The 461,373-nt window shown below is 54.3% G+C and carries 421 protein-coding genes, 14 tRNA genes, 3 rRNA genes, 1 other RNA gene, 1 pseudogene and 1 other annotated feature (2 of these 441 running past the window's edge); of the genes and pseudogenes, 271 read left to right on the top strand and 169 right to left on the bottom strand.

The genetic code is table 11. The features are described 5' to 3' along the window. Positions 1-644, top strand: partial view of a tRNA cyclic N6-threonylcarbamoyladenosine(37) synthase TcdA gene (gene tcdA, locus AC6I8R_RS16425; RefSeq protein ID WP_021184558.1) — the 3' portion only. Its footprint begins 160 nt before the window's first position; only the last 644 of its 804 coding nucleotides appear in the window; its start codon lies off the left edge, out of view; its stop codon occupies positions 642-644. On the opposite strand, the gene csdE is transcribed toward tcdA, so the two are convergent. Together csdE and csdA are read right to left on the bottom strand one after the other, a co-directional pair. Continuing rightward, positions 641-1,087 carry a cysteine desulfurase sulfur acceptor subunit CsdE gene (gene csdE / locus AC6I8R_RS16420; RefSeq protein ID WP_415173277.1) on the bottom strand — a complete coding sequence of 149 codons (447 nt, stop codon included), beginning with the start codon at positions 1,085-1,087 and terminating at the stop codon, positions 641-643. The two genes, tcdA and csdE, sit on opposite strands and share 4 nt — an antisense overlap. Before the next feature lie 4 nt (positions 1,088-1,091). Then, positions 1,092-2,297: a cysteine desulfurase CsdA gene (gene csdA, locus AC6I8R_RS16415; protein ID WP_497832590.1), complete on the bottom strand. Its 1,206-nt coding sequence runs from the start codon at positions 2,295-2,297 to the stop codon at positions 1,092-1,094. 212 nt (positions 2,298-2,509) lie between these two features. On the opposite strand from csdA, the gene AC6I8R_RS16410 reads away from it, so the two are divergent. The 4 genes from AC6I8R_RS16410 to rlmM all read left to right on the top strand — a co-directional run bounded on the left by AC6I8R_RS16410 (position 2,510) and on the right by rlmM (position 5,526). Next, the gene (locus AC6I8R_RS16410; protein WP_013510266.1) at positions 2,510-2,734 is read left to right on the top strand and encodes a YgdI/YgdR family lipoprotein; all 225 of its coding nucleotides are present in this window, start codon (positions 2,510-2,512) and stop codon (positions 2,732-2,734) included. A 335-nt stretch (positions 2,735-3,069) separates the two neighbouring features. Then, a complete protein-coding gene (locus AC6I8R_RS16405) occupies positions 3,070-3,987 on the top strand; it encodes a transcriptional regulator GcvA (protein WP_013510265.1) in 918 nt (305 codons plus the stop codon). 50 nt (positions 3,988-4,037) lie between these two features. After that, positions 4,038-4,433: a DUF423 domain-containing protein gene (locus AC6I8R_RS16400; protein WP_021184555.1), complete on the top strand. Its 396-nt coding sequence runs from the start codon at positions 4,038-4,040 to the stop codon at positions 4,431-4,433. Further along, positions 4,426-5,526: a 23S rRNA (cytidine(2498)-2'-O)-methyltransferase RlmM gene (gene rlmM / locus AC6I8R_RS16395; protein ID WP_021184554.1), complete on the top strand. Its 1,101-nt coding sequence runs from the start codon at positions 4,426-4,428 to the stop codon at positions 5,524-5,526. Before AC6I8R_RS16400 ends, rlmM begins: the two co-directional genes overlap by 8 nt. 75 nt (positions 5,527-5,601) lie before the next feature. Here the strand turns inward: rlmM and xni are convergent, their stop codons facing one another. The 3 genes from xni to queF form a co-directional block, all read right to left on the bottom strand. After that, the gene (xni, locus tag AC6I8R_RS16390) at positions 5,602-6,378 is read right to left on the bottom strand and encodes a flap endonuclease Xni (RefSeq protein WP_415174793.1); all 777 of its coding nucleotides are present in this window, start codon (positions 6,376-6,378) and stop codon (positions 5,602-5,604) included. A gap of 35 nt (positions 6,379-6,413) precedes the next feature. Then, complete coding sequence (gene ppnN, locus AC6I8R_RS16385; protein WP_497832589.1) at positions 6,414-7,778, bottom strand: nucleotide 5'-monophosphate nucleosidase PpnN; 1,365 nt, start codon at positions 7,776-7,778, stop codon at positions 6,414-6,416. Between the two features lie 186 nt (positions 7,779-7,964). Continuing rightward, a complete protein-coding gene (gene queF / locus AC6I8R_RS16380) occupies positions 7,965-8,810 on the bottom strand; it encodes an NADPH-dependent 7-cyano-7-deazaguanine reductase QueF (RefSeq protein ID WP_021184551.1) in 846 nt (281 codons plus the stop codon). A 62-nt stretch (positions 8,811-8,872) separates the two neighbouring features. Here queF and syd point away from each other — a divergent pair, with 62 nt between their 5' ends. From syd to AC6I8R_RS16360, 4 genes are all read left to right on the top strand, one after another. Next, a complete protein-coding gene (gene syd / locus AC6I8R_RS16375; protein ID WP_036626560.1) occupies positions 8,873-9,421 on the top strand; it encodes a SecY-interacting protein in 549 nt (182 codons plus the stop codon). A gap of 589 nt (positions 9,422-10,010) precedes the next feature. Then, positions 10,011-10,340: a YqcC family protein gene (locus AC6I8R_RS16370; protein ID WP_415174792.1), complete on the top strand. Its 330-nt coding sequence runs from the start codon at positions 10,011-10,013 to the stop codon at positions 10,338-10,340. After that, positions 10,340-11,119 carry a tRNA pseudouridine(65) synthase TruC gene (gene truC, locus AC6I8R_RS16365; protein WP_021184549.1) on the top strand — a complete coding sequence of 260 codons (780 nt, stop codon included), beginning with the start codon at positions 10,340-10,342 and terminating at the stop codon, positions 11,117-11,119. Before AC6I8R_RS16370 ends, truC begins: the two co-directional genes overlap by 1 nt. Before the next feature lie 11 nt (positions 11,120-11,130). Continuing rightward, on the top strand, positions 11,131-11,577 hold the full coding sequence (locus AC6I8R_RS16360) for a flavodoxin (protein WP_208723723.1): 447 nt from the start codon (positions 11,131-11,133) through the stop codon (positions 11,575-11,577). A 78-nt stretch (positions 11,578-11,655) separates the two neighbouring features. Here the strand turns inward: AC6I8R_RS16360 and garD are convergent, their stop codons facing one another. Beyond that, positions 11,656-13,215 carry a galactarate dehydratase gene (gene garD / locus AC6I8R_RS16355; protein ID WP_497832588.1) on the bottom strand — a complete coding sequence of 520 codons (1,560 nt, stop codon included), beginning with the start codon at positions 13,213-13,215 and terminating at the stop codon, positions 11,656-11,658. Positions 13,216-13,725: 510 nt separating this feature from the next. Here garD and AC6I8R_RS16350 point away from each other — a divergent pair. From AC6I8R_RS16350 to AC6I8R_RS16325, 6 genes are all read left to right on the top strand, one after another. Further along, a complete protein-coding gene (locus tag AC6I8R_RS16350; protein WP_415173452.1) occupies positions 13,726-15,072 on the top strand; it encodes an MFS transporter in 1,347 nt (448 codons plus the stop codon). 9 nt (positions 15,073-15,081) lie between these two features. Beyond that, entirely contained in the window at positions 15,082-16,428 is a 1,347-nt protein-coding gene (locus AC6I8R_RS16345; protein ID WP_497832587.1) for an enolase C-terminal domain-like protein, read from the top strand. 10 nt (positions 16,429-16,438) lie between these two features. After that, on the top strand, positions 16,439-17,770 hold the full coding sequence (gene gudD / locus AC6I8R_RS16340; RefSeq protein WP_415173453.1) for a glucarate dehydratase: 1,332 nt from the start codon (positions 16,439-16,441) through the stop codon (positions 17,768-17,770). A 26-nt stretch (positions 17,771-17,796) separates the two neighbouring features. Continuing rightward, positions 17,797-18,567, top strand: coding sequence for a 2-dehydro-3-deoxyglucarate aldolase (garL, locus tag AC6I8R_RS16335; protein ID WP_021184542.1), 771 nt, complete (start codon positions 17,797-17,799; stop codon positions 18,565-18,567). 19 nt (positions 18,568-18,586) lie between these two features. Beyond that, positions 18,587-19,471: a 2-hydroxy-3-oxopropionate reductase gene (gene garR, locus AC6I8R_RS16330; RefSeq protein WP_021184541.1), complete on the top strand. Its 885-nt coding sequence runs from the start codon at positions 18,587-18,589 to the stop codon at positions 19,469-19,471. A gap of 85 nt (positions 19,472-19,556) precedes the next feature. Then, on the top strand, positions 19,557-20,696 hold the full coding sequence (locus AC6I8R_RS16325; protein WP_497832586.1) for a glycerate kinase: 1,140 nt from the start codon (positions 19,557-19,559) through the stop codon (positions 20,694-20,696). A gap of 62 nt (positions 20,697-20,758) precedes the next feature. Here the strand turns inward: AC6I8R_RS16325 and barA are convergent, their stop codons facing one another. Next, positions 20,759-23,485 (bottom strand): two-component sensor histidine kinase BarA, encoded by a 2,727-nt coding sequence (gene barA / locus AC6I8R_RS16320; protein ID WP_021184539.1) that lies wholly within the window; start codon positions 23,483-23,485, stop codon positions 20,759-20,761. 80 nt (positions 23,486-23,565) lie between these two features. Between barA and rlmD the strand changes: the two genes are divergently transcribed. The 6 genes from rlmD (at position 23,566) to queE (ending at position 32,219) form a co-directional block, all read left to right on the top strand. Beyond that, entirely contained in the window at positions 23,566-24,882 is a 1,317-nt protein-coding gene (rlmD, locus tag AC6I8R_RS16315) for a 23S rRNA (uracil(1939)-C(5))-methyltransferase RlmD (RefSeq protein WP_497832585.1), read from the top strand. A 32-nt stretch (positions 24,883-24,914) separates the two neighbouring features. Beyond that, positions 24,915-27,146 carry a GTP diphosphokinase gene (gene relA / locus AC6I8R_RS16310; RefSeq protein WP_021184537.1) on the top strand — a complete coding sequence of 744 codons (2,232 nt, stop codon included), beginning with the start codon at positions 24,915-24,917 and terminating at the stop codon, positions 27,144-27,146. 196 nt (positions 27,147-27,342) lie between these two features. Then, positions 27,343-28,134 carry a nucleoside triphosphate pyrophosphohydrolase gene (gene mazG / locus AC6I8R_RS16305; RefSeq protein WP_497832584.1) on the top strand — a complete coding sequence of 264 codons (792 nt, stop codon included), beginning with the start codon at positions 27,343-27,345 and terminating at the stop codon, positions 28,132-28,134. A gap of 254 nt (positions 28,135-28,388) precedes the next feature. Further along, on the top strand, positions 28,389-30,026 hold the full coding sequence (pyrG, locus tag AC6I8R_RS16300) for a glutamine hydrolyzing CTP synthase (protein WP_036626558.1): 1,638 nt from the start codon (positions 28,389-28,391) through the stop codon (positions 30,024-30,026). A 75-nt stretch (positions 30,027-30,101) separates the two neighbouring features. Continuing rightward, entirely contained in the window at positions 30,102-31,400 is a 1,299-nt protein-coding gene (gene eno / locus AC6I8R_RS16295; protein ID WP_013510243.1) for a phosphopyruvate hydratase, read from the top strand. 147 nt (positions 31,401-31,547) lie between these two features. Then, positions 31,548-32,219: a 7-carboxy-7-deazaguanine synthase QueE gene (queE, locus tag AC6I8R_RS16290; RefSeq protein ID WP_021184534.1), complete on the top strand. Its 672-nt coding sequence runs from the start codon at positions 31,548-31,550 to the stop codon at positions 32,217-32,219. Between the two features lie 85 nt (positions 32,220-32,304). On the opposite strand, the gene queD is transcribed toward queE, so the two are convergent. Further along, positions 32,305-32,667 carry a 6-carboxytetrahydropterin synthase QueD gene (gene queD / locus AC6I8R_RS16285; RefSeq protein WP_190274667.1) on the bottom strand — a complete coding sequence of 121 codons (363 nt, stop codon included), beginning with the start codon at positions 32,665-32,667 and terminating at the stop codon, positions 32,305-32,307. A gap of 292 nt (positions 32,668-32,959) precedes the next feature. Between queD and cysJ the strand changes: the two genes are divergently transcribed. Genes cysJ through AC6I8R_RS16270 form a run of 3 tightly spaced genes read left to right on the top strand, consistent with a single transcriptional unit; the run spans position 32,960 to position 37,220 of the window. Further along, positions 32,960-34,765 carry an NADPH-dependent assimilatory sulfite reductase flavoprotein subunit gene (gene cysJ, locus AC6I8R_RS16280; protein WP_497832583.1) on the top strand — a complete coding sequence of 602 codons (1,806 nt, stop codon included), beginning with the start codon at positions 32,960-32,962 and terminating at the stop codon, positions 34,763-34,765. Continuing rightward, positions 34,765-36,489, top strand: coding sequence for an assimilatory sulfite reductase (NADPH) hemoprotein subunit (gene cysI, locus AC6I8R_RS16275; protein ID WP_021184531.1), 1,725 nt, complete (start codon positions 34,765-34,767; stop codon positions 36,487-36,489). The genes cysJ and cysI overlap by 1 nt, the downstream gene beginning before the upstream one ends. Continuing rightward, positions 36,486-37,220 (top strand): phosphoadenylyl-sulfate reductase, encoded by a 735-nt coding sequence (locus AC6I8R_RS16270; RefSeq protein WP_021184530.1) that lies wholly within the window; start codon positions 36,486-36,488, stop codon positions 37,218-37,220. Before cysI ends, AC6I8R_RS16270 begins: the two co-directional genes overlap by 4 nt. A gap of 78 nt (positions 37,221-37,298) precedes the next feature. Here the strand turns inward: AC6I8R_RS16270 and AC6I8R_RS16265 are convergent, their stop codons facing one another. After that, a complete protein-coding gene (locus AC6I8R_RS16265) occupies positions 37,299-37,583 on the bottom strand; it encodes a YciI family protein (RefSeq protein WP_021184529.1) in 285 nt (94 codons plus the stop codon). Between the two features lie 9 nt (positions 37,584-37,592). Continuing rightward, positions 37,593-38,612 carry an aminopeptidase gene (locus AC6I8R_RS16260; protein WP_021184528.1) on the bottom strand — a complete coding sequence of 340 codons (1,020 nt, stop codon included), beginning with the start codon at positions 38,610-38,612 and terminating at the stop codon, positions 37,593-37,595. Between the two features lie 246 nt (positions 38,613-38,858). Here AC6I8R_RS16260 and cysG point away from each other — a divergent pair, with 246 nt between their 5' ends. The 13 genes from cysG (at position 38,859) to rpoS (ending at position 49,995) form a co-directional block, all read left to right on the top strand. Continuing rightward, positions 38,859-40,274 carry a siroheme synthase CysG gene (gene cysG / locus AC6I8R_RS16255; protein WP_497832582.1) on the top strand — a complete coding sequence of 472 codons (1,416 nt, stop codon included), beginning with the start codon at positions 38,859-38,861 and terminating at the stop codon, positions 40,272-40,274. Positions 40,275-40,283: 9 nt separating this feature from the next. Continuing rightward, positions 40,284-41,192: a sulfate adenylyltransferase subunit CysD gene (gene cysD, locus AC6I8R_RS16250; protein WP_021184526.1), complete on the top strand. Its 909-nt coding sequence runs from the start codon at positions 40,284-40,286 to the stop codon at positions 41,190-41,192. Positions 41,193-41,202: 10 nt separating this feature from the next. Further along, positions 41,203-42,630 (top strand): sulfate adenylyltransferase subunit CysN, encoded by a 1,428-nt coding sequence (cysN, locus tag AC6I8R_RS16245; protein WP_021184525.1) that lies wholly within the window; start codon positions 41,203-41,205, stop codon positions 42,628-42,630. Next, on the top strand, positions 42,630-43,235 hold the full coding sequence (gene cysC, locus AC6I8R_RS16240; RefSeq protein ID WP_021184524.1) for an adenylyl-sulfate kinase: 606 nt from the start codon (positions 42,630-42,632) through the stop codon (positions 43,233-43,235). The genes cysN and cysC overlap by 1 nt, the downstream gene beginning before the upstream one ends. A gap of 54 nt (positions 43,236-43,289) precedes the next feature. After that, the gene (locus tag AC6I8R_RS16235; RefSeq protein ID WP_021184523.1) at positions 43,290-43,610 is read left to right on the top strand and encodes a DUF3561 family protein; all 321 of its coding nucleotides are present in this window, start codon (positions 43,290-43,292) and stop codon (positions 43,608-43,610) included. 171 nt (positions 43,611-43,781) lie between these two features. Continuing rightward, entirely contained in the window at positions 43,782-44,099 is a 318-nt protein-coding gene (ftsB, locus tag AC6I8R_RS16230) for a cell division protein FtsB (RefSeq protein WP_036626556.1), read from the top strand. A gap of 3 nt (positions 44,100-44,102) precedes the next feature. Beyond that, a complete protein-coding gene (ispD, locus tag AC6I8R_RS16225; RefSeq protein ID WP_021184520.1) occupies positions 44,103-44,819 on the top strand; it encodes a 2-C-methyl-D-erythritol 4-phosphate cytidylyltransferase in 717 nt (238 codons plus the stop codon). Beyond that, entirely contained in the window at positions 44,819-45,301 is a 483-nt protein-coding gene (gene ispF, locus AC6I8R_RS16220; RefSeq protein ID WP_302474912.1) for a 2-C-methyl-D-erythritol 2,4-cyclodiphosphate synthase, read from the top strand. Before ispD ends, ispF begins: the two co-directional genes overlap by 1 nt. Next, a complete protein-coding gene (gene truD / locus AC6I8R_RS16215; protein ID WP_021184518.1) occupies positions 45,298-46,341 on the top strand; it encodes a tRNA pseudouridine(13) synthase TruD in 1,044 nt (347 codons plus the stop codon). The genes ispF and truD overlap by 4 nt, the downstream gene beginning before the upstream one ends. Continuing rightward, a complete protein-coding gene (gene surE, locus AC6I8R_RS16210; RefSeq protein ID WP_497832581.1) occupies positions 46,322-47,083 on the top strand; it encodes a 5'/3'-nucleotidase SurE in 762 nt (253 codons plus the stop codon). Before truD ends, surE begins: the two co-directional genes overlap by 20 nt. Continuing rightward, complete coding sequence (locus AC6I8R_RS16205) at positions 47,077-47,703, top strand: protein-L-isoaspartate(D-aspartate) O-methyltransferase (protein WP_021184516.1); 627 nt, start codon at positions 47,077-47,079, stop codon at positions 47,701-47,703. Before surE ends, AC6I8R_RS16205 begins: the two co-directional genes overlap by 7 nt. Positions 47,704-47,863: 160 nt before the next feature. Then, the gene (nlpD, locus tag AC6I8R_RS16200) at positions 47,864-48,952 is read left to right on the top strand and encodes a murein hydrolase activator NlpD (protein WP_415175589.1); all 1,089 of its coding nucleotides are present in this window, start codon (positions 47,864-47,866) and stop codon (positions 48,950-48,952) included. A gap of 50 nt (positions 48,953-49,002) precedes the next feature. Beyond that, positions 49,003-49,995, top strand: a complete 993-nt coding sequence (rpoS, locus tag AC6I8R_RS16195; RefSeq protein ID WP_013510222.1) for an RNA polymerase sigma factor RpoS — start codon at positions 49,003-49,005, stop codon at positions 49,993-49,995. Positions 49,996-50,205: 210 nt separating this feature from the next. Here rpoS and mutS read toward each other — a convergent pair whose 3' ends face one another. Further along, positions 50,206-52,749 (bottom strand): DNA mismatch repair protein MutS, encoded by a 2,544-nt coding sequence (mutS, locus tag AC6I8R_RS16190; RefSeq protein ID WP_497832768.1) that lies wholly within the window; start codon positions 52,747-52,749, stop codon positions 50,206-50,208. Between the two features lie 363 nt (positions 52,750-53,112). Here mutS and mltB point away from each other — a divergent pair, with 363 nt between their 5' ends. After that, positions 53,113-54,195 (top strand): lytic murein transglycosylase B, encoded by a 1,083-nt coding sequence (gene mltB / locus AC6I8R_RS16185; protein WP_021184513.1) that lies wholly within the window; start codon positions 53,113-53,115, stop codon positions 54,193-54,195. Between the two features lie 86 nt (positions 54,196-54,281). Then, positions 54,282-54,620, top strand: coding sequence for a zinc ribbon domain-containing protein YjdM (locus tag AC6I8R_RS16180; protein ID WP_415175587.1), 339 nt, complete (start codon positions 54,282-54,284; stop codon positions 54,618-54,620). 34 nt (positions 54,621-54,654) lie between these two features. On the opposite strand, the gene AC6I8R_RS16175 is transcribed toward AC6I8R_RS16180, so the two are convergent. Further along, entirely contained in the window at positions 54,655-55,542 is an 888-nt protein-coding gene (locus tag AC6I8R_RS16175; RefSeq protein WP_021184511.1) for a dihydrodipicolinate synthase family protein, read from the bottom strand. 167 nt (positions 55,543-55,709) lie between these two features. Here AC6I8R_RS16175 and tam point away from each other — a divergent pair, with 167 nt between their 5' ends. The 15 genes from tam to luxS all read left to right on the top strand — a co-directional run bounded on the left by tam (position 55,710) and on the right by luxS (position 66,444). After that, positions 55,710-56,486 (top strand): trans-aconitate 2-methyltransferase, encoded by a 777-nt coding sequence (gene tam, locus AC6I8R_RS16170; RefSeq protein ID WP_415175586.1) that lies wholly within the window; start codon positions 55,710-55,712, stop codon positions 56,484-56,486. 100 nt (positions 56,487-56,586) lie between these two features. After that, a complete protein-coding gene (gene pncC, locus AC6I8R_RS16165; RefSeq protein ID WP_208723742.1) occupies positions 56,587-57,081 on the top strand; it encodes a nicotinamide-nucleotide amidase in 495 nt (164 codons plus the stop codon). Positions 57,082-57,177: 96 nt separating this feature from the next. Continuing rightward, complete coding sequence (gene recA / locus AC6I8R_RS16160) at positions 57,178-58,248, top strand: recombinase RecA (protein ID WP_021184507.1); 1,071 nt, start codon at positions 57,178-57,180, stop codon at positions 58,246-58,248. A 106-nt stretch (positions 58,249-58,354) separates the two neighbouring features. Further along, entirely contained in the window at positions 58,355-58,864 is a 510-nt protein-coding gene (locus tag AC6I8R_RS16155) for a regulatory protein RecX (RefSeq protein WP_415175585.1), read from the top strand. A 136-nt stretch (positions 58,865-59,000) separates the two neighbouring features. Beyond that, on the top strand, positions 59,001-61,628 hold the full coding sequence (gene alaS, locus AC6I8R_RS16150; RefSeq protein ID WP_497832580.1) for an alanine--tRNA ligase: 2,628 nt from the start codon (positions 59,001-59,003) through the stop codon (positions 61,626-61,628). A gap of 249 nt (positions 61,629-61,877) precedes the next feature. Then, positions 61,878-62,063: a carbon storage regulator CsrA gene (gene csrA, locus AC6I8R_RS16145; protein ID WP_013510212.1), complete on the top strand. Its 186-nt coding sequence runs from the start codon at positions 61,878-61,880 to the stop codon at positions 62,061-62,063. Positions 62,064-62,347: 284 nt separating this feature from the next. Further along, positions 62,348-62,440: transfer RNA gene (locus AC6I8R_RS16140), tRNA-Ser, on the top strand. A gap of 9 nt (positions 62,441-62,449) precedes the next feature. After that, positions 62,450-62,526: transfer RNA gene (locus AC6I8R_RS16135), tRNA-Arg, on the top strand. An 87-nt stretch (positions 62,527-62,613) separates the two neighbouring features. After that, a tRNA-Arg gene (locus AC6I8R_RS16130) sits at positions 62,614-62,690 on the top strand. Positions 62,691-62,748: 58 nt separating this feature from the next. Continuing rightward, positions 62,749-62,825: transfer RNA gene (locus AC6I8R_RS16125), tRNA-Arg, on the top strand. Between the two features lie 53 nt (positions 62,826-62,878). Continuing rightward, positions 62,879-62,955: transfer RNA gene (locus AC6I8R_RS16120), tRNA-Arg, on the top strand. A 195-nt stretch (positions 62,956-63,150) separates the two neighbouring features. Continuing rightward, positions 63,151-63,717 carry a fructose-1-phosphate/6-phosphogluconate phosphatase gene (gene yqaB / locus AC6I8R_RS16115; protein WP_208723744.1) on the top strand — a complete coding sequence of 189 codons (567 nt, stop codon included), beginning with the start codon at positions 63,151-63,153 and terminating at the stop codon, positions 63,715-63,717. Then, the gene (locus tag AC6I8R_RS16110; protein WP_497832579.1) at positions 63,714-64,142 is read left to right on the top strand and encodes a YqaA family protein; all 429 of its coding nucleotides are present in this window, start codon (positions 63,714-63,716) and stop codon (positions 64,140-64,142) included. The genes yqaB and AC6I8R_RS16110 overlap by 4 nt, the downstream gene beginning before the upstream one ends. 31 nt (positions 64,143-64,173) lie before the next feature. Next, positions 64,174-65,778: a glutamate--cysteine ligase gene (gene gshA, locus AC6I8R_RS16105; RefSeq protein ID WP_415175011.1), complete on the top strand. Its 1,605-nt coding sequence runs from the start codon at positions 64,174-64,176 to the stop codon at positions 65,776-65,778. A gap of 150 nt (positions 65,779-65,928) precedes the next feature. Then, positions 65,929-66,444, top strand: coding sequence for an S-ribosylhomocysteine lyase (luxS, locus tag AC6I8R_RS16100; RefSeq protein WP_036626543.1), 516 nt, complete (start codon positions 65,929-65,931; stop codon positions 66,442-66,444). A 51-nt stretch (positions 66,445-66,495) separates the two neighbouring features. Here the strand turns inward: luxS and AC6I8R_RS16095 are convergent, their stop codons facing one another. Together AC6I8R_RS16095 and AC6I8R_RS16090 are read right to left on the bottom strand one after the other, a co-directional pair. Further along, entirely contained in the window at positions 66,496-67,782 is a 1,287-nt protein-coding gene (locus AC6I8R_RS16095; RefSeq protein WP_021184499.1) for an HlyC/CorC family transporter, read from the bottom strand. A 13-nt stretch (positions 67,783-67,795) separates the two neighbouring features. After that, positions 67,796-68,596 carry a cytochrome C assembly family protein gene (locus AC6I8R_RS16090; RefSeq protein ID WP_013510206.1) on the bottom strand — a complete coding sequence of 267 codons (801 nt, stop codon included), beginning with the start codon at positions 68,594-68,596 and terminating at the stop codon, positions 67,796-67,798. Positions 68,597-68,762: 166 nt separating this feature from the next. Here AC6I8R_RS16090 and ffh point away from each other — a divergent pair, with 166 nt between their 5' ends. The 5 genes from ffh to rplS all read left to right on the top strand — a co-directional run bounded on the left by ffh (position 68,763) and on the right by rplS (position 72,272). Next, on the top strand, positions 68,763-70,124 hold the full coding sequence (gene ffh, locus AC6I8R_RS16085; RefSeq protein ID WP_036626542.1) for a signal recognition particle protein: 1,362 nt from the start codon (positions 68,763-68,765) through the stop codon (positions 70,122-70,124). Positions 70,125-70,266: 142 nt separating this feature from the next. Continuing rightward, positions 70,267-70,515: a 30S ribosomal protein S16 gene (gene rpsP, locus AC6I8R_RS16080; protein ID WP_013510204.1), complete on the top strand. Its 249-nt coding sequence runs from the start codon at positions 70,267-70,269 to the stop codon at positions 70,513-70,515. An 18-nt stretch (positions 70,516-70,533) separates the two neighbouring features. Beyond that, the gene (rimM, locus tag AC6I8R_RS16075) at positions 70,534-71,082 is read left to right on the top strand and encodes a ribosome maturation factor RimM (RefSeq protein ID WP_021184498.1); all 549 of its coding nucleotides are present in this window, start codon (positions 70,534-70,536) and stop codon (positions 71,080-71,082) included. 35 nt (positions 71,083-71,117) lie between these two features. Continuing rightward, positions 71,118-71,882 carry a tRNA (guanosine(37)-N1)-methyltransferase TrmD gene (gene trmD, locus AC6I8R_RS16070; protein ID WP_021184497.1) on the top strand — a complete coding sequence of 255 codons (765 nt, stop codon included), beginning with the start codon at positions 71,118-71,120 and terminating at the stop codon, positions 71,880-71,882. 42 nt (positions 71,883-71,924) lie between these two features. Next, positions 71,925-72,272, top strand: a complete 348-nt coding sequence (gene rplS / locus AC6I8R_RS16065) for a 50S ribosomal protein L19 (RefSeq protein WP_013510201.1) — start codon at positions 71,925-71,927, stop codon at positions 72,270-72,272. A 67-nt stretch (positions 72,273-72,339) separates the two neighbouring features. Here the strand turns inward: rplS and AC6I8R_RS16060 are convergent, their stop codons facing one another. Next, a complete protein-coding gene (locus AC6I8R_RS16060) occupies positions 72,340-72,861 on the bottom strand; it encodes a GNAT family N-acetyltransferase (protein ID WP_021184458.1) in 522 nt (173 codons plus the stop codon). Positions 72,862-73,161: 300 nt separating this feature from the next. Between AC6I8R_RS16060 and AC6I8R_RS16055 the strand changes: the two genes are divergently transcribed. Both AC6I8R_RS16055 and tyrA read left to right on the top strand, forming a co-directional pair. Continuing rightward, complete coding sequence (locus AC6I8R_RS16055) at positions 73,162-74,241, top strand: 3-deoxy-7-phosphoheptulonate synthase (protein WP_415175009.1); 1,080 nt, start codon at positions 73,162-73,164, stop codon at positions 74,239-74,241. 6 nt (positions 74,242-74,247) lie between these two features. Further along, positions 74,248-75,369 (top strand): bifunctional chorismate mutase/prephenate dehydrogenase, encoded by a 1,122-nt coding sequence (gene tyrA / locus AC6I8R_RS16050; RefSeq protein WP_021184456.1) that lies wholly within the window; start codon positions 74,248-74,250, stop codon positions 75,367-75,369. Positions 75,370-75,402: 33 nt separating this feature from the next. Here the strand turns inward: tyrA and pheA are convergent, their stop codons facing one another. From pheA to bamD, 4 genes are all read right to left on the bottom strand, one after another. Then, on the bottom strand, positions 75,403-76,566 hold the full coding sequence (gene pheA, locus AC6I8R_RS16045; protein WP_021184455.1) for a bifunctional chorismate mutase/prephenate dehydratase: 1,164 nt from the start codon (positions 76,564-76,566) through the stop codon (positions 75,403-75,405). Between the two features lie 22 nt (positions 76,567-76,588). Next, positions 76,589-76,713 (bottom strand) — a sequence feature (Phe leader region). After that, the gene (pheL, locus tag AC6I8R_RS16040; protein ID WP_100703679.1) at positions 76,665-76,712 is read right to left on the bottom strand and encodes a pheA operon leader peptide PheL; all 48 of its coding nucleotides are present in this window, start codon (positions 76,710-76,712) and stop codon (positions 76,665-76,667) included. Its footprint overlaps the feature before it by 48 nt. Before the next feature lie 99 nt (positions 76,714-76,812). Continuing rightward, positions 76,813-77,139: a ribosome-associated translation inhibitor RaiA gene (gene raiA / locus AC6I8R_RS16035; protein WP_021184454.1), complete on the bottom strand. Its 327-nt coding sequence runs from the start codon at positions 77,137-77,139 to the stop codon at positions 76,813-76,815. Positions 77,140-77,407: 268 nt separating this feature from the next. After that, positions 77,408-78,139, bottom strand: a complete 732-nt coding sequence (gene bamD / locus AC6I8R_RS16030) for an outer membrane protein assembly factor BamD (RefSeq protein WP_021184453.1) — start codon at positions 78,137-78,139, stop codon at positions 77,408-77,410. A gap of 130 nt (positions 78,140-78,269) precedes the next feature. On the opposite strand from bamD, the gene rluD reads away from it, so the two are divergent. The 9 genes from rluD to AC6I8R_RS15985 all read left to right on the top strand — a co-directional run bounded on the left by rluD (position 78,270) and on the right by AC6I8R_RS15985 (position 89,951). Beyond that, a complete protein-coding gene (gene rluD / locus AC6I8R_RS16025; RefSeq protein ID WP_021184452.1) occupies positions 78,270-79,250 on the top strand; it encodes a 23S rRNA pseudouridine(1911/1915/1917) synthase RluD in 981 nt (326 codons plus the stop codon). Beyond that, the gene (gene yfiH, locus AC6I8R_RS16020; protein WP_415175008.1) at positions 79,247-79,975 is read left to right on the top strand and encodes a purine nucleoside phosphorylase YfiH; all 729 of its coding nucleotides are present in this window, start codon (positions 79,247-79,249) and stop codon (positions 79,973-79,975) included. Before rluD ends, yfiH begins: the two co-directional genes overlap by 4 nt. A 125-nt stretch (positions 79,976-80,100) precedes the next feature. Beyond that, a complete protein-coding gene (gene clpB / locus AC6I8R_RS16015; protein ID WP_021184450.1) occupies positions 80,101-82,674 on the top strand; it encodes an ATP-dependent chaperone ClpB in 2,574 nt (857 codons plus the stop codon). 445 nt (positions 82,675-83,119) lie between these two features. After that, positions 83,120-84,661 (top strand): 16S ribosomal RNA (locus AC6I8R_RS16010). A gap of 74 nt (positions 84,662-84,735) precedes the next feature. Further along, positions 84,736-84,812, top strand: a tRNA-Ile gene (locus tag AC6I8R_RS16005). Between the two features lie 146 nt (positions 84,813-84,958). Continuing rightward, positions 84,959-85,034, top strand: a tRNA-Ala gene (locus AC6I8R_RS16000). Between the two features lie 194 nt (positions 85,035-85,228). After that, positions 85,229-88,131 (top strand): 23S ribosomal RNA (locus tag AC6I8R_RS15995). A gap of 105 nt (positions 88,132-88,236) precedes the next feature. Further along, positions 88,237-88,352 (top strand): 5S ribosomal RNA (gene rrf / locus AC6I8R_RS15990). The 16S, 23S and 5S rRNA genes sit together here with 2 tRNA genes alongside, the layout of an rRNA operon. A gap of 294 nt (positions 88,353-88,646) precedes the next feature. Next, complete coding sequence (locus tag AC6I8R_RS15985) at positions 88,647-89,951, top strand: MFS family transporter (RefSeq protein WP_021184449.1); 1,305 nt, start codon at positions 88,647-88,649, stop codon at positions 89,949-89,951. A 43-nt stretch (positions 89,952-89,994) separates the two neighbouring features. On the opposite strand, the gene pssA is transcribed toward AC6I8R_RS15985, so the two are convergent. The 5 genes from pssA to trxC all read right to left on the bottom strand — a co-directional run bounded on the left by pssA (position 89,995) and on the right by trxC (position 96,224). After that, positions 89,995-91,350 (bottom strand): CDP-diacylglycerol--serine O-phosphatidyltransferase, encoded by a 1,356-nt coding sequence (pssA, locus tag AC6I8R_RS15980; RefSeq protein WP_021184448.1) that lies wholly within the window; start codon positions 91,348-91,350, stop codon positions 89,995-89,997. 117 nt (positions 91,351-91,467) lie between these two features. After that, positions 91,468-94,125, bottom strand: a complete 2,658-nt coding sequence (locus AC6I8R_RS15975) for a bifunctional acetate--CoA ligase family protein/GNAT family N-acetyltransferase (RefSeq protein ID WP_497832767.1) — start codon at positions 94,123-94,125, stop codon at positions 91,468-91,470. Positions 94,126-94,168: 43 nt separating this feature from the next. Beyond that, the gene (locus AC6I8R_RS15970) at positions 94,169-94,939 is read right to left on the bottom strand and encodes a YaeF family permuted papain-like enzyme (protein WP_415175344.1); all 771 of its coding nucleotides are present in this window, start codon (positions 94,937-94,939) and stop codon (positions 94,169-94,171) included. An 81-nt stretch (positions 94,940-95,020) separates the two neighbouring features. After that, positions 95,021-95,716: a tRNA-uridine aminocarboxypropyltransferase gene (locus AC6I8R_RS15965; protein ID WP_208723753.1), complete on the bottom strand. Its 696-nt coding sequence runs from the start codon at positions 95,714-95,716 to the stop codon at positions 95,021-95,023. An 88-nt stretch (positions 95,717-95,804) separates the two neighbouring features. Beyond that, on the bottom strand, positions 95,805-96,224 hold the full coding sequence (gene trxC / locus AC6I8R_RS15960) for a thioredoxin TrxC (RefSeq protein WP_036626502.1): 420 nt from the start codon (positions 96,222-96,224) through the stop codon (positions 95,805-95,807). A 155-nt stretch (positions 96,225-96,379) separates the two neighbouring features. Between trxC and AC6I8R_RS15955 the strand changes: the two genes are divergently transcribed. After that, complete coding sequence (locus AC6I8R_RS15955; protein ID WP_021184443.1) at positions 96,380-97,459, top strand: tRNA/rRNA methyltransferase; 1,080 nt, start codon at positions 96,380-96,382, stop codon at positions 97,457-97,459. Between the two features lie 33 nt (positions 97,460-97,492). Here AC6I8R_RS15955 and emrB read toward each other — a convergent pair whose 3' ends face one another. The 13 genes from emrB to AC6I8R_RS15890 form a co-directional block, all read right to left on the bottom strand. Next, complete coding sequence (gene emrB / locus AC6I8R_RS15950) at positions 97,493-99,028, bottom strand: multidrug efflux MFS transporter permease subunit EmrB (protein WP_021184442.1); 1,536 nt, start codon at positions 99,026-99,028, stop codon at positions 97,493-97,495. A gap of 17 nt (positions 99,029-99,045) precedes the next feature. Continuing rightward, positions 99,046-100,218, bottom strand: a complete 1,173-nt coding sequence (gene emrA / locus AC6I8R_RS15945) for a multidrug efflux MFS transporter periplasmic adaptor subunit EmrA (RefSeq protein ID WP_021184441.1) — start codon at positions 100,216-100,218, stop codon at positions 99,046-99,048. Between the two features lie 151 nt (positions 100,219-100,369). Further along, positions 100,370-100,900 (bottom strand): transcriptional repressor MprA, encoded by a 531-nt coding sequence (mprA, locus tag AC6I8R_RS15940; protein WP_013510181.1) that lies wholly within the window; start codon positions 100,898-100,900, stop codon positions 100,370-100,372. A 328-nt stretch (positions 100,901-101,228) separates the two neighbouring features. After that, positions 101,229-102,407, bottom strand: a complete 1,179-nt coding sequence (locus AC6I8R_RS15935; protein ID WP_021184440.1) for an MFS transporter — start codon at positions 102,405-102,407, stop codon at positions 101,229-101,231. 238 nt (positions 102,408-102,645) lie between these two features. Then, a complete protein-coding gene (gene proX, locus AC6I8R_RS15930; protein ID WP_021184439.1) occupies positions 102,646-103,641 on the bottom strand; it encodes a glycine betaine/L-proline ABC transporter substrate-binding protein ProX in 996 nt (331 codons plus the stop codon). Between the two features lie 63 nt (positions 103,642-103,704). Then, entirely contained in the window at positions 103,705-104,820 is a 1,116-nt protein-coding gene (proW, locus tag AC6I8R_RS15925; protein WP_497832578.1) for a glycine betaine/L-proline ABC transporter permease ProW, read from the bottom strand. A 2-nt stretch (positions 104,821-104,822) separates the two neighbouring features. Continuing rightward, positions 104,823-106,010 (bottom strand): glycine betaine/L-proline ABC transporter ATP-binding protein ProV, encoded by a 1,188-nt coding sequence (gene proV, locus AC6I8R_RS15920; RefSeq protein ID WP_021184437.1) that lies wholly within the window; start codon positions 106,008-106,010, stop codon positions 104,823-104,825. A 393-nt stretch (positions 106,011-106,403) separates the two neighbouring features. After that, a complete protein-coding gene (gene nrdF / locus AC6I8R_RS15915; RefSeq protein WP_497832577.1) occupies positions 106,404-107,363 on the bottom strand; it encodes a class 1b ribonucleoside-diphosphate reductase subunit beta in 960 nt (319 codons plus the stop codon). Between the two features lie 8 nt (positions 107,364-107,371). Then, positions 107,372-109,510 carry a class 1b ribonucleoside-diphosphate reductase subunit alpha gene (gene nrdE, locus AC6I8R_RS15910; protein WP_497832576.1) on the bottom strand — a complete coding sequence of 713 codons (2,139 nt, stop codon included), beginning with the start codon at positions 109,508-109,510 and terminating at the stop codon, positions 107,372-107,374. Continuing rightward, entirely contained in the window at positions 109,459-109,893 is a 435-nt protein-coding gene (gene nrdI, locus AC6I8R_RS15905; RefSeq protein ID WP_013510174.1) for a class Ib ribonucleoside-diphosphate reductase assembly flavoprotein NrdI, read from the bottom strand. Before nrdI ends, nrdE begins: the two co-directional genes overlap by 52 nt. 4 nt (positions 109,894-109,897) lie before the next feature. Continuing rightward, on the bottom strand, positions 109,898-110,140 hold the full coding sequence (locus AC6I8R_RS15900; protein WP_021184432.1) for a redoxin NrdH: 243 nt from the start codon (positions 110,138-110,140) through the stop codon (positions 109,898-109,900). 308 nt (positions 110,141-110,448) lie between these two features. Beyond that, positions 110,449-111,432 (bottom strand): IS110 family RNA-guided transposase, encoded by a 984-nt coding sequence (locus AC6I8R_RS15895; RefSeq protein ID WP_497831835.1) that lies wholly within the window; start codon positions 111,430-111,432, stop codon positions 110,449-110,451. A 262-nt stretch (positions 111,433-111,694) separates the two neighbouring features. Next, a complete protein-coding gene (locus AC6I8R_RS15890; protein WP_021184431.1) occupies positions 111,695-112,009 on the bottom strand; it encodes a DUF883 family protein in 315 nt (104 codons plus the stop codon). 149 nt (positions 112,010-112,158) lie between these two features. Between AC6I8R_RS15890 and AC6I8R_RS15885 the strand changes: the two genes are divergently transcribed. The 5 genes from AC6I8R_RS15885 to AC6I8R_RS15865 all read left to right on the top strand — a co-directional run bounded on the left by AC6I8R_RS15885 (position 112,159) and on the right by AC6I8R_RS15865 (position 116,032). Further along, a complete protein-coding gene (locus AC6I8R_RS15885) occupies positions 112,159-112,512 on the top strand; it encodes a DUF2002 family protein (protein WP_021184430.1) in 354 nt (117 codons plus the stop codon). Positions 112,513-112,703: 191 nt separating this feature from the next. Next, positions 112,704-113,042: a DUF2002 family protein gene (locus AC6I8R_RS15880; RefSeq protein ID WP_021184429.1), complete on the top strand. Its 339-nt coding sequence runs from the start codon at positions 112,704-112,706 to the stop codon at positions 113,040-113,042. 133 nt (positions 113,043-113,175) lie between these two features. After that, the gene (mmuP, locus tag AC6I8R_RS15875; protein WP_021184428.1) at positions 113,176-114,591 is read left to right on the top strand and encodes an S-methylmethionine permease; all 1,416 of its coding nucleotides are present in this window, start codon (positions 113,176-113,178) and stop codon (positions 114,589-114,591) included. Continuing rightward, the gene (gene mmuM / locus AC6I8R_RS15870; RefSeq protein ID WP_021184427.1) at positions 114,581-115,516 is read left to right on the top strand and encodes a homocysteine S-methyltransferase; all 936 of its coding nucleotides are present in this window, start codon (positions 114,581-114,583) and stop codon (positions 115,514-115,516) included. Before mmuP ends, mmuM begins: the two co-directional genes overlap by 11 nt. A gap of 96 nt (positions 115,517-115,612) precedes the next feature. Next, the gene (locus tag AC6I8R_RS15865; RefSeq protein ID WP_021184426.1) at positions 115,613-116,032 is read left to right on the top strand and encodes a peptidase associated/transthyretin-like domain-containing protein; all 420 of its coding nucleotides are present in this window, start codon (positions 115,613-115,615) and stop codon (positions 116,030-116,032) included. A gap of 39 nt (positions 116,033-116,071) precedes the next feature. Here the strand turns inward: AC6I8R_RS15865 and speG are convergent, their stop codons facing one another. After that, a complete protein-coding gene (gene speG / locus AC6I8R_RS15860; protein ID WP_021184425.1) occupies positions 116,072-116,617 on the bottom strand; it encodes a spermidine N1-acetyltransferase in 546 nt (181 codons plus the stop codon). 266 nt (positions 116,618-116,883) lie between these two features. On the opposite strand from speG, the gene AC6I8R_RS15855 reads away from it, so the two are divergent. The 3 genes from AC6I8R_RS15855 to AC6I8R_RS15845 are packed head-to-tail and all read left to right on the top strand — an operon-like array spanning position 116,884 to position 119,447. Further along, complete coding sequence (locus tag AC6I8R_RS15855) at positions 116,884-117,795, top strand: ABC transporter substrate-binding protein (RefSeq protein ID WP_235056588.1); 912 nt, start codon at positions 116,884-116,886, stop codon at positions 117,793-117,795. A 21-nt stretch (positions 117,796-117,816) separates the two neighbouring features. After that, complete coding sequence (locus AC6I8R_RS15850; protein ID WP_208723759.1) at positions 117,817-118,662, top strand: ABC transporter permease; 846 nt, start codon at positions 117,817-117,819, stop codon at positions 118,660-118,662. Continuing rightward, a complete protein-coding gene (locus AC6I8R_RS15845; protein WP_021184422.1) occupies positions 118,662-119,447 on the top strand; it encodes an ABC transporter ATP-binding protein in 786 nt (261 codons plus the stop codon). Before AC6I8R_RS15850 ends, AC6I8R_RS15845 begins: the two co-directional genes overlap by 1 nt. Before the next feature lie 57 nt (positions 119,448-119,504). Here AC6I8R_RS15845 and AC6I8R_RS15840 read toward each other — a convergent pair whose 3' ends face one another. From AC6I8R_RS15840 to AC6I8R_RS15820, 5 genes are read right to left on the bottom strand one after another with little or no spacing between them, the layout of a single operon-like run. Continuing rightward, complete coding sequence (locus AC6I8R_RS15840; RefSeq protein WP_497832575.1) at positions 119,505-120,182, bottom strand: ABC transporter ATP-binding protein; 678 nt, start codon at positions 120,180-120,182, stop codon at positions 119,505-119,507. Then, complete coding sequence (locus AC6I8R_RS15835) at positions 120,175-121,008, bottom strand: ABC transporter ATP-binding protein (RefSeq protein WP_497832574.1); 834 nt, start codon at positions 121,006-121,008, stop codon at positions 120,175-120,177. The genes AC6I8R_RS15840 and AC6I8R_RS15835 overlap by 8 nt, the downstream gene beginning before the upstream one ends. After that, positions 120,998-121,855 carry an ABC transporter permease gene (locus AC6I8R_RS15830; protein ID WP_208723760.1) on the bottom strand — a complete coding sequence of 286 codons (858 nt, stop codon included), beginning with the start codon at positions 121,853-121,855 and terminating at the stop codon, positions 120,998-121,000. The genes AC6I8R_RS15835 and AC6I8R_RS15830 overlap by 11 nt, the downstream gene beginning before the upstream one ends. Then, positions 121,852-122,904 carry an ABC transporter permease gene (locus AC6I8R_RS15825; RefSeq protein WP_021184418.1) on the bottom strand — a complete coding sequence of 351 codons (1,053 nt, stop codon included), beginning with the start codon at positions 122,902-122,904 and terminating at the stop codon, positions 121,852-121,854. Before AC6I8R_RS15825 ends, AC6I8R_RS15830 begins: the two co-directional genes overlap by 4 nt. After that, the gene (locus AC6I8R_RS15820; RefSeq protein WP_021184417.1) at positions 122,904-124,472 is read right to left on the bottom strand and encodes an ABC transporter substrate-binding protein; all 1,569 of its coding nucleotides are present in this window, start codon (positions 124,470-124,472) and stop codon (positions 122,904-122,906) included. The genes AC6I8R_RS15825 and AC6I8R_RS15820 overlap by 1 nt, the downstream gene beginning before the upstream one ends. A 714-nt stretch (positions 124,473-125,186) precedes the next feature. Here AC6I8R_RS15820 and mgtA point away from each other — a divergent pair. Continuing rightward, complete coding sequence (gene mgtA / locus AC6I8R_RS15815) at positions 125,187-127,910, top strand: magnesium-translocating P-type ATPase (protein ID WP_497832573.1); 2,724 nt, start codon at positions 125,187-125,189, stop codon at positions 127,908-127,910. Between the two features lie 75 nt (positions 127,911-127,985). Here the strand turns inward: mgtA and AC6I8R_RS15810 are convergent, their stop codons facing one another. After that, a complete protein-coding gene (locus AC6I8R_RS15810; RefSeq protein WP_497832572.1) occupies positions 127,986-128,318 on the bottom strand; it encodes a hypothetical protein in 333 nt (110 codons plus the stop codon). Between AC6I8R_RS15810 and AC6I8R_RS15805 the strand changes: the two genes are divergently transcribed. Continuing rightward, positions 128,317-128,574 carry a YdgH/BhsA/McbA family protein gene (locus AC6I8R_RS15805; RefSeq protein ID WP_021184414.1) on the top strand — a complete coding sequence of 86 codons (258 nt, stop codon included), beginning with the start codon at positions 128,317-128,319 and terminating at the stop codon, positions 128,572-128,574. The genes AC6I8R_RS15810 and AC6I8R_RS15805 overlap by 2 nt on opposite strands. 55 nt (positions 128,575-128,629) lie before the next feature. Continuing rightward, on the top strand, positions 128,630-129,148 hold the full coding sequence (locus AC6I8R_RS15800) for a TetR/AcrR family transcriptional regulator (RefSeq protein ID WP_235056586.1): 519 nt from the start codon (positions 128,630-128,632) through the stop codon (positions 129,146-129,148). Positions 129,149-129,157: 9 nt separating this feature from the next. Here AC6I8R_RS15800 and AC6I8R_RS15795 read toward each other — a convergent pair whose 3' ends face one another. From AC6I8R_RS15795 to AC6I8R_RS15710, 18 genes and pseudogenes are all read right to left on the bottom strand, one after another. Continuing rightward, complete coding sequence (locus AC6I8R_RS15795; RefSeq protein WP_036626493.1) at positions 129,158-129,814, bottom strand: epoxyqueuosine reductase QueH; 657 nt, start codon at positions 129,812-129,814, stop codon at positions 129,158-129,160. A 116-nt stretch (positions 129,815-129,930) separates the two neighbouring features. Then, positions 129,931-130,287 (bottom strand): KPN_00521 family repetitive protein, encoded by a 357-nt coding sequence (locus AC6I8R_RS15790; protein ID WP_021184411.1) that lies wholly within the window; start codon positions 130,285-130,287, stop codon positions 129,931-129,933. A gap of 93 nt (positions 130,288-130,380) precedes the next feature. Then, positions 130,381-131,385, bottom strand: a complete 1,005-nt coding sequence (locus AC6I8R_RS15785; protein WP_497832571.1) for a lysylphosphatidylglycerol synthase transmembrane domain-containing protein — start codon at positions 131,383-131,385, stop codon at positions 130,381-130,383. After that, the gene (locus AC6I8R_RS15780; RefSeq protein WP_036626490.1) at positions 131,382-131,771 is read right to left on the bottom strand and encodes a GtrA family protein; all 390 of its coding nucleotides are present in this window, start codon (positions 131,769-131,771) and stop codon (positions 131,382-131,384) included. Before AC6I8R_RS15780 ends, AC6I8R_RS15785 begins: the two co-directional genes overlap by 4 nt. Then, positions 131,768-133,078 carry an NAD(P)/FAD-dependent oxidoreductase gene (locus tag AC6I8R_RS15775; protein ID WP_497832570.1) on the bottom strand — a complete coding sequence of 437 codons (1,311 nt, stop codon included), beginning with the start codon at positions 133,076-133,078 and terminating at the stop codon, positions 131,768-131,770. Before AC6I8R_RS15775 ends, AC6I8R_RS15780 begins: the two co-directional genes overlap by 4 nt. 1 nt (position 133,079) lies before the next feature. Continuing rightward, positions 133,080-134,018 (bottom strand): NAD-dependent epimerase/dehydratase family protein, encoded by a 939-nt coding sequence (locus AC6I8R_RS15770; RefSeq protein ID WP_021184407.1) that lies wholly within the window; start codon positions 134,016-134,018, stop codon positions 133,080-133,082. A gap of 3 nt (positions 134,019-134,021) precedes the next feature. Beyond that, positions 134,022-136,400 carry a hypothetical protein gene (locus tag AC6I8R_RS15765; RefSeq protein WP_497832569.1) on the bottom strand — a complete coding sequence of 793 codons (2,379 nt, stop codon included), beginning with the start codon at positions 136,398-136,400 and terminating at the stop codon, positions 134,022-134,024. Next, on the bottom strand, positions 136,400-137,152 hold the full coding sequence (locus tag AC6I8R_RS15760) for an SDR family NAD(P)-dependent oxidoreductase (RefSeq protein WP_021184405.1): 753 nt from the start codon (positions 137,150-137,152) through the stop codon (positions 136,400-136,402). Before AC6I8R_RS15760 ends, AC6I8R_RS15765 begins: the two co-directional genes overlap by 1 nt. Continuing rightward, positions 137,153-138,445, bottom strand: coding sequence for an FAD-binding oxidoreductase (locus AC6I8R_RS15755; RefSeq protein ID WP_497832568.1), 1,293 nt, complete (start codon positions 138,443-138,445; stop codon positions 137,153-137,155). Then, positions 138,439-139,872, bottom strand: coding sequence for a UbiA family prenyltransferase (locus AC6I8R_RS15750; protein WP_497832567.1), 1,434 nt, complete (start codon positions 139,870-139,872; stop codon positions 138,439-138,441). Before AC6I8R_RS15750 ends, AC6I8R_RS15755 begins: the two co-directional genes overlap by 7 nt. Before the next feature lie 442 nt (positions 139,873-140,314). Next, positions 140,315-140,524, bottom strand: a pseudogene (locus AC6I8R_RS15745) (YegP family protein); the annotation flags it as partial. 685 nt (positions 140,525-141,209) lie between these two features. After that, on the bottom strand, positions 141,210-141,905 hold the full coding sequence (locus AC6I8R_RS15740; protein ID WP_497832566.1) for a hypothetical protein: 696 nt from the start codon (positions 141,903-141,905) through the stop codon (positions 141,210-141,212). Positions 141,906-142,024: 119 nt separating this feature from the next. Next, positions 142,025-144,340 carry a primase-helicase zinc-binding domain-containing protein gene (locus AC6I8R_RS15735; RefSeq protein ID WP_497832565.1) on the bottom strand — a complete coding sequence of 772 codons (2,316 nt, stop codon included), beginning with the start codon at positions 144,338-144,340 and terminating at the stop codon, positions 142,025-142,027. Positions 144,341-144,354: 14 nt separating this feature from the next. After that, positions 144,355-144,696: a DUF5375 family protein gene (locus AC6I8R_RS15730; RefSeq protein ID WP_497832564.1), complete on the bottom strand. Its 342-nt coding sequence runs from the start codon at positions 144,694-144,696 to the stop codon at positions 144,355-144,357. Then, positions 144,683-144,949, bottom strand: a complete 267-nt coding sequence (locus AC6I8R_RS15725; protein WP_497832563.1) for a hypothetical protein — start codon at positions 144,947-144,949, stop codon at positions 144,683-144,685. The genes AC6I8R_RS15730 and AC6I8R_RS15725 overlap by 14 nt, the downstream gene beginning before the upstream one ends. Beyond that, on the bottom strand, positions 144,946-145,470 hold the full coding sequence (locus AC6I8R_RS15720) for a host cell division inhibitor Icd-like protein (protein WP_193525375.1): 525 nt from the start codon (positions 145,468-145,470) through the stop codon (positions 144,946-144,948). Before AC6I8R_RS15720 ends, AC6I8R_RS15725 begins: the two co-directional genes overlap by 4 nt. Before the next feature lie 13 nt (positions 145,471-145,483). Beyond that, on the bottom strand, positions 145,484-145,732 hold the full coding sequence (locus AC6I8R_RS15715) for a hypothetical protein (RefSeq protein WP_497832562.1): 249 nt from the start codon (positions 145,730-145,732) through the stop codon (positions 145,484-145,486). Further along, positions 145,729-145,986 (bottom strand): helix-turn-helix transcriptional regulator, encoded by a 258-nt coding sequence (locus AC6I8R_RS15710; protein ID WP_085286551.1) that lies wholly within the window; start codon positions 145,984-145,986, stop codon positions 145,729-145,731. The genes AC6I8R_RS15715 and AC6I8R_RS15710 overlap by 4 nt, the downstream gene beginning before the upstream one ends. A gap of 510 nt (positions 145,987-146,496) precedes the next feature. Between AC6I8R_RS15710 and sid the strand changes: the two genes are divergently transcribed. The 4 genes from sid (at position 146,497) to AC6I8R_RS15690 (ending at position 150,566) form a co-directional block, all read left to right on the top strand. After that, positions 146,497-147,213: a capsid size-determining scaffold Sid gene (sid, locus tag AC6I8R_RS15705; RefSeq protein WP_497832561.1), complete on the top strand. Its 717-nt coding sequence runs from the start codon at positions 146,497-146,499 to the stop codon at positions 147,211-147,213. Then, positions 147,210-147,461 carry an ogr/Delta-like zinc finger family protein gene (locus AC6I8R_RS15700; protein WP_497832560.1) on the top strand — a complete coding sequence of 84 codons (252 nt, stop codon included), beginning with the start codon at positions 147,210-147,212 and terminating at the stop codon, positions 147,459-147,461. Before sid ends, AC6I8R_RS15700 begins: the two co-directional genes overlap by 4 nt. Before the next feature lie 366 nt (positions 147,462-147,827). Continuing rightward, positions 147,828-148,898 (top strand): hypothetical protein, encoded by a 1,071-nt coding sequence (locus AC6I8R_RS15695; protein WP_497832559.1) that lies wholly within the window; start codon positions 147,828-147,830, stop codon positions 148,896-148,898. 12 nt (positions 148,899-148,910) lie between these two features. After that, on the top strand, positions 148,911-150,566 hold the full coding sequence (locus AC6I8R_RS15690; protein WP_497832558.1) for an ATP-dependent nuclease: 1,656 nt from the start codon (positions 148,911-148,913) through the stop codon (positions 150,564-150,566). 26 nt (positions 150,567-150,592) lie between these two features. On the opposite strand, the gene AC6I8R_RS15685 is transcribed toward AC6I8R_RS15690, so the two are convergent. The 3 genes from AC6I8R_RS15685 to smpB form a co-directional block, all read right to left on the bottom strand. Continuing rightward, on the bottom strand, positions 150,593-151,786 hold the full coding sequence (locus AC6I8R_RS15685; RefSeq protein WP_497832557.1) for an integrase domain-containing protein: 1,194 nt from the start codon (positions 151,784-151,786) through the stop codon (positions 150,593-150,595). Between the two features lie 192 nt (positions 151,787-151,978). After that, positions 151,979-152,368: a transfer-messenger RNA gene (ssrA, locus tag AC6I8R_RS15680) on the bottom strand. Between the two features lie 43 nt (positions 152,369-152,411). After that, positions 152,412-152,894 carry an SsrA-binding protein SmpB gene (smpB, locus tag AC6I8R_RS15675; RefSeq protein WP_021184401.1) on the bottom strand — a complete coding sequence of 161 codons (483 nt, stop codon included), beginning with the start codon at positions 152,892-152,894 and terminating at the stop codon, positions 152,412-152,414. Between the two features lie 159 nt (positions 152,895-153,053). Here smpB and AC6I8R_RS15670 point away from each other — a divergent pair, with 159 nt between their 5' ends. Both AC6I8R_RS15670 and AC6I8R_RS15665 read left to right on the top strand, forming a co-directional pair. Next, positions 153,054-153,488: a type II toxin-antitoxin system RatA family toxin gene (locus AC6I8R_RS15670; RefSeq protein WP_013510141.1), complete on the top strand. Its 435-nt coding sequence runs from the start codon at positions 153,054-153,056 to the stop codon at positions 153,486-153,488. Beyond that, positions 153,481-153,771 carry an RnfH family protein gene (locus AC6I8R_RS15665; RefSeq protein WP_021184400.1) on the top strand — a complete coding sequence of 97 codons (291 nt, stop codon included), beginning with the start codon at positions 153,481-153,483 and terminating at the stop codon, positions 153,769-153,771. The genes AC6I8R_RS15670 and AC6I8R_RS15665 overlap by 8 nt, the downstream gene beginning before the upstream one ends. Positions 153,772-153,823: 52 nt before the next feature. On the opposite strand, the gene bamE is transcribed toward AC6I8R_RS15665, so the two are convergent. The 3 genes from bamE to nadK form a co-directional block, all read right to left on the bottom strand. After that, positions 153,824-154,171, bottom strand: coding sequence for an outer membrane protein assembly factor BamE (gene bamE, locus AC6I8R_RS15660; protein ID WP_021184399.1), 348 nt, complete (start codon positions 154,169-154,171; stop codon positions 153,824-153,826). Positions 154,172-154,360: 189 nt separating this feature from the next. Continuing rightward, on the bottom strand, positions 154,361-156,022 hold the full coding sequence (gene recN, locus AC6I8R_RS15655; protein WP_208723783.1) for a DNA repair protein RecN: 1,662 nt from the start codon (positions 156,020-156,022) through the stop codon (positions 154,361-154,363). Positions 156,023-156,107: 85 nt separating this feature from the next. Then, positions 156,108-156,986 carry an NAD(+) kinase gene (gene nadK, locus AC6I8R_RS15650; RefSeq protein WP_021184397.1) on the bottom strand — a complete coding sequence of 293 codons (879 nt, stop codon included), beginning with the start codon at positions 156,984-156,986 and terminating at the stop codon, positions 156,108-156,110. A 122-nt stretch (positions 156,987-157,108) separates the two neighbouring features. Between nadK and grpE the strand changes: the two genes are divergently transcribed. Continuing rightward, the gene (gene grpE / locus AC6I8R_RS15645) at positions 157,109-157,687 is read left to right on the top strand and encodes a nucleotide exchange factor GrpE (protein WP_036626478.1); all 579 of its coding nucleotides are present in this window, start codon (positions 157,109-157,111) and stop codon (positions 157,685-157,687) included. 45 nt (positions 157,688-157,732) lie between these two features. Here grpE and ung read toward each other — a convergent pair whose 3' ends face one another. Beyond that, on the bottom strand, positions 157,733-158,410 hold the full coding sequence (ung, locus tag AC6I8R_RS15640) for a uracil-DNA glycosylase (RefSeq protein WP_021184395.1): 678 nt from the start codon (positions 158,408-158,410) through the stop codon (positions 157,733-157,735). A gap of 267 nt (positions 158,411-158,677) precedes the next feature. Between ung and grcA the strand changes: the two genes are divergently transcribed. Next, a complete protein-coding gene (grcA, locus tag AC6I8R_RS15635) occupies positions 158,678-159,061 on the top strand; it encodes an autonomous glycyl radical cofactor GrcA (protein ID WP_208723786.1) in 384 nt (127 codons plus the stop codon). A 207-nt stretch (positions 159,062-159,268) separates the two neighbouring features. Here grcA and srmB read toward each other — a convergent pair whose 3' ends face one another. Continuing rightward, positions 159,269-160,597: an ATP-dependent RNA helicase SrmB gene (gene srmB, locus AC6I8R_RS15630; protein WP_021184393.1), complete on the bottom strand. Its 1,329-nt coding sequence runs from the start codon at positions 160,595-160,597 to the stop codon at positions 159,269-159,271. A gap of 156 nt (positions 160,598-160,753) precedes the next feature. On the opposite strand from srmB, the gene trmN reads away from it, so the two are divergent. Then, positions 160,754-161,503, top strand: coding sequence for a tRNA(1)(Val) (adenine(37)-N(6))-methyltransferase TrmN (gene trmN / locus AC6I8R_RS15625; RefSeq protein ID WP_021184392.1), 750 nt, complete (start codon positions 160,754-160,756; stop codon positions 161,501-161,503). Here trmN and nadB read toward each other — a convergent pair. Beyond that, a complete protein-coding gene (gene nadB / locus AC6I8R_RS15620) occupies positions 161,488-163,107 on the bottom strand; it encodes an L-aspartate oxidase (RefSeq protein WP_497832556.1) in 1,620 nt (539 codons plus the stop codon). The genes trmN and nadB overlap by 16 nt on opposite strands. 444 nt (positions 163,108-163,551) lie before the next feature. Here nadB and rpoE point away from each other — a divergent pair, with 444 nt between their 5' ends. The 11 genes from rpoE (at position 163,552) to acpS (ending at position 172,873) form a co-directional block, all read left to right on the top strand. Continuing rightward, a complete protein-coding gene (gene rpoE / locus AC6I8R_RS15615; protein WP_010617748.1) occupies positions 163,552-164,130 on the top strand; it encodes an RNA polymerase sigma factor RpoE in 579 nt (192 codons plus the stop codon). 27 nt (positions 164,131-164,157) lie between these two features. Further along, positions 164,158-164,814 (top strand): anti-sigma-E factor RseA, encoded by a 657-nt coding sequence (rseA, locus tag AC6I8R_RS15610; protein ID WP_021184389.1) that lies wholly within the window; start codon positions 164,158-164,160, stop codon positions 164,812-164,814. Next, a complete protein-coding gene (gene rseB, locus AC6I8R_RS15605; RefSeq protein WP_021184388.1) occupies positions 164,814-165,770 on the top strand; it encodes a sigma-E factor regulatory protein RseB in 957 nt (318 codons plus the stop codon). The genes rseA and rseB overlap by 1 nt, the downstream gene beginning before the upstream one ends. Further along, positions 165,767-166,231: a SoxR-reducing system protein RseC gene (rseC, locus tag AC6I8R_RS15600; RefSeq protein ID WP_021184387.1), complete on the top strand. Its 465-nt coding sequence runs from the start codon at positions 165,767-165,769 to the stop codon at positions 166,229-166,231. Before rseB ends, rseC begins: the two co-directional genes overlap by 4 nt. Positions 166,232-166,448: 217 nt before the next feature. Continuing rightward, positions 166,449-168,248: a translation elongation factor 4 gene (gene lepA, locus AC6I8R_RS15595; RefSeq protein WP_021184386.1), complete on the top strand. Its 1,800-nt coding sequence runs from the start codon at positions 166,449-166,451 to the stop codon at positions 168,246-168,248. 9 nt (positions 168,249-168,257) lie between these two features. Next, on the top strand, positions 168,258-169,229 hold the full coding sequence (gene lepB, locus AC6I8R_RS15590) for a signal peptidase I (RefSeq protein WP_021184385.1): 972 nt from the start codon (positions 168,258-168,260) through the stop codon (positions 169,227-169,229). Positions 169,230-169,338: 109 nt separating this feature from the next. Then, positions 169,339-170,019 (top strand): ribonuclease III, encoded by a 681-nt coding sequence (gene rnc / locus AC6I8R_RS15585; protein ID WP_021184384.1) that lies wholly within the window; start codon positions 169,339-169,341, stop codon positions 170,017-170,019. 45 nt (positions 170,020-170,064) lie between these two features. Then, entirely contained in the window at positions 170,065-170,970 is a 906-nt protein-coding gene (gene era, locus AC6I8R_RS15580; protein WP_021184383.1) for a GTPase Era, read from the top strand. Between the two features lie 3 nt (positions 170,971-170,973). Beyond that, positions 170,974-171,702 (top strand): DNA repair protein RecO, encoded by a 729-nt coding sequence (recO, locus tag AC6I8R_RS15575; protein ID WP_497832555.1) that lies wholly within the window; start codon positions 170,974-170,976, stop codon positions 171,700-171,702. Between the two features lie 59 nt (positions 171,703-171,761). Beyond that, positions 171,762-172,493 (top strand): pyridoxine 5'-phosphate synthase, encoded by a 732-nt coding sequence (gene pdxJ / locus AC6I8R_RS15570; protein WP_021184381.1) that lies wholly within the window; start codon positions 171,762-171,764, stop codon positions 172,491-172,493. After that, positions 172,493-172,873: a holo-ACP synthase gene (gene acpS / locus AC6I8R_RS15565; RefSeq protein ID WP_021184380.1), complete on the top strand. Its 381-nt coding sequence runs from the start codon at positions 172,493-172,495 to the stop codon at positions 172,871-172,873. Before pdxJ ends, acpS begins: the two co-directional genes overlap by 1 nt. On the opposite strand, the gene AC6I8R_RS15560 is transcribed toward acpS, so the two are convergent. Continuing rightward, complete coding sequence (locus AC6I8R_RS15560) at positions 172,870-173,118, bottom strand: YfhL family 4Fe-4S dicluster ferredoxin (protein ID WP_497832554.1); 249 nt, start codon at positions 173,116-173,118, stop codon at positions 172,870-172,872. The genes acpS and AC6I8R_RS15560 overlap by 4 nt on opposite strands. Before the next feature lie 274 nt (positions 173,119-173,392). Here AC6I8R_RS15560 and AC6I8R_RS15555 point away from each other — a divergent pair, with 274 nt between their 5' ends. Next, complete coding sequence (locus tag AC6I8R_RS15555) at positions 173,393-174,253, top strand: glycosyltransferase family A protein (RefSeq protein ID WP_497832553.1); 861 nt, start codon at positions 173,393-173,395, stop codon at positions 174,251-174,253. A gap of 106 nt (positions 174,254-174,359) precedes the next feature. On the opposite strand, the gene AC6I8R_RS15550 is transcribed toward AC6I8R_RS15555, so the two are convergent. Further along, positions 174,360-175,199: a MurR/RpiR family transcriptional regulator gene (locus tag AC6I8R_RS15550; protein WP_021184377.1), complete on the bottom strand. Its 840-nt coding sequence runs from the start codon at positions 175,197-175,199 to the stop codon at positions 174,360-174,362. A gap of 201 nt (positions 175,200-175,400) precedes the next feature. On the opposite strand from AC6I8R_RS15550, the gene yfhb reads away from it, so the two are divergent. Together yfhb and tadA are read left to right on the top strand one after the other, a co-directional pair. Further along, positions 175,401-176,039, top strand: a complete 639-nt coding sequence (yfhb, locus tag AC6I8R_RS15545; protein ID WP_021184376.1) for a phosphatidylglycerophosphatase C — start codon at positions 175,401-175,403, stop codon at positions 176,037-176,039. A gap of 52 nt (positions 176,040-176,091) precedes the next feature. After that, on the top strand, positions 176,092-176,589 hold the full coding sequence (tadA, locus tag AC6I8R_RS15540; protein WP_021184375.1) for a tRNA adenosine(34) deaminase TadA: 498 nt from the start codon (positions 176,092-176,094) through the stop codon (positions 176,587-176,589). Here the strand turns inward: tadA and mltF are convergent. Next, a complete protein-coding gene (gene mltF, locus AC6I8R_RS15535; protein ID WP_021184374.1) occupies positions 176,586-178,046 on the bottom strand; it encodes a membrane-bound lytic murein transglycosylase MltF in 1,461 nt (486 codons plus the stop codon). The genes tadA and mltF overlap by 4 nt on opposite strands. Before the next feature lie 269 nt (positions 178,047-178,315). On the opposite strand from mltF, the gene purL reads away from it, so the two are divergent. Further along, complete coding sequence (purL, locus tag AC6I8R_RS15530; RefSeq protein WP_497832552.1) at positions 178,316-182,206, top strand: phosphoribosylformylglycinamidine synthase; 3,891 nt, start codon at positions 178,316-178,318, stop codon at positions 182,204-182,206. 226 nt (positions 182,207-182,432) lie between these two features. Here purL and AC6I8R_RS15525 read toward each other — a convergent pair whose 3' ends face one another. Beyond that, positions 182,433-182,651, bottom strand: coding sequence for a hypothetical protein (locus AC6I8R_RS15525; protein ID WP_152521885.1), 219 nt, complete (start codon positions 182,649-182,651; stop codon positions 182,433-182,435). Between the two features lie 133 nt (positions 182,652-182,784). Here AC6I8R_RS15525 and AC6I8R_RS15520 point away from each other — a divergent pair, with 133 nt between their 5' ends. The 4 genes from AC6I8R_RS15520 (at position 182,785) to glnB (ending at position 186,632) form a co-directional block, all read left to right on the top strand. After that, positions 182,785-184,212: a sensor histidine kinase gene (locus AC6I8R_RS15520; RefSeq protein ID WP_021184372.1), complete on the top strand. Its 1,428-nt coding sequence runs from the start codon at positions 182,785-182,787 to the stop codon at positions 184,210-184,212. Between the two features lie 3 nt (positions 184,213-184,215). Then, a complete protein-coding gene (gene qseG / locus AC6I8R_RS15515; RefSeq protein WP_415175668.1) occupies positions 184,216-184,884 on the top strand; it encodes a two-component system QseEF-associated lipoprotein QseG in 669 nt (222 codons plus the stop codon). Further along, on the top strand, positions 184,884-186,215 hold the full coding sequence (gene glrR, locus AC6I8R_RS15510; RefSeq protein ID WP_021184370.1) for a two-component system response regulator GlrR: 1,332 nt from the start codon (positions 184,884-184,886) through the stop codon (positions 186,213-186,215). The genes qseG and glrR overlap by 1 nt, the downstream gene beginning before the upstream one ends. Before the next feature lie 78 nt (positions 186,216-186,293). Continuing rightward, a complete protein-coding gene (glnB, locus tag AC6I8R_RS15505; protein WP_007886217.1) occupies positions 186,294-186,632 on the top strand; it encodes a nitrogen regulatory protein P-II in 339 nt (112 codons plus the stop codon). A 61-nt stretch (positions 186,633-186,693) separates the two neighbouring features. Here glnB and hmpA read toward each other — a convergent pair whose 3' ends face one another. Next, the gene (hmpA, locus tag AC6I8R_RS15500; protein ID WP_497832551.1) at positions 186,694-187,878 is read right to left on the bottom strand and encodes an NO-inducible flavohemoprotein; all 1,185 of its coding nucleotides are present in this window, start codon (positions 187,876-187,878) and stop codon (positions 186,694-186,696) included. A gap of 338 nt (positions 187,879-188,216) precedes the next feature. Between hmpA and glyA the strand changes: the two genes are divergently transcribed. Further along, positions 188,217-189,470 carry a serine hydroxymethyltransferase gene (gene glyA, locus AC6I8R_RS15495; RefSeq protein WP_013510106.1) on the top strand — a complete coding sequence of 418 codons (1,254 nt, stop codon included), beginning with the start codon at positions 188,217-188,219 and terminating at the stop codon, positions 189,468-189,470. Between the two features lie 612 nt (positions 189,471-190,082). Here glyA and AC6I8R_RS15490 read toward each other — a convergent pair. The 5 genes from AC6I8R_RS15490 to AC6I8R_RS15470 all read right to left on the bottom strand — a co-directional run bounded on the left by AC6I8R_RS15490 (position 190,083) and on the right by AC6I8R_RS15470 (position 195,582). After that, positions 190,083-191,099, bottom strand: a complete 1,017-nt coding sequence (locus AC6I8R_RS15490) for an ABC transporter ATP-binding protein (RefSeq protein WP_497832550.1) — start codon at positions 191,097-191,099, stop codon at positions 190,083-190,085. Then, the gene (locus tag AC6I8R_RS15485) at positions 191,092-192,096 is read right to left on the bottom strand and encodes an ABC transporter ATP-binding protein (protein ID WP_415175665.1); all 1,005 of its coding nucleotides are present in this window, start codon (positions 192,094-192,096) and stop codon (positions 191,092-191,094) included. The genes AC6I8R_RS15490 and AC6I8R_RS15485 overlap by 8 nt, the downstream gene beginning before the upstream one ends. Positions 192,097-192,112: 16 nt before the next feature. Next, the gene (locus tag AC6I8R_RS15480) at positions 192,113-192,964 is read right to left on the bottom strand and encodes an ABC transporter permease (protein ID WP_021184366.1); all 852 of its coding nucleotides are present in this window, start codon (positions 192,962-192,964) and stop codon (positions 192,113-192,115) included. Next, positions 192,961-193,899 carry an ABC transporter permease gene (locus AC6I8R_RS15475; RefSeq protein ID WP_021184365.1) on the bottom strand — a complete coding sequence of 313 codons (939 nt, stop codon included), beginning with the start codon at positions 193,897-193,899 and terminating at the stop codon, positions 192,961-192,963. Before AC6I8R_RS15475 ends, AC6I8R_RS15480 begins: the two co-directional genes overlap by 4 nt. Before the next feature lie 90 nt (positions 193,900-193,989). Beyond that, positions 193,990-195,582 (bottom strand): ABC transporter substrate-binding protein, encoded by a 1,593-nt coding sequence (locus AC6I8R_RS15470; RefSeq protein ID WP_208723804.1) that lies wholly within the window; start codon positions 195,580-195,582, stop codon positions 193,990-193,992. 297 nt (positions 195,583-195,879) lie between these two features. On the opposite strand from AC6I8R_RS15470, the gene AC6I8R_RS15465 reads away from it, so the two are divergent. The 5 genes from AC6I8R_RS15465 (at position 195,880) to AC6I8R_RS15445 (ending at position 200,670) form a co-directional block, all read left to right on the top strand. Next, complete coding sequence (locus tag AC6I8R_RS15465; protein ID WP_021184363.1) at positions 195,880-196,875, top strand: GntR family transcriptional regulator; 996 nt, start codon at positions 195,880-195,882, stop codon at positions 196,873-196,875. After that, complete coding sequence (locus tag AC6I8R_RS15460; RefSeq protein WP_021184362.1) at positions 196,862-197,557, top strand: creatininase family protein; 696 nt, start codon at positions 196,862-196,864, stop codon at positions 197,555-197,557. The genes AC6I8R_RS15465 and AC6I8R_RS15460 overlap by 14 nt, the downstream gene beginning before the upstream one ends. 31 nt (positions 197,558-197,588) lie before the next feature. Next, a complete protein-coding gene (locus tag AC6I8R_RS15455; protein WP_497832549.1) occupies positions 197,589-198,668 on the top strand; it encodes a ketopantoate reductase family protein in 1,080 nt (359 codons plus the stop codon). Next, on the top strand, positions 198,668-199,432 hold the full coding sequence (locus AC6I8R_RS15450; protein ID WP_497832548.1) for an SDR family NAD(P)-dependent oxidoreductase: 765 nt from the start codon (positions 198,668-198,670) through the stop codon (positions 199,430-199,432). Before AC6I8R_RS15455 ends, AC6I8R_RS15450 begins: the two co-directional genes overlap by 1 nt. 101 nt (positions 199,433-199,533) lie before the next feature. Next, entirely contained in the window at positions 199,534-200,670 is a 1,137-nt protein-coding gene (locus tag AC6I8R_RS15445) for a 3-phenylpropionate MFS transporter (protein WP_021184359.1), read from the top strand. On the opposite strand, the gene csiE is transcribed toward AC6I8R_RS15445, so the two are convergent. Further along, on the bottom strand, positions 200,667-201,935 hold the full coding sequence (gene csiE, locus AC6I8R_RS15440) for a stationary phase inducible protein CsiE (RefSeq protein WP_497832547.1): 1,269 nt from the start codon (positions 201,933-201,935) through the stop codon (positions 200,667-200,669). The genes AC6I8R_RS15445 and csiE overlap by 4 nt on opposite strands. 157 nt (positions 201,936-202,092) lie before the next feature. On the opposite strand from csiE, the gene AC6I8R_RS15435 reads away from it, so the two are divergent. Both AC6I8R_RS15435 and AC6I8R_RS15430 read left to right on the top strand, forming a co-directional pair. After that, positions 202,093-202,719 carry a DUF1007 family protein gene (locus tag AC6I8R_RS15435; RefSeq protein ID WP_415175662.1) on the top strand — a complete coding sequence of 209 codons (627 nt, stop codon included), beginning with the start codon at positions 202,093-202,095 and terminating at the stop codon, positions 202,717-202,719. Next, a complete protein-coding gene (locus tag AC6I8R_RS15430; protein ID WP_415175661.1) occupies positions 202,710-203,690 on the top strand; it encodes a nickel/cobalt transporter in 981 nt (326 codons plus the stop codon). The genes AC6I8R_RS15435 and AC6I8R_RS15430 overlap by 10 nt, the downstream gene beginning before the upstream one ends. A gap of 53 nt (positions 203,691-203,743) precedes the next feature. On the opposite strand, the gene suhB is transcribed toward AC6I8R_RS15430, so the two are convergent. Beyond that, positions 203,744-204,547, bottom strand: coding sequence for an inositol-1-monophosphatase (gene suhB / locus AC6I8R_RS15425; RefSeq protein ID WP_021184355.1), 804 nt, complete (start codon positions 204,545-204,547; stop codon positions 203,744-203,746). A 118-nt stretch (positions 204,548-204,665) separates the two neighbouring features. On the opposite strand from suhB, the gene trmJ reads away from it, so the two are divergent. The 5 genes from trmJ (at position 204,666) to sseB (ending at position 209,531) form a co-directional block, all read left to right on the top strand. Beyond that, positions 204,666-205,409, top strand: a complete 744-nt coding sequence (gene trmJ, locus AC6I8R_RS15420) for a tRNA (cytosine(32)/uridine(32)-2'-O)-methyltransferase TrmJ (RefSeq protein ID WP_497832546.1) — start codon at positions 204,666-204,668, stop codon at positions 205,407-205,409. Between the two features lie 133 nt (positions 205,410-205,542). Then, complete coding sequence (gene iscR, locus AC6I8R_RS15415; RefSeq protein ID WP_021184354.1) at positions 205,543-206,040, top strand: Fe-S cluster assembly transcriptional regulator IscR; 498 nt, start codon at positions 205,543-205,545, stop codon at positions 206,038-206,040. 89 nt (positions 206,041-206,129) lie between these two features. Further along, the gene (locus AC6I8R_RS15410) at positions 206,130-207,302 is read left to right on the top strand and encodes an IscS subfamily cysteine desulfurase (protein WP_415175659.1); all 1,173 of its coding nucleotides are present in this window, start codon (positions 206,130-206,132) and stop codon (positions 207,300-207,302) included. Positions 207,303-207,370: 68 nt separating this feature from the next. Then, positions 207,371-208,657 carry an aminopeptidase PepB gene (pepB, locus tag AC6I8R_RS15405; RefSeq protein ID WP_415175658.1) on the top strand — a complete coding sequence of 429 codons (1,287 nt, stop codon included), beginning with the start codon at positions 207,371-207,373 and terminating at the stop codon, positions 208,655-208,657. Positions 208,658-208,763: 106 nt separating this feature from the next. Further along, a complete protein-coding gene (gene sseB, locus AC6I8R_RS15400) occupies positions 208,764-209,531 on the top strand; it encodes an enhanced serine sensitivity protein SseB (protein WP_415175657.1) in 768 nt (255 codons plus the stop codon). A gap of 90 nt (positions 209,532-209,621) precedes the next feature. Here sseB and sseA read toward each other — a convergent pair whose 3' ends face one another. Next, positions 209,622-210,464: a 3-mercaptopyruvate sulfurtransferase gene (gene sseA, locus AC6I8R_RS15395; protein ID WP_021184350.1), complete on the bottom strand. Its 843-nt coding sequence runs from the start codon at positions 210,462-210,464 to the stop codon at positions 209,622-209,624. Positions 210,465-210,722: 258 nt separating this feature from the next. On the opposite strand from sseA, the gene ndk reads away from it, so the two are divergent. From ndk to AC6I8R_RS15340, 11 genes are all read left to right on the top strand, one after another. Next, positions 210,723-211,154 (top strand): nucleoside-diphosphate kinase, encoded by a 432-nt coding sequence (ndk, locus tag AC6I8R_RS15390; protein ID WP_007884899.1) that lies wholly within the window; start codon positions 210,723-210,725, stop codon positions 211,152-211,154. Positions 211,155-211,323: 169 nt separating this feature from the next. Further along, on the top strand, positions 211,324-212,493 hold the full coding sequence (gene rlmN / locus AC6I8R_RS15385; protein ID WP_013510084.1) for a dual-specificity RNA methyltransferase RlmN: 1,170 nt from the start codon (positions 211,324-211,326) through the stop codon (positions 212,491-212,493). A 78-nt stretch (positions 212,494-212,571) separates the two neighbouring features. Next, a complete protein-coding gene (gene pilW, locus AC6I8R_RS15380) occupies positions 212,572-213,306 on the top strand; it encodes a type IV pilus biogenesis/stability protein PilW (protein ID WP_415174558.1) in 735 nt (244 codons plus the stop codon). After that, on the top strand, positions 213,296-214,321 hold the full coding sequence (gene rodZ, locus AC6I8R_RS15375) for a cytoskeleton protein RodZ (RefSeq protein WP_415174557.1): 1,026 nt from the start codon (positions 213,296-213,298) through the stop codon (positions 214,319-214,321). The genes pilW and rodZ overlap by 11 nt, the downstream gene beginning before the upstream one ends. Before the next feature lie 38 nt (positions 214,322-214,359). After that, positions 214,360-215,481, top strand: a complete 1,122-nt coding sequence (ispG, locus tag AC6I8R_RS15370; RefSeq protein ID WP_013510081.1) for a flavodoxin-dependent (E)-4-hydroxy-3-methylbut-2-enyl-diphosphate synthase — start codon at positions 214,360-214,362, stop codon at positions 215,479-215,481. A 103-nt stretch (positions 215,482-215,584) separates the two neighbouring features. Beyond that, positions 215,585-216,859: a histidine--tRNA ligase gene (gene hisS, locus AC6I8R_RS15365; RefSeq protein WP_497832545.1), complete on the top strand. Its 1,275-nt coding sequence runs from the start codon at positions 215,585-215,587 to the stop codon at positions 216,857-216,859. A 38-nt stretch (positions 216,860-216,897) separates the two neighbouring features. Beyond that, on the top strand, positions 216,898-217,515 hold the full coding sequence (locus tag AC6I8R_RS15360) for a YfgM family protein (RefSeq protein WP_021184346.1): 618 nt from the start codon (positions 216,898-216,900) through the stop codon (positions 217,513-217,515). Between the two features lie 19 nt (positions 217,516-217,534). Beyond that, on the top strand, positions 217,535-218,716 hold the full coding sequence (bamB, locus tag AC6I8R_RS15355) for an outer membrane protein assembly factor BamB (RefSeq protein ID WP_208723819.1): 1,182 nt from the start codon (positions 217,535-217,537) through the stop codon (positions 218,714-218,716). 156 nt (positions 218,717-218,872) lie between these two features. Continuing rightward, the gene (gene der / locus AC6I8R_RS15350; protein WP_021184344.1) at positions 218,873-220,363 is read left to right on the top strand and encodes a ribosome biogenesis GTPase Der; all 1,491 of its coding nucleotides are present in this window, start codon (positions 218,873-218,875) and stop codon (positions 220,361-220,363) included. Between the two features lie 50 nt (positions 220,364-220,413). Continuing rightward, positions 220,414-220,641, top strand: coding sequence for a zinc ribbon domain-containing protein (locus tag AC6I8R_RS15345; protein ID WP_021184343.1), 228 nt, complete (start codon positions 220,414-220,416; stop codon positions 220,639-220,641). A 382-nt stretch (positions 220,642-221,023) separates the two neighbouring features. Continuing rightward, the gene (locus AC6I8R_RS15340) at positions 221,024-223,453 is read left to right on the top strand and encodes a glucose/quinate/shikimate family membrane-bound PQQ-dependent dehydrogenase (protein WP_021184342.1); all 2,430 of its coding nucleotides are present in this window, start codon (positions 221,024-221,026) and stop codon (positions 223,451-223,453) included. Positions 223,454-223,523: 70 nt separating this feature from the next. On the opposite strand, the gene AC6I8R_RS15335 is transcribed toward AC6I8R_RS15340, so the two are convergent. The 3 genes from AC6I8R_RS15335 to xseA all read right to left on the bottom strand — a co-directional run bounded on the left by AC6I8R_RS15335 (position 223,524) and on the right by xseA (position 226,310). Beyond that, positions 223,524-223,880, bottom strand: a complete 357-nt coding sequence (locus AC6I8R_RS15335) for a protealysin inhibitor emfourin (RefSeq protein ID WP_497829381.1) — start codon at positions 223,878-223,880, stop codon at positions 223,524-223,526. Continuing rightward, on the bottom strand, positions 223,856-224,869 hold the full coding sequence (locus AC6I8R_RS15330; RefSeq protein WP_021184340.1) for a M4 family metallopeptidase: 1,014 nt from the start codon (positions 224,867-224,869) through the stop codon (positions 223,856-223,858). Before AC6I8R_RS15330 ends, AC6I8R_RS15335 begins: the two co-directional genes overlap by 25 nt. An 82-nt stretch (positions 224,870-224,951) precedes the next feature. Beyond that, positions 224,952-226,310 (bottom strand): exodeoxyribonuclease VII large subunit, encoded by a 1,359-nt coding sequence (gene xseA, locus AC6I8R_RS15325; protein ID WP_497832544.1) that lies wholly within the window; start codon positions 226,308-226,310, stop codon positions 224,952-224,954. 170 nt (positions 226,311-226,480) lie between these two features. Here xseA and guaB point away from each other — a divergent pair, with 170 nt between their 5' ends. Beyond that, entirely contained in the window at positions 226,481-227,947 is a 1,467-nt protein-coding gene (gene guaB, locus AC6I8R_RS15320; protein ID WP_013510071.1) for an IMP dehydrogenase, read from the top strand. Between the two features lie 72 nt (positions 227,948-228,019). Then, positions 228,020-229,600, top strand: a complete 1,581-nt coding sequence (gene guaA, locus AC6I8R_RS15315) for a glutamine-hydrolyzing GMP synthase (protein ID WP_021184338.1) — start codon at positions 228,020-228,022, stop codon at positions 229,598-229,600. A 59-nt stretch (positions 229,601-229,659) separates the two neighbouring features. Here the strand turns inward: guaA and AC6I8R_RS15310 are convergent, their stop codons facing one another. Further along, on the bottom strand, positions 229,660-230,553 hold the full coding sequence (locus AC6I8R_RS15310; RefSeq protein WP_415175169.1) for an oxidoreductase: 894 nt from the start codon (positions 230,551-230,553) through the stop codon (positions 229,660-229,662). A 228-nt stretch (positions 230,554-230,781) separates the two neighbouring features. Between AC6I8R_RS15310 and AC6I8R_RS15305 the strand changes: the two genes are divergently transcribed. Beyond that, positions 230,782-231,564, top strand: a complete 783-nt coding sequence (locus AC6I8R_RS15305) for a DUF3750 domain-containing protein (RefSeq protein ID WP_497832543.1) — start codon at positions 230,782-230,784, stop codon at positions 231,562-231,564. Between the two features lie 16 nt (positions 231,565-231,580). Here AC6I8R_RS15305 and AC6I8R_RS15300 read toward each other — a convergent pair whose 3' ends face one another. The 6 genes from AC6I8R_RS15300 to ppk1 all read right to left on the bottom strand — a co-directional run bounded on the left by AC6I8R_RS15300 (position 231,581) and on the right by ppk1 (position 237,969). Continuing rightward, entirely contained in the window at positions 231,581-231,760 is a 180-nt protein-coding gene (locus AC6I8R_RS15300; protein ID WP_021184335.1) for a GDFGVC terminal motif YodC-like protein, read from the bottom strand. A 76-nt stretch (positions 231,761-231,836) separates the two neighbouring features. Then, positions 231,837-233,270 (bottom strand): magnesium transporter, encoded by a 1,434-nt coding sequence (mgtE, locus tag AC6I8R_RS15295; protein WP_021184334.1) that lies wholly within the window; start codon positions 233,268-233,270, stop codon positions 231,837-231,839. Between the two features lie 119 nt (positions 233,271-233,389). Beyond that, on the bottom strand, positions 233,390-233,575 hold the full coding sequence (locus AC6I8R_RS15290) for a YfgG family protein (RefSeq protein ID WP_036626450.1): 186 nt from the start codon (positions 233,573-233,575) through the stop codon (positions 233,390-233,392). A gap of 192 nt (positions 233,576-233,767) precedes the next feature. After that, positions 233,768-234,367 (bottom strand): tellurite resistance methyltransferase TehB, encoded by a 600-nt coding sequence (gene tehB, locus AC6I8R_RS15285; protein ID WP_021184331.1) that lies wholly within the window; start codon positions 234,365-234,367, stop codon positions 233,768-233,770. A 12-nt stretch (positions 234,368-234,379) separates the two neighbouring features. After that, positions 234,380-235,903 carry an exopolyphosphatase gene (ppx, locus tag AC6I8R_RS15280; RefSeq protein ID WP_021184330.1) on the bottom strand — a complete coding sequence of 508 codons (1,524 nt, stop codon included), beginning with the start codon at positions 235,901-235,903 and terminating at the stop codon, positions 234,380-234,382. 5 nt (positions 235,904-235,908) lie between these two features. Continuing rightward, positions 235,909-237,969 (bottom strand): polyphosphate kinase 1, encoded by a 2,061-nt coding sequence (gene ppk1 / locus AC6I8R_RS15275; protein ID WP_021184329.1) that lies wholly within the window; start codon positions 237,967-237,969, stop codon positions 235,909-235,911. 182 nt (positions 237,970-238,151) lie between these two features. On the opposite strand from ppk1, the gene AC6I8R_RS15270 reads away from it, so the two are divergent. Genes AC6I8R_RS15270 through pstB form a run of 3 tightly spaced genes read left to right on the top strand, consistent with a single transcriptional unit; the run spans position 238,152 to position 242,608 of the window. After that, positions 238,152-240,233 (top strand): ABC transporter permease subunit, encoded by a 2,082-nt coding sequence (locus AC6I8R_RS15270; RefSeq protein WP_415175167.1) that lies wholly within the window; start codon positions 238,152-238,154, stop codon positions 240,231-240,233. Further along, positions 240,230-241,828 carry a phosphate ABC transporter permease PstA gene (gene pstA / locus AC6I8R_RS15265; protein ID WP_415175166.1) on the top strand — a complete coding sequence of 533 codons (1,599 nt, stop codon included), beginning with the start codon at positions 240,230-240,232 and terminating at the stop codon, positions 241,826-241,828. Before AC6I8R_RS15270 ends, pstA begins: the two co-directional genes overlap by 4 nt. 12 nt (positions 241,829-241,840) lie before the next feature. After that, a complete protein-coding gene (gene pstB, locus AC6I8R_RS15260) occupies positions 241,841-242,608 on the top strand; it encodes a phosphate ABC transporter ATP-binding protein PstB (RefSeq protein WP_208723832.1) in 768 nt (255 codons plus the stop codon). 101 nt (positions 242,609-242,709) lie between these two features. On the opposite strand, the gene purN is transcribed toward pstB, so the two are convergent. Together purN and purM are read right to left on the bottom strand one after the other, a co-directional pair. Then, positions 242,710-243,348 (bottom strand): phosphoribosylglycinamide formyltransferase, encoded by a 639-nt coding sequence (gene purN, locus AC6I8R_RS15255; protein ID WP_497832542.1) that lies wholly within the window; start codon positions 243,346-243,348, stop codon positions 242,710-242,712. Further along, positions 243,345-244,385, bottom strand: a complete 1,041-nt coding sequence (purM, locus tag AC6I8R_RS15250) for a phosphoribosylformylglycinamidine cyclo-ligase (RefSeq protein ID WP_013510051.1) — start codon at positions 244,383-244,385, stop codon at positions 243,345-243,347. Before purM ends, purN begins: the two co-directional genes overlap by 4 nt. A gap of 240 nt (positions 244,386-244,625) precedes the next feature. Here purM and upp point away from each other — a divergent pair, with 240 nt between their 5' ends. The 3 genes from upp to hda all read left to right on the top strand — a co-directional run bounded on the left by upp (position 244,626) and on the right by hda (position 247,402). Then, positions 244,626-245,252, top strand: a complete 627-nt coding sequence (gene upp / locus AC6I8R_RS15245) for a uracil phosphoribosyltransferase (RefSeq protein WP_021184323.1) — start codon at positions 244,626-244,628, stop codon at positions 245,250-245,252. Between the two features lie 71 nt (positions 245,253-245,323). Then, positions 245,324-246,607, top strand: a complete 1,284-nt coding sequence (gene uraA / locus AC6I8R_RS15240) for a uracil permease (RefSeq protein ID WP_208723836.1) — start codon at positions 245,324-245,326, stop codon at positions 246,605-246,607. An 87-nt stretch (positions 246,608-246,694) separates the two neighbouring features. Continuing rightward, positions 246,695-247,402: a DnaA inactivator Hda gene (gene hda / locus AC6I8R_RS15235; protein WP_021184321.1), complete on the top strand. Its 708-nt coding sequence runs from the start codon at positions 246,695-246,697 to the stop codon at positions 247,400-247,402. On the opposite strand, the gene arsC is transcribed toward hda, so the two are convergent. After that, positions 247,399-247,746, bottom strand: coding sequence for an arsenate reductase (glutaredoxin) (gene arsC / locus AC6I8R_RS15230; protein WP_415175165.1), 348 nt, complete (start codon positions 247,744-247,746; stop codon positions 247,399-247,401). The two genes, hda and arsC, sit on opposite strands and share 4 nt — an antisense overlap. Positions 247,747-247,748: 2 nt before the next feature. Continuing rightward, entirely contained in the window at positions 247,749-249,215 is a 1,467-nt protein-coding gene (gene bepA / locus AC6I8R_RS15225; RefSeq protein ID WP_021184319.1) for a beta-barrel assembly-enhancing protease, read from the bottom strand. Positions 249,216-249,921: 706 nt separating this feature from the next. On the opposite strand from bepA, the gene AC6I8R_RS15220 reads away from it, so the two are divergent. The 10 genes from AC6I8R_RS15220 to AC6I8R_RS15175 all read left to right on the top strand — a co-directional run bounded on the left by AC6I8R_RS15220 (position 249,922) and on the right by AC6I8R_RS15175 (position 259,751). After that, on the top strand, positions 249,922-250,527 hold the full coding sequence (locus AC6I8R_RS15220; protein WP_036626447.1) for a DsrE family protein: 606 nt from the start codon (positions 249,922-249,924) through the stop codon (positions 250,525-250,527). A gap of 34 nt (positions 250,528-250,561) precedes the next feature. Next, positions 250,562-251,170 carry a DsrE family protein gene (locus AC6I8R_RS15215; protein WP_021184315.1) on the top strand — a complete coding sequence of 203 codons (609 nt, stop codon included), beginning with the start codon at positions 250,562-250,564 and terminating at the stop codon, positions 251,168-251,170. A gap of 126 nt (positions 251,171-251,296) precedes the next feature. Beyond that, positions 251,297-252,307 (top strand): LacI family DNA-binding transcriptional regulator, encoded by a 1,011-nt coding sequence (locus AC6I8R_RS15210; protein WP_021184314.1) that lies wholly within the window; start codon positions 251,297-251,299, stop codon positions 252,305-252,307. After that, a complete protein-coding gene (locus tag AC6I8R_RS15205; RefSeq protein WP_021184313.1) occupies positions 252,304-253,326 on the top strand; it encodes an ABC transporter substrate-binding protein in 1,023 nt (340 codons plus the stop codon). The genes AC6I8R_RS15210 and AC6I8R_RS15205 overlap by 4 nt, the downstream gene beginning before the upstream one ends. After that, entirely contained in the window at positions 253,326-254,192 is an 867-nt protein-coding gene (locus AC6I8R_RS15200; RefSeq protein WP_415174789.1) for an ABC transporter permease, read from the top strand. Before AC6I8R_RS15205 ends, AC6I8R_RS15200 begins: the two co-directional genes overlap by 1 nt. After that, the gene (locus AC6I8R_RS15195) at positions 254,189-255,001 is read left to right on the top strand and encodes an ABC transporter permease (RefSeq protein WP_021184311.1); all 813 of its coding nucleotides are present in this window, start codon (positions 254,189-254,191) and stop codon (positions 254,999-255,001) included. The genes AC6I8R_RS15200 and AC6I8R_RS15195 overlap by 4 nt, the downstream gene beginning before the upstream one ends. Continuing rightward, a complete protein-coding gene (locus AC6I8R_RS15190; RefSeq protein WP_497832541.1) occupies positions 254,998-255,987 on the top strand; it encodes an ABC transporter ATP-binding protein in 990 nt (329 codons plus the stop codon). Before AC6I8R_RS15195 ends, AC6I8R_RS15190 begins: the two co-directional genes overlap by 4 nt. Positions 255,988-256,009: 22 nt before the next feature. Continuing rightward, on the top strand, positions 256,010-256,828 hold the full coding sequence (locus tag AC6I8R_RS15185; protein ID WP_497832766.1) for a phosphodiesterase: 819 nt from the start codon (positions 256,010-256,012) through the stop codon (positions 256,826-256,828). Between the two features lie 168 nt (positions 256,829-256,996). Beyond that, complete coding sequence (locus AC6I8R_RS15180; RefSeq protein WP_415174786.1) at positions 256,997-258,589, top strand: sensor domain-containing diguanylate cyclase; 1,593 nt, start codon at positions 256,997-256,999, stop codon at positions 258,587-258,589. 103 nt (positions 258,590-258,692) lie between these two features. Beyond that, a complete protein-coding gene (locus AC6I8R_RS15175) occupies positions 258,693-259,751 on the top strand; it encodes an AI-2E family transporter (RefSeq protein ID WP_021184307.1) in 1,059 nt (352 codons plus the stop codon). 34 nt (positions 259,752-259,785) lie between these two features. Here the strand turns inward: AC6I8R_RS15175 and bcp are convergent, their stop codons facing one another. Together bcp and AC6I8R_RS15165 are read right to left on the bottom strand one after the other, a co-directional pair. After that, the gene (bcp, locus tag AC6I8R_RS15170; RefSeq protein ID WP_021184306.1) at positions 259,786-260,253 is read right to left on the bottom strand and encodes a thioredoxin-dependent thiol peroxidase; all 468 of its coding nucleotides are present in this window, start codon (positions 260,251-260,253) and stop codon (positions 259,786-259,788) included. Between the two features lie 145 nt (positions 260,254-260,398). Beyond that, the gene (locus AC6I8R_RS15165; protein ID WP_021184305.1) at positions 260,399-260,953 is read right to left on the bottom strand and encodes a glycine cleavage system transcriptional repressor; all 555 of its coding nucleotides are present in this window, start codon (positions 260,951-260,953) and stop codon (positions 260,399-260,401) included. A gap of 143 nt (positions 260,954-261,096) precedes the next feature. Here AC6I8R_RS15165 and dapA point away from each other — a divergent pair, with 143 nt between their 5' ends. The 6 genes from dapA to ypfH all read left to right on the top strand — a co-directional run bounded on the left by dapA (position 261,097) and on the right by ypfH (position 267,661). Next, complete coding sequence (gene dapA / locus AC6I8R_RS15160; RefSeq protein ID WP_013510033.1) at positions 261,097-261,975, top strand: 4-hydroxy-tetrahydrodipicolinate synthase; 879 nt, start codon at positions 261,097-261,099, stop codon at positions 261,973-261,975. 13 nt (positions 261,976-261,988) lie between these two features. Then, positions 261,989-263,020: an outer membrane protein assembly factor BamC gene (gene bamC, locus AC6I8R_RS15155; RefSeq protein ID WP_021184304.1), complete on the top strand. Its 1,032-nt coding sequence runs from the start codon at positions 261,989-261,991 to the stop codon at positions 263,018-263,020. Positions 263,021-263,163: 143 nt separating this feature from the next. Continuing rightward, the gene (gene purC, locus AC6I8R_RS15150; RefSeq protein ID WP_013510031.1) at positions 263,164-263,877 is read left to right on the top strand and encodes a phosphoribosylaminoimidazolesuccinocarboxamide synthase; all 714 of its coding nucleotides are present in this window, start codon (positions 263,164-263,166) and stop codon (positions 263,875-263,877) included. Between the two features lie 187 nt (positions 263,878-264,064). Beyond that, positions 264,065-264,931, top strand: a complete 867-nt coding sequence (gene ypfJ / locus AC6I8R_RS15145) for a KPN_02809 family neutral zinc metallopeptidase (RefSeq protein ID WP_415174758.1) — start codon at positions 264,065-264,067, stop codon at positions 264,929-264,931. Beyond that, positions 264,928-266,889 carry a tRNA(Met) cytidine acetyltransferase TmcA gene (locus tag AC6I8R_RS15140; protein ID WP_497832540.1) on the top strand — a complete coding sequence of 654 codons (1,962 nt, stop codon included), beginning with the start codon at positions 264,928-264,930 and terminating at the stop codon, positions 266,887-266,889. Before ypfJ ends, AC6I8R_RS15140 begins: the two co-directional genes overlap by 4 nt. A 73-nt stretch (positions 266,890-266,962) precedes the next feature. Beyond that, positions 266,963-267,661, top strand: a complete 699-nt coding sequence (gene ypfH, locus AC6I8R_RS15135; RefSeq protein ID WP_497832539.1) for an esterase — start codon at positions 266,963-266,965, stop codon at positions 267,659-267,661. 110 nt (positions 267,662-267,771) lie between these two features. Here ypfH and AC6I8R_RS15130 read toward each other — a convergent pair whose 3' ends face one another. Genes AC6I8R_RS15130 through AC6I8R_RS15120 form a run of 3 tightly spaced genes read right to left on the bottom strand, consistent with a single transcriptional unit; the run spans position 267,772 to position 269,471 of the window. Further along, positions 267,772-267,960 carry a YpfN family protein gene (locus AC6I8R_RS15130; protein WP_208723844.1) on the bottom strand — a complete coding sequence of 63 codons (189 nt, stop codon included), beginning with the start codon at positions 267,958-267,960 and terminating at the stop codon, positions 267,772-267,774. Positions 267,961-267,982: 22 nt separating this feature from the next. Next, positions 267,983-269,110, bottom strand: coding sequence for a succinyl-diaminopimelate desuccinylase (gene dapE / locus AC6I8R_RS15125; protein ID WP_497832538.1), 1,128 nt, complete (start codon positions 269,108-269,110; stop codon positions 267,983-267,985). Position 269,111: 1 nt separating this feature from the next. Further along, complete coding sequence (locus tag AC6I8R_RS15120) at positions 269,112-269,471, bottom strand: ArsC family reductase (RefSeq protein WP_021184298.1); 360 nt, start codon at positions 269,469-269,471, stop codon at positions 269,112-269,114. A 225-nt stretch (positions 269,472-269,696) separates the two neighbouring features. On the opposite strand from AC6I8R_RS15120, the gene katG reads away from it, so the two are divergent. Then, entirely contained in the window at positions 269,697-271,862 is a 2,166-nt protein-coding gene (katG, locus tag AC6I8R_RS15115; RefSeq protein ID WP_021184297.1) for a catalase/peroxidase HPI, read from the top strand. Between the two features lie 403 nt (positions 271,863-272,265). Beyond that, complete coding sequence (ypfM, locus tag AC6I8R_RS15110) at positions 272,266-272,325, top strand: protein YpfM (RefSeq protein WP_139810981.1); 60 nt, start codon at positions 272,266-272,268, stop codon at positions 272,323-272,325. 207 nt (positions 272,326-272,532) lie between these two features. On the opposite strand, the gene acrD is transcribed toward ypfM, so the two are convergent. From acrD to narQ, 3 genes are all read right to left on the bottom strand, one after another. After that, entirely contained in the window at positions 272,533-275,649 is a 3,117-nt protein-coding gene (acrD, locus tag AC6I8R_RS15105) for a multidrug efflux RND transporter permease AcrD (RefSeq protein WP_415174760.1), read from the bottom strand. Positions 275,650-275,845: 196 nt separating this feature from the next. Next, positions 275,846-276,478 (bottom strand): two-component system response regulator NarL, encoded by a 633-nt coding sequence (gene narL / locus AC6I8R_RS15100; protein WP_208723847.1) that lies wholly within the window; start codon positions 276,476-276,478, stop codon positions 275,846-275,848. Between the two features lie 31 nt (positions 276,479-276,509). Next, positions 276,510-278,198, bottom strand: coding sequence for a nitrate/nitrite two-component system sensor histidine kinase NarQ (gene narQ, locus AC6I8R_RS15095; RefSeq protein ID WP_497832537.1), 1,689 nt, complete (start codon positions 278,196-278,198; stop codon positions 276,510-276,512). Positions 278,199-278,441: 243 nt separating this feature from the next. On the opposite strand from narQ, the gene AC6I8R_RS15090 reads away from it, so the two are divergent. From AC6I8R_RS15090 to nudK, 8 genes are all read left to right on the top strand, one after another. Further along, the gene (locus AC6I8R_RS15090) at positions 278,442-278,714 is read left to right on the top strand and encodes a YdgH/BhsA/McbA-like domain containing protein (RefSeq protein ID WP_021184293.1); all 273 of its coding nucleotides are present in this window, start codon (positions 278,442-278,444) and stop codon (positions 278,712-278,714) included. A gap of 274 nt (positions 278,715-278,988) precedes the next feature. Then, the gene (gene ansP, locus AC6I8R_RS15085) at positions 278,989-280,491 is read left to right on the top strand and encodes an L-asparagine permease (RefSeq protein WP_021184291.1); all 1,503 of its coding nucleotides are present in this window, start codon (positions 278,989-278,991) and stop codon (positions 280,489-280,491) included. A 216-nt stretch (positions 280,492-280,707) separates the two neighbouring features. Continuing rightward, the gene (napF, locus tag AC6I8R_RS15080; protein WP_497832536.1) at positions 280,708-281,181 is read left to right on the top strand and encodes a ferredoxin-type protein NapF; all 474 of its coding nucleotides are present in this window, start codon (positions 280,708-280,710) and stop codon (positions 281,179-281,181) included. Further along, positions 281,168-281,452: a chaperone NapD gene (locus AC6I8R_RS15075; RefSeq protein ID WP_021184288.1), complete on the top strand. Its 285-nt coding sequence runs from the start codon at positions 281,168-281,170 to the stop codon at positions 281,450-281,452. The genes napF and AC6I8R_RS15075 overlap by 14 nt, the downstream gene beginning before the upstream one ends. Next, a complete protein-coding gene (gene napA, locus AC6I8R_RS15070; protein WP_415174763.1) occupies positions 281,443-283,929 on the top strand; it encodes a nitrate reductase catalytic subunit NapA in 2,487 nt (828 codons plus the stop codon). Before AC6I8R_RS15075 ends, napA begins: the two co-directional genes overlap by 10 nt. Before the next feature lie 11 nt (positions 283,930-283,940). After that, positions 283,941-284,372 (top strand): nitrate reductase cytochrome c-type subunit, encoded by a 432-nt coding sequence (gene napB / locus AC6I8R_RS15065; RefSeq protein ID WP_415174764.1) that lies wholly within the window; start codon positions 283,941-283,943, stop codon positions 284,370-284,372. Further along, positions 284,369-284,953, top strand: a complete 585-nt coding sequence (gene napC / locus AC6I8R_RS15060; RefSeq protein ID WP_208723851.1) for a cytochrome c-type protein NapC — start codon at positions 284,369-284,371, stop codon at positions 284,951-284,953. The genes napB and napC overlap by 4 nt, the downstream gene beginning before the upstream one ends. Positions 284,954-285,109: 156 nt before the next feature. Continuing rightward, the gene (gene nudK, locus AC6I8R_RS15055; RefSeq protein WP_497832535.1) at positions 285,110-285,688 is read left to right on the top strand and encodes a GDP-mannose pyrophosphatase NudK; all 579 of its coding nucleotides are present in this window, start codon (positions 285,110-285,112) and stop codon (positions 285,686-285,688) included. A gap of 66 nt (positions 285,689-285,754) precedes the next feature. Here nudK and AC6I8R_RS15050 read toward each other — a convergent pair whose 3' ends face one another. Then, a complete protein-coding gene (locus tag AC6I8R_RS15050; RefSeq protein WP_497832534.1) occupies positions 285,755-290,611 on the bottom strand; it encodes a hypothetical protein in 4,857 nt (1,618 codons plus the stop codon). Continuing rightward, positions 290,551-291,003, bottom strand: coding sequence for a hypothetical protein (locus AC6I8R_RS15045; RefSeq protein WP_415174767.1), 453 nt, complete (start codon positions 291,001-291,003; stop codon positions 290,551-290,553). Before AC6I8R_RS15045 ends, AC6I8R_RS15050 begins: the two co-directional genes overlap by 61 nt. Before the next feature lie 45 nt (positions 291,004-291,048). Between AC6I8R_RS15045 and AC6I8R_RS15040 the strand changes: the two genes are divergently transcribed. After that, complete coding sequence (locus tag AC6I8R_RS15040) at positions 291,049-292,122, top strand: DUF1176 domain-containing protein (RefSeq protein WP_208723854.1); 1,074 nt, start codon at positions 291,049-291,051, stop codon at positions 292,120-292,122. Here the strand turns inward: AC6I8R_RS15040 and ampH are convergent. The 3 genes from ampH to tal all read right to left on the bottom strand — a co-directional run bounded on the left by ampH (position 292,119) and on the right by tal (position 296,444). Continuing rightward, the gene (gene ampH / locus AC6I8R_RS15035) at positions 292,119-293,288 is read right to left on the bottom strand and encodes a D-alanyl-D-alanine-carboxypeptidase/endopeptidase AmpH (RefSeq protein WP_208723855.1); all 1,170 of its coding nucleotides are present in this window, start codon (positions 293,286-293,288) and stop codon (positions 292,119-292,121) included. The two genes, AC6I8R_RS15040 and ampH, sit on opposite strands and share 4 nt — an antisense overlap. Positions 293,289-293,424: 136 nt before the next feature. Further along, positions 293,425-295,425: a transketolase gene (gene tkt, locus AC6I8R_RS15030; protein WP_415174768.1), complete on the bottom strand. Its 2,001-nt coding sequence runs from the start codon at positions 295,423-295,425 to the stop codon at positions 293,425-293,427. Positions 295,426-295,493: 68 nt separating this feature from the next. After that, a complete protein-coding gene (gene tal, locus AC6I8R_RS15025) occupies positions 295,494-296,444 on the bottom strand; it encodes a transaldolase (protein WP_415174769.1) in 951 nt (316 codons plus the stop codon). A 363-nt stretch (positions 296,445-296,807) separates the two neighbouring features. Here tal and maeB point away from each other — a divergent pair, with 363 nt between their 5' ends. After that, a complete protein-coding gene (maeB, locus tag AC6I8R_RS15020; RefSeq protein ID WP_021184278.1) occupies positions 296,808-299,087 on the top strand; it encodes an NADP-dependent oxaloacetate-decarboxylating malate dehydrogenase in 2,280 nt (759 codons plus the stop codon). Positions 299,088-299,144: 57 nt separating this feature from the next. Here maeB and hemF read toward each other — a convergent pair whose 3' ends face one another. Together hemF and amiA are read right to left on the bottom strand one after the other, a co-directional pair. Next, positions 299,145-300,068, bottom strand: coding sequence for an oxygen-dependent coproporphyrinogen oxidase (gene hemF / locus AC6I8R_RS15015; RefSeq protein WP_415174771.1), 924 nt, complete (start codon positions 300,066-300,068; stop codon positions 299,145-299,147). A gap of 35 nt (positions 300,069-300,103) precedes the next feature. Beyond that, positions 300,104-300,964 (bottom strand): N-acetylmuramoyl-L-alanine amidase AmiA, encoded by an 861-nt coding sequence (amiA, locus tag AC6I8R_RS15010; protein WP_497832533.1) that lies wholly within the window; start codon positions 300,962-300,964, stop codon positions 300,104-300,106. A gap of 210 nt (positions 300,965-301,174) precedes the next feature. Between amiA and AC6I8R_RS15005 the strand changes: the two genes are divergently transcribed. The 11 genes from AC6I8R_RS15005 (at position 301,175) to AC6I8R_RS14955 (ending at position 310,916) form a co-directional block, all read left to right on the top strand. Continuing rightward, the gene (locus AC6I8R_RS15005) at positions 301,175-301,600 is read left to right on the top strand and encodes a GNAT family acetyltransferase (protein ID WP_021184275.1); all 426 of its coding nucleotides are present in this window, start codon (positions 301,175-301,177) and stop codon (positions 301,598-301,600) included. Further along, positions 301,601-302,062 carry a DUF2919 domain-containing protein gene (locus AC6I8R_RS15000; RefSeq protein ID WP_021184274.1) on the top strand — a complete coding sequence of 154 codons (462 nt, stop codon included), beginning with the start codon at positions 301,601-301,603 and terminating at the stop codon, positions 302,060-302,062. 63 nt (positions 302,063-302,125) lie between these two features. Continuing rightward, positions 302,126-302,740 (top strand): RpoE-regulated lipoprotein, encoded by a 615-nt coding sequence (locus tag AC6I8R_RS14995; RefSeq protein ID WP_497832532.1) that lies wholly within the window; start codon positions 302,126-302,128, stop codon positions 302,738-302,740. 100 nt (positions 302,741-302,840) lie between these two features. Next, a complete protein-coding gene (locus AC6I8R_RS14990; protein ID WP_497832531.1) occupies positions 302,841-303,737 on the top strand; it encodes a Dyp-type peroxidase in 897 nt (298 codons plus the stop codon). 193 nt (positions 303,738-303,930) lie between these two features. Continuing rightward, complete coding sequence (locus AC6I8R_RS14985; protein ID WP_036626405.1) at positions 303,931-304,947, top strand: sulfate ABC transporter substrate-binding protein; 1,017 nt, start codon at positions 303,931-303,933, stop codon at positions 304,945-304,947. After that, positions 304,947-305,780 carry a sulfate/thiosulfate ABC transporter permease CysT gene (gene cysT / locus AC6I8R_RS14980; RefSeq protein WP_021184270.1) on the top strand — a complete coding sequence of 278 codons (834 nt, stop codon included), beginning with the start codon at positions 304,947-304,949 and terminating at the stop codon, positions 305,778-305,780. The genes AC6I8R_RS14985 and cysT overlap by 1 nt, the downstream gene beginning before the upstream one ends. Further along, on the top strand, positions 305,780-306,652 hold the full coding sequence (gene cysW / locus AC6I8R_RS14975) for a sulfate/thiosulfate ABC transporter permease CysW (RefSeq protein ID WP_021184269.1): 873 nt from the start codon (positions 305,780-305,782) through the stop codon (positions 306,650-306,652). The genes cysT and cysW overlap by 1 nt, the downstream gene beginning before the upstream one ends. Next, on the top strand, positions 306,642-307,730 hold the full coding sequence (cysA, locus tag AC6I8R_RS14970) for a sulfate/thiosulfate ABC transporter ATP-binding protein CysA (RefSeq protein ID WP_208723862.1): 1,089 nt from the start codon (positions 306,642-306,644) through the stop codon (positions 307,728-307,730). The genes cysW and cysA overlap by 11 nt, the downstream gene beginning before the upstream one ends. A gap of 75 nt (positions 307,731-307,805) precedes the next feature. Further along, positions 307,806-308,687, top strand: a complete 882-nt coding sequence (gene cysM / locus AC6I8R_RS14965) for a cysteine synthase CysM (RefSeq protein WP_497832530.1) — start codon at positions 307,806-307,808, stop codon at positions 308,685-308,687. A 178-nt stretch (positions 308,688-308,865) separates the two neighbouring features. After that, positions 308,866-309,546, top strand: coding sequence for a response regulator transcription factor (locus AC6I8R_RS14960; RefSeq protein ID WP_021184266.1), 681 nt, complete (start codon positions 308,866-308,868; stop codon positions 309,544-309,546). Continuing rightward, on the top strand, positions 309,543-310,916 hold the full coding sequence (locus AC6I8R_RS14955) for an ATP-binding protein (protein ID WP_021184265.1): 1,374 nt from the start codon (positions 309,543-309,545) through the stop codon (positions 310,914-310,916). The genes AC6I8R_RS14960 and AC6I8R_RS14955 overlap by 4 nt, the downstream gene beginning before the upstream one ends. Positions 310,917-310,975: 59 nt before the next feature. On the opposite strand, the gene crr is transcribed toward AC6I8R_RS14955, so the two are convergent. The 5 genes from crr to cysZ all read right to left on the bottom strand — a co-directional run bounded on the left by crr (position 310,976) and on the right by cysZ (position 315,925). Then, positions 310,976-311,479 (bottom strand): PTS glucose transporter subunit IIA, encoded by a 504-nt coding sequence (crr, locus tag AC6I8R_RS14950; RefSeq protein WP_013509993.1) that lies wholly within the window; start codon positions 311,477-311,479, stop codon positions 310,976-310,978. 42 nt (positions 311,480-311,521) lie between these two features. Further along, positions 311,522-313,249, bottom strand: a complete 1,728-nt coding sequence (gene ptsI, locus AC6I8R_RS14945) for a phosphoenolpyruvate-protein phosphotransferase PtsI (protein WP_021184264.1) — start codon at positions 313,247-313,249, stop codon at positions 311,522-311,524. Positions 313,250-313,406: 157 nt separating this feature from the next. Next, positions 313,407-313,664 (bottom strand): phosphocarrier protein Hpr, encoded by a 258-nt coding sequence (gene ptsH, locus AC6I8R_RS14940; RefSeq protein WP_007889063.1) that lies wholly within the window; start codon positions 313,662-313,664, stop codon positions 313,407-313,409. Positions 313,665-314,054: 390 nt separating this feature from the next. Continuing rightward, entirely contained in the window at positions 314,055-315,026 is a 972-nt protein-coding gene (cysK, locus tag AC6I8R_RS14935) for a cysteine synthase A (protein WP_021184263.1), read from the bottom strand. A gap of 140 nt (positions 315,027-315,166) precedes the next feature. Further along, the gene (cysZ, locus tag AC6I8R_RS14930; RefSeq protein WP_497832529.1) at positions 315,167-315,925 is read right to left on the bottom strand and encodes a sulfate transporter CysZ; all 759 of its coding nucleotides are present in this window, start codon (positions 315,923-315,925) and stop codon (positions 315,167-315,169) included. A gap of 217 nt (positions 315,926-316,142) precedes the next feature. Between cysZ and zipA the strand changes: the two genes are divergently transcribed. The 3 genes from zipA to AC6I8R_RS14915 all read left to right on the top strand — a co-directional run bounded on the left by zipA (position 316,143) and on the right by AC6I8R_RS14915 (position 319,420). After that, entirely contained in the window at positions 316,143-317,111 is a 969-nt protein-coding gene (zipA, locus tag AC6I8R_RS14925; RefSeq protein WP_208723865.1) for a cell division protein ZipA, read from the top strand. Between the two features lie 73 nt (positions 317,112-317,184). Beyond that, entirely contained in the window at positions 317,185-319,203 is a 2,019-nt protein-coding gene (gene ligA, locus AC6I8R_RS14920; protein ID WP_497832528.1) for an NAD-dependent DNA ligase LigA, read from the top strand. 1 nt (position 319,204) lies between these two features. After that, entirely contained in the window at positions 319,205-319,420 is a 216-nt protein-coding gene (locus AC6I8R_RS14915; protein ID WP_021184259.1) for a DUF3820 family protein, read from the top strand. A gap of 66 nt (positions 319,421-319,486) precedes the next feature. Here the strand turns inward: AC6I8R_RS14915 and AC6I8R_RS14910 are convergent, their stop codons facing one another. Beyond that, positions 319,487-320,491, bottom strand: coding sequence for a bile acid:sodium symporter family protein (locus tag AC6I8R_RS14910; protein ID WP_021184258.1), 1,005 nt, complete (start codon positions 320,489-320,491; stop codon positions 319,487-319,489). Between the two features lie 99 nt (positions 320,492-320,590). On the opposite strand from AC6I8R_RS14910, the gene AC6I8R_RS14905 reads away from it, so the two are divergent. Further along, entirely contained in the window at positions 320,591-321,511 is a 921-nt protein-coding gene (locus AC6I8R_RS14905; protein ID WP_497832527.1) for a LysR family transcriptional regulator, read from the top strand. Here AC6I8R_RS14905 and AC6I8R_RS14900 read toward each other — a convergent pair. From AC6I8R_RS14900 to AC6I8R_RS14880, 5 genes are all read right to left on the bottom strand, one after another. Beyond that, complete coding sequence (locus AC6I8R_RS14900; RefSeq protein ID WP_208723868.1) at positions 321,508-321,855, bottom strand: FlxA-like family protein; 348 nt, start codon at positions 321,853-321,855, stop codon at positions 321,508-321,510. The genes AC6I8R_RS14905 and AC6I8R_RS14900 overlap by 4 nt on opposite strands. A 139-nt stretch (positions 321,856-321,994) precedes the next feature. Further along, positions 321,995-322,070 (bottom strand) — tRNA-Lys (locus tag AC6I8R_RS14895). Positions 322,071-322,074: 4 nt separating this feature from the next. Then, positions 322,075-322,150, bottom strand: a tRNA-Val gene (locus AC6I8R_RS14890). Positions 322,151-322,191: 41 nt separating this feature from the next. Continuing rightward, positions 322,192-322,267, bottom strand: a tRNA-Val gene (locus AC6I8R_RS14885). Positions 322,268-322,305: 38 nt separating this feature from the next. Further along, a tRNA-Val gene (locus AC6I8R_RS14880) sits at positions 322,306-322,381 on the bottom strand. 273 nt (positions 322,382-322,654) lie between these two features. On the opposite strand from AC6I8R_RS14880, the gene gltX reads away from it, so the two are divergent. Further along, positions 322,655-324,076 carry a glutamate--tRNA ligase gene (gltX, locus tag AC6I8R_RS14875; RefSeq protein WP_208723869.1) on the top strand — a complete coding sequence of 474 codons (1,422 nt, stop codon included), beginning with the start codon at positions 322,655-322,657 and terminating at the stop codon, positions 324,074-324,076. Between the two features lie 44 nt (positions 324,077-324,120). On the opposite strand, the gene AC6I8R_RS14870 is transcribed toward gltX, so the two are convergent. Then, positions 324,121-324,474 (bottom strand): YfeC-like transcriptional regulator, encoded by a 354-nt coding sequence (locus AC6I8R_RS14870; protein ID WP_021186326.1) that lies wholly within the window; start codon positions 324,472-324,474, stop codon positions 324,121-324,123. 111 nt (positions 324,475-324,585) lie between these two features. Further along, positions 324,586-325,374 carry a formate/nitrite transporter family protein gene (locus AC6I8R_RS14865; protein WP_021186327.1) on the bottom strand — a complete coding sequence of 263 codons (789 nt, stop codon included), beginning with the start codon at positions 325,372-325,374 and terminating at the stop codon, positions 324,586-324,588. Positions 325,375-325,699: 325 nt separating this feature from the next. Here AC6I8R_RS14865 and AC6I8R_RS14860 point away from each other — a divergent pair. Then, positions 325,700-325,775, top strand: a tRNA-Ala gene (locus AC6I8R_RS14860). 45 nt (positions 325,776-325,820) lie between these two features. Then, a tRNA-Ala gene (locus AC6I8R_RS14855) sits at positions 325,821-325,896 on the top strand. Between the two features lie 135 nt (positions 325,897-326,031). Here the strand turns inward: AC6I8R_RS14855 and AC6I8R_RS14850 are convergent. The 5 genes from AC6I8R_RS14850 to AC6I8R_RS14830 all read right to left on the bottom strand — a co-directional run bounded on the left by AC6I8R_RS14850 (position 326,032) and on the right by AC6I8R_RS14830 (position 331,679). Continuing rightward, on the bottom strand, positions 326,032-327,648 hold the full coding sequence (locus tag AC6I8R_RS14850) for a rhodanese homology domain-containing protein (RefSeq protein WP_497832526.1): 1,617 nt from the start codon (positions 327,646-327,648) through the stop codon (positions 326,032-326,034). Continuing rightward, positions 327,641-328,231 carry a cysteine dioxygenase family protein gene (locus AC6I8R_RS14845; RefSeq protein ID WP_415174933.1) on the bottom strand — a complete coding sequence of 197 codons (591 nt, stop codon included), beginning with the start codon at positions 328,229-328,231 and terminating at the stop codon, positions 327,641-327,643. The genes AC6I8R_RS14850 and AC6I8R_RS14845 overlap by 8 nt, the downstream gene beginning before the upstream one ends. Next, complete coding sequence (locus AC6I8R_RS14840) at positions 328,228-329,208, bottom strand: ABC transporter substrate-binding protein (RefSeq protein WP_415174934.1); 981 nt, start codon at positions 329,206-329,208, stop codon at positions 328,228-328,230. The genes AC6I8R_RS14845 and AC6I8R_RS14840 overlap by 4 nt, the downstream gene beginning before the upstream one ends. Beyond that, entirely contained in the window at positions 329,208-330,296 is a 1,089-nt protein-coding gene (locus AC6I8R_RS14835) for an LLM class flavin-dependent oxidoreductase (protein ID WP_497832525.1), read from the bottom strand. Before AC6I8R_RS14835 ends, AC6I8R_RS14840 begins: the two co-directional genes overlap by 1 nt. Before the next feature lie 192 nt (positions 330,297-330,488). Continuing rightward, positions 330,489-331,679, bottom strand: coding sequence for a NupC/NupG family nucleoside CNT transporter (locus AC6I8R_RS14830; protein ID WP_021186330.1), 1,191 nt, complete (start codon positions 331,677-331,679; stop codon positions 330,489-330,491). 333 nt (positions 331,680-332,012) lie between these two features. On the opposite strand from AC6I8R_RS14830, the gene AC6I8R_RS14825 reads away from it, so the two are divergent. Beyond that, positions 332,013-333,293 carry an Nramp family divalent metal transporter gene (locus tag AC6I8R_RS14825; protein WP_497832765.1) on the top strand — a complete coding sequence of 427 codons (1,281 nt, stop codon included), beginning with the start codon at positions 332,013-332,015 and terminating at the stop codon, positions 333,291-333,293. Positions 333,294-333,362: 69 nt separating this feature from the next. Here the strand turns inward: AC6I8R_RS14825 and AC6I8R_RS14820 are convergent, their stop codons facing one another. Continuing rightward, positions 333,363-333,716 carry a DUF2502 domain-containing protein gene (locus tag AC6I8R_RS14820; RefSeq protein WP_021186332.1) on the bottom strand — a complete coding sequence of 118 codons (354 nt, stop codon included), beginning with the start codon at positions 333,714-333,716 and terminating at the stop codon, positions 333,363-333,365. 159 nt (positions 333,717-333,875) lie between these two features. Continuing rightward, on the bottom strand, positions 333,876-334,865 hold the full coding sequence (gene mgrA, locus AC6I8R_RS14815) for an L-glyceraldehyde 3-phosphate reductase (protein ID WP_021186333.1): 990 nt from the start codon (positions 334,863-334,865) through the stop codon (positions 333,876-333,878). A gap of 215 nt (positions 334,866-335,080) precedes the next feature. Between mgrA and AC6I8R_RS14810 the strand changes: the two genes are divergently transcribed. Both AC6I8R_RS14810 and glk read left to right on the top strand, forming a co-directional pair. Further along, positions 335,081-336,727: a thiamine pyrophosphate-binding protein gene (locus AC6I8R_RS14810; protein WP_497832524.1), complete on the top strand. Its 1,647-nt coding sequence runs from the start codon at positions 335,081-335,083 to the stop codon at positions 336,725-336,727. A 161-nt stretch (positions 336,728-336,888) separates the two neighbouring features. Beyond that, a complete protein-coding gene (glk, locus tag AC6I8R_RS14805) occupies positions 336,889-337,854 on the top strand; it encodes a glucokinase (RefSeq protein WP_497832523.1) in 966 nt (321 codons plus the stop codon). Positions 337,855-337,890: 36 nt separating this feature from the next. On the opposite strand, the gene AC6I8R_RS14800 is transcribed toward glk, so the two are convergent. After that, complete coding sequence (locus tag AC6I8R_RS14800) at positions 337,891-338,619, bottom strand: LytR/AlgR family response regulator transcription factor (protein WP_021186336.1); 729 nt, start codon at positions 338,617-338,619, stop codon at positions 337,891-337,893. Further along, a complete protein-coding gene (locus AC6I8R_RS14795; protein ID WP_021186337.1) occupies positions 338,616-340,307 on the bottom strand; it encodes a sensor histidine kinase in 1,692 nt (563 codons plus the stop codon). Before AC6I8R_RS14795 ends, AC6I8R_RS14800 begins: the two co-directional genes overlap by 4 nt. Before the next feature lie 252 nt (positions 340,308-340,559). Between AC6I8R_RS14795 and AC6I8R_RS14790 the strand changes: the two genes are divergently transcribed. Continuing rightward, complete coding sequence (locus tag AC6I8R_RS14790) at positions 340,560-341,084, top strand: GNAT family N-acetyltransferase (protein ID WP_021186338.1); 525 nt, start codon at positions 340,560-340,562, stop codon at positions 341,082-341,084. Between the two features lie 118 nt (positions 341,085-341,202). After that, positions 341,203-342,435 (top strand): alanine transaminase, encoded by a 1,233-nt coding sequence (alaC, locus tag AC6I8R_RS14785; RefSeq protein WP_021186339.1) that lies wholly within the window; start codon positions 341,203-341,205, stop codon positions 342,433-342,435. 46 nt (positions 342,436-342,481) lie between these two features. Here the strand turns inward: alaC and ypdK are convergent, their stop codons facing one another. The 3 genes from ypdK to AC6I8R_RS14770 all read right to left on the bottom strand — a co-directional run bounded on the left by ypdK (position 342,482) and on the right by AC6I8R_RS14770 (position 345,390). Next, the gene (gene ypdK / locus AC6I8R_RS14780) at positions 342,482-342,553 is read right to left on the bottom strand and encodes a membrane protein YpdK (protein ID WP_150105822.1); all 72 of its coding nucleotides are present in this window, start codon (positions 342,551-342,553) and stop codon (positions 342,482-342,484) included. Between the two features lie 201 nt (positions 342,554-342,754). Beyond that, entirely contained in the window at positions 342,755-343,783 is a 1,029-nt protein-coding gene (locus tag AC6I8R_RS14775) for an HlyD family secretion protein (RefSeq protein WP_021186340.1), read from the bottom strand. Between the two features lie 5 nt (positions 343,784-343,788). Beyond that, positions 343,789-345,390, bottom strand: a complete 1,602-nt coding sequence (locus AC6I8R_RS14770) for an MFS transporter (RefSeq protein ID WP_415174937.1) — start codon at positions 345,388-345,390, stop codon at positions 343,789-343,791. 147 nt (positions 345,391-345,537) lie between these two features. Here AC6I8R_RS14770 and AC6I8R_RS14765 point away from each other — a divergent pair, with 147 nt between their 5' ends. The 4 genes from AC6I8R_RS14765 to AC6I8R_RS14750 all read left to right on the top strand — a co-directional run bounded on the left by AC6I8R_RS14765 (position 345,538) and on the right by AC6I8R_RS14750 (position 348,132). After that, positions 345,538-346,323 (top strand): IclR family transcriptional regulator, encoded by a 786-nt coding sequence (locus AC6I8R_RS14765; RefSeq protein WP_021186342.1) that lies wholly within the window; start codon positions 345,538-345,540, stop codon positions 346,321-346,323. Between the two features lie 6 nt (positions 346,324-346,329). After that, the gene (locus AC6I8R_RS14760; RefSeq protein ID WP_021186343.1) at positions 346,330-346,782 is read left to right on the top strand and encodes a universal stress protein; all 453 of its coding nucleotides are present in this window, start codon (positions 346,330-346,332) and stop codon (positions 346,780-346,782) included. A gap of 10 nt (positions 346,783-346,792) precedes the next feature. After that, a complete protein-coding gene (locus AC6I8R_RS14755; RefSeq protein WP_415174928.1) occupies positions 346,793-347,596 on the top strand; it encodes a hypothetical protein in 804 nt (267 codons plus the stop codon). A 254-nt stretch (positions 347,597-347,850) separates the two neighbouring features. Next, positions 347,851-348,132: a putative periplasmic lipoprotein gene (locus AC6I8R_RS14750; protein WP_021186345.1), complete on the top strand. Its 282-nt coding sequence runs from the start codon at positions 347,851-347,853 to the stop codon at positions 348,130-348,132. Positions 348,133-348,201: 69 nt separating this feature from the next. Here AC6I8R_RS14750 and AC6I8R_RS14745 read toward each other — a convergent pair whose 3' ends face one another. Next, a complete protein-coding gene (locus AC6I8R_RS14745; RefSeq protein ID WP_200864702.1) occupies positions 348,202-348,363 on the bottom strand; it encodes a hypothetical protein in 162 nt (53 codons plus the stop codon). Between the two features lie 304 nt (positions 348,364-348,667). Between AC6I8R_RS14745 and AC6I8R_RS14740 the strand changes: the two genes are divergently transcribed. Next, positions 348,668-349,546, top strand: a complete 879-nt coding sequence (locus AC6I8R_RS14740; protein ID WP_415174929.1) for an SMP-30/gluconolactonase/LRE family protein — start codon at positions 348,668-348,670, stop codon at positions 349,544-349,546. Positions 349,547-349,585: 39 nt separating this feature from the next. Here AC6I8R_RS14740 and AC6I8R_RS14735 read toward each other — a convergent pair whose 3' ends face one another. Continuing rightward, positions 349,586-350,803: an L-lactate MFS transporter gene (locus tag AC6I8R_RS14735; RefSeq protein WP_415174930.1), complete on the bottom strand. Its 1,218-nt coding sequence runs from the start codon at positions 350,801-350,803 to the stop codon at positions 349,586-349,588. Between the two features lie 279 nt (positions 350,804-351,082). On the opposite strand from AC6I8R_RS14735, the gene AC6I8R_RS14730 reads away from it, so the two are divergent. Next, a complete protein-coding gene (locus AC6I8R_RS14730; RefSeq protein ID WP_013509957.1) occupies positions 351,083-351,322 on the top strand; it encodes a hypothetical protein in 240 nt (79 codons plus the stop codon). 38 nt (positions 351,323-351,360) lie between these two features. Here AC6I8R_RS14730 and AC6I8R_RS14725 read toward each other — a convergent pair whose 3' ends face one another. Then, the gene (locus AC6I8R_RS14725; RefSeq protein WP_208723885.1) at positions 351,361-352,260 is read right to left on the bottom strand and encodes a DMT family transporter; all 900 of its coding nucleotides are present in this window, start codon (positions 352,258-352,260) and stop codon (positions 351,361-351,363) included. Between the two features lie 179 nt (positions 352,261-352,439). On the opposite strand from AC6I8R_RS14725, the gene AC6I8R_RS14720 reads away from it, so the two are divergent. Then, positions 352,440-353,309, top strand: coding sequence for a helix-turn-helix domain-containing protein (locus AC6I8R_RS14720; protein ID WP_021186350.1), 870 nt, complete (start codon positions 352,440-352,442; stop codon positions 353,307-353,309). Positions 353,310-353,449: 140 nt separating this feature from the next. Here the strand turns inward: AC6I8R_RS14720 and AC6I8R_RS14715 are convergent. Continuing rightward, a tRNA-Arg gene (locus AC6I8R_RS14715) sits at positions 353,450-353,524 on the bottom strand. A gap of 74 nt (positions 353,525-353,598) precedes the next feature. Beyond that, the gene (locus AC6I8R_RS14710) at positions 353,599-354,516 is read right to left on the bottom strand and encodes a formate/nitrite transporter family protein (protein ID WP_021185137.1); all 918 of its coding nucleotides are present in this window, start codon (positions 354,514-354,516) and stop codon (positions 353,599-353,601) included. Between the two features lie 244 nt (positions 354,517-354,760). Between AC6I8R_RS14710 and ccmA the strand changes: the two genes are divergently transcribed. From ccmA to mlaA, 10 genes are read left to right on the top strand one after another with little or no spacing between them, the layout of a single operon-like run. Further along, positions 354,761-355,375, top strand: coding sequence for a cytochrome c biogenesis heme-transporting ATPase CcmA (ccmA, locus tag AC6I8R_RS14705; protein ID WP_497832522.1), 615 nt, complete (start codon positions 354,761-354,763; stop codon positions 355,373-355,375). After that, on the top strand, positions 355,375-356,034 hold the full coding sequence (gene ccmB / locus AC6I8R_RS14700; protein ID WP_036626878.1) for a heme exporter protein CcmB: 660 nt from the start codon (positions 355,375-355,377) through the stop codon (positions 356,032-356,034). Before ccmA ends, ccmB begins: the two co-directional genes overlap by 1 nt. 55 nt (positions 356,035-356,089) lie before the next feature. Beyond that, positions 356,090-356,830: a heme ABC transporter permease gene (locus tag AC6I8R_RS14695; RefSeq protein WP_036626875.1), complete on the top strand. Its 741-nt coding sequence runs from the start codon at positions 356,090-356,092 to the stop codon at positions 356,828-356,830. Continuing rightward, complete coding sequence (ccmD, locus tag AC6I8R_RS14690; RefSeq protein WP_021185134.1) at positions 356,827-357,060, top strand: heme exporter protein CcmD; 234 nt, start codon at positions 356,827-356,829, stop codon at positions 357,058-357,060. Before AC6I8R_RS14695 ends, ccmD begins: the two co-directional genes overlap by 4 nt. After that, the gene (gene ccmE, locus AC6I8R_RS14685) at positions 357,057-357,542 is read left to right on the top strand and encodes a cytochrome c maturation protein CcmE (RefSeq protein WP_021185133.1); all 486 of its coding nucleotides are present in this window, start codon (positions 357,057-357,059) and stop codon (positions 357,540-357,542) included. The genes ccmD and ccmE overlap by 4 nt, the downstream gene beginning before the upstream one ends. After that, positions 357,539-359,497, top strand: a complete 1,959-nt coding sequence (locus AC6I8R_RS14680; RefSeq protein ID WP_021185132.1) for a heme lyase CcmF/NrfE family subunit — start codon at positions 357,539-357,541, stop codon at positions 359,495-359,497. Before ccmE ends, AC6I8R_RS14680 begins: the two co-directional genes overlap by 4 nt. Then, on the top strand, positions 359,494-360,051 hold the full coding sequence (locus AC6I8R_RS14675; protein ID WP_013509947.1) for a DsbE family thiol:disulfide interchange protein: 558 nt from the start codon (positions 359,494-359,496) through the stop codon (positions 360,049-360,051). The genes AC6I8R_RS14680 and AC6I8R_RS14675 overlap by 4 nt, the downstream gene beginning before the upstream one ends. Continuing rightward, positions 360,048-360,503: a cytochrome c-type biogenesis protein gene (locus AC6I8R_RS14670; protein ID WP_036626831.1), complete on the top strand. Its 456-nt coding sequence runs from the start codon at positions 360,048-360,050 to the stop codon at positions 360,501-360,503. Before AC6I8R_RS14675 ends, AC6I8R_RS14670 begins: the two co-directional genes overlap by 4 nt. Beyond that, positions 360,503-361,714 carry a c-type cytochrome biogenesis protein CcmI gene (gene ccmI, locus AC6I8R_RS14665; protein ID WP_021185131.1) on the top strand — a complete coding sequence of 404 codons (1,212 nt, stop codon included), beginning with the start codon at positions 360,503-360,505 and terminating at the stop codon, positions 361,712-361,714. The genes AC6I8R_RS14670 and ccmI overlap by 1 nt, the downstream gene beginning before the upstream one ends. A gap of 38 nt (positions 361,715-361,752) precedes the next feature. Further along, complete coding sequence (gene mlaA, locus AC6I8R_RS14660) at positions 361,753-362,520, top strand: phospholipid-binding lipoprotein MlaA (RefSeq protein ID WP_021185130.1); 768 nt, start codon at positions 361,753-361,755, stop codon at positions 362,518-362,520. 100 nt (positions 362,521-362,620) lie between these two features. Here the strand turns inward: mlaA and fadL are convergent, their stop codons facing one another. Further along, a complete protein-coding gene (gene fadL, locus AC6I8R_RS14655; protein WP_415174128.1) occupies positions 362,621-363,901 on the bottom strand; it encodes a long-chain fatty acid transporter FadL in 1,281 nt (426 codons plus the stop codon). 356 nt (positions 363,902-364,257) lie between these two features. On the opposite strand from fadL, the gene AC6I8R_RS14650 reads away from it, so the two are divergent. From AC6I8R_RS14650 to sixA, 4 genes are all read left to right on the top strand, one after another. Beyond that, positions 364,258-364,554: a YfcZ/YiiS family protein gene (locus tag AC6I8R_RS14650; protein ID WP_208723890.1), complete on the top strand. Its 297-nt coding sequence runs from the start codon at positions 364,258-364,260 to the stop codon at positions 364,552-364,554. 169 nt (positions 364,555-364,723) lie between these two features. Further along, complete coding sequence (gene fadI, locus AC6I8R_RS14645; protein WP_021185127.1) at positions 364,724-366,034, top strand: acetyl-CoA C-acyltransferase FadI; 1,311 nt, start codon at positions 364,724-364,726, stop codon at positions 366,032-366,034. Next, positions 366,034-368,163, top strand: a complete 2,130-nt coding sequence (gene fadJ / locus AC6I8R_RS14640) for a fatty acid oxidation complex subunit alpha FadJ (RefSeq protein ID WP_497832521.1) — start codon at positions 366,034-366,036, stop codon at positions 368,161-368,163. The genes fadI and fadJ overlap by 1 nt, the downstream gene beginning before the upstream one ends. Before the next feature lie 195 nt (positions 368,164-368,358). Further along, on the top strand, positions 368,359-368,841 hold the full coding sequence (sixA, locus tag AC6I8R_RS14635) for a phosphohistidine phosphatase SixA (RefSeq protein WP_036626869.1): 483 nt from the start codon (positions 368,359-368,361) through the stop codon (positions 368,839-368,841). Positions 368,842-368,874: 33 nt separating this feature from the next. On the opposite strand, the gene smrB is transcribed toward sixA, so the two are convergent. Continuing rightward, the gene (smrB, locus tag AC6I8R_RS14630; RefSeq protein ID WP_021185125.1) at positions 368,875-369,423 is read right to left on the bottom strand and encodes an endonuclease SmrB; all 549 of its coding nucleotides are present in this window, start codon (positions 369,421-369,423) and stop codon (positions 368,875-368,877) included. Between the two features lie 159 nt (positions 369,424-369,582). On the opposite strand from smrB, the gene prmB reads away from it, so the two are divergent. The 6 genes from prmB (at position 369,583) to AC6I8R_RS14600 (ending at position 374,191) form a co-directional block, all read left to right on the top strand. Continuing rightward, a complete protein-coding gene (gene prmB / locus AC6I8R_RS14625; protein ID WP_208723893.1) occupies positions 369,583-370,515 on the top strand; it encodes a 50S ribosomal protein L3 N(5)-glutamine methyltransferase in 933 nt (310 codons plus the stop codon). 27 nt (positions 370,516-370,542) lie between these two features. After that, positions 370,543-371,628, top strand: coding sequence for a chorismate synthase (gene aroC / locus AC6I8R_RS14620; RefSeq protein WP_021185123.1), 1,086 nt, complete (start codon positions 370,543-370,545; stop codon positions 371,626-371,628). A gap of 4 nt (positions 371,629-371,632) precedes the next feature. Next, on the top strand, positions 371,633-372,457 hold the full coding sequence (gene mepA / locus AC6I8R_RS14615; protein ID WP_497832520.1) for a penicillin-insensitive murein endopeptidase: 825 nt from the start codon (positions 371,633-371,635) through the stop codon (positions 372,455-372,457). Between the two features lie 18 nt (positions 372,458-372,475). Then, positions 372,476-373,273 carry a sulfite exporter TauE/SafE family protein gene (locus AC6I8R_RS14610; protein WP_021185121.1) on the top strand — a complete coding sequence of 266 codons (798 nt, stop codon included), beginning with the start codon at positions 372,476-372,478 and terminating at the stop codon, positions 373,271-373,273. A gap of 67 nt (positions 373,274-373,340) precedes the next feature. Beyond that, complete coding sequence (locus AC6I8R_RS14605; RefSeq protein WP_497832519.1) at positions 373,341-373,886, top strand: elongation factor P hydroxylase; 546 nt, start codon at positions 373,341-373,343, stop codon at positions 373,884-373,886. 23 nt (positions 373,887-373,909) lie between these two features. Beyond that, positions 373,910-374,191 (top strand): YfcL family protein, encoded by a 282-nt coding sequence (locus AC6I8R_RS14600; RefSeq protein ID WP_415174132.1) that lies wholly within the window; start codon positions 373,910-373,912, stop codon positions 374,189-374,191. A gap of 33 nt (positions 374,192-374,224) precedes the next feature. Here AC6I8R_RS14600 and mnmC read toward each other — a convergent pair whose 3' ends face one another. Then, a complete protein-coding gene (mnmC, locus tag AC6I8R_RS14595; RefSeq protein WP_497832518.1) occupies positions 374,225-376,240 on the bottom strand; it encodes a bifunctional tRNA (5-methylaminomethyl-2-thiouridine)(34)-methyltransferase MnmC2/FAD-dependent 5-carboxymethylaminomethyl-2-thiouridine(34) oxidoreductase MnmC1 in 2,016 nt (671 codons plus the stop codon). Positions 376,241-376,396: 156 nt separating this feature from the next. Here mnmC and fabB point away from each other — a divergent pair, with 156 nt between their 5' ends. Beyond that, positions 376,397-377,617, top strand: coding sequence for a beta-ketoacyl-ACP synthase I (gene fabB / locus AC6I8R_RS14590; protein ID WP_021185117.1), 1,221 nt, complete (start codon positions 376,397-376,399; stop codon positions 377,615-377,617). A 210-nt stretch (positions 377,618-377,827) separates the two neighbouring features. Further along, a complete protein-coding gene (locus tag AC6I8R_RS14585; RefSeq protein ID WP_415174134.1) occupies positions 377,828-379,009 on the top strand; it encodes an MFS transporter in 1,182 nt (393 codons plus the stop codon). Here the strand turns inward: AC6I8R_RS14585 and pdxR (AC6I8R_RS14580) are convergent. Continuing rightward, positions 378,972-380,411, bottom strand: a complete 1,440-nt coding sequence (gene pdxR / locus AC6I8R_RS14580) for a MocR-like pyridoxine biosynthesis transcription factor PdxR (protein WP_497832517.1) — start codon at positions 380,409-380,411, stop codon at positions 378,972-378,974. The genes AC6I8R_RS14585 and pdxR (AC6I8R_RS14580) overlap by 38 nt on opposite strands. 86 nt (positions 380,412-380,497) lie before the next feature. On the opposite strand from pdxR (AC6I8R_RS14580), the gene AC6I8R_RS14575 reads away from it, so the two are divergent. Beyond that, complete coding sequence (locus AC6I8R_RS14575; RefSeq protein ID WP_036626826.1) at positions 380,498-380,941, top strand: rhodanese-like domain-containing protein; 444 nt, start codon at positions 380,498-380,500, stop codon at positions 380,939-380,941. Position 380,942: 1 nt separating this feature from the next. Here AC6I8R_RS14575 and flk read toward each other — a convergent pair whose 3' ends face one another. The 4 genes from flk to AC6I8R_RS14555 all read right to left on the bottom strand — a co-directional run bounded on the left by flk (position 380,943) and on the right by AC6I8R_RS14555 (position 385,014). Continuing rightward, positions 380,943-381,968, bottom strand: coding sequence for a flagella biosynthesis regulator Flk (gene flk, locus AC6I8R_RS14570; RefSeq protein ID WP_497832516.1), 1,026 nt, complete (start codon positions 381,966-381,968; stop codon positions 380,943-380,945). Positions 381,969-382,074: 106 nt separating this feature from the next. Further along, positions 382,075-383,583 carry a tripartite tricarboxylate transporter permease gene (locus AC6I8R_RS14565; protein ID WP_208725563.1) on the bottom strand — a complete coding sequence of 503 codons (1,509 nt, stop codon included), beginning with the start codon at positions 383,581-383,583 and terminating at the stop codon, positions 382,075-382,077. A gap of 12 nt (positions 383,584-383,595) precedes the next feature. Further along, positions 383,596-384,027 (bottom strand): tripartite tricarboxylate transporter TctB family protein, encoded by a 432-nt coding sequence (locus tag AC6I8R_RS14560; RefSeq protein ID WP_497832515.1) that lies wholly within the window; start codon positions 384,025-384,027, stop codon positions 383,596-383,598. Positions 384,028-384,036: 9 nt separating this feature from the next. After that, positions 384,037-385,014: a Bug family tripartite tricarboxylate transporter substrate binding protein gene (locus tag AC6I8R_RS14555; protein ID WP_415174138.1), complete on the bottom strand. Its 978-nt coding sequence runs from the start codon at positions 385,012-385,014 to the stop codon at positions 384,037-384,039. A 120-nt stretch (positions 385,015-385,134) separates the two neighbouring features. On the opposite strand from AC6I8R_RS14555, the gene tctD reads away from it, so the two are divergent. Both tctD and AC6I8R_RS14545 read left to right on the top strand, forming a co-directional pair. Continuing rightward, the gene (gene tctD / locus AC6I8R_RS14550) at positions 385,135-385,806 is read left to right on the top strand and encodes a transcriptional regulator TctD (protein WP_021185110.1); all 672 of its coding nucleotides are present in this window, start codon (positions 385,135-385,137) and stop codon (positions 385,804-385,806) included. Beyond that, complete coding sequence (locus AC6I8R_RS14545) at positions 385,797-387,176, top strand: sensor histidine kinase (protein WP_497832514.1); 1,380 nt, start codon at positions 385,797-385,799, stop codon at positions 387,174-387,176. The genes tctD and AC6I8R_RS14545 overlap by 10 nt, the downstream gene beginning before the upstream one ends. On the opposite strand, the gene AC6I8R_RS14540 is transcribed toward AC6I8R_RS14545, so the two are convergent. Next, the gene (locus AC6I8R_RS14540; protein WP_021185108.1) at positions 387,163-388,068 is read right to left on the bottom strand and encodes a DMT family transporter; all 906 of its coding nucleotides are present in this window, start codon (positions 388,066-388,068) and stop codon (positions 387,163-387,165) included. The two genes, AC6I8R_RS14545 and AC6I8R_RS14540, sit on opposite strands and share 14 nt — an antisense overlap. A gap of 95 nt (positions 388,069-388,163) precedes the next feature. On the opposite strand from AC6I8R_RS14540, the gene AC6I8R_RS14535 reads away from it, so the two are divergent. From AC6I8R_RS14535 to purF, 10 genes are all read left to right on the top strand, one after another. Continuing rightward, complete coding sequence (locus AC6I8R_RS14535; protein WP_497832513.1) at positions 388,164-388,943, top strand: AraC family transcriptional regulator; 780 nt, start codon at positions 388,164-388,166, stop codon at positions 388,941-388,943. A gap of 52 nt (positions 388,944-388,995) precedes the next feature. Beyond that, complete coding sequence (pdxB, locus tag AC6I8R_RS14530) at positions 388,996-390,129, top strand: 4-phosphoerythronate dehydrogenase PdxB (protein WP_415174141.1); 1,134 nt, start codon at positions 388,996-388,998, stop codon at positions 390,127-390,129. A gap of 86 nt (positions 390,130-390,215) precedes the next feature. Then, the gene (locus AC6I8R_RS14525; protein WP_021185105.1) at positions 390,216-391,226 is read left to right on the top strand and encodes an aspartate-semialdehyde dehydrogenase; all 1,011 of its coding nucleotides are present in this window, start codon (positions 390,216-390,218) and stop codon (positions 391,224-391,226) included. Further along, positions 391,226-392,032: a tRNA pseudouridine(38-40) synthase TruA gene (truA, locus tag AC6I8R_RS14520; RefSeq protein WP_021185104.1), complete on the top strand. Its 807-nt coding sequence runs from the start codon at positions 391,226-391,228 to the stop codon at positions 392,030-392,032. Before AC6I8R_RS14525 ends, truA begins: the two co-directional genes overlap by 1 nt. Before the next feature lie 33 nt (positions 392,033-392,065). Then, positions 392,066-392,728 carry a DedA family protein gene (locus AC6I8R_RS14515; protein ID WP_021185103.1) on the top strand — a complete coding sequence of 221 codons (663 nt, stop codon included), beginning with the start codon at positions 392,066-392,068 and terminating at the stop codon, positions 392,726-392,728. A 132-nt stretch (positions 392,729-392,860) separates the two neighbouring features. Beyond that, positions 392,861-393,769 (top strand): acetyl-CoA carboxylase, carboxyltransferase subunit beta, encoded by a 909-nt coding sequence (gene accD, locus AC6I8R_RS14510; RefSeq protein ID WP_013509914.1) that lies wholly within the window; start codon positions 392,861-392,863, stop codon positions 393,767-393,769. 69 nt (positions 393,770-393,838) lie between these two features. Then, positions 393,839-395,107: a bifunctional tetrahydrofolate synthase/dihydrofolate synthase gene (folC, locus tag AC6I8R_RS14505; protein WP_415174142.1), complete on the top strand. Its 1,269-nt coding sequence runs from the start codon at positions 393,839-393,841 to the stop codon at positions 395,105-395,107. After that, positions 395,097-395,813, top strand: a complete 717-nt coding sequence (gene dedD, locus AC6I8R_RS14500; protein ID WP_497832512.1) for a cell division protein DedD — start codon at positions 395,097-395,099, stop codon at positions 395,811-395,813. The genes folC and dedD overlap by 11 nt, the downstream gene beginning before the upstream one ends. Before the next feature lie 252 nt (positions 395,814-396,065). Next, a complete protein-coding gene (gene cvpA / locus AC6I8R_RS14495; protein WP_013509911.1) occupies positions 396,066-396,551 on the top strand; it encodes a colicin V production protein in 486 nt (161 codons plus the stop codon). Positions 396,552-396,587: 36 nt separating this feature from the next. After that, the gene (gene purF / locus AC6I8R_RS14490) at positions 396,588-398,105 is read left to right on the top strand and encodes an amidophosphoribosyltransferase (RefSeq protein ID WP_021185100.1); all 1,518 of its coding nucleotides are present in this window, start codon (positions 396,588-396,590) and stop codon (positions 398,103-398,105) included. A 372-nt stretch (positions 398,106-398,477) separates the two neighbouring features. Here the strand turns inward: purF and AC6I8R_RS14485 are convergent, their stop codons facing one another. Next, entirely contained in the window at positions 398,478-398,663 is a 186-nt protein-coding gene (locus AC6I8R_RS14485; protein WP_497832511.1) for a hypothetical protein, read from the bottom strand. A 124-nt stretch (positions 398,664-398,787) separates the two neighbouring features. On the opposite strand from AC6I8R_RS14485, the gene AC6I8R_RS14480 reads away from it, so the two are divergent. The 8 genes from AC6I8R_RS14480 (at position 398,788) to hisP (ending at position 411,214) form a co-directional block, all read left to right on the top strand. After that, on the top strand, positions 398,788-401,202 hold the full coding sequence (locus AC6I8R_RS14480; protein ID WP_497832510.1) for an inverse autotransporter beta domain-containing protein: 2,415 nt from the start codon (positions 398,788-398,790) through the stop codon (positions 401,200-401,202). 646 nt (positions 401,203-401,848) lie between these two features. Then, a complete protein-coding gene (locus AC6I8R_RS14475; protein WP_497832509.1) occupies positions 401,849-404,113 on the top strand; it encodes an inverse autotransporter beta domain-containing protein in 2,265 nt (754 codons plus the stop codon). A gap of 707 nt (positions 404,114-404,820) precedes the next feature. Beyond that, positions 404,821-407,208 carry an inverse autotransporter beta domain-containing protein gene (locus AC6I8R_RS14470; protein ID WP_497832508.1) on the top strand — a complete coding sequence of 796 codons (2,388 nt, stop codon included), beginning with the start codon at positions 404,821-404,823 and terminating at the stop codon, positions 407,206-407,208. A gap of 121 nt (positions 407,209-407,329) precedes the next feature. Beyond that, entirely contained in the window at positions 407,330-407,899 is a 570-nt protein-coding gene (locus AC6I8R_RS14465) for a UbiX family flavin prenyltransferase (RefSeq protein WP_021185096.1), read from the top strand. A gap of 275 nt (positions 407,900-408,174) precedes the next feature. Continuing rightward, complete coding sequence (gene argT, locus AC6I8R_RS14460) at positions 408,175-408,957, top strand: lysine/arginine/ornithine ABC transporter substrate-binding protein ArgT (protein ID WP_208723908.1); 783 nt, start codon at positions 408,175-408,177, stop codon at positions 408,955-408,957. Positions 408,958-409,033: 76 nt separating this feature from the next. Continuing rightward, entirely contained in the window at positions 409,034-409,720 is a 687-nt protein-coding gene (locus tag AC6I8R_RS14455; RefSeq protein ID WP_021185094.1) for a histidine ABC transporter permease HisQ, read from the top strand. Continuing rightward, positions 409,717-410,433: an ABC transporter permease gene (locus AC6I8R_RS14450; RefSeq protein ID WP_021185093.1), complete on the top strand. Its 717-nt coding sequence runs from the start codon at positions 409,717-409,719 to the stop codon at positions 410,431-410,433. The genes AC6I8R_RS14455 and AC6I8R_RS14450 overlap by 4 nt, the downstream gene beginning before the upstream one ends. Positions 410,434-410,440: 7 nt before the next feature. Then, on the top strand, positions 410,441-411,214 hold the full coding sequence (hisP, locus tag AC6I8R_RS14445; RefSeq protein ID WP_021185092.1) for a histidine ABC transporter ATP-binding protein HisP: 774 nt from the start codon (positions 410,441-410,443) through the stop codon (positions 411,212-411,214). Positions 411,215-411,311: 97 nt separating this feature from the next. Here the strand turns inward: hisP and AC6I8R_RS14440 are convergent, their stop codons facing one another. Then, a complete protein-coding gene (locus tag AC6I8R_RS14440; protein WP_208723909.1) occupies positions 411,312-412,205 on the bottom strand; it encodes a TIGR01777 family oxidoreductase in 894 nt (297 codons plus the stop codon). Between the two features lie 203 nt (positions 412,206-412,408). Here AC6I8R_RS14440 and yfcF point away from each other — a divergent pair, with 203 nt between their 5' ends. Further along, positions 412,409-413,050, top strand: a complete 642-nt coding sequence (gene yfcF / locus AC6I8R_RS14435; RefSeq protein WP_415174148.1) for a glutathione transferase — start codon at positions 412,409-412,411, stop codon at positions 413,048-413,050. A gap of 111 nt (positions 413,051-413,161) precedes the next feature. Continuing rightward, the gene (yfcD, locus tag AC6I8R_RS14430; RefSeq protein WP_021185089.1) at positions 413,162-413,680 is read left to right on the top strand and encodes an NUDIX hydrolase YfcD; all 519 of its coding nucleotides are present in this window, start codon (positions 413,162-413,164) and stop codon (positions 413,678-413,680) included. 29 nt (positions 413,681-413,709) lie between these two features. On the opposite strand, the gene AC6I8R_RS14425 is transcribed toward yfcD, so the two are convergent. From AC6I8R_RS14425 to AC6I8R_RS14410, 4 genes are all read right to left on the bottom strand, one after another. Then, on the bottom strand, positions 413,710-414,537 hold the full coding sequence (locus tag AC6I8R_RS14425; RefSeq protein WP_021185088.1) for an ABC transporter permease: 828 nt from the start codon (positions 414,535-414,537) through the stop codon (positions 413,710-413,712). 12 nt (positions 414,538-414,549) lie between these two features. Beyond that, a complete protein-coding gene (locus AC6I8R_RS14420; RefSeq protein WP_497832507.1) occupies positions 414,550-415,818 on the bottom strand; it encodes an ABC transporter permease in 1,269 nt (422 codons plus the stop codon). A 121-nt stretch (positions 415,819-415,939) separates the two neighbouring features. Then, positions 415,940-416,965 carry an ABC transporter substrate-binding protein gene (locus tag AC6I8R_RS14415; protein ID WP_021185086.1) on the bottom strand — a complete coding sequence of 342 codons (1,026 nt, stop codon included), beginning with the start codon at positions 416,963-416,965 and terminating at the stop codon, positions 415,940-415,942. Positions 416,966-417,081: 116 nt separating this feature from the next. Continuing rightward, positions 417,082-418,341, bottom strand: coding sequence for a 4-aminobutyrate--2-oxoglutarate transaminase (locus AC6I8R_RS14410; RefSeq protein ID WP_208723911.1), 1,260 nt, complete (start codon positions 418,339-418,341; stop codon positions 417,082-417,084). 122 nt (positions 418,342-418,463) lie between these two features. Between AC6I8R_RS14410 and pdxR (AC6I8R_RS14405) the strand changes: the two genes are divergently transcribed. Further along, positions 418,464-419,960: a MocR-like pyridoxine biosynthesis transcription factor PdxR gene (gene pdxR / locus AC6I8R_RS14405; RefSeq protein WP_497832506.1), complete on the top strand. Its 1,497-nt coding sequence runs from the start codon at positions 418,464-418,466 to the stop codon at positions 419,958-419,960. 277 nt (positions 419,961-420,237) lie between these two features. After that, positions 420,238-421,323, top strand: coding sequence for an ABC transporter ATP-binding protein (locus AC6I8R_RS14400; RefSeq protein WP_013509895.1), 1,086 nt, complete (start codon positions 420,238-420,240; stop codon positions 421,321-421,323). A 104-nt stretch (positions 421,324-421,427) separates the two neighbouring features. On the opposite strand, the gene pta is transcribed toward AC6I8R_RS14400, so the two are convergent. Next, a complete protein-coding gene (gene pta / locus AC6I8R_RS14395) occupies positions 421,428-423,572 on the bottom strand; it encodes a phosphate acetyltransferase (protein ID WP_208723913.1) in 2,145 nt (714 codons plus the stop codon). A gap of 69 nt (positions 423,573-423,641) precedes the next feature. Beyond that, on the bottom strand, positions 423,642-424,844 hold the full coding sequence (gene ackA / locus AC6I8R_RS14390; RefSeq protein WP_208723914.1) for an acetate kinase: 1,203 nt from the start codon (positions 424,842-424,844) through the stop codon (positions 423,642-423,644). 338 nt (positions 424,845-425,182) lie between these two features. Here ackA and yfbV point away from each other — a divergent pair, with 338 nt between their 5' ends. The 3 genes from yfbV to AC6I8R_RS14375 all read left to right on the top strand — a co-directional run bounded on the left by yfbV (position 425,183) and on the right by AC6I8R_RS14375 (position 426,956). Then, positions 425,183-425,635, top strand: a complete 453-nt coding sequence (gene yfbV, locus AC6I8R_RS14385; protein ID WP_036626815.1) for a terminus macrodomain insulation protein YfbV — start codon at positions 425,183-425,185, stop codon at positions 425,633-425,635. A gap of 152 nt (positions 425,636-425,787) precedes the next feature. Further along, positions 425,788-426,282: a YfbU family protein gene (locus tag AC6I8R_RS14380; RefSeq protein WP_021185078.1), complete on the top strand. Its 495-nt coding sequence runs from the start codon at positions 425,788-425,790 to the stop codon at positions 426,280-426,282. 14 nt (positions 426,283-426,296) lie between these two features. Then, positions 426,297-426,956, top strand: coding sequence for a sugar phosphatase (locus AC6I8R_RS14375; RefSeq protein WP_497832505.1), 660 nt, complete (start codon positions 426,297-426,299; stop codon positions 426,954-426,956). A 39-nt stretch (positions 426,957-426,995) separates the two neighbouring features. Here the strand turns inward: AC6I8R_RS14375 and yfbR are convergent, their stop codons facing one another. Together yfbR and AC6I8R_RS14365 are read right to left on the bottom strand one after the other, a co-directional pair. Continuing rightward, a complete protein-coding gene (gene yfbR / locus AC6I8R_RS14370; RefSeq protein ID WP_021185076.1) occupies positions 426,996-427,595 on the bottom strand; it encodes a 5'-deoxynucleotidase in 600 nt (199 codons plus the stop codon). Between the two features lie 69 nt (positions 427,596-427,664). Continuing rightward, positions 427,665-428,882 carry a pyridoxal phosphate-dependent aminotransferase gene (locus AC6I8R_RS14365; RefSeq protein WP_013509888.1) on the bottom strand — a complete coding sequence of 406 codons (1,218 nt, stop codon included), beginning with the start codon at positions 428,880-428,882 and terminating at the stop codon, positions 427,665-427,667. Between the two features lie 966 nt (positions 428,883-429,848). Between AC6I8R_RS14365 and lrhA the strand changes: the two genes are divergently transcribed. Continuing rightward, positions 429,849-430,772 (top strand): transcriptional regulator LrhA, encoded by a 924-nt coding sequence (gene lrhA, locus AC6I8R_RS14360; protein WP_007889314.1) that lies wholly within the window; start codon positions 429,849-429,851, stop codon positions 430,770-430,772. Between the two features lie 48 nt (positions 430,773-430,820). Here lrhA and AC6I8R_RS14355 read toward each other — a convergent pair whose 3' ends face one another. Beyond that, on the bottom strand, positions 430,821-430,994 hold the full coding sequence (locus AC6I8R_RS14355; protein WP_415174153.1) for a hypothetical protein: 174 nt from the start codon (positions 430,992-430,994) through the stop codon (positions 430,821-430,823). Positions 430,995-431,432: 438 nt separating this feature from the next. Between AC6I8R_RS14355 and AC6I8R_RS14350 the strand changes: the two genes are divergently transcribed. The 16 genes from AC6I8R_RS14350 to AC6I8R_RS14275 all read left to right on the top strand — a co-directional run bounded on the left by AC6I8R_RS14350 (position 431,433) and on the right by AC6I8R_RS14275 (position 449,690). Beyond that, positions 431,433-431,876, top strand: coding sequence for an NADH-quinone oxidoreductase subunit A (locus tag AC6I8R_RS14350; protein WP_497832504.1), 444 nt, complete (start codon positions 431,433-431,435; stop codon positions 431,874-431,876). A gap of 15 nt (positions 431,877-431,891) precedes the next feature. Further along, positions 431,892-432,569, top strand: a complete 678-nt coding sequence (locus AC6I8R_RS14345; RefSeq protein ID WP_013509885.1) for a NuoB/complex I 20 kDa subunit family protein — start codon at positions 431,892-431,894, stop codon at positions 432,567-432,569. Between the two features lie 116 nt (positions 432,570-432,685). Continuing rightward, the gene (gene nuoC / locus AC6I8R_RS14340; RefSeq protein ID WP_021185074.1) at positions 432,686-434,485 is read left to right on the top strand and encodes an NADH-quinone oxidoreductase subunit C/D; all 1,800 of its coding nucleotides are present in this window, start codon (positions 432,686-432,688) and stop codon (positions 434,483-434,485) included. A 2-nt stretch (positions 434,486-434,487) separates the two neighbouring features. Beyond that, a complete protein-coding gene (nuoE, locus tag AC6I8R_RS14335; RefSeq protein ID WP_013509883.1) occupies positions 434,488-435,003 on the top strand; it encodes an NADH-quinone oxidoreductase subunit NuoE in 516 nt (171 codons plus the stop codon). Between the two features lie 2 nt (positions 435,004-435,005). Continuing rightward, a complete protein-coding gene (nuoF, locus tag AC6I8R_RS14330) occupies positions 435,006-436,346 on the top strand; it encodes an NADH-quinone oxidoreductase subunit NuoF (protein ID WP_152521892.1) in 1,341 nt (446 codons plus the stop codon). Positions 436,347-436,452: 106 nt separating this feature from the next. After that, positions 436,453-439,176 (top strand): NADH-quinone oxidoreductase subunit NuoG, encoded by a 2,724-nt coding sequence (gene nuoG / locus AC6I8R_RS14325; protein ID WP_497832503.1) that lies wholly within the window; start codon positions 436,453-436,455, stop codon positions 439,174-439,176. After that, positions 439,173-440,147, top strand: coding sequence for an NADH-quinone oxidoreductase subunit NuoH (gene nuoH, locus AC6I8R_RS14320; RefSeq protein WP_021185071.1), 975 nt, complete (start codon positions 439,173-439,175; stop codon positions 440,145-440,147). The genes nuoG and nuoH overlap by 4 nt, the downstream gene beginning before the upstream one ends. Positions 440,148-440,158: 11 nt before the next feature. Further along, positions 440,159-440,701 (top strand): NADH-quinone oxidoreductase subunit NuoI, encoded by a 543-nt coding sequence (nuoI, locus tag AC6I8R_RS14315; protein WP_013509879.1) that lies wholly within the window; start codon positions 440,159-440,161, stop codon positions 440,699-440,701. A gap of 10 nt (positions 440,702-440,711) precedes the next feature. Continuing rightward, complete coding sequence (nuoJ, locus tag AC6I8R_RS14310; RefSeq protein WP_013509878.1) at positions 440,712-441,263, top strand: NADH-quinone oxidoreductase subunit J; 552 nt, start codon at positions 440,712-440,714, stop codon at positions 441,261-441,263. After that, on the top strand, positions 441,260-441,562 hold the full coding sequence (gene nuoK, locus AC6I8R_RS14305) for an NADH-quinone oxidoreductase subunit NuoK (protein ID WP_013509877.1): 303 nt from the start codon (positions 441,260-441,262) through the stop codon (positions 441,560-441,562). Before nuoJ ends, nuoK begins: the two co-directional genes overlap by 4 nt. Continuing rightward, entirely contained in the window at positions 441,559-443,394 is a 1,836-nt protein-coding gene (gene nuoL, locus AC6I8R_RS14300; protein ID WP_021185069.1) for an NADH-quinone oxidoreductase subunit L, read from the top strand. Before nuoK ends, nuoL begins: the two co-directional genes overlap by 4 nt. Positions 443,395-443,607: 213 nt before the next feature. Then, positions 443,608-445,128: an NADH-quinone oxidoreductase subunit M gene (nuoM, locus tag AC6I8R_RS14295; protein WP_208723919.1), complete on the top strand. Its 1,521-nt coding sequence runs from the start codon at positions 443,608-443,610 to the stop codon at positions 445,126-445,128. 6 nt (positions 445,129-445,134) lie between these two features. Next, on the top strand, positions 445,135-446,592 hold the full coding sequence (nuoN, locus tag AC6I8R_RS14290) for an NADH-quinone oxidoreductase subunit NuoN (RefSeq protein ID WP_021185067.1): 1,458 nt from the start codon (positions 445,135-445,137) through the stop codon (positions 446,590-446,592). A gap of 122 nt (positions 446,593-446,714) precedes the next feature. Beyond that, positions 446,715-448,061, top strand: coding sequence for an HdeD family acid-resistance protein (locus AC6I8R_RS14285; RefSeq protein ID WP_415174155.1), 1,347 nt, complete (start codon positions 446,715-446,717; stop codon positions 448,059-448,061). Further along, positions 448,058-449,170 (top strand): MFS transporter, encoded by a 1,113-nt coding sequence (locus AC6I8R_RS14280; protein WP_497832502.1) that lies wholly within the window; start codon positions 448,058-448,060, stop codon positions 449,168-449,170. Before AC6I8R_RS14285 ends, AC6I8R_RS14280 begins: the two co-directional genes overlap by 4 nt. A gap of 61 nt (positions 449,171-449,231) precedes the next feature. Beyond that, positions 449,232-449,690, top strand: coding sequence for a GNAT family N-acetyltransferase (locus tag AC6I8R_RS14275; protein WP_497832501.1), 459 nt, complete (start codon positions 449,232-449,234; stop codon positions 449,688-449,690). Positions 449,691-449,740: 50 nt separating this feature from the next. Here the strand turns inward: AC6I8R_RS14275 and AC6I8R_RS14270 are convergent, their stop codons facing one another. Then, positions 449,741-451,399: a glucan biosynthesis protein D gene (locus AC6I8R_RS14270; protein WP_208723922.1), complete on the bottom strand. Its 1,659-nt coding sequence runs from the start codon at positions 451,397-451,399 to the stop codon at positions 449,741-449,743. 285 nt (positions 451,400-451,684) lie between these two features. Here AC6I8R_RS14270 and elaB point away from each other — a divergent pair, with 285 nt between their 5' ends. After that, complete coding sequence (gene elaB / locus AC6I8R_RS14265) at positions 451,685-451,993, top strand: stress response protein ElaB (RefSeq protein WP_013509869.1); 309 nt, start codon at positions 451,685-451,687, stop codon at positions 451,991-451,993. A gap of 125 nt (positions 451,994-452,118) precedes the next feature. Next, positions 452,119-453,315, top strand: a complete 1,197-nt coding sequence (locus tag AC6I8R_RS14260; RefSeq protein WP_497832500.1) for a nicotinamide mononucleotide deamidase-related protein YfaY — start codon at positions 452,119-452,121, stop codon at positions 453,313-453,315. A gap of 83 nt (positions 453,316-453,398) precedes the next feature. Here AC6I8R_RS14260 and yfaE read toward each other — a convergent pair whose 3' ends face one another. The 5 genes from yfaE to lsrR form a co-directional block, all read right to left on the bottom strand. Continuing rightward, positions 453,399-453,659 carry a class I ribonucleotide reductase maintenance protein YfaE gene (gene yfaE, locus AC6I8R_RS14255; protein WP_021185061.1) on the bottom strand — a complete coding sequence of 87 codons (261 nt, stop codon included), beginning with the start codon at positions 453,657-453,659 and terminating at the stop codon, positions 453,399-453,401. Positions 453,660-453,661: 2 nt separating this feature from the next. After that, entirely contained in the window at positions 453,662-454,792 is a 1,131-nt protein-coding gene (nrdB, locus tag AC6I8R_RS14250; RefSeq protein ID WP_021185060.1) for a class Ia ribonucleoside-diphosphate reductase subunit beta, read from the bottom strand. Between the two features lie 42 nt (positions 454,793-454,834). Next, complete coding sequence (gene nrdA / locus AC6I8R_RS14245; protein ID WP_021185059.1) at positions 454,835-457,120, bottom strand: class 1a ribonucleoside-diphosphate reductase subunit alpha; 2,286 nt, start codon at positions 457,118-457,120, stop codon at positions 454,835-454,837. Positions 457,121-457,600: 480 nt separating this feature from the next. Next, a complete protein-coding gene (lsrK, locus tag AC6I8R_RS14240; RefSeq protein ID WP_021185058.1) occupies positions 457,601-459,178 on the bottom strand; it encodes an autoinducer-2 kinase in 1,578 nt (525 codons plus the stop codon). Positions 459,179-459,225: 47 nt separating this feature from the next. Beyond that, positions 459,226-460,197 carry a transcriptional regulator LsrR gene (gene lsrR / locus AC6I8R_RS14235; RefSeq protein WP_497832499.1) on the bottom strand — a complete coding sequence of 324 codons (972 nt, stop codon included), beginning with the start codon at positions 460,195-460,197 and terminating at the stop codon, positions 459,226-459,228. A gap of 217 nt (positions 460,198-460,414) precedes the next feature. On the opposite strand from lsrR, the gene lsrA reads away from it, so the two are divergent. Then, on the top strand, positions 460,415-461,373 hold the 5' portion of the coding sequence (lsrA, locus tag AC6I8R_RS14230) for an autoinducer 2 ABC transporter ATP-binding protein LsrA (RefSeq protein ID WP_415174161.1). 559 nt of this gene lie beyond the right edge of the window; 959 of the gene's 1,518 nt are visible here — the first part of the coding sequence; the start codon lies at positions 460,415-460,417; the stop codon falls past the right edge of the window.

Here is a 461,373-nt window from a genome sequence, read left to right as displayed (position 1 = left end):
GTAAAATCACCCTGATTGATATGGACGATGTCTGTATCACCAATACTAACCGGCAGATTCATGCGTTGCAGGGCAAAGTGGGCCAGGCAAAAACTGAGGTGATGGCGGAGCGTATCCGCGCGATTAACCCGGAATGCGAGGTCATCTGTATCGATGATTTCATCACACCGGAAAACACCGCAGAACTGCTGCCGGTCGGCTTCGATTATGTGATCGATGCGATCGATAGCGTACGGCCAAAAGCGGCGCTGATTGCCTGGTGTCGGCGCAACAAGATTCCGTTGATCACCACCGGTGGTGCCGGTGGACAGATTGATCCGACGCAGATCCAGGTAAGCGATCTGGCGAAGACCATTCAGGATCCGCTGGCGGCGAAACTCCGTGAGCGTTTGAAAAACGATTTTGGTGTGAAGAAGAACAGCAAAGGTAAGCTGGGCATCGATTGCGTGTTTTCGACGGAGGCACTGGTCTATCCGCAACCAGACGGCAGCGTCTGCGCATCCCGCAGCACCGCAGAAGGTCCGAAGCGGATGGATTGCGCCGCCGGATTTGGCGCAGCGACGATGGTGACCGCGACCTTTGGTTTTATCGCGGTTTCACACGCGTTGAAGAAATTCCTCGCGCGAGCAGCGCGGCAACATTAAATATGCTGGCGTGCGGCACGTTGCACTGCGTCGGCCAGCGCCTGCAATCCGCTGCTGCGAGAGGCGCTGAGCTGAGCGCGCAGGCCGAGCGTATCAAACAGCGCCAGTGGGTCCTGTTGCAGCAGGGCGGCTGGCGTTTTCCCTTCCACCGCGGTGAGTAGCACCGCCAGCAAGCCACGCACGATGCGACCTTCACTGTCGCCATAGAAATGCAAGGTGCCATTGCTTTGTAGTTGGCTACTCAGCCAGACGCGATTCTCACAGCCAGTCAGTTCGATTTCAGCGGATTTTAAATCCTCCGGTAAAGCAGGCAACTGACGACTCAGCTGAATCAACTGACGATAGCGGTCTTCCCACTGATGAAAATGGCTGAATTTCTCCGTCAGGCTGGCCTCGGTAATCAGATCACCAAACGGGTGCGGGGCGAGAAGGGCTGTGCTCATTGTATTATTCACTCAGTAAATCTATGGCGCTATGCATGGCGCGCACCAGCGCGTCCACGTCCTGCAAATTATTATAGGGGGCGAACGAGACACGCAGCGTGCCGCTGACACCCAGTGCCGCCATCAGGGGCTGGGCGCAATGTTGACCGGCGCGCAACGCGATGCCATGTTCTGCCAGCAGCGTGACGATATCGCTATGATGGATACCCGCGATATCGAACGCCAGCAGGCTGCTGCTGTCGCAGCGGAAACTGCGGAAACCGGGCAGGGCGCTCAGCTGTTCTTCGGCGAGGCTTGCCAGTTGCTGGCTCCACATCTCCATCTTTTCCGCGTTGTGCTGGCTGAGCCACCGCAGCGCAGCGCTTAAGCCAATCACCCCTGCCACATTCGGTGTACCCGCCTCAAAACGCCACGGCACCGGTTGTGGGGTGAAACCGCTGAAATCCACCTGCGTCAACATTTTGCCGCCACCTTGCCAGGGGGACATGGCGTCGAGTAATTCCGCCTTGCCATACAGCACGCCAATACCCATCGGCCCGTACAACTTATGGCCGGAGAACGCATAAAAATCGATATCTTCAGCCTGCACATCCGGCGCGCAATGCACCACACCTTGCGCACCATCGACCATCACTTTGGCACCCACGGCATGTGCCAGCTGAATCGCATGCGCCAGGTCCGGGCAACCACCGGTGACATTCGACATCTGACCGATAGCCAGCAGACGGGTACGTGAGTTCAGTAAGTGAGGCAACTGCTGAATATCGGGCAGGCGATCGGCCCCCAGCGGCCATTTCACCACTTTTGCGCCTTTTGCTTGCGCCACCATCAACCAGGGCACCAGATTGGCGTGGTGCTCCGCCTCGCTCACCACAATTTCATCGCCAGGTTGCAGACGCGGAGCCAGCCAGCTGTTTGCCACCAGGTTGATGGCTTCAGTGGTCCCACGCGTCCAGATAATTTGTCGGTCATCGGCAGCATTCAGCCAGCGTGCGACCAGGCCGCGTGCCTGTTCATATTGTTCTGTCAAGGCACGCGCGGCGGCAAACTGGCTGCGATGCACTGTCCCGGCGCTCAGGGAATAGAATTGTTGCGTGGCCTCAATCACCGCCAGCGGTTTCAGGGCGGTGGCGGCGCTGTCGAGATAGACACCAGCATCAGCCAGCGCGGGGAATTGCTGGCGAAAAGCGGTGGGCGTAAAAATGGTCATATCCGGCCTGTTGTGATGAGTTTTTAGGACCAGACTGAAAGTCGGTCTGTAACCTGGCAAAGCTGGGAAAGCGCGTTATGCTAGTTATTGCAAGGTTTAAACCAAAACCCGCATTAGAAATCGACCTTTACCAGTCGATTTCACTTTTTCAGCTGCCTCTGGTCAGCGTCTCGCGGGTGGTTTGATGCAATCAATCTGCAAGGAGATAGAAAATGAAAAAACTCGCCGCAGTGCTGGCCGTGTGTACCATGGCCTTTACCCTGGCTGCCTGTTCCAGCAACTACGTGATGCATACCAATGATGGCCGCACCATTGTTGCTTCTGGCAAACCTAAAGTAGACGATGATACCGGTATGATCAGCTATAAAGATGCCAATGGCAACCAGCAGCAGATTAACCGCTCAGATGTCAAAGAGATGGTTGAGATGGGGCAGTAATCGACAGATAAAAAAAAGCACCGCAATTTGCGGTGCTATGTAAATCACTTTGGACAGACAGGGTAAATCTACAGGAATTAAAAGCTTGATCTGCAATCGTCAGATCAAAATGCAAACACAACATCACGACCACAAGCCAAAAGCTCTCCAAAAGTCTGCGAACTAACGCACATTTTCAGAAATCTTTTCGTTCCGGCTTAGGAAGTGCGGCAACTATAGGTATTTGCTGGAGCTTCCTCAACGGACAATTTATAATGTCTCGGATTAAAAAAACTAATACCGTATGACTTGTTATAAGTTGCAGTATTACTCTGTTGATCCGGATACGGAAAACCATGTCAAAACGCCTTCCCCCGCTGAATGCTTTACGCGTCTTTGATGCTGCGGCACGCCATTTAAGCTTTACCAAAGCTGCTGAGGAGCTGTTTGTTACCCAGGCAGCTGTCAGCCATCAGATTAAATCTCTGGAAGATTTTCTCGGTCTTAAGCTATTTCGCCGGAGGAATCGTTCGCTTTTGCTGACGGAAGAAGGGCAAAGCTACTATCTGGATATCAAGGAAATTTTCTCCGCGCTGAACGATGCGACGCGTAAACTACAGGCACGCAGCGCCAAAGGGGCGCTGACGGTTAGCCTGCTGCCGAGCTTTGCCATTCAGTGGCTGGTGCCACGTCTTTCCAGCTTTAATACAGCTTATCCGGGTATTGATGTTCGCATCCAGGCCGTTGACCGCGATGAAGAGAAACTGGCGGATGATGTGGATGTGGCGATTTTCTATGGTCGTGGCAACTGGCCGGGGTTACGCGTGGAGAAACTCTACGCGGAATATCTGTTGCCGGTTTGTTCACCGTTATTGCTGACCGGGGACCATCCTCTGAAGTCACCGGCTGATCTGGCGCACTTCACACTGCTGCACGATGCCTCACGCCGTGACTGGCAATCCTATATCCGCCAGCTAGGCTTGCAGCACATTAACGTGCAGCAGGGACCGATTTTCAGTCACAGCGCGATGGTGTTGCAGGCGGCGATTCACGGTCAGGGCGTGGCGCTGGCGAATAATGTGATGGCGCAGAGCGAAATTGAAGCGGGTCGTCTGGTCTGTCCTTTTAATGACGTATTGGTCAGTAAAAATGCTTTTTATCTGGTTTGTCATGACAGTCAGGCAGAACTGGGTAAAATAGCCGCCTTTCGACAGTGGATCCTGGCCAAAGCCGCAACCGAACAAGAGAAATTTCGTTTTCGTTACGATCACTAACGCGTTGATTGTTGCACAGTGACGTGCGTATTCACTCTGAGGATTGTTTGATGTCCAGTCGTGCGATGTTTATTTTTGCAGCCATTAGCGGTTTCACGCTGGTGGCTTTTGGTGCTTTTGGTGCCCATGTGTTGAGTAAATCCCTTGGCCCAGCTGAGATGGCGTGGATTCATACCGGCCTTGAGTATCAGGCCTATCATACGCTGGCGATTATCGGTCTTGCATCGGCGATGTTGCGCCGTGCCAATATCTGGTTTTACTGGAGCAGCGCGGCGTTAGCCTTGGGCACCGTGTTGTTCAGCGGCAGCCTCTATTGCCTGGCGCTGTCGCATCTGAAGTTTTGGGTATTTGTAACGCCAGTCGGTGGCTTTGGCTTCCTGATTGGCTGGTTTTTGATGTTGATTGGCGCACTGCGTCTGAAACGAAAGGCAGAACGCCATGAATAAAGTTTTACTCTATTGCCGTCCCGGCTTTGAGAAAGAGTGTGCGGCAGAGATCAGTGCGAAAGCGGCTGAGCGTGAGATCTATGGTTTCCCGCGCGTAAAAGATGATGCCGGTTATGTGTTATTTGAGTGCTACCAACAGGAAGATGCAGAAAAACTGATCAGCCAGTTGCCGTTTGCTGAACTGATTTTTGCCCGCCAGATGGTGGTGGTGGGTGAGTTGCTGCGTGATTTGCCGCCAGAAGATCGTATTTCACCGATTGTCGGTATGCTGACGGGCGTGGTGGAGAAGGGCGGTGAATTGCGTGTTGAAGTGCCGGACACGAATGAAGCCAAAGAGCTGACCAAATTCTGCCGCAAATTTACCGTACCGCTGCGTGCCAGCCTGCGTGAAAATAAAATTCTGCTCAACTACGAAAGCCCGAAGCGTCCAGTGGTGCATGTGTTCTTTATTGCGCCCGGCACCTGTTATGTCGGCTACTCATTGCCGCAGAATAACTCGCCGTTCTATATGGGCATTCCGCGTCTGAAGTTCCCGGCCGATGCGCCGAGCCGTTCCACTTTAAAACTGGAAGAGGCGTTTCACGTCTTTATCCCGGCTGACGAATGGGATGAACGTTTGGGCAGTGGGATGTGGGCGGTTGACCTGGGCGCATGCCCCGGCGGCTGGACTTATCAGTTGGTGAAACGCAGCATGATGGTGTATGCGGTTGATAATGGCCCAATGGCTCCGAGCCTGATGGATACCGGGCAGGTTACGCATTGCCGTGAAGATGGTTTCCGTTTCCGCCCACCGCGTAACAACATCAGTTGGCTGGTGTGCGACATGGTGGAGAAGCCGGTGCGCGTTGCCAGCCTGATGAGCGAATGGCTGGTCAATGGCTGGTGCCGCGAGGCGATCTTTAACCTCAAGCTGCCGATGAAAAAGCGCTACGAAGAGGTGACGCAAAATCTGGCAATGATCGATGCCACCCTGAAAGAGCATGGTATTAATGCGCAGATTCAGGCGCGTCAGCTCTATCATGATCGCGAAGAAGTGACGGTGCATGTGCGCCGTATCTGGGCCGCCGTCGGTGGTCGCCGCGACGAACGCTAAGTTTGCGATGCACGTAGCGGCGCGATTTATCGCGCTGGTGTTGAAAGGCGCGCGATAAATCGCGCCGCTACAAATTTATGTCGATGAGCCACCTGATTGGTGGTTGTATCGCAGCGTATTCAGATTGCCCTGCAATACCAGGTCCCGCTTCAATGTTGAGACCTGGCGGCAAATCTCTGCCATATCACGCTGTGCCTGCAATTTCCCCTGCCACTTTGTTGGCACTTGATCCCACTGCTGGTAAATCGCTTCCAGCGAACCAAATTGCGCAATCAGTTCCCGCGCACTTTTCGGGCCGATGCCCGCCACTCCGGGAATCTTGCTGCTGCTGATGCCACACAATCCCCAGTAATCCGCCAATTGACCGGGTGTGACGCCGAACTCTTGTTCGATAAAGGGGACGTCCAGCCAGCGTTTCTGGAAGTAATCGCGAATGCGGATATTCGGGGCCAGCAGTTGGCAATAACCTTTGTCTGTCGAAACGATGGTTGCCTGATGTCCGGCATCAGCCATTTTGACCGCCAGCGTGGCGGCCAGATCATCGGCTTCGTCCAAATCGGCGATCCAGCAACTGACCCCTGCCGCCTGAAACGCTTGTTGGATGGCAGGCATTTCCGACTGCAAATCATCCGGCATCGGTGGACGGCCCGCCTTGTAATCCGGCAATAACGAATGACGCCAGCCAGGCTGGCGTGTGGCACTATCAAACACCGCGACCACATGTGTCGGGCGGGTATGACCCAACAACTGATGTAGTGCTGCCACGCAGGCATCGCGGCATGGTGAGCCCTGAACGGCATGTAAACGACGGATCAGGTTCAGGGCATCAACAATAAGAAGATGGAAAGACATGATGATAGCGGCAGCCCGCAGGCTGCCTTCCTGAGTTATTTGATGATTTCGTAGCAGGGGATATACGCGGTGCCCGGCAGTTTCATGCGGTGTTGGGCGACGAAGCCCTGTAGCAGTTCATCCATGCGGTGCATGATGTCCTGATCGCCATGAAGTTTGTACGGACCTTTTTCGCGGATCTCGCGAATACCCACTTCTTTCACGTTACCGGCGACAATGCCAGAGAAGGCTCGACGCAGGTCTGCCGCCAGTTTTTCTGCGGGTTGATTGGTATACAGGTTCAGGTTAGCCATATTTTCGTGGGTAGGCAGGAACGGCAGTTGCAGGTCCGGCACGATACGAATTGACCAGTTGAAGCTGTAAGCATCACCGGTTTCACGACGATACTCTTTCACCTGCGGCATTGCGTGCTTCATCAGGCGGGCCACTTCGGCAGCATCATCAATAATGATTTTGTAATGTTTGCGCGCACTTTCGCCCAGCGTGTTGACAATAAAATCATCCAGAACACGGAAGTAATCAGCGCTCTCCTGCGGGCCGGTCAGAATCAACGGCAGTACCTGATCGCTATTCTGCGGGTTCATCAAAATGCCAAGCAGATACAGCAACTCTTCCGCGGTGCCAACGCCACCAGGGAAGATCACGATGCCGTGGGCAATACGCACGAAGGCTTCGAGACGTTTTTCGATATCCGGCATGATAATCAATTCATTGACCAGCGGGTTCGGTGGTTCAGCGGCAATGATTGAAGGCTCAGTCAGGCCAATAAAACGACTGTCGCGATAGCGTTGCTGTGCATGACCCACTGCGGCACCTTTCATCGGCGCTTCCATCACCCCCGGACCACAGCCGGTACAGATATTGAGTTCGCGCAGGCCAAGTTGTGTGCCGACGTTACGACAATACTGATATTCCACAGCGTTAATCGAGTGACCACCCCAGCACACCACGGTATTGGGATACTCACCGACGTGCAGCGCACGGGCGTTGCGCAGGATAGAAAAGACCAGGTTGGTGATATGTGCCGAGTCTTCAGCATCCAGATTCTGAAAGCGTTCGGCAGCGGAAAGCTGGCCATTCACAAACAGAATGTCGCGCAGTACGGCAAACAGGTTCGCCTGTAATGAGCGGATAATCCGGCCATCGACAAAGGCTTCTTCCGGTGGGTTGATCAGTTCAAGTTTAACGCCACGCTCACGGCGTAATACGTTGATATCAAAGCTTTCAAAGCGGGAAAGCAGTTCATGACTACTGTCGGTCTGACTACCAGAATTGAGCACCGCGAGTGAACAGTTGCGAAACAGTTGGTACAGGTCGCTGCTGGCGGTGCGTTTCAGCATATCGACTTCCAACTGGGAGAGCAGATCCATCGAGCCAAGAGGGCTAATATGAGTAATCAAGAGAACTCCTTTACACGCAAGCGCGTGACTGATGACGCTGTGCTTAACTTCCTGAGCACAGTGACGAATATCCCTGGTCGCGCACGGTTAGCCGCCCGCGCCTTGGACAGAGTAGCCTTGTCTGCGGTCAATGCTCAAGTGGAACCGCGCATCCGTGCCGCGGCCTGCGAGGTATCTCGCAATCTGTTACTGGCGAACCAGGCGGGAAAATCCCGGTGAGAAGGGCACATTGCTACGCCACGGGTTGATATCCAGCCCACCACGGCGGGTGTAACGGGCATAGACCGTCAGCGCTTCCGGTTGGCAAAAGCGTTGAATGTCGTTGAAAATGCGCTCAACGCACTGTTCATGAAACTCATTGTGCTGACGGAAAGACACCAGATAACGCAGCAGCGCTTCACGATCGATACGTGGGCCTTTATAGCGAATCATCACCGAACCCCAGTCAGGCTGGTGGGTGATGAGACAGTTAGATTTCAGAACATGGCTGACCAGCGTTTCTTCAATAATGTCGTGGCCAGCGGCCTGCGCCAGGTGATCGGCATTAAACGCATAGTCGTGAATCTCAATGTCCTGTTCATCGATCAGTTCACCGGTAAAATGACCGATCGGTTGGCCTTCGATTTCACCGAGGCGGAACAGCGCCACGCTAACTTCACCTTCAGCACAGGCGCTGAGATCACGCTCCAGCGTTTGGCGAACTTCCCCCCAGTCGGCGAAAATCGTCTGATTAAAACTGTTAAGATAGAGCTTGAAACTCTTGGACTCGATAAGATTGCGGCTCGCAGCGTTGAGTACCACTTCGCCTACCGCCACCTGTGGTACGCCTTTGCTGTTAAGCCAGGAGAGTTCGTACAGCGTCCAGATATCTGCGCCGTGAAAAGGCAGGTTGTCGGGAAACAGCCCCAGCGGTTCGCGATTGAGACTGCGTGGCACAGCCTGTAACAGCGAACGGTCGTAATGATCGACATACGCCGTGGGTTTACCCAAGGTCAGGCCGCTTAATACCTGATCCTGTTGTTCAGTAGACATAACGGTTACCACTAAAATCCATCAAAGTGGCTAAGTGTAACCTATCAGAAGCGAGAAGATGAATGATGCAGCAAACCGTGGATGCTCTGCGCGATTTTACCGCCCGATATTGTGACGAATGGCAGCAGCGCACCGGGCATTTACCTGCAAGCAGTGAACTGTTTGGCGTACCTTCCCCTTGTATACAGAGCACGGTGAATGATCGTGTGTTGTGGCAGCCACAGCCTTTTACCTTGCCTGCCACGCTGGCTGCGGTTGAGCGCGCACTGGAGATTGAGCTTCGGCCCGAAATCACCGCGTTTTACACCACGCAGTTTGCCGGTGATATGACCGCCCGTTTTCAGCAGCAGGATATGACCTTGCTACAGGTATGGAGTGAGGACGACTTCACGCGGCTACAGGAGAATTTGATTGGTCATCTGGTCATGAAGCGTCGCCTGAAGCAAAGCCCCACTTTATTTATCGCCACCACTGATTCCGAACAGGATGTCATCTCCCTGTGCAATCTTACCGGTGAAGTTATTCTTGAGCATCCTGGTAGCAAAAAGCGCGAAGTATTATCCCCAGAAATTAAGATGTTTCTTAATAACTTACAACCAGTTAGCGAGTAAATTGCAGACATTAGCCTGTATTGGTGTAAGAGATCTCTCACATAGCGTGTGAGAGATCGGCAAATTGTACTGAAGAATTCAGGAAGCCAGGCTTGTAAAAATATTGTGAATCATGAGTTTATGGCAGCAGTCCGAAAATAATTCGATAACTGACTGATGTAACGGCTTTTAGTACCTTGTTTACGCGATAGTTTCTGCCAGAATAGTCACCACTGGCAGGAAGCCACGGATTAAGCGATGTTCAGGAGAATGTCAGCCAGGGGGCTGGAGCGTAACGGAGTTTACGGCACACGGAAGGCTTCATGATGAAGCAGGACACTCAGGAGTGAGTCAGGGACACCTCCAGGACGGAGAATGAGAGCCACGCGGGATGTGGCGGGCCAGGATGCTAAGGACCAATGTCAGGATGACAAGCGAAGGACAGCACAGGAAAAGTTGTCACGGATGAGCAGGGAGCACAGCGGTGGCGGGATTGCTGCAAACGAACCGGGAGCACTGTAATTACAGTGCTCCCCTTTTTTTATGCGTTTTTTGAGCATCGCCCGACAAGTGATATGCTTGCCGCCCGATTTTTCTCTGGAGGTGGCGCATGTCGTCGCAACAACTTATTTTGCAGCGGCTACAGCAGGTCGAAGCGGTGATGCGCGAGCACGACCACTGGCAGACGCAATCCCCCGATGCGGCAGCGTTTGCCAGTACCCAACCCTTTTGCCTTGATACGCTGGCACCTCTTGAGTGGTTACAGTGGGTGTTGATCCCGCGTATGCAGGCGCTGATTGACGCCGGTGCACCCTTGCCGCAAAACTTCGCCGTAGCGCATTATTATGAAATGGCGCTTCCTCCCGGCACGCCGGGCCATCCTATGCTGTTGCTGACCTTACGCCAGCTTGATGCCTTATTTTCGGAACCCGCAGCCTGATGTTGGAAATTATTTATCAGGACGAGTGGCTGGTCGCGGTCAATAAACCTGCGGGTTGGCTGGTGCACCGGAGCTGGCTCGACCGCAAAGAAAAAGTAGTGGTGATGCAGACGGTGCGCGATCAGATCGGTCAGCACGTCTTTACCGCACACCGGCTCGATCGCCCCACTTCCGGCGTATTGCTGATGGGACTGTCGAGCGAGGTTGGCCGGCTGCTGGCTCAACAATTTGAGCAACATCAAATCCGCAAAACCTACCATGCCGTGCTGCGTGGCTGGCTGACGGAAAGCGGCACGCTGGATTATCCGTTGGTCGAGGAACTCGACAAAATCGCCGATAAATTCGCCACCGAACCGCGTGGCCCGCAACCGGCCGTCACCGACTTTCAGATGCTGGCCCACACCGAGATGCCTGTGGCGATTGGCCGCTATGCCAGCGCGCGTTACAGTCTGGTGGAGATGCAACCGCGCACCGGGCGTAAGCATCAGCTGCGACGCCATATGGCGCATCTGCGCCATCCCATTATTGGTGATACCACGCACGGCGATCTGCGCCAGAACCGTGGTGCGGCAGCAAATTTTGGTCTTGATCGCCTGATGTTGCATGCCAGTGCGCTGAGTCTGAATCATCCGGTGACAGGGGAGCCATTGGTGATTCGTGCCGGGTTGGATGCCGTCTGGCAGCAGATGCTGCATCAGTTTGGCTGGCAGGATCAGATCCCTGATGTTCCCAGGGTTGAGTTTGCCGATGAGGCAGTCCAGGATAAGCCAACAGAATAAGGAGCGGCTTGATGGCAAAGATTGGCATTTTTGTAGGTACGGTTTACGGCAATGCGTTGTTGGTTGCGGAAGAGGCGGAGCCGGTGTTGCAGGCGCAGGGTCATGAAGTGAAAGTCTTTGAAGACCCATCGCTGGCGCAGTGGCAGGATTATCAGCAGGATGTGGTGTTGATTATCACCTCCACCACCGGACAAGGCGATTTTCCCGATAGTATCGCCGGGCTGTACCATGCGGTGAAAGATCAACTGGGCTATCAACCTGACTTGCGTTACGGCGTGATTGCGCTGGGCGACAGCAGCTACGATAACTTTTGCGGCGCGGGTAAAACCTTTGATGCGCTGTTGCAGGAGCAGAGCGCCAAACGTGTCGGTGACCTGTTAACGGTAGATGCGACAGAAGATCCGGAGCCGGAATCCGTGACGACACCCTGGGTGGAAAACTGGGGTAAATTGTTGTAATTCCGTAGCGGCGCGATTTATCGCCAAAAATCCGCGCGATAAATCGCGCCGCTACGTGTTAATGCGTACCAGATTTTATCAGGTCACGGGTGCCGGATTGAACACCGCCAACTGATTGCGAATGCCCCAGCGATCTGACCATGTCTGCTTACGTGCGCTGGCAATATCCAGAATCAGTTCAAACAACCGCCAACCCACCTGCTCGATACTCTCCTCGCCGGTGGCGATGGTGCCCGCATTGATGTCCATCAGATCATGCCAGCGTTCAGCCAGTGCGCTGCGCGTAGCCATCTTGATCACCGGAATTGCCGCCAGACCATACGGCGTACCGCGACCGGTGGTAAATACCTGCAACGTAATGCCGGATGCCATCTGCTGTGTACCGCAGACAAAATCGCTGGCGGGGGTCGCCGCATAGATCAAACCGCGCCTGGTGGGTCGCTGTCCTGGAGACAGCACTTCAACGATCGGGCTGCGGCCTGATTTGGCAATCGATCCCAGCGCTTTTTCTACCACATTTGCCAGGCCGCCTTTTTTGTTGCCGGGCGAGGGGTTGGCGCTCCGGTCGGTTTGACCGAGGCTGAGGTAGTCGTCATACCATGCCATCTCTTCCAGCAGACGTTTGCCGGTCGCCTCATCGACCACACGCGGCGTCAGCAGATGGATTGCATCGCGCACTTCAGTCACTTCAGAAAACATCACTGTCGCGCCGCAACGTACCAGCAAATCAGAAGCAAAACCCACCGCCGGGTTGGCGGTGACACCGGAAAACGCATCGCTGCCGCCACATTGCATGCCGATGACCAACTCAGAAGCCGGGCAGGTTTCGCGCTGGCGTTGATTCAGTCGCTTCAGGTGACGCTCAGCGACCTGCAAAATCTCATCCACCATCGCGCCGAAGCCGACCAGACGCTCATCCTGCAAACGCACAATGTCGTTATCGTCCAGCGAAATGGCCTGTACATCGGGCGTGCCGGTGAGCAGGCGTTCCGGCTGTAATTTCTCGCAACCGAGGCTAACCACCATCACTTCGCCGCCAAAATTGGGGTTCAGCGCCAGGTTATGAATGGTGCGAATCGGTACCACTGCCGCCGGCGCGTTGATCGCCACACCACAACCATACAGGTGATTCAGCGCCACTACGCCATCAACATTGGGATAACGCGGCAACAGATCCCGCTCGATAATTTTCACCACGTAATCCACCACGCCCGCGACACAATGCACGCTGGTGGTGATGCCGAGAAGATTACGGGTTCCCACGCTGCCATCGGCATTGCGGTAGCCTTCGAAGGTATAACCCTCAAGTGGCGGTAAATCCGGTGGGACATTATTCGCCAGCGGCAGGCTGGCGAGAGGGGGCGCTTCGGGCAGCGCCACCAGCGACTCTTCAATCCAGCTGCCCTGGGCAATCGGACGCAGCGCATAGCCGATCACTTCGCCGTAGCGCACAATCGCGCCCTGCTCAGGAATATCAGCCAGCGCGACTTTGTGGCCCTGCGGCACATGCTCAGTCAGTTGCAGCCCATCGTCAAAGCGGGTGCCCGCAGGCAGCCCCTGGTTATTCACCACGATGGCGACGTTATCGCTATCGTGCACTTTAATATAAAGCGGTTTCTCGCTTAGAGGTCGGTTCATTGCTCACCTTCCATTCTGCCGCGCTGTACATGGCAACGCGGTGTCATTGATTGCTTCCGTCACGCCATCTTTTTTTGCCAGCCTTAGTATATGCAGGGGTATTACCCAATACATTGTGCAACTGACTGGCTTTTAGCGGTTTTATTGCGTCAGTTTGAGACGTTTCACCAAACACAAGTGAAGGGACTCACAAAGCGTCATAAGACTGTACGTTAATTAACCATTGTTGGGTTGATTTTGATGGTTCCGTGAGCCATGCCGCAGCGTTATGTGCAAACGCCATAAAATATGTATCCAGGTGATGAAATCATCGGGCTTTCTTCCAGTGTTTCGCTCTCCGCCTGTTCCTATACTGGCTCTCGTTATCCAACGTTAGGTTATTCGTCACGACGCATCATCGTATTGCCAATATAAAAATCGCCGTGTTTAACCGAACATCATTCTGATACCCAACGCGATGTGTATGCAGTCAGAGTGAATGTAGCTACCGCTATATTTCAGGAGTGCATCATGAATAGTTTTAGCCAGACAGCGGAAGCGGTGCAAAAGCGCACCAACGCCCGTTACTGGATTGTGGTGATGTTGTTTATCGTCACCTCTTTCAACTACGGGGACCGTGCAACGATTTCGATTGCCGGTTCTGCTATGTCCAAGGATATCGGCCTTGACTCGGTCGGTTTAGGATATATTTTCTCAGCATTCTCATGGGCTTATGTTATCGGCCAAATACCCGGCGGTTGGCTGCTCGACCGCTTCGGCTCCAAGCGCGTTTACTTCTGGAGCATCTTCACCTGGTCGCTGTTTACCTTCCTGCAAGGATTCGTCGACCTGTTCAGCGGCTTCGGCATTGTGGCTTCGTTGTTTATGTTGCGCTTCCTTGTGGGGCTGGCTGAAGCACCGTCGTTCCCTGGTAACAGCCGTATCGTTGCTGCCTGGTTCCCTGCGCAAGAGCGCGGCACTGCCGTGGCTATCTTTAACTCCGCCCAATACTTCGCCACGGTAATTTTCGCGCCGATTATGGGCTGGCTGACCTCGGAAGTGGGCTGGGCGCATGTGTTCTGGTTTATGGGGGGACTGGGCATCATCATCAGCTTTATCTGGCTGAAAGTGATTCATGATCCTAACGATCATCCTGGCGTCAACAAGGCTGAGCTGGAGTATATGGAGCAGGGCGGTGCGCTGATCAATATGGACAGCAAGAAGTCCGAGCACAAAGTTAGCTGGGGAGAGAAGTTCTATCAAATCAAACAGCTGCTCTCCTCTCGCATGATGTTGGGTATCTATCTCGGCCAGTACTGTATCAACGCCTTGACCTACTTCTTTATCACCTGGTTCCCGGTATATCTGGTGCAGGCGCGTGGTATGTCGATTCTGAAAGCCGGGTTTATCGCCTCCGTTCCAGCGGTATGCGGCTTCCTTGGTGGCGTATTGGGCGGGGTGATCTCCGATTACCTGATGCGTAAAACCGGTTCTTTGAACATTGCGCGTAAAACCCCGATTGTGGTCGGCATGCTGATGTCCATCAGTATGGTGATGTGTAACTACACCCAAACTGAGTGGGTGGTGGTGTTCTTTATGGCACTGGCGTTCTTTGGTAAAGGCATCGGGGCGCTGGGCTGGGCAGTGATGGCGGATACCGCGCCGAAAGAGATCAGCGGCCTGAGCGGCGGTCTGTTCAACATGTTCGGTAACTTCTCCGGCATTGTCACCCCGATCGCCATTGGCTACATCATTGCCACCAGCGGTTCTTTTGAAGGTGCACTGATTTATGTCGGTATCCACGCCTTCGTCGCAGCGTTCAGCTTCCTGGTGATTGCCGGGGACATCAAACGTGTCGAATTGAAACATCGGGCATAAGGACAGAGCATGAATACGCAAAGTACCCCGGTTATCACCGATATGCAGGTGATTCCGGTTGCCGGTTACGACAGCATGCTGCTCAACATCGGCGGCGCACACAGCGCTTGTTTTACCCGCAACATTGTGGTGCTGACCGATAGCGCCGGGCATACCGGTGTCGGTGAGGCGCCGGGTGGCGAAACCATTTATCAGACGTTGGTGGATGCGATTCCGCAGGTGAAAGGCCAGCAGGTGGCGCGTATGAATCGCCTGGTGCAGCAGGTGCACAAAGGCAACCAGTCGGCGGATTTCGATACCTTCGGCAAAGGTGCGTGGACGTTTGAACTGCGCGTCAACGCGGTGGCTGCGCTGGAAGCCGCGCTGCTGGATTTGCTTGGTCAGTGCCTGGGGGTTCCGGTGGCGGAGCTGCTTGGCCCGGGTCAACAGCGTGATGAAGTCGTGGTCCTCGGTTATCTGTTCTACATCGGCGATCGACGTAAAACCGATCTGCCGTATCTGAGCGGCGAAGCTGCCAGCCATGACTGGTATCACCTGCGCCATCAGGAAGCATTAACGCCGGACGCGGTAGTGCGTCTGGCGCAGGCCGCGCAGGACAAATACGGTTTCAAAGATTTCAAACTGAAAGGCGGCGTGCTGCCGGGTGAGCAGGAAATTGCTTCTGCGGTGGCGTTGAAAAAACGTTTCCCGGATGCGCGTATCACCGTCGATCCCAACGGGGCCTGGTTGCTTGATGAGGCCATCAGCCTGTGTAAAGGCATGGGGGATGTCCTGACCTATGCGGAAGACCCTTGTGGGGCTGAGCAAGGCTACTCTGGTCGCGAGGTGATGGCGGAGTTCCGTCGCGCCACCGGCCTGCCGGTGGCCACCAACATGATCGCCACCAACTGGCGTGAAATGAACCATGCGGTGATGTTGAATGCTGTCGATATCCCGTTGGCTGACCCGCATTTCTGGACGCTGAGTGGCGCGGTGCGCGTGGCGCAGTTGTGTGACGATTGGGGCCTGACCTGGGGTTGCCACTCCAACAACCATTTCGACATTTCGCTGGCGATGTTCACCCATGTTGGCGCGGCCGTACCCGGTAAACCCACCGCCATTGATACCCACTGGATCTGGCAGGAAGGCGACCAGCGTCTGACCAAAGAGCCGCTGCAAATCCGCAACGGCAAAATCGCCGTACCGGACAAACCCGGCCTCGGCATCGAACTGGACTGGGATCGTCTGCAACAAGCCAATGCGCTGTACAAATCTCTGCCGGCAGGCGCGCGCAACGACGCCACGGCGATGCAATATCTGGTTCCCGGTTGGTCGTTCGACCGTAAGCGTCCGGCCTTCGGTCGCAGCAAAGTTTAAGGAGCAGAAAATGAGTCAGACACCGAAAATTACATCCATGCAGGTCATCCCGGTGGCCGGTTATGACAGCATGTTGCTCAACCTGAGCGGCGCACATGCCCCTTTCTTCACCCGTAACATCGTCATCATTAAAGACAATGCGGGCCATACCGGAGTTGGGGAGATTCCGGGCGGCGAGAAGATTCGTCAGACGTTGGAAGATGCGGCAGCGCTGGTAGTACATAAAACCGTTGGCGAGTACAAAAACATTCTTAACCTGGTGCGCAGTACCTTTGCCGACCGTGATGCTGGCGGGCGTGGCACCCAGACGTTTGACCTGCGCACCACCATCCATGTGGTGACCGGGATTGAAGCGGCACTGCTCGATCTGCTCGGCCAGCATCTGGGCGTCAATGTGGCGTCGTTGCTGGGTGATGGTCAGCAACGCGACCGGGTAGAAATGCTGGGTTATCTGTTCTACGTCGGCGATCGCAAGAAAACCTCGCTTTCGTACCAGAGCCAGGAAAATGACAAATGCGACTGGTATCGCCTGCGCCATGAAGAAGCGCTGACGCCGGATACCGTGGTGCGTCTCGCGGAAGCGGCGTATGAAAAATACGGCTTCAATGATTTCAAACTGAAAGGGGGTGTGCTGCGTGGTGGTGAAGAGGCCGAGGCGGTCACCGCACTGGCGAAGCGTTTCCCACAGGCGCGCGTCACCCTCGATCCGAACGGTGCCTGGTCGCTGAATGAAGCGATCCTGCTGGGGAAACAGCTGAAGGGCGTGTTGGCCTATGCTGAAGACCCGTGTGGGGCTGAACAGGGCTATTCCGGACGCGAGGTGATGGCGGAATTCCGTCGTGCCACCGGGCTGCCTACCGCCACCAATATGATCGCCACCGACTGGCGTCAGATGGGCCACACCCTGTCACTGCAATCCGTCGATATCCCGCTGGCCGATCCTCACTTCTGGACCATGCAAGGCTCGGTGCGCGTGGCGCAAATGTGCCACGACTTTGGCCTGACCTGGGGCTCGCACTCCAACAACCATTTCGATGTGTCGCTGGCGATGTTTACGCATGTCGCGGCGGCGGCGCCGGGCGCGATTACCGCCATCGATACCCATTGGATTTGGCAGGAAGGTAACCAACGCCTGACCAAAGAACCGTTCCAGATCAAAGGCGGCATGGTTCAGGTGCCGCAGAAACCAGGTCTGGGTGTTGAGCTGGATATGGATCAGGTGATGCAGGCCAATGCGCTGTATCAGAAACACGGGCTGGGCGCGCGCGATGACGCTCAGGCGATGCAATTCCTTGTGCCCAACTGGACTTTTGATAACAAACGTCCGTGCCTGGTGCGCTAATTTTTTCCGTTACAGGAGTCAAGATAATGAGCAATACAGCCTGGCCGAATGCGTTTCGTCGCCGTTTGCTGGCAGGAGAAACCCTGATTGGTAGCTGGTGTGCGCTGGCCAACCCGATCACCACCGAAGTCCTGGGGCTGGCGGGTTTTGACTGGCTGGTGCTGGATGGCGAACACGCGCCGAATGACATCACCACCTTTATTCCGCAACTGATGGCGCTGAAAGGCAGCCACAGCGCACCGGTGGTACGTCCACCCTGCAACGAACCGATCATCATCAAGCGTCTGTTGGATATCGGTTTCTATAACTTCCTGATTCCGTTTGTTGAGACGGCGGAAGAGGCGACGCGCGCCGTGGCTTCCACTCGCTATCCGGGTGCCGGTATTCGCGGCGTGTCGGTATCGCACCGTAGCAACATGTACGGCACGCTGCCGGATTACAACGCCACCATCAACGACAACATCACGGTGCTGGTGCAGATCGAATCCCAACTGGCGGTGGACAACATTGACGCCATTGCTGCGGTGGAAGGTGTGGATGGCATTTTCGTGGGACCGGGCGATCTCTCTGCTGCGCTGGGTTATCTCGGCCAGCCTGCTCATCCGGAAGTACTGAAAGTCATTAAATACATTTTTGAACGCGCCAAAGCGGCGGGTAAGCCGAGCGGCATTCTGGCTCCGGTAGAAGCCGACGCCCGTCGTTATCTGGAATGGGGAGCCAGTTTTGTTGCCGTTGGCAGCGATCTGGGTGTTTTCCGCAACGCCACACAGGCGCTGTGCGACAAATTTAAGAAGTAACTGACCAAGGGGCAACGTAATGAAAATTGGATTTATCGGCCTGGGCATCATGGGCAAACCGATGAGTAAAAACCTGCTGAAAGCGGGCTATTCGCTGGTGGTACGTGACAACAACGCAGCAAGTGAAGCCGAGCTGGTTGAGCTGGGGGCTACAGTCGCGAAAAGCGCGAAAGAGGTGGCGCAGCTGGTAGATGTGGTGATCACCATGGTGCCAAACTCACCGCAGGTGAAAGAAGTGTGCCTGGGCGAGAACGGCATCATTGATGGTGCGAAACCCGGCCTGATCGTGATTGATATGAGCTCCATTGCGCCACTGGCCAGCCGTGAAGTCCACGACGCACTGGCAGTGAAAGGCATCAAGATGCTGGATGCGCCGGTCAGCGGCGGTGAGCCGAAAGCAATTGAAGGCACGCTGTCGGTGATGGTTGGCGGCGATAAAGCGGTGTTTGATCAGTGCTACGACATCATGAAAGCGATGGCGGGTTCGGTGGTCCACACCGGTGATATCGGTGCGGGCAACGTTACCAAGCTGGCTAACCAGGTGATTGTGGCGCTGAATATTGCCGCAATGTCTGAAGCGCTGTCGCTGGCGACCAAAGCGGGTGTAAACCCGGAACTGGTCTATCAGGCGATTCGTGGTGGTCTGGCAGGCAGCACGGTGCTGGATGCCAAAGCGCCGATGGTGCTGGACCGCAACTTCAAGCCGGGCTTCCGCATCGATCTGCACATCAAGGATCTGGCTAATGCGCTGGACACCTCGCATGGCGTGGGTGCGCAATTGCCGCTGACCGCTGCGGTGATGGAGATGATGCAGGCGCTGAAGGCCGACGGTCTGGGTACCGCCGACCACAGTGCGCTGGCCTGCTATTATGAAAAATTAGCGAAAGTTGAGATTACCCGGTAGCTCGCGCGTCCGGTATCGCTGATACCGGACAGCCAGGTTGCCTTAGCAGGACGGATTTCCGTCATCAACCGCGCTCGGATTGCCTATGAAAATCGTTATCGCACCGGATTCGTATAAAGAGAGTTTATCCGCCCTGGAAGTGGCTTCAGCGATAGAAGCGGGATTCCGCGACATCTTCCCTGAAGCTGACTACGTAAAAATACCGGTCGCCGACGGTGGTGAAGGCACGGTAGAAGCGATGGTGGCGGCAACGCAGGGAAGCATTGTCAGGCTGACGGTCACCGGACCGCTGGGTGAGCCTGTTGATGCGTTTTACGGTTTGTCGGGTGACGCCCGCACCGCGTTTATCGAAATGGCGGCGGCCAGCGGTCTGGAGCTGGTGCCAACCTCACGTCGTGACCCACTGATTACCACCTCCTTTGGTACTGGCGAACTGATCAAGAACGCGCTGGATCGTGGGGTGGGACATATCATCATTGGTATTGGCGGTAGCGCCACCAACGATGGCGGCTCGGGCATGATGCAGGCGCTTGGCGCGCGTTTGCTGGATCAGCAGGGCAACGAGATTGCCTACGGCGGCGGGGCCTTGCCACAGTTAACCCGCATTGAAATCGCTGACCTCGATGCGCGCATTCGGCAGTGTCGTTTCGAAGTCGCATGTGATGTGACCAATCCGCTCACCGGAGAACAAGGGGCTTCGGCGGTGTTTGGGCCGCAGAAGGGGGCGACACCCGAGCTGGTACAGCAATTGGATCGGGCGTTGGCGCATTACGCCGATATTATTCATCGCGACCTGGATATTGATGTGCTGCATATTGCGGGTGGCGGTGCGGCAGGCGGCATGGGTGCGGCGCTGCATGCGTTTTGCCAGGCTGACCTGCGTCGCGGTATCGAGATTGTTACCGAAGCGCTGGGCCTTGCCGAGCAGGTGCATGATGCCGATCTGGTGATTACCGGTGAAGGTCGCATCGACAGCCAGACCATCAACGGCAAAGTGCCGATTGGTGTGGCGCAGGTGGCAAAACGATTTAATAAGCCGGTCATCGGCATTGCGGGCAGTTTGACGGCCGATGTGGGCGTAGTACATGAACATGGGTTGGATGCCGTATTCAGCGTGTTGTTTGGTATCTGCTCGCTGGAAGAAGCGCTGGCGAATGCCGCGCAGAATGTGCGTCTGACGGCTCGTAACGTGGCGGCAACGATTAAGGTTGGCAACAGCCTGTAGCGGCGCGATTTATCGCGCCGGTTTTTCCCGTATCGCGCATGAAATTGCGTGATACGGGGGAATTATACCTGCAACAACGTACGCGCTTCGCGTGCCACGTTTTCCATCTCGTCGCTCAACTCCAGCAATTCCGGCTCGAGCGCAGCAATATCACTTTCCTGATGCAGACTTTTTTCCAGTTGCCGACACAGTTCCTTTAAACGCGGTACGCCACTGTAGCTGGCGCTGCCATGTAGCTTGTGAATGATTTCGCGCAGCCCAGTCACATCGTTGTTTTCCATACACTCTTCCACGCGCTGCGCCACTTCTGGCAGGAAATCCAGCAGCATCTGCAACAGATCGCGTGCGAGATCCTCCTTATGTGCTGCCTGGCGTAATGCCAACGCCCAATCCAGTGAAGGGGCCACCGCCGGGGCGGGTGAGCTGAGAGCGACGTTACGCGGCGCATAACGTTGCAACAGTTGGCTGAGTTTATCCTCATCAATCGGCTTCGCCAGATAATCGTTCATTCCGGCATTGATCAACTGCTCGCGTTCGCCATCCAGCGCATGGGCAGTGACCGCCACAATCGGCGTTGCTGCATGCAACGGCAGGCTGCGGATAATCTCACTGGCGCGGATACCGTCAATCTCCGGCATTTGAATGTCCATCAGAATCACATCCAGCGGGCGCAGACGTGCCTGGCGAATCGCCTGTTCGGCGTTGTCGCACAGAATGATGTGCTCGACCTGTTCCTCCAGCAGGGCACCGATCAACTTCAGGTTGGCCGGATTGTCATCTACCGCCATCACCGTCAACGGTTGGCGTGCCCCACGCGGCAGGGCTTCGCGTTGTCGGCTGTGGAAGTCGAGCAGCATCGGTAACAGGCGTGTCAGCGATACCGGTTTGGTCAGGCAACCGGCAATGCCGCGGGCACGCAGTTCATCGGCATGCAACATCATTTCACTGGGGAGCGCCAGCAACACCGAATCGGCGCGGTTTAAGAGATGCGTGATCAGGTCATCCGGTAAGGCCGATGTGGTTTTGCCGTCAACCGGAAGCCCCATCAACAAGAGCGGGAAGTGGGCATCGCCCAATTCTTCCAGCGTGGCGGCATGATGTACCTGCAACGGGGTGCCGCTCAGCATCTCCAGTACCGCTTTTGCCACCGCCGGATGTGGCTCGATGTAGGCCAACAGGGAGGGACGCAAATCCTCCAGCGCACGCGGATGCGGGGGCGCATTCGGATTGAGATCCAGTTGGATATGTACCCAAAAGGTCGAGCCCTCGCCCTGGCGGCTGTGGAAAGCGATTTCGCCACCCATTTCATGTACCAACTTCTGGGTGATCACCAGACCCAGTCCGGTGCCGCCGTGACGGCGCGAGATGCTGGCATCCGCCTGACGGAATGCCTGGAATAGCTGCGTTTGTTGTTGATCGGAAATACCAATGCCGGTGTCATGCACCTGAATTTCCAGCGCGACACGCGTGGTGTTGGTATTGCGCAGTTCAACGCGCAGATCGATATGTCCTTGTTCGGTGAACTTGATGGCGTTGCCGATCAGGTTAATCAGAATCTGTTGCAGGCGCAGGGGATCGCCAATGACATTGTCCGGCACCTGTTGTTCCAGGCAAACGGTGATTTCCAGCCCTTTCTCGTGGGCAGAAGGCGCCAGCAACACCAGGGTTTCATCCAGCGTGGCGCGCAGGGGGAAGGGGATCGACTCCAGCACCAGTTTGCCCGCTTCCAGCTTGGAGAAATCAAGAACGTCATTGATGATGCTCAACAGGTTGGCGGCGGAGCGCTCAATGGTGCTCATATAATCGCGCTGGTTGGTGCTAAGGCCGGTTTTCAGCATCTGGCGGGTGAAGCCAATCACCCCGTTCAACGGCGTGCGGAGTTCATGCGACATATTAGCCAGGAATTCGGATTTGATGCGCGCCGCTTCCTGGGCGCGTTTTTTCGCCAGATCCAGCTCGACGTTTTGGATCTCCAACTGCTCCAGCGTCTCTCGCAGGTCGTACGTTGCCTGGTCAATATTCTGCTGCATCTCTTCGTGGTAGGCGGTCAGCGACATCGCCATCGCGTTGATACCGTTCTTCAGAATGCTCAGCTCGCCCAGCATGTAGCCTTCGACACGGCTGTCGAGCTGTCCCCGGCGAATGCGGTCCACGGTGGTGACCATATTACGAATCGGACCAGTGACGTCGCGCATCAGGCGGTAGGCGAACAGCATGGCGATACACAGGCAAAACAGCAGCAGTAGGGTGGCGACAAACACCTCTTTGTACTGCTCAAGACGTACCGATTGCAGATCCAGCTCGATCGCCACATAACCCAGCGGATTGCCGGTGGGCTTTGCATCTTCGCGCGGCAGTTCATCGACGGAATAGCGCTCCGACACGATCGGCGTGCGGAGCACCATCAGGTTGCCACGACGTTCAACCGAGACGCCATCTTCCAGCGTGGAGATATCCTCTTTCTGCACCAGACTGAGGTTCTGATTGTTATTTGAGGTGACGTAGATGTGATTGTTGTTGTCGAAAACGGTAATCGCACGGACAATATCGGAATGTCGGCGATGCAGCAGGCTGACCAGTTCGCGTATCGCATCGCGGTTGTGCCATGTCATGCCATATTCGGCGGAAACCGCCAGCGGCTCGATAATGTTCGCACCCGCATCCTGGACCTGATGCTGCAATTCGTTATAGCGGTGAACCACGAAAAAAGTACTGAGCAACAGGCCAATCATCAGCGTTGGCGCCAGTATCAGGATCATCATTCGCGCCCGCAGGCTGTATTTGGTCATAATTAAGGCCTGGCGACTCCTGGCAAGTTTATCCCTGTGCAAACTGCACAACCCAATCAGAATAGAGAATTTACAACACTATGGCGCAATTTTACTCCGCAAAACAGCGGGTGACGACCAGGCAACGTATTACCGTCACTATCGAAGACCTTGATCCCTTTGGACAAGGTGTTGCGCGCCATAATGGCAAAGCGATGTTTGTCAGCGGTGCGCTACCCGGCGAGCAGGCTGAAGTGACGCTGTTGGAGGATAAACGCCAGTACGCGCGCGCAAAAGCTACGCGTATCACCAATCCCAGTGCAGAGCGAGTGGCACCGCGCTGCCCGCACTTTGGCGTGTGTGGCGGTTGTCAGCAACAGCATGTCTCGGTGGCGTTGCAGGAACAAAGCAAAGCCAGGGCGCTGGCAAGGATGCTGAGTCGTGACGCCCCTTTGCCGGTGCGCGTCGATGAAATCATCAGCGGCCACGCCTGGGGTTATCGTCGTCGCGCGCGCTTGGGGTTGCAGTGGCACCCAAAACAGCAGCGTTTGCAGATGGGGTTTCGCCAGGCGGCCAGTAATGATTTGGTGGAGTTGACGCAATGCCCCATTCTGGCGCCCGAACTTGAAGCGTTATTACGGCCTCTGCACCACTGCCTCAGTGGCTTAAATGCGGTGAAACGTCTGGGCCATGTTGAACTGGTGCTGGCGGATAATGGCCCGCTGATGGTGCTGCGCCATCTTGATGCATTGTCCTCAGACGATCGTGCAAAACTGGAACGCTTTTCGCATGAACATGATGTGATGCTGTATCTCGCTGATGGTAGCGATGATCTGACAGCCCTGAAGCCTGATACGCCGTTTTATCGCTCATTCAACCTGCAACTGACCTTCAGCCCACAGGATTTCATTCAGGTGAATGATGGGGTGAATCAGCAAATGGTAGCGAAAGCCATCGACTGGCTCGACCTGAAGCCACAGGACCGGGTGCTGGATCTGTTTTGCGGCATGGGCAACTTCACATTGCCTATAGGAAAGTTCGTAGAAAATGCCGTTGGTGTGGAGGGCGTTGCAGCATTAGTACGGCAGGCAGCGTATAATGCAGACCTGAATAATCTGAAAAATGTCCGTTTTTTCCAGCATAACCTGGAGGAAGACGTTGCGCGCCAGGCATGGGCTGCGCAGGGATTTAATAAGGTGTTACTGGACCCGGCGCGTGCCGGGGCGGCGGGTGTGATGTCGCACATTGTTAAACTTGCGCCGGAACGCGTGGTCTATGTTTCTTGTAACCCGACAACACTTGCCCGCGACAGTCAGACATTACTGTCAGCGGGTTACCATTTGGAAAGGGTCGCGATGCTGGATATGTTCCCTCATACCAGCCATCTCGAATCCATGGTGCTGTTCAGCAAAACATAAGCGACACCTAAGTCGCTGTGGCAGGAGAGGATATGGTTGCGGTTAGAAGTGCGCATTTAAATACGGCGGGGGAGTTTGCCCTCGACCAGTGGATTGCCAGTTTGGGTATTGCTAACCCGCAATCCTGTCAGCGTCTGGCTGACACCTGGCGCTACTGTGAAGCCGAAACGCACGACCATCCTGATCAAGCTCTGCTGTTGTGGCGCGGTATCGAGATGGTGGAAATTCTCTCGATGCTGAGTATGGATATTGACAGCCTGCGTGCCGCGCTGATTTTCCCGCTGGCGAATGCCGACGTGGTCAGCGAAGAAGAGCTGGAGCAAACCGTCGGCAAAGGCATTGTTTCGCTGGTGCATGGCGTACGCGATATGGATGCGATCCGTCAGCTGAAAGCGATCCATAACGACTCGATGGCCTCTGAACAGGTCGATAACGTGCGCCGTATGCTGCTGGCGATGGTGGAAGATTTCCGCTGCGTCGTCATCAAGCTGGCGGAACGTATCGCTCACCTGCGTGAAATGAAAGACGCGCCGGAAGATGAGCGCGTCCTCGCCGCGAAAGAAAGCACCAATATCTATGCGCCGCTGGCTAACCGCCTCGGTATCGGCCAGCTCAAATGGGAGCTGGAAGATTACTGCTTCCGCTATCTCCATCCCGATGAATACAAACGTATTGCTAAGCTGCTGCATGAGCGGCGTATCGATCGTGAACAGTACATCGAAAACTTTGTCGATAACCTGCGTAAAGAGATGCAGAAAGAGGGCGTGCGTGCTGAGGTGTATGGCCGTCCGAAACACATCTATAGCATCTGGCGCAAGATGCAGAAAAAATCGCTGGCGTTTGATGAGTTGTTCGACGTGCGCGCGGTGCGTATCGTCGCGGAACGTTTGCAGGACTGCTACGGTGCGCTGGGTACGGTGCATACCCTGTATCGTCACCTGCCCAGCGAGTTTGACGACTACGTCGCCAACCCGAAGCCTAATGGTTATCAGTCCATCCACACCGTGGTGCTGGGGCCGCAGGGCAAAACGGTAGAAATCCAGATTCGTACCCGTCAGATGCATGAAGATGCCGAGCTGGGTGTAGCGGCGCACTGGAAATACAAAGAAGGGCCGACCAGCAGCAATACACGCGGTGCGGCAGGCCATGAAGAACGTATCGCCTGGCTGCGTAAGTTAATCACCTGGCAAGAAGAGATGGCGGACTCTGGCGAGATGCTGGAAGAAGTGCGCAGTCAGGTGTTTGACGATCGCGTTTATGTCTTTACCCCGAAAGGGGATGTGGTGGACTTGCCTGCCGGTTCAACCCCGCTCGATTTCGCCTACCACATCCACAGCGATATCGGCCACCGCTGCATCGGCGCGAAAATTGGTGGGCGCATCGTGCCGTTCACCTATCAGTTGCAGATGGGCGACCAGGTTGAGGTGATCACCCAGAAGCAGCCCAACCCGAGTCGCGACTGGCTTAACCCGAACCTCGGCTATATCACGACCAGCCGTGGTCGTTCGAAGATTCACAACTGGTTCCGTAAGCAGGATCGCGACAAGAATATTATTGCTGGTCGCCAGATTCTGGATACGGAGTTGACGCAGCTGGATATCAGCCTGCGTGAGGCGGAGAAACTGCTGCTGCCGCGCTATAACGTCACCTCGTTGGATGAGTTGCTGGCGGCGATTGGCGGTGGCGATATTCGCCTTAATCAGATGGTTAACTTCCTGCAAGGCAAGCTGAATAAGCCGAGCGCGGAAGAGGAAGATCGTGAAGCACTGCGCCAACTGACGCAGAAATCGTATACGCCTTCAGCGCGTAAAGAGAGTGGCCGCGTGGTGGTGGAAGGGGTCGGCAACCTGCTGCACCACATCGCTCGTTGCTGTCAGCCCATTCCGGGCGACGATATCGTCGGTTTTATTACCCAGGGACGTGGCATCTCGATCCACCGTGCTGATTGTGACCAGTTGGCTGAGCTGATCTCCCATGCGCCGGAGCGCATTGTCGATGCGGTGTGGGGCGAAAGTTATTCCAGTGGTTATTCGCTGGTGGTGCGCGTCACAGCGAACGACCGTAGCGGTCTGCTGCGTGATATCACCACGATTCTGGCGAATGAGAAGGTGAACGTGCTGGGCGTCTCCAGCCGCAGCGATACCCGCAAGCAACTGGCAACCATTGATATGGATATCGAGATCTATAACCAGCAGGTGCTGGGCCGCGTACTGGCTCGACTGAACCAGGTGCCGGATATTATCGACGCACGGCGGTTACACTAATTTTTCCCCTCACCTTAGCCCTCACCCTAACCCTCTCCCGCAAGCGGGAGAGGGAACTGATCGAGCCGCACATCGCCCTCTCCCTCTCCCTTATGGGAGAGGGAACCGATCAGCCGCACATCTCCCTCTCCCTTATGGGAGAGGGCCGGGGTGAGGGTAACCGACCGCACCCAACTTATTCTTAAAGGATCCGCCCATGAATGCCCTCCAACGCCTGCTCACCATCATGCAAACCCTGCGCGATCCGCAGCAAGGCTGCCCGTGGGATCGTCAGCAAACGTTCGCCTCAATCGCGCCTTATACGCTGGAAGAAACCTACGAAGTACTCGATGCCATCCAGCGTGAAGATTTTGATGATCTACGTGGAGAATTAGGCGACCTGCTGTTTCAGGTGGTGTTTTACGCGCAAATGGCCAACGAGCAGCAGCGCTTTGATTTTGACGATATCTGCAACGCTATCAGCGATAAACTCGAACGCCGTCATCCGCACATCTTTGGCGATGTCAAAGCGGAGGACGCGCAGGAGGTGCTGAAAAACTGGGAAGCCATCAAACATAGCGAGCGTGCGGAAAAAGCGCAGCATTCGGCGCTGGATGATATCCCTAAAGCGCTGCCCGCGTTGATGCGTGCGCACAAAATCCAGAAACGTTGCAGCAACGTCGGTTTCGACTGGAATAGCCTGGGGCCGGTGCTGGATAAAGTGCATGAAGAGATTGACGAAGTGATGCACGAAGCGCAGCAGGCGGTGGTCGACAGTGACAAACTTGAGGAAGAAATCGGCGATTTATTATTCGCTACGGTAAATCTTTCTCGCCATCTTGGCAGCAAAGCGGAAGTGGCGCTACAGAAGGCCAACGACAAATTTGAACGCCGTTTTCGCCAGGTGGAAGCGTTGATTGGCGCGCAGGGGATGGCGATGAGTGACGCCACGCTGGAGCAGATGGAAGAAGCCTGGCAACAGGTGAAAGTCAGCGAGAACAAGGAGTAACGTGATCCGCTGCGATTTGTTGATTATTCCAGCGTTGCGCATAAAATCGCCGCTTGAGCTTACTCGATTCAGCCATGCGGTGACTTTGTGACGTGCGTCAACATTTCAACCCTGGCTATCCGCTATGTTACCCGCTGCACTGCGTAGGAGGAGAGGGTGGTGATTGATCAATTGTGGCAGGTGACGACTTCAGGTATACTGTTTTCCCGTCCTGGTTATTCCACCGTCTTTAAACCTAAACTCTCAGGTTCAGCATGACAACGAACTATATTTTTGTGACCGGCGGGGTCGTTTCCTCTCTGGGGAAAGGCATTGCCGCAGCCTCCCTCGCAGCCATCCTTGAAGCGCGTGGTCTGAATGTGACCATCATGAAACTCGATCCGTACATCAACGTCGATCCGGGTACCATGAGCCCAACTCAGCACGGTGAAGTTTTTGTCACCGATGACGGGGCCGAAACCGATCTGGATTTGGGTCACTATGAGCGCTTCATTCGTACCAAAATGACGCGTCGCAACAACTTTACTACCGGTCGTATCTACTCAGAAGTGCTGCGCAAAGAGCGTCGTGGCGACTATCTGGGCGCGACCATTCAGGTTATCCCACACATCACCAACGCCATCAAAGAACGCATCATTGAAGGTGGCGAAGGTCACGACGTCGTTCTGGTGGAAATCGGCGGCACCGTGGGGGATATCGAGTCACTGCCGTTCCTCGAAGCGATTCGCCAGATGGCGGTCGATGTGGGCCGTGAACACACCATGTATATGCACCTGACGCTGGTGCCGTACATGGCTGCCGCAGGCGAAGTGAAAACCAAGCCAACGCAGCACTCGGTAAAAGAACTGCTCTCCATCGGGATTCAGCCGGATGTGTTGATCTGCCGTTCTGACCGCGCCGTACCGGCTAACGAACGCGCCAAAATCGCGCTGTTCTGTAACGTTCCGGAAAAAGCGGTTATTTCACTGAAAGATGTCGACTCCATCTACAAGATCCCGGGTTTGTTGAAATCACAGGGTCTGGATGACTACATCTGCAAACGCTTCAACCTGAATGCCCCGGAAGCCAACCTGGCCGAGTGGGAGCAGGTGATTTACGAAGAAGCCAATCCGGGCGGCGAAGTGACCATCGGTATGGTCGGCAAATATGTCGAACTGCCGGATGCCTACAAATCCGTGATTGAAGCGCTGAAACATGGCGGCCTGAAAAATCGCGTCACCGTTAACATCAAGCTGATCGATTCGCAGGATGTTGAAACGCGTGGTGTCGAATTACTGAAAGATCTGGATGCTATCCTGATTCCGGGTGGCTTTGGCTACCGTGGGGTGGAAGGCAAACTGATGACCGCGCAATACGCGCGTGAAAACAACGTGCCTTACCTCGGTATCTGCCTGGGAATGCAGGTTGCACTGATGGAATTTGCCCGCAATGTGGCGGGTATGGCTGGCGCCAACTCAACTGAATTTGTGCCAGACTGTAAGTACCCGGTGGTTGCGCTGATCACCGAATGGCGTGACGAAGAAGGCAACGTCGAAGTGCGTAGCGAGCAGAGCGATCTGGGCGGCACCATGCGTCTGGGTAGCCAGCAGTGCCAGCTTACGCCGGAAAGCAAAGTACGCCAGCTGTACGGCTCAGACGTGATCACTGAACGTCACCGCCACCGTTATGAAGTAAACAATATGCTGTTGAAGCAGATTGAAGCGGCGGGTCTGCGCATTGCGGGCCGTTCCGGTGACGATCAACTGGTCGAAATCATTGAGATTCCAAACCACCCGTGGTTTGTGGCCTGTCAGTTCCACCCGGAATTCACGTCGACCCCGCGCGATGGTCATCCACTGTTTGCTGGCTTTGTTAAAGCGGCGCAGGAATACCAGAAGCGGTTAGCGAAGTAAGTTTCACGAGCAGCGCGCGAAGTCTTCGCGCGTTGTTTGTCTTAGGATTGACTAACTTGTACTGAGGAAAATCGAATGTCCAAAATCGTAAAAGTCATCGGTCGCGAAATTATCGACTCCCGTGGCAACCCGACTGTAGAAGCAGAAGTGCATCTGGAAGGTGGTTTCGTTGGTCTGGCTGCTGCCCCGTCAGGTGCATCAACCGGTTCTCGCGAAGCGCTGGAGCTGCGTGACGGTGACAAATCTCGTTTCCTGGGCAAAGGCGTGACCAAAGCGGTTGCGGCGGTTAACGGTCCGATCGCTGACGCGGTAAAAGGCAAAGATGCCAAAGACCAGGCGAACATCGATAAGATCATGATCGAGCTGGACGGTACTGAGAACAAATCCAACTTCGGTGCAAACGCCATTCTGGCCGTTTCTCTGGCTGCGGCAAAAGCGGCTGCGGCTTCTAAAGGTCAGCCGCTGTATGAGCACATCGCTGAACTGAACGGCACCCCGGGCAAATACTCTATGCCGCTGCCAATGATGAACATCATCAACGGTGGTGAGCACGCTGACAACAACGTCGACATCCAGGAATTCATGATTCAGCCGGTTGGCGCGAAGACTGTAAAAGAAGCCATCCGTATGGGTTCTGAAGTTTTCCATCACCTGGCGAAAGTGCTGAAAAGCAAAGGCATGAACACCGCAGTGGGTGACGAAGGTGGCTACGCGCCGAACCTGGGTTCTAACGCCGAAGCCCTGGCTGTTATCGCGGAAGCGGTAAAAGCAGCAGGCTACGAGCTGGGCAAAGACATCACCCTGGCGATGGACTGCGCGGCATCTGAATTCTACAAAGACGGCAAATACGTGCTGGCCGGTGAAGGCGGTAAAGCATTCACCTCTGAAGAGTTCACTCACTTCCTGGAAGATCTGACCAAACAGTACCCGATCGTCTCTATCGAAGACGGTCTGGACGAGTCTGACTGGGCGGGCTTCGCTTACCAGACCAAAGTACTGGGCGACAAAATCCAGCTGGTTGGTGACGACCTGTTCGTAACCAACACCAAGATCCTGAAAGAAGGTATCGAGAAAGGCATCGCTAACTCCATCCTGATCAAATTCAACCAGATCGGTTCTCTGACCGAAACTCTGGCTGCTATCAAGATGGCAAAAGACGCAGGCTACACCGCGGTGATCTCTCACCGTTCAGGTGAAACCGAAGATGCAACCATCGCTGACCTGGCGGTAGGTACTGCGGCTGGCCAGATCAAAACCGGTTCAATGAGCCGTTCTGACCGCGTTGCTAAATACAACCAGCTGATTCGTATCGAAGAAGCGCTGGGTGCTAAAGCACCTTTCAACGGTCTGAAAGAAGTTAAAGGCCAGGCGTAATCGCCTGCTGATGCTGCCGTAAGGCAGTGTCGCCTGTTGCTAAGCCCCGCTCTGGCGGGGCTTTTGCATTTTTGACGTAAAGCCGCTGTTGTTACCGGTGACAGATCTGCCATAATCTGCGCCTTGAATGAGTGAAGTGAGTAAAAAATGTACTACCCGATTAACGAAATGTTCCAGACACTACAGGGCGAAGGTTTTTACACGGGCGTTCCGGCGCTGTTCATCCGTTTGCAGGGATGTCCGGTCGGCTGTAGCTGGTGTGATACCAAACATACCTGGGATAAGCTGGCAGATCGGGAGACCTCGCTTGGTGACATTCTGGTCAAAACAGTGGAAAGCGACGCCTGGGGCAACGCTGACCCGGCGATGCTGCTGGAGACGATTCAGCGCCAGGGTTGGACGGCACGCCACATTGTGATCACCGGTGGTGAACCGGCCATCTACGATTTACGCCCACTGACCAGCGCACTGGAAGCAGCGGGCTTTGCCTGCCAGATTGAAACCAGTGGTACCCATGAAATTCGTTGTTCCGACGCCACCTGGGTGACGGTTTCACCTAAGGTGAATATGCGCGGTGGCTATGATGTGCTGCCGCAGGCGTTGCAGCGGGCTGATGAAATTAAACATCCGGTGGCGCGCGTGCGGGATATTGAAGCGCTGGATGCGCTGCTGGCGGGATTGCATGACGAGAAACCGCGTATTATCGCGTTACAGCCGATCAGCCGGGGTGATGCGGCGACCAAACTGTGCATTGAAACCTGCATCGCCCGTAACTGGCGTTTGTCGATGCAGACCCACAAATATCTCAATATCGCCTGATGACACCCGTAGCGGCGCGATTTATCGCGCATCTTTGGGCCACAGCGCCAATGCAAAAGCGCGATAAATCGCGCCACTACGATTTTTAGCCGCGATAGACACAACCTGCGGTGCAGGTTTCTTTGATCATCACAGCGCTCAATTCTGGCAGAATCGGCTTCATCTCATCCCAAATCCATTTTGCCAGCACTTCACTGGTGGGATTCTCCAGACCGGGAATGTCATTCAGATAGTGATGATCGAGGCGATCATAGAGCGGTGCAAAGGCCGCTTTCAATTCTGCAAAATCCATAACCCAACCGGTATAAGCATCCACTTCCCCGGTAATTTCCAGCCGCACCAGAAAGGAGTGGCCGTGCAAACGACCGCATTTATGCCCCTCAGGTACATGAGGTAAGCGGTGCGCCGCTTCAAACTGGAACTCTTTAAACAACGTGGTAGACATAATGGCCTCAACATAAAATCCGCTGAAGTCTACCTGAAATACAGATTTTTAGCACCCGTTACCGCTGAACAGGGCATTTTACGCACTCAGCCTGAAGAAGCGATAAATTAACTCGTTGAATATAAATTGCTTTATTTACCACTTTTGCTGGTTAGCATTACCCGAAAAACCACTTAGTCATTTTGGTTATTTATTATGTCGAAGCTTTATTTAATCGTTAATATACGGGCCGGTAACCTATTCACTCTTCCGCCACTTTACGGTCCGGACTTCTGATACTGGAATTTTTAACGCGATGACGACTCAGGCACCCCCAGGTTCACTGCTGCCGCTAACCCCGGAGCAACTCGCGCGCTTACAGGCAGCGACTACCGATTTCTCTACCACCCAAATGGCATGGCTTTCGGGTTATTTCTGGGGCATGGTCAACCAGACCCCTGGTGCCGTTGCCACACCGGCACAGGTGCAGGCCGAGGTGCCGACCATCCTGTTGATCTCCGCATCGCAAACCGGCAATGCCCGTCGCCTGGCGGAACAACTGCGTGATGACCTGCTGGCGGCAAAACTGAACGTCAATCTGGTCAATGCCGGTGACTACAAATTCAAACAAATCGGCCAGGAAAAACTGCTGGTGGTGGTGACCTCCACCCAGGGTGAAGGCGAGCCACCAGAAGAAGCAGTGGCGTTACATAAATTCCTGATGTCGAAAAAAGCGCCGACCCTGAACGGCGCCGCCTTTGCCGTATTCGGCCTGGGCGACACCTCCTACGAATTCTTCAGCAAAGCCGGTAAGGATTTCGACAGCCGCCTGGCTGAACTGGGCGCAGAACGTTTGCTGGATCGCGTCGATGCCGATGTGGAATATGCGGAGCAGGCAAGCGCCTGGCGTAAGCAGATTACCGACATCCTCAAAGCGCGAGTGCCGAGCGAAGCGCCAGCCGTGGCAGCAGTAACCGCTGCGGGTAGCATTAATGAAATCCACAGCAGCCCCTACAGCAAAGAAGCTCCGCTGACTGCCAGCTTTGCCGTAAACCAGAAAATTACTGGCCGTGATTCCGATAAAGATGTGCGTCATATCGAAATCGATCTCGGTGATTCCGGTCTGCGTTACCAGCCGGGCGATGCCCTCGGTGTCTGGTTTGAAAACGATCCGGCGCTGGTTAAAGAGTTGCTGGAATTGTTGTGGCTGAAAGGCGATGAGCCGGTGACGATCCACGGTGAGACCTTGCCGCTGGCGGAGGCACTGCAACGTCATTTTGAGCTGACGGTTAATACACCGCAGATCGTTGAACACTACGCCGCGTTGTCACGTAACGACGCGCTGCTGGCGCTGGTCGGTGATAAGCCGAAACTCCAGCACTACGCGCAGAGCCTGCCGATTGTCGATATGGTGCGTCAGGCTCCGACTGAATTGAATGCAGAACAGTTGACCAGCCTGCTGCGTCCTTTGACGCCACGCCTCTACTCCATCGCCTCTTCGCAGGCCGAGAACGAGACTGAAGTGCATATCACGGTGGGTGCGGTGCGCTACGAGATTGAGGGACGTCAGCGTGGTGGCGGTGCTTCCACCTGGCTGGCGGATCGTCTGGAAGAAGACAGTGACATCCGGGTATTTATCGAACATAACGATAACTTCCGTCTGCCTGCCAACCCGGAAACCCCGGTGATTATGATCGGTCCGGGCACCGGTATTGCGCCGTTCCGCGCTTTTATGCAGCAGCGCGATAATGAGGGTGCAGGCGGTAAAAACTGGTTGTTCTTCGGCAACCCGCACTTCACCGACGATTTCCTGTATCAGGTTGAATGGCAGAAGTATGTCAAAGACGGCTTGCTGACCAATATCGACCTTGCCTGGTCGCGCGATCAGGCGGAGAAGATTTACGTACAAGATAAGATCCGCGCTAAAGGTGCGGAAGTGTGGCGCTGGATCGAAGAGGGCGCACACCTTTACGTCTGCGGCGATGCCAATCGCATGGCGAAAGACGTTGAGCAGGCATTACTGGATGTGGTGGTCGAGCACGGTGCAATGGATCGTGAAACGGCTGACGAGTTTTTAAGTGAGCTGCGCATTGAGCGCCGTTATCAGCGAGACGTTTACTAATGAGTGAAAAACACCCTGGACCGCTGGTCGTTGAAGGCAAGCTTGTTGACGCCGAGCGCCTGAAAAAACAAAGCAACTATCTGCGCGGCACCATTCTCGAAGATCTCGACGATGGCCTGACCGGTGGCTTTAACGGCGATAACTTCCTGCTGATCCGTTTCCACGGCATGTACCAGCAAGATGATCGTGATATCCGTGCGGAACGTGCGGCGCAGAAACTCGAACCGCGTCATGCCATGATGCTGCGCTGCCGCCTGCCGGGCGGCATCATCACGCCAACCCAGTGGCTGGCGATTGATAAGTTTGCCACCGAAAAAACCATTTATGGCAGCATCCGCCTGACCAACCGCCAGACGTTCCAGTTCCACGGCATTCTGAAGAAGAACGTGAAACCGACACATCAGATGCTGCATGAAGTGGGCCTCGATGCGTTAGCAACGGCCAACGACGTAAACCGTAACGTGCTTTGTACCTCGAACCCGGTGGAGTCGGCGCTGCATCAGGAAGCTTACGAGTGGGCGAAAAAACTGTCGGAGCATCTGCTGCCGAAAACGCGCGCCTATGCTGAGATCTGGTGGGATCAGGAGAAGGTTGCCACCACCGATGAGGAGCCGATCCTCGGTGAAACTTACCTGCCACGTAAGTTCAAAACCACGGTGGTGATCCCGCCGCATAACGACGTGGATCTGCACGCTAACGATCTCAACTTCATCGCCATCGCCGAGAAGGGCAAGCTGGTGGGCTTTAACCTGCTGGTGGGCGGTGGTCTGTCGATCGATCACGGTAACAAAGCCACCTATGCGCGCACCGCCAGCGAGTTTGGTTTCCTGCCGGTGGAGAAGATCCTTGATGTCGCGGCGGCGGTGGTGACCACCCAGCGTGACTGGGGCAATCGTACCGATCGTAAAAACGCCAAAACCAAATACACGCTGGAGCGCGTGGGCGTGGAAACCTTTAAAGCTGAAGTGGAAAAACGTGCCGGTATCACTTTCGGTCCGACGCGTCCGTACGAATTCACTAGCCGTGGCGATCGTATTGGCTGGATCAAAGGCGTCGATAAGAAGTGGCACCTGACGCTGTTTATTGAAAACGGTCGTCTGCTGGATTATCCGGGCCGTCCACTGAAGCGCGGCATTGCCGAAATCGCCAAAGTACATCAGGGCGATTTCCGCCTCACCGCTAACCAAAACCTGATTGTGGCGGGCGTGCCGGAGAAACAGAAAGCGCAGATTGAAGCCATTGCGCGTGAACACGGTTTGATGGAGCAGGTGACGCCGCAGCGTGAAAACTCGATGGCCTGTGTATCTTTCCCAACTTGCCCGCTGGCGATGGCTGAAGCCGAACGTTTCCTGCCTTCATTTGTGACCAGGGTCGAAGAGATCATGCACGGCCACGGCGTGGGTGATGAGCACATAGTGTTACGCGTTACCGGTTGTCCTAACGGCTGTGGCCGTGCCATGCTGGCCGAAATCGGTCTGGTGGGTAAAGCACCAGGTCGTTATAACCTGCATATTGGCGGCAACCGCATCGGCACCCGTATTCCGCGCATGTATCGTGAGAACATCAACGAAGGGGAGATCCTCGCCAGCATTGATGAGCTGGTTGGACGCTGGGCGAAAGAGCGTAACGGTGAAGAAGGTTTTGGCGACTTCGTGATTCGCGCGGGCATCGTGAAGCCAGTGGTTGACCCCGCCCGTGATTTTTGGGACCCGGAGGCAGTATGACGGTACTCGATCTCGCAGCACTGAATGATTTACCCAAAATTGATCGTGTGATGGCGCTGGCGGAAACCAACGCGCAGCTGGAAAAACAATCGGCAGAAGAGCGTCTGGGCTGGGCACTGAAGCAGTTGCCTGGCGCGTTTGTGCTGTCGTCCAGCTTTGGTATTCAGGCGGCGGTGTTGCTGCATATGGTGACGCAACAACAGCCGGATATTCCGGTGATCCTCACGGATACCGGTTATCTGTTCCCGGAAACCTATCGCTTTATCGATGAGCTGACCGATAAGCTCAACCTGAATCTCCAGGTGTTCCGTGCGGAAACCTCACCGGCCTGGCAGGAAGCACGCTATGGCAAGTTGTGGGAGCAGGGCGTCGAAGGGATCGAGAAATACAACCAAATCAACAAAGTGGAACCGATGAACCGCGCGCTGGAAACGTTAGGAGCGCAAACCTGGTTTGCGGGTCTGCGGCGCGATCAGTCCGGCAGCCGCGCGCATTTGCCGGTGCTGGCGATTCAGCGTGGGGTGTTTAAGGTGCTGCCGATTATCGACTGGGATAACCGCCAGGTACATCAGTACCTGAAACAGCATGGCCTGAAATACCATCCATTGTGGGACGAAGGCTATCTGTCTGTCGGAGATACGCATACCACCAAGAAGTGGGAGCCGGGGATGGCGGAAGAGGAAACACGCTTCTTTGGTCTGAAGCGCGAGTGCGGCCTTCACGAAGGTTAATCTTCTCACCGTAGCGGCGCGATTTATCGCGCGGTGTTTAAAAGACGCGCGATAAATCGCGCCGCTACGGTTCGGTGATTATATTCCAGTTAACGCCGCAAATGCCTCACTGGCACGCGTCACATTCACCCTGGTTACGTCGTAATTCGCCACCGCGACAAAGGGGTCTTCCGCCAGGATCGCATCCAACTCAGCACGTTCCATATCCTTCACCAGCACCATGCCGCCGGTGCGTGGATCTTTACGTCCCGCCGCAATAAACGCGCCGCTGGCGAAATAGCGATCCAGCCACGCAATATGTGGCGCGAGCAGCGTTTCCACTTCGGCCACCGGGCGGAAATAGTTCAGATAAACCACGTACATATCAGATCCTCAGGTTGTTGGATTCGCCAGCTCGGTGAGCAGTGGCAACAGAATTTTCACGCTATCACGCGTGCGTTGCGTGATACGCCCCGGTAGCCAGTGGTCGAGATAGTTCAAACTATCACGTTCGGTTTGGTGGCGTACGCTGCCATCCGGGAAGTGGCGGCTGCGTGCGCGCTGCTGTTGGCCATCTTTATTACCCAGCGCCCAGTTGCTGGCCGTCACGTCCAGCAGCGGCAACCCGGCTTTATCGAAGGGATTCACACCCGGATAATCCCGTGCGGTTAAGGTATGGGTCACAGCAGATATCCCCAGACGGTGCGCCAGTTGCACGGCACGGCCGCTGGTTTGCTTACGCACGGCGGAGGGGGTATTGATCCCGCTGTTAAAGTAGAGATGATCACCCACGATCAAACTGTTCAGATCAATCACCAACAGGGTGTTTTTCTTCTCTTTGGCATCCATACGCGACAGATAATCATCCATCCCGTGCAGCCCGGTTTCACCGGCACTCAGCGCCACAAAGCGCACGCCATAATGCAACGGCGTTTTGCTTAACTGTTGCGCCAGCTCCAGCATTACGCCAAGGCCGGAGGCGTTGTCATCCACGCCCTGTAAACGCAGACCGCCGAGGTTGTTGTCGGTTTCACGGCTGCTGAGTGGCGTCCAGGTATCAAGATGCGCCACGATCAGGATCTCCTGTGGCGCGCTACCGGCACGCGCGGCGATCACCGAAGTAGCAGTGACTTTGTGCCAGCGCATCTGACCCTGTTTTTCGCGCCAGTTATAACCGGTATTAAACTGACGCGTATTGCTCTGATAACCTAGCTGAGTGAACTGCTGACGCAGGTAATCCGCCGTCATCAGCTCTGCCGGGCTACCACTCATCCGGCCTGGAAAATAGGTTGCGATATGGCGCAATTGTTGTTCGGCAAACTGTCCCGGTACGCTGTCTGTGGCCTGAGCAAGGAGAGGAAAACCGCCCGCTATCACTGCTGCCAGCAGGGCGCGGCGGAGGGTGGCAAACATAGTGTGTCCTTTTCTGACATCCCGTCATGCTAAAAAAAATCTGCTTTAGTATGAAACTGTGACCGGTATTACACAATTTGAATTGCTCCGAAACGCCAGCAATATCATTTGCTAAGCACAAAATGTTCTCAACAATCCCGGCCCGTTATTCCATTCGGTAACTACTCATTCCAATTCGTAATTTCATCTGCCAGAAGGCAGGGACGTATAGTCGCGTTAACTTATTGTAAAACTGACAAGGTTAACGTGGATTATCTGCCTCTTTTTGCCGATCTCAAAAACCGTCCGGTGCTGGTTGTCGGCGGTGGCGACATTGCTGCGCGCAAAATCGAGCTGCTGCGGCGCGCCGGGGCACGCGTGCTGGTCGCTGCGCGTGAGCTGGGCCATGAGTTGCAGGCGCTGCATGAGATTGCGGCGATTGAGTGGATTGCACAGACCTTTGATGCGGCGCAGTTGGATGGCGTGTTTCTGGTGATTGCCGCCACCGATGACAACGCCCTCAACAGCCAGGTATTTGAAGCAGCCAACGCGCGTCACAAGCTGGTGAACGTGGTGGACGACCAGCCGAAATGCAGCTTTATCTTTCCCTCGATTGTCGATCGTTCGCCGCTGGTGGTGGCGATCTCCTCCAGTGGCACCGCGCCGGTGTTGGCTCGCCTGCTGCGGGAAAAAATTGAAGCGCTGCTGCCGGCCAACCTTGGGCAAATGGCCGAGGTTGCCGGGCAATGGCGTGACAAAGTGAAACAGCGTTACCGCCAGATGTCAGAACGCCGCCGTTTCTGGGAACGTGCCTTTAACGGCCTGTTTGCCAGCCAGATGGCGGCGGGTAACGTTAATGAAGCGCGTCGCACCCTGGATCGCGAGCTGGAAAACGACAGCGACAATCAGGGCGAAATTACCCTGGTGGGCGCAGGCCCTGGCGACAGTGGTTTGCTGACGCTGCGGGGCTTGCAGGTCATGCAACTGGCCGATGTGGTGCTGTATGACCATCTGGTCAGTGATGAGGTGCTGGAACTGGTGCGTCGTGATGCTGACCGGATTTGTGTTGGCAAACGCGCCGGTGCTCATTCCGTCCCGCAGGAAGAGACGAATCGCCTGCTGGTGCAACTGGCGCAGCAAGGTAAACGCGTGGTGCGCCTGAAAGGTGGCGATCCCTTTATTTTTGGCCGTGGCGGCGAAGAGTTACAGGCCGCCAAAGCTGCCGGTATCCCGTTTCAGGTGGTGCCGGGTATTACCGCAGCCGCAGGCGCAACCGCCTATGCCGGTATCCCTTTAACTCACCGTGACCATGCGCAGAGCGTGATGTTTATTACCGGTCAGTGCCGCGCAGACAGCAACGGCATCGACTGGCCGTCACTGGCACGCGCACGTCAGACGCTGGCGATCTATATGGGCACGGTGAAGGCGGCGGAAATAGCCACCGGACTGATAGAACATGGGCGCGATCCGGCGACACCTGTCGCGGTGATTGGTCGCGGTACGCGTCAGGATCAACAGGTGCTGACCGGCACCTTAGACCAGTTGGAGGCGCTGGCCGCCGTCGCGCCGACACCAGCCTTGCTGGTGGTTGGTGAGGTTGTGAATTTGCACGGGCAACTCGCCTGGTTTCAACATTCAGCACAGCAGGGGACTCGCGAGTCCGCCGTTGTCAATTTGGCTTGAGGAAAAATTATGGACCAAAACCGACTCACTCATCTGCGCCAACTGGAGGCAGAGAGTATCCATATCATCCGCGAGGTGGCGGCCGAGTTCAGTAATCCGGTGATGATGTACTCCATCGGCAAAGACTCCTCGGTGATGCTGCATCTGGCGCGTAAAGCCTTCTATCCGGGTACGCTGCCATTTCCGCTGCTGCATGTTGATACCGGCTGGAAATTTCGCGAAATGTACGAGTTTCGCGATCGCACCGTCAAGGCGATGGGTGCAGAACTGCTGGTGCACCGTAACCCGGAAGGGGTCGCTATGGGCATCAACCCGTTTGTGCATGGCAGCGCTAAGCACACCGACATCATGAAAACCGAAGGCCTGAAACAGGCGCTGAACAAATATGGCTTCGATGCGGCCTTTGGTGGCGCGCGTCGCGACGAGGAGAAATCCCGCGCCAAAGAACGTATCTATTCGTTTCGCGACCGCTTCCACCGTTGGGATCCGAAAAACCAGCGCCCGGAGCTGTGGCACAACTACAACGGCCAGATTAACAAAGGTGAGAGCATTCGCGTATTCCCGCTCTCCAACTGGACCGAACTGGATATCTGGCAGTACATCTTCCTCGAAAACATCGAGATTGTGCCACTGTATCTCGCGGCACCGCGTCCGGTACTGGAGCGCGATGGCATGTTGATGATGGTGGATGATGACCGCATCGACCTGCAACCGGGCGAAGTGATCAAACAGCGTATGGTGCGTTTCCGTACCCTCGGCTGCTGGCCGCTGACCGGTGCGGTGGAGTCCGAAGCACAAACGTTGCCGGAAATTATTGAAGAGATGCTGGTCTCCACTACCAGCGAACGCCAGGGCCGTGTGATTGACCGCGACCAGGCCGGTTCGATGGAACTGAAGAAACGTCAGGGTTATTTCTAAGGAGACGCAGATGAATACCGTTATTGCACAACAGATTGCCGATCAGGGCGGCGTGGAAGCCTGGCTGACCGCGCAACAACATAAAAGCCTGCTGCGTTTCCTGACTTGCGGTAGCGTTGACGATGGCAAAAGTACGCTGATTGGCCGTTTGCTGCACGATACCCGCCAGATTTATGAAGATCAGCTCTCTTCGCTGCACAACGACAGCAAACGTCATGGCACCCAGGGCGAGAAACTCGATCTGGCGCTGCTGGTGGATGGTTTGCAGGCCGAGCGTGAGCAGGGCATCACCATTGATGTGGCCTATCGTTATTTCTCGACCGAGAAGCGCAAATTTATCATCGCCGACACGCCGGGACATGAGCAGTACACTCGTAATATGGCGACCGGTGCGTCTACCTGTGATCTGGCGATCCTGTTGATCGATGCGCGTAAAGGCGTGCTGGATCAGACCCGCCGTCACAGCTTTATCTCCACACTGCTCGGCATCAAGCATCTGGTGGTGGCGATCAACAAAATGGATCTGGTGGCGTACAAACAGGATGTGTTTGAACAGATCAAACAGGACTACCTCGATTTCGCCGCGCAGTTGCCAGAAGACCTCGATATTCGCTTTGTACCGATGTCGGCGCTGGAAGGGGATAACGTAGCATCGCCGAGCGAAACCATGCCGTGGTACAGCGGCCCGACCCTGCTCGACGTGCTGGAAACGGTGGAACTGAAGCGCGTGGTGGATCATCAGCCGATGCGTTTCCCGGTGCAGTACGTGAACCGTCCAAACCTCGATTTCCGTGGCTATGCCGGTACGCTGGCGTCAGGTGTGGTCAAGGTTGGCCAACGCGTCAAGGTGCTGCCATCGGGCGTGGAATCGACGATTGCGCGCATCGTGACCTTTGATGGCGATTTGCAGGAAGCTGCTGCCGGAGAAGCCATTACCCTGGTGCTGGAAGACGAGATCGACATCAGCCGTGGTGACCTGCTGGTTGATGCGGGAGCCGAGCTGAAATCGGTGCAATCCGCCACCGTTAACGTGGTGTGGATGGCCGAGCAGCCGCTACAGCCGGGCCAGAGCTATGACGTGAAGATCGCCGGTAAGAAAGCGCGTGGCCGGGTGGAAAAAGTAATCCATCAGTTCGACATCAACACGCTGGAAAAACGCAGCGCCGACAGTCTGCCGCTTAACGGCATTGGTCTGGTGGAAGTCACTTTTGATGAGCCGATGGTGCTGGACAAATATCGTGACAACCCGGTGACGGGCGGCATGATCTTTATCGATCGTCTGAGCAACGTTACCGTGGGTGCCGGATTGATTGAAGAACCGCAAAGCGCTAACCGCGCCCAGGCAAGCCAGTTCAGCGAGTTCGAGCTGGAGCTGAATGCGTTGATTCGTCGTCACTTCCCGCACTGGAATGCTCGCGATCTGCTGGGTGGTCAGTAATGGCGCAACACGATGAAAACGTGGTGTGGCACGATCATCCGGTGACCCGTGCTGAGCGTGAGCAGCAGCACGGCCATCAGGGTGTGGTGCTGTGGTTTACCGGGCTGTCTGGCTCGGGCAAATCCACGGTGGCCGGGGCGCTGGAGCAGGCGCTGCATCGGCTTGGCGTCAGTACCTATCTGCTGGATGGTGACAACGTGCGTCACGGCCTGTGCCGTGACCTCGGCTTCAGCGATGACGATCGTAAAGAGAACATTCGTCGCGTCGGTGAAGTGGCCAAACTGATGGTGGATGCCGGGCTGGTGGTGCTGACTGCCTTTATTTCGCCGCATCGCGCTGAACGTCAGATGGTGCGTGACCTGCTGGCGGATGGGCAGTTTGTGGAAGTGTTTGTCGACACGCCGTTATCGGTGTGCGAAGCGCGCGATCCGAAAGGATTGTATAAAAAAGCGCGAGCCGGAGAACTGCGCAATTTCACCGGTATCGACAGTGTTTATGAGGCGCCAGAGGCGCCGGAAATCCACCTCGATGGTGAACAATTGGTTACAAAACTCACCGCCCAATTGTTAGACCTGCTGCGTCACCGCGATATCATCAGATCCTGAATAGACAGCGGCAAATCGCCATGATTTGCCGCGATTAGCGTCAACAGGAACTCTATGCAGAACGTTACCCCTATGCTGGCACGCAAAGATGAACGCACCCAGGATGAGCCTCGCTCGTCGCTACCGGGTGGTGTGATTGGTTTTCTCTCGTATTGGTGTGCGCTGGCAATTCCGTTCCTGCTCTACGGTTCCAATACGTTGTTTTTCTTCCTCTATACCTGGCCGTTCTTCCTTGCCCTGCTGCCGGTATCGGTGCTGATTGGTATTGTCCTCAGCCTGATGATGCGTGGTCATCTGTTCTGGAGTGGGGTGGTGACGGCGATCGTGGTGGTATGCCTGTTCTGGCTACTCTTCTCATTTCTCTCCGGCTGGTAGGCCGTGCCTGATGTGCAAACGCGTCGGCAGGTTACAAAACTTTACCTGCCAATTGCCGCACCAGTGAATCAATATTTGTACGGACAATCGTCCGTAAACGGCATTTTCGCTGCTGGAGTGGAGTCCGGCGCGAAGTTATGGGATGATTGAGCCGTTTTTCAGGGGGCTGGGATGGGAAAACTGACGCTATTACTACTCGTTTTGCTCGGCTGGCTTCAGTATTCGTTGTGGCTGGGCAAAAACGGGATCCATGACTATACGCGCGTCAATGATGATGTTGCGTCACAACAGGCGAATAACGCCAAACTAAAAGCGCGTAACGATCAGCTGTTCGCCGAAATTGACGATCTCAACGGCGGCTCTGAGGCTATTGAGGAGCGCGCACGTAATGAGCTGGGCATGATCAAGCCTGGTGAAACCTTCTATCGTCTGGTGCCAGACCAGAGCAAACGTAACGCGCAACAAGCTGCGCAAAATCAACAACGATAAACCATGAATAACCACTCTTCCTCTGCGGATGTGATCGCCGTAGTGCCCGCTGCCGGTATTGGCAGCCGCATGCAGGCTGCCTGCCCGAAACAGTATCTGACCATCGGTCAACTCACCCTTCTTGAACATAGCGTTGCTCGTTTGCTGGCACATCCTGCGGTCAAACAGGTGATTGTTGCTATCAGTCCCGATGATGGCTGGTTTGATTCGCTGCCATTGGCGCAGGACACACGCGTGCTGCGCGTCACCGGCGGTGAGACACGCGCCGAGTCGGTGCTGGCCGGTTTACAAGCGGTGACGCACGGGGAGTGGGTGTTGGTGCATGATGCGGCGCGGCCGTGTCTGCATCCTGATGATTTAGCGCGTCTGCTGGCGGTGCGTCAGCACAGCAAAGTGGGCGCGATTCTGGCGGCACCGGTGCGCGATACCATGAAGCGCGCCGAACCGGGTAAAGCCGCCATTGCGCACACCGTTGAGCGTGAAGATTTATGGCACGCGCTGACGCCACAATTTTTCCCCCATGCGCTGCTGATGGCCTGCCTGACGCGCGCCCTGAATGAGGGCGCGACCATCACTGATGAGGCCTCGGCGCTGGAATACTGCGGTTACCATCCCGAACTGGTGAGCGGCCGCAGTGATAACATTAAGGTGACGCGGCCAGAAGACCTGGCGCTGGCGGCCTTTTATCTTACCCAGATTCAGTTAAAGGAGAGCGCATGATGCGTATCGGTCACGGCTTCGACGTCCACGCCTTTGGAGGCGAGGGTCCTCTGGTGATTGGTGGGGTGCGTATTCCCTTCGAACACGGTTTTATTGCCCATTCTGATGGCGACGTGGCACTGCACGCGTTGACCGATGCGCTGCTGGGCGCAGTGGCGATGGGCGATATCGGTAAACTGTTCCCTGATACCGATCCGGCTTATAAAGGGGCGGATAGCCGTGGTTTGCTGGGCGAAGCCTGGCGCCGTATTCAGCAGAAGGGTTACCAGATCGGTAACGTTGACGTCACCATCATCGCCCAGGCACCGAAAATGCTGCCGCATGTACCGCAGATGCGTGTGAATATCGCTGAAGTTCTTGGCTGTCATATGGATCAGGTGAATGTTAAAGCGACCACCACGGAAAAACTGGGTTTTACCGGGCGTGGCGAAGGTATTGCCTGTGAAGCTGTGGCACTGCTGGTGAAGGTGGCTGGCGCATGAGTGAACTGCTGTACCTGCACGGTAAGCCGCGCGCCACCGGCGTGATTAAAGCCAATCCAGAAGATTTTGTCGTCATTGAGGATCTTGGTTATCCCTATGACGGCGAAGGTGAACAGTTGCTGGTACGCATCCGTAAAATCGGTTGCAACACCCGCTTTGTCGCCGAAGCGCTGGCGAAGTTTCTCGGCGTGCATGTGCGTGATCTCAGCTATGCCGGGATGAAAGACCGCCATGCGGTGACCGAGCAGACGCTGTGTTTCCGTTTACCGGGCAACGCGATGCCTGATCTGTCTGAATTTAAGCTGGAAGGCGTAGAAATCCTGCAGGTGGTGCGCCACAAGCGTAAACTACGTACCGGTGCGCTGGCGGGGAATGCGTTTCGTCTGGTGATCCGTCAAATCTCGGATCAGACCGTGGTGGAACAGCGTTTACAGAAAATTCAGAAAAGCGGTGTGCCGAACTATTTTGGTGAGCAGCGTTTTGGCCGTGAGGGTAATAATCTGACCCAGGCACAGCAGTGGGCGCAGGATCGCTTCCGCCCACGCGATCGCAACAAAAAAGGCTTGTTGCTCTCGGCCACCCGCAGTCATCTGTTTAATCAGGTCACCAGCGCGCGTTTGCAGCGAGACGGCAATCTCGACGCGGTGATGAGCGGCGATGCCTTGCAACTGACCGGGCGTGGTAGCTGGTTCGTCGCGCAGACAGAAGAATTGACTGAACTGCAACAGCGCGTGAATCAGGATGAACTGCGGATCACCGCGCCGTTGCCTGGTCGTGGCGACTGGGGCACCCAGGTGGAAGCGCTTGAATTTGAACAGCACAGCCTGGCAGGTGCGGCAGAATTGATTACACTGCTTGAGCGTGAACGTGTTGATGCGGCACGCCGCGCGATGCGTGTGGTGCCAAAGGACTTGCACTGGAACTGGTGGGATGATGTGACGCTGGAGATGGCGTTCTGGCTGCCTGCGGGCAGCTTTGCTACCAGCGTCGTGCGTGAGCTTCTCCAACAAGAAGGTAACGATGCGGATATTGCTGAGTAATGATGACGGCATTCATGCTCCGGGCATTCAGACCCTGGCGCGCGCACTGCGCCAGTTTGCTGAAGTCCAGGTGGTCGCACCCGATCGCAATCGCAGCGGCGCGTCAAACTCGCTGACGCTGGAGACACCGCTTCGTACCTTTACCCATGAAAATGGTGATATCGCCGTGCAGATGGGCACCCCGACCGACTGCGTGTTTCTGGGGGTGAATGCCCTGATGCAACCGCGTCCGGATATTGTGGTCTCCGGTATCAATGCCGGTCCCAATCTCGGTGATGATGTGATTTATTCCGGCACTGTGGCCGCCGCGATGGAAGGCCGCCATCTTGGCTTACCGGCGCTGGCGGTATCGCTGGATGGGCATCAACATTACGCCACGGCTGCCGCTGTTACCTGCGCGTTGTTGCGGGCGTTAACGCGTGAACCGCTGCGCACCGGTCGTATTCTCAATATTAATGTGCCTGATCTCCCGCTGGAGGAAGTGAAAGGCTTCCGCGTGACGCGTTGTGGCAGCCGTCATCCTGCCGACCAGGTCATCTGCCAGCAAGATCCGCGTGGCAACACCCTGTACTGGATTGGGCCGCCGGGAGAGAAACTGGATGCTGGCCCGGATACCGATTTTGCCGCGGTGGATGCGGGTTATGTCTCGATCACCGCGTTGCATGTTGACCTGACCGCCCCGGCGGCGCAGGTGGTGTTAAGCGATTGGTTGACCCAGGCGGAGGTGGATTTGGCATGGTGAACCGGCGCGTTGAAACCTTGTTGGCGCAACTGCGCGCCCAGGGTATCCATGATGAACATCTGCTGAAAGCCATCGCCGATGTGCCGCGTGAGCGTTTTATCGACGAAGCCTTCGAACACAAAGCCTGGGACAATGTCGCGTTGCCGATCGGTAGTGGGCAGACCATTTCACAGCCCTATATGGTGGCGCGCATGACGGCATTGCTGGAACTCAATGCTGACGCGCGCGTGCTGGAAATTGGCACTGGTTCAGGCTATCAGACGGCGATTCTGGCCCATCTGGTCAATCACGTTTATTCCGTAGAACGCATCAAAGGGTTGCAGTGGCAGGCGAAACGCCGCCTGAAGCAGCTCGACCTGCATAATGTTTCAACTCGCCACGGTGACGGCTGGCAGGGCTGGGCCGCACGCGGTCCGTTCGATGCCATTATCGTTACGGCGGCACCTCCTGAAATTCCGACTGCGCTGATAGCACAATTGCGTGATGGCGGCAGAATGGTGCTGCCGGTTGGGGAAGATCAACAAGTGTTAAAACGTCTGCGCCGTCAGGGGGATGAGATGATCGAAGAGATTATCGAACCCGTCCGCTTTGTGCCTTTAGTACAGGGCGACCTGGCCTGAAGCTCTTCGTACTTGTTCACAACTGTTACATGGCACGGCGCAGTTGATCTTGTTACTATCCTTGTTAATCAATGCTAAAGGCCGTTTCACCTGCATTATGCAGTGTAAAATGCGGTTGCGCAGACACAGTCATATCCAGGATTGCCATCACGGGGGATCAATGAGCACGGGAAGCACAACATTTCAATTACGCCGTCTGGCGGCACTGACACTGGTCGGATTTTGGCTGGCAGGCTGTAGCTCCAGCGATAATACACAAGCACCCATCAGCCAGATCGGTGGCAACGGTGGTATGAGCGATACCTCGGGTGGCGGCGTACCTACGATGCCGCACGGCGGAATGTTAAGCGGTGGCGTACCTTCTGCACCGCCATCGGGCGGAATGATTAGTGGTAATAATAATGTGACGACGCAAAATGGTCGCATTGTGTACAACCGCAATTATGGGAATATTCCGAAAGGTAGCTATGGTGGCGAAACTTACACCGTTAAACGTGGCGACACCTTGTTCTATATTGCGTGGATTACCGGCAATGATTATCGCGACCTGGCGCAACGTAACAACATCCCCGCCCCGTATAGCCTGAACGCCGGGCAAACGTTGCAGGTTGGGAACGGTGCCGGACAGTCAATTACCGGTGGTAACGCTATCACTGCCGCTGATGCAACTCAGGGTGGCGTACCTGTCACACCGGGTTCTTCGCAAATTAAATCTGCCCCGGTTGCACAGCAACCTGTTATTACGTATTCTGATGATTCGGGTAATTCTTCAGGCAGCAAATTGTTGCCGTCGAAAGGGGCAAATAATGTGGCAACGACCACAGCTCCGGTTATCGCACCACCCACAGTCAGCAGCACGACGGATAGCACAACCCCGGTGGGAAGCTGGCGTTGGCCGACTGATGGGAAGATTATCGATAACTTCTCCGCTGCGGAAGGCGGAAACAAAGGGATCGATATCGCCGGTTCGCGTGGACAACCTGTTGTCGCCACTGCTTCGGGTAGGGTGGTATACGCAGGCAACGCGCTCCGTGGGTACGGTAATTTAATCATCATCAAACACAATGATGACTACCTGAGTGCCTACGCCCATAACGACACAATGCTGGTCCGGGAACAACAGGAAGTTAAAGCTGGGCAAAAAATAGCTACGATGGGTAGCACCGGAACCAGTTCAGTACGATTGCATTTTGAAATTCGTTACAAGGGGAAATCCGTAAATCCGTTGCGTTACTTACCGCAACGATAATCCGGCAGAACCCAGGTGTTCTGCCCTTGGATCACGGGTAGGAGCCGCTTATGAGCCAGAATACGCTGAAAGTTAACGAGTTACACGAAGATGCGGAATTCGAGGAGAACGGAGCTGAGGTTTTTGATGAGAAGGCTCTCGTTGAGAACGAACCTGGTGATAACGATGTAGCGGAAGAAGAGTTGTTGTCACAGGGTGCGACGCAACGCGTTTTGGATGCGACGCAGCTCTACCTCGGAGAAATTGGTTATTCTCCATTGTTAACGGCGGAAGAAGAGGTGTTCTTTGCCCGCCGCGCATTACGAGGCGACATTCCTTCTCGTCGCCGCATGATTGAAAGTAACTTACGTCTGGTGGTGAAGATTGCCCGTCGTTACAGCAATCGTGGTCTGGCGCTGCTGGATCTGATTGAGGAGGGTAATCTCGGCCTCATTCGTGCTGTAGAGAAGTTTGACCCGGAACGTGGGTTCCGCTTCTCGACTTACGCCACATGGTGGATTCGTCAGACCATTGAACGGGCAATCATGAACCAAACCCGTACTATTCGTCTGCCTATCCACATTGTTAAAGAGTTAAATGTCTATCTGCGTACCGCGCGTGAACTTTCGCACAAACTCGATCATGAGCCGAGTGCCGAAGAGATTGCCGAACAGCTGGACAAACCGGTTGATGATGTAAGCCGTATGCTACGTCTCAACGAGCGTATTACCTCGGTTGACACACCGTTGGGTGGTGATTCCGAAAAAGCGCTGCTGGATATCCTGGCCGATGAAAAAGATAACGGCCCGGAAGACACCACGCAGGACGATGATATGAAACAAAGCATCGTTAAGTGGTTGTTTGAACTGAATGCCAAGCAGCGTGAAGTGCTGGCGCGTCGTTTCGGCCTGTTGGGCTATGAAGCGGCAACGCTTGAAGATGTGGGCCGCGAAATCGGTTTGACCCGTGAGCGTGTTCGTCAGATTCAGGTGGAAGGGCTGCGTCGTCTGCGTGAAATTCTGCAGACTCAGGGCCTGAATATAGAAGCGCTGTTTCGTGAATAAACCGTAATCGCTACATAAAAACGGTGACCATCTGGTCACCGTTTTTTTATGCCTGCGATTCAGGATGGTAATTGACACGGGATCCCTTAAGCAGGGTTGTAGACCCTGGTGCTGACATACATTCCGTCGTGGCGCGATTTATCGCGCGCCTTTTTCTTGCACTCTGCACAGAATTGCGCGATAAATCGCGCCGCAACTGCTAGCCCTTTGTCAGACCAGCGTTTTCAGGCGATAGATCCACTCCAGCGCCTGACGTGGCGTCAGGGTGTCGGGATCCAATGCTTCCAGCGCTTCCACTGCCGGTGAGGTGTCCGCTACCAGTAATGGTAACTGGGAACCTTCCACCGTCGAGGCGGCAGTGCTCCCCGACAGCGCTTCCAGCTCCTTCAACTTGTGACGGGCACGTTTGATCACCTCTTTCGGTACACCCGCCAGCGCCGCTACGGCAAGGCCATAACTTTTGCTGGCCGCGCCATCCTGCACGCTGTGCATAAACGCGATGGTGTCACCGTGTTCCACGGCATCCAGGTGTACGTTGACCACGCCTTCCATTTTTTCCGGTAGCGTTGTCAGCTCGAAATAGTGGGTGGCGAATAGCGTCATGGCTTTGATACGGTTAGCCAGGCTTTCGGCGCAGGCCCACGCCAGCGACAGACCATCATAGGTTGAAGTGCCGCGACCGATTTCATCCATCAACACCAGGCTATGCTCGGTGGCGTTATGCAGAATATTGGCCGTTTCGGTCATTTCCACCATAAAGGTAGAACGCCCGGACGCCAAATCGTCAGCCGCCCCTACGCGGGTAAAGATGCGATCGATAGGGCCGATCACCGTCTCTTCAGCAGGCACGAAGCTGCCGATCCAGGCCATCAGCGCAATCAATGCCGCCTGACGCATGTAAGTACTTTTACCGCCCATGTTGGGGCCGGTAATAATCAGCATACGTCGCTGTGCCGACAGCGAAAGCGGGTTGGCGATAAAGGGTTCTTTCAGAACCTGCTCCACCACCGGGTGTCGACCTCCCGTGATGCGGATCCCCGCTTTCTCCTGAAGCACCGGACGGCAATAGTTGAGGGTCCAGGCGCGCTCCGCCAGGTTACTCAGTACATCGAGTTCGGCCAGCGCCGCCGCGCTTAATTGCAGGGCTTCAAGATGTGGCAGCAGGCGGTCAAACAGCTCGTCGTACAGGCCTTTTTCCAGTGCCAGCGCTTTCCCTTTTGAGGTCAGCACCTTGTCTTCGTACTCTTTCAGCTCAGGAATGATATAGCGCTCGGCATTCTTAAGCGTCTGGCGGCGCACATAATGGATGGGCACCAGATGGCTTTGACCACGGCTAACCTGAATGTAGTAACCATGAATTGCGTTAAAGCCAACTTTAAGCGTATCCAGCCCCAGTTTTTCCCGCTCACGAATTTCCAGGCGGTCAAGGTAATCGCTGGCACCGTCGGCCAGCGCGCGCCACTCATCCAGTTCGGCGTTATAACCTGGCGCAATCACCCCGCCATCACGCACCAGAACTGGCGGTGATTCAATAATGGCGTTTTCCAGCAATTCGCGCAGTTCGCTGAACTCGCCCATCTGGCTACGCAACTGCGTGAGTTGTGGCGCGTTCACCGTTTGCAGCAGGGTATTCAGCTCCGGCAACTGCTGGAAGGCATGGCGCATACGCGCCAGGTCGCGCGGGCGTGCGGTGCGCAACGCCAGACGGGCAAGGATACGTTCCAGATCACCAATCTGACGTAAAACCGGTTGTAGCTCTTCGCTGTGCGCCTGTAATTCCGCAATCGCTTCCTGACGGCGTGCGATGGTGTCGACATCACGCAATGGCATATGTAACCAGCGTTTCAGCATACGACTGCCCATCGGCGTGACGGTTTTATCCAGCACGGCGGCCAGGGTATTGTCGGTGCCACCGGCGAGATTTTGCGTGATTTCCAGATTGCGACGCGTGGCAGCATCCATGATCACGCTATCCTGCTGGCGTTCCATACTGAGCGAGCGGATATGCGGCAGTGAGGTGCGTTGGGTATCTTTGACATATTGCAGCAGACATCCCGCCGCGCGCAGCGCCAGATGCGCCTGTTCAACGCCAAAACCGTTGAGGTCGCGCGTGCCAAATTGCAGGTTTAACTGCTGGCGTGCAGTATCGATTTCATATTCCCAAAGTGGGCGACGACGCAGGCCGCGTCGTTGGTCGATAAGCGACATCGCCTGAAAATCTTCGGGATAGAGTAATTCGGCCGGGTTAGTACGCTGCAACTCGGCAGCCATCGTTTCCGGATCTCCGGGTTCGCTCAGGCGAAAACGTCCTGAACTGATATCCAGCGTGGCGTAGCCAAAACCCCGCTGGCTCTGGAAAATGGCGGCCAGCAGGTTGTCCTGACGCTCCTGTAGCAGCGCTTCATCGCTGATGGTTCCTGGGGTGACAATACGTACGACTTTGCGTTCGACCGGACCTTTGCTCAACGCGGGATCGCCAATTTGCTCGCAAATTGCGACCGATTCTCCTAACTGGACCAGTTTCGCCAGATAACCTTCAACGGCGTGATAGGGGACACCTGCCATCGGAATGGGTTCGCCTGCTGACGCACCACGTTTGGTGAGAGAGATTTCCAGCAGCTGCGAGGCGCGTTTTGCGTCATCGTAAAAAAGCTCATAAAAATCGCCCATGCGATAGAACAACAGAATGTCAGGATGATCGGCCTTCAGACGCAGGTATTGCTGCATCATGGGCGTATGGGCGCTGAAGTCCATTTGCTCTGCTCCTTTCATCTCTTTCTCACTTTATATTTACTCTTTGATGACCTGCGGCGCATGGTTGCCACAGGGGAAGATGTCGTCATCACGATGGGGCAACAACGAAAGAGGGGATGTTACCATTTTTACGGCATCTCCTTCATCCGCCCACGGGCTTTTCGGTTGCCGACCATAACAAATTGCTGTGTCAGGAAAAAATAAAAAAACGGGAAAAGAGTAAAGTATGGAGATGGGTCGCAAATTTTGTCTGTCAGCATGATGGCAGAGATAACTGACGTAAATTTAAGATATTGCCCTGTAAGTCGGGTTTCTGAACGATTAATATGTGTGCTTTAGTTTCGTCTGGTTTATGGATATCCGATGCGTTTTAAGGTTGCTTTTCTCCCGCTTATTGCTCTGCTTGCTGCCTGTAGCAGTAAGCCTCATACATCTCAGCAGCCCGCTGTTGTTTCTGCCCCGCAGGGGGGCTTTTTACTGGATGCATCCCATGCAAATCAGCCCATGTTTGGCGATTTTGCCGGTAATCCCGCTGCTGAAAAATTTATTGACGAGATGGTGGCGAAGCATGGTTTTGACCGCCAACAATTGCATGCGGTAATTGGTCAGGCAAAGCGGTTGGATTACGTGCTGCGTTTGATGGACCAACAGGCACCGAGCTACACACCCCCCACTGGGCCTAACGGTGCCTGGATTCGTTATCGCAATAAATTTATCACCCCTGATAATGTGCAAAACGGCGTTGCCTTCTGGAATCAATACCAGGATGCGCTGCAACGTGCCCAGCAGGTATATGGCGTGCCGCCGGAAATTATTGTCGGCATTATTGGTGTAGAGACGCGCTGGGGCCGGGTAATGGGTAAAACCCGTTTGCTGGATGCGCTGGCAACTCTTTCCTTCAGCTATCCACGCCGTGCAGCCTACTTTAGCAGTGAGCTGGAAACCTTCCTGCTGATGGCGCGTACCGAACAGGATGACCCGCTGGATCTCCGTGGTTCTTTTGCCGGGGCGATGGGGTACGGCCAGTTTATGCCTTCTTCGTATAAGCAGTATGCGGTCGACTTCAACGGCGACGGACATATCAATTTGTGGGATCCGGTTGATGCCATCGGCAGCGTCGCTAATTACTTCAAAGCGCATGGCTGGCGGGCTGGCGAGACGGTTGCCGTCCCCGCCAGTGGCCAGGCACCTGCACTGGAAAATGGTTTTAAAACCATGTACCCGGTCAGCATGCTGGCAGCGAGTGGTTTGACGCCTCAAGGTTCGCTTGACGGTAACCAGCAGGCCAGTTTGTTGCGCCTCGATCTCGGCACCAGTTATCAATACTGGTACGGGCTGCCCAATTTCTATGTCATAACTCGCTACAATCACAGCACGCATTATGCTATGGCGGTGTGGCAACTGGGTGAAGCTGTCAGCAAAGCGCGGCAGGGTGCGATATTTTAATGCTGTCCTTACAGTTAGTAAGGAGATAAGATGGCGCCCCTTTTGCGGCGCCATCTTTGCCGCGACTTTTTCTCTGAGGAGCGCTTATGAATACCTTACCGGCCTGTCCTGAATGTCACGCTGACTATACCTGGCAGGATGGCGAGAAGCTGAACTGCCCATCCTGCGGCCATATCTGGTCGTTGAGTGCTGACGATGCAGCAACTGATGGTCTGGTGGTGCGCGATGCGAATGGCAACCTGCTGGTGGATGGTGATAGCGTCACCGTTATCAAAGATCTGAAAGTCAAAGGTAGCTCTTCGACCCTGAAAATCGGCACGAAAGTTAAAAGCATTCGTCTGGTTGAAGGCGATCACAATATCGATTGTAAAATCGATGGTTTTGGGCCGATGAAGCTCAAATCGGAGTTCGTGAAAAAGAACTGATGATCGGACGGCTTAGCGCCGCCCGTATTCCTCTTTATGCCAGCAGGCGATCGATTTCCGCGCACTGCGCTGCACTCAATTCACCGCCGTAGTTGCGCGAATGGCTGGCCATTGACTCAAAACGGCGGGCGACGGCAGTTTTGATAGTAGTGACAAAATCATCACCAATGGTATAGATCGCCATTAACTGACCGATGCGTTGTTGAATGGTGGTTAACTGGCGCAAATCACCTGCGCGCCACGCCTGCATTGCCTGCGCAAACAATTCCGGCACGATATTATTCAGGCCTGAAATCACGCCAGCGCCCCCTGCCAGCAGATTAGGCAGCAAGTATTCGTCATACCCCGACAGCACGGCAAAATCGCTACGAACTTTTCGTGTTTCTTCAATCAGCGCACGATTGTGTGACAGGCAATCGACGGTATCTTTAATCCCGATAAAATTGGGCAATTCTGCCGCCAGCTCAGCCACCAGGGTCGGTGTCAGATCGCAACCAGTGCGCGCCGGGAAATTATAGGCGAACCATTTGCCACCCAATTGTCGGTCGAGAGCTTTAAAGTAGCTCAGCAATTGTTTTTGCGTCTGACCATAGTAATAAGGCGGCAGCACCATCACCGCATCAAAACCGTTTTGCCATGCGCTTTCAGCCAGTTGCAGCATATCTGGCACGCAGGTACTGGACACGTTCGCGACCATCGTTAATGGCGAGAGCTGGCGGGCTTCGCGCAGCAAACGCAGCCTTTCCGGCTGGGTGAGCGAAGCAAATTCGCCAATGCTGCCCATTAACAAAATTGTATCAATTCCTGAATCATTGAGCCGGGAAAAGTGGCGACCCAGGGCATCAACATCCACGTTACCGTGGCTATCAAAAGGGGTTACCGACGGACACCAGACACCAGCCAGTGCAGGTTGTGTAGCCATAGCAAACTCCTTGTTATGAAAAAATGAAACGTCGTTTTAACTTAATGCCCATTGTCATGACTGACCAGACCCTGATGTTAAAAAAGGTGAGATACAGCACTTTTCCTCCCTGCAAAGTGGAAAAAGCGGGTAGTGTTTGGTTCTTCGGGTAAAACAGGAGCGTTCAAATGCAAGACTGGAATCCACAGCTGTATCGGCAGTTTGAATCAGAAAGGACTCGGCCAGCCCGCGAGTTGCTGACACGGATTGCCACCCCTGATGTGCGCTATGCCACGGACTTGGGGTGTGGGCCGGGTAACAGTACTGAATTGTTGGCACAGGCATGGCCGGAAGCGATCGTCACCGGCATCGACAGTTCAGAGGCCATGTTGGAGCAGGCACGCGAGCGCCTTCCGGATTGCCGTTTTGCGCAGGCTGATATTCGTCATTGGCAGGCGGAGCAACCGCAGCAGGTGATTTACGCCAACGCCTCATTGCAATGGTTGGGCGATCATCAGACGTTGCTGCCGCATCTGGTCAGTCAGCTCGATATCGGTGGTTCTCTGGCGATTCAGATGCCTGATAACCTTGAGGAACCCTCACATCGCCTGATGCGTGAAGTGGCGGCGACTGAGCGTTGGCGAACTCATATTTCGCCCCAGGCTGCCGATCGTAAACGCTTACTTACCACCGAACAGTATTATGATTTGCTGAACGATGCTGGCTGTGAGGTTGATATCTGGCGCACCACTTATTACCACGTTATGTCCGATGCGCAGGCCATCATTACCTGGTTGCGTGCAACGGGATTGCGTCCTTTCCTCGCTGGTTTGGATGAAAGCCAGCAAAAGGCCTTTTTAGCGGAATATCATCAGCGATTAATTCCTGCTTATCCGAGCCGTAGCAATGGCAAGGTTTTGCTGGCTTTCCCGCGTCTTTTTATGGTGGCGATGAAAACCCGCTGAAACTTGTGGAAGCCCGCGCGCAAAACGCAACATCAGGGTTGAAAAGGGTCCTTCGCTGCACCATTTCCTGTTAACGTGAGCGCCAGATAAGGAGAAGGCGATGAACGATGCACAGTTACAACAGTTGAGTCGTCACATTGGCGAACAGCTGAAAATGCGCAAGGCAACCATTACTGCGGCGGAGTCCTGTACTGGCGGCTGGATTGCGAAAGTATTTACCGATATCAGCGGCAGTTCTGCCTGGTTTGAACGCAGTTTCGTTACCTACAGCAACGAGGCTAAACAGCAGATGGTTGGCGTGCAGGCCAGCACGCTGGCGCAGTTTGGTGCGGTGAGTGAGCAAACGGTGCGCGAGATGGCCGCAGGGGCCGCGAAAGAAGCAGCGGCGGAGTATGCCATTGCCGTCAGCGGTATTGCGGGGCCGGATGGCGGCACGCCGGATAAGCCGGTTGGCACCGTCTGGTTTGGCTTTGCCGGACCGGAAGGGCGCGTAGTGGCGCAGTGCCAACGCTTTGATGGCGACCGTGATGCAGTGCGGCGTCAATCCGTAGCCTGGGCGTTGCAAACGCTGCATGATGAATTTCTGACAAATTAAACTTGATACTGTATGACTGTACAGTATAATTACCGGCAACAGAACGCGAGCTGGCATACAGAAATGCCTGCTTACCCGGCATGATTAGGAGTGGAAATGGCGATTGACGAAAACAAACAGAAGGCTTTAGCTGCCGCGCTGGGCCAGATTGAGAAACAATTTGGTAAAGGCTCCATCATGCGCCTGGGTGAAGACCGCTCGATGGACGTTGAAACCATCTCCACCGGTTCTCTGTCACTGGATATTGCACTGGGTGCAGGTGGCTTGCCAATGGGCCGTATCGTTGAGATTTATGGCCCGGAATCTTCAGGTAAAACCACGCTGACCTTGCAGGTGATTGCCGCAGCACAGCGCAAGGGTAAAACCTGTGCCTTTATCGACGCTGAACATGCGCTGGATCCGGTTTACGCGAAAAAACTGGGTGTTGATATCGATAACCTGCTGTGTTCTCAGCCGGATACCGGTGAGCAGGCGCTGGAAATTTGTGACGCGCTGGCGCGTTCCGGTGCGGTTGATGTCATCATTGTTGACTCCGTTGCTGCGCTGACGCCGAAAGCCGAAATTGAAGGTGAGATTGGTGACTCCCATATGGGTCTGGCTGCACGAATGATGAGCCAGGCGATGCGTAAGCTGGCCGGTAACCTGAAGCAGTCCAACACGCTGCTGATTTTCATTAACCAGATTCGTATGAAAATTGGTGTGATGTTCGGTAACCCGGAAACCACCACCGGTGGTAACGCACTGAAATTCTATGCTTCCGTACGTCTCGATATTCGCCGCATCGGTGCCATTAAAGAAGGTGACGAGGTCGTGGGTAGCGAAACGCGCGTGAAAGTAGTGAAAAACAAAGTTGCGGCACCGTTCAAACAGGCTGAGTTCCAGATTATGTACGGTGAAGGCATCAATACCTTCGGTGAACTGGTCGATCTGGGCGTGAAGCACAAGCTGGTTGAAAAAGCGGGTGCCTGGTACAGCTATAACGGCGACAAGATTGGTCAGGGTAAAGCCAACGCGACCAACTTCCTGAAAGAGAACCCGGCGATTGCCAATGAAATCGATCAGAAGCTGCGCGATATGCTGCTGACCGGTGCAACCGCCACTGGTGCTGCTGCGGATGTTTCCGCTGACGACTACGAAGAAGCCAGCGAAACCAACGAAGATTTTTGATACCTCAACGGGAGCATTCTGCTCCCGTTTTGTTTTTCCCCGCCAGCACTTTCCCTCTTTGAATTCTTGCTTTACCCTGCGCTACTGTCTGAACAAGGTAGATCATATGTCATCATCACCGACACCCGCGCCAACGTTTTCCCGCTTACTGGATCGTGCGATGCGTATCCTGTCTCAGCGTGATCACAGCCGTGAAGAGCTGAAGGGAAAACTACAACTTTCCAATCAGCGCTCAGCCTGGATGAAGCAGGAAGCGGTCGAACCGATCCCGGATGAACTGCTGGATCAGGTAGCTGATTGGTGTCAGCAAAACGGTTGGTTAAACGATCAACGTTTCACGGAGCGTTTTATCCTGAGCCGCAGTCGCAAAGGTTATGGCCCACAACGTATCCGTATGGAGCTGCAACAAAAGGGCATCGCCCGCGATGAAATTGACCAAGCGCTGTTTGATACTGAGGTCAACTGGGTGGCGTGCGCCGCTAACCTGGCAACGCGCAAGTTTGGCGATCCGTTACCAAAAGACTGGGCAGGGAAGAGCAAGGTCCAGCGTTTTTTGATGACAAAAGGCTTTTTGATGGAAGATATTCAGGCCATTTTCAGAAATTTTGATGACTGAAAGGCGATGGGATTTTACTTCCCACTGAAGAAAATTTATCTTATTCCCACTTTTTGTTCCTCAGTCAGCGGTGGGTCGGGCGCATGCGGCTTGCCAGACGAAAGGGAACGTTCGTTAGCGTGATTCCAGGAAATTTATGAGCAAGAGCACTGCTGAGATCCGTCAAGCGTTTCTCGACTTTTTTCATAGCAAGGGACATCAGGTTGTAGCCAGCAGCTCCCTCGTACCGAACAACGACCCGACGCTGCTGTTTACCAACGCCGGGATGAACCAGTTTAAAGACGTTTTCCTCGGTCAGGATAAGCGCGATTACTCGCGTGCGACCACGGCGCAGCGTTGTGTGCGTGCCGGTGGTAAGCACAACGATCTCGAAAACGTAGGCTACACTGCACGCCATCACACCTTCTTTGAAATGTTGGGCAACTTCAGCTTTGGCGACTATTTCAAAAAAGACGCGATTGCATACGCCTGGGAACTGCTGACGGGTGAGCAGTGGTTTAAGCTGCCGAAAGAACGTCTTTGGGTCACCGTCTATGAAACGGACGATGAAGCCTATGACATCTGGGCGAATGACATTGGTATTCCGCGCGAACGTATTATTCGCATCGGTGATAACAAAGGTAGCGCTTACGCCTCTGATAACTTCTGGCAGATGGGTGATACCGGCCCGTGCGGTCCGTGCAGTGAAATCTTCTTCGATCATGGCGATCATATTTGGGGTGGCCCGCCGGGAAGCCCGGAAGAAGATGGCGACCGTTACATTGAAATCTGGAATATCGTGTTCATGCAGTTCAACCGTCAGGCCGACGGTACCATGCTGCCGCTGCCAAAACCTTCGGTGGATACCGGCATGGGCCTGGAGCGTATTGCCGCGGTATTGCAGCACGTAAACTCCAACTACGAAATCGACCTGTTCGCCAAACTGATTAAATCAGTGGCTGAAGTGACGGGTGCGACTGACCTCAGCAACAAATCACTGCGCGTTATTGCTGACCATATCCGTTCCTGTGCTTTCCTGATTGCTGATGGTGTGATCCCTTCGAATGAAAACCGTGGTTATGTGCTGCGTCGCATCATTCGTCGTGCAGTACGTCACGGTAATATGCTTGGCGCAAAAGATGCCTTCTTCTACAAACTGGTTGCACCGCTGATTGAAGTGATGGGTTCAGCGGGTGAAGATCTGCAACGCCAGCAGGCTCAGGTAGAGAATGTCCTGAAAGCAGAAGAAGAGCAGTTCGCGAAAACGCTGGAGCGTGGTCTGGCATTGCTGGATGAAGAGCTGGCAAAACTGCAAGGTGATACCCTTGATGGTGAAACTGTCTTCCGTCTCTATGACACCTTCGGCTTCCCGGTAGACCTGACAGCAGACGTCTGCCGTGAGCGTAATCTGAAGATCGATGAAGCTGGTTTCGAAGTGGCGATGGAGCAGCAACGCCAGCGCGCACGCGAAGCCAGTGGTTTTGGTGCCGATTATAACAGCGTAATTCGTATTGACTCGGCCTCAGCGTTTAAAGGCTACGACCAGTTGGCATTGGCTTCCACGGTGCAGGCCCTGTTTGTTGACGGTCAAGCGGTTGAGCAGGTCAGCGCAGGCCAGAACGCGGTAGTAGTACTGGATGAAACGCCGTTTTACGGTGAGTCAGGCGGGCAGGTGGGTGATACCGGTGTACTGGCTGGGAATAATGCTGAATTTAGCGTCCAGGATACACAGAAGTATGGTCAGGCGATTGGTCATATCGGTAAGCTTACCCAAGGTCAACTGCGTGTCGGCGATCGCCTGAATGCGCAGGTTGATGAAGAGCGTCGCGCACGTATTCGCCTGAACCACTCGGCGACACACCTGCTGCATGCCGCGTTGCGTCAGGTTCTCGGTGACCATGTAGCGCAGAAAGGTTCGCTGGTAAACGACAAATACCTGCGTTTCGACTTCTCCCATTTTGAAGCGATGAAACCGCAGGAAATCCGTCAGGTTGAAGATATCGTCAACGCCCAGATTCGTCGTAACCTGGCAGTTGAAACCAATATCATGGACCTGGAAGCAGCCAAAGCGAAGGGCGCAATGGCGTTGTTTGGCGAGAAATACGACCAGCGCGTACGCGTGCTGAGCATGGGTGATTTCTCCACTGAGCTTTGTGGTGGTACGCACGCAGCACGTACCGGTGATATTGGCCTGTTCCGCATTCAGTCTGAGTCAGGTACCGCAGCCGGCGTGCGTCGTATTGAAGCCGTTACCGGTGAAGGCGCTCTGGCGCAAGTTAATGCGCAAAGCCATCAGTTGCAGGATATCGCGCATCTGGTGAAAGCCAACAGCAGCAACCTGAACGAAAAAGTGCGTGGTCTGGTGGATCACGTACGTGCTCTGGAAAAAGAGTTGCAGCAACTGCGTGACCAGCAGGCTGCGCAAGAGAGCGCATCCCTCAGTAGTAAAGCCGTGGATGTGAAAGGCACCAAGCTGCTGGTGAGCGAACTGAGCAACGTTGAGCCTAAGATGTTGCGTACTATGATGGATGATCTGAAAAACCAGCTTGGTTCCGCGATTATCGTGCTGGCAACCGTTGCTGAAGGCAAAGTGTCACTGATTGCCGGGGTAACCAAAGACCTGACTGACCGCGTCAAAGCGGGTGAACTGGTCGGTGAGCTGGCCGCACAGGTCGGTGGTAAAGGCGGTGGTCGTCCGGATATGGCACAGGCGGGTGGTACTAATCCGCAGGCACTGGCCGGTGCGCTTGCAGGTGTGCAGGACTGGGTTAGCAATCGACTGTAACGAAATAAAACTAAGCATCGTGAGGAGCGCCAGGAACAGATGTTCCGGCGCTTTTTAACGCGATGTGCACCAGGTAATGACAAAGTCAGGTTGAGGCAGTGTATTTCGGCTAAACTAACTATCAGCAGAATGTATTGGCGTGACAAACCACAATGGTGTATTTGTCATAGACATTGTTCGGCAGTATATGATGGATATGGCCGGGAACCCGAACAGGCCCGACTCTTTTAATCTTTCAAGGAGCAAAGAATGCTTATTCTAACTCGTCGAGTTGGTGAAACCCTCATGATTGGCGATGAGGTGACTGTAACGGTGCTGGGAGTTAAAGGTAACCAGGTCCGTATTGGCGTCAATGCACCTAAAGAGGTTTCAGTGCATCGCGAAGAGATCTATCAGCGCATCCAGGCAGAAAAAGCTCAGCCTACGAGTTACTAACGGATTCAGCGCCTCGCTTTGCGGCGAGGCGCTACCGCTTTTCCCCTGCTTTTCTGCTTCTCCTGTTATTTTCTTCTTTCTCATTTTGTTATCCGTATCGACCTTTTACTGTTGATTAATCACTCTTTTTGTCGGCAAATTGCGCGGATTGTTTGTCATTTGTGCAAACAAACTTGTAGTGGGAAAAATTGTTTGACTTATAAGTGCGGGAAAGTAATATGTGCGCCACGCAGTGCCGATGAGCGGAAACAAAGTTCAGCAGCACAGTTCGTAAGAACGCGTAAGGTGAGGTGGCCGAGAGGCTGAAGGCGCTCCCCTGCTAAGGGAGTATGCGGTCAAAAGCTGCATCCGGGGTTCGAATCCCCGCCTCACCGCCATTTTTCGATGCATCCATAGCTCAGCTGGATAGAGTACTCGGCTACGAACCGAGCGGTCGGAGGTTCGAATCCTCCTGGATGCACCATCGAAAAAGATGTCGTAAAGAGTGAACGAGCAGTTCCTTTCGTGGTGAGTTGTTAGCACCCTGCGTTGTACAAGAATTTTCAGAAATGCATCCATAGCTCAGCTGGATAGAGTACTCGGCTACGAACCGAGCGGTCGGAGGTTCGAATCCTCCTGGATGCACCATTCTTCGTATCATTCCCAGGTTGATTTCAGTAAGTCCATCGCAAGAAAATCTCGCAATGCATCCATAGCTCAGCTGGATAGAGTACTCGGCTACGAACCGAGCGGTCGGAGGTTCGAATCCTCCTGGATGCACCATTCTTTGTCTCATCATCAACTTCAGTCAGTCCGTCGCAAGAAAAACTCTCAATGCATCCATAGCTCAGCTGGATAGAGTACTCGGCTACGAACCGAGCGGTCGGAGGTTCGAATCCTCCTGGATGCACCATTCTCTCGTCTTTACTCGCCGTTCAAATAAAAACACTGAATTAACCGTCATTTATGCGCGGTACCGTTTTCTCACCTTTTTCTTAAATCCAAAATTGCTAATGCTTTCAAAGCATTTGCTGTTAAGCACACCTGGCGACAACCTGAGCGCATTACGTTAAAGTAAGGGCACCTTTGCAGGATGTCCGGAGTGACAATGTACGACCAATATGACGCCTTGATTTTCGATATGGACGGCACGATTCTCGATTCCGAGCCGACACATCGAAAAGCCTGGCATCAGGTTCTCAGCCGCTATGGTTTCACCATTGATGACGAAAAAATGGTGAGCTTAAACGGTGCGCCTACCTGGCAGCTGGCGCAATTTATCATCGAGCAAAACAACGCTACGCATGATCCACATCAGCTGGCGGCGGAAAAGACCGTGGCCTTCAAAGCGATGTTGCTGGATAGCGTTCGTCCGTTGCCGTTGATGGAAGTGGTCAAGGCTTATCATGGCCGTCGTCCGATGGCGGTGGGGACCGGCAGTGAACACAGCCTGGCGGAAGCGTTGCTGAAGCAGTTAGGGGTTTATCATCTTTTTACCGCAGTCGTCGGCGCCGATGATGTCCTGCGCCATAAACCGCAACCTGATACCTTTTTGCGCTGCGCCGAGCTGATGGGCGTTGCTCCCGCACGATGTGTGGTATTTGAAGATGCTGATTTTGGCGTGCAGGCAGCTAAAGCGGCAGGTATGGATGTGGTTGATGTCCGTTTACTGTGAATGACTTTCTGACTTATGGCTCGTTATTTGGCAGTAGCTTTCTGAGTGCCACTCTCCTTCCGGGAAGCTCAGAAGCGATGCTGGTTGCCCTACTGATCGCCCAAAAAGGGTCGGTCTATGGGTTGCTATTGGCTGCATCAGTGGGAAACACGCTGGGCGGCTTGACGAACATTTTTCTTGGTCGCCTGATGCCACCAAAAGGGCAGGGGAGATGGCATAACACAGCAATGACGTGGTTACACCGATTCGGACCTGCAGCCCTGTTGTTTAGCTGGCTACCCGTGGTGGGCGATCTGCTCTGCGTCTTCGCAGGCTGGTTGCGCGTTGGCTGGCTTCCGGCGTTGTTGTTTCTCGCCATCGGTAAAACACTGCGTTACATCGTTATCGCGATGGTCACTTTGCAAGGTTTGCAATGGTGGCATTGATTCGCACAGATTCGAGGCTACGGTTAACATTATGCTGAACAAAAATAAATTATTCGCACAGCGGGAGGTTAATGTGATCCCGGACGTATCAAAAGCGCTTTCCTGGCTGGAAGCGCATCCCGACGCGTTAAAGGGTATCGGCCGTGGCATTGAACGCGAAACGTTGCGTGTCGAGCCGGATGGTCACCTGGCAACCACCGGGCACCCTGAGTCCCTGGGGTCAGCGCTGAAGCATGATTGGATTACCACCGATTTCGCTGAAACGCTGCTCGAGTTCATCACGCCTGTTGATCAGAACATTGATCACATGCTCAGTTTCCTGCGCGATATTCACCGCCATGTGGCGCGTGAGCTGGGTCAGGAGCGCATGTGGCCGTTTAGCATGCCCTGTATCATCAACGATGCGGATAAAATCGAGCTGGCGCAATATGGCAGCTCCAATATCGGCAAAATGAAGACGTTGTATCGTCAGGGTTTGAAAAACCGTTATGGCGCGCTGATGCAGACCATTTCAGGCATCCATTACAACTTCTCACTGCCGCTGTCATTCTGGCGTGAGTGGGCGGATGTCAAAGACGCGGAAAGCGGTAAGGAGACCATCTCCGCCGGTTATCTGCGCCTTATTCGTAACTACTACCGTTTCGGCTGGGTAATCCCGTATTTGTTTGGCGCATCGCCAGCCATTTGCTCCAGCTTCCTGCAAGGTCGGGAAAGCAATCTGCCGTTTGAAACGAACGATAAAGGTACGCTGTGGCTGCCGTATGCCACCTCATTGCGTTTGAGCGATCTTGGCTATACCAACAAATCGCAAAGCGGACTGGGTATCACCTTTAACTCGTTGGAAGGCTATGTGGCGGCATTAAAAGCGGCGATCAAAACACCTTCTGAAGAATACGCTGCCATTGGCACCAAAGATGCCGATGGTAACTGGTTGCAGCTGAACACGAATGTGCTGCAAATTGAGAACGAGTTGTATGCGCCGATTCGTCCGAAACGCGTGACACGTAGCGGTGAAGCACCTTCAGATGCGCTACAACGCGGCGGCATTGAATATATTGAAGTTCGCTCGCTGGACATCAATCCGTTCTCCGCGATTGGTGTCGATGCCAATCAGGTGCGTTTCCTCGACTTGTTCCTGATTTGGTGTACGCTGGCGGATGCGCCGGAAATGAGCGCGGATGAGTTGCTCTGTAGCCGCAAAAACTGGAATCGCGTGGTGCTGGAAGGTCGTAAGCCGGGCCAGATGATTGCCGTGGGATGCAGCGCGACGCAGCATACCCTGGTTGAAGTGGGCAAGGCGTTGTTTGCGGATCTGCGTCGGGTGGCAGAAGTGCTCGACAGCAACGAGGGCAGCACGCAATATCAACAGGTTTGCGATCAACTGGTGGCATCGTTTGATGATCCTGAGCTAACCTATTCGGCGCGTATCCTTCATGCGATGAAGGAAAATGGTTTGACCGGAACCGGTGTGGTGCTGGCTGAACAGTATCGTCATCTGCTGTGTGAGGAGCCGCTTGAGGTTCTGAGCGAGGATGATTTTACGCGCCAGGCACAGGCTTCCGTGCTCGCGCAGGAGACGCTGGAACAGAGTGATACGCTGGATTTCGCCAGCTATCTCGCCAGCCGGGAAGGGTAAAAAAGAAAAGGCCACATCACTGTGGCCGAATTAACATCTCTGTTGTCAGGGATGATGATAACAAATGCGCGTCTTTCATATATTCAGACGTTGGGCGAACAGAAAAGTTTCATCGTTTTAAAAAAAATTCTCAAAACAGGAGGTGACAATATGCCACTGCTGGATAGTTTTACTGTAGATCACACCATCATGGCGGCGCCCGCAGTGCGTGTTGCGAAAACCATGAAAACTCCTCATGGCGATACCATCACCGTTTTTGACCTGCGCTTCTGCCGACCAAACAAAGAGATTCTGACCGAGCGCGGTATTCATACGCTGGAGCATCTTTTCGCCGGATTTATGCGTAACCACCTGAATGGTGAAGGCGTGGAAATCGTCGATATTTCACCGATGGGTTGCCGCACGGGTTTTTACATGAGCCTGATTGGCGCGCCGGACGAGCAGCGTGTGGCAAAAGCGTGGAAAGGGGCGATGGAAGACGTTCTGAAAGTTAAAGAGCAGAACCAGATCCCGGAATTGAACGAGTATCAATGTGGTAGCTACAAGCTGCACTCACTGGACGAAGCGCAGCAGATTGCGCGCAACGTGCTGGCACATGAGATTGGCGTTAACTATAACGACGAGCTGAAACTGCCGGAAGAAAAATTGCACGAACTGCACATCTAGTTGCTACTGATGCAGAAAGAAAAATGCCGCGTTAATCGCGGCATTTTTATGTCAGGAACCAATTGATGATTTGAGCGGCGTGTGCGGTGTAATGCGCACCTGCTTCACCATATTGTCCTGCACATCGAGAATATCGATATCATACTTGCCGACCTGAACCTGAGTATTCACCTGCGGAATCTCTTCCAGCACTTCCAGCAGCATACCGTTGATGGTGCGGGCTTCCTCTTCCGGCAGTGACCAGTTGAACGCTTTGTTAATTTCGCGCACGTTAGCACCCCCCTCAATCAGCACCGAACCGTCATTCTGCGGCATCACTTCTTCTGCCAGCGTGGGAGACATTGAGGTGGTGAAATCACCGACGATTTCTTCAAGGATATCTTCGATGGTTACCAGACCTTTGATATCGCCGTACTCATCAACGACCAGGCCAACCTTCTTCTTGTTGCGCTGAAACTTCACCAGTTGAACGTTCAGCGGGGTCCCTTCAGGCACATAGTAGATTTCATCGGCAGCACGCAGCAGCGTCTCTTTGTTAAACTCTTTTTTCTCGGTCATCATGCGCCAGGCTTCGCGCACACGCAGCATGCCAACACAGTCGTCCAGTGAGTCGCGAAACAAAACAATACGGCCATGCGGCGAATGGCTGAGCTGACGCACCACCGATTTCCAGTCGTCGTTAACGTTAATGCCGACAATCTCGTTGCGCGGTACCATGATGTCTTCAACGCCAACCTTTTCCAGATCCAGCACGGACAGCAGCATATCCTGATTGCGACGCGACATAAGGCTACGCGATTCATACACAATGGTACGTAGTTCTTCTTTACTCAACGCCGAGCTAATTGAACCATCGGTTTTAATGCCGACCATTCGCATCAGAACTCGCGTAATGGTATTCAACAGCCAGACCAGCGGTAGCATGACGTATTGCAGGGGCGCGAGGAGGAAACTGCTGGGATAAGCGACCTTCTCCGGGTAGAGCGCAGCAATAGTTTTAGGCAGAACCTCGGCGAAAACCAACACCACAAAAGTCAGGATACCGGTGGCAATCGCTACTCCGGCATCGCCGTATAAACGCATACCCACGATGGTGCCTAACGCTGATGCCAGGATGTTGACCAGGTTGTTGCCGATCAACACCAGACTGATCAAACGATCAGGGCGACGCAGCAGCTTCTCGACGCGGCGCGCGCTGCGCTGACCGTTTTTCGCCTGATGGCGCAGTTTGTAGCGATTGAGCGTCATCATGCCGGTCTCAGAACCGGAGAAATAGGCCGAGACCAGCACCATGATGACCAGTGTGATGATCAGCGTGGTGGTTGAAACATGTTCCAACGCAAAAATTCCTTTAGTGAGAAGATTGGGTGAGCAGGTGTTGCAGTACGCGGCTGCCAAAGTAGGCCATTGTCAGCAAAATTGCACCGCTGCAATTGAACCAGACGACGCGGCGACCGCGCCAGCCCTCGTGGTAGTGTCCCCAGAGCAAAACGATATAAACAAACCAGGCAATGATCGACAGCACCGCTTTATCCACATTCTCGGCGCTGAACAGATTGTGCATATAGAACAGGCCGGTCACCAGCACCAGTGTCAGCAGCACGACGCCAATCTGGGTGATGTGAAACATTTTGCGCTCAATGCTGAGCAGCGGCGGCATATCCTGAGTGAAGGCCAGCTTTTTATTTTTCAGCTGATAATCGATCCACGCCAGTTGCAGCGCATACAGCGCGGCAATAATCAGGGTCGCGTAGGCAAATAGCGACAGACCGATGTGGATCATCATGCCTGGCGTGGTTTCCAGATGGGTAATAAAAGCGTTAGGCACGAAAGTGGCAAACGCCAGATTGATCAATGCAAAGCTATAGACAACCGGCAGCAGCAGCCAACCGCGATTGCGCGAGGCGACGATAGTCATAATGGCGCAAATCAGCAGGCTGACCAGCGAGCCAATATTTAACAGGCTGAGATTTTGCCCGTTATCGACGGCAAAAATGCGTTGTTGTAACGCCACGGCGTGGGCTATTAACGCCACACAGGCGGAAAGCACAGCAAAACGCCGCCAGCCACCATTGCGTTTCAGCAGGCTGGGGATGATCAAAGCAAGGCTGAGAGAGTAGGCGAACAACGCCACGATCGCGAAAACGAACATAGATCCTTTCAGGTGTCAGTCAGATAAGGAAAAAAGCAGTATAACGTCAGCCGCAGCAGGCTCCAAACGATCTGAAGGTCAATTGCAGAGATCGGCCTGGCTTCGTGTTATAATCCGCCGCATTGTGTCGCCCAGGCGGCCTCGCTATGTTTCTAAGTGAGAGAGCATGTTTGATAATTTAACCGATCGTTTGTCGCAAACCCTGCGCAATATCAGCGGCCGCGGAAGGCTGACCGAAGACAACATCAAGGACACGCTGCGTGAAGTACGTATGGCGTTGCTGGAGGCGGATGTTGCGCTGCCGGTAGTCCGTGAATTTATCAACCGCGTTAAAGAGCGCGCGGTCGGCCATGATGTGAACAAAAGCCTGACGCCAGGTCAGGAGTTCATCAAAATTGTTCGCAATGAACTGGTCGAGGCGATGGGTGCAGAAAATAATGCACTCAACCTGGCCGCGCAGCCGCCGGCTGTGGTGCTGATGGCTGGCCTGCAAGGTGCGGGTAAAACTACCAGTGTCGCCAAGCTGGGTAAATTCCTGCGTGAGAAGCATAAGAAAAAAGTGCTGGTTGTCTCCGCTGACGTCTATCGCCCGGCGGCGATCCGTCAGCTGGAAACATTGGCGCAGCAGGTTGGCGTGGATTTTTGTCCGTCGGACTTGAGCCAGAAGCCAGTTGATATCGTCAACAACGCGTTGAAAGAAGCGCGCCTGCAATTCTACGACGTCCTGTTAGTGGATACCGCCGGTCGTCTGCACGTTGACGAAGCGATGATGGACGAAATCAAACAGGTTCATGCCGCGATCAATCCGGTAGAAACCCTGTTTGTTGTGGATGCGATGACCGGCCAGGATGCTGCCAACACCGCGAAAGCGTTCAACGAAGCGCTGCCGTTAACCGGTGTGATCCTGACCAAAGTCGATGGTGATGCGCGCGGTGGTGCGGCGCTGTCGATTCGTCACATTACCGGTAAGCCCATCAAATTCATGGGTGTCGGTGAAAAAACTGAAGCGCTTGAGCCGTTCTATCCGGATCGTATCGCCTCACGTATCCTCGGCATGGGCGATGTGCTGTCGCTGATTGAAGATATCGAAAGCAAGGTTGACCGCGATCAGGCGGAGAAGCTGGCGAAGAAACTGAAAACCGGCGATGGCTTTGACCTCAATGACTTCCTTGATCAGCTGAAGCAGATGCGCAACATGGGCGGCATGACAAGTTTGATGAGCAAGCTGCCAGGCATGGGACAGTTGCCAGATAACGTGAAATCGCAGATGGACGATAAGCTGCTGGTGCGTATGGAAGCGATCATCAACTCGATGACGCGCAAAGAGCGCGAGAAGCCGGAAATCATCAAAGGTTCCCGCAAACGCCGTATCGCTCTGGGTTCAGGCATGCAGGTGCAGGATGTTAACCGACTGCTGAAGCAGTTCGATGATATGCAGCGCATGATGAAGAAAATGAAGAAGGGCGGCATGGCGAAAATGATGCGCAGTATGAAGGGCATGATGCCGCCAGGATTCCCCGGTCGCTAAGGTGACCGGCTAAATGCCGGAAAAGTGAGATGCTCAGGTTGCTTTTTGCGCCAAAATGAGTAAAATTTTCGGGCTTTTTATATTGCACCCGGGCCCCGTTCCTCGATGGGGCCCGGTTGTTTTATTAACTAATGAGGATGTTATGGTAACCATTCGTTTGGCACGTCACGGCGCTAAAAAGCGTCCGTTCTATCAGGTCGTCGTTACTGACAGCCGCAATGCTCGTAACGGTCGCTTCATCGAGCGCGTAGGTTTCTTCAACCCGATCGCTGCTGGTCAGGCTGAAGGTCTGCGTCTGGATCTGGACCGTATTGAGCACTGGGTTGGCCAGGGCGCAACGCTTTCTGATCGCGTTAACGCGCTGATCAAAGAAGCAAAAAAAGCAGCTTAATCTGTCACGGTGGTGAGCATGAGCAGAAAACCTGCCGCACAGCCTCCCGCTAACCCGGTTGTTCTGGGGAAGATGGGTGCCGCTTACGGCATTCGGGGCTGGCTCAAAGTGTTTTCTTCCACCGAAGAAGCCGAAAGTATCTTCGACTATCAGCCCTGGTTTATTCAGCACGCCGGTCAATGGCAGCTGGTCGAACTGGAAGGCTGGAAGCACCACAATCAGGACCTGATCATCAAAGTCAAAGGCGTTGACGATCGGGATGCCGCGGCTCAATTAACCAATTGCGAAATTACGGTTGATTCCGCGCAGCTGCCACCGCTGGAAGAGGGTGATTACTACTGGAAAGACCTGATGGGTTGCAAAGTAGTAAACCTCGAAGGCTACGAAATGGGCAAAGTCATTGATTTGATGGAGACCGGCTCGAACGACGTTCTCGTCGTTAAGGCAAACCTGAAAGATGCATTCGGTGCACAGGAACGGTTAATACCGTTTCTTGATGAACAGGTTATCAAGAAAGTCGATCTCGCTACTGGCACTATTGAAGTAGATTGGGATCCTGGTTTTTGATCTCCGGACAAACCGGTAACGCAACGGCGAACGCGATGTGGATTGGTGTTATTAGCCTGTTTCCAGAGATGTTTCGCGCTATTACCGATTACGGGGTAACTGGCCGGGCAGTAAAAAATGGCCTGCTCAACATCGAGAGCTGGAGTCCTCGTGACTTCGCGCACGACCGGCACCGTACCGTAGACGATCGTCCTTACGGCGGCGGACCGGGGATGTTGATGATGGTGCAACCCTTGCGGGACGCCATCCACGCAGCGAAAGCAGCGGCGGGGGAAGGTGCTAAGGTGATTTATCTTTCACCTCAGGGACGCAAACTCGACCAGCAGGGCGTTTGCGAACTGGCGACACATCAGAAGTTAATTCTGGTCTGTGGTCGCTATGAAGGAATAGATGAGCGCGTTATTCAAACCGAAATTGATGAAGAATGGTCAATCGGTGATTACGTACTCAGTGGCGGTGAGCTGCCAGCCATGACGTTAATTGACTCGGTCGCCCGGTTTATTCCTGGCGTGCTGGGAAAACAGGCGTCAGCCGATGAGGATTCGTTCTCGGATGGTTTGCTGGATTGCCCGCACTATACCCGACCTGAAGTGTTAGAAGGAATGGATGTACCGGCAGTTTTACTGTCGGGGAACCATGCCGATATTCGCCGTTGGCGCCTGAAACAGTCGCTAGGCCGTACCTGGCTGAGAAGACCTGAACTTCTGGAAAACCTGGCTCTGACTGAAGAGCAAGCAAGGTTGCTTACTGAGTTCAAGCGTGAACATCAGCAGCAACAAAACGATGAGGCGGAAGAGTAATCTTCCCTGACTATCAGTTTACCCAGGATAAGAGATTTAATTATGAGCAACATTATCAAGCAACTTGAACAAGAGCAGATGAAACAGGACGTACCTTCCTTCCGTCCGGGTGATACCGTGGAAGTGAAAGTATGGGTCGTTGAAGGTTCTAAGAAACGTCTGCAGGCATTCGAGGGCGTGGTTATCGCTATTCGTAACCGCGGTCTGCACTCTGCATTCACTGTTCGCAAGATTTCTAACGGCGAAGGCGTTGAGCGTGTCTTCCAGACTCACTCTCCGGTAATTGACAGCATCGCTGTTAAACGTCGTGGTGCTGTGCGTCAAGCCAAACTGTACTACCTGCGTGAGCGTACTGGTAAGTCTGCTCGTATCAAAGAGCGTCTTAACTAAGAGCTCGCGTAAGCGACATCTCAAAGTTAATAGCAAACAAGGGGTTGGCATCTGCCAGCCCCTTTTTTTATCCGCGTTTTAAATGATAAATGGCGGTATTCACCGGGCCACTTTCCAGCACGATTAAACCGTAGCGGTAATCGACAAAACTGAAGCCACTGCGCTCTGCCACTGCACGGCTGGCGCGGTTATCTGCTGCTGCCAGAATCTCCAGCAACTTCACCTCAGGTGACTGAAAGCCTAACGTAATCAGCTGGGCGACTGCGCGCGTTGCTACTCCCTGACGCTGAGCTGTCGATCGTACCCAATAACCTAATGCGCAAAATTCTCCAGGCTGTTGAGTAAAACGAATACCGGCACCGCCCAGCAACTGATCGTTTTCATCGACAATCGCGAACTCTTCGGCTTCTCCTTTGACGCGCTGGATATGAGTAAAGTTGATCCAACTGCTAGCCTCATCGCTGCAATAATTATCGTGTGCCCACGCCATCCAGGGCGTCAGACTGGTGAGGGATTCATTCACTGCCTGGGCAAAAGAGGCGGCGTCCTGCAAATGAAAAGGTCGAAGACCAACATGGCGAATACTCATAAAACTGATCCTGAAAAGCTACGTATAACAAAATGTTAGCGCAGGTCTGCGCAATAATCTTATGTTGTTTAGAATGTTGGTGTAATTAATTATTTACACCTATCTGTAGGATTTGCGGGGTGGTTTTTTAATTTAATATCATGTTTTTAAAATAGAATATTTATTCTTATCATGGTGCGAAAATGATGTGGTAATAAAAGTGTACATCTGTGGATTGCATCATTTACGGCTTATGGTAAAGTGAGCGCCATCCTCAGTGAGGATCCCAACACGCATAAACGAGTAAAAAGGATCGCTATCATGCAAAAAGACGCGCTGAACAATGTGCATATCGCCGATGAACAAATTTTAATTACCCCCGGAGAACTGAAGGCGAAATTCCCGCTGAGTGCTGCTCAGGAAGCGCAAATTGCCGCTTCACGTCAGACTATCTCCGATATCATCGCTGGCCGTGATTCGCGCCTGCTGGTGGTATGTGGTCCTTGTTCAATCCACGATACCGAAGCTGCACTTGAATACGCGAGTCTGTTGAAAAACCTTTCTGAACAGTTGAAGGATCAGCTGTACATCGTTATGCGTGTCTATTTTGAGAAACCCCGTACTACCGTCGGCTGGAAAGGGTTGATCAACGATCCCTATATGAACAACTCGTTTGATATGGAAGCCGGGCTGCACATTGCGCGTCAGCTGCTGGTGAACCTCGTGGAGATGGGACTGCCGCTGGCGACGGAAGCGCTCGATCCGAATAGCCCACAATACCTTGGTGATCTGTTCAGCTGGTCAGCGATTGGTGCGCGTACCACCGAATCTCAGACCCATCGCGAGATGGCTTCAGGTCTTTCCATGCCAGTTGGCTTTAAAAACGGTACCGATGGTAGCCTGGGCACTGCAATTAACGCCATGCGCGCTGCTGCGATGCCGCACCGTTTTGTCGGTATCAACCAGGCCGGTCAGGTTTGCCTGTTGCAGACCCAGGGCAATCCGGATGGTCATGTGATCCTGCGTGGTGGTAAAGCACCCAATTACGGCCCGGAAGATGTTGCGCAGTGTGAAAAAGAGATGCTCAAAGCGGGACTGCGTCCGGCCTTAATGATAGATTGCAGCCATGGCAATTCTAACAAAGACTATCGCCGTCAGCCCGGAGTAGCCGAATCGGCTATTGCCCAGATTAAAGATGGAAATCGCTCCATTATTGGCCTGATGCTGGAAAGCCATATTCATGAAGGCAACCAGTCATCTGAGCAGCCGCGTAGTGAGATGAAATACGGTGTGTCCGTCACTGATGCCTGCATCAACTGGGATACTACCGAAACCTTACTGCGCGAAATCCATCAGGATCTGCAGGGAGTGCTGTCGGCGCGTCTGTCACACGAGGTGTAATGAGTCATGGTGGCTGAACTGACCGCGCTACGCGATCAAATCGATGAAGTAGATAAAGCCCTGCTCGGGTTGCTGGCGAAGCGACTCGAGCTGGTTGCTGAAGTAGGTGAAGTAAAAAGCCGTTATGGCTTACCGATTTATGTGCCAGAACGTGAAGCCAGTATGCTGGCTTCACGTCGTCAGGAAGCCGAGGCGCTCGGTGTACCACCGGATCTGATTGAGGATGTACTGCGCCGTCTGATGCGGGAATCCTACACCAGTGAAAACGACAAAGGCTTTAAAACTCTGTGTCCGACGCTGCGTCCGGTGGTGATTGTCGGTGGCCGTGGTCAGATGGGACGTCTGTTTGAGAAGATGCTGACCTTGTCTGGTTATCAGGTTCGCTTGCTCGATAAAGAGGATTGGGACCAGGCGGATGCGTTATTGAAAGATGCCGGTATGGTGATTATCAGTGTACCTATCCATCTGACAGAACAGATTATCGCGCAACTGCCAACATTGCCGGAAGACTGCATTTTGGTCGATCTGGCATCGGTGAAGAATCGACCATTGCAAGCAATGCTGGCGGCTCATAATGGCCCGGTGTTGGGGCTGCATCCGATGTTTGGTCCGGACAGTGGTAGCCTGGCAAAACAGGTTGTGGTGTGGTGCGACGGGCGTCAGCCAGAGGCGTATCAGTGGTTCCTTGAACAGATTCAGGTGTGGGGTGCACGGCTCCACCGCATCAGTGCTGTTGAACATGACCAAAACATGGCCTTTATCCAGGCGCTGCGTCACTTCGCGACCTTTGCGTATGGTCTGCATCTGGCGGAAGAGAACGTCAATCTGGATCAGCTGCTGGCATTGTCCTCACCAATTTATCGGTTGGAGCTGGCGATGGTTGGGCGGTTGTTTGCTCAGGATCCGCAGCTTTACGCAGATATCATTATGTCTTCAGAAAGCAATATCGCTCTGATTAAGCGTTACTATCAGCGCTTTGGTGAGGCGATTACCTTACTGGAGCATGGTGATAAACAAGCGTTTATTGAGAGCTTCCAGCGTGTGGAACACTGGTTTGGTGACTACGCGAAACGCTTCCTGGTTGAGAGCCGCAGCATGTTGCGTTCAGCCAACGACAGCCGACAATAAAAGAAAAGGGCATCCGCAAGGATGCCCTTTTGCTTAGATGCGCGGCTCTACCGGCACCACATTCTCACCCGGATAACAGCCGAGCACTTTCAATGAACGGGTCAGACCGCGTAACTCTTCCAGCGCGCGCTGCATGCTGTCAGATTGCAGATTGCCTTGCACATCGATGTAAAACATCTCTTCCCACGGGTTGCCGTTAATCGGGCGCGATTCCAGCTTGCTCATGATCAGGTTGTGCTGACGCAGAACCAGCAGCGCTTCAACCAGCGCGCCCGCCTGTTGGCCCGTAGCCATAATCAACGTTGTCTTTGCCGGGACCTGGTCGGAGACATCAATCGGCTTACGTGCCAGCACAATAAAACGTGTATGGTTCTGCTGCTGATTAGCCAGATCACGTTCCAGCACCTGTAATTGATACAACTCGCCACCGGCTTCGCTGCCGAGTGCGGCGACTTTTGGTGAGTTCATCGCAGCCACTTTTTCCATCGCGGCGGCAGTGCTTTCGGTGTACTCAATTTTCCATTGCGGGAAACGGTTGATGAACTGGCTGCACTGTTGGAACGGTTGGGGATGGCTGTAGACGGTTTCAATCTGCTGCAAATCGGTGTTGCCACTGACTAACACGCAATGTTCGATAGGAATGGTCAGCTCCCCCACAATCGACAGCGAGGTTTGTTGCAGCAGGTCATAAACGTCATTGATGGAACCGGAAGAGGTGTTCTCAATCGGCATCACCGCATAGTCAGCCTGGCCGCTTTCCACTTGCTGAATGATGTCCTGAAACTTAAGACAACCACTTTCCACCATCGAATCGAAGTGGCGGGCGGCGTATTTGCGTGCCGCAAGGTGTGAATAGGAGCCTTTCGGACCGAGAAACGCAATACGCGGGGCATGAGCATGCGGATGGTTGAGATTCTTTTGCAGCAACGCCTGCTGGGTCAGAACCGAATCCTCAATCACCAGTTGGAAAAGACGTGTGATGTAGTGTGCATCAAGCTGGTGTTTCTTCCCAAGGGTAATCAGGTTTTCCAGCAGGGCACGTTCACGTTCGACATCGCGGATCGGGCGATGGGTTGCCAGTTTGGCTTGCGCCACTTCAACTGCCAGGCTGCGGCGCTCAGCCAGTAACGTCAGTAGCTTCTCATCAACAGCGCTGATTTTGTCGCGTAATGCCAGCAGTGGATTATCGGGGTTCATAAGGCTCACCTGTAAGCTGTCCAATAAAAAAGCCTCCCGGTTGGGAGGCTTTGTTGTTCGTCTTCGCATTCATTTTCACATGACGAATCGCCTCCCAATCAGGGGAAGGTAAAAAAGAATGCGAAGAAGAACGGCAGATGTTTCATGGTAGTTTCCATAAATAAAGTGACCCGAGATTAACCGCACTGATTTAAGGCTGTCAATAAAAAACGCGCCCGTAGGCGCGTTGCTGAGAGAATCGGGGGGTTATCCCGCCGGAGTAAAATCTTTAACACTCGTGTTGGCGCGACGCGCTTCAGGTTTGTGTTGCGCTTTATTGAGCTGTCGCTCCAGCTTGGCAATCAGGTCGTTGATTGCGGTGTACATATCATCATGTTTCGCGCTGGCGACCAGCGTGCCGTTTGGTGTGTTAATCGTGGCGTCGGCCACAAATTCTTTCGGCTCTTTCGATAACACAATGTGCGGATTTATCAGGTGAGTTTGCCATTTTTCCAGCTTGGCGAGACGGTCTTCGACATGGTTGCGGATAGCCGCAGTGATTTCCATTTGTTTACTGGTAATGTTCAGAATCATCATTCAAACCTCTCTGTCATTTCCGTCTGGGTAGGTCCAGCATACCGCGGCAACGCGGAAAATGTGTGATCAAGATCACGTAAAAATGTCACTTTTTGTCAATGCCAACAAATTGTGAGAAAGGCCGGGAAAGTGGCGGAAAAAGCTTGAAGCGCGGGGATGAACGGGGCAAGATTGACGAGTTAACCGGGGCGATAAATCCGATTTTTGTCTGATTTTTCACCAAAAAAAAGCAGCCAATGAAGGCTGCTTTTTTGTTGGCTGCGAATCAGGCGTTATTGGCGGCGATAATTTTCGCCACTTTATCGGCCTCAGCAGTCAGTTGGAGCTGGCGATAGGCATTTTCCATCAGCGGCAGCGCCTCATGAGTGGCTTGCGCGTCCGGATAATCTCTCATCATCCCTTCTACACGGTTAACAACAGCGACATAAGCACCGCGCTTGGTATAGAATTGCGCCACTGAAAGTTCATACTTCGCCAGGCGCTCTTTCAGGAACACCAGGCGTTTCTGTGCATCTGCGGCATATTGGCTGTTCGGGTAACCGCGCAGCAGCTGGGAGAAGTCGCGGAATGCATCACGGGCATGGGTCGGATCGCGATCGGAACGATCAATACCGAAGAAGCCCTGTAGTGCGGAATCATCCAGCGCCATATCCGTCAGACCTTTCATGTAAATGACGTAGTCGATGTTCGGATGAGTCGGGTTGAGACGCATAAAGCGTGCGATAGCGGCTTGCGCCAGCGGCAGATCGGCATTTTTATAATACGCGTAGATCAAATCCAGCTGTACCTGCTGAGAATACGGGCCAAACGGATAGCGGTTATCCAACGCTTCCAGTTGCTTAATCGCCGCTTTAAAGTTACCGTCCTGCAGTTTTTGCTGAGCTGTGGCGTAAATCTCAGACGGCGGGCTGTCCGGTACTGTGTCCTTAGAACCGGAGCAACCCACCAGTGCCAGGCTCAGTGTGGCAGCAGCCACCAGATGTTTCATACGCGTCATGACGAAATGATTATCCTCAAAGTGTTATGGCGGAAGCTGTCCGTGTAGCTCCCGGTAATGACCAGGTACGATAGCACATTATATTAAACGGCATCGCCGTGAAAACCCAACGTTAACGAAGAAGCTGTATATGGCACAACAAGTTCAACTCACCGCAACGGTGTCCGAAGCACAACTTGGACAACGCTTAGATCAGACTTTGGCGGAATTGTTCCCTGATTATTCACGTTCTCGCATAAAAGAATGGATCCTCGAGCGTCGCGTCAGCGTCAATGGCACCGTGGTCGACAAACCGAAAGAAAAGGTTCTGGGCGGCGAGCAGGTGTCGATCAGCGCTGAAATCGAAGAAGAACAACGCTGGGAAGCGCAAAATATCCCGTTGAATATCGTCTACGAAGACGACGATATCATCGTCATTAATAAACCCCGCGACCTGGTGGTGCACCCTGGTGCAGGCAATCCGGATGGGACGGTGCTGAATGCGCTGCTTTACCATTACCCGCCGATCGCTGATGTACCGCGTGCGGGTATTGTCCATCGTCTGGATAAAGACACCACCGGGTTGATGGTGGTGGCAAAAACCGTTCCGGCACAAACCCATCTGGTTGAAACCCTGCAACTACGCGAAATTACTCGTGAGTACGAAGCGGTAGCGATTGGCACCATGACGGCGGGTGGTACGGTGAATGAGCCGATGGCGCGTCACTCGACCAAACGTACCCATATGGCGGTGCATCCGATGGGCAAACCGGCGACCACGCATTATCGCATCATGGAACATTTCCGTGCGCACACCCGTTTGCGTCTGCGTCTGGAAACGGGGCGTACCCACCAGATTCGTGTGCATATGGCCCATATCAACCATCCGCTGGTAGGCGATCCGCTTTACGGTGGTCGTCCTCGTCCTCCGAAAGGCGCTTCCGACGAGTTTATCGCGACGTTACGTGGCTTCGATCGCCAGGCGTTGCACGCGACTATGCTGCGTCTCTACCATCCGATCACAGGTATTGAGATGGAGTGGCACGCGCCGCTGCCGCAGGATATGGTTGATTTGATCGACGCCCTGAAAGCCGACACCGATATGTTCCGCGATCAGCTGGACTGGTTATGAGTGACCTGATCATCCCGGACTGGCCAGCACCGGCTCGGGTTCGGGCATGTTCCACAACGCGTCACGGCGGAGTAAGCCTGGCGCCCTGGAACTCACTGAATCTCGGCGGTCATGTCGGCGACAGTGAAGATCATGTGATGCTTAATCGTCAGCGTCTGGTTGAGCGGGCACAATTGCCCGCTATGCCACAATGGCTCAATCAGGTGCACGGTCAGGATGTGGTGCGTCTGCCCCATGATAACTTGATTCCTGATGCGGATGCGGCGATCACCCGTGAAGCGGGTGTGGTTTGTGCTGTGATGACGGCGGATTGTTTGCCAGTGTTATTTTGCGCCCGTGATGGCAGCGAGGTCGCCGCAGCCCATGCGGGGTGGCGTGGCTTGTGTAATGGTGTGCTGGAACAGACACTGGCGCAATTTCACTGTCCCCCCAATGAGATTTATGCGTGGCTGGGGCCGGCCATTGGCCCACAGGCTTTTGAAGTGGGTGCCGAAGTTCGATCGGCATTTATGGCGCATGATATTCGTGCCGATGCGGCATTTCGTCCGGTCGGGGAAAAATATTTTGCCGACATCTGGCTGTTGGCGCGTCAGCGTCTACAGGCGGCAGGTGTGCACTCCATCAGTGGATCATCGCGCTGTACCTGGCATGAAAACGACGATTTTTTCTCCTTCCGACGCGATCGTATCACCGGGCGTATGGCAACTTTGATTTGGCTGAGATAACCTTACGCCACAAGACGATCCAGTAGCGTATTTTTTGCTCACAACTCAGGTCATTAACCTTGAAAAATTTGAGGGATGACCTCATTTAATCTCCAGTAGCATTTTGACCTGTAACGGGAGGAATCATGCGTCTGGATCGTCTTACCAACAAATTCCAGTTGGCCCTGGCCGATGCACAGTCCCTTGCTCTGGGACACGACAATCAATTCATTGAACCCCTTCATGTGATGAGCGCATTGCTCAATCAGGAAGGCGGATCGGTGCGTCCGTTGCTCAGTGCCGCGGGTGCCGATGTGGCTGGTCTACGTACCGGCATTGATCAGGCTATTAATCGATTACCACAAGTTGAAGGCACGGATGGCGATGTACAGCCGTCCGCCGATTTGGTGCGTGTGCTCAACCTGTGCGACAAACTGGCGCAAAAGCGCAACGATAACTTTATTTCATCTGAATTATTTGTTCTGGCGGCCCTGGATTCACGCGGTTCGTTGGCGGATTTACTTAAATCTGCCGGCGCAACCTCAGAAAAACTCGCTAAGGCCATCGAGCAATTGCGCGGGGGAGAGAACGTGAACGACCAGGGGGCTGAAGATCAGCGTCAGGCATTAAAAAAATACACCATCGATCTGACCGAGCGTGCCGAAATGGGCAAACTCGATCCGGTGATCGGTCGTGACGAAGAAATACGTCGTACCATTCAGGTGTTGCAACGCCGTACCAAAAATAACCCGGTACTGATTGGTGAGCCTGGGGTGGGTAAAACCGCGATCGTTGAGGGGCTGGCACAGCGCATCATCAATGGTGAAGTACCGGAAGGGCTGAAAGGTCGTCGCGTACTGGCACTGGACATGGGTGCGCTGGTGGCTGGCGCGAAATATCGTGGTGAATTTGAAGAGCGCCTGAAAGGGGTGTTGAACGACCTGGCGAAGCAGGAAGGCAACGTCATCCTGTTTATTGATGAGCTGCATACCATGGTGGGTGCCGGTAAAGCCGATGGCGCCATGGATGCCGGTAATATGCTGAAACCTGCGCTGGCGCGTGGTGAGCTTCATTGTGTCGGTGCCACGACGCTGGATGAATACCGTCAATACATTGAAAAAGATGCTGCGCTGGAGCGTCGTTTCCAGAAAGTCTTTGTTGCTGAACCGAGCGTTGAAGACACCATCGCTATTTTGCGTGGCCTGAAAGAGCGTTATGAACTGCATCACCATGTGCAGATTACTGACCCGGCGATTGTGGCAGCGGCAACGCTTTCGCATCGTTATATCGCAGACCGTCAATTGCCGGATAAAGCCATCGACTTGATCGATGAGGCCGCGTCCAGCATTCGTCTGCAAATTGACTCGAAACCCGAACCGCTGGATCGACTCGACCGCCGTATTATCCAGCTTAAACTGGAGCAGCAGGCTCTGAAGAAAGAGTCTGATGATGCCAGTGTTAAACGTCTGGAGATGCTGGAAACAGAACTCGACCAGAAAGAGCGTGAATACGCCGAGCTGGAAGAAGAGTGGAAAGCAGAAAAAGCGTCTCTGACCGGGACGCAGAATATCAAGGCTGAACTGGAGCAGGCGCGATTGTCGCTGGAGCAGGCGCGGCGTGTGGGTGATTTGGGGCAGATGTCTGAATTGCAGTACGGCAAAATCCCGGCGCTGGAGAAACAACTGGCAGCGGCAACCCAGTCAGAAGGCAAAACCATGAAACTGTTACGTAACCGCGTAACGGATGTGGAAATTGCCGATGTGCTGGCGCGCTGGACCGGTATTCCGGTGGCCCGCATGATGGAAGGAGAACGCGATAAACTGCTGCGGATGGAGCAGGAGCTGCATGCGCGTGTTATCGGCCAGGATGAGGCGGTTGAAGCGGTGTCGAATGCCATTCGACGCAGTCGTGCAGGGTTGTCCGATCCGAATCGTCCGATTGGTTCTTTCCTGTTCCTGGGGCCGACCGGGGTGGGTAAAACTGAGCTGTGTAAAGCGCTGGCAAACTTTCTGTTCGACAGCGACGACGCCATGGTGCGTATCGATATGTCCGAATTTATGGAAAAACATTCGGTATCGCGTTTGGTGGGGGCTCCTCCGGGATATGTCGGCTATGAAGAGGGCGGTTATCTGACTGAAGCGGTGCGTCGTCGTCCCTATTCAGTGATTTTGCTGGATGAGGTAGAGAAAGCGCATCCGGATGTGTTCAACATTTTGCTGCAGGTGCTGGATGATGGCCGCTTAACCGATGGGCAGGGTCGCACGGTCGATTTCCGTAACACGGTAGTAATCATGACTTCGAACCTGGGATCGGATTTGATTCAGGAGCGGTTTGGTGCGCTGGATTATCCTGAAATGAAGGATCTGGTGATGTCGGTTGTTGGTCATCATTTCCGTCCGGAGTTTATTAACCGTATTGATGAAGTGGTGGTCTTCCATCCGTTGGGTGAAAAACACATTGCATCTATCGCGCAGATTCAATTGCAGCGGTTGTATAAACGTCTGGAGGAGCGTGGCTATCAGCTGCACATTTCGGATGAAGCAATCCGTTTGTTGGGAGAAAATGGTTACGATCCGGTTTACGGTGCACGACCGCTGAAACGTGCTATCCAACAGCAGATTGAAAACCCACTGGCACAACAGATTCTTTCTGGTGCGCTGGTCCCGGGTAAAACCATCGAGATGGATGTGAAAGATGATGCGATTGTCGCGCATCAATAGATAAAATGACGATAACGGGCCTGCGGGCCCGTTTTTTATGCCTTTCGCACAGGATTTTGCTGCATTTTGCAACGCCTTGCCTGGAAAATGAGCGGTCGCGCAAAAAGTTTAAATTAGCGCTTGTCAGTCAGAATTATCTCCCTATAATGCGCCTCCACTGACACGGCAAAGCGGCAACGCAGACGGTCAGTGAGGGACGAAGTGATTCATCCCGCCAGAGAAAAATCTCGAAAAAGAGATTGACTCTGAAGGGGGAAAGCGTAATATACGCCACCTCGCGACAGGCGGTTAACCCGCTGCTCGCACTGCTCTTTAACAATTTATCAGACAATCTGTGTGGGCACTCGCAGGATTGATATCAAAAGTCTACGGACTTAAAAAATATCAAGTCTCAAGAGTGAACACGTAATTCATTACGAAGTTTAATTCTTTGAGCATCAAACTTAAATTGAAGAGTTTGATCATGGCTCAGATTGAACGCTGGCGGCAGGCCTAACACATGCAAGTCGAACGGTAGCACAGAGGAGCTTGCTCCTTGGGTGACGAGTGGCGGACGGGTGAGTAATGTCTGGGGATCTGCCCGATGGAGGGGGATAACTACTGGAAACGGTAGCTAATACCGCATAACGTCGCAAGACCAAAGTGGGGGACCTTCGGGCCTCACACCATCGGATGAACCCAGATGGGATTAGCTAGTAGGTGGGGTAATGGCTCACCTAGGCGACGATCCCTAGCTGGTCTGAGAGGATGACCAGCCACACTGGAACTGAGACACGGTCCAGACTCCTACGGGAGGCAGCAGTGGGGAATATTGCACAATGGGCGCAAGCCTGATGCAGCCATGCCGCGTGTATGAAGAAGGCCTTCGGGTTGTAAAGTACTTTCAGCGGGGAGGAAGGGATGATGTTTAATACGCATCATCATTGACGTTACCCGCAGAAGAAGCACCGGCTAACTCCGTGCCAGCAGCCGCGGTAATACGGAGGGTGCAAGCGTTAATCGGAATTACTGGGCGTAAAGCGCACGCAGGCGGTCTGTCAAGTCGGATGTGAAATCCCCGGGCTTAACCTGGGAACTGCATTCGAAACTGGCAGGCTAGAGTCTTGTAGAGGGGGGTAGAATTCCAGGTGTAGCGGTGAAATGCGTAGAGATCTGGAGGAATACCGGTGGCGAAGGCGGCCCCCTGGACAAAGACTGACGCTCAGGTGCGAAAGCGTGGGGAGCAAACAGGATTAGATACCCTGGTAGTCCACGCTGTAAACGATGTCGACTTGGAGGTTGTGCCCTTGAGGCGTGGCTTCCGGAGCTAACGCGTTAAGTCGACCGCCTGGGGAGTACGGCCGCAAGGTTAAAACTCAAATGAATTGACGGGGGCCCGCACAAGCGGTGGAGCATGTGGTTTAATTCGATGCAACGCGAAGAACCTTACCTGGCCTTGACATCCAGAGAACTTAGCAGAGATGCTTTGGTGCCTTCGGGAACTCTGAGACAGGTGCTGCATGGCTGTCGTCAGCTCGTGTTGTGAAATGTTGGGTTAAGTCCCGCAACGAGCGCAACCCTTATCCTTTGTTGCCAGCGATTCGGTCGGGAACTCAAAGGAGACTGCCGGTGATAAACCGGAGGAAGGTGGGGATGACGTCAAGTCATCATGGCCCTTACGGCCAGGGCTACACACGTGCTACAATGGCGCATACAAAGAGAAGCGACCTCGCGAGAGCAAGCGGACCTCATAAAGTGCGTCGTAGTCCGGATTGGAGTCTGCAACTCGACTCCATGAAGTCGGAATCGCTAGTAATCGTAGATCAGAATGCTACGGTGAATACGTTCCCGGGCCTTGTACACACCGCCCGTCACACCATGGGAGTGGGTTGCAAAAGAAGTAGGTAGCTTAACCTTCGGGAGGGCGCTTACCACTTTGTGATTCATGACTGGGGTGAAGTCGTAACAAGGTAACCGTAGGGGAACCTGCGGTTGGATCACCTCCTTACCTGAAGATACTTTCCTTCGAAGTGCTCACACAGATTGTCTGATGAAAAAGTAACGAGCAGAAAAAACCTCTACAGGCTTGTAGCTCAGGTGGTTAGAGCGCACCCCTGATAAGGGTGAGGTCGGTGGTTCAAGTCCACTCAGGCCTACCAAATTTCTCCTCATGCTGCGTTATGCGCGCGGTCGTTTACTCACGTAAACTTCCCTTCCGCATGCCTTGCCTGAGAAGAAATTACATTCTTCCTGTAAGAATGTTAACTCGGTTGAGTGGTAGTAGTGGTCTCTGCAGTAACTGTATGGGGCTATAGCTCAGCTGGGAGAGCGCCTGCCTTGCACGCAGGAGGTCAGCGGTTCGATCCCGCTTAGCTCCACCATTACAGTACTTCAATACTTCAGAGCGTACCGGAAACGGTGTGCTGCGAAGTATTTGCTCTTTAACAATCCGGAACAAGCTGAAAATTTGAAACGACACGTTGTTTCATTTCTCCGTAATAAGAAATGAAAATGATGTGTTCGAGTCTCTCAAATGCTTGCAGTCTGCATGCGTGAAAACGTCTGTGGGTTGTGAGGTTAAGCGACTAAGCGTACACGGTGGATGCCCTGGCAGTCAGAGGCGATGAAGGACGTGCTAATCTGCGAAAAGCGTCGGTAAGGTGATATGAACCGCAACAGCCGACGATGTCCGAATGGGGAAACCCAGTGCACTTGTGCACTATCGTTAACTGAATACATAGGTTAACGAGGCGAACCGGGGGAACTGAAACATCTAAGTACCCCGAGGAAAAGAAATCAACCGAGATTCCCCCAGTAGCGGCGAGCGAACGGGGAACAGCCCAGGACCTGAATCAGTTTGTGTGTTAATGGAAGCGTCTGGAAAGTCGCGCGATACAGGGTGACAGCCCCGTACATGAAAATGCACAGATTGTGAGTCCGATGAGTAGGGCGGGACACGTGGTATCCTGTCTGAATATGGGGGGACCATCCTCCAAGGCTAAATACTCCTGACTGACCGATAGTGAACCAGTACCGTGAGGGAAAGGCGAAAAGAACCCCGGCGAGGGGAGTGAAACAGAACCTGAAACCGTGTACGTACAAGCAGTGGGAGCCTACTTGTTAGGTGACTGCGTACCTTTTGTATAATGGGTCAGCGACTTATATTCTGTAGCAAGGTTAACCGTATAGGGGAGCCGCAGGGAAACCGAGTCTTAATTGGGCGTTAAGTTGCAGGGTATAGACCCGAAACCCGGTGATCTAGCCATGGGCAGGTTGAAGGTTGGGTAACACTAACTGGAGGACCGAACCGACTAATGTTGAAAAATTAGCGGATGACTTGTGGCTGGGGGTGAAAGGCCAATCAAACCGGGAGATAGCTGGTTCTCCCCGAAAGCTATTTAGGTAGCGCCTCGTGAATTCATCTCCGGGGGTAGAGCACTGTTTCGGCTAGGGGGCCATCCCGGCTTACCAACCCGATGCAAACTACGAATACCGGAGAATGTTATCACGGGAGACACACGGCGGGTGCTAACGTCCGTCGTGAAGAGGGAAACAACCCAGACCGCCAGCTAAGGTCCCAAAGTCATGGTTAAGTGGGAAACGATGTGGGAAGGCCCAGACAGCCAGGATGTTGGCTTAGAAGCAGCCATCATTTAAAGAAAGCGTAATAGCTCACTGGTCGAGTCGGCCTGCGCGGAAGATGTAACGGGGCTAAACCATGCACCGAAGCTGCGGCAGCGACACTATGTGTTGTTGGGTAGGGGAGCGTTCTGTAAGCCGCTGAAGGTGGACTGTGAGGTCTGCTGGAGGTATCAGAAGTGCGAATGCTGACATAAGTAACGATAAAGCGGGTGAAAAGCCCGCTCGCCGGAAGACCAAGGGTTCCTGTCCAACGTTAATCGGGGCAGGGTGAGTCGACCCCTAAGGCGAGGCTGAAAAGCGTAGTCGATGGGAAACAGGTTAATATTCCTGTACTTGGTGTTACTGCGAAGGGGGGACGGAGAAGGCTAGGTTATCCGGGCGACGGTTGTCCCGGTTTAAGCGTGTAGGCTTGCATTCCAGGCAAATCCGGAATGCTTTAAGGCTGAGGCGTGATGACGAGTCACTACGGTGATGAAGTAACTGATGCCCTGCTTCCAGGAAAAGCCTCTAAGCTCCAGGTAACACGAAATCGTACCCCAAACCGACACAGGTGGTCAGGTAGAGAATACCAAGGCGCTTGAGAGAACTCGGGTGAAGGAACTAGGCAAAATGGTGCCGTAACTTCGGGAGAAGGCACGCTGGCATTAGGTGAAGGGACTTGCTCCCGGAGCTGAAGCCAGTCGAAGATACCAGCTGGCTGCAACTGTTTATTAAAAACACAGCACTGTGCAAACACGAAAGTGGACGTATACGGTGTGACGCCTGCCCGGTGCCGGAAGGTTAATTGATGGGGTTATCCGTAAGGAGAAGCTCTTGATCGAAGCCCCGGTAAACGGCGGCCGTAACTATAACGGTCCTAAGGTAGCGAAATTCCTTGTCGGGTAAGTTCCGACCTGCACGAATGGCGTAATGATGGCCAGGCTGTCTCCACCCGAGACTCAGTGAAATTGAAATCGCTGTGAAGATGCAGTGTACCCGCGGCAAGACGGAAAGACCCCGTGAACCTTTACTATAGCTTGACACTGAACATTGAGCCTTGATGTGTAGGATAGGTGGGAGGCTTTGAAGCGTGGACGCCAGTCTGCGTGGAGCCAACCTTGAAATACCACCCTTTAATGTTTGATGTTCTAACGTAGGCCCGTAATCCGGGCTGCGGACAGTGTCTGGTGGGTAGTTTGACTGGGGCGGTCTCCTCCCAAAGTGTAACGGAGGAGCACGAAGGTTGGCTAATCCTGGTCGGACATCAGGAGGTTAGTGCAATGGCATAAGCCAGCTTGACTGCGAGAGTGACGGCTCGAGCAGGTGCGAAAGCAGGTCATAGTGATCCGGTGGTTCTGAATGGAAGGGCCATCGCTCAACGGATAAAAGGTACTCCGGGGATAACAGGCTGATACCGCCCAAGAGTTCATATCGACGGCGGTGTTTGGCACCTCGATGTCGGCTCATCACATCCTGGGGCTGAAGTAGGTCCCAAGGGTACGGCTGTTCGCCGTTTAAAGTGGTACGCGAGCTGGGTTTAGAACGTCGTGAGACAGTTCGGTCCCTATCTGCCGTGGGCGCTGGAGAATTGAGGGGGGTTGCTCCTAGTACGAGAGGACCGGAGTGAACGCACCACTGGTGTTCGGGTTGTCATGCCAATGGCATTGCCCGGTAGCTAAGTGCGGAAAAGATAAGTGCTGAAAGCATCTAAGCACGAAACTTGCCCCGAGATGAGTTCTCCCTGACTCCTTGAGAGTCCTGAAGGGACGTTGAAGACGACGACGTTGATAGGCCGGATGTGTAAGTGCAGCGATGCATTGAGCTAACCGGTACTAATGACCCGTGAGGCTTAACCTTACAACGCCAGAGGCGTTTTGAGTTGAGAGACGCAAGAATTTTCAGCTTTGTTCGAACGGATTGGTTCGTATGGCCTGCGAGGGCGGTACGGATAAACAGAATTTGCCTGGCGGCTGTAGCGCGGTGGTCCCACCTGACCCCATGCCGAACTCAGAAGTGAAACGCCGTAGCGCCGATGGTAGTGTGGGGTCTCCCCATGCGAGAGTAGGGAACTGCCAGGCATCAATCAAGTGAAGAAGCCCTGAACGAAAGTTCAGGGCTTTTTTACGTCTGCGTATCTCGTAGCGGCGCGATTTATCGCGCATTTTTCAGCGTCAGGAACAATAAAAAGCGCGCGTTAATCGCGCCGCAACGGGTAATGATGCGATAAATCGCACCCGGTAAAACGTGGGGCGAGCAGGCTGCGACAAATTCGTAGATTTTGCCATCAGGCGTGAATCCAGTTCACGTAACAGGCCAACAAATGCTTTACTGAATTCTTTAGCGTTTATTATTCGCAAGGAACAGAGGTAAAGATGACAGACTCTCTACAACAAAAAGTGGTACATCACGACACGACGGCCATCAGCAAACAACGCATCTGGGCGATTGTTGGGGCTTCATCCGGTAATCTGGTTGAATGGTTCGACTTCTACGTTTACTCCTTCTTCTCACTCTATTTTGCCCATATCTTTTTCCCATCGGGCGACACCACCACCCAACTACTGCAAACCGCAGGCGTCTTTGCTGCCGGCTTTTTGATGCGTCCTATCGGAGGCTGGCTATTTGGTTATATTGCCGACCGTCACGGACGCAAAAACTCCATGCTGATCTCGGTCTGCATGATGTGCTTCGGTTCGTTGGTGATTGCCTGCCTGCCCGGTTACGCTGAAATCGGCATTGCAGCGCCAGTTATCCTGCTGCTGGCCCGGATGTTTCAAGGACTTTCCGTTGGCGGCGAATATGGCACCAGCGCGACCTACATGAGTGAAGTCGCACTGGAGGGACGTAAAGGATTCTACGCATCATTCCAGTACGTGACCTTGATTGGTGGTCAATTATTGGCCGTGCTCACGGTCGTGGTGTTGCAGCTGCTACTCAGTGATGAGCAGTTGCACAGTTGGGCCTGGCGTATCCCTTTCTTCCTCGGCGCTATTCTGGCGGTGGTTGCGCTATGGTTACGCCGTTCCCTCAATGAAACTTCAGAGAAAAAACACCGTGAGCATCGTGATGCCGGCAGTATCCTGGGCCTGCTGCGCAACCATTCTCGTGCATTTCTGATGGTGCTGGGATTTACCGCTGGCGGTTCACTCAGCTTCTATACCTTCACCACCTACATGCAAAAATATCTGGTGAATACCGCAGGAATGGATGCGCGTTCGGCGAGTGGGTTGATGACTGGCGCTCTGCTGGTCTTTATGTTGATTCAACCCATTATTGGGGCGCTCTCAGATAAAATTGGGCGTCGATCCTCCATGATGATATTCGGTGCAGGAGCTGCCATTTGTACCGTACCTATCCTGACGTTGCTGCAAAATGTGCAGAGCGGCTGGCTGGCATTTGTTCTGGTGATGCTGGCATTGATAATTACCAGCTTCTACACCGCCATCAGCGGCATTCTGAAGGCTGAAATGTTTCCACCTGAAGTGCGGGCGCTTGGTGTTGGGTTATCTTATGCGGTGGCGAATGCCATCTTTGGTGGTTCAGCGGAGTACGTCGCGCTGTTGCTGAAAAAAGAAGGAATTGAAACCAGTTTCTTCTGGTATGTTTCGGCGATGGGGGCATTAGCTTTTCTGGTTTCGCTGATGCTGCATCGTAAAGGCAAGGGCATCGCGTTGTAACAGAAGGCCAGCCGCTCCTGACGGGCGGCTGGCGAAGCCGCCATCACAACAAGCGACTGATTAAACGATCGATACGGATACGGCGCAAACGGCGAATCAGCTTGCGTACTTTTGCCGGATAATCGGCGATGCTTTCCAGCTCACGGAAATGCTGCACCACCGTGGTATGAGTCCGAATCAGCGCCAATTCTTTCTCTCGCTGTTCAGCCAGTTGGTTTAGCGGATCATGGATAAGTACCGCGTTTTCCAGATCAAGTCGCCAGGCGCGCGGGTTGAGGTTATTCCCGGTGATCATCATCCACTCATCGTCGACCCATATGCCTTTCAGGTGATAGCTATTTTCGCCATCTTTCCACAAACGCACTGTCAGTTGTCCGTTGTTGACGTAGTACTGCAAGCGGCTCAGGAAACGACGTAAGTTAATCTCGTAGAGATAAGGCAGCGCACCAATGATCTTAAAGGGTTGCTCCGGTGGGATATAGAAATCGTTAGCGGTTTTGTCCCCAACAATGATCTCCACTTCCTTCCCCTGACGCAGCAAATGGATCAGATTACGTACCAGAATGGCAGGCAGGTTGAAATATGGGGTGCACAGGGTGAGTTTACGCTCAGCGCAGGGCATCAAATGGAAGATGGTTTTATTCAGCAGGCTGCGTTTACCCAGGCCAACCAAAGGTGTCACCGTCAGACTTTCGTTGCCCGAGTTTCCGGAAAACTGATAATTAAAGCCACGCAGATCCTGGCGGAACTGTCGGGTTTCATTTTTGATTTCCGGGCTGGATGGGCGTTCGGACTGGTCAAGACGATGCACCGCATCAGATTGCTTCAGGTTAGCGCAAATCCATTGATACATGGTGTCTGCCAACTGCGGGTTACGAATCAGCTGGTAGCGGTCATAACGGTAGCGATCATGCTGGTGCAAATAAACATCGTTGAGGCTGGCACCGCTATACAACAAGGTATCGTCAATGATAAAGCCTTTCAGATGCAGCACACCTAACGCTTCACGCGTATTGACCGGAATACCATAAACCGGAATCGCGATATCCGGATGTTGTGCGGCCATTTCACAATACCAGTCGGCATTGGTGAGACCACGCGCTGCACCAATGCGGCCACGCTGGGCACGATGCCAGTCCACCAAAATACTGATATCCAGCTCTGGACGAGCCTGACGAGCAGCATACAACGCCTGCATAACTCCACGCCCGCCATCATCATTTTCCAGATACAGCGCAGCGATACAGATACGTTTTTCCGCAGTGGCAATTTTCGTCAGCAGGGTTTCACGGAACTCAACAGGCGAGTAGAGCGTGGTCACGTCCGAAACGGATTGTGACAGTTTAGGCAGCTGTGCGAGGTGTTGTTGGTGTTTATTACGTTTGAATTTAGACAACATCACGGTGCACTTCTTCTCTGTTCATCGCATGGCCTTTTGCCATCAAATCATGATCCTAACGCTAAATGATAACATCAACCGAGCCTACAGGGAGGATTTTTACCTTTCTCTACAAGGTTAGTTGATGGCATCGTTAAGCGGCAAATTAAGGCTGACAATTCCGTCATCCAGTTGAATATTCACGCGAAAGTTAAGTTTCCGCGCCAGGGTAATCATGCCGGTATTATGTGGCATGGTGATACCGTTCAATTGTTGCAGACCGTGATCGCGGGTATAGCGAATCATCTTCTCCAGCAGACGTCTGCCCATGCCCAATCCTTTCAAATCCGATCGTACCAGCACGGAAAACTCAGCATCAATATTGTCGGCGTCTGAAATTGCACGCGTCACCCCGATAATTTCATCATGACCCGCGTGCTGACGGACGGCGACAATCGCCATCTCGCGGTCATAATCGATCTGCGTCATATTCGCCAGATCCTCGTGGGTGAACTCATTGATCTCACTGAAATAGCGATAATAAAGATCTTCTTTCGTCACCAGCGCAATAAAGTCCCGCAGTAGCGGCTCATCTTCTGGCAGGATCGGGCGGAACAGGCAATGCTGGCCATCTTTCAGTTCAACCAGCTCCTCAAGGTGGTGAGGATAGGGGCGTATCGCCAGCCGCGCTTCGTTATCGCCCTGGAACGGGGCGAGCTGTAGTGTGACATCCAGCAGGGTAAATTCGTCACCGGCGGCCAGCAGCGGATGAATATCCAGCCGCTGGATCTCCGGGCAATCAACCACCAGGTTAGAAACCTGAACCAGCAACTGACTGAGTGCAGGAATGTTCAGGGGCCGCAACGCACTGCGACTGCGAACTTTGCCGCTTTTCATCGCCTGGATCACCAGATAGCGCGCCAGCGTCATGTTCAGGGGGGGCAAAGCTACGGCAGCTTGCTTATCTGGCTGCCATTCCACGCCGCCTTCTCCCAACATAATAATCGGGCCAAACAGCGGATCCTGTTCCACCACTATGCGCAGCTCCTGTGCACCCGCGCGGTTGGCCATGCTCTGCACCAGCAGGCCATCAATCCTTGCCTCGGGATGGGTTTGCCGAACACGGTCAAAAATCGCGTCGGCGGCCAGTTTGACTTCACTGGCGCTGCGCAGATAAAGCATCACCCCCTGCACCTCAGACTTGTGCGGGATATCCGGTGAGCGCAACTTCAACGCCACCGGATAGCCGATCTGACTTGCGATGCTGGCCGCCGCAGAACTGTCGGCGGCAATCCAGGTCGATAGGGTTGCCAGGCCATAAGCCTGCAACACCGGCTGGACCTCATGCGTGTCCAGCGTGGTGATGCCCTGGTCCAGCGCCTGCTGAATAAGCTGATGCGCCTGCGTGCTGTTTTGCGTCAGGCCCAACGGTAGTGCAGGCGTTTCCCGTAGCTGCTTCTGATTACGGCGGTACTCCACCTGATGCATAAAGGCTGTCACCGTCCCTTCCGGCGTACGCCAGGTTGGAATTCCTGCCTGGGTGAAGGCGCGACGAGCCGCCTGCGAGGAAAATTCACCGCACCAGTTGGTGAGCAATGTCACCTGCTTGCCGCGTGGATGGCGCGCAACCGCCGTAATGATCTGCTCGGCAGTTTCGCTGGCCGGTGACACGGCACTGGGGGCGTGAATGATCATCAAGGCATCCAGTTCATGACTATCCAGCAACTTCTCAATGCAGGCGACGTAGCGCTCGGGGGTAGCATCATCTTTCAGATCGAGCGGATTGCCACGCCCGACACCGGCCGGCAACTGTGCTGCCAGCGCCTGCAAGGTTTCCTCGCTTAGCGTCGCCAGTTTGCCATTGCGCGCGTATAACTCGTCCAGCGCCAGTGCCGCCGGGGCGGCGCCATTACTGATAATCATTAAACGATCGCCACGTAAAGGGCGCATATGGCTGAGCGACTCCACTGCGGAGAACAGTTCATGAGTATCCTGCACCCGTAGCAAACCGGCACGCTGGATGGCTGCATCCCAGGCAGCATCCAGCCCACTGCGGGTACCAATCATTGCCTGTGCCTGGTGGCTACGCCCGCTTTTGATCACCAGAATCGGTTTATTGCGCGAGGCGCTACGCGATGCTGAGACAAAACGGCGCGCATCGCTAAGATGTTCCAGATAGAGCAGGATGGCGCTGGTTTTGCCATCACGGGCGAGGAAATCAAGCAGGTCATCGACATCGATATCGAGGCTGTCGCCCAGTGCGATAAACCAGGAGAAACCAAGATTACGCTGCTGCGCCCAGTCGAGAATGGTGTTGGATACCGCCGCCGATTGCGAAATAAACGCGATACGACCTTTGGCAATGGGTACCGGGGAGAAACTGGCGTTAAGTCCTTGCCAGGGAGCGAGCAGGCCAAGGCTGTTGGGGCCGAGCAGGCGGATTTGCCACTGACTGGCGCAGGCTTTCAATTCATCCAGTTGTTCTGGGGGAGCGGAAAGAATGATGCACGCTTTACAACCTTTCTCCCCCAGTTGTTGAAGCAACGCCAGATTACGTTTGGCATGAGTACAGATGATGGCAAGATCGGGGGCAAAAGGCAGGCTGGCGATATCGGGCCAGGCGAGCACGCCGCTCACCGCCTTGTACTTCGGCGTTACCGGCAATACCGGGCCGCTAAAACCGCCCGCCAGCAGGTTACGCATCATAAAATAACCCGCGCGCCCCGGTTTTACCGACGCACCGATTACCGCAATGGATTTAGGTCGTAACAGCGCTTCCAGTCCGCGTTGGCTCATCATGCACTCCTGACATGGGGGATGGCGTGATTGTAAACGCTTTTTACTGCGCTTGCCGATCTGGCGATCGCAGGCTGAGGATCTCTTTCAAATTCCAGCGTTTGAGATGACCGATATATTCTATCGGCTGTTGTGCGTGCCAGGCGGATACATCCCCCTCACGCAGATGCAATAAATCCGCCGGACTAACCCAGTTTGCCTGGCCCGCCAGCAACTCAATTCCGGCATAGCGGTAACCCGCCAGCACAAATTCCGAACAGAAAAAACGGTCAGATTCAGGATTTTCCTCGTCGGCCAGTTGCACGTTAGCCAGTATCGTCAGGCAGTTGCTGCGCACCTGCTCATTTACCAGCGGTAATTCACACACACGACGCGACACCATAAAGGGCATAAACATCACAATCCCTTTAAAGTTGTATTTTTTACCCTGTTGCAGGTCGGAAAACTCGCGCAGCCGTAGCGTTTGTTCAACGGTGATGCCCGGTATGCGTAAAGCCAGCAGATTATTACTTTCGGCAATCGCGCGATCGAGGGGGATAATGTTGACCCCACTCCCCACCGCTTCGGCAACTCGCTGATCACCCAGATAAATAGCCGCGTGGCTGACGCCCGTCAGGGTAAACAGACGAATCCCCCAGGATTGCAGCGAGGTGGCTGATGAGAGCAGCAGATCGCCAGGTTGCAGTGCATCGGCAGCGATCAACGCAGAAGGGTGGGTACTGACAGACTGAAATTTCAGGGGAAAGCCCTGTTGATGTTTTGGCGCGGTACTGCAACCGGCCAGCAGGCAAATAACCAACACGAAAAGTTTCATAGCGCATCATCCATGATTGAAAGCCAGCTCCGTGGCGATGCTCTACTATAGTTCAGTGCGCTGTGCAAAAAAAGTACAGCGTTAGTTATCCTCGTCACATAACGCGTGTGCCGGATGATGGGGTTTACCGGCCAGATACGCCTGACGGAAGCGCGTGAAATGCTGTTGTAACGCATCGGCAGCGGCGACGTCGCCAGCCTGCTCCAGCAATGCAGCGGCAACTTCTGCGGTGCAATGCTGACCTTCGCCATGTGCTTCACGCAGCGTGTAACGTGACGGGCTGGTCACATTCAAAGACATCACCGGGAATGCATCCAGCCAGGGGCTTTTGCGGAACATTTTGCGTGCCTCAGTCCAGGTGCCGTCGAGCATAATAAACAGCGGGGGCTTGCCGCTGCGTGGCGGCTCCGTCAGCACGGTGCGACCGGTATCGGCATAGGACGCGGGGAACACGACCAACGGTTGATAATCGCTCATCTGCACCGCTTGTAATAATGCGGCGTCGGGCTCGGTACGTGACCAGCCAAATGCCAGCGTATCCGGCAGGATATCGGCGATCAGACGTCCGGTATTACTGGGTTTCATCGGTTCGGTATCAAACATCACCAGACAAAAACGGCTGCGGGCGGTTTGCGGCTGTAATGTGGCGCATACGCAATGTTGATGCGGCAGGAGACAACCCTGACAGCGGATAACCCGATTGCCACGGGCCAGAAACGGACGGGTAGCGCGGGCAAGACGTTGCGTGCGCAAACGCAGGACGGCATTCTCAGACATAACACTCAGGCGGGCAGCAAAAACGTAATTGTAATGGAAATGCCGCGCAAAGGTAATATGGCCAGCACCCGGCTGGCCACGGAGGGGATCACAGCGACTCGTCGAGCCATTCGTTGAACGGTGCTTTTGGCATCGCGCCGTTCAGCATGTCGACCAACTCGCCATTCTTAAACAACATGATGGTGGGAATGCTGCGAATACGGAAACGTGAACTCAGCGCTGGTTCGGCTTCTGTATTCACCTTCACAAAACGCACCTTGCCGCGCCGCTCATCGGCGACATCTTTAAATACCGGTGCGAAGTTGACGCAAGGTCCACACCACGGTGCCCAGAAATCGACCACCACGGGCAAATCGTCCTGCAAATATTTATCCAGCGTCGCGGCAGTCGCGCTCACCACTTCGCCGTTAAACAGCTCACCGCCGCAGCGGCCACATTTGGCTCCATCGGCAATGCGTGCTTCGGGCACGCGGTTGGTTGCCTGACAGGAGGCACATACCGTATTCATAGTTACCTCAAACCGGATCTGTATATTTATGATTGCCGAGCATTATGAAAGGGTTGAATGCTATGCTCAATCTGGATTGCTCGATAGGTTCAATAGTTGATAGCTAAGCGCCGACACATCAGGTAATCTTCGCGCTCTCAATGCTGGAGGAACAGATGAACGACGAAATTAAAGGCAAAAGCGGCAAGGTCAAAGTGATGTATGTACGTGGTGAGGATGAGGGCCAGAAAGGCTCGCGTGCGCCAAACCCCCGTACCGGCAAAGGCGGCCGTCCTGCTGCGCGCCAGGAAGAGAATCGTCGTTCTGGCCCCCGCACTGGACGTAATAATGAAGAAGGCGGTCGCGGTGCTGGTCGTCGTAGCGATCGCGGCGATGATAATCGCAAAGCACGTAGCTTTGAGGATTCACCGTGGCGCACCGTTTCACGCCCACCGGTAGCTGAAAATAACGCGCTGGAAGAGGGTAGCGTCAGCAAGCCTGCTATCGACCCGGAGCAGATTCGCCGCCAGCGTCAGGAAGAGACGCGTGTTTACGGGGAAAATGCCTGCCAGGCCTTGTTCCAGAGCCGTCCCGAAAGCATCGTCCGCGCCTGGTTTGTCCAGAGCGTGACGCCGCGTTTCCGTGAAACATTGCGCTGGCTCGCCGCCAACCGCAAAGCCTACCATGTGGTGGATGATGCCGAGCTGGCGAAAGCGTCAGGAACTGAACATCACGGCGGCGTGTGTTTCATCATTAAAAAACGCATGGGGATGGCGGTATCTGAGTGGTTAAGTCAGGCCGAAGCCAAAGATTGCGTATTGGCACTGGAAGATGTCAGCAACCCGCATAACCTCGGCGGCATCATGCGTAGCTGCGCCCACTTTGGTGTTAAGGGACTGCTGGTGAATGATGCGTCACTGCTGGAATCGGGTGCCGCAGTGCGTACCGCAGAAGGTGGCGCGGAGCACGTCCAGGCAATCAGCGGTGAAAACTTCTCCGCCGGTCTGGAAGCCTTCCGCAAAGCAGGCTACACCATCGTCACGACCTCCAGCCATGAAGGTACGCCGCTGGCAAAAGCTGAGCTGCCAGCCAAAATGGTGCTGGTGCTGGGCCAGGAGCGAGAAGGGCTGTCCGACAGCGCTTTCCAACAGGGTGACATGAGCCTGTCGATTGGCGGTACCGGCAACGTAGAAAGTCTCAACGTGTCGGTAGCAACTGGCATCCTGCTTGCCGAATGGTGGCGACAGAACGCATAAAAAAACGGGCCATTATGGCCCGTTTTTTTTGGCTTAGTGTGCACCACCGCCGCCACCGCCCGCCCCAAAAGGTGGACGTGCGAACCAAATCAGCACCAACAGAATAAGAAACACCCCGGCCGAGGCCCAGAAAATCTCGTTGGCAGAGATAATCAGCCCCTGGTTGGTGATCTGCTGTGCGATATACGCTGATGCCTGCTGATGGGTCATGCCAAGACTTTCCAACTGATCGTACATCTGCTGCGAATTGGCGTTATACGGATTCACCGATTCCGACAAATAGCTGTGATGCATTGATTCGCGATCGGTCCACATGGTAGTAGTTATCGACGTCCCGATGGAGCCAGCCAGTGTACGCACAAAGTTCGACAGACTGGATGCCGCCGCCATGCGTTCTGGTGGCAAGCCCGACAGCGTAATGGTGGTCAGCGGCATAAAGAAGCATGCCACCGCGAAGCCCTGAATAAACTGCGGCCACGCCGACGCACCAAAATCCATCCCCGGCTCAAAGGTATACGCGCGCCAATAGAAGCACACCGCATACATAATAAAGCTGAAGGTCACCAGACGGCGCATATCCAGCTTATGAGCAAAGCGACCAATGATCGGCGACAGGATTACCGGAATAATCCCCACCGGCGCGGAAGCCAGCCCGGCCCAGGTTGCGGTATAGCCGTACACTTCCTGCAATAGCTGCGGCAGCAAAACAATCGAGCCGAAGTAGAGCATATAGGCAAGGCTTATCGACAAACACCCGATGGTGAAATTGCGCGATTTAAATAGCGAAAGATCGACAATCGGATGGTCATCCGTCAGTTCCCATACCAGTAGCACCGCCAGGGCTACGACCGCGACAACGGTTAACGTGATGATTTCAGTGGAACTAAACCAATCCAGTTCTCGGCCACGGTCCAGCATGACCTGCAAGCAACCAATACCCACCACCAGTAGCACCAGACCGACCATGTCAATCGGGCGGCTGGCCGTTTGTGTTTCCCGACCGCGCAAGGTTTGCAGCGTCAGCATCACCACCACCACGCCAATCGGCACGTTGATGAAGAAGATCCAGCCCCAGTGATAGTTATCGCTAATCCAGCCACCGAGAATCGGTCCACAAATCGGTGCCACGATCACTGTCATTGCCCACAACGACAGCGCCACGCTGCGTTTTGCGGGCGGGTAGTTGTTCAGCAACAAACTCTGCGACAGCGGAATCAGTGGCCCAGCCACCACCCCCTGGATGACACGAAAGAAAATCAGCATCGACAGACTTTCGGAGACACCACAGGCAAAGGAGGCGAGGGCGAACAGGATTGTCGCCCAGGTAAACAGCTTCACTTCACCGACGCGTTTCGCCAGCCAACCGGTGATCGGAATCGAGATGGCGTTTGCCACCCCGAAAGAGGTGATCACCCAGGTGCCCTGGGAGTTAGAGGCACCCAGGTTCCCGGCGATGGTGGGAATCGCCACGTTGGCAATCGTCGAGTCGAGTACCTGCATAAACGTCGCCAGTGACAGGGCGATGGTCATCAGGACTAACGGCGCGCCTTCAAGCGGTTTTTGTGCCATAACAGCCTCCCGCGTTATCAGCCGGCGTTGGCACGAACGATGTCAGTAATCATCTGGTTTACTGGCGTCAGGTCGATTGCCAGCGCATCGCTTTCATAAGCGGCCTGGCTACGGACGCTGCTGGCAAGTGTTGCGCCATCCTTATTGGAGGTATCCACTTTGACCAGCGTTGACAGGCCGATACGCAGCGGATGTTCTGCCACTTCTTTCGCATCCAGCTCGATACGTACCGGCAGACGCTGAACCACTTTGATCCAGTTACCGGTGGCGTTCTGTGCCGGCAGCAGGGAGAAGGCGCTACCGGTGCCCATATCCAGACCTACCACCTTGCCTTGATACACCACATCATCACCGTAGATATCACTGACGACCGTCGCCGGTTGGCCAATGCGCACGTCTGCCAGTTGGGTTTCTTTGAAGTTCGCATCTATCCACAAATTGGTGGCAGGCACCACTGCCAGCAGTGGCGTGCTGGTGGAGATTTGCGAGCCAACCTGCACGCTACGACGGGAGACATAGCCATCCATCGGGCTGCGGATCTCGGTACGTTGCAGTGCCAGCCAGGCATCGCGCAGTTCAGCGGCGGCCTGTTTCACCGCCGGCTGGTTTTCCAGTGAGGTGTTGAGGATCATCGCCTGATTCGCGTTGTACTGCTGCACTGCCACGTCGAGTTGTGCTTTGGCGGTAGCCACGGCGTCGCGCGCGTGTTGCAGTTCCTCACGGCCAATCAGGTTGGCGGCACCCAGCGGCTCACGACGCTTCAGGTCTGCCTCGGCCTGCTCCAGCGCCGTTTGTTGCAACTTGATGGTGGCCTGATCCTGCTTGCCATTGATCATCAACTGATGCGTCTGACGTACGCTGGTAGCCAGTGCAGTCTGCGCTTTTTCAAACGCCTGTTCTGCATCGGTTTTATCGAGTGATACCAGCACGTCACCTTTCTTCACGAAGTCGGTGTCATCAAACCACACTTTATTGACGCTGCCAGACACCTGCGCCATCACCTGCACCTGATTACCTGAGACATAAGCATCGTCGGTTTCCTGGAAATGACGCAGCACCAGGAACCAGTAAGCCAGATAGGCAATACCAATAATGACAAACACGATAGCCAGCAGGATAAGCGCACCTTTGCGCTTTTTCTTTTTATTTGCTGGCTGTTGCGGGCTTTGATCTGCCGCTGTCGCACTCATGCTATTCTCCACGTTTTCCATTTTTTCGGGATGTGTTCATCCATCAACACGGGGTCCCGAGTCGAAAAAAGCCAGCGCTTGTGACGCTGGCCGGATAAAAAGGGGATTAAAATATCGGTTTCGACAGGTGATTGTGTCGCACTTCTTGCTATTAGCGTGACAGGGAGGCGATGAGTTGCTCTTCATCCATTTTGTCGAGGCGGTTAAGCAGCTTACGGGTAATCGCTTCCAGCTGTCCTTGCTCGTCTGAGGAGAGCGACGACCAAAGATATTGCAGGCTCTGGTGCTGCGGTGGCAGCAGCTGGCGTAAAAATTCGTTACCTTTCTCAGTCAGATGCAGATGCAGGCAGCGACGGTCGTTGTCACTTTCACGACGCTCAATCCAGCCGCGTTTTTCCAGCTCATCAGCAATACGCGTGGCGTTGGTACGGGAAGATCCGAGGGCAGAACTCAGTTCAGAAGGCTGGATGCTCTGATTTTCCTGCGCATCGAGGGTGATCAGCGCCATGAATAAGGTTTCGTTAATTCCCTGCGCCTTCAACATTTTGTTGCGATTATCCAGCAGTTTGCCCTGCATATGCATGCACAGACGCGTCAGGATGATCTCCTGCAATGGAAAATCTTTATGGCGAGTAGCACGGATGTTTAGCATCTGCTCTATGGGAGTAAACGAACTTTCCATTCTAAAAAAACCTCACTAGTTGCAACTGGTATAGTAATGGTGGTGACAGATTAAGCGTAGTCATAATTCCCGCCAGTGATTGTTAGCACGATCACACTGTCAGCACCCGGCGATTCCAGGTCATTCCCTGACCCTGGGCGTGTTGCCCGATCCAAGGCTACGGATGCGCAGGCATTGGATGCTATCAATTCGCCTCGCGAAATCTTTTTACAGTTGAATAATTTCGCGAGAAAAAATAACCATGATGAATAACTCTCTGGCTAACCATAACAAACCCAATCATTGATGAACAGTATTGCTCATCGATTAGGTCCGGTCTTTACGTTTTCTAAACACTTTCGAAGCGCGCATTGCGCCACCAAATCAACAGGTTAATTGTGGTGAACAGCACACCGGCTCCACAAACGCCATACCAGCCTGCGTGATGAAATGCATTCGCCGAGATGATTGAACCCAGCGCACCACCGATAAAATAACTGGTCATATAGCCGGCATTCAGGCGGTTGCGCGCCTCTGGTTTATGACGATAAATCACGCTTTGGTTGGTGATATGTACTGCCTGCACCGCTAAGTCGAGCAGCAAAATACCGATAATCAGTGCCAGCAAATGGTGTGCCCCCAGCGCGGTTACCCCCCACGCCGCTAACATAATCAACAACCCGGTGCTGGTGGTCAGTTTGGCTTTCCCTTTATCCGCCAGACTACCGGCCTGACGTGCCGCCAGTGCCCCTGCGGCACCCACCAGACCCAGCAGGCCAATCTCCCCTTCATTAAAACCATAAGGTTGTGCTGATAGCAGGAACGCCATGGAGGTCCAGAGCATGCTGAAATTGGCGAAGGAGAGGCAGCCGGTTAACGCGCGGGTACGTATTACCCGGTTACCGGCATACAGGCTGAAGATGGAGCGTAACAACTGCGGGTAATTAAGTGGGACATCCTGCTTATAGCGCGGCAGATAACGCCACAGCGCCAGTGCCATCAGGATCATCAACACGCTGGCGGTCCAGTAAACGCTGCGCCAGCCACCCAGTTGCGCCAGTGCACCGGCGGCGGTTCGTGCCAGCAGGATACCGAGCAATAAACCGCTCATTACCGTTCCTACTACTTTGCCGCGTTTCTCTGGCGCTGCGAGGGTGGCTGCGAGAGGCACCAGAATTTGTGCCACGACAGAAAACAGTCCGGTCACCACCGTGCCCAGCAGCATTAACGGCAGGGAAGAGGAGAGCGCGGTGATCATCATGCCACCGGCCGCGAGCAGGCTCATGGAAACAATCAGGCCGCGCCGTTCCAGCATATCGCCGAGTGGTACCAGCAGCAGCAGGCCACAGGCATAACCGAGTTGGGCGGTGGTGACGATAAAGCCGGCGAGGCTGACGGAGAGATTAAACTGGTGGGCGATGGTATCCAGCAGCGGCTGGACATAGTAGTTGCTGGCGACGGCAAGGCCAGTCGCGACCGACATCAGCGCGACCAGGGCAGAACTGAGGCCCTGATGGGAAGCATTCATAGCGTCATGAGCAGGCAAATAATCATAATGGGTTAATAGTAACCCAAAAAACTATTTCATTGTTGTGTTAATTAACAGGACGTACCAGTACGCTATAGCGTCCGAATCGATTGGGAAAACCAGGTCGCTCTCTGTAGCGGCGCGATTTGTCGCGCGACTTTAGCTGCTGATGGCCCTCATCCCGACCTTCTCCCGCAAGCGGGAGAAGGAGGTGTGCAGTATGTGGGCCCGGTGATATTTACTTCGCCGCAGCCAGTGCGTCCTGCACCCACTTATCAAACTCGGCCTGATGACCTTTGATCCAGCCATCAACGTGGCGGTTGATATCGTCTTCAGAAGACTGACCGGCATGCATGGCAGCATTTTCCGCATTGATGTCGGTGATTGGCAGTTTCATCTCGGCAAACAGTTTCGCCGCCGCCGGGTTTTTCTCAGCCCAGGCTTTGTTGGCAACGATATGCATGGTATTCACCGGGAAGCCGTAGTTGGCACCGTTCGCCAGCTTGGTATCGACATTTTTCTGCTCGCCCGGCAGCGATGAGAACGGCACCTGCAACCACACCACATCTTTACCCGGCTTAAGCACGTCGCTCACCCAGTAGGGGGTCCAGGTGTAGTACAGGATCGGCTTACCCTGCTTAAAGCGAGTGATGGTGTCGGCAATCATTGCCGAGTAATTTCCCTGGTTGTGCTCCACCGTTTTGCTCAGACCGTAAGCGTCAATCTGATGGTTAATCACGGCCTCACAGCCCCAGCCTGGGGTGCAACCGGTCAGGTCAGCTTTGCCGTCGCCGTTAGTATCAAACAGCTTCGCCAGCTTAGGATCTTTCAACTGGGCAAAGTTGGTGATGTGGTACTGATCCGCTGTTTTTTTGTCGATCAGGTAACCCTGTGCCGCACCGGTTACATAAGTCCCTTCGCGGTAAAACTTCTGGTCGCCACCGGCGGCTTTATACATATCATCATGCAGCGGCTGCCAGTTGACGGCGGTAAAGGTGGCATCGCCTTCGGCAATGGTGGTGTAGCCAACGTTGTAGTCGACTTCGCTGGGTTTATCGACGGTATAACCCAGTTTTTCCAGCGCGCGGCTCACCAGCAGCGTCTGAAACGTTTCTTCTGAGATGGTGCTCTGCACCGGTTTAACGGTGATGCCTTTACCCGGCAGGTCGGCGGCGGACACATGCGTCACGGCGAATGTCGTCAGGACGGCAGCGAATAGGGCTGTCTTGCGCATAGTCATTCCTTATTTTACGTGTGGCGTCGGAGACGGGCGGCTACAGTGGGCCGCCCAAATGAATCAGGGCTTTTTACTGAAAGGGCGCATCAGCAGGCCAACCGGGCCACTGCTGTACCAGTGGCGATTGCCACGGCTGCGGCTGTCGCGACCCACCGATTGGGTCAGACGATCAAGAATAATGGCGAGGATCACGATACCCACACCGCCCACGGTGGCGAGGCCCATATCGAGGCGACCGATACCGCGTAGCACCATCTGGCCAAGACCACCGACGGCGATCATCGAGGCGATCACCACCATCGATAGCGCCAGCATCAGCGTCTGGTTAACGCCAGCCATAATGGTCGGCATCGCCAGTGGCAGTTGCACTTTAAACAACATCTGACGCGGGCTGGCACCAAAGGACTCACTGGCTTCGATCAAATCTGCCGGAACCTGTTTAATGCCAAGAATCGTCAGACGCACAATCGGCGGCAAGGCAAAGATAATGGTCACCACTACGCCCGGCACGTTACCGATGCCGAACAGCATGACAATCGGCACCAGATAGACGAAGGCTGGTGTGGTTTGCATCGCATCCAGCAGCGGTCGGATGATGCGCGCCGCGCGTTCGCTGCGTGCCAGCCAGATGCCGAGCGGCAGACCGATAATGATGCAGAACAACAGGGCGGTGAGCACCAGCGCCAGCGTCACCATCGCTTGTGACCAGGCACCAATTGCGCCAATCAACACCAGCGAAATCAGGGTCGCGATACCCATTGCCGGGCTGGCGATCTGCCAGGCGATCAGCGCGAACACCACCAGCGCGACCGGCGCAGGCATACCCAGCAGCAGTTGCTGGAAGGCACTGAGGATATAATCCACCGGCACACGGATGCCCTGGAACACCGGACGGAAGTGGTTTACCACCCAGTCGATGCCGTGAGTCACCCAGCTGTCGAGCGGGATCAGCGTCTTATGGAACGGATCCAGAATATTGAAATGTTCCGGCTGCGGCGCAGGTGCGCTGCTTAACCAGTCGCTGTTGCTGGCGGCGTTGCTGGCGGCCTCATGCGTGCCGGGGCTTGCCGGTGCGCTGGCCCCGGTTGACCAGGGATCGGTTGCGCTACTGTCGGGAGTGGCCGCCTGCGTAGTCTGACTGGCGCTATCCCACGGATTGCTATTTTTTTCACTCATTATCAGGCTCCTTCACGGTCTAAAGCGCGCAGCAGCGTGCTTTTCGATATCACACCAACATACTGATTTTCTTCACCTACCACCGGTACGGCACAAGGTGCCTGCGCCACATGGGAGAGCAGATCATTCAGTGAGGTGTCCGCCGGAACCGCCGGAATATCCAGCAGCGCGTTGTCCAGACCCTCGCCTGCGGCCAGGGCCGCTTTCAGCGAATCGGTTGAAACCACGCCAACAAATTTCTGTTTTTCCAGTACATAACCAAAATCGCGATCTTCATCCTGCAACAACTTTATCGCAGAGCGTGGGCCAAGACCCGCCGCTTTACGGATCAGCGCACCCGCGCTGCGTCGCGCAATATCTTTGGCGCTGAACACATGGCTGATATCGACGCCACGGAAGAAGGTTCGCACATAATCGTTGGCCGGATTATTCAATATTTCATCCGGCGTGCCGACCTGGACCACTTCACCGCCCTGCATAATGGCAATGCGATCGCCAATACGCATCGCTTCATCGAGATCGTGGGAAATAAAGACAATGGTACGTTGATGTTTTGCCTGCAATTTTACCAACTCATCCTGCATTTCAGTACGAATAAGCGGATCAAGTGCAGAGAAGGCTTCGTCCATCAACAAAATATCAGGATTGATTGCCAGCGCACGGGCTAATCCGACGCGCTGACGCATACCACCGGAAAGTTCATCCGGGTATGCATGGGCATAATTCTCCAGTCCGACCTGACGCAATGCTTCCAGCGCTTTTTCCTGACGCTCCTGCAATGCTACGCCCGCTAATTCCATGCCGAAGGCGGTATTATTTAATACCGTCAGATGTGGCATCAGAGCAAATGACTGGAATACCATGCTGATCTTATTTCTGCGCACTTCGCGCAGTTCGGCGTCGGATATTTTGGCAATATCGACACCATCAATAATCACCTGGCCGCGTGTCGGCTCGATCAGACGATTGAGAAGGCGAACCATGGTGGACTTACCTGAACCTGAAAGCCCCATGATGACGAAGATCTCGCCTTCTTCAATGGCCAGACTGGCATCTTTTACGCCGAGAGAGAGTCCGGTTTTCGCCAGAATTGCCTCTTTACCCTCACCGCGTTCAATATGTTTAAATGCCCTTTCCGGGTGATCACCAAATATCTTATATAAATTCTTTACTTCGAGTTTAATTGCCATGCAGTAATTAAATTCCTGGTTAATTGATGTTTCGCTATTTCTTGTTGTGGCCCTGGTTAAAATTAAGCGGCCTATACCGTAACATAATGAGATTATCTGACAACCCTTAAGGGTGATATTTGGCTGGCGGTGCTGGAGAGAATGGCGAGAATTTCCAGTGCTCACAAGGGATAAGCAAGGATCAATTTTTTCTCAAATTCAGGCTGAATTTCTGTGCTTCTGGCGGTTTTATTTATCTGAGCGGCGATAAATCGCGCTTTACCAGGCGATATATGGACCATTGCAAGGAAGAAAAAATGACAGCCTGATGACGATGTAGAGGCGAAATAACGGGGAAATAACCAGCAGTGAACAGAGGAAATATCGGGCTGAGGCCAGCCCGATATGAAGCGATTAAAAGTTCCAGTCTTCGTCTTCTGTTTCGACCGCTTTGCCCATTACATAGGAGGAGCCGGAACCGGAGAAAAAGTCGTGGTTTTCATCGGCATTTGGCGACAAGGCAGAAAGAATCGCCGGGTTCACTGCCGTGAGTTCCGCCGGAAACAGCGCTTCGTAACCGAGGTTCATCAGCGCTTTGTTGGCGTTATAGTGCAGGAAGGTTTTCACTTCTTTCGCCCAACCCACATCGGCATACAGCGCTTCGGTATAAACAACCTCGTTTTCGTACAGCGCCAGCAGCAGCTCGATGGCGAATTGCTGCAACTCTTCACGGCGTGCATCATCGACGTTTTCCAGCGCTTTCTGGTACTTATAACCGATGTAATAACCGTGCACCGCTTCATCGCGAATAATCAGACGAATCAAATCCGCCGTATTGGTCAGCTTGCCACGGCTTGACCAATACATCGGCAGCCAGAAGCCGGAATAGAACAGGAACGATTCGAGGAACACGCTGGCAATTTTCTTCTTCAGCGGGTCATCTGCGCGATAATGCTCCAGCACGATTTTCGCTTTATTTTGCAGCGCCTCATTCTCTTCACTCCAGCGATAAGCGGCATCAACATCCGCCGTGTTACACAGGGTGGAGAAAATCGAGCTATAGGAGCGGGCGTGAACCGCTTCCATAAAGCTGACGTTGGACAGTACCGCTTCTTCATGTGGTGTCAGCGCATCCTCCATCAGCCCCGGTGCGCCAATCACGTTCTGAATGGTATCGAGCAGCGTCAGTCCGGTGAACACGCGGATGGTCAGCTGTTGCTGCTGTTTATCCAGTGTCTGCCAGGCGGGCAGGTCGTTGGACAACGGCACTTTTTCCGGCAGCCAGAAGTTGCTGGTCAGGCGGTTCCACACTTCGAGATCTTTCTCGTCCTGGATTCGGTTCCAGTTAATCGCTTGAATTTGATTTAGTCGCATAGTTTTCATCACAGCGCGCAGGAGACGCAGCCCTGCACCTCGGTGCCTTGAAGCGCCATCTGGCGCAGTCGAATGTAATAAAGCGTTTTGATGCCTTTCTTCCACGCGTAGATCTGCGCTTTGTTGATATCACGCGTAGTGACGTCATCACGGAAGAACAGCGTCAGAGACAGTCCCTGGTCGACGTGTTGGGTCGCTTCGGCGTAGGTATCAATAATCGCTTCCGGGCCAATCTGGTAGGCATCCTGATAGAAATCCAGATTGTCATTGGTCATAAACGGAGCTGGATAGTAAACACGGCCGGTTTTGCCCTCTTTGCGAATCTCAATCCGTGAAACGATCGGGTGAATGCTGGAGGTCGCGTGGTTGATGTATGAGATTGAACCGGTGGGCGGAATCGCCTGGAGATTCTGGTTATACAGACCGTGCGTCATCACCGCTTCACGCAACGCCTGCCAGTCAGCCTGGCTGGGCAGGGCAATGCCAGCATCAGCAAACAGTTGCGCTACCCGTGCAGTACGCGGTTGCCAGGCCCGTTCGGTGTACTTGTCGAAGTACGCGCCGTTGGCATAGGTGGATTGTGCGAAACCATCAAAACTCTGTTTACGCTCCTGTGCCAGCAGGTTAGAGGTGCGCACCGCATGATAAGTGACACAGTAAAAATAGAGATTGGTGAAATCCAGCGCCTCTTGTGAACCGTAAGCCATGCCTTCACGCGCCAGATAGCCATGCAGGTTCATCTGACCAAGACCAATCGCGTGTGAACGGCGGTTGCCTTCAGCCACCGAGGGCACCGAGTTAATCTCGCTCATATCCGACACGGCAGTCAGGGCTCGCACCGCGACTTCCACGGTCTGCGCCAGATTGCGTGAATCCATCGCATGCGCGATGTTGAGCGAACCGAGGTTACAGGAGATATCTTTGCCGACACGGCGATAACTCAGGTCGTCATGGAACTCGCTGGCGCTGTTGACCTGCAAAATCTCCGAACACAGATTGCTCATATTGATGCGGCCGGCAATCGGGTTGCTGCGGTTGACGCTGTCCTCATACATGATGTAGGGATAGCCGGATTCGAACTGAATCTCCGCCAGCGTCTGGAAGAAATCACGCGGCTGAATAAAGGTTTTGCGAATGCGGTCGTCGGCCAGCATCTCATCGTAATGTTCGCTGATGCTGATGTCGCCAAACGCCTTACCGTAGATGCGTTCCACGTCATATGGCGAAAACAGCGCCATCTCACGATTTTCTTTTGCCAGACGGAAAGTGACGTCCGGGATCACCACGCCGAGGGACAGCGTTTTGATACGAATTTTCTCGTCGGCGTTCTCACGCTTGGTATCGAGGAAACGCAGGATATCCGGGTGATGGGCATTCAGCCACACCGCGCCCGCACCCTGACGTGCTCCCAGTTGGTTAGCGTAAGAAAACGCATCTTCCAGCATCTTCATAACCGGAATCACGCCGGAAGATTGGTTCTCAATACGCTTGATCGGTGCGCCGGACTCACGCAGGTTCGACAGCAAAAATGCCACGCCACCGCCACGTTTGGAGAGCTGCAATGCGGAGTTCACCGCACGGCCAATCGATTCCATATTGTCTTCGATACGCAGCAGGAAGCAGGAAACCAACTCACCGCGTTGCTGTTTACCGCAGTTCAGGAAGGTGGGCGTTGCGGGCTGGAAGCGACCGCTCAGCATCTCTGCCAGCAGTTCGCGCGCCAGGGATTCGTTACCGCGTGCCAGCGTCAGCGCCACCATGCAGGCGCGCTGTTCAAAGGTTTCGAGGTAACGCTTGCCGTCAAAGGTTTTCAGCGTGTAGCTGGTGTAGAACTTCCACGCCCCCAGGAAGGTATGAAAACGGAAACCCCAGGCATCGGCTTCGTCGTGCAGCTGGCACAGGAAGGCGAAATCGTACTGATTCAGTACCTCAGCTTCGTAGTAGCCTTCAGCCACCAGATAGCGCAGGCGTTCCGCCGCAGAGGCGAAAGGCACGGTATTGGGCGCAACATGTTGCAGGAAAAACTGATGCGTGGCTTCGTGGTCTTTTTCGAACTGGATGCGGCCATCGGCGTCATACAGGTTCAGCATCGCGTTCAGGGCGTGGTAGTCAAGTCCTGCGCCGTTGAGGGTGTCTGTCGTTGCCAAAATTGGGTCACTCCCGCTTTTACATTAGCGATATCGTCGGGGGTTCCCATCAACTCAAAGCGGTAGAGATAGGGAACCTGACATTTCTGCGCAATGATGTCGCCCGCCAGGCAGAATCCCGCTCCGAAGTTGCGGTTGCCGGCAGCAATCACCCCGCGGATACCGCGTCGGTTAGCTTCATCATTGAGGAATTGGATCACTTGTCCGGGCACCGCCCCTCTGGCACTGCCGCCGCCATAGCTCGGCACCACCAGAATGTAGGGCTGGTCGATATGCAGGCGCTGCGTGCTGTCGATGGGTATCCGTCGTGCAGGCAGGCCCAGACGTGTGATAAATCGGTGCGTGTTTTCCGACTGGCTGGAAAAGTACACCAGTGGAAACATCGCCTTATCCCCCGACAGCAGCGAGCTGGCGCAGGCTGGCGATTTTATCGGGACGGAAGCCGCTCCAGTGATCATCGTGAGTCATCACCACCGGCACCTGGCGATAGCCAAGGGATTTGAGGTTGTCGATAGCTTCAGGCTGAGCATCGAGGTTAATCAGTTGGTAATCGATGCCATTACGGTCCATGGCATTTTTTGTTGCATTGCACTGGACACAATTGTTCTTGGTGTAAATAATAATGCGCATGATTCGTATTTCCCTCTTGGTATGGTCAGGATGCGAGATACGAAGCAAAAAATCCTTTTGCTGCGAGCCTCATCCTTGCCGACATCTGGTAGTGAACTGATGAAGCAAATACTAGATGTAGTGTTTGTTGTGGTCAAGCCCACTATATATATGGGTTTGTGATTTGAAGCCTCAGAATTGGCCTAAGACCAGGGATCATGCGCCTTTGCGAGGAAAAAAAATTTTTGTGAAGGGTGAGGGCGGGGTGATTAAGGCAAGCGCTGCTGTAAATTTGAACAATGACCGGACCGTAGCTACCGTCTTGAACGTCAAGCGGTAGCTGCGTAATTTTCATCCCACTTCATCCGCGTTTTCAGCACCCCGAAGCACTGATGAACCAGCTTGCGCATCACCGCTCCAAGCGCAGCCTTGCTGGCTTTGCCCTTCGCGATTAGCCTCTGGTACAGCGCCTTCGCCGGGGCATTCCACCTGATCGCTACAATCGCCGCCATATACAGTTTCGCCCTTACGTCTGCCGGGCCTGTTTTTGACATCCGTGCACGCCCCCTGACTGAGCTACCGGACGTTTTTTCCACCGGTACCACACCCAGCCACGCAGCGACCTGTGAAGCACTCCGGAACGGACACGAGCGCAGCACCGACAGCATTGTCGTGCCCACCACGCTGCCTATTCCTTTTATCGATTCCAGCAGCTCACGGTCTTCCTTCAGACCCGGATGATTATCTGTGTGGTCTGAGATGAGCGCTTCAATACGCTTCAGCTCGTCCCTGTGGGCTTTCAGGGTTCTCTCCAGCGAGTCAATGATTTCAGGCGCTGTGCGGGTTGAATGGGCCTTTTCCAGTCGGTTCTCCGCCCGCTGGACATCAGCCTGAAGTGAGTCCCGCAGACGCACCAGCTCCCGAAGTTTACGGACCTCCGGGGAGGGGGGCACCCAGGCATCAGGCTGTTTCAGCTCGCCATAACGGGCCAGGATGTAAGCATCAACGGAGTCGTTTTTAGTCAGGATAGCCATTCCACGGGCGAACTCCCTGACCCGCTGAGGATTGCTGATGCAGACTGTGACGGGGGTATTTTCATGAAGACCAAAGGCGACGTTTTCGTGATAAATGCCGGTCGCTTCGAGCACCACCATCACCTGTTCAGGATGGCATTTTTGCCTGATTAACCAGTCATTTATCTCCCGGTCGGCGTCGGGATGATTTTTGAGGGTTTTGGTTTTCTTTTTCCCGTTGCCGGGCAACAGGCAGAGGTCGAGTTTGTTTTTACTGACATCAATACCGAGATAAATCATAAGACAGCTCCCTTTCACATGAACCATCACGCCATCTTGCCTTGTACATACGAAGTCAGAGCTTCTGGTTACCGTTCAGAGTAGATGCTGGCGTGAAAGGAGAAACGGAGGGCTTTAAGCTACGACACAAGATCGAGTCTTAAGCGGCGCGACAAGCTGCCTCCGTTTCGTGTAACGGGTAGCTAACCAGTTACAACTTCAAGATACAAGCGGCGCGATTTATCGCGCAATAAATCGCGCCGCTACGGGATTACAATGTGGATTAGCGGCGTGAGACCAGCAGCGCACCAATCACCAGACCGACCGCGGCACCAATGCCGACACCGTGCCAGGGTTTATCATGTACATACGCATCAACCTGGTAACTCGCGTCACGCGCGGCCTGGGAAACCCGGTTGTTACCGTTCAGTTTCGCGCGCGTCTGTTTCAGCAGCGATTGTGCTTTACTGCGTGCGTTTTCCACTTCATCTTTGGCTTCGCTGCCGTACGATTTCAGCAATGCTTCCAGCGAATCAGCCAGCTCGTTCACATCCTGATTGATATCAGAGGCCTCGTTTTTACTGGTTCGGTTAAACATTTTTCGCTCCCTTTACTTTAAAACGTAAGACTTAGTGTAGACGAATCGCGATCAAACGCAGATTTTCTCCTGACTTTCGGGACAATTCCGGATGTCCCGTTTTTCCCCGCTGTGTAAAGTTGCGCGACTTTTATAACAGAGGAACAATCATGTATTTACGACCGGATGAGGTAGCGAGCGTACTGGAAAAGGTAGGCTTCGAAGTGGATACCCTTACCACCAAAATTTTTGGTTATCGCCGTGGCGAGGACTATGTCTACGTCAACCGCGAAGCGCGCATGGGGCGCACCGCACTCGTCATTCACCCTACGCTGAGAGAACGCAGCCTGGGCTTCGCTGAACCAGCTTTAGAGATGAAAACCTGCGATCACTACACGCAGTTTCCGCTCTATCTGGCGGGCGAAACGGAGGAGCATTACGGTATCGCTCACGGCTTTACCTCGCGTGCATCTCTGAAGCGCTATTTGCAGTGCATCTACGGTGGCTCAAGCGAGCTCCGTTAATTTGCGGCAGCGATGGGAACATTTTGCCAATCTGGCTAAACATTTTTCGCTCCCTTTAAATTAAAACGTAATACTTAATGCAGACGAGTTGCCAGTGATGGCAGGTTTTAACCTGGCTTTATGGAAAATTCCGAATGCCTTGTGCAGCACGGCTGTTGTAAGGTTGCGAGGCTAAGAAGAGAGGAGCAAGCATGTATTTACGACCAGATGAGGTAGCGCGCGTACTGGAAAAAGCAGGGTTCGAAATGGATACCCTTACGCCCAAAATCTATGGTTATCGTCGTGGCGACAATTATGTCTACGTCAACCGTGAAGCCCGCATGGGGCGTACGGCCCTGATCATTCATCCCACGCTGAAAGAGAAAAGTCTGAACTTTGCTGAACCGGCATCAGAAATGAAAACCTGCGATCACTATACGCAGTTTCCTCTCTATCTGGCAGGCGATAACCAGGAACATTACGGTATCCCGCACGGCTTTAGTTCGCGTATTGCGCTGGAACGCTATCTGCAAGGTGTCTTCGGCGGCTGACGCTGCGCCCCGCCATCGCGGGGCCGCACCCTTCCAACAAAATCCTTACCTTTTGCCACGTTGCATTTCGACGCGCTGGCGCGTATAACCCTGTGTCCATGTAGATGTTTAGACGTCCATATGGATAAAAATAATGCAAAGCGAGCAAAATCCTTCGCAGGAAAACTTTAAGCGCACCATGAAAGTACGGCATCTGGTGATGCTGTCGCTCGGCGGTGTGATCGGCACAGGTCTGTTTTTTAATACCGGTTATATCATCTCCACCACCGGTGCCGCCGGTACGCTGCTGGCGTATCTGATTGGTGCGCTGGTGGTGTGGCTGGTGATGGTATGCCTCGGCGAGTTGGCCGTTGCCATGCCGGAAACCGGTGCTTTCCATGTCTATGCCGCGCGCTATTTGAGTCCGGCCACCGGTTATACCGTGGCCTGGCTCTACTGGCTGACCTGGACGGTGGCCCTCGGCTCCAGCCTGACCGCTGCCGGGTTCTGTATGCAGTACTGGTTCCCGAGCATCCCGGTTTGGGTCTGGTGCCTGGTGTTCTGCGTCGCCATCTATTTGCTGAATATTGTCTCAACGCGCTTCTTTGCCGAAGGCGAGTTCTGGTTCTCGATTATCAAGGTCATCACCATTGTCGCCTTTATCATTCTCGGTGCCGGGGCGATGTTTGGTTTTATCCCGATGAAGGATGGCAGTGCTGCACCTGGCTTGCATAACCTCACCGCATCCGGCTGGCTGCCGCATGGCACGCTGCCGATTCTGATGACGATGGTCGCCGTCAACTTTGCCTTCTCAGGCACCGAACTGATTGGCATTGCCGCCGGTGAAACCGAACAGCCGCAAAAAGCCCTGCCGCTGGCGATCCGCACCACGGTCGCTCGTCTGATTGTGTTCTTTATCGGCACCGTGCTGGTACTGGCCGCGTTGATCCCGATGGATCAGGCGGGGATCGTGAAAAGCCCGTTTGTGTTGGTATTCGAGAAGATTGGCATTCCCTGGGCGGCGGATATCTTCAACTTCGTGATTCTCACCGCCATCCTGTCGGCCGCAAATTCCGGCTTGTACGCCTCGGGCCGTATGCTGTGGTCACTGGCCAATGAAAACACCTTGCCGCGCTGCTTTGCGCGCGTGAATCGTCGTGGCATCCCGGTGCTGGCGATTACCATCAGCATGATTGGCGGCCTGCTGGCGTTATTCTCCAGCGTGATTGCCCCCGATACCGTTTTCGTTGCGTTGTCAGCCATCTCCGGTTTTGCCGTGGTGGCCGTGTGGCTCAGTATCTGCGCATCTCACTTTATGTTCCGTCGCCATCATGTGCAGCAGGGCGGTTCGCTGAAAGATCTGGTGTATCGAGCGCCACTTTACCCACTGACGCCGATTCTCGGCTTTCTGCTGTGCCTGTTGGCATGTGTTGGGCTGGCTTTCGACCCGTCACAGCGGATTGCCTTGTGGTGCGGGATTCCGTTTGTTCTCTTCTGCTATGCCGCATACCATGTCACGCAACGACGTAAATCATCTCTGAAGGCTGAGGAGGCCAACGATGTGGCGTAACCCGGTAGCGCAGGCGCTATCTCAAACCGATACCCTGATTCTTGATGGTGCACTGGCAACCGAACTGGAAGCGCGAGGCTGTAATCTGGCTGATACGCTTTGGTCGGCGAAGGTGTTGATGGAAAACCCTGAACTGATCTATCAGGTGCACTACGACTACTTCGCCGCAGGCGCCCATTGCGCCATTACCGCCAGCTATCAGGCCACACCGCAGGGCTTCGCGCAACGTGGCCTGGATGAAGCTCAGTCTCGTACGCTGATTCAGCAAAGTGCCGCGTTGGCACAACGGGCGCGTGATGATTATCGCGCAGCATCAGGCACGGCAGCACCGCTGCTGGTGGCCGGTTCGGTTGGTCCTTACGGGGCTTTTCTCGCCAATGGCGCGGAATATCGTGGTGATTACGCGCTGCCAGAGGCTGAAATGAAAGCCTTCCATCGCCCGCGCGTTGCCGCCTTGCTCGAAGCGGGTGTGGATCTGCTGGCGTGTGAAACCTTGCCATCATTTGCCGAAGCGCAGGCGCTGGTCAGCCTGCTGGCGGAGTTCCCGGACAGCAGTGCCTGGTTTTCCTTTACGCTGCGTGACGCAAATCATATCAGCGATGGTACCCCGCTAAACGAGGTTGCGGCGTTGCTCAACGCGGCTCCACAGGTGGTGGCGGTGGGAATCAACTGCGTTGCGCTGGAGAGCGTCACGCCCGCGCTGCGCACCTTGCAGGCGCTGTGCGACAAACCGTTGCTGGTTTATCCCAATTCCGGCGAACAGTACGATGCCACCAGTAAAACCTGGCATTCGGCCCCGTCGGGTTGCACGTTGCACGACAAATTCCCCGAATGGCAACAGGCTGGTGCACGCCTGATTGGCGGTTGCTGTCGCACCACGCCACAGGATATCGCGGCGATTGCCGCCTGTTGTCAACCGCAATAAAGCGCAGAAAAGCGCCACTGATAGCGCGATTGAGGCGAGTGAAAAGGGCGGGAGGGCAGTTTAGACTGTCCCTTCTGACTCTGAAGCGGACCTGCTATGAACCTGCGACATCTCCTTCCTGCCTGCGCGCTACTGTTAAGCGGTTGTGCGACCATTGTTGGCACCGAAACGCAATCGGTACGAATCGACTCCGTGCCACAAGGCGCGCGTTTTACCGTGCAGGATGAGACCGGCCATGCAGTGGCGCAGGGCTTTACGCCGCAAAACGTTGAGCTGGCGAAATCCACCGGTCGTTATTTTGGCAAGAAACATTATCAGGTGATGCTGGAAAGACCGGGCTATGTGCCGGTGACGATGCCGATCGAGGGCAGCGCCAATTTATGGTATCTGCTGGGTAATATTCCGTTGCTTGGTTTCCCTGGCTGGCTGCTGGTCGATCCCTTCTACGGTGGCATGTATGACCTGAAGCCAGCCAACCCTAAACCGTTCCTGAACCCGGTAGGTGCGCGCGGTTAATGGTACGCAAGAACCGTAACCGCGCGTTAAATCGCGCCGTTACTGGGCGGTTGGTTTTACCATTGCTCCCGGCGTTTTATGCTGCGCCAGGTACTGTTGCTGAAAGATGCACATACGGATGGTGTTGCGGTAGGCGCCGTTGATAAAAAACTCGTGTTTCAGCACCCCTTCCACCTCAAATCCCAGCTTGGTGTAGATGTGGATGGCCTTCTCATTCTCCTGATCGACAATCAGGTAGAGCTTGTAGAGATTCAACACCGAAAATCCGTAATCCATCGCCAGCTTCGCCGCCTGGCTTGCCAGACCTTTGCCCTGATGCGCCGGATCGATAATGATCTGAAACTCAGCGCGACGATGGACGTGATTAATCTCGACCAACTCCACCAGTCCGGCTTTTTGTCCATCATGCTCAACCACGAAACGGCGTTCGGTCTGATCATGAATATGTTTGTTGTACAGGTCCGAAAGCTCAACAAAGGCCTCATACGGCTCCTCGAACCAGTAACGCATCACGCTGGCGTTGTTATCTAACTGGTGCACAAAGTGCAGATCTTCCCGCTCCAGCGGACGCAATTTGACCGTCATACGGCATTCCTTCTTTGACTGATATGTGGCGAGTATAGCTGCACCAAAGTGGTTGTTACGTTTGCAAACTTGCTCTGTGGCGGTGCAGCGCATTTTCGGATCATCCGCGTGCGCCACCGCACAGACTCAATCTCCTTCCTGGCACAGCCATTGCTTTGCTTGTATAGATAAGCCTATACAACTGTTGTTTTTCATCACCTTTTTGACAGGAGTGGAAGATGGGTAAGCCAGTGCAACATGCAGTTCGTGCGTTAACCGTGGCAGTGATGTTAGGAGGCGTGCTGAGCGCCCAGGCAGCCGATACTAAAGTGGCGATCGGTATTTCCGGCTGGACCGGATTTGCGCCTCTGACCCTGGCCGACAAAGCCGGAATCTTCAAAAAACATGGCCTTGATGTTGATGTAAAAATGATCCCGCAAAGCAGCCGTCATCTGGCGGTGGCATCGGGCACCATTCAGTGCGCGGCAACCACGGTAGAAACCTATATTTCGTGGAATGCAGCCGGTGTGCCGATTAAACAGATCGTCCAGCTGGACAAATCCTACGGCGCTGATGGTCTGGCAACCCGTAGCGACATCACCAGCATCAAAGACCTGAAAGGCAAAACCATTGCGGTTGATGCGCCGGGCACGTCACCCTACTTCTTGCTGGCGTGGATGCTGGATAAAAACGGCCTGACGATGAAAGACGTCCATCTGGCGACTATGGCACCGCAGGCCGCGGCCCAGTCATTCGCGGCCGGGCAAAACGATGCGGCGGTGACCTATGAACCTTATCTGTCGGTGATCCGTAATCAACCGAAATCCGGCAAAATCCTTGCCACCACCCTCGACTACCCGATGGTGATGGATACCCTCGGCTGCACGCCAACTTTCCTGAAAGAGCATCCACAGGCAGCCAAAGCGCTGGTGGCGAGCTACTACGATGCGCTGGAGATGATCAAACAACAGCCAGATAAATCGAACGAAATCATGGGTGCGGCGGTGAAATCCAGCGGTAAAGAGTTTGCCGAATCTGCCAGCTACCTGCGTTGGGCAGGCCCGGAAGAGAACAAAAAATTCTTTAACGGTGAGATCGAAAGCTTTAGCGATGAAGCGGGCAAGCTGCTGTTGCGTGCCGGTGTGATCAAGAAAATGCCGGACGTGAAAAGCCTGTACGACGCCAGCTTCGTGCAGTAATCAGGGAGACAGGAGATGGAGATGAGTAAAAGCCAACCCGTAACGCCACCCGAGGCACTGCCGGATGCGCCACGTCGCTGGCACAATCCGCTGATGGTGCCGTTGAAAGCGATCTCAACCCGGCTGAGAATTGGCCTCGGCGTGGGATTCTTTGTGCTGTTTGTCGCGGTGTGGGCGCTGGTGACCTTCAGTGGCATGGTTTCGCCTACCTTCCTGGCCGATCCGATCACCATGCTGGAGCAGGGCGTATCGCTGTTCACCGAATATAATTTCTCACTGGATATCGGTATGACGGTGATGCGTGTACTGGCCGGATTCCTGCTGGCGGCGCTGATTGGTGTGCCGCTCGGCATCATGATGGGCGCGTACAAAATGTGGGAAGCCTTTCTCGAACCTTTTGTCTCCTTCTGCCGTTATCTGCCAGCTTCGGCGTTTGTGCCGCTGCTGATCCTGTGGGCCGGTATTGGTGAGATGCAAAAGATCCTCGTCATCTTTATCGGCTCCTTTTTCCAGATTGTGTTGATGGTGGCGGTCACCGTCAGCAGCGCGCGGCGCGATCTGGTCGAAGCGGCCTACACGCTGGGGTGTAGCAATCGCTCGATCGTGCGTCGGGTGTTGATCCCTGGCGCCGCTCCAGGCATTGCGGAGCTGTTGCGGCTGGTACTGGGCTGGGCCTGGACTTACGTCATCGTCGCGGAGTTGATCGGCTCGGAAAGCGGCATCGGTCATATGATCGTCGACAGCCAGGCGCTGTTGAATACCGGGCAAATTATCTTTGGCATCATCGTGATTGGTTGTATCGGTCTGGTGTCGGATTATCTGTTCAAAGTCGCCAACCGGCGCTTGTTTGCATGGAGTAACCTGTGATGAAGCACAGCAAGCTGAATGTACGCGGAGTGGAGCGCGTCTTTACCGGGCCGAAAGGCGAACAAACTCAGGCGCTGCAACCGATTCATTATCAGGTGGAAGAGAATGATTTCATTACCATTCTTGGGCCATCGGGGTGTGGAAAATCAACATTGCTGCGCATTATCGCCGGGCTGGATACCCCCACGCGCGGGGAGATCTGGCTGGATGGACAACCGGTCGATGGCCCTGGTGCTGACCGGGGCATGGTGTTCCAGAGCTACACGCTGTTCCCGTGGCTGACGGTGGAGGAGAACATTCGCTTCGGCCTGCGTGAGCGGGGCTTAAGCACGGCGCAGCAGAAAGAACGCAGCGATTACTATATCCAGCAGGTGGGTCTGCGCGGTTTTGCACAGCACTATCCGCGCCAGCTATCGGGCGGGATGCAGCAGCGTACCGCCATTGCCCGCGCGTTGGCGAACGATCCCAAAGTGTTGTTGATGGATGAGCCGTTCGGTGCGCTGGATAATCAGACGCGCGTGATGATGCAGGAACTGTTGTTATCGGTGTGGGAGCAGTCGCGTAAGACGGTACTGTTTGTTACCCACGATATCGACGAGGCGATTTTTATGGCGAACAAAGTGGCGATTTTCAGTGCCAGGCCGGGTCGCATCAAGCAGGAAGTGGCGGTGAACTTTAACAGTGGGCGGGATTACACCATCAAAACCTCACCGGAATTTATGACGCTGAAGGCGGAGATAACTGAGTCGATTCGCAGCGAAACGCTGCAAACGATGGCGCATTAATGGATTGCGCGATGAATCCACCCGTCGCGGCGTGATAAATCGCGCCGCGACGGAAATTTATGCACTTAACTGTTCAACAATCCGCCCCTGAGCCATACGCACCGCACGATCGCACATATGGTCGATGACATCGGGATCGTGGCTTACCAGCACCATCGTCAGTCCATCATCGCGCTTCAGCTCGTTCAGCAGGTTAAGGATCTCTGCCTGGACCGACATATCCAGCGCCGACGTCGGCTCATCCAGTAGCAGGATCTTCGGCTGCAACAAAAGGGCGCGCACGATCGCCACGCGCTGGCGCTGACCACCGGACAACTGATGTGGATAGCGATCCGCCAATGCCGGATCAAGACCGACATGGCGAAAGCCCTCGTTAATACGATCATCGATATGGTCGTATTTCAGCATCTTCAGCGGCTCGGCCAGGGTGCGACGCAGCCGGTGGCGTGGATGCAGCGAAGCATAGGGGTCCTGAAACACCATCTGCACATCGCGGCGGAGTTGGCCGGTAAAGGGCTTACCGGGCTGCACGCGGGTGCCTGCCAGCGCCATGCTGCCGGACCAGTGGGGATTCAGCCCGGCCATCACCCACAGCAACGATGATTTGCCACAGCCTGAAGGGCCAACCAGGCCAAAACACTCGCCAGCCTTCACGTTAAGGGTGACGTCATGCACCACGGTACGCAGCTCGTAGCCCTGCTTATGGGAGACGCTCAGGTTGGATAACTCAATCATGCTTCTGCTCCAGGGCGGCACGATCCAGCACCGGCAGTGCTGTACCATGAGTGGCTTTGCTCGGGCGGCAGGCCCACAATGTGCGGGTATAAGGATGGCTGGCGTGGGACAACTCCGCCGCCGGCAGCGTATCCAGCAGTTGGCCTTTGTACATCACCATCACCCGTTCGCAGTGTTCCGACACCTGTTGCAGATCGTGGCTGATCAGCAGTAGCCCCATATTGCGTTGTTCCACCAGACGGCGAATCAGCGCCAGCACCTGATCACGCATTGCATGATCGAGCGCAGAGGTCGGTTCATCAGCGATCAGCAGTTCGGGATCGGTGATCAGCGCAATCGCCAGCATCACGCGCTGCCCCATACCACCGGAGAGCTGGTGGGGATAACGCTTCATCAGCTGGCGCGGATCGGGCAGGCCCACCGCATCCAGCATCTCGCACACCTTCTCTTTGCGCTCGGCGCGGCTCAGACGATGGTGCAACACCAGTGGTTCCTCCACCTGCCAGCCAATGGTGCGCGTGGGGTTGAGGGCATATTTCGGGTCCTGCATCACCATCGCCACCTTGCTACCGCGCAGTCGGCTCCAGTCACGCTCACGCATCTGCAACGCATCTTGTCCAACCACCTGCAAACGTTCGGCCTGCAAATGCAGCGACGGCGACAGTAGGCCCATCAGGGTGCGGGCGGTGAGGGATTTACCCGAGCCGGATTCGCCGACCAGCGCCACGCGTTCGCGGCCCAGCTGCAAGTGAATGTTATCGACCAGCAGGGCATCGTCACTACGGATCGTCAGTCCCTGCGCATCAATTAACAGATTATTTGGCATGACGGGTATCCAGTTGATCGCGCAGGCCATCGCCTGTCAGGTTAAATGCCAGGCTGGCAAGTAAAATAGCCCCGCCAGGCGCAGCGGCGACCCACCATTGGTCGAAAATCACTTTACTGCCTTCGGCTACCATCGAACCCCATTCGGCGGTCGGCGGTTGCACGCCCATACCAAGGAAGCCCAAACCGGCAGCGGAAAGAATGATGCCACCGAGGCTCAGCGCAGCACGCACCACGGCGGTGGGCAGGCAGAGCGGCAGAATATGACCAAACATCAGACGCAGGCCGGTAATGCCTTGCATACGCGCGGCGGCGAGGTAATCGCTGCGACGCAGTGCCAGAGTCTCAGCACGCGCCTGACGGGCAAATGGCGGCCAACTGGTGAGCGCCAGCGCCAATGCGCCATTCATCAGGCCGGGGCCAAGCATGGCGACAAACGCCAGTGCGATCACCAGGTTAGGCAGCGAGAGAAAGATGTCGGTAATGCGCATCAAAACGCGTTCGGTCCAGCCGCCAACGTAACCGGCGGTGATACCGACCAGCAGACCCACCGGAATGGTTAGCACCAAAATCAGCGTCACCAGCATCAGCGTTGGGCGCGTACCGTAAATCACGCGCGACAGCAGGTCACGGCCAAAACCATCGGTGCCAAACCAGTGGGCGGCCGAAGGGGGCAGCAGACGCATACCGATGGTTTGCACATTGGGATCGTCAGGGGCGAGCCACGGGGCAAAGATCGCCATCACCAGCAGAATTCCCACCAGCGTTAAACCGATGCTGAGGGAGGTGATGCGGCGACGGCTGCGGCGCGGGCGTAACGTTTCCAGTTCAGAGAGTTGTTGAGTCATCGGGTTCTCGGATCGGTTAACCAGGTCAGGGCGTCGGCCACGGCGTTGAGCAGGATAAAGCAGCTGCCAATCAGCAAGGTGGCGCCGAGAATCGCCGGAACATCGGCGGAGAACAAGGCATTGGTCATATAACGCCCAACACCAGGCCAGGCAAAAACGGTTTCCGTCAGCACCGAACCTTCCAGCAAGGTGGCATATGAGAGGGCGATAACGGTAATCAGCGTGCCCAGCACGTTAGGAAAGATATGGCGCAGCAGAATACGTGTGCGGCCAGCACCTTTGGCGCGCGCCAGGATCACGTACTCCTTGCTGCTCTCTTCCAGCAGCGCGGCACGCAGCAGGCGCGTAATCCCTGCCATCGCCAGCAGCCCGAGGATCACCACCGGCAGCCAGATATGGGCAATGGCGTTGCGGAACATCTCAGGATCGCCCGACAGCCAGCTGTCGATCAGTACGAAGCCGGTTTTTGGCTCCAGCGTATAAATCCAGATGTCGTCTAATTGCCCCGGTCCGGCAGACCAGTGCAACACGGCATAAAACAGCAGCAGGCCCAGCAAGCCGAGCCAGAACACCGGCACCGAGTAGCCAAGCAGTGAAATAAAACGTGCCACGTTGTCGATGATGCTGCCCGGTTTCCATGCGGCCAGCAATGCCAGCGCCACGCCGAACACGGCGGCAAAAATCATCGAACAGGTTGCCAGCTCAATGGTGGCCGGGAAGGTGCGCATCAGGTCGGCACTCACCGGCTGATTGGTCAGGTGGGACAGCCCAAGATTACCCTGTGCCAGATGGCTGATATAACGCCAGAACTGCACCAGCACCGGTTGATCGAGACCGAGATCGTGCCGCACCTGGGCATAGGTGGCTTCACTGGCGTGATCGCCCGCGATCTGTTGTACCGGATCGACCGGCGACAGATGCGACAGCATAAAGGTAAAGGCCAGCAGGCCGATCAGCGTCACCAGCAACGACAGCAGGCTGGTGAGCAATCGGCTGGTGCGTTGCCAGAGTGGCCGGGCGAACCCGGCCTGTGGGGCTGACGCCGCCATTACTTGGTGACCTGTGAGTAATACACCATATCCGGGTTGATCCCCTGCACATAGCCTTTCAGGTTATCGCGTAACGCAATCAGGTTACGTGCCTGCAAGCCGATGACATACGGTGAGTTCTTCAACACTTCACGCTGCATTGCCTGGTACAGCTCAACACGTTTGTTGTTGTCGCTCTCGGCGGTGGCCGCCAGCGTTTGCTTGCTCAGCTCCGGGATATGCCAGTCGGAACGGTAAGCGATGGTTTTGCTGCCATCTTCCGGGTTGTAAGCAAAAGAGGCGGCGTTGGTGTTGGGGTCGAAGTAGTCAGCACCCCAGGCATTCAGCGTGGCCTGGTACTGATGCGCCTTCACTTTGGTGGAGACTTCAGAGCTGAGGCCCGGTTGGACTTCAACTTTCACGCCACCTTTGGCAAAGCTGCCCTGCAACGCCTGAGCAATGTCGAGATACGGCGGCTGGTTGCTGGTGGAGAGGGTAAAGCTGACGTTGGTCAGACCGGCTTTCTTCAGAATCGCTTTGGCTTTTTCCGGATCGTAGCTGTACGGGGTATCGTTCAGCGCGCCAAGGAAACCTTTCGGCAGGAAGGTCTGGTGCACTTCGAACTGACCTTTCAGCAGGTCGTTAGCGATACCTTTGTAGTCGAACAGGTAACGTGCCGCTTCCCACAGGGCCGGGTTTTTCAGCACCGGATCGGAACCGACGTTGAACTGGATGTAGTAAAGCGAGGCCATCGGAATGGCTTCGGTTTTGACGCCCGCTTTGCCTTTCAGCGCGGCGATCTGGTCAGCGCCGAGGTTACGTGCGATATCCACATCACCCTGTTCCAGCAGCAGACGACGGGCGGCCGGTTCCGGCACGTTTTTGATCAGGATATTTTTCAGTTTTGGTGCGCCAGCCGGCGAGGTTGGGTTAGCCGTCAGCAGCACCACTTCATGCAGTACCACTTTGCGGATCTGATACGGACCGCTGCCTGCGGAATTGGTCGCCAGCCAGCCATTACCGAAGTCGCCATTCTTTTCATGCGCCAGCGCGGTTTTCTCATCAACAATCGAAGAAACCGGAGCCGAAAGCAGGCTCAGCACGTAGGCCGGGCTGACGTTGGCGCTCCAGCTGATTTTGACGTGGTTATCGTCGACTTTGGTCAGGAAACTGTCGACGTTGTCTTTGTTCCAGCCCAACTGGGTCAGGATAAAGGATGGATCGAGGTTCAGTTTCACTACGCGGCCCAGCGAGAAGATCACATCTTCCGGGCGCAGCGGGTTGCCGCTGGAGAATTTGGCATCTTTACGCAGTTCAAAGGTCAGGCTGCGGTTGTCGCTGCCTGGCTGCCACGAGGTGGCGAGTGTCGGTTGCAGTTCGGTCGGATTCTGCGGATTAGACTGGACCAGACGTTGATAAAGGTTAGTAAACGCCTGCACCGTGGTCAGCTCAAAACCTTTCGCCGGGTCAAAGCTGTCGGCATCGTCGGTAGATTGGGCAATCACCAGCGTATCTTTCGGGGTGGCGGCTTGGGTTGTGAATGCGGCTACCATCGATAACGCCAGCAGGGAGGGGATTATTTTTTTCATGTGATTTCCTTGCCTTATAAAAAAGTAACGCGAGTTTACGAAAGCGCTGCCATGAAGAATAGTCAATTATTGGCTATGCATATGCTTATCTGTTCTAAGACTAGCGTTACGGTTATAAGGAGGTTAACGGATTTGCGAAACCTTAACATTCGGCTGCGGCGTATCCGGCAATTTACAACGGAAATTAAACGGAAGCCGATGGCCGAATAATTAACTTTACAATACCCGACTCGGGAATATAATGGCCGCAACTTCAAACAGGAGAATTCAGTTGGACAGTCACCCTTATTTAACATTACACAAGGCAAGCTGACGCGCGAATTCTTTTGTTGCTGCTTGCCGGAGTCGGCGGGCAGCAATCCTCTCTCATTTCTGACGATTGTTCCCCTTTATATGGATTTGCTACGGGCTAATGCTCGGGGGTTAACGTCATGCATATGATTTTACACGCACTTTTCCCTCCACCTCGGTGCGCACACTGATCTTCAGTGTGCTGAGTTTTACTGCGCCTGTCGTGTGCAGACCCACATCTTAAGTTCAACTTCTTGCCTGTGAGGCAGGTGGGTTGTTTATTCTTTATTTCCGGGAGGATATATGAAAATTCCCGACAGGTTATTTTTTTTTCTAAATAACGCTCAGCCGTTAATTTGCACCCAAATAATGCATGCCTGACATGCAGGGATATTTATCGCCGTAAAAAAGAGGAATGTCACGATGACTGACATGAAACTCAATAATGAAAAAAGTGTGCTGAATCTGGCACGTCCACCACGCCAGAAAACTCCTCGCTATCTGATTGAAGAAGAAGCGGCTTACTCCGCCAATGAAACCCTCGCGCGCATGCACAGCGATGCCGAGGGGCTGAGCCACAACGAAGCCGAAGCGCGCCTCGCGGTATTTGGCTACAACCAGGTGGCTCATGACAAAGCGCCACCGGCGTTGGTGCAACTGGTCCAGGCATTCAACAACCCGTTTATCTATGTCCTGATGGTGCTGGCGTTGGTGAGTTTCTTTACCGATTTCTGGCTGCCCGCGCGTCGTGGGGAGGAGACTGACCTGACTGGTGTCATCATCATTGTAACGATGGTAACGCTCAGCGGTTTGCTGCGCTTCTGGCAGGAGTTTCGCACCAATAAAGCCGCCCAGGCATTGAAATCGATGGTTCGCACCACTGCCACGGTGCAGCGTCGTGAATCGGCACAGCAACCCGCTCGCAAACAGGAAGTGGATATCACCACGCTGGTGCCAGGGGACATTATCTGGCTGTCTGCCGGTGATTTGGTCCCGGCTGATGTGCGCCTGCTGGATTCACGCGATCTGTTTATCAGCCAGGCGATTCTGACTGGCGAATCGCTGCCGGTAGAAAAATATGATGTCACCGGCAATGTGGCGAGTAAAAGCAGCAGCGAAAGCCAGCAGGGCGCATCTTTGCTGGAGTTAGGTAGCGTCTGCCTGATGGGCACCAATGTCTCCAGCGGCACCGCCAAAGCGGTGGTGGTGGCAACCGGCGAAGAAACCTATTTTGGCAGCCTGGCGAAATCCATTGTTGGCAACCGGACGCAAACTGCCTTTGACCGGGGGGTGAATAGCGTTAGTTGGTTATTGATTCGCTTTATGCTGGTGATGGTGCCGGTGGTGCTGCTGATCAATGGCCTGACCAAAGGCGACTGGCTGGATGCCACCCTGTTCGCGCTGGCGGTGGCGGTGGGTCTGACGCCGGAAATGTTGCCGATGATTGTCAGCTCCAATCTGGCGAAAGGGGCCATCGCCATGTCGCGCCGCAAAGTGATTGTGAAGCGTCTGAACGCGATTCAGAACCTCGGGGCGATGGATATCCTGTGCACTGACAAAACCGGCACACTGACCCAGGACAACATCATTCTGGAGCATCATCTGGATTGCGCTGGTGTCGAGAACTCACGCGTTCTGATGCTGAGCTGGCTGAACAGCCACTATCAGAGCAGCACGCCCAACCTGATGGATCGCGCGATTCTGCGCTACGGTGAAACCCGCGTCAGCCATGCGGTGGCCGATTATTACAGCAAAGTGGATGAGTTGCCGTTTGATTTTGTCCGTCGCCGTGTCTCGGTGGTGGTGGGCGATCGTCGTCTCGGCCAGCAACTGTTGATCTGTAAAGGCGCGGTGGAAGAGATGTTGAGCATTTCCGTCGCTGAACGTGAAGGCAAACTGATCCAGCCACTTAATGAAACCCGCCGTGCGGAGCTACTGGCGCTGGCTCATCAGTACAACCAACAAGGATTCCGGGTCTTGCTGGTAGCCAGTCGTGTGCTGCCTGATCCGGGCTTACAACATGCGTTGAGCGTGGCAGATGAGCAGGGGCTGACGGTGGAAGGGTTGCTGACGTTCCTCGATCCGCCTAAAGAGAGCGCTGCGAAAGCCATCACCGCGCTTCAGGAGAATGGGGTCAGCGTGAAAGTGTTGACCGGAGATAATCCGGTGGTCACGGCGCGTATTTGCCAGCAGGTGGGCATCGACTGCGGCACCATTGTCACCGGCGATGATATCGCGGCAATGAATGATGAGCAGCTGGCAACAGTTGCTGCAAGTAGCGCGGTGTTTGCCAAACTGACGCCGTTACAAAAATCGCGCATTTTGCGTGCCTTGCAGCAGCAGGATCATACCGTGGGCTTTCTCGGCGATGGTATCAATGATGCTCCGGCACTGCGCGATGCCGACGTTGGCATCTCGGTGGACAGTGCGGCAGATATCGCCAAGGAGTCCTCTGACATCATCCTGCTGGAAAAAGATTTGATGGTGTTGGAAGCGGGGGTGATGAAAGGACGTGAAACCTTCGGCAACATCATTAAGTACCTCAACATGACCGCCAGCTCTAACTTTGGCAACGTGTTCTCGGTACTGGTGGCGAGTGCGTTCATTCCATTCCTGCCAATGCTGGCGATTCATTTGTTGATTCAGAACCTGATGTATGACGTCTCGCAGCTGGCACTACCGTGGGACAAAATGGACCGCGAGTTTCTGCGTAAACCGCGTAAATGGGATGCGCGCAACATCAAACGTTTTATGTTGTGGATTGGGCCGACATCTTCGATCTTCGATATCACCACCTTTGCGGTGATGTGGTATGTGTTTGCAGCTAATTCTCCGGCCATGCAGTCGTTGTTCCAGTCCGGTTGGTTTGTCGAGGGATTGCTGTCGCAGACGCTGGTGGTACATATGCTGCGTACGCAAAAGATCCCGTTTATTCAGAGCCGCGCGGCGTTACCGGTGCTGCTGACGACGGCCTGTGTGATGGTAGCGGGGATATTGCTGCCGTTCTCACCGCTTGGTGCCATGGTGGGACTGGTCCCGTTGCCGTGGGCTTACTTCCCGTGGCTGGTCGCCACCTTGCTGGGTTACTGCCTGGTTGCTCAGGGAATCAAAACCCTCTACATCAAACGTTTTGGTCAGTGGTTCTAACCCCAGGGAGGCATGATGCGCAAACTGGATAAAGTGGTGTGCCATTGCCTGATCATCATGGTGGTGATTGTGCTGTTAACCGTGGTGATTCGCTAACGAATTTAACCATTTGGGCTTTTTATCAAGCAGCGTTTCCGCGCGAAACGCTGCTTTTTTTTGCTGCATATCGAGAAGGCTTGACACGATTTGCTTGTACGCCAGTACGATTAGCAGAGGTTTTGGCTGTATAGCCATGTCATTCAGCTCATGATTGGGTTTTAGTGCTGCAATTTGTACGCTGTACGGTAATTTTGTTGTGTTTAGTTGTTCAATATTAGTGAATAAGTTTGTCAGCGGGGCGGGGTTATGTTTGTCTGAGCACCGCTCTACCATGCGCTCCAACATTTCCCTGTTAATTGGAGCAAACATGAAAAATATCCTTGTGAAAATGATGATGGCGGGCGCGCTGGTTGCAGTTAGTGCTTCTTCTCTGGCGGCGACGGAAGTGATAATGCCTGGTACGCAACAGGTGGTTGGGCATATCAGCGCCAGCGGTGCCCGTAATCTGGATGAATTGGTGGCTGCACTGGGGCAGAAAGCTGACCTTGCCGGTGCATCGGCATTTCATATCACTTCTGCCAATGGTAAGAACACCTTTTCAGGCACTGCCGAGCTATTGAAATAAGGTGAGCCAAATGCCAGGTGACGGAAAAAGGGCAGGGCGCGCCGGTGGTGAACAGATGCGTGATTCGATCTTGCATCATGCGGCGATGATTATCCGCCTGGAGGGACTGCATGCCTGTACTCACCGTGCGGTTGCAGAACAGTGCGCGATTTCACCAGGCACCGTCACCTATCATTTTAAAAACCTGGATGAGCTGCATGCGGCGGTAATTGAACGGGCGGTGGAGAGCTTTACGCAGCAGACACACGCGTGGTTTGGTGCAATGGAAGAAAACTCTGTCGCGCAGCAACTAACCCAATTTCTTTTCTGGACTCTGGATGAACGCGAAAGGCTAATTTGTGAGTACGCGTTATTTGTGGCGGCGGTATCGCGTCCACGTCTGCGTCAGGCTGCTGCCGCATGGATTGCCAGCCACCAGCACATTTTACAGCAACATTTTGCACTGACTGCGCAGCAAGCCGAGGCGGTAGTCGCCTTTACCGACGCCTGGCTGTTACGTTCCATCATTCAGGAAGGAAAAAAACCGGATGCGGCGCTGGTGCAGCGTTTTTTCACCAGCATCCTGCAAAGTTAATCTTTGGCTTTATTCATCTGGCTGGTAATACTGCACGCCTATTTCAATGCGTTCACGGCCACTGGCCACGCGATGGCGATTGGTATCGCGTAGCGAATAGATACAGCCGCAGTATTCCTGCTGATAAAAACGCTCGCGCTTGCTGATTTCAATCATACGGGCCGAGCCACCGCCTTTGCGCCAGTTAAATTCCCAATACAACATGTCGGGATAGCGCGCTGCGGCTCGTACGCCACAATCGTTGATTTGCTGCATGTTTTTCCAGCGAGAGATGCCGAGGGAACTGGTAATTACCGGGAAACCATGTTCATAAGCATACAGCGCCGTGCGTTCGAAACGCATATCAAAACACATAGTACAACGCACCCCACGCTCCGGTTCCCACTCCATACCGCGCGCGCGTTCAAACCAGTTGTCTTTGTCATAATCTGCATCAACAAAAGGTACGCCAAACTGTTCGGCGAAGCGGATATTCTCCTCTTTGCGCAATTCGTACTCTTTCAGCGGATGAATGTTCGGATTGTAGAAAAAGATGGTGTAGTCGATACCGGAAGCCAGCATCGCTTCCATTACTTCACCCGAACAGGGTGCGCAGCAGGAGTGCAGCAGCACTTTGTTGTGACCATTTGGCAGGGGAAGAGGTTGGCGAGTGAAGGTGTCTGACATAAGAATGATTAATGTTTATGAATGGAAAACACCAGTGTAAGCGCTATGTCGTCGGGAAGCAAAATTGAGGATTATGGCAATAAAAAAGGCCGCATTCGCTGCGGCCTTAGTGAGCATTATTCGGTCACTTTTTTCTTCAGTTCGCTGGCACCTTCTTTGGTGCTGTTCCAGCCTTTTTGCGCACCTTCTTTGGTGGCATCCACACCTTTTTCCGTGGTTTCTTTGGTTTTATGCCAGGCTTTTTGCGTCCCTTCGCTGGCTTTGCTGCTCAGGCTGTCGCTCTTTCCTTCAGCGGCATGTTTGGACTTGAGTTTCAGCTCAGCGCCCTGATCCTGGGCTTGATGCAGTTTCTCTTTAGCCGTATTTGCGCCAGCCTGTGCATTGGCCACATCGTTATCTGTTGCGTGTGTGGTAGCGGCAAATGCCGACGAAGCCAGCAGAAATGTTGATAAAGCGATAATTGTCTTTTTCATGAATATTCCCTCATCAAAGTCATCATTGTTATGACTGTAGTTAACAATGGCACGCTCAATAACATCTGGCTTTAGGAATAAACTGTAAATGAATCATCGTGTTCTGGTGGGGCTTTGTTTTGAGCTCAGGTCCCGACCCGATAACAGCAACAAAGAGAGCGCACCCAATGACATCCCAAACCATAGCGTCACCAGACGAATGGAGATGGCAAGAGACATCGCCGTACCATCGTTGACACCATGCGCCACCAACTGAAAAACCAGTGCGGCCTCCATGACGCCAAGTCCGGCTGGTATCATACTTGCTGCGCCGAACAACGTTGCCTGCACAAAGATTAACACGCAGTCAGCACTTGAAATTCCCGTTCCCAGGATCTGGCAGAACCATGCAAAGACCAGAGCCTGCGTGCCATAAGCAACCATCGCGACAACCGAGAAAGCCGAAACTCTGGTGGGTTTCCACACTTGAGCCCAGGCTTCAAGCGTCGCTTGCCCACCTTTGATTGGCAACCATGTCACTGCACGACCCAGTCGGTTCCAACCGGTACTGACCATAGGGTGTGAAAGGGCGTATGAAAAGACGCAACTCCCCAGCAGAATAGCAGCGAACGCCAACAGCCATACCCAAGCCAGCGACTGTCCTGCCATCATGGCGGCCAGCATACCCAGCAAAATCATCCCCAATACATCTGACCCTCGGTCAACAAGGAACGTAGCGAGGCTGTGCGTAACCTTCACGCCGTGCGGGACCAACAAAGCAGAACGAAAAGTTTCGCCGGATTTCCCTGGTGTGGCCGTCAAGGCAAGCCCGGACATATAAATGCCGAGATGGGTAAATCTGGGGACGACATTATCGAGACAATGAAGAGAATACTCCCACCGTCCGAAGCGCCATAAATAAGAACTACTCGACAGAACGGCACTGATCACCAACGTCTGAAGTCCTAGCGCAGAGAATGCTTCGACCGTCGACTGCCACCCGGACCAGAAAACAGCCGCCAGATAAAGCATTACTCCAATAGTGACAAACCAGACAATGGCGCGAATGATGCGCCGCTCATGCAGCGCACCCTGGAGTCGAGTAAAGAACTTGTTCATCGAAAGGTTAACAGCTTATGGCCAAAGTAGCTGGTCACCACCGGTACCAGCACACCGGCCAGATGGCCTATCGCTTCAGCATGATCCACGATGCCAACCGATGGCAGCAACCAGCGAGCCAGAAGCAGACTGATCGCCAATGTCTGAATAACGGCCAAAACGTTCACTGCCACAAACTTGTATACCTGTGGTGCGAGCGGGCCCTGACTCGCATTAAAAACATGCCCGCGCATCAGTAGAAAAGCCACCAGCATACCGACCAGGTAAGCAAAAAAAACCGCGAAGCCGTAGCCGACAAACATACTAAAGACGAATCGTGAACCAAAGTTAGCTGCGGCAGCGATTCCTCCAGCGACTAAAAATCGCAGGAATTGTGGCGAGATCATGGCTGAGGAGACTCCTTGTTTTCCGGGGTGGCCATCTTCGCCATTTGTCGACCAAATCCGATACTTTCTGAAATGCCGCGATCTTCCGGGTAGTAGTAAGAGGTATCCGCCACCCACAGTCCCTGCACGGGTAAGGCGACTGGAGGCAATTTTTCCAGATATCCGGGATCGCAGATCGGCTGTGCGTAGCGATAACGGCTGGCACGCATGTCAATAAAATCATCATCAGTCAGCGACGGATTGATCTTCTTGAGATAGTTGCGCACTTTAGTCAGGAAAGCCTCATCAGGCTCAGCATACAGGGGATGCTCGCCCGGCACATAGAACGGCACATACACGACATGTTGGTCGAGTGGACGCAGGTTCGTGTACTCCACCAGGCCTGGGATATCCATCTCCGGGTCATTGGTGTTCAACCAGAAGTTCTCTGTTACTGCTTTTCTGAGTTTGGCAATTACGCAGACCACCGCGATGTTCTTGGTGGCACTGAATTTAGCCAACAGATCTGAGGGTAAATCTGGCATAAGTTTAGAGACATAAGGCAGCGGAATGGTGCTGATCACCTTATCGAAGGATTCAAGCTGACCAGCCACTTGCACGCCAGCCACCTTGCCATTGTTGATGACTACCTTCTCGATAGGTGACTTCAGTCTTATTTCGCCACCATTGGCCTCGATGGCACTTTTCAGTGCGGTTAACAGCGTGGCTGAACCCCCTTCAAGGTAACCCAGCTTCTCACGGAACAAACTGTAACGGGAGCGGCCAATACGACGGATGCGGCTCCAAATCCAGGCTGCTGACAAACCATGCGCATAGTCGTAGAACTTGTAGTCAAAAAGTCGACGCCACAAAACTTCCCAGGCCTCTGCACCCACCCAGCGCTTGATCCAGCCACTTGCCTCCACATGATCCAGTGGACGCCAGTCGTCGCGTTTGGTCGACAGGAAAGCATGTAAGCCATAGCGGAATTTAGCCATCAGGCTTAAACCACGGAATTTGAGCAGGGCAACCGGGTTACCCCAGGGCTGCAAACGTCCCTGATACCAGTAGCCCATCTTGGTTTCCGTCCACTTCATCTGATCGGCAATGCCTAATTCTTCAAGTACCTGCAAAAAGGCATGATCAGAGATGCAATGAAAGTGGTAATAGCGTTCAATATCCAGACCACTAAAATCAAATGTCGCGGTCATGCCACCCACACGATCGTCTGCTTCAAAAAGCACGGGTTGATGACCATCAAGCGCTAACTGGTAGGCTACTGCTAAGCCCATTGGACCCGCGCCCAACACCGCAATGCGTTGTCCCATCTTAAAACTCCAGCTCTACACCGCTATAGCGCGGATCGTTAAAGGTTTCTTCCACAGCCGCACTGAAAGGGGTGTAAGGGACACCGAAAATACCGGGCCAATCAATCACCTCGAACTCATCTTTCGCCGTTAAAGCCGCCAGTTGTTGGGTGGTAAAAGGCGGGTTTTTATCAAACTTGCCCCATACCCACAGCAAGGCATAAAAAAGAGAATATGGAATGCGTAAAATTATCGTTTTGGCCCGAATTGCGCGTTTAATCTCGCGAATCATGTCGATATAGTCGATTTTTTCATGGCCTGAGATGTTATACACGCCATCGCGAATGCCATTCTCGATGCAGCTGATAATGATATTGGCAAAATCTCCGACATAAAGTGGCTGTCGCATGTAGCGACCATCCCCAGGGATCGGAAACACGGGGACCTTCTTCATAAAGCGTGATAACCAGCCCAGGTGTTTGCGATCAAACCAGCCAAACATCAAGGTGGGGCGGAGAATGGGGCAGGGAATACCACATTCCAACACCATTTTCTCTTGTTCCTTTTTGGTGTTGGTGTAGAAATCATCAGCGACCGATTCCACGACCGAGGAGCTGATCTGTACCATGTAGGGTACGTTGTTCGCTTTGATGGTTTCCAGTTGGAGGCGGGTCGAATCAATATTGTTTCGCACGAACTCCTGATAATCGTTACCGCCAATCTGAGCCTGTAACATCACCACGACATCCGCCCCTACGAAGTGCTGCTGCCACTGGCCGGGTTCGGCGAGATCGGCATACTCGACAGTGATGTCGGGTTGAACTCGTTTCAGCACGTCCAGATTAGTACGATGCTTGTCGAGAACAACAATGTTTGAATAGCCTTTTGCCTTGAGTCGGGCCACCAAATTTTGACCGACCAGACCAGCCCCGCCAGAAAGTATTATCTTTTTCTGCAACAAAATTTACTCCTGAGATATCTTGACCGGGACGTTGAATTGGGGGCACACAAAGAGTTCATTGTCTCTGGCGTATGCAAGTCCCAACTTGTAGTCCCCATTTAATTTTGACACATCTGCTGTCAGCTCGTAACCGGATGAATTTAGCGATGGTTGTTTTAAATATGCACCAACGTCCGGACGTGACTTACGCTGAGCGTTAAACAAGTAACGCTTTCCATCGGCATTAGACAGCATCACGTAAACGTTATCCGGGAGTTTAGCTGGGGTCACGGATGCGACCAGCCACCCTTGAACATTTAATAAAGTTGACGTTTTGATTAAACCAGACGATGGAGAAACAGCATTCACAGAATCGATGCTTCCAGTACATTGCTGAACGAATGTTGTATTTTTAAATGTTTCCGGCTGGGGTTTAGCAAAGCCCAGTATATTAATGTCATCCGGTGAGGAACGATAGTTGAGAGCATAAAATTCGATATTAAATGACCGTTTCCAAAGGAAGGGGAGGTCAGTGGCGGAAATCTCAATCGATTTAACTCTCTTATCTTTGAGGTAATCTGCACTGGCGGAAAGTAATCCAAACTCTGCAGTATTCTCAATCAGAGGAGAAATAATAAAACCAGACTCCGTCATGCCTGAGATTATTCTGTAGCTGCGTGTAACACCATTTTGCATGGTCAGTTTCATCTGAAGCTGACTTGGTTTAAATAATGTATTCAGGATTGTGCCAGCAAAACTTTTACGAATAGTTAACTTCGCAAATATAGGTTTGCGGGAATCAGGCAAACTGATCGTATCACCAAATGAATAAAAACCTCCGCCTATTTTTTCTGAAGGTTCGGATGTCGGATTTGGTGTGTCTCGATGCTTAAGGTAAAGGTAGCCACCTGCAAATGATGTTGGTTGATAATTGGACAGCAAAACAGGCCAACTCGCACCATCCTCCAGTGAAGGCAATCTCTTATCAATGGGCTGGACATTGAAGATGATATTATCTGGTCTGTTCGCTGCGAGAAGATGCATCTTATTTAATTCAGCCAGTTTAGGGGTGTAGACCGAATAACTTTGCAGAATGGGTCGTGGACTCCATGTGTTTCCAGATGCGAGCAGATAGGCTTGATCGAATGAATATATATCAACGGTGCCGTTAAGCTTTGGAATGGCTCCACGTTTTTTGAGCAGATTGACACGTTCTTCAAAGTCTTTTGCCAGCGCTTGAGGTTCCAATATGCGCTGTTTTAACCCATCCCATGTATTGGAGAACGTATTTTTGAAATTATTTTTAACGCTATCGACGGGTTTTTTGATATAGGCAATGTCGATGTAAATCCATGTGATCAGACAGGCTGCTAAAACGACTAATGCGCTACGGGTGGGGATCAGCGTCCCAGCCAATAGGCCTCCAAGGAGAATCATAGAAGCACAAATGAGCGCATGGCCGTCATGCCTGACGAAACCCGCTTTAAAGGCTAAAAAGAGGATGCAAAGAAAAATAAGCGTAACAACCGATTTGTCGTAAAACGTACCTCGTGTTCCATACAGCAGAAGTGCAGCCATGACAGCCGTAGCCACTACATAAAGGACGCACTGAGACAAATCGCCATTGGTTGCCATTGCCTCAGTGTAACCACTAATAATGGGTGACAGGCCGATAAAATAATCAGCCAGCCCGCTTAATGGTTGCCCGGAGAATGCCCAGAAAATTCCGGTTGAGACTAAAAAGGTTGCAACGATAAGGAGCGAAAACTTCCATTGTCCTCTCTTTGCCAGCAGAGCAATTGAAAGAACAGATATTGCTACACATGCTACGAGCGTCGAACCTTTAATCAGCGGTAATAAACCAAACGGTGAAAATAAGGCAATGATAAGCGAATATTCACCCAGAACCGCTGTCTTTCTGGTATCAAAAGCCGTTCCCCAACGATAAACCTGAATGCCCACCAGCATGGGATAGAAGAAAAACAGTGCATCACGGCCATATATTAATGCGCTCAAAACAGCCAGGAGTGCAATTTTTAACGGCCATCCGCTTACTTTAAAGTTAAGCCAGGCAGCTACAGCAAAGGCAATAGCGAGGTAGAGCGCTCCCCATACCATCAAATGGTCGGTGGCTGGATGATAACTTTGTGTATAAATTGAAGCATAGGGACCGAATGTGAAAATAATGTCTTTGCCAATAGACATCCCGTGTGCCAGTGCTTCATTCATCCCATAAGACCAGGAGGGATCGAGACCTTCCCACGGCATCCTTGGCGACAGAGGAACAAAAACAGCAATCGATACCAGTAATAGCGCCAATAAAAACAATGTGTCTTTTATAGCATTGTGATTATTCAAGTTAGAGCTCCTTCCTGAAGCCATATTCGCTTTCAATCCTGACATTAAATATCCAGCCTTTTAAATACGAAATGTGGCAAATTGCGAATAACCATCATGATTACTGACCAAATTTTTGGCGTGTATACAACACGTTGCCCGCTTTCAATGCCACGTACAACCTCCGCGGCCACGCGATCAACGGGGGCGAGTTTGGCACCGGATTGTTTGAGATGTGCGGTCATTGGTGTATCGGTTGGTCCTGGTTTAATTAAAACCACCTTTACATTCGTATTTGCAAAGCGGTGTTGTAAACCTTGTACATAGCCTGCAACCAACCCTTTTGCGGCACCGTAGGTATAGTTAGATTTCCTGCCTCTGTCACCCGCAACTGAACCGATAATCGCGAGCGTTCCACTATTGGCCTTTTGCATCTGCATGGCAAACGCCTCGGCAAACAGTACCGGCGAGATACCATTGACATCCAGAGCTTCCCGACACAGGACGAGATCATTCTGACATGCTTCCTGGTCAGGCAGGGAACCGTGCGCAATAAGTGCCACATCAACATTGCCTGACTGGTAGATGTGATGAATCAGCTCTTGAATTTGGCCCGCATCGAGAAAATCCACCTGAAGGTTGGTAATTACTGCATCCGGGGTACGCACCTTGAGATCTGAAGCAATACGTTCGGCTTTTTCCTGATTCCTGCTGACCAAAACAATCTCTGATGGGTTCTCTTTCGCCCACAGTCGTGCGCATTGTTCAGCAATCGCAGAAGTAGCACCAATGATGGCGATTTTTTTCTTAAGCTTCATTCAACTTCCCATTAGGCGGCGTGATAGGCCAGAGCTGATGCCCGGGTCTCGGTATTGGATAAATTCAGCCAGGCGTGGATAGCCCGCTTCGAACAATTCTTTCGGCATGCGTGCATCTTTGGCGAGATAGATACGGCCTTTCGCTTCACGCACGATAGCATCCAGTCGCTCGAACAGTTTGTGCGTGCGATCTCCATGGTTTGGGAAATCCAACGCCAGTGTGACCCCCGGCTGTGGAAAACTCAGCATACCAAGGGGCTGTCGGTTACCAAAAGTTTTGAGTACTGCGAGGAAGGAACCATCTCCAGAGCGTGCTATCTCTTTCAACATCGCCTGAACTGCATCTTGCCCCACTTCGCGTGGTACTACACTCTGGTACTGATAGAAACCTTTGGGACCGTACATCCGGTTCCAGTGCAGCACATTATCGAGGGGATAGAAAAAGGGCTCGTAATGAGCGATTTCCCTTTTTGCCTGCCACTTTTTGAGGTGGTAGTAGGTCATGTTGAAAGGACGAAGTGTCAGGCGGTTAACCATTGAGACCGGGGGCACGATGGGCATCGTGAGTTTGCCAGCCTTTGGTGCCTTCCGATCCTTTATATCAGCCGGATTTCCGCGCATGAACAAACCGCGGCCGCCGCCTTTTGAGATACAGTCGATCCACGAAACGGTATGCTCCCACTGGGCTTCTGACGTATCCGACAATCGGAAAAACTCCTCGAGGTTGTCAAAGGCAATGGTCTCGGTATCGACCCACGGACCCGCAACGGGACGAAGCTGTATTTCGGCTGAAGCGATCACGCCAGTCAGACCAACGCCACCCACCGTGGCGGAAAACCATTCAGGATGTTGGTCTGGGCCACATTCGATCGTTTCGCCATTGGTCCGGATCAGGGTCAGACTTTTAATGTGATCCCCGAATGAACCCACAACATGGTGGTTTTTACCATGTACATCATTGGCGATGGCTCCGCCAACGGTGACCAACTGAGTCCCTGGCGTAACGGGCAGAATCCAGCCTCGCGGAATCATCAGCCTCTGAATGTCCTGGAGCAAGACTCCAGCTTCGCATACCAAACGCCCTGTACTTTCATCAAAGGCGATAAAGTGGTCAAGTCCGGTTGTTATCCAGATCTCACCCTGCGGATTTAGGCATACATCGCCATAGCTGCGTCCCATGCCATGAGCCAGACCGGGAGTGGTGAGAGAAGCCTGTATCTGACCACGGTCACTCAATGCCACCACGTTGTGCTCTTCACGAGACAGGCGGCCCCATGAGTTTATCGTTACCATGAAACCCCCACTGTGCCGGCAACCAAAATAGCGGCAAATATAATACCCGCGCTGAGACTGGCACGATCTTTCACTGCAAAGACCAGTGGGTCATCGTGCATTTTGCCTCGATGGGCTTGCATCCACATCCAGCTTACCCAAAACAACATGACAGGTACGGCTCCCCAAATCAGTTCAGGTGCGGCGTACAATTTCAGCACAGCATCGCTGTTCAGATATAGCGCGAGTACCAAAACAGATGAGTAACCAGCCACAATCCCCATAGTCTGAATCAAAGGTGCATCGGCGGTATGATATCCACGGCCATGAATTTTCTCTTTTCCGCTGAGCAGTTGAAGTTCCAATTCTGCATAACGTTTAACGAATGCGAGAGAAAGGAATAGAAATACCGAAAAAGCCAACAGCCAGAATGAGAGATCGTGACCAACAGCCGCCGCACCAGAAACAATTCGCAAGGTATACAGCATTGCCAGAGTGAGGCAATCAACCAACATCAGTCGTTTGAGTAGCCATGAGTAGGCGCAGGTCAGGGCGAAATAGAACAGCAGCCAGAATAAAAAGTGTTTCCCTACTAACCCGGCTATGGCCAGACTGATGATTAGTAGCAGTGGCGCAAGCAATACGCCTATCCAGGCGGGTATCAGGCCTGACGCAAACGGTCGGTTTCGTTTTCGGGGATGCAGGCGGTCGCTGTCAAGATCGAGTAAATCGTTGGCGATATACACTGATGAAGCGCAAAGGCTAAACGCAATGAATGCCAACAGCAGAGAAAGCCATGCCTCTCCATTGCTCACATCATGTGCCGCAAACAATGGTACTAAAAGGAGAAGGTTTTTTAGCCATTGGTGAATTCGTAGCATCCGACGCCATGCGGAAAAGCCGATTTCTCGTTTAGGAAATACGCGTTCAACCGTTGCAATATCCTGGGCCTTTTTCACCAGGTCGTTTGACCCATTAACAACGATGGCTTTATGCGCTTGCGACCATACCGGTAAATCCGTCGAGGAATTTCCAGCGTAATCATAGCCATGTTGTTGGAAGCGTTGCACTAAAGCAGCTGCTTTGTGTTCCCCGGCAATATTCGACACCCCATCGCTGGCAATAACTTCGTCGAAAATACCTAAGTGTTCCGCAATACGGTCTGCAATCGATTTATCAGATGCCGTACACAAAACCAGATATCGGCCCTCTTCACGCTGTTGCTTGAGCCATTCAAGTAACTCTTCGTTGTATGGGAGAGTCTTAGGAGTAAATTCAGCTCGTGAAGCAAGGTGCTGTTTTAGACAAGCCTTGCCCTTTAATAGAAGGAATGGAATGCGGAGCGTTTCAAACGGGCTATCCCTAAACACCCTTAATGCAGATTCGTGCAGCATGTCGGAATGGATTAACGTACCATCCAAATCCACTACAAGTGGTTTCCCAATCAAAACAACTCTCCCAGCGATAAATTTTAAGAAGGCGAGTGACCTTATAAACTCTTCATTCTAAAACAATGGGGAGGGGAACGTCATCATTTATGCATGCTTCGATGGCTGAGTTAAATCAATAATCGGTACTCTTTTTTACGTGTTTATTAAGCGGTATTAGAGGTAGACATCACCGTCTCCCCGAAAAAATTAAGCTACAAAAGACCGCTGAGATAAGGTTGTGCGCATTTCGGATTTCATTGCATGAGCGATAGATGGGTCTGAATAAAATTGATGATGTGATTGTCGCATAATGCTGACTTAAATCAAATTTATACCGGGTTGTAGGGTGTACCTATTTATTGTTATCACCACTTACAGCGATTAAACGAGGCATCTCAGGGGATAGTCTGTGATTTAACATATACGCCCGCATAAGGCTGATTTGATGCTGTAACATCAATCACCCGAAATGTATGGGGTGGCCTTTCAACTCTGCCTCTCGTAGTAATGTTGTTTTTTCCGGGTAGATGATGATGCCGCAGACAAGTGCAGAGCGTTGCAGTTTTTCAAGAGAGAAGGGAATGCGTTCATCGTTTCCCATTTTGTGCAGCTTGCTTGAGTAAATTTCACTGGTAGCGATGGTCTCACCATTACTGGCCTTCGGGACAAAACAAAAAAGCCCGCAGAGCTTGCGCTTTGCGGGCTTTCAGGACTTCGTCAGATGACTCTGGTAATCACTGACGGAGAATTTTGGTGGGCTGGCGGAGTCTGAATGTTTTTCTCAACATCATGTAATATATTGGTTTTATCTAATTCAACTTTTCTTCGTGTACCTAAACGTGTACCAATTATTTAATGTCATACCCCGGAACGGCTTCACTTGATTCACAAATGCCCGACGTTAAACCCAAATAAAATGATTTATAGAAAAAGTGTTCACACTGTTCACTTTTGTATTTTATCCATTAAATTCATTGTGTTAGATGGTGAACGGTTTTAGGCGGCTATTCACGAGTGTGCACAGGGGGGTGATCACTTGTCCCCGAATGATTAAAAAACCGGCCTAGGCCGGTTTACGTGGGGAAGTTATCTGGCTGCCAACCTGTCTGGTTGTACATATGGCAACGTTTGAAACGGTATAACGGCCAGCGCTGTTCCATAAGAGGCTGGCAAATCCTAAACCAGCCAAAAGGTCAGGCCGATAACAATAAGAGCAAAAATGGCCGTTGATCCCCAAGCTACAGACGGCCAGAACGTCACCGCTAGCATTCCGAAACCAATGATTAGCACCGCAGGAATGAGGGTGCTGGCAAAAAATCGGAGCTGCCGTCGCAGCCAGGTTCTGAAGTAATTACTCATCTGATTATCCGCATGATGGCGTCAGCGATCTCATCTTCTGACGACGGGAAGGAATGGAGGTGGGCATTTCTGCTGATAATTGGCTCAATGATGAAATAGAGCATTTCCAGCTTGATGGCGTAAAGTGCCTGGTAGAAAACGGGGACCTGCTGCCTGAGCCTGTGCGCTGCATCAGCCGCTTCCTGAACATAGCCGTAGTAGCTGACAATGGTTACGGATGCTGCTGAAATCTTGGCAAGTTTCGTATCCATCGCTATGGTAGCCCCGAAGCTGTAGCCTATGGCGGCAACGATGGCCGAACTGAAAGCCTGACTGGTTAGGGAAGAGGTGGCGATGTTCGCGCCTTTCTTTATGAGTGCCTGCTGAATGCGTCGGATACGATTCTGCTCTTGGCTGTTGCGCAGCAGCAGATCCACGTAAATCTCCAGCATCTTTTCGATGACGTGAGGATGTTTTACCAATTGAACTAGTGCTTCCAGAAAGCGCACGTCTTCGGTTTTCTGGCCCGCGCATACGTCCTGATAGTTGTCGGTGAAACAAGAGGTGTAATACACAAGCCGCGTTGCACCTTGCTGCATACGGGTTGCCTGCTCCAGCACCGCGTCTTTTACGCCACCGAGCGCTTTCTCCAGCCGCACGGCCAGCAACTGGTCTGCCTGCATTTTAGTGATAAGGGTAGTATTGGTGATCATCTCTTCGGGTGTCCTTTTCCTGCCGGATAACGGCATCATCCTCAGTAATGCATGGTGCAAGAGTACCTGATAATACCGGCATGGAAAACCGGCCTGAGCCGGTTCGTTTGCTGCGGGGGTTACTGGCTACACGCGGGCAGCCAGTCGGCCTCGCTGTCCTCATGCAGCGTGAGGTTAGTCTGGACGCCGTTATTCGTCCGGCGCTTCAGCAGGATGCGCTCATACTCCTTCAGCGTCTGCGGCACCGCCTGGCCGAATGCGGTCAGGCTGAGCGGGTGCTGATGGCCGCGCGATTCCATAAACGACAGATAGGCATGATAGAGGTAGCGCTTCGGGTTCAGCGGGCGGATATTGGCATTACCCATAAACAGGCCGGTCGCGGTGCTTATCGGCATCAGGTAGGCGCAGAAATCGACCAGCGGGTCAGCCTGGCGTTTAATCTCCAGCGCCTCGCCGGACGTCTGCTGCGCCTGTAGCAGCGCGCGGGCTTCCTCCGGCTGACTGAAGCGCTGCATCAGGTGACGCACGATAACGGCCAGTTCGGTGCTGATTTTGTCCAGCAACTGCGGGTCACGCTCTTTTGCCGGTATCACTTCCGGGAACGTCAGGATCACCCGGCGACGTGATACGCCGCCGCTGCGATCGCTGAAGCGCATCGGGTTGTTGTTCACCGCCAGAATCACCGCCGGGATGTGCGCCGAGTAGGCGTCACGGTATTTCGGGTCGATTGCCACCGCATCACCGCCGGTAATCGCCTTGATGCCCGCACCGTCGCCGCTCCATTTCTCCTGGTCAGGCAGGATAATCAGCGAGAAGCCCACCACGCTGGCGCGCTCGCGTGAGGATTCCAGCGTGTCAATGGTGGCAGACGTGGTGTTGTCTTTTCCGGCCAGCAGAGTAGCTATCGAGGCCATCACGCTTTTACCGCTGCCACCGGGGCCGGTGACCTCGAGAAACATCTGCCAGTCATAGCGGTTTGCCAGCACCATAAATAACGCCGCGAGGATGCGATCCTGCTTGTCGTGATTGTGTCCGGCGGCCCGCGTTAACCAGCGCCAGAATGCCGGGGCGTGGTCTGCGAGGTTTTCACCCGGACGCGGCGCGGTGTAGTCCACGCTGTTTACCGTGCGTAGCCAGTGCTCGCGGCGGTGCGGGCTGAACGTGCCGGTGGCGGTATCAAACACGCCGTTACGGAAGCCAATCAGGCGGCGGGATGGTTCCCCCATCTGCGGCACCATCAGCTTGAGCGTATCGAGCACGCTGCCAATACCGGCGGCCGAGAACGGCGCGCGCACCTTCTGAAACAGCGCGGCAATTTCCCGGCGCAGCGTCTTCGCCTCCATCACCTGCCATGCGCCGTTTTCATAGCGGCAGATTTCCTCCCCGACCGGCGGCACGGCCAGCGCCTGCCCGTAGTGGGCGACCAGCAGCTCCGCCTTCTGGCTGGCGCTCATGGCCTTCAGGTCGGCCTCGCTGACGGATTCAAACGGGCTGAGTGGCTGCGGCTGCGTGAAGGCGGTAAGCTGCGCCTGCGTGGCGATATCCCCCTGCGCCTGCCATACATCATTCCAGTCACCCGCCACCGGCGGCAGGGCGGCTTTCCCGCCACAGGCTTTTGCTGCTTCCTCTGCCTTTAGCTGGCCGGTGCCGTTGTCGTCACGGTCGGCGGCAATCAGCATCATCGCATCAGGATGTGACTCACGCAGCCGCTTCGCCAGCGCGGGCAGGTTGTTGGCGCTCAGCGCCACATATACCGCCTGCCCGGTCAGCCGGTGCACGGTCAGGCCGGTGGCGTAGCCCTCAGTGAGCCACAGCGTTTTACCGTCCGGCTCGCCTGCCAGCCAGTACGTGCCTTTCACCTGCCCGCCGGGCAGTGTGCGCTTGTCGCCTGCGGCGCTGATAAGCTGCACGTTAACGGCCGTGCCGTCTTCGCCGGTCAGTGGTATCAGCAAATCTCCGGCGGCAAAGCGGATGCCACCACAGCGCAGCGCACCAGAAAGCGTCAGCGCCTGCGTGCCGTGCAGCCCTTTGGCTGAAAGGTAGGCGTTGTCCGTGCGGCTGACGGCGGCGGCGATAAGCGCCTGCGCCCGTGCGGCGGCGTCTGCCTGCGCGCGTGCTCTGTCTGTGGCGTCATCCGTCACAGCCGGGGCAGACACCGGCAGCGTGCCGAGCATCCCGGCCACCTTCACGGCGGCCTCTTTAGCAGTGACGTCAAGCGCCTTTTCCACCAGGTTAAGGCCGTCACCGGCCCCGCACTGGTTACAGAGCCACGTTCCGCGCCCGTCCTGATTGTCAAAGCGGAAGCGGTCTTTGCCGCCACAGACCGGGCAGGCTCCGTGCCGCCCCCCGGCGTGCACGCTGATGCCGAGGGCGGGCAGCAACTGCGGCCAGAGTCCGGTGGCCGCCTTTACGGTGTCAGAGACAATATGTTTCATGTGCGCGTCCTCCCTCAGTGCAGCGTCGTGCGGCTGGCGGCCGCAAGCTGGCTGCGGAACAGCTCATCCATCATGGTGACGCCGAGCTGCGTCAGGCGCGGCGGCGCGGTCAGCAGGTCAGGCTCGACCATATCGCCCAGCATGGTGCAGGCCATCTCCATGCCCGCATCGGGCCCGTGACGGCGCACATAGAAGCCTTCCAGCTCAAGGGCGATGGTCATCTGCAACTCATCGAGCGTGGCGGATACGGTGACGCCGAGGCTTTTGCAGGCATTCAGGTAGCCCTGCGCCAGCGCGCGGCGGTAAACGGCGGTGCGTACCTCAACGGGCAGGCAGGAGTGATTAACGGTCATCATGGCGGGCCTCCGTGGCTAACATGCGGGATTCACAGGTTTCAACGACTTTACCGAGCTGGTCGGTGAGCAGGGCGACGACCGAGGCCAGCGCTGCGCCGTCCGGCATGCAGCCGCGCGCGCTCAGGCAGTTCACCGAGTCGAACATATCGAGCACGGTCACGCCGACCGTGTGCGCGTGCAGCAGGCGCAGGTAGTCAGCGTGGGGAATGGGGTAGGTGTCATGGTTATTCAGTTGCCGGGAAAGCGTGTTCATGCGGCCACCGCCTTAACCGGCAGACGACCGGCAAAGGACAGGACGTAATCGCGGGCGAGGCTGGCGCGGGCGCTGCGCTCATCGCCTGCCACGGTGCGCAGCATACAGGGACGTGCGGCGGCATCGGTGCGGCGCACGGCGGCAAAAATAAAGGTGAATTCAGGGTGAGTGACAGTAAGGGCCGTTGTCATGAGGACAATCTCCTTGAAGTAGCGGTTAACGCCACCACCGGAGTTCTCACGCTCTGGTGGTGACCCGAACGGGGGTGAGAAACCGGCCTTCAAGGAAACCGGCCAGCCCGAGGGCTGCCCCGCCCGGATCACCATTACTCGGATGCGACTGCGGCATAAGAACCGCAACGCAAAAGACAGGTGCACGAGGGCATAGACACAAAAAAAGACGCATGGCGCGTCTGGTGTCGCCTTGAAGAAGCTCGGGTTCTCACGCCCGGCTGCCGATTTTGCGGCAGCGCGAAAACTGTATAACGGCCGCTCGCCAGAGAAAAGCCTTTTTTCACACATCGGGGCGTTTTCCTCAGCAATCGGTCAGGACGTGATCGGATTGCGGCGGATTTGATCGGAATTCACCGTTCTCTTTCTTTGCGCTTCGCTTTGCAGGCTTCGCTTTCTGACTCAGCACGGAAATATGGCCGTGCATCCCGCTGGTAAAAGCCGGTGCAATGGCGGGTTTGCCGCTGAAGGCTGCCGTCAGACTTTCCGCCACAAAGGCTGCTTCTTCGCGGGTGAGGGGGTAAGTTTTCGTTCCGAAATTCAGCGTAATCATGCTGCACCTCCGGCGCGCTGTGCGATGCGGGCCTGCATCCAGCCGTCAATCTCTGACGCCAGCCAGGCGACGTTTTTACCGCCGAGGGAAATCTGCGAGGGGAACTGCTCCCGGCTGATTAAGTCGTAAATGGTCGAGCGTGACAGGCCGCAGGTGCTGATGACTTCCGGCAGGCGCATGAAGCGGTCGCGCGGGAAAACGGCATCACGGGTTACGGGGATGGCGGGGGCCGGTACGGATGAAACTGCGTGCATGGTGTTACCTCATTATGGGTCCGGCCGGTGCTGTCCGGTTACGGTGGTGTCTTCAGGTAACCCGCTATTGTGAGAATATTTTTGCCTTTGTAAACAAGCCCCTGTTGGCTGATAAATGAACGGAAATGCGTTCTGTTCTCCCCTGTTATCCTCTGTAGGTATATATAGGTATTTGGGAGTTTTAACGGATTGAAATTTAATTATTAATAGCTAAAAACAATAAAAAAGGCTCGCCAGAAAAAAGCTGATGTATGAGAAGGCGTGAACACCGGTGAATACTCAGTGAAGACGTTAAATCAAAGTGTTCACTGCTTTACTTACTGTATTTATTATCTTTTTTATCTCAGTGAAGACCAGTGAACAGTTATATAAGAAATAAAATCTGTTAAGGGGGTATCCCGCACCGGTTCTGCCTTTGTCTGCTCATCGACAGGCGGAAAGCAATGAAATGCGCTGTCCTGTGGTACACGACAGAATGGCCTCATCCTTTACAGACGATGAGAGACCACCATGACCACCCCGGAACAGAAACCTGCCTCACTGGTGCGCTTTGAGAAAGCCCGCGCTGAACATACGGAAAGAATGAAGCGCTATAACGGCATCTGTGCTGATATCACCCGCTGTGAGAAAGAGCAGCAGGCGGCCATCGAAGCCGGGAAAGAGGCCGAGAGCAACTGGCGCACGCGCTTCCGTAACCTGCGCGGCAACCTCACGGATGAGCTGCGCGCCGAACATTCCCAGCGCATCGCCAGCCGGGAACTGGCCGATGAGTTTGGCGGGCTGCTGAAAGAGCTGGCGCTGGATAAGCAGGAGGCGATGCTGAAATGCTGCGGCAGTGGCAAAGAGTATGTTGAATCGCACCGCGAAGCGTTTACCGGGTTTGCGGATTCGCACTGGCAGTCAGCCCTGCGTAACGTGAGTCCGTCACTGCTGTGGGCCATTAAGCTGCGTCTCCGTCGTGAAGAACTGTCCCCGACGTTTGCCGGTGATGACCGGGACCGGATTAAGGATGTGGCTTATCTGGTCGGTGAAGCCCTGACGCGGGCGGCTGCGGCCCTGTCGGACAGCGTACTGAAAGAGGCGCCGCTGCTGGAGAATATCGGCCTGCACCGCCCGGCGCTGACGGGGGTTGATATGGAGCTTTATACGCGCCCCCTGCGCCGCCAGAAGCTGGGGGAATCAATCCGGGCACAGCGTGTAAAACTTCAGGAGGGTAGCCAGAAATGATGCACTGTCCCTACTGCAAAAGCGCGGCACACACCAAATCGAGCCGCTATATGTCCGAGCAGGTGAAAGAGCGCTATCACCAGTGCACTAACCTGGATTGCTCCTGCACTTTCAAGACGAACGAGAGCATCACAAAGGTCATCACCGCACCGCCACAGCCGGAAAAAGAACCGGCAGCGCCACCGGAACCGGTAAGAGAGCGCCAGACGCTGGGCCGTTACGGTTCTGCATTCCGCCAGGTTCATTAATCCCGAACAGCCGCTGCCGACCAGCGGCTTTTTTGTGTCTACGCTTTGCCTTTCTTAAGCCCTTTTTCTGGCCAGCCGCTTTGTAAAGAGTGATGCATGCATGGCGTGCATGAATCTGCATGTAAAATCATGCACCGTTTTCCCCTGTTCAGGTCATACCGCGCGCGGCCCGTCCCGCATCATGCACCTGCATGAAAAGCGATGCATAAAGCGGGCAGGCGTGGCGGGGATAGCATTGCGCGCGATGAGGTTTTCAAGATTTGAATCTCCTTGGCTTAGGTTTGCTACCAATATGTGTATTTAAACAGCTATTGAAAATTCTAAATATAAGTGTAATTAATGCTAATCAATACAAGGGAGGTGGGAATGGAAGAAGAAAGCGATTTGGATAGGCTGAACACTGAGTGGATCACAGTAAATGCAATCCGAGGCATGGTGAAGCTAGCCACTAATAATGATATGGCTAAATCAACCTATTCTAATGTTTTGGACTTGGGGGGCGTTCTTTATCCAGAGTTATTAGGCCCAGAAATAAGCATCTTAAGAAGAGAATTTGAAAGTGATCTATGTAAGGAGTATAGACAAAAGGCACAGCTCTTATCTCTTAGGCAAAACATTGAAGTTCCAGCAATAGAAATTGTTGAAAAAGATATAGAAGAATTAAAAGGGTTGCTTAGTCTGGCAACTAATAGTAGTAGGGTAGACCAATTAAAAAAGCGCTTAATCCAAGTAAACAATGTAAAAGATGAGTTAATTATAAAGCCACATACTGAGACTCAGCTTATTTTCAGAGATGCGTATAATGTAGATCGAGGTATAAAGAGTTTAGCGAACAATCAAGCAGCTAAAGACTTCCACTTATCTGACGGTAAAGCATTAAGATTGCGCGTTCTGCATCCCGAGAGACCGGAGCACATTACGGGCGCAGATATTTTATATGAACGGCATGATGTTAAAAATGAAAGGATAAGCATAGTTGCTGTGCAATATAAAATATGGGAGAACAGAAAATTGGCATTTACGGATGAAAGAATGTTATCCCAAATTGATAAGATGAAGAAATTTCTTTGCGATAAAGATGCCTGTTGTGCAAGATATGGTGATCAACACTATAGATTCCCATTTTGTTCAGCATTTATTAGACCAACCGATAAATTGCAAAAAGCAGATCAAAAGCTTATATCTTATGGTGAACATCTCCCTATATGTGCCATTAAGGACTGTTTAACCACAGGGCCAAAAGGTGGTGTGTTACTTGAATATGAGTCTTTTAAAGATATTTCTCTTACGAGTGAAATGTTTGAGATTCTTTTTAATAGAGGGAAAATAGGCTCAAGGACATTTAGCTATGATGAGGTTGAATTAATGTATGAGCAAGCTAAAGTTACCGACTATGGAGATCGTGTAATAATTTACGCACAAGAAATAAACAATTGAAAAGGAGTTATTATGAAACTTAGTGCTCTAATTGTTAAAAACTTTAAGGGGATTTCCTCTGAGACAAAAATATTAATTGATAATGTTGTAATATTAATAGGTCGAAATAATTGCTGTAAATCCACAGTATTAGATGCTTATGAAGCTTATCATTCAATTGGGTCGGCAAGAACTATTGATGATTTCCACAATCGTGATGAAAGTATTCCTATCGAAATTACAGGTGTTTTTGTCGATATTACTCAGGATGATATAGATACGATTGGTAGAGAATGGCATATTACAAATGATCCTGATTTTGGAGAGTGTGCAAAATTCAAGGTTGTATGGAATAAAGCAGATGAATCAGGAAAGAAGTATAGTTTTAGTAATAAAATTAATGATTGGAAGGAAGGGGGGGCTGGAGGATGGAATACAATGCTCGCTAGTAGACTACCAACTCCAATCAGAATCAATCCAAACGACTCACCTTCCACACTTGAACAGATTGTGAAAGACTTAATCGCATCTAACGCTTTAAAAAAAATCAAAGCCGATAAGTCTAAAGTCTCAAAAATATTAGGTGAAATACAGGTTTTAGCAAAGGAAATTGAAGTTGAACTCGACGATAGTATTAAAGAAATAAGCCAGGGCATTGAAGATAACGTTGAGTTAATGTTTAATGGTTTAAAAGTAAGATTTGAAACAGGGGTGGGTAAATTCGAACCTGAAAAAGCAATAAAAGAAGGTAGCCGATTTTATTTCGAGACTAACGGAAATAGCTCACCCTTGACACATCAAGGCTCAGGTGTTCAGCGAGCATTTCTATGGGCGTCCATTAAAACGTTAAGTTCACGTGGTATGCTAAAAAAAGGTAAAACTGCGATTTCATCTGAAAAGCCTAAAATACTTTTAATTGATGAACCTGAAATGAATATGCACCCATCTGTCATAAGATCGGTTAGTGAAGCTATTTATTCACTGTCAAAACTGCCAGAATGGCAAGTTTTATGCACTACGCACTCTCCTATTTTTATTGATCTCACAAACCCTCATACTACCCTTATCCGGGTTAGTAATGAAAATAATAAACTTGGATACTTCCAAACTGATAAAGTTAGCTTTAGTGAAGTTGAAAAAGATAACATAAAAACCTTGGTTAAATGCTGCCCTACCGTTAATGAGTTCTTCTTTTACGAGAATGCGTTTCTCGTTGAAGGGGATACTGAATTCTTAGCTTACCAACATTTGATTTCTGCTGAAAAGCTGAACCACAAATATTGTGTTATTAATTGTAGAGGCAAGGCAAACATACCAACCTTTATTAAAATATTTAATCAATTTGAAGGTCGGGCAATAGCAGTGCATGATTTAGACGAAAAGTTTAATGATGGTGGTAAAAAAAATGCAATGTGGTCTATAAACTATAGCATACGTAAGGCAGCAGATGATACAGACGGGAGAGTAAAAACCTTAGTTCATTATCCTGACTTTGAGGGTTTTTATTTTGGCGAAAAACCAACAAAAGATAAGCCTTATAATCTTTTTAAACACATTACTAATAAGGACTATGATGGCGATGGAAAGTATGATTTATTCAGGAATTCTTTAAAAAGAATTGAAGATGGAACCCATTCGGGGTTTTATGTTTCAGAAGTGGATTTTAAAAAAAGATGGGATGATGTTTAATCTCCCATCACGTTAATATTGGGGGGTTAAGGTTTGCTATATACTTTATCCCCCCACCATTCCATAAGTTCTTTTCTTTGTTTTAAATATGTTGAGCGGTTATAAGCCCTGCGAACTTCGTTTTTATCACTATGAGCTAATGCTGCTTCAATCACATCAGAATTAAAACCCGCCTCATTTAATGCTGTGCTTGCAATCGACCGTAAGCCATGAGCAACAAGTCTTCCCCCGTAACCAATGCGCTTTAAGGCCGCATTCGCAGTTTGGCTATTCATAGGATGTTTTGGAGTATTCCTACTCGAAAAAACATGCTCACGATGAATACTAATTGGTTTCATCACCTCAAGGATGTCTAACGCTTGTGAAGATAAAGGGACAATATGCTCTCGCTTAGCTTTCATCCGTTCAGCCGGAATCGTCCAAGCTCTTGCATTGAAATCAATCTCCGACCATCGAGTACCAGAGGCCTCGGAGGGACGCACAAGTGTCAGTAGCTGCCATTCAATAAGGCAACGAGTGGGAACGGATAGGTTTGACATATTCAAAGAGCGTATTAATTTGGGTAATTCTTCCGGTCGTAATGTTGGCATGTTTTGTTTTTTTGGCTTTTCAAAAGCCATACCGACGCCAGAAGCAGGATTCGCATCAATCAATCCCGTGTTGACTGCATAAATCATGATCTCGTTAATACGCTGAACTAGACGGCGAACTGTCTCAAGCGCCCCGCGAGCTTTAATTGGCTCTAGTGCTTCAACAATCATCCTGGCCTTGAGTGTTTGAACAGGAATCTCACCAATCGTAGGGAGGATGTCTTTCTCCAGCGATCGCCAAATATCCTTCGCATAATCCTCAGTGACGCTTGTGCTTTTAATCTGGAACCACCTCTCAGCTACAACCGAAAAAATGCTATCCAGCTCTATTTGGCGTTGCTCAGAAACTTCATCTTGCTGTTTCTGAGGATCGATCCCTTGAACAAGCAGTGATAAGTGTTGATCACGCATTTGCCTTGCAGCAGCAAGCGTTAGAGCTGGGTAGGAGCCAAGACTGAGGTTTGTGCGGCTAGTACTTGCTGGACGCTGGTAGCGAAAACGCCACAGTTTCTTTCCTGATGTTTTGATCAGAATGAAAAGCCCATCACCGTCATGCAGTGTGTAGTCCTTGTCTTGAGGCTTAGCTTTTAAGATTTCGTTGTTAGTGAGGGGGCGTGTAATCCGCGCCATGACTGATTTCCGTCCATAATTGGTACACGTTTTTGGCCCACATTATAGCGTGTACCTAAACGTGTACCAATTATCTCTGGATTCAGGAGGATCGTGTCGGAAGGTTACAGACACAAAAAAGCCCGCAGGGCTTGTGCCGTGCGGGCTTTCAGGACTTCTGCGGATGGCTCTGGAACCATCTTTGAAGAATTTTGGTGGAGCTGGCGGGAGTTGAACCCGCGTCCGAAATTACTACGCCGTCGGCACTACATGCTTAGTCCAATCTTTACATTCGCCTGTCAGCTGCGGATGGACACGCCACTAACAAACTAGCCTGATTGGATTTAACGTTTCAACCCCAGGCAGGGCGTCCACGCGATCTCTTTTGGGTTTGACCTCTCTTGATCCCCGTCCTAAGAGCGGAGGCTAGGGAGAGAGGGAATCTTCAGTTTATTAAGCTGATTAAGCTGCGAACGCGAGTTCGCTAGCAGATTCGTTGTAATCGTCGTTTGCGATTATGTTTTTGCGGTTTTTTTACGAGGCCTACCGCACCTCGGCATGCACCTAAGGGTTCACAATCCCGTCGAATCCAGAATCAGCCCCAGGAACTAATGATTATAGCAAAAAATTCCGCTGATTCCATCCCTTAGCGGTTGGAATTTTTCATGATTCGCGCTTTATCCAGCTTCCACTCACGCTCTTTGATGTCATCGCGCTTATCATGTTCTTTCTTACCGCGTGCCACACCAATCTTCAGTTTGGCCCAGGCATTTTTCCAGTAAATCGACAGCGCGACCACGGTATAACCTTCACGATTGACGCGGCCATACAGCGAATCGAGTTCACGCTGCTTCAGCAGCAGTTTGCGGTTGCGGGTTGGGTCGCATACCACATGCGTTGAGGCCACAGCCAGCGGCTGAAAAGTTGCGCCAAACAGATAAGCTTCGCCATCGCGCAGCAAAATGTAGCTGTCGCTGATGTTGGCTTTGCCGGCGCGGAGAGATTTGACTTCCCATCCTTGTAACGACAATCCCGCTTCGAACTCTTCTTCAATGAAGTATTCATGGCGAGCGCGTTTATTGAGGGCAACAGTGGCTGAACCAGGTTTGTGGGCTTTTTTCTTTGTCATAGTGCGGCGTAGTCTACATCACTCAGTCTGTGGACGCATCCCCTGTCCTGCGGGGCGGTAAAAAACGGGTTATTTTAGCACAGCTGGCATACCCGTGAATTTTTGTTTGATAGCCGAAAATGATATTATTTAACGGTTTTGTGATGAACAGGAACCATTATGGCCCAGATTAGTCGTTCCGCGCTGGTCCCCTATAGCGCTGAACAGATGTACCAGCTCGTGAATGATGTGGATTCATATCCAGAATTTCTACCGGGCTGCACCGGCAGTCGGGTGCTGGATAACAGCGGAAACCAGATGACTGCTGCTGTTGATGTCTCCAAAGCAGGCATCAGTAAGACCTTCACGACGCGTAATACCTTAACCAGCAACCAAAGCATTCATATGCAGTTGGTCGATGGTCCCTTTCGTAAGCTGAGCGGCGGATGGCGATTTGTCTCGCTGGGCGATGATGCCTGTAAGGTCGAACTGAGCTTAGATTTTGAATTCACCAATATGTTGGTAGAAATGGCGTTTGGTCGCGTATTTAAAGAGCTGGCCAACAGTATGGTGCAGGCTTTTACCCAGCGCGCCAAAGAGGTTTATCGTGCCTGATATATCGGTTGAGGTGGTTTACGCGCTACCAGAAAAACAGTATCTGCGCACGGTGACGCTGGCAGAAGGGGCAACGGTTGAAGAGGCAATTAAGGCCTCGGGGCTGTTGTCATTGCGCAAAGATATCGATCTGAAAAGCAATAAAGTCGGCGTCTACAGTCGTCCGGTGAAGTTGGATGATCTGTTACAGGATGGTGATCGGGTAGAAATCTATCGTCCATTGATTGCCGATCCTAAAGAGATGCGACGCCAGCGGGCAGAACGAGCTGCTGAAAAGAAATAGCGAAATCGCAGAAGCAAAAAAGGCGCTCAGGCGCCTTTTTTGTTGCAACTCATCAGCCTTCACTACCCGTGAGACGTGGTTTGTTGTCGATGTTGGTCAACACGCCGTTGCTGTCAAATGTCAGCGTCAGAGTTTGCTGTCTTACGCGCTCATGACCCGGCTCTTCACGGAAGATGTAGTACCAGACATTGCTGCCAAAAGGATCGCGCATCATCGGTGTTCCGAGGGTATACGCCACCTGCTGCTGCGTCATGCCAGTGTGGATTTTAGCCACATCGTTGGCGACCAGATAGTTCCCCTGATTGATATCCGGGCGGTACACAACACGCTCAAGAGTGGAACATCCGGCGGTCATCATCAACATTACCACTGCCGCGGCAGTCAGCATTTTACAGCGCATCTATACATTCCTTTTCTGGGGCCAAACGCCTTTTCATCAGGCTGTTTTTTTGCCATCAAATTCTGAACTCTGCCTGCGGCAGGCTTTATTACTCTGGCGACATAAGTTGCCGATGATAATAAACCTTTTCGCTATTTGAAACCTCTACAGAGCAAGCATATGACCACCGGGCCGGAAAAAAGTGCGGTATCAGGCTGCTAAAAGTTCTTTCGCGTTTGCCAGCGTGTTGCGTGTAACTTCACTACCGCCCAGCAAACGCGCCAGTTCTTGCAGACGTGCCCGTTTATCCAGCGGCTGCATGTGCGTTTCGGTCATCGCGCCATCAGTCTCTTTACTGACGAAGAAATGTTGGTGGCCGCAACCAGCCACTTGTGGCAGATGCGTTACACACATCACTTGGGTTGATTCACCCAACTGGCGCAACATCTGGCCGACAACCGCAGCGGTAGGGCCGCTAATGCCGACATCCACTTCGTCGAAAATCATCGCCGGGGTTTCCATTTTCTGCGCGGTGATGACCTGAATAGCCAGCGCGATACGTGACAGTTCGCCCCCTGAGGCCACTTTACCCAGCGGTTGCAACGGTTGTCCTGGGTTAGTTGTGACGCGAAAATCGATCCGGCTGGCGCCCTCGGCGGTCAGTTGATCCGGGTTAAACTCCAGAACAATGGCGAATTCACCGTGTGGCATCGCCAGCGTACGCATACTTTGGGTAATTAAATGCGTCAGCTCGCGGGCTGCCCCTTCACGTTGCTGATGCAGCATTTCGGCACTTGCCAGGGCTGCCTGATGATGAGCGCCAACGGCAGCCTGCAACGTTTCCTGATCGCTTTCCTGCTGCGAGAGTTGCTCTGATTCATCCAACAGTTGTTGATAGAGTACAGGCAGCGCTTCGGGTGTAACGTGGTGCTTGCGTGCCAAAGCAATCTGCCGGGACAGGCGTTGTTCCAGTTCGTGCAGGCGATTGGGGTCGAGATCCAGACGATCGCAATAGTGGCGCAGTTCATCACTGGCTTCACTCAATTGAATCGCGGCTTCTTCGAGCAGGTTAAACACACCGCTGACTTTATCATCCAGGCTGACCAACTCGCTCAACATCTGGCGTGCGCTATAAAGCAGGCTTTGCATGTTGGTGTCGTCGCTGTCGGCCAAAATTTGCAAGGCCTGTTGGCTGGTGGAAAGCAACTGCCCGCTGTTAGCCAGACGTTTATATTCTTCATCAATTTGCTCGAACTCGCCGGGCTGAGGCGCAAATTCATTGAGTTCTTTCAACTGGTACTGCAACAGTTCGCGCCGTGCTTCACGTTCCTGTGATAACTGTTGATGTTGAGCCAGGGCGCGGCAACTCTGGTGCCAGTGCTGATAATGGACACGCATCTGAGCCAGCGCATCGTCGTGGGCAGCGTAGGCATCCAGCAGATGCTTTTGGTGCTCGGGTTTGAGCAGCAACTGGTGAGCATGCTGGCCATGAATCTGGATGAGAAGTTGGCCGAGTTCGCGCAGTTGAGAGAGAGGAACCGACGTGCCGTTAATAAAACCACGAGAACGGCCATCGGCACTGATCACACGGCGTAATAAACATTCGTTGCCATCGTCCAGCTGGTTTTCTGCCAGCCAGCGTTGGGCCGAAGGGGAGGCTTTCAGTTGAAAGCGCGCGCAAATATCTGCGCGACTCGCCCCCTGGCGTACCATATCTGCTTCAGCACGGCCACCAAGGCACAGACCAAGTGCATCAATAGCGATAGATTTTCCTGCGCCGGTTTCACCGGTGATCGCCGTCATGCCACGATGAAAATCGATTTCCAGTTCACGAACGATAGCAAAATTACTGATGGTCAGTTGTGCCAGCATACATTCACCTGTATAGAAAAACAGATATGGTTTTTCATACAGTATAAACTGGTTTTTTATCCAGTAAAGTGGTGATGGGTGATTTTCAGAACAATTTTTTTGACCAGCCGAGTTTTGAGCTTAATGTGTTGAAGTAATTGTAATTTTTTGGGTGGATTAGATTGAGGTGATTGGCACTGCGCCGAATCAATACGTCCTCCCCTTCCTGAATCGGTAGCGCAATTTGGCTGTCGCAACTGATCTCCAGGTCGCTGCGTAAGGAAGAGAAACGCAGGCGGATGGTGCTACTGCTGTTGATCACTAAAGGACGTGCCGACAAGGTATGTGGAAACATTGGCACCAGGACAATCGCTTCCAGCGAAGGCGTAAGAATCGGGCCGCCAGCGGAGAGCGAATAGGCTGTTGAACCCGTGGGGGTTGAAATGATCAGGCCATCGGAACGTTGTGAAAAGGCAAATACTTCATCGATATAAACTTCAAATTCGATCATATGTGCCACTTTTCCCGGATGCAGCACCACTTCGTTGATGGCACTGCCAATACGCGGGGAGCAATCTTCTTTGCATACCTGCGCCTCCAGTAAAAAACGACTCTCGATGAAATAGTCACCTTCCAGGACATCGTCCAACTGCTGTTGCGCGTTGTCAGGATCAAGGTCGGTCAAAAAACCAAGATTTCCGCGGTTAATGCCAATCACTTTGATGTCATAACGCGCCAGCACGCGTGCAGCGCCAAGCATATTACCATCGCCACCGACAACAACGGCCAGGTCGGCGCGTTGGCCAATTTCCGCCAGTGAACCGGTCTGTACATCTTTTAGCGAAAGTTCGCGTGCAATTTGCTGCTCGACAATCACCTCATAGCCTTTTGCTGTCAGCCAGCGCCAGAGCATTTCATGGGTGGTTAACGCAGTAGGATGACGCGGATGGCCAACAATCCCAATGCAGTTAAAGTGTTTATTCATTTGAGCTGGTGTTCCTCATAAGCCAAAACGGCCAGGCAATGTGATGGGTTCCCTTGAAACCGTCAAACTGATCCCCATAATAAGCGAACAGCGAGATGAATGTGCAAAACGCGGAGAAATTCATGAGTAGTAAAGAACAGAACACCCCAAACGAGCAAGTCTCAGACGAAATTCAACAGGATCAACAGCACTTGGACGCAGAGACAGCAACTGAGGTGGATCCGCGTGATGAACGTATCGCGCAACTGGAGGCTGAATTGGCCCAGTCGCAGTCTGGCGTGCGTGATGCGCAACTGCGTGCGCAGGCGGAGATTGAAAATATCCGTCGTCGTACTGAAATGGATGTGGAAAAAGCGCACAAATTTGCGCTGGAAAAATTTGCCAACGAGCTGCTGCCGGTGATTGATAGCCTGGAGCGTGCGCTGGAAGTGGCAGACAAAGAGAATTCTGAGCTGGCATCAATGATTGAAGGCATCGAACTGACGCTGAAATCACTGCTGGGTGCGGTGCGTAAATTTGGTGTCGAAGTGGTAGGTGAAACCAACGTACCCTTCAACCCTGATGTACATCAGGCGATGTCGATGATGGAATCTGAAGAGGTTGCACCGAATCACGTCATGATGGTGATGCAGCGAGGCTACACCCTGAACGGTCGCCTGCTGCGCCCGGCAATGGTTGCTGTGGCAAAAGCGAAAAGCTGATTTCTCGCACAATAGTTAACGGCCGCCTGACGCGGCCGTTTTTGTTTAAGGTAACACTGGTGTCCAGTCGATAGGGGTTTGTCCTGCCTGGCTGAGCAATGCATTGGCTTGTGAAAAATGCTTGCTGCCAAAAAAACCGCGATGCGCGGAGAGTGGCGAGGGATGCGGTGCTTTCAACACATGATGGCGCTGACGATCGATGATGCTTCCTTTCTTCTGCGCATGTGACCCCCACAGAAGAAAAATCACCCCTTCACGATGCTGATTGATAGCGCTAATGACATTGTCGGTAAAGGTCTCCCAACCAAAGCGGGCATGGGAGTGCGCCTGACCCGCCTGCACCGTTAGCACGGTATTTAATAACATCACCCCTTGTTTTGCCCAGCTTTCCAGAAAGCCGTGCTGTGGGCGTATAAAGCCGGGAATATCCTGTTCCAGCTCTTTGTACATGTTCAACAACGAAGGGGGAATGGCGACGCCGGGCAGCACTGAAAAAGCCAGTCCGTGCGCCTGATTAGGGCCGTGGTAAGGATCCTGGCCCAATATCACGACTTTGACATCGCCCAATTCGGTCAGTCGAAAGGCGTTAAAGACATCTTTTTGCGGCGGATAGACAGTGACGCCCGCAGCACGCTCGTTGGCGACCGCTGTCAGCGTCTCAACAAAATAAGGTTTCTGTTTCTCTTCAGCCAGCACATCGTGCCAGGTCAGCTTCTCGCTCATTATTGACTCCCTGCCAAAAAAATTGCGCTTAGCTTAACGCGTCCTGGCAGGGAGCAGAAGGTTAAAAAAATTTGAGAATTTACAAAAAAAATTTAAATGAGAAAATTATTTCAAATCAATTTATTAGGTGTCGAGGCCGAGAATGTGGCTGGATGAAATTGATGCAGGTCAAAACGGCTGGATTGTTGCAGTGCTATACCTGAGCATCACAAAATTTCGATAACCACGCTGTTCGCCTGCGGCAGCGCCAGGCTCAGGAGGCCATCTATGATTACCGGTATTCAAATTACTAAAACCAATAACCCGCAACTGCTGAACTCTTTCTGGTTGCTGGATGATGAAAAATCCGAAGCGCGCTGCCTGTGTGCTAAAGGTGATTTTGCAGAAGATCAGGTCGTTGCTATCAGCGATTTGGGTGAAATCGCTTACCGCGAAATTCCGCTGGAGCAAAAACCGGTGGTGCGTATTGAAGGTGGTCAGCATCTGAACGTTAACGTCCTGCGCCGTGAAACTCTGGAAGATGCCGTGAAACATCCGGAGAATTACCCGCAGCTGACCATTCGCGTATCAGGCTATGCGGTGCGTTTTAATGCCCTGACACCAGAACAACAACGTGATGTGATCACCCGTACTTTCACCGAAAGCCTGTAATTCGGCTTTTTGTACCACTGACGAAAAGACACACAGTAATAAAGGCCGTGCTGGTGCATACCGGTGCGGCCTTTTCATTTTGGTCCGCGAGTCAGATGGCTTACTTCATCGAGCCTGAGTAAAGAAGTAGAGTGAAGTGTCTGTTTTGGGCAGTCAAAAATAAAAAAACCGCCTCAAATGAGGCGGCATTTTCGTCAGGGTGCTGATTTATTCCGCACTCTGTCCCGATGTCCCGGAACCGCTCGGTTTGCGGCGTTTACCGATATTTTTAGTATCGCGGTGACGTTTCTTCACACGCGGTTTCTCGGCTTCTTTCTCTTTCTGCTCCTGACGCTTCGCAAGCACTTTTTTCGACGGTTTACCGGTGACTTTTGCGCTTGGTGCACGCGATTCTGGGCGCAGCTCGTCAATGGTACGAGGTTTCAACGGCTCATTAATATAGCGGCTGATTTTACCCAGCAACACATGGTCATGTGCTTCAACCAGTGACAGCGCGGTTCCTTTGCGTCCGGCGCGTGCGGTGCGTCCGATACGGTGCAGATAGGTATCCGCAGTGCGCGGCATGTCGTAGTTGAAGACATGGCTGACGTCTTCGATATCAATCCCGCGTGCAGCAACGTCGGTCGCTACCAGCACGTTAACGCGACCATCATTCAGACGCTTCAGCGCTTCGTTACGCTTAGCCTGCACCATTTCGCCTTCGAGATAGCTACAGCGAATGCCAGCTTCATGCAGCCAGGTCACCAGTTCATGCAGGCGTTCACGCTTACGTACAAACACAATCGAGCGCGTCACTTCCGGCTGCTTCAGCAGGTGCACCAGCAATTTGGTTTTATGCTCAACATCGTCGGCACGGTAATACCATTGCTGAATTTTCTTACGCTCACGCTGGCTGGGATCGGCATCAACCGATACCGGATCGTTCAGCAGACGCTCGGCAAAATCTTTAATGCTGTCGCCTTCCAGCGTGGCGGAGAACAGCATCGTCTGTTTACGCCAGCGGGTTTCACCCGCGATAGTTTCAATATCCTGGGCAAAGCCCATGTCCAGCATGCGATCAGCTTCATCCAGGATCAGGGTTTCTACTGCACGGCAATCAAAGTTCTCTTCTTTGATGTATTGCAGCAGACGACCAGTGGTCGCGACTACGATGTCCTGATTTTCGCTGAATACCTCAGCGTGGTTCATATAGGCAACGCCGCCGGTGATGGTGGCGATATCCAGATGCGTGTGTTTCGCTAACTCACGCGCGTGGTCGGCAACCTGCATCGCCAGTTCACGCGTGGGCGTTAAAATTAAAATGCGCGGCGGGCCTGATTTTTTACGTGGAAAATCGATCAGGTGCTGCATAGCCGGCAGCAGATAGGCTGCGGTTTTCCCCGTTCCGGTCGGCGCTGAACCCAGTACGTCACGGCCCTCCAGAGCGGCAGGGATGGCCTCAGCCTGGATGGCTGTTGGGCGCGTGAAGCCTTTTTCCTGCAGGGCATCCAGCAGGCTTTCGTCGAGTTCGAGTTCGGAGAATGTGGTTACGGTCATGGTCTACCTCAGTTTGGGGCGCTGATTATAGACAGAACAAACATAATCTTCATCTGTTTGTGTGCCAACTCGCCATGCCAGGAGATGTTTTCCCTGCTCTGTCACGTTACACTGAAGCTCTGCCATTGGGCAGGATTTGTTGAGTGGTTGCAGAGAATGACAGAAACGACGCCGCATCCGCGGCCTCAGTTACAAAAAAATGGTTTTACGTTTAAGCGATTTTTTATTGCCCACGATCGCTGTGCAATGAAAGTTGGCACCGACGGTATTTTGTTAGGCGCATGGGCACCGGTGGCGGGTGTGCGACGCGTGCTGGATATTGGTAGCGGTAGCGGCCTGATAGCCTTAATGATTGCTCAGCGAACGCCGGATGACGTGCAGATAGATGCGGTTGAGCTGGATGCTGATGCGGCCCAGCAGGCGCAGGAGAATGTGCAGGCCTCGCCCTGGCCATCGCGGGTAACAATCCATCAGGCAGATATCGTGCAATGGGCCGATGCTTGTGAACAACGCTATTCCCTGATCGTCAGCAACCCACCTTATTTTGCTCCCGGTGTGGCCTGTGCCACGCCGCAGCGTGCGACCGCGCGTTCGACCGACACCCTGGATCATCATACTTTGTTGCGCTGTGCCGCCCAGCTAATAGAAGAAGAAGGCTTCTTTTGCGTGGTGCTGCCAGAATCACTGGGCCAAAGTATGATTGAACAGGCGCAGCAAGATGGCTGGCATCTGCGTTTTCGTTATGACGTTGCCGAGTATGCTCAGCGCCCGCCTCATCGTGTGCTATTGGGTTTTTCCCCCTGCATGGGAGAACAACTGATAGAGCGGTTGGCGATACGCGATGAAAACACCCAATACTCGGAGGACTGGTGCAGCCTGACGCGTGATTTCTACCTGTTCATGTAGTGGGGCGGAGCCAGTACCGTCGGAACCGCATCCGGCAGCAAATCCGGATAGTCCGGCGTATAGTGCAGGCCTCGACTCTCTTTACGTTCCAACGCACAACGCACCATCAATTCAGCAACCTGCACCAGATTACGTAACTCCAGCAGGTTGTTGGACAGGCGAAAATTCGCGTAGTACTCGTCTATCTCCTGTTGGAGTAAGTTGATACGACGTAATGCGCGCTCCAGCCGTTTGGTGGTGCGCACAATGCCCATGTAATCCCACATAAACAGCCGCAACTCGTGCCAGTTATGTTGAATCACCACGCGCTCATCGGCGTCATCCACGCGGCTTTCATCCCAGGCAGGCAGGTGATTAACCTGTTCTATACCGGGTAGCCGGCGGATCACATCTTCGGCGGCTGACCAGCCATAGACCAGGCATTCCAGCAACGAATTCGAAGCCATGCGATTGGCGCCATGCAGGCCGGTATAGCTCACCTCACCAATCGCATACAGGCCATCGACATCAGTACGCCCCTGCTGATCAACCATCACTCCGCCGCAGGTATAGTGAGCCGCCGGAACGATCGGGATCGGCTCTTTGGTCAAATCGAGGCCGAAAGTCAGCAATTTTTCATAGATCATCGGGAAATGCGCGCGAATGAAACTGGCCGGCTGATGGCTGATGTCGAGATACATACAGTCCACGCCAAGACGCTTCATCTCATGGTCAATGGCTCGCGCTACGATATCGCGCGGTGCCAGTTCGGCACGGGGATCAAAGTCAGGCATAAAGCGCGTGCCATCCGGGCGCAGTAGCCATGCCCCTTCGCCTCGTAATGCTTCAGTTAACAGGAAATTTTGAGCCTGTGGATGGAACAGACAGGTGGGGTGGAATTGATTGAATTCCAGATTCGCTACCCGACAACCCGCACGCCAGGCCATAGCAATGCCATCGCCGGATGCGACATCCGGGTTGGTGGTGTATTGATACACTTTGGCGGCCCCGCCGGTTGCGAGGATCACCGCGCGCGCCCGGCAGGTTTCAACCTGCTCACGGTTACGGTTCCAGATCCAGGCCCCGACAACCCGACGTGGTCCGGGTACGCCGATTTTATCGGAAAGAATCAGGTCAACAGCATTGGTACGTTCAAGAATGCGGATGTTGGGATGACTGAGGGCCTGGCTAACCAGCGTGGTTTCCACCGCGCGACCGGTGGCGTCAGCGCTGTGCAAAATGCGCCGATGGCTGTGGCCTCCTTCGCGTGTCAGGTGGTAGCGAGCTTCACCATCAGCTTGCGGTTCTTTGTCGAACGCCACGCCATTATCAATCAACCATTGCACGCAGTCGCGTGCGTTACTGGCGATAAAATTGACGGTAGCACGATCGCATAACCCCGCTCCGGCAATCAGCGTATCCTCCACATGCGATTCAATGCTGTCGGTTTCATCGAACACCGCTGCGATGCCGCCTTGTGCGTAGAGCGTTGAACCTTCATTCACCTGCGCTTTACTCAGGACCGTAACCTGATAATGCGGCGCCAGGCGCAGCGCCAGTGACAGGCCAGCAGCGCCGCTGCCGACGATAAGTACGTCGCACTGATAATCGGATTGGGAAGTCATGATGTTTAATTTACTAAACAAAAGGTGTTCAGAGCATAAGCCCGGATGCCAACTCTGTGAAGTATTTTAAACAGGTTTTGTCGAGGAATTCGGCGTTTCCCGGCGATAATTGCGCGATTTCAGTAAGTTATGTCTGAAAATAACCTTTACGTGTTTTTTATACCAAACTTACTGAAAATTCAGGTAATACAGATGAAAATCGTGGCGTCATAGGTTACTCTGCCAGCGATTATCGGTGCCGGATATGAGGCTGCCAGCGCGGCAAATCGCTACACTGAAAGACAATCAACAACAACAGCGTCTGGGTTCCGATACGGAAAATTTTCAGGTCGTGGTGAACTTCATGCCAGAATATGACTCTAAGCGCATGCTTGCTCAGAACAATGAGATGTGCTGGCAGTTCATTTACGCATAAAAAAAGAGTTTGGGGAGACATTACCTCGGATGAGCGAGCAGTTAACGGATCAGGTTCTCGTTGAACGGGTTCAGAAGGGAGATCAAAAGTCATTTAACTTACTGGTGATTCGATACCAGCATAAAGTGGCGAGCCTGGTTTCACGTTATGTCCCATCGGGCGATGTGCCGGATGTGGTACAGGAGTCTTTTATAAAAGCGTATCGCGCACTGGAATCATTCCGTGGCGACAGCGCGTTTTACACATGGCTGTACCGTATTGCGGTGAACACAGCAAAAAATTATCTGGTGGCTCAGGGGCGCCGTCCGCCGTCGAGTGATGTTGACGCAATTGATGCGGAAAACTTCGAAAGTGCGGGTGCATTAAAAGAAATTTCGAACCCTGAGAACTTAATGTTGTCTGACGAACTGAAACAAATTGTTTTTCGTACCATTGAGGCGCTTCCTGAGGATCTTCGTATGGCAATCACCCTCAGAGAACTGGATGGGTTAAGCTACGAAGAGATTGCCGCCATCATGGATTGCCCGGTCGGTACAGTACGTTCTCGTATCTTCCGTGCGCGAGAGGCTATTGATAACAAAGTTCAACCGCTTATCCAACGTCAGTGATAACGGCTACTGGAAGGGTACCAAAGCATGCAGAAAGAAAAACTTTCCGCTTTAATGGATGGTGAAACTTTAGATAACGAGCTACTGGCGTCGTTATCAAGGGATGTGAATCTGCAAAAAAGCTGGGAAAGCTACCATCTAATCCGCGACACCCTGCGGGGCGATGTGGGTGAAGTGCTGCATTTTGATATCTCCGCGCGCGTGGCGGCAGCCATCGAAAATGAACCGGTGCGTAAAGTGACTTCGCTGATTCCGGAAGCACAACCCGAACCGGTGCGCTGGAAGAAAATGCCGTTCTGGCGTAAGTCCGGTTCCTGGACTGCGCAACTGGCGCAGGTTGGCGTAGCAGCCTGTGTATCGTTGGCGGTGATTGTCGGTGTTCAGCACTACAATCAGCCTGCGGGTAGCAACGCAACCGAATCGTCTGATTCGCCAGTGTTTAATACGCTGCCGATGATGGGCAAGGCTTCACCGGTTAGTCTGGGTGTGCCGTCTGATGCGTTTGATACCAACAGTTCAAACCAGCAGGTGCAGGAACAGCGTCGTCGTATCAACGCGATGCTGCAAGATTATGAGCTGCAACGTCGTCTGCATGCCGATCAGGTTCAGTTTGAGAAGAACGATCCGCAACAGGCGCAAGCGAATGTTCCCGGTAATCAGTCGTTAGGAATTCAGCAGCAGTAATGAAGCAGCTTTGGTGTGCCGTTAGCCTGCTGGCAGGCAGCCTGCTTTATACATCTACCGCCCCGGCGCAGACTTCTGCGTCCGGGGCGTTGTTACAGCAGATGGAGCAAGCAAGCCAGTCCCTCAATTATGAATTCGCTTACATCAATGTCTCCCGGCTTGGCATTGAGTCCTTGCGTTATCGCCATGCGGTTATCGACAATCGTATCTTTGCTCAATTGTTGCAGATGGACGGGCCACGTCGTGAGGTGATTCAGCGTGGTAACGATATCAGCTACTTTGAACCCGGCCTTGATCCGTTCTCCTTGCCCGGCAACCATATTGTGGATGCCCTGCCACCGTTGATGTTTGCCGACTTCTCACGCCTGAGCGATGCCTACGATTTCATTCCCGTTGGTCGGTCACGCATCGCTGATCAGTTGTGTGAGGTGGTGCGCATCGTCTCACGCGACGGTTCGCGCTACAGCTATGTGGTGTGGCTGGATGTTGATACCAAGCTGCCGTTACGCATTGACCTGCTGGATCGTGATGGCGAAACGCTGGAACAGTTCCGGGTTATCAGTTTTGCCGTTGATGAAGGTGTGCGCAATCTGATGCAGGGGCTGGAGAAAGCAAATCTGCCGCCAACATTATCATTACCGGCGGGCGATAAAGTGCAGCTCAACTGGCAGCCAACATGGCTTCCGGCAGGGATGACCCTCATCTCTCAGAGTCGCCGAGATATTCCGGCGCTGAATAAAACCGTTGAATCCCGTCTCTACAGCGATGGCCTGTTTAGTTTTGCGATTAACATTACTCCCGCAGATAAAAACAGCGTGGCGCAGACATTGCGCACTGGGCGTCGTACGGTGCAGACTGAAGTGCGCAATAATAACGAGATTACCGTGGTGGGTGAGATTCCACCGACCACAGCAAAACGTATTGCGGACAGCATTGATTCGGGATCAGCAAAATGATGAGAGAATGGGCCACTGTGGTGGCGTGGAAAGAGGGTATCGCGACGCTACATACCGAAGCGAAAACCTCCTGCAACAGTTGCTCGGCGCGTAAAGGTTGCGGCAGCCATATGCTGAATAAGCTGGGGCCGAAAAATGCGCATGTGATGGAGATCGCCAGCCCCGAACCGTTGCAGCCAGGTCAGCGTATCGAATTGGGGATTCGCGAAAGCAGTTTGTTAGGCTCAGCACTGCTGGTTTATATGACGCCGCTGTTTGGCCTGTTTTTGGTCGCAGGTCTGTTTCAGATGCTGTTCCATAGCGATCTGGCTTCCGCCTGTGGCGCGCTGTTGGGTGGAGTGGGTGGCTTTATTGTGGCAAAAGGCGTTTCATCGGTGTTTGGTGAGCGTGAGGCTTTTCAGCCGGTAATCCTCAATATTGCTTTGCCTCCTGATGCCATGCGGGTTGAAACTGAAGTTTGATACTTGCCGGGCCGCGTCGAACGCGGCCTTTTTCACGGCGTTTAGCCGCTGAAATCTGTTGCGATTCCCCGCAGTTCCATTCTTTAACGCAAGGCGTTAACAGTGTAATATGCGTCGTCATTAATGAGGCTGACAGGTTTCCAGGTAAAACTCCATTTCCTGAATATGTCTGTGCTCAAGTATTCAACTGATATTCTACGTGAAGATATTCATATAAATGAAGCACATACGAAATTTCTCCATCATCGCTCATATCGACCACGGCAAATCGACGCTGTCAGACCGTTTGATTCAAATTTGTGGTGGCCTGAGCGATCGTGAGATGGCGGCGCAGGTTCTGGATTCAATGGATCTGGAGCGTGAACGCGGCATTACCATTAAGGCGCAGAGTGTAACGCTCGATTACAAAGCGCTGAACGGTGAAACTTACCAGCTCAATTTTATCGATACTCCCGGACACGTTGACTTCTCTTATGAAGTATCCCGCTCTCTGGCGGCCTGTGAAGGGGCGTTACTGGTGGTCGATGCAGGCCAGGGCGTAGAAGCACAGACGCTGGCGAACTGCTATACCGCCATGGAAATGGATCTGGAAGTGGTACCGGTATTGAACAAGATCGACCTGCCTGCGGCCGACCCGGAGCGCGTGGCGGAAGAGATTGAAGATATCGTCGGTATTGATGCGACTGACGCCGTACGCTGTTCAGCGAAGACCGGCGTGGGTGTTCCGGATGTGCTGGAACGCCTGGTGCGCGATATTCCGCCGCCGGAAGGCGATCCAGAAGGCCCATTGCAGGCGCTGATTATCGACTCATGGTTCGATAACTATCTTGGCGTTGTGTCACTGATTCGTATTAAGAACGGCACCCTGCGCAAAGGCGATAAAGTTAAAGTGATCAGCACCGGTCAGGTGTACAACGCCGATCGTCTGGGGATTTTCACCCCGAAACAGGTTGATCGTACCGAGCTGAAATGTGGCGAGGTAGGTTGGCTGGTTTGTGCAATCAAAGACATCCTCGGCGCACCGGTGGGCGATACCCTGACGCTGCAACGTAACCCGGCGGATAAAGCGCTGCCAGGCTTTAAAAAAGTGAAGCCGCAGGTCTATGCCGGTCTGTTCCCGGTCAGCTCTGATGATTATGAAGCTTTCCGCGATGCGCTGGGCAAACTGAGCCTGAACGATGCGTCACTGTTCTATGAGCCAGAAAGCTCCACGGCGTTGGGCTTTGGCTTCCGCTGTGGCTTCCTTGGCCTGCTGCATATGGAGATCATCCAGGAACGTCTGGAGCGTGAATACGATCTCGATCTGATCACCACCGCACCGACCGTGGTGTATGAAGTGGAAACCACAGATGGCGAAGTGGTGTATGTTGACAGCCCGTCTAAGCTGCCGCCGCTGAATAATATTGAAGAACTGCGTGAACCGATCGCCGAGTGTCATATGCTGCTGCCGCAGGAGTTCCTCGGCAACGTCATTACGCTCTGTATCGAGAAACGTGGTGTTCAGACAAATATGGTTTACCACGGTAACCAGGTTGCGCTGACTTACGAAATCCCGATGGCGGAAGTGGTTCTCGACTTCTTTGACCGTCTGAAATCAACGTCGCGCGGCTATGCTTCACTGGATTATAACTTCAAACGTTTCCAGGCCTCTGACATGGTGCGTGTCGACGTGCTGATCAACTCAGAACGTGTCGATGCGCTGGCGCTGATTACTCACCGTGATAACTCGCAATATCGTGGCCGTGAGCTGGTGGAAAAGATGAAAGATCTGATCCCACGCCAGCAGTTCGATATCGCGATTCAGGCAGCAATCGGCAACCACATTATCGCTCGCTCAACAGTCAAGCAGCTGCGTAAAAACGTTCTGGCGAAATGCTATGGCGGTGACGTTAGCCGTAAGAAAAAACTGTTGCAGAAGCAGAAGGAAGGTAAGAAGCGAATGAAGCAGGTCGGTAACGTTGAACTGCCGCAGGAAGCATTCCTTGCCATTCTGCATGTCGGTAAAGACAGCAAATAAGGAACCTCAATGGCTAATATGTTCGCCCTGATTCTGGCGATCGCGACGCTGGTAACGGGTGTTATCTGGTGTATTGATCGTTTTAAGTGGGCACCGGCGCGTCGTGCGAAGCAGGTTGCCGCACAGGCGCAGGCAGGTAATACGCTGGACAGCAAAACGCTGGCGAAAGTCTCTCCGCAACCCGGTTGGGTGGAAACCGCAGCGTCGGTTTTCCCGGTGCTGGCAGTGGTATTTATCGTTCGGTCATTCGTTTATGAGCCATTCCAGATCCCGTCTGGCTCGATGATGCCGACGCTGCTGATCGGTGACTTTATCCTGGTGGAGAAATTTGCCTACGGCCTGAAAGATCCGATCACCCAAACGACGCTGATCCCGACCGGTCATCCACAGCGCGGCGACATCGCGGTATTCAAATACCCGAAGGATCCGAGCATGGATTACATCAAACGCGTAATTGGTCTGCCGGGCGACAAAGTGGTTTACGATCCGTACAGCAAAACCCTGACGGTGAATCCGGGTTGTGGCAACGGAAAATGTGACACTGCGCTGCCAATCACCTATACCAATATCGAGCCAAGCAGCTTTATTCAGACCTTCAGCGGTTTTGATGGCAACGAAACCGGTAATGGTTTCTTCCAGGTACCGCAGGGCGAAACGATGCGCGGCGGCTTACGTCTTGGTACACGTAAAGAGACGTTGGGCAGCGTAACGCACGATATCCTGTTGGTTAACGAAGCACAGAGTCAGGCGAGCATGTATTACCAGCAGCCAGGCCAGCCTCAGTCGACCTGGATTGTGCCGCAGGGGCAATATTTCATGATGGGCGATAACCGTGATAACAGCGCCGACAGCCGCTACTGGGGCTTTGTACCCGAGCGCAACCTGGTCGGTAAAGCGGTCGCTATCTGGATGAGCTTTGAGAAACAAGAAGGACAGTGGCCTACCGGCGTGCGCTTAAGTCGCATTGGCGGTATTCACTGATAAACGGTTGGCTCCCTGCGGGGAGCCACTGCACACGAAACGGAACGTGTTGGAACCTCAGCCCTGTTTCGTATGCAGAGTGACAGAAGCACAAAAGAACTGGAATCGCATGAACCCCATCCTCATTAACAAGTTGCAGCGCAAACTGGGCTACACTTTTACTCATCCGGAATTGTTGCAACAGGCTCTGACTCACCGCAGCGCCAGCAGTAAACACAACGAGCGTCTTGAATTTCTTGGCGATTCAATTCTCAGCTATGTCATTGCTAATGCGCTGTATCACCGCTTTCCGCGGGTTGATGAAGGCGACATGAGCCGTATGCGTGCGACACTGGTACGTGGAAATACGTTGGCAGAAATGGCGCGTGAGTTTGATCTTGGCGAGTGTTTACGTCTGGGGCCAGGTGAACTGAAAAGCGGCGGCTTCCGTCGCGAATCGATTCTTGCTGATACGGTGGAAGCGCTGATTGGCGGCATTTTCCTCGACAGCAATATTCAGACCGTCGAAAAGCTAATTCTCGACTGGTATCAAACGCGACTGGAACAGATCAGTCCGGGCGATAAACAAAAAGATCCAAAAACGCGCCTGCAAGAGTTTTTGCAGGGACGCCATCTGCCGCTGCCTTCGTATCTGGTAGTGCAGGTGCGTGGTGAAGCCCACGACCAGGAATTTACCATTCACTGTCAGGTGAGTGGCATGGCTGAGCCGGTGGTGGGCGTAGGTTCCAGCCGCCGTAAAGCAGAACAGGCCGCCGCCGAACAGGCGTTGATTAAACTCGGCCTTGAATAGTCACATCGCAGCACCCTGACCGGTGCTGATTAAGTCAGGACTCGAATGAGCGAACACGAAACTTATTGCGGCTTTGTCGCGATTGTTGGCCGACCCAACGTCGGCAAATCCACCTTGCTGAACCAGTTGCTGGGGCAGAAGGTGTCGATCACCTCGCGCAAGCCGCAAACCACGCGTCACCGCATCATGGGTATCCATACTGAAGGGCCATACCAGGCTATCTATGTGGACACGCCCGGATTGCACATGGAAGAGAAGCGGGCGATTAACCGCCTGATGAACCGTGCTGCCAGCAGCTCCATCGGTGATGTTGAACTGGTAATTTTCGTGGTTGATGGCACACGCTGGACGCCAGATGACGAAATGGTGCTGAACAAGCTGCGTGACGGCAAAGTGCCGGTAGTACTGGCGGTGAACAAGGTGGATAACATCCAGGATAAAAGCATCCTGCTGCCACATCTCCAGTTCCTCGGTCAGCAGATGAACTTCACGGATATCGTCCCAATCTCGGCTGAGACGGGTAAAAACGTTGACACCATTGCGGCCATCGTACGCAAGCGTCTGCCCAAAGCGGAACATCACTTCCCGGAAGAGTACATCACCGATCGTTCGCAGCGCTTTATGGCGTCCGAGATCATCCGTGAAAAACTGATGCGTTTCCTCGGTGCAGAGCTGCCGTATTCCGTTACCGTTGAGATTGAAAAGTTCGAGACTAACGAGCGCGGTGGCTATGATATCAGCGGCCTGATTCTGGTCGAACGCGATGGTCAGAAGAAAATGGTGATTGGCAACAAAGGTGCCAAAATCAAAACCATTGGTATCGAAGCGCGTAGAGATATGGAAGAGATGTTCGAGGCCAAAGTTCACCTCGAGCTGTGGGTGAAGGTGAAATCTGGCTGGGCGGATGACGAACGTGCGCTGCGCAGTCTGGGTTATGTAGACGACCTCTAACCGATGGAAGGCTGGCAACGCGCCTTTGTGCTGCATAGTCGCCCCTACAGCGAAACCAGCCTGCTGCTCGATCTGTTTAGCGAAAGCGAAGGGCGTGTGCGTGTCCTTGCCAAAGGCGCACGTTCACGTCGTTCACAACTCAAGGGGGCGTTACAACCTTTTACCCCCTTGCTGGTACGCTGGGGCGGGCGCGGCGAAGTCAAAACGCTGCGTAACGCTGAAGCGGTATCGCTGGCACTCCCCCTGAGTGGCATCACGCTCTACTGCGGTCTGTACGTCAATGAACTGCTGTCGCGGGTGCTGGAGCAGGAAATCCCTTTCTCTGACCTCTTCTTCGATTACCTGAATTGTATCCAGGCGCTTGCCGCCGTCAGCGGCACGCCGGAGCCAGCTTTGCGTCGTTTCGAACTGGCGCTACTCGGACATCTGGGATACGGCGTTGATTTCCTGCACTGCGCGGGCAGTGGCGAAGCGGTGGATGATGGTATGACCTACAGCTACCGTGATGAGAAAGGTTTCATTGCCAGCCTGGTGGTCAATCAGCGTAGTTTTACCGGTCGCCAGTTGCGGGCGCTGTGGTCACGCGAGTTCCCTGATGCCGATAGCCTGCGAGCCGCCAAACGCTTTACCCGAATGGCGCTGAAGCCCTATCTGGGCGGCAAACCGCTTAAAAGTCAGGAACTCTTTCGCCAGTTTGTACCGAAAAAGAAGCCGGATGCGTCGAGCGAATGATGCCAGTCCTGCCGCTACGCGGTACACTGTAAACTCACTAACCCTGGTTAAGGATTGTCATGGCTGAGTTGCTGTTAGGGGTCAACATTGACCACATCGCCACCGTACGTAACGCGCGTGGCACGAATTATCCCGATCCGGTGCAGGCTGCATTTATTTCTGAACAGGCGGGTGCGGATGGTATTACCGTGCATCTGCGTGAAGACCGCCGTCATATCACCGATCGTGACGTCCGTATTCTGCGCGATACCATCCAGACGCGTATGAATCTGGAAATGGCGGTGACCGATGAGATGGTTGGCATTGCCTGTGACATCAAACCACACTTTTGCTGCCTGGTGCCGGAAAAACGTCAGGAAGTGACCACTGAAGGCGGTCTTGATGTGGCGGGTCAGCAGGACAAAATCAATGCCGCGGTTAAACAGCTGAGCGAGGCGGGAATTCTGGTGTCATTGTTTATCGATGCCGATCACCGCCAAATCGAAGCCGCCGTGGCGAGCGGTGCACCTTACATTGAAATTCACACCGGTGCGTATGCGGAAGCACCCGAAGGTCTGGCACGCGATGCCGAGCTGGAGCGCATTCGTAAAGCAGCCACCTTTGCAGCCAGTCTCGGCCTGAAAGTGAATGCCGGGCACGGTCTGACCTACCATAACGTGCTGCCGATTGCGGCGCTGCCGGAAATGCATGAACTGAATATCGGTCATGCCATTATTGGTCGCGCGGTGATGAGTGGTCTGGCTGAGGCGGTCAAAGAGATGAAGTTACTGATGCGGGAAGCGCGTCGTTAATGGCTATTCTCGGACTGGGCACCGATATTGTTGAAATCGAGCGCATTGCCGGGGTGATTGAACGTTCCGGCGACCGACTGGCGCGTCGTGTGCTGAGCGAAGCCGAGTGGCAGCAATATCAAACACACCAGCAGCCAGTGCGTTTTCTGGCGAAGCGTTTTGCGGTGAAAGAAGCCGCAGCCAAAGCGTTTGGCACCGGTATCCGTGGTGGTCTGGCGTTCAATCAGTTTGAGGTTTATAACGATGCGCTGGGCAAACCGGGGCTGCGTTTTTTCCAGCATGCCGCTGACATTGCCCGTCAACTCGGGGTGCAGCATGTGCACGTCACGCTGGCGGATGAGCGCCATTACGCCTGTGCCACGGTGATTATCGAGAATTAGTGGTATAGCTCCACAAATTTCTCCCACAGCGCCTCGCGGCTTTCGGGGTGCTGTGGATCGGGAATGATGGTGTTATCAATGGGGCACACGCTCAGGCACGTTGGCACATCATAATGACCGACACATTCGGTGCAGCGGTCGCTATCGATCTGGTAAATGGCATCCCCGAGGCTGATGGCCTGGTTAGGGCACTCCGGTTCGCACATGTCACAGTTGATACAACGCTGGGTAATCAGTAAAGCCATGATCTGTTGAATTTCTGGTTAATGGGTAGTAATAAGCCGCGCACCTTACCATAATTTAATCTTTGCCCCAATCTGAAGTCCGTTTTTTCTTCATCAGTTTTGCGCTAGCGCAAAACGCTGATATCTATTTAATTTCAGTGATAATGTGATGAATTTTACGGTGAATTTTTATCAGGCGAATAATCTCAATGTTTTTTCATGTTTACTAATGAAAGCATAATGGGTGTTTTGAGTTAGCATCTGTGGCATCAAGGATGAGTTAGATGGATTGAAAATGGATGCCTCGGCTGAATTAATCAGGCTGCGTCACGCTGGTGATAAGTCCCATATTGATTTAAGTTATATAACCCACTTTTATTGCAATCAGGAATCTATCGATTCCGTATTATCGCTGTTGAAAAGGTATGAGACCTATCCAGATGGGTTATTGGATCGGGTTGAGTTTATTATTGTAGATGACGGCTCACCAATTGCCTACGATATTCCTGAGCTGAATATTAATTTCACCTGGTTGCGTATTACGACTGATATTCAATGGAATCAGGGTGGGGCGCGTAATCTGGGGGTGACCTATGCCAAATCTGATAAGATCTTAATATCGGATCTCGACCACGCTTTCCCGGCAGCCACGCTGACTTCTCTGGCGAACATGGCAAACCCGGGACGGCGTTTCTACAAACTGTGTCGCAAGCGTGCGGATGGGACATACTATAAAGGCCATGCCAATCTTTTTTTTATGAGCCGCGCCCGCTTCTTACGCTTTTATGGTTATGATGAAGAATATTGTGGTCACTATGGCGCAGAAGATTATCGATTTGTGAAATACCAGAAATATCAGGGTTCGCAACAACGTTATATGCCAAAGGATATTTGGTGTTATGAACGCTCTCTGGATAGAGCAAAAACCTACCACAGTTTAGAGCGCGATTTATCGGTTAATACGCCCGTCGATTTACGCAAGAAGCAGGAATGTGACACTTTCGGCAAGGAGTTTGGTCACAGTCGGCTGTTTCTTAATTTTAACTGGGTTAAAGTGAAAAGCCATTGCCGACAGTCAATCACGGCACCAAAAATAAGAAAATATTGGCGTCCCTTATGGTGGTGGCGTTGGTTATGCGCGTACGCAGCGCGATAGAAATAATCAATCACCTTACTCGTAGCGGCGCGATTTATCGCGCTTTCTGACCACAACGTCAAAATCAAAAGCGCGATAAATCGCGCCGCTACATATCCGGCACGGTTTACACCAGTTTTTTCACCAATTCTTCGCTATGACGAATATGGCTGGAGGCGCGTTCCGGGTCGTTCTGCACCAACGCCATAAACAACAGGTCAGTCAGAGCGAGTTGGGCGCTGGTTGAGGAAATTGCCGCACTACGCGTACTTTGTTCCTCCGCAACGGTATACAGACAATGGGTAGCGCACTGCTGCAAGGTATTGGGGGTAAAGCCGGTAAATGCCAGCACATCCGCGCCGGTCTGGGCCGCTTCCTGCGCTGCCAGGTTGATTTCGCGCCGTTCACCGGTGTACGAAATGGCGAGCAACACATCTCCGGCAGTCATCGCCTGCACACTGGCAAGCAACGCATGCATATCCTGCTCGGCCACCGCGTTGATGCCAATTTTCATCAACTTCCACGAAAAATCTTTGGCGACCAAACCGGATGCACCAATTCCCACCAGCAGAATGCGATTGGCATTTTTCAGCAACTGCAATGTCTGAAGCAGCATCTCTTCACTGTTAATATCCAGCGTGGCGCGAATTGCCGAGATTTTCTCCGCCAACAGTTTTTCACCCACCACTTTCAGTGGGTCATCGCTGAGAATATGGTTGTGCACGGTGATGGCATCACGATCGGCCAGCGACTCACTCAGGGCCAGCTTTAATGCCGGAAAACCTTTATAGCCCAGTTTCTGGGCAAACTTGACCACGCTGGACTGGCTGACGCCGGATTCTTCCGCCAGTTTTTGCGAACTCAGATGCCGTGCGCGATCTGGCTGCGACAATAAAAAATCCGCCAAACGACGCTCGTTAAGCGCCAGGCGCGGATAAAGCTGACGAATCCGCAGCAATGAACTCATGTCCGATCCTTAATTCAGAACGTAAGGCGTTTTTAGTCTGATCCCGGCGACCAGGAATGTCGCATGACAGACTACCGACCAAGAGAATAAACTATTCAGCTGGCATTGTAGTCATTGGAATTAAAAATGACACTTTTCACCCCCGACCGCGGATGCTGGCTACACTGTAAGGCACATGCGGCAGAATACCAGGAGAGTAGGTTGACAAAGGGTACGCAACGACGCGTGGTGTTTTTTGATCTCGACGGCACGCTACATCAGCAGGATATGTTCGGTACGTTTATGCGTTATCTGCTGAGACATCAGCCGCTGAATCTTTTGCTGGTGCTGCCATTGTTGCCGGTGATCGGCGCAGGACTGCTGTGGAAAGGCCGTGCCGCACGTTGGCCGATGAGCTTGTTATTATGGGCGATCACCTTTGGCCACAGTGAAAAGCGTCTGGTGCAGCGCGAAGCCGAGTTTGCCGATTGGTTTCGTCAGCGCGTCACCGCATTTCCGGTGGTACAGCAACGCCTGACTGATTATCTCAGTAGCGATGATGCGGATGTCTGGTTAATCACCGGCTCCCCCCAATCGCTGGTGGAGCAGGTCTATTTCGATTCGTCATTTCTGCCGCGTGTGCAGCTGATTGCCAGTCAGATGAAACCAGGCCGTGGTGGACGGGTGCTGGCGATGCGTTGTCTGGGGCATGAAAAAGTGGCGCAACTGGAGGAGAAAATCGGTACACCTCTCCAGTTATACAGTGGCTACAGCGACAGTAAACAGGACAACCCGCTGTTGTTCTTTTGCCAGCACCGCTGGCGTGTCACCCCGCAGGGTAACCTGCAACAACTGGAATAACCCATCGTTTCCGTTATAATGCGCCGCCTTTACAACCCGCAGGAGCTGCCCGGTGAACCCACAGACAGATGAATACTGGATGCGTCACGCATTGCGTCTCGCACGGCTGGCGTGGGAGCAGGGTGAAGTGCCGGTTGGCGCGGTTCTGGTGCAGGGCGATACGGTGATTGGTGAAGGCTGGAACCGACCAATTGGTCAGCATGATCCCACGGCACATGCGGAAATCATGGCGCTACGTCAGGGCGGCAAAGTGCTGGAAAACTATCGCCTGCTGGATACTACCTTATACGTCACGCTTGAACCCTGCGTAATGTGTGCCGGGGCGATGGTACACAGCCGGATTACCCGGCTGGTCTATGGCGCAAAAGATGAAAAAACCGGTGCTGCGGGTTCACTGCTGGATGTGATTGGTCATCCCGGGATGAACCACCAGATTCAGATCGATTCTGGTGTGTTGGCGGAGGAGTGCGCAGCGATGCTGAGTGACTTTTTTCGCATGCGGCGCGAGCAAAAGAAAGCACTGCGCCAGGCGCAGCGCGACGCCGGTTAATTCATCGCAATTTTGGGTTCGACCGCCGGGTAACCGGCCCCCAGTTCTGCTTCCATAGCGGATTGTTGTGCCAGCCGCTTCTCCTGTTCCTGTAAGTAACCCTCAAGGCTTATCTGATACTTACGGATATTCTCGACGTAATTGTACGCCTCATGGCCGCGCGCATAGCCGTAGGTGGTCTGGGCGTAGTAACGTTTCTGGCTCAGCATCGGTAAACGCAACTTCACGTCAGCCCAACTGTCCGGGTTGCCGCCTTGTTTGGCGGTCAGCTTACGTGCATCCAGCATGTGGGCGTAACCCATGTTATAGGCAGCCAGCGCAAACCAGATACGTTCATCGTCCGGGATGGTCGTGGGAACCTTTTCAATCATTCGTTGCAGATATTCGCTGCCGCCACGAATGCTTTGCTCGGGGTCAAGCCGATCGGCAACGTCGAGGCTATCGGCGGTATTGCGCGTCAGCATCATCATACCGCGTACGCCGGTAGGCGAGGTTGCCTGCGGATTCCAGTGCGACTCCTGATAAGATATAGCTGCCAGTAAGCGCCAGTCGATGCTGGAAGCATACTTTTCAAATAACGGCTTAATATCCGGCAACGTGTTGTCGATGGCACGCAGGAAGGTGCGGGTATCGACATAATCAAAGGTGCCGACGTGACCGAGGTACTTCTCTTCCAGTCGCGCCATCGTGCCTTCTTCACCCATTTGGCTATAGAAGTCGAGCATCGCTGCGTTCAGGCTGTCATCCTGCTCATCGCGTGGCAGATACCAGGTGACCGGCTCTTCGTCGGTGATATCAAAGGCGACCGCCAGCTGGGGATGGATGCGTTGCAAAAGGCCGATCGTGACAGAATCCCCCACGGTGTAATCCAGCTTGCCATCCGCCACGGCTTCCAGCAGCGCTTTTTGCCCCTGATCGGCAGCAATTGACCAATCGAGATCGGGATAATGGTCAGCTTTAGCGGAACGCAAAGTTGACAGGTACGCCGATCCGGACTGCACAACCAGCCGGCCTTTCAGGTCACCGAGATTTTTAGGTCGCGGCTTATCAATGCGGTACACCAGCTGTTGCGATACCGAATAGTAACTCGGTCCGGTCTGATAACGGGCGATGCGATCGTTGTTGTAGATCAGGCCCGCCGCCAGCAAATCCGCTTTACCATCATCGAGATCGTCAAACAGGTCACCGAGGTTCGGACGTACCGTTACCTCAAGTTTGACGCCCAGATAATCGGCGAAGCGTTTCGCCAGCTCGTAGTCCATACCGGCTGGTGCATTATTGACGGTGTAGTATGTCAGCGGGGAGTTAACAGTACTGATGCGCAGCACTCCCCGTGATTTGATCTGCGATATCGCGTCTTTACCACCCCCGTACCAGGGGATAGAAGGCCACAGTGCCAGCGCAAGCAGCACGGTGATCAGACCGATGAACAGATAGTTTAATTTCAGGCGTTTCAAATAGTTGTCTCTCGCTGGCTCTAAGGCCTCTGTCTTTAATAGGCAGTATTGATCTTCTTTGAACTCCCAGAGCGAAGGGCATTTTGCGCAACAAAGTGAGTCGGAGCAACTTATATAGCAAGATTTGCGCAATTTTCAGGCAAATACTAAGACTCATAAATTCTGCGCAAACGGTTTCGTAACCGGTGCCGTTTCTCTATAATACGCCCCGTTTTCCCTGTTGCGCCCAATGAAGCGTCGCCCGGCGCTTCGAAGACGAGAGATCTTTAATGATGGAAATTCTGCGTGGTTCGCCCGCCCTGTCGGCATTTCGTGTAAACAAACTGCTGACCCGCTTTCAGGACGCTCATCTGCCGGTGAGTGATATTTACGCCGAGTACGTCCATTTTGCCGATGTCAGCGCGCCGCTGAGTGCGGATGAAAAAGCCCGCCTGCAACGTCTGCTGAAATACGGTCCGTCTCTCGCCGAGCATGCGCCACAAGGGCGTCTGTTGCTGGTGACGCCGCGTCCAGGCACCATTTCACCCTGGTCTTCCAAAGCGACCGATATCGCTCACAACTGCGATCTGCCGCAGGTGCTCCGTCTGGAGCGCGGTATGGCGTTCTACGTACAGGCACCTGAACTGACCGAAGCGCAGTGGCAAACTCTCGCCAGCCTGCTGCATGACCGCATGATGGAGACGGTGTATGGCGATCTCAACGATGCGCAGCAGCTGTTTGTGCACCATGAACCGCAACCGCTGAAAAGCGTGGATGTGCTGGGTGGTGGTCGTCAGGCGCTGGAGCAGGCCAACACGACGCTGGGGCTGGCACTGGCCGATGACGAAATCGACTATCTGCTGGATGCCTTCACTAAACTGGGCCGCAACCCGAACGACATTGAACTCTATATGTTCGCGCAGGCGAACTCAGAGCATTGCCGTCACAAAATTTTCAACGCCGACTGGATTATCGACGGTGAAAAACAGCCGAAGTCGCTGTTTAAAATGATCAAAAACACCTTCGAACAAACCCCGGATCATGTGCTGTCTGCTTATAAAGACAACGCAGCGGTGATGGAAGGTTCTGAAGTTGGCCGCTACTACGCCGATGCTGAAAAAGGTGAATACAACTTCCATCAGGAAGAAGCCCATATCCTGATGAAAGTAGAAACCCATAACCACCCGACGGCGATTTCGCCGTGGCCGGGTGCCGCGACCGGTTCCGGTGGCGAAATCCGTGACGAAGGTGCAACCGGTCGTGGTGCGAAGCCAAAAGCGGGCCTGGTGGGCTTCTCCGTTTCCAACCTGCGTATTCCGGGCTTTGAACAGCCGTGGGAAGAAGATTTCGGTAAACCAGACCGTATCGTCACCGCGCTGGATATCATGACCGAAGGCCCATTGGGCGGCGCAGCATTTAACAACGAATTCGGTCGTCCGGCTCTGAACGGCTACTTCCGTACGTATGAAGAACGCGTTAACAGCCACAACGGCGAAGAGCTGCGTGGTTACCACAAGCCCATCATGCTGGCAGGCGGCATTGGTAATATCCGTGCCAACCATGTTCAGAAAGGCGAGATCGTTGTTGGTGCCAAGCTGATTGTACTGGGTGGCCCGGCGATGAACATCGGTCTGGGTGGTGGTGCGGCATCGTCGATGGCTTCTGGCCAGTCTGATGCCGACCTCGACTTCGCTTCCGTTCAGCGTGACAACCCGGAAATGGAACGTCGCTGCCAGGAAGTGATCGACCGCTGCTGGCAGTTGGGTGAAGCTAACCCGATTCTGTTTATCCACGACGTTGGCGCGGGCGGTCTGTCTAACGCCATGCCGGAGCTGGTGAGCGATGGTGGCCGTGGTGGACGCTTCAATCTGCGTGATGTGCTGAGCGATGAGCCAGGCATGAGCCCGCTGGAAGTGTGGTGTAACGAATCGCAGGAACGTTATGTGCTGGCGGTTGCACCGGACAAATTGCCGCTGTTTGATGAACTGTGCAAACGCGAGCGCGCCCCTTACGCGGTGATCGGTGAAGCCACTGAAGAACAGCATCTGAGCCTCGCCGACAGCCATTTCGATAACAAACCGATCGACATGCCGCTCGACGTGCTGCTGGGTAAAACGCCGAAGATGACGCGTGACGTAGTCCGTCAGCAGGCGCAAGGCGAAGCGTTGCAGCGTGACGGCATCACCATTGCCGATGCGGTAAACCGCGTGCTGCACCTGCCGACCGTGGCCGAGAAAACCTTCCTTGTCACCATTGGCGACCGTACCGTGACCGGTATGGTGGCGCGTGACCAGATGGTTGGTCCGTGGCAGATCCCGGTTGCTAACTGTGCAGTGACGACGGCCAGCCTCGACAGTTACTACGGTGAAGCTTTCGCCCTGGGCGAACGCGCGCCAGTGGCGTTGCTCGACTTCGCAGCTTCGGGCCGTCTGGCGGTGGGTGAAGCGCTGACTAACCTGGCGGCCACGGCAATCGGTTCGCTGAAGCGCGTTAAGCTCTCTGCGAACTGGATGTCGGCTGCTGGTCATCCGGGTGAAGATGCCGGTCTGTATGAAGCAGTGAAAGCGGTGGGTGAAGAACTTTGCCCGGCGCTGGGTATCACCATCCCGGTGGGTAAAGACTCCATGTCGATGAAAACCCGCTGGCAGCAAGGCAATGAACAACGCGAAATGACTTCACCGCTGTCGCTGGTGATCACCGCGTTTGCCCGCGTTGAAGACGTGCGTCGTACCGTCACCCCGCAACTACAGGCGGACAAAGACAACCTGCTGCTGCTGGTGGACCTCGGCAACGGTGCCAACACCCTGGGCGCGACTGCGCTGTCACAGGTTTATCGTCAACTGGGCGACAAACCGGCCGACGTGCGCGATGCACAGCAACTGGCTGGCTTCTTCAACGCCATTCAGGCGCTGGTGGCACAGCAGAAACTGCTGGCCTACCATGACCGTTCCGACGGCGGTCTGCTGGTGACGCTGGCTGAGATGGCGTTTACCGGCCACTGCGGTGTTGAGGCAGATATCGCCGCACTGGGCAGCGATGCGCTGGCCGCGCTGTTTACCGAAGAGTTGGGTGCGGTGGTTCAGATCAACGCAGCCGATCGTGATGCAGTGCTGAAGACCTTCGCTGACCACGGTCTGGCGACCAACGTACATGTGATTGGTCAGGCGCTGCCGGGCGATCGCTTTGTTATCCGTTCTGGTGATCACGCGGTGTACAGCGAAAGCCGTACCACGCTGCGTACCTGGTGGGCAGAAACCACCTGGCAGATGCAACGCCTGCGTGATAACCCGGCCTGTGCCGATCAGGAACACGACGCGAAGAAAAACGACAACGACCCGGGCCTGAACGTCCATCTGACCTTCAAACCAGAAGAAGATGTGGCTGCACCGATGATCGCCACCGGTGCACGCCCTCGCGTCGCCGTGCTGCGTGAGCAGGGTGTGAACTCGCACGTTGAAATGGCAGCCGCGTTCCATCGTGCTGGTTTCACCGCCGTTGACGTCCATATGAGCGATCTGCTGGCGGGCCGTCGCGGCCTGGAAGAGTTCCACGCGCTGGTGGCCTGTGGCGGCTTCTCCTACGGTGACGTGCTGGGTGCCGGTGAAGGCTGGGCGAAATCGATTCTGTTCAACAGCCGCGTGCGCGATGAGTTTGAAAACTTCTTCCATCGTCCACAGACGCTGGCGCTGGGCGTGTGTAACGGTTGCCAGATGATGTCCAACCTGCGCGAGCTGGTGCCGGGCAGCGAACTGTGGCCGCGCTTTGTACGTAACCAGTCAGAACGTTTTGAAGCGCGCTTCAGCCTGGTGGAAGTTGCTGCCAGCCCGTCGCTGTTGCTGGACGGTATGGCCGGTTCGCGTATGCCGATCGCCGTGTCGCACGGTGAAGGTTTTGTTGAAGTGCGCGATGGTGCCCATCTGGCCGCGCTGGAAAGCAAAGGTCTGGTGGCGCTGCGCTTCGTCGACAACTTCGGTAAGGTGACGGAAACCTATCCGGCCAACCCGAATGGCTCGCCGAACGGTATCACCGCCGTGACCAACGAAAGCGGTCGCGTCACCATTATGATGCCGCACCCGGAGCGCGTATTCCGTACCGTCAGCAACTCCTGGCACCCGGCAGAGTGGGGCGAGGACAGCCCGTGGATGCGTATTTTCCGCAACGCACGTAAGCAGTTGGGTTAACCGCACCGCTTGTAGCAGCGCGATTTATCGTGCATCAGGGGCGTCCATCAGGGCGCCCTTTTTATTGAATGTCGGAAAATGGCGACACCGCTACGGTTATCATGTCGCCAAAAGGTGACATCTAACTCATTGATATTATTAGTGGTAATTTTTACCCCTGAAACCCGTTGCTAATTAGCGACACTTTACCGGACCGGACGGTAAAAATTTCCCGCCAGTCGGACATTCACTCGGGCATTTGTCTGATAATAAACACTATTTTATTTTTGGCACGATACTTGCTATAATCTTTGCGTTGCTCATTCTCCTGCTTATGATTGCCCCGCATTGCGGTTGAGCTCATAAAAACTGAATGACGCACCAAACGGTGCCTGCCGTCCACCCAACCGATAATCGCTTGCTTTGCAACGTTATCAAGCATCGGACGTAACGTTGAGTTAGGCACCACCTTATTCCTGCGCGAGGCATTCGGCATCGCGCTTAACGGCAGGCATCGCGCCTGCCGTTTTCTTATCTGTACTTTCTTCCGCTGTCAGACTCCGCTAGCATTCCTCAGTCAAATTTTAAGGAAATCTGTTGTGAAGAGATGGCGTCTGTTTCCCCGATCGTTGCGTCAACTGGTGTTGATGGCGTTCCTGCTGGTGCTGCTGCCCTTGTTGGTGCTGGCCTGGCAGGCATGGGAAAGCCTTTCGGCGCTGAGTAATCAGGCGGCGGATACCAATCGCAACACCTTTACCGATGTGCGCCGAAGCGAAGCGATGGCACGTACGGCCATCGAACTCGAACGCAGCTATCGGCAATATTGTGTGCTGGGTGACGAGACCCTGGCCCATTTGTACCAGTCGCAACGGGTGCGCTACGACCAGATGCTCAGTAGCCACGCGGCCAGCCTGCCGGAGTTACCCGCGTTCAAAGTCTTATCCGCAACGCTGCCACAGCTCGAAACGCTGCAATGCACCAATGGCAATCCGGCAGCCCCCGCTGCGGCGGCGCTGGAACGTTTCTCCGATACCAATGCGCAGATGGTCCAGGCCACACGCGAAGTGGTCTTTTCCCGTGGTCTGCAATTGCAGCGTGAAATTGCCGATCGCGGTCAGTTTTTTGGCTGGCAGGCACTGATATTGTTCCTGATCAGTCTGGCATTGGTGCTGTTGTTTACCGGGATGATTATTGGTCCGGTCAAGCGCGTCGAACGTATGATCAACCGGCTGGGCGAAGGGAAAGCGCTGGGCGACAGTGTCAGCTTTGGTGGTCCGCGAGAAATCCGCTCCCTCGGCCAACGGATCGTATGGTTAAGCGAACGCCTTAGCTGGCTGGAGACGCAGCGGCATGAGTTTCTACGCCACCTGTCACATGAGCTGAAAACACCGCTTGCCAGCCTGCGTGAGGGTACGGAGCTGCTGGCCGATCAGGTGGCCGGTCCATTGAACAGTGAGCAGCAGGAAGTGGTGGCGATCCTCGATACCAGCAGTCGTCATCTGCAACGCCTGATTGAGCAATTGCTGGACTACAACCGCAAACTGGCAGATGGCCCAATGGCGCTGGAAACGGTGGCGCTGGATAGCATCATCGATACCGTGGTGAAGGCACATTCATTGCCCGCCCATGCCCGGCAGATGAATACCCACGTTGATTTGCAGGTGAACCATTGCCTGGCGGAAACCACCCTGTTGCAACGGGTGATCGATAACCTGTATTCGAACGCCGTGAACTACGGTAGCGAATCCGGTAACATCTGGCTGCACAGCCAACAGAAGGGCGATGAGGTGTGGATTGAGGTGGCAAACACCGGCACACCCATTCCGGCTGAGGAGCAGGCGATGATTTTTGAGCCTTTTTATCAGGGCAGCCAGCAGCGCAAAGGGCCGGTTAAAGGCAGCGGGCTGGGCTTAAGCATTGCTAAAGATTGCCTGCGCAGGATGCAGGGTGATTTGCAATTGGTGACGCGCAAGGATGCGGATGTCTGTTTTCGTATTATTTTGACTACCACCGCCGGGAATGCCTGATCAATGAAATTATCCCTCAGTAACTTACTCGCAGCTGGCTTGATGGTCTTTGGCCTGGCGGGCTGCCATGCACCGACCAACAACAGCGCCCTGCGTGAAGATGCAACGCTGCCGGAGCCGCAGGTACGGCTGCCGGACTATCTGGCAACCGATTGTGGCAACATCTGGCAAATCGATTATCTTGCCGCGATGAATAACCCTTTGTATTGGCAACGGGCGATTGATTGTGCTGAGCGGCTCTCCCCGGCGGAAGCCCGAGCGGAGGCGCGCCGCTGGCCGGTGCAAAGTTGGTCACGCGCCTTTAAGCAGGGCGTATTGCTGGCGAATGGCAACGTGACGCCACAGGAGCGCCGTGATTATGTGGAGACGCTGGATAGCTATAGCACCGCATTTCCTGCTGCCGTTCGTCCACTGATTCAATTGTGGCGCAGCAATCAGGCCGCCCAGCTTGAACTGAGCGAGGCGCGAGGCCGCTATACGCGTCTGCAACAGAGCAGCGACGCTGAACTGGATAGCCTGCGTCAGCAGCAACGCACGCTGCGTAAATCGTTGGATGATACGCAACACAAGCTGGAGCGTCTGACCGATATCGAGCGCCAGTTGTCCTCGCGTAAGGCACCCGACAGCAGCGACAGTGCACACAGCAGCAGCACCAATGAGGAGCAGCCCTAATGAAACAGGCCGCACGATTATTGCTGGTGGATGACGATCCTGGTTTACTCAAGCTGTTGGGAATGCGTTTGAGCAGTGAAGGCTATCAGGTAGCAACTGCGGCCTCCGGCCCGGAGGCGTTACGCCATCTGCAAAAAGAGAAGGTCGATCTGGTAATTAGCGATCTGCGAATGGATGAAATGGATGGCCTGGCGCTGTTTGGCGAAATTCAGAAGCGTCATGCGGGGTTGCCCGTCATCATCCTGACCGCGCATGGATCGATCCCGGAAGCCGTCTCAGCCACCCAGCAGGGGGTATTCAGTTTCCTCACCAAACCGGTGGATCGTGACGCGCTGTATAAAGCCATTGATGAGGCGCTGGCACAACGCGCCCCGGCCAGCGATGACAGTTGGCGGGAAGCGATCGTGACACGTAACCCGTTAATGTTGCGACTGCTGGAACAGGCACATATGGTGGCGCAATCTGATGTCAGCATTTTGATCAACGGCCAGAGCGGTACGGGTAAAGAGGTGCTGGCGCAGGCGATTCATGCCGCCAGCCCGCGTGCCAGCAAACCCTTTATCGCCATCAACTGCGGGGCATTGCCGGAACAATTGCTGGAATCGGAGCTATTCGGCCACGCCAAAGGCGCATTTACCGGGGCGGTGAGCGCGCGTGAAGGGTTATTTCAGGCGGCGGAAGGCGGTACGCTGTTCCTTGATGAAATTGGTGATATGCCGCAGGCATTGCAGGTTAAGCTGCTGCGCGTGTTGCAGGAACGTAAAGTGCGCCCGCTCGGTAGCAACAATGATGTCAGTATCAATGTGCGGATCATTTCCGCCACCCATCGTGATCTGCCCAAAGCGATGGAGAAGAAGAGTTTCCGCGAAGATCTTTACTATCGCCTCAACGTGGTGAATCTGAAGATCCCGGCGTTGCACGAACGCGCCGAGGATATTCCGCTGCTGGCGAATCATCTGCTGCGCCAGGCTGCCGATCGCCATAAACCTTTTGTGCGCAGTTTCTCGGTGGATGCCATGAAACGCCTGGTGGGTGCCAGCTGGCCGGGCAATGTGCGTCAGTTGGTGAACGTGATCGAGCAATGCGTGGCGTTGAGTACCTCGCCGGTGATTGGCGATGCGCTGGTGGAGCAGGCGCTGGCGGGTGAAAATACGGCATTGCCGACCTTTGTCGAAGCGCGTAACCAGTTTGAGCTGAATTATCTGCGCAAGCTGCTACAAATGACCAAAGGAAATGTGACTAATGCGGCGCGTCTGGCTGGACGCAACCGCACTGAATTCTATAAGCTGCTGTCGCGCCATGAACTGGACGCCAGCGATTTTAAAGAGTAGCTTGCTGCGGCTGCGGCAGAAACACTTATACTATCTGTTACCCGTCCGGCCACGGAGGGAGTGAAAAAAGGATCTGTCATGAAAAAGATCGATGCAATTATCAAACCATTCAAACTCGATGATGTACGTGAGGCGTTAGCCGAAGTTGGCATCACCGGGATGACGGTCAGCGAAGTGAAAGGTTTTGGTCGTCAGAAAGGTCACACCGAGCTGTATCGCGGTGCTGAGTATATGGTCGACTTTCTGCCGAAAGTAAAAATCGAAATGGTGGTGGGCGACGATATCGTTGATACCTGCGTTGAAACCATCATGAAAACCGCGCAGACCGGCAAGATCGGCGACGGTAAAATCTTTGTCTTCGATGTTGCGCGTGTGGTGCGTATCCGTACCGGCGAAGAGGACGAAGAGGCGATCTAAGCCCCTCGAATTGCTGAAAAGCCCGCAACGTTTCGCGTTGCGGGCTTTTTTATTACAGGATTTACAACACCTTATGCGGACCAAATACCTCGTAATGAATACGTTCCGCATCGATGCCGGCATCCAGCAACTGGCGAGCGACAAATTGCATAAACGCCAGCGGGCCACACAGCCAGAACTGACGGTCTGCCTCGCCCAGTGCGGCAGAAGCGGAGCCTAAATCCATCAATCCCGCCGCATCGTAACGCCCCGTCTCTTCGGCAGCGGGCTGGCGATACCAGATATGGCTGGCAAAATGCGGCAGGCGGCTGCCCAACGCTTTGACTTCTTCATCAAACGCATGTTGTTTGCCATCTTCCGCCGCATGCAGCCAGTTAACTGCCGCCGGATGCGTCTGTGCAGCCAGCGTGGCGAGCATTGCCAGCATTGGCGTTTGACCGACACCTGCTGAGATCAGCGTGACGGGTGTGGTCGGTGTCACTTGCAGGAAGAAATCTCCCGCCGGTGCCGCGCATTGCACCACATCACCGACTTTTGCCCGATCGTGCAGCCAGCCGGACACCGTGCCCAGATCTTCACGTTTCACCGCAATGCGGTAGCACTGACCATTGGGTTGATGCGTCAAGGAGTACTGGCGGTGTTGCAGATTTCCTGTGTTGTCCGGGCGCAGACTGATCGCCAGATACTGACCAGGTAAGAAATCTGCCACTGCCTCGCCATCGACGGGGGCCAGCTCGAAACTTTTAATCACGCTGCTTTGCTGCTGAATGGCGCGGATGCGGAAATCACGCGCGCCACGCCAGCCGCCGATTTTCGCCTCTGACGTGCGATAAAGGGTTTCTTCGCGCTGGATAAACACCTCAGCCAATACCCCATAGGCTTTACCCCAGGCCTGTAAGACTTCCTCGCCGGGGTTCAGCAGTTCCTGAATGGTCGCCAGCAGATTCTCACCCACGATAGCGTACTGCTCCGGCTGAATATTCAGGCTGACATGCTTCTGGGCGATTTTTTCGACCGCGGGCAACAACACCGCAAGGTTCTCCAGATTGGCGCCGTAAGCGCAGATGGCATTGAACAGCGCTTCACGCTGATTACCGCTGCGCTGGTTGTTCATGTTGAACACGTCTTTGAGTTCCGGGTGCTGCGTCAGCATTCGCTGATAGAAATGGCCGGTGAGCTGGGGGCCTAATTGGGCAATGGCGGGCAGGGTCGATTTAACGGTAGCGATGGTTTGCGCGTCGAGCATGGTGAATCCTCATGGCAATTTAAAAGATGTATTTAAAATGCATCTTATAATCCAGGCGCAGGGGTTGTAAATCCCCCTGATCGTTGCGGGATCTTTCGCCTGCTCTGGAATCCGCCTCTCAAACCTGAAATTTTTTCCGCTTCATGCTGAGGAAATATCGTGATTCACAGGGTTGCAAAAATGCGTAAAAAACCCGTTCCAGCGCCTTGCCAATCGTTTGCGTAAAAAGAAAGGATTGCGGCTACCGTCACCTGCCAAAACGGTTTACACTGTTGGCCTTCGCCCCTTAGCGGGGCTTAAACTGCCGTTAAAAAAGTTAGCTGAGTCAGGAGATGCGGATGTTAAAGCGTGATATGAACATTGCCGATTATGATGCCGAGTTGTGGCAGGCGATGGAGCAAGAGAAAGTGCGTCAGGAAGAGCACATTGAACTGATTGCTTCTGAAAACTACACCAGCCCACGCGTTATGCAGGCGCAAGGTTCACAGCTCACCAATAAATACGCGGAAGGGTATCCGGGCAAACGCTACTACGGCGGATGTGAATACGTTGATATCGTTGAACAGCTGGCGATCGATCGCGCCAAAGCGCTGTTTGGCGCAGATTACGCTAACGTACAGCCGCACTCCGGTTCTCAGGCTAACTTTGCGGTGTACACCGCGTTGCTGCAACCGGGCGATACCATTCTGGGTATGAACCTGGCGCACGGTGGTCACCTGACTCACGGTTCTCCGGTTAACCTGTCCGGTAAACTGTATAACGTGGTGCCGTACGGCATCGATGAAACCGGTAAAATCGACTACAACGAACTGGCTGAACTGGCGAAAACCCATAAGCCGAAAATGATCGTTGGCGGTTTCTCGGCATACTCTGGCGTGGTTGACTGGGCAAAAATGCGTGAAATCGCTGACAGCGTGGACGCCTGGCTGTTCGTGGACATGGCACACGTTGCTGGCCTGATCGCTGCTGACGTCTATCCGAACCCGGTTCCGCATGCACACATCGTAACCTCAACCACCCATAAAACCCTGGCGGGTCCGCGTGGCGGCCTGATCCTGGCGAAAAACGGTGACGAAGAGCTGTACAAAAAACTGAACTCCGCGGTGTTCCCGGGTGGTCAGGGTGGCCCGCTGATGCACGTTATCGCCGGTAAAGCGGTTGCGTTCAAAGAAGCGATGGAGCCTGAGTTCAAAACTTACCAGCAGCAAGTAGCCAAAAACGCCAAAGCGATGGTGGAAGTGCTGCTGGAGCGCGGTTACAACATCGTTTCTGGTGGCACCTACAACCACCTGTTCCTGATTGACCTGGTGAGCAAAAACCTGACCGGTAAAGAAGCGGATGCCGCGCTTGGCCGTGCCAACATCACCGTCAACAAAAACAGCGTGCCGAACGATCCGAAAAGCCCGTTTGTGACCTCTGGTATCCGTATCGGTACCCCGGCGGTAACCCGTCGTGGCTTTAAAGAAGCGGAAGTGCGTGAACTGGCTGGCTGGATTGCTGACGTGCTGGACAACATCAACGACGAAGCCACCATCGAACGTACCAAACAGAAAGTGCTGGATATCTGCGCACGTCTGCCGGTTTATGCCTGATAAGGCCTGAGTTCGAACCGATAGAAAGGATGGCGTTAAGCCATAATGCTGGTTAGTTAAGGCTGCCATTTTTAAGGAATGGCAGCTTTTTTTATGCGTATTCTGCTGTGGACCATAGCCCCTCTGCTGCTGCCGGGCAGTCCTCGCGCCGCTGACGCGGTGCCTTCGGCTTCAACGTCGTGCCGACGGACCGTTCGGGGAAGTCCATCCCTGTCCACCCCGAACTGACTCACGCATCCCTGCGTGAGTCTCCTGGCCCAACGTCAAAGCCTCCGCGCTACGGATAACCCTTTGCATCAGCACAGGGGCTATGGCCATCACAATTGTGCCCTTTCTGGCAACACACACCGACGCTTTGGAGCAGGCTGGGGCCGCTCTGGGGCAGGCAATCCGCAGCGCTGAACAGAGTGAGTCTGCCAGGAGAGCGCGCATGGATGCGCGCGAAAGGCGGGGTGGGACAGGGATGTTCCATCCCCGCCGGTCCGTCAGGCAGACGAATGATGTGAAGGAACCGCGTCAGCGGCGCGAGGACCGCTAGCCCCAGAGTGACACCAGACTGCGTCATCACCGATGGCTTAACCGACCAGCATTATGGTGTTAAGCCATCCTTTCTTATGCCCCGGATTCAACCGGTGCCAGATGGCAGGCCACGCGCTGCCCCTCCGCTTTGGTCGCCAGCACGGGGCGTTCTATGCGACAGCGTTCGGTAACATAAGGACAGCGGGTATGAAAGCGACAGCCCGATGGTGGGGAAAGTGGGCTGGGTAGTTCACCCATCAGGCTAACGTTTTTACCGCGATCGCGGGGGTCCATGCTCGGCGCGGCACGCAGCAGGGCCTGGGTGTAAGGATGCAACGGCGTATTGAAAAGCGTTTCCGTATCGGCGACTTCCACCACCTCACCGAGATACATCACCGCCACCCGGTGAGAAATATGCCTGACCAGCCGCAGATCATGGGCGACGAATAACACCGTCAGATTGAGTTTTTGCTGCAAATCCAGCAGCAGGTTAACCACCTGCGCCTGCACCGAAACATCCAGCGCCGACACCAGCTCATCGGCGATCAACACCTGCGGCTCCACAGCCAGCGCGCGGCTGATACCAATGCGTTGACGTTGCCCACCGGAAAATTCATGTGGCAGTTTGTCGATAGCGTCGAGCGGAAGACGAACCAGCGTCATCAATTCACGAATGCGGGCGGGAATTTGCTCTTTGGGACACATGTTGTGTACCGACAGCGCCTCGGTCAGTACCTGTCCGACAGTCATGCGCGGGTTCAGCGAACTGTAGGGATCCTGAAAAATCATCTGCACCTGACGGTTAAAACTACGCCGCGCTTTGCCGCGCAGCGTGGCGATGTCTTTACCATTGAAGTAGATTTTACCTTCATTGGTTTGCAGCAGTCCGACCATTGTTCTTGCCAGCGTTGACTTGCCGCAGCCCGACTCACCCACCACGCCGAGCGTTTCTCCCGGCAGCAGATCCAGCCGGACACCGTTTAGTGCCTGGACAAACTTACGTGGCTTGCCCTGAATTTTTTCGAAGATCGACTGTGCCACCGGAAAGTGCACAATCGCTTCCTCGACGCTGACAATCGGTAGCGCTCGCTGCGCGATCACTTCACTCATTTCCAACCCCTTCCGGCAACCTCAGGTTCGCGTGATGATGACAGGCAACCTGATGATGTGGATTTATCACCTCAGACGCAGGCAGTTGCCTGAGACAAACGTCAGTTTTATAACGACAACGTGGGCTGAAGCTGCATCCCTCTGGCAGATCGAGCAGGGAAGGGGGCGTGCCCTCAATCGACAGCAGCGGTTGGCGTTCACCACCATTTTGCGGCACGGAGGCGATCAACCCCTGAGTATATGGATGGCGGGGCTGACGGAAGATCTCCTCTACCGGAGCGGTTTCGACGATCCGTCCCGCGTACATTACCGCCACGCGATCGCATAGCTGGGCGACTACGCCAAGGTCGTGGGTGACAAAAATAATCCCCATATCGAGCTGATCGCGCAGGTTAAATAACAGTTTGAGGATCTGCTCCTGAATGGTGACATCCAGCGCGGTGGTCGGTTCATCGGCCAGCAGCAGGCGTGGATTCCCTGCCAGCGCGATGGCGATCATCACGCGCTGGCGCATCCCACCGGAAAACTGGTGCGGGTAATCGTCAAGCCGGAGTTCCGGGGCAGGGATCCCAACCTGCGTCAAAAGCTCAATGGCCCGCTGACGCCGCTGCCTGCGCTTTAAATCGGTGTGCGCGCGCAGGCTTTCCTCAATCTGCCGCCAGACGGTGAGCACCGGGTTCAACGCAATCATCGGTTCCTGGAAAATCATGGCAATCTCCCCCCCACGAATGTTGCGCAGCTCGGCAGCTTTCATGGTTGAGATTTCACGTCCCTGCCATTTGACGGAGCCGGAAACCTCCGCGCTGCTCGGCATCAGACGCAGCAGCGAGCGCAGCGTAACGCTTTTGCCGGAACCGGATTCACCCACTAACCCAAGAATCTCCCCCGGCAGAAGGTTAAAGCTCACCTCCTGAATGGCCCGCAGACTACCGCGAGAAGTATGAATCAGGGTATTGAGTTGATTCACCTCCAGCAAAGGGGATGTTTTACCGGGCATAATTCGCTCTCATTTTTTAACGGCTGCCGGGGCGCAGCCAGTCCGATAGCAGATCACCAAACAGGCTAAATCCCAGCCCGGTCAGCACGATGGCGATACCGGGGAAGATGGTTATCCACCAGGCGGTGTCCATGAAATTCTTACCGGAGGCGATCAATACCCCCCATTCGGCTGTCGGTGGCTGCGCACCGAGGCCAAGATAACCGAGGCTGGAGCCGAGCAGAATAGCCAGCGCCATATCCGTCATCCAGTACACCAGCGTGGTGGTGATCACGTTTGGTAGCACATGGCGGAAGATAATCCTTGGCGTGCTGTAGCCCATCACTTTGCCTGCGGCGACGTATTCAAGGCGTTTCTGGATACTGACTTCACCGGCGATAAGTTTGGCGTAAAACACCCAATAAATAATGCCAACGGCGATATACATGCTGTTCAGGCCCGGACCCAGAATCGCGACAATGGCGATCACCAAAACCAGCAGCGGGAAGGTGACCACCGCATCCACGATGCGCTGAAACAGCATTTCGGCAACGCCGCCGAAATAACCGACCAACAGTCCGACCAGGGTGCCGAACACCATCGGAAACAGCGTGGTGAAAAACGCGATTTGCAGGTCGATACGGTACGCGAAGACCACGCGTGAAAAGATATCGCGGCCAAAGTTATCGGTACCAAAAATATGTTGCAGGCTCGGCCCCTTCAGGATCGCGCGGTAATCAAATTTCAGCGGATCGGCGGTGGCAACCAGATGCGGAAAGAATGCCATCAGCAGGCTGAGGGCGAGAATGGCGCAACCCAGCAGCGACGGCCACGGCAGATGCTTTCGCCAATGACGCGTGAGGGAGCGTCGGGCAATCAATTCACTCATCGCGCTCTCCTCGGATCAATCATGACCTGCACGATATCGGTCAGCAGGAAAATCAACGACACCAGCACCGACAGCACGATGACCAGCCCCTGAATCATCGGGTAGTCGCGGCTGAAAATGCTATCAACCATCAGGCGCGCAATGCCGGGCACGGCGAAGACAGTTTCGGTGATCACCGCGCTGCCAATGGTGGTGCCGATATTCAGCGCAAACAGGCTGAGCATCGGGATCAGCGAATTGCGTAACACATGCCGCAGCAACACCACGCGATTGCTAAGACCTTTGGCACGCGCAAAGGTGACATATTCCGCGTCCAGTACCGCGATGATCGAGTTGCGCAGGCTACCAATCAGTACCGAAGTGATGCTGACCGCCAGCGTCATTGCCGGAAGAAACAGATGCCAGAGGCGTTGTCCCCAGCTATCGCCGTAGCCACCGACCGGGAACCAGTGCAACTGGGCGGCGAAAACCGTCAGTAGCACCAACCCGATATAAAACGAGGGCATCGACAACGTCACCTGTGACGCACCGCGAATGGTGATATCGGTGGCGCTGTTGCGTTTGAGGGCAGAGATAAAGGCCAGCGGAATGGCCATCAGCAGCGCAAACAGCGCGGCCATGCCGGTCAACAGCAAGGTCACGGGCAAACGCTCGGCAATGACCGTGGTCACCGGGGCGTGCATGGCATAGGAGTTGCCAAGGTTACCGCTGGCGACCTGGCGTACAAAGAAGACGAACTGTACCGGCAGCGGTTGACTCAATCCCAGCTCTTTATTGATACGCGTGACGTCGGCGTCCGTTGCGCGGTCGCCAATCATCGCGCTGGCAGGATCGCCAGGCAGCAGACGCACGATGGTGAAGGTGACCACCAAAATCACCAGCAGCGTCGGAATAATCAGCAGAATGCGTTTGAAAATATAATTCAGTTCGGTCAACGCGTGCTCCCAAATCCAGCGTACAGGCGCTGTAGCCCACGCGGGTACAGCGCCAGATGCCTGGATTTCACTCGATGTAATAAAGGCGAATTATTTCTTCAGCCAGGTTTCAGTGAAGATGTTGTTCCCCAACGGGATCTGGACAAATCCTTCGACATTTTTCTTCAGCGCCACCGGATAGGAGCTTTCATACAACGGGATGGTGGGGCCGGTGCTGTTGTAGATATCCTGGATGCGTTTGTATTCTTCGGCACGTTTCGCTGGATTGGTTTCCTGCTGCGAAGCTTCAAACAGCGTGTCTAATTCATCACTCTTCCAGCCGGAATGCAGCGCCTGAATATTCTTCGAATACGCGTAGTAGGAGGTGATCTCGTTGGGGTCAGCGATGTCATCGGTCCACGGACCAATACGGGTGCTGAAATTCCCCTTACGATAGTTGGCGTTCAGCGTGGCGTTATCCATCTGGTTAATGGTCAGCTTGACGCCAATCTGCGCCCACATCTGTTGCAGGCCGGTCGCGATGCTCAGGCTGTCTTCATTACCCGCCAGAATATTCATGCTGGTGCTAAAGCCATCCGGGTAACCGGCTTCTTTCATCAGCGCCTGCGCTTTCTCAACGTCTACGGGCCACAACGGCTTGGTGCCCGAGTTGAGTGGCGTGGAGGTCGACATAAACGAGGTCATCGGTTTGCCGAGTCCAAAGGTCACCAGTTGGATGATGCCTTCTTTGTCGGTGGCGTAGTTCAGCGCTTCACGCACTTTGGGATTCGCCAGTGGGTTCGGCTTGCCATCAATCTCCGGGCGGGCGTTCACGCTGGCGACTTCCACGCGGGTGGAGGGGAACAACGCCATATTTATTGCCGGATTCCCCTGCAACTCTTTAACGCGTGAGTAAGGGATAAACTCGGCACCGTCCAGTTCACCGGATTGCAGCTTCAGGATGCGTGTCGCATCGTCGGGGATGATTTCGAACTTGATGCTGTCGAGGTAGGGCAGCGCTTTGCCGTCAGCGCCTTTCTCCCAATAGTACGGGTTGCGTACCAGCGTCATGGTGGAGTTATGTTGCCATGACTTGAGGATAAACGGACCAGAACCCACCGGATGCTCGGCAAACGCTGCGGCTTTGTCGTGGTCAGTCGCGCCGGGTTCCGCTTCGAACAATTTCTCCGGCATGATTGCGGTGTTGAACACTGTCAGCGCGGTGAGAATGGCGGGATCGGTATGCGACAGATGGATCACCACAGTGTGCGGATCGCTGATGGTGACGTTAGCGATGGCGCTCACCAGAAATTGCCACACGCCATTACCCGGTTTGGCTGCACGCTCCAGCGACCATTTCACGTCTTCAGCGGTGATCGGTGAACCATCAGAAAATTTGGTGTCAGGACGCAGGGTCAGGGTCAGACTTTTACCGTCCTCCGACAGCTTCCACGCGGTAGCCAGGCCTGGTCGAATGCCTTTGCCATCGTTAGTCGGCAGCAGCAGGGTGTCGTAGAGGTTAGAGAGAATCCAGATATCGTTATTGCTTTCGTTCAGGATAGGTTCGAGGAAATTACTGTCAGCGTAGCGACCATAGATCAGGGTACCGCCGCGCTGTACTACCTCCGCCGCCTGAGCCGCCAGGGTACTGAATGCACCCGCTGCCAGTAAGGCGATTAACGTTAATTTAGGCATAACTTTCATGACCTTGCCCCTCTGTTTGTAAGTCAGAAAAATGTTTGTCAGGCCCTCAAATGCCCCCCGAAAACTGCGGAGAGCGGAGCCGGCAAAAATGGCGGTAATGATTGTGTTCTAGTTAACTGGTACGATAATTGATGTATTGCTCACAAACTGTCAATAATCAGCGCAAAAAAAATGCAAAAAATAAGAATTGGTTATAACAGTAAGTTATTTCGTCATGATTTTTTTGCCTGATGACTTGAATTGATGTAAAAAACAGCATAATTGTATTAACAGGCTAGTACACTGACCAGGCAGGTTATGGAATTCCACCTCGATCGTGACTCTTCAATCCCGTTGGGAGCGCAGTTGCGCGGGATAATTGAATACGCCATTACGTTTGGCGCGTTGAAACCTGGCGAACAGCTACCCTCGGTGCGCGACATGGCCGAACAGGTAGGCGTTGCGCCGATGACCGTGGCGCAGGTATATCGCGAACTCAAAGCGGCCGAGCTGGTGTACAGCAAGCCAGGCGCCGGTACCTTTATCGCCGATGCGGCGCTTGCGGTGGGATCGTCAGAACTTGCCCTTGACGAGTTGCATCAGCATCTTGATGCATTTATCAACAGCGGAATGTTGCTCGGTTTAAACGCGGCAGAACTGGGGGCGTTGGTCAGCAGTCGGTTTGCAGAACGACAACGCCAGCTCAGGAAGAAGACGGTATTTTTTATTGGCAACTTTATCGATGCGGCGCGGGATTATGCACACTGCATCGGCGAAACGCTGGGTGAAATCGCGCAGGTAGAAGCGACCACGCTCACCGATATAAAAAACGACCTGTTACTCCGTCAACGTGTTGCCAGTGCTGATCTGTTGCTGACCTTTGCCCATCGTCGGCGTGAGGTCAGCCAACTGATTCCGGGGCTGCCGTTGCTGAATATCAGTTTTATTCCGTCCGAAGCTACTCGCCGTGCGTTGGCTTCGCTCGATCCACTGACGCGCACGCTGGTGGTGTCGATTTTCCCGGAATTTACCGCGTTGATGACGTCTGGCGTGGCGCGCTTTGCGCCTCATGTAACCCAGGTCACCGTGGTGCAAAGCGATGATCCTCGTCTGGGTGAATTATTAAAAGAGACCGATGCCCTGGTGTATGCCACCGGCGTTCAGGAACTCACCGCCCGGTTGGGAGAGCACCAACGTTCTTTTGAGTACCGCCATGTTCCTGATGCAGGAGAGATTCAACGGGTGGTTGTACCGTTGCTGCAACAGGATATTTTACACGCGTCCAACACCGGGGACCGTAATGAAAATCAGTGAAATGAACTGGCAGCAGTTAGCCCACTATCTCACCACCGACGACCGGGTGATTGTGCCGCTCGGCAGTACTGAGCAGCACGCGCTACTCAGCCTGTCAGTGGATTCAATTCTGGCTGAGAGAGTCGCCGCAGAGGCCGCAGAGCCTTACGGCATTCCTGTCTTCCCGGTGATGCCGTTCGGTATGACGCCGGCGTTTAGCGACTATCCCGGCACCATCAGTCTGAGCATGCAAACTTATGTGTGCCTGTTGAATGACATACTTAATAACCTGAAACGTCAGGGGTTTCGCCGTATTTTGTTTATCAACGGGCACGGTGGTAACGCACCGGCGCAGAACATCATCAGTGAATGGATGGTGACCAATCCGGGGGTAACGGTTCAGTTGCATAACTGGTGGAATGCGCCGAAAACCTGGGAAAAAGTGATGTCTATCGATCCGGTCGCGTCACACGCCTCCTGGATGGAAAACTTCCCCTGGACGCGTTTGCCGGGCGTGACCCAGCCGCAGCAGCAAAAACCGATGGTGGATTTGGTAGCGCTGCGGAAACTGGACCCAACGCGTGCCAAAGCGTATCTCGGTGACGGCAACTACGGCGGCTATTATCAGCGCGCCGATGAGGAGATGCTCGCTATCTGGCAAACCGCACTGGCGGAAATTCGCGAGATTATTGACGCGCTCTAGCCGGTGATGCGCGACTTGCCCGGAGGTACGGATGTCAGTTGTCACTCAGCCAGAAACCGCACTTTCCCCCGCAGTACCGCAATCCCAGGATCCTCTGGTTATTTGGGGGGCGGGGGCGATTGGTGGCGTGATCGGTGCTGCGTTTATCGCCGCCGGTCAGCCGGTGATTTTTGTCGATAATGTGGCGGAGCATGTTGCCGCGATTAATCTTCAGGGGCTGCGCATTACCGGTCCCCTCGGTGAAGAAGTGGTGCGGGCGCAGGCATTTTTGCCTGAGCAACTTACCGGTCACTATCGCTGCGTGCTGCTGGCGGTAAAATCTCACCATACCGCTGGCGCTATCCAACAAATTGCACCGCACCTCGCGCCCGAAGGTTTTGTGGTATCGCTACAAAACGGCCTCAACGAGCGGGTTATCGCCGATAGCATCGGCGTTGATCGTACCGTCGGCGCTTTCCTGAATTTTGGCGCAGACTTCCTGGAACCCGGCGTGATCCACCACGGTGGTCGCGGCGCGGTGGTAATTGGTGAGTTAGACGGCATCACCCGCCCACGAACTGAAATGCTCCACAGGCTGCTGCTGACCGTGGACGCTGCGGCGATCCTCACACCAAACATTTGGGGATTTCTGTGGGCGAAGATGATCTACGGTGCGCTGTTGTTCGCCACAGCATTAACCAATGACAGCATTGCCGATGTCCTTGCGATGCCACGTTTCCGACCCGTGCTGACAGCGCTGGCACAGGAAATCGGCAGCGTGGCCCATGCGCAGCATATCGTTTTGCAAGGGTTTGATGGCTTTGATCCTGCGGCGTTTCTGCCTGAGGCCAGCCCTGACCACACCCGACAATCCTTTGACGATATGGTGGCGCATAACCGCCGTTCAGCGAAATCTCACTCAGGTATCTGGCGTGATTTGGCGGTGCGCAAACGCCAGACCGAGATTGATGCGCAGATCGCTCCGGCTATCGCGATTGGTCTGAGCGTTAATGTACCGATGCCATTAACCTCGCGTCTGGTGCAACTGATTCACGAAGTGGAGCAGGGGAAGCTGCCGCAAACTCAGGCAACCCTGGCCTTGCTGGAAAGTAACGAAACGGGAGCATCCTGATGCAAGACCCTTTTGATTATTCCCGGCGTACGGTGCTGGTGACCGGCGCCGCGCAGGGATTTGGCCGCGCGATTTGTCTGGCCTTCGCCGCACGCGGGGCACAGGTCATCGCCTGTGACATCCAGCAGGCGCAGGTTGAGGAGACGGCAGCGTTATGCGGCGAGAGGTCGCTGGCGTTTACCGTCGACATCAGCTCACCCGAGGCCGTTAACGCGCTGTTTAGCACGCTGGCGTCGCACCAGCTTCAGGTCGATACGCTGGTCAACAACGCGGGCGGCGTAGTGGGGCAATCAGGTCAACCGCTCGAAACCGTCACCTTCGCACAGTGGCAGGCGATAGTTGATGTGAATCTGAATGGGGTGTTTTTAATGTCCCAGGCGGCGGTGGCGGGGATGAAGGTGCGGCAATTTGGTCGCATCATCAATGTCTCCAGCCGGGCCGGGCTGGACGTCAGCCTTACCGGTATCCAGGCTTACGCCAGTGCCAAGGCGGGACAGATTGGCCTGACACGTCAGCTGGCGCACGAGTTGGGGCCGTGGAACATCACCGTCAATAACGTGGCGCCCGGATTTATTCGCAGCAATCCCTCCACCGAAAAGCAGTGGGAGGCAATGGGCAGCGCGGGCCAGCAGCGGCTGGTGGACAATATTGCCCTGCGACGACTCGGCGTGGCCGAGGATATTGCCCATGCGGTGCTGTATTTCGCCTCCGACTGGGCTAACTGGGTCACCGGGCAAGTTCTCAGCGTCGATGGTGGCCGATAGTTCATTACATAAAAACTAAAACTCATTATTTCCTTTTCCCCACGGCTCTGACAAAGTACCGCGCAAAATAATAACGTTAATAATTACCCTGCGGAGTTTGTATGACCATCGGATCGGCTAAGTGGCTGGGACTGAGCTACTTCACCTACTTTTTCTGTTACGGCATCTACTTACCTTTCTGGAGCGTATGGCTCAAAGGTTTAGGATTGGATGCGGAAAAAATCGGTCTGATGATTGGTTGCGGCATGGTGGCACGTTTTGTCGGCAGCTTGTTAATTGCTTCTCAGGTGAAAACCCCTTCCCATTTGATTCGCGCGCTACGCCTGCTGGCGCTGATGACCTGCCTGTTCGCGCTGGGATTTTGGCTCGGTGGTCAGTGGCTATGGCTGCTGTTGGTGATGATTGGCTTTAACCTGTTTTTTTCTCCGCTGGTGCCACTGAGTGATGCGCTGGCCGCCACCTGGACACAGCAAATTGGCCTCGCCTATGGGCCGGTGCGTTTATGGGGATCGCTGGCGTTTGTGATTAGCTCGGCGTTGACCGGAATGCTGGTCAGTGAGTACTCCTCGCAGGCGATTCTGGTGCTGCTCTCGGTCGGGGTGCTGGCGATGCTGTCCGGCATGATGTTGCCACCCAAAACGCAACCACAGGGCGATGCACGCCAGGGGGCGAGTGGTGGCTGGTCTGCCTGGCGTAACCTGCTGCGGGAAAATGCCGTCTGGCGCTTTATGTTGTGTGTCACCCTGATGCAGGGCGCACACGCCGCTTATTACAGCTTCAGTGCTATCTGGTGGCAGGAGTCTGGCTATTCAGCCAGCACCGTGGGGTATCTCTGGTCACTCGGGGTGGTGGCGGAAATTGTGGTCTTTGCCCTCAGCAACCGGCTGTTTCGCCGCTGGACGGCGCGCGACCTGCTGCTGCTTTCCTGCGTGTGTGCGCTGGTACGCTGGACGTTACTCGGGGCCAGCACCGCATTGCCACTGCTGATTGTGGCGCAGATTCTGCACTGCGGCAGCTTCACCGTTTGCCATCTGGCGGCGATGCGCTTTATTGCGGCGCGTAAGGGCGCAGAGGTGATCCGTTTACAGTCGCTGTATTCGGCGCTGGCGATGGGCGGCGGCATAGCGGTGATGACCATGATTTGTGGCGTGCTGTTTACCCCTTTGCAGGGGCATCTGTTTTGGGTGATGGCGCTGGTGGCGTTGCCTGCCTTGTTCCTGCGCCCCCGTTCTGCTTAAGACTCGAGTAACTGGCGGATACGCTGCTGCTGATGTTCGCTCAGCGGCAGCTCGGCGTGAATCAATGGCGGTGAAAACAGCGGCAGCGAGGTCGCATAAGGGGTAATCACCAGCGCAATATCACGCGGCGCACCTTCCTGCCTGAATTGCAGCATATCCTGATAGGTGATGTTAATTGGCAGCAACGTCAGCTCACGGATTTGCTGTTCCAGCAATTGCTCCAGGCTGGCATCCTCGCCAGTCAGCAGCAGTACCTGTTTCTCCTGCAAGGCGCTCTCCTGCATCAGCCAGGCACCGAACAACACCGCCACCAGGCTCACTTCTTCCGCACTGAAACGCGTGGCAAATTGCGCCGCAAAGTCATCAAGCGCGGCGCGGGTGGTGCGCAGCAAGCGCGGATAGAGCCGGGCGACATCCAGCGCCACGCTGTTATCAATGCCGATGGCAAAATGGCTGCGGTCCAGCGCTTGCGCCAGATGGGTAAACAGTTGCTGCTTCAACTCTTCCTGATTACTGATTTGCGTCAGCGCCAGTTTTTCAAAGCGGATGATTAACTCTTCCACGGCCTGCATCAGGATTTGCGCCTGCGGATGCTGCAACTGCGTGCCATCCGGCGCGTGAATCAGGCTAAACAGTAGCGTCCAGAAGTCGGCCTCGCTGGCATCGGGCGCGAGGTGGCAACGTTTTTGCCAGTGATGAATCACATCATCGGCGGCCTCGCGCTCTGCCTTTTCGGCCAGCCAGGCGCGCTGCGCATCGTTGAACAGCGCCATCTGCCGCTGGCACAGGGCATACTTCATGTAGATTTGCAGAAATAACCGATCGCGCTGACTAAAGTTCCGGTTGAGTCGCAGGCTACAATGCTGGATCAGCGCCTGTAAGTTGGTTTCATCCCACAGCGCTTTTTCGATTTTGAGCACCTTAAGGCGTTGACGCAGCACCGGGGCGAAGTGTTCACAAACAAAATCCTGCGACAGGCGCAGAGCGCGTCGCAACCAATGGAGCAGGCATAAACGCCTGTCCAACTCCGTTCCATGTACGCGAAAGCTACCATCGACCATCTGGTGTAGTTCCAGTTGATGATAACGCTGTATCTCGTCACTGACATCCGCGATATCCTGTCGGGCGACAACAGGGTCCACGCCATTTAACTGGCAGAGCTTTTCAAGCGTCAGCGCGGGAGCGGGCAGAAACAGCAGCAGTAGCAGATGGCAGCGACGTTGGGAACGGCTGAAGAGTGGTGCAGAGGAGGTTGCAGAACTCATCAATAGTCATTCCAGCAGGTCATTTTTGAGCTAAGAATAGCCAACTCCGCGCGGTAACCCTGCACTTTGTCGTGACTTTTATTCAGAGCTTTAAAGCGGGTCACAGTTTTTCTGGACCACTGGAATCTGAACCTTTTAATTGTTACTTTATAACATTATGAAAATTGCGCTTTTTACCCTGATGCTGTTGGTCAGTCACATGGCCTGGTCACATCCACACAGTTTTATTGATATGAAAACCGAGCTTCTGACCGACAATGACCATCTCACCGGCTTCAAAATGGTCTGGACCATGGACGAGATCACCTCTGCCGATCTGCTGTACGATGCCGGTAAAGCCGAGCCGGGCAGCGTGGTGTGGAAAAAACTGGCGGCGCAGGTGATGGCCAATGTGTTGGGTCAGCACTATTTCACCGAAGTGTGGCAGGGGAAAAATCGGGTGAAATTCCTCAATCTGCCAAAGGAGTACCAGCTATCGCGCAACGGTAACAAAGCGGTGCTGGAGTTCATTTTGCCTCTGGGCGAACCGCAATCTCTGAGTAACACGCAGTACCGCATTCTTACCTTTGATCCGAGCTACTTTGTCGATATGTATTACGACAACGCTCAGGCGCTCACTCTGCCGGACGCGCTGAAATCGCGCTGCCAGCTGGATTTACACACACCAAAACCGGATGACTCGCTGAAACAATACGCGTTGTCGCTGGATAAAGCCGATGCGCCGCCAGAAGATATGGATCTGGGGCAGCAGTTCGCGCAGACGGTAACGCTGACATGTCATTAATTTCCCTGCCTTCCGGATCCCGCCGTTTATGGCCGCTGTGGTTGCTGGCGTTGGTGTTGCTGCTGGCGGCTGGCATGGTGTGGCAATTCTGGCCGCAAATCCTGCTACAAAGCGTGCTGTGGCAAAAAGTCTTAAATCGCGAGATGACGCAACTGCTACAACAGGTGGCGGAGCAACCCCACCAGGCGGGGGTGACCCTGATGCTGTTTAGTCTGGCTTATGGTGTGCTGCATGCCCTGGGCCCCGGTCACGGTAAAGTGGTGATCAGCACCTTCCTCGCGACCCATCCGGCGCGCCTGAAAACCAGTATGAAGCTGACGTTGCTGGCGGCATTGTTGCAGGGGGGCGTGGCGATCGGTCTGGTGACGGTGATGCTGGTGGTGCTACAAACCTCATCGCGCACCCTGCATCTGGGTAGCTACTGGCTGGAGAAGGGCAGTTACCTGCTGGTGATGGCATTGGGAATTTGGGTTGGATGGCGTGCGATCCGCGCCTTGCGGGCGGCGTTAAAACCGGTGCCGAAAATGCAGATCCATGCTATCCGCCCTCACCATCAGCATGATGACAACTGCGGCTGTGGCCATGCTCACTTGCCGAGTGCTGCACAGATGGAACAAGCCGTTAGCGGCAAAACGCAGGCGCTGGTGGTGTTCTCGATGGGGCTACGTCCTTGCTCGGGGGCCATTATGATGTTGCTGTTTGCCAAAGTGATTGATGTGTATCTCTGGGGAGTGGCCTCGGCGATGGCGATGGCGATGGGCACGGCGGTGACCGTATCGGCGATGGGATTGTTGGTGCAGCGTTCGCGTAAACTGGCGGAGAAACTGGGCCGTGCCAGTGCGACAGCGCAAGGGGTGAAAGTGTTGATGCCATTGCTGGCGTTAGTCGGCAGCGTGGTCTTACTGGTCGCGGGGGCGTTACTGTGGCAAAGCGCCCAGCCGATGATGAGCAGCGGCCTGCGGCCATTTTAACCATCGACTATAACGTAACGGCGCAATAAATCGCGCCGTTACGGGAAAAGCAATTAACGCTTCAGCGCTTCGCTCAGTTCGTCACGCATGGTGGACAGCAGCGCTTTCACCACACGCGGGTTACCGGCAACGATGTTACCTGACATCAGGTAGCCATGACCGCCAGTAAAGTCAGTTACCAGGCCGCCCGCTTCGCGTACCAGCAGTTCACCGGCAGCGAAATCCCACGGTTTCAGACCGATTTCGAAATAGCCATCTACACGACCCGCAGCCACGTAAGCCAGGTCCAGTGCCGCAGAACCGGTACGACGGAAGTCAGCACACTGGGTAAACAGTTTGCCCACCACATTGATATAAGACTGAGAATGCTGCTTCAGTTTGAACGGGAAGCCGGTCGCCAGAATGGTGCCATCCAGATCGCGAGCGGTGCTGCCGCGCAGACGGTAGCCGTTCAACTGAGTGCCCTGACCGCGTACGGCGGTGAACAGCTCATTACGCATTGGATCGTAAACCACCGCAACTTCGGTGCGACCTTTAATGCGCACAGCGATAGAAACGGAGAAGTGAGGGAGGCGTTTGATAAAGTTGGTGGTGCCATCCAGCGGATCGATTACCCATTGAATGTCCTGATCGTCACCCGCCAGTTCACCGCTTTCTTCGGTGATGATGGTGTGTTGCGGGTATGACTTGCGAATCACTTCGACAATCAGACGTTCTGCGTCACGGTCAACATTGGTAACGAAGTCGTTGCTGCCTTTCTGGCTGGCTTCGACAGCGTCCGGGGTTTCATAATTCTTTGCAATTAAATTTCCGGCCTTGCGCGCAGCGCGCACGGCGATGTTGAGCATCGGATGCATCGGTATCTCTCGCTGGATGTTAAAGAACAGGGAAAACGGCGCGGAGTATAGCAGCGCATTCGGTAAATGTCCTGTTTTATGTTAGCATCGCGCCATCATTTTCTTACCTGCTTCTATTATGCTGCAAAATATCCGAATTGTACTGGTGGAAACCTCCCACACCGGCAACATGGGCTCGGTAGCCCGTGCCATGAAAACCATGGGTTTGAGCAATCTGTATCTGGTCAACCCGTTGGTCAAACCTGATTCTCAGGCCATCTCTCTCGCCGCAGGTGCCAGCGATGTGATCGGCAATGCGCAGATCGTGGACACCCTCGATGAGGCGATTGCGGGTTGTAGCCTGGTGGTTGGCACCAGCGCACGTTCGCGTTCTTTGCCGTGGCCGATGCTGGATTCGCGTGAATGCGGTATCAAAAGTGTCGAAGAGGGGCAGCAGGCACCGGTCGCGCTGGTGTTTGGCCGTGAGCGTGTTGGCCTGACCAATGAAGAGTTGCAGAAGTGCCACTATCACGTCGCGATTCAGGCGAACCCGGAATACAGTTCGCTGAACCTCGCGATGGCGGTACAGATCATCGCTTACGAGGTGCGTATGGCCTGGCTGGATGCGCAGGAAAAAGCGACGCCGCAGCCACAGTTTGCAGAGTCGCCTTATCCGCTGGTTGATGATCTGGAACGCTTCTACCTGCACATGGAACAGATGATGCTGAACAGCGGCTTTATCCGTGAAGGTAATCCCGGTCAGGTGATGAGCAAACTGCGTCGCTTGTACACCCGCGCACGCCCGGAACGCGATGAGCTGAATATTCTGCGTGGTATGCTGGCGTCGTTTGAAAAACGTAAAGGTAGTGAGGGTAATAGTTGAGTAAATTACCTGGTTAAATAGTTGAGCAAATTACTCGGTTAAATAGTTGACCAATTTACTCAGGAATGTCAGACTAGCGGCCATTCATCAGATACCCGCCGATAACCGACGGACGCTTACGAGGTTGTATGCTATGAGACTGACATCCAAAGGACGTTATGCCGTTACCGCTATGCTGGACGTTGCCCTGCACTCGCACGAGGGGCCGGTGCCGCTGGCTGACATTTCTGAGCGTCAGGGCATTTCGCTCTCCTATCTGGAGCAGTTATTCTCGCGTCTGCGTAAGCACGGTTTGGTTGCCAGCGTCCGTGGTCCGGGCGGCGGTTATCTGTTAGGTAAAGATGCTGGCGCGATTGCCGTAGGTGCGGTGATCACCGCCGTTGACGAATCCGTTGATGCCACCAAATGCCAGGGCAAAGAAGGTTGCCAGGGCGGAGAACGTTGCCTGACTCATGTTCTGTGGCGTGACCTGAGCGAACGCATCAGCGAATTCCTCAACAACATCACTCTGGCAGAACTGGTCAACAACCAGGAAATTCTGGATGTTGCTGACCGTCAAAACGCCATCGACAATCGTCGCTTCCAGACTCACCGCGTGCAGGAAACCATCAACGTTAACCTGCGTGCGTAATCCGCTCTCTTTCGGCCTTTCCTGCTAAGGCAGGGAAGGCTGAATCATGCTATAACGTCGTATGATTTTTTATACGGAGCTTTAGCGCAATGAAATTACCGATCTACCTGGATTACGCGGCAACGACGCCTGCGGATCCGCGTGTCGCCACCAGAATGATGCAGTTTCTCACCCTGGATGGCACGTTCGGTAACCCCGCTTCCCGTTCTCACCGATTTGGCTGGCAGGCTGAAGAAGCCGTTGATGTGGCACGCAACCAGGTTGCGGAGCTGGTCAATGCCGATCCGCGTGAAATCGTTTTTACTTCCGGCGCGACTGAAGCTGATAACCTCGCCATCAAAGGCGCGGCGCAGTGCCATCAGGCGCGCGGCAAACACATCATTACCAGTCAGACCGAACACAAAGCGGTGCTCGACAGTTGTCAGCAACTGGAGCGCGAAGGCTTTGAGGTCACTTATTTGCAACCCGGCCGTGATGGCATCGTGACTCCCGACATGTTGGCTGCGGCGCTGCGTGACGACACGGTGCTGGTTTCGTTGATGCATGTAAATAACGAAACCGGCGTAATTCAGGATATCGCCGCGCTTGGCGCTTTGTGTCGCCAACGTGACATCCTGTTCCATGTCGACGCCACGCAAAGTGTGGGCAAGTTGCCCATTGACGTCAGTGTCCTGCCGGTGGATTTGATGTCCTTCTCGGCACACAAAATTTATGGCCCGAAAGGTATCGGCGCGCTCTGGGTTCGTCGCAAACCGCGTTTGCAGATTGATGCGCAAATGCATGGCGGCGGTCATGAGCGCGGCATGCGCTCGGGTACATTGCCGGTGCACCAGATTGTCGGCATGGGCGAAGCCTATCGCATTGCGCGTGAAGAGATGAGCAGTGAAGTTGCGCGACTAGCGGCACTGCGTCAGCGCTTGTGGCAGGGCATCAGCGCGCTGAGCGATGTCACGCTGAATGGATCGCTGGAGCAGGGCGCACCGAATATCCTCAATATCAGTTTTGCCCACGTTGAAGGTGAATCGTTGATTATGGCGCTGAAAGATCTGGCGCTCTCTTCCGGTTCCGCCTGTACCTCGGCCAGCCTCGAACCCTCTTATGTGCTACGCGCGATGGGCGTTGACCAGGAGCTGGCACACAGCTCGCTGCGTTTTTCGCTCGGACGCTTTACCACCGAAGAGGAAATTGATTACGCCATTGAGCTGGTCAACAAAGCGGTAACCCGCCTGCGGGCGCTGATGCCTGCGGCAAATTCTCGCTAATTATCGTTTAACAGCATCCTTCCGCTGGTCTGGCGGAAGGTGATAACTCACGCATACGGAGCCTCGCGATGACAACACAACCGATGACGATTACGCTCAGCTCCCAAGCCGCCGACGCGCGCTGGGGTGACAAAGCGTTGCTGAGCAGCAATGACAGTGGCATGACGATTCATCTCACCGGCGCAGATGTGCTGCTGAGCATTCAACGCGCGGCGCGCAAACTCGATGGTCAGGGTATTCGCCATGTCGCCTTAAGTGGCGAAGGCTGGGATCTGGAGAAATGCTGGGCGTTCTGGCAGGGCTACCGTGGCCCGAAAGGATCACGTCAGGTGGAATGGCCGACCCTGAGCGAGCAGGATCAGAACGAATTTGATCGTCGCCTGAAGATCGTGGATTGGGTACGTAACACCATCAACCTGCCCGCTGAAGATCTCAGCCCGGAGCAACTGGCGCACAGCGCGATTGATCTGATTTCTGCTGTCGGCGGCGACGCAGTGAGCTATCGCATCACCAAGGGTGAGGATCTGCGCGAGCAAGGTTATCTCGGCATTCATACCGTTGGTCGTGGCTCAACCCGCGCACCGGTTCTGCTGGCGCTGGATTTCAATCCGGGCGGTGACGAAAATACCCCGGTTTATGCTTGCCTGGTGGGTAAAGGCATCACCTTTGATACCGGTGGTTACAGCCTGAAGCAGAGCGGCTTTATGGACTCGATGAAGTCCGATATGGGCGGGGCAGCAACGGTTACTGGCGCACTGGCGCTGGCGATCTCGCGCGGTCTGAATAAACGCGTGAAGCTGTACCTGTGCTGTGCTGACAACATGGTCAGCGGTAATGCGTTCCGTCTTGGCGATATCATTCGTTACCGCAACGGCAAAACCGTTGAAGTGATGAACACCGACGCGGAAGGGCGTCTGGTGCTGGCCGATGGCCTGATTGACGCCAGCGAGCAGAAACCGGAACTGTTGATTGACGCAGCAACCCTGACCGGTGCGGCCAAAACTGCGCTCGGCAACGATTACCACGCGCTGTTCACTTTTGATGACGTGTTGGCGCAATCGCTGCTGGGTAGCGCGGCCAGTGAAAATGAAGCCTTCTGGCGTCTGCCGCTGGCGGAGTTCCACCGCAGCCATCTGCCGTCAAACTTTGCTGATCTCAACAACATCGCCAGCCCGGCACACTCCGCCGGTGCCAGCAGTGCGGCCGCGTTTCTGTCGCACTTCGTCAGTCAATATCAACAGGGCTGGCTGCATATCGACTGCTCAGCGACCTACCGCAAAAGCGCGGTTGATCAATGGTCAGCAGGCGCAACCGGCCTCGGGGTTCGCACCATCGCGAACTTGTTACTGAAATAATGTCCCGTTAAGGCACATTACGTAGCGGCGCGGGTTTGAAAATGACGCGCGATAAATCGCGCCGCTACGGAGCAGTGCAGACACGTATTTTTGGAAAAACCAAACCATGAGTAACCGTCTTGAAGAGGTGCTGAAACTGGCTGCCACCGAGCCTGCGCACCGCCCGGAGTTCTTTCAGTTGCTGCTGGAAGCCGATGTCTGGGTGCCGGGTGAAAGCAGTGCGCAGCAGTTCGACGCCACCACACCGGTCGATCTTCAGCACTGGGAAAAGGAAGACGGCGGTAGCGTCATCCCCTTTTTCACGTCTGAACAGGCGATGAGCGAAGCCATCAAAGATGAGCAACCTTACCTGCGTCTGCCGGTACGCACCTTGTTTGAAATGACGCAGGGTGAAACCTTGTTCCTCAACCCGAAACTCCCGGCAGGGAAAGAGTTTTCACCGGGCGAAATTGCGCATCTACTGGGTGAAGAGGGCAGCGCGCTCAGCCAGCAAACGGTACTGGAAGGCGGCCATGCCTTGCTGCTCTCCGAAGTGGCTGAGCCACCGGCGCAGATGATTGACTCACTTACCCAGCTGTTTGCCAAATATAAACAGGTACGACGCGCGTATATTGCCAGCATTCGTGAGCAGGCCGATGAGACGCCAAATCTGTTGATTGGCATCGAGGCGGATAGCGATATTGACGCGATTATCCAGGCGGCGGGCAGCGTGGCGACAGATACGCTCACCGACGATGTGCCGATCGATCTCTGTGAAGTGGTTAGTGGCGAGCATGGCGTCAGCCATTTCTTCACCGCCCACATTACGCCTTTTTACGAGCGCCGCTGGGGCAGCTTCCTGCGCGATTTTAAAGGCAGTCAGCGCATTATCTAAAACTGAATTCTCCGTAGCGGCGCGATTTATCGCGCGGCTTTTTCTGGCAGCGCGCACGGAATTGCGCGATAAATCGAGCCGCTACGCTGATTATTTCTCGATTGGGAGGTCGTCGCGACTTCCCCATTCACCCCAGGAGCCGTCGTACAGGGTAACATCCCGCACGCCAAGCGATGTCAGCGCCAGAATCACCACCACCGCCGTCACGCCTGAGCCACAGCTGGCGATGATCGGTTGATCCAGCTTCACGCCTGCCTTCTCAAATTCCGTACGCAGTTCTGCGGCGGGTTTCAGTGCGCCATTCGCCACCAGATTGTTCCACGGCACGTTACGGCTGTTGGGGATATGGCCACGCAGCAGGCCGGGACGCGGCTCGTCGACTTCAGCATTGAAGCGATTCGCGGCGCGAGCATCGACAATCTGTGCGCCACCCTCATGGCTGATCAACAACACATCGGTCAACCGTTTCACCTGGGCGCTGTCATACTTCGCCTCAAACTCCCCTTCAGATAAGCTTACCGGGCCGGTCGCCAGCGCGTAACCTGCCGCTTTCCAGCCAGCCAGGCCGCCCGCGAGGATCGACACATTAACGCAGCCAAAGGCGCGTAACATCCACCAGGCGCGTGGTGCGGAGAACAGGTTGCCTTCGTCGTAAACCACCAGATGTTTATCCTGGCTGACGCCCAGTTCGCGCATCGCCACGGCAAAGGCCTCGGCACGCGGCATCATGTGTGGGTAAGGGCTGGTATGATCGGACAGGGCTTCGATATTAAAGAAAGGGGCGTTGGGCAGATGCCCGGCCAGATACTCTGCCTGGATATCACGTACCGCTTCCTGGCCGGGTGGCAACATGCGCGCATCCAGCACCTGTAGGGTTTCCTCGGTGTAATGTTCTTTTAACCAGTCAGCAGACACAAACAGGGGAGCTGTCATAGCAACCTCTTCTCATCAATCGGGAAAGACTCAGTGTCCGGGAATGTGGACGCTATCTCAAGGGTTAGTAAGGAGAAAGTTGGGGATGGTCATCCGGGTATGGCACATTTTTGGTCGGCTTGCCCCGACAAAAATCAATTATTTTCAATAATTCCTCTGATCGACGATAGGCAACGCCCGATGATGTCCCTATAATCGCCCCGTTTTCTTACCGGGCGGGTTCCCGGTTTCTTCAGGATGCTAAATATAGAGGTCAACATGGCAATCGAACGTACTTTCTCAATCGTTAAACCAAACGCTGTCGCCAAGAACGTGATTGGTGCAATCTACAACCGTTTTGAAAGCGCGGGCTTCAAAATCGTTGGCGCTAAAATGCTGCACCTGACCAAAGAGCAGGCTGAAGGCTTCTACGCGGAGCACAAAGGCCGTCCGTTCTTCGACGGTTTGGTTGAATTCATGACCTCTGGTCCGGTTGTGGTTTCTGTACTGGAAGGTGAAAACGCTGTTCAGCGTCACCGTGATCTGATGGGTGCAACCAACCCGGACAACGCGCTGGCAGGCACTCTGCGTGCTGACTACGCAGACAGCTTCACCGAGAACGCCACTCACGGTTCAGATTCAGCAGAATCCGCTGCGCGTGAAATCGCGTACTTCTTCGCTGAAAACGAAGTCTGCCCGCGCACTCGCTAAGGTGGCGCAAGGTTTACACCTTTTAACCCGGTGTAAATCTGTTCCCCTGGCATCATGCCGCAGATGTAGTACAATTATGCGCCCTTGTTGAGCCTGCTCAGCAAGGGCGCTGTTTTTTTCCTATTCTTAACCAGAGCCATAACGTGTAACAACGAGGCCAGAGAACATTATGTCCGAACAGATTGTGACGCCGTCGTCCGCTTCCCCCGTGGTTGTCTCCCCAAAAAACGAAAAAATTAACCTGCTGGATCTCAACCGTCAGCAAATGCGCGAATTCTTTGTTTCACTGGGTGAAAAACCATTTCGTGCCGATCAGGTAATGAAGTGGATGTATCACTACTGCTGCGATGATTTCGAGCAGATGACTGACATCAACAAAGTGCTGCGTGGCAAACTGATGCAGCTCACTGAGATTCGCGCCCCGGAAGTGGCTGAAGAGAAGCGATCCAGCGATGGCACCATCAAATGGGCGATCCGCGTGGGCGACCAACTGGTGGAAACCGTGTACATCCCGGAAGATGACCGCGCTACGCTGTGCGTCTCTTCCCAGGTAGGTTGTGCACTGGAGTGCAAATTCTGTTCGACGGCGCAGCAAGGTTTTAACCGTAACCTGCGCGTATCAGAAATTATCGGTCAGGTGTGGCGTGCGGCGAAAATTATCGGTGCCGCCAAAGTGACCGGCCAGCGTCCGATCACCAACGTGGTGATGATGGGCATGGGCGAACCGTTGCTGAACCTCAACAACGTTGTACCGGCGATGGAAATCATGCTGGATGACTTCGGTTTTGGTCTGTCCAAACGTCGTGTAACCCTGTCGACCTCGGGTGTGGTTCCGGCGCTGGATAAGCTGGGCGATATGATTGACGTCGCATTGGCGATCTCACTGCACGCACCGAACGACAAGCTGCGCGATGACATCGTGCCGATTAACAAGAAATACAACATTGAAACCTTCCTCGCGGCGGTGAAACGTTACCTGGCGAAGTCGAATGCTAACCAGGGACGCGTCACTATCGAATACGTGCTGCTGGATCATGTTAATGACAGCACTGACGATGCCCATCAGTTGGCCGAATTGCTGAAAGATACGCCGAGTAAAATCAACCTGATTCCGTGGAACCCCTTCCCGGGTGCGCCGTATGGCCGCAGCTCCAACAGTCGCGTTGATCGTTTCTCTAAAGTCTTGATGGAGTACGGTTTCACCACCATCGTGCGTAAAACTCGTGGTGACGATATTGATGCCGCCTGTGGTCAGTTAGCGGGCGATGTTATCGACCGTACTAAACGTACCATGCGTAAAAAGATGGCCGGTGAAGCCATCTCTGTGAAGGCGCTCTGAAACTCCGCGCCTGGTGATATTCACCGGGCGCAACTCATGTCAGTCTCTTCCGCCTGAATCACTCAGGGAGAACGGACAATGAGTAAGGGATTACCGGCAGTATTATTGGCAGGCTTTGTTGTAACCGGTTGTGTCAGTGAGCCCGCGCATCAGGGCGCGGCAGATATTCGTTTGCAGCTTGGATTGCACTATCTGGCGGTGCAGGATTTTCCGTCTGCGCAGCGTAATTTGCTGCGAGCACAACAAGCTGCGCCACAGGACTATCGTGTTCCTTTGGCGCTTGCACGCGTGGCTCAGGCGCAGCAGAATATCGCGCAAACGCGTTGGTACTACCAGCGCGCGCAGCAACTGGCTCCTGCCAACGGTTACGTCGCTAACAATTACGGTGCGTTTCTCTGCGGTTTGAGGCAGTATGACGAATCGCATCAACAGTTTAAGTTAGCGGCTGATGCGCAGGAACCCGACGCCCGTCACGATGCATTATTATTTTCGGGCTATTGTTACCTGCAAGCTGAAGATAATGCCGCTGCGCGGGGGCAATTAACTCGCGCGTTGGATGAAGCACCGGAGCAGGGCAGGCAACTGCTGGCGGAGGCTGAAAGGCAGTTTGATCAGCAAGCGTGGAACAAGGTTTCACTGCTCTTAGAGGTTTATGACCACAGGCTGCCTGCCAGTGCAGACAGTTTATGGTTACAGATACGTTTCGCCGCGCAACAGGGAAACGCTGCTGACGTTACACGTTATGGCGACCGGTTGGCGCGAAGTTTTCCACAATCGATACAGTACCAGCGTTATTTAGCTAATGAATACTGAAGCCACTCAAGAGAAATCTGCAGTACATTCCACAGGTGAACGCCTGCGACTGGCCCGTGAGCAGATGGGGCTGACCCAGCAAAACGTCGCCGAACGCCTGTGCCTGAAACTTTCCACCGTACGTGATATTGAAGAGGACAAGTCGCCAGCCGATTTAGCCTCCACTTTCCTGCGCGGCTACATTCGCTCCTATGCGCGTCTGGTGCATGTACCGGAGGACGACTTGTTGCCGATGATGGCGAAACAGGCACCGGTACGTGCCGCCAAAATCGAGCCGATGCAGAGCTTCTCCTTGGGTAAACGCCGTAAGAAACGTGATGGCTGGCTGATGATCTTCACCTGGTTGGTGATCTTTGTCGTCATCGGTTTAACCGGTGCCTGGTGGTGGCAGAACCATAAAGCCTCTCAGGAGGAGCTGGTATCGATGGCTGATCAGAACGGCAGCAACAGCGATAACAGCCAGTCAATTCCGTTGGGCGAGAACAGCAGCAACGACACCACTGCCGATGCCGATACTAACGGTGCCGGCACACCAGTGGATAACGGTGCGGGTGCGGTAGCTACCCCGGACACCTCCGCTCAGGGCAGCACTGCGCCAGCAACAACGCCTGCTGCGCCAGCCGCACAAAGCAATGACAACGCGGTGGTATCCCCGAGCCAGGCTCCGGTCGATACCACACCGCCACCTGCGACCTCTCCTGCGCCGGTCAATAGTGTGGAAGGTCAGTTGCCTACCGGTGGCGCTGGCGTAAGCCAGGCACCGAGCGATCCAAACGCGCTGGTGATGAACTTCAGTGCTGACTGCTGGCTGGAAGTGACCGACGCGAGCGGTAAAAAGCTGTTCAGCGGCCTGCAACGCAGCGGCGGTAAACTCAGCCTTGCCGGTCAGCCTCCGTATCGTCTGAAAATTGGTGCGCCAGCGGCTGTGCAGGTGCAATATCAGAATCAGCCCGTTGATTTAAGTCGTTTTATCCGTAATAACCAGGTTGCTCGTCTGACCGTGGGTGCGCAATAACGCGCACCTCACCTGCCGGGCAATTGTGGAGAGAGAATATGCATAACGAAGCACCCATTATCCGTCGCAAATCAACGCGGATTTACGTCGGCAAGGTGCCAGTCGGCGATGGTGCGCCTATTGCCGTTCAGTCGATGACCAACACCCGCACCACGGATGTTGAAGCGACGGTCAATCAGATCAAAGCGCTGGAGCGCGTGGGCGTTGATATCGTCCGTGTCTCAGTGCCGACGATGGATGCGGCGGAAGCCTTCAAACTGATTAAGCAACAGGTCAATGTGCCGCTGGTGGCGGATATTCACTTTGACTACCGCATTGCACTGAAAGTCGCGGAATACGGTGTCGATTGTCTGCGTATTAACCCAGGCAATATTGGCAACAACGAGCGTATTCGTCAGGTAGTGGATTGCGCACGTCACTACAACATTCCGATCCGTATCGGCGTTAACGCCGGTTCACTGGAAAAAGATTTGCAGGAAAAGTACGGCGAACCCACGCCGCAGGCGCTGCTGGAATCGGCGATGCGCCATGTGGATCACCTCGATCGTCTCAACTTTGATCAGTTCAAAGTCAGCGTCAAAGCATCGGATGTCTTCCTCGCGGTGGAATCTTATCGCCTGCTGGCGAAAGCCATTGATCAACCGCTGCACCTCGGGATCACTGAAGCGGGTGGCGCGCGTGCTGGTGCGGTGAAATCCGCTATCGGTTTAGGGCTGCTGCTGTCTGAAGGAATCGGCGATACGCTGCGTATTTCGTTGGCGGCCGATCCGGTGGAAGAAGTCAAAGTCGGTTATGACATCCTCAAATCACTGCGTATTCGCTCACGCGGCATCAACTTTATTGCCTGTCCGACCTGTTCGCGTCAGGAGTTTGATGTGATCGGTACAGTGAATGCGCTCGAGGAACGCCTTGAAGACATCATCACGCCGATGGATGTCTCGATTATTGGATGCGTGGTCAACGGACCTGGCGAAGCGACCGTCTCCACGCTCGGTGTAACCGGCGGTAATAAGAAAAGTGGTTTCTACGAAGATGGCGTGCGTCAGCGCGACCGCCTCGACAATCAGGACATGATCGACCAGCTGGAGGCGCGTATTCGTGCCAAGGCATCGATGCTGGACGAAAGCCGTCGCATCAACGTGCAGCAGCTGGAAAAATAAGGGAAGGTACGCATCCGCGTACCCGTTTGTGATTGAACCTGTGCGGTTTCATCCTCATAAGGTATGATGCCGGACAGGTTTTTTTGTCTTAAGAGATTCTAACGTGGCGAAGAATATTCAAGCGATTCGCGGGATGAACGATTACCTGCCAGCAGATACGGCAATCTGGCAGCGTATTGAAGGTACGCTCAAGCAGGTGCTGGCCAGCTATGGTTTCAGTGAAATTCGCCTGCCGATCGTTGAGCAGACTCCGTTGTTCAGCCGCGCGATTGGTGAAGTCACCGACGTGGTTGAAAAAGAGATGTACACCTTTGAGGACCGCAATGGCGAAAGCCTGACGCTGCGTCCTGAAGGCACGGCGGGCTGCGTGCGCGCCGGTATCGAACACGGTTTGCTGTATAACCAGGAGCAGCGTCTGTGGTACATGGGCCCGATGTTCCGTTATGAGCGTCCCCAGAAAGGTCGTTACCGTCAGTTCCACCAGATGGGTGCGGAAGTGTTTGGTCTGCAAGGACCCGATATTGACGCGGAACTGATTATGATGACCGCGCGCTGGTGGAAAGCGCTGGGTATCGCCGACCATGTCCAACTGGAGCTGAACTCTATCGGTTCCCTGGAAGCGCGTGCCAACTATCGTGACGCGCTGGTGGCCTTCCTCGAAAAGCACAAAGAGGTGCTGGACGAAGATTGCAAACGCCGCATGTACACCAATCCACTGCGTGTGCTTGATAGCAAGAATCCGGACGTCCAGCAGCTGTTGAATGATGCGCCGACGCTGGGTGACTTCCTTGATGAAGACTCCCGCGTGCACTTCAGTGGCTTGTGTGCTCTGCTGGATGATGCCGGTATCAAGTACAGCATCAACCAACGCCTGGTGCGTGGTCTCGACTATTACAACCGTACCGTGTTTGAGTGGGTGACCAGTGCGCTGGGTTCACAAGGCACAGTGTGTGCGGGTGGTCGCTATGATGGCCTGGTGGAACAACTGGGTGGCCGCGCGACGCCAGCCGTTGGATTTGCCATGGGAATGGAGCGCATGGTGTTGCTGGTTCAGGCCGTTAACCCGGAATTTGAACCGACGCGCATTGTTGATGTCTATGTTATCGCTTCGGGGCAGGGCGTACAGTCTGCCGCGATGCAACTGGCGGAAAAACTGCGTGATGCTGACCCCCAATTGAAGCTGATGACTAACTTCGGTGGTGGTAACTTCAAAAAGCAGTTTGCCCGTGCAGACAAGTGGGGCGCGCGCATTGCGCTGGTGCTGGGTGAAGATGAAGTGGCAACCGGGCAGGTAGTGATTAAAGACCTGCGTACCGGCGATCAGCAGACGCTGGCCCAGAGTGAAGCCGCCGCGACGTTGCGCACGCTGTTGCAGTAAGCGTGCATCGCAACAGCCATTTTTAGGAGAAAGATTGCGTGGAAGTTTACAGCAACGAAAACGAACAGGTTGATGCGCTGCGTCGCTTTTTTGCCAACAATGGCAAGGCGCTGGCGGTAGGCGTTGTCATCGGTATCGCAGCATTGGGCGGCTGGCGTTTTTGGGCCAGCCATCAAGCAGGCGCCGATAAAGCAGCCTCAGCACAGTATCAGCAGCTGACCAGTGCCATGCAGGCTGATAAGCCGCAAACGCTGGAAGCGGTTGCCAGTTTTGCCAGTGCAAACAACAACACCTACGGTGCGCTGGCGTCTCTGGACCTGGCGAAGCAGTACGTTGAGACCAACCAGCTGGACAAAGCTATCGCTCTGTTGCAGAGCGGGCTGAAAGATACCAAAGATGCCAACCTGCAGGCGGTCATTAACCTGCGTCTGGCACGCATTCAACTGCAACAAAATCAGGCCGATGCCGCACTTTCTACCCTCAACAATGTTAAGGGTGATGGCTGGACAGCTATCGTAGCGGACATTCGTGGCGAAGCGCTGCTGAGCAAAGGCGACAAGCAGGGCGCGCGTGATGCCTGGAGCAAAGGTGCGGAGTCGCAAGCTTCTCCGGCACTGAAGCAAATGTTGCAGATGAAGATGAATAACTTAAGTTAAGCCAGTCAAGAGAGCGCACATGGAATTACGTAAATACCTGCTGCCAGGGCTGATTTCAGTCACCCTGCTCAGCGGTTGCTCGCTGTTCAGCGGCGAAGAAGATGTAGTGAAAATGGCCCCGCTGCCGAAGGTTGAAAACCAGTTTACGCCGCAAACCGCGTGGAGTACCTCGGTTGGCGATGGTGTGGGTGATTTCTACTCCAATCTGCATCCGGCCTGGCAGGACGGTACCGTCTATGCGGCTGACCGCTTTGGCGTGGTGAAAGCGCTTGATGCCAGCAACGGCAAAGAAAAATGGAAAGTGAATCTCTCTGAGAAGACCGGCTTCTTCTCGAAAAACATCTCCGCTCTGCTGTCAGGTGGTGTCACCGCGAACGGCGATCACATCTTTATCGGTAGTGAACGCGGTCAGGTCTTTGCACTGAACACCAGCGATGGCAGCATTGCCTGGCAGACGAAGGTCGCGGGTGAAGCGTTGTCGCGTCCGGTGGTCAGCGATGGCCTGGTACTGATTCACACCAGCAACGGTCAGTTGCAGGGACTGGATCAGGCCACCGGTGCCATCAAGTGGAGCGTCAACCTGGATATGCCAGCGCTGTCACTGCGTGGTGAATCCGCGCCAGCCGTTGCCTTCGGCGGTGCGATTGTTGGCGGTGACAATGGTCGCGTCAGTGCAGTGATCATGAACCAGGGGCAGTTGATTTGGCAGCAGCGTATTTCGCAGCCAAGTGGTGCCACTGAGATCGATCGTCTGAACGATGTCGATACCACGCCGGTGATCGTCAATGGCGTGGTTTACGCGCTGGCCTACAACGGCAACCTGACGGCGCTGGACCTGCGTTCAGGCCAGATTATCTGGAAACGCGAAATTGGTGGCGTGAAAGATCTGATTGTTGATGGTGGCCGTATTTACCTGGTTGACCAGAATGACCGTGTCGATGCGCTGAACGCCGATGGCGGTGTGGCTATCTGGCGTCAGAGTGAGTTGCTGCACCGTAACCTGACTTCCCCGGTGCTGTTTGACGGCTACCTGGTGGTGGGTGACAGTGAAGGCTACGTGCACTGGATCAATACGCTGGATGGCCGCTTTGTGGCACAGCAGAAACTCGACAGCTCCGGCTTCCAGACCGAACCGGTGGTAGCGGGTGACAAGCTGCTGATTCAGTCAAAAGACGGTGAGGTTTACGCCATCTCCCGTTAAGGGCCTGGTCTGGCTGTAGGTTACGACGGCTCCTGATTGTTCAGGGGCCGTTTCGTTTTTATGGTATTCTTAGCGCCTTCAGCCTGAACCTTACGGCAAATGCCGTTATAATCACGCCATTCGGGCGATTAAATTTTAAAAACTGAGGCAAGTGTTATGGTACCTGTGGTCGCGCTGGTTGGGCGTCCCAATGTGGGAAAATCTACGCTGTTTAACCGCTTAACGCGCACCCGTGATGCGCTGGTGGCGGATTTTCCTGGACTGACTCGCGATCGCAAATATGGTCGCGCCGAAGTTGAAGGGCGCGAATTTATTGTTATTGATACCGGTGGTATCGATGGCACTGAAGAAGGCGTCGAAAACCGCATGGCGGAACAATCGCTGCTGGCGATTGAAGAAGCGGATGTGGTGTTGTTCCTGGTGGATGCCCGTGCGGGTGTGATGCCAGCCGATCAGCAGATCGCCAATCACCTGCGGGCGCGTGAGAAGGCTACGTTCCTGGTGGCGAACAAAACGGACGGTCTTGATCCGGAAGCGGCGGTGCTGGATTTCTACGCGCTCGGCCTCGGTGAGATTCATGCAATCGCGGCCTCTCATGGTCGTGGCGTGACATCGCTGCTGGAAACGGCACTGCTGCCGTGGATGGACGAAGTGGCACCGCTGGAAGTCAGCGAAGAGGACGAAAACGAAGCCTACTGGGCGGCGTTAGCGGCAGAAGAGAACGGTGAGACGCTGATCGATGAGGAAGAAGATGACTTCGACCCGACCACGCTGCCGATCAAACTGGCGATTGTGGGCCGTCCTAACGTGGGTAAGTCAACGCTTACTAACCGTATCCTCGGTGAAGACCGTGTGGTGGTGTATGACATGCCAGGTACCACGCGTGACAGCATCTACATTCCGATGGAGCGTGACGATCGTGAATATATTCTGATCGACACCGCCGGTGTACGTAAACGCGGAAAAATCACCGACACCGTGGAGAAATTCTCGGTAATTAAGACCCTACAGGCGATTGAAGACGCTAACGTAGTGATGCTGGTGATTGATGCGCGTGCGGGCATTTCCGATCAGGACCTGTCGCTGTTGGGCTTTATCCTGAACAGTGGGCGCTCACTGGTCATCGTGGTCAACAAATGGGATGGCCTGTCGCAGGAAGTGAAAGATGAAGTGAAAGAGACGCTGGATTTCCGTCTGGGCTTTATCGACTTCGCGCGTGTGCACTTTATCTCGGCCCTGCACGGCAGTGGTGTGGGTAACCTGTTTGAGTCAGTGACCGAAGCTTACGATTGTTCCACCAAGCGTGTGAATACCTCGATGCTGACGCGCATCATGAATATGGCTGCCGAAGACCATCAGCCGCCGCTGGTGCGTGGTCGTCGCGTGAAGCTTAAATACGCGCATGCCGGTGGTTATAACCCGCCGATTGTGGTGATTCATGGTAACCAGGTGAAGGATCTGCCTGATTCCTACAAACGTTATCTGATGAACTACTTCCGCCGTTCACTGAACGTTATGGGTACGCCGATTCGTATTCAGTTCAAAGAAGGGGATAACCCCTATGCAGGCAAACGTAATCTGCTGACGCCAACGCAGCAGCGTAAACGTAAGCGTCTGATGGCGCACCTGAAAAAGAACAAGAAATAAGATGATGAGGGCCAGATTGGCCCTCATTTTTTATCTGTCTGGAGAACGATATGAGCGCCCATTGCCCCAACTGTCAGCAATTACTCACCCACAGCGATGCGGGATTCGATTGTCGCCACTGCGGTAGCCATTTTGGTGAGATCGCCATCTGCCCGGATTGCCATCAACCGTTGCAGGTGCTGAAAGCCTGTGGCGCAGTGGATTATTTTTGCCAGCACGGCGACGGCCTGATTTCGAAAAAGCGGGTGACGTTTATCCCCGACGTCGCCGAATCGTAGCGGCGCGATTTATCGCGCGTTGTGCTAAAAAATGCGCGATAAATCGCGCCGCTACGGAAATATGCTATTTCAGCTTCTTAAATTTTAATAAGTTACGACTGGATTTGTAGCAAAAATGCTATTGCCCAGTAACTCCTGCGTTATGGATGTTCACTTTTTAATGTACCAGGTGGTACAATCCTGCCGCCTTGTGGCGAACATCAATAGCGCTTCGCTGTGTCCTTCCTCACAAGACTGCATCTCGGGCGTCGCACCCGTACCAATAGTTCTAAAATAAAGACGTAAACGAAACGATTCCTGCCACAGGCAGGGCACGGGATCTGTGACCGGAAAACACCCATATCTGGCACCTGCGCTTTATTTTTTCAGGAGAGTTTGTGTTATGGCAGAAAATCCCGCTCGCCCCTGTAAAGGGTTGAGCATCTGGTCTGTATTGTTCGGACTGGTCCTGTTGGCCGTTGGCCTGTTCTTCGCCATCGGCGGTGGTAAGCTGGTTTCTCTTGGCGGCAGCTGGTACTTCCTGATCAGCGGTATTGTTATGCTGCTGTCGGCGGTTCAATTCTTCCGTCGTAAATCTTCAGCCGTTACCCTGTTTATTCTGGTCTTCGCTGGCACCCTGATTTGGGCGCTGGTGGATGCGGGTTGGGTATTCTGGCCGCTGGTTTCACGCCTGATGGTCCCTGCTGGCCTGATGCTGCTGGCGTTCCTGACCTGGCCTGCATTGCGCAAAGCTGAGGGCAAAACCTCGCTGGCTAAAGTCTCTTACGCGCTGTCTGCGGTGATTGCCGTGGGCATGGTGGTGACCTTTGTTCAGATGTTCCAGCCTCATCCGACCGTGGCTTTTGAAGGCAAAGAGCTGCCGCTGATTCCGGTGGATAAAGCGAAACAGCAGAAAGACTGGGACAATTACGGTAACACCCCGGGTGGTAATCGCTTTGTGGCGTTGGACCAGATCACGCGTGATAACGTCAAGGATCTGCAAGTCGCCTGGACGTTCCACACTGGTGATACCCCGATCAGCCCGACCGGTAACGGCGCGGAAGATCAGGAAACCCCGTTGCAGGTTGGCAACACCCTGTACCTGTGTACGCCACACAACAACGTGATTGCGGTTGCGGCTGATACCGGTAAGCAGATCTGGAAACGTGAAATCAACGCCCAGTCTCAGGTGTGGAACCGCTGCCGTGGTCTGGCGTACTTTGACGCGACCAAACCGCTGACGCAACCGACTCAACCTGGCTCAACGCCGGTGACCCCGGTGACTCTGGCGGCGGGTGATACCTGTCAGCGTCGCATCCTGATGAACACCATCGATGCGCGTCTGATTGCTATCAACGCTGACAACGGTGAGTTCTGTGAAGATTTCGGTAACCACGGCGTGGTGGATCTGAAAGCGGGCCTCGGCAACGCACCAGACCCGCAGTATCAGCTGACTTCCGCGCCTGCGATGGCAGGTACCACTGTAGTGGTGGGCGGTCGTGTTGCTGATAACGTGCAAACCGACATGCCGGGCGGCGTACTGCGTGGCTTCGACGTCATCACTGGCCAGATGCGTTGGGCGTTTGACCCAGGCAACGTGGACCCGAATGCCGTACTGATGCCGGGCAAAGACTATACCCGCAGCACCCCGAACTCCTGGGCACCAATGTCCTACGATCCGGCGATGAACACCGTGTTCCTGCCGATGGGTAGCTCGTCTGTTGACCTGTATGGTGCAGATCGTACCAAACTGGATCACAAATACGGCGCATCTATTCTGGCGCTTGATGCGACTACCGGTAAAGAGAAGTGGGTTTACCAGACCGTCCATAACGATCTGTGGGACTTCGACCTGCCGATGCAGCCGAGCCTGGTTGACTTCCCGATGAAGGATGGCACCACTAAGCCTGCGGTCGTGATCGGTGCGAAAACCGGTATGATCTGGGTACTGGACCGCCTGACCGGCAAGCCTTTGACCAAAGTTGAAGAACTGCCGATGCCGCAGGGCCACATCCCGAACGAGCAATACACCAAAACCCAACCGCACTCGGTAGAAATGCCGAACATCGGTAACCAGACCCTGAAAGAGTCTGATATGTGGGGTGCTACGCCGTTCGACCAACTGATGTGTCGTATCAGCTTCAAATCCATGCGTTACAACGGCCTGTTTACCGTGCCGGACACCGATGTGTCCCTCAGCTTCCCGGGCTCACTGGGTGGTATGAACTGGGGTAGCATCTCGTTTGATCCGAACAACCAGTACATGTTCGTCAACGATATGCGTCTGGGCCTGTGGGTGCAGATGGTGCCGCAGGACACCAGCAAAGCAGCTACCAGCAATGGTGGCGAAGCGGTGAACACCGGTATGGGTGCGGTGCCGCTGAAAGGCACACCGTATGCAGTCAACAAAAACCGCTTTATGTCTCCGCTGGGTATTCCGTGCCAGGCTCCGCCGTTCGGTACCATGTCTGCGATTGATATGAAGACCCGTCAGATTGTCTGGCAGGTGCCGGTAGGTACGGTGCAGGATACCGGTCCGTTCGGTATCAAGATGCACGCTCAGATGCCTATTGGTATGCCGACGCTGGGTGGCTCTCTGGCAACGCAGGGTGGCCTGGTATTCTTCGCCGGTACTCAGGATTACTACCTGCGTGCGTTTGACAGCTCAACCGGTAAAGAAGTGTGGAAAGCCCGTCTGCCAGTAGGTAGCCAGGGTGGCCCGATCAGCTACGTGTCTCCGAAAACCGGCAAACAGTACATCCTGATCTCCGCAGGTGGTGCTCGTCAGTCTCCGGACCGTGGTGATTACGTGATCGCCTACGCTCTGCCGTAACCGTCACTGCCTCGGCCAGTGCCTGCTGGCCGGGTAAACGAAAAAAGGACCGACATCGCCGGTCCTTTTTTTATGCCTGTTCGCCATCTCGCCACAGCGCTTCCAGCTCGGGTGGTGCAACCTGCTCAGGAATCAGTATCACAATCGTTCCTGACTGCTGATGGGTGGCATAGCTGATTTGCAGGCGAAAATAGCGTTGATCGCCACGCCCCATGCTGGCAGCCTGATCTTCTGGTTCACCCAGTGACATCGCCTGCTCAAGCACGCTGCATACCCGATGTTTTTGTGGTTCAGGCAATTGCGCCAGGGCAAAACGGCGTTCGCCACGTAAACGTGGGATAAAAGCCAGCCCACCCTCGCGGGCCAGTTCAATAATCGCATCATCGGTGAGTGGGGGAATGTTCACATCACACCTACCTCCTGCCATGCAGATTGAATTGCATCCGCCACCGAGCGATTAAAGCGTTTGCTGGCATGCTGGATGGTAAAGCCAGCAAAGGTGCTGAAATTCGCATCCTGCGGCAGGCTACGGTCACATAACGTGTCATACCATGCCTGACCCGCCAGTTCCCAGGCAAAACCGCCCAGCGCTTTGGCAGCGAGATAAAATGCCCGGTTAGGAATCCCGGAGTTGAGGTGTACGCCACCATTATCATCACGGGTCTCGATGTAATGGGCCATATCGGCAGGTTGCGGATCTTTTCCTAACATCGGATCGTCATACGCCGTGCCAGGCGCTGACATGGAGCGCAGGCCGCGTCCGTTGATCCCTTTTGCCAGCAATCCTTCACCGATGATCCAGTCGGCCTGATCGGCGGTTTGCTGCTGGTGAAATTGTTTTACCAGCGAACCGAACACATCCGACATCGACTCATTCAGCGCACCCGACTGTGAGAAATAAACCAACCCGGCTTCGCTTTCGGTCACGCCGTGGGTTAGTTCATGCGCCACTACGTCGATGGCGATGGTAAAACGATTAAAGATCTCACCATCGCCGTCACCGAACACCATTTGCTGGCCGTTCCAGAATGCGTTCTGATACTCCTTGCCGTAATGCACGGTGCCGTCCAGTTTTAACCCCCGGTTATCCAGCGAGTTACGTTGATAGATTTGCCAGTAGAAATCGTAAGTGATCCCGAGATAGTCCCAGGCTTCTTCTGCTGCCACGTCACCGTTGCCAGGCTGGCCTTCCTGGCGTAACAGCGTGCCGGGCAGATTTTGCGTATGTTCGGCATCGTAAATCGCACGCACCACCTGGCCGGGTGTGGCCGCGCTGTTGGGGGAGGTGGTGCGTTTGTGTTCGGCCATCAGATGTTGAACATGGGTCAGCGTGCGGCGTGCATAATCCTGCTGTGGAGCGGAGCCATGCGCAATAATATTGCGCAACATGTAAGGCGGAATCACGCTGTAAGGCATATCAGACTCCCTGACAGATGAATGTGTCAGAAAGTATAGCAAGGCCCGTAGCGGCGCGATTTATCGCGCAAGGTTTTGCGATTTATTGCGCAGACTTACGAGGGGTAAGGGCGGTCACTTCACTTTCCACCCAACCATCATCCAGCCGGGTGCGTAGCAGATCGCCTTTGCTCAGCTGCTGTATTTTCTTCACCACATGGCCCTGGGTATCCGTGGTGACGCTAAAGCCACGCGCCAGGGTCGCCAACGGGCTGACCCCTTCAAGCTGTGCCGCCAGCGTGCCGAAGCGCTGACGATGCTGATTTAACTGGTTCTGCATTCCCTGTTGCAGCCGATATTGCCACTGCTGTAGCTGTTGCTGAGCACGCAAAATACGTGGCTGTGGCTGCTGTGCGTTCAGGCGTTGTAGCAGACGATCCTGTTGACGACTGGCGCTACGCAGACGCTGATCCATTGCGTCATGGAGTTTCTGCTGCAATTGCAGCAGGGCGGTGTTTTGTCGTGCCAGCCGCAGTTGCGGGTGTTGCTGCTGCAAGCGATGCAGAATACGCGTGTAGCGGCGCTGCTGCTGCGCCAGATAGTAATCCATCGCCATTTCCAGGCGTTGCTGCTGAGATTGCAGACGGCGCAACAATTCCAGCTGATTACGGCTCACCAGCTCAGCGGCGGCTGAGGGGGTTGGCGCACGCAGGTCGGCAACAAAATCGGCGATGGTGACATCAGTTTCGTGGCCGACTGCGCTGACAATCGGCAAGCGGCTGGCAAAAATGGCGCGCGCCACGCGTTCGTCGTTGAAGCTCCACAAATCTTCCAGCGAACCGCCACCGCGTCCGACAATCAGCACATCACATTCATCACGCAGGTTTGCCAGTTCAATGGCGCGCACAATCGCAGCGGGGGCATCCACTCCCTGCACCGCGGTGGGATAAATCACCACCGGCAGGGAAGGGTCACGACGGTGCAGCACGCGCAGCACATCGTGGAGCGCTGCGCCGGTTGCCGATGTGATCACCCCAACCTGGCGTGCCGGGTCCGGCAACGGTTGTTTAAATTGCTGATCAAATAAACCCTCTGCCGCCAGCCGGGTTTTCAACTGTTCGAACTGCTGCTGCAACACGCCTTCACCGGCCGGATGCATGCTTTCGATAATCAGTTGATAGTCGCCACGCGGTTCGTACAGCGTGATACTGGCACGCACCAGCACCTGCTGACCGTGCTGGGGGCGAAAGGCCACCCGACGGTTGCTGTTACGGAACATGGCACAGCGTACCTGGGCACCATCATCCTTCAGGGTGAAGTACCAGTGGCCGGATGCCGGTTGGGTAAAGTTGGAGATCTCGGCGCTGAGCCACACCAGGCCCATTTCATTTTCCAGCAGTTGGCGCACCGTGGTATTCAGGCGGCTGACAGTAAAAATATTGGCGGTTGGCGGTAGCGACATGTGATGGAGATCAAATATCAAATCAGAGGGTTAATTAACCGATACTACATGGCTGGTACAGGGGATCAAGAGTTTTTCTGAAAAAACACTGGAGGCAACCGATTTCGGCCTGTATAATGCCGCGGCAATATTTTATCTGTTCTCATTCACCCCCAGGTTGAGATATTGCCATGCTACGAATCGCTAAAGAAGCACTCACATTTGACGACGTTCTGCTCGTTCCTGCTCATTCTACCGTTCTGCCTAACACGGCCGATCTCAGCACCCAACTGACGAAAAACATTCGTCTGAACATCCCTATGCTCTCCGCAGCGATGGACACCGTGACCGAAGCCGGTCTGGCGATCGCGCTGGCACAGGAAGGTGGTCTGGGCTTTATCCACAAAAACATGTCAATTGAGCGCCAGGCGGATGAAGTTCGCAAGGTGAAGAAACACGAAAGCGGCGTGGTCACCGAGCCACAAACCGTGCTGCCGACCACCACCCTGGCGGAAGTGAAAGAACTGACCGAGCGTAACGGCTTTGCCGGTTACCCGGTGGTTAATGCCGACAACGAATTGGTAGGTATCATCACCGGTCGTGACGTGCGTTTCGTGACCGATCTGAGCCAGCCAGTTTCTGCGGTGATGACACCGAAAGAGCGCCTGGTCACGGTGAAAGAGGGCGAAGCCCGTGACATCGTGTTGCAGAAAATGCACGAAAAACGCGTTGAGAAAGCGCTGGTGGTGGATGACAGCTTCCACCTGCTGGGCATGATCACCGTTAAAGATTTCCAGAAAGCCGAACGTAAACCGAACGCCTGTAAAGATGCGCAGGGCCGTCTGCGTGTGGGTGCGGCGGTAGGTGCCGGTGCGGGCAACGAAGAGCGTGTTGATGCGCTGGTTGCGGCAGGCGTGGACGTTCTGCTGATCGACTCCTCACACGGTCACTCTGAAGGTGTGTTGCAGCGTATCCGTGAAACTCGTGCGAAATACCCGGACCTCGAGATTATCGGCGGCAACGTTGCCACCGGTGCTGGTGCGCTGGCGCTGGCGCAGGCGGGTGTGAGCGCGGTGAAAGTGGGTATTGGCCCTGGCTCCATCTGTACTACCCGTATCGTAACCGGCGTAGGTGTTCCGCAGATCACCGCCGTTTCTGACGCGGTAGAAGCGCTGGAAGGTACCGGTATTCCGGTGATTGCTGATGGCGGTATCCGTTTCTCTGGCGACATCGCAAAAGCAATCGCAGCCGGTGCGGCGGCAGTCATGGTCGGCTCTATGCTGGCGGGTACGGAAGAATCTCCGGGTGAAATCGAGCTGTATCAGGGCCGTTCATTCAAATCCTACCGTGGCATGGGTTCACTGGGCGCGATGTCTAAAGGTTCTTCAGACCGTTACTTCCAGACCGATAATGCCGCCGACAAACTGGTGCCGGAAGGTATCGAAGGTCGCGTAGCCTATAAAGGCCGTCTGAAAGAGATCGTGCACCAGCAGATGGGCGGTTTGCGCTCCTGTATGGGGCTGACCGGTTGTCCGACTATCGATGACCTGCGCACCAAAGCAGAATTTGTGCGCATCAGCGGCGCAGGCATTCAGGAGAGCCACGTCCATGACGTGACCATCACCAAAGAGTCGCCGAACTACCGCTTGGGTTCATAATCCCGTAAGATTTACCGCCCGGCTTTAGCCGGGCGCTTTTATTATTAAGTCCATCCCAATGGAAACGCCGCAATGACGACTGAAAATATTCATAAACATCGCATTTTGATCCTCGATTTTGGTTCTCAGTATACGCAACTGGTCGCGCGCCGCGTGCGTGAGCTGGGCGTCTACTGCGAACTCTGGGCGTGGGATGTCACCGAAGAGCAAATTCGTCAGTTCAACCCGAACGGCATCATTCTTTCTGGCGGCCCGGAAAGTACTACCGAACTGAACAGCCCGCGTGCACCGGAATACGTTTTCAACGCTGGTGTGCCAGTGCTGGGCGTGTGCTATGGCATGCAGACCATGGCGATGCAGCTGGGTGGTAAAGTTGAAGGCTCCACCGAACGTGAGTTTGGTTATGCGCAGGTTGAAGTGACAACCCCGAGCGCGCTGATTCGTGACATCGAAGATGCCATCAGCGACGCAGGCAAACCGCTGCTGGACGTATGGATGAGCCACGGTGACAAAGTGACTGCCATCCCGGCTGACTTCGTTACCGTCGCCAGCACCGAAACCTGTCCGTTTGCCATCATGGCCAACGAAGAGAAGCGTTTTTACGGCGTGCAGTTCCACCCGGAAGTGACTCACACCCGTCAGGGGCTGCGTATGCTGGAGCGCTTTGTGCGCGATATCTGCGGCTGTGAAGCGCTGTGGACCCCGGCAAAAATCATCGAAGATGCGGTTGAGCGTATTCGCGAGCAGGTTGGCGAAGACAAAGTCATCCTTGGCCTGTCTGGCGGCGTGGATTCTTCCGTCACTGCGATGCTGCTGCACCGCGCGATTGGTGACCGTCTGACCTGTGTATTCGTCGACAACGGCCTGCTGCGTCTGAACGAAGCTGACCAGGTGCTGGAGATGTTTGGCGACCACTTCGGGCTGAACATTGTCCACGTAGCGGCGGAAACGCGTTTCCTTGAAGCGCTGGCGGGTGAAAACGATCCGGAAGCCAAACGCAAAATCATCGGTCGCGTATTCGTTGAAGTCTTCGACGAAGAAGCGGGCAAACTGACTGACGTAAAATGGCTGGCGCAGGGCACCATCTATCCGGATGTGATTGAGTCTGCGGCTTCTGCCACTGGCAAAGCGCATGTCATCAAATCGCACCACAACGTCGGTGGCCTGCCGAAAGAGATGAAGCTGGGTCTGGTCGAGCCGCTGAAAGAGTTGTTCAAAGACGAAGTGCGCAAAATCGGTCTGGAGCTGGGCCTGCCATATGCCATGCTGTATCGTCACCCGTTCCCGGGTCCGGGCCTTGGCGTGCGCGTGTTGGGCGAAGTGAAGAAAGAGTATTGCGACCTGCTGCGTCGTGCCGATGCCATCTTCATTGAAGAACTGCATAAAGCTGACCTGTATAACAAAGTCAGCCAGGCGTTCACCGTGTTCCTGCCGGTCCGTTCTGTGGGGGTGATGGGCGATGGTCGTAAATACGATTGGGTGGTGTCACTGCGCGCAGTCGAAACCATCGACTTTATGACCGCACATTGGGCGCACCTGCCGTATGACTTCCTTGGTCGTGTCTCCAACCGCATCATCAACGAAGTGAACGGCATTTCGCGTGTGGTTTACGATATTTCAGGTAAACCACCGGCAACCATTGAGTGGGAATAATCCCCACTTCAGTTGCATAATCATCCTGAGCCCGCATTATTGCGGGCTTTTTTGTTTCATCAACCCGGCCCGTCACTGCCCGCCGCCAGCAGCGGCACCACCACATCGCTAATCGGGGTAGCGATACCGTGGACACGGCCATAGCGCTGTACGACGCCGTTGCGGATGTCCCATTCCAGTGGGCGATCGGCCTGGCGATCCGCCAGAATCGACGTACCTAAATCCACCGGTGCACGATGGAAGCCATCGACAATTTCCTGTGGCACCGCATCACTCAGATTCGCGCCTTCTGCGCGTGCTACCGACAGACATTCGCGCAGATACGCCAGCGCCAGTTCAGTGATATCAGGACGCGAAAACATTCCGGCACGACGATTTGCCATCACCATCAACCCGGCGACCGCGTTCTGCAATAACTTACGCCAGGCAATCGATTTAAAATCGTCTGAGATATCGACCTGACAGCGGGTATCGCGCAACGCGGTCACCACCAGGTGGGTCTGTGGGGTCGCCGGCAGAGTCAGGCGGGGTTTGGCGCGCAGCCACACCGAGGCGTCAGGTTCACGTTGCGCAGGGAACCACACCACTGAGGGCAGAACGGTGGCACCTGCGACAAAGGGGGCCAACTGTGCTGGCTGTTCAACACCGTTTTGCAGCGCGCAGATGACCGTCTGTTCATCGCACAGCGCGGCCAGCCACGGGGCGGTGGCTGTAATTTGGGTGGTTTTTACTGCAACGAAAACCAGATCGAAGGGGGCTGCTACTGCCGCCGGATTTGTCAGTACCGGACCAGGCACAATGATGTTGCCTTCATCGGTACGCAGCTCCAGTTGCGGATGAGCCGTGCGCCCAAAAATGGTTGGCGTGCGTCCCACCTCATGCAGTGCAGCCGCAATAGTGGTGCCAATAGCGCCGGGGCCAATCAGCGCAACAGTGGGATTTTCGTTTTTCATTATGATTACCCTTTTATGAATTTGATGGTCATCCATACTGCATGGTAATGATGACAGAATAACGTAGCAGACTTTTAATTCTCCACCGTCAGCGCCTCCTTACGTAGCGTCACAATCATCCACGCCAACCATCACCGCTTGAATATCCCACCGCATAGTTAGTGAATACAAACTCACCATTTCGTTGCAAGATAATCAGACGTTTTTTTCACCAACAGGATTTCCTTAATGCTGCCATTGAAAGCCGTTGTCTTCACGTTTTTATGTGTTGTGTTGCTCTCGCTGGGAGCCAGTCTGGCGCAGGCTAACCGCAGCGGTGAGCTCTCCAGCGAACGCGGTGGCTGGTGGTCGGCACGGCGAGATTCTGCTGGCATCGCCCCCGATCCGCGCGTCTATGCTTCTCAAGCCATTGTTCAGGTCTATGCCGCCCCCACCTATGGCTGGAAAGGGGCGGTGGCGGTCCATCCGTGGATTATTTTTAAACGCGCCGGAGAAACGCAGTACAACCGCTATGAGGTGATTAGCTGGGGCAGTGACGATAAAGTGCGGCACAACGCCAATCTCCCCGATGGCTACTGGTATGGTGCACGGCCAAGATTGCTGGTCGATCATCGCGGGGCGGCAGCGCAGGCGATGATTCCGCAGATTGAAGCCGCGATCAAATCCTATCCCTGGCCGCAGACCTACCATGCCTGGCCAGGCCCGAACAGCAACACCTTCCTCGCCCATATTGGTCGTGAAGTACCGGCACTGGCGTTGGATTTACCTGCCAACGCGGTCGGCAAAGATTATCGCCCTTTGTGGCGGCCTATTGGGTTGCCGCCATCGGGGCGTGGGATTCAGGTATCAGTGCTGGGGGTGGCGGGGGTGACTCTCGGCGCGGAAGAAGGGTTTGAACTCAATATTTTGGGGTTGAATATGGGGCTGGATTTTACCCCATTGCGTCTGCGACTGCCTTTTATTGGCGGCATTGGCAGCGACAACGTGCAGCAGGATAATCCGCCGGGCTAATCCCCGGCGAAGCCCATCAACACACGCCGAAGTCACCGTCTTCGTGATAGAGATTGACGGTATCGGCTTTGATCGCAATTTCCTTTTTGGTGGCATCATCAATCCGGGCGCACCACAGGGTATCGCCGTCAACGCGTAGCACCAACATTTTTGGACCACCGGTTTTCGACTGCACAAAATCATCCACGTTAAACATCGTATTCTCCTGCGAGGTTAAGGTATGGCTGATTCTAGCTGGCAGATAGCGCTCCTGCGCATTAGGTTGTGCGAAATTACGCGTGCAACAAAAACAGGGTGGCGAGGCCGAGGAAAATAAAGAACCCGCCGGTATCGGTGATGGCGGTAATCAGCACGCTGGAGCCGACCGCCGGATCACGTTTCAGCTTGGTCATAATGAGCGGGATCAGCACCCCCATCAGCGCGGCCAGCAGCAGGTTCAGCACCATCGCCAGCATCATAACGCCACCTAACGCCAGATTATCGTACATCATCCAGGTGACGGCCCCCATGATGCCGCCCCAGAACACGCCGTTAAGCAGCGCAACACCCAGCTCACGTATAATCAGAAACGAAAAGTTGCCCGGCTCCACCTGATGCAGCGCCAGGGCGCGCACAATCATGGTGATGGTCTGATTGCCGGTGTTGCCGCCAATGCCGGCGACAATCGGCATCAGGGTAGCCAATGCCACCAGTTGTGAAATGGTTTCTTCAAACAGACCGATAACGCGGGATGCAACGAAAGCGGTGCAGAGGTTAATCGCCAGCCATGCCCAGCGCTTGCTCACTGCTTTGCGTACCGGCGCGAAGACATCCTCCTCCTGACTGATACCGCCCATTTTACGGATATTGCTCTCATTCTCTTCATTGACGAGGTCAATCACGTCTTCGACGATAACGCGGCCGATCAGCTTGCCTTTGGCGTCGGTAACGGCGGCAGAAATCAGGTTATAACGCTCAAACGCGCCTGCGGCATCTTCGGCTTTATCGTTGAGCTGGAAGGTGGTCGGCGTGGCATTCATCACCGCGTCCACCCGCGTTTCTGGCGGATTGAGCAGGATGGTGGTGAGTGGCAGTTCACCCAGCAGTTGATTGGTTTTATCCGTGATAAACAGCTTATCGGTGCCATCCGGCATGGTCTGACGTCGGCGCAGAAAGCGTTGTACGGTGCCGAGGGTGACATCGGCGCGCACCGTCAGAATGTTGAAATCCATAATACGACCAACCCGATCGCGATCGAACTCCACCACGCTGAGAACATGGGCGCGTTGGCTGGGATCGAGGGTAGTCAACAGACGGCCAGTCAGATCACGCGGCAGATAGCGCGCCAGATAAGCCTGATCGTCAATATCCAGCGGCTGGATCGCGCGCAGAATTTCGCGATCGGTCATACTTTCCGTCAGACTGGCCCAGACGGTTTCGGACGCTTCCACCAATACCCGACCACGCTGTTCACAGGGTACTAAGCGCCACAACGCCTGGCGTTCCTCCTGCGGCAGCGCCTCAAGAATATCGGCCAAATCCGCGGCGTGCAGCATCTGCAAATCGCCTTCCAACTGATGACGCCACTCGCTGACTTCTTTCAGTTTGCTGGCAGGCAGGTCAACCGACTTATCCAGCAGGACATCAACCAGGTCGTGTTGCGTGAGCAGCAGGTTAAGAATGCGATGGCGGGTTTCAGTCAGTTGTTGCGCGGGCGTGGCAGACATAACGCGTCCTTTGTGTCTGTAAATGTCAGTTCGAAGTGTAGTGCGTTACGGGTAAACAGAACGTAACAAACATCATCGTCGCAATGGACAATGTGGCGGCGCAGTGACTCGCAAATTCCTTAACGCGTGTCGTTACTGCTTTGTGTCACCGGATCAGATGTGGCTTTCTTTTGCTGATGATGCTCAATGGCACCAGGGATGGTAAAAATCAGACGGCCAACCAAAATAAAAAAACTGATCAGCAAAACAATACGTGTCATCGAACCGGTTTTGGGACGTCTTCGTGCGGGGAAAGCGTTATTCACGCGGGGTGTTTCCTGTTGATACCCTTCTGGGCGATTGCAACATTTAGTCATACTTAGATCGCTAAATCAATCGCTGGGTGAAAAATGAGCAGAAAAGGTTAAAAATACCCACTCAACACGTAGCGGCGCGATTTATCGCGCAATTTCGTGCGCGTTGCAGGAAAACCCGCGCGATAAATCGCGCCGCTACGGTCAGTAACTTGCCTTTTGCGCCAGCAACGTGGCGAAACGACAGCGGATGCGCTGGCCGTTTTCATCACGGCGATGCAACTCACCCACATGTTCGTTGTATTTCACGATATGCCAGTTGCGATAGTAGTGGCTCAGTTCGCCGGATTTAAAGGTGAACGGGAAATCCAGCGGGTTGGGATAGTCATCGGTACTCATCGCCGCGACGATCAGGTTATAGCCATATTTCACCGTGCTGGCCTGCATATCAGCAATCAACTGCGGGATGCTCTGCGGTTGCAGGAACATCATCACTACGGTGGACAGCACCAGCTGATACTCGCCGTTGAAGCGCACCTGATTCAGGTCACAGGATTCAGCGCGGATATTTTGCAGCTGCTCCTCATGGATAATCTGCTGCAACCGCGCCAGACTCTGCGGATTGCTGTCCCAGCCTGTCACATCAAAGCCCTGCTGGTTGAGAAACAGGCTGTTGCGGCCCTGGCCGCATCCCAAATCCAGCGCTTTACCGGGCGTTAATTTGGGCAGCGCTTCCAGCACTTCCGAATGCGGTGGCGTCAGGCCATATTTTTCCGCGAAATAGTTGTCAGGACGAATGCTCATAGTAACCCGCGTTTACTCCTCTTGCAGAATCAGGTTCCAGCCGGTCACTTCATTCCAGTAGCTTTGCTCGCGCTCCAGATCCAACTGCACCAATGTATTCTGGCTAAAGTAGCCAGACGGGAAGGTGAGCGTCCAGTGGCCGTCATCGGTGGACAATTTCAGCGAATCCGGACGCGTGGTCGCCTGGCGCTGATTGTTCAGCAGGGTGCCGAGACGCAGCAGGAAAACCAACGGTAAGAATTGCTTCTTTTTAAACAGGGTGAAGCGCGGCATCTCATCCATCTTCACCGCTTTACGATGGAAGCGTACCAGCATCGCCAGCAGCATCTGTTGATCCTGGTTAAAGCCCGGCATGTTGGTGTTTTGCAGGATATAGGCCGAATGGCGCTGCATACCGCTATGGTTAATGGTCAGCCCGACTTCATGCAGCAGCGCCGCCCATTTCAGCAGGGCAGAAAGCTGCGGGTTAGCCAGTTTGGGATTCTGATCGAGCCATTGCAGATAAAGTTGTTCGGTGGTTTCCAACACGCGGCGAGCCTGATCGCTGTCAATAGCGTAGTGGTTTGCCAGACTCTGGGCGGTGCGGCTACGAATGTCCTGATGACGGAAGCGACCTTCCATTTCATACAGCACGCCTTCGCGCAGCGCACCATCCGACAGACGCAGCTCGCGGATGGCCAGCGCATCAAACACGCCACACAAGATCGCCAGGCCCGGAACAAACACCACTTTGCGCTCCTCGGACAAACCCGGCAGGCTGAGTGCAGCAAAGGATTTGTGCTTGATCACCTCGCTGTACAACTGGTCCAGTCGTTCCGGGGTAATCAGTTTCTCTTTCTCGCCCATCGCCAGCAGCACTTCGCAGGCCGCTTTGATGGTTCCTGATGCGCCCAGCGCATACTGCCAGCCATGCAGGCGATATTGCCACGACAGGGTTTCCAGCTTCTGTGCTGCTGCCAGACGGGCGCGACGAAAGTTTTCCGGCGAGATTTCCCCTTTCGGGAAGTAGAGCTGGGCAAAGCTGACGCAACCCATTCGGCGGCTTTCCACCAGTTGTGGCTCAAAATCTTCGCCAATCACCAGCTCAGTCGAACCACCGCCGATATCAATGACCAGCTTGCGGCCTTTCTCCGGCTGGGTGTGCTCCACACCCATAAAGATCAGACGTGCTTCCTCATTCCCGGAGATCACCTCAATCGGGTATGGAATGACGTCGGCCGCGCGTTGCAAAAACTCTTCCGCATTGATGGCCTGACGCAGCGTATGCGTCCCGACGATGGTTACGTTGGCTGGACTGAATCCCTGTAAACGCTCGGCAAATAACGCCAGGCAATTCAGCCCGCGTTGAATGGCTTCTTCGCTCAGCCGATTTTGTGCGTCCAGCCCATCGGCCAGATGCACGCGTTGCTTGAGGCGTCCCAACACCTGCATGGCGCCATCCACCACACGGGCAATCACCATATGGAAACTGTTGGAGCCAAGGTCGATGGCCGCAAACTCCTGAGGCTTTGGCGTACTCTTATGGGATATTGGCATAGGAATTATTCAGGTTGTTCCAGTTGCTTGATGTAATCGTAAATCGCCAGTTGCGAGCGCACTTTTCTGCGGTTGCCGCGCGGCACATAACGGTTACTCAGTTCTTTGTCCACGATACGGGCTTTAACTGTATCGCTAAACAGGATGGCGATGATATCCAGCACGCGCTGTTTCAGACGCGGGTCGAGGATCGACACGGCCACTTCAATACGGTAATCGATGTTACGTGTCATCCAATCCGCAGAGGAGAGGAACACTTTTTTATCGCCGCCGCTTTCGAAAATATAGACGCGGTCATGCTCAAGATAGCGGTCAACGATGCTAATCACGCGAATATTTTCGCTGATACCCGGTAAATCAGGGATCAGCGAGCACATGCCGCGTACCAGCAGGTTCACTTTCACCCCCGCCGCTGAAGCAGCATACAACCGATCTACCAACCCGTTATCTACCAGGTTATTAATTTTCAGCGTAATGCCCGCTGGAATTCCCTGCTGCACGTTGGCAATTTCGTTATCAATCAATTGATAAAGCATACTGCGCGAATTTTGCGGCGAAACCATTAAATGGTCGAAACTCACCGGGCGATAAGGGTTTTCAATAAAGTTAAACACCCGACGCACTTCGTTGGTGATACGAGCATCCGCCGTCAGCAAAGAGTAGTCAGTATAAAGGCGCGCGGTCTTCTCGTTAAAGTTACCGGTGCCGATATGCGCGTAGCGCACAATCTCTTCCCCTTCGCGACGCGAAATCAGGAACAGCTTGGCGTGAATTTTCAGACCCGGCGCAGAGAAGATAACGTGGACGCCAGCTTCGGTCAGACGCTTGGCCCAGTGGATGTTGGCTTCTTCATCGAAACGTGCCTGTAGCTCCACCACCACCGTCACTTTTTTGCCGTTGTAGGCGGCGTGGATCATCGCATCCATGATGCGTGAGTTCTTGGCTACACGGTAGATGTTGATTTTGATCGCCAGCACGCTCGGGTCGAAAGACGCCTGACGCAGCAGTTCCAGCACATGCTCAAAGGTATGATACGGATAGTAGAGCAGCACATCGCGGTTACGAATCGCATCAAAGCCGTTGCGGAAGCCATCAAAACCGATATGACGGATCTGTGGCAACGGGCGATTTTCCAGATTGCTTTTGCCCTCATTCGGGAAGCTAATAAAATCTTTAAAGTTGTGGTAACGGCCACCCGGCACCACCGAATCGTAGTTGGAGATGGAAAGTTTATGGCGCAGCATCTCCACCATTTCATCTGGCATATCCCGTTGATACACGAAGCGCACCGGCTCCGCATTCAGACGCTGCTTCAGGCTGGAAGACATCAGCTCCAGCAAGCTGGATTCCATCTCCGTGACCAGATCGTACTCTGCATCGCGCGTCATCTTCATCGAATAGGCGTTCAGCGCATCATAGTCGTAGAAGCCTTTAAAGATATCATCAAGGCAATAACGCAGGATATTATCCAACAGGATCATCGGTTTACGACGACGTGGCGACTCAGCAGGCAGGTTAACGAAGCGCGGCACTTTATCGGACGGAATCTCCAGCAGTGCGTAGCGTTTATCGTCCCCACGAATAATTTCTACCGCCAGGTAGGTGTAATCATCTTTCAGGAATTCGATTAAGTCGGTGTCGTGATTGACCAGAATTGGCGTGATGTGCTGACGCAACTGATGCTTGAAATAGTAACGTAACCATACCTGCTGGTTGGGTGACAGTTGGCGTTCGTTAATCAGGAAGATCTGATTACGCGCCATTTCCAGCAGCAGATCGTTATACAGCGCATCAAATTCCTGGTCAGACTTCAGTACCCGTTGTTGAATCTTCTTCAGCAGGTGGCGTGGCGTGCTGGGTGAACCTTGTTCTTCCCCAATCAGAATGCGGCGTTTTAAATCGGCAAAGCGAACTTTATAAAATTCATCAAGGTTGTTCGAATAGATCCCGAGGAAACGCATACGTTCAATCAGCGGGTTACTTTTATCCGCTGCTTCCTGTAACACGCGTTCGTTGAAAGATAACCAGCTTAATTCTTTTTCTATATACAGCTTTTCCTGACCCATTCTGACTCCGTGATGCTGTTGCTGGACGGGATGCCCGGCGAAAAGGCGCGATTGCGCTGTTTCGCACAGTCTCCCTCACCATTATGGCGAGAGTATGGCAGGCTTGTCCAACGCCAACAGTTGTCTTATCAATCAGCTACGGGCAACATAGCGGCTTGTCTACGAGCCTAACCCTGATCTGCATGAGCATAACAAGCATTCCCGTCCACTTTAGCGATAAACGCCGCCGTGCCATTGACCGGTGGGTTAAGCGTATCGTCACCGCTTGCGGTGTGGGAATTTTGCTACTGATGTTACTGCTGTTCTTCTGGTTAATCTGGGTCGTATTGCCCCTTTTTAGCACGCCAGGTGTGCAGGTGGTTGCCAGTCAACAGCTGTGGGACAAAGCCCCGGTGTTGGCAATGGGCAGCGACGGGTCGCTCGGTTGGCGTATCAGCCGTAACGAAGCACGTTTTATTCCGCTGGATGGACAACCTGCCGGACCTGCGCTGGCGTTGCAGGGCAAACCGGATGCGGTAGCGCAGAGCGCCGACCATCACAGCCTGCTGCTGAATATGCAGGGCGATTTACTGCTGATGCAGCCGGTTAACGGCGAATGGCGCTTTCCACTCGGCGATCGTCCGTTACATCTTCCCCAGGGGGCGGTGTCCCACATGGCGCTGGCTACGCTCACGGACAACCAATGGCGGATTGCGGCGCAAACCGCTGCCGGAATTGTTCTCCTGACACTGGATAACTCAAACCGCGTTGGTCAAATTCTTCTGCCGCAGCAGCAGGCCGATCGCCTGTTGCTCTCACCCGATGGCAGCGTGCTGTATACCAGCGAAGGCCGCCTGTTGCGCGTCTGGCAAGTCAGCGCGGATGGCGCGCAATTGCGCGAAACGCAAACCCTGACGGAGAAACCGCAAAGCCTGCATCTGTTGGCTGGGGGGCGTACCTTATTGATTCAGGATACGCGCGGCGTCAGCCAGTGGTTTGCCATTGCCGGGCCGCAGGGGCCGCGTTTACAGGAAATACGCACCTTCAATGCCAGCACGGGCGCGAGCTTAATTGTCACTGAGTCCCAGCGTCGCGTATTCGCCACTCTGAATGCGGCAGGCGAGGTTAGCCTGTTTGCCAGCAAACAGCCGGGACCGATTGTCACCCGCAAACTGGCTCCCGGCGTTCAGGCGGCTGCGTTCTCTCCACGCGGTGACACGCTGCTGCTGGAGCGGGCAGGGCAATGGCAGCGTCTGCGCCTCGACGATCCCTGGCCGGATTTCAGTTGGCGTAATTTGTGGCAAAAAATCTGGTACGAAAACTACCCGCAGCCCGATTGGGTGTGGCAATCCACCGCCGCAGGGGACAGCTATCAGGCGAAGTTTAGTCTGATACCGCTGGTGATTGGCACGTTGAAAGCGGCCAGCCTGGCGCTGCTGTTTGCCACGCCGCTGGCGCTGGCAGCGGCGATGTATACCGCATGGTTTATGACGCCGGGTTTGCGTCGCTGGGTCAAGCCGGGCATTGAGATGATGGGGGCGCTGCCGAGCGTGGTCATCGGTTTGATTGCCGGGATCTGGCTGGCACCGCACATCAGCAATGCGTTGATTGGCGTGCTGTTGTTGCCACTGGTGCTGGCAGCGACCTTGCTGTTATGTGGCCTGTTCAGCCCGCGTCTGCCCGCACGCTGGCGTCAGCCGGGCTACGAAGTGTTGCTGTTGCTGCCGATATTGCTGGCCGTCACCCTGTTTACGCTGTGGCTACCCACTTATATCTGGCCAAATATCGGGGAACGTCTGGCCCATTATGAGCAACGTAACCTGCTGGTGGCCGCGCTGGCGATGGGGTTCGCGCTGGTGCCGCTAATCTTTACCTTAGCGGAAGATGCCTTGTTCAGTGTGCCGCTCTCATTGGGGCAAGGGTCGCTGGCATTGGGGGCGACACCGTGGCAAACCCTGACGCGCGTGGTGCTGCCGGGGGCTTCAGCGGGTATTTTTGCCGCATTGATGATCGGTTTTGGTCGGGCGTTGGGTGAAACCATGATCGTGCTGATGGCGACCGGCAATACGCCGGTGAGCGAAGGTGGCTTGTTTGCCGGGCTGCGCGCGTTGTCAGCCAATATCGCCATTGAGATGCCGGAGGCGGCAGCAGGGAGTGCCCATTATCGTATCTTGTTCCTTAGCGCACTGATTCTGTTGATTTTTACCCTGATTATTAACACGGTGGCGGAGGTCATTCGCCAGCGTCTGCGCCAGCGTTACAACCAGCATGAGGGGCAGGGATGAAGGCGATGCGCCAAAATGATCGCTGGCGCTGGCTCACCGCCGGTGCGGTGGCCGTCTGTTTGTTGGCTTTTACCTTGCTGATTGGGCTGCTGGCCTGGCAGGGTATGCGCGCCTTCTGGCCCCAGCCGGTCGATCAATATCAGTTCCAGCCACCCGATGGTGAACCGGTGAAGCTGCTGGGCGAGACAGTGCAGCGCCAGCAGCATGGCAGCGGCTGGCGTTATGTGGTGAAAACCGGGAATCGTGATTTTGCTCCGCCTGATTTCCGCGTCATTGACAGTCAAAACCAGGCCGAAATTCGTCAGCCGCCGGATGTGATGGTGTTGCAACGGCGCAGCGGCGGGAATGCTTACGGCTGGTTTATCGAATTGCGTGAAAATAATGAAGTGCTGACGGCGCGCGATCGCGATGCGCTGCTGCATCAGCGTTTAAAAGCGGCCCATGAGCAGCTACGTCAGGCGAGCCAGATCCGGCGTATTGATATGGCGCGTCTCAATGCCCAGTTGGAAAACCTGCAACAACAGGCGGAAGAGCAGCAACGCAAAGGGGCGTTCAGTGCGCGGCGGCAATCCGAATACGATGCCAACAGCGCCGCGCTGCAACGGCGTTTTAGCGCCCTGGCTAATCAACTGAGCCAGCTGCAAAGTGAAAGCCAGCGGGATGTGCTGGTGCTGCGCGATGTGCAGGGGCAGGACCATGTGATTCCGTTGGCGCAAATTGTCGCGGCCTGGTACCCGAATAGCATGAGCTTCGGCCAGAAAGTGCAACATTTCTTCAGCCAGGTGTGGCAATTTGTCAGCAATAATCCGGCGGCGGGCGAAAGCGAAAGTGGCGCGCTACCGGCAATTTTTGGCACCGTGCTGATGGTACTGCTGATGTCGGTCATCGTTATGCCGCTTGGCGTGGTGGCGGCACTCTGGCTGCATGAATATGCCGGACGTAATGCTCTGACCCGGCTGGTACGAATTGCGGTGGTCAATCTGGCGGGTGTGCCATCGATTGTGTACGGCGTGTTTGGCCTTGGCTTTTTTGTCTGGCTGATTGGCGGCACTATCGACCAATTGTTTTACTCACGCGCACTGCCAAACCCGACATTTGGCACCCCGGGTTTGTTATGGGCGGCGCTGACGCTGGCGTTGCTGACGTTGCCGGTGGTGATCGTCGCCACCGAGGAAGGATTATCACGCATTCCGGACAGCCTGCGACAGGGATCGCTGGCGCTGGGAGCCACTCAGGCGGAAACCCTGTGGCGTGTGGTGTTGCCACTGGCAGTGCCAGCGATGCTGACCGGTTTGATTCTGGCGGTCGCGCGTGCAGCCGGGGAAACCGCCCCATTGATGCTGGTTGGCGTGGTGAAGATGGTGCCGGAACTCCCGGTGGACGCAGTATTTCCGTATTTACATCTTGACCGCAAGTTTATGCACCTCGGTTTTCAGATTTACGATCTGGCATTTCAAAGCCCGAATATCGACGCTGACCGCCCGCTGGTTTATGCCACCGCCCTGTTGCTGGTGGTAATTATCCTGTCGCTCAACCTGCTGGCGATGGTGTTGCGCCACCGCCTGCGTGAGCGTTACCGGCTTATGACGCATTAAAAGGTTCTCCACATGACCCCTGATTACGACATTGCCCTCAAGGTTAATCAGCTTTCGCTGTGGTATGGCGAGCGCCAGGCGCTGAATAACATTGACCTGCAACTGCCGAAGAACCATATCACGGCGCTGATCGGCCCTTCCGGCTGTGGCAAATCGACGCTGCTGCGTTGTTTTAATCGCATGAATGATGTGATTGATGGTAGCCGCATGGAAGGGGAGATTTGGCTGGGGCAGCATGCCATTATGCAACCGGAGCAGGATCTGGCTGCACTGCGTCGCCGTGTCGGCATGGTGTTTCAGCGACCTAACCCGTTCCCCAAATCAATCTATGAAAACGTGGTGTATGGCCTGCGTTTGCAAGGGGTGCGTGACCGCCGGATATTGAATGAAGCCTGCGAACGTGCGCTACGCGCGGCGGCGTTATGGAGTGAAGTGAAAGATCAGCTGGGGCAAAACGCGTTAACCCTCTCGACCGGTCAACAGCAACGGTTGGTGATTGCACGCGCGATCGCCATTGAACCGGAAGTCTTATTGCTGGACGAGCCAACTTCCGCGCTCGATCCCATCTCCACGCTGGTGATTGAAGAATTAATGACGACGCTCAAGCAGCATTTCACGCTGGTGCTGGTAACGCACAACATGCAGCAGGCGGCGCGCGTGTCCGATTACACCGCGTTTATGCATAACGGGCAGTTGGTGGAGTTTGATGAAACCGACCGTATCTTTACCTCACCACAAGCGCGGCGTACGGAAGATTACATTACCGGTCGATTTGGTTGAGGAAAATACAAAGAACAAGCGCGATAAATCGCGCCGCTACGAAGGGTTGCAAATACGGTAGCGGCGCGATTTATCGCGCGAAGTTAGTATTGAATCTGAGTTCAATCGTGAGCGTAGCCCTGCGGTGGCAGCGGTTGATCATCCAGCCAGGCCGCACCCTCGCGCATCTGCAAACGTCCTTCCACAAACCAGCTAATCACCAGCGGATAGATGGCATGTTCCTGGTGCTGTACGCGGGCGGTAACATCCTCTTCCGAATCATCGGCAAACACCGGTACGCGCGCCTGTAAAATAATCGGCCCGCCATCCAGTTCATCGGTGACGAAATGCACCGAAGTACCATGTTCTGCGTCGCCATTCTCCAGTGCCTGACGATGGGTATGCAGGCCGGGATATTTTGGCAACAGGGAAGGATGGATATTGACCAGACGGTCATGATAATGCGCGACAAATGCCTGGCTGAGGATACGCATATATCCCGCCAGCACCACCAAATCAGGGGCGTAAGCATCAATCTCCTGCATCAGCTGGCGATCAAAGGCGTCACGGTCAGCGAATTGACTGGCAGCCAGCGCATGAGTTGGCACACCGGCTTCCTGCGCACGGGTTAAACCCAACGCTGAAGATTTATTACTGAAAACGGCAGCCACGCTGCCGTTAATACGCCCGCTTGCGCAGGCGTCAAGGATGGACTGAAGATTGCTGCCGTTGCCGGAGATCAGTACAACCAGTTTTTTCATGGGTTGATAACCACACGCTCTTCAGAATCAGACGCTTTGATCACACCAATCTTCCACGCCTGCTCGCCTGCGTCAGTCATCAGCTGTACCGCTTTATCAGCTTCGGCTGCGCTCAGCGCAATCACCATGCCCACGCCACAGTTAAAGGTGCGGTACATTTCGTGACGGCTAACATTACCGGCCTGCTGCAACCAGTTGAACACTGCCGGCCACTGCCAGCTGCTTTCTTCCAGCACCGCCTGGGTGTTATCCGGCAGTACGCGCGGAATATTTTCCCAGAAGCCACCACCGGTCAGGTGCGCAATGGCGTGCACATCAACCTGTTCGATCAGGCTCAGGATGTTTTTCACGTAAATGCGGGTCGGTGCCAGCAGATGATCGGCCAGCGGTTTGCCTTCCAGCTGTTTGGTTTCCGGGTTAGTCTGGCTGACTTCCAGGATCTTACGTACCAGCGAGTAACCGTTAGAGTGCGGACCACTGGAACCCAGCGCGATCAGAACATCGCCATCCTGCACTTTCGAGCCGTCGATGATCTCTGATTTTTCCACCACGCCGACGCAGAAACCCGCCACGTCGTAATCTTCGCCGTGATACATTCCAGGCATCTCTGCGGTTTCACCGCCAACCAGCGCACAGCCTGATTGCAGGCAACCTTCAGCGATACCGGTAATCACCGAGGAAGCGGTGTCAACATCCAGTTTGCCGGTGGCATAGTAGTCGAGGAAGAACAGCGGCTCAGCGCCTTGTACCACCAGATCGTTCACGCACATCGCCACCAGATCGATACCGATGCTGTCATGGCGCTTAAGATCCATCGCCAGACGCAGCTTGGTGCCGACGCCGTCGGTGCCGGAGACCAGCACTGGCTCGCGGTATTTCTGCGGCAGCGCACAAAGCGCGCCAAAGCCCCCCAGTCCACCCATCACTTCCGGGCGGCGGGTCTTTTTCACTACGCCTTTAATGCGGTCAACCAGAGCGTTACCTGCGTCAATATCAACACCGGCGTCTTTGTAGCTGAGAGAGGTCTTGTCGGTCACTGCGGAATCCCCACGCGAGTTGCGGTTGGTGGTTAAAATAAAGCGGCGTAATTCTACCAGCGCAGGCAAACGTTTGCGAGTCCCATCTCACGCCCCCTTTGCACGGCACCGCTTTTTCGCTAATCCTTAATCTCAGATGGTGGAAGGCGTTGTATTGACCAATGACATATGGCGCAGCAGGAAAAAGGCGGTATAATCCCGCGATTTTTTTTAGCTCAACTCAATTCCGGGAGAACAATCATGAAGATCGTGGAAGTCAAACACCCGCTGGTCAAACATAAACTGGGCCTGATGCGTGAGCATGATGTCAGTACTAAACGCTTCCGCGAACTGGCGTCAGAAGTTGGCAGCCTGCTGACTTATGAAGCCACTGCCGACCTGGCAACCGAGCGCGTTACGATTGAAGGCTGGAATGGCCCGGTAGAAATCGAACAAATCAAAGGCAAAAAAATTACCGTCGTACCGATTCTGCGTGCCGGTCTGGGCATGATGGAAGGCGTGCTGGAACACGTACCGAGCGCGCGTATCAGCGTGGTCGGCGTTTACCGTGATGAAGAGACGCTGGAGCCGGTACCGTACTTCCAGAAACTGGTTTCCAACATCGAAGAGCGCATGGCGCTGGTGGTGGATCCGATGCTGGCAACCGGCGGCTCGATGATCGCCACTATCGACCTGCTGAAAAAAGCCGGTTGTAACAGCATCAAGGTGCTGGTGCTGGTGGCGGCACCGGAAGGTATTGCCGCGCTGGAAAAAGCGCATCCTGACGTTGAACTCTATACCGCTTCAATCGACAAAGGCCTGAACGAGAAGGGATACATTATTCCTGGTCTCGGCGATGCCGGCGACAAGATTTTCGGAACCAAATAAATAAAGCAGCCGGCCAGAGAGTCGGCTTTTTTTTGGCAAAAATGCACCACACAACTCAAGGGGATCACTGAATGACTCGTCGCGCCATCGGCGTTAGCGAACGACCGCCGCTACTCAAAACCATTCCACTCAGTCTGCAACATCTGTTCGCCATGTTTGGCGCAACCGTGCTGGTGCCGATTTTGTTTCACATCAACCCGGCCACGGTGCTGCTGTTTAACGGGGTAGGGACGCTGCTGTATCTCTTCATCTGTAAAGGGAAAATCCCGGCTTATCTCGGCTCCAGCTTCGCCTTTATTTCTCCGGTGCTGCTGCTGTTACCGTTGGGTTATGAAGTCGCGCTGGGCGGCTTCATCCTCTGCGGTTTCCTGTTCTGTGTTGTTGCCCTGATAGTGAAAAAGGCGGGCACCGGCTGGCTGGACGTGATGTTCCCGCCTGCGGCAATGGGTGCGATTGTGGCGGTTATCGGCCTTGAGCTGGCGGGCGTGGCGGCTAATATGGCTGGTCTGCTGCCTGCTGAGGGCACCTCACCTGATGGCACCACCGTGTTTATTTCGCTGGTGACGCTGGGTGTTACCGTGTTTGGCTCCGTGCTGTTCCGTGGCTTCTTTGCCATTATCCCGATTCTGATTGGTGTGCTGGTTGGCTACGCGCTTTCTTCTTTTATGGGCATCGTAAACTGGGCGTCGGTTGAGAATGCGCCGTGGTTTGCACTGCCGACGTTCTATACGCCACGTTTTGAGTGGGCGGCGATGTTGACCATTCTGCCTGCGGCGCTGGTGGTGATCGCCGAGCACGTTGGTCACCTGGTGGTGACGGCGAATATCGTGAAAAAAGATCTGATCCGCGATCCGGGCCTGCATCGTTCCATGTTCGCCAACGGCCTTTCCACCATGATCTCCGGTTTCTTTGGTTCAACCCCCAACACCACCTACGGTGAGAACATCGGCGTCATGGCGATCACCCGTGTCTACAGCACCTGGGTGATCGGCGGGGCGGCAATCCTGGCGATTCTGCTCTCCTGCGTCGGCAAACTGGCCGCCGCGATTCAGGCGATTCCGGTGCCGGTGATGGGTGGCGTGTCACTGCTGCTGTACGGGGTGATCGGTGCTTCAGGTATTCGTGTGCTGATTGAATCCAAAGTGGATTACAACAAAGCGCAGAATCTGATCCTCACTTCGGTGATCCTGATCATCGGCGTCAGCGGTGCCAAAGTGCATATCGGTGCCGCCGAGCTGAAAGGTATGGCGCTGGCGACCATTGTTGGCGTGGCACTCAGCCTGATCTTCCGCGTAATCAGCTTGTTACGTCCGGAAGAAGTGGTTCTGGATGCTGAAGAGCAACGCGAACCCTAAGCGCGTTTGCCGGGCAGGGAAGCCCGGTTCATCTCTGGCAAGGATCGTGATAGACTTGCCCCGTTTTCTGCCCGTTCATACGCTGAGGTGCTTCTGAACACGCCGGCACAGCTTTCACTGCCACTTTACTTACCTGATGACGAAACCTTTGCCAGCTTTTGGCCTGGGGAAAATCCGTCCCTGTTAGCCGCACTTCAGGGTGCGCTGGTGCAACAACACGGCAGCTATCTCTATTTCTGGTCGCGCGAAGGCGGTGGCCGCAGCCATCTGCTGCACGCTGCTTGTGCCGAAATGTCGGCACGCGGTGAAGCGGTCGGCTATGTCCCACTGGACAAACGCACCTGGTTCGTACCGGAAGTGCTGGAAGGGATGGAGCATCTGGCACTGGTGTGCATCGATAATATCGAGTGCATCGCCGGGGACGCCGAGTGGGAGATGGCGATCTTTGATCTCTATAACCGCATTCTGGAAATCGGCAAAACCCGTCTGTTGATCACCGGCGATCGCCCGCCGCGCCAGCTCAATCTCGGGTTGCCGGATCTGGCATCGCGTCTCGACTGGGGCCAGATCTACCGTTTACAGCCATTGTCGGATGACGACAAGTTGCAGGCGATGCAATTGCGTGCCGGGATCCGCGGCTTTGAATTGCCGGAGGATGTCGGGCGTTTCCTGTTGAAACGCCTCGACCGCGAAATGCGTACTCTGTTTGAAACCCTGGATCGACTGGATCGCGCCTCCATCAGCGCGCAGCGTAAACTCACCATTCCCTTTGTTAAAGAAGCGCTGGGGCTTTAAATAATCTCCAGCACCGCTTCGGGCGGGCGGCCAAGGCGCGCCTGTTCACCGTTGATCACAATCGGGCGCTCGATCAGTTTGGGATGCTCAACCAGCGCCTGAATCAGCTGATCCTCGCTAAGACCGGGTTCAGCTAACCCCAGCGATTTATACAGATCTTCTTTGCGGCGCATCAGCTCGCGTGCACTCGTCATACCCAGTTTTTTCAGCAACGCTTTCAGCGTTTGCGCATCAGGCGGTGTTTCCAGATACAGCACCACTTCCGGCTGCACTCCCTGCTGTTGCAGCAGCGCCAGCGTCTCGCGGCTCTTGCTGCAACGTGGATTATGATAAATGGTCACCATGATTAAGATCCTTTTTGATACTGTTGGAAGCGTTTTTGCAGCTCTCTGAATTGATCAATGCGCGCGTCATAACGCGCCTGTTTCAGGCTACCGAGCGGCACCTGGGCGCTGGCGCTGCTAAGCGCTCTGATCGCCTGATCCATCTGACCATTTAACGCCAAACCCTCCGCGCGTGCCGACAACTCCTCATCCTGTAAACCCTGGGCTGCCGATGCCTGCGCCAGCAGATCCCAGCCGTTAGGATCGTTGGGATTCGACCAGGTATAACGATGAAGAATACGGCTGGCATTGGCCGGTTGTTTGGCTTCGACATAGGCATTGGCGAGGTTGAGCTGAATCACCGGATTGCTGTTGCTGCCCTTGGCGCTGCTCAACATCTTGATGGCCTGTTGTGGCTGATTCAGACCGATGTCGATGTCGCTCATGATATCGAGAAACCAGACATTATCCGGTTGTTTAGTCAGCATCGGGGAGATGATTTTCTTCGCGTTTTCAAAGCTTTTCGCCTGTAAAAACTGCACCGCTTTGCCGTATTGCGAAGCCTGCTGTTCGCGGGTATTGCCCTTGGCGTATTGATCGAGCAGGTCATCTGTCAGTTGGTTTTGACCGGTGGAATACATGCCAAGTGCGCGTACCTTCGCCATATAAAAATCCTGCGATGATTGCACCACCACCGGTCGCATCTGGTTCGCGCGGTTGCGCGCATCCGCCAGGCGGCTATCGGGCAGGGGGTGAGTCAGCAGAATTTCCGGGGGTTTGGAAGAGAAGCGGCTCTGGTCAGCCAGTTTTTGCAGGAAATTTGGCATCGCCTGGGGATCAAACCCGGCACGCTGCAACACCTGAATGCCGATGCGATCGGCCTCCTGTTCATTCGCTTGCGTAAAGCTAATCATACCCTGCTGGGTTCCGGCGAGGGTACCCATTAACCCGGCCATACCCGCTTGCGGGTTAGCAATAGCCAGCAGAATCGAGCCAAGCGCACCGACCCAGGTCAGCGGTGCATTGCGTTTTTGCTCTTCCATCGCACGCGCCAGATGGCGCTGGGTGACGTGCGAAATTTCATGCGCCATCACCGATGCCAGCTGGCTTTCATTATCGGTAAAGCGGAACAGCGCCGAGTGCAGCACCACGTTGCCACCGAAGAAGGCGAAGGCGTTCAGCTCATCATTCTGGATCAGATAAAAATGAAACGGTGTACGCACCGAATCGGCGTGCGCCACCAGCCGCTGTCCGAGTTGATTGATATATTGATTTAACAGCGGATCGTTGATCAGTGGTGCACTGGCCCGCAGTTGTCGTACATAGAAATCACCGATCTGTAATTCCTGGTTAATCGACAGCGTTGCGCCTGCCGTGGTGCCAATATCGGGCAGAGAGTCGCTCACGTCAGCCCTGACGCTCAGCACAGGCGTGAGAAGCAGCGCAGGAATAAGGGCTGCCAGCGCTGATTTTTTCAACCGGTTAAACATGCCTTGATCCTGTAAAAAGTGTCCGGAAATTGGACCGTTAAGTGGTGCAAATGTTCTGTAAAGCCATTCAGTTAACGCACATTGGTAGCGGCGCGATTTATCGCGCAGTTTTGAAAGACGCGCGATAAATCGCGCCGCTACCAATGTTGGGATGATTGTTTATCTTAACCACCCGCAGCATACAAGCAAGCAAAGCAGGGGGATGTGATGAATGCAAAATGTTGCTGTTGCCTGTTGATAAAAGCAGCAAAAATTTGAATAAAGCGACCTGGACGCCAGCAGGCTGTTTTCGGTTGGCTCAGATTAAAGATTGGTAAAGTTACTCAAAATTATTGAACCTGGCATAAGTTTTTCCAGGTTTTCTCTGAAAAACAAGCTATCTAAGCCCGAACTGGCCCATTTTATCCATCGACATTCTTTATCATGCCGCAAAAGGTTAAATGCGGCACTGTACATTAAGACGGCCATATTTTAAGTCGGTGTTTGTCATGACAAACCCTGTTACCGGCAAAACTTCCGACCAGCTATTTTTCAACTCCTCGCTCAGGCTCCATCAAAGTTGTTATTCAATTAGTCTCGCTAATTATTTTTCCTGCAAGTAAACCATGCGCGGGCAGTAAATCCGCCTGCTTTAGGCGTTGTCCTGGTGTGGTATAGATAACGTACTTTGTTCAAACGGACTTTCCATGCCTGCCGGAGTGTCTCTATGCGTACTGCTGTCTCCTGGGCCCTGATCGCGATTGTTGGGGGTTTTGTCGGTGCTGTCGTCAGCAGAAGCGATGACATCTATCAACGTGTCATGAACCACTTCTCTGCTCCACCAGCGGACCCGGAAGGTTTCTGGAGTACCCCAGGTATCGAAGGGTACGGCAAGATCCATTACGAAGCCGATGCCGCTTTTAAACCTGTACCTGGACTGAGCAACAAGATCGTCTTTCAGCTCACTAAAAACGAAGGTGATATTGCCCGGCCTAATCTCGGCCTTGAGCGCGTAGCAAGGGTGGTTAATCTCTACATCGCCTCGGGCGTACCGGCCGATCAGCTGCATTTTGTGGTATCGGTCACCGGAGATGCCACCCCGGCGATGCTGGATAACACGCATTTCAAACAATTTTATGGCACCGATAACCCCAATCTGCCGCTGATTGCGGAGTTGAACAAGCAAGGGGTAAAGGTGTCGGTGTGCGATCAGTCGGTGGCGTTTCATCATTATCCCAATGACTGGATCGATAAATCGGTGATTCACGCGCTCTCCAGCCCGACCACGGTGTCGACGCTGCAAAATCAGGGTTATGCGTGGTTGCAAATGTAAACAGGCATTTTGATGATGGTTGAGGAGAAGTGAAATGCGTCCAGCGACATACATTGTTGTGGCAGCACTGGCCGGTTTTGTTGGCGGCAATGTGCTCCAGATTCCCGATATGGTCGATAAATTCAGCGACCGCTTTGCGGATAAGAAAACCGAACCAGCCGATTTCTGGAGCACGCCAGCAATCGCGGGTTACGGCAAGATCCACTTTGTTGACACGCCTGCATACAATCCGGCCAGCACGCCTGGTTTGAGCAATAAAATCGTGTTCCAGATTAACCGCAGTGAGGGGGATATTCGCCAGCCGAATCTCGGGCTGGAGCGGGTAGCGCGGGTAACGAATCTTTATTACGCTGCCGGTGTGCCGTTGGAGCAACTGAACTTTGTGGTGTCGATCAATAGCGATGCAGTCCCCGCAGCGCTGAACAATGAACAGTTCCGCAAAGCCTACGGCGTGGATAACCCTAACCTGAAGTTGATCAGCGAACTGGAAAAGGCCGGGGTCAAGGTGTCGATTTGCGATCAGTCGGTGGCTTTCCATCAACTGGAGCGTGAATGGATTGACCCGATGGTGACGCATACCCTCTCCAGCGGCACCACCGTGGCGACGCTGCAAAACGAAGGTTATGCCTTCCTGATGCTGTAATTTTCCCCAGACGGCAGCATGCGCTGCTGTCATCTTGTTGTCATCTCCGCGCGATGTGGTTGTCACAGTTCACCGCTAAGTTAAACGCCAATGAGATCGATCTCATTGGTAACCGACGAGGCGAACATGTCCGATTTAGTGAGTGTGGCAAAGCTGGCTGGCGTCTCGCGCGCCACGGCGGCACGCGCCTTCTCTGATCCCCATCTGCTGCGACCAGCTACCCTGAATAAGGTCCTGGCTGCATCGGAACAGTTGGGTTTTCGCCCGAATCATATTGCCCGCCAGCTGCGTACGCAAAGCTCCACCACGCTTGGCGTACTGCTGCCTTCATTGCTTAACCCGATCTTTTCCCAGCAGCTTCAGGCTATGGAGCGCGAGGCGCGTGATGCGGGATTTGGGCTGTTGGTGGCGACCAGTGATTATCAGCCTGAGCGCGAAGCGGCAATTGTCGAACATATGTTGCGCCAGCGGGTTGCCGGGCTGGTTTTGACCGTGGCGGATGCCGACAACAGCGCGGTGCTGCATACCCTGCATGAGGCACAGATGCCGTTTGTGCTGGCGCATAATGTGCCGCAACAAAACGACTGGCCTGCGGTGTGTGTCGATAACCGCCGGGCGTTGCGCGAAGCAACAGACTATCTGCGGCAGCTCGGGCATCAACACATCGGCATGATTGCCGGTCCGATGTTGCAATCCGACCGTGCCCGCCTGCGTTATCAGGGCTACTGCGATGCCATGCAGCAGGCTGCCCTGCCAGTAATTGAAATGCCCAGCCATACCCATTCTGATTTTGCCCTGCTGCAACCCTGGTTGCAGGGGCCATCGGCGTTAACTGCGGTTATCTGCACCAACGATTTGCTGGCCATCAGCCTGATTGGCGCTGCCCAGCGTGCCGGGGTACGCGTTCCGCAGCAGCTTTCGGTGATGGGTTTTGATGGCATCGCTATCGGCGAACAACTTGTCCCGTCACTGGCGAGTGTGACGCAGCCTGGTGAATGGCTGGGTGCCTGCGCCATCGACATGCTTTTACAACCAGCCAGCCGCGGAACTCGCGTACTGGCTCATCAACTGCGGCCCGGCGAAAGCGTGGCTGCACCCTTTGCTTCTTTGCTTGCCAACACCAGGGAACCATCATGAAATTACACAAAAAAGCCAAAATCGTCGCCGGGGCGCTGGCCCTGACTATCGGTTCGTTATTCAGTGGGTTGACCCAGGCGGCGGAGACCGCGATTTGCTACAACTGCCCGCCGGAATGGGCTGACTGGGGTACCCAGTTGAAAGCCATCGCGCAAGATACCGGCATTCAGGTGCCTCAGGACAACAAAAACTCCGGCCAGGCGCTGGCGCAATTGGTGGCAGAGCAGGGCAATCCGGTGGCGGATGTGGTGTATTACGGCGTGAGTTTTGGCATCCAGGCGGATAACGCCGGCGTTACTGCCAGCTACAAACCGCAGCACTGGGATGAAATCCCGGCCGGAATGAAAGATCCCAACGGGAAATGGGTGGCGCTGCATTCCGGCACTATGGGTTTTATGGTCAACGTCGATGCGCTGGGCGGCGCGCCGATTCCGCAATCCTGGAATGATCTGTTAAAGCCGGAATACAAAGGGATGATCGGCTACCTTGATCCCGCCAGCGCTTTCGTCGGTTATGTGGCGGCGGTGGCGGTTAACCAGGCGCTGGGCGGCAATATGCACGACTTCACGCCGGGTCTGAACTGGTTTAAAAAATTGCAGGCCAATCAGCCGATCGTACCCAAGCAAACCGCTTATGCCCGCCTGATTTCTGGCGAGATCCCGATCCTGCTCGACTACGACTTCAACGCCTATCGCGCCAAATACAAAGACCACGCCAACGTGGCTTTTGTCATCCCGCAAGAAGGGACCGTGACGGTGCCGTACGTTATCAGCCTGGTGAAGAACGCGCCGCATGAGGCCAACGGCAAAAAAGTGATCGATTACGTGCTGTCTGATAAAGGGCAGGCGATCTGGGCAAATGCCTTCCTGCGTCCGGTACGTACCTCCGCGATGTCGGCAGCAGCGAAGCAATACTTTCTGCCAGACAGCGATTATGCACGAGCCAAAACCGTTGATTACCAGCAGATGGCCGATGCGCAGAAGGCGTTCTCTGCCCGCTACCTGAGTGAGATCCATTAATGTCGCTGTCCGACACCCTGGCGGCCTCGCGCCGCCAGACACGTAAACTGCCGGGCAGCCGCTGGCTATGGTTAACGCTGCCTGCGCTGCTGTTCTTCTGCGCTTTCTGGCTACTGCCTTTTGCCCGTTTGCTGCAAATCGGTATGCAGGCGGATCGCACCACGCTGCATAGCGGCTACTGGACGGTGATCAGTCAACCGCAGTATCTGCTGAGTTTGTTCAATACCGTGCTGTTGTCGCTGGCCGTGACGTTAGCGACGCTGCTTATCGCGGCGACTGTTGGTTGCTTTCTGGCACGTCAGCGCTTTGCTGGTCGCAGCACCTTATTAGCGTTATTGACCTTCCCGCTGGCGTTTCCTGGCGTGGTGGTGGGTTTTCTGGTGGTGATGCTGGCCGGACGACAAGGGCTGCTGGCGCAGGTCAGTATGAGCCTGCTGCATGAACGCTGGACGTTGGCCTATTCGCTGGTCGGGTTGTTTATCGGCTATCTCTACTTCTCGCTGCCGCGCGCCATTGTCACCCTGGTGGCGGCCAGTGAAAAACTTGATCGCTCGCTGGAAGAGGCGGCCCGTTCGCTCGGGGCCAGTCAGTGGCGCATCACCTGGGATGTGATCGTGCCGGGGCTGCAACCGGCGTTGCTCTCCACTGGCGCGCTCTGTTTCGCCACCAGCATGGGGGCGTTTGGTACTGCCTTTACCCTCGGCACCGATTTGGCGGTGCTGCCGCTGACTATCTATGGCGAATTCACCAACTACGCCAACTTCGCCACCGCGGCTGCGTTGTCGGTGGTGATGGGCGGCGTCGCCTGGCTGGCGCTGATGCTGGCACGCCGTCTGGCGCATCGCACTGAGAAGGAGGCGGCATGAATCGTCGTGGACTTTTTACCCTGCAACTGTTGATCACCACTCTCACCGCGCTGTTTATGATCGTGCCGGTAGTGTTGTCGATGCTGGCCGGGGTGACCAACAACTATTTTATTGGCCTGCGTAGCGGCCTGACGCTGAAGTGGGTGGATCAGGTATGGCAGATGTATGCCGGTACTTTCTGGCTGTCGTTGCTGATTGCCTTGTGCTGTCTGTTGGTAACGCTGGTGATTGGCGTTCCCGCCGCCTGGGGATTATTGAAAGCCCCACGCCGTTGGGCGGCTCGTATTGAAGAGTGCCTGATGCTGCCGGTGGCGCTGCCGGGGTTAGCCACGGCGCTCGGTATCATTCTGTTATATGGTCAGTTTTCCGGCCTGCGTGATAGCTGGCTATTTATCCTGATTGGTCATGTGCTGTTTACCCTGCCGTTTATGATGCGTCCGGTGCTGGCGGTGATGCAGGCCGTGGATATGCCACGGCTGGAAGAAGCTTCCGCCAGCCTCGGTGCCAGCCTTTGGCAGCGTTTTTTTACCGTGGTGGTGCCGAACTGCCGCAACGGCATTCTTGCCGGTGCTTTTATGGTTATCACTCTGTCGGTGGGGGAGTTCAACATCACCTGGATGCTGCATACGCCGCTGACCAAAACCCTGCCGGTCGGCCTTGCTGACAGCTATGCCTCGATGCGACTGGAAGTGGGGTCCGCCTATACCCTGATTTTTATCCTGATGATTCTGCCGTTGTTGCTGCTGCTGAATGCACTCAACCAATGGCTCAACCGCGCGGTTGCGCGCCAACACAAGGAGTCGGCATGAATAACGCCTCTGTCACCGTTCGGCTTCACCATTGCTCGCGTCGTTTTCATCATCACCTGGCGCTGCACCCGCTCGACCTGACGGTGAATGCCGGGGAAACCCTGGTGCTGCTTGGCCCTTCAGGCTGCGGTAAAACCACCACGTTGCGTATTATCAGCGGGCTGGAACGCTGCGATGCCGGTGGTGAGGTGTGGTTTGACGGACGCAACGTCACCGATTTACCGATCGAAAAACGTAATGTTGGCATGGTGTTCCAGAACTACGCGCTGTTTCCCAATCTCAATGTGGCCGACAACGTGGCCTATGGCCTGAAAGTACAGGGCGTGCCGCGTACTGAGCGAGAGGCGCGGGTGCAGGAGATGCTGGCGCTGGTGGATCTCAGCGCGCTGGCGCAGCGCAGTATCGACAAACTTTCCGGCGGGCAGAAGCAACGTGTCGCCCTGGCGCGCGCGCTGGCGGCGCGTCCTAAAGTCCTGTTATTTGATGAACCCCTGGCGGCGCTGGATGCACGCCTGCGCGATCGTCTGCGGCTGGAGATTGGCACGCTGCTGAAAAAGTTGGCGATCACCGCGGTATACGTGACGCATGACCAGCAGGAAGCGATGGCGCTTGGCGATCGCATTGCGGTGATGGAGCAGGGGCGGCTGGTACAAATCGATACGCCACAACGCATTTATCAGCATCCGGCGTCAAAGTTCGTCGCCGATTTTGTTGGTGCCATTAATTGTGTCGATGTTGACGCACGCGGTAATCCACAACGTTTTTGCCGCCCGGAAGACGTGCTGCTTGCCAGTGATCATCGCTATCCCCGTCAGGGCTTTGTCATCGCCAGTACCTTTCTCGGCGCGTCACAGCGGCTGATGATTGATATCGGCCTGGCGGCCCCGATCCAGGTGGATCGCCACGCGCGGGAAAGCTGGCATGCCGGACAGGCGGTGAGCTGGTCGCTGGCACAGGACGCCGCCCTCCATTTTTCTGCTTCCTGAGGAACGAAGATTGTCTGAAACCATGACGCTGGTTGCGCAAATCAGCGATTTACATATTAAGGCGCAGGGACGCCTCTCCTATAAAAAAGTGGACACCCAGGACGCGCTGTTGCGGGTGATTGAGACGCTTAACCGACTGCAACCACGCCCGGATGTGGTGGTGATCACTGGCGATCTGGTCGATTTCGGTCTGGCGGAGGAGTATCAAACCCTGCGTCAGGCGTTGGCAGGGTTAGCGCTGCCATACCTGCTGATGCCGGGAAACCATGATGATCGTCAGGCATTACGTGCCGCGTTTCCTGAGCATAGTTATCTGCAACAGGGGGAAACCCTCAACTGGCAGAGCCATGTCAAAGGATTAAATCTGCTGGCGCTGGACTCCAGCGTGCCGCAACAGCCGTGGGGTTATGTCGATGAAGCACAACTTCAGTGGCTGGATGAAAAGCTGCAACAGGAACCGCACGCGCCTGCGCTGGTGATGCTGCACCATCCACCTTTTATCACCGGCATCGGCCATATGGATCGACAACCTTTGCGCAATCCCGAGGCGTTGGCAGCGGTAATCAGCCAGCATCCGCAGGTGGAGCGGGTGTTAAGCGGCCATCTGCATCGCTCCATTCAGGCGCGTTTCGCCGGTACTCTGGCCTGCACCGCGCCTGGGGTGTCGCATCAGGTGGCGTTCGATTTGTCTGAAACTGGCCCCGCCAATTTTGTGCTGGAACCGCCAGGGTTTTTGTTGCACCGCTGGCATCCTCAGCAAGGGATGACCACACATTTGTGTGCCATTGGCGATTATCCCGGACCGTTTCCCTTTTACGATATAAACGGATTAATTGACTAATTAGCGCCAGATAAAAGCAAAAGAATTGGGGTGTCGGCAGGATGCTTAGTGCTCAAATTGGGTTGTGGGTGTACAATTCTCCGTTACCTCACCAGGGTAAGTACGTCCAACAATAACAAGACTGCCAGGCACACCAATGATGAACAGACTCCTGATGGCGGGTGCGCCATGTTAACGCGCATCTGGCCTAAAACTGATCTGCGCACGCTAATCATGCTGCTGGCGATCACCAGTATTGTTATCACGCTCGCTAATGCGTTGTACGCAACATGGCGGGTGCAACGCATGGTCCTGATCGAAAGCACCCTCGAAGCCAATCGCGCTTATGCCACCAAACTGGCTTCTACCACTGAAGTCTTCTTTCAACTGGCTGAATCACAGTTGCACTACAGCGCGACAAAACTGGGCAATGATTTTGATAACTCTGAGCTGGCTCAGGAAGAGGTGAATCGCCTGCGCGAGCAAACCAACAGTTTCAACTCGGTGGCGATAGTCGATACCGATGGCGTAGTGAAAGCCATTTCACCTGAATCGATGATGTTAAAAGGTATGCATCTCACCAGTCAGGCATCGCGTGAAGCCCTGGCGAAACGCCAACCTATGGTCAGTAAACCGACGCTTTCGGTAGCGAATAACCTGATTGTGTTTGTTTCCTGGCCAATCTGGAGCAACGATGGACGCTATCTGGGCTACATTGGCGGCACGATTTATCTGAAAAAGAAAAGTATTCTCAATGCGTTACTCGGCGAGCAGTTTTATCGCGATGGCACGCATGTCTATGTATTGGATCGTAATGACCAGGTGCTGTATCACCAGAACAGTCAACTGATTGGTAAAACGGTACCGGGGATTATCAGTGACCAGGAACGTCAGAATCGGACTAACGGTTCATTGCAATTGATGGAAGACGAGACATCGAAGTTGGCCGGTTATGCGATTGTGCCCACCACCGGCTGGATGGTGGTAGCGCTGAAACCGACCGACGTGACGCTGGCACCGCTCTCCGGCCTGTTGTTGAAAGTGTTGAAAAACTCGGTGCCTTTTGCGCTGTTAACCCTGCTGGCGGCAGTCATTCTTTCGCGTCTGATTGCTTTACCGCTATGGCAACTGGCGCGCAAGGCCAGCCAGATGGATACCCAAAGTGTGTCCGGTGAGATCAATGGTATCCGCGCCTGGTACTTTGAAGCCGCGCAGGTTAAACGCGCGATGCTGACCGGTATCGGTCTGGTGCAGGATAAAATCGGACGGCTGAAATCCGAAGTCCAGACGGATCCGATGACAAATTTGCTTAACCGACGCGGCCTCGGTGCGGTGCTGGATTACTTCCTTGCCATGCGTCAGCCGTTTGCAGTGCTGGCGCTGGATATTGATCACTTCAAACGGGTCAACGACAACTTTGGTCATGACGTGGGTGACGAGGTGATCAAAAAAGTGGCGCAGGCGTTGCGAAGCAGTGCTCGTCAGACCGATGTGGTTTGTCGTAATGGCGGCGAAGAGTTTTTGATGTTGCTGCCGGGGACTGCGCCGGAAGAGGCGAGAATCATCGCCGAAAGGTTGCGTCAAAGCATTGCTGATAGCTGGATTGATGCAGTGGGGAATATCACCATCTCGGTGGGTATCGCGCTGTGGCAGCCGGACAACGGCTCACAGGAGCAGAGCCTGAAACAGGCCGATGCGGCCTTGTATCAGGCGAAAAATGCCGGACGAAATTGTGTGATGCTGGCCGGGCAGGATGCGCTGGTCAGTAGTATTACGCGTTAAAGAGACATTATGGATTTGTAGCGGCGCGATTTATCGCGCAGATTTTTCCCGTATAGTGCACGGGTTTGCGCGATAAATCGCACCGTTACGGGAAAGGAAAGGTATGCTGGCTCTGCTTATTCAATGGTACAGACGTCGCTTTAGCGATCCCCAGGCAATTGGCCTGGTGGCAATTTTGCTGGCGGCGTTTCTTATCCTCTTCTTCTTTAGTGGCTTGCTGGCCCCGCTGTTGGTGGCGCTGGTGCTGGCGTATCTGCTGGAGTGGCCAACCGTCCGTTTAGAGCGGGTGGGATGTAGCCGCACCTGGGCTTCCAGCATCGTACTGGTGCTGTTCGGCGGTATCGTGCTGGTGATGGTGTTGATTGTTGCACCCGTCGCATGGCAGCAGGGCATCAACCTCACCCGCGATCTCCCCAATATGCTCAACAAACTTTACCTGTTTGCCGCCGGACTGCCGAAGCGTTATCCGGCACTGGTGGATGCGGGCATCATCGACATCGTGGTCGAAAACTTACGCAGCCGCCTGACCGGGCTAGGTGAGTCGCTGGTGAAATATTCACTGGCATCGTTGGTTGGGCTGATGACGTTGATGATTTACCTGGTGCTGGTGCCGCTGATGGTGTTTTTCCTGTTGAAGGATAAAGAGCAGATGTTAAATGCGGTGCGTCGCGTATTGCCGCGCAACCGTGGCCTGGCAGGCGTGGTGTGGCAGGAGATGAACCAACAGATCACCAACTATATTCGCGGCAAAGTGCTGGAGATGGTGGCGGTGGGCGTGGTGAGCTGGCTGGCGTTTCTGCTGCTCGGCCTTAACTACGCGCTGCTGCTGGCGGTGCTGGTTGGGGTATCGGTCCTGATCCCTTATATCGGTGCGATGCTGGTGACCATCCCGGTCATTGGCGTAGGGCTGTTCCAGTGGGGCCTGGGCAGCGACTTCTGGACCATGTTTGTGGTTTATCTGGTGATTCAGGGGTTGGATGGTAACGTCCTGGTGCCGATTCTGTTCTCGGAAGCGGTCAACCTGCATCCGCTGGTGATCATTCTGTCGGTCGTGATTTTCGGTGGGTTGTGGGGCTTCTGGGGCGTGTTCTTCGCCATCCCACTTGCTACGTTAATCAAAGCGGTGGTTCGGGCCTGGCCGGAAGAAACTATCGTGAATTAAAGAAAACGGGTGCGTGGTACGCACCCGTTGCTCATCAGGCTGACTGGAGGTAATCCAGCACGATGTCGTGGTGGTTAGACGTTTTGAAATCGTCGAACACCTTCTCCACCTTGCCATTACCATCAATCAGGAAGCTGATGCGGTGAATGCCGTCGTAGGTTTTACCCATAAAGGTTTTCTCACCCCAGACGCCAAACTGTTCGCATACCTGATGGTCTTCATCAGACAGCAGCGTAAAGTTCAGCAGCTCTTTTTCGGCAAAACGCGATAGCTTCTCCGGTTTGTCAGTGCTGATACCCAGCACTTCCACACCGACCTTTTTCAATTCATCCATGTTGTCGCGCAGGCCGCAGGCCTGTACGGTGCAGCCCGGCGTCATGGCTTTCGGGTAGAAATAGACCAGAACGCGCTGTCCCTGGAAGTCGGCCAAATTTACTTGTTCGCCATCCTGATCGGGCAAGCTAAATTTCGGTGCGGTATCACCGGCTTTCAGTGGATTCATCACAACTCTCCATTTTTTTCTTCATGCTGTGGGTAATACACCATCAGGGCCAAAAGTGCCAGGTGGAGTTTACCGTCAGGGTTATTTCCGCACACTGTTTATCCAATCCGGACAGAGTGTGTGACGAAATAACCCGGAGGTCGCATCAGTGCGGTACGGCATCATCCGCCACGCTATATAAGCGAATCGTACCCTGGGCGTGCAGTTCCTGACAGAGTTGATTAAACGCCGGTTCGATGCGCGCGCCTTCAGCGCTGTGCGCCGTCATCTGAATATACAGGGTAGGCGGTACGCCATCCTGCGCCGGTTGAATGCGCGAAACCAACTCCGCGATGTTCATTTGATGTTTATCGAACAGGTCGGTAAACCGCTCGATGATATGCGGGGAATCCGGAACTTCAACCTGAACCCAGACGGTGGCCGGCATTGGTGGCGTGGCGCGCGCATTGGTGCGCTTCATCACGATCAACAACTCCAGCTCAGCCCCTTTCATCGGCAGGGTGGATTCAATCAGGGTAATGGCATTCCAGCTTCCGGAGAGCAGCATAATAAAGGTGAATTCATCACCGAGCATCGCCAGGCGACTGTCTTCGATGTTGCAGCCGCAGCTGCTGACATGGCGGGTGATGGTATTCACAATACCCGGACGATCAACGCCCAATGCGGTGATCACCAGATGGTGAGGCTGTGGCTGCGACAAAATGACATTTCCTGTGTGTTCGCTAATAACCATAAGGTAAACATAAAAAAAACTGCTGACAAGCGCGGGAATGGCGTGGCTCGCTTGCTTTTCCCACAGCGTAAAACGTACCATGAAGCACTTGTTTGTCGAGGGGATCGCCCATGTTCACCGGAAGTATTGTTGCGCTCGTAACGCCAATGAATGACAAAGGCAATGTCTGCCGCGCGAGTTTGAAAAAACTGATTGATTATCATGTCGCCAGCGGCACCGCGGCGATTGTTTCTGTTGGCACCACCGGCGAATCAGCCACCCTCAGCCATGAAGAGCATGGCGATGTGGTGATGATGACCCTCGAACTGGCCGATGGCCGTATTCCGGTGATTGCCGGAACCGGCGCAAATGCCACCGCTGAAGGGATCTCGCTCACCAAACGCTTTACCGGCACCGGTGTGGTGGGTTGCCTGACCGTGACCCCGTATTACAACCGTCCGACGCAGGAAGGCTTGTTCCAGCACTTCAAAGCGATTGCGGAAAGCACCGATCTGCCCCAGATGCTGTATAACGTGCCTTCACGTACCGGTTGCGACATGCTGCCGGAAACCGTTGCGCGTCTGGCCGAAATCAAAAATATTATCGGAATCAAAGAGGCAACCGGGAACTTATCGCGGGTTAGTCAGATCCAAGAGCTGGTTGATGATGAATTCATTCTGGTAAGTGGCGATGACGGCACCGCGCTGGACTTCATGCAACTGGGCGGTAAAGGCGTTATTTCGGTCACAGCCAACATTGCGGCTCGTGAAATGGTTGAACTGTGCGCACTGGCGCAGCAGGGCAACTTCGCCGAAGCGCGTCGCCTGAATCAGCGTCTGATGCACCTGCACCAGACGCTTTTCTGTGAACCCAATCCTATCCCGGTGAAATGGGCCGCGAAACAACTAGGATTAATCGCGGATGACACGCTGCGTTTGCCAATGACGCCGCTGACCGAAGCCGGTCAGAGCAAAACGGCGCAGGCATTGATCAAAGCGGGTCTGCGATAATTAGGGAGAATCAATGCGTTATACAGTGAAGCGCTCGACGCTGGCGACTGTGGTGGGTTTGTCCACCCTGATGCTGCTGTCAGCTTGTTCCAGCGATCAGCGTTATAAGCGCCAGGTCAGTGGTGATGAATCTTACTTGCAGGCGCCTGAACTGCATGATTTAAAAGCCCCGGCGGGAATGATTCTGCCTGTGCAGAATGGTGATTATGATGTACCGCACGCCGTTGCCAAAGGCGCGGTAGGTAAAGAACTGGATATTCGTCCGCCTGCTCAGCCGCTGGCGCTGATGAACGGTACACGCGCGCAGTTCACCGGCAATACCGGTGTTCTGGCAGTGGAAAGCAGCCGTGGCTCCATCTGGTCTCAGGTGGTGAACGTGGTGCAGTCGTACAAATTCCCGATCGCCCAGCGTGATGATGCTGCCCAGCAGCTGACCACCGATTGGGTGCAGTGGAACCGTGCGGATGAAGACAACCAGTATCGTGGCCGTTACCAGGTCAGCGTGCAGAATCAGGGCTATCAGCAGGTGCTGACGGTGCGTCTGCTTGAGCTGCAACAGTCAGGCCAGACGGTGACGACGCCGGTTCAAATCCAGCGCTACACCGCGCAGATGTTGAACGACCTCAGCACCGGTATGGATAAGATCGATACCGCAGCTCAGGATGCCGCAGCCGGTCGTGGTGTAGGCCAGATTGCCGTTCAGAGTGGTGCTGATGACACTGGCTTGCCGTTGTTGATTCTGCGTTCGCCGTTCAACCTGACCTGGCAGCGTCTGCCAGCGGCGCTGAAGCGCGCAGGCATGGAAGTGACCGACAGCAACCGCTCGCAGGGCAGTCTGAACGTCACCTACAAGCAGCCGGGCAGTGGCGCGTGGGATGACATTGGTGCGAAAGATCCGGGCTTACCGAACGGCGATTATAAATTGCAGGTCGGTGATCTCGATAACCGCAGCAGCCTACAGTTCATTGATCCTAAAGGTCATGTGCTGACCCAGTCGCAGAATGATGCGCTGGTGGCGGTGATGCAGGGCGCACTGAACAAATAAATTGCCTCAGGCCGGAGAATATCCGGCCTTTTTTTTGAGATTTTGGCATAATAGCGCCCGGCGAGGTAAACGATTGCGTATTGCCGCCGTGCAGTGGGCAACCGCTGTTGAACACGGGTTCTTTCATGTTTGGAGTTAACAAGATGCAAAAGCGAGCTGAGTTGTATCGCGGTAAAGCGAAAACCGTATACAGCACCGACAATCCGGATCTGCTGGTACTTGAATTCCGCAACGATACGTCAGCAGGAGACGGTGCACGAATCGAGCAGTTTGATCGCAAAGGAATGGTGAACAACAAATTCAACCATTTCATCATGACCAAATTGCAGGAAGCGGGCATTCCGACCCAGATGGAAGCGCTGCTGTCGGATAACGAAGCGCTGGTGAAAAAGCTGGAGATGGTGCCGGTGGAGTGCGTGGTGCGCAACCGTGCGGCAGGGTCACTGGTTAAACGTCTGGGCGTGGAAGAGGGCATGTTGCTCAATCCGCCGCTGTTTGATCTCTTCCTGAAAGATGACGCCAAACACGACCCGATGGTGAACGAATCTTACTGCGAAACCTTTGGTTGGGTGAGCAAAGAGAATCTGGCGCGCATGCGTGAGCTGACCTACAAAGCGAACGACGTGCTGAGCAAAATGTTTGATGACGCCGGTCTGATCCTGGTCGACTTCAAACTGGAGTTTGGTCTGTTCAAAGGCGAAGTCGTACTCGGCGATGAGTTCTCACCAGACGGCGCACGTCTGTGGGACAAAGAGACGATGGACAAAATGGACAAAGACCGTTTCCGTCAGAGCCTCGGCGGCCTGATCGAAGCCTATGAAGAAGTGGCGCACCGTCTGGGCGTGAAACTGGATTAATCTGCACCATTCCGCCACATGTTGCACGCCTCCCTCTCCCATCTTGTGGGAGAGGGCTGGGGTGAGGGCATCCATCGACATCTATTCCCCCCACAGCGCGATAAATCGCGCCGTTACGCGCTGGTGCTTCCTCCTGCCGCCATCTAAAATCATGCAAAGCCAATTTTGATCAAAACAGGAGCATGCCATGCGCTGGCAGGGACGTCGCGAAAGCGACAATGTGGAAGACCGACGCGATCAATCGCCGGGCTACGGCGGTGGTCGACAGATCCGGCTGCCGCGTGGTAAAGGCGGCATCATCCTATTAATCATCGTGGCGGTGGCCGGTTACTACGGCTATGACCTGACGGCGCTGCTTGAAGGCGGCGGCAATCTGACGCCCACCACGCAACAACAGCGTCAGGCGAAACCGGCACAGGATGAAGCGGCAAAATTCACCTCGGTGATCCTGGCGACCACTGAAGATACCTGGGACAAACTGTTTCAGCAGATGGGCAAACAATATGTGCCGCCAAAACTGGTGATGTATCGCGGTGCCACGCGCACCGGCTGCGGTACTGGCCAGTCGGTAATGGGACCTTTCTACTGCCCGGCGGATCAGACCGTCTACATCGACTTGTCTTTTTACGATGACATGAAAACCAAACTCGGCGCGGGTGGCGATTTTGCACAGGGCTACGTGATTGCGCATGAAGTGGGTCATCATGTGCAGAAATTGTTGGGGATTGAACCCAAAGTGCGTCAGATGCAGCAGGGCGCCAGCCAGGCGCAGGTTAATCAATTATCGGTGAAGATGGAACTCCAGGCCGACTGCTTTGCCGGTGTCTGGGGCCATTATATGCAGCAACAGAACATCCTCGAAGTGGGGGATTTGCAGGAAGCGCTGAATGCGGCGGAGGCGATCGGTGATGATCGCTTGCAACAAAAAAGCCAGGGGCGGGTGGTGCCTGATAGCTTTACCCACGGTACGTCGCAGCAGCGTTATACTTGGTTCAAACAGGGTTTTGACAGCGGCAACCCTGGTCAATGCAACACCTTTGCCAGCAAAGGATGAACCTGCGTGAAGTCAGTACGGCGATGCAGCGGGCAGGCATTCGCCGTCTGTGCGTGATCAGCGGCAGCAGCGCATGGACGAGCCAGCAGACTGCCCAGTGGCGCAGCACCTTAGCAGGTGACTGGCTATGCATCAGCGAACAAACCGATCTCAGCGCGACATCCCATGCCCCAGCGGCGTTACGCACGTTGCTGGGACGGGAATTCCTGCACGCTATTTTTGATGCCCGTCATGGCTTCCATGCCGAAGCGTTTGCCGCGTTGGCGGGTACCCTGAAAGCCGGAAGCTGGCTGTTGTTGTTGACGCCGCCGTGGCAGGCATGGGCCAGCCAGGCGGATGCCGACAGCCTGCGTTGGGCGGATGTCTCCGTCGCGATCGCCACGCCGCATTTCACCCGTCAATTACAACAGAGCATGCTTGATGATCCCCAGGTGATGTTGCTGCGGGAAGGCTATCCCGCGCGTGCACCGCAGGCGATCGCCGGGCCGGAGTGGCACTGTCGGGCGCCGCAACAACAGCAGCGTATCCTGCAACAATTACTGGCCATGCCTGCCGGGGTGGCGGTCATCACCGCGGCGCGTGGGCGTGGCAAATCTGCGCTGGCGGGTATGCTGGCGCGGGAAAAACGCCCCAGCCTTGTCACCGCCCCCGCGAAAGTCTCCACCGACGTGCTGGCGCAGTTTGCCGGTGAGCATTTTCAGTTTATCGCCCCGGATGCGTTATTGGCGATCAATCCTCCTCCACAGGCGGAGTGGCTGATTATCGATGAAGCGGCGGCGATTCCGGCACCGCTGCTTGCAAAGCTGGTGGCACGCTTTCCGCGTGTGTTACTGACGACCACGGTACAGGGTTATGAAGGGACCGGGCGCGGTTTTATGCTGCGCTTCTGTGCCTCATTGTCGGATGTACATTATTTCGCGCTGGATGAGCCACTGCGCTGGTCGCCGCACGATCCGTTAGAAGCCTGGCTCAGTCATGTCCTGTTATTTGAGGATGCGCAGGAGAGTGCGCCGCCGTCTGCGATCTCGCTGTTTCCCGCCTCGCCGGAACAGCATGCCGAAGCCCTGGCTGCGGGGTATCGCTTGTTAGCCAGTGCCCACTATCGTACTTCGCCGCTCGACTTGCGGCGGATGCTGGATGCTCCCGGTCAGCGTTTCTGGCTGGCGGGTACGCCAGACAACGTTCAGGGGGCGTTGTGGTTGGTAGAGGAAGGTGGGCTGGATCCCGCGCTGGCCTGGTCGGTATGGGCCGGGTTGCGTCGTCCCCGTGGAAACCTGGTGGCACAATCGCTGGCCGCCCATGCCGGTTTCGTTGAGGCTGCGACCTTGCGATCGCGACGCATCAGCCGTATCGCGGTGATGGCGGCGCAGCGGCAGCGTGGTATTGGAACCGCGTTGGTCGCGACGGCCCGTCAGCAAGCGCAGGGTTGCGATTATCTCTCGGTGAGTTTTGGCTATACCGAGGCCTTGTGGCGTTTCTGGCAACGCTGCGGCTTTACCCTGGTACGCATCGGTTCACAGCGCGAAGCCAGTAGCGGATGTTACGCCGCGATGGCGATGCTGGCACTGACGCCAGCAGGCGAAATGTTGCAACAGCGGGCGGCTCGCAGGTTGGCGCGTGACTGGCCGTGGCTGCAACAGTTGATTGAACTGAATCTGCCGCTGGAGCCGGAGGGGGAGCAGCAACCCGATGACGATGATCTGGCGTTGCTGGCCGGTTTTGCCTGGGCACAACGTCCGTGGGAGGCCAGCTACGCGGCTTTGCAGCGCCTGGTACGACAACATCCACAGCCGTTGTTGCACGCCATACTTGTGCAAAAACAAGCGCTGAGTCAGGTGGGGAGTGGCGGGCGCAAAGCCTTGATGGCGCAGCTACGGGCTGAGGCGGCTCAGGCGCTGGCAGACAGGGATGCCAGTGCGGCATCTCACTGGCAACAACGGCTCACGTCATTGCAATAAATCCATTATCTCATTCAAATTTTCCCAATATCACTGTGCTCACAGCGGCGTATAGTGATCACAGGAGGATATTATGGCACTACATTATGTGATTGTTCAGCAACCGAGCACCGACCCCGCGCAGCTGTTTCTGCTGTACCACGGTGTCAACGATAACCCGGACTCGATGGCGCAGATCGGGAGCTGGTTTGCGCGTGCCTTCCCGGAAGCGCTGGTGGTGGCGGTGGGGGCACCCTTGCCCGGCAACGTACCGCAGGGGCGTAAATGGTATGCCGAAATCCCGGCGCACGATCGTTCCGAACAGCAGGGCGTCGATGGGGCGATGCCGGAATTTATTGAATCGGTGCGCCACTGGCAGCAACAAAGTGGGGTCCGACCGGAAGCCACGGCGCTGATTGGTTTCTCGCAGGGCAGCACCATGGTGCTGGAAGGCGTGAAGGCCCAGCCGGATCTGGCCGGACGCGTGGTGGCGTTCAGTGGACGTTACGTGACGTTACCGGAACGCGCCAGTACCCGTACCACTATCCATCTGATTCACGGCGACTATGATGATCAGATCCCGATGCAGCATGCTGAGGACGCGGCGCAGCGTTTAACGGCGTTAGGTGGGGACGTCACGCTGGATATTGTGGAGGATTTGCCACATGCCATCGACGATCGCAGTATGGAACTGGCGTTGAATCATCTGCGCTATACCGTGCCGCGTCGCTACTTTGACGAAGCGCTGAGCGGCGCGAAACCCGGCGATGATGATGTGGTGATGATGGTGTAACCAATAGCCCCGTAGCGGCGCGATTTATTGCGCGGTTTGGTGCGGCTTGCTCCCTCATCCCGACCTTCTCCCGCGAGCGGGAGAAGGGGATGTGCAAGATGGGGTAACGGTTATTTTTTCTTGGGCCAGTCGTCGTCATCGTCCCACTTGTCGTTGAAATCACGATGTGGCGGCAGATCCGGTTTGTTTTCCATAAATTTTTTATGGTCGATACGTTTCAGGTCTTTGTAGACGTTCATCAAAATACCGACCATCAGCAGGATCACCAGGATCCACCAATACTCTTTCAACCATTCCATTTGCCCACTCCTTATGCGTGTCTCAGGCGATCAGCTGTTCCATGATGCGCTGATACATACGGCTCAGCATCTGCAAATCTGACGCCTTCACGCATTCATTGATTTTATGAATGGTGGCGTTCACCGGGCCGAGTTCCACCACCTGCGCCCCCATGCGGGCAATAAAACGTCCGTCAGAGGTGCCGCCGGTGGTCAGCAACTGCGGCTTGATTTCATTATAGTGTGCCACCGCGTTCACCACGGCATCCACCAGCTTGCCGCGTGACGTCAGGAACGGCTGACCGGAAAGATTCCACTCCAGCGTGTAGCGTAACTGGTGGCGATCCAGCAGAGCGGCAACACGCTCACGGATCATCTGGTCGGTCAGTTCGGTACTGAAGCGAAAGTTGAACTGAACGAAAAATTCGCCAGGGATCACGTTGTTGCTGCCGGTGCCTGCCTTGACGTTGGCAATCTGCATGCTGGTTGGTGGGAAGAATTCATTCCCCTGATCCCACTCGGTGGCCACCAGTTCATTTAACGCAGGCATGGCGCGATGCACCGGGTTATCCGCCAGATGCGGGTAAGCCACATGCCCCTGCACGCCGTGAATGGTCAGATTAGCGGTGATGGAGCCGCGACGGCCATTTTTCACCACATCGCCGACCACTTCGGTGCTGGATGGCTCACCCACCAGGCAGTAGTCCATGCGTTCATTGCGCGCCATCAGGCGTTCAACCACCTTCACCGTGCCGTTAACGGCGCTGGCTTCTTCATCGGAGGTGATCAAAATGGCCAGACGCCCCTTATGATTGGGATGGGCCGCAACAAAGCGTTCTGCCGCCACCACCATCGCCGCCAGCGATCCTTTCATATCGGCAGCTCCGCGACCAAACAACATGCCGTCACGAATGGTGGGTTCAAACGGGGGATTAATCCAGCGGTTAGCATCACCGGGCGGCACCACATCGGTATGACCGGCAAATGCCAGGGTTTCACCCTCACCACGCGTTGCCCAGAAGTTAAGGGTATCGCCAATGTGCATCGGCTCCACCTGGAAGCCAATCGCCTCCAGTCGGGCAATCAGCAGCGCCTGACAACCCGCATCATCCGGGCTGAGGGAAGGGCGGCGAATCAGCTGCTGAGCCAGCTCAATAACCGGACAAAACATGTTATGACTTCTCCTGGATAAACGCGTGATAAAGGGATTCATTAAAGCCCACCAGCAGGTCGCCATTGGCCGCCGCCAGCACCGGGCGTTTGATGATGGCAGGTTGCGCCAGCATCAGGGCTTTGGCGCTGTCAGCATCCTGTACCGCTTCGCGTTCTGCTTCCGGCAGTTTGCGCCAGGTGGTGCCACGGGTATTGAGCAAAGGCTCATAACCCAGCGTGTCAATAAACGACTGCAACAGCGCATCGTCCACGCCATCTACCCGATAATCATGGAAGCGATAATCAATGCCAGAAGCCTCTAAATATCGGCGGGCTTTTTTAATGGTGTCACAATTTTTAATGCCGTAGAGCTGGAACATAGTATTTGACTACTCTTTTAGCGTGAAGATGGATTGCGTGGTCGGCCAGGGATTGTAACAAGGTTGCCAGACGGGATAACAGCGATCTTGTATCCTCACTGGCAATTAAGCGCAGGCCCACTATTGTATAAAGATAATAACTATCAAATCGTTTGATCTAAATGAGTATTACCTATCAATTGAGGTGTTTTAATCTAGTCGCAAATTAAAAAAGCGGAGAGCAACATGAGCAATTCAAACGAAACAAACCCGACAGCAGCCAAATGCCCCTTTCATCAGGGTGCAGACCTGCCTGCTGCGGGGGGCGGAACCAACAACCGTGACTGGTGGCCCAAGCAGTTGCGTGTCGATTTACTGAATCAGCATTCCAATCGTTCGAATCCCCTCGGTGAAGACTTCAACTATCGTGAAGCCTTTAGCCAGCTTGACTATTTTGCCCTGAAAGCCGATCTGAAAGCGCTGCTCACCGACTCTCAACCCTGGTGGCCTGCCGACTGGGGTAACTATGCCGGTTTGTTTATTCGTATGGCCTGGCATAGCGCGGGGACTTACCGTATGACCGACGGGCGCGGTGGTTCCGGTCGCGGTCAGCAGCGCTTTTCGCCGCTGAACTCCTGGCCGGATAACGTCAGCCTGGATAAAGCGCGCCGCCTGCTGTGGCCGGTGAAACAAAAATATGGTCAGAAAATTTCCTGGGCTGACCTCTATATCCTCGCCGGTAACGTGGCGCTGGAAAATGCGGGTTTCCGCACCTTCGGTTTCGGTGCCGGACGTGAAGATGTCTGGGAACCGGATCTGGATGTGAACTGGGGCGATGAAAAAACCTGGTTGGCCCATCGCCATCCAGAAGCGCTGGCAAAAAATCCCCTCTCAGCCACCGAAATGGGTCTGATTTACGTCAACCCGGAAGGTCCGAACGCCAGTGGCGATCCGGCCTCGGCGGCACCTGCTATCCGTGCCACCTTCGGCAATATGGGTATGGATGATGAAGAAACCGTGGCGTTGATCGCCGGTGGTCATACGCTGGGTAAAACCCACGGTGCCGGTGCTGCCAGCCATGTCGGTGCTGAGCCGGAAGCGGCTCCGCTGGAATCTCAGGGCTTTGGCTGGCAAAGCAGCTACAACAGCGGTGTCGGTGCGGATGCCATCACCTCGGGCCTTGAAGTGGTCTGGACGCAAACGCCGACCCAGTGGAGCAACTACTTCTTCGAGAACCTGTTCAAATATGAGTGGGTGAAAACCCATAGCCCGGCGGGGGCAATTCAGTACGAAGCCGTGGATGGACCGGATATCATTCCAGATCCCTTTGACCCGGCGAAAAAACGTAAGCCGACCATGTTGGTGACTGACCTGACGCTGCGTTTTGATCCGGAGTTCGAGAAGATCTCGCGTCGTTTCCTGAACAATCCGCAGGCATTTAACGAAGCCTTTGCCCGCGCGTGGTTCAAACTGACTCACCGCGATATGGGGCCGATTGCACGTTACTTAGGCCCGGAAGTGCCGAAAGAAGCACTGATCTGGCAAGATCCGCTGCCGAACCCGTCACACAATCCAACCGCAGCCGATATCGACAACCTGAAAACGGCGATTGCCGATTCCGGTCTGACCGTAGGTGAGCTGGTTGCGGTGGCCTGGGCTTCCGCTTCGACTTTCCGAGGTGGTGACAAACGTGGTGGTGCCAATGGCGCACGCGTGGCTCTGGCACCACAGAACAGTTGGGAAGTGAATGCCGGTATCCAGCCTGCGCTGGCGAAACTGAAAGCGATCCAACAGGCCTCCGGTAAAGCATCGCTGGCGGATGTGATTGTGCTGGCCGGTGTGGTCGGTGTTGAGCAGGCGGCGCAAGCGGCGAATGTTGCGGTTAAGGTGCCGTTCACTGCCGGTCGTGTCGATGCCACCCAGGAGCAGACGGATGTCGAGGCATTTGCCCTGCTGGAGCCGGGGTACGATGGTTTCCGTAATTATCAGCGTGCAGGCACTACGCAAGAGGCGGAAACGCAACTGATTGATAAAGCGCAACAACTAACCCTGACCGCACCGGAAATGACGGCACTGGTAGGTGGCTTACGTGTGCTGGGTGCCAACTTTGATGGTAGCGAACACGGCGTGTTTACCGCCAACAAAGGCGTGTTGAGCAATGACTTCTTTGTCAATCTGCTCGACATGGGGACCGAATGGAAAGCGGTAGATCAGGCGAAAGGTCTGTACGAAGGGCGTGACCGTAGCAGCGGCGTCGCTAAATACAGCGCCACCCGTGCTGACCTGGTGTTTGGTTCTAACGCGATTCTGCGCGCGCTGGCGGAAGTGTATGGCAGCAGCGATGGCCGTGAGAAGTTTGTGCATGACTTTGTGGCTGCCTGGACCAAAGTGATGAACCTTGATCGTTTCTGATGCTTAAAGTGGACTTCCGGGGCGACCCGGAAGTCTGGATCTTATGTGTTCGTAGCAGCGCGATAAATCGCGCTGTTTTTGTTTTTCCCCCTGTTGCGCGATTAATCGCGCCGCTACTCAACAGGATATATTCAGGACCAGTAACCGCTTTCATTAACGTCCTGAATAGTTCCCTTCCGTACCATAAGCCTGATCAGAATTATCCTAAGCCAAAAAATGTGCTACGCCTTGTCACCAGGAATTTTCTCCCGTTGCGTTAGGGGTTTGCTGAAATGTGCGTCAGTACGCAATTTGAGCAAATTAACGCTTTTGCCTGCTTTTGCCGATACAGATAACAGGTGGAAACGTATTCACCTGTAGAAAAAAACGGCGTATTATCGCCAGCACAATAAGAGAGGGTATTATGGTTGACACTGAACTGGGGAACTGGAAAGAATTTATTGACGCGATGTTGCGCAAGTAACACGCGAAGAGAAAAGCAGGGAAAATCCCCAACTTGCTGTAATTCTTACCAAACATAAATTAAGGCAGCCAACGGCTGCCTTAATTTTTTTATCGCCCATGACCAGAACACATTGCTTCATCCAGTAGTGACGCGATTTATCGCGCATTGTTATTGCTGCATGAAGGTTAAAGGCGCGCGATAAATCGCGCCGCTACGGATCAGGGCTTAATCATGTGGCTTCTCTTTCAGCGGGAAGCGGCGGCGCACCAGCACAAAGAACAGCGGCACAAAGAAGATGGCCAGCACCGTTGCGGAGATCATGCCCCCCATCACGCCGGTACCCACCGCGTGCTGGCTGCCAGAACCCGCACCCGCGCTGATCGCCATCGGCAGCACGCCAAAGATAAACGCCAGCGAAGTCATCAAAATCGGACGCAGACGCTGACGCGAGGCTTCCAGTGTGGCCTCAATCAGCTCACGACCTTTGCTGTTGATCTCATTGGCGAACTCCACGATCAAAATGGCGTTCTTCGCCGACAGGCCAATGACGGTCAGTAACCCGACCTGGAAATAAACATCGTTTTCCAGTCCACGCAGCCAGGTGGCAATCAATGCCCCCACCACGCCCAGTGGCACTACCAGCATCACTGAGAACGGGATCGACCAGCTTTCATACAGCGCCGCCAGACTCAGGAACACCACCAGCAGCGAAATGGCATACAGCGCCGGGGCCTGTGAACCGGAGAGCCGTTCCTGATAGGAGGCACCGGTCCACTGGAAACCGACGCCCAAAGGCAGCTGACTGACCAGTTTCTCCATCGCATCCATTGCCGTCCCGCTGCTGACGCCATTCGCCGCTTCACCGACGATTTCCAGTGAGGAGTAGCCGTTGTAGCGCTCCAGGCGTGGCGAGCCGACTTCCCAACGGCTGGTGGCAAAGGCCGAGAAGGGCACCATAGTGCCGCTGCTGTTACGCACATACCATTTATTGATATCGTCTGGCAGCATGCGGAATTCCGGCGCGGCCTGGACATAGACCTTCTTAACACGACCGCGGTCGATAAAGTCATTCACATAGGATGAGCCCCAGGCGGTGGTGAGGGTGTCATTGATGGTATCGATCGAAACGCCCAGTGCCTGCGCTTTGCGCTGGTCAACATCAATCTGCAACTGCGGGCTGTCATCCAGGCCATTATGGCGTACGCGTGATAACGCCGGGTCATGTGCTGCCGCATCCAGTAATTTATCGCGCATTGCCATCAGGGCGGTGTGACCCATTCCACCATGATCCTGTATTTCAAGGTCAAAGCCAGATGAACTGCCGAGGCCGGTAATCGCCGGGGGGCTGCTGGCAATCACCCGGGCTTCCCGGATTTTATTAAAGGCTTTGGTGGCGCGGTCAATGATGGCAAAAGACGTACGGTCAGCTCCCGGACGCTCATCCCAATCCTTCAGGCGGATAAACATACGCGCCACGTTCTGACCGTTACCGCCAGGGCCAGCACCAATGGTGGAAAACACCGATAAGACGTTATCTTTCTCGGCGGTCATATAATATTTTTCCACCTTAGCGACCACGTTAGAGGTTTGCTGGAGCGTTGATCCCGCCGGAAGTTGTATCTGCGTCAGAAATACGCCACGGTCTTCCTGCGGCAGGAACGATGTGGGCAGACGGAGAAACATAAATGCCATCAGGCCAATGATCGCCAAATAAAGCAGTATCCAGCGGCCGCTTTTAACCAGAATCCGCGCCACACCCCGTTCATAGCGTGCTGCATTGGTGTTGAAATGACGGTTGAACCAGCCAAAAAAACCACGCCGACCGTGATGTTGCCCTTGTTCCAGCGGTTTGAGCAGCGTGGCACAAAGGGCGGGGGTCAAAATCAATGCCACCAGTACCGACAGGATCATGGCGGAGACGATGGTAATGGAGAACTGGCGGTAAATCGCGCCAACGGTGCCACCGAAAAACGCCATCGGGACAAATACCGCCGACAGTACCAGCGCGATGCCAACCAGAGCCCCCTGAATCTGTCCCATTGATTTACGCGTGGCCGCTCGGGGTGAAAGACCTTCTTCACTCATAAGACGTTCGACGTTTTCTACTACCACGATGGCGTCATCCACCAGCAGACCAATGGCCAGTACCGTGGCAAACATGGTCAAGGTGTTAATGCTGTAGCCGCAGGCATACAGCACCGCAAAGGTACCGAGTAACACCACGGGAACTGCGATGGTGGGGATCAGCGTGGCACGGAAGTTCTGCATAAACAGATACATCACCAGGAACACCAGCAGAATCGCTTCCAGCAACGTTTTCACCACATCGGTGATCGACGCTTTGACGAACGGCGTGGTTTCGTAGGCGATTTTTGCTTCCAACCCGTGTGGAAAGTATTGTGATAATTCGGCGATGCGGGCGCGTACCAGTTTGTCGGTGTTCATCTCATTGGCGCCGGAAGCCAGTTTAATGCCCAAACCGGACGCTGCCTGGCCGTTGTAACGGCTGAGATAGTCATATTTCTCTGCCCCCATCGCGACATCCGCCACATCACCCACGGTAACCACAGAACCGTCAGTGTTGGTTTTTAGCGTAATGGCTTTGAACTGTTCCGGGGTTTGCAGCATCGACTGGGCATTGACCGTCGCATTCAGCGCCTGTTTTTCAACCGAGGGCAAGCCTCCCAACTGACCTACCGCAACCTGGGCGTTTTGCGATTCAATAGCGCTGACGACATCATCGGTTGTTAACGCGTAGGCGTTCAGTTTGTTCGGATCGAGCCAGATACGCATGGAATATTGCGAACCGTAGGCATCAACTTCACCGACACCATCGATACGGCTGAGGGGATCCTCAATGTTACTGGCGACATAATCTGAAATATCCTGTTTGTCCATACTTCCGTCGGTAGAAACAAACGCAATCATCAGGATATTGCTGTCACCCGTTTTGTTGACGGTGACACCCTGGGATTGCACTGCCGAGGGCAACTGGCGCAGGGCTGTCTGTAGCTGGTTCTGAACCTGCTGGCGTGCTTCGTCCGGATCGGTGCCTGCGGTAAAGGTGAGGGTGATTTGGGCCTGACCGGTATTGCTGCTGTTCGATGACATATACATCAGGTTGTCGATGCCGGTCATGTTCTGCTCAATCACCTGGGTTACGGTGTTTTCCAGCGTTTCCGCTGAAGCACCGGGGTAGTTGGCGGTGATGCGCACGTTCGGTGGTGCGAGGTCAGGATATTGCTCAATCGGCAGCGAGATGATCGCCAGAGTGCCGCATAAGCAGAGTAAAATCGCCAGAACCCAGGCAAAAATGGGGCGGTCGATAAAAAAATTCGACATGGAACCGACACTCCTCAGCTGCGTATTTTTTACTTTTATTATCAGAAGCGTGAACCCGTGTGGGCCCACGCTGGCGGAGGGGATGCGCTATCTCGGGAGAATCTCCTGCCGCTGCTTACTCTACGCGGCGCAAATTAGATAATCGTGGAGAAATTATGGAGAAAGTGTAAATGTCCCGACGGTTTTATGTGATGTGCTAGACGTTCCGGCTCTCCAGCCAGAGCACGGTGGCGGCCACGCGTGAGCGTACATCCAGTTTGCGCAGCAGATTGCGAATATGCACTTTGACCGTCTCCTCAGAGATATGCAGCGTGGTGGCAATCTCTTTATTCGACAAACCACGCGCCACTTCCTGTAGTACATCGAGTTCGCGTTCGGTCAACTGGCGGAACGGATTGGAGCTGTGTGGGCGATTGGCGAGATACTCCTCCACCACCTCACTGAATACGTTCTCCCCCTGGGCGCCGGACAGGATTTGTTGCAGCAATTGCTCCGGTTCACTGTCCTTCAGCAAATAGCCATCTGCCCCGGCATCAATCATGGCGTAGATATCATTACGCGCATCGGAAACGGTCAACACCAGGATGCGGGCGGAGATCTCCTCATGGCGTAACGCTTTTAGCGTATCCAGCCCGGACATCCCTTTCATATTCAGGTCGAGCAGAATCACATCAGGCGACAGGCGACGGGCCTCTGCCAGCGCCTCCGTGCCATTATTGGCCTCGGCCACCACCTGAAGCCGTGGCTCCAGCGCCAGCAACTGGCGAACGCCGCGGCGCATCAGGGGATGGTCATCAACTATCATGATTGTCAGTTTTGGCTGGTCCATATTCTCTCCAATAAACAGTCCATGTATCGTGTTATTCCAGCAGCCAGGTCGGGCGCGGCGGGAAACGTAAGGTGACACGCGTGCCGCGTTCCTGCGGGGTAATCAGCAGCGTGCCGGCAAGGCGTGCTGCCCGTTCTGCCATAATGGTCAGGCCGTAATGGCCCGGCGGTTCTTCCGTGCTACGGATACCAATACCGTCATCTTCGATGGTTAACAGATGATCCTCCTCAGCGATACGCTGATAGCAAATGCGAATCTGCTGCGCACCGGCATGGCGAATGGCGTTGAGTAAGGCCTCGCGCGCAATCTGTAAAACATGCACCTGCTGTTGTGCATCGAGGCTTTGTAGCCCAGGTTGATAGTCAAACTGGATCGCCGCCTGGGATTGTTCCTGCAAGGGTACGATCATTGCCTGCATAGCTGCTACCAAATCTGCCTGCTCAATAGTCAGGCGGAAGGTGGTCAGCAACTCACGTAATTGTTGATAAGCGTCTGCCAGCGCCCGGTCAAACTCGCTGATAATACTTTGCGCTGCCAACTGGCTGCCATCGACCGTGCGTCGCAGCAGCGTAAGCTGAATCCGTAAAAAGGAGAGTGACTGCGCCAGCGAATCGTGAAGTTCGCGGGCAATGGTCGCGCGCTCTTCAATTAACAGCATTTGCTGATATTGCTTCTGCGTCTGCCAGACCCACAGGGCGCGAGCCAACATATTCGCCAGGCTCTGCATCAATTCCCCGGACGACGCGCGTTGCGGCGATTGCCAACGCAATTCGCCGAAGGGCTGCTCATCCTGACGCAATGTGATGCGCTGCCAGCGGCAGTTGGCATCACTGCTTCCGGTCTGGAATGTCTGGTTGTCACTCTCCAGCACCACCACGTTAAAACCTTCGCGCTGCTGAAGTTGCTCGATAAAACCCTGAAATACATCGGGATTGAGGGCGCTGCTGGTAAGCATTTGCGAGCTTTCATAGAGCAGAGACAGCGTGCGGTTAGCCTGCGTCAGGCTCTCGGTTTTCTCCTGCACCGCATCTTCCAGCAGGCGATAATGTGATTGTAGTCTGGCCGCCATCGCCGTGAAGGCATGGGCCAGCACACCAAGTTCGTTAGGCTGTGCCACGGGCAGGGGAGGAAAGCTGAAGCGAGTTTGTTCGACAAACTGACTGGCGGTGACCAGAGCGTCGAGCGGCCCCACCACGTTGCTGCGAATAAAACGGATGGTCCAGAGTGCCAGCCCGACAATCGCCAGAAAACCAAACAGGCTGCTGGCAACCACCAGATGCATTTTTAGCTCGGCGTAATGCTGTACGGACAACACAAAACGATTGATTTCACCGACGTAGCTGGCGACCTGCTGTTGATAAATCAGGGTGTTCTGCGTTTGTAATCGTTGCTTCAGTTCCGGCCAGTTATCGCGCAGATAGTGGTAACGGTTGCGAACTTCGATCGGTACCCACGCGCGCTCCAGATTGCTCAATGCCGGAGCGTCCAGGGTTTGTTCATATAAACCAATATGATGAGTTAGCTGTTGGGGATCGCGCGTGCTGTCCCAGGCCAGGCGATAAATTTGCATTCGCAGCGACCCGGCGACATTGACTGTCTCAGCATCACGTAAGCTACTGGAAAGTGTCATCAACGCCAGCCCGGAAGTGAGCAGCGAAAGCAGGACAATTGCGCTTAGCGCGCGAGCGATAGTGCGTATTACGGGACGTTTAACCATCACGATAAAAACCCTGTTGCGAGCGCGGAATTATAAAACAGCGTTGTCATGTCGGCGACGTTATCTCGCTACATCAGGTTACTCTTCGCACATAAAGTAACCGCAATTTACATTTCCCAGGATAAATCTGAAACCTCTGTCGAAAAATTGAACAGTTTTACCGCTTGTGTCATCCCGCTTTTGCCTGGCTGACTAATACTTTTTGCGTAGGCCGTCGGTTTCCCCGCAAGATAACAGGAGCATCCCATGAAGACTCGATATGCTGTTCTGGCTGGTGCACTGCTAGCCGCCGCAAGTTTTAGTTCGCTGGCCGCGACAGCGTTAAACGCGGAACAAGCTCAAAATATGCAAAGTATCGGTAGCGTCTCCGTCAGTGGCGTCAGTGGCTCACTGGATGATGCGACCCGTCAGTTGTCACAGAAAGCGCAAGAGATGGGTGCCAGCCATTACCGCGTCATCGGCGTGCAAAATCCAGGCGACTCCAGCATGTGGAGTGGTACCGCCGAGATTTATCGTTAATTTCCCCGATTTTTTCCTGCCGCAATCTTCACCGGTCAGACGCTCTGGCCGGTTTTTTTGTGCACTGTGAAGGATAATCTCAATTCATTCTGTGCAATCTGGCGGTATATTTTGCTTCGTTCTTGCAGAACGGGTAGGATTCATCGCCGTAATTTCCCGGATCGCTGCGCGACATCGTTCCGCCGCCTGCAACCGGGGTTTTACCCCATTTCGCACCGCGCTACGCAAACGTTTGGTAAGCCGGTGATTGATGGTCAGGATAAACAGGAAAGCTATGAAACCTACTAAAAAAACCGCGGCCGAACAACGCGCTGCGAAACGACGCTGGCTGAATTCCCACGACACCGGTTACCACAAAGCTATGGGTAATCGTCAGGTTCAAATGATCGCCATCGGCGGTGCTATTGGTACGGGGCTATTTTTAGGCGCAGGCGCGCGCTTACAGATGGCAGGTCCGGCTCTGGCACTGGTGTATCTGGTGTGCGGTATCTTCTCTTTCTTCATTCTGCGTGCGTTGGGCGAACTGGTTTTACATCGTCCTTCCAGCGGCAGCTTTGTTTCCTATGCGCGTGAATTTCTTGGTGAAAAAGCGTCATATGTGGCGGGCTGGATGTACTTTGTTAACTGGGCGATGACCGGTATCGTCGATATCACGGCCGTTGCGCTGTATATGCATTACTGGGGCGCGTTTGGTGATGTTCCCCAGTGGGTGTTTGCCCTTGGTGCGCTGGCAATTGTTGGCACCATGAACATGATCGGCGTGAAGTGGTTCGCCGAGATGGAGTTCTGGTTTGCGCTGATTAAGGTGCTGGCCATCGTGGTGTTCCTGGTGGTTGGCGTGGTATTCCTCGGCAGCGGTAAGCCGCTGGACGGCAATGCCACTGGTTTCCACCTGATAACCGATAATGGCGGCCTGTTCCCACATGGTCTGCTGCCTGCGCTGGTGCTGGTGCAAGGGGTGGTGTTTGCCTTCGCTTCGATCGAGCTGGTAGGCACGGCGGCGGGGGAGTGTAAAGACCCGAAAACCATGCTGCCAAAAGCGATCAACAGCGTGATTTGGCGTATCGGCCTGTTCTACGTGGGTTCGGTGGTGCTGTTGGTGCTGCTGTTGCCGTGGAATGCTTATCAGGCCGGGCAGAGTCCGTTCGTGACCTTCTTCTCCAAACTGGGCGTGCCTTATATCGGTAGCGTTATGAATATCGTGGTGCTGAGTGCGGCGTTGTCCAGCCTGAACTCCGGTCTGTACTCCACCGGTCGTATTCTGCGTTCGATGTCGATGGGCGGTTCTGCACCGAAGTTTATGTCGAAGATGAGCAACCAGCAGGTGCCGTTTGCCGGTATCCTGGTGACCATCGCTGTCTATGTGGTGGGCGTGGTGCTGAACTACTACGTACCGTCTCAGGTATTTGAGATCGTCCTGAACGTGGCATCGCTGGGTATCATCTCTTCGTGGGGCTTTATCGTGGTATGCCAGATGCGTCTGCGCAAAGCCATCAAAGAAGGCAAAGCGGAAGATGTCAGCTTCAAGCTGCCGTGGGCACCGGTCACCTCCTGGTTGACGCTGCTGTTCCTGGTCAGCGTGCTGGTGTTGATGGCGTTTGACTACCCGAATGGCACCTACACCATTGCCTCCATCCCGCTGATTGCCGTGGTGTTGGTGCTGGGCTGGTTTGGTGTGCGTAAGCGCGTACACGAAGAAGCGATGAAAGAGCATGATCATCATGTCGATGAGTCGGATGACGCACCGCGTATCCTGGCGGAAGATTCTTCACGCTAAACGCGCATGATGTGTTATCAGAAGGCCGTCTCTCCGACGGCCTTTTTTGTTTTTGCCACCGTAATGCCGCGTTTTTTCTGGCACCTGGACCCGTCTGATCACCATCTGCTCCCCCCTTGATCCCACTCCGGGAATTACTCCTTTCGGGTGATATAGCCCCCCATTGTGTCAGGTTATTTTAAGCCCTAATTTTCTAACCCGAATTAAGGTGTACCGATGGGGCTGTCACGACGCCAATTCTTCACCGGGCAGCGTAAAGCTGTCACGGGGGCGATTGCATTGCCGTGGTGGCGCCATCAGACCGGGTGTGACGGTTGTGGCAACTGCGTAACCGCCTGCGAAACGCAGATTGTGCAGCTTGCGCCAGGTGCGGTACCGCAGATCGATTTTCAACGAGGTGAATGTACCTTCTGTGCCGCCTGCGCCGATGCCTGCCCACAGGCGCTGTTTTATCCGCGCGAGCAGCAGCCGTGGCAGCAACGTATCCGCATCAGCCGTGATTGCATCACCTTTCAGGGGGTGAATTGTCGCAGTTGTCAGGAAAGTTGTGAGCAGCAGGCCATCGTTTTTCGCCTTACTGCCAACGGTATCGCACAACCCGAAACCACGCCGCAGCATTGCACCGGTTGTGGTGCGTGCATCGCGCCTTGCCCGGTTTCAGCCACAGGATTACATCATGAACCCGAATAACAGTTGGCACGTCTGTGGCCTGGTGATTCAGGCGCGACCGGCGGCTTGTGCTGCGGTCACGCAGGAGTTACTGACCTGGGCCGACAGCGACATCGCCGCTCAAGACGCCGCACGCGGCACCCTGGCGGTCACGTTGGGCGCGTCCGATAGCGCCACGCTGCTTAGCAACATTGAAGCCACGCGCAATATCCCTGGCGTGTTGGCGGTATCGCTGGTGTATCACCAGCAGGACGAATTTGAAGAACTTGCCAAGGAAACCTCATGCAACTGAGTCGTCGTGATTTTATGAAAGCCAATGCGGCGGCGGCAGCTGCAACCGCTGCGGGATTAGTCATCCCTACCGTTACCAAAGCCGCCACGGCGTTGGCGGCACCGATTCGTTGGGAAAAAGCGCCTTGTCGCTTTTGCGGAACGGGCTGCGGCGTGCTGGTGGGCACTCAGGATGGTCGTGTGGTTGCTTCACAGGGCGATCCGCAGGCGGAGGTGAACCGTGGTCTGAACTGCATTAAAGGTTATTTTCTGCCCAAAATTATGTACGGCAAGGACCGTCTGACCCAGCCGCTGTTGCGGATGACCGAAGGGCGTTTCGACAAAAATGGCACATTCACGCCGATTAGCTGGGAACAGGCGTTCGACATCATGGAGGAGAAGTTTAAGGCTGCGCTTAAGGCCAACGGACCGGAATCCATTGGTATGTTCGGTTCCGGCCAGTGGACCTTGTGGGAAGGTTACGCGGCCTCCAAGCTGATGAAAGCCGGTTTCCGCAGCAATAACCTCGATCCCAATGCGCGTCACTGCATGGCGTCGGCGGTGGTTGGGTTTATGCGCACCTTTGGCATGGATGAACCGATGGGCTGCTATGACGATATCGAGCAGGCTGATGCTTTTGTGCTGTGGGGATCGAACATGGCCGAGATGCATCCGATTCTCTGGTCTCGTCTCACGGCGCGTCGTCTCAGCAATGAAAACGTCAACGTTGCCGTGCTGTCGACCTATCGCCATCGCAGCTTTGAGCTGGCGGATAACGGCATGGTGTTCGTGCCTCAGACCGATCTGGTGATCCTCAACTTTATCGCCAACTACATCATTCAGAACGGCAAGGTGGATAAAACCTTCCTGGAAAACCACGTCACGCTGCGTCAGGGCGCGACTGACATCGGTTATGGTTTGCGTCCGACCGACCCGCGTCAGGCGAAGGCGAAAAATCCGGACAGCGATGCCTCGACGCCGATCAGTTTCGACGAGTACGCGAAGTTTGTCGCGGAGTATACGCTGGAAAAAGCCAGTGCCATGAGCGGTGTCGAGCAAGATCAACTGGTGAAACTGGCCGAGTTGTATGCCGATCCCAACATCAAGGTGGTGTCGTACTGGACGATGGGTTTCAACCAGCATACGCGTGGCGTGTGGGCCAATAATCTGGTCTACAACCTGCACTTGCTGACCGGCAAAATCTCACGCCCCGGTACCGGCCCCTTCTCTCTGACCGGGCAACCCTCAGCCTGTGGTACGGCGCGTGAAGTGGGGACGTTTTCCCATCGTTTGCCTGCCGATATGGTGGTGACTAACGACAAGCACCGCGCGCTGGCAGAAAAACTGTGGAAGTTGCCGTCCGGCACCATCCCGGCCAAACCGGGCTACCACGCAGTGGCGCAGGACCGCGCGCTGAAAGACGGCAAAATCAATGCCTACTGGTCGATGTGCAACAACAATATGCAGGCCGGACCGAACCTGACACAGGAACGTATGCCGGGTTGGCGCGATGAGCGCAACTTTGTGGTGGTGTCGGATCCCTATCCGACCGTCAGCGCGCTCTCAGCCGACCTGATTCTGCCCACCGCCATGTGGGTGGAAAAAGAGGGTGCCTACGGTAATGCTGAACGCCGCACCCAGTTTTGGCATCAGCAAGTCAAAGCGCCGGGTGACGCCAAATCCGATCTGTGGCAACTGGTGAACTTTTCGAAGCGATTCCGCGTGGCGGAAGTGTGGCCGGAGGCATTGATCGCCCAACAGCCGGAGCTACGTGACAAAACCCTCTACGACGTGTTGTTTGCCAATGGCCAGGTTAACCAATTCCCGCTGACTGAGGTCGCCGACGACCAACTGAACGATGATGCCCGCGCTTTCGGCTTCTATCTGCAAAAAGGATTGTTCGAAGAGTACGCCAGTTTTGGTCGTGGTCACGGCCACGATTTGGCACCGTTCGACACTTATCATCAGGCGCGTGGTTTGCGCTGGCCGGTGGTTGACGGCAAAGAGACGCGCTGGCGTTATCGCGAAGGTCATGACAGCTACGTCAAAGCGGGCGAGGGCGTGCGCTTCTACGGCAAACCAGACGGCAAAGCGACCATTTTTGCCCTGCCGTACGAGCCGCCTGCTGAATCACCGGATGCGGAATACGATCTGTGGTTCTGTACTGGCCGCGTGCTGGAACACTGGCATACCGGCACCATGACGCGCCGTGTGCCGGAGCTGCATCGCGCGGTGCCGCAGGCGTTGCTGTATATCCATCCGCTGGATGCCAAAGCGCGTGGTCTGCGTCGGGGCGAGAAAGTGCGCGTGGTTTCCCGTCGGGGTGAAGCGATGGCCACCGTCGAAACGCGTGGCCGTAATCAGCCACCGCAGGGGTTGGTGTTTTCACCGTTCTTCGATGCCGGGGTGCTGGTCAACAACGTCACGCTGGATGCCACTGACCCGCTCTCGAAGCAGACCGATTACAAAAAATGCGCCGTTAAGCTGGTGAAAATTTAAGGCAGGATGCAATGAAACCTCTTATCACACTTCTTACATTGGCTGCCCTGACATTGGGCAGCGCGGTCTGGGCCGATAACGGCGTGGACTTGCAACAGTCACCGGAGGTGACGGCGACGCAGCAGGGCACGATCCATCAGCCCAAAGAGCAGAGCCGCAAGCCGCTGAACTATGTCAATCAACCACCGGTGATCCCGCATAGCGTTGATGGCTACCAGGTGACGAAAAACGTTAACCGCTGCCTGCAATGCCACGGTACGCAAAGTTACCTCACCACCGGTGCGCCCCGCGTCAGTCCAACGCACTTTACCGATCGTGATGGCCTGGTTAGCAGTACGGTTTCACCGCGCCGCTATTTTTGTCTGCAATGCCATGTGCCGCAGACCGATGCCAAACCGGTGGTGGAAAACACCTTCCGTCCGGCTGAGGGCTTTGGTCAATGAAGCAGATGATTCTCCGCATCTGGCGCTGGTGGCGTCGTCCTAGCCGGCTGGCGCTTGGCACGTTGCTGCTGATTGGTTTCGCCGGAGGCATCATTTTCTGGGGCGGATTTAATACCGGCCTGGAGATGACCAACCGCGAGCAATTCTGTATCGGTTGCCATGAAATGCGTAACAACGTCTATCAGGAATATATGCAGACGGTGCACTACAACAACCGCAGCGGCGTGCGTGCGACCTGCCCGGATTGTCATGTGCCACACGAGTGGGGGCCAAAAATGTGGCGTAAGTTACAGGCCAGCAAAGAGGTGTATGCCAAGGTGTTCGGCATTGTCGACACGCCAGAAAAGTTTGAGGAAAAGCGGCTTGAACTGGCGCAAAACGAATGGCGCAGGATGAAGAACAACAATTCGCAAGCCTGCCGTAACTGCCATAACTTTGAATATATGGATTTTACCGCGCAGAAGACGGTCGCGGCGAAGATGCACACCAAAGCGGTGGAGGAAGGCAAAACCTGTATCGACTGCCATAAAGGGATTGCGCATCACCTGCCAGATATGAAAGAGGAAAAGAACGGGTTTTGATGTTTACAGCGCGGTAAACCGCGCCGCTACGAGAAAGGTGCGTAGCGGCGCGATTTATCGCGCTGTTTTCATCTGCGCGGGAAACAATTCAGATAGTTTTCCCCGCCATAACGTTTTACTCTTTCAGGCTCCCTCAAAATTTGCAGTGGAGTGGTCATGCCGTTAAAGATCAATATCATCAAAGACAAGTTGCTGTCAGAAAACTGGTTTGTGCTGCACAACTTTACCTACGAACTTACCCGTAACAATGGCGAAGTGCTGCGTCACAAACGTGAAGTCTACGACCGTGGTAACGGCGCAACCATCCTGCTCTACAACCGTGAAAAAAATAGCGTGGTGCTGACCCGCCAATTCCGTATTGCCACCTACCTGAACGGTAATGAGAGTGGCGAACTGATTGAGGCCTGCGCGGGCCTGCTGGACGACGATACGCCTGAAGATTGCATCCGTAAGGAAGCGATTGAGGAAACCGGGTATCAGGTGGGTAAAGTGGAAAAACTCTGGGAAGCCTATATGTCACCGGGGGGGGTTACCGAGATTCTGCACTTCTTCGCTGCTGAATACAGCGAAGATCAGCGCGCTAATAAAGGCGGCGGTGTCGAAGACGAAGAAATTACCGTGCTCGAACTGGCGTTTCCTGAAGCGCTGGCGATGGTGAAAAATGGTCGTATCCGTGACGGTAAAACCATTATGTTACTGCAACATGCGCAACTGGCAGGATGGCTGCACGCCTGATAGTTAACAGATGTCCTCTGTAGCGGCGAGATTTATTGCGCCGCTATCAAGGTATCATGGCTGCCGTTATCTGGAGGTACCCGGTCGGTTTTCTTCTTGATTCCCTTGTTCATCCCTTTTATTTAACTGCTCCAGAAATTCTCTGATTAATGGGTAAGTAACTAATTTTTCATCAGAAATCTTGCCATGTCTTGAGGTATAGGCCGCATTCATTACGGCGGGAAACATTCTCTCAACTAAAGGCCTGACAGGTTCGGGTAATTTATGAAGCTTACTATTAATGACAGAGTCGCGGTAATCAGGTTGTTCTGGTATCACGCTCGATACAAAGCCTGCATCGGTTGACTGAACCTGTATGCCATTATATTTATGACCGTCCTCTTTCAATAGTATGATATTGCCTTTATGGGCGCCCGACATGATATGTTCTGGCAACACTGCTGAATAATTCCCTTCCTTCGCATCTTTAGCAGAAATTTTCATGCTTTTGTCATACGAAACAACTTTTCCGCCTGAGTGGTAGTAGGTCATTTGATTATCATTATTTATCGTTACAATATCTCTGCTGATAGTGTACGAGAGATGTTCCAGCATCCGTTGTTGTAATTCGCTGATAAAGGAGTCAGATAAAGACGATTCAGCAAACTTGTAATTGGTAAAAGGACTGACAAAATCTCTCAGTTGATTGGCGACGGGAGTCGATGATCTGTACGGTCTGAAAGTTGATGTTATGGCTGTAGCAGCAGCGGTGCTGGTTGATGGCTCAGGGTTGTCAAAGGGTTTCGGCAGAAAAGTCTGTTTTTCGCGATTAATATTAAATGCGACGATTGGCGGGACGATGTGTAGTGTATCTGGCTGACAAAAGAATTCTTGATAGAATATTTTTTCATTACCACTGGTGGGAAATGAACTGGAGATCCCAGTCATGTAGTCAGCTTTGGTTGTCGATATAACGGTGTTAGTATTCAACGTGCGTGTTTGGGTAAATGTGCCGACATTCATATTTTCTATCCTGTCTCCCTGGATAACATCCACCCCTATGTTTTGAATGAATTCTGTGCGTGTTCTTTGTGTGTTCACAAATTTAAAATTGGGGTTATTTGCCCTGATAACTAGCAGGATTTTACCTTCATCCAATTCTTTATTATTATTCATAATGTCGGCATTCTTGGTTCGTACCATTGTGATACCAATTTCGTACTCATGAATATGTTCACTTTGGAAAAATTCAGCGTTGGAAAATATAATGACTGATTTATGCCCATCTTGTACTATTGTTTTATAAATAATATATCTTGGCTGATACCAAAAAATAAATTCATCAGAAAATTCTATAGCACACTGAAGGAACTCATTTGACTTGATCCGCATCTGATCGTTCCAAAGGTCCCTTCTATACCTGCCATCAGCATGTTGTTGATCCTTTATCGCATCTTTCTGGTCACAATATGCGTGATACAGGTCCATCCGGTGTTCGCCTTCCGTCTTATAGGTACCTTCCTGAATTGCTGCATTGACTTTGCTCGCATTCAGAGAAAAGATGAGATCTTTTCTTCTTTTATCATTATATTCAATTTCGCCATCAACTATTTTAGCAACTAATTCACGCCAGGGTTTAAGTCGGAAATATTCAAAAAGAAGCGAGGATGAAAGTTTATGCATATCGTTTAATGTGTTGAGAAAATCAGCGTGACTGGCAACATCCATGTCTCCTAAAGTAAAGGTTTCCTTTGATAGTCTGGCAGCTGCACGTTTCACTATATCGGCATCCATCTTAATAAGCGAAGGTATTCCTTTTTCAAAATCACACAAAATAATCATATTGAAGAGTTGGTCTAATGTTTTTTTTTCACACTCTTTAAATATTTTTTTAAGATTTAAATACCGTTCATAAATACATTCCACATACTTTTTGATGGTTGTTGTTGCTGATTCTTTCATTTTTTCTAACAGTTTTTCTATCTCAGAGAAGTAGTCTTTCTCCCCTGATTCAAATAGCGCCTGCAACCCATCTTTCAAAAAAACAAATTGCTCTTGGGTTAAACGTTCCTTTTTAAGTGTCGTGTTCTTTTCGTTAGGATCAAAAATGAACTCTTTCAATGTTTCTTCAATAGCATCGGTCTTATCAATCATTCTGCATAAAGCTTGCAAGTTAAGTGTGGCTTGATCATTTCCCGGTGCGAATTCAGCAATAGATTTTGTTATTTCATCTTGCAATATATTATTTGTCTGTTCTAATAACTCGATGGTCAGGCTATTAAGTTGATCGGTAAGTTGTGTCCCCTGGGGAGTGGATTGTGGGTCAGGCATTAATGGCGATAAAAATAATTCACGAACAATTATAGATATCGCTTCGGAGAAAAAGCTTGGGTTGTTTATTTTATCTTTAAATGTTTTGCTCAGCTCCTGGGTAATGGTTTCCTTACTGGCGATGCTTAGTGGAAGCCCAATATTCTGCATCCAGGTATAGAAATCATTAATATCTCTGGCGCGATAGGATAAAAAGTAATTTTGCAGGATGATAAAATCGTCTAACAATTCATCATCATCCTCTGATCTTAAACTTTCCAGGCTCACATTTTCCAGAATGCTATTGGCTAATGTTTCTATTTTAACTTTTAGTTCATGATTATAAGGTTGCTGGTTTAAGGCTTTTTTTTGTGCGATAAGTTCTTCTCTTAATGAATTTTTTTCTGTATCGTCGAGTCCGACAAGGTCAACAAAGCTTATGATATATTCCAGAGTTTCGAGATGCTCCAGCGTCGTGGTGGTTTCAATCGTTATATCCTGGAGTTGCTGAAAAATAATCGTCAAATGGTCAACGTTACTGATTTGCTTTTCTGTCAGGAGACAGCCTGACTGATGAGCATGATGTGAAAAATAATGTGAGGGTGTATAATTTATTTTAGCCAGATCATTGAGGAATTTTTGCGGTGCAACGTTTAGCAAGCTGGCGAGTTTAGTGCGGAAAAATATGGGGCGAAAATCGACATCAGAATAATCGCCTTCACAAAAAAGAAAATGTACCATATTGGTGCGTATTTCCTGCAATGTATTATCTTTGACGTCTTTATTTATCAGCTTGATGAGTTGTAGATCGAGTTTAATACTTTGTGTGAATTTCCAGTTTAAGGTTTTTTTGCTTATTCTATTTGATAAGTGCTGTTTTATTTTATCGAAATGATCATGTTTAATATAACACCTGATTTTATGGTTGCCGTGTACTGTTACCGTTTGTTCGGTCGCATCGATGTCCCTGGCGTGTTTTTCATCGGCGAACCCCAGTAATATATTGCGCTGTGCAATCCAGTCCATCTCAGGATCAGCAGAGCACTGCCACACTGCCGCCAGCATAAGTGCCTTAATAACTACCTGACCTTGATGGTCGGTGCAGTTAAACGTGAGATTCTTAATTATTTCGGGATGAAGGAATTTTTTCTTCATGATGCGATATAATTGGGATAGATTACTCATATTATCTGCAATGATACGGCTGCTATATAAGTTATGGGCTACACACAGTGCTTCAGCTACCGATAACTCATCCGTCATAAATTCAGGTGTCACCGCATTAACCTCTGGTTTTATGCCTAATGCGCTTACCACATTATGAAGAACTGTTTCTTTGTTGAGTAACTCATTAAGTGACTTCCATACCCCCGCATGGGCAATGTCATAGATTGATTTTAAGCCAGGGTCATGTGAGGCTGATATATCCAACCCAAAAGTACGGGAAGACAGTAATTCACTCTTCAGGTCGTTGGTGTTATTCGGCAAGTCATTACAGAATGGTATGGACTTCATTAACCATCTCAGTAAATTTGATTGTTGTGACGTTTTAGATTCCTTTGCTATTCTTTCCAGCTCAGTCTTGATTTCTTTTTCCCTTTTCTCCCTGGTGTTCTGGAGTAACAATACCTTATAATTATTGAGTTGCTCTAATAATTTTCCACCATATTCGCTACAGCTTAACACGAAGATTAACCCTTGATTTTGCTGCAATGATTCTATCGCTGCGGTAACGCTTTTATCGTCGAGAGGCATATCACAAAATGCATGTAGGTGAAGATTATCTTTTTCCTGAGAAGAGGTAGCTGGAGCGCAAAGGGTCTTTAATTCATCATACAATTCATTTTGACGATCTATGAAGGATGGGAGCGTGTTATCATCGAATGTCTCTAACATATGCTTGACTCTGGTATTGAAATCGTCCCAAAGTTTAAACTTATCCAGGAAATCTCTCAGGGAGTTATCCCCCTCATAAATTATTTTTTTCCATAGCATTCGCAATTGTTCTGTATTGTTATCTTTTACATAAACTTCCATATACTTGTCAGTTTCTTTGAAATATTCTTTAAGCATCTTGCAGTTTTTTGCCTGATGGATCGCTAATATTTTCTGCAAAAACTCACCGATGCTTTTATCGTCAACTGTTTCGAGAAGTCTTTTGATTTTCTTTATATTTATCTCATAAGTTTTTATAGCCTTTCTGGACATGGTTTTTGTAATGTTATTACCCCTCTCCTGAAATTTTAGCAGGCGATTTTTGAAATGCGTTACAACAGGATTAGTTGAACCAGACATGTCAGCAGTAACGGTAAATGAGGCGTCGATGAAAGTCTGAAGTTTTAATAACTTATTCAGTTCGTGAGCGCCATCAGGCGTTGATTTATTCTCTACTCTTTGCTGAAGAGTAAAAAGTGCTGGGTTGGCGGCCGACGTTGTAACATGCGTGGTAAAGGACGTAGATGATGGGAACACTGAAGGTGAAAGGACCGAATTCACATGTCGATTATTATAGGGAGTGAGATAATTTGTCTGAATGGAGGAAATTTGACTCACGATGACTGGCGTTGTGGTAATTATTTCTGGATCGCCAGAAGGAGGCGCTGGTGACAACCCAGAATGATAAGTTCGCAGCATAATTTATCCTCTTCCTTGATAAGTTCGCGCTGAACTGGCACTTCTTTCAGCCAGTCGCATTGAGTTTCATTAAACCCCGATTCGAGTCCTTTTAACCGGTTCTGATGATTAAACGGGACAGATAACATCTTTCCGGCGTTAAAATTAGCATGTCTTATCATGGCGATAATGTGACGCTTTCTCGACTCCAGACAATCTCTCTCATAAGCCCTGACCGTGTGCCGGGCTGGCTGACGCATTGTGCGACAAATCCGATTGAGCGCGCGGCGTTGGACAAGGATGATGACCCCTCGCACCACCCGCACAGATCGCTCCCAGGCGACGTCTTTTTCGGCAGTTAGTACCGCTTTTAGGGCCAGCTCACAGATTAGGCCCGGTGTCAGCGCTGCCACTGCGCTATCATCTTCTCTCTAAGATTTTGGGGATCGGTTTTCTTAATGTCGTATTGGATGAAATCGCTGCTTTTATTGCTTTTTCTGTTTGCTGCGGGAGTGCAGGCGGATCCACTGCAAAAGTCATTTTCTGACTGGCAGCTGACCTGCAACAATGCGGCTTTTTGCGTAGCGCGCAGTTTTCCTGGTGATAATGGCCTGGTCATGACCCTCTCCCGGCATGCGGGTGTCGATGATCGTCCTTTGCTGCGCATTGATTATGGCAGCGCTTACACTGGTGAACTTCCCGGTGCGTCCTTACAGGACAATCTGTTGCTCGATCAGCGTCTGCTGAAACCCGATCTCAAACACTGGAGTGTGGAACCGCATCATCTCGCCACCAGCAATCCTATCGCTATTGATGAGTTTCTGGCACAAACGCTGGATGCGGATACCCTCCAGCTCACCTGGCAGGCCAAAGCAGCCGTTTCATTGCACGGGATGAAAGCGGCGTTGCTGTTGATGGATGAGGTGCAGGGCAGGGTGAACGGTTTGAGTGCCTGGGTAAAGCGCGGCGATCGGGTGGTATGGGATGTACCGCCGCAGCCAGCGTTACCCCGGTTACCTGCGCCTTTGCCGCAGCCTGCGCCACTCACCCATGACGAAGCCAGTGGGTTGATCGACTATGGTACCTGGCGCATCAATACCGACAGTTGTTCACTCGATCCGATGCGGCGTGAAGTGAGCGTCGCGCCGCTCACCGACGACAAAGCGTTGCTGCTGGTGAGCTGTGAAACCGGGGCCTATAACGTGATTGATCTGGCCTTTGAAGTGACACGTAGTCAACCCTATGTGGCGCGCGGTCTGACGCTGACCTTACCCTTCACACCAGCGTCACGCAGTGATAATCAACTGGAGCTGGTGAATGCCGAATACGATGCCAGCAGCGGATTCCTTTATACCTTCAGCAAGGGGCGTGGCCTGGGGGATTGCGGCATCGCTACGCGCTGGCAGTTTGATGGCAATGAATTTGTGCTGGCGGAGTATGCGGAAGAGAAGACCTGTGATGCCTGGCACAGCAGCGATGACTGGCCAACCTTGTGGGTCAGCCAGTCGGAGACGGCACCGCAATCGCGTTAACGGATTGCCTGTACCATCATCGGTGAGCCATTCTGGTTACCCACCAGTTCGGCCAGCAGATCATTGACGCCATCGCTCATCGGCGTAAAGCGGGTTAACGGCGAGCGCGTCACCACCACAAACACCCCGACATTTTGCTGCGGTATCATCGCCATATAGGTAATGAACCCACCCGCACCACCGGTTTTCTGAATAATGCCTGGGCGACCGTTTTTCGGCCCCATATAGACCCAACCCATACCCAGCGCATCGGCACGTCCGGGGACATCCATCCCTTCCACTTTATTCAACTGGTCACGGCGATAAATCAGCGTTTGCAAACGATCGATTTGCGGCGTGCGTTTGTTGACCGCAGAGTTGAGGAACTGTTGCATCCAGCGGCCCATATCGTCCGGTGTTGAATAGACGCCGCCGCTGCCAATCGCTGCGAGGGTGTTGTTACACGGACTGGCACCTTTTTCAGCAATCATCAGACGCTTGCATTGATCTGGCGAGGGGGTATAGGTGGTGTCCTTCATCCCCAGTGGACGGGTGATCAACTGCTGGAACAGGGCTGGATAGGGTTGACCACTTGCTTTCGCCAGCGCATCGCCCAGCAGGTCATAACCGAGGTTGGAGTAGGCTGCATTGGTACCTGGTGCCGCTTTCAGCGCAGCACGCGACAGCCACTGCCAGCGATCACTTCGGGTTGGCCAGACAAACACCGGACGATGCGGTTTGCCGCCGGGCTGCTCACGCGGCAGACCACTGGTATGGGTCGAAAGATTAATCAGGCGAATCGGTTGGCCGTTGAAGTTTGGCACACGCACGCCCGCTGGTGCGTATTTGCTTAAAGGATCGTCGAGGCGAATCTGACCACGCTCCGCCATTTTCACCATCACTTCGCTGGTCATCAGCTTGCTGAGCGAGGCAATACGAATCACCGAGTCTTGCTGTGGCCGGGTGTTATTGCCGGGGCTGGTTTCGCCGAAGCTGGCGAAAACACGCTGGTTGCCATCAATCGCCACCAGTGCCATGCCAACAGCACCGCTGCCGTAAAAGATATGTTCAGCGTAACGATCAACGATCTGCGAAGCGAGCAGGGGGTCTGGAGACGCCTGCGCCATGCTTTTTAACGGAAGCAGCGAAACCAGTAAGCTCAGTAAAAAGGGTGTACGTTTTTTCAACGGGAAAGCGTCCGCCAGGCTAATTAAAGGAACGTCTTATAGTAATCAGTTTGCGAGGGGCGGAAAGAGGTCAAGTAAGATTTTTTTCTGTTTCAGGCTGTGATCAAAAACGGCCCCACAGCGGGGGCCGGGTCAATTAGTGCGGCTTGAGTAAGGCTTCGGTATGGCTGACGATATTTTCCACGGTAAAGCCAAATTCCGGGAACAGTTTACCGGCCGGTGCCGACTCACCAAAGGTGGTCATGCCGACGATGGATCCGTCAAGGCCAACATACTTGAACCAGTAATCGGTAATCCCGGCTTCCACCGCCACGCGTGCCTTAACGCCAGAAGGCAGCACCGATTCACGATAAGCCGCCTCCTGTTTATCGAACACGTCGGTGCAGGGCAGGGATACCACGCGGATACGATGACCATCCGCCGTCAGTTTATCCGCTGCACCAAGAGCGATTTCGATTTCCGAACCGGTGGCGATGATGATCGCTTCCGGCGTACCGTCGCAATCCTGCAATACATAACCACCCCGCGCGATATCCGCAACCTGCGCAGGGCTGCGTTCCGGTTGCAGTAAATTCTGACGCGACAGAATCAGCGCGGTTGGGCCGTGCTGACGTTCCACCGCCGCCTTCCACGCCACCGCCGTTTCTACCTGGTCGCACGGACGCCACACGCTCATATTCGGCGTGACACGCAGGCTGGCGAGTTGTTCCACCGGCTGATGCGTCGGGCCATCTTCCCCCAAACCAATCGAGTCGTGGGTGTAGACCAGCACCTGACGCGCCTTCATCAATGCCGCCATGCGCACCGCGTTGCGTGCGTATTCGACAAACATCAGGAAGGTGGCGGTATAAGGCAAAAAGCCGCCGTGATTGGCAATACCGTTGCCGATCGCCGTCATACCAAACTCGCGCACTCCGTAATGAATATAGTTACCGGCAATATCCTCTTTGATCGATTTAGAACCGGACCAGATAGTGAGATTGCTGGGGGCCAGATCGGCAGATCCCCCAAGGAATTCCGGTAACAGCTTGCCAAACACTTCGAGGGTATTTTGCGATGCTTTACGGCTGGCAATTTTCTGTGGATTTGCCTGAAGTTGTTCAACAAACGCCTGAACCTCGCTTTGCCAGTTAGCGGGTAACTCACCGCTCAGGCGACGTGTGAACTCTTTCGCCAGTTCGGGATGCGCCGATGTATAGGCCGCCAGTTTTTCGTCCCAGGCTTTTTCGCGCGCGGCCCCGGCTTCTTTAGCATCCCACTGCTGATAAATCTCTTTTGGGATCTCAAACGCCGGAGAGTTCCAGCCCAGTTGTTTACGCGCCAGCGCCACTTCCGCTTCGCCGAGCGCGGCACCGTGCGACTCCTCTTTACCGGCCTTATTGGGCGAGCCAAAGCCAATGATGGTGCGACAGATAATCAGCGAGGGTTTGTCGGTGACGCCCTGCGCCTCTTTGATGGCGTTGCTAACGGCGGTCGGATCATGGCCGTCAATGTCGCCAATCACATGCCAGTTGTAGGCTTCAAAGCGTTTGTGGGTATCGTCGGTAAACCAGCCTTCGGTTTCACCGTCGATGGAAATGCCGTTGTGATCGTAAAAACCGATCAGCTTGCCAAGTCCAAGGGTACCTGCCAGCGAGCAGGCTTCGTGAGAAATCCCTTCCATCAGGCAGCCGTCACCCATAAACACGTAGGTGTAATGGTCGACGATCTCATGCCCCGGCTGGTTAAATTGTGCCGCCAGCGTGCGTTCGGAAATCGCCATCCCCACGGCATTCGCCAGCCCCTGACCGAGTGGTCCGGTGGTGGTTTCTACCCCTGCGGTATAACCCAGCTCCGGGTGTCCCGGCGTTTTCGAATGTAGCTGACGGAAGTTTTTCAATTCCTCCATCGGCAGGTCATAACCGGTGAGATGCAGCAGGCTGTAAAGCAGCATCGAGGCATGGCCGTTGGAGAGAATGAAACGGTCGCGATCGGGCCAGTGTGGGTTGGTCGGGTTATGTTTGAGAAAATCGCGCCACAGCACTTCGGCGATATCCGCCATGCCCATCGGGGCACCCGGATGGCCGGAATTTGCTTTTTGTACGGCGTCCATGCTCAGGGCACGAATCGCATTAGCCAACTCTCTGCGTGAAGACATAGGGTTCTCCCTTGTGATTTGGCAAAAAGGACGGGCAAGACGCCCGTCCGGCATGAGGTGATGGTCGGTCAGAGGCGAGCAGCCAGCACGTCCTCCAGTTTTTGCTGGTCAATGGCAAACTGACGGATCCCATCGGACAGTTTTTCTACCGCCATCGGATCCTGATTATGTTCCCAGCGGAACTCCGCTTCAGACAGCGGCGCAGGCTGATGGAAGCCTTCGGTTGACGGTTCCAGCCTACGTTCCACTGGCGCATCGCTGTTGGCCAGTTCTTCCAGCAGATTTGGCGAGATGGTCAGTCGGTCGCAACCCGCCAGCGCCAGAATCTGCTCCACTTTACGGAAGCTGGCACCCATGATGACGGTGTTGTAGCGATGCTTTTTGTAATAATCGTAGATACGACGCACGGACTTCACGCCCGGATCTTCATCTGCCACATACGGGTCGAGCGGTTTACGGCTGTTGTACCAGTCATAAATACGCCCAACGAACGGGGAGATCAGGAACACACCCGCTTCGGCGCAGGCGCGGGCCTGAGCGAAGGAGAACAGCAGCGTCAGGTTGCAATGGATGCCGTTTTTCTCCAGCTCCTCAGCGGCGCGGATGCCTTCCCAGGTTGACGCCAGTTTGATCAGGATACGCGAACGGTCAATGCCGTTCTCTTCGTACAACCGCACCAGTTTTTCGGCTTTGGTAACACACATGCCCCGATCGAAAGAGAGGCGCGCATCCACTTCGGTCGAGACACGGCCTGGTACGCTTTTCAGAATTTCCATACCGAGGTTGATCGCCACTTTGTCGCTGGCGTTGATGATCTGCGTTTCTTTACTGCCGCCCTGTTTTTTTGCGTAGTCGATGGCGTCATCAATCAGGTGTTTGTAGGCGTCGAGTCCGGCGGCTTTGAGGATGAGTGAGGGGTTGGTCGTGGCGTCTTCCGGGTGGTATTGGCGAATGGATTCAATATCGCCACTGTCCGCCACCACGGTGGTGAACTGTTTTAATGCATCGAGCTGGTTCATCGCTTAACTCCTTGATTAGCAATCATTATGGCAAATAGAAAACCTCAGGCAGCTTTGGCCTTATTACGCCATTTCCAGGTGAGTACCGGTCCAACACATTGCTACAGACGTCAGGTGAAGAAAATGCGTTTTCTCTGATTGTGACGCTGGGGCGCCCACTGTGCGCGCTTGTGATTAGGGGCCAGCCTGAGATGACAGCTGCGCGTTTTACCACCACTAAGCATAGCAGTCTGTGACCGGGGCGTTGATCTGGCTGTGGCAATCTGTGCCCTTGTAAACCGCGTATTCTTTGAGCGCCTTCACCCTCTTTTGGGCGGTTGATTTCTATACTGAACGCTCTTTCTCCGCGCAACAGGATGCCCAATGGACGATCAACTGAAGCAAAGCGCTCTCGATTTTCACCAGTATCCCACCCCCGGAAAAATTCAGGTGTCACCCACTAAGCCGCTGGCGACGCAGCGTGACCTGGCCCTGGCCTATTCACCCGGCGTGGCAGCCCCGTGCCTTGAGATTGCCGTGGACCCTCTGGCGGCACATAAATACACCGCACGCGGCAACCTGGTGGCGGTGATCTCTAACGGCACTGCGGTGCTTGGCCTCGGCAATATCGGCGCACTGGCGGGGAAGCCGGTGATGGAGGGCAAGGGCGTGTTGTTTAAGAAGTTTGCCGGGATAGACGTGTTCGATATCGAAATCGACGAACACGACCCGGATAAACTGATTGAGGTGATTGCCGCGCTGGAACCGACTTTTGGCGGCATTAACCTTGAAGATATCAAAGCGCCGGAGTGCTTCTACATCGAGCAGAAGCTGCGCGAACGTATGAAAATCCCGGTGTTCCACGACGATCAGCACGGCACCGCCATTATCTGTACCGCTGCGGTGCTGAACGGATTGCAGATTGTGAAAAAAGCCATCTCCGATGTGCGGCTGGTGGTCTCGGGAGCGGGCGCTTCAGCCATCGCCTGTCTGAACCTGCTGGTAGCGCTGGGGATGCAGCGTCACAACATCGTGGCCTGCGATTCCAAAGGCGTGATTTGGCGTGGTCGTGATGCCGAGATGGCAGAAACCAAAGCGCTGTATGCCATCGAGGACAACGGCAAACGCACGCTGGAGGAGGTGATTGCTGGCGCGGATATTTTTCTTGGCTGCTCCGGGCCGCAGGTGCTGACGCCGGAAATGGTCAGCCAGATGGCAAAAGATCCCCTGATTTTGGCGCTGGCAAACCCGGAACCTGAAATCATGCCGCCATTAGCCAAGGCGGTGCGGCCCGATGCCATCATCTGCACCGGACGTTCGGATTTCCCTAATCAGGTCAATAACGTGCTGTGTTTCCCGTTTATCTTCCGTGGCGCTCTGGATGTGGGGGCTACCGCGATCAACGAAGAGATGAAACTGGCGGCGGTGCACGCCATTGCGGCGCTGGCGCAGGCGGAGCAAAGCGATGTGGTGGCGTCGGCCTATGATGACCAGGATCTGAGTTTTGGCCCGGAATATCTGATCCCCAAACCTTTTGATCCGCGTCTGATTGTGCAGATTGCGCCTGCGGTGGCGCAAGCCGCGATGAAATCTGGCGTCGCCACGCGACCGATTGAGGACTTCGATGCCTATCGCGAGAAACTCACCGAGTTTGTCTATAAAACCAACCTGTTTATGAAACCGATTTTCTCGCAGGCACGCAAAGAGCCGAAACGGGTGGTGCTGGCGGAAGGAGAAGAAGTGCGGGTGCTGCATGCCACTCAGGAACTGGTGACGCTCGGACTGGCGAAACCCATTCTGATCGGTCGTCCTAACGTAATCGCCATGCGCCTGCAAAAGCAGGGACTGAAAATCGAAGCCGGAAAAGATTTTGAGGTGGTGAACAACGAATCCGACCCGCGTTTTAAAGCCTACTGGAGCGAGTATTACCAGATTATGAAACGGCGTGGCGTTACGCCGGAGATGGCACAGCGTGCGGTGATAGGCAATCCCACCCTGATTGGGGCGATCATGGTCCATCGTGGTGAAGCCGATGCGATGATTTGCGGCACCGTTGGCGATTATCATGAACATTACGAAGTGATTGAGAAGGTGTTTGGCTTCCGTCCTGATGTACGCGTCGCCGGGGCGATGAACGCGCTGCTGCTGCCGAGCGGCAACACTTTTATTACCGACACCTACGTCAACGAAGATCCGACACCAGAACAACTGGCAGATATTACCTTGATGGCTGCGGAGACGGTGCGACGCTTTGGTATCGAACCGCGTGTGGCGCTGCTGTCACACTCCAGCTTTGGCACCTCGAATGCGCCGGGCGCGCGCAAGATGCGTGAAGCGCTGGCATTGATTCAGCAGCGTGCGCCGGAACTGGAGATTGACGGAGAAATGCACGGCGATGCGGCGCTGGTGGAAAATATCCGCCGGGAGTTGATGCCGGACAGCCCGTTAAAAGGCACCGCCAATCTGTTGATTATGCCAAATGTTGAAGCGGCGCGTATCAGCTACAATCTGCTGCGCGTCTCCTGTTCGGAGGGGGTGACGGTTGGGCCGGTGTTAATGGGCATCAGCAAACCGGTGCATGTATTAACACGTATCGCTTCGGTGCGACGCATCGTCAATATGGTGGCGCTGGCGGTGGTGGAGGCACAGACCGAGCCGTTGTGAGATCGTAGCGACGCGATTTATCGCGCAGGTTTAAATCGCGCCGCTACGAAATGGCCATTATCTGGACGCGATACTCAGCCAATCCTTCACCGGCAGGAAATCGCGGTACAACGCCGCTTCTGGCGTTCCCGCTTCCGGTTGATAATCATATTCCCAGCGCACCAGCGGGGGCATCGACATCAGGATCGATTCGGTTCGTCCACCGGTTTGCAGACCAAACAGGGTGCCGCGATCCCACACCAGGTTGAACTCGACATAGCGACCACGGCGGTATAACTGGAACTGGCGCTCGCGCTCGCCCCACGGCAGCGCTTTGCGTTTCGCTACAATCGGACGATAGGCTTGCAGAAAACCGTTGCCTACCGCCTGGGTAAAGTCGAAGCAGTGGTCAAAATCGGGGGTGTTGAGATCGTCGAAGAACAAACCGCCAATGCCACGCTGTTCCTCACGATGCTTGATATAGAAATAGTCGTCGCACCATTTTTTAAAACGGGGATAGACGTCCTCGCCAAACGGCTGGCACAACTCAAAGGCTGTCTGATGCCAGTGCACGGCATCTTCTTCAAAACCGTAATACGGGGTGAGGTCGAAACCGCCACCAAACCACCACACCGGATCGGCTCCCGGCTTCTCTGCAATAAAGAAACGCACGTTGGCGTGGCTGGTCGGTATGTACGGGTTTTCCGGATGGATCACCAGCGATACGCCCATCGCTTCGAAACTGCGGCCAGCCAGCTCCGGACGATGCGCGGTCGCGGAAGCGGGCATCTGGTCGCCATGAACGTGGGAGAAGTTAACGCCAGCCTGCTCAAACACCGCGCCGTTGCGCAGTACGCGGCTGCGTCCGCCACCACCGCCGGGCCGCTGCCAGTTATCTTCAGCGAAGTCTGCTTTACCATCTTCCGCCGCCAGTTGGGCGCAAATGTCATCCTGGAGCGCCAGCAAAAAGGCTTTAACGCGGGAAATATCGGGATTGCTCATGAGTCACTCGTTCCGGAAATTTGCCGCGATTATACCTAAGCCTGACGACGATCGTACTCATCAAAGTAATTGACGATGCCATCGGCAATTGCGCTGGCGATTTTACGGCGGAACGCCGGGGTGCCGAGCAACTGCTCTTCGTGCGGGTTGGTGATAAACGAGGTCTCCACCAACACCGAAGGAATGGATGGCGACTTCAGTACCGCAAACGCGGCCTGTTCGGTGTGCTGGCTGTGCAGATGATGCACCGGGCGAATCTGATCCAGCACATGTTTACCCAGCGTCAGGCTGTTACGAATGGTGTCGGTCTGCACCAGGTCGAACAGAATCTGGTTCAGATACTGATCCTTCGCCGCCACTTCGGCACCACCAACTTTGTCGGCATCGTTCTCTTTTTGCGACATATAACGCGCCATCGCGCTGCTGGCTCCACGATTCGACAAGGCGAACACTGACGCGCCATTGGCATCCGGGCTGGTATAACCATCGGCGTGAATAGACATAAACAGATTTGCACCGTGCTGATGGGCGATTTCAACGCGCTGATAGAGCGGAATAAAGTAGTCAGTGTCGCGTGTCAGACGCACTTCCACCTTCGGATGATCCTGCAACAACTGACGTACGTTGTTGGCGATATCCAGCACGATATGCTTCTCTTCGGAACCTTGCTCGCCAACCGCACCGGAATCGATGCCGCCGTGACCAGGGTCGATCATCACAATACGTTTGCCGCTGCGGGCTGGGGGCGCAGGTTTGCTGTGGCGTGGCAGCATGCGTAAATCCGCGCTCTCTTCTTCGGCCTGGACCAGACGCGGTGACAGCACCGCCAGCGCCAGTCCGGACAGCAGCAGCTGACGGCGATTGGTTAAGCGTTTGAGCAGTGAAATCTTTTTCATCAATGAATCCCTGACAGGTAAACCTGCGAAGTGTTATAGCGTAACACCCTGTCGCGTGCGACCTCACAACTATTTCAGGGCTTTACTTTGTATTTCAGGTCGCTAACAGGAAATTTGCCGCTTTTTTCCGCCACTGAGCGGTGCAAGGTTTGCACCCGGCAAAGAATGCGTGATAATCAGCGAATTGTGGCCAACTGTAGGGTAACGCCGATGGAAATCCGTTCTTTCCGCCAGGAAGATTTTGAAGAAGTGATCACGCTCTGGGAGCGTTGCGATCTGTTGCGCCCGTGGAATGACCCGGAGTTGGACATCGAACGCAAAATGAACCATGACCCGGATCTCTTCCTGATAGCCGAAGTCGGTGGCGAGGTGGTGGGGACGCTGATGGGCGGCTACGATGGTCATCGTGGTGCCGCATACTATCTGGCGGTCCACCCGGATTATCAGGGACGCGGCTTTGCCAATGCGCTGATGAACCGTCTGGAAAAGAAACTGATTGCGCGTGGCTGCCCGAAAATTCATCTGATGGTACGTGAAGAGAACGATCAGGTGGTGGCGTTCTATGAAAAGCTCGATTACGAACCGGTGGACTCGCTGCTGTTTGGTAAACGGTTGATTGAAGATCGCGAGTATTAAGTGGTCACGCTGAAATATCCACCCGAAGAATATGATGCGAAAGGGCAGCTACGGCTGCCGTTTCTTTTCTGGTTGATCCTGTTATTGCAGGCGCGCACCTGGCTGCTGCTGGTGATGGCTGGCGCTTCACGTCAGCAGGGCAATGACCTGTTGGCGCTGTTTTATCCGGACCGGCAAAGTTTCTGGCTCGGTCTGGCGCTGGGTGTTCCGTCAGCCATCGGTTTATTACTCACCGGTTATCGCCAGCGTTGGCCTCGGGTGTGGCAAAGCTGGCGCTGGGTGTTGAGTCTGTCGCTACTGATTAACCTGCTGTGGCAGGGGGTTAATCTGTGGCAGGGCGAGATGCCCGACTCGCCATTTCCGCTGTTGCTGACGTTGTTTGACCTGCTGGCGTTATATTGGCTGCAAACCCATCGCCGCCTGCGTGACTGTTTTTTGCCCGAACATCAGCATCACGAATAAACTTTTTGTCGCTTTGCGACTCCAACAGGCACGCCAACCGGCAAAGAAGATCAAGGAGTTTTCATGAACGTTGTTCGTCCCGCGCTGCTGGCGATGGCTCTGGTGCTGGCAGGATGTGCCAGTTCGGGTTCCTCTTCCCAGGCTGATGAAAGCCACTGGTACAACCCGCTCAGTTATCATTGGTCAGCGCTGAATCCGCTGAACTGGTTTGGTGGTTCGCTTACCGTGACGGAGCAGGGGGTAGCAGGCCTTTCCAGCAGCACCGCGATGACGCAAACTGCCATCGATAAAGCCCTGGATGGGGATTACAAATTGCGCCAGGGCATGCGCACCCAGAACGGCCAGGTGGTGGAGTTCTGGCAGGCGTTGGATGATGGCAAGGTCAAAATGGTGATTCACGGCCAAAGCAGCGTGGAGCGTATCGAAGTCGTGGATAGCAACGCAAAAAGTGCCGATGGCAGCAAAATCGGTGACCTGTTCAGCGCGAAATTCAGCAAAGCTTTCGATAACTGCAAAATGGTGCCGGGCCTGGATAGTCGTGATGTTGAGTGCCGGGCACCCAACAGCCAGCACATCGCTTACATCTACAGCGGTGAATGGCACGGGCCTGAAGGTCTGATGCCGTCTGACGATACTCTGAAAAACTGGAAAATCAGTCAGATCGTCTGGCAACGGTAACCCTGAAAAAAGTGCGGTGATACGGGCTATCACCGCCGCTTTCCGGTATGATACGGGCGAAAAAAACGTCGTTTAACCCCCATCGCCGGAGAGCATGTCGATGTCTCAATTTCAGAGCGGGATCCTGCTGGAACACCGCCGTTTCGCCATTTGGCTGGAAGCTCGTGTCACGGGCGATCTCGATGCGCTGCGTCTGGGCAGCAAAACTTTTCTGCAACACCTCGAATCACTGCAACAACAATTCACCGATGCGGGTCTGGGCGCGGTTATCGCCTTTGGCGACACGCTGTGGCGCGATTTGCACGGGACGGATAGCGCGCCGGAGCTGAAAGCCTTTCGCGAACTGGGTAAGGGCATTGCGCCCGCAACCCAGCATGATTTGCTGATCCATATTCAGTCACTACGCCATGACGTTAACTTCTCCCTGGCGCAGGCGGCGCTGGTGGCTTTTGCTGACGCCGTTAACGTCGAAGAAGAGACGCACGGCTTCCGCTGGGTGGAGGAGCGCGATCTCTCAGGCTTCATCGATGGCACCGAGAACCCCCAGGGCGAACAGCGTCAGCAGGTGGCGATTATCGCCGATGGCCCGGATGCCGGGGGCAGCTACGTCTTCACTCAGCGTTGGGAACATAACCTGAAGCTGTGGAACCGCATGGCGGTTGAGAAGCAGGAAGCGGTGTTCGGGCGTACCAAAGTGGAAAATGAAGAGATACCGGGTGAGGCGCGCCCGGCGACGTCGCATCTCAGCCGTGTCGATCTCAAAGAAGAGGGAAAAGGGCTGAAGATTTTGCGTCAGAGCCTGCCTTACGGCACCGCCAGCGGCACCCACGGCCTGTTTTTTATCGCCTACTGCAATCGTCTGTATAACATCGAACAGCAGCTGCTGAGTATGTTTGGCGAGCGCGACGGCAAAATGGACGCCATGCTGCGTTTCACCAAGCCAGTGACCGGCAGCTACTATTTCGCACCGTCCCTCGACGTGTTGCAGGCGCTGTAACTCTGCTACGGACGGCTACGCAGCCGTCCGTGCCCAATCCCGCCAGCCGCATATTCTTCCCCGCCGTCTTATGCCTTTTTAGACTTTGAAATCAGCAAACGATATATAAAACCGTTACTGGTTTCCCCTGAGTTATAAATACACTGACAACATCTAATGGCATCAGCCGTAACTCCATATCTCTGGGTGCAGCATGACACTTCCCGTTTTGAAAAAGTTGGTTGGCGGTATCGCGCTTTCGCTGGCAATGGCGGGTGCTGTGCAGGCGACAGAACTGCTCAACAGCTCTTATGACGTCTCGCGCGAGTTGTTTGTTGCGCTGAATGCGCCGTTTGAGCAGCAGTGGGATGCCAGCCATCCGGGTGACAAGCTGACCATTAAACAATCTCATGCCGGTTCTTCAAAACAGGCGCTGGCGATCCTGCAAGGATTGCGTGCCGATGTGGTGACTTACAATCAGGTGACGGACGTGCAGGTGCTGCATGATAAAGGCAATCTGATCCCCGCGGACTGGAAAACTCGTCTGCCGAATAACAGCTCACCGTTCTATTCCACCATGGCGTTTCTGGTGCGCAAGGGCAATCCAAAGAACATTCACGACTGGGCTGACCTGGCGCGCGATGATGTGAAGCTGGTGTTCCCCAATCCCAAAACCTCCGGTAATGGCCGTTATACCTATCTGGCAGCGTGGGGCGCGGCGGATCAGGCTGATGGTAAAGATCAGGCCAAAACCGCAGCCTTTATGACTAAATTCCTGAAGAACGTCGAAGTGTTTGATACCGGCGGTCGCGGTGCGACCACCACCTTCGCCGAGCGTGGTCTGGGAGATGTGTTGATTAGCTTTGAATCTGAAGTGAATAACATCCGTAACCAGTACGCCAAAGACGGTTATGAAGTGATTGTGCCCAAAACCAACATCCTCGCCGAGTTCCCGGTGGCCTGGGTGGACAAAAATGTTGAGCACAATGGCACCGCCGATGCAGCGAAAGCCTACCTGAATTTTCTCTATAGCCCGGAAGCACAGAAAATTATCACCAGCTTCTACTATCGCGTAAACAACCCGCAGCTGATGGCGGAGCAGAAAAATCGCTTCCCGCAGACGGCGTTATTCAACGTAGACGAGGCGTTCGGCGGCTGGGATAACGTGATGAAAACCCATTTCGCGTCTGGCGCTGAGCTGGACAAACTGCTGGCAGCGGGGCGCGGTTGATGTTTGCCTCAACGCAAAAACGGGTGCTGCCCGGATTCGGTCTCAGCCTGGGCACCAGCCTGCTGTTTACCTGCCTGATCCTGCTGCTGCCGATCAGCGCGCTGCTGATGCAGTTGTCAAAGATGACGCTGGCGCAGTATTGGGAAGTGATCACCAGTCCGCAACTGGTGGCGGCTTACAAGGTGACGCTGTTGTCTGCCGGTGTTGCCTCCATCTTCAATGCGGTGTTTGGCATGTTGATGGCGTGGATCCTGACCCGTTATCGCTTCCCTGGCCGCACGTTGCTTGATGGCCTGATGGATTTACCGTTTGCGCTGCCTACTGCTGTCGCCGGTCTGACGCTGGCCGGGTTGTTTTCGGTCAACGGCTGGTATGGGCAATGGCTGGCGCAGTTTGATATCAAAGTTTCTTACACCTGGCTTGGTATCGCAGTGGCGATGGCCTTCACCAGCATTCCGTTTGTGGTGCGTACCGTGCAGCCGGTGCTGGAAGAGTTAGGCCCGGAATATGAAGAAGCGGCAGAAACGCTCGGGGCCACGCCGTGGCAGAGCTTCCGTCGCGTGGTGCTGCCGGAAGTCGCACCGGCGTTGCTGGCCGGGACCGCGTTGTCTTTTACCCGCAGCCTCGGCGAGTTTGGCGCGGTGATCTTTATCGCCGGTAACATCGCGTGGAAGACCGAAGTCACCTCGCTGATGATTTTCGTGCGTTTGCAGGAGTTTGATTACCCGGCCGCCAGTGCGATTGCCTCGGTGATCCTTGCCGCATCGCTGCTGCTGCTGTTCGCCATTAATACCCTGCAAAGCCGCTTTGGCCGTCGTTTAGGAGGCCACTGATGGCAGAGATTTCGCAAATCAATCGTGTTGACCGTTCACCGATTAACTGGGGCAAATGGCTGCTGATTGGCATTGGCGCGCTGGTTTCGCTGCTGTTGTTGGTGGTGCCGATGATCTCCATCTTTTGGGAGGCATTGGGCCAGGGGCTGGGCGGCGTCATCAGCAATCTGAAAGATGGCGACATGCTGCATGCCATCTGGCTGACGGTGATGGTGGCGTTGATTACCGTGCCGGTAAACCTGGTGTTCGGTACGCTGCTGGCGTGGCTGGTGACGCGTTTTAACTTTCCTGGTCGCCAGCTGCTGCTCACGCTGTTTGATATTCCGTTTGCCGTGTCACCGGTGGTGGCAGGCTTGATGTATCTGTTGTTCTGGGGCATTAACGGTCCGGCTGGTGGCTGGCTGGATGCGCACAATATCCAGATTATGTTTGCCTGGCCCGGTATGGTGCTGGCGACCGTTTTCGTCACCTGTCCGTTTGTGGTGCGTGAGCTGGTGCCGGTGATGCTGAGCCAGGGCAGCAATGAAGACGAGGCGGCGGTGTTGCTTGGCGCATCCGGCTGGCAGATGTTTCGCCGCGTAACGTTGCCCAACATCCGCTGGGCGCTGCTGTACGGCGTGGTACTGACCAACGCGCGTACCATCGGCGAATTTGGTGCGGTCTCGGTGGTATCGGGATCGATTCGCGGCGAAACCTATACGTTGCCGCTTCAGGTTGAATTACTGCATCAGGATTACAACACCGTCGGCGCGTTTACCGCCGCCGCGCTGCTGACCCTGATGGCGATAGTGACACTGTTTCTGAAAAGCGTGCTGCAGTGGCGTTTAGAGCATCAGCAGAAACGCCAACAGGAGGAAAATCATGAGCATTGAGATTAAACAAATTAACAAAGCGTTTGGCCGTACCCCGGTGCTGAACGATATCTCTCTGGATATTCCTTCCGGCCAGATGGTGGCGCTGCTGGGGCCATCCGGTTCCGGTAAAACCACGCTGCTGCGGATTATCGCCGGACTGGAGCATCAGAACAGCGGGCAGATCTATTTTCACGGCAAAGACGTCAGCCGCATTCATGCTCGCGATCGCCAGGTCGGTTTTGTCTTCCAGCATTATGCACTGTTCCGCCATATGACGGTGTTCGACAACATCGCCTTTGGTCTGACGGTGTTGCCGCGTCGTGAGCGTCCTTCCAGCGCCGAAATCAAACAACGTGTGACCCGCTTGTTGGAAATGGTGCAACTGGCACACCTTGCTAACCGTTTCCCGGCACAACTGTCGGGCGGCCAGAAACAGCGTGTTGCGCTGGCGCGTGCGCTGGCAGTGGAGCCGCAGATTTTGCTGCTGGATGAACCCTTCGGCGCGCTGGATGCACAGGTGCGTAAAGAACTGCGCCGCTGGCTGCGTCAGTTGCATGAAGAGTTAAAATTCACCAGCGTATTCGTCACCCATGACCAGGAAGAGGCGATGGAAGTCGCTGACCGGGTGGTGGTGATGAGTCAGGGTAACATTGAACAGGTGGGGACACCGGATGACGTGTGGCGCGATCCTGCCACCCGCTTCGTGCTGGAGTTCCTCGGTGAAGTAAATCGCTTCGACGGTGAAGTGCACGGCTCGCAGTTCCATGTCGCCGCGCATCGCTGGCCGCTGGGCTACACGCCTGCCCACCAGGGCAAGGTCGAGTTGTTCCTGCGTCCGTGGGAGATTGATGTCTCGCGCCAGAGCAGCCTGGAAACCCCGTTGCCGGTGCAGGTGCTGGAAGTCAGCCCGCGTGGTCACTTCTGGCAGTTGGTGGTGCAGCCCACTGGCTGGCAAAGCGAACCCTTCACCCTGGTGTTTGATGGCGAGCAAACCGCACCGATTCGCGGTGAACGCCTGTTTGTTGGCCTGCAACAGGCACGACTTTACCAGGGAACAACGCCGCTGCGCGCGGTTGCCTTTGCCGAGAGCGCCTGATATTTTTGACACTCCTTCGGGCGGGATTTTCCCGCCCGATTTCTTTGCCCCTCTTTCTACGCCGGGAATCTGACCGTGACCACACTGGAAAATACCATCGGCAACACGCCGTTGATTAAGTTGCAGCGCCTGACGCCTGACAACGGCAGCGAAATCTGGTTAAAACTGGAAGGTAACAATCCGGCGGGATCGGTAAAAGATCGCGCGGCCTGGTCGATGATTCACCAGGCGGAATTGCGTGGCGAGATTAAACCGGGCGATACGTTGATTGAAGCCACCAGTGGCAACACCGGCATCGCGCTGGCGATGATTGCGGCGATGAAAGGCTATCGTCTGCGTTTGCTGATGCCAGATAACATGAGCCAGGAACGCCAGGATGCGATGCTTGCCTACGGGGCTGAACTGGTGCTGGTAACGCGTGAGCAGGGCATGGAAGGGGCACGCGATTTGGCGCAGGAGATGGCGGCGCGTGGAGAGGGGAGGGTACTGGATCAGTTCAACAACCCGGATAACCCACTCGGCCACTACCTGACCACCGGCCCGGAAATATGGCAGCAGAGTCAGCAACGGATGACGCATTTTGTCTCCAGCATGGGCACCACCGGTACCATTACCGGCGTGGGACGTTACCTGCGTGAGTTTGCTCCTGCGGTGAAAATCATTGGCTTACAACCGCAGGAAGGTAGCAGCATTCCCGGTATCCGCCGCTGGCCGAGTGCCTATCTGCCGGGGATTTTCCGTCCGGAATTGGTGGATGAGGTGATGGATATGTCTCAGCTGGAAGCCGAAGAAACCATGCGTGCGCTGGCGCGACGCGAAGGTATCTTCTGCGGTGTCAGCTCCGGTGGGGCAGTGGCAGGCGCATTACGTGTTGCCGCAGCGCAACCAGGCAGTGTGGTGGTGGCGATTATTTGCGATCGCGGCGACCGTTATCTCTCCACCGGTGTTTTCCACTAAACTATCCTCTTGTAAAAATGCGTAGCGGCGCGATTTATCGCGCTGTTTTCCTGTGTTTTAAATTCGCGCGATAAATCGCGTCGCTACGGAGTATCGTCACTGTAAGGATCGAGTAAAACCGGCTGCGCTCAGGACGAACTCAGGACAAAATAGCGGCAATTTTGTACGAGAGATAAAGATGAAAATTCTGCTTGTTGATGACGATTTAGAGCTTGGTACTATGCTGAGCCAATACCTGATTGCTGAAGGCTTTGATGCACAACTGGTTTTAACCGGAAGTGCCGGGGTTGAAGGTGCGCTTTCAGGCAATTACACCGCCATGATCCTCGATATCATGCTGCCGGATATGAGTGGAATTGATGTGCTGCGTCAGGTACGCCAGAACAGCCGTCTGCCAGTGATCATGCTGACCGCCAAAGGTGACAACATCGATCGCGTCATCGGTCTGGAAATGGGCGCTGACGATTATGTTCCCAAACCTTGCTATCCCCGTGAACTGGTCGCGCGCCTGCGTGCTGTGCTGCGTCGTTTTGAAGATCAGGCCCCGCTGCCGGACAAAAAAGAGATACTGCGTTGGGGGGATTTAAGCCTCAATCCTGCCACCCGTATTACCGAATGGCAGGGCAAGGCGTTTGATCTCACCGCTTCGGAATTTAACCTGCTCGACCTGCTGATGCGCGCCCCCGATCGTGTGGTATCGAAAGATGAACTGTCGGAAAAAGGGCTGGGGCGTCCGCGTGAAGCTTATGATCGTAGCGTTGATGTGCATATCAGCAATATTCGCCAGAAACTGGCAGCGTTAACCGCTGACAACGTCAATATCGAAACTGTGCGCAGTATTGGTTATCGCATTCGATGAAGCACAGCTACCGTGGCCGCATGTTCTGGAAGATCCTGCTGGGCTTCTGGATTGTATTTGTCATTATCAGTCAGCTGCTGTGGCTCGGTTTTTCGCTTTCCGGTAACCGCCATGAACCGCCAGAAATCGTGGCGATCCGTCGTATTGTGAATTTACAGATGGCTTCAGCCGTCTCGGTGCTTGAACGCGGTGGGCCGAGCGCACTCGACGACATGATGGCTGACTGGGAACCGAACGATCGCCAGTTTTTCTCGGTGATCCAGCACAGCAAACCCGTTGCTACGGTAAATGCGCCACCGGAAGTATTGCCGCCATCAGGCTTTAACGAGCCGTTCCACGGTCCCTTCCCGGATGTGATTGTACGTTGGGTAAAAGGGGCTGATGCTAAAGAGTATGAACTGCGTTACGACGTCAAAGCACTGCGGGAAGATAGTTCAATGGGTGTGGGTGGTCCACGCCGCATCCTGAATATCCCGGAACCGATGTTCACCTTTGCGGGGGCGCTCGGTTTGCTGTTTAGCCTGTTGTTGGCCTGGAACCTGACGCGTCCGATGCGTCAGCTCCGTGAGGGCTTTGCCCGCGTCAGTAGTGGTGACCTGAGCGTGCGGCTCTATCCGGTAATGCGCAAACGCCATGACGAGCTTTCCAGCGTCGCGCAGGATTTTGATGCGATGGTGGAACGGCTGGATACGTTGGTCAAAGCGCGTGAGGAGCTGCTGCATGATATCTCCCATGAGCTGCGTTCGCCGTTAGCCCGTCTTCAGCTCGCCACCGGTCTGGCGCGCCAGACGCCGGAAAGTGTCGAATCCTCGCTTAATCGTATCGACGAAGAAGCGCGTCGACTGGACAAGATGATTGGTGAACTGCTGACGCTCTCGCGTGCTGAGCACGAGAGTATGCCGGGTGAACAGTACTTCGACCTGACCGGTCTGCTGCATGCGATAGTGACGGACGTCCGTTACGAGGCGCAGATTCCGGGGGTGAAGGTTGATTTTCAGGTCGATGAAAATGCGGATTACACCGTACACGGCAATGCTGAGTTGATACGTCGTGGTGTGGAGAATGTGCTGCGCAACGCGCTGCGTTTCTCTCACAAGGGGCAACATATTCAGGTGCGCTTGCAGGCGGAAAACCAGTGGCTGGCGATTCGTGTGCGCGATCAGGGACCGGGAGTCGATGACGAAAAGCTCTCCAGCATTTTTGACCCCTTTGTGCGCGTCAATTCGCCGCTGATGGGTAAAGGCTATGGGCTGGGACTGTCGATTGTGCGGAAGGTAGTGCTGGCGCATCATGGCGAAGTCCAGGCGGTAAATCGTCCGGAAGGTGGCCTGGAGCTGACCATCAGGCTACCACGCTGGAAACAGGACTAGATTATCGTGGAAACAAAAACGGCACCCATTGGGTGCCGTTTTACTATCCAGACTGCGAATTACTTCTTGATACGAATCACCGGGGTCTCGCCCACAGTAACCGGACCAGAGAGTTTGATCAGGTCTTTGATCTCGTCCATGTTCGAGATCACAACCGGCGTCAGCGTGGATTTTGCTTTCTCTTCCAGCAGCGGCAGATCAAACTCGATCACCACGTCGCCTTTTTTCACTTTCTGGCCTTCTTCAGCGATACGTTTGAAGCCTTCACCTTTCAGTTCAACCGTGTCGATACCGAAGTGGACAAACAGCTCGATGCCGTTGTCAGACTCGATTGAAAATGCGTGGTTGGTTTCGAAAATTTTACCGATGGTGCCGTCAACCGGGGCAACCATTTTGTTGCCGGTCGGTTTGATCGCAATACCGTCACCGACAATTTTCTCCGCGAATACCACATCTGGTACGTCTTCAATATTCACGATTTCGCCTGACAGAGGCGCTACAATTTCAATAGTCCCTGATGCGCTCTCTGTTTTATCGCCAAAAAGTTTAGAAAACAAACCCATGATCTTCTCCTAAGCAGTAATTTGGGGCCAGCGTCTCGCGTATCAGCAGAGTGTTTTTTCTTTGATGAACTTGTTAACCAGCGTCATCAAATCTTCCGCTGTGGGTTGAGCCAGAGCCTGCTCCGCCAATGCCTTCGCATCTTCAAAATTGGTATTACGGATAATTTTCTTGATGCTTGGGATTGAAATGGCACTCATGCTGAATTCGTCCAGCCCCATTCCCAGTAACAGTAGTGTAGCACGTTCATCACCAGCCAGCTCACCACACATGCCGGTCCATTTCCCTTCGGCATGTGATGCATCGATCACTTGCTTGATGAGGCCCAGAACGGAAGGCGACATTGGGTTATAGAGGTGAGAAATCAAATCATTACCACGATCGACCGCCAGAGTATACTGCGTCAGGTCGTTTGTCCCAATACTGAAGAAGTCGACTTCTTTTGCCAGATGACGAGCAATAACCGCTGAAGCCGGTGTTTCCACCATAATGCCCACTTCAATGGTCTCATCAAAGGGTTTGCCTTCTTCACGCAGTTGCGCTTTCAGGGTTTCCAGTTCAGCTTTCAGGAAGCGAACTTCTTCCACAGAAATGATCATCGGGAACATGATACGCAGTTTGCCGAACTTCGAGGCACGCAGAATCGCACGCAGCTGAGCATGCAGAATCTCTTTGCGGTCCATTGCGATACGAATCGCACGCCAGCCGAGGAACGGGTTCTCTTCTTTCGGCAGGTTCATGTACGGCAGGTCTTTGTCGCCACCGATGTCCATAGTACGCACGATAACCGCTTGTGAACCCATGGCTTCCGCAACGGCTTTGTAGGCCTGGAACTGTTCTTCTTCGGTCGGCAGTGAATCGCGGTCCATAAACAGGAACTCAGTACGATACAGGCCCACGCCTTCCGCACCGTTACGCTCGGCACCGGCGACGTCACGTACCGTACCGATGTTGGCGCAGACTTCAACCTGATGACCATCCAGCGTGATTGCCGGCAGATCTTTCAGTTTCGCCAGTTCATGTTTTTCTGACAGATATTGCGTCTGGATGGCTTTCAGCTCTTCCAGTACGTCAGGAGTCGGGTTGACATAAACTTTGTTGTTTACGCCATCCAGAATCAGGAAATCACCGTTGTTTACTGTCGCGGTCACGTTACCGGTACCGACAATCGCTGGCAGTTCAAGTGAACGCGCCATGATGGAGGTATGCGAAGTACGGCCACCGAGATCGGTGATAAAGCCCAGCACCTTTTTCAGGTTCAGCTGTGCGGTTTCTGACGGCGTCAAATCTTTTGCCACCAGAATGGATTCGTCTTCGATAGCGCTGAGATCGACGATATGCAGGCCGAGGATGTTTTGCAGCAGGCGTTTACCGATGTCACGCACGTCAGCGGCGCGTTCTTTCAGGTATTCATCGTCCAGCTCTTCCAGGGCTTTCGCCTGGCCATCAATAACCGAATGGGCAGCAGCGTCAGCAGTCGCGTGATCTTTTTTGATCAGGTCGATGATTTCCTGCTCCAGCTCTTCGTCTTCCAGCAGCATGATGTGACCTTCAAAGATCGCCGCTTTCTCTTCACCGAAGGTTTCACCGGCTTTAACTTTGATGGCTTCGAGCTGGGTAGCAGCCTTGCTGCGTCCGTCGAGGAAGCGCTGTACTTCCTGCTCAACCTGATCGTCAGAAATTTTTTTACGGTTGATGACGATCTCATCTTCCTTCAGCAGCAGTGCTTTGCCGAAGGCGATACCCGGTGATGCTAAAATGCCTGAAATCATAACCCTACCTTTTAATCACGATGGCTCGTTGACCCAATGCATTGCCATTGTCGCGGACGTGTAATCTACGGAAGCAATAACGCGGACAAGTTGTCCGCGATCAAGATGTTTGCACTCAATGGGGCAAAGGAGTCGGTTTAGTCACAAACTGAGTGGATTACTCCAGCTCAGCCATCAGTTTTACCAGGTGTTCAACCGCTTGCTGCTCATCTTCACCTTCGGCAGACAGCGTAACAACCGTACCCTGAGTCAGACCCAGTGTCTGCAGTTTGAACAGGCTTTTCGCGCTGGCGGATTTGCCATTCGAGGTCACAGTGATTTCTGACTGGAAAGCCTTGGCTTCTTTAACGAACTGAGCTGCAGGACGAGTGTGGAGGCCGTTAGGTGCGGTAATGGTAACTTCTTGCTGGAACATTCTATTTCCCCAACTTTATCAGGTTTGGTGTTATGGATCTAAAGTCTAGCCTGGAGCCGTAACTTTAGCCTGTGTAGGTGCACTGGATGGCATCACGCTAACCAAAAAAATGCGCATGCGATGTGAGCGTCATATCCAGCGGAAGGATCAAAAGCAGAGATGATCGCTCCATCTGCTCATTATGCCGTGATTCGCCGTATCGCCAAATCAGTAAATCGATTCAGCTTGATCCACTTCAAAGCCCGATTAATTTCAGGCATCGAAATAATTGGTTGCTTAAATACCAGACCCACGTCACTGAAAGCAATCTGCCAGGTGGTAAAAGTGAGATCTAAGCCACAAAAAAGCACCCATTTGGGTGCTTTTTTCGTCATTTCAGACTTTGACCGGTCACTGTTGCAGCTCTTTTTCAGTGAACAGATCGGCAAACAGCGCGGTACTCAGATAACGCTCGCCAGAGGAGGGCAGAATCACCACGATGTTCTTATTGGCGAAGGCTTCATCTTCCTGCAACTTAAGTGCAGCGGCGACCGCAGCACCTGAAGAGATACCGGCGAGAATACCTTCCTCTTCCATCAGAAGACGTGCGGTGCTGATCGCTTCGTCATTGGTGATGGCGACCACACGGTCAATCAGCTTCAGGTCAAGGTTGCCCGGGATAAAACCAGCACCGATACCCTGGATTTTGTGCGGGCCAGGTTTAATCTCTTCGCCTGCGAGTGCCTGGGCGATAACCGGCGAGTCGGTTGGCTCTACCGCGACGGTGATCAGGTCTTTCTTGCCTTTGGTGTTTTTGATGTAGCGACTGACGCCAGTCAGCGTACCGCCAGTACCGACACCGGCAATGAATACGTCAACATCGCCGTCGGTGTCTTCCCAGATTTCCGGGCCAGTGGTTTTTTCGTGAATTTCCGGGTTTGCCGGATTGCTGAACTGCTGCAACAACACATATTTGTCCGGGTCACTGGCCACAATTTCTTCAGCTTTGGCGATGGCACCTTTCATGCCTTTCGCGCCTTCGGTCAGCACCAGGTTGGCACCCAGTGCTTTAAGGAGTTTACGACGTTCGATCGACATGGTTTCCGGCATGGTCAGCGTTAGCTTGTAACCGCGAGCAGCCGCAACGTAAGCCAGGGCAATACCGGTATTGCCGCTGGTCGGCTCAACCAGTTCTACGCCTTTTTTCAGGATACCGCGTTTTTCTGCGTCCCAAATCATATTGGCACCGATACGGCATTTGACGCTGAAGCTCGGGTTACGGGACTCGACCTTCGCCAGAATGCGGCCGTTACCGATGCGGTTCAGTCGAACCAGCGGCGTATGACCAATTGTCAGCGAGTTGTCTTCATAGATCTTACTCATAGCTCGTCCTTAACTGTATGAAATATTGGGAACCCTCAGAGCATACCTTTTCTGCCCGTGTGCGGAAGGAAAGAAATCGTATATCTATATAGCCCTTGACCATAAGCCCCATGCAAAAAAGCATAAGGCTTTTTGATGGTTTAATGACGGCCATTTTGCTGGCGATAGCGATCGACCCACATGGCGGTGGCACCACACACGGCAACGGGCATGATGGCCATATTGAGGATGGGGATCATGGTAAACAGGCTGACCAGCGCCCCAAATTGCATATTGGCGCTTTTATGGCGACGTAACGCATGGCGCATCTGTTGAAAACTCACTTTATGGTTATCAAATGGATAATCGCAATATTGGATTGAGAGCATCCAGGCGCTGAACAAAAACCATAAAACCGGGGCCACCGTTTGCCCGAAACCCGGAATAAAGTACAGCAGCAATAACCCAAGCGCGCGGGGCAAATAGTAGCCCAGCTTCTGCATTTCACGCTTCATGATACGGGGAATGTCTTTGAACATGGCTACCCAGCCACTATCGGGCAAGGGTTTACCGGTCAGACGTCCTTCCAGTTGTTCTGCCAGCAGTCCGCAAAAAGGGGCCGCAATCAGGTTCGCGATGGTGGAAAAGAAGTAACTGAACACCAGCACAATCGAAATAACCGACAACGGCCAGAGCAGGTAACTCAACCATTGCAGCCAATCGGGGATATGTGCCATTAGCTGGGGAATCCACTGGCCGAGGCGGTGGAAGAGCCAAATAAAGGCACCCCCCAACAGCAGGATATTGACCAGCAGCGGGATGATAACATAGCGACGAATGCCGGGCAGACGCACCAGCTTCCATCCCTCGGCGAAGTAATGAATACCATTCAAAGATGAGACCGATTTCTCAACGGGCATAACAAGCCTTTCTCCAATGTGTACGGGCGCGAACATCATAACCTGGCTTTTTATCGGCAACAGGGTCGCTTTGCACGAAAAAACAGCAAAAAAGCGTGGGGGAGCTATCTTATTTGTCAGAAAATACTGCACAGACTTGCACTTGTGTAGCAGGGCAAATACAGTTAGAGGATAAAGTTTGCCGTGGTGGCAAGGTATTGGAACAACAGAGAATACAATGATGCAGGATTTGCGTCTGATATTAATCGTTGTTGGCGCGATCGCCATAATAGCGCTGCTACTTCACGGACTGTGGACCAGCCGTAAAGAGCGCTCCTCCGTGTTTCGCGATCGCCCGCACAAACGTCTGAAACAACGCGAAGAAGCGGATGATGATCTGCTGGGCGACGATGATGAAGGCGTCGGCGAAGTACGGGTTCGTCGCGATACGCATGATGAACCTGAGCTGGGCGGCTATTCAGAAAAGCCGGTCAGTGCGCCGCGTGCGCCTGAACCTGTTCGTCAGCCTGCACCGCGTCAGGAACCTTCAGTTGCACGCGATCCGCTGTTTGATGCGGAGCCGGAAGTGCGCCAGCAACCCGTACCGCCTGTTCCTCCAGTGGTAAAACCTGTTGTGCAGCCGCAACCACAGCCGCAACCGATTCAGGCAGATCCGTTGCTGGATAACGACCCGCTGGTTAGCGCCGCACCGGTCGTGGCCCAACAGCCTGAGCCGGAAGAAGAGACGCCCGTTGCCCACGAAGAACAACCGCAGCCAGCCGCTGCGGGCAGCAAAAAAGAAGCCGTGCTGGTACTGCACGTTGCGGCTCATGCTGGCGGCGTGCTGAATGGTGAAGCGCTGTTGCAGGGGATTTTGCAGGCAGGCTTCCAGTTTGGCGAAATGAATATTTTCCATCGCCATCTGAGTCCGGCCGGCAGCGGTCCGGTGCTGTTCAGCCTGGCGAATATGGTAAAACCCGGTTCGTTCAATCCGGATGAAATGGGTGATTTCAGCACGCCAGGCGTATCCATCTTTATGATGGTGCCGTCGTACGGCGATGCGAACCAGAACTTTAAACTGATGCTGCAATCCGCACAGCGTATCGCTGATGATGTCGGCGGCGTCGTGTTGGATGATGAGCGTCGAATGATGACGCCGCAAAAGCTGGAAACTTATAAAGCACGTATTCGCGAGGTTATCGGCTGATAACCCGTGCAGGCGTCAACAATCTCTACTTATAACCCCCGCCTGTCGGGGGTTTTTTATCGGATGAGGCACTATGAAATCGGTTCAGGAGCAGATCACCGCGCTGCGCACCACGTTACGTCACCACGAATATCTCTACCATGTGATGGATACGCCGGAAGTCCCGGATGCAGAATATGACCGACTCATGGCACAGCTGCGTGAGCTGGAAAGCGCGCATCCCGAGCTGATCACGCCGGATTCACCGACGCAACGTGTCGGTGCCGCACCGCTGGCCGCCTTTGAACAGGTTCGTCATGAAGTGCCGATGCTGTCGCTGGATAACACCTTCGATGAAGCCGGTTTCCTCGCTTTCAACAAACGCGTTCAGGATCGTCTGAAAAGCAGCGATGACCTGGTCTACTGCTGCGAACTCAAACTGGATGGTCTTGCGGTAAGCCTGTTGTATGAAGATGGCTTATTGGTCAGTGCCGCCACGCGCGGCGACGGCACCACCGGAGAAAATATCACCGCCAACGTACGCACCATTCACGCGATTCCGCTCCGCCTTCTCGGCGACAATATCCCGGCGCGCGTTGAAGTACGTGGCGAAGTGTTTATGACGGAAAGTGGCTTCGAAAAATTGAATGAAGAAGCGCGCCGTACCGGGGGGAAAGTTTTCGCCAATCCACGTAACGCCGCTGCGGGTTCGCTGCGTCAGCTCGATCCGCGCATCACCGCGAAGCGCCCACTCACGTTCTTCTGCTACGGCCTTGGCCTGCTGGAGGGCGGTGAGATGCCTGCCAGCCACCTCGGCCGTCTGCAACAATTTAAGGCCTGGGGTTTACCGGTCAGCAACCGTATCCGTCTGGCCAATAATGCCGATGAAGTGTTGGCGTTTTATCGCGAGGTTGAAGAGGCGCGCCCAACGCTGGGGTTCGATATCGATGGTGTGGTGATCAAGGTTGATTCGCTGGCATTACAGGAACAACTGGGCTTTGTCGCCCGCGCACCGCGTTGGGCTGTTGCGTTTAAATTCCCGGCGCAGGAGCAGATGACCGTGGTGCGTGACGTGGAGTTCCAGGTGGGCCGTACCGGTGCCATCACGCCAGTTGCCCGTCTGGAGCCGGTGCAGGTGGCCGGCGTAGTGGTCAGCAACGCCACGTTGCATAACGCCGATGAAATTGCCCGTCTGGGGCTGCGCATTGGTGACAAAGTCGTGATTCGTCGTGCCGGGGATGTGATCCCGCAGGTGGTGAATGTTGTGGAATCGGAACGCCCGGAAGACACGCGTGAGATTGTGTTCCCCAGCCACTGCCCGGTGTGCGGCTCTGATGTGGAGCGTGTGGAAGGCGAAGCGGTGACGCGTTGTACCGGTGGCCTGATTTGCGGTGCGCAACGTAAAGAGGCGCTCAAGCATTTTGTGTCGCGCCGCGCGCTGGATGTCGAGGGAATGGGTGACAAAATCATCGATCAACTGGTGGAAAAGGAGTACGTCAAAACGCCTGCCGACCTGTTTCGCCTGACCGCCGGTAAGCTCACCGGGCTGGACCGTATGGGGCCGAAATCGGCGCAGAATGTGGTCGATGCGCTGGAGAAAGCCAAACTCACCACGCTACCGCGTTTCCTCTATGCCCTTGGCATTCGTGAAGTCGGGGAGGCCACCGCGGCTAACCTTGCCAATCATTTCGGTGAGCTGGAAAAAGTGATGGATGCCGACCTCGATGCGCTGATAGCGGTGCAGGATGTCGGTAAAGTGGTTGCCAGCCATGTACGCAACTTTATGGATGAAGAGAGCAACCGTGAGGTGATCCGCGAACTGACCGTGGAGATGGGCGTGCACTGGCCGCAGGTTGAGGTGGTAAATGCAGCAGAGATCGATAGCCCGTTTGCCGGTAAAACCGTGGTATTAACCGGTTCGCTGTCGCAGATGAACCGTGATGATGCCAAAGCGCGTCTGACGGCCCTGGGTGCCAAAGTCAGTGGCAGCGTATCAAAGAAAACCGATTTGCTGATTGCCGGTGAAGCCGCCGGTTCCAAACTGGCGAAAGCACAGGAGCTGGGCATTGCGGTGATCGACGAAGCAGAGATGATTCGCCTGCTCGGAGCCTGATATGGAAAAGCAGCAGCTGATTGAGATTGCCAACACGCCAATGCCGTTTGGTAAATACAAAGGCAGGGTGTTGATTGATTTGCCGGAGGAGTATCTGCTGTGGTTTGCCCGCAGCGGTGAGTTTCCCGCCGGTAAACTGGGTGAGCTGATGCAGCTCACCCTGGCGATTAAGATCGAAGGATTACAGGGTTTAGTGAAGCCGCTGAAACGTACATGATGTAACGCGACACGGTTTATCGCGCCGTTTTTTTACAACCCGCGCGATAAATCGCGCGGCTACGAATCAGGATTTCTGCACTTCAACCTGTTGCTGCTGCGCCAGCCGTTTCGCATTGCTGGTTTTATAACGTTGGGCAATGAAAGAACACACCATCAACTGCACCTGATGGAAGATCATCAGCGGCAGCACGATAATCCCCACGCTGCTGGCCGGGAACAGGATATTGGCCATCGGCACGCCGTTGGCCAGGCTCTTTTTCGAACCACAGAACAACACGGTAATTTCATCGGGACGCTTGAAGCCAAACAGGCGTGATGCGCCAAGGTTGATCAACAACACCACAGCCAGCAGCAGCAGGCTACCGGCCAGAATCCACAGCAGCGTATCCACGCCCACGCGGTGCCAGATGCCGTTGACTACCGCTTCACTAAAGGCGGAATAAACCACCAACAGAATGGAGGTCTGGTCGGTTTTACCAATCAGGCTGCGATGCTTCTCCACCCAGCCGCCAATCCAGCGACGTGAAATATGACCGAGCACAAAAGGCACCAGCAACTGCAACATGATTTTGCCAATCTGCTCCAGCCCGTTGCTCGGACCATCGCTGTGCACATTCATCACCAGATTCACCAGCAACGGCGAAACAAATACGCCGAGCAAGCTGGATGCTGAAGCGCTACATACCGCCGCCGCCACGTTGCCTCCGGCCATAGAGGTAAAGGCGATTGCCGACTGCACGGTTGCAGGCAGAATGCACAGGTAAAGAAAACCGGTATAGATTTCAGCGCCTACATCAACCGGATGCCACCACACCAGCAGCAGGCCAAGGATCGGGAACAGCACGAAGGTGCTGCACATAATCCATAAATGCAGTCGCCAGTGGCTGCTACCGGCGATGATTTTTTCGCGTGACAGCTTAGCACCGTGCATAAAGAACAGCAGGGCGATGGCAGCGGTGGTCAGCCATTCAAAGAAGTCGACAAACCCTCCTTTGGCCGGTAAGAAGCTGGCCAGCAGCACGGTGATGATGAGTTTGACCATCATCGGGTCGAGGCGTAAAAATCCCATTGTTACAATCCGGTTAATTAAAATTTGATGTTGCTGATTGTGCGCCAATCGGGTTTAGAAATAAAATTGATTTATTGCATTAATCTATGAGTGATATCGATGAATTACACGCTGCGCCAGTTGCGCACTTTTGTCGCTGTGGCAAAACACGGCAGCTTCAGCCTGGCCGGGCAGGTCATTGGTCTGAGCCAGTCGGCGGTCAGCCACAGCATTAAAGAACTGGAAGCTGAAATGGGGGTGCGTTTGCTGGATCGCACCACGCGCGAGGTGCTGCTGACTGGGGCGGGACAGCAGCTGGCCACGCGCCTGGAGCATCTGCTGGAAGAACTTAACACCACGGTGCTGGATGTCCGTAGCTACGGTGAACAGCGTAGCGGTACGGTGCGGGTGGCGGCCAGCCAGACGCCTTCTGCGCATCTGATGCCGCAATGTCTTGCCAGCAGCCAACAGCGCTATCCCGATATTCGTGTGATCTTGCATGACCGCGCGCAGCAGTGGGTACTGCAAAGCGTGCGTAACGCGGAGGTAGACTTCGGCATCATCATCGGGCCATTGCGTGATAGCGATTTTGACTACCAGACCATTATGGATGAACCCTTTTTATTGCTGTGTCGGGAAGATGATGTCCTGGCACAGGCGCTTCAGCCACAGTGGTCAATGCTGGATGGGCGTACTATGGTGCTTCAGGACTACGCTTCGGGTAGCCGTTTGCTCATTGACGCCGCGCTACACCAGCAGGGGATCTCGGTCAACGTGGTGCAGGAGATAGGGCATCCGGCAACGCTATATCCGATGGTTGAAGCAGGGATTGGCATCAGCATTCTTCCGGCGCTGGCGTTGCCCTTACCGTCCGGGCGCAAACTGACGGTGCGACGTCTTTACCCGGAAATAAACCGTAGCTTGATGCTGATTAAACGCCGAAACCGATCGTTGACGCCCGCAGCAGAGGCGATCTGGCAGGAAGTGCGTCAGCAGGCAGCGCTGCTGACGCAACAACGTTCTCTTAAACCGTCGTTTTAAACGTAAACGTTGATCTTATTGGTATCCGTCGGGCGGTTGATACCATCAGCTTTTGCCGTGGTGCTGGCGGTTTCCTGTTTTTGCTGCTGTTCCTGCTGTTGTTGCGCTTTTTCAGCCGCTTGCTGCTCGATTTGCGCAATCTGCGCTTCAATCATCTGAATCTGCGACTCCAGTAACTGCTCCTGTTCAGATTTTTGTTCATCTGTGAGGGTGTCATCACTGGACAGATCTTTGAGTTCTTTGGTCAGGCTCTGAATTTGTTTATTCAGGCTGGCGATTTGCGACGTGTTGCCGCTACTGCTGGCACTGGTGGTACTACTGGATACACTGGAAATGGTACTCATGGTTTTCTCCTTGCAATAGTTCACAGTCGTTATCGGCAAGGGGATAAAATCACATGAGGGTTCAAAGCGTTAAGGTTGTGAAAGGAATCTGTAAAACGCGCATAGCAAAAAGGCGCCTTTAGGGCGCCTTTCTACATAATGGTGGGTCGTGCAGGATTCGAACCTGCGACCAATTGATTAAAAGTCAACTGCTCTACCGACTGAGCTAACGACCCGAAGTGGTGGGTGATGACGGGCTCGAACCGCCGACCCCCTCCTTGTAAGGGAGATGCTCTACCAACTGAGCTAATCACCCACTTCGGTACTACTTAACAAGAGTGTCATCAGACTAAGATATGGTGGGTGATGACGGGCTCGAACCGCCGACCCCCTCCTTGTAAGGGAGATGCTCTACCAACTGAGCTAATCACCCATATCTTATCTCTTGTTCACTGCGGGCCACCTTAAGAGTGGTGGGTGATGACGGGCTCGAACCGCCGACCCCCTCCTTGTAAGGGAGATGCTCTACCAACTGAGCTAATCACCCCCGCTGTGTGGAGTCGCATTATAGGGATCCTTCGAAGTGAGTCAACGCTTTTTAAAACATAAATGTGCGTTCGCTTTAAAATTAAACATCTCGCGGCGCTTTTAGCCAATATGCTGGTTTTATTAGCAGAAAAACCACTATCTATTGTGACGCGTACCGCGACAATGATTGAGGAATCATGGTCAGCTGCTAGAATATGCGCACTGTTTTTTCGCGTTAACCTGTTTTTTGTCATCCAGACAACAAACCTCCGCGCATTTAAGGCAATGCTGAATGAAAATCAAAACTCGCTTCGCACCCAGCCCCACTGGTTATCTGCATGTGGGCGGTGCTCGTACCGCGCTTTACTCCTGGCTTTATGCTCGTCATAACAAGGGCGAATTTGTTCTGCGTATCGAAGATACCGATCTGGAGCGATCCACGCCGGAAGCCATCGAAGCCATTATGGATGGCATGAACTGGTTGAGCCTGGACTGGAACGAAGGCCCGTACTACCAGACCAAACGTTTTGATCGCTATAACGCGGTGATCGACGAAATGCAGGAAGCAGGCACTGCCTATAAATGCTACTGCTCGAAAGAACGTTTGGAAGCATTGCGCGAAGAGCAGATGGCGAAAGGCGAAAAACCGCGTTATGACGGTCGTTGCCGCGACAGCCACGAACATCACGCCGCTGATGAACCTTGCGTGGTGCGTTTCCGCAACCCACAAGAGGGTTCGGTAATTTTCGATGACCAGATTCGTGGACCGATTGAATTCAGCAACCAGGAGCTGGATGATCTGATCATTCGTCGCACCGATGGTTCACCGACCTACAACTTCTGTGTGGTGGTGGACGACTGGGATATGGGGATCACCCATGTGATTCGTGGTGAAGACCATATCAACAACACGCCGCGTCAGATCAACATCCTGAAAGCGATTGGGGCTGAAGTGCCGACTTATGCTCACGTCTCGATGATCCTCGGTGACGATGGCAAAAAACTCTCCAAGCGTCATGGTGCGGTAGGGGTGATGCAGTATCGTGATGACGGCTATCTGCCGGAAGCGCTGCTCAACTATCTGGTGCGTCTGGGCTGGTCACATGGCGATCAGGAAATTTTCAGTGTGGCGGAGATGACTGAGTTGTTTACCCTTGATGCGGTCAGCAAATCAGCCAGTGCCTTTAACACGGAAAAATTGCAGTGGTTGAACCATCACTACATCAATACGCTGCCACCAGAATATGTTGCTACCCATCTGCAATGGCACATTGAACAACAGAACATCGATACCCGTACTGGCCCGGAACTGGCGAAGCTGGTTACGTTGCTGGGCGAGCGTTGCAAAACGCTGGTGGAGATTGCCGCTTCCTGCCGCTATTTCTATGAAGAGTTTGACGCGTTTGATGCCGATGCAGCGAAGAAACACCTGCGCCCGGTAGCGCGTCAACCGTTGGAAGTGGTGCGTGACAAACTGGCCGCCATCAGCGACAACGACTGGACCGCTGAAAACGTGCATCACGCCATTCAAAGCGCAGCTGATGAGCTGGAGCTGGGGATGGGGAAAGTCGGCATGCCGTTGCGTGTTGCCGTAACCGGTGCCGGGCAGTCACCCGCGCTGGATGTGACGGTACAGGCGATTGGTCGCAGCCGCAGCGTGGCGCGCATTGAAAAAGCGCTGGCCTTTATTGCGGAACGAGAAGCGCAGGCCTAAACCTGACGTGAGTAAAAAAGCCGGAAGCGTTGCTCCCGGCTTTTTTATTTTTCCTGAATTCCCAGCCGTTGTAATACGCCTCTGATCCCTTCCCGCAACAGAAGTGCCACCAATTGTTCCTGTTCGGCGACTGTCATTTGCTGGATAGAATTTATTAATAACGCAGGTAACGTATTTTGCTGAGCACCGTAATGAGCTACCGGTTCATTCGCGTGCCGGGTGGATTGAATAAAGCTTTTAACGCGTTCATCAATGTGGATCAAACGCGCCTTACCGCCCTGTACACCGGGCTTTGGCGTGGTTGTCCAGTTTTCGCGTTTAATCCATTTGTTAACAGTCTGGCGACTGTATCCGGTTTCCAGCGCGAGTTCTTCGGGTGTTAGCCATTCCTTTTTCACGACGCTTTCCCTGTTAAATACATTAGAACTACATATTACAACAAAACGTTTCAGGTGAAAGTCATCACGCAGCAAAATGCCTTTTGCCCACTGGCAAAAGGCACCATTCGATTAACGTGCTTCGCTCGCTGCCGCCATCGCCGGACGGAAGGCGATAAAGTAGGTCAGACCGACAAAAATTGCCCCGCCCACGCCATTACCGAGGAACACGGCGACAAAATTCGGCAGGTACTCAGCCCAGCTCAGCTGTCCGGCGAAAATTGCAGCCGGCACGATAAACATATTTGCCACGACGTGCTGGAAGCCAATCGCCACGAAGGCCATTACCGGGAACCACATACCAAAAATCTTGCCTACTACGTCTTTGCTGGCGAACGCCAGCCATACTGCCAGACACACCAGCCAGTTACAGCCAATGCCGGAGATAAAGGCATGCAGGAAATCAGCATTCACTTTCGCGGTAGCGATGGCGACAGTCTTCTTCAGGTAGTCTCCTTCAGTCATACCCAACATATGACCAAAGAACCAGGCGACGGCGATACTGCCGAGGAAGTTAGCGATGGTGACCCAGAACCAGTTGCGCAGCACGCTGAAGCCGCTGATACGGCGTGCGAACCAGGCAATCGGCATGGTCATCATATTGCCGGTCAGCAGTTCACCACCGGCCAGCACGGTCAGAATCAGACCGACCGGGAAAACCGCCGCGCCCAACAGCCCACCGAAGGAGCCCCAATCGGCTGGCAGTTGGTTAATGACGTGCAGATCAAGCAGAAAGCCGGTTGCAATAAATGCGCCCGCCATAAAGCCGAGGATCAATAAGGTAGATACCGGCGCCTGGCTTTTAACCACGCCAGACTGAATCGCCAGTTGGGCGATCTCTTTTGGTGTATGCAGTGACATAAATTCGCATTCTTATTAATAACAAGGGAAGGGACGTGCTGGCCGATCAAAAGAGGCAAAACCCCTGGTCGATGACCGGTTAATTAGCGTGCGAAGTTTTACACCGACCATTAACAAAAAACAAGCGTTCTTACGATAGCAATTAACGATGGTTTAACCAGGCGGCATCAGAAAACGGGCGATGATGCTGAAAAAAAAGCCACAGCGACACGGGTTTGCCGCCTTTTTCAGCGATTGAACACAGAACGGAAATTTGACGTTGACACCCAGGAAGGGGTTTCATATTATGCCGTCCGTCGAGGTGATTCGGCGGTTTTTTCGGTTCGGGGCTATAGCTCAGCTGGGAGAGCGCTTGCATGGCATGCAAGAGGTCAGCGGTTCGATCCCGCTTAGCTCCACCAAACTTCTTCCCAAAAGTTTGGCACTGAAAAAACGATTCCAGATGTGGGGGTATAGCTCAGCTGGGAGAGCGCTTGCATGGCATGCAAGAGGTCAGCGGTTCGATCCCGCTTATCTCCACCATTTCTCTGTTCGTTCCGAACAAATTTTTAAAAAAAATCATACTATTGGGTACAAACACCCCGTAGCGGCGCGATTTATCGCGCGGTTTTTGATTTGTTGCAGAAAAAACAGCGCGATAAATCGCGCCGCTACCAATCAGGCGGTCACGGCCTGTGACACTGGCTTGAGTACCCTGAATCCATGCGTTCCATCGCGATCCAACTGCGCTACCAGACCATATTCCCAGTCGAGATAGGCCTGCATCACCGCCGGCTCAATATCGGTGCCCTCATAGGGACGGCGATAGCGGTCAATCGCTGGTGACAGCAACCGCTGTTCTCCCTGTTCGGTTGGCAGGCCAGCCGCGCGCCAGGCGGCGTTACCGCCTTCCAGCACATATACCGGTTTGCCGCTCAGCTCAGCAATCTGTTCAACCGCATAGCCCGCCAGCAAACTGCTGCCGCAGGTCAGCACATAACGACGCGCTTCAGGCAACAAGGCGTTGCCCTGTTGTTGCAAGGTGGAGCGCAGCAGCCAGGCAGCACCGGGAATATGGCTGTTGAGGTGATTGGCGCGCGTGGTGAAATCCAACACCTGGGTTTGTCCTTCCGCCAGCCAACTGGCAAGCTGCTGCGGTGAGACAAATTCTGGCCGTGCGACAGGCGAAACCTGTGCCTGCCAGTTGCCCGTCGCACTGAAATCACTGAGTTGCAAACCCTCCAGCACCTCCACCTGCCAACCCAGTTGCGCCAGCCAGGAGGCCGCCATATTGGCACGCACGCCGTCGTCGTCAATCAACACAATGCGCGCGCCACGCACGCTGGCGTAGTGATCGGTTTCCTGCACCAGTTGACCACCCGGAACATGGCGACTGGCGGGGATATGTCCGGCGGCATATTCCTGTGCATCGCGCACATCAAACAGATAAGTGGTGCGCGGCTCCTGCTGTAAGCGATGCAGTGTCTCGAGCGTGATGCGTTCCACACCCGCGCGATCTGCCAGTTCACGCGCTTTTACCGCCGCCTGGCGCTGCGCGATCTCGCTGGTTGCACCATAACGGCGGTCCTGTCCCTTATCCAGCGGATGGCCCGCCAGTGTCCAGCCGATAGTACCGTTCCGTAGCGCAAACACCGGATTACGGATTCCGACATTCACCAGTGACTGCGTGCCAATGATGCTGCGCGTGCGGCCAGCGCAGTTAACGATCACCGTGGTTTCCGGGGAGGGGGCGAGGTCGCGCACCCGCAACACCAACTCACCGCCCGGCACGCTGGTAGCGTGTGGGATGCTCATGGTCTGATATTCATCAAAGCGGCGTGCGTCCAGCACTACCACATCGTGATCGCCATTCAGCAGGGTATGTACCTCATCGGCGGAGAGCGACGGTGTCTGGTTATGGTGTTCCACCAGTTCACCGAAAGCTTTGCTGGGGGAGTTCACGTCAATAAACAGCTCCCCTCCGGCGGCCTGCCAGCCTGGCAGATCATCCGCCAGCAGCGCGACATTGTGGTAGCCCAATGCTGCAATGCGTTCCGCTGCCGTTTGCGCCAGGCCCTCGCCATTGTCGTATAAGGTGATGGCGGTAGCACGCTGTGGGATGCGATCCAGCCACTCCAGTTCAAGTTTGGATAGCGGGATATTCACCGCAAACAACGGGTGGCCTGTGGCATACAGCGCTTCATCGCGCACATCGACCAGTGCCACTTCCTGCTGCTGGCGCAGCGCGGTCAGAATGTCGGCCGCCTGGCGTAACGGAAAAACCGGTTTAGTCATGTGAAAGATCCCAAATGTTTGGTAAATAACGGTTGCTGTAACCGGAGATAAACTCTTTTTCGCTGCCGTCTTCGCGATACACCGCGCGCTTAACCGCGCCGATATTGGCGCCATAGACGTGGATGCTGATGGAGACGCGGTCATCAAAGGCGTTGCTGACACGATGGATATCGCCCACCGTGGGGGATACCGCCTCAACGCTGCCTGGCTCAAGGCGTACCGGCGGGCCTTCCGGTTGTAAACCGCTGGGGCCGGGTTGCCATGACTGGGATACCTCGGCGCCACGCAACATGCCAATCAGGCCCCAGACGCGATGGTCGTGTATCGGCGTCTGCTGCCCCGGTCCCCAGACAAAGCTCACCACCGAGAAGCGTTGCTGCGCATCGGCATACAATAAATATTGCTGATAATGTTGGGGATGCGGTTGGGTAAAGGCTTCATCCAGCCAGTCGTCATGGCGGATCAACTCGCCCAGCAAGGCACTGCCGCGTTGTAACAGGGATTGCTCATCAGGATGGCTATCGAGCAGTTGCGCCAGATTGCCGACAAAGGTGCGTAACCGGTGGTGCTGAAGTTCACTCATGATTTATCCCCCTGAACGCTTTTTGCCACCTGATTGGCCCCGGCGGCGAGGCTGAAATCAAAGGCTTTGCTGACATCAACCTGCTTTGGCAACACCTGGTAACGGTGGAAGAAATCCGCCGATTTTTGCAGCGTACCAATCAGGCTGGCATCGAATACCAACGGACGGATGCGCGCATCAGCGATCCAACTGGCGGTAATGCTGGTTGGCATATTGAGGGTTTTCCCCAGAACCTGGGCGAACTCAGTGGGATGCTGCTGCGCCCAAACCTGCGCTTTGGCTAAGCGCACCAGCAAATCGGCGATGGCTTTGCGTTTTTCCGGGTTACTCAGGGCTTCATCACGCGCCAGTGCATAGGAATATCCCGACATAATGCCCTTGCCACCGCCTTGTGGCACGCGTACCGTACCATCGACAGCGGTAGAGGTTGCGATATAAGGTTCCCACGGTGCCCAGGCGGCCACGGCACCCGAGGTTAACGCGGCACGTCCATCCACCGGACCGAGGAAGCGCAGCGTAACGTCGCTGGGCTTAAGGCCCGCGCGTTCCAGCAAGCCGAGAATCAGATAATGACCCCAGCCGCCGCGATTCACCGCAATTTGCTTGCCTTTCAAATCCTGCAAGCTGTGCACCCCGGCATTGGGTCGAGTGAGCAGGGCGATACTATCCGGATTGTTCTGCCACGCGCCTACCGCTTTCACCGGAGCCCCCGCAGCATAGACAAACAGGAACGGCAGATCGCCGGTGAAACCGACATCCAGCGCCCCGGCGTTCAGCGCTTCCTGCACCGGCGCACCGGAGTCAAACGCCGTGAGCTTAAGGTCATAAGGCAGGTTGTTTAGCTCGCCAGACGCTTTCAGCGCTGCAAAGCGGTCACCCTTTACATCACCGAGGCGCAAAGTGACTTTCTCTGCGGCAAACAACGGGTTAAGCGATAGCGCCAGTGTCAGACCGGCAAATAAAGCAGCCAGCCGCATCAGGCACTCCTTTTTTCATGGCGATCGACAGCCGCGACTTTTTCGCGCGTCAGTGGCAGCAACTCGCGGCCATATTCCACCGCATCGTTAAGGGGATCGAAACCACGAATCAGCACGTTATGGATGCCGATGCGGTAGTAATCCAGCAGCGCGTCAGACACCTGCTCGGGCGTGCCAACCAATGCGGTGGAGTTGTAGCCACCCTGCACCAGTTTGGCGACGCCGGTCCACAGCACTTTATCGTGGCGTTCGCTCTCGTTGGCGGCAGCTAACAAACGTTGTGCACCGACGCTCTGTGGTTTTGGCAAGCCGAAGGTATAACCGCTTTCCGCCAGCTGTTTCCCGGCCGTTTCGCGAATGTACTCGGCACGTTCCCAGGCCTCTTTTTCGGTGCTACCGAGGATGGGGCGGAAAGAAATGTTGAAATCAATTTCCCGCCCCTGTTTTGCGGCGGCAGCACGAACGCTGCGCACCGTCTCTTCTGCGCCTTTCAACGGTTCGCCCCACAAGGCGAACACATCGGCATGGCGTGCCGCGACATCAATCGCTTCTGCTGACGAACCGCCAAAATAGATCGGCAGCTTTTTCTGCAACGGCTTAATCGCGGAGAACGCCTGCTCGGCCTGGTAGAACCTTCCCTGGTGATTGTAGGGTTGCGTCGATTCCAGACTCTGCTTCAGCACCGTCAGAAACTCATCAGTACGCGCGTAGCGTTCGGCTTTATTGAGAAAATCACCATCGCGGCGTTGTTCACTGTCGCTGCCGCCGCTGATGATATGCACCGCCAGGCGGCCATCGGTGAGGTGATCGAGCGAAGCCAGTTTGCGCGCGGCAAGGGTGGGTGCCACAAAACCTGGACGATGGGCCAGCAGGAATTTCAGCGTCGAAGTATGGGCGGCGGCATGGGCGGTGACGAGAAAACCGTCCGGTTGATCGGACCAGTAACCGACCAGGATGCGGTCAAACCCGGCGTCTTCATGGGCGCGGGCGAAGCGGGCGATGTAGTCTTTATCAAATAACGGGCCGCTGGCTGGAATGATTTCGGAGGCGAGGCGGTGGCCAATCATGCCAAGAAACTGAATGCTCATAGTGTTCTCCTGATGTGAAGTCATGGAGAAAAGCTACGGGCGCGGGCGGTGGCAACGGAAATTCAATATTGTGCAAAGGTTTTGCGTTTTGACGTGAAGCAGCGTCGGGCGCGGAGAGCGGGGTAAAAAAAGGAGATATAACGGATAGGAATAATAAAGAAGAGAAGGGCGAGCCGAAGCCCGCCCTTAACATCAGAAGCCCAGCACCAGACCGGCAATCGCAGCGGAAAGCACGCTTACCAGGGTAGAGCCGTACAGCAGTTTCAGACCGAAGCGGGACACCACGTTGCCCTGTTCTTCGTTCAGACCTTTAATCGCACCTGCCACAATCCCGATAGAGGAGAAGTTAGCAAAGGAGACAAGGAACACTGACAGAATACCTTCCGCATGCGGTGACAGCTGACCGGCAATTTTTTGCAGATCCATCATCGCCACGAATTCGTTAGAAACCAGTTTGGTCGCCATGATGCTGCCAACCTGCAACGCTTCGTTGGAAGGCACGCCCATCACCCAGGCAAACGGATAGAAGACATAACCCAGCACGCCCTGGAAGCTGATGCCGAAGATCACATCAAACAGCGCATTCAGGCCGGAAATCAGGGCGATAAAACCGATCAACATCGCCGCAACGATAATCGCCACACGGAAACCGGCAAGGATGTATTCGCCCAGCATTTCGAAGAAGCTCTGACCTTTGTGCAGGTCCTGCAATTGCAGATCTTCTTCGCTATCGACGCGGTACGGGTTAATCAGCGACAACACGATAAAGGTACTGAACATGTTCAGTACCAGCGCGGCAACCACATATTTGGGTTGCAGCATGGTCATGTAAGCGCCAACGATCGACATAGACACAGTCGACATCGCGGTAGCCGCCATGGTGTACATGCGGCGCTGTGACATTTTGCCGAGGATATCCTTATAGGCGATAAAGTTTTCTGATTGTCCCAGAATCAGAGAGCTGACGGCGTTAAAGGATTCCAGTTTGCCCATGCCATTGATTTTTGACAGCACGGTACCGATGCCACGAATCACCCACGGCAGGATGCGGAAATGTTGCAAAATACCGATCAGGGCGGAGATAAACACAATCGGGCACAGCACATTGAGGAAGAAGAAGGCGAGGCCTTTTTCATTCATATTGCCGAACACGAAGTTAGTCCCTTCTGCTGCGTACTTGAGCAGATGGTCAAACAGGCCTGCAAACCCTTTGACGAAGCCAAGACCCGCTTCAGAGTTCAGGAAGAACCAGGCCAACAGAACTTCAATCACCAGAAGCTGAACGATATAGCGAATACGGATGCTTTTACGATCGTGACTGACCAATAAGGCCAGCACGGCTACCACCACCAATGCCAAAAGAAAGTGCAAAATATGGGACATGTCGGCTCCAAATTTGAGGAGGGTTGTATTTTGCTGCGTATTCTATGTAACGCGTTACTTAAAAACGAGATCTAAACCACATTATAAGTATTAACTATCGACATATTTTTAAGATTAGTCTCAACCATCACAACTTCTTCACACACTTCTTACAACAAAAATAACCACAAAGTCATTGTCTATAAAATGAGCCGAGGGTAGATTGATTCCTGTTGCACACATTTTGGCAAAACCTGGCTTTACCGCAATGTATAGCAAAGGCTATACTTTATAGCATTATCTATTAAAGCGATAACTATAACCATATTTCACTTGCCGCGCCTGCCCCGTAACCTGTTCGGGTCAACAAGCGTTAAGACAGGGTCAGAAACTATGTCAGAAAGCCGCACCGCTGAGCGCGCCGCTCGCGGAGCCAGAAAGATCAAACTTGCCTTGCTGGGACCGGCCTTCATCGCGGCTATTGGTTATATCGATCCCGGCAATTTCGCCACCAATATTCAGGCGGGGGCTGCGTACGGCTACAAACTGCTGTGGGTGGTGGTCTGGGCGAATATCATGGCAATGCTGATTCAGCTCATGTCAGCCAAGCTGGGTATCGCTACCGGCAAAAATCTCGCGGAACATATTCGCGATCGCTTCCCCCGTCCGGCGGTATGGTTTTACTGGGTACAAGCCGAAATCATCGCTATGGCGACCGACCTGGCCGAATTTATCGGTGCCGCGCTGGGCTTTAAGTTGTTGCTTGGCATCTCGCTTTTCCAGGGTGCGGTGCTGACCGGTATCGCGACCTTCCTGATTCTAATGCTGCAAAATCGTGGACAAAAGCCCCTCGAATTGGTTATTGGCGGGCTGCTGCTGTTTGTGGCCGCGGCATATATTGTTGAGTTGTTCTTCTCCCAGCCCAAGGTCAGCGAGCTGATTACCGGCATGGCGCTGCCATCCTTGCCGACGGCGGATGCGGTATTCCTTGCTGCCGGCGTACTCGGTGCCACCATTATGCCGCATGTGATTTATCTGCATTCGGCGCTGACGCAATACGGTAATCAGGGCACCAAAGGACAGCGTTACTCCTCCACCAAACTGGATGTGGCGATTGCCATGACTATTGCCGGGTTTGTTAACCTGGCAATGATGGCAACCGCAGCGGCAGCGTTTCATTTCAGTGGCCATACTGGCATTGCCGATCTGGATCAGGCGTACCTGACGCTGCAACCGTTGTTAAGCCATGCTGCGGCGACGGTATTTGGTCTGAGTCTGGTGGCAGCAGGGTTGTCTTCAACGGTGGTGGGAACCCTGGCCGGGCAGGTGGTCATGCAGGGTTTTATCCGTTTCCAGATTCCGCTGTGGCTACGTCGCGCCATTACCATGCTGCCTTCTTTTATTGTGATCTGGGCAGGCTGGGATCCGACACGCATTCTGGTGTTTAGCCAGGTGCTGCTGAGCTTCGGTATCGCACTGGCGTTGGTGCCGCTGTTGTTCTTTACCGGCAACCGCGAGCTGATGGGGGCTGAGATGGTTAATTCACGTCTGATGCAAACCGTCGGCTGGGTGATTGTCGGGTTAGTGGTGGCGCTGAATATTTATCTGCTGGTCGGGCAGGCGCTGGGGTTATAAAAAAGGTGTGCAGATGCACACCTTTTTGTTGAAGCGGCGCGATTTTTCGCGCAGAGGAATAAGCAGATATTAGTAGCGGTCGCGACCGTGGTCATGGCCGTGACCATGTCCATGATGGTCATGACGATGCTCATAACGCCAGCGCTCATGACGGCGACGTTCCTGCTCGCGTTTCCACGCCTCATGTCGACGCCACTCCTCATGACGCCACCAACGATGATCGTGGTAACGATAGCGATCATTCCACCAACGCGGCTCGCGCCAGCGGCCACCATCCCAGTAGTAACCTCGATGATCGCGATCGCCTAAATGCAGGGTGATGCCAGGGGCCAGATTAATGGTGGCACTACTGGCATGGGCTGTGTGTAGTGCCAGTGGGGACAGCGTTGCCAGCAAAGCGGCAAACAAAATTCCACGTTTCATAATTCTCCTTTCCGGCAGCTTATCGATTGCTACCGTTGCGCTAGTCTGCCAGATCGGACCAAAAAGTCCTTAAGACGTAGTCTGAATGCATTGAGGATAATCTGAAATAAGAGTTTTCTGCCGGAAGGGAAGCCCGGCGTTGGCCGGGCGGGAAAGCGGTTACACCAGAATCGCGTTGATGGCCTCTAACTCTGCTTCGCTCAGCGCAGGCTGGCTCAGCATGGCAACGGCATCATCAATTTGCGCAGTTTTACTGGCACCAATCAATACTGAGGTGACGCGGGTATCACGCAGCACCCAGCTCAGCGCCATCTGCGCCAGTTTCTGGTCACGCTGCTGTGCAATGTTTTGCAATGCTCGGACCTTGGCCATTTTTTCCTGTGTCAGTTGGTCTTCACGCAGGAATTTGCTGCCGCTGGCCACCCTTGAATCCTCGGGAATACCTTGCAGATAACGGTCAGTCAGAACGCCGCCAGCCAGTGGCGAGAAGGCGATGCAGCCGACGCCATTGTCGCCCAATACATCCAGCAACCCTTGTTCTGGCGCGCGCTCAAACATCGAGTAGCGTGGCTGGTGAATCAGGCAGGGCGTACCGAGGTCGCGTAGAATGGCAATCGCTTCAGCGGCGCGCTCTGCCGGGTAATTTGAGATGGCGGCATACAGCGCTTTGCCCTGGCGCACCACCTGATCCAGCGCCCGCATGGTTTCTTCCAGCGGGGTTTCCGGGTCCGGGCGATGGTGATAAAAGATATCCACGTATTCCAGCCCCATGCGTTTCAGGCTTTGATCGAGGCTGGAAATCAGATACTTGCGCGAACCCCAGTCACCATAGGGGCCATCCCACATGGTGTAACCGGCTTTGGTGGAGATTAACAACTCATCACGATAGCCACGGAAATCCTCCCGCAGAATGCGCCCAAAATTCTCTTCAGCCGATCCCGGCGGCGGTCCGTAGTTATTTGCCAGGTCAAAATGCGTGATACCGCAATCAAAAGCGTGGCGCAGCAGTTCGCGGCTGTTATCAACCCGGGTGCTGTCGCCAAAGTTGTGCCACAAGCCAAGCGAAATCGCTGGAAGTTTCAGGCCACTACGACCACTGCGGCGATATTGCATCTGTTGATAACGTTCGGGATGGGGAAAAACACTCATGCAGCGTTCCTGTCTCAAAGGGGGAGAAAGTGTCATCAGCATAGCAGTGTATGCGTTTACACTAATGGCAAACGCGTCGGCGATCGCAACTTACGGATTTTTCCGTCATCGTAACGTTCTGTTGCCAGATCATTCTGAGAAATGATGTTGAAAATCTAACCAATTCAGCCGCATCGCTAATACTCCAGATATAACCCACCAAGGAGTCGCTGCGCATGAAAACCCTCAAAATTGGCGAATTTTTGTTGATGCGTTTACAGCAAGCGGGGATCCGGCACCTGTTTGGCGTGCCGGGGGATTACAATTTACAGTTTCTCGATAGCGTCATTGCGCATCCCGATATCACCTGGGTCGGCTGCGCTAACGAGCTTAATGCGGCCTATGCGGCGGATGGTTATGGCCGTTGTAACGGCGCTGCCGCCTTGCTGACCACTTTCGGCGTCGGCGAGTTAAGTGCGATCAACGGTATCGCTGGCAGTTACGCCGAATATGTACCGGTGATTCATATCGTTGGCGCACCGGCCAGCCAGGTACAGAGCCAGGGGGATTGTGTCCATCATTCTCTGGGCGATGGCGATTTCCGTCACTTCAGCCGTATGGCGCAGGAGGTGAGTGCGGCGAGCGCGGTGCTGACCGCAGAGAATGCGGTACAGGAAATCGATCGCGTGATGGGTGAAGCCCTGTATCAACACCGCCCTGGTTATTTGCTGTTGGCGGTCGATGTTGCTCAGGCCGAGGTCACCTTACCGCAGCCATCCTCTGCCGCCACATCGCTTCCTTCCGCGGCAGATGCCTTTGCGACAGCGGCGGAAGCTATGCTGTCATCGGCCCGGCATGTGGCGCTGCTGGCCGATTTCCTTGCCGCGCGCTGGCAACTGCAATCCCCCCTGGCTGCCCTGCGTCAGCTGCGTGCCATTCCTGCCGCCACCCTGTTGATGGGCAAAGGCGTGCTGGATGAGCAGCAGCCAGGCTTTGTCGGCACCTATGCCGGGGAGGGCAGTACGCCAGCGGTTCGGGCGGCCATAGAAGAAACTGACGTGACTGTCTGCGTCGGTGTTCGTTTCACCGATACCTTAACCGCCGGTTTTACCCAGCAGCTCCCCACAGAAAAACTTATCGACCTGCAACCGTTCCATGCTGTGGTTGCTGGGGAAACCTTCGCGCCGTTAAGCATGGCAGAAGCGCTGGGCGTGCTGGAATCTTTGTTCCGACGTTATGGCGAACGTTGGGCTATCGGTGGCATGGCGACACGGGAAGATGCATCGGATGATGATGCTTTCATCAGTCAGCATGCCTTCTGGCAGGCAATGCAGCGTTTCCTGCTGCCAGGTGATATTATCCTTGCCGATCAAGGTACTGCCGCCTTTGGTGCCGCCGCTTTACGCCTCCCCGCGGATGCGCAATTGCTGGTTCAGCCGCTCTGGGGTTCGATTGGCTATACTTTACCCGCCGCCTTTGGTGCGCAAACCGCGCAGCCGCAACGGCGGGTGATTCTCATCATTGGCGATGGTTCGGCGCAGTTAACCATCCAGGAGCTGGGTTCCATGCAGCGCGATGGTCAGCAGCCGATTATTTTTCTTCTCAATAATGAAGGTTATACCGTCGAACGCGCGATTCATGGCGCGCATCAGCGATACAACGACATTGCGCAGTGGAACTGGACTGCGCTGCCGCAGGCGCTCAGTCTGACGGGAGAAGCGCAAAGCTGGCGCGTCAGCGAAACGGTGCAACTGGAGGCGGTGATGGCACGGCTGGCGAATAATCAGCGTTTGTCGCTGGTGGAAGTGGTGCTGGATAAAGAAGATATCCCACCATTGCTGCGTAAAGTGACTGCCTCGCTGCATCAGCGCAACGGCGGCTGAATTCGGACAGTTGCCTCTGTGCAGTCCAGCCACTGCATGGCAGGATGTGGTCGCACCTGAGTGATTACGCCCATCTGACGCACTGATGGGCGTTGTTGTTTTATTGGCAGGCTTTTATAGTGTCCTGCAATTATTTATGACCCAAGCGGAGCAGCAGAAGAATGACAAAATACGCCCTGGTCGGCGATGTGGGCGGCACCAATGCCCGTCTCGCCCTGTGTGAGGTGGAAACCGGTGCCATCTCCCAGGCCAAAACATTCTCAACAGCAGACTATGACAATCTCGAAGCGGTGATTCGTCACTATCTGGATGAGCAGAAGCAGGATATTAAAGATGGTTGCATCGCCATTGCCTGCCCGATCACCGGCGATTGGGTCGAAATGACCAACCATGACTGGGCTTTCTCCACGAAGCAGATGAAAGAGAGCCTGGGTTTTGCTCATCTTGAGATCATCAATGATTTCTCCGCCATCTCAATGGCGGTGCCGATGCTGGCGGAAAGTGATGTGATTCAGTTTGGCGGCAAAGCCCCGGTGAAAGATAAGCCGATCGCTATTTACGGCGCGGGCACCGGCCTCGGCGTCAGCCATCTGGTGCATGTCGATAAGCGCTGGGTCAGTCTGCCGGGCGAGGGCGGCCATGTTGATTTCGCGCCGAACAGCGAAGAAGAGGGCGAGATTCTGGAAGTGCTGCGCGCGGAACTGGGCCATGTTTCAGCGGAACGTGTACTCTCCGGTTCTGGGCTGGTTAATCTCTATCGCGCTATCGTCAAATCGGATCAGCGCGAGCCGGAAAACCTGAAACCTAAAGACGTGACCGAACGCGCGCTGAAAGACAGCTGCATCGATTGCCGCCGCGCATTGTCGCTGTTCTGCGTCATCATGGGACGTTTTGGCGGTAACCTCGCGCTGAATCTCGGCACCTTTGGCGGCGTGTATATCGCCGGTGGTATTGTGCCGCGTTTCCTCGACTTCTTTAAAGCCTCCGGCTTCCGCGCCGCGTTTGAAGACAAGGGCCGCTTCCGCGACTATCTGGTTGATATCCCCGTGTTTATGATTACGCACGATCAGCCGGGCTTGCTTGGTGCAGGCGCGCATCTGCGTCAGACACTGGGTCGCGTGCTGTAATCTCCCGCAGGCGAGTGGCCTCCAGCGCTGCTCGCCTTATAAGCGCATCAGTTGGCGAAACGCTTTCACCTTGCTACGACTCACCGGCACCTGCGCATCCAAATCGCGTAATTTCACCAGATAAGTATTGTTGAACCAGGGTTCTATCTCGCGGATTTTACTCAGGTTGACGCAGTATGAACGGTGACAGCGAAAGAAAGCCGTCTCAGGTAAGCGGCTGCAAAACTCGCTGATGGTCATCGACATCACATACGCTTCGCGTCGCGTATACACGAACGTCAGTTTCTCGTGGGCTTCAACATAATAAATATCGTTAATATCGGTGACGATGATGCGCTCATCCTTCACCAGATTTACCGTCTGCGGGGCAATAGCCTGCGGGCTGCTGGCGGGGGACTGCTGCTGTTGCCAGCTCGCCTCCAGCTTGTTAAGCATGGTGATAATGCGTGATTCGTGATACGGCTTCAGAATGTAGTCAAAAGCCTCCAGCTCGAAGGCTTCTACCGCATGCTCTTTCCACGCGGTAATGAACACAATCAACGGCTTATGGGCGAATTGATTGATGTTTTGCGCCAACAACATGCCATCCAGCGAGGGGATGTTGATGTCGAGGAAAATGACATCGACCCGATGGTTTTGCAGATACTTCAGGACTTCCAGTCCGTCATCAAAACAGGCTTCGATGGTGATCTGGCTGTGATGCTGAATCATCCAGCTCAGCTCCTGCTGTGCCAGAAACTCGTCTTCGACAATAATGGCTTTCACGCTGAAGTCTCCGTCACGCTGGCCTGTGTTGCTGGTAGTCGATGGCCATGTTTGCTGAGGGTAAAGGAGATTTCGGTGCCAGGTTGATGGCGCTCTATGGTCAATCCCTGGCCGGAGAGCAACTTCACCCGATGATGTACATTCAACAGGCCGATTTTATTACCGGGCATCTCATCCCGCGCCACGCGCGCCATTACCTCTTCACTGATTCCGGCTCCGGTATCACGTACCGCCACCCGCACCCGATCACCGAGATCTTTGACGCTGAGAGTCACCACGCCTTTGCCGCGACAGGGCTGGATGCCGTGCACGATGGCATTCTCGACCAGCGGCTGAATCAGCAGGCTGGGCAAGGTAAAATGCAGGTCTTCGTCGATGTCATAGATCATCGATAGCTTGTCACCAAAGCGTGCCTGTTCGATGGCAATGTAATCCTTCACCTGCCACAGCTCTTTTTTGATATCAATTGGCTCGTCGTCATTCAGTTCCAGGTTGTAACGCAAATAACGCGACAGATTAATTACCAACTGGCGTGCGGTATCCGGGTTCATTCGAATCGATGCTGAAATGGCGTTCAGGGCGTTAAACAGGAAATGTGGATTGATCTTGCTTTGTAAGGCACGCAGTTCAGCTTTGTTTGCCATCTCACGCAGTTGCTCGGCACGGGACACTTCCAACTGGGTTGAGATGATTTGCGACAGCCCCACGGCCATCTCTTTTAGCGATCCGGTGATACGGTGGGCGCGGCGATAATAGATTTTTAGCGTGCCGGTGACTTCCCCTTTTTCCCAAAGGGGAATAACCAGCATCGAGTGAATATCCTTGGTACGGTGCGCTTCGTCATTATTCTTGATGATGATTTTACCGCTGGTGATCGCCTGCGCGGTGGTCGGGCTGAGGCCGTCGTCGCCATTCTGATAGTTTTGCGCGCCGTAGCCGACGTAGGCGAGAATCTGTTTGGTATTGGTGATCGCCACGGCGTCAGCATTGATTTCACAACGAATGATGTCGCACACCTGATGCAACGAGTGGCTGTTAATCTGGCGGAACAACGGCAGCGTCTTGTTGGCAATTTCCAGCGCCAGCTTGGCCTGTCGCGCGGCAATCGCCTCTTTTTCACCTTCGACACTCTGTACCAGCAACACAATCAAACCGATGCTGGAAGCGCCGAGGATCATCGGCAGGGCAATCTCGGAAACAATATCCAGGCCGAGTGACATCGGTCTGGCCCACAGCACAATCAGCAGCATGGTGAGGGTTTCACATAACATGCCGCCGAGAATACCGGCGCGCCAGCGCTGTTCCTTGCTTACCCGACGATTAATCGCCCCCGAGGCGATACCGGCAATGATGCTGGTAATCAGACAGGGGATCGAGGTAATGCCATGAATATCAATCAGAAAACGATGCAGTCCGGCAATCACCCCGGTGGCGATCCCGACCCACGGGCCAAACAAAATGCCACCTGACATTACGGCAATCACGCGCACGTTAAGCAGTGAACCATCGACATCAATACCTGACCAGGTGCTGAACAGGGCAAACAGCGAAAAAATCGCTGTCACCACCACTTTTTCCTGACGCGAGTGTTCATCTTTCTGTAGTAACTGGCGAAATGCGCGCGTCCGGGTGAGAAAGAACAGGCAAATCAGCATCAGCGCGGCGCGGTCAAATACCGCCAGCAGCATGTCAAAGTGAGAAGGCACAGGCATCTCGTCAGTAACCAGAGGGTAGGGCTATGATAAAAAATGTGATCGCGATCCGCCAGCGCCCTGACCGGCCTCAGACACTTCTTATGGCCAGGATCAATTTTTATCGTGTAAAACGCAAAAAGAGGAAAAGTTGAGTAGTAAAAAGAGGATTAGCTTTTCCCCGCGCTGAGACTGGTTGTCACCGGTGCGGTTTGTTATGTTGGCCTAAGCCTTTTTCGGAGCGCAGCCATGCAATTAGTCACAGCCCGTTTGACCCTCAACCGCCTCCAGCCGGAAGACTGGCAGATTTTCAAAGCGGTACATGAAGATGCCGCGACCATGACCTGGGTAAGTGAAATCCCCGATGAAGAGGATATCCGTCAGCGGTTTACGGAACGCCTTGCTCCCTGGCAGGTCAGCAGTTTTCACATGTTGTGCATGGTGGCCCGTTTGCGTGAAACCGGCGAAGCGATAGGCCTGTTTGGTTGCAACCCGGAGTGGGAACCCTATCGCCAGGCCGAGGTCGGCTACATGATGCTGCATCGTTTTACCGGACAGGGGTATGGCAGCGAGGCGCTGGGTGCGCTTTGTACGTTTTTGCTGCAAGCCGAATTTCATAAGCTGAAAGCACTGGTGGTGGAGGGGAATTGGCCATCAAGACGCATTCTGGAGAAGAATGATTTTGTGCTGGAGGGGACGCTACGGGATAATTATCTGTTAAACGGCCAATGGGTGAACGATTGGGTGCTGGGTCGTCTGAATCAGCAAAAATAAAAATATTATCTTCGGCTCTCGACAATCCTGTTATCACCGCGTTATGTTCTTGGTTCGGTCACAGCAGTGACCCACGTCGCTCGGACGGTCCGGGCGCTAACGTACTCCAGAGGACATCATGGCTGATAACAGCACACCCCGTCGTTTTTCTCGTATTGACCGCCTTCCCCCTTACGTTTTTAACATCACCGCTGAATTGAAGATGGCTGCGCGTCGGCGCGGCGAAGACATCATCGATTTTTCGATGGGGAACCCGGATGGCGCGACGCCGCCACATATCGTAGAAAAACTTTGCCAGGTGGCCCAACGCGAGGACACTCACGGCTACTCCACCTCGAAAGGGATCCCGCGCCTGCGTCGCGCGATTTCACGCTGGTACGCTGACCGTTATCAGGTGGATATCGATCCTGAATCTGAAGCCATTGTCACCATCGGTTCGAAAGAGGGACTGGCGCATTTGATGCTGGCAACCCTCGACCACGGCGACACCGTGTTGGTGCCGAACCCCAGCTACCCTATTCATATTTACGGCGCGGTGATTGCCGGGGCGCAGGTCCGTTCTGTACCGCTGGTGGCGGGCGTCGATTTCTTTAACGAGCTGGAACGCGCCATTCGTGAAAGCTACCCGAAACCGAAGATGATGATCCTCGGTTTCCCGTCCAACCCGACTGCGCAATGCGTGGAACTGGATTTCTTCGAACGCGTGATTGCGCTGGCGAAGCAGTACAACGTGTTGGTGATCCACGACCTGGCCTATGCCGACATTGTCTACGATGGCTGGAAAGCGCCGTCGATCATGCAGGTGCCGGGTGCACGCGATGTCGCGGTTGAGTTTTTCACCCTGTCGAAAAGCTACAACATGGCGGGCTGGCGTATCGGTTTTATGGTCGGCAATAAAGAGTTGGTTTCGGCGCTGGCGCGTATCAAGAGTTACCACGATTACGGCACCTTTACGCCGTTGCAGGTGGCAGCAATCGCCGCGCTGGAAGGGGATCAGCAATGTGTACGCGATATCGCCGAGCAGTACAAACGTCGTCGTGATGTGCTGGTGAAAGGGCTGCACGAAGCGGGATGGATGGTCGAGATGCCGAAAGCCTCGATGTACGTCTGGGCGAAAATTCCTGACCATTACGCGCATCTCGGTTCGCTGGAGTTTGCCAAACGTTTATTGCAGGAGGCCAAAGTGTGCGTGTCGCCAGGTATCGGCTTTGGTGACTACGGTGACACCCATGTGCGTTTTGCGCTGATTGAGAACAGCGATCGTATTCGTCAGGCGGTGCGGGGAATTAAAGCGATGTTCCGTGCCGACGGGATTTTGCCCGGAACTGTGAAAACCACAGAAGAAGAATAACCTTCCGTTTCAGGGGCGACAATCCCGTCGCCCCTTCCTGGTGATACTAGAGCATCAGCATGAAGGTGCCGACCCAGATTAACAGGAAAAAAGAGATTCCCATCAAAGCGTATTTCACACTACAACTCCTCTGAGCGTTTACGACGATGGTGATCCCAGACCAGCGTAACGCGACAGAATAAGAGAAAGGTGGAGTTCATCACCGCTACACGCTTTCATCTCAGGTCGTTCAGAGCAAACTCAGAACAGGATCGAACGCTAATTTACGCGTAATTTTTCCGAAAAGAAATAGATCCATTCTGAGATATTTCTCACGTTTTTAGTGCACTTCAATTTCCGGGATCGCCGACATGCCAACGCGTAATTGCGCCAGATCGGCCTGGTTGGGATCCAGCACGATTTTCACCGGCAGGCGTTGCACCACCTTGGTGTAGTTGCCTGTCGCGTTATCGGGTGAAATGGCGGAAAAGGTTGCTCCCGTGGCGGGCGCAATGCTGTCAACATGGCCGGAAAATGTCTTGCCCGGCAGGGCATCCACCCGCACCAACACCTTTTGCCCCTCACGCACATCCGTCAACTGCGTTTCCAGATAGTTGGCGGTGATATAGGTTTGCTGCAACGGCACCACCGCCAGCAAACGGGTTCCCGCCGTAACATAGGCCCCGAGTCGCACCGAACGTTGTCCCACCATACCATCGACCGGGGCGACGATACGGGTGTAGGACAGATTAAGCTGTGCCTGATCGACGCTGGCTTGTGCGGCGGTGACATCCGCTTCTGCCTGACGCAATGCTGCCTGCAAAACACCAACTTCCTTCACGGCGGCAGCCAGCGCCGCTTCGCTCTGACGTACGGTGGCGGCAGCGGAGCGCTGAGTGGATGTGGCTTTTTGCTGCTCATCGGCGGCGATGGTGCCACTTTTATACAGGCTGTCGTAACGCGCCGCGCTCTGACCGGCATATTGAGCTGAAGCCTGGCTGGCGGCCAGTGTCGCTTTCGCCTGGTCAATGGTGGATTGCTGTTGCTCCAGTTGCGCCTGGCTGCTCAGACGCTTGGCTTCACTGACCTGCAAATTGGCTTTGGCGGTTTCCAGCGCGACGCGATAATCACGGTCGTCCAGCGTCGCCAGCAGTTCACCCGCTTTGACGCGCTGGTTATCCTGCACATTAACGCTGGCGATATAGCCGGAGACTTTCGGCGCAACCAGCGTGTAATCCGCATTGACGTAAGCATCATCCGTCCGGTGATCATTACCGGTCATCGACGACCAGACGAAAAAGGCCATGATCAGCAACACCAGCAGTAAGGCGCTCAGCAGCACCGTTCTTTTCAGAGCAAAAGCACGCATATCAGTTATCTCGACGTGTTTGTAACAGGTTGAATCAGAGTTTGTGGCGGCCAGACACGTTTTGGCAGCCAGGCGGTGAGCAGCAGAAGCAGTGCGGCGAAACCGATCAGCATCACATAGCTATCACTCAAACTGAGCACCATCGCCTGATGTTTCAGCAAAGTGGCGAAACCGCTCAGGTTTTCACTGCTGCTGGCGCTACCATCCGGCAAAAGCGGGAAGCTGCTGCTCGCCTGTGCGCTGGTGGGTGCGGTCATCAACCACGAACGGCTGGCGGCGTTACCCACCAGGATATTGGAATGAAACTGTTCGCGGTGGCTGATAAACCACTCCACCAGCGTACTGGCAGCGACGCTGGAAAAGCCGCGCACGGTGTTAAACATCGCGGAGGCAAAAGGACCTTCCGGTGGGGCAACGACGCTGGTGGCGCTCATCAACACCGGCAAAATCACCATTGGCTGACCAAAAGCCTGCAAAATTTGTATCAGCCAGAAATTTTGTCGCCCCCAGTCGGTGGTGATTTGCATCCCGAGCAGGCAGGAGGCCACCAGCAATGCCACGCCTGCGGTCAGCATCCAGCGGCAGTCAATCCAGCGGATATTCAGCAGCGCGGCAATTAACGGTGCGATTAACAACTGTGGTAAACCCACCGTCAGTGCCAACGGGGCAAATTGCAGGGTACGGAAACCCTCGATCTGGCCAAAGTAAGCCGAGGGTAGGGCTGAACCGGAAAGCGACAGAATCAGTACCCCAGCCAGTGCCAGCAGACCGTGCGCGAGGTTGTGGCGTTGCAGCATCTGCAACTTGAACAATGGCAACGGGTGAAACCATTCATTAATAAAGAACACAATCAGCAATGCCGCGGCGCTAAATAATAGCGCGACGATTAATGGCGAGCTGAGCCAGTCCAATCGTTCACCCTGTGTCAGTGCGAGGATCAGCAACGCGATACCGCTGCAACCGGTCAGCATGCCGAACAGATCCATTTGCTGGAAACGCTCGAAACGCAGTGGGTCCTGGGGCAGGCCCCAGCCAATCAGCAGCATGGCTACCAGCATAGCGGGCACCACTTGCCAGAACACGAACATCCAACTGACGTCGTCGGTCCAGAAGGCGGCCAACGAGGCGGCAAGATTGGGGCCGAAGGTCGCTGTCAGCGCGTAAGCACCAAGGCCATAAAGTTTGATCGGCGGAGGCAAGAAACGTAGCGCGACCGTCATCAGTAACGGGGGCAGAGCGCCACCAAACAGCCCCTGGATAACGCGTAGGGTGATAAATAAGGTGGCATTGGGCAGCAGCGGCAGCAGAATGCCGGTGATCATGAAGCCAACCGAGACGGTAAGCGCAAAACGGCGCAGCGAGAAGGTGACAGCAAACCAGGGCGCAATCATCATGGCAGCCACTTCGGCGGCCTGGTAAGCAGAAATGATCCAGCTACCCTGATCGTAACTGATGCCAATGGCCGCACGGATATCCGCCAGAGCAATATCGGTGACGCGATCGTTTAAACCGGCGGTCAGGGCGGCAATCAGCACACCCACCAGACCGAGCGCAAGGCGCAGGGTAAAAGGATGGGGTGCCGGGGCCGCTGCGGGCTGGGCATTCATAGCAGGTTTCTCGTTATGTTGATGCAGTGTATTGCGATGTGATACAGCTCGCATATTACATCCCGGTATGTTGTATTGCAATGTGATACAGGGTGTAAAAGTGCGGTTAATCGCGCTAAAGTAGGGCAGGCCACAAAGGATCGCACTATGGTTGAACTTCCCTCCTGCCGTGAGGATGAAAAAGCGGGCGGCATTCAGGTCATCGCCCGCGCGGCAAAAATTCTAAATGCATTGGGTGAGCATCCCGGCGGTATGAGCCTGGGGGAGATTGCTCAGGCGGTGGATTTACCCCGTTCGACGGTGCAACGTATTGTCGCCGCGTTGGATAATGCGCAACTGGTACGCAGCAGTGGCGCAGGCGGATTACGCCTCGGTCCGGCGCTGCTGAAGCTGATCTCCAGCGTGCACAGTGACGTGGTTGAAGTGGTGCGTCCTTTTCTTGAACGACTTTCCGCAGAGACGAATGAAACTGTCTCACTGGCACGCGCCAGTGGTACCCAACTGGCTATCGTCCATTATGTGGTAGCGTCACGCGAACTGCGTGTGGTGCCGCGCATGGGGCTGAATCTGCCGCTCTACAGCACCTCGGGCGGTCGCGCCTTACTGGCGCTGGAGAGCGATGAAGATGTCAGGGTGATTGTCGGCGAAGCCTACAAAGAGCTGACGGAGATGACCATCAAAACGCTGCCGCAGTTGCTGGAGTTGATTGGTGAAGTGCGCAAAACCGGCTTCTCCTACGATCGTGGTGAGACGCTGGAGGGCATCTCAACCATGGCGGTGGCGATCGACACTTTATTTGGCCGCTTCTCTATTTCACTGCTGGTGCCGACAGCGCGTTTTCGTAAACACGAGGCGCGTTATTGTGAGGAAATCCTGAAGTGTAAAGAGGCGCTGACCCGCGAAATTGGCAAAATGACCGCTGTTGAAGGATAACCGCAGATGAAAACCTTGTTGATGGCCATTGATAACTCTCCAGTGGCGGAGAAAGTGATCGCCCTGACGATTGAACAGGCGCTTGCGCACCAGGCGCAGGTAGTGGTGCTGTGCTGCATCGACCCGGCCTATTCTTCCTGCAACCAGCCGATTGAGATTGATGCCGGTGAAGATCCGGATGATTTTCTGGTGGCAAAGGATGAACAAAATACCGCTGAAATGGTGGTGCGCCATGCGCTGGCACCGATTATGCGCGCCGGGGTGACAGCAAAAGGGGTGATTCTGGCCGGGGAGGCAGCGGAAACGATTGTTGCCCAGTCGGCTGCCGTGCAGGCCAGCATGATTATCATGGGACGACGCCATCTTTCGCCGTTCAACCGCCTGCTGAAAGGCTCGGTCAGCGCCGCCGTGATTGAACGCGCCAACTGTCCGGTTCTGATTGACGTACGTAAGGATTAATAACCGCTCCATGCTCTCGCTTTTCATTATTACGCTGGTGGCATTTGGGCTGCTGGCGCTGATCATTATTGTGCTGATGCGTACCACCGCATTGCGTCTCTGGCAGGGTGTGCTGCTCTTTCTGTTACCGGTGTTGCTGGCCAATCTGCTGTGGTTTAGCTGGCTGCATCCACGCCAGCAGCGGCAGGCGCTGGCGACTGAAGTCGCTAATCAACTCAGCGAGGCACCGGGTTATCGGCTATTGAAAACCCAGGAACCCGTGTTGTGGCAGCTACTGAATCGTGAGTTGCTGCATAAACGTCTGGCCGGGGTGCCACCGGAAGAAGCGCTGGGCGAGATGCGTGGCTGGCTATTCGATTTAGTGAATCAACGTCTGGTCCGTGCCAGTGATACCGCCATCCTCAATTACATTCGCGTTTCCGTCGAGGAGATGCAGGCGCTGCAACAACATAATGCACAAAGCTGCTTCCGGTTTCTTTACCCGCAGGTGAATGGCGGTGTCAATTTACAGCAATTGTTGCCACCACAACTGAATCAGCGTGATGCGCAGGCATTGGACGAATTGCTGGCGCAAAGTACCGGAGATGAGCAACCGCTGGATAATCAGGCGGCGCAGCGTGATTTGCAGAAAGTGGTGGAGACGCTGTACAGCAAATGGGGTGACCGTCTGCAACAACTTAATATGCCTGCGGATACCACGGTCGATCGTTCGGCGATGTGCGCGATGTCGATTGACCTCTACAACGGCATTCTCGCATTGCCTGACAAACAAGCGGCGAATCTTCTGCGTAAAATGGTCAGTCTTACCGGATAGCGGGCAAAAAAAAAGCCCGCTCAGCACGGGCAATAAGGTCACAATCAGTCAGTCTCTTACGTTATTCACCTGGTGTGGCGTGGACTTCGTTTTGTCTGAGAAAAGTATGTCACTGCAGAAGTGATAAGAATAGCCGTTTGGTTTTATTAATTTAATTGGTAAAATCTTTTCTTTGTTCAGATATTTCGCTCCCCATTCCTATAGCCAGACGCAGCGCTGCTTTTTACACTGCGGTGCTAAATGAGGACATCACAATGAAAAATGGGTTAATGGGTGCCATCGCGCTGTTATTATTGTCTGGCTGTAGTGTCAGTCACCCAGGAGGATTTGAGCGTGTAGATGAAGATCCCAGCTCAAATACTGTGCAGTATCGTTACGATCCGCAGACATTTAATAAAGATGCCATGGCAGTAGATTTGGCTGAATATTGCAGCAAGCGTGGATTTGATAAAGTTGAAGCGTTACCCGCCCAGGATAGTCATATTCCAGGACTAAAGAAAGCCTGGTATCAATGCAATTACGCAGTGAAAAGTTAAAAAAGAAGGGCGGGAAATTTTCCCGCCCTTTTTCTTTTTTATTATTTGCTGTGTGTTAGCTTTGCCCGATTACCAGTGTCTGCCAGGTCCTGGCCCATGATGCCAGCCACCGTGCCAGCCTCCATGTGGCGGTCCCCAGCCAGGTCCACGTCCGTGACCACCATCAATAATACAACCACTCAGCATGGCAACGACGGCAACGACAGACGCAACTTTAATTAGTTTTTTCATGGAGAGTCCTCCTCTTTTCCAATGAGGCCAGATTACAGTGGAAAAGTGGAGCGAAGATGCAGCGAATGTAGAGTTATTTCTGGATCTATTTCTAAATATTTCAATTTACAGGGGGGGTTGTCAGGAAGGAATATAAACCAATCGGAATAAGCTGAATGCCTGATGATAATAACGCGATTAGTCTGAAAAGCAAGTCTAAATAATATCTGTTCTCAGTTAAAATAGATGACGCTAGCGGTGCGATTTATCGCGCAGGTTTCTGAAATACAGGTTACAGTCGGGACAGCATAAATAAGGAGCAATCATGGCGCGTGAAGTGAGAAATGTACTGGCCTTGCAGGCAGAGTTGGCTGAGTGTCCTTTATGGTCAACACGCGAACAGGTGCTGTGGTGTGTGGATATTCTGGCACCTGCCATTCATCGTTTCGATCCCGTCAGTGGTGAGTTGCATACGTTTCCTCAACAGGAAGAGGTGGGTTGTATCGGGCTGCGTGAGCAGGGCGGCTTAATTGCGGCGCTGCGCAGTGGCGTCTGGCTGCTGGATCAACAGGGTAAACCCCAGCGTAAGCTGGCAGATAATCCGGGGGTTGCAGCGAAGAGTCGCTTCAACGACGGGCGTGTCGACCCCTGGGGGAATTTCTGGTGCGGCAGCCTGTGGGAGCCACAGGATAAAAATGGTGGGCTACTGTGCCGCGTTACCCCTGATGGTGTATTAGCGGTGATGGCTGAGGACGTGAAAATTTCCAACGGTCTGGCGTTCTCACCGGATCGCCAATGGATGTATCACAGCGATACCCCCAATGAAGTGCTGTATCGCTACCCACTGAATGTCCAAAACGGCGAACCTGGTGAGCGTCAGCGTTTTCGTCAGTTTGATGCCAAAGGGGGATTGCCGGATGGTGCTGCGGTGGACAGCGAAGGTTACTACTGGTCTGCGCTATTTGACGGTGGCCGGGTGGTGCGTATTGATCCGCTGACAGCGGAGATCGTCGATGAGATTATGCTGCCGGTGCGCTGGCCGACTATGGTCGCGTTTGGCGGTGCTGATTTGAAAACCCTGTATATCACCTCATCGCGTGAACATCGAACCGCCGAGGAGCTGACACGTTACCCGCAGTCGGGCGATATTTTTGCTGTGGAGGTGGACGTGGCGGGAATAGCGGAGCCGTTATTTAAAGGATAAAAACATGCCGTGCCCGGAAGCACGGCATGGCCTGGAGACTTAACTGCGATGCAGCACCGGCTCCTGTACATTGTGGCGTTGCGGCAGGCGGATGCTGAGTGACAGGAACAATGAAATCACCAGCAAGGTCATAATCAGGCTGAAGGTGATAGTGAAGCCACCAAACACCGATGCCACCAGTGATCCCAGCACGCTACCGATACCAAAACCCAGATAAATCAGGCCGTAGTTTTTGGTCAGGTTGTTCAGGCCGAAGAAATCGCTGACCAGTGACGGGAAGACGGTGATGGTGCCGCCAAAGCTGAATGCCACGCAGGCCAGGGAAATAAAGAAGGTGGATTCATTCATGTGGGTGAAAAGCAAAATGCTCATCCCTGCCAGTGAAACCACCTGTGCCAGCGAAATCACCCGGATACGCGCCATTTTATCGGACAGCACACCCAGCACCAGACGACCACTCAGGTTAGCGATAGCAATCACCGTCACCGCATTCGCCGCAGTTTGTGTGCTGAGATGAACCAGACCCTCGCCAATATCTTTCGCCACGCCAATCACATACAAACCGCTCATGCAGGCAGTGAGGAACATCAGCGCCAGCATCCAGTATTGTGGTAAACGGATGGACTGCGCCAGCGTGTAATCTTTGCTTTGCACGGCGGAGGTGCTGCTGCTCTGCTGGACCGGTGCATCACGCATCAGCAGTGAGCCGAGGATGATCATGGTCATTGCCAGCACCCCCCAAATCACGAAGGTGTTTTCCAGCCCCTGGCTGCTGAGCAGCGCGCCGCAGATAAATTTAAAGCCCAGGCTACCCAAACCGTAGGCACCGATGGCACAGGCGGAGATCACCCCTTTACGTTCCGGGAACCATTTGACGCAGTTGGATAAGGTCATCAGATAACCGGCACCATCAGCCAGCCCGACCAGTACCCCTGCGCTGAGGTACAGCATCATCAGGTTATCCGCATGGGCGGTTAACCAGAAACCCAGCGCCATCAATACACCGGCACCAATGGTGACATTACGTACGCCGAAGCGTTCCTGTAATTTACCGGCCAGCGATGAAGCAATCGCCAGTCCGAGGCTCAGTAAACCAAACGAGAACGCGACCTGACTGACCGGGGCATCAAGCTTATGCGCCAGTTGGCCGTTAAACAGGCTCCAGGTGTAGACCGAACCTAACGCAAATTGAGTCAAAATGGTGCCAGCCAGGGTGAGCCAGCGGGTGCGTTGATAATTTGATGTGGTGGTTTGCATATTTTTCTCTCCCATCCGGGAATTCGGAAACTGAAGCGATGGTAATCCGCTCGCGCGTATGCGTGGGGAGAAAGGGCGTGAGAGGCTGTAGCGACGGAATGAAATGCAGTGAAACCGGTATGAATGGCATTGCGCTACTTGCTAGCACGCATTGCGTGTCAGCGCGTGAAAGGTTGTTGCATCAGGTGATGATGTGTAACCAGATGCGTCTCAGGCCGCGTATGGGCTGCAAACTAATAAAATTTTGCCATGCTTAAAGCTCACCACACAGGAGGAAATATGAAAGACCGAGCATATGAATCCGCGTCGAGTGAGGATGAAGTTTGCTGCATCATCGGTCAGGCGGTGATCGAGTTAAGCGATGAACATCAACCAGTGAATAAATCCACGCTGTCGTTGAAACTACTGGCAATGGCCGATCGCGACAGAGACGATGAGCGCATACTGCTTTACTGGATCGCCAGAAAAGCGATCAATCAACCTCACCAGCTCAATATCGGCGTGCAGGGCTGGCGCTAAGAGGACCAGAGAGCGGGCGCAATGCCCGCTCTCGTGCATCAGGCCAGACGCAGGCGTTTTGCGGTCGGCCAGCGTAGGAACATCACCATATTTCCCGCCAGAATCATCACCAGGCCGACAATCGCGTTGCTATGCCATTGATAACCTTCATACAGGGTGGATAACGTTAACGCCACCAGCGGGAACAGTAGCGTGCTGTAGGCGGCCTGACTGGCCCCGATTCGTCCCACCAGGGTGAAATAGGCACCAAATCCCAGTACCGAACCAAAAATCGCCAGATAGCTCATGGAACCCAACCATTGCAGATTGAGTGCCGGGGCCAGTGAATCACCGTTTAGCGTAGCCAGCACCGCCATGATCAGCGCGCCATAAAGCATTGCATAGCTGTTGGTGGTCAGGACATCACGCTGACGACGCTGGTGGCGCGTCGAAATCATATTGCCAAAGGAGAACCCCAGCGTGCCAAGCGCGCTCAAACCCACACCCCACAACAATTGTGGCGCTGGATGCGCAGCGCGGATATCGCCCCAGAACAGCGCAACGATGCCACCTAACCCGAGAATCGCGGCAGGTAACAGACGAAAGGGGGGACGCTGACGGAAGAAGATCCAGCTATTCAGGGCATTATAAAGCACCGCCATCGAAAAAATCACCGACTCCAGACCACTGCTAATCCATGCTGCGGCATGATAAAAACAGACGAAATTGAAGCCAAACACACAACAACCCTGCAAAACACAGAACAGGTGATCCTGCGCATCCAGTTTTTTCAGGCGACGAATCAGTTTCAGTACCACCAGCATCACCAACGAAGCCAGCAAAAAGCGCCAGAACACCGCCACCAGGACCGGCGTATCAGCGGCTTCCTGCTGTAAAAAAATTGCTATCCAGGTGGTGCCCCAGATTAAAACCACCGCCAGATATAACACCAGGTTCATATGCTCTCTCCACAACAGATTTGCGGCGAGTGTGACGTCCCTTGTGGTGGTTGGCTTGCATTCTCTTGCGTCGCAATTGCAAAATCTTGCGCTTTTTACCTCTGCGTCCCAATGTGGCCTGTTTTCTGTCCGTCTGAATCCGTAAACTAAGCGCTATTACCCAGCGAGTGATGTTGACCATGCCTGATTACCAGACTTTTACTATGCTTCAGCGCCATAAAGCGCAGCTGCGTGACAGCGTGCAGCTAAGCAGCGGCATCAAGCTGGCAGCCTGGTTCAACAGCGGCGATCGCGTGACCAATCTGAGTAATCACCACACCCTCAGCCTCTACACTGCGGATGGTTATGATACCTGGCACAAAACCCAGCATGGTTGGCGTAATGGCGGTGGCCCTGATCGTTTTTGTCTGATGCCTTCCGGCACCGAATCGGTGTGGGATATTCGTGCAGACCTGTCGTTTGTGCATCTTTACTGCACCGATCAACACCTGCGCCAGATGGCTGAACAAATCTGGGATCGCAGTCCGGCTCGGCTTAATTTGCATGAGAAGGTATTCTCGGCGGATGATCGCATCACTCAACTCTATCGTCATTTCCTGCTCAGCACCGACTGGCAACAACCTGCCAACCAGTTGATGCTCAGCAGCGCATCAACGTTATTAATGACGCATTTGTTGCAGCATTACAGCGATGTGCAATGGCAAGCACCGCAGGTACGTGGTGGGCTGGCCCCGGTAGTGCTACGTCGTATTCTGGCTTATATCGATGCGCATCTGGATCAACCGCTCACGCTGGCACACCTCGCGGTTGAGGCGGCGTTGAGTGAGTTCCATTTCGCGCGCATGTTCCGCGCCAGCGTCGGGGAGGCACCACACCAATATGTGATGCGCCGTCGCATGGACGAAGCCCTGACCTTGCTCAGGCACACGGCGTTACCGCTGACCGAAATTGCACTGCGCTGCGGTTTCCACTCCTCCAGTCACTTCAGTAACCGGTTCCGCCAGTTACATGGGGTGACGCCTTCGGCGTGGCGACAGACGCAGGGGTGAGATCTGTCACCCGTTGAGATCGTTCTGCAACTTGAGGAAATCGGTAAACAAGCAAAATGGTTGATGGCGAGCATGGCTGCGATTGCCGGAGTGTCTCTGGCGCTGGCGCGTTGGTTGTTTTGAAGGGGTAACACCTGACATGGCGTTCCCTGCAGGGATCGAACCTGCAACTAGCCCTTAGGAGGGGCTCGTTATATCCATTTAACTAAGGGAACGTCGGCGCGCAGTATACCCCAGCAGCTACGCAAATTTAACCGCCTGTTTCCCGTTTGCTTAATATCTCAACAAATTAGCGTGATTTCTCACACTTCGCCTGGCGTTTTTGCTCGGCACGGGCTTTGGCTTTTGCCGCCTCGCTCATATCGTTGCGAATCTGCGCATGGCTGATCAAAGCAAAAATCAGCGTTCCGCCGGTAATATTGCCAAGCAACGTCGGCAGGGCGAATGGCCAGAGGAATTCATGCCAGGGAATACGGCCGGCAAACACCAGATACAGCACCTCCACCGAACCAACTACGATGTGGGCTAAGTCACCAAGCGCCACCAGCCAGGTCATCATCACGATCACCACGATTTTCGCGGCACCGGCATAGGGAAACATCCATACCATGGTGGCAATGATCCAGCCGGAAATCACCGCATTAGCGAACATCTCTCCCGGCGGGTTTGCCATCACTTTTTCACTGATCACGGTGAAAGCCTGACGGGTTGCCTCATCAAAGATCGGCATATAATTAAACGCCAGCGCACCCAGTGCCGTCCCGATCAAATTACCCGACAGCACCAGCCCCCAGAAGCGCAGTAGCAGCAAAATATTCCCTGACGTGGGTTTGTGCATTACGGGCAGCACAGCTGTCACGGTGTTTTCAGTGAACAACTGCTGACGCGCCATAATTACGATAACAAAACCAAAGGTATAGCCAAGATTTTCCAGTAAAAATCCCCCAGGTACGCCCTCCAGATGGACCTGGAAAATCCCCTTCGCCATCAGAGAGGCGCCCATCGACATCCCGGCTGCGATCGCTGACCACAGCAGCGCCATACCGTCACGCTCTAGTTCCTTTTCCCCGTCCTGACGTATCTCTTCATGGATGGCAGCGGCTCGTGAGGGTAACGCCTCCTCATCGACTTCAATCTCTGTGCCTTGCGTTTTTTCTTCGCTTTCAACGTCATTACTCGCTTGAGAAACCGATGGCGAACGCTTCATATTTTCCTCCGGTGATAATGCCATTGCGTAATAAGCGTAGCCGTTTTGCGCAAGCTTGATTTGTTACGTGGATTCAAATTAAGAGTAACAAGATTTTAACTGTGATGGTTTTTTGAACGATTTTTTGATCTGAACCACCCGTTTACCCCGTTTGGGGTAGGTGTGACATGGCTCACAGACTACGGCCCACAGATTCATTGTGGTATTATCCCGGCCTAATTTCATTGCCGCGATTCCCCCTTTTATGCTCGAAGTCATTAATCTCGCATGCGTTCGCGATGAGCGTACCCTGTTCAACGGGCTGAGCTTTCGTGTCGAAGCAGGCGACATCGTGCAAATTGAGGGGCCAAATGGCGCAGGTAAAACTTCACTACTGCGCTTGCTGGCCGGATTGAGCCGGGCGGAAGAGGGTGACGTGCTGTGGCAGGCGCAGCCGATTCGTCAGCAGCGGGAAATATGGCATCAAAATCTGCTTTATCTGGGCCATTACCCGGGAGTGAAATCGGTACTCTCACCGTTAGAGAATTTGCATTTCTGGCATGGCGACAGCCACAGTGACGCGATTTTCCAGGCACTGGAGCAGGTGGATTTGCTGGGGTATGAAGAGGTGCCAGTGGCACAGCTTTCTGCTGGTCAGCAGCGACGCGTTGCATTGGCTCGCCTGTGGCTCAGTCCGGCAACCTTGTGGATTCTTGATGAGCCGTTGACGGCCATCGACAAAGCTGGCGTGGAAAAATTGATGGCGCGTTTTGCGCAGCATGCCGATAACGGAGGCGCGGTGATTTTAACCACCCATCAGGATTTGCCAGACAGCGCAGAGCGGGTTCGTAAAATTCGTCTGGTATCGGAGTGGGCATGATGCTGGGCCGTGTGATTCAGCGTGAGCTGAAAATTGCCTTCCGCAGTGGTGCGGAAGTGATTAACCCGCTGTGGTTTTTCCTGATTGTCATTACGCTGTTCCCGCTGGGTATTGGCCCTGATCCGCAGCAACTGGCACGCATTGCCCCCGGTATCGCCTGGGTGGCTGCGTTGCTGGCGTCGTTACTGGCGCTGGAGCGTCTGTTTCGCGATGACTTTCTGGACGGTTCGCTGGAGCAGCTGTTGTTACTGCCAACGCCATTGCCAGTCACGGTTCTGGGCAAAGTGATCGCTCACTGGCTGATTACCGGACTGCCGTTGATTTTATTGTCGCCGCTGGCGGCACTGCTGTTGTCGCTCGACTTTGCCGGGTGGCGGGCAATGGCGCTGACCCTGTTGCTGGGAACGCCAACCCTGAGTTTTCTTGGGGCTATCGGCACCGGCCTGACCGTGGGTTTACGGCGCGGCGGGGTGTTATTGAGTTTGCTGGTATTGCCATTGGCGATCCCGGTGTTGATTTTTGCCAGCGCAGCGATTGATGCCGCCGGACAGGGCCTGCCGATTGGCGGTTATCTGGCGATCCTCGGTGCCATGCTGGCAGGCAGCGCTACGCTGTCCCCGTTTGCTACGGCGGCGGCGCTGCGTATTAGTCTGCATTAAATCGTGCATCCACAGAGATGCCGAAATCTCTCTTCTTATATTGTGAGCTATGCAAATGTGGAAATGGTTACACCAGTGGGCAAAGCCTGAAAAGCTGTATCGGCTTTGTGGTCGCTTAATTCCCTGGTTCGCGGTACTTGGGGTCGCCACCTTGTTGTTGGGTTGGGTGTGGGGCTTTGGTTTTGCGCCGGCGGATTATCAGCAGGGCGATAGCTTCCGCATCATGTACATCCATGTACCGGCAGCGATGTGGTCAATGGGCGTCTATGCCTCAATGGCGATTGCCGCGTTTATCGGTCTGGTGTGGCAGATGAAAATGGCTGACCTGGTATCGGCAGCGATGGCACCGGTTGGCGCTGTGTTCACCTTTATCGCGCTGGTCACGGGTTCCGCCTGGGGCAAGCCGATGTGGGGCACCTGGTGGATTTGGGATGCCCGCCTGACGTCTGAACTGGTATTGCTGTTCCTTTATATGGGTGTCATCGCCCTCTATCACGCCTTTGACGACCGTCGCACTGCCGGTCGTGCTGCTGGAATTTTAATTCTGGTTGGTGTGATTAACCTGCCGATTATTCACTTCTCGGTGCAGTGGTGGAACACCCTGCATCAGGGGTCGTCCGGCATTCTGCAACAGGCGATTGCGCCGAGCATGCGTACCCCGCTGCGTTGGGCGATCCTCGGTTATCTGCTGGTATTCATCTCGCTGACGCTGATGCGTCTGCGCAATATGATTTTGTTTACTGAACGTCATCGTCCCTGGGCGATTGAGGTCGCACAGGGAGGGCGCAAATCATGACGCCAGCTTTCTCTTCCTGGCAGGATTTCTTTGCCATGGGCGGCTATGCCTTTTATGTCTGGCTCGCCGTGGTCTTCACGCTGATTCCGCTGATCGGTCTGGTGCTGCACACCGTGCTGTTCCGCCGTCGCCTGCTGGCGGAAATTCGCCAGCGTCAATCCAGGGAGCGTCGCATCCGTGCGGCTAAATCGAAAAAAGCCGCCAGTGAAGCGGCAGGAGAATCTGTGTGAATATCCGTCGTCGTAACCGCCTGTATGTGGTGGTAGCGGTGTTGGTGGGCTTGGGCCTTGCCACTACGCTGGTGATGTATGCGCTGCGTTCCAACATCGATCTGTTCTACACCCCGAGCGAAATTCTGTACGGCAAGGGCGAAAATCACCAGAAACCCGAGCCAGGCCAGCGTTTACGCGTTGGTGGCATGGTGATGCCGGGAAGCGTCAAGCGCGATCCCAAAACCCTCGCTGTCTCATTCAAACTGTATGACGCCAACGGCGTGGTGAGCGTCAGCTATGAAGGCATTCTGCCGGACCTGTTCCGCGAAGGGCAGGGCGTGGTGGCACAAGGGGTGCTGGAGGACGGCAACCTGGTGAATGCCAAAGAAGTGCTGGCGAAGCACGATGAAAAATATACGCCGCCGGAAATTCAGGACGCGATGAAGAAAAATCACACAGGACCTGCGGCCAACTATCAGCAGGCAGGTGCCCAATCATGATGCCAGAAATTGGCAGTTTTCTGCTCTGCCTGGCGCTGGGACTGGCGCTGCTGTTAAGTATTTATCCGCTATGGGGCGCGGTGCGTCAGGATGCACGTTTAATGGCGTTGGCGCGCCCGCTGACGGTCGGGATGTTTGCCTGTATCGCAGCGGCGTTTTTGCTGTTGGTGCACGCGTTTATCGTGAACGATTTTACCGTGGCTTACGTCGCAACCAACTCCAACACCTTGCTGCCGGTTTATTATCGCATCGCCGCGACATGGGGCGCGCACGAAGGTTCCCTGCTGTTGTGGGTGCTGCTGTTGAGTAGTTGGACGTTGGCGGTGGCGATTTTCAGTCGCGGCATGCCGCAGGATGCGCTAGCGCGCGTGCTGTCGGTGATGGGGATGATCAACCTCGGCTTCCTGCTGTTTATCACCCTGACCTCCAACCCGTTTACCCGCACGTTACCCAACTTCCCGATTGACGGCAGTGACCTCAATCCGATGTTGCAGGATATCGGCCTGATCTTCCATCCGCCGCTACTGTATATGGGCTATGTCGGCTTCTCCGTTGCCTTTGCGTTTGCCATCGCCTCACTGATGGCGGGGCGTCTCGATACCGCCTGGGCGCGCTGGTCACGTCCGTGGACTACGGCCGCCTGGGTGTTTCTGACCATCGGCATCGTGCTGGGTTCGGCCTGGGCATATTACGAGCTCGGCTGGGGTGGCTGGTGGTTCTGGGACCCGGTCGAAAATGCTTCCTTTATGCCGTGGCTGGCAGGCACAGCGTTGATGCACTCGCTGGCGGTAACGGAAAAGCGCGGCAGCTTCAAATCCTGGACGGTGCTGCTGGCGATTACCGCATTCTCGCTGAGCTTGCTCGGCACCTTCCTCGTGCGTTCCGGCGTGCTGGTATCGGTGCACTCGTTTGCCTCCGATCCGGCGCGCGGCATGTTTATTCTCGCTTTCCTGGTGATCGTGATTGGTAGCTCGCTGTTGCTGTACGCAATTAAAGGCGGTCAGGTACGCAGCCGGGTGCAAAACGAAGCCTGGTCACGCGAATCGTTCCTGCTGGGTAACAACGTACTGTTGATTGCCGCCATGCTGGTGGTTCTGCTCGGTACCCTGCTGCCGCTGGTGCATAAGCAACTGGGGCTGGGCAGCATTTCGGTCGGCGAACCTTTCTTTAATACCATGTTCACCTGGCTGATGGCGCCGTTCGCGCTGATGCTCGGCATCGGTCCGTTGGTGCGCTGGCGACGTGATGAGCCGCAGAAACTGTGGAAACGTCTCGGCATCGCCTTGCTGGTGACGCTGATCCTCTCCATCGCGCTGCCGTGGTTGTTGCAAGATCGTATTGAAGCGATGACGGTGATTGGCTTGCTGATGTCGATCTGGGTGATCCTGCTGACATTAATGGAGCTACACGAACGCGCTACCCATCGTCATACTTTCTTTAAAGGCTTGCGCCATCTGACGCGCAGCCATTGGGGTATGGTGCTTGGTCATCTCGGCGTGGCAGTGACGGTGATTGGTATTGCCTTCAGTACCCAGTACAGCGTCGAGCGCGATGTGCGGATGAAGTCGGGCGATAATATTGATATCCACAATTATCACTTCATCTTCCGTGACGTGCATAACCTGCAAGGGCCGAACTACAGCGGTGGCGTGGCAATTATCGACGTGACCCGCAACGGTAAGCCGGAAGCGGTGCTGCACGCGGAGAAACGCTTCTACACGGCCGCGCGTACCATGATGACCGAAGCGGCGATCAGCGGTGGCTTTACCCGCGATCTCTATGCGGCGTTGGGCGAAGAGCTGGATGACGGCTCCTGGGCAGTGCGGATTTACTACAAACCTTTCGTGCGCTGGATCTGGTTCGGCGGCGTGTTTATGGCGGTGGGTGGCCTGCTGTGTCTGCTCGATCCGCGTTATCGTTCGCGCAAAAAAGCGCAACGGGAGGAGCAGGCATGAACAAGAAAATCCTTTTTATCCCGCTGGTGTTGTTTCTGCTGCTGGCGGCGGCGCTGCTGTGGCAGTTGACGCGCAATGCCAATGGCGACGATCCGACGTTGCTGGAGTCGGCGCTGATTGGCAAACCGGTGCCGGTGTTCAAACTCGAAGCGCTCGACAAACCAGGCAAAATATACGACCAACAGGTGCTGACCGATGGCAAACCGATTTTGCTGAACGTCTGGGCTACCTGGTGTCCGACCTGCCGCGCGGAGCACGAATATCTCAACACGCTGGCGGAAAAAGGCATTCGCGTGGTGGGTCTCAACTATAAAGACGATCGCACCAAAGCGGTGACCTGGCTGAATACGCTGGGGAATCCTTATGCGCTGAGCCTGTATGACGGTGATGGCATGCTGGGTCTGGATCTCGGCGTCTACGGTGCGCCAGAAACCTTCCTGATTGATGGCAAAGGCATTATTCGTTATCGCCATGCCGGTGATATGAACGAACGTGTCTGGCAGCAGGAAGTGAAACCGCTGTGGGATAAATACAGCAAGGGGGCAGGGGCGTGAAACGGCTGCTTCTTTTGCTCGCAGGCGTGTTGTTGAGCACCAGCCTGTGGGCGGCGATTGATACTTACCAGTTCGATTCGGTGCAGCAGGAGGAGCAGTATCGCGATCTGACCGGTTCGCTACGCTGCCCGAAATGCCAGAACAACAGCATCGCTGACTCCAACGCGATGATTGCTGCGGATATGCGTCTCAAAGTTTATGAACTGATGAAGCAGGGGCAGAGCCGCCAGCAAATCATTGATTATATGGTGGCGCGTTATGGCAATTTCGTCACTTACGAACCGCCGGTGACGCCATCAACCCTGATCCTGTGGGTCGGCCCGGCTCTGTTTGTGGTGCTCGGTGGCCTGATCATTATCCTGCGCAGTCGCCAGCGTAAAACGCGCAGCGAACTGGATGACAACGAACAACAACGCCTTGCGGCGATTCTGAAGCGTGACGGGAAGCCGTAATGAGTGGATTCTGGATTACCCTGATAATTTTACTGGCGGCAGCCACAGCGTTGTTTCTCAGCGCAGGCTGGCGTCAGCGTGTGGCGAGTAATGGCGATCGCGATCGTCTGAACACCGACTTTTATCAGCAGCGCCTGCGCGAGCTGGAGCGTGATGAAGATGAAGGTGTGGTGGCGGAGCGACCAGAGATGGTACGCGAGCTGCAACAAACGTTGCTGACCGATGTGCCGCAACAGGATGAGGTGCGCAGCCATCAAAGCAGCCGCTGGGTCCTGCTCCCCGGTGTCGGTTTGTTGATCGTGGTTTCACTGGGCATGTACCTGAAAACCGGTGGATTGGCGCAACTGGCGGGCTGGACCTCGGTACAACAAGAATATCCGGCGTTACGTGCGCGCGTGATGGATCCGCAGGCGAAACCGTTGACGATGGAAGAACTGGCGCGTCTGCAACTTGGGCTGCGTACCTCGCTGCAATCCGATCCGCAAAACCTCAATGACTGGACCATGTTGGGCCGACTTGGCATGGTGCTGAATAACGCCACCGATGCCAGTCAGGCATTCGAACGTGCGTTGCAACTGGCTCCGAATAATCTGGAACTGCAACAGGATTACGCAGAAGTGCTGACGCGCTCCAGCGATCCACAGGATAATCGTCAGGCCAGCATGTTGCTGCGTGACCTGCTGAAGCGCGATCACAGCAATGTCCGTACCCTGAGTTTGCTGGCGTTCAACGCTTTTGAGCAGCAGCAATATGATGAGGCGATTGGTGCCTGGCAGACGATGCTGAAATTGTTACCGGCGGGGGACCATCGTATTGCGATGATCGAGCGCAGCATTGAACAAGCAAAAACCGATGCGGGACAGCAAAATAGCCACCTGGCATTGGCGGTAAGTTTAACGCCCCAGGCAGAAAAAATGTTACCGCAAGGCGGAGTGTTGTATATTTCTGTGACTGACGGTGTATCACCGGTGCCTGTGGCAGTGAAGCGTTTACCGCTCAGCCACTTCCCGTTATCGCTCACGCTGGATGACAGTAACGCTATGATGCCAGACCGTTTATTGTCGGCGCAGCATCAGGTGCAGGTCCGGGTGCGTGTCTCGCGCGATGGTAGCGCCAATCCGCAGTCTGGAGACTGGTTTGGTTTAAGCGCAGTGACGCCCTGGGACGGTCATCAGCAACTGGCTGTAGAGATTAATCAGCAGCAGCCCTGAAGCGATACACCCTAAAACTGCACGCACAGGGAGAGAATATGAATTACCGCCTGACCGGTCTGGCGCTGGCCAGTGTATTGCTGGTGGGATGCGCCAGCTCCAAACCGGCTGACAACGATCAACCTGCGCAGCGCAGCGATCCGTTTGAAGGCTTTAACCGCACGATGTTTAATTTCAACTACAACGTGCTGGATCCGTATGTCGTGCGTCCGGTGGCGGTGGCCTGGCGCGATTATGTGCCGGTGCCTGCGCGTACTGGGATCAGCAATGTGCTCAGTAACCTTGATGAACCGGCGAGTATGGTTAACGCCTTCCTGACCGGCGAGCCGCGTCGTGCGATGATCCATTTCACCCGTTTCTTCCTGAACTCGACGTTAGGATTGGGTGGTTTTATCGACGTAGCGGGCAAAGCTAACCCTGAGCTGGCGCGTGAAGAGCCGCACCGTTTTGGTAGTACGCTGGGGCGTTATGGCGTCGGTTATGGACCTTATGTGGAACTGCCTGCTTACGGTAGTTTTACCCTGCGTCAGGATGGCGGGGACTATGTTGATACCCTTTATCCAGTGCTGGGTTGGCTGACCTGGCCAATGTCGATAGGTAAATGGACGCTGGAAGGGGTGGAAACCCGTGCGCAGTTGCTGGATAGCGATGCGATTCTGCGTCAGCAACAGGATCCTTATGCGTTTATCCGCAACGCCTATTTCCAGCGTAATGATTTCCTTGCCCGTGGCGGTAAGCTGAAGCCAGAAGAAAACCCGAACGCCAAAGCGATTCAGGGCGATCTCAATGAGATTGATGCGGAATAAATGAAAAGAAGGCGGCTGATTTAGCCGCCTTCTTATTTGTAGCGGCGCGATAAATCCCGCCGCTACGATCCGGGTGTGTTTTTACGCGCACCCGTATTCATCAGAACTTATAGTTAAAGCCCGCCGCGTACAGCATCGCTTTCCCTTCCGATCTAAAGGTGTAGTTACCTTCTTTAATCGTTACGTTCTGGCCGTGCATGTAGGAAATACCAATATCAACTGACGCATCCTTGTTGAACGCATAGGACGCACCGGCGCTCAGCCACAGACGGTCCTGGTCCGGGATCGAGATAGAGCGTTTATCTGCTGGTACCGGGCTGTCATCAAAGGCGATACCGCCACGGAAGGTCCAGTTATCGTCGTAGAAATAGGTGGTACCCAGCGCGATACGATAGGCGTCGTGGAAGCCTTCATCTTTATAGAACAGGGTCTGACCATTGTTGGTGGCTTTCAGCTCCTGGAACTGGCTCCAGCTGGTGTAGGTCAGGCTATAGTGCACCGCCCATTGTGGCGCAACTTTATGCCAGCCAGACACTTCCCACATTTCTGGCAGATTGAGTGTCAGTGAACCCGGGATCGTCGATCCCCCTGTGGCATACGGCAGACCTAAACCCATCGCCTGGTTAATGGCGTTAACAGAGGTCGGCAGGTCACTTTTGTAATCGCCATCAAAGTCGATTTTCACTTCAGAACGATAGGTAAAGCCGAAGCGGTTGTTTTTATCCACTTCATACAGGATACCAGCGTTCCAGCCATAGCCCCATTCGTCGCCTTTCAAATGGGCAATTTGGGTATTAGCCGGAAGACCTAGCGCAGCACCAGATTCACCGGCGTAACGTTCGATTTTCGCTTTGGCATACACCGCATCAAAACCGATACCAAAACTGAAATGTTCATTCAGGCGATAAGCGGTGCTGATATTAAAATTACCGGTGGTTAAATCGGTAGTACCGCCGTAAGCGCCTGCGGTGTAACCGTTATTAAATTCTGTCGCCAGGCCATAGTTAGAGGTGACCGAAGCCCCCACCCACCACTGATCGTTAATCGGGTGCACATAGTGGATATTGGGAATCCACTGGTTCGGGGCGATGTTTTTGGCATCGAGGCTACGGCCCGTTGGGCTGGTACCGCTAATATTCACATCCGGGTCGATATACACCGCACCAATTGAAAATTCGGGGCGGTCCATCAACGCCATGGTTGCAGGGTTGCGGCTGGCGGAGGCGGCGGTATCACCCATTGCGCCTTCACCTGAATAGGCACGGCCTAATCCGATTGCTGAAAATTCATTAAGTTGAAAGCCAGCAGCGTAAACATGAGAAGAGACGAGCGCGACTGCAGCTGCCACAGCTGACTTTGCAAACAGGTTCTTATGGTTCATGACCACAACCTCATCAATTATTATTAAACGTTGTTACATCGCGTAACAAGGGACGGCGGATTGTAGGGACTGACGACAGAGACACATATCAGACCAGTGCGACGAGTATAGGTCGGACCTGTGTATTTGTTGCAATAATGTTTTTAAAATATTTCCAATTTGATCGATAAAATCAGATCTGCTTAACAAAATCCTTGCCGTTACGTTCCAGCATAGAGAGTCAAATTTGTTTTGGATCAATTTTTAGTGTGATATTCGTCACTTAGCAGGTTGAGCGTGGCGACGGTAAGGCTTCAGGCGTACACTTTGTGGCAGAAAAAATTCCTTTTTGTCTGTTTTATCGTCAGGAGAAAGCCATGACTGATGCCATTAATAAATGCAGCGCCAACGAAACCGCAGCCTGCTGCTGCGTTGATGTGGGGACTGTTGTCGACAACACCGATTGCACTGCCAGCTGGTCTGGATTGTTTGCCGACCGCCATGCGGCTGAAGCGATGCTGAAGCACCTGAGTGAGCGGGCGCGTCAGGTTGAATCCGAGCCGTGCGATATCCGCCCCCAACTGGAGAATGAAGCCGAAGGCGTGCGCCTGAATATCGATTTCATCTTCGCCTGTCAGGCAGAATCCCTGATCTTCCAGCTCGGTCTGCGCTAATCCCCCCAACTGCCGGACTGGGTTCCGGCAGTGTTTGTTAATTTCGTGTTTCTCCTCGCACTTTTTTCCTCTGCATATTGGCGACTTACGCGCTCCTGGTTAACACTGATGATCAGGTCAGACCTCTTTGGGCAATGACGCCCCGGTCGAATAGCACAGGTGACAGGCAATGAGCAAAGCGCAGCCGCTGCTGACGCGTCAGGGCGAACGCATCGCCATAACCCACGGACTCCGTACCCCCTTTGCCCGCCAGGCGAGTGATTTTCATGGTATCCCGGCGCTGGAGCTGGGACGGATGGTGGTGAGCGAATTAATGGCCCGCAGCGAATTGCCGGTGGAGGTTATCGACCAACTGGTGTTCGGCCAGGTGGTGCAAATGCCGGAAGCACCCAATATCGCCCGTGAAATCGTGTTGAGTAGTGGATTGAGCGTGCATACCGATGCGTACAGCGTCAGCCGGGCCTGTGCCACCAGTTTTCAGGCAGTGGCAAATGTGGCGGAAAGTCTGATGGCGGGTAGCATCGATGCCGCTATCGCTGGCGGCGCGGATTCCTCTTCGGTATTGCCGATTGGCGTCAGTAAAACCCTGGCGCGCGCGCTGGTTGATCTGAACAAAGCGCGTCGCTTCAGCCAGAAACTGCAAATTTTACGTCGCCTGCGCCCGCGTGACCTGTTGCCGGTGCCACCGGCGGTGGCTGAGTATTCCACCGGACTGCGCATGGGAGACACCGCCGAGCAGATGGCGAAAACGCACGGCATCACCCGCGAGCAGCAGGATGCGTTAGCCCTGCGTTCACATCAGCGTGCGGCGCGTGCCTGGCAATCTGGTGTGCTGGCGCAGGAAGTGATGCCTGCCTTTGTGCCGCCGTGGAAAGCCCCGATCGAGCAGGATAACAACGTCCGTTTTAACGCCAGCGCTGCTGACTATGCGCGGCTGCGTCCGGCGTTTGACCGTCAGCATGGTACAGTAACCGCCGCCAACAGCACGCCGCTCACCGACGGTGCAGCCGCCGTGATTCTGATGCGTGAAGGGCGTGCGCGTGAGTTGGGCATCACTCCGCTTGGGTATCTGCGCAGCTACGCGTTTAGCGCCATTGATGTCTGGCAGGATATGTTGCTGGGACCGGCCTATGCCTCGCCTTTGGCGCTGGAGCGTGCCGGTATTGGCCTCAACGACCTGACCCTGATTGATATGCATGAAGCTTTCGCCGCACAAACCCTGGCAAATTTGAAAATGTTTAATGATGAACGCTTTGCGCGCGAGGTGTTAAATCGCCCGCATGCGCTCGGTGAGGTGAATGAAGAACGTTTTAACGTGCTGGGGGGATCGATCGCCTATGGTCATCCCTTCGCCGCCACCGGAGCGCGGATGATCACCCAGACGTTACAGGAATTACGGCGACGCGGTGGCGGGCTGGGACTGGTGACCGCCTGTGCAGCGGGTGGCTTAGGCACCGCAATGGTACTGGAGGCCGAATAATGCATGATTCTGCGTTCCACCTGCATATGCGCCTCGATCACATTGGCGTGATCACCATTGATGTACCGGGCGAGAAGATGAACACTCTGAAAGCTGAATTTGTGCCGCAAATTCAGGCGGTGCTGGCAGAAGCCCGCCGCGATCCCGAGCTGGTCGGGCTGGTGTTGATCTCCGGTAAACGTGACAACTTTATCGCTGGCGCGGATATCAGCATGATTGACCGCTGTCAGACGGCGGATGACGCCGAAGCGCTGGCACGGCAAGGACAAGAAGTGATGGCGGCCATTGCGGCGCTGCCGTTTCCTGTCGTGGCGGCGATTCACGGTGCCTGCCTGGGGGGCGGGCTGGAGTTGGCGCTGGCCTGTGATGCACGTATCTGCTCGCTGGATGACAAAACCCGTCTGGGTCTGCCGGAAGTCCAGTTGGGATTGCTGCCCGGTTCTGGCGGTACGCAACGTTTGCCACGGTTAATTGGTCTTCAGCAGGCACTGCCGTTGATCCTGACCGGGAAACAACTGCGGGCGAAGCAGGCGTTAAAGCTGGGGCTGGTTGATGACGCGGTCCCGCAATCCATTCTGCTGGAAACCGCCATTGCGCGAGTGCTGAAGGGGAAAAAGACGCTGCGAACGCTGCCATGCCGTGATCGACTGTTGCAAGGGCCAATTGCTCGACAGGTGGTGTTCGCGCTGGCAAAACGTCAGACCGACAGCAAAACCCACGGCAACTATCCGGCTGTCGCGCGTATTTTACAGGTGGTGCGTACCGGGCTGGAGCAAGGTAGCAGCGCCGGTCATGAAGCAGAAGCGCGTGCCTTTGGACAACTGGCGATGACCCGCGAATCGGTCGCGCTGCGCAGTTTATTCTTTGCCTCCACGGCGATAAAGAAAGAAGCCTTTGCTGATGCTGAACCGCGCGAGCTTCAGCATATCGGCGTGCTCGGTGGCGGGCTGATGGGCGGTGGTATCGCCAGCGTCACGGCGTTGAATGCCGGATTGCCGGTACGTATTCGCGATATTAACCTCAGCGGCATTAATCATGCGTTCCAATATAGCTGGGATCGCCTGACGCAGCGCCTGAAACGCCGCCAGATCAAGGCGGCCCAACGTCAGCAACAGATGGCGTTAATCAGCGGAACGCAGGATTATCAGGGCTTTGCCCGGCGAGACCTGGTGATTGAGGCGGTATTTGAAGATCTGGCGTTGAAGCAGCAGATGGTGGCAGAAATTGAAAGCCATTGTCAGCCGCATACCATTTTTGCTTCTAACACCTCATCGCTGCCGATTGGCGACATTGCTGCCAAAGCCCAGCGCCCGGAGAACGTGATCGGTCTGCATTTCTTCAGTCCGGTAGACAAAATGCCGCTGGTGGAGGTGATCCCGCATGCCACCACCTCGGCAGCAACCCTGGCGACTACCGTGCAGCTGGCGCGCCAGCAGGGTAAAACCGCCGTGGTGGTGGCGGATAAACCGGGCTTCTACGTCAACCGTATTCTGGCGCCCTATATAAATGAAGCGATGCGTTGTCTGCTGGAAGGCGAACCCATTGAACATATTGATCGAGCGCTGGTGAAGTTCGGCTTTCCGGTGGGGCCGTTGCAGTTGCTGGATGAGGTGGGGATTGACGTTGGCAGCAAAATCAGCCCGATTCTGCAACAGGCATATGGCGATCGTTTTAGCGCGCCGGAGGCCGTCGCGGCGATTTTGGCTGACGATCGCAAAGGACGTAAAAACGGCAAAGGCTTCTATTTATATCAGCGCGCACGTTTCCCGATGAAACGCAAAGCCGATCCGTCGCTTTACACGCTGCTCGGCATCAAACCGCAGGCCAGGCAAAGTGAAGGGCAAATCGCCACGCGCTGCGTCATGATGATGCTGAATGAGGCCGCACGCTGTCTGAACGAAGCGGTGATTCGCAGCGCGCGTGATGGCGACATTGCCGCCGTGTTTGGCATTGGTTTTCCGCCGTTCCTGGGCGGCCCCTTCCGTTATATGGACACGCTGGGTGCCCCGGAAATGGTCAATACATTAAACGCCTTAATGCAGCAGCACGGTGATCGTTTCGCACCTTGTGACACCCTGATGACAGCGGTACAAGAGCAAACGAAATTTTACACTTCTGCACAAATCTGAATAGGCTTACAGATTCAGCGGGTTAGAAAGGCGGTTCGGATAAGGCTTATGCGGTAGCATTCTGAGATATGCTTATTTAATAAACAACCGGTTGACTATACTGAAGCCATTGCGGTAAAACACAGCGTTCATTCGCAGAATGAAGCGTCTGGTGCTGTGGTACCGGATGATATCGACAAACAACAGCGGTGCTTTATGCAAGTTTTTATCATGCGTCATGGCGATGCGGCTCTGGAAGCAGCAAGTGATTCAGTCAGACCACTCACGCTTTGCGGATGTGACGAATCACGCCAGATGGCGAGCTGGCTCAACGGCCAGGCGCTGGATATCGAACGGGTGCTGGTCAGCCCCTATCTGCGTGCCGGGCAAACCCTGGCAACGGTACGCGAAGCCCTGACGCTGCCGGAAGGGCAGGACGTGTTGCCAGAGTTGACGCCGGGTGGCGATCCGGGGCTGGTGGCCTGCTATTTACAGGCGCTGGCGAACGAAGGGGTGAAATCGGTACTGGTGATTTCGCATCTGCCGCTGGTGGGTTATCTGGTTTCCGAGTTGTGCCCGCAGGAAACGCCACCGATGTTCGCAACCTCCGCCATTGCCTGCGTCAATTTTGACCCGGCAACCTGCGAAGGCAAGCTGGAGTGGCAGGTCAGTCCCTCGAAACTGGCCAAAGCGATGTAATCCCGCTATGGGCCGCTGCGGCGGCCCCATCCCTCAAGGCAATTCTGGCGGTTGCCACTCTTCCACTTCAATCAATACCAGCAGGGCTGCATCGCCACCGAACAATTTTGGTGCCTGATGAAACGCCATCACCCACGGATGTTGTGCCAGCCACAGCGGCGTTTGCTGCTTGAGGATGTGTTTGCCGTGCCCGGTCATCACGCTGGCGCAAAACAGGTGCTCGCGCCGACAGGCGGCGATCAGCGCACCCAGCTCCTGCTTGGCTTGCATCTGGGTTAAGCCGTGCAGGTCGAGAAAGATCTCCGGGGTGTAGTCGCCACGCCGCAGTTTTTTCAACTCATAATGGCTGACATCGGCGCGCACATAACGCACCGGCCCGTCGCTGGACAGCAGCGGCTGAAACTCGTCGGAGAAATAATGGCTATTATCGGCCTGTTCGGAAAGCAGCCTTTTCAGCGGAACTTCACGCGTTTTCACCACCGGTTTATGCACGATGGTGTCCTGTTTCAGCTTGCGTGTTCCGGTCATTAACTGGCGGAACAGCGCCTGATCGTCCTGGCTTAGCGGCGTCTTTTTACTCATGTCTCAATTGGTATCTTCAGGAATGGCGGGGGGTTCTGAGGTCCTACCTTACCTTTAAGTGTTAACAAATGTCAGCTTTTTCGCCTCGCCGCGCTGAATTCTGCCCGGCTTCGTGGCAAACTATCGGCCGATTGATTTTATGGCCTGCTGGAGGGCTACGTGGACAAAATTTTCGTCGATGAGGCAGTCAACGAACTGCACACCATTCAGGATATGCTGCGCTGGGCCGTCAGCCGTTTTTCTGCGGCCGGTATCTGGTACGGTCACGGCACAGACAACCCCTGGGACGAAGCGGTACAACTGGTCCTGCCCACCCTCTGGCTGCCGCTGGATATCCCGGAAGATATGCGCCATGCGCGCCTGACTGCCAGCGAGCGTCATCGTATCGTTGAGCGCGTAATTCGCCGCGTTAACGAGCGCATTCCGGTGGCCTACCTCACCAACAAAGCCTGGTTCTGCGGCCATGAATTTTACGTTGACGAGCGCGTGCTGGTGCCACGTTCGCCGATTGGTGAATTGATTGACAACCGTTTTGCCGGACTGATCGCCGAAAACCCAAACCATATCCTTGATATGTGTACCGGTAGCGGTTGTATCGCCATTGCCTGCGCTTATGCTTTCCCGGAAGCCGAGGTGGATGCCGTTGATATCTCCACCGATGCACTGGCGGTCGCAGAGCAGAACATCGAAGAACATGGTTTGCTGAACCACGTAACGCCGATTCGTGCCGACCTGTTCCGTGGCCTGCCAGAGGTGAAATACGATCTGATCGTCACCAACCCGCCTTACGTCGATGCCGAAGATATGGATGACTTGCCGGGTGAATATCGTCATGAGCCGGAGCTGGGTCTGGCCGCAGGTAGCGATGGCCTGAAGCTGGTGCGTCGTATCCTCGCCTGTGCACCAAATTACCTGAGCGAGCAGGGCGTGCTGATTTGCGAAGTGGGCAACAGCATGGTGCATATGATCGAACAGTATCCCGATGTGCCTTTCACCTGGCTGGAGTTCGACAACGGTGGCGACGGCGTATTTATGCTGACTCGTCAGCAAATCGTTGACGCACAGCATCATTTCTCATTCTTTAAAGACTAAAAGCGAACAACGCAACAAGGATTCAGCATGGCCGGAAACAGCATCGGACAATTTTTTCGAGTAACCACGTTTGGCGAGTCGCACGGTATTGCGTTGGGCTGTATTGTCGATGGCGTACCGCCGGGCATCCCTCTGACCGAAGCCGATATTCAACACGATCTCGATCGTCGTCGTCCTGGCACCTCGCGTTATACCACCCAACGCCGCGAGCCGGATCAGGTGAAAATTTTGTCAGGCGTGTTTGAAGGTGTGACCACCGGCACTTCAATTGGTCTGCTGATTGAGAACACCGACCAGCGTTCCCAGGATTACAGCGCCATCAAAGATCTGTTCCGTCCCGGCCATGCAGATTACACCTACGAGCAAAAATACGGCCTGCGTGATTACCGTGGTGGCGGCCGTTCCTCGGCACGCGAAACGGCGATGCGCGTGGCGGCGGGTGCCATCGCCAAAAAATATCTACAGATGAAACACGGCATTCAGGTGCGTGGTTATCTGGCGCAGATTGGCGATGTGGCTTGTGAGTTGAAGGACTGGAGCATTGTCGAAGAAAACCCGTTTTTCTGCCCGGATGCTGACAAGCTGGAAGCGCTGGATGAACTGATGCGTGCGCTGAAAAAAGAGGGTGACTCCATTGGTGCCAAAGTGACGGTGATGGCAGAGAATGTCCCACCGGGCCTCGGTGAGCCAGTGTTTGACCGTCTCGATGCTGACCTGGCCCATGCGCTGATGAGTATCAACGCCGTGAAAGGCGTTGAGATTGGCGACGGTTTTGCGGTGGTGAACCAGCGTGGCAGCCAGCATCGCGATGAAATCCGTGCTAACGGTTTCCAGAGCAACCATGCGGGCGGTATTCTCGGCGGTATCAGCAGCGGCCAGACCATCAGTGCGAACCTGGCGATGAAACCGACTTCGAGCATCACCGTACCGGGTAAAACCATCACCCGTGACGGCGAAGAAGTTGAGATGATCACCAAAGGTCGTCACGATCCCTGCGTCGGTATCCGCGCGGTGCCGATCGCCGAAGCGATGATGGCGATCGTGCTGATGGATCATCTGCTGCGCCAGCGTGCGCAGTGTGCTGACGTTAACTCCACTGTTCCACGCTGGTAAATCGATGCGTCGTCTGCTGCTAACCCTTGCCGCGCTGCTGTGTACCGCCGCCGTCAATGCTGCCACACCGTGGCAGCAAATTTATCAACCGATTAGCGGTGCGCCACAGTCAATTGGCAGTTTTGCCAATGGCTGCATCGTGGGTGCTCAACAACTGCCGCTGAACTCGCCCGATTACCAGGTGATGCGTCAGGACCAGCACCGCTATTTTGGTCATCCTGATTTGATCGCCTTTATTCAGCGTCTCAGCAACCGGGTGCATCAACTGCAACTGGGGCAGGTGTTGATTGGGGATATGGGTATGGCGGCAGGTGGACGTTTTAGCAGCGGTCACGCCAGCCACCAAACCGGGCTGGATGTCGATATCTGGCTGCAACTGCCACGCAATCGCTGGACGGCGCAGCAACTGTTAAAACCACAACCTCTCGACCTGGTCGCCCCGGATGGCAAGCAGGTGGTGGCGCGTCATTGGCAGCCGCAGATCGATAGCCTGATCAAACTGGCGGCGAAAGATGATGAAGTGACACGTATTTTCGTCAATCCGGCGATCAAAAAGCAGCTTTGCGCCGATGCAGGAAACGATCGCGGCTGGCTGAATAAAGTGCGTCCGTGGTTTGCGCATCGCGCACATATGCATGTCCGACTGCGCTGCCCGCCGGGGAGTCTGGAGTGTCAGGATCAACCTGCGCCGCCTCCGGGAGACGGTTGTGGTGCGGAACTGGAAAGCTGGTTCCTGCCGAAACAGCCAGGCAGCACGGCCCCGGTCAAAAAAGAACCACCACCGCTGCCCGCTTCGTGTCAGGCATTGTTGGATAACCATCTGTTATAACAGGGATGTAAGAACATTATGGAATGGTTTGTAGCCAGCCCTCTGGTGCTGGTGGTGTTATTTGGTGTCTCGGTGCTGGCGGCTTTTATTGATTCCATTGCCGGTGGGGGTGGCCTGTTGACCCTGCCGTCACTGCTGGCGGCCGGACTTTCCCCGGCCCAGGCGTTAGCCACCAATAAACTGCAATCGGTCGGCGGCTCTTTCTCCGCCAGCCTGTACTTTGTGCGGCGTGGGGTGATTAACCTTCGTGCACAGCGGTTGAATATCGCCATGACCTTTATCGGCGCGATTTGCGGTGCGGTGCTGATCCAGCATATCAAGGCCGATATTCTGCGCCAGGTACTGCCGCTACTGCTGATCAGCATTGGCCTATGGTTCCTGCTGATGCCGCGTATTGGTGAGCAGGATCGTGCGCAGCGTCTGCACGGTTTGGCTTATGCGCTGGTGGGCGGGGGCTGTGTCGGTTTTTACGATGGCTTCTTCGGTCCCGGTGCCGGTTCCTTTTACGCGCTGGCTTTCGTCACCCTGTGTGGTTTTAATCTGGCTAAAGCGACAGCGCACGCCAAAATCCTCAATTTCACCTCCAACTTCGGCAGCCTGCTGTTCTTTATGTTTGGTGGCAAGGTGGTGTGGGGCACCGGCCTGATTATGCTGCTGGGTGCGTTTTGCGGTGCCAGACTCGGCGCGCGTCTGGTGCTGAGCCGTGGTCAGAAACTGATCCGCCCGATGGTGGTGACGGTCTCTGCGGTGATGAGCGCCAAACTGTTATGGGATAGTCACGGCAGCGCATTGCTGGCATGGATGGCCACCCTGTGATCAAACACTCGTCAATACCGGCAGCCGATGCGACAATGACGCCGGTTTTCAACAGAACAATGACATCATGAGTACAACACACCATTACGAGCAGCTGATTAGCGTGTTCGATAGCTGCTTTCAGGACGAGTTTCAGACGCGTCTGGTTAAAGGCGACGACGAACCCATTTATCTTCCGGCAGATGAAACCTCACCGTGGCATCTCATCGTCTTTGCGCACGGTTTTTACGCCAGCGGCATGCATGAAATTTCCCACTGGTGTATCGCCGGTGAGGCGCGGCGTAAACTGGTTGATTTCGGTTACTGGTATTGCCCGGACGGGCGTGATGCGCAGACGCAAAACCAGTTTGAATCGGTGGAGATTAAGCCGCAGGCGCTGGAGTGGATGTTTTGTATGGCGGCAGGCTTTCCCTTCAACGTAAGTTGTGACAATCTCGAAGGAGATTGTGAGCCAGATCGCATTGCGTTTCAGCGGAAGGTGCATGCCCAGGTGATGACCTACCTTGAGCAAGGCATTCCGGCGCGCCCGGCACGGTTTATTCAGGCATTACGAGATTATTACGATACCCCTGCGCTGACTGCGGCACAGTTTCCCTGGCCGGAAGATCTGTGACCATTAATGAAGGAAAAATTGAGATGATCGTAGAATTTGAGTCACGCATTCTGGCGCTGATTGACGATATGGTGGATCACGCCAGTGACGACGAATTGTTTGCTGGCGGTTATCTGCGTGGACACCTGACGTTGGCGGTGGCCGAAATTGAACAAAGTGGCGAGCACACGCCGGAAGCGCTACAGATTCAGGTCACTAACAGCCTGCATAAAGCCATCGCCGCCGGTGAGCTGTCACCACGCGACCAGGCGCTGGTAGTGGGTATGTGGGAAAACTTGTTTAACCAGGCCCGTCAGACCGTCTAAGCCGCTTCCGTAACGGCGCGATAAATCGCGCTGTTACGGGCGTCCTGCCTTCTTCCCTTTCAGCAGTTTCCTCACCCAGTAGCGATTCGGATTCAATGCCGCCAGGGTAGTGACATCCAGCGGCTGCGGCTCGCCACTCATCTGTGCCGCCAGCACTTCTGCGGCCAACGGTGCGCTGCACAAACCGCGCGACCCCAACGCCCCCAGCACAAATAATCCCGGGTACAACGGCGCGGTGGCGATAGTTTCCCCGCGTGCCCGCTGTTCTGCCAGCGTGGCGTACTGCGTCAGGGTGGCGTCATAGTCCGGCGCGCTACCGACCATCGGTAGATGGTCACGCGTGGCGCATCGAACGCCGATACGCGCCTCGCTGCCGCTGACGTCGACTTTTTCAGGCCAGTCGACGCCAGGCAGGCAATTGATCAGTCGCTGACGATTTTCCAATTGATCATCGGCACGGTAATCCGTCGCGGTATCGCCACGATGGTAGCTGGCCCCGATACAGTGGGTCGCATAATTTGGACTGACCGGCGTGAGATAACCGTCATAGCACAACACGCTGCGTAATGCGCCCAACGCCGGGTGGGTCGGCACATGGCTGACCTGGCCCGCCACCGCATACACCGGTAGATCCTGGCTCTGCTCAATATCCAGCAACGCGTGACCATTTGCCAGCACCACCTGTTGATGCCGGACATCGTGCTGTTCAGCAAAACTCAGTGTCCAGCCGTCATCCTGCGATGTCAGCCGGGTCACACGATGCAGCCAGTGCACGCGTAATCCCAGCATTTGCGCGTATTCAAGCAGGTTGCTGGTCAATTCTGACGGTGACAGCCAGCCACCGTGCGGGTAGTAAATACCGCCCATGCCCAGCTCAACGCCTGCCAGCGCTTCTGCTGCTTCCTTATTAACACCGTAAGCGATGTCGTGCGGTAGCCCCATACTCAGCATCTGAGCGATTTTGTCAGCACTTTTCTCGTCCCAACCGAGTTGCAGCACGCCGCTCCAGTCATGTTCGAACGCCACCGGCAGTGCATCATAGATACGGCGGGCAAAGCTGAATGCGGCGGGGAAAAAGTTAGCCAGCGCCGGATCATGCTGATTGAGCAGCGGATACAGCGCTCCCTGACGATTACCGGATGCACCCAGCGCGGCCGCGGCATCGGCACAATAAAGGGTGACGTGCCAGCCACGGCGCAACAGCGCCAGCGCCAGTACCGCGCTGGCGACGCCACCGCCAATCAACGCCACCTCCTGGCCCGCCGCCTGCGGGCGTGCATACCAGGGCTGGCGCTGAGGCAGGGCGGGGGCATCAGGGAGTTGGCCGGTCAGCATCTCGCGTTTATGACCAAAACCTTTGCGTTTGCTGACGTGAAAACCCGCCTCCTGCAAACCGCGACGCACAAAACCGGCCGAGGTGAAGGTCGCCAGCGTACCGCCAGGACGTGCCATGCGTGCCATCGCGGCAAATAATCCTGCTGTCCACATCTCCGGATTTTTCGCCGGGGCGAAGCCATCGAGGAACCACGCATCTACCTGACGATGCAGACTGTCATCAAAGGTATCAATTAGCGCGTTAATATCGCCTAACCACAGGTCCAGGGTGACCTCACCGCCGCCAAACAGCAGACGCTGGCAACCCGGCAATGGCGCGGGCCATTGCTGCTGCAACTGTTCGGCCCAGGGGTGAAGTTCTGGCCAGTGCGCATGCGCTGCGACCAGATCCTGCTGCGTCAACGGGAATTTCTCACAGCTGATAAAGTGCAGGCGTTTCAGGCGGGCAGTGGGATGCTGGCGGCGAAAATGATCGAAGGCCTGCCATAAGGTCAGGAAGTTAAGCCCGGTGCCAAAGCCGCTTTCCGCCACGATAAACAAGTCGCGATCGTGATCGTGGAAGCGTTGCGGCAGGCCATTGCCATCGAGAAACACATAGCGAGTCTCCTCCAGACCATTGTCGTTGGAGAAATAAACGTCGTCGAAGGCTTGCGAAACAGGTGTACCCTGTTCGTTCCAGTTCAGTTGTGCGTGTTCAACCGGGGATAACTTCAAGGGAAAGGCTCATTTTTCAGGCAGTGGCGTGATTTTAGCGAGTGCCGTCACATGACGCAAATTTACAAAAGGAAATGGCTGATCGGACTTGTTCAGCTTACAACTGTAAGCTAGAGTGCACGTCAATCCAAAAGAAGTGGAATGAGGACTATTTGAATGAAACGTGCAGTGATTACTGGCCTGGGTATCGTTTCCAGCATTGGTAATAACCAGCAAGAGGTGCTGGCATCTCTGCGTGAAGGCCGTTCTGGCATTACTTTCTCCGAAGAGATGAAAGAAGCCGGTATGCGCAGCCACGTATGGGGTAATGTAAAACTGGATACGAACGGGCTTATCGATCGCAAAATCGTGCGTTTTATGAGTGATGCCTCTATTTACGCTTACCTTTCTATGGCCGAAGCGATCAAAGATTCTGGCCTGACTGAAGAGCAGTATCAGAGCAACCCGCGCGTGGGTCTGATCGCCGGTTCTGGCGGCGGTTCTCCGCGTTTCCAGGTGTTCGGTGCTGACGCGATGCGTAGCCCGCGTGGTCTGAAAGCCGTTGGCCCGTACGTGGTGACCAAAGCGATGGCCTCTGGCGTTTCCGCTTGTCTGGCAACACCGTTCAAAATCCACGGTGTTAACTACTCAATCAGCTCCGCCTGTGCTACCTCGGCACACTGCATCGGTAACGCGGTTGAGCAGATTCAACTGGGTAAACAGGATGTGGTATTTGCTGGCGGCGGCGAAGAGCTGAGCTGGGAAATGGCCTGTGAGTTCGATGCGATGGGCGCACTCTCCACCAAATACAACGAAACCCCGGAAAAAGCCTCCCGTACTTATGATGCGAACCGTGATGGTTTCGTTATCGCTGGCGGCGGCGGTATGGTGGTGGTTGAAGAGCTGGAGCACGCACTGGCGCGTGGCGCGCATATCTATGCCGAAATCGTTGGCTACGGCGCAACCTCTGATGGCGCGGATATGGTCGCCCCGTCAGGCGAAGGCGCAGTGCGTTGCATGAAGATGGCGATGCAGGGTCTTGATACCCCGATCGACTACCTCAACAGCCACGGTACTTCTACCCCGGTAGGTGATGTGAAAGAGCTGGGTGCGATTCGCGAAGTGTTCGGTGATAACACACCGTACATCTCCGCTACCAAAGCCATGACCGGTCACTCACTGGGTGCGGCGGGCGTGCAGGAAGCGATCTACACCCTGCTGATGCTGGAGCACAGCTTCATCGCACCAAGCATCAACGTGGAAGAGCTGGATGACGCGGCGAAAGGCATGAACATCGTTACTCAGCCGACGGAAAAAGCGTTGACCACCGTGATGTCCAACAGCTTCGGTTTTGGTGGCACCAACGCCACCCTGACGATGCGTAAATATCACGCATAAGATTCAGTATCTGAATGCCACGAGGGCCGGTTAATCCGGCCCTCGCTGTTTTGACATTCTCCGTTTCGCTTGCCACAATCTATCCCCTCATCGCGTAATACGTAAGCGTTCACGTTAACCAACGCACCCGTTTCTGTTAATCACAGAAGACGTGCGTGTGTCTGGTTTTCGCCTGCATGGCACGTCTCAGAACAAGGAGTTACGTCCATTATGTCTACTGCTGCCGATGCGCAGACGCAATCTGTGTTTCCTTTAGCCTGCACCTCCTTTGCGGTGTTTCTCACTTATCTGACGGCGGGGCTCGCGCTGCCGGTCATCCCGCTGTATGTCCACCAGGAGCTGGGCATGAACAACGTCATGGTTGGCGTGGCGGTGGGGATTCAGTTCTTTGCCACCTTGCTGACACGCAGTTTTGCCGGACGGCGGGCCGATCAGCACGGTGCCAAGCTCACAACCCAACATGGCATGATCGCCATTGCGCTGGTCGGCGTGGCCTATCTGGCGGCAGCGCTGTTGCCGGTCTCGCCGTGGGCAAAGTTTGGCCTGTTGGCGATTGGCCGTCTGCTGCTCGGTTTTGGTGAAAGCCTGCTGCTGACGGGTAATCTCACCTGGGGCATGGGATTGGTTGGCAGTCGGCGATCCGGACTGGTGATGTCGTGGAATGGTATGGCGATTTATGGGTCGCTGGCCGCCGGTGCGCCGCTTGGGTTGCTGGTTCATCAATACGCCGGATTTGCTGCCCTGGGGGGTGTGGCGCTGTTGTTGCCGTTACTGGCGCTGGCATTAAATAGCTGGATCGCCCCAGTACCGGTAATGGGCGGGGAACGACCTTCGCTGTTTAGTGTGGTGAAAACCATCTTTCAGCCTGGGCTGGCGCTGGCGTTGCAGGGCACCGGCTTTGCAGTGATCGGCACCTTTACCTCGTTGTACTTTGCCGCCCAGCAGTGGGGCAATGCCGGTCTGGCACTCACCGCCTTTGGTTGTGCTTTTGTGCTGGTGCGGGTGTTCTTTGGCGGCCTGCCGGACCGCCACGGCGGAGTGCGGGTGGCGATGGTCTCGCTGTTGGTTGAAGCCGCGGGTCTGACGCTGTTGGCACTGGCCGGACAGGGCTGGGTAGCCCTGCTGGGCGCTGCGTTGACTGGCAGCGGTTGTTCGCTGATCTTCCCGGCACTGGGTGTTGAGGTGATAAAACGCGTCTCACCGCAGATTCGCGGCACCGCGCTGGGTGGTTTCTCTGCGTTCCAGGATATCGCTTACGGGGCCAGCGGTCCGTTGACCGGTTTGCTGGCAACGGCGCTGGGCTATGGCTCGGTCTATGCGGCGGGTGCCTGTTGTGCGGTGCTGGGTATCGTGGTCACCTGGCGTTTTGCCCGCAGCGCGACAGCAGCGTAACCAGCTTGTCACAGGCGCTGACGATCTCGCCGGGCGTCAGCGCGGCAAAACCCAATATCCAACCCGGCTGCCGCGTCTGTCCGGCATACAGCGGGGACAGGCGCGGCAGCAACAATCCCTGCGCTTGTCCCTGAGCGGTTAATGCTGCTTCATCCCCCTGCAATAACCGCACCGTCAGTTGTAAACCGCCCGCTGCTGGCAACGGTGTCAGCCAGGGGGCGCAGCGTGTGGTGAGTTGTTGCAACAGCACATCACGACGGCTGTGGTACAACTGGCGCATCAGGCGCAAATGGCTGGCGAAATGTCCCTGCTGGATAAATTCGGCGGTGATCGCCTGCGGCAGCAACGCGCTGTGTCCATCCAATACGCTACGCGCGCGGCCAAGCGCATCTACCAATGCAGGAGGCACCACCATCCACGCCAGACGCAGCGAAGGAAACAAGGTTTTGGAAAAGGTGCCAAGGCTGATTACCCGGCTATCCGCTTCCAGCCCCTGTAACGCGGGCTGAGGGCGTTCGTCGTAGTGAAATTCGCTGTCGTAATCATCCTCAATCAACCAGCTATCCTGCTGACGCGCCCAGGCCAGCCATGCAAGGCGACGCGCCAGACTCATCGGTGTCCCGGTCGGATAATGGTGTGACGGGGTGAGATAGACCAGCTTTGCGCTGCCCTCGAGTGGCACGGCACCGGCTTCATCCAACGGCATCGCCCGGCAGCGGGCTCCGGCTGCGAGAAACGCATTCCGTGCACCGGGATAGCCCGGCTCCTCCAGCCAGACATCGTCGCCGCTATCCAGAAACATCAATGCCAGCAGTTGCAGCGCCTGTTGTGAGCTGGTCAGAATCAACACCTGTTCGGCGCTACAGCGTACTCCGCGTGACAGCGCCAGATAATCGGCCAGTGCCTGCCGCAGCGGCGCATAACCGCAGGGATCGCCATAGCCCATAGCTTTGCTGGCGAGTGAACGTTGCACGCTGGCGCTGATACGCCGCCACTGCGTATGCGGAAAGGCGCGCAATTCCGGTGAACCGGCGGCAAAAGCATGGGGAAAGGGTGGGTCCTGACAACCCCCGGTCGCCAGCACCTGGTTGCCGCGCGCCGAGAAACGCAGGCCGTTGCGCGGCTGGACGGTCGGTGCGCGCTGTGGCATGGCAATCGCGACAAACGTACCGCGCCCGCTATGGCGTTGCAGATAACCTTCACTCTCCAGTTGGGCATAGGCGGCTTCGACCGTCACCCTGGAGAGGCCGAGGTCAGTGGCGAGCTGGCGGCTGGAAGGGACTTTCTGGCCGTAGCGCAGATGACCGCTGGCAATTGCCTGACGCAGCGTGCCACATAACCGGTCGCGCAGACCGCCCTGGCTTTGATGGCTGAACAGGGTCAGCAAAGGTGAAGAGGTCATTGTGGTCTTATCATCTGATGAAAAGTGGTATCAATATGCAGACCACTTTGCCTTACACTGAAGGAAATTCAAAGCAGGAGAATACGATGTCATCTGTCTTAGCCTTCCCCCCGGCCAGCCCCTCTGCCAGCCTGGCGTATCTGCAACATAAGCTGGCGTATTACACCGACGCCTGGGACTTAGCCGAAGATATGGCGAACGGTTGTGAGGCGATCGTGGTGTTTGATGCCCGATCGGATGCGGTGTATCAGGCCGGGCATCTTTGTGGCGCGATCTCGTTCCCGCACCGCACGATCAACGCCGCCACCACCGCGCATCTGGATCGGCAAAAAGTCTACATCACCTATTGCGACGGCATTGGCTGCAATGGCTCGACCAGGGCGGCGCTGAAGCTGGCAGCATTAGGCTTTCAGGTGAAGGAACTGATTGGCGGGCTGGATTTCTGGAAGCGTGATGGTCACCCGATGGCATGGGGCAGTGCGCCGGGCGAATGGCCTGCGGCGGCACCGGCTGCATCGTGCGGCTGTTAAATCACAGAAAAACCCATAGCAGGAAAATAAACACCACCAGCGCCAGGCTCAGGGTCAACGCCGGGCGCTGCGCCAGCGGCGCAGGCAGTTGGCTAACCCACGGTGCCCAGATCGGTTGAGGGCGCAGTTCGCTGCCAGCCAGCGGCTGTTCCAGGTTTTTCTCGGCGCGACGGCTGAACAGCAGATTCAGTAAGTCCTGGGTTTGCGCCGGGGTCAGTACCATCTGCGGTGTGGCCTGGAAACGTTGTTGGCTGTAATCCTCCAGCAGGCGTTGTTCGCTGGGGGTTAACGGCTGTTTGAGCGAGTTTTCCAGCATGTGCAGCGTTGGCGCGCTCTGTTGGCTCAACGTTTGCCGCACCTGTAAATATTGCGTCAGCAGTGGGAAGTGACGTGACGGGATCGGGTCGCCACTCTTCAGATTCACCAGCTTCAGCACGTCTTCCAGCACTTTAACCGGCGACTCGCCGGTACTGGCGGCAAGACGCGTCACTTGCTGATTCAGCGCCTGATGCTCAGCCGGCAGCAGGGTGCGATCGCTGCTGCGCGTTTGTTGCGGCTGCGGGATGGCCATCTGACCGTTTTGCAACATGGTCAGCACCTGACGCAATTGATCCGGCGACAGCGCACTCAATACCGTCTGATTAAACTGCTGACGGATAAAGTCGCTCACCGCCTGGCGGTTATTACCCTGCGGCAGTTTTTCCAACAATTGCTGCAACAGCTGGCGCGTGGCGTGGCTGTCCTGCACCTGGGTCAGGCGACTGTTGAGATGCTGCTCAGCAGCGGGAAAATGGCGCGATTGCAGTTCCGCATCATTCTTTACGCCAACTTCATGACGGACGCCAGCCCACAGTTCCGGGGCTTTCAGGGTGCTGAGCGACATGATACGCACAATCAGACGTTCCAGTGTGGTGCGCTGGGCAGGGCTTAATGGCTGCTCGCCAGCGGGGCCACCGGGACGGCCAGTTGCGTTGGTGAGAGGGGAACGATCGCCCGCGGGCACACCGGGACCGCTAATAGGTTGCATGGCGGAATCCTTGAAAACCGAGTCAGATCCGGGTGCGCCGGAAAAACGAGGCCATATGATAGCAAATGCCCCCGGGAAATCCACGGGGGCAGCAGAGGGCAGGGAATTATTTTACCTCGACCAGTTTCACACGTTTACGTCGCCAGCGTTTCCAGATGGGGGGAACGATCAGCACCGCCACGGCCAGCACCAGCAGCACTTTGCAGATCAGGCTTTCCCACAGAATCGGCAGGTTGCCGTTGCTGATCGACAACGCGCGGCGCAGGTTTTGCTCCAGCATCTCCCCCAGCACAAAGCCAAGGATCAATGGTGACATCGGGAAATCCATCTTGCGCAGGATGTAACCAAAAATCCCCAGCCCCACCATCAACAGCAAGTCAAAGGTGGTACTGTGCACCGCATAGACGCCCACCGCGGAAATTGCCGCAATCGCCGGCACCAGAAACCACAGTGGAATGGTCAGCATGCGCGCGAACAGGTTAATCATCGGGATGTTCATAATCAGCAACATCACGTTGCCAATCAGCAGCGCGGCGATCAATCCCCAGACAATATCCGGCTGCTCGGTGAACATCGCCGGACCGGGGGTGATGTTGTACAACGTCAGCGCGCCGACCATCACCGCCGTGGTGCCGGAACCGGGAATGCCCAGCGTCAGCATCGGGATAAACGAACCGCAGGCCGAGGCGTTATTGGCCGCTTCCGGGGCGGCCACGCCGCGAATGTCCCCTTTACCAAACTGATCGCTGCCGCTGATCTTTTTCTCGGTCATGTAGGCGATGGCGCTGGCAATGGTTGCTCCGGCACCGGGTAACACGCCGACAAAGAAGCCGATAAAAGAGGCACGCAGGGTCGCTCCGGTCGACATCGCCGCCTCTTTCATGTTGAACAGCATCCGGCCGCTGGCGCGCACCATCTTCTGACCGCTGCTGGTGGATTCCAGCATCAGCAGAATTTCGCTCACCGAGAACAGGCCAATCACCACCACCACGAACTGAATACCGTCGGAGAGATGCACGCTGTCGAAGGTGAAGCGATAGACCCCGGTGTTGGCATCAACGCCCACCGTTGCCATTCCCAATCCCATCAACGCGGCGAGGAACGACTTCAGTGGGTTGTGGCTCATCATGCTGCCGAGGCAGGCGATAGCGAACACCATCAAGGCGAAATACTCCGCCGGACCAAAGGCCAGCGACCAGTTTGCCAGCAAAGGGGCGAACAGGATGATGCCGATGATGGCGATGGTGGAGCCAATAAACGAACTGACGGCCGAAATCGACAGCGCCACCCCGGCTTTGCCCTGTTGCGCCATCGGATAGCCATCCAGCGCAGTCATAATCGCTCCGGCATCGCCCGGCACATTCAGCAGAATCGACGAGATGCGACCGCCGTATTCACAGCCGATATACACCGTCGCCAGCAGGATCAGCGCCGATTCCGCCGGTAAGTGCAGAGCAAATGCCAATGGCATCAGAATTGCCACGCCGTTAATTGGCCCAAGTCCCGGCAGCAGTCCGACAATGGTGCCGATAAAGCAGCCGATCAGGGCGATCATCAGGTTTTCCGGCGTCATGGCGACGGCGAAACCCTGCATCAGAAAAGACCAGGTATCCATCATAATCTCCCGTTAACTGAACCAACTGCCGACCGGCAGCGTGACATCCAGCAGATGATCGAAGGCGTAAAACAGCGCGATGCCCATCACGCCACCAGAAATCACCGCTGCCCACCAGCGTGCACCAAACAGCAGACCGATGCCGAAGGTCAACAGGGTGGTGCAGAGGGCAAACCCCATACGTTCAAACAGCCAGCCATACAGCATCAACATCAGACACAGGACAATAAGTTTTCTCAGTGTGGCTGGCGCGGGCCAATGTATGGCATCCGGTTGGCGCAACAGCATCAACACCGAACACAAGGCCATCAGGCCGAGCAGCAGTATCGGGAAGGGGCGGGGCCCGACCGGTTCGTAGCTGTATTCGCTTTGAATCTGCCAGGCGATAAACAACCCGGCGATACACAGCAACAGCCAGACGGAGGCAAAAATACGATCGCTCATATTGCCCCCTTATTTCGCCAGACCGAACGATTTAGCCTGTTCACGATAGGTGGCGACCTGTTTTTTTACATACGCGTCTAACTCGCTGCCAAACATGTTGAACTCAAACAGGCCGCGCATATCACGCTGCTGCTGGAACTCTTTAGTGGTCACCAGCTTTTTGAACGCATCCTCCCACCATTGATAATCGGCATCGCTCACTTTTGGCCCCAGGTAGTAACCACGGATAATCGGCCATTCAACGTTGAAGCCCTGTTCTTTGGCGGTGGGGATTTGCGCCAGTTCGCCCGGCAAACGTTTGTCAGCCATCACGGCCAGAACACGCATTTTGCCACCCTGCAAATGGGGTACCATTTCGCTCATATCGCCGGAGACCACCTGGATATGGTTGCCAAGCAACGCCGTAACGGGTTCACCACCGCCTTCAAAGGCGACATAACGCATTTTGCGGGGATCGATACCGGCTTCACGCGCCAGCAGCGCGGTTTTCATCCAGTCCTGGCTACCAATCGAGGCGCCAGCGCCTACCACCACTTTGGTGGGGTCCTGTTTCATTGCTTCCATCAATTCACCGAGGGTTTTCCACGGCGCATCGTCGCGCACCGCGACCATGCCGTAATCGGTGCCAATCGCCGCCAGCCATTTCACGTCGTCCACGGAATAACGACCAAACTTGCCTTGTGACAGGTTAAGCAGAGACCCCCCTGAGTAGGCGACAAGGGTGCCCGCTTCTGCCGGACGCTGGGCAATGATGGCGTTGTAGGCGACGGCACCCACGCCACCAGGCATATAGGTCACGCGCATTGGTGTGGTGATTTGCCCGGTTTCTTGCAGGGACACCTGCAACAATTTGCAGGTCAGATCAAAACCGCCACCCGGTTTCGCGGGGGCGATACATTCAGTGCGTTCTGGTGCAGCGGCAAAAACTGACGACATTGACAAGACCAGCAGGCCTGCGGTGAGGCTGGTGCGAATAGTATTTTTCATTGGTCGCTCCATAGTAGGTTTCAGAGTGTGATACCCGCCGAAGAATCGCGGTTAATGAATTGTTAAGGCCCGAGCCTTTCATTTACCTTTCATTCATCGGGAAAAATGGCGGGGTGTGACATGCGTCTCTTACTGGTGGAAGACACGGTTGAGCTGGCGGGTTGGTTGCAAAAAGCGCTGACGCAAAAAGGATTTGCGGTAGATTGGGTCGCCGATGGCGTGGCGGCAGATCATGTTCTGCAAACCGAAGAGTATGCGTTGGTGGTGCTGGATGTGACGTTGCCGCGGATGAATGGTCTGGAAGTCCTGGCGCGTTTGCGTCGACGTGAGCAGAAAGTACCGGTTCTGCTGCTGACTGCCCGTAGCGCGCTGGCGCAACGGGTGCAGGGGTTGAATGCCGGTGCAGATGATTATCTCACCAAACCCTTTGAGCTGGATGAGCTGGAGGCACGCTTGCGCGCTTTGCTGCGGCGCGGCCAGGGGCAGTTAGCGCAATCACAGGTGATTGGTCAGTTGGAGCGGGATAACCAGGGCTGCTTCATGTTGAACCGTAAACCGCTGCGCCTGACGCCACGCGAAGCGAGTGTGCTGACGACCCTGATGCGCCGACCGGGTCATCCGGTATCCCGCCAACATCTGTATGAACAGACCTTTACGCTGTGTGATGAAGCCAGTCAGGAGTCGATTGAGTTATATGTCCATCGGGTACGCAAAAAGCTGGCAGGCAGCGATGTGGCGATCGTGACGCTGCGCGGGTTAGGTTACAGCCTTGAGTGCCAGCAATGCGGTTGATCCACTCGTTACGCGGCGAGTTGTTGTTGTGGCTGGGGGTCCCGCTGTTGCTGCTGTGGGGATTATCGGTCTACACCCACTATCAAAGCGCGTTGCATGCTGCGAATCAGGCTTACGACCGCTCCCTGCTGGCCTCGGCACGGACCGTTGCGGAACGGTTGGAAGTGCGGGAAAAGCGTATTCGCGTCGATGTCCCTTGGGTGGTGCTGGATAGCTTTGAACGCAATATGAATGACCAGTTGTTCTATCAGGTGATCTCGCCAGAGGGGGAGACGCTGTCCGGTTACGATGATCTCCCCCCGTTACCCGCGACGGCCCCGCGCTCAGACGCTTTTCCGGCGCTGGTGCATTTCTATGACGCGCGTTATCACCTGCAACCGATTCGTGTTGCTGCCCTGTGGCAACCGGTTAGTGACGAGGGCGTGCAGGGCATGGCGCTGGTACTGGTGGCGGAGACGCTCAATTCACGCCATGCCTTTGCGGAAGGCTTGCTACGTACGGCGTTGATCAGCCAAAGCATTCTGGTGCTGATAACCTTGCTGTTGGCGGGGTGGCTCCTGCGCAAGGTGTTGCGGCCGCTGCGGCGCTTGTCGCGACTGGTGTTGCGGCGTGCTCCCGGTGAACTGACGCCGCTGCCGTCGCTGCTGCCGTGGTCGGAGCTACAACCGCTAATCATCGCCTTCAACCGTCATCTGGAGCGTTTACGCGGCCTGCTGGCACGCCAGGAGCGCTTCAGCGCTGATGTTTCACACCAATTACGCACCCCGCTGACCATTCTGAAAACGCAGGTGGGGGTGGCGTTGAACAGTGACGATCCTCAGCAATGGCGCGAAAGCCTGCAAGGCATGCGCCACACGCTGGATGACACCGTTCAGTTAACCGACCGGTTGTTGCAACTGGCGCAGATCAAGGCGCGCCACGGTGAAGATAAATCGATGGCGCGTGTTGATCTGGCGGCGATTGTGCAGCAGGCGTGTTTTAGCGGCTATGCGGCGGCGCGGCATAAACAGATCGATCTGGGGTATGAAGGGGCCAGTCAGCTCGAGGTACAGGGCGACGTGTTGCTGCTGGCAGAGTTGTGCGCCAATTTACTGGATAATGCCATCAAGTACACACCGGCGCACGGCACCGTCACGGCAAGAATCAGTGCGATGGGGCTGGAGATTGAAGACAGCGGTCCGGGGATTGAGGAAGCGGACCAGCAGCAGGCACTGCAACCGTTTTCCCGGTTGGATTATGGTCAGCAGCAGCCTGGTGCGGGGATCGGGTTGGCGTTGGTGAAGGATATCTGCACCTGGCACGGGGCGCAGTTGACGCTGGATCGTAGCCCGCAGTTGGGCGGGCTACGGGTGACCATCAGTTTCCGCTGACGGGTGGCGTCACGGCGCGTGCGCGGCGCAGTGGCGTACGCAGGCGTTGTGCCAGAATCACCCCCACCAGCGTCATGCCGCCGCCAATCCAGTGATACGCATGCAGTTGTTCATGCAGGAACAACACGGCAATGATGGCGGTGAACACCGGCACAAAATTCATAAAGATGCTGGTGGTGCTGGCGCCCAGACGCTGCACGCCGAGGATCCACAGGAAGGGGGCGATGATCGACGCGAACAGCCCGGCAAACAGCACCAGTGGGATATTGTGCGTGTTGAGTGACACATCGGGCGTGCGCAGAAAACCGGGCAACAGCAACAACACACCAAAGAAAATCTGCACATACAGGCTTTGCCAGGTGGGCAACGGGATCGCCCAACGTTTGGTGAGCACACCGTACAAGGCGTATGAGGTTGACGCCGCCAGCATCATTAACTCCCCGTTGCCGAGGCGCTGATTCAGCAGTTGCGCCGGATTTCCGGCGCTTACCAGCCACACCAGACCGACAAACGACAACAGCCCGCCAAACAAAATGCCGCGCGTCGGTGCCAGGCGCAACACCACCAGGCTGAGCAGAATGGTCAGCAGTGGGATAGTCGCGCCCAGAATCCCCATCATGACCGCCGACACGCTGTGTGCCGCATAATAGGCAAGGCTTTGATACAGCACCATGCCGAGCAGGCCGAGGATCAGTAAACGCCCGCTACTGGCAACAATCTGGCGACGATGACGCCAGACCCCCGGTAGCGCAAACGGGGTCAACACCGCCAGCGCCAGAATCCAGCGATAAAACGAGATCGCGGCAGGATCGATGCTACCGGCGGAGAGTTTGCTCACGATAGTGTTGATTGACCAAATCAACACCGCCACCAGCGGAAACAGAAAGTTCATCGTACAGCTCCTGAAAGTAAACGCGAACAGTTTACGTTTGACCGGTTTAGAACAGATAACTAAAATCGGACAAAAATCATTAATGACCGGACAGAATGAATTTACAGGTTGAGTATCAGCCACCCGTCGATGCCTCGCAGCTGCGCTACTTTATGCGTTTCGAACAGGCCAATGCCAAAACCGAATATCTGCCGCACGCCCACGCCTGGGGACAGGTGATTTTCGTTAAAAGCCATGTACTGGAGATGGAGGTGGAAGGGGAACGCCTGCTGACGCCAGCAGATATGCCGATCTGGATCCCTTCGGGCCAGCGCCACAGCAGCTATAACCATCGTCAGTCGCTGTTCCGTACGTTCAATCTGGCGGCGGATTTGTGCGACGGCTTACCCCAACAGGCCTGCCTGCTCAATGTTGATGCCATTGTTCATGCCATTATGGACGAGTTTGCCCGGCGTGAGCTGGAGCAGCCGCACAACGCAGCAGACTGGCGTTTGTGTGAGGTTTTAGTGGATCGGCTGCGTCTTGCGCCGGTACATAAAAGTTACCTGCCTGGCTCGAATGACAAACTGCTCGCTCCGATCCTGCACGCCTTGCAGGCACACCCCGGTGATAACACCACGCTGGCACAATGGGCGAAGCGCGTGTTTACCACCGAGCGTACGCTGGCGCGACGTTGTCAGCAGCAGCTGAATATGTCGTTTAGCGAGTGGCGGCAGCGCCTGCGTTTTTTACGCGCTATCACCCTGCTGGAGCAGGGCATCAGCGTGCAGGCCATCGCCCATGAGCTGGGCTACAGCTCCGCTTCGGCGCTGATTGTGATGTTTCAGCATCAGGCGGGCACAACACCGGATCGCTATCGCAGCCGGTTAGGTTAATCAAAGGCTTTGTGCCAGAATATGGCCCTTGCGAATTTACAGGACAGCCGTGGTGAAAATTCTCGTCGATGAAAATATGCCGTACGCCCGTGAACTCTTTAGCCGCACCGGTGAGGTGCTGGCGGTGCCGGGGCGTCCGTTACCGGAAGCCGAACTGGCGGATGCCAGCGGGTTGATGGTGCGCTCGGTCACGAAAGTTAATGCCGCGCTGCTGGCAGGAACACCGGTGAAATTTGTTGGCACTGCGACGGCAGGCACCGACCATATCGATGAGGCCTCACTGGCTGATGCAGGAATCGCGTTCTCGGCAGCACCGGGCTGCAACGCCATCGCGGTGGTGGAATATGTCTTCTCCTCGCTGTTGTTGCTGGCGGAACGTGATGGTTTTGCGCTGCGCGATCGTACCGTGGGGATTGTCGGTGTCGGTAATGTCGGTGGCCGTCTGCACAAACGTTTACAGGCCTGGGGGGTGAAAACCCTGTTGTGCGATCCGCCGCGTGCCGATCGTGGCGATGCGGAAGATTTTTGCTCGCTGGATGAGGTGGTGGCACAGGCGGATATCCTGACCTTCCACACCCCATTGTTTAAAGACGGTCCGTATAAAAGCTGGCATCTGGCCGATACTGCGCTGTTGATGGCGCTGAAACCCAACACCATCCTGATCAATGCCTGCCGTGGTCCGGTGGTGGATAACGCCGCGCTGCTGGAAGTGTTGAAAGTACGCCAGGATCTCAGCGTGGTGCTGGATGTGTGGGAGCCGGAACCGGAGCTGTCGCTGGACCTGCTGGATAAAGTTGATATCGCCACCGCCCATATCGCCGGTTATACCCTGGAAGGGAAGGCACGCGGTACCACGCAGGTGTTTGAAGCCTGGTGCGCATTCCTCGGTCAGCCGCAACAGGTGCCGTTGGATAGCCTGCTGCCTGCGCCAGAGTTTGGTCGCATTACCTTACACGGCAAGCTCGATCAGCCGACGCTGAAACGTCTGGTGCACCTGGTGTATGATGTGCGCCGCGATGATGCGCCGCTGCGTAAAGTGGCTGCGCTACCGGGTGAGTTTGACCGCCTGCGTAAGCAATATGAGGAGCGCCGCGAATGGTCGTCGTTGCAGGTGATCTGTGATGATGCAGAGGCGGCAGCGATGCTGAATCAACTCGGTTTCCGTGCCAGTTTGCAGCACAGTTAACCTGATCCTGGCGGGATAAATCTTAATTCCTGGGCGGTGAAGATCACCGCCTTCTGTTTTTATGTCATTGTCTGGAGTAAACCAACATGTCTGACGGCTGGAATATTGCGCTATTGGGCGCGACAGGCGCAGTAGGGAACGCTGTACTGGAACTGCTGGCGGAACGCCAGTTCCCGGTTGGTGAGATATATCTGCTGGCGAGCGAGAACAGCGCAGGCGAAACTCTGCGTTTCGAGGGGCGTTCGGTGCGGGTACAAGATGCGGCGGAATTTGACTGGTCGCAGGCGCAACTGGCGTTTTTCGCTGCCGGTCGCAGCGCCTCGGCGCGTTACGCCGAAGAAGCCGCCAGCCAGGGCTGCCTGGTGATCGACAGCAGCGATCTGTTCGCGCTGGAGCCGGATGTGCCATTGGTGGTGCCGGATGTGAATCCCCAGGTGCTGGCGGATTACCGCAACCGCAACATCATCTGTGTGGCGGATAGCCTGGTTAGCCAGCTGTTAAGCGCCATCAAACCGCTGGTGGATGCTGCCGGTCTGGGGCGTTTGCAGGTAACAAACCTGATGTCAGTCTCCAGCGATGGTAAGAGCGCGGTGGATGCGCTGGCGGGCGAGAGCGCGCGTTTGCTGAACGGCGTACCGGCGGATGAACATTATTATGGTCGTCAGCTGGCGTTTAACCTGCTGCCACAGCAGGTGGACAGCAACGGCAGCGTGGAGAGCGAACGTCGTCTGGTGGATCAGGTGCGCAAAGTGTTACAGGACGAAGGCTTACCGATTGCGGTGAGCAGCGTCCAGGCCCCGGTATTTTACGGCAATGCGCAGATCGTCCATGTGGAAAATCTGCGCCCTTTGTCTGCTGAAGAAGCGCGAGATGAACTGGCGCGTGCCGAGGATATCCGTCTGAGCGACGAAGGCGATTATCCGACTCAGGTGCAGGATGCGTCCGGCAACGGCGAATTGAGCGTTGGCTGCGTGCGTAACGATTACGGTATCCCTGAGCTGCTGCAATTCTGGTCAGTGGCTGACAACATCCGCTTCGGCGGCGCGCTGATGGCGGTCAAAACCGCTGAGAAGCTGGTGCAGGAGTATCTGTATTAATGTTGTCTGAAGGTAACACGCATAAGCTGGCGCTGGGTATTGAGTACGATGGCAGCCGTTATTATGGCTGGCAGCGGCAGCAGGAAGTGCGCAGCGTGCAGGAAAAGCTGGAAAAAGCGCTGTCGAAAGTCGCTAACCATCCGGTGAGCGTGTTTTGCGCCGGACGTACCGATGCCGGGGTACATGGCACCGGGCAGGTGGTGCATTTTGAAACCACTTCTCAGCGTGCCGAGGGTGCCTGGACGTTGGGCGTCAATGCCAACCTGCCGCCGGATATCGCCGTGCGTTGGGTTAAAGCGGTGCCGGATGAGTTTCATGCTCGTTTCAGCGCTACAGCGCGTCGCTACCGTTATGTTATTTATAACCAGCGGCTGCGTCCGGCGATTTTGGGCAGCGGCGTGACGCACTTTTATCATCCGCTGGATGCAGAAAAAATGCAGCGCGCCGGACAATGCCTGCTGGGCGAAAATGATTTCACCTCATTTCGCGCCGTGCAGTGTCAGTCACGTACCCCGTGGCGTAATGTGATGCATCTTAACGTTACGCGTCAGGGACCGTACGTGATTGTGGATATCAAAGCGAATGCGTTTGTACACCATATGGTGCGCAACATCGTTGGCAGCCTGATGGAAATTGGCTGCGGTAATCAGCCTGAAACCTGGATGGCAACGTTGTTGGCCGCGAAAGATCGCACCCTTGCCGCAGCGACCGCCAGAGCCGAGGGGTTGTATCTGGTGGCGGTGGATTATCCGTCCCATTTTGCGTTACCTCAGCCTGCGCTGGGACCACTGTTCCTCGCGGATTAATTGTTACTCGAAGGATGTAAGGAGCCTGGCTTTATGGAGTTCATCCATTTTATCGTCGATTTTATTCTGCATATTGATGTGCATTTGGCCGAACTGGTGGCGCAGTACGGTATCTGGATTTATGCCATTTTGTTCCTGATTCTGTTCTGCGAAACCGGTCTGGTGGTCACGCCGTTCCTGCCGGGTGATTCTTTGCTGTTTGTTGCTGGCGCATTGGCCGCGCTGCCGAGTAATGACCTTAATGTGCACATGATGGTCGCCCTGATGGTGATTGCGGCCATTCTCGGTGATGCCGTTAACTACACCATTGGTCGTCTGTTTGGCGAGAAGCTGTTCAGCAATCCCAATTCAAAGATTTTCCGCCGCAGCTATCTGGATAAGACCCATGCGTTCTACGAGCGCCACGGTGGTAAAACCATAATACTTGCGCGCTTTGTACCAATCGTGCGAACCTTTGCCCCCTTTGTGGCAGGGATGGGACACATGTCCTATCGTCACTTCGCGCTCTTTAACGTTGCGGGTGCGCTGCTGTGGGTGTTGTTGTTCTCTTACGCCGGTTACCTGTTTGGTGATTTGCCGGTGGTGCAGGAGAACCTGAAACTGCTGATCGTCGCGATTATCGTGGTGTCGATCCTGCCAGGCGTGATTGAAGTCTGGCGTCATCGTCGTCAGGCACGTCAGCAGAAATCCCAGTAAGCCCAAAACCAGATTTTTATCCACAGCGAGAAGCGGTTGTGGTTTAATGAGCGACATTTACGGCCTGCTGAAGGTGATTTCAGCAGCAATGAGAAGACTGGACCAGGTCGGTTTTAAACAGAAAGGTCATCAATGAGCTGGATTGAACGCATACTTAACAAAAGCAATATTACGCCGACGCGCCGCGCCAACATCCCGGAAGGGGTCTGGACCAAGTGCGACAGCTGTGGCCAGGTGCTGTATCGCGCCGAGCTGGAGCGTAATCTTGAGGTCTGCCCGAAGTGCGACCATCACATGCGCATGCACGCCCGTGAGCGCCTGCATAGCCTGCTGGATGAAGGAACGCTGGTAGAATTAGGTAGCGAGCTGGAACCCAAGGATCTGTTGAAGTTCCGTGACTCGAAGAAGTACAAAGATCGTCTGGCGGCGGCGCAGAAAGAGACCGACGAGAAAGACGCTCTGATCGTCATGAAAGGCCAACTGCACGGTATGCCGATCGTGGCTGCTGCGTTTGAGTTCTCCTTTATGGGCGGCTCAATGGGTTCAGTGGTTGGTGCGCGTTTTGTGCGTGCGGTTGAGCAGGCGCTGGAAGATAATTGCCCGCTGATCTGCTTCTCCGCCAGTGGCGGTGCGCGTATGCAGGAAGCGCTGATGTCGCTGATGCAGATGGCGAAAACCAGTGCCGCATTGGCGAAAATGCAGGAACGCGGTCTGCCGTATATCTCGGTACTGACTGACCCGACCATGGGTGGCGTTTCTGCCAGCTTCGCGATGCTGGGCGATCTCAACGTGGCGGAACCGAAAGCGTTAATCGGTTTTGCCGGTCCGCGTGTTATCGAACAAACCGTACGTGAAAAACTGCCGCCGGGCTTCCAGCGCAGTGAATTCCTGATCGAAAAAGGCGCGATCGATATGATCATCCGTCGTCCGGAGATGCGCTTTAAGCTGGCCAGCCTGCTGGCGAAAATGATGAACCTGCCAGCGCCGCTGCAGGATGGTGATCAGCCGATTGCGGCTGAGCCGGAGAGCAACGAGGCCTGACAGGCAACGGAAAGGCGCAGAAATGCGCCTTTTCACCAATGCACCGTATAAAGTTAGTTAACGGGACACATGGACACTCTTCACCTTCCCCAAGCCACGTCGCCTTTAGCTACGTGGCTTCATTATCTTGAACACCTGCATTCTCAGCCCATTGAACTGGGGCTGGATCGTATTCAACGCGTCGCTTCACGTCTTGGCCTGCTCAAACCCGCGCCATTTGTTTTCACCGTTGCCGGGACTAACGGCAAAGGCACCACCTGCCGTACGCTGGAAACCCTGTTGATGGCGGCGGGATACCGCGTGGGCGTCTACAGCTCACCGCATCTGGTGCGCTACACCGAGCGGGTGCGCGTCCAGGGCGCGGAGCTGGATGACGCGTTGCACAGCGCCAGCTTTGCCGAGATTGAAGCTGGACGTGGCGATATTTCCCTGACCTACTTCGAATTCGGCACCTTATCGGCACTCAATCTGTTTCGTGCTGCCGGGCTTGATGTGGTGATCCTTGAAGTCGGTCTCGGTGGGCGGCTGGATGCCACCAATATCGTTGATGCGGATGTCGCCGTTATCACCAGCATCGCACTGGATCATACCGACTGGTTGGGACCGGACCGCGAAAGCATTGGCCGCGAGAAAGCAGGCGTGTTTCGTGGTGGGAAACCCGCAGTGGTGGGTGAGCCCGATATGCCGCACACCATTGCCGAGGTTGCGGCAGAGAAGGGCGCGCTGTTGTTGCAGCGTAACCGTGACTGGCAATGGCAGCAGCAGGGCGAGAGCTGGAGTTTGCAGGATGCGCAGGGAGAATTGCGCGATCTTCCCCTGCCACAGGTGCCGCTTCCCAATGCCGCCACCGCGCTTATTGCGTTGCGCGCCTCGGGTTTATCGGTAAGCGAAGCGATCATTCGCCAGCATCTGCCGCTGGCGATTTTACCTGGCCGTTTTCAGACGGTAAGCACCTCGCCGCGTGTGATCCTCGATGTGGCGCATAATCCCCATGCCGCTTATTATCTGGCTTCACGTCTGGCTGAATTGCCGCGTACCGGTAAGGTTCATGCGGTGGTCGGGATGCTGCATGATAAAGATATCGCCGGGACGCTGGCGGCGCTGGCACCACAGGTGGATAGCTGGTACTGCGCACCGCTTGACGGCCCGCGTGGTGCGACGGCGGAACAGTTGATTGCTCACCTGGCAAGCGGTGAGGCATTTGCGACCGTAGACTCAGCATGGCAGGCTGCGCGTCAGCAGGCCCGGCCCGAGGATGTGATTCTGGTGTGTGGTTCTTTCCACACCGTAGCACAGGTAATGGAATCGATGGCAGCGGAGAACGGCAGTGGCAAGTAAGTTTCAGAACCGTTTAGTGGGCACGGTAATCCTGGTGGCGGTTGGCGTCATCGTGTTACCAGGCCTGCTGGATGGCAAGAAAAAGCACTACAAAGAGGAATTCGCTGCAATTCCGCTGGTGCCAAAACCGGATGATCAGCAGGACAGTGAGATGGTGCCCCCGGTGACGCAGTCGCTGCCAGCCCAGCCGCCGGAAGGCGCAGGTGCGGCGCAAAGCGAAGCCAGTGGTAAAACCACCACCCCGGTCGAGTCTGGCAGCGCGCAGCCAGTGGAGAACAACGAACCCACGGTAGTGACACCTCCGCCAGTGCACCAGAGTGCGCCGGTGCAGACTGCGAAACCGAAACCGGTCGAGCAACCGAAACCAAAACCGGTTGAACCGAAGCCGGTCGAGCAGCCGAAGCCAGTAGAAACCGCTAAACCGGTTGAAACGCCGAAGCAGAGCGAAGCGGAAGCCCCGGCGGGCCAGGCTTATGTGGTCCAGCTCGGTGCGTTGAAAAACGCGGCTAAAGTGAATGAGATCGTCGCGCAGTTGCGTCTGTCGGGATATCGCGCATTTACCGTGCCATCCACGCCGGTTCAGGGGCAAATTACCCGCATCTACGTCGGGCCTGATGCCTCAAAAGCGAAGATGCAAGCCGCACTGGGTGAACTGAAAAACCTCTCCGGACTCGGTGGAGTGGTGAAACCCTACAGCACGCGCTAAACCGTTGATAAGCCGCGCCGATGGCTGAAAAAGGCGCGGCATAGCACGGAGTGTTCACCGTGATGTTGGCTAAAAAATTACTATATTTCAGTGGATTACAGCACTGAATTGTCTCAGGGCGAGGAAAGTTTTTTTCATCGCCCTTTTTATGGATGCAGAACCGGAAAACCCTACGCAAACGTTTTCTTTTTCTGTTAGAATGCGCCCCGAACTGGATGCAGGGGTGCAATCGCGCTGGCGCTGGAAGAGTTCATGATCTGGATTGATTACGTCATTATTGCGGTAGTTGGTTTTTCGGCCCTGGTCAGCCTGGTTCGTGGGTTTGTCCGGGAAGCCTTATCTCTCGTTACCTGGGGATGCGCGTTTTTTGTCGCCAGTCACTACTACGCCTACCTTGCAGTCTGGTTTACAGGTTTTGACGACGAACTGGTTCGCAACGGTATCGCTATCGCGGTGCTCTTCGTTGCCACCCTGATTGTGGGTGCCATCGTGAACTATGTGATCGGCACGCTGGTTGAAAAGACCGGTCTGTCGGGAACCGACAGGGTGTTGGGGGTCTGTTTCGGGGCGTTGCGTGGCGTGCTGATCGTTGCCGCTATTCTCTTCTTCCTCGATACATTCACCGGCTTCTCGAAAAGCCCGGACTGGCAGCAGTCCCAACTCATTCCCCAGTTCAGTTACATCATCAGGTGGTTCTTCGACTATCTGAAAAGCACGTCCAGTTTTTTACCCCGGTGACGCCATCGGGAGTGCGGCTAATGAGGAAATGACAACATGTGCGGTATTGTTGGTATCACCGGTTTTATGCCAGTAAACCAGTCGATCTATGACGCGTTAACGGTGCTACAGCACCGCGGGCAGGATGCCGCCGGCATTTGTACCATCGATGCGCTGAACTGCTTTCGTCTGCGCAAAGCCAACGGGCTGGTGAGCGATGTCTTCGAAGCACGCCACATGCAGCGTTTGCAGGGCAACATCGGGATTGGTCATGTACGCTACCCGACAGCAGGCAGCTCCAGCGCCTCTGAAGCGCAGCCTTTCTATGTGAACTCCCCTTACGGCATTACACTGGCGCACAACGGCAACCTGACTAACGCACACGAGCTGCGTAAACAGCTGTTCGAAGTGGGTCGCCGTCACGTCAACACCACCTCAGATTCCGAAATCCTGCTGAACATTTTTGCGCAGGAGCTGGACCGTTTTCAGCATTACCCGCTGGAAGCTGACAACATTTTTGCCGCAGTGGCTGCGGTGCACCAGCAGGTGCGCGGGGCTTACGCGGTGGTTTCGATGATTATCGGTCACGGTATGGTGGCCTTCCGCGACCCGAACGGCATCCGTCCGTTGGTACTGGGTAAACGCGTGATTGCTGATGGTCGCACCGAGTATATGGTCGCGTCCGAGAGCGTCGCGCTGGATACGCTGGGCTTTGAATTTATTCGTGACGTAGCGCCGGGCGAAGCAGTGTACATCACCGAGCAGGGCCAACTCTCGACCCGCCAGTGTGCTGAGAACCCGAAAAGCAATCCGTGTTTGTTCGAGTACGTTTACTTTGCGCGTCCGGATTCCTTCCTTGATAAGATCTCGGTTTACAGCGCGCGTGTCCGTATGGGCACCAAGCTGGGTGAGAAAATTGCTCGTGAATGGGAAGATCTCGACATCGACGTGGTGATTCCGATTCCGGAAACCTCAACCGATGTGGCGTTGGAAATCGCCCGTATTCTCGACAAACCGTATCGCCAGGGTTTTGTGAAAAACCGTTACGTGGGCCGTACCTTTATTATGCCGGGGCAGCATCTGCGCCGTAGCGCGGTGCGTCGTAAGCTGAACGCCAACCGTGCCGAGTTCCGTGACAAAAACGTGTTGCTGGTGGATGACTCCATCGTGCGCGGTACCACCTCCGAGCAGATTATCGAGATGGCGCGTGAAGCGGGTGCTAAGCGTGTCTATCTGGCTTCAGCCGCACCGGAAATTCGTTTCCCGAACGTCTACGGTATCGACATGCCGAGCGCAACTGAGCTTATCGCTCACGGTCGTGAAGTGGAAGAGATTCGCCAGCTGATCAAAGCTGACGCGCTGATTTTCCAGGATTTGGACGATTTGATTGAAGCGGTTCGCGAAGAGAACCCGGATATCGCACAGTTCGAGTGTTCGGTGTTTAACGGTGTTTATGTCACCAAAGACGTTGACCAACGTTATCTGGACTACCTCCAGTCACTGCGTAACGACGATGCGAAAGCCATTGCTCGTCAGACTGAGGTTGAAGGTCTGGAACTGCATAACGAAGGTTAAGTTGTATTGCCCGTTTTTAATTGATGATTAAAAACGGGCATATTCTGCAAATAATTTCACTGCTAACATTTCTCACCTCTCTTCCGGGCGTTTAATTGCCGCCTGTTGCGACTGTTTATTCTTAATCTCAGTAGTAAAAAACTGATAAGCCTTAATAGGTGAATGAGTAATTCCTGATTATTCCTTTTCTTCTGGTATTGATTTTTAGTGGTTATTTTAATTAAAAATCATACATTAATTTAAAATGTCATTTTCATGTTATTAATAACTCAGAAGGGAATAGGTTTTATTTTCAGTTTATTATCAGGACTGATATGCCTTGTATTCATGATTATCAATAACATAAGTGGTTGATGAGTGATCTTTAAGATTTTACTTGTCGATGTGTTTATGGGTGAGAAAAATAACCTGTTCGCGGCGATTTTTCTCATCCATAATTATTCCGCGTAATCTCATTAACGATTTTTTCTCAATGCATTGAAAATTCGCTGCGGTAAAGTTCGGAATAAAACAGCGTTTTTTATTTCGGGCGATATTTTTCAGGCGTTTTTCAATCACTGGGTAAATCTTAATGCAATTTAAAAAATTTAAGCTCTCGGCTATTTATACTGCAATTTTTATGCAGCTATCTGTTTCGACATTGGGTATGCCCATTGTTGCTCAAGCGAGTACGCAGCAGGACATGAAGGTACAGTCCACGGTGCTGAAAGCGGGTGAGAGTGTCACAGACGTAGCAAAACGCAATAAGGTATCTGTCGATCATCTGTGGGAAATCAACTCGTTTGCGTTCAGCGATAAAGCCACTTTCCTGGCGGCTTCTGCCGGTCAGGCTATCTGGATACCGGCTGGCAAAGCAGCAGCCTTACCGCTGGAAAGAGCGACCCAGCAGGACACAAAAGCGAATAAATCTGCACAGCAGGCTGATGTTAAAGTAAATGACAAAACTACCGATGCACGTCATTTCGGTCAGAACCAGCTCAACTCGATGGCGGGCCAGCAGGCAGAATCCTGGCTCAACGGTTTTGGTGGGTCATCGCGGGTTTCCATCTCTTCTGATAAGAACTTCTCTAACTACAACTATGCCGGTGATGTGCTGGTACCGTTGTGGGACAGCCGTGATTTTATGATCTTCAGCCAGTTGGGCGCGCGTCATGCTGACGAACGTACCACCGGTAATATTGGCTTCGGTTCACGCTATTTTGTTGATGGCTGGATGCTGGGTAATAACGTCTTCTTTGATAACGATTTCAGCGGTAACAACCGTCGTATTGGTCTTGGTGCTGAGATCTGGACTGAAGCGCTGCGTCTGGCTGCTAACGGCTACTACGGACTGAACGGCTGGCATCAGTCTAAATTGCTGGCGGATCATGATGAGCGTCCGGCCAATGGCTGGGATATCGAATTGGCGAGCTGGCTGCCGATGTATCCGCAGCTCGGAGGTAAGGTTAAATACGAACAATTCTATGGCGACAACGTGGCGTTGATGAGCCGTAGTAACCTGCAAAAGAACCCGTCAGCCGTGACGATGGGTGTGAACTGGACACCGGTACCGCTGGTGACTGTTGACGCGGGTCATCGTAAGAGCATGCAGAGTGGCGGAGACACCACCGTTGGCCTGAACCTGAACTGGAACTTCGGTCAATCACTTGACTGGCACCTGTCGCCGGAAGCGGTGGCCGATCAGCGCAGCCTGGTGGGTTCACGCTATGAGCTGGTGTCACGTAATAACGAGATTGTGATGGATTACCGTGAGCAGACCGTGATTACCTTCTCACTGGCGAGCGCGATCAAAGGTGTTGAAGGCACTTCACAGCCGCTGGGTGTCAGCGTCTGGGCGAAGCATGGCTTGGGCAAAATTGTCTGGGACGATGCCGCATTGGTGGCGGCGGGCGGTAAAATTACCGGTACAGGTGCTAATTCGGCGTTGGTGTTACCCGCCTATAAAGATGGCGCGAACAACAGCTATACCCTGAGTGCGGTAGCTTACGACAGCAAAGGCAAGGCTTCTCCGCGTGCTCAGGTGCAAATCACCGTTGAGAAAGCGGAACAGACTATTCCTGAAGAGCCACAGCAACCGGAAGAACCGGGAACCCCGGAGCAGCCGCAACAGCCGGATGCCGGACAGACCACTGTCACCCTCACCAGTGGTGAACTGGTAGCCGATGGTAGCGGCAAAACCGAGGTTGTTGTTGAGCTGAAAGATAAAGATGGCAAGCCGGTGAGCAATGAAGCAGGCAGCCTGCGTCTGGAAGCCAACATGCAAAGCATGTTGAGAAGCGCCGAAGCAGGTGTGACCGTTAGTCAATTTAAAGAAGATGGTCAAACGGGACGTTATGTGGCGGATGTGACAGCAGGCACTGAACCTGGTGTAGTGACATTGACGCTTTACCATGGTTCTAACGTTCTTGGACAGCAAAGTCTGACGTTGACCGGCAAACAAGATGAGGTAGCAGTACCCACCAAGGTAGAACTGTCTACCGTCACTGTTCAACATATTGCTGGCAAAAACAGCATGTTTGGTGCGAAGGTCACTGACCAGAATGGCAAACCCATGGTGGGCATTACTGTTAAGTTCACTGAGGAAAATGGTACTGCGTTTTCTGTGACGAATGTTAAAACTAATGAGCTTGGTGTGGCCAATGGAATAATGTTGAATACCGGGCAAGTGGGTACTTTTAAGGTGACGACGCATGTTGGTGAATTGACGTCAAATACCCAAACAGTTGAGTACGTCGCTGATGTGTCAAGTGCGATGATTACGCAAAAGGGAAGTAATCCAGGCACCTTTAAACCAGGTCAGGGTGGCTCAACGACAAGTGCTCATTATGTGATGGTCCTGTCAGATAAATACGGTAACCTGCTTAAAAATATCGAGGGTATCACTATTGGAGAAGCCAATGGTTATGATCAAACACAGATTGATCCAAGTACCAGGGGCAAAACCAATGAGAAAGGTGAGTTAGATGGCTTGGTTCTGATGCGGAAAAGCTTTGTTCCAGAGGAAACTACCCCATTAGTTTATAATATCTATCCATTAATTAATGGTGTTCGTGCCGGAGATCGTGTGGTCAGTATTACCTTTAATCCTGTAAATTGATGGTGAGGTTGTAGTTAGTAGATAATTACAGCATGTGACATGAAGAGGGCAACTGTGCAGACGGTTGCCCTGTTTCTTTCTTACTGCAAAAATATTTCGATGTACCACCCTTCTAAATTTCATCAAGCTATCACCAAGACCACTGACCTGTAGGCGTTTAGTGGCTGAGTAATCAATCATGCCGTCACAGTGAGCGCTCAACGCCTAAGCAATGCAGAATGGGAAATGATAAAAACATGATGGTGGTCTCATTCTTTATTAGGAGATTATCAAGAAGTAGGTCAGGTGGTTTTCCATGCTTGTCTGATTTTAAGTCTCATGACAGTAATTCTATGCGGGCTGGTTACTGTGATGGAAAGTTATATTCCTGATTCCCTCTATGACTGCTCGATTAAGTTTTCAGTTGTCATGGAGTTTGAAATAAGAAATCAGGAAATGAAATTTAAGAATATACTTATCATGAAGATTTATGAAAAATCTCATTACCGTTTTTTGCAAAGTGAATAGAGAATTTCCGTCGGGAATAGCAAGTAAGGGAGGTTATTTCTCCCCTTGCTGAATATTTAAGATCGACTTCACTTTGTTGGGTTATTTCATAATGAAATTTAAAAGATTCAAACTGTCTGCTATCTACACTGCAATTTTCATGCAGCTGTCTGTTTCAACTCTGGGGATGCCAGTGATGGCTCAGGCCAATACACAGCAGGACGATGTCAAAATCAATGATAAAACCACCGATGCACGTCAGTTCGGTCAGAGCCAGCTCAACGCGATGGCGGGCCAACAGGCAGAATCCTGGCTCAACGGATTTGGTGGGTCATCGCGTGTTTCTATCTCCTCGGAAAAAAACTTTTCCAAATACAACTATGCCGGTGATGTGCTGGTACCGTTGTGGGATAGCCGTGATTTTATGATCTTCAGCCAGTTGGGCGCGCGTCATGCTGATGAACGTACCACCGGCAATATTGGCGTCGGTTCACGCTATTTTGTTGATGGCTGGATGCTGGGTAATAACGTCTTTTTTGATAACGATTTCAGCGGTAACAACCGCCGTATTGGTCTCGGTGCTGAAATCTGGACTGAGGCATTGCGTCTTGCTGCTAACGGCTATTATGGCCTGAATGGCTGGCATGAATCTAAAGCACTCATGGATCATGACGAGCGCCCGGCCAATGGCTGGGACATTGAACTGGCGAGCTGGCTACCGATGTATCCGCAGTTGGGTGGGAAGCTGAAATATGAACAATATTATGGCGACAATGTGGCACTGATGAGCCGTGGTAACCTGCAAAAGAACCCGTCAGCGGTGACGATGGGGGCAAACTGGACCCCGGTCCCGCTGGTAACCATTGACGCGGGCCATCGCAAAAGCATGCAGAGCGGCGGAGACACCACCGTTGGTCTGAACCTGAACTGGAACTTTGGTCATTCACTTGACTGGCACCTGTCGCCGGAAGCAGTAGCCGATCAGCGCAGTCTGTTGGGATCACGTTATGAGCTGGTGTCACGTAATAACCAGATCGTGATGGATTACCGTGAGCAAACCGTGATTACCTTCTCACTGGCGAGCGCGATTAAAGGTGTCGAAGGCACCACACAGTCGTTGGGTGTCAGCGTCTGGGCGAAGCATGGCCTTGGCAAGATCGTATGGAATGATGCGGCGCTGGTGGCAGCGGGCGGTAAAATTACCGGTACAGGTGCTAATTCGGCGTTGGTGTTACCCGCCTATAAAGATGGCGCGAACAACATCTATACCCTGAGTGCCGTGGCTTACGACACCAAAGGCAAGGCTTCGCCAGGCGCTCAGGTGCAAATCACGGTAGAGAAAGCGAAACCGGCACAACCAGAAGAACCACAGCAACCAGAAGAACCGCAACAACCGGAAGAGCCAGGTCAGCCAGAGCAACCGGCACAGCCGGATGCCGCTCATACCACCGCCATTCTCACCAGCGGTGAGTTGGTTGCGGATGGCAGTGGCAAAACCGAGATGGTTGTTGAGCTAAATGATAAAGATGGTAAGCCGGTAAGCGGTGAAGCAGGCAACTTGCGTCTGGAAGCTAACTTGCAGAGTGCGCTGAGAAGTGGCAACGCAGGTGTGACAGTTGGACAGTTCAGCGAAGATGGTCAGAAACCGGGACGATACCTGGTGGATGTTACTGCGGGTAACGACGCTGGTGTGGTGACTCTGACGGTTTATCATGGATCCACGCAAATGGGACAGCCGCAACAACTGACGTTAACCGCGGCAAACGGTGAAGAGACACCGCCAGTGAGTACCCCGGCAAGCGTTGAGCTAACAGCCCCACAAGGTCAGGTTATCGCGGGCCAGACCATGACCTTTACCGCAACTGTTAAGGATAAAGAGGGCAACCCAGTAAAAGACGTGGTTGTCAATTTTACTGATAATAAAGGCAACACCATCCCTGCAGTTAATGACGGTAAAACCGATGCCCAGGGGAATGCCACTGCCACCCTGATGAAGGAAAAAGTCGGAATTTACACTGTGATCAGCCATGCTGGTGAGCTTGAATCGGCACCTCAGGCTGCAACCGTAGTGCCTGATTTAGACTCGGCGGAGGTGCAATCACAATCAGGAAATTCGAATTGGTTTACACCCGGTATAGTTGAAGAAGATGGTACTCCTCTCACATTGAATTTTTCTTTTTACGATAAATTCAGAAATTTGATTGCTTATACAAACATTGAATTTAAAGCAGAAGAAGAGGGTGCTGATGAGATGATCAACATTACTGCGAAGGATGGCATGACGGGTGAGTATGGCAACGCGATTGCCACTGTGACGATGAAAAAACCGCATACGGTGAAAACTGAATACCATATTTACGCTGTCATTAATGGTAAGCGTGTCCCTGGTCCTACACCCGTTGCTGGTTATATTCCAAAAAAATAACAACTGCGAGTAACAAGCATACGTCTGTTCTGTAAGGTAATCGCTTCGGCGATTGCCTTTTTTCTATTTCATCGCAAATTTATTTCGACCTCTACGCTTTCGTACTTACCTTCCTGTTGCCCCGATGATTGGCTGACACAGCAAGTGAGAGTGGTTGCTGCGCGGTCTATCGCGCCACTACGAGCTATTGCTTAATGCACAGGCAATGCAGCGTTACAAATGATAAAACCATGAAGATAACCACCTTCTTTATTGGAATCTTGTCAAAAAGTAATTCTGGGTGTTTTTCATACTTATCAGATTTGAAGTTTCATGCCGCTCATTCAATGTCAGGGAGTTATTGCGATTGATCATTTTTTTGCCGTTTTCTCCGGAGGTAGTGTCATTAAGTTTTCAGATGTCATGGAGGTCGAATTAAGAAATCAGGAAATAAATTTCAGGATAAACTCATCATAAATTTCTGTGAAAAATCTCATTACCGTTTTTTGCGAGCTGAATAGAGAATGCCCGGCGAAAAAAGCACAGGAGGAAATTATTTTGCCCCTTGCTTAATGATTACAAGCGTCTTCACTTTGCTGGGTTATTTATAAATGAGATTTAAGAAGTTTAAGCATTCCGCTATTTATACGGCGATTTTTTTGCAACTCGCGGTTTCAACTGTTGGTGTCACCGGAGTTGCTCATGCAAGGAGCACGCAATATCAGGATATGGCGGTTGAATCTACCGTACTCCAGCCTGGTGAGAGCGTGGCGGATATTGCCCGCAAAAATAACCTGATGGTTGATCATCTCTGGGAAATTAACTCCTTTGAATGGAGTGACAAAGCGGCTTTCCTGGCGGCAGGTGCCGGGCAAACCATCTGGATTCCGGCAGCTCCGGCCGTAAAAGCCTCCACGTTGCCGCTGGCGCACGCCACCGTACAGACACCAAAAACCAATAAGACGGATGTCAAAGCCAACGACAAAACCACCGATGCCCGCCAGTTCGGCCAGGACCAACTTAACTCGCTGGCCAGCAAACAGGCGGAAACCTGGCTCAATGGCTTTGGCGGCTCTTCTCGTGTCGCCATCAGCTCGGCGAAAAATTTTGCAAAATACAACTATGCCGGTGATGTGCTGCTGCCTCTGTGGAACAGTCGTGAAGATTTTATGATTTTCAGCCAGTTAGGTGTGCGTCACGCGGATGACCGCACCACCGGCAACGTCGGTGTTGGCGCGCGTTATTTTGCTGATGGCTGGATGCTGGGTAATAACGTCTTTTTTGATAACGATTTCAGCGGCAATAACCGCCGTATCGGTATCGGTGCTGAAGTCGGGACTGATGCCATGCGGCTGAACGCCAACGGCTATTTCAAACTCAATGGCTGGCATGATTCGCGGTTTATCGCCGACCATGACGAACGTCCAGCCAATGGCTGGGATATTGAGCTGTCCAGTTGGTTGCCGGTCTATCCGCAGCTCGGTGCGAAAGTAAAATATGAACAATATTATGGTGATAATGTTGCACTGATCAGCCGTGATCGTCTCCAGCATAACCCATCGGTCGCGACTGTCGGGGTAAACTGGACACCGGTTCCGTTGGTCACGATTGATGCGGGACATCGCATGAGTATGCAGCGCGGAGAGGACACCACCATAGGGCTGAACCTGAACTGGAATTTTGGCCGCTCTCTGGACTGGCATCTGTCACCAGAAGCCGTAGCCGCACAGCGCAGTCTGGCCGGTTCGCGCTACGATCTGGTGTCGCGTAATAATCAGATCGTGATGGACTATCGCGAGCAGACGGTGATCACCTTCTCGCTGGCAAGTGCGATTCAGGGCGTTGAAGGCACGCAACATTCACTTGGCGTGAGCGTCTGGGCCAAACATGGTCTGGACAAAATTGTCTGGGATGACGCGGCCTTGGTCGCAGCGGGCGGAAAAGTTGTCGGTACTGGCGCCAATTCGGCGCTGGTGTTGCCAGCCTATAAGGAGGGTGCGGATAACCACTATACCCTGAGCGCCATCGCTTATGACAGCAAAGGGAAAGTCTCGCCACGCGCCCAGGTACAGATTACGGTTGAAAAAGCGGAGCAAACTCAGCCTGAACAGCCCGCCCAACCGGCACAACCCGATGCGTTAAGATCCACCCTGAAACTGGGTGCTGATGAGCTGATTGCTAACGGTACTGACCAGACCCATGCGGTGATTGATCTGAAAGACAAAAATGGCAATCCGGTCAGTAACGAAACGGATAATCTGCGTCTGGAAGCCACGTTGCTGGATACGAAAATGCGTGCCAGTTCCCGTGTGACCATCGGCCAGTTCCGTGAATTAGGTAAGGTGCAGGGCAACTACGTGGTGGATCTGACCGCAGGTCATGAAGACGGTATCGTGACGTTGACGTTGTATCACGGCAACCAACAGTTGGGACAACCGCAAACCCTGAAGTTAAAGGCCAAAGAAGCGGAAGTGGTTAAGGTGACCAACCTGGCATTTGTCAGCAAGGAAAACAAATTTGTCGCAGGCAGCAATGCCACCTTTACGGTGAAAGCCACGGATACTAATGGCAAACCGGTTAAGGATGCGATCATCACCTTCACCGACCAAAATGGCAAAACTATTGCTGCGGCAAATGACGGGAAAACTGATGCACAGGGTAACGTGTCAGCAACGCTGGTAGAGAAAAAAGCGGGTAACTACAGCGTAACCGTGCGTGTTGCGGGTGAGAAAAAACCGGTAGCAATGAAGCGTTTCACCGTCATAGCCGATGTCAATTCGGCTCAGATTTGGAAAAGCCAAACCACAGACGGAAAAATTAAAGCCGGGTCGGTTCAGATGAGTAAACCGGCTGGCTTTACCATCACGCTGCGCGATCGCTTCGAAAACCCGATTATTGGCGAGAAAGTGTCTGTGCTGGCGGTAGAAGATACCGCGGGTAAATTGGTCAATATCCAACTCCTCAACCAGAACAAGACCGATATAAAAGGTAACGTAAGTGGCTCTGCGGCGATTGCTACTCCGCACTATAAAACAACTACTTATACGTTGAAGGTGATGATCAATGGCAAACGTGTTGACGGTCCGAAACCTAAAATTATGTTTGTTCGCTGTTAATCAGCCCACGTCATTAAAAATGTATTGATCCTGCAAGGTAATCGCTTCGGCGATTACCTTTTTTTGTTTTCTTTTCTCGCTGCGGGTTATGATTAGGGTTTACCTGCATAGCAAGATCATTATGAAACGACTCATCATTGGTATTTCCGGTGCCAGCGGCGCCATCTACGGCGTGCGACTGTTACAGGTGCTGCAACCGCTGGCAGAGGTGGAAACCCATCTGGTGATGAGCCAGGCGGCACGGCAGACGCTGGCGCTGGAAACAGATTTTAATCTGCGCGATGTGCAGGCGCTGGCCAATGTGGTGCATGATGTGCGCGATATCGCCGCCAGTATCTCGTCCGGTTCTTTCAAGACCCTTGGCATGGCGATTCTGCCGTGTTCAATGAAAACCCTGTCCGGCATTGTGCACAGCTACAGCGATAGCCTGCTGACGCGTGCCGCCGATGTGGTGCTGAAAGAACAGCGCAAACTGGTGCTGTGTGTGCGTGAAACACCGCTCCATGTTGGACATTTGCGTATGATGACCACCGCCGCAGAACTGGGTGCGGTGATTATGCCACCGGTACCGGCGTTTTATCATCGTCCACAAAATATCGGAGAACTGGTGGATCAAACGGTCAACCGTGTGCTGGATCAGTTCGATATTGAGTTGCCACAGGATCTGTTTACCCGCTGGCAAGGCGCTTAAATGGTGCAGTTGCGCACAAAATTGGTGCAAAATATCGCGTCCGATCACTCTTCGTGCATTTCATGCACCAAAAGTTAACAATGTCGCTTTTTCCTGCTCACTTCGCTGTTATATTTCCCTCACAAACTAAGTGCTTGCGCCCCTGGTGGACGCAGTATTTAGTGCGCCTGTACAGCGTTTCGCCAATTTGCATAACTGGCATGAAACATGCACATTAATCAGCGCAAACACATCACGCAGCACATAACAAAAAGCACTTCACTTGAGGGTTACCTATGAAAAAGCGAGTTCTGGCTCTTTCTCTGATGCTGGCCATGTCCAGCGCCGCGAGCGTGTTCGCGGCGGTACCGCATACGCTACGCATCGGGACTGACCCGACTTACCCGCCGTTTGAATCAAAAAACGCGCAAGGACAGTTAGTGGGTTTTGATATTGATTTGGCTAACGAAATCTGTAAACGCATCAAAACCAAATGTACCTATGTAGAAAGTGATTTCGATGCACTGATCCCGTCGCTGAAAGCGAAGAAGATTGATGCCATCATCTCTTCTCTCTCCATTACTGAAAAACGTCAGGAAGAGATTGCTTTCTCTGAAAAACTCTATGCGGCCAACGCCCGTCTGGTGGCACCGAAAGGTTCAACCATTCAGCCGACTGTTGAATCGCTGAAAGGCAAAAACATCGGCCTGTTGCAGGGCACCACCCAGGAAACCTACGCTAACGAATACTGGCGTCCGAAAGGTGTAACGGTCACGCCGTACGCCAACCAGGATCTGGTTTACCAGGACCTGAACGCGGGTCGTATTGATGCGGCGTTCCAGGATGAAGTGCAGGCGAGCGAAGGCTTCCTGAAGCAGCCGGTTGGTAAAAACTACGCGTTTGCTGGCCCGGCAGTAAAAGATGACAAAATCTTTGGTGTTGGCACCGGTATGGGCCTGCGTAAAGATGATGCAGACCTGAAAGCCGCTATCGATAAAGCCTTCGATGCGATGCGTAAAGACGGTACTTACGACAAGATTGCGAAGAAATATTTTGATTTTAATGTTTACGGTGACTGAGTAAAACCTGTCGACCAGACTGCCCGCCGCGTGCGGGCAGTGCTTCGTTAATTACCCCCACGACAGGATCAAATTCATGCTGTATGGCTATTCTGACGTCATTCTGAAAGGCACCCTGGTCACGCTGGAACTGGCGCTCAGTTCAGTGTTGCTGGCCGTAGTGCTCGGTTTAATTGGCGCTGGCGCCAAACTTTCCCGCAGCCGCCCTCTGGCGATGCTGTTCGAAGGCTACACCACGTTGATCCGTGGCGTGCCGGATCTGGTGCTGATGCTGCTGATTTTCTACGGTTTGCAGATCGCCCTGAATGCCCTGACTGATGCGCTGGGTGTGGCGCAGTTCGATATCGACCCGATGGTGGCCGGTATAATCACGCTGGGCTTTATCTACGGTGCCTATTTCACCGAAACCTTCCGTGGTGCCTTCCTCGCAGTGCCGAAAGGGCAGATTGAGGCCGCTACCGCCTTTGGCTTTACCGGTTCGCAAACCTTCCGCCGCATTCTGTTTCCGGCGATGATGCGCTTTGCGCTGCCGGGTATTGGCAACAACTGGCAGGTAATCCTGAAGGCGACGGCGCTGGTGTCGCTGCTGGGCCTGGAAGATGTGGTGAAAGCCACCCAACTGGCCGGTAAAAGTACCTGGCAACCGTTCTACTTCGCGATTGTTGCCGGAGTGATTTATCTGGTGTTTACCACGCTGTCGAATGGCGTGTTGTGGTGGCTTGAACGCCGCTACTCGGTAGGTGTGAAAAGGGCAGAGCTATGATCGATATTATTCACGAGTATTGGAAATCCCTGCTCTGGACCGATGGTTACCGTTTTACCGGTGTCGCCATTACCCTGTGGCTGTTGATTATTTCGGTGGCGATCGGTGGTTGCCTTGCGGTGCTGCTGGCAATTGCCCGCGTGTCGCCTAATCGCTTCGTCTCCACCCCGGTGTGGTTGTTCACTTACATCTTCCGTGGTACGCCGCTGTATGTGCAGCTGCTGGTGTTCTACTCCGGTATGTATACGCTGGAAGTGGTGAAGGGCACTGAATTGCTTAACGCTTTTTTCCGCAGCGGTCTTAACTGTACTTTGCTGGCGTTTACCCTCAACACCTGTGCTTATACCACCGAGATTTTTGCCGGCGCGATTCGTGCCGTGCCGCACGGGGAAATTGAAGCGGCGCGTGCCTATGGCTTCTCCACCTTTAAATTGTATCGTTGCATCATTCTGCCGTCGGCGCTGCGCACTGCGCTGCCTGCGTATAGCAATGAAGTGATCCTGATGCTGCACTCCACCGCGCTGGCGTTCACCGCCACGGTGCCCGATCTGTTGAAAATCGCGCGTGATATTAACTCGGCGACCTATCAGCCGTTTGTTGCGTTTGGCATTGCCGCAGTGCTGTATCTGATTATCTCTTACGTGCTGATTAGCTTGTTCCGTATGGCGGAGCGCCGCTGGCTAGCGCATGTGAAACCCTCTTCATCGCATTGAGTAACCTATGTCTGAAAATAAATTAAGCGTTACCGAACTGCATAAGCGTTACGGTGAACATGAAGTCCTGAAAGGTGTGTCATTACAGGCAGATGCCGGGGACGTTATCAGTATTATTGGCTCGTCAGGTTCCGGGAAAAGTACCTTTCTGCGCTGCATTAACTTCCTCGAAAAACCGAGTGAAGGCACCATTGCCGTCAATAATGAGCAGATCAATCTGGTACGCGATACCGATGGTCAGTTAAAGGTGTCGAACAAAGAGCAGCTGCGTTCCTTGCGTACCCGCCTGACGATGGTGTTCCAGCACTTCAACCTGTGGAGCCATATGACGGTGCTGGAAAACGTCATGGAAGCACCAATCCAGGTTTTAGGATTGAGCAAAGCAGAAGCGCGTGAACGTGCCATTAAGTATCTCGATAAAGTTGGTATTGACGAGCGCGCCCGTGCGAAATACCCAGTGCATCTCTCCGGCGGTCAGCAACAGCGTGTGTCCATCGCCCGTGCGCTGGCAATGGAACCTGAAGTGTTGTTGTTTGACGAACCAACCTCAGCCCTCGATCCTGAGCTGGTTGGCGAAGTGCTGCGCATCATGCAGAAGCTGGCTGAAGAGGGCAAAACCATGGTGGTGGTGACGCACGAAATGGAGTTTGCCCGTCATGTCTCCAGCCATGTGATTTTCCTGCATCAGGGTAAAATTGAGGAGCAGGGCGCGCCGGATGAAGTGTTTAACAATCCGAAAAGCCCACGCCTGCAACAATTCCTGAAGGGTTCATTGAAATAATTGATCCCGCGTAGCGGCGCGATTTATCGCGCAGATTTTACCGGCAGTGCGCACGGAATTGCGCGATAAATCGCGCCGCTACCAGGGGTTATTATGTTTACGCCGCCGTATCCTCCAGCGCCTCCTGCAAGTCATACCAACGGAAGCCAAATCCTGACTCTTCCAGTCGTTTCGGCAACACATGCTGGCCGCCCAGTACCAAAACCGCAGACTCGCCCATCATTAGTTTGATGGCGCTGGCAGGCGTGCGCATAAAAGCGGGGCGATGCATCACATGACCCAGCGTGGCGGCAAACTGTTCGTTGCGCACAGCGTAGGGGGAGACCAGGTTAAAGGGGCCCTGTAACGGATTATCAATCAGCCACCAGATAGCATTGACCAAATCATCAATATGAATCCACGGCAGATACTGCTTACCGCTGCCAATCGGGCCGCCAACGCCGAGTTTAAACGGCAACTTCATCTTCGCCAGTGCACCGCCTTCTTTCGCCAGCACCACGCCAGTTCGCAGCAGGCATACTCGGGTACGTTCGCTCTGGGCCGCCTGGGCCAGTTGTTCCCAGCGGGCACACAGCGTATGCGTGAACTCTTCGTGTCCGGGATCATCCTCTGTGAGTACCAGATCGCCGGTATCACCGTAGAATCCGGTCGCTGAACCGGAGATCAAAAATTTCGGTGGCTGGCTGCTGGCGTTGATGAGAGCGACGATTCGTTCAGTAATCTGCCAGCGACTTTCACACAGCCGCTGTTTTTGTTCGGCGGTCCAGCGTTTATCAGCAATGGGTTCACCGGCAAGGTTAATCACGCCATCCACCCCATTTAAATCCTGCTGCTGCGCCAGACCGGACCAGATAGCGACGCGCGGATCCAGTTTTTCGCGCGCGGCGGCGACGTCGCGCGTGACCACGCTGACCTGCTGACCCAGTTGCAGCAGACGCGGGATCAGATGGCGACCAATTAAACCGGTGCCGCCAGTAATAAGCAGATGCATGTTGAGCCTCCTTGTGCTTGTTATGTGCTCAGTTTCAGCATAGAAGAGAAGCGTATAACTGGCGTGACCGCGCCGACGCTTACGATGAAAAATCCGCAGTCCTAACTGGTCTTACCGCCTCAGCAACTGGCCTGACTGCCATTGCCTAATGCGCGAAAAATCGGTAAACATGAAGCACTCCTGATGCATATCCGAGGCAGCCGATGAATTACCCGAACATGACGTTGTGGTCCGATGCTTCTTTCTTTAGCCCTTATGCCATGTCGGTCTACGTAGCACTGACCGAAAAGGGCATCCCGTTCACCCTGAAACGCGTTGACCTGTCGCGAAATGCGCAATGGGATGATGAGTATCGTGCGTTGTCACTTACCTGCCGGGTGCCAACCTTGCAGATTGATGATTTGATCCTGAATGAGTCCTCGGCGATTGCCGAATATCTTGAGGAGCGTTTTCCGGCACCGGAATATGAACGCCTGTACCCGCGCGATCGTGAAAAGCGCGCCCATGCGCGTGAGATTCAGGCGTGGTTGCGCAGCGATTTTATGGCGCTGCGTCAGGAGCGTCCGACCGAGGTGTTATTTGCGGGCGAACGTTTTGCGCCGCTGACACCGGCGGGTGAGCAGGCAGCCGAAAAGCTGATCAGCGCGGTGCTGCGTCTGTTGCCGGATGGGCAGCAGAATCTGTTTGGTGAATGGTCAATTGCCGATACCGATCTGGCGGTGATGATTAACCGTCTGGCATTGCACGGCGATGCATTACCGGTGAAGTTACAGCACTATGCCGAGTTCCAATGGCAGCGCGCTTCCGTGCAACTGTGGCTGGCCGAATCAGGTAAACAGCGCTAAGCACGAAGAGGTCTTGCGATGGGGAAAAGAACCCTTTACCTTACCGCTCACTCTAATAAAGAACAGTAAACAGGCGCGTGCCCGGCACGCCTAAACAGAAAAGGGTTACGGATGGTGGATCAACCTGCAGCTGACGGTATCGAATGGGTAGATATCGTTAACGAAGAGAATGAAGTGATTGCACAGGCCAGCCGCGCACAGATGCGTGCGCAATGCCTGCGTCATCGCGCCACCTATATCGTGGTGCACGACGGCATGGGAAAAATTCTGGTGCAACGTCGTACTGAAATCAAAGACTTCATGCCAGGCAAGCTTGATGCTACCGCGGGTGGCGTGGTGCAGAGTGGTGAGGATATGCTGGAATCGGCGCGGCGCGAAGCGGAAGAAGAGCTGGGTATCGCTGCGGTCCCGTTTGCTGAGCACGGTAAATTCTACTTCGAAGATGAACATTGCCGCGTCTGGGGCGGTTTGTTTAGCTGCGTCTCGCACGGTCCTTTTGCTATGCAGGAAGAGGAAGTGGATGAAGTGTTTTGGATGACGCCGGAAGAGATCACCGCGCGTTGTGACGAGTTCACCGATGATTCACTGAAAGCCTTGTCGTTGTGGCTAAGTCGCAACAGCGACGCATAAAACAAAGGCGCCAACTGGCGCCTTTTGCATTAATGGGCTGGATGCGACTGACGCATGCGCTCACCCCGTCGCCGTAAGATCTCCATCACAATCAGCAGCACCAGCGACGCTCCGATCATCAGCGTTGCCGCCGCGGCAATGGTTGGATCAAGGTTTTCGCGGATCCCCGCGAACATCTGAATCGGTAGCGTGCGCTGGCTTGGACTGGCGAGGAACAGCGTCACCACCACTTCATCGAATGAGGCGGCAAAGGCAAACAGCGCCCCCGAAAATACCCCCGGCGCAATCAGCGGCAGGGTGACTTTGCGAAAAGTCAGCAGCGGTGATGCCCCAAGGCTGGCAGCCGCGCGTGACAGATTGGTGTCATAACTTTTCAGCACCGCGACCACGGTAATCACTACAAAGGGCACGCCGAGCAAAGTATGCGCCAGCACCAGGCCGAGATAGCTGTTCAGCAATGACAGCCGGGCAAAGAAGAAAAACATCCCCACAGCGATGATTACCACGGGCGCCACCATCGGCGAAATGATGATCGCCATGACCAGACCTTTACCTCGAAACTCACCCCGCACCAGACCCATCGATGCCAGCACTCCGAGGACGGTGGCGAGTAACGTCGCCAGCGGCGCTATCAGTAAGCTGTTACCCAGCGCGCCCAACCACTCCTGTGAATGGAAGAAGGTTTGATACCAGCGCAGAGAAAAGCCGCTCAGCGGATAGCTGAGGAATGAGCTGGCATTAAACGACAGCGGCACAATCACCAGAATCGGCAGGATCAAAAACAGCAACACCGCCGCGCCATAGAAGTTGAAGAACGCGCCCCACAGGCGCAGCAGAGTAGAACCTTGTTGTTTCATCTTCGCCACTCCTTAACGCGCCGCCGCTTCAGCGGGGGTACGGGTAACACGAACATAGACGATGTACAGCAGCATCACGATGATCAGCAACTGGCTGCCGAGTGCAGCGGCCATGCCCCAGTTCATGGTGCTGTTCGTAAAGAAGGCCACAAAATAGCTGACCATCTGGTCGTCGGGACCGCCGAGCAGCGCCGGGGTAACGTAATAGCCAATCGCCATCATAAACACCAGCAGCGCACCGGCGGTGATACCCGCGAAGGTTTGCGGCACATACACGCGCCAGAAGGCGAGAAACGGATGCGCCCCAAGGGAGATGGCGGCACGCATGTAACTGGGTGAAATGCCTTTCATCACTGCATACAGCGGCAGCACAATAAACGGCAGCAGAATATGGGTCATCGAGATATAGACGCCGAGGCGGTTAAACACCAGCGTCAGCGGATGGTCGATCAGGCCAATCCCCATCAGCGCCCGGTTGATCAGCCCGCCCGATTGCAGCAGCACAATCCAACTGGCGGTACGGACAATCAGCGAGGTCCAGAACGGCAGCAGTACCAGAATCATCAACAGGTTGGCACGGCCTGACGGCTGCTTCGCCAGCCAGTAAGCGAGGGGATAGCCGATACCGACACACAACAGGGTCACCACCGTCGCCATCCATAAGGTGCGCAGCAGTACATTTACGTACAGCGCCTGGTCAGCGGGTTGACTGACGATAGCACCGGTTTTGGCATCGACTTTACGGTCAAAGGCCGACAGCAGATACAGGCTGGTCAGAGGTTTGGCGGCACGTTGCAGCGTGCGCCAGGTGGTGATATCTCCCCACAGCGGCTGTTTGGCAATCAGGGTGTTCTTCACATCAACACCATCGGCCGGTGCCTGACGTGGAACGGCCAGGATCAGGCGACGGTAGCTGGCATCTTCGTAGCTGAGACGCTTCGCCACACTGGCGATTTGTCCCTGATCGCGCGCGGCGATTAGCTCTTTCGCCAGCAGGGCATAAAGGTGTTCGTCCGGTAATGCATCTCCCGACCATGCCTGTAAGGCTTTGCTGGTTTGCGGCAACGTCTCCGGCAGTTCCGGGTTATTGATGCTTTGGCTGAGTATCGAACCAATCGGGAAGAGGAAGCAGACCACCACGAACACCAGCAACGGCGCAATAAGCAGCAGCGAACGCCGGGTTTTGGCAAACTCAGTACGTTGCAGACGCTGGCGCAGCGTCGGTTCGTTGGCGCTGAGCGCCGACTGTGCTGGAGGGTCCAAAACGGGATTTTGGCTCATGGCCGGACTCCTTACTATTCAACATATTGCACATCACCCTCTCCCGTCTTGCGGGAGAGGGGCGGGGTGAGGGGACAGACCGCAACACCCCGCGCGATAAATCGCGCCGCTACGGGACTACTTACTTCGCGGCCCAGCTGTTAAAGCGCTGTTCCAGCTCTTCGCCATGCTCCAGCCAGAAATTGGCATCTACCTGTACCGATTTCGCCAGGTTATCCGGCGCGGTGGGCAGTTGCTTCAGACGGGCAGGTTCCAGCAGCGATCCGGCTTTAATATTGGTCGGACCGTAAGGGATATTTTCGGCGTAGACTTTCTGGTTTTCCGGCTGGTTAGCAAAGGCGATAAACTTTTCCGCCAGTGCCTTGTGTTGCGAACCTTTGACGATGGCCCAGTTGTCGAGGTCATACAGGCCGCCGTCCCAGACGATTTTGAAGTTGTGGCCTTCAGCCTGCGCGGTACCGACGCGGCCGTTGTAAGCGGAAGCCATCACTACGTCGCCCGATACCAACCATTGCAGCGGCTGCGCACCGGATTCCCACCACTGAATATTCGGTTTCAGCTCATCCAGTTTTTTGAAGGCACGATCAACACCGGCCGGGGTCGCCAGCACTTTGTAGACATCTTCACGCTTCACGCCATCGGCCATCAGCGCGATTTCGAGGGTATATTTGGCGCTCTTACGCAGCGCGCGTTTACCCGGGAATTTCTTCACATCCCAGAAGTCAGCCCAGCTGGTCGGGGCGGTTTTCAGTTTGTCGGCGTCATAGGTCAGTACGGTCGACCAGACAAAAATCCCGGCACCGCATTCGCTCACGCTACCGGGAATAAAATCACTTTTTTTCCCCAGCTTGTTCCAGTCGAGAGTTTCGAACAGCCCTTCCTCGCAACCGCGCAGCAGTTCCGGCGTTTCCAGCTCCACCACATCCCAGCCAACCTGTTTGGTTTCAACCATCGCGCGGATACGTGCCATCTCGCCGTTGTACTCGCCCGCGTCAATGGTGCCAAGACCAGCGGCAGTGAACGGTTTATAGAATGCTTTGTCCTGGGCGTCTTTATTGGTGCCACCAAAAGAGATCACAGTCAGGGTTTCTGCCTGTGCTTGCAGTGCTATGGTAGCGAAAATGAGTACAGCTAACTTTTTAACCATCCCACAACTCCTGAATTATTATTGATGTGCAGGCGAACCTGCGTGGTGTTTGCAATGCAGCTTTTATGCCAGGTAACCGGCGCAGCGCTGGAACGGAGCGATGCGCCGGGGGAGACTTAGTGTTTTGCCAGAATGCCGGTCAGCAGTTGCAAGGCACTGTCGAACTGCGCGTCCGGAATGGTGAGCGGATAGAGGAAGCGGATCACGTTGCCGTATACACCGCAGGTCAGCAGAATCAACCCTTGAGCCAGCGCCTGTTGCTGAATGGAACGGGCGATATCGGCAGACGGCTTGCCAGCCGCATCGTTAAATTCTGCGGCGATCATCGAACCACGGCCACGTACGTCAACCAGTGCGCGACAACCGGCACCCTGTAAGGTTTCGGTAAGTTTTGCGCCGAGCTGATTGGCACGCTGGCACAGCTGTTCTTCATCGATAACATCGAGTACCGCGTGTGCCGCAGCAATCGCTGGTGGGCTACCGGCGTAGGTGCCGCCCAGGCCACCCGGTTGCGGGGCATCCATCACTTCGGCGCGACCGGCCACCGCTGACAGCGGCATGCCGCCTGCCAGGCTCTTCGCCATGGTGATCAGGTCGGGTTTGACGTCGTAGTATTCACAGGCGAACAGTTTACCGGTGCGGGCAAACCCGCTCTGAATCTCGTCGGCAATCAGCAGAATTCCGTGCTGGTCACACAGCTTGCGCAGCGCGCTGACAAACTCTGGCGGCGCGACATTGAAGCCGCCTTCGCCCTGAATCGGTTCGAAAATAATTGCCGCCACCTGCTGTGGGCTGATATCGCATTTGAAAATCGCTTCGAGGCTTTCCAGTGCTGCGGCAACGCTGTGGCCATGCAGTGCGTTGGGATAGCGGGCGTGGAATACCGAGCTGGCAAACGGGCCGAAACCGGTTTTGTAAGGCACCACTTTGCCGGTCAGGGTCATGGTCATATGGGTACGGCCATGAAACGCACCGGTGAAGGCGATGATACCCGGACGTCCGGTGGCAGCGCGGGCAATCTTCACCGCGTTTTCCACCGCTTCTGCGCCGGTGGAGAAGAACGTGGTTTTGGCCGGACCGGCCACCGGTACACGTTCGTTCAAACGCTCGGCCAGGCTGATGTAATTCTCGTACGGGATGACCTGGAATGCGGTGTGGGTGAAGCAATCCAGTTGCTGCTTCACTGCTGCCATCACTTTAGGATGGCGGTGACCGGTGTTCAGCACCGCGATGCCAGCGCTGAAATCGGTGTATTCGCGGCCCTGATGATCCCAGAGCGTGGCGTTTTCCGCTTTCACGGCATAGAAATCGCACATCACACCAACCCCACGCGGGGTGGCGTTTAAACGACGTGCCTGTAATTCGCTGTTACTCATAGCTCAACCTCATCATGTGATTCGCCGGCTGATTTCACGCCGGAAAACTGCCCTGCTTGCTTTTTAGCGTTTTCAGGGTTTTATAATCCAGAGCCAGTTTTTTTTATTTTGAGGTACCAATTTTGCGCAGCTTACTGGGTGACCTGCTGTTTCAGCGTTTAAATCAGCTTTCCGGCGGCCCGTTGGCGAAGCGCCTGTACGATGTGTTGCAGGGGGCGATTCAGGAAGGGGCCATTGCCACCGGCGTGCGTTTGCCCGCCAGCCGTGACCTGGCGCGCGAGCTGTCGGTGTCACGTAATACCGTACTGGCGGCCTACGAAAAACTGCAATCTGAAGGGTATCTGGAGACGCGAACCGGAAGTGGTACCTTCGTCACCCTTGTGTTGCCTGAAGAGAGCCCGGAAGTGGCACCTGCACCCGCCATCAAACCGCGTGCGATGAGCAACATCCGCTTGTCACGGCGCGGTACGCGGCTGCTGTCGCAAAGTGGGGCCGGGGCGTTCCAGTGGGGGGCGTTTATGCCGGGGGTGCCGGATGTCAGCTACATGCCACACGACATCTGGCGCAAAATCCAGTTGCGTATCAGCCGTCGCCTGCCGGTGGAATCCCTGAGCTACGCCAACCACGGTGGTTGCGTTGAGCTGCAACAGGCGTTGGCTGAGTACCTGCGGGTGATCCGTTCGGTCAACTGCACGGCAGAGCAGGTGCTGGTGACAGCCGGGACACATCAGTCGCTCGATTTGCTGGCGAAGATGCTGTGCGACCCCGGCGATAGCGCGCTGGTGGAAGAACCAGGCTATTGGGGCATCCGCAATGTGCTGGCGGTTAACGGTATCGAGCTGATCCCCACCGAGGTGGACGAGCAGGGGTTGGTGCTGCCGCCGGAGCAGAGCGACCGACCTGCTCCGCGCCTGATTTGCGTGACGCCATCGCACCAGTATCCGCTTGGGGCGGTGATGAGCCTGCAACGCCGGCATGAGTTATTAAATCGCGCCAAAAGTACCGGTAGCTGGGTGGTTGAGGATGATTACGACGGTGAGTTCCGCTTTGCGGGTAGCCCGATTCCTGCGCTTCAGGGGTTGTCCCCGGATGCGCCGGTGATTTACCTCGGTACTTTCAGCAAGACGCTCTATCCGGGTATCCGCCTGAGTTACATGGTGGTGCCGAAACCGCTGGCGGCACGGATGAAAATGGCCCATTCGGAGTTGTATCGTGGCGGCTACGGCTTGGTGCAACTGACGCTGGCGGAGTTTATTCGCGAAGGGCATTACGCAGCGCACGTCAGGCGCATGCGGCAGATTTACAGTCGCCGCCGCGCGGCGCTGGTGGCGTTGATTAGCGAAACGCTGGGCGCATCCTGGGTGGTGCATCACAGCAACGCCGGATTGCACCTGATTCTCGGTTTACCGGATAGCATCGACGATGTGGCCTTCAGCGCGGAGCTGGAGCAGAACGGCGTGTTAACGCGCCCGTTGTCGTCGTATTACCAGCGCGGCACGCTGCGTCGCGGGTTGCTGCTGGGCTACGCCTGTGTCGACGAAGCGCAGATGGCCACCGCCTTCGCGCCGATTCTGCAACGGTTGCAACATCACCTTAAAACCACGCCTGTTGCTCAGTGATCCGATGTTGCCCTGACACGGTGCAGGGCACGTTATCAGTGCAGTTGAGTTATTTTTAACATTTTTGCAACGTGCCTTTTAAAAAGGCAATAGAAAACAATAGCCTGCGATTTTTGATTCAGGCTAATTTTGTAGTTGAATTGTCAAATTTCTCTTGTGTTCCTGAAATGCGATGTGGTAGTGCTAAAAAAAGAGCCGCCAGCATGTGCATTTTCAACTTGTTCATGCAGGAACCGTGCCTGGATTACATTTCCTTCACGCATTACGAGAGAACGTCATGAGAAATTTCGTTAGTTTCAGGAACATAAAAAAGAGTTACGACGGCGATAAGCTGGTGGTGCGTAACCTCAATCTTGACGTGGAGGAAGGGGAATTTCTCACGCTGCTTGGTCCATCCGGTTCGGGTAAAACCACCAGTCTGATGATGCTGGCGGGGTTTGAAACGCCGACTGATGGCGAGATTCTGTTGCGTGATAAACCGTTGCATACGTTGCCGCCGCACCAGCGCGATATTGGTATGGTGTTCCAGAACTATGCGCTGTTCCCGCATATGACCGTGGCGGAGAACCTCGCGTTTCCGCTGTCGATCCGGCGTATGAATAAAGCGGATATCAAATCCCGTGTGGATCGCATCCTGGACATGATCAAGCTCACCTCGCTGGCGGATCGTTACCCGGCGCAAATGTCCGGTGGACAGCAGCAACGCGTGGCCCTGGCGCGCGCCCTGGTGTTTGAGCCGAAGCTGGTGTTGATGGATGAACCCCTCGGCGCGCTGGACAAACAATTGCGTGAACATATGCAGATGGAGATCAAGCAGTTACACGATATGCTCGGCCTGACGATCGTCTATGTGACGCACGATCAAAGCGAAGCAATGACCATGTCCGATCGGGTAGCGGTGTTTAACGACGGCATGATCCAGCAGATGGACAGCCCGGATAAACTTTACGAGCAACCGGAGAATGCTTTCGTTGCGCAGTTTATCGGGGAAAACAATAGTTTGCTGGCAACGCAGGTGGCGCAGAACGGTGATTTCTATCAGGTTAAACTGGATGACGGTACACAACTGGATGCGTTAAAAGTGCGTCCCAGTTCACCGGGTAAAAAGATCCAGCTCAGCATTCGTCCGGAGCGCGTCAACGTCAATGCACCGGAGCAGGGCGATCAGATCGTGCAGGCGCAGATCCAGCAGTTTATTTATCTTGGCGACCATGTGCGGATGTTGACCAGCGTAGCAGGGCAGGGGAATTTTATGGTGAAACTGTCGCCGTCGAAGATGGACAAGAGTTGGCAGCCGGGTGCACAGGTGACGCTGTCGTGGCAGCCGCAGCATCTGCGTGCGCTGGATGTGATGTTGCAATAATGCAGTAATGCGCGATAAATCGCGCCGCTACCAACGTTTTCCTGGCCGTAGCGGCGCGATTTATCGCGCAAAAAAAAGGCGTCCCACGGGACGCCTTTAGCGTTTTAACCTTCAGCCTGCTGTGACTGAATCGCCGTCAGCGCGATGGTGTAGACGATATCATCTACCAGCGCACCGCGTGACAGGTCGTTCACCGGCTTACGCATCCCCTGCAACATCGGCCCGATGGAGATCAGGTCAGCGGAACGCTGTACCGCTTTGTAGGTGGTGTTACCGGTGTTGAGATCCGGGAAGATAAACACGGTCGCACGGCCCGCAACCTGCGAGTTCGGCGCTTTGGATTTCGCCACGTCTTCCATGATGGCGGCGTCATACTGCAACGGACCGTCGATCACCAGATCCGGACGTTTTTCCTGCGCGATACGGGTCGCTTCACGCACTTTCTCTACATCGCTACCGGCACCAGAATTGCCGGTGGAGTAGGAGATCATCGCCACGCGCGGATCGATACCGAAGGCTTTGGCCGAGTCGGCAGACTGAATCGCGATTTCTGCCAGCTGTTCCGGGTTCGGATCCGGGTTGATAGCGCAGTCGCCATACACCAGCACCTGCTCCGGCAACAGCATAAAGAACACCGAGGAAACCAGTGAGCTGTTCGGCGCGGTTTTGATCAACTGCAACGGCGGACGGATGGTGTTAGCGGTGGTGTGAACGGCACCGGATACCAGGCCGTCGACTTCGCCACTTTCCAGCATCATGGTGCCGAGCACCACGTTATCTTCCAGTTGCTCCTGCGCCACCACTTCGGTCATGCCTTTGCTCTTACGCAGTTCGACCAGGCGCGGCACGTAGTTCCCACGGACTACTTCCGGATCAACAATCTCGATACCTTTACCCAGTTCAACGCCCTGTGCCGCAGCAACGCGTTGGATCTCGTCCGGATTACCCAGCAGCACGCAGGTGGCGATGCCACGTTCGGCACAGATTGCGGCCGCTTTCACGGTACGCGGTTCGTCGCCTTCCGGCAGTACGATGCGTTTGCCCGCTTTGCGTGCCAGCTCGGTCAACTGGTAGCGGAATGCTGGCGGTGACAGACGACGGCTGCGCTCTGACGTCGCCGTCAGCGACTCGATCCAGTCGTTGTTGATGTAGCTGGCAACGTACTCCTGCACTTTTTCGATGCGCTGGGTATCGTCAGCCGGAACCTCAAGGTTAAAGCTTTGCAGGCTGAGCGAGGTCTGCCAGGTGTTGGTTTTCACCATAAAGACCGGCAGGCCAGTCTGGAAGGCGCGTTCGCACAGACGACCAATACGTTCATCGATCTGATAACCGCCGGTCAGCAGAATGGCACCGATTTCTACGCCATTCATCGCGGCCAGGCAGGCTGCAACCAGCACATCCGGGCGGTCTGCTGAGGTCACCAGCAGGGAACCCGGACGGAAATGTTCCAGCATATGCGGGATGCTGCGGGCGCAGAAGGTGACGGATTTCACCCGACGGGTGTGGATGTCGCCTTCATTGATGATGTCAGCGTTCAGGTGACGGGACATATCAATCGCACGCGTAGCGATCAGATCAAAGCTCCACGGCACGCAACCCAACACCGGCAGCGGGCTGTCAGCAAACAGCTGCTTCGGATCGATGTTGGCGATGCTGGCTTTGGAGGAGTCGTCAAAGATCTCTGACAGGTCAGGACGCGTACGGCCTTGTTCATCGACCGGGGCGTTCAGTTTATTGATGATCACGCCGGTGATGTTTTTGTTCTTGCTGCCGCCAAAGCTGCTTTGCGTCAGTTCGATACGTTCTTTCAGCTGCGCCGGTGAATCGTTGCCCAGTGCGGTCACAAACACGATTTCCGCATTCAGGGTCTTGGCGATTTCATAGTTCAGCGCAGAGGCAAACTGATGTTTGCGCGTCGGCACCAGACCTTCAACCAGCACCACTTCCGCGTCTTTGGTGTTTTCATGGTAGCGGGCGATGATCTCTTCCATCAGCACATCCTGCTGGTTAGAACCGAGCAGCGACTCAACGCGTGACATCAGCAGCGGTTCGGCGGCTGGGATGGCGGAGTTCTTACGAATGATGGTGGTGGTCTGGTCTGGCGTATCGCCGCCAGCGCGCGGCTGGGCGATAGGCTTGAATACGCTCAGGCGCACGCCTTTGCGTTCCATCGCACGGATCACGCCGAGGCTGACGCTGGTCAGGCCGACGCTGGTGCCGGTAGGAATGAGCATAATTGTACGAGACACGTTATATCCTCTCTGGTATTGCAATGGCTCAAAACAACTCCGTCAGCCTGAGCTGACGGAGAGAAGCATTTATGCGGTAAGACGCGCAGCGTCCTGGGCGATGACCAACTCTTCGTTGGTCGGGATGACCAGTGCCGGGCGAGTCCCTTCTTTGTTAATGAAGCCAGACTTGCCGAAACGCGCGGCCAGGTTACGTTCGTGATCCACTTCGAAGCCGATCAACCCCAGTTTCTGCAATGACAGTTCGCGTACCATCGCGGCGTTCTCACCGATACCACCGGTGAACACCACGGCGTCGAGGCGGCCTTCCATCAGGGAGGTGTAGCCACCGATATACTTCGCCAGACGATGACAGAACACGTCCATAGCGCGTTTAGCATCTTCTTTGGTGGTGTAGTTATCTTCGACATAACGGCAGTCGCTGGTGACTTCGGTCAGACCCAGCAGGCCGGACTCTTTGGTCAGCAGTTTGTTGATGGCATCCACGCTCATGCCGAGGGTGTCGTGCAGGAAGAATACGATTGCCGGATCGATGTCACCGCTACGGGTACCCATCACCAGACCTTCCAGCGGCGTCAGACCCATTGAGGTATCAACGCACACGCCGTTGCGAATGGCCGAAACAGAACCGCCGTTGCCAAGGTGGCAAGTGATCACATTCAGTTCTGTCACCGGTTTATCCAGCATTTTGGCCGCTTCCTGAGTCACATAATAGTGACTGGTACCATGCGCGCCATAACGACGTACGCCGTGCTCTTTATACAGTTTGTAGGGCAGGGCGTAGAGATAAGATTCTTCAGGCATTGTCTGATGGAAAGCTGTATCAAAAACCGCCACATTCTTGTCAGACAGATGCGGGAAGTTTTTCATCGCTTCGTCGATACCAATCAGGTGTGCCGGATTGTGCAGCGGAGCAAAGGAAGAAGCGTCTTTGATCCCCTGGATTACGGATTCATCAATCACAACGGATTGGGTCAGCTGTTCGCCGCCATGCACGATGCGATGACCGATTGCAGCGATTTGTGCCGACAGCTCTGGTTTTTGTGCCAGAATAGTTTTAACAATGAAGTTGAGGGCTTCGCTATGCGCGGCACCCGCACCCAGAGGGGCTTCCTGTTTGCTACCTTCCAGTTTCCACTTAATGCGTGCTTCGGGCAGATGGAAGCATTCAGCCAGACCGGAGAGATATTCGTCGCCGCTGGCGGGGTTGAGGATGGCAAACTTGAGTGAGGAGCTGCCGCAGTTCAGAACCAGAACTAACTTCGTCGACATGGAAGTACCTATTGGTTAAATAGTGGCGAAAAATAACGCGATCAGACTAACAGCGTAGCCCATGAAAGCTGGTAAATTAATGATTAACATCATGCGGTAGTCAAAAAGAGACCGTTCCGCAAAAAATTTTGGTAATTTTACGCGAATTTTTGAAATCCGCTTAGCGAAACATGGCTCTAAACTGTTCTTTAATTGAGCAGTAGCTTCCGGTAATGTTGCTAAAACGGCGTCAGAATACTCAGTGTCACCCTTAAAGACAAAAACTTTTGAAGGATGTCACGTAAAGTTGTGTAGTTATCAGTTTATTTTAAATGTTGTAAGAATAGTTGAGGTCTATCATGGCGAATGACACGGGCAATCCTGGCTGGTTCGGCTTATTTCAGCGTGGACAGCATTACATGAAGACCTGGCCGGCTGATAAACGCCTGGCACCTGTTTTTCCTGAGAATCGGGTAGTGACGGCAACGCGTTTTTCTATTCGTTTTATGCCGCCATTGGCTATCTTCACCCTGACCTGGCAAATCGCGATGGGTGGGCAACTGGGACCAGCCGTTGCAACAGCATTATTCGCCTGTAGCCTGCCAATGCAGGGGTTGTGGTGGCTGGGCAAACGTTCGATGACACCGCTTCCGCCAACCTTACTGCAATGGTTCCATGAAGTGCGCGCCAAACTGGAAGAGGCCGGACAGGCGATTGCCCCGGTGGAAGGAAAGCCGACCTATCAGGCGCTGGCGGATGTGTTAAAACGCGCGTTCAAGCAACTCGATCGTACCTTTCTTGACGATCTTTGATCGCAGCGTCTTTTTAACTGCGAGAGAATTTGCCGCTTATCCGGGGTCAAATCAAAGAAAAGTGGTGCGGACATACCCGCATCACTTCCGTTGTGCAATCATTTCTCCATTGGTTTAAATTTTAAACGGTCGCAATGACCCTGGAGAACATCATGGAAATGACCCACGCACAGCGGCTCATCCTGTCGAATCAATACAAAATGATGGCGATGCTTGAGCCGGATAATGCCGAGCGCTATCGTCGTTATCAAACCATCATCGAACGCGGCTATGGCCTGCAACTGCGCGAACTGGATAAAGAGTTTGGCGAGCTGAGTGAAGCAACTTGCCGCACCCTGATCGATATCATGGAGATGCACCATGCGTTGCATGTCTCCTGGTCCAATCTCAAAGAGGGTGCACAGATTGAGGAGCGTCGCCTTGCCTTTCTTGGCTTTGATGCCGCGACGGAAGCGCGCTATCTCGGCTATGTGCGTTTTATGGTTAACACCGAAGGGCGTTATACCCATTTCGATTCCGGTACCCACGGTTTTAATGCACAAACGCCGATGTGGGAAAAATATCAACGGATGCTGGCGTTGTGGCACACTTGCCCCCGTCAGTACCATTTAAGCGCGAATGAGATTGCGCAAATCCTCAATGCCTGAAGAAGGAGTAGCGAGTGACGTACAGAGGTTTTCTGTTTGATTTGGATGGCACGCTGGTGGATTCACTGCCTGCCGTAGAGCGTGCGTGGACACAATGGGGCGCACGCCATGGGTTTACGGCAGACGTCATTCTGAACTTCATTCATGGCAAACAGGCAATAACGTCGTTACGTCATTTTATGGCGGGCCAGAGCGAGGAAGCGATTCAGGCGGAGTTTTTGCGTCTGGAAAGCATTGAAGCGTCAGATACTGATGGCGTTCAAGCCTTACCTGGCGCGCAGGTGCTACTGGCAACGCTGAACGAGCTGCAAATTCCGTGGGCAATCGTGACTTCGGGTTCGATTCCGGTTGCTCATGCGCGCCACAAAGCCGCCGGTCTGCCTGCGCCCGCGGTCTTTATCACGGCTGAGAATGTTAAACGCGGCAAGCCGGAGCCGGACGCCTATCTGCTGGGGGCTGAGCAACTGGGGTTAAGCGCGCGTGAATGCGTAGTAGTTGAAGATGCGCCTGCGGGCGTGCTGGCGGGACTGAATGCCGGAAGCGCGGTGATCGCCGTGAATGCCCCAGCCGATACTCCACGTCTCAGCGATGTAACTTTTTCGCTGACTACGCTGGAAGCGTTGGTGGTCACCGGTGATGGGAAGGGCGGTTTTACCCTGTCGCTGAAAGCATAATTCGCAACGGCGCGATTTACCGCGCCGTGAATCACGCCGCTACAGCGGCGTTTCCTGCGAAATCTCGTCCAGTGACAGGCTAAAGCTGGGAATGAACACCTCGACAAAGTAATCCATTTCTGGCGAACGGCGTTGCGCCAGGGTTTTTTCAAGACGCGCTTTTGCCAGCAGGAATTCGTTGTTCCCGGCTGACAACTCCTCAAGACACTTCACGTACGCGCACAAGGCATCGGCTTGCTTCACTACCGCCTGTTCCGCTTCGCTATGCAGATGTTCGTCCAGTAATGGGCGGTAAGCATCCTGCAATTCAGGAGGCAGCATCTCAATCAGCTTTTGCTGTGCAATTTTCTCTATCTTCTTATATTCATGAGCGATTTGTGCGTTGTAATACTTCACCGGAGTTGGCAGATCACCGGTCAGCACTTCACTGGCATCATGATAAAGCGCCAGCATCGCAATGCGTTCAGCATTGAGATTACCGTTAAATTTTTTGTTCTTAATGATCGCCAGCGCATGAGCAACCATCGCCACCTGAAGGCTGTGTTCAGAGACGTTTTCAGTGCGCACGTTGCGCATCAGCGGCCAGCGGTTGATCAGTTTGAGACGGGAGAGATGGGCGAAAAAATGGCTTCGGGTCATGAGCGGTTCCTGTCGTACAACGGGGAGAGAGGACTCTCCCCGAAATACCACAACTATACGCGTCTGCGGTTACTGACGATACCCTTGCAGGAAGCGACCAAACTTGCTGATGGCCATTTCCAGATCGTCAACGCGTGGCAGGGTCACGATACGCACATGATCCGGCCACGGCCAGTTGAACGCGGTACCCTGAACCAACAGCACTTTTTCCTGTAGCAGGAAATCGAGCACCATTTTCTGGTCGTCGAACAGGTTGAACTTTTTCGCATCAATACGCGGGAACATATAGAGCGCACCCTGCGGTTTCACACAGCTGACGCCGGGAATGTCATTGATTAATTCCCAGGCGCGCTGACGCTGTTCATATAACCGTCCACCTGGTGCGATAAACTCACTGATGCTCTGGTAGCCGCCCAACGCCGTCTGGATTGCGTGTTGCGCCGGTACGTTGGCACACAGGCGCATTGACGCCAGCATCTCCAGACCTTCGATATAGCCTTTGGCATGCTTTTTGGGGCCGTTCAGCACCATCCAGCCCTGACGGAAACCGGCAACGCGATAGGTTTTTGACAGACCGTTAAAGGTAACGGTCAGCAGGTCCGGTGCCAGCGCAGCAATAGAATGATGCTGGGCTTCGTCGTACAAAATCTTGTCGTAGATCTCATCGGCAAAGATGATCAAATTATGCTGACGCGCAATCTCGACAATCTCCAGCAGCAGTTCTTTGCTGTAGACCGCACCGGTAGGGTTGTTCGGGTTGATGATCACAATACCACGCGTGCGCGGCGTGATTTTGCTGCGGATATCATCCAGGTCCGGGAACCAATCCGAAGATTCGTCACACAGATAATGAACCGCTTTACCACTGGAAAGCGAAACCGCTGCTGTCCATAACGGGTAATCAGGTGCGGGCACCAGCATTTCATCGCCGCTGTTCAGCAATGCCTGCATGGCTTGCACGATCAGTTCCGAAACGCCATTACCTATATAGATGTCTTCAACGGTCATATCGCGCATTTCGCGCGCCTGGTAATGCTGCATGATCGCTTTGCGCGCCGAGTAGAGACCTTTGGAGTCACAATACCCTTGTGCGCTGGGCAGGTTGCGGATCACATCAACCAGGATTTCATCGGGGGCTTCAAAACCAAACGGGGCAGGATTGCCAATGTTGAGTTTGAGAACTTTGTTGCCTTCTTCTTCGAGACGTTTCGCCTCTTTCAGTACCGGCCCACGGATGTCATAGCAGACATTATCCAGCTTACCGGATTTATCAATTTGAAAATTCATCGCTACCGCCTTAACGGGCAGAGTCCATTTAACCTGCCACAAAAAACAAACCCGCCCAATTTACTCCTCTCCCCGTAACAAAAGAAGGGTCACCTCAGGTTTTGGCGTGTTTGGCAATTTTTCGAGCTAGTCCTGGGGGAAAAGATATCTTAGACTAATTAAGGTGGTTAAATTGTCCAGTAAAGTAAAGAAAGTTGAAATTTAATGCTGGTTGCGTTGATGTGGTCTGTAAACACCTTAATCCAGATGATGAGGGTGTGATTAAAAAAAATTTATTCACAACTGCGGGATTGGATTATTAGCGACAGGATGAAATAGTTAAAAAATATTTGTCAGAAGATGAATAGTTAACCGTTATTGGCCCATCCTCTGCTGGCGTTAGAAAACGCACCTCATTCTCATCGAGTTTCAGTGGGCTAATTCAAAGATGGGCCTGGTTCAGATAGCCGTTGGCGGCCTGCGATAAAGAGCATTTACGCTGAAACTTAAGCTTTCCCTAACAAGTTTAGGAACCAGGAGGGCTTAAAAAATGAGCAGCATTGTGGCAGGATGTGCTGGAAAGGGGTTTTGGTCAAAAATTACAAGGTTTCTGATAAAAACATTTCCCTTTCTGGTGCAAAAATGATTAAGTATAATTTATTATTTGATGCAGTTTACCTCTTCGCATCATCATAACATGCAGTTATCATTTTTTGATCCGCAGGTCCTTTTTGCGGAAAACCAGGCAACTACACAGCTTCCTGCATTTGCGCGATTTACGCTTTCGGCCCGAGAAGTTGTTCTGTCTTATTGACGCCGCTGCTCTGTTTTCAGAGTGACGTAATCGTTGGTATCCGCCTGACACAGTTTTTCATGACAGTCTCCACACAGGGCTGTCATTAAGCACCATTACCTCTTATCCCAATGATGAGTAAGGTAATACACCAGGGTAGTAGTTTGTAAAAAATCTTATAAGTGAAGAAAAACATGACTAATGCAAATCGTCCGATACTGAATCTCGACCTCGATCTGCTGAGAACTTTCGTCGCCGTTGCTGACCTGAACACCTTTGCAGCTGCGGCTGCGGCCGTGTGCAGAACGCAATCAGCAGTAAGCCAGCAGATGCAGCGTCTGGAACAATTGGTAGGTAAAGAGCTGTTTGCCAGACATGGACGTAATAAATTGCTGACGGAGCATGGCATCCAACTGCTGGGCTACGCCAGAAAGATCCTTCGTTTCAACGACGAAGCTTGTACCTCTCTGATGTACAGCAATATTCAGGGCGTGCTGACCATTGGCGCTTCTGATGATACTTCCGACACCATCCTGCCATTCCTGCTTAATCGCGTAACCTCGGTCTATCCGAAACTGGCGATTGATGTTCGCGTGAAGCGCAATCCATTTATGATGGAAATGCTGAACCAGGGCGAAGTGGATTTGGTGGTGACCACCTCCAGTCCGGGTAACTTCACCCATCAGGTACTGCGCACGTCGCCGACCTTGTGGTATTGCGCGGCTGACTACATCTTCCAGCGCGGCGAAGCGATTCCTCTGGTGCTGTTGGATGAGCCCAGCCCGTATCGCGATATGGCGATTGACCATCTGAACGAAGCGGGTATCCCGTGGCGTATCTCTTACGTCGCTTCCACCCTGGCTGCGGTCCGTGCTGCGGTTAAAGCCGGGCTTGGGGTCACGGCGCGTCCGGTTGAGATGATGAGTCCGGAACTGCGCGTGATGGGAGCGGCTGAAGGTTTGCCTGTGTTGCCGGATACGCAATATCTGCTGTGCCGTAACCCGGACAGCGATAACGAGTTGGCGCTGGCGATTTTCAATGCCATGCAATCCACTAACGATCCGTACAACCTGAGCGCGAATCCGGATGGTACGCTGCTGCTGGATGACGAAGAGTAATAACCATTTGAGCCGATAATCGTTCTCAAATAGAACATCGGCCAATTGTTAAAACATCGATAAATAAGCCTTAGCCTGGTTTTTACCGGTTAAGGCTTTTTTTGTGTCATTTTTGTTGGATATATCAGACGAAATTAGCACCAAATTATTTCCACCCTTCCAAAAAAATGAAATGCATTCCATTTTTATATTAAGTGGAACGATTTTATCATTTCGTGCCATCTTCTCCTGGGCGTTTGCCTGTCCCTTTTGCCGATTTTTACAGCAAAAAGCACTGTTATGTGTTCTGGATCAAAAAAATAGCCCTGAAAAGGACAAGGAAATCCGGTTAATTCCTGTCAAAATATGATTGTTAAATGCACGATCCATGCATGTGAATTCCCGCTACACTGAAATTAACCTCACAAACTGAAGCGATTTAGCTGGCGCAACGGGCCTTGTATGTTAATAATATGCTGCGGATGTAAAATAATGTTTGGATACTTTTGTCAAAGTTGACAAAAGGTTATAGAAAGGAGTAAAAAACCCCATAAAATTGCTGCTTAATTGATAATGACAGCAAAGTTTATAAGGTTTTTTATCCTTCCCTTGAATCGATGTGGTGTGTTTGCTGCGACAGTGCAGGATGCCAGCGCCACTTTTGATGAGTAAGCAAAGAGTATGTCGACAACCACTGAAGTGATCGCTCATCACTGGGCATTTATTATATTTATTGTTATCGCGTTCGGTCTTTGTGCCTTCATGTTGACCGGTGGCTGGTTGTTAGGTGGACGTGCCCGGGCGCGCTACAAAAACACCCCGTTTGAATCGGGTATCGACTCGGTCGGTGACACCCATATTCGCCTCTCCGCAAAATTCTATCTGGTTGCGATGTTCTTCGTAATTTTCGACGTCGAAGCCCTCTTTTTATACGCATGGTCGACCTCCATCCGCGAAAGCGGCTGGGTCGGCTTTGTCGAAGCCGCAATTTTCATTTTGGTGCTGCTGGCAGGCCTGGTTTACCTGGTTCGCATCGGTGCACTGGATTGGGCGCCTGCGCGTCGTCGCGTTGTCGTCAAATCAATCCCGATCAGTCACAGCCACACCAATCCTCATAAGCAGTAAAAGCGAGGCAATAAGATGGACTACACGCTGACACGCGTAGACCCAAACGGGGGCGATAACGATCGCTATCCGCTGCAAAAACAGGAGATTGTCGCCGATCCTCTGGAGCAGCATGTTCACCGCAGCGTCTACATGGGCAAACTTGAGCATGCCCTGCACGACATGGTGAACTGGGGACGTAAAAACTCTCTCTGGCCGTATAACTTCGGCCTTTCCTGTTGCTACGTGGAAATGACCACGTCATTTACTGCGGTACATGACGTGGCGCGTTTTGGTGCGGAAGTTATGCGTGCCTCCCCGCGTCAGGCTGACTTCATGGTGATTGCCGGTACGCCCTTTACCAAAATGGCACCGGTGATTCAGCGTTTGTATGACCAGATGCTGGAACCCAAATGGGTGATCTCGATGGGAGCCTGTGCCAACTCCGGCGGCATGTATGACATCTATTCAGTGGTGCAGGGCGTGGATAAATTCCTGCCGGTGGATGTGTATATTCCGGGCTGCCCGCCGCGTCCGGAAGCTTACATGCAGGCGCTGCTGCTGTTACGCGAGTCCATCGGTAAAGAGCGTCGTCCTCTCTCGTGGGTGGTGGGTGATCAGGGTGTGTATCGCGCCAATATGCAGTCGGAGCGCGAAAGAAAACGCGGTGAACGCATTGCCGTCACCAACCTGAGAACACCCGACGAAGTTTAAGCTACCCGTACACGGATGGAGCCACGGCCGCAGCAGAACACCACAATTTAATGTGTGCCGCCATCCTGACGCCTTCTTTTGAGTGCCTGATTACAGGCCGGAATGGTGAGTAACGTATGACAGATTTAACCACGCAAGATCTCGCTCAGCCTGCATGGCAAACCCGGGATCACCTGGACGACCCGGTGATCGGCGAGCTGCGTAACCGTTTTGGGCCGGACGCCTTTACTGTTCAGGCTACCCGCACCGGCATCCCGGTGGTTTGGGTGAAGCGTGAACAATTGCTGGAAATTGTTGAATTCCTTCGTAAGCTGCCGAAGCCTTACGTCATGCTTTATGATTTGCATGGCATGGATGAACGTTTACGTACCAACCGCGCCGGGTTACCTGCCGCGGATTTTTCCGTTTTCTATCATCTGCTATCTATTGAACGCAATCGCGACATCATGCTCAAGGTCGCGTTGTCTGAAAACGATATGCATTTGCCAACCATCACCAAAATTTTCCCGAATGCCAACTGGTATGAGCGCGAAACCTGGGAAATGTTTGGTATGACTTTTGATGGTCACCCGCACCTGACGCGCATCATGATGCCGCAGACGTGGGAAGGGCACCCGCTGCGTAAGGACTATCCGGCGCGCGCGACTGAGTTTGACCCCTTCACGCTGACCAAGCAAAAAGAAGACCTTGAGATGGAGTCGCTGACCTTCAAGCCAGAAGAGTGGGGCATGAAGCGCAGCACCGCCAATGAGGACTTCATGTTCCTCAACCTGGGTCCGAACCACCCGTCTGCACACGGTGCGTTCCGCATCATTCTGCAACTCGACGGTGAAGAGATTGTCGATTGCGTCCCGGATGTCGGTTATCACCACCGTGGTGCCGAGAAGATGGGTGAGCGTCAGTCCTGGCACAGCTATATTCCGTACACCGACCGTATCGAATACCTCGGCGGTTGCGTTAATGAAATGCCGTATGTGCTGGCGGTCGAAAAACTGGCGGGTATCACCGTGCCAGATCGCGTCAATGTGATTCGCGTGATGCTGTCAGAGCTGTTCCGCATCAACAGCCATCTGCTCTATATCTCGACCTTTATTCAGGACGTCGGCGCGATGACGCCGGTGTTCTTTGCCTTTACCGACCGTCAGAAAATCTATGACGTGGTGGAAGCCATCACCGGTTTCCGTATGCACCCGGCATGGTTCCGTATTGGTGGTGTAGCGCACGATCTGCCGAAAGGTTGGGAACGTCTGCTGCGTGACTTCCTCGACTGGATGCCTAAGCGTCTGAAAGAGTACGACAAAGCCGCGCTGCGTAACCGCGTGTTGATGGGGCGTTCACAGGGTGTTGCCGCCTACAACATGGATGAAGCGTTGGCCTGGGGCACCACCGGTGCTGGTCTGCGCGCGACCGGTCTTGATTTTGACGTGCGTAAATGGCGCCCCTATTCAGGTTACGAACACTTCGATTTTGAGATTCCGGTTGGTGCGGGCATCAGCGATGCCTACACCCGCGTGATGCTGAAAATGGAAGAAATGTGGCAGTCGCTGCGTATTCTGGAGCAATGCCTGAAAAATATGCCGGAAGGGCCGTTCAAGGCGGATCACCCGCTGACCACGCCGCCGCCAAAAGAGCGCACGCTACAACACATTGAAACCCTGATTACTCACTTCCTACAGGTTTCCTGGGGTCCGGTAATGCCGGCCAACGAATCCTTCCAGATGATCGAGGCGACCAAAGGGATCAACAGTTACTACCTGACCAGCGACGGCAGCACCATGAGCTACCGCACCCGTGTGCGTACGCCGAGCTTCCCGCATCTGCAACAGATCCCGTCGGTGATCCGTGGCAGCCTGGTATCCGACCTGATCGTTTACCTCGGTAGTATCGATTTTGTTATGTCAGACGTGGACCGCTAATTATGCACGATCAAAAAATTGCCATCCAAACGATCGACCCTAATGAGGTCTTTGTGCTGAGCGAGGCAGAACACCACGCGATTGAGCACGAAAAACACCATTACGAAGATGCGCGCGCGGCTTCGATTGAAGCCCTGAAGATCGTGCAGAAACAGCGTGGCTGGGTCCCCGATGGCGCGATTAACGCTATTGCTGAGGTGCTGGGAATTCCGGCCAGTGACGTGGAAGGTGTCGCGACCTTCTACAGCCAGATTTATCGCCAGCCAGTGGGCCGTCATGTGATTCGCTACTGCGACAGCGTGGTGTGCCATATCACCGGTTATCAGGGTATTCAGGCCGCTTTAGAACAAAACCTGCATATCAAACCGGGCCAGACTACGCCGGACGGTCGCTTTACGCTGCTGCCGACTTGCTGCCTGGGTAACTGTGATAAAGGCCCGACCATGATGGTGGATGAAGACACCCACGTTCATCTGACGCCGGAAGGTATCGCCACTTTACTGGAGCAGTATCAATGACCATCAAACAGATCATTCGTACTGCGGAAACGCATCCTCTGACCTGGCGTCTGCGTGATGACAAACAGCCGGTGTGGATTGATGAATATCGCAGCAAAAACGGTTACGTCGGTGCCGAAAAAGCGCTGAAAGGTATGAGCCAGGACGAAATCGTCGCAGCCGTAAAAGACTCCGGTCTGAAAGGTCGCGGCGGTGCCGGTTTTAACACCGGTCTGAAATGGAGCCTGATGCCGAAAGACGAATCCATGAACATCCGTTACCTGCTGTGTAACGCCGATGAAATGGAGCCGGGCACCTATAAAGACCGCCTGCTGATGGAACAAATGCCGCACCAGTTGGTGGAAGGTATGTTGATCAGCGCCTTTGCGTTGAAAGCTTACCGTGGCTACATCTTCCTGCGTGGTGAATACATCGAAGCAGCGGCCAACCTGCGTAAAGCAATTGCCGAAGCCACCGAAGCGGGCTTTATCGGTAAAAACATCCTCGGCACCGGCTTTGATTTCGAGCTGTTCGTGCATACCGGGGCAGGCCGCTACATTTGTGGTGAAGAGACAGCGTTAATCAACTCACTGGAAGGACGTCGCGCTAACCCGCGTTCCAAGCCACCGTTCCCGGCCAGCGCCGGTGTGTGGGGCAAACCGACCTGTGTTAACAACGTTGAGACGCTGTCAAATGTGCCTGCCATCTTCCTCAATGGGGTGGATTGGTACAAGAACATCTCAAAAAGTGAAGACACCGGCACCAAAATGATGGGCTTCTCAGGCCGCGTAAAAAATCCGGGTGTCTGGGAATTGCCGTTCGGTACTACCGCGCGTGAAATCCTCGAAGACTATGCAGGTGGCATGCGCGATGGCCTGAAGTTCAAAGCCTGGCAGCCAGGTGGCGCAGGGACTGACTTCCTCACCGATCAGCATCTCGACCTGCCGATGGAATTTGCCAGCATTGGTAAAGCCGGTAGTCGTCTGGGTACCGCGCTGGCGATGGCGGTGGACCATGAGATCAACATGGTCTCGCTGGTGCGCAATCTGGAAGAGTTCTTTGCTCGCGAATCCTGCGGCTGGTGTACGCCATGCCGTGATGGTTTGCCGTGGAGCGTGAAGATCCTGCGTGCACTGGAGCAAAAGCAAGGTCAGCCGGGTGATATCGAAACCCTGCAACAGCTTTGCCGTCAGCTTGGCCCAGGTAAAACCTTCTGTGCGCATGCGCCGGGTGCCGTCGAGCCGCTACAAAGCGCGATTAAATATTTCCGTGAAGAGTTTGAAGCCGGCATTGCGCCGCAGGTGTTTGGCAATACCCGCGCTATTGGCGGTATTCAGCCCAACCTGCTGAAAGCGCGCTGGTAATCAGCCGCCGTACACGGATAACCCTGTGGCGAGAGCATCGCGGCGGGGGAAAGAAAGAGATGTTTAACGCTCGTCTTCGGACGGGCCTTACGGAAGCATATTCACTATGGCTACAATCCATGTAGACGGTAAAGAGTATGATGTGAACGGGGCGGACAACCTGCTACAGGCTTGTCTCTCCCTGGGCCTTGATATTCCTTATTTTTGCTGGCATCCCGCGCTGGGAAGCGTAGGTGCCTGCCGCCAGTGTGCGGTAAAGCAATTCCAGAATGCCGAAGATACTCGCGGCCGCCTTGTTATGTCCTGCATGACACCGGCGTCGGACGGCACTTTTATCTCCATCGACGATGGCGAAGCGAAAGAGTTTCGTGAAAGCGTGGTGGAATGGCTGATGACCAACCACCCGCACGACTGCCCGGTGTGTGAAGAGGGGGGTAACTGCCACCTTCAGGATATGACGGTGATGACGGGCCACAGCTTCCGTCGCTATCGCTTCACCAAACGCACCCACCAAAACCAGGATCTCGGCCCGTTCATTTCACATGAAATGAACCGCTGTATCGCCTGTTACCGCTGCGTGCGTTACTACAAAGATTATGCCGACGGCAAAGACCTTGGTGTCTACGGCGCACACGACAACGTCTACTTCGGTCGCCCGGAAGATGGCACGCTGGAGAGCGAATTCTCCGGTAACCTGGTCGAAATTTGTCCGACCGGGGTGTTCACCGATAAAACTCACTCCGAACGCTACAACCGTAAATGGGACATGCAGTTTGCTCCGAGCATCTGCCAGCAGTGCAGCGTCGGTTGTAACACCAGCCCGGGTGAACGTTATGGTGAACTGCGTCGCATTGAAAACCGTTACAACGGCACGGTAAACCATTATTTCCTGTGTGACCGTGGTCGCTTTGGTTACGGCTACGTCAACCGCAAAGATCGTCCTCGTCATCCGGTACAGTTGCGCGGTAATGACTGGGTCACGCTGAATGCCGAACAGGCGGTGAACGCGGCGGCAGATGTGCTGCGTCAGGCGAAAAAAGTCATTGGTATTGGTTCACCGCGCGCCAGCATTGAAAGCAACTTTGCGCTGCGTGAACTGGTGGGTGCAGAAAACTTCTCCACCGGTATGCCCGCTGGCGAGCAGACGCGTCTTGAGCTGATGCTGAAAGTGCTGCGTGAAGGTGGCATCTACACTCCGTCTCTGCGTGAAATTGAAAGCTACGATGCGGTGCTGGTGCTGGGTGAAGATCTCACTCAGGTCGGTGCGCGTGTCGCACTGTCCGTGCGTCAGGCAGTTAAAGGTAAAGCCCGCGAAATGGCGGCGGCGCAGAAAGTCGCTGACTGGCAGATTGCGGCGATCCTGAACATTGGTCAGCACGCCAAACATCCGTTGTTTGTGACCAACGTTGATGAAACCCGTCTGGATGATATCGCGGCATGGAGCTACCGTGCACCGGTGGAAGACCAGGCGCGTCTTGGTTTTGCTATCGCGCATGCGCTGGATGAATCCGCGCCAGCCCCAGGCAACTTTGACAAAGCTCTCAACGGCAAGCTGGACGTCGTGGTGCAGGCGCTGGCAGGGGCGAAAAAGCCGCTGATTATCTCCGGTACCCACTCGGGCAGCACCGCCATGATTGAAGCGGCGGCTAACGTCGCGAAAGCGCTAAAAGCGCGCGGCGCGGATGTCGGCATTACCTTGCTGGCGTCAGCGGCAAACAGCATCGGTCTTGGATTGATGGGTGGAGCATCGCTGGACAGCGCGCTGGAGCAACTGAGCAAAGGCGAAGCGGACACTCTGGTGGTGCTGGAAAACGACCTTTACCGCCACGCGCCAAAAACGACGGTGGACGCCGCACTGGCTCAGGCAGCCAACGTGATTGTGGTCGATCATCAACGCACCAGCACGCTGGAAAAAGCTAACCTGGTGTTCTCTGGTGCCAGCTTTGCGGAAAGCGACGGCACCTCGATCAACCACGAAGGCCGCGCACAACGTTTCTTCCAGGTTTTCGATCCGGCCTACTACGACAACAGTGTGGTGATGCTGGAGAGCTGGCGCTGGCTGCACTCGCTGCACAGCACGGTTGAAAGCCGTCAGATTGACTGGACGCTGCTTGATCATGTGATTGATGCTGCGGTGGCTGCTCTGCCACAACTGAAAGGTATCAAGGACGCGGCACCGGATGCCAGCTTCCGTATTCGTGGACAAAAACTGGCGCGTTCACCGCATCGTTACAGCGGCCGTACCGCCGCGCGTGCCAACATCAGCGTGCACGAACCGCGTCAGCCGCAAGATAAAGACACCATGTTCGCCTTCTCGATGGAAGGTAACAACCAGCCGGGTGCGGCCCGTTCGCAGATCCCGTTTGCCTGGGCGCCAGGCTGGAACTCCCCGCAGGCATGGAACAAATTCCAGGCCGAAGTGGGCGGTAAGCTGCGCAATGGTGATCCGGGTGTGCGTCTGTTTGAAGCTACGGAAGGTGCATTGCCGTGGTTCAGCGTGATTCCGGATAGCTTCGTTAGTGGCAGCCAGTGGCGTGTCGCCCCTTACTATCAACTGTTTGGTAGCGAGGAGATGACCCAGCGTTCTCCGGTGTTCCAGAAACGTATGGCTCCGGCCACGCTGGTCATTAACCCGGCCGATGCGGAAAAACTGGGCGTCAACAATGGTGCCGCCGTTGAGCTGGTGTGTGCCGGTGAAACGCTGCGTCTGCCGGTGCGCTTCTCCAGTGCGTTGCAGGCGGGGCAAGTAGGTCTGCCGCTGGGTATGCCGGGCGTGCCGCCGTTCCTCTCCGGTGCGCAAATTGACAAATTGCAGGAGGCGGCGCAATGAGCTGGCTGACACCGGACGTTATTGACATCCTGATTAGCATCGTCAAAGCCATCGTCATCTTGCTGGTGGTGGTGGCCTGCGGTGCCTTCATGAGTTTTGCCGAGCGTCGTCTGCTCGGCCTCTGGCAGAACCGTTACGGACCAAACCGCGTAGGTTGGGGTGGTTCGCTGCAATTAGCAGCAGATATGCTAAAAATGTTCTTTAAAGAGGACTGGGTTCCGCCCTTTACCGACCGCTTTATCTTTACCCTGGCCCCGGTGATTGCGTTTGTTTCGCTGCTGCTGGCTTTCGCCATCGTACCGGTATCGCCCACCTGGATGGTCACTGACCTGAACATTGGTCTGTTGTTCTTCCTGATGATGGCCGGTCTGGCGGTATATGCGGTGCTGTTCGCGGGCTGGTCGAGTAACAACAAATACTCGCTGCTCGGCGCGATGCGTGCTTCCGCGCAGACCCTGAGCTACGAAGTGTTCCTCGGCCTGTCGCTGATGGGCGTGGTGGCACAGGCAGGTTCCTTCAACCTGAACGCCATCGTCGAAAGTCAGGCGCATTTGTGGAACATCATTCCGCAATTCTTTGGCTTCCTGACCTTCTGTATCGCGGGCGTTGCGGTATGTCACCGTCACCCGTTTGACCAGCCGGAAGCAGAACAGGAACTGGCCGATGGTTATCACATCGAATACGCCGGGATGAAGTTCGGTCTGTTTTTCGTGGGTGAATACGTGGCGATCACCACCGTATCAGCGCTGATTGTGACGCTGTTCTTCGGTGGCTGGCACGGACCGTTCCTGCCGCCGTTCATCTGGTTCGCTATTAAGACCGCGTTCTTCATGATGATGTTTATCCTGATTCGTGCTGCGCTTCCGCGTCCACGCTATGACCAGGTGCTGTCGTTCGGCTGGAAAGTGTGTCTGCCGTTGACGCTGTTGAACCTGCTGGCGACCGCCGCAGTGATTCTGTCTGCGCAGTAAGGGGTTTTGAGATGACTTTAAAAGATATTGTCGTTGGCTTCGGCACGACAGTGCGCAGTATCTGGATGATAGGCATGCATGCCTTCGCCAAACGCGAAACCCAGATGTACCCGGAAGAGCCGGTCTACCTGCCGCCGCGCTACCGTGGCCGTATCGTGCTGACGCGCGACCCGGACGGTGAAGAGCGCTGCGTTGCCTGTAACCTGTGTGCGGTAGCTTGTCCGGTAGGCTGTATTTCGCTGCAAAAAGCCGAAATGCAGGATGGTCGCTGGTATCCGGAATTCTTCCGCATCAACTTTTCACGCTGCATCTTCTGTGGTCTGTGCGAAGAAGCCTGTCCGACCACCGCTATCCAGCTGACCCCGGATTTCGAACTGGGTGAGTTTAAGCGTCAGGATCTGGTGTACGAAAAACAGGATCTGTTGATCTCCGGTCCGGGTAAATATCCGGAGTACAACTTCTACCGCATGGCGGGTATGGCAATTGACGGCAAAGGCAAAGGCGACGCGGAAAACGAAGCCAAACCGATCGACGTCAAAGGCTTGTTACCTTAAGGAGCCAGCTATGGAATTTGCGTTTTATCTTTGCGGTCTGGTGGCGGTGTTGACGACGCTACGCGTCATCACCCACACCAACCCGGTGCATGCACTGCTGTACCTGATTGTTTCGTTGCTGTCGATTGCTGGCGTGTTCTTCTCAATGGGCGCGTACTTTGCCGGGGCGCTGGAAATTATCGTCTACGCCGGTGCCATTATGGTGCTGTTCGTGTTCGTGGTGATGATGCTGAACCTTGGCAAATCCCAGCAGGATCAGGAGCGTGAGTGGCTGAAGCCGTCGCTGTGGATTGGTCCTGGCATCGTATCCCTGCTGCTGCTGGTGGTGATGATTTATGCCATCAGCACCGCGCACGATCAGGGCATTGATGGCACTGTCATTGACGCCAAAGCCGTGGGTATCAGCCTGTTTGGTCCTTACGTACTGGCGGTGGAGCTGGCATCCATGTTGCTGCTGGCCGGTCTGGTTGTGGCCTTCCATATTGGACGTGAAGAGCGTCAGGGCGAGGTGCTCAGCAATCGCCCGGCTGAGGCGCAAGGGAATAAGGAGGAGCACGCATGATCCCGTTACAACACGGCCTGATTCTGGCTGCTGTGCTGTTTGTTCTCGGCCTGACCTCACTGGTGCTGCGCCGTAACCTGCTGTTTATGTTGATTGGTCTGGAGATCATGATCAACGCCGCCGCGCTGGCGCTGGTGGTCGCAGGGAGCTACTGGGGGCAAGCCGACGGTCAGGTGATGTATATCCTGGCAATCAGCCTCGCGGCGGCGGAAGCCAGTATCGGTCTGGCGCTGCTGCTCCAGCTCTATCGTCGTCGTCAGACGCTGAACATTGACACTGTGAGCGAGATGCGCGGATGAATCTTCTCTACTTAACTGTTTTATTTCCGCTGATTGGCTTCCTGCTGTTGGCATTTTCCCGTGGTCGCTGGTCGGAGAACCTGTCTGCCGCTGTGGGGATGGGATCAGTCGGTCTGGCTGCCCTTACCACGATTTTTGTCGGCATGGATTTCTTCAGCCAGGGACAGCAACCGTTCACTCAGGCGCTGTGGACCTGGATGCAGGTTGGTCACTTTGACATCAAGGTCAATCTGGTGCTGGATGGCCTGTCGCTGACCATGCTGTCAGTGGTGACCGGTGTGGGTTTTTTCATCCACATGTTCGCGTCCTGGTACATGCGTGGTGAAGAGGGCTACTCACGCTTCTTTGCCTACACCAACCTGTTTATCGCCAGCATGGTGGTTCTGGTACTGGCCGATAACCTGATGCTGATGTATCTCGGTTGGGAAGGGGTGGGGCTGTGTTCCTACCTGCTGATCGGTTTCTACTACAGCAACCCGGAAAACGGCAAAGCGGCGATGAAAGCCTTCATCATTACCCGTGTGGGTGATGTGTTCCTCGCGCTGGCGTTGTTCATTCTCTACAACGAACTTGGCACGCTGAACTTCCGCGAGCTGATGGAGTTGGCTCCGGCGCACTTCGCCGCCGACAACCATATGCTGCAATGGGCAACCTTGCTGCTGCTGGGTGGTGCGGTTGGTAAATCCGCCCAGTTGCCGTTGCAAACGTGGCTGGCGGATGCGATGGCCGGTCCGACGCCGGTTTCAGCGCTGATCCACGCCGCGACGATGGTTACTGCGGGTGTCTACCTGATTGCCCGTACGCATGGCCTGTTCCTGCTGACGCCTGACGTGCTGCATCTGGTCGGTATTGTGGGTGCCATCACCCTGGTGCTGGCGGGCTTTGCTGCGCTGGTGCAAACCGACATCAAACGCGTGCTGGCTTACTCCACCATGAGTCAGATTGGCTACATGTTCCTGGCGCTTGGCGTGCAGGCGTGGGATGCGGCGATTTTCCACCTGATGACCCACGCGTTCTTCAAAGCGTTGCTGTTCCTGTCATCCGGTTCGGTGATTCTGGCCTGCCATCACGAACAGAACATCTTCAAGATGGGCGGCCTGCGTAAGAGCATCCCGCTGGTGTATACCTGCTTCCTCGTGGGGGGGGCCGCACTGGCTGCGCTGCCGCTGATTACCGCAGGTTTCTACAGTAAAGATGAAATCCTGTTTGGTGCGTTGGCGAATGGTCACATCAATCTGATGGTGGCGGGTCTGGTAGGTGCGTTCCTGACCTCAATCTATACGTTCCGCATGATTTTCATCGTGTTCCACGGTGAAGAGAAAATCCATGCTCATGCCGGTAAAGGTATTACTCATCATCTGCCGCTGATTGTGCTGCTGGTGTTGTCCACCTTCATTGGTGCGTTGATTACACCGCCGCTGGCGGGTGTGTTGCCGCAGAACGAATTTGGTGAAGGCGGCAAAGTGGCACTGGAAATCACCTCTGGCGTGGTGGCGATCGTCGGCATTCTGATTGCTGCTGCGTTGTGGCTTGGCAAACGTCAGCTGGTTACCAGCGTTGCCAACAGCGCGCCGGGCCGTTTCTTTGGCACCTGGTGGTTTGCCGCCTGGGGCTTCGATTGGTTATACGACAAAGTGTTCGTTAAACCTTTCCTCGGCATTGCGTGGCTACTGCATCGTGATCCGCTGAACTCGCTGATGAATTTGCCAGCCCTGATTTCGCGCATTGGCAACAAAGGTCTGGTGGTCAGCGAAAACGGTTATCTGCGCTGGTATGTGGCGTCGATGAGCGTCGGTGCCGTGGTAGTGCTGGCGCTGTTGCTGGTGATCTAACAAGATTGATGGGCGGGGTGAAGATATCTTCACCCCAAAATTGAAAATGTAAAAAATTGTCTGAGTGATGAGCGTCATCGGCGCAGCCAGTTTTGTCACCGCCAGCGCACAGCAACCGGAGCGTACTGAAGTACGTGAGGATTGCGAGCACTGCCGGGGCGGAAATGGCAAGCAAGATAGCTCATAAAAAGGCAGAAAAAAGGGAAGTACGCCGTGCTATTACCTTGGCTAATAATCATACCTTTTCTCGGTGGCTTGCTGTGCTGGCTGGCTGAGCGCCTTGGCGCGAAGGTGCCGCGTTGGATAGCCCTGATCACCATGGCACTGACGCTGGTGATTTCGTTGCAACTCTGGTTGCAGGGTGGCTATTCACTGACGCAGGCGGCTGGCATGCCGCAGTGGCAATCCACCTTCTCAGTACCGTGGATTCCGCGTTTTGGCATCAATTTCCATCTGGCGATTGATGGTCTGTCGCTGCTGATGGTGGTGCTGACCGGTCTGCTCGGCCTGATGGCGGTGCTCTGTTCGTGGAATGAAATTGAGAAGTATCAGGGCTTTTTCCACCTCAACCTGATGTGGATCCTCGGTGGCGTGATTGGTGTGTTCCTCTCCATCGACATGTTCCTGTTCTTCTTCTTCTGGGAAATGATGCTGGTGCCGATGTACTTCCTCATCGCGCTCTGGGGTCACAAAGCGTCAGACGGTAAAACCCGTATCACGGCAGCGACCAAGTTCTTCATCTACACCCAGGCATCCGGTCTGGTGATGCTGATTGCTATCCTGGCGCTGGTGTTCGTGCACTACAACGCGACCGGCGTCTGGACCTTCAGCTACGAAGAGCTGCTGAAAACCCCGATGTCCCACACCGTGGAATATCTGCTGATGCTGGGCTTCTTTATCGCCTTCGCCGTCAAAATGCCGGTGGTGCCGTTACACGGCTGGTTGCCAGATGCGCACAGCCAGGCACCTACCGCAGGTTCGGTCGACCTCGCCGGGATTCTGTTGAAAACCGCAGCCTATGGTCTGCTGCGTTTCAGCCTGCCGTTGTTCCCGCACGCGTCGGCAGAATTTGCTCCGATTGCCATGTGGCTCGGCGTGATTGGTATCTTCTACGGTGCCTGGATGGCGTTCGCGCAGACCGATATCAAACGTCTGATCGCTTATACCTCCATTTCGCACATGGGCTTTGTGCTGATTGCCATCTACACAGGCAGCCAGTTGGCGTTCCAGGGTGCGGTGGTACAGATGATTGCCCACGGCCTGTCCGCCGCGGCGCTGTTTATCCTGTGCGGCCAACTGTATGAACGCCTGCATACCCGTGATATGCGTCAGATGGGGGGCCTGTGGTCACGTATCAAATGGATTCCGGGCCTGTCGTTGTTCTTTGCCGTGGCTAACCTCGGGATGCCGGGCACCGGTAACTTTGCCGGGGAATTTATGATTCTGACTGGCAGCTTCCAGGTGGTGCCGGTGATTATCGTGATTGCCACCTTTGGTCTGGTATTTGCCTCGGTGTACTCGCTGGTGATGATGCAGCGCGCGTACTACGGCGAAGCCAAATCACAGGCCCCACTGCCAGGGATGTCACCGCGTGAGTTCATTATGATTATGGTTTTGGTGGTGTTGCTGGTTCTGCTGGGGGTTTATCCGCAGCCGATTCTTGATACCTCCCATGCTGCAATGAGCAATATTCAGCAGTGGTTTACCGCTTCAATTTCAACTACAAGGCCGTAATTCGCCATGACAATAACTCCTCAACAATTGATCGCGTTACTGCCGCTGTTGATCGTCGGATTGACGGTGGTGGTTGTGATGCTGTCCATTGCATGGCGACGCAACCATTTTGTAAATGCCACGCTAACGGTCATTGGTCTTAACCTGGCGCTGCTTTCTCTGTGGTTTGTTGCCCATGTCGGGGCAATGGATGTGACGCCGATGCTGCGCGTTGATGGCTACTCCATCTTCTACACTGGACTGGTGATGCTGGCGAGTCTGGCGACCTGTACTTTCGCCTACCCGTGGCTGGCCGGTTTCCCGGACAACAAAGATGAGTTCTATCTGCTGGTGCTGATTGCCGCTCTGGGCGGTATTGTGCTGGCCAGCGCCAACCATCTGTCGGCGCTGTTCATCGGTATTGAACTGCTGTCTCTGCCGCTGTTTGGTTTGATTGGTTACGCCTTCCGCCAGAAACGTTCGCTGGAAGCGGCACTGAAATACACCATCCTGTCAGCCGCAGCCTCATCGTTCCTGTTGTTTGGTATCGCACTGATTTACGCGGATTCCGGCAGCCTGAGCTTTGTGCAGTTGGGTAAAAGCCTGAATGACAGCATGATGCAGCAGCCGCTGCTGCTGGTCGGCCTCGGGATGATGATTATCGGTCTTGGCTTCAAACTGTCGCTGGTACCATTCCATCTGTGGACGCCGGATGTCTATCAGGGTGCGCCCGCTCCGGTATCCACCTTCCTCGCGACCGCCAGCAAAATCGCCATCTTTGGCGTGATCATGCGTCTGTTCATGTACGCGCCGGTGACCGACAGCGAAGCGGTACGTACCGTGTTGGGTGTGATTGCCTTTGTTTCGATTCTGTTCGGTAACCTGATGGCGATTTCGCAGAGCAACATCAAACGTCTGCTCGGTTACTCCTCCATCGCTCACCTCGGTTATCTGCTGGTGGCGTTGATTGCGGTGAAAACGCATCAGCTGTCGCTGGAAACCGCTGGCGTCTATCTGGCCGGTTACCTGTTCAGCAGCCTTGGCGCGTTCGGTGTGGTCAGCCTGATGTCCAGCCCTTACCGTGGCCCGGATGCCGATACTCTGTACTCCTACCGTGGCCTGTTCTGGCATCGTCCGATTCTGTCGGCGGTGATGACCATCATGATGCTGTCACTGGCCGGTATCCCGATGACACTGGGCTTTATTGGTAAGTTCTACGTGATCGCTTCCGGTGTGAACGCCCATCTGTGGTGGCTGACGGGTGCGGTGGTGGCAGGTAGCGCCATCGGCCTCTACTACTATCTGCGCGTGACTGTCAGCCTGTACCTCAGCCCGCCAGAGCTGCATACCCGTGATACCCCCGCGAATTGGGCATTCACCGCCGGTGGTGTGGTGGTACTGATTTCCGCGATTCTGGTGTTGCTGCTGGGGGTTTATCCGCAGCCGCTGATCACGCTGGTACAGATGGCTCAGCCGCTGATGTAACCTTCGTGTTGTTGCTTCAGACAAATCAGGCCTACGGGCCTGATTTTTTTTGCCCGCTATCTGACAATTTTGCCGCGTGTTGCTAGTTTTTAAGCAGTGTTCACTCGTCGCGCAGAGGCCTTGTGATCAAGTTGATATTTTTGCTCACCGGTGCTCAGGTGATCCGCAGACGCTGGTACTGGCTGGCTTTAGTGGGTTCAGCCTTGCTGATTTTGTCCGCATTAATCCTCTATGACATCAGTAGCGACGGCCTGCTTTCGGTGCCGCTGGATCTGCTGGCGATATTTTTTATCATCGAAGGTCTGGTACAGATGACGTTCGCGTTTATCCGCGAAATGCGTATTGACGGGCTGACCCTACTGAAAGCGCTGGGATTATGGTTTATCGGTTTTCTGATCCTCAATATTCCCCAGGACAACAATGATGTTTCGGCAGTGCTGTTTGGCATCGCGTTTATGGTCGATGGCCTGTTTCGTATTGCGGCTGCTGTGGTATTGCGTGGCTGGCGCTGGCGTAAGCAGTGCCTGACCGGGGTTGTCGAGTGGTTTATCAGTATTCTGATCCTCAGCGACTGGCCGTTTCATCATCACATCGCCGTGCCCCTATGTTTCGCGTTGCTGTTGCTGAGTATCGGCACCACGCTGCTACAAATGGCGCGACAGGCGAATTTGTTGACGGATAACAGCACCGTCACCACGCTACCGCTGTTTAAAGTCGGGGGATTGCGGCAATGGCACAGCAGCCAATACGTCCATCCGCCATTTCCCCACCGACCACCCGCTCAGCCATTAAAAGTCTACGTCTGGACCCCGTTGGGATCAGTCAGGCTGCGCGAGAGTTACCAGCTAATCAATCGTTATATTGCCGCCGTCGATCAACATGGCGTGATATCAACCGGCCATGCGGCGATGGAAGCGGGCGAGGATCTGTATATCAGCCACTATCCGCTGGATGATATTGATCGCGACAGCAGTAACTTCCGCGCGGTGCTGCGTTCCGGGGAACACAATGATGTAGCCGGACGTTTCCTTGCCTCCCTTACGCTGGAGGTCGCTGACTGGTGCGCCCCTGATAAACAAATTCTGTTTACCCATTATAATTTCAAGGCATTACATAATTTCTGGCACAGTTACCGCCTGGACAGTACCTACAACCTGACCGCGCGCAACTGTTCTTCTGCCGTGATTCAGGCATTAGATGTCGCGATTGAGGGCGTCCTCGCCAGAAAACCCTATGCCGGATTGCGACTGTTTAGCGATCCCAACTTTTGGTTATTGGGGGTCGTACGCGGCAGGGCGGAGGAGATGACCTGGACGCCTGGACTGGTGCTGGATTATGTCCGGTTGCTGCACCGTGTCATTGAGCCACAGCCCAGCTCGCTCTGGCCGGTTCGTCTGTGGCGTAGCCTGTGCTTACGCCATGCGTTATGGCAGCAAAAACGGACGCCATCGCGCAGTGTGATCAAATGACGCGAAACAGCGTAATGATCCTTGTCGCGATCACTATCTTTGGTCTGACTTATGGCTTAAGCGCACCACTGATTGCACTCAGGCTCTCGGCGGCTGGCTATAGTGAAACGCTGATTGGCATCAATGCGGCGATGCATGCGGCAGGCGTGCTGATTATCGCCCCTGCCTTGCCAGCACTTTGCCGCCGTTTTTCGCCGCAAGCATTGCTGATCACCGCACTGCTGGCCTCAATGCTGCTGTTAATCTTTTTTCCTTTGCTACCGATTGCCAGCAGCTTCTTGTTGCGGCTGCTGCTTGGTATGGCTTCCGAAGTGATTCTGGTGGTCACGGAAACCTGGCTCAATCAACAATGCGTGGAAAGCAATCGCGCGAAGATGCTGGCAACCTACACCGCGATGTTATCGGCAGGGTTTGCGCTCGGTCCTTTTATCTTGACCTTGCAGGGCAGCGGGGATGGCGCGTTTATTACCGGGGCCGCCTTGTCGGCCATTGCGGCGCTGGCGCTGCTCGGCAGCGGTAAACTGCGTTTCAGTGCGGAACAGGGGGTGTCACGGAGTTTCTCACGCTGGTTGCGATTGTTACCTCTGGCACTGTCGGCGACCATCCTCAACGCGGCTCTGGAAGCGGCTGGTATGAATCTGCTGGCACTTTACGCCATCAATCTTGGCTGGTCTGAAGCGCAGGCGACATCCTTGATCACCATTTTACTGGTCGGTGCGATCCTGTTGCAGTTGCCGATCGGTTGGCTGGCCGATCGTATGGATCGCCATCATCTGATTGTCTGGCTGGCTGCGTTGTCGACCCTGGGCGCGCTTGCCTGGCCGCTGGCACTGCAATCGTTGTGGCTTGCGCGTTTGCTGTTGTTCTGCTGGGGAGGGGTATTTGTCGGCATTTATACGGTGATCATCACGCTGGTGGGGCAGCGCTTTCAGGGTTCGGAACTGGCGGCAGCCTATGCGGTGCTGTCGGTGGCGTGGGGGATTGGTGCCTTTGTTGGCCCGGCATTGGGGGGATTAGCGATGTCAGTCACGCTGCATGGCCTGCCGTGGATGGCGGCGCTATTGTGCGCCTTCTTTACCGGTTTCGCCTTACAACAACGACGTTGTTGATTTATTTTTCGGCTTCATAAAACCTGCGCGATAAATCGCGCCGCTATGGAAGGAAATGATCATGGATATTAACTGGCTGGATATTCATCACCGCGATTTAACGGTGCCACAACTTTATGCGTTGCTGGCGTTGCGCAGTGAAGTCTTTGTAGTGGAACAAAATTGTCCCTATCTCGATGTCGATGGACAGGATCTGGTAGCGGAAAATCGCCATCTGCTGGGCATGCTGGGTGACGAATTGGTGGCGTATGCACGTATTTTATCGCCTGCCGATGCGCAAAGTCCGGTGAAGATTGGGCGGGTGATTGTTTCCAGTCGCGCCAGGGGAATCAATCTCGGCAATCGCTTAATGACGCAGGCTTTGCAGAGCTGCCAGCAGCACTGGCCGCAGCATTCGCCGTTCCTCTCAGCGCAGGCGCATCTGCAATCGTTCTATGCCGGGCATGGCTTTGTGGCGGTGAGTGATATCTATCTCGAAGACGATATCCCGCATATTGATATGTCGCGCACAACTTCGTAGCGGCGCGGTTTCCAAAAAATAATGGCGAGGTTCTCACCTCGCCATGTTTATCAGCCCGGCGTCATCTGCCGATCGTCAACGTATTTACGCTGATCCGGCGCTGGCGGGAAGTATTGATACAGCCAGGTTTCGCTCAGTGTCTCGTCTTTGGTACGCAGGAACAGACGCATATCCACCGGCTTGGTGGAATCGCTGTTGGGGTACCAGTCAAACAGGATGCGGTAGCCATCGATCGGCTCCACATACAAAATCTCGACCTGCTTGATGGTGCCCGCTGACACGGTAATCACCGGTTCGATCCCCTTCGGTGCAGCGGCTTTCAGGTCGCCCCCGACGAAATCGATGGCAAAGCGACGGCTCCACTGCTCCGGGAAGTGCTCGCCTGGCGCCCAACCTTCCGGGAAACCGCCAATGCCGGTACGGGTGGCATCCACACGCGCCAGACCGCTGCGTACCGGTGGCAGGCCGCTCCAGTAAAGTTTGTACTGGAAGTTGAACTCGCTACCGGCTTTCACCGGTTTTTCCGGTTGCCAGAAGCACACCACGTTATCCAGCGTTTCGCCGGTGGTGGGGATTTCCATCAGGTTGATGGCCCCTTTGCCCCATTTGCCAATCGGCTCAACCCACAGGCTTGGACGTTTGTCGTACCAGCCAATCACATCCTGATAATCCTTAAAGTCGTGATTGAGCTGCAACAGACCAAAACCGCGCGGGTTCTCATCCTGATAAGCGTTGAACTGCAAACGCTGCGGGTTGTTCAGCGGGCGGGCAATCCATTCACCGTTGCCGGTCCACATTGCCAGACGGTCAGAGTCGTGGATTTGCGGGTGGTAGGTGTTGCACATGCGGCGTTCGTTGGTGCCACAGCTAAACATACTGGTCATCGGCGCGATACCCAACTGACGGATATCATTGCGGGCAAACAGGTGGTTTTCCACCTCCATCACCACGCGTTTGGCTTCGCAGTGGATAGTGAATTTATAGGCACCGGTCACGCTGGCACCGTCCAGCAGGGCATACACCACAAAGGTGGTGTCTTCGGCTTTCGGGGTTTCAAACCAGAAGGCGGTGAAATCCGGGAATTCTTCATGACCGTTGCTGAAGGTGTTCACCGCTACGCCACGGGCGGACAGACCGTACTGGTAGGTTTCATCCACGGCGCGGAAGTAGCTGGCACCGAGGAAAGAGACGATATCGCGGCGCGCCAGTTCCGGTTTCTTAAAGGCGCGGAAACCGGCAAAGCCGAGATCGGTTTTGCCAACCAGTTGTTTGGTATCAACGTTGGCGTCGTTGTAGTTAAACAACTCCGGGCGGAAGTGGATTTCACGCGCTTCACGGCTGGCGGCATCCACGGAGAACATCTGGATACGGCGTTTAAAACCCATACCAACATGGAAGAATTGTACATCCAGTTCGCGGTTGGGGATGTTGTTCCACAGCGAATGGTTGGCGTCATACTGAATGGCGTTATAGGCCTGTGGCGTCAGATTGGCCAGGGTGTCCGGTAGCGGGCCTGGCGCGCCGCCCCAGGGTTGCTTCGCCAGTGCGGCAGCTTTCTTTTTCAGTACATCGAAATCGAAGCGAACCGCAGTACCGTCGGCAATGCCATCTGCGGCCCAGGCGGACTGTGCAAACAGCGTGGACAGACCCGTCATACCACTCAGGGCAGAGAGGGCCATGGACGCTTTCATAAACTTTCTACGATTCATGCCAGAAATCTAATCCTTAGCTGCTCGGGTTTAAGGTGACTGCCGTGCATCATGCACGCATTTCAGACCTGATAGCGTCAGGCTACAGGGGATTACGACAGTCGCCGAATGAAAAAATTCAGTCCGAAGAAATTTATCAGATAAATCATAGAAGCGAAGCAGATTTCATATCTTTACCCTTTGCCGACGAAACTCGGGCGATTCCTGGCCGTTGCTTGCCCCGAACGGGCGTTTAGTGACTATAGTTAACCGACAGGTAAGTTAAATACATGGAGGAACTACGTAATGTCATCCACCGATCAATTTGAAACTCGTCTTGATGATGATTTGGCTTTGCTGACCGAAACGCTGGAAGAGGTGCTGCGTTCGTCTGGCGATCCGGCCGATCAAAAATATATCGAACTGAAAAGCAAAGCGGAGCAGGCGCTGGAAGAGGTGAAGTCTCGCGTCAGCCAGGCGTCCGACAGTTACTACTATCGGGCAAAAAAAGCTGCTTACCGTGCCGATGAGTATGTGCACGACAAACCCTGGCAGGGCATTGGTATTGGTGCCGCCGCCGGTCTGTTCTTAGGATTGCTGCTGGCCCGCCGCTAATCATTATCGGGCGCGTACTCATCGCGCCCGTCCTCCCCCTGAAATACCCCAAACCGCATCGACAGCGATTGTGTTTCTCTCGCCCGCTTTCTACATTAAACCGACAGGGATAAAGGAGAATAAACGTGATACGAGTTGAAATGCTCTCGACGGGCGATGAAGTGTTACACGGGCAGATTGTCGATACCAACGCCGCCTGGCTGGCTGATGTGTTATTCCAGCATGGCTTACCCATGACCAGCCGCAGCACAGTAGGCGATGCACTGCCATCGCTGGTGGAGGCGCTACAGAGCCGCAGCCAGGTTGCTGATGTGCTGATTGTGAATGGTGGCCTCGGCCCGACCAGTGATGATCTCAGCGCGCTGGCGGCAGCAACCGCCAGCAACAGTCATTTGGTGCTGCATCAGGAGTGGCTGGAAAAGATGGAGGCCTGGTTTGCCGGTCGTGGGCGAGTCATGGCTCCGAGCAACCGTAAACAGGCGGAGATCCCCGCCAATGCGGAATTGATCGATAACCCGGTGGGCACCGCTTGTGGTTTCGCGCTGCAACTCAATTGCTGCTGGATATTCTTCACCCCGGGTGTACCTTCCGAGTTTAAGGTGATGGTGGAGCAGGAGATCCTGCCGCGTCTGAAAGCGCGTTTCGACCTACCCGAACCGCCCCTGTGCCTGCGTCTCACCACTTTCGGGCGCGGAGAAAGTGATATAGCGGCGGAACTGGAGCCGCTAGCCCTGCCGGAAGGCGTGGTGATGGGGTATCGCTCCTCAATGCCAATTATTGAAATTAAACTGACCGGCCCGGCCAGCCAGCGGGTGGCGATGGAGCAGGTGTGGCAGCAGGTCAAACTGCTGCTGGCGGAATGCACCATTTTTGAAGGCACAGAAGGATTACCGGCGTGGCTGGCGCAACAACTGGCGGCGCGTGAATTGACGTTGGCCGTGAGTGAATCCTATACCGCCGGATTGCTGCAATGGCAACTGGCATCAGCCGAGGTGCCGTTGCGTGCCGGTAATGTGTTGCCGGAACAGACGGAAAGCCTGGAGCAGCAGGTGCAACGTCTGCGTGAGTTCGCGGCTCAGCAGCAGGCTGAGGTTGGGCTGGCGGTCGGCACGCTACGCGAAGGAGAGGTGGCGATTTCATTGCACACCCCGGAGGCCAGCTGGGGCCAACTGGTGAAGTTCAACCACGGACGCCATAACCGCGAGATCCGCCAGAAAGTGGTGGCGATGATGGCTATGAATATGCTGCGCCGCTGGTTGCATGGCAGCGAAGTCAGCACCGGACACGGCTGGATTGATGTGCTGGAAACGGTGAGGCTCTAGCCAAAACAGGCTCGGTTGTAGCGGCGCGATTTATCGCGCGGCTTTTTCCGTCAGGCGCACGGATTGCGCGATAAAGCGCGCCGCTACAGCTCGATCTCAATCTCGCCGTTGGCTTTACAGCAGCAGGGCAGAAACTCGCCCTGCTGAATAAACGCCAGCGGTGTCTCGGCGTACTGCACTTCACCTTTCAGCAAACGCATACGGCAAGAACCACAGTAGCCTTCACGACACTGATACTCGACGCAGACATTATGCGCTTCGAGGGTTGCCAGCAGATTGGGATGATCTTCTGCGCACTCCAGTCGGGTGCCGGAGCTACGCAGAATAACAACGGAACGGCTCATACTTAGAGTTGGAAGTCGTTAAAGTCGTCTTCGCCCACTTCCGAGTCAATCTGGCCGACCAGATAGGAACTGACTTCAACTTCCTGCGGTGCCACCTGCACGTTGTCAGACACCAGCCAGCTGTTGATCCACGGAATCGGGTTCGAACGGGTCTGGAATGGCAGGTCAAGACCGACCGCCTGCATACGGATGTTGGTGATGTACTCGATGTACTGGCACAGAATGTCTTTGTTCAGGCCAATCATTGAACCGCCGCTGAACAGATATTCTGCCCACTCTTTTTCCTGTTCGGCTGCTTTCTTGAACAGGTCATAGCATTCGTCACGGCACTCGGCTGCAATCTCTTTCATCTCCGGATCATCTTCGCCGGTACGCATCAGGTTCAGCATATGCTGGGTGCCGGTCAGGTGCAGCGCTTCGTCACGGGCGATCAGACGGATGATTTTGGCGTTACCTTCCATCAGCTCACGCTCGGCAAAGGCAAACGAGCAGGCGAAGCTGACGTAGAAGCGAATTGCTTCCAGCGCGTTGACGCTCATCAGGCAGATGTAGAGTTGTTTCTTCAGCGAACGCAGGTCCACGGTCACGGTTTTACCCGCGACCTGATGGGTGCCTTCACCCAGCAGATGCCAGTAGTTGGTCATCTCAATCAGATCGTCGTAATACTTGGAGATATCCTGCGCACGGGCAAGGATCTGCTCGTTTGTGACGATATCGTCAAACACCAGCGCCGGATCGTTAACGATATTGCGGATGATGTGGGTATAGGAACGTGAGTGGATGGTTTCAGAGAACGCCCAGGTTTCCACCCAGGTTTCCAGCTCCGGGATGGAGATCAGCGGCAGCAGCGCCACGTTCGGGCTACGACCCTGGATCGAGTCCAGCAGCGTCTGATATTTCAGGTTGCTGATAAAAATGTGTTTTTCGTGATCCGGCAGCGCCTGATAGTCGATGCGATCGCGCGACACGTCCACTTCTTCCGGACGCCAGAAGAAGGAGAGCTGCTTCTCAATCAGCTTTTCAAAGATGTCATATTTCTGCTGATCGAAACGGGCAACGTTAACCGACTGACCGAAAAACATCGGCTCTTTCAGTTGGTCATTCTTGGTTTGTGAGAATGTGGTGTAAGCCATAGGGATGTCCAAATGTGGGCGGAGCCGCAGCTCCGCCTCTGATTAAATCTTACAAGCGCCGCTTTCGCAGCCGTCGTCCTGAATGGAGGGGGCCAGATCGTCCTGTGCATCCTCAGCACCGTCACGGGTGTTTTGGTAGTACAGGGTTTTCACGCCAAACTTGTAAGCGGTCAGCAGATCTTTCAGCAGCTGCTTCATCGGTACTTTGCCATTAGCAAAGCGGCTCGGATCGTAGTTGGTATTCGACGAAATCGCCTGGTCGATAAACTTCTGCATCACACCAACCAGTTGCAGGTAACCATCGTTAGACGGCATTTCCCACAGCAGTTCGTACTGATCTTTCAGACGCTCATACTCCGGCACCACCTGGCGCAGGATACCGTCTTTCGACGCTTTGATACTGATGTGGCCGCGCGGCGGCTCGATGCCATTGGTGGCGTTCGAAATCTGTGATGACGTCTCTGACGGCATCAGCGCCGACAACGTTGAGTTACGCAGACCGTGCGTTTTGATCGACTCACGCAGCGTTTCCCAGTCGAGGTGCAGCGGTTCGTTGCAGATGCTGTCGAGATCCTTTTTATAGGTATCGGTCGGCAGAATGCCCTGCGCATAAGTGGTTTCGTTGAACCACGGGCAGGCACCTTGTTCTTTCGCCAGCTCGTTCGACGCCTTCAGCAGATAGTACTGAATCGCTTCGAAGGTTTTATGCGTCAGGTTGTTGGCGCTGCCATCAGAGTAACGCACGCCGTTTTTCGCCAGATAGTAGGCGAAGTTAATCACGCCGATACCCAGGGTACGGCGGCCCATCGCACCGCGTTTCGCGGCCGGAATTGGGTAATCCTGATAGTCGAGCAGGGCATCCAGCGCACGTACCGCCAGAATCGCCAGCTCTTCCAGATCGTCGAGGCTATCAATCGCGCCGAGGTTGAACGCTGACAGCGTACACAGGGCGATTTCACCGTTTTCGTCGTTAACGTCGTCCAGCGGCTTGGTCGGCAGGGCGATCTCCAGGCACAGGTTAGACTGACGTACCGGCGCGATGGACGGATCAAACGGGCTGTGGGTGTTGCAGTGGTCAACGTTCTGGATGTAGATACGGCCAGTGGAGGCACGTTCCTGCATCATCAGCGAGAACAGATCAACCGCTTTGACACGCTGCTTACGAATGCTGTCGTCTTTTTCGTAGGTGGTGTACAGACGCTCGAACTGGTCCTGATCGGCGAAGAACGCGTCGTACAGGCCCGGTACGTCAGACGGGCTGAACAGGGTGATGTCTTCACCTTTCAGCAGGCGTTGATACATCAACTTGTTGATCTGCACGCCGTAGTCCATATGACGCACGCGGTTGCCTTCAACACCACGGTTGTTTTTCAGCACCAGCAGGCTTTCCACTTCCAGATGCCACATCGGGTAGAACAGGGTAGCGGCACCACCGCGCACACCGCCCTGCGAGCAGGACTTCACGGCGGTCTGGAAGTGTTTGTAGAACGGGATACAGCCGGTATGGAACGCTTCACCACCACGGATCGGGCTACCCAGCGCACGAATGCGACCGGCATTGATACCGATACCGGCGCGCTGCGAAACGTATTTCACAATCGCGCTGGAGGTGGCGTTAATGGAATCCAGGCTGTCGCCGCACTCGATCAGCACGCAAGAGCTGAACTGACGGGTCGGGGTACGCACGCCAGACATAATTGGCGTCGGCAGCGAGATTTTGAAGGTCGAGACTGCGTCATAGAAACGTTTGACGTAATCCATACGTGTATCACGCGGATAACCTGAGAACAGGCATGCTGCGACCAGAATGTACAGGAACTGCGCGCTTTCGTAGATTTCACCGCTAACGCGGTTCTGCGCCAGGTATTTACCTTCCAGCTGCTTGACGGCGGCATAGGAGAAGTTCATATCGCGCCAGTGGTCGATAAAACTGTCCATCTGCTCGAACTCTGCTTTGCTGTAGTCTTCCAGCAGATGGCGATCGTATTTGCCCATCTCGACCATTTTAACCACCTGATCGTAAAGCGCTGGCGGCTCAAACTGGCCGTAGGCTTTCTTACGCAGGTGGAAAATCGCCAGGCGTGCGGCAAGGTACTGATAATCCGGGGCATCGCGAGAAATAAGGTCTGCAGCGGCCTTGATGATGGTCTCATGAATATCTGAAGTTCGAATCCCATCATAGAACTGAATGTGGGAACGCAGCTCAACCTGTGACACTGAGACGTTGTTCAGACCTTCGGCTGCCCAGTCCAGTACCCGGTGAATTTTGTCGAGATCAATGCGCTCCTGGCGGCCATCGCGTTTAGTAACGAGCAGACTTTGGTTCATGTCGCGTTTTTACCTTTGCGTGAGTATCCAAAAATTAAAAGAAACCCCGGTTTATACACAGCATATTCATTGTGAATAATGTTGTGGATAAACACTACATCTAGGGGCTGAAGGGGGAAGTCATAACTACATGGAGGCATATTTTAGTATTTTAACGCGGGTTAACAAGAGGAAAAAATGATGTATCGAGGGGTTGTAATTTTTGCGAAATTTCTTAGGCCTTGTCTTATAAGGCCCGACCCCGTGTCAACCAAATTGGAGATTTTTTTCAGAACTTGATCGAGCGCGTATTTCTTATGCAATCCTCTCCGGCAAGCCAAATTTCTGGTGAAAAAATGGCAGCATAAGCTACGCGTAGTCGGACTTTTCTGGTTTTTCTTATGAAGTTTTTATGAAATTAAGATGCAGTTTTGTGCGATCAATCGCGCCGCTCCGACGTGTGCACCCATTCGTAGCGACGCGATTTATCGCGCACTTCTTTTACAACCCCGGCGCTTTCCACATCGAAGTCGTTAGCCCGTTATCCACTAACGCCAGCTGATCCGCATACACTTTCTGCCACACGGTCTTTTGCTGTTGATACAAAGCATGGTTAGTCGCATTGGGGGTAAACTCCCGCTCCCAGCGCACCAAATCACGCCCCGTCTCCGCCAGATTGGGGTACAGCCCGGCTCCCACCCCCGCCGCAATCGCACAGCCCAGCGCGGTGGCCTCTTTGACCTGGGGCACTTTTACCGTCAGGCCGGTGACATCGCTCAGGATTTGACTCCACAGCTTGCCTTTGGCACCCCCACCAGCAAACACCAAATGCGGCGCACGTACGCCTGAAAAGGCAGCTACCTGGTCGAGGTTACAGGCTGAGACAATGGCGGCATTCTCTTCTAACGCGCGGAACAGGGTTTGTTTATTACAACGTTCAGGGTCAATAGAAAGGTTAATAAACGAGGGGGCGGCGTGATACCACTTGTTGAAGTGCATGGCGTCGGAGAACACCGGCATCACTCCCCAGGCACCTGCCGGAACGCGCGCCGCCATCTCTTCCAGCAGGCTGTAACAATCGACACCCAACCGCTCTGCCAGCAATTTTTCTTCGCTACAAAAAGCATCGCGAAACCAGCGCATGGTCAGTCCGGTAAAAAAGCTGATGGCTTCAGCCTGCGCCATCCCCGGAATGACGTGGGGGTTGATGCGAATATTCATCGCCGGATCGACCTGTGGCTGTGGCAGGTTCACCACCTGTTGCCAGAATGTGCCGCCCAGCACCGCAGTTTCTCCGGCGTTGACGACACCCAGCCCCAACGTACCGAGCTGGACATCACCGCCACCCACGGCGACGACCGTCCCTTGCCGCAGCCCACACGCCTCGGCTGCTTCGGCGGTGATCGCTCCGATCGGTGTGCCAGTCTCCGCTACCGGTGACAGGAGATCGCCGCGCAGACCCGCCATCTCAAGCAGATCGGGACGCCAGTTGCGGGTGTATAAATCGAGCAAACCGGTGGTACCGGCATTGGAAGGATCAACGGCCAGTTCGCCGCTCAGGCATTTCGCCAGCCAGTCGCTGATCATCGTCAGCGTGGAAGCCTGACGATAAATATCCGGTCGATGGTGCGCCAGCCACAGCAAACGCGGCATCGCGCCAAGCGCCAATGTCTGCCCGGAACATTGGTAGATCTCCCGCTCAAACTCGCCGTGATGGATCTCTTTCAGTTCGCTGACTTCGCGACTGGCACGGGCATCGACGTTGGCACAGGCCCAGATGGCGTCACCGGCCTTGTTATACAGCACGATACCTTCACGCATTGAGCAACAGGCCACGCCACGAATCGCGCTGGCAGGCAGTTGCGCCTGGTGCAGCGCCTGGCGAATGCACTGGCAGGCGAGCTGCCAGTTCTTTGCCAGATCAAACTCCATCGATCCGGGCACATCGGGCAAGGCAAGGTGCTGCCATTCCGCTTGTGCGACGGCAACCTGCTCGCCTTGCAGGTTAAAAATCACGGCTCGAATGCTGCCGGTACCGGCGTCGAGCGCCATTAAATGCGGGGCGTGGGATATCGTCATCTCAGTAACTCCTGCAAAAATCTGACCGGATCGACCCCGCCGCAGGGCTACGACAATAACGCCAACATCGCGCGGGCTGTTCCCTCTTCAGTCACCAGAGCATTAATGCGTTTGCCTTTCAGCGCGGCAATAATCGCTTCGGCTTTCTCTGCACCACCGGCCACTCCGACCACGGTGGGGATCGTCGCCAGCTCGTCAGGGCTAACGGCAATCAATTCATCATGGATGGGCATCGCTTCAGCCAGTTGCCCGTCATGACACATAAAGTAGCCGAGGATGTCGCCCACCGCGCCTTTACGGCCATACATCAATTGCTCACCTTCGCTGATATACCCCGAGCGCAAAATTGTCGCCTGCTGACGTTGACCGATCGCCCCGATACCGACGATCGCCACATCAGCGGCACAGGCGGTCAGCATTACGTCCTGCACGCTGCGCTCGTGGCGCAGAATTTGTGCAACGCTGGCACTGGAAGCGCGCAGCGGCGCGGGGATAATGCTGATGCCGCACGCCGGATCTAACTGACCAATCCCGGTCATATACGGCCCCACGCCGCCGGACAGCGTCACCATGCGGATCTGCTGCGAGGCGATAAAGCCGCTCAGATGTTGCAGCGTGTTCATGCTGGTTTCGCCAAATCCCACCGCCAGCAGTTGCTGCGGCTGGAGTAGCGACATCAGCATTTGTGCCGCCCCCACGCCCAGACGCTGACTGAGGTTGGGGCTATCGAGCTGCGGCAGCACCCGGGCCTGCTTAAGGTTAAATCGCTCAAACAGCGCATGTTCCAGCGCCAGACAGCCCTCAAAACGGGAGTTGATCTGGACGCGGATCACGCCCGACTGACGGCCTTTTTCCAGCAGGCGCGACACTTTCAGGCGCGTCAAACCGAGCCGCTCACCAATTTCGTTCTGTGTCAGTCCGTCGTGGTAATAGAACCAGGCGGTACGCGCCAGTAGCTCTTCTTCACTCATACTGTGTTCCACAGTCAGACCCGTTGCCGGGTTAAGATCGCTTTTCATGATGAACACTTTATAAAAAGTAAATCAATTGTTCGTTCGGAGTCGTAAAGAAAATGTGACCTTGCTGGCAGTTCGCTCAACAAGTCAGCCACAATCATACGCGCCATCATGGCGAAATAACAATCTGTGACCGCTGCGAGAGTTTTATCGAAAAAGCTTATCCAGGATTGTGAACATAATGTGTTTTAAAAATCATTTGTTCGTAACGGGAGTCGTGATGGGGCAGAGCAGCCTGCTGTTGCAAATCACCGGAGTGAGTAAGGCCTTCTCCGGCGTGCCGGTATTGCGGGGCATCGATTTTCAACTGCATGCAGGGCAAATCCATGCGCTGCTGGGGGGGAATGGCGCAGGCAAATCAACGCTGATGAAGATCATCGCCGGAATTGAACAGCCGGATAGCGGCACGATCCTGCTCGCCGGGCAGACTCTTCCCCTGATGACCCCTGCCAAAGCGCATCAACGCGGCATTTATCTGGTGCCGCAAGAGCCGTTGCTGTTTCCCAGTCTGACGGTGCGGGAAAACATCCTGTTTCGCCTGCCGCGTGCGCAGGCCGATCAGCAGAAACTGCAACGTTTACTCGATCAGATGGGCAGCACGCTGCCGCTGGATGCGCAGGCTGGCTCCCTGGCCGTGGCTGACCAGCAGCAGGTCGAGATTTTGCGTGGTCTGATGCGTGACGCCCGGGTGGTGATCTTCGATGAACCCACCGCCTCACTCACGCCGGTAGAAACCGATCGGTTGTTTCGTTTGATCCGCCAGCTCGCCACGCAAGGCGTTGGCGTGGTGTTTATTTCCCACAAGCTGCCGGAAATCCGCGCGCTGGCACATCAGGTTAGCGTAATGCGCGATGGTTGCGTGGTGCTGCACAACAACATTGACGTCCTTAATGATGACGCGCTGGTGGCCGCGATGATGCCACCAGAACGACAGCCGCCGCTCAGCGCGGAACAGCAACTGTGGTTGCAGGCAGGTAATTCGCCATCGGGCCGCAAAGGTGAGGTGTTGTTGCAGGTGGAGGCTTTGAGCGGTGAAGGCTTCCGCGAGATCTCTCTCCAGGTGAAGGCGGGAGAAATCCTCGGGCTGGCAGGCATTGTCGGTGCCGGACGCACCGAGCTGGCGGAAACCCTGTATGGCTTGCGTCCGGCCAGCAGTGGATCGGCGCATTTGCAGCAACA

This window comes from Pantoea sp. X-Soil-OKNW-713 (assembly GCF_059730685.1).
Note: the sequence above shows the minus strand (reverse complement) of the source record. Positions and strands in the feature narration are given on the sequence as shown.

What these genes read in the sequence shown, in the direction of transcription:
- rpoE (WP_010617748.1), top strand. Translation starts at nt 163,552, where the DNA reads ATGAGCGAGCAGTTAACGGATCAGGTTCTCGTTGAACGGGTTCAGAAG.
- cysZ (WP_497832529.1), bottom strand. Translation starts at nt 315,925, where the DNA reads ATGCCCGTTGAGAAATCGGTCTCATCTTTGAATGGTATTCATTACTTC.
- glnB (WP_007886217.1), top strand. Translation starts at nt 186,294, where the DNA reads ATGAAAAAGATCGATGCAATTATCAAACCATTCAAACTCGATGATGTA.
- AC6I8R_RS15550 (WP_021184377.1), bottom strand. Translation starts at nt 175,199, where the DNA reads ATGAGTTCATTGCTGCGGATTCGTCAGCTTTATCCGCGCCTGGCGCTT.
- AC6I8R_RS15455 (WP_497832549.1), top strand. Translation starts at nt 197,589, where the DNA reads ATGTCAGTTGTCACTCAGCCAGAAACCGCACTTTCCCCCGCAGTACCG.
- proW (WP_497832578.1), bottom strand. Translation starts at nt 104,820, where the DNA reads ATGAGTGAAAAAAATAGCAATCCGTGGGATAGCGCCAGTCAGACTACG.
- AC6I8R_RS15810 (WP_497832572.1), bottom strand. Translation starts at nt 128,318, where the DNA reads ATGTTTGCTCCAATTAACAGGGAAATGTTGGAGCGCATGGTAGAGCGG.
- AC6I8R_RS14850 (WP_497832526.1), bottom strand. Translation starts at nt 327,648, where the DNA reads ATGACTAAACCGGTTTTTCCGTTACGCCAGGCGGCCGACATTCTGACC.
- nuoI (WP_013509879.1), top strand. Translation starts at nt 440,159, where the DNA reads ATGACTTTAAAAGATATTGTCGTTGGCTTCGGCACGACAGTGCGCAGT.
- nrdF (WP_497832577.1), bottom strand. Translation starts at nt 107,363, where the DNA reads ATGCGACTAAATCAAATTCAAGCGATTAACTGGAACCGAATCCAGGAC.
- sid (WP_497832561.1), top strand. Translation starts at nt 146,497, where the DNA reads ATGACCACCCCGGAACAGAAACCTGCCTCACTGGTGCGCTTTGAGAAA.
- fadL (WP_415174128.1), bottom strand. Translation starts at nt 363,901, where the DNA reads ATGAACCATAAGAACCTGTTTGCAAAGTCAGCTGTGGCAGCTGCAGTC.
- mazG (WP_497832584.1), top strand. Translation starts at nt 27,343, where the DNA reads ATGAATGCCCTCCAACGCCTGCTCACCATCATGCAAACCCTGCGCGAT.
- glrR (WP_021184370.1), top strand. Translation starts at nt 184,884, where the DNA reads ATGAAACAGGCCGCACGATTATTGCTGGTGGATGACGATCCTGGTTTA.
- ypfJ (WP_415174758.1), top strand. Translation starts at nt 264,065, where the DNA reads ATGCGCTGGCAGGGACGTCGCGAAAGCGACAATGTGGAAGACCGACGC.
- AC6I8R_RS15075 (WP_021184288.1), top strand. Translation starts at nt 281,168, where the DNA reads ATGAACCCGAATAACAGTTGGCACGTCTGTGGCCTGGTGATTCAGGCG.
- AC6I8R_RS15180 (WP_415174786.1), top strand. Translation starts at nt 256,997, where the DNA reads ATGTTAACGCGCATCTGGCCTAAAACTGATCTGCGCACGCTAATCATG.
- csrA (WP_013510212.1), top strand. Translation starts at nt 61,878, where the DNA reads ATGCTTATTCTAACTCGTCGAGTTGGTGAAACCCTCATGATTGGCGAT.
- AC6I8R_RS15725 (WP_497832563.1), bottom strand. Translation starts at nt 144,949, where the DNA reads ATGAACACGCTTTCCCGGCAACTGAATAACCATGACACCTACCCCATT.
- AC6I8R_RS14790 (WP_021186338.1), top strand. Translation starts at nt 340,560, where the DNA reads ATGCAATTAGTCACAGCCCGTTTGACCCTCAACCGCCTCCAGCCGGAA.
- mgtA (WP_497832573.1), top strand. Translation starts at nt 125,187, where the DNA reads ATGACTGACATGAAACTCAATAATGAAAAAAGTGTGCTGAATCTGGCA.
- sixA (WP_036626869.1), top strand. Translation starts at nt 368,359, where the DNA reads ATGCAAGTTTTTATCATGCGTCATGGCGATGCGGCTCTGGAAGCAGCA.
- guaA (WP_021184338.1), top strand. Translation starts at nt 228,020, where the DNA reads ATGACGACTGAAAATATTCATAAACATCGCATTTTGATCCTCGATTTT.
- AC6I8R_RS14410 (WP_208723911.1), bottom strand. Translation starts at nt 418,341, where the DNA reads ATGAGTAACAGCGAATTACAGGCACGTCGTTTAAACGCCACCCCGCGT.
- speG (WP_021184425.1), bottom strand. Translation starts at nt 116,617, where the DNA reads ATGACGGTCAAATTGCGTCCGCTGGAGCGGGAAGATCTGCACTTTGTG.
- AC6I8R_RS14985 (WP_036626405.1), top strand. Translation starts at nt 303,931, where the DNA reads ATGACACTTCCCGTTTTGAAAAAGTTGGTTGGCGGTATCGCGCTTTCG.
- AC6I8R_RS14960 (WP_021184266.1), top strand. Translation starts at nt 308,866, where the DNA reads ATGAAAATTCTGCTTGTTGATGACGATTTAGAGCTTGGTACTATGCTG.
- surE (WP_497832581.1), top strand. Translation starts at nt 46,322, where the DNA reads ATGCGGATATTGCTGAGTAATGATGACGGCATTCATGCTCCGGGCATT.
- glk (WP_497832523.1), top strand. Translation starts at nt 336,889, where the DNA reads ATGACAAAATACGCCCTGGTCGGCGATGTGGGCGGCACCAATGCCCGT.
- nudK (WP_497832535.1), top strand. Translation starts at nt 285,110, where the DNA reads ATGCCGTTAAAGATCAATATCATCAAAGACAAGTTGCTGTCAGAAAAC.
- pepB (WP_415175658.1), top strand. Translation starts at nt 207,371, where the DNA reads ATGACAACACAACCGATGACGATTACGCTCAGCTCCCAAGCCGCCGAC.
- AC6I8R_RS14770 (WP_415174937.1), bottom strand. Translation starts at nt 345,390, where the DNA reads ATGAATGCCCAGCCCGCAGCGGCCCCGGCACCCCATCCTTTTACCCTG.
- AC6I8R_RS15830 (WP_208723760.1), bottom strand. Translation starts at nt 121,855, where the DNA reads ATGACTCAACAACTCTCTGAACTGGAAACGTTACGCCCGCGCCGCAGC.
- ccmD (WP_021185134.1), top strand. Translation starts at nt 356,827, where the DNA reads ATGACGCCAGCTTTCTCTTCCTGGCAGGATTTCTTTGCCATGGGCGGC.
- bamC (WP_021184304.1), top strand. Translation starts at nt 261,989, where the DNA reads ATGCGTTATACAGTGAAGCGCTCGACGCTGGCGACTGTGGTGGGTTTG.
- AC6I8R_RS14725 (WP_208723885.1), bottom strand. Translation starts at nt 352,260, where the DNA reads ATGAACCTGGTGTTATATCTGGCGGTGGTTTTAATCTGGGGCACCACC.
- grpE (WP_036626478.1), top strand. Translation starts at nt 157,109, where the DNA reads ATGAGTAGTAAAGAACAGAACACCCCAAACGAGCAAGTCTCAGACGAA.
- AC6I8R_RS15740 (WP_497832566.1), bottom strand. Translation starts at nt 141,905, where the DNA reads ATGATCACCAATACTACCCTTATCACTAAAATGCAGGCAGACCAGTTG.
- garD (WP_497832588.1), bottom strand. Translation starts at nt 13,215, where the DNA reads ATGAACCGACCTCTAAGCGAGAAACCGCTTTATATTAAAGTGCACGAT.
- AC6I8R_RS15845 (WP_021184422.1), top strand. Translation starts at nt 118,662, where the DNA reads ATGAAGCACAGCAAGCTGAATGTACGCGGAGTGGAGCGCGTCTTTACC.
- AC6I8R_RS14420 (WP_497832507.1), bottom strand. Translation starts at nt 415,818, where the DNA reads ATGAGCCAAAATCCCGTTTTGGACCCTCCAGCACAGTCGGCGCTCAGC.
- rnc (WP_021184384.1), top strand. Translation starts at nt 169,339, where the DNA reads ATGAACCCCATCCTCATTAACAAGTTGCAGCGCAAACTGGGCTACACT.
- maeB (WP_021184278.1), top strand. Translation starts at nt 296,808, where the DNA reads ATGGACGATCAACTGAAGCAAAGCGCTCTCGATTTTCACCAGTATCCC.
- ppk1 (WP_021184329.1), bottom strand. Translation starts at nt 237,969, where the DNA reads ATGGGTCAGGAAAAGCTGTATATAGAAAAAGAATTAAGCTGGTTATCT.
- recA (WP_021184507.1), top strand. Translation starts at nt 57,178, where the DNA reads ATGGCGATTGACGAAAACAAACAGAAGGCTTTAGCTGCCGCGCTGGGC.
- AC6I8R_RS15895 (WP_497831835.1), bottom strand. Translation starts at nt 111,432, where the DNA reads ATGATTTATCTCGGTATTGATGTCAGTAAAAACAAACTCGACCTCTGC.
- garR (WP_021184541.1), top strand. Translation starts at nt 18,587, where the DNA reads ATGAAAATTGGATTTATCGGCCTGGGCATCATGGGCAAACCGATGAGT.
- argT (WP_208723908.1), top strand. Translation starts at nt 408,175, where the DNA reads ATGAAAAAGCGAGTTCTGGCTCTTTCTCTGATGCTGGCCATGTCCAGC.
- AC6I8R_RS15900 (WP_021184432.1), bottom strand. Translation starts at nt 110,140, where the DNA reads ATGCGCATTATTATTTACACCAAGAACAATTGTGTCCAGTGCAATGCA.
- AC6I8R_RS16090 (WP_013510206.1), bottom strand. Translation starts at nt 68,596, where the DNA reads ATGTTCGTTTTCGCGATCGTGGCGTTGTTCGCCTACTCTCTCAGCCTT.
- AC6I8R_RS14650 (WP_208723890.1), top strand. Translation starts at nt 364,258, where the DNA reads ATGACTGATGCCATTAATAAATGCAGCGCCAACGAAACCGCAGCCTGC.
- yfcD (WP_021185089.1), top strand. Translation starts at nt 413,162, where the DNA reads ATGGTGGATCAACCTGCAGCTGACGGTATCGAATGGGTAGATATCGTT.
- ispF (WP_302474912.1), top strand. Translation starts at nt 44,819, where the DNA reads ATGCGTATCGGTCACGGCTTCGACGTCCACGCCTTTGGAGGCGAGGGT.
- AC6I8R_RS15050 (WP_497832534.1), bottom strand. Translation starts at nt 290,611, where the DNA reads ATGCTGCGAACTTATCATTCTGGGTTGTCACCAGCGCCTCCTTCTGGC.
- AC6I8R_RS16235 (WP_021184523.1), top strand. Translation starts at nt 43,290, where the DNA reads ATGCAGAACGTTACCCCTATGCTGGCACGCAAAGATGAACGCACCCAG.
- AC6I8R_RS14735 (WP_415174930.1), bottom strand. Translation starts at nt 350,803, where the DNA reads ATGCAAACCACCACATCAAATTATCAACGCACCCGCTGGCTCACCCTG.
- AC6I8R_RS14515 (WP_021185103.1), top strand. Translation starts at nt 392,066, where the DNA reads ATGGAGTTCATCCATTTTATCGTCGATTTTATTCTGCATATTGATGTG.
- bepA (WP_021184319.1), bottom strand. Translation starts at nt 249,215, where the DNA reads ATGTTTAACCGGTTGAAAAAATCAGCGCTGGCAGCCCTTATTCCTGCG.
- bamE (WP_021184399.1), bottom strand. Translation starts at nt 154,171, where the DNA reads ATGCGCTGTAAAATGCTGACTGCCGCGGCAGTGGTAATGTTGATGATG.
- rodZ (WP_415174557.1), top strand. Translation starts at nt 213,296, where the DNA reads ATGAATACTGAAGCCACTCAAGAGAAATCTGCAGTACATTCCACAGGT.
- mlaA (WP_021185130.1), top strand. Translation starts at nt 361,753, where the DNA reads ATGAATTACCGCCTGACCGGTCTGGCGCTGGCCAGTGTATTGCTGGTG.
- luxS (WP_036626543.1), top strand. Translation starts at nt 65,929, where the DNA reads ATGCCACTGCTGGATAGTTTTACTGTAGATCACACCATCATGGCGGCG.
- AC6I8R_RS15450 (WP_497832548.1), top strand. Translation starts at nt 198,668, where the DNA reads ATGCAAGACCCTTTTGATTATTCCCGGCGTACGGTGCTGGTGACCGGC.
- bamB (WP_208723819.1), top strand. Translation starts at nt 217,535, where the DNA reads ATGGAATTACGTAAATACCTGCTGCCAGGGCTGATTTCAGTCACCCTG.
- AC6I8R_RS16155 (WP_415175585.1), top strand. Translation starts at nt 58,355, where the DNA reads ATGTCATCATCACCGACACCCGCGCCAACGTTTTCCCGCTTACTGGAT.
- pdxR (WP_497832517.1), bottom strand. Translation starts at nt 380,411, where the DNA reads ATGACCTCTTCACCTTTGCTGACCCTGTTCAGCCATCAAAGCCAGGGC.
- AC6I8R_RS15460 (WP_021184362.1), top strand. Translation starts at nt 196,862, where the DNA reads ATGAAAATCAGTGAAATGAACTGGCAGCAGTTAGCCCACTATCTCACC.
- fadI (WP_021185127.1), top strand. Translation starts at nt 364,724, where the DNA reads ATGAGCAAAGCGCAGCCGCTGCTGACGCGTCAGGGCGAACGCATCGCC.
- AC6I8R_RS14555 (WP_415174138.1), bottom strand. Translation starts at nt 385,014, where the DNA reads ATGAAAAATACTATTCGCACCAGCCTCACCGCAGGCCTGCTGGTCTTG.
- AC6I8R_RS15700 (WP_497832560.1), top strand. Translation starts at nt 147,210, where the DNA reads ATGATGCACTGTCCCTACTGCAAAAGCGCGGCACACACCAAATCGAGC.
- amiA (WP_497832533.1), bottom strand. Translation starts at nt 300,964, where the DNA reads ATGAAAAAGATTTCACTGCTCAAACGCTTAACCAATCGCCGTCAGCTG.
- AC6I8R_RS15985 (WP_021184449.1), top strand. Translation starts at nt 88,647, where the DNA reads ATGACAGACTCTCTACAACAAAAAGTGGTACATCACGACACGACGGCC.
- AC6I8R_RS15965 (WP_208723753.1), bottom strand. Translation starts at nt 95,716, where the DNA reads ATGTCTGAGAATGCCGTCCTGCGTTTGCGCACGCAACGTCTTGCCCGC.
- AC6I8R_RS15220 (WP_036626447.1), top strand. Translation starts at nt 249,922, where the DNA reads ATGCGTACTGCTGTCTCCTGGGCCCTGATCGCGATTGTTGGGGGTTTT.
- nrdA (WP_021185059.1), bottom strand. Translation starts at nt 457,120, where the DNA reads ATGAACCAAAGTCTGCTCGTTACTAAACGCGATGGCCGCCAGGAGCGC.
- pstB (WP_208723832.1), top strand. Translation starts at nt 241,841, where the DNA reads ATGACCCCTGATTACGACATTGCCCTCAAGGTTAATCAGCTTTCGCTG.
- yfiH (WP_415175008.1), top strand. Translation starts at nt 79,247, where the DNA reads ATGAGTGACCTGATCATCCCGGACTGGCCAGCACCGGCTCGGGTTCGG.
- recO (WP_497832555.1), top strand. Translation starts at nt 170,974, where the DNA reads ATGGAAGGCTGGCAACGCGCCTTTGTGCTGCATAGTCGCCCCTACAGC.
- smpB (WP_021184401.1), bottom strand. Translation starts at nt 152,894, where the DNA reads ATGACAAAGAAAAAAGCCCACAAACCTGGTTCAGCCACTGTTGCCCTC.
- AC6I8R_RS14820 (WP_021186332.1), bottom strand. Translation starts at nt 333,716, where the DNA reads ATGAAACGTGGAATTTTGTTTGCCGCTTTGCTGGCAACGCTGTCCCCA.
- AC6I8R_RS16370 (WP_415174792.1), top strand. Translation starts at nt 10,011, where the DNA reads ATGTCGTCGCAACAACTTATTTTGCAGCGGCTACAGCAGGTCGAAGCG.
- narL (WP_208723847.1), bottom strand. Translation starts at nt 276,478, where the DNA reads ATGGACCAGCCAAAACTGACAATCATGATAGTTGATGACCATCCCCTG.
- era (WP_021184383.1), top strand. Translation starts at nt 170,065, where the DNA reads ATGAGCGAACACGAAACTTATTGCGGCTTTGTCGCGATTGTTGGCCGA.
- ccmA (WP_497832522.1), top strand. Translation starts at nt 354,761, where the DNA reads ATGCTCGAAGTCATTAATCTCGCATGCGTTCGCGATGAGCGTACCCTG.
- AC6I8R_RS14830 (WP_021186330.1), bottom strand. Translation starts at nt 331,679, where the DNA reads ATGTCCCATATTTTGCACTTTCTTTTGGCATTGGTGGTGGTAGCCGTG.
- bcp (WP_021184306.1), bottom strand. Translation starts at nt 260,253, where the DNA reads ATGAATCCACTGAAAGCCGGTGATACCGCACCGAAATTTAGCTTGCCC.
- nuoJ (WP_013509878.1), top strand. Translation starts at nt 440,712, where the DNA reads ATGGAATTTGCGTTTTATCTTTGCGGTCTGGTGGCGGTGTTGACGACG.
- AC6I8R_RS15090 (WP_021184293.1), top strand. Translation starts at nt 278,442, where the DNA reads ATGAAGACTCGATATGCTGTTCTGGCTGGTGCACTGCTAGCCGCCGCA.
- AC6I8R_RS15345 (WP_021184343.1), top strand. Translation starts at nt 220,414, where the DNA reads ATGAGCGCCCATTGCCCCAACTGTCAGCAATTACTCACCCACAGCGAT.
- AC6I8R_RS14365 (WP_013509888.1), bottom strand. Translation starts at nt 428,882, where the DNA reads ATGAATTTTCAAATTGATAAATCCGGTAAGCTGGATAATGTCTGCTAT.
- AC6I8R_RS14350 (WP_497832504.1), top strand. Translation starts at nt 431,433, where the DNA reads ATGTCGACAACCACTGAAGTGATCGCTCATCACTGGGCATTTATTATA.
- AC6I8R_RS14675 (WP_013509947.1), top strand. Translation starts at nt 359,494, where the DNA reads ATGAACAAGAAAATCCTTTTTATCCCGCTGGTGTTGTTTCTGCTGCTG.
- cysC (WP_021184524.1), top strand. Translation starts at nt 42,630, where the DNA reads ATGGCGCAACACGATGAAAACGTGGTGTGGCACGATCATCCGGTGACC.
- xni (WP_415174793.1), bottom strand. Translation starts at nt 6,378, where the DNA reads ATGTCTTTCCATCTTCTTATTGTTGATGCCCTGAACCTGATCCGTCGT.
- AC6I8R_RS15470 (WP_208723804.1), bottom strand. Translation starts at nt 195,582, where the DNA reads ATGAAAGTTATGCCTAAATTAACGTTAATCGCCTTACTGGCAGCGGGT.
- AC6I8R_RS15310 (WP_415175169.1), bottom strand. Translation starts at nt 230,553, where the DNA reads ATGAAAAACGAAAATCCCACTGTTGCGCTGATTGGCCCCGGCGCTATT.
- AC6I8R_RS15560 (WP_497832554.1), bottom strand. Translation starts at nt 173,118, where the DNA reads ATGGCTTTACTGATTACCCAGCGTTGTATCAACTGTGACATGTGCGAA.
- pstA (WP_415175166.1), top strand. Translation starts at nt 240,230, where the DNA reads ATGAAGGCGATGCGCCAAAATGATCGCTGGCGCTGGCTCACCGCCGGT.
- ccmB (WP_036626878.1), top strand. Translation starts at nt 355,375, where the DNA reads ATGCTGGGCCGTGTGATTCAGCGTGAGCTGAAAATTGCCTTCCGCAGT.
- iscR (WP_021184354.1), top strand. Translation starts at nt 205,543, where the DNA reads ATGAGACTGACATCCAAAGGACGTTATGCCGTTACCGCTATGCTGGAC.
- ispD (WP_021184520.1), top strand. Translation starts at nt 44,103, where the DNA reads ATGAATAACCACTCTTCCTCTGCGGATGTGATCGCCGTAGTGCCCGCT.
- AC6I8R_RS15490 (WP_497832550.1), bottom strand. Translation starts at nt 191,099, where the DNA reads ATGAGTGAAGTGATCGCGCAGCGAGCGCTACCGATTGTCAGCGTCGAG.
- nuoK (WP_013509877.1), top strand. Translation starts at nt 441,260, where the DNA reads ATGATCCCGTTACAACACGGCCTGATTCTGGCTGCTGTGCTGTTTGTT.
- AC6I8R_RS14900 (WP_208723868.1), bottom strand. Translation starts at nt 321,855, where the DNA reads ATGAGTACCATTTCCAGTGTATCCAGTAGTACCACCAGTGCCAGCAGT.
- cysA (WP_208723862.1), top strand. Translation starts at nt 306,642, where the DNA reads ATGAGCATTGAGATTAAACAAATTAACAAAGCGTTTGGCCGTACCCCG.
- truD (WP_021184518.1), top strand. Translation starts at nt 45,298, where the DNA reads ATGAGTGAACTGCTGTACCTGCACGGTAAGCCGCGCGCCACCGGCGTG.
- AC6I8R_RS14765 (WP_021186342.1), top strand. Translation starts at nt 345,538, where the DNA reads ATGGTTGAACTTCCCTCCTGCCGTGAGGATGAAAAAGCGGGCGGCATT.
- suhB (WP_021184355.1), bottom strand. Translation starts at nt 204,547, where the DNA reads ATGCATCCGATGCTCAACATCGCCGTGCGCGCTGCGCGCAAGGCCGGA.
- AC6I8R_RS14440 (WP_208723909.1), bottom strand. Translation starts at nt 412,205, where the DNA reads ATGCATCTGCTTATTACTGGCGGCACCGGTTTAATTGGTCGCCATCTG.
- AC6I8R_RS16055 (WP_415175009.1), top strand. Translation starts at nt 73,162, where the DNA reads ATGCAAAAAGACGCGCTGAACAATGTGCATATCGCCGATGAACAAATT.
- AC6I8R_RS14845 (WP_415174933.1), bottom strand. Translation starts at nt 328,231, where the DNA reads ATGAGTGAACTTCAGCACCACCGGTTACGCACCTTTGTCGGCAATCTG.
- AC6I8R_RS15805 (WP_021184414.1), top strand. Translation starts at nt 128,317, where the DNA reads ATGAAAAATATCCTTGTGAAAATGATGATGGCGGGCGCGCTGGTTGCA.
- AC6I8R_RS14470 (WP_497832508.1), top strand. Translation starts at nt 404,821, where the DNA reads ATGGCGGTTGAATCTACCGTACTCCAGCCTGGTGAGAGCGTGGCGGAT.
- AC6I8R_RS14380 (WP_021185078.1), top strand. Translation starts at nt 425,788, where the DNA reads ATGGAAATGACCCACGCACAGCGGCTCATCCTGTCGAATCAATACAAA.
- folC (WP_415174142.1), top strand. Translation starts at nt 393,839, where the DNA reads ATGGACACTCTTCACCTTCCCCAAGCCACGTCGCCTTTAGCTACGTGG.
- AC6I8R_RS14425 (WP_021185088.1), bottom strand. Translation starts at nt 414,537, where the DNA reads ATGAAACAACAAGGTTCTACTCTGCTGCGCCTGTGGGGCGCGTTCTTC.
- AC6I8R_RS14565 (WP_208725563.1), bottom strand. Translation starts at nt 383,583, where the DNA reads ATGGATACCTGGTCTTTTCTGATGCAGGGTTTCGCCGTCGCCATGACG.
- ypfH (WP_497832539.1), top strand. Translation starts at nt 266,963, where the DNA reads ATGGCACTACATTATGTGATTGTTCAGCAACCGAGCACCGACCCCGCG.
- AC6I8R_RS16405 (WP_013510265.1), top strand. Translation starts at nt 3,070, where the DNA reads ATGTCAAAACGCCTTCCCCCGCTGAATGCTTTACGCGTCTTTGATGCT.
- queE (WP_021184534.1), top strand. Translation starts at nt 31,548, where the DNA reads ATGTACTACCCGATTAACGAAATGTTCCAGACACTACAGGGCGAAGGT.
- AC6I8R_RS14535 (WP_497832513.1), top strand. Translation starts at nt 388,164, where the DNA reads ATGAATTTACAGGTTGAGTATCAGCCACCCGTCGATGCCTCGCAGCTG.
- hisP (WP_021185092.1), top strand. Translation starts at nt 410,441, where the DNA reads ATGTCTGAAAATAAATTAAGCGTTACCGAACTGCATAAGCGTTACGGT.
- AC6I8R_RS15330 (WP_021184340.1), bottom strand. Translation starts at nt 224,869, where the DNA reads ATGCCTTACAGCGTGATTCCGCCTTACATGTTGCGCAATATTATTGCG.
- AC6I8R_RS15890 (WP_021184431.1), bottom strand. Translation starts at nt 112,009, where the DNA reads ATGTTTAACCGAACCAGTAAAAACGAGGCCTCTGATATCAATCAGGAT.
- dapE (WP_497832538.1), bottom strand. Translation starts at nt 269,110, where the DNA reads ATGTTTTGTCCGGTTATTGAGCTGGCTCAGCAGCTGATTCGCCGCCCT.
- AC6I8R_RS16060 (WP_021184458.1), bottom strand. Translation starts at nt 72,861, where the DNA reads ATGAGTATTCGCCATGTTGGTCTTCGACCTTTTCATTTGCAGGACGCC.
- AC6I8R_RS14475 (WP_497832509.1), top strand. Translation starts at nt 401,849, where the DNA reads ATGCAGCTGTCTGTTTCAACTCTGGGGATGCCAGTGATGGCTCAGGCC.
- AC6I8R_RS16345 (WP_497832587.1), top strand. Translation starts at nt 15,082, where the DNA reads ATGAATACGCAAAGTACCCCGGTTATCACCGATATGCAGGTGATTCCG.
- crr (WP_013509993.1), bottom strand. Translation starts at nt 311,479, where the DNA reads ATGGGTTTGTTTTCTAAACTTTTTGGCGATAAAACAGAGAGCGCATCA.
- AC6I8R_RS15340 (WP_021184342.1), top strand. Translation starts at nt 221,024, where the DNA reads ATGGCAGAAAATCCCGCTCGCCCCTGTAAAGGGTTGAGCATCTGGTCT.
- napF (WP_497832536.1), top strand. Translation starts at nt 280,708, where the DNA reads ATGGGGCTGTCACGACGCCAATTCTTCACCGGGCAGCGTAAAGCTGTC.
- AC6I8R_RS14400 (WP_013509895.1), top strand. Translation starts at nt 420,238, where the DNA reads ATGAGAAATTTCGTTAGTTTCAGGAACATAAAAAAGAGTTACGACGGC.
- lepB (WP_021184385.1), top strand. Translation starts at nt 168,258, where the DNA reads ATGGCTAATATGTTCGCCCTGATTCTGGCGATCGCGACGCTGGTAACG.
- AC6I8R_RS15195 (WP_021184311.1), top strand. Translation starts at nt 254,189, where the DNA reads ATGAATCGTCGTGGACTTTTTACCCTGCAACTGTTGATCACCACTCTC.
- mmuM (WP_021184427.1), top strand. Translation starts at nt 114,581, where the DNA reads ATGTGGCGTAACCCGGTAGCGCAGGCGCTATCTCAAACCGATACCCTG.
- purL (WP_497832552.1), top strand. Translation starts at nt 178,316, where the DNA reads ATGATGGAAATTCTGCGTGGTTCGCCCGCCCTGTCGGCATTTCGTGTA.
- purF (WP_021185100.1), top strand. Translation starts at nt 396,588, where the DNA reads ATGTGCGGTATTGTTGGTATCACCGGTTTTATGCCAGTAAACCAGTCG.
- AC6I8R_RS15865 (WP_021184426.1), top strand. Translation starts at nt 115,613, where the DNA reads ATGAACCTGCGACATCTCCTTCCTGCCTGCGCGCTACTGTTAAGCGGT.
- emrB (WP_021184442.1), bottom strand. Translation starts at nt 99,028, where the DNA reads ATGGCACAAAAACCGCTTGAAGGCGCGCCGTTAGTCCTGATGACCATC.
- AC6I8R_RS14560 (WP_497832515.1), bottom strand. Translation starts at nt 384,027, where the DNA reads ATGAGCGATCGTATTTTTGCCTCCGTCTGGCTGTTGCTGTGTATCGCC.
- nrdI (WP_013510174.1), bottom strand. Translation starts at nt 109,893, where the DNA reads ATGTTTCCACTGGTGTACTTTTCCAGCCAGTCGGAAAACACGCACCGA.
- AC6I8R_RS15120 (WP_021184298.1), bottom strand. Translation starts at nt 269,471, where the DNA reads ATGTTCCAGCTCTACGGCATTAAAAATTGTGACACCATTAAAAAAGCC.
- AC6I8R_RS14605 (WP_497832519.1), top strand. Translation starts at nt 373,341, where the DNA reads ATGAGTACAACACACCATTACGAGCAGCTGATTAGCGTGTTCGATAGC.
- ung (WP_021184395.1), bottom strand. Translation starts at nt 158,410, where the DNA reads ATGAGCGAGAAGCTGACCTGGCACGATGTGCTGGCTGAAGAGAAACAG.
- cysW (WP_021184269.1), top strand. Translation starts at nt 305,780, where the DNA reads ATGGCAGAGATTTCGCAAATCAATCGTGTTGACCGTTCACCGATTAAC.
- AC6I8R_RS16270 (WP_021184530.1), top strand. Translation starts at nt 36,486, where the DNA reads ATGACGGTACTCGATCTCGCAGCACTGAATGATTTACCCAAAATTGAT.
- AC6I8R_RS16175 (WP_021184511.1), bottom strand. Translation starts at nt 55,542, where the DNA reads ATGGCTACACAACCTGCACTGGCTGGTGTCTGGTGTCCGTCGGTAACC.
- AC6I8R_RS15445 (WP_021184359.1), top strand. Translation starts at nt 199,534, where the DNA reads ATGACCATCGGATCGGCTAAGTGGCTGGGACTGAGCTACTTCACCTAC.
- AC6I8R_RS14575 (WP_036626826.1), top strand. Translation starts at nt 380,498, where the DNA reads ATGTCATCTGTCTTAGCCTTCCCCCCGGCCAGCCCCTCTGCCAGCCTG.
- rluD (WP_021184452.1), top strand. Translation starts at nt 78,270, where the DNA reads ATGGCACAACAAGTTCAACTCACCGCAACGGTGTCCGAAGCACAACTT.
- AC6I8R_RS15695 (WP_497832559.1), top strand. Translation starts at nt 147,828, where the DNA reads ATGGAAGAAGAAAGCGATTTGGATAGGCTGAACACTGAGTGGATCACA.
- tkt (WP_415174768.1), bottom strand. Translation starts at nt 295,425, where the DNA reads ATGTCTTCACGCAGAGAGTTGGCTAATGCGATTCGTGCCCTGAGCATG.
- lsrR (WP_497832499.1), bottom strand. Translation starts at nt 460,197, where the DNA reads ATGAAAAGCGATCTTAACCCGGCAACGGGTCTGACTGTGGAACACAGT.
- AC6I8R_RS15800 (WP_235056586.1), top strand. Translation starts at nt 128,630, where the DNA reads ATGCGTGATTCGATCTTGCATCATGCGGCGATGATTATCCGCCTGGAG.
- qseG (WP_415175668.1), top strand. Translation starts at nt 184,216, where the DNA reads ATGAAATTATCCCTCAGTAACTTACTCGCAGCTGGCTTGATGGTCTTT.
- AC6I8R_RS15430 (WP_415175661.1), top strand. Translation starts at nt 202,710, where the DNA reads ATGTCATTAATTTCCCTGCCTTCCGGATCCCGCCGTTTATGGCCGCTG.
- AC6I8R_RS15305 (WP_497832543.1), top strand. Translation starts at nt 230,782, where the DNA reads ATGCTGCCATTGAAAGCCGTTGTCTTCACGTTTTTATGTGTTGTGTTG.
- trmN (WP_021184392.1), top strand. Translation starts at nt 160,754, where the DNA reads ATGACAGAAACGACGCCGCATCCGCGGCCTCAGTTACAAAAAAATGGT.
- cysI (WP_021184531.1), top strand. Translation starts at nt 34,765, where the DNA reads ATGAGTGAAAAACACCCTGGACCGCTGGTCGTTGAAGGCAAGCTTGTT.
- trmD (WP_021184497.1), top strand. Translation starts at nt 71,118, where the DNA reads ATGTGGATTGGTGTTATTAGCCTGTTTCCAGAGATGTTTCGCGCTATT.
- AC6I8R_RS14525 (WP_021185105.1), top strand. Translation starts at nt 390,216, where the DNA reads ATGTCTGACGGCTGGAATATTGCGCTATTGGGCGCGACAGGCGCAGTA.
- smrB (WP_021185125.1), bottom strand. Translation starts at nt 369,423, where the DNA reads ATGAGTAAAAAGACGCCGCTAAGCCAGGACGATCAGGCGCTGTTCCGC.
- proV (WP_021184437.1), bottom strand. Translation starts at nt 106,010, where the DNA reads ATGGCAATTAAACTCGAAGTAAAGAATTTATATAAGATATTTGGTGAT.
- cysK (WP_021184263.1), bottom strand. Translation starts at nt 315,026, where the DNA reads ATGAGTAAGATCTATGAAGACAACTCGCTGACAATTGGTCATACGCCG.
- csdE (WP_415173277.1), bottom strand. Translation starts at nt 1,087, where the DNA reads ATGAGCACAGCCCTTCTCGCCCCGCACCCGTTTGGTGATCTGATTACC.
- AC6I8R_RS14545 (WP_497832514.1), top strand. Translation starts at nt 385,797, where the DNA reads ATGCGGTTGATCCACTCGTTACGCGGCGAGTTGTTGTTGTGGCTGGGG.
- napA (WP_415174763.1), top strand. Translation starts at nt 281,443, where the DNA reads ATGCAACTGAGTCGTCGTGATTTTATGAAAGCCAATGCGGCGGCGGCA.
- AC6I8R_RS14345 (WP_013509885.1), top strand. Translation starts at nt 431,892, where the DNA reads ATGGACTACACGCTGACACGCGTAGACCCAAACGGGGGCGATAACGAT.
- AC6I8R_RS15185 (WP_497832766.1), top strand. Translation starts at nt 256,010, where the DNA reads ATGACGCTGGTTGCGCAAATCAGCGATTTACATATTAAGGCGCAGGGA.
- accD (WP_013509914.1), top strand. Translation starts at nt 392,861, where the DNA reads ATGAGCTGGATTGAACGCATACTTAACAAAAGCAATATTACGCCGACG.
- acpS (WP_021184380.1), top strand. Translation starts at nt 172,493, where the DNA reads ATGGCTATTCTCGGACTGGGCACCGATATTGTTGAAATCGAGCGCATT.
- AC6I8R_RS14750 (WP_021186345.1), top strand. Translation starts at nt 347,851, where the DNA reads ATGAAAAATGGGTTAATGGGTGCCATCGCGCTGTTATTATTGTCTGGC.
- AC6I8R_RS15690 (WP_497832558.1), top strand. Translation starts at nt 148,911, where the DNA reads ATGAAACTTAGTGCTCTAATTGTTAAAAACTTTAAGGGGATTTCCTCT.
- ackA (WP_208723914.1), bottom strand. Translation starts at nt 424,844, where the DNA reads ATGTCGACGAAGTTAGTTCTGGTTCTGAACTGCGGCAGCTCCTCACTC.
- AC6I8R_RS15795 (WP_036626493.1), bottom strand. Translation starts at nt 129,814, where the DNA reads ATGTCAGACACCTTCACTCGCCAACCTCTTCCCCTGCCAAATGGTCAC.
- AC6I8R_RS15835 (WP_497832574.1), bottom strand. Translation starts at nt 121,008, where the DNA reads ATGCCAAATAATCTGTTAATTGATGCGCAGGGACTGACGATCCGTAGT.
- nrdB (WP_021185060.1), bottom strand. Translation starts at nt 454,792, where the DNA reads ATGGCTTACACCACATTCTCACAAACCAAGAATGACCAACTGAAAGAG.
- yqaB (WP_208723744.1), top strand. Translation starts at nt 63,151, where the DNA reads ATGTACGACCAATATGACGCCTTGATTTTCGATATGGACGGCACGATT.
- AC6I8R_RS14585 (WP_415174134.1), top strand. Translation starts at nt 377,828, where the DNA reads ATGTCTACTGCTGCCGATGCGCAGACGCAATCTGTGTTTCCTTTAGCC.
- pyrG (WP_036626558.1), top strand. Translation starts at nt 28,389, where the DNA reads ATGACAACGAACTATATTTTTGTGACCGGCGGGGTCGTTTCCTCTCTG.
- AC6I8R_RS14760 (WP_021186343.1), top strand. Translation starts at nt 346,330, where the DNA reads ATGAAAACCTTGTTGATGGCCATTGATAACTCTCCAGTGGCGGAGAAA.
- AC6I8R_RS15760 (WP_021184405.1), bottom strand. Translation starts at nt 137,152, where the DNA reads ATGAAGCTTAAGAAAAAAATCGCCATCATTGGTGCTACTTCTGCGATT.
- ftsB (WP_036626556.1), top strand. Translation starts at nt 43,782, where the DNA reads ATGGGAAAACTGACGCTATTACTACTCGTTTTGCTCGGCTGGCTTCAG.
- AC6I8R_RS16265 (WP_021184529.1), bottom strand. Translation starts at nt 37,583, where the DNA reads ATGTACGTGGTTTATCTGAACTATTTCCGCCCGGTGGCCGAAGTGGAA.
- rseA (WP_021184389.1), top strand. Translation starts at nt 164,158, where the DNA reads ATGCAGAAAGAAAAACTTTCCGCTTTAATGGATGGTGAAACTTTAGAT.
- bamD (WP_021184453.1), bottom strand. Translation starts at nt 78,139, where the DNA reads ATGACGCGTATGAAACATCTGGTGGCTGCTGCCACACTGAGCCTGGCA.
- recN (WP_208723783.1), bottom strand. Translation starts at nt 156,022, where the DNA reads ATGCTGGCACAACTGACCATCAGTAATTTTGCTATCGTTCGTGAACTG.
- queF (WP_021184551.1), bottom strand. Translation starts at nt 8,810, where the DNA reads ATGTCTACTGAACAACAGGATCAGGTATTAAGCGGCCTGACCTTGGGT.
- napC (WP_208723851.1), top strand. Translation starts at nt 284,369, where the DNA reads ATGAAGCAGATGATTCTCCGCATCTGGCGCTGGTGGCGTCGTCCTAGC.
- AC6I8R_RS16325 (WP_497832586.1), top strand. Translation starts at nt 19,557, where the DNA reads ATGAAAATCGTTATCGCACCGGATTCGTATAAAGAGAGTTTATCCGCC.
- ffh (WP_036626542.1), top strand. Translation starts at nt 68,763, where the DNA reads ATGTTTGATAATTTAACCGATCGTTTGTCGCAAACCCTGCGCAATATC.
- AC6I8R_RS14480 (WP_497832510.1), top strand. Translation starts at nt 398,788, where the DNA reads ATGAAGGTACAGTCCACGGTGCTGAAAGCGGGTGAGAGTGTCACAGAC.
- nuoG (WP_497832503.1), top strand. Translation starts at nt 436,453, where the DNA reads ATGGCTACAATCCATGTAGACGGTAAAGAGTATGATGTGAACGGGGCG.
- mutS (WP_497832768.1), bottom strand. Translation starts at nt 52,749, where the DNA reads ATGGACTTCAGCGCCCATACGCCCATGATGCAGCAATACCTGCGTCTG.
- AC6I8R_RS15670 (WP_013510141.1), top strand. Translation starts at nt 153,054, where the DNA reads ATGGCCCAGATTAGTCGTTCCGCGCTGGTCCCCTATAGCGCTGAACAG.
- fabB (WP_021185117.1), top strand. Translation starts at nt 376,397, where the DNA reads ATGAAACGTGCAGTGATTACTGGCCTGGGTATCGTTTCCAGCATTGGT.
- AC6I8R_RS14795 (WP_021186337.1), bottom strand. Translation starts at nt 340,307, where the DNA reads ATGCTGCTGGCGGTATTTGACCGCGCCGCGCTGATGCTGATTTGCCTG.
- rseB (WP_021184388.1), top strand. Translation starts at nt 164,814, where the DNA reads ATGAAGCAGCTTTGGTGTGCCGTTAGCCTGCTGGCAGGCAGCCTGCTT.
- AC6I8R_RS14600 (WP_415174132.1), top strand. Translation starts at nt 373,910, where the DNA reads ATGATCGTAGAATTTGAGTCACGCATTCTGGCGCTGATTGACGATATG.
- AC6I8R_RS15955 (WP_021184443.1), top strand. Translation starts at nt 96,380, where the DNA reads ATGAACGACGAAATTAAAGGCAAAAGCGGCAAGGTCAAAGTGATGTAT.
- AC6I8R_RS16205 (WP_021184516.1), top strand. Translation starts at nt 47,077, where the DNA reads ATGGTGAACCGGCGCGTTGAAACCTTGTTGGCGCAACTGCGCGCCCAG.
- grcA (WP_208723786.1), top strand. Translation starts at nt 158,678, where the DNA reads ATGATTACCGGTATTCAAATTACTAAAACCAATAACCCGCAACTGCTG.
- AC6I8R_RS15685 (WP_497832557.1), bottom strand. Translation starts at nt 151,786, where the DNA reads ATGGCGCGGATTACACGCCCCCTCACTAACAACGAAATCTTAAAAGCT.
- srmB (WP_021184393.1), bottom strand. Translation starts at nt 160,597, where the DNA reads ATGACCGTAACCACATTCTCCGAACTCGAACTCGACGAAAGCCTGCTG.
- pssA (WP_021184448.1), bottom strand. Translation starts at nt 91,350, where the DNA reads ATGTTGTCTAAATTCAAACGTAATAAACACCAACAACACCTCGCACAG.
- AC6I8R_RS15755 (WP_497832568.1), bottom strand. Translation starts at nt 138,445, where the DNA reads ATGGTAACGATAAACTCATGGGGCCGCCTGTCTCGTGAAGAGCACAAC.
- eno (WP_013510243.1), top strand. Translation starts at nt 30,102, where the DNA reads ATGTCCAAAATCGTAAAAGTCATCGGTCGCGAAATTATCGACTCCCGT.
- pncC (WP_208723742.1), top strand. Translation starts at nt 56,587, where the DNA reads ATGAACGATGCACAGTTACAACAGTTGAGTCGTCACATTGGCGAACAG.
- proX (WP_021184439.1), bottom strand. Translation starts at nt 103,641, where the DNA reads ATGCGCAAGACAGCCCTATTCGCTGCCGTCCTGACGACATTCGCCGTG.
- fadJ (WP_497832521.1), top strand. Translation starts at nt 366,034, where the DNA reads ATGCATGATTCTGCGTTCCACCTGCATATGCGCCTCGATCACATTGGC.
- tehB (WP_021184331.1), bottom strand. Translation starts at nt 234,367, where the DNA reads ATGAGCATTCGTCCTGACAACTATTTCGCGGAAAAATATGGCCTGACG.
- AC6I8R_RS15555 (WP_497832553.1), top strand. Translation starts at nt 173,393, where the DNA reads ATGGATGCCTCGGCTGAATTAATCAGGCTGCGTCACGCTGGTGATAAG.
- csiE (WP_497832547.1), bottom strand. Translation starts at nt 201,935, where the DNA reads ATGAGTTCTGCAACCTCCTCTGCACCACTCTTCAGCCGTTCCCAACGT.
- AC6I8R_RS14450 (WP_021185093.1), top strand. Translation starts at nt 409,717, where the DNA reads ATGATCGATATTATTCACGAGTATTGGAAATCCCTGCTCTGGACCGAT.
- AC6I8R_RS14865 (WP_021186327.1), bottom strand. Translation starts at nt 325,374, where the DNA reads ATGTCACTGCATACACCAAAAGAGATCGCCCAACTGGCGATTCAGTCT.
- AC6I8R_RS15970 (WP_415175344.1), bottom strand. Translation starts at nt 94,939, where the DNA reads ATGAAACTTTTCGTGTTGGTTATTTGCCTGCTGGCCGGTTGCAGTACC.
- AC6I8R_RS14680 (WP_021185132.1), top strand. Translation starts at nt 357,539, where the DNA reads ATGATGCCAGAAATTGGCAGTTTTCTGCTCTGCCTGGCGCTGGGACTG.
- AC6I8R_RS15300 (WP_021184335.1), bottom strand. Translation starts at nt 231,760, where the DNA reads ATGTTTAACGTGGATGATTTTGTGCAGTCGAAAACCGGTGGTCCAAAA.
- ccmI (WP_021185131.1), top strand. Translation starts at nt 360,503, where the DNA reads ATGAGTGGATTCTGGATTACCCTGATAATTTTACTGGCGGCAGCCACA.
- barA (WP_021184539.1), bottom strand. Translation starts at nt 23,485, where the DNA reads ATGACCAAATACAGCCTGCGGGCGCGAATGATGATCCTGATACTGGCG.
- AC6I8R_RS16350 (WP_415173452.1), top strand. Translation starts at nt 13,726, where the DNA reads ATGAATAGTTTTAGCCAGACAGCGGAAGCGGTGCAAAAGCGCACCAAC.
- AC6I8R_RS14720 (WP_021186350.1), top strand. Translation starts at nt 352,440, where the DNA reads ATGCCTGATTACCAGACTTTTACTATGCTTCAGCGCCATAAAGCGCAG.
- AC6I8R_RS14740 (WP_415174929.1), top strand. Translation starts at nt 348,668, where the DNA reads ATGGCGCGTGAAGTGAGAAATGTACTGGCCTTGCAGGCAGAGTTGGCT.
- purC (WP_013510031.1), top strand. Translation starts at nt 263,164, where the DNA reads ATGCAAAAGCGAGCTGAGTTGTATCGCGGTAAAGCGAAAACCGTATAC.
- pdxJ (WP_021184381.1), top strand. Translation starts at nt 171,762, where the DNA reads ATGGCTGAGTTGCTGTTAGGGGTCAACATTGACCACATCGCCACCGTA.
- AC6I8R_RS15765 (WP_497832569.1), bottom strand. Translation starts at nt 136,400, where the DNA reads ATGTCAGGATTGAAAGCGAATATGGCTTCAGGAAGGAGCTCTAACTTG.
- AC6I8R_RS15190 (WP_497832541.1), top strand. Translation starts at nt 254,998, where the DNA reads ATGAATAACGCCTCTGTCACCGTTCGGCTTCACCATTGCTCGCGTCGT.
- purN (WP_497832542.1), bottom strand. Translation starts at nt 243,348, where the DNA reads ATGAAAAAACTGGTTGTACTGATCTCCGGCAACGGCAGCAATCTTCAG.
- cysJ (WP_497832583.1), top strand. Translation starts at nt 32,960, where the DNA reads ATGACGACTCAGGCACCCCCAGGTTCACTGCTGCCGCTAACCCCGGAG.
- AC6I8R_RS14990 (WP_497832531.1), top strand. Translation starts at nt 302,841, where the DNA reads ATGTCTCAATTTCAGAGCGGGATCCTGCTGGAACACCGCCGTTTCGCC.
- gudD (WP_415173453.1), top strand. Translation starts at nt 16,439, where the DNA reads ATGAGTCAGACACCGAAAATTACATCCATGCAGGTCATCCCGGTGGCC.
- syd (WP_036626560.1), top strand. Translation starts at nt 8,873, where the DNA reads ATGATGCAGCAAACCGTGGATGCTCTGCGCGATTTTACCGCCCGATAT.
- alaC (WP_021186339.1), top strand. Translation starts at nt 341,203, where the DNA reads ATGGCTGATAACAGCACACCCCGTCGTTTTTCTCGTATTGACCGCCTT.
- sseA (WP_021184350.1), bottom strand. Translation starts at nt 210,464, where the DNA reads ATGACAGCTCCCCTGTTTGTGTCTGCTGACTGGTTAAAAGAACATTAC.
- AC6I8R_RS14455 (WP_021185094.1), top strand. Translation starts at nt 409,034, where the DNA reads ATGCTGTATGGCTATTCTGACGTCATTCTGAAAGGCACCCTGGTCACG.
- nadB (WP_497832556.1), bottom strand. Translation starts at nt 163,107, where the DNA reads ATGACTTCCCAATCCGATTATCAGTGCGACGTACTTATCGTCGGCAGC.
- AC6I8R_RS15820 (WP_021184417.1), bottom strand. Translation starts at nt 124,472, where the DNA reads ATGAAAAAAATAATCCCCTCCCTGCTGGCGTTATCGATGGTAGCCGCA.
- katG (WP_021184297.1), top strand. Translation starts at nt 269,697, where the DNA reads ATGAGCAATTCAAACGAAACAAACCCGACAGCAGCCAAATGCCCCTTT.
- upp (WP_021184323.1), top strand. Translation starts at nt 244,626, where the DNA reads ATGAAGATCGTGGAAGTCAAACACCCGCTGGTCAAACATAAACTGGGC.
- ligA (WP_497832528.1), top strand. Translation starts at nt 317,185, where the DNA reads ATGAAATCGGTTCAGGAGCAGATCACCGCGCTGCGCACCACGTTACGT.
- AC6I8R_RS14695 (WP_036626875.1), top strand. Translation starts at nt 356,090, where the DNA reads ATGTGGAAATGGTTACACCAGTGGGCAAAGCCTGAAAAGCTGTATCGG.
- AC6I8R_RS14270 (WP_208723922.1), bottom strand. Translation starts at nt 451,399, where the DNA reads ATGAATCGTAGAAAGTTTATGAAAGCGTCCATGGCCCTCTCTGCCCTG.
- rlmD (WP_497832585.1), top strand. Translation starts at nt 23,566, where the DNA reads ATGGCGCAATTTTACTCCGCAAAACAGCGGGTGACGACCAGGCAACGT.
- AC6I8R_RS16180 (WP_415175587.1), top strand. Translation starts at nt 54,282, where the DNA reads ATGAATACCTTACCGGCCTGTCCTGAATGTCACGCTGACTATACCTGG.
- AC6I8R_RS15175 (WP_021184307.1), top strand. Translation starts at nt 258,693, where the DNA reads ATGCTGGCTCTGCTTATTCAATGGTACAGACGTCGCTTTAGCGATCCC.
- AC6I8R_RS15465 (WP_021184363.1), top strand. Translation starts at nt 195,880, where the DNA reads ATGGAATTCCACCTCGATCGTGACTCTTCAATCCCGTTGGGAGCGCAG.
- uraA (WP_208723836.1), top strand. Translation starts at nt 245,324, where the DNA reads ATGACTCGTCGCGCCATCGGCGTTAGCGAACGACCGCCGCTACTCAAA.
- nuoN (WP_021185067.1), top strand. Translation starts at nt 445,135, where the DNA reads ATGACAATAACTCCTCAACAATTGATCGCGTTACTGCCGCTGTTGATC.
- cysT (WP_021184270.1), top strand. Translation starts at nt 304,947, where the DNA reads ATGTTTGCCTCAACGCAAAAACGGGTGCTGCCCGGATTCGGTCTCAGC.
- AC6I8R_RS14775 (WP_021186340.1), bottom strand. Translation starts at nt 343,783, where the DNA reads ATGCGTGCTTTTGCTCTGAAAAGAACGGTGCTGCTGAGCGCCTTACTG.
- csdA (WP_497832590.1), bottom strand. Translation starts at nt 2,297, where the DNA reads ATGACCATTTTTACGCCCACCGCTTTTCGCCAGCAATTCCCCGCGCTG.
- AC6I8R_RS15825 (WP_021184418.1), bottom strand. Translation starts at nt 122,904, where the DNA reads ATGGCGGCGTCAGCCCCACAGGCCGGGTTCGCCCGGCCACTCTGGCAA.
- hmpA (WP_497832551.1), bottom strand. Translation starts at nt 187,878, where the DNA reads ATGCTCGACGCGCAAACCATCGCTACCGTTAAATCGACCCTGCCCGCC.
- AC6I8R_RS14810 (WP_497832524.1), top strand. Translation starts at nt 335,081, where the DNA reads ATGAAAACCCTCAAAATTGGCGAATTTTTGTTGATGCGTTTACAGCAA.
- yfaE (WP_021185061.1), bottom strand. Translation starts at nt 453,659, where the DNA reads ATGAGCCGTTCCGTTGTTATTCTGCGTAGCTCCGGCACCCGACTGGAG.
- AC6I8R_RS15205 (WP_021184313.1), top strand. Translation starts at nt 252,304, where the DNA reads ATGAAATTACACAAAAAAGCCAAAATCGTCGCCGGGGCGCTGGCCCTG.
- ansP (WP_021184291.1), top strand. Translation starts at nt 278,989, where the DNA reads ATGAAACCTACTAAAAAAACCGCGGCCGAACAACGCGCTGCGAAACGA.
- AC6I8R_RS14835 (WP_497832525.1), bottom strand. Translation starts at nt 330,296, where the DNA reads ATGAGCATTCAGTTTCTTGGCATGATTGGCCACCGCCTCGCCTCCGAA.
- AC6I8R_RS15885 (WP_021184430.1), top strand. Translation starts at nt 112,159, where the DNA reads ATGTATTTACGACCGGATGAGGTAGCGAGCGTACTGGAAAAGGTAGGC.
- napB (WP_415174764.1), top strand. Translation starts at nt 283,941, where the DNA reads ATGAAACCTCTTATCACACTTCTTACATTGGCTGCCCTGACATTGGGC.
- tyrA (WP_021184456.1), top strand. Translation starts at nt 74,248, where the DNA reads ATGGTGGCTGAACTGACCGCGCTACGCGATCAAATCGATGAAGTAGAT.
- AC6I8R_RS14710 (WP_021185137.1), bottom strand. Translation starts at nt 354,516, where the DNA reads ATGAAGCGTTCGCCATCGGTTTCTCAAGCGAGTAATGACGTTGAAAGC.
- AC6I8R_RS15435 (WP_415175662.1), top strand. Translation starts at nt 202,093, where the DNA reads ATGAAAATTGCGCTTTTTACCCTGATGCTGTTGGTCAGTCACATGGCC.
- rimM (WP_021184498.1), top strand. Translation starts at nt 70,534, where the DNA reads ATGAGCAGAAAACCTGCCGCACAGCCTCCCGCTAACCCGGTTGTTCTG.
- rpsP (WP_013510204.1), top strand. Translation starts at nt 70,267, where the DNA reads ATGGTAACCATTCGTTTGGCACGTCACGGCGCTAAAAAGCGTCCGTTC.
- cvpA (WP_013509911.1), top strand. Translation starts at nt 396,066, where the DNA reads ATGATCTGGATTGATTACGTCATTATTGCGGTAGTTGGTTTTTCGGCC.
- AC6I8R_RS14610 (WP_021185121.1), top strand. Translation starts at nt 372,476, where the DNA reads ATGGAATGGTTTGTAGCCAGCCCTCTGGTGCTGGTGGTGTTATTTGGT.
- emrA (WP_021184441.1), bottom strand. Translation starts at nt 100,218, where the DNA reads ATGAGTGCGACAGCGGCAGATCAAAGCCCGCAACAGCCAGCAAATAAA.
- AC6I8R_RS14955 (WP_021184265.1), top strand. Translation starts at nt 309,543, where the DNA reads ATGAAGCACAGCTACCGTGGCCGCATGTTCTGGAAGATCCTGCTGGGC.
- AC6I8R_RS15785 (WP_497832571.1), bottom strand. Translation starts at nt 131,385, where the DNA reads ATGAACAAGTTCTTTACTCGACTCCAGGGTGCGCTGCATGAGCGGCGC.
- AC6I8R_RS15840 (WP_497832575.1), bottom strand. Translation starts at nt 120,182, where the DNA reads ATGATTGAGTTATCCAACCTGAGCGTCTCCCATAAGCAGGGCTACGAG.
- AC6I8R_RS14280 (WP_497832502.1), top strand. Translation starts at nt 448,058, where the DNA reads ATGACGCGAAACAGCGTAATGATCCTTGTCGCGATCACTATCTTTGGT.
- mgrA (WP_021186333.1), bottom strand. Translation starts at nt 334,865, where the DNA reads ATGAGTGTTTTTCCCCATCCCGAACGTTATCAACAGATGCAATATCGC.
- AC6I8R_RS15200 (WP_415174789.1), top strand. Translation starts at nt 253,326, where the DNA reads ATGTCGCTGTCCGACACCCTGGCGGCCTCGCGCCGCCAGACACGTAAA.
- lepA (WP_021184386.1), top strand. Translation starts at nt 166,449, where the DNA reads ATGAAGCACATACGAAATTTCTCCATCATCGCTCATATCGACCACGGC.
- mgtE (WP_021184334.1), bottom strand. Translation starts at nt 233,270, where the DNA reads ATGTCTGCCACGCCCGCGCAACAACTGACTGAAACCCGCCATCGCATT.
- yfbR (WP_021185076.1), bottom strand. Translation starts at nt 427,595, where the DNA reads ATGACCCGAAGCCATTTTTTCGCCCATCTCTCCCGTCTCAAACTGATC.
- ppx (WP_021184330.1), bottom strand. Translation starts at nt 235,903, where the DNA reads ATGCCAATATCCCATAAGAGTACGCCAAAGCCTCAGGAGTTTGCGGCC.
- AC6I8R_RS15730 (WP_497832564.1), bottom strand. Translation starts at nt 144,696, where the DNA reads ATGATGACCGTTAATCACTCCTGCCTGCCCGTTGAGGTACGCACCGCC.
- trxC (WP_036626502.1), bottom strand. Translation starts at nt 96,224, where the DNA reads ATGAATACGGTATGTGCCTCCTGTCAGGCAACCAACCGCGTGCCCGAA.
- rlmM (WP_021184554.1), top strand. Translation starts at nt 4,426, where the DNA reads ATGAATAAAGTTTTACTCTATTGCCGTCCCGGCTTTGAGAAAGAGTGT.
- nuoL (WP_021185069.1), top strand. Translation starts at nt 441,559, where the DNA reads ATGAATCTTCTCTACTTAACTGTTTTATTTCCGCTGATTGGCTTCCTG.
- flk (WP_497832516.1), bottom strand. Translation starts at nt 381,968, where the DNA reads ATGCAACCTATTAGCGGTCCCGGTGTGCCCGCGGGCGATCGTTCCCCT.
- AC6I8R_RS14745 (WP_200864702.1), bottom strand. Translation starts at nt 348,363, where the DNA reads ATGAAAAAACTAATTAAAGTTGCGTCTGTCGTTGCCGTCGTTGCCATG.
- aroC (WP_021185123.1), top strand. Translation starts at nt 370,543, where the DNA reads ATGGCCGGAAACAGCATCGGACAATTTTTTCGAGTAACCACGTTTGGC.
- AC6I8R_RS15720 (WP_193525375.1), bottom strand. Translation starts at nt 145,470, where the DNA reads ATGTGTGAAAAAAGGCTTTTCTCTGGCGAGCGGCCGTTATACAGTTTT.
- raiA (WP_021184454.1), bottom strand. Translation starts at nt 77,139, where the DNA reads ATGATTCTGAACATTACCAGTAAACAAATGGAAATCACTGCGGCTATC.
- AC6I8R_RS15735 (WP_497832565.1), bottom strand. Translation starts at nt 144,340, where the DNA reads ATGAAACATATTGTCTCTGACACCGTAAAGGCGGCCACCGGACTCTGG.
- guaB (WP_013510071.1), top strand. Translation starts at nt 226,481, where the DNA reads ATGCTACGAATCGCTAAAGAAGCACTCACATTTGACGACGTTCTGCTC.
- cysD (WP_021184526.1), top strand. Translation starts at nt 40,284, where the DNA reads ATGGACCAAAACCGACTCACTCATCTGCGCCAACTGGAGGCAGAGAGT.
- rplS (WP_013510201.1), top strand. Translation starts at nt 71,925, where the DNA reads ATGAGCAACATTATCAAGCAACTTGAACAAGAGCAGATGAAACAGGAC.
- AC6I8R_RS15790 (WP_021184411.1), bottom strand. Translation starts at nt 130,287, where the DNA reads ATGAAAAAGACAATTATCGCTTTATCAACATTTCTGCTGGCTTCGTCG.
- AC6I8R_RS15210 (WP_021184314.1), top strand. Translation starts at nt 251,297, where the DNA reads ATGTCCGATTTAGTGAGTGTGGCAAAGCTGGCTGGCGTCTCGCGCGCC.
- AC6I8R_RS14355 (WP_415174153.1), bottom strand. Translation starts at nt 430,994, where the DNA reads ATGGCACGAAATGATAAAATCGTTCCACTTAATATAAAAATGGAATGC.
- tctD (WP_021185110.1), top strand. Translation starts at nt 385,135, where the DNA reads ATGCGTCTCTTACTGGTGGAAGACACGGTTGAGCTGGCGGGTTGGTTG.
- AC6I8R_RS14840 (WP_415174934.1), bottom strand. Translation starts at nt 329,208, where the DNA reads ATGCGGCTGGCTGCTTTATTTGCCGGTCTGACACTGGCGCTATCGCTT.
- AC6I8R_RS15485 (WP_415175665.1), bottom strand. Translation starts at nt 192,096, where the DNA reads ATGCCCGGTAAAACATCCCCTTTGCTGGAGGTGAATCAACTCAATACC.
- truA (WP_021185104.1), top strand. Translation starts at nt 391,226, where the DNA reads ATGTTGTCTGAAGGTAACACGCATAAGCTGGCGCTGGGTATTGAGTAC.
- acrD (WP_415174760.1), bottom strand. Translation starts at nt 275,649, where the DNA reads ATGTCGAATTTTTTTATCGACCGCCCCATTTTTGCCTGGGTTCTGGCG.
- alaS (WP_497832580.1), top strand. Translation starts at nt 59,001, where the DNA reads ATGAGCAAGAGCACTGCTGAGATCCGTCAAGCGTTTCTCGACTTTTTT.
- tam (WP_415175586.1), top strand. Translation starts at nt 55,710, where the DNA reads ATGCAAGACTGGAATCCACAGCTGTATCGGCAGTTTGAATCAGAAAGG.
- AC6I8R_RS15270 (WP_415175167.1), top strand. Translation starts at nt 238,152, where the DNA reads ATGAGCATAACAAGCATTCCCGTCCACTTTAGCGATAAACGCCGCCGT.
- AC6I8R_RS16360 (WP_208723723.1), top strand. Translation starts at nt 11,131, where the DNA reads ATGGCAAAGATTGGCATTTTTGTAGGTACGGTTTACGGCAATGCGTTG.
- AC6I8R_RS16410 (WP_013510266.1), top strand. Translation starts at nt 2,510, where the DNA reads ATGAAAAAACTCGCCGCAGTGCTGGCCGTGTGTACCATGGCCTTTACC.
- AC6I8R_RS14910 (WP_021184258.1), bottom strand. Translation starts at nt 320,491, where the DNA reads ATGGGATTTTTACGCCTCGACCCGATGATGGTCAAACTCATCATCACC.
- ndk (WP_007884899.1), top strand. Translation starts at nt 210,723, where the DNA reads ATGGCAATCGAACGTACTTTCTCAATCGTTAAACCAAACGCTGTCGCC.
- mltB (WP_021184513.1), top strand. Translation starts at nt 53,113, where the DNA reads ATGCGTTTTAAGGTTGCTTTTCTCCCGCTTATTGCTCTGCTTGCTGCC.
- yfcF (WP_415174148.1), top strand. Translation starts at nt 412,409, where the DNA reads ATGAATTACCCGAACATGACGTTGTGGTCCGATGCTTCTTTCTTTAGC.
- nlpD (WP_415175589.1), top strand. Translation starts at nt 47,864, where the DNA reads ATGAGCACGGGAAGCACAACATTTCAATTACGCCGTCTGGCGGCACTG.
- AC6I8R_RS14905 (WP_497832527.1), top strand. Translation starts at nt 320,591, where the DNA reads ATGAATTACACGCTGCGCCAGTTGCGCACTTTTGTCGCTGTGGCAAAA.
- gltX (WP_208723869.1), top strand. Translation starts at nt 322,655, where the DNA reads ATGAAAATCAAAACTCGCTTCGCACCCAGCCCCACTGGTTATCTGCAT.
- AC6I8R_RS15215 (WP_021184315.1), top strand. Translation starts at nt 250,562, where the DNA reads ATGCGTCCAGCGACATACATTGTTGTGGCAGCACTGGCCGGTTTTGTT.
- nuoC (WP_021185074.1), top strand. Translation starts at nt 432,686, where the DNA reads ATGACAGATTTAACCACGCAAGATCTCGCTCAGCCTGCATGGCAAACC.
- cysN (WP_021184525.1), top strand. Translation starts at nt 41,203, where the DNA reads ATGAATACCGTTATTGCACAACAGATTGCCGATCAGGGCGGCGTGGAA.
- rlmN (WP_013510084.1), top strand. Translation starts at nt 211,324, where the DNA reads ATGTCCGAACAGATTGTGACGCCGTCGTCCGCTTCCCCCGTGGTTGTC.
- garL (WP_021184542.1), top strand. Translation starts at nt 17,797, where the DNA reads ATGAGCAATACAGCCTGGCCGAATGCGTTTCGTCGCCGTTTGCTGGCA.
- AC6I8R_RS14730 (WP_013509957.1), top strand. Translation starts at nt 351,083, where the DNA reads ATGAAAGACCGAGCATATGAATCCGCGTCGAGTGAGGATGAAGTTTGC.
- ispG (WP_013510081.1), top strand. Translation starts at nt 214,360, where the DNA reads ATGCATAACGAAGCACCCATTATCCGTCGCAAATCAACGCGGATTTAC.
- AC6I8R_RS15715 (WP_497832562.1), bottom strand. Translation starts at nt 145,732, where the DNA reads ATGATTACGCTGAATTTCGGAACGAAAACTTACCCCCTCACCCGCGAA.
- AC6I8R_RS15975 (WP_497832767.1), bottom strand. Translation starts at nt 94,125, where the DNA reads ATGAGCCAACGCGGACTGGAAGCGCTGTTACGACCTAAATCCATTGCG.
- AC6I8R_RS14915 (WP_021184259.1), top strand. Translation starts at nt 319,205, where the DNA reads ATGGAAAAGCAGCAGCTGATTGAGATTGCCAACACGCCAATGCCGTTT.
- rpoS (WP_013510222.1), top strand. Translation starts at nt 49,003, where the DNA reads ATGAGCCAGAATACGCTGAAAGTTAACGAGTTACACGAAGATGCGGAA.
- AC6I8R_RS15850 (WP_208723759.1), top strand. Translation starts at nt 117,817, where the DNA reads ATGAGTAAAAGCCAACCCGTAACGCCACCCGAGGCACTGCCGGATGCG.
- lrhA (WP_007889314.1), top strand. Translation starts at nt 429,849, where the DNA reads ATGACTAATGCAAATCGTCCGATACTGAATCTCGACCTCGATCTGCTG.
- AC6I8R_RS15855 (WP_235056588.1), top strand. Translation starts at nt 116,884, where the DNA reads ATGTTAGGAGGCGTGCTGAGCGCCCAGGCAGCCGATACTAAAGTGGCG.
- AC6I8R_RS15040 (WP_208723854.1), top strand. Translation starts at nt 291,049, where the DNA reads ATGTCGTATTGGATGAAATCGCTGCTTTTATTGCTTTTTCTGTTTGCT.
- lsrK (WP_021185058.1), bottom strand. Translation starts at nt 459,178, where the DNA reads ATGACGATATCCCACGCCCCGCATTTAATGGCGCTCGACGCCGGTACC.
- AC6I8R_RS15410 (WP_415175659.1), top strand. Translation starts at nt 206,130, where the DNA reads ATGAAATTACCGATCTACCTGGATTACGCGGCAACGACGCCTGCGGAT.
- zipA (WP_208723865.1), top strand. Translation starts at nt 316,143, where the DNA reads ATGATGCAGGATTTGCGTCTGATATTAATCGTTGTTGGCGCGATCGCC.
- AC6I8R_RS15480 (WP_021184366.1), bottom strand. Translation starts at nt 192,964, where the DNA reads ATGAGTGAATTGATTGCCCGACGCTCCCTCACGCGTCATTGGCGAAAG.
- dapA (WP_013510033.1), top strand. Translation starts at nt 261,097, where the DNA reads ATGTTCACCGGAAGTATTGTTGCGCTCGTAACGCCAATGAATGACAAA.
- AC6I8R_RS15130 (WP_208723844.1), bottom strand. Translation starts at nt 267,960, where the DNA reads ATGGAATGGTTGAAAGAGTATTGGTGGATCCTGGTGATCCTGCTGATG.
- nadK (WP_021184397.1), bottom strand. Translation starts at nt 156,986, where the DNA reads ATGAATAAACACTTTAACTGCATTGGGATTGTTGGCCATCCGCGTCAT.
- AC6I8R_RS14755 (WP_415174928.1), top strand. Translation starts at nt 346,793, where the DNA reads ATGCTCTCGCTTTTCATTATTACGCTGGTGGCATTTGGGCTGCTGGCG.
- AC6I8R_RS15335 (WP_497829381.1), bottom strand. Translation starts at nt 223,880, where the DNA reads ATGGCAGGAGGTAGGTGTGATGTGAACATTCCCCCACTCACCGATGAT.
- der (WP_021184344.1), top strand. Translation starts at nt 218,873, where the DNA reads ATGGTACCTGTGGTCGCGCTGGTTGGGCGTCCCAATGTGGGAAAATCT.
- relA (WP_021184537.1), top strand. Translation starts at nt 24,915, where the DNA reads ATGGTTGCGGTTAGAAGTGCGCATTTAAATACGGCGGGGGAGTTTGCC.
- arsC (WP_415175165.1), bottom strand. Translation starts at nt 247,746, where the DNA reads ATGGTGACCATTTATCATAATCCACGTTGCAGCAAGAGCCGCGAGACG.
- AC6I8R_RS15005 (WP_021184275.1), top strand. Translation starts at nt 301,175, where the DNA reads ATGGAAATCCGTTCTTTCCGCCAGGAAGATTTTGAAGAAGTGATCACG.
- AC6I8R_RS15710 (WP_085286551.1), bottom strand. Translation starts at nt 145,986, where the DNA reads ATGCACGCAGTTTCATCCGTACCGGCCCCCGCCATCCCCGTAACCCGT.
- truC (WP_021184549.1), top strand. Translation starts at nt 10,340, where the DNA reads ATGTTGGAAATTATTTATCAGGACGAGTGGCTGGTCGCGGTCAATAAA.
- ptsI (WP_021184264.1), bottom strand. Translation starts at nt 313,249, where the DNA reads ATGATTTCAGGCATTTTAGCATCACCGGGTATCGCCTTCGGCAAAGCA.
- trmJ (WP_497832546.1), top strand. Translation starts at nt 204,666, where the DNA reads ATGCTGCAAAATATCCGAATTGTACTGGTGGAAACCTCCCACACCGGC.
- mmuP (WP_021184428.1), top strand. Translation starts at nt 113,176, where the DNA reads ATGCAAAGCGAGCAAAATCCTTCGCAGGAAAACTTTAAGCGCACCATG.
- pilW (WP_415174558.1), top strand. Translation starts at nt 212,572, where the DNA reads ATGAGTAAGGGATTACCGGCAGTATTATTGGCAGGCTTTGTTGTAACC.
- glyA (WP_013510106.1), top strand. Translation starts at nt 188,217, where the DNA reads ATGTTAAAGCGTGATATGAACATTGCCGATTATGATGCCGAGTTGTGG.
- AC6I8R_RS15780 (WP_036626490.1), bottom strand. Translation starts at nt 131,771, where the DNA reads ATGATCTCGCCACAATTCCTGCGATTTTTAGTCGCTGGAGGAATCGCT.
- AC6I8R_RS15935 (WP_021184440.1), bottom strand. Translation starts at nt 102,407, where the DNA reads ATGAATGCTTCCCATCAGGGCCTCAGTTCTGCCCTGGTCGCGCTGATG.
- AC6I8R_RS15880 (WP_021184429.1), top strand. Translation starts at nt 112,704, where the DNA reads ATGTATTTACGACCAGATGAGGTAGCGCGCGTACTGGAAAAAGCAGGG.
- pheA (WP_021184455.1), bottom strand. Translation starts at nt 76,566, where the DNA reads ATGAACCCCGATAATCCACTGCTGGCATTACGCGACAAAATCAGCGCT.
- mprA (WP_013510181.1), bottom strand. Translation starts at nt 100,900, where the DNA reads ATGGAAAGTTCGTTTACTCCCATAGAGCAGATGCTAAACATCCGTGCT.
- hemF (WP_415174771.1), bottom strand. Translation starts at nt 300,068, where the DNA reads ATGAGCAATCCCGATATTTCCCGCGTTAAAGCCTTTTTGCTGGCGCTC.
- tal (WP_415174769.1), bottom strand. Translation starts at nt 296,444, where the DNA reads ATGAACCAGCTCGATGCATTAAAACAGTTCACCACCGTGGTGGCGGAC.
- rseC (WP_021184387.1), top strand. Translation starts at nt 165,767, where the DNA reads ATGATGAGAGAATGGGCCACTGTGGTGGCGTGGAAAGAGGGTATCGCG.
- yfbV (WP_036626815.1), top strand. Translation starts at nt 425,183, where the DNA reads ATGGCGAATGACACGGGCAATCCTGGCTGGTTCGGCTTATTTCAGCGT.
- clpB (WP_021184450.1), top strand. Translation starts at nt 80,101, where the DNA reads ATGCGTCTGGATCGTCTTACCAACAAATTCCAGTTGGCCCTGGCCGAT.
- AC6I8R_RS15775 (WP_497832570.1), bottom strand. Translation starts at nt 133,078, where the DNA reads ATGGGACAACGCATTGCGGTGTTGGGCGCGGGTCCAATGGGCTTAGCA.
- AC6I8R_RS14995 (WP_497832532.1), top strand. Translation starts at nt 302,126, where the DNA reads ATGAACGTTGTTCGTCCCGCGCTGCTGGCGATGGCTCTGGTGCTGGCA.
- mepA (WP_497832520.1), top strand. Translation starts at nt 371,633, where the DNA reads ATGCGTCGTCTGCTGCTAACCCTTGCCGCGCTGCTGTGTACCGCCGCC.
- ptsH (WP_007889063.1), bottom strand. Translation starts at nt 313,664, where the DNA reads ATGTTCCAGCAAGAAGTTACCATTACCGCACCTAACGGCCTCCACACT.
- gshA (WP_415175011.1), top strand. Translation starts at nt 64,174, where the DNA reads ATGCTGAACAAAAATAAATTATTCGCACAGCGGGAGGTTAATGTGATC.
- AC6I8R_RS14465 (WP_021185096.1), top strand. Translation starts at nt 407,330, where the DNA reads ATGAAACGACTCATCATTGGTATTTCCGGTGCCAGCGGCGCCATCTAC.
- AC6I8R_RS15140 (WP_497832540.1), top strand. Translation starts at nt 264,928, where the DNA reads ATGAACCTGCGTGAAGTCAGTACGGCGATGCAGCGGGCAGGCATTCGC.
- AC6I8R_RS14415 (WP_021185086.1), bottom strand. Translation starts at nt 416,965, where the DNA reads ATGGTTAAAAAGTTAGCTGTACTCATTTTCGCTACCATAGCACTGCAA.
- nuoE (WP_013509883.1), top strand. Translation starts at nt 434,488, where the DNA reads ATGCACGATCAAAAAATTGCCATCCAAACGATCGACCCTAATGAGGTC.
- elaB (WP_013509869.1), top strand. Translation starts at nt 451,685, where the DNA reads ATGTCATCCACCGATCAATTTGAAACTCGTCTTGATGATGATTTGGCT.
- xseA (WP_497832544.1), bottom strand. Translation starts at nt 226,310, where the DNA reads ATGTCGCTACCGCCAACCGCCAATATTTTTACTGTCAGCCGCCTGAAT.
- sseB (WP_415175657.1), top strand. Translation starts at nt 208,764, where the DNA reads ATGAGTAACCGTCTTGAAGAGGTGCTGAAACTGGCTGCCACCGAGCCT.
- AC6I8R_RS14275 (WP_497832501.1), top strand. Translation starts at nt 449,232, where the DNA reads ATGGATATTAACTGGCTGGATATTCATCACCGCGATTTAACGGTGCCA.
- AC6I8R_RS16400 (WP_021184555.1), top strand. Translation starts at nt 4,038, where the DNA reads ATGTCCAGTCGTGCGATGTTTATTTTTGCAGCCATTAGCGGTTTCACG.
- nuoH (WP_021185071.1), top strand. Translation starts at nt 439,173, where the DNA reads ATGAGCTGGCTGACACCGGACGTTATTGACATCCTGATTAGCATCGTC.
- AC6I8R_RS16260 (WP_021184528.1), bottom strand. Translation starts at nt 38,612, where the DNA reads ATGTTTGCCACCCTCCGCCGCGCCCTGCTGGCAGCAGTGATAGCGGGC.
- AC6I8R_RS14540 (WP_021185108.1), bottom strand. Translation starts at nt 388,068, where the DNA reads ATGAACTTTCTGTTTCCGCTGGTGGCGGTGTTGATTTGGTCAATCAAC.